The sequence below is a fragment of the Streptomyces sp. NEAU-sy36 genome (assembly GCF_013423905.1).
GTDB lineage: Bacteria > Actinomycetota > Actinomycetes > Streptomycetales > Streptomycetaceae > Streptomyces > Streptomyces misionensis.
Map to the genome: position 1 here is coordinate 3,821,742 of NZ_CP058977.1, position 461,373 is coordinate 4,283,114.

Here is a 461,373-nt window from a genome sequence, read left to right on the forward strand (position 1 = left end):
GCAGCCGGCCGCCCGACGCGCAGGCTCCCGCCAACCGGTCCAGGAACGCGCTCCGCTCATCGTGCTCGGCACCGAGAGTGAACAACTCCTCGAACTGGTCGACGACGACCAGGGTTTCGCCGTCTCCGGCGGCCGGTTCGAGCAGGTCGGCGCGTTCGGCAGGGCGATGGCCCGGAGTGAGGATACGGATCGCCGCGGGGCGCGGAGCGGACGGTCCCGCATCCCGGAGGGCGGGGACGAGGCCGGCGCGCAACAGCGAGGACTTGCCGCTGCCCGACGCGCCCACCACGGCGACCAGCCGGTGCTCGCGGACCTTCGCCGCGAGCTGCGCGGTCAGCACCCCCCTGCCGAAGAACACGGCGGCGTCCTCGGGCTCGAACCGACGCAACCCCCGGTAGGGCGCGTCGGTGTCGTCCTGGCTCGGACGGGGTTCCTCCACCACCTCACGGGCCGCCTGCCGCCAGCGCCGCTCCCACTCGGCCGGGTCCCCGCCGCACGCCTGCGCGTATGCCAGCACGGTGGCCAGGGTGGGCAGCCGCTCGCCGGCGGCCGCCTGCGACAGGGTGCTGGCACCGGCTCCGGTACGGGCGGCCATCCGCCGGTACGTCGGGCTCCCCGCGTCCGTACGGAGCTTGCGCAGGTCGAACGCCAGGCGCTGTAAGGGGCCCTCGGCGGGGTCCAGCGGCCTTTCGGGTCGTCCCGCCATGTGCCCCGCCTCCCCGTTGCCGTCCCGCGAACCACTCGGCTGCCCCGGTGCGGCGGCCCCCGGTATGGGACGGCAACCGCGGGCCCCCGGTTCCGGGGCATTGATCCGGCTGGTCAAACGGGCCTGCCATTCAATGCCGCCGGGGGTGGACTCGGTGCCGAGGCCGAACCCCGGCGGCACCGCGGGGGAGCCGGCCGGACATCCACCACCCGTACCGGAAGGAAACCGTCACCATGAACACCACCAAGCGCGCCGCGCTCGCCCTCGGCTCCGCGCTGTGCGCTATCGCGGCCGTCAGCGGACCGGCCGCCCAGGCCCTCGACAACCCGGCACCCGCGCACGCCTCGACCGCTCCGAAGACCGCCGAGACCGTCAAGTCCGTCAAGTCCGTCAAGACCGTCAAGACCGTCAAGACCGTCAACAAGTACAAGTCCTTCAGCTGCGGCGGCGGACGTGTGAAGGTGTGGTACCGCGACTACGACAACAACCGCACCATGCTCCGTGAGACGTACCTCAAGGACGAGATCGGCCTGAAGTTCATGACCGCGTCCGCCATCTGGCGGGCCGACGGCGGCCGGACCACCATCCAGAAGCTCTGGATGGAGGAGCGCGGCTTCCCCACGGCCCACGACTCGCAGACCAAGGACGTCGCCGTCGCCAAGCGCCGGCACCCCTACGTGAAGGTCACCATCCACACCCCCTTCGACACCTGCCACGGCTACATCCACCTGTACTGACCCCGGCGCGCCACCACCGCGGCCGCAACGGCCGGGCCCGGGCGGCGACCCGTCCGGGCCCGGCCCGGGCCCGGAACGGGCAGGGCACTCGGCGGCGTGGTGGTCGAGTGCCCTGCTCGTTCCCCATGCCGATGCCCGCCCCGGAACGGCGCCTTGCCGCCGACCCGCCGACGGCTCGGTGGGTGTCGGTGTGGTGAAGGGTGGCTGCCGCGGTGTCCTCATCCTTGTAGCCGGGGTCGGTTCCGGTCAGACTCGTCCTGGAACTTCTTTCTGGTCATGGGGACGGGATGAGGCGTTCGGCGGGGAGCGACCCGGAAAGCGCCGGGTCGGGGCAGGGGAAGACGCGGGGCGGCGGGGAACTGGCGCGCCGGGACGGCGACGGGCCCGCGCCCTCGCTCGCGCAGGTCGTCGGCGCCTCCGGCGGTCTGCCGGAGGACGCGGTGCTGTGGATCGCGGCGGGCCTGGCCGGGGCGCTCTCCGTGCTGCACCGGGCCGGGCGGGGGCACGGGAACGTGCGGGCCCAGAACGTGCTGCTGACGCGGAGCGGGGCCCGGTTGACGGGGGACGCGCAGGGGAACGGCGGGGGGTCGTACGCGCCCGCGGCCGACATGATCGCCCTCGGGATGCTGCTGGTCGCGGCGTACACCGGCGTGAGCGGCAACGGGCGGCCCGATGTCGGCAAGCTGCCGGTGCGGCTGCGCCAAGTGGTCACCGTGTGCCTGGCCGAGGACCCGCGGGAGCGGGCGACACCGGAACAAGTCCTCGCGCTCATCGGTACGCTGACACCCGAGCCACCCGTCTGGACGGTCGAAGTGGACGGGCTGACCACCCCGGTGAAAAGCCCCGGCGGCACCGGCTCGCCCACGGACGACGTGATCCCGGACGCCGTGATCGCAGACGTGCCGCCTTCGGACGCACCGCCTGCGGGCACGCCGGCCGAGGCGCCCCCGCACCCGAGGCCGCGCGGCCTCTTCGGCGCCCGGCTCGCCCTCGTGATCGTCGCCGCGGCCCTCGTCGGCGTGGTCGTCACGGCGCTGCTGATCCTGGTACCCGGCCGCGACGGCGGCGCCCCTACCGCGGACACCCCCGTGACCAGCGGACCGACTCGGCTCCAGCCGAGCGTGAGCGCGGCACCGCCGCAGCAGTCGACTCCCAGCGAGGAGCCGAGCGAAGACCCGGAGCCGTCCACCCAGCCGGCCACGCCCACCAGCCAGGCCCCGCCGCCCAGCCCCGAGCGGACCAGGCGGACCGGCGCGATCAACGACTGCGAGGGCAAACCGCTGACCGAGCCCGTCTCGCTCCTGCTGCTCTGCGGGGACGGCACGGCCATGCTGCACGACCTGGTGTGGACCGGCTGGGGCGACGCCACGGCCACCGCACACGGGATGGTCACCGAGGTGGTCTGCCAGCCCAGTTGCGCCGCCGGGCGGGAAGTCGCCTCGGCCGCCACGGTCGTCGTCTCCGGGCTGTCCGGCGGCCGCTACACCCTCATGGAGGTCAGGGCCCCGCGGTCGCCCACCAACCCCGACGCCCACTACACGCTCGACCGGCTCGGCCCCACCTACAGGGGCTGACCCGGCTCACACCCCCCACGCCGTGAACGCGGCCCAGTGGACGGGGGAGGCGAAGGGACACTCGTCCGGAGCGTGCCCCGGCCGGGCGTACTGCCCGGTCGACGCCCTGAGATGCGGATGCGTCTCGGTGTAGCGGTCGAGGCCGTCCCAGGTCAGCCGCCGCAGCCAGGTCCGCGCCCGGCGCAGCGCGGACACCGGCTCCTCGCCGTCCGCGCCGGGGGCGAGCAGCTCGTACAGACGGGTCATCAAGAGCGCGGTCGCCAGGTCGTTCACCTGCCACAGGCTGGTGATCGCGCACGCGGCCCCCGCCTGGAGGAAGCCGCCCGGCAGCCCGGTGAACTCGTCGGGCGCGTCGACGACCTCGTACCGCCCGGTCTGACAGGCGCCCGCCACCACCAGCCGGCAGGAGGGAAGCCGGCACCTCACGAGGGCCTCCATGTCCAAGACGCCGTCCGCGAGTACCAAGGACCCGCCTCGGCCGACGAGTTCCGCGGTCCCGTGACAGCTCAGGTGGAGGTACGACGCCTCGGCGAGGTGCTCCAGCAGCCACCCGACCGTGGCCTCGGCGCCCACGGCGGCCACGGTCTGCCCGGTCGGCTCGAACAGCGTCCGGATCTCGGCGAGTTCGCTGCGGGCACCGGGCAGCGAGCCGTCGGGGTCGGACACGGCGACCAGGCACGGCACGGACGGTGCCGGCCGCGCCGCGGCGGCCCGCGCGGCCGCGTACGCACCGGCCGACGGGGCGAGGGTCAACGTGCCGATGTCGTCCAGGAGTTCATTGTCCGGCCCCACCGGTACGGAGTGCAGCGGCACATGCCCCAGCAGCCCGGTCGGTACGACGACCGCTTCGTGTCCCGGGTCCTCGGCGAGCAGCCCGGCGAGGGGCCGCAGCAGCGGGGCGAGTGCCCGCAACCGATCCACGGCCAGGGGGAGTTCACGGCGCCGCCTGAGCGCACCGGCCTGCTGGACCAGGAAGAGCCCCTCCGCGGGGGCGTCCGGGTCCAGGGTCAGCAGCTTGGCGATCGTGGCACTGGTCACCTCGGGGACGAGGACGGCACGCACGCCTTCCTCGTGGTCGCGCGGGACGAGGAGGACGCAGCTGCCCCACGGCGAGTTCACCAGGTAGGCGAGCGGCATCCCGCCGGCGGCCCGGACGACGTCCGCCACCTCCGTCGTGCGCAGGAACCCCTCGAACCCGGGGATCGCCCGGATCTCATCGACCGCCGCCCGCACACCCCGCTCGGCCGCGGCCTGCGCCTGCACCGAGGCGACGGATCCACTGTGCGAGCCGGTGCCCGTTACCTCCGGACCGTCGCCGGCGTGACCGGGGCCGACGCTGGTCCCTGCCACTGCGGCGGCCACCACTCGGTAGCGCTCGCGCGCCTCCTCGTACCGGCGGGCCGCCCGCGGATCGACGCGTTGCAGCGCCTCCAGGTCCACCGTGTCCCGCCCGGCCGCCACCGACAACTCGCGGGCGAGCCCGCGTTCGATCGCCTCGACCGCGCGGTTCGGACGCCCAGCGCGGGCCAGCAGGAAAGCGGCCTGGCGGGCGGTTCCGCGCGTCATGAGCAGCACGCCGCGACGGGCGGCGGCGGTGACCTGTGCGTCGTAGAGCGCGTGCACGGCGACCAGCATGTCCGCCGCCACATCGGCCGCGCCGGCCCAGTCCCCGGCGTCGGCCAGCGCGCTGATCGCCTCCCGGGCGATGGACAGATGCAGGGAGGGGGAGACGCGCGGCGGTACGGCGCACAGCACGGTGCGCCGCAGCCGGGCGCGCTCGGCGCTGCCCGGAGCGTCGAGCAGGTCGGCGGTGCGGGCCAGGAGCCAGGCAGCGCGACTGGTGTCGAGGAGCCCCGGGTGCGCGGCGGCGAAGGCGACGACGGCGGAGGCGGCCGCATGGGCGCCGTGCGGGTCGGCCGTGTCCCGTTCGGGGGAGAGGAGCAGATCGGCCAGGTTGCACTGGAGCTGCGACCACAGGACGGGATCGTCGTCGGGGCGCAGCCGGCCGAGGGCGCTTCGATAGCACCGCTCGGCCTCGCGCAGGTCGCCGGGACCACCGCGCCGGAAGAGGAGCACCCCGAGGTTGATCAGGTTGAAGGACCAGTCGACGCGGTTGCGCCTCGGAGAGTGTTCGCCCAGCGCGGCCCGCAGGTGCTCGATGCCGAGGGTGAGATCGTCTCTGCCGCCGCCCGGGCGTTGCCCGAGCAGCAGCCCGTGGTTGGTCCGCACCCGGGCCCAGAGTTCGCGGTGGGTACGGCGGTCCACCGCGGCTTCGGCACGGGCGAGCAGCTCGTGGGCGTACTCCCAGCGCTCCACGCGGTCGCCGTCGGCGCGGAATTGCTGGAGCGAGGCGAGGTTGGTGGCGATCTCGGCCCAGGGGAGGGAGCCCTCCGGCAGCCGGTCCAGGGCGAGTTGGAGCACCCGCATCGCCTCGGCCGGGTCGGCCGGATGCGCGGTGTGCAGGGTGCCGACGAGCAACGCGCCCAGATGGGCGGCGAGTTCGGTCTCCATGTCCGTCTCGCCGAGCTGCCCGGCGAGTTCGAGCGCCTCCCGGACCAGGGGAACGGCCTTTGCGCCTTGCTCGCCCCGGGCCCGGTCGTACAGGGTGTGCAGCCGCTCCCGCAGCCCCTGCCCGAACGCGGCCAGCGACGCCGCGTACCGCTCGACGGCTTCCTCCACGGGAACGCGGCCACCGCACAGGTCCTCCAGCAATCGCTGCCGCAGCCGCAGCGGAGCCTCCAGCGGGGTGCCGGCGACCCGGCGCAGCTCCGCCGCCCCCGCGTCGCGGACCTGGGTGCCGTCGGTGAGCCGGGGCTGCGTCCGGACCAGCTCGGCGAGCCGATCCGGCATGGTCACCGTGACGGCGTACAGCAGCTTCCCGGCCCCGTTGTCCGCCAGTTCCTCGGCGACGTTCCGCAGGAAGATCCGGTAGTTCTCCACGGTGGGCGGCCCGTACGGCGTCAACTCCCCGCATGCCGCCTCGGGATCCGCCAGGTCACGCTCCACGTCACGGCTCAGCGCGAACGGCAGCAGCCTGCGCGGGAGCCCGACCACGTTCCCGCCGAACGCTCCCCGGGCGAAGGCCCCGGCGAGCCGTGCCTCCTCCACCAGGGCGGCCGCGCTCGCCGTGGCGTCCCGCTGGAGCTCCGCGACGGAGGTGGCGAACAGCGCCGGCACGACCGCTCCGGCGCGCAGCACCAGCACCGGCGCCTCGATGTGCGCCCGGGTGCCGCAGCCGGGGCAGTCCACCCAGCACAGCCCGTACCCGAACCCGTCCGGACCATCGGGACTTTCGAGGACGTCACCCCGCTCCCGGCTGTCCACGACGCGCCACACCGGTTCCTCGCACGGCCGTCCGCACTGCTCGCACCGCCACGCGTACGGCGCCCTCGCGGAGATGGCCACCGCAGCGCTACTTGCCGTTGGTGAGGTGAGACAGCAACGCCGTGAGCACCCGCGCGAGTGCCGCGTCCTTCAACGCCCGCTTGTGCACGGTCACCTTCCACCGCCCCCTCCGGTCCCGGTCGACCACCACCTCGGTCTGCAACAGCGTGACGGCCAGCGCCCCCACGGCGACGGACACGGGGTCGAACCGCTCCATCGGCGACCGCACGTACTCCACGGCCTCCGCGACGGCGCCGTCCCCCTGCAGCGCGGCATACTCCAACGCAGCCCGCGCCACATCCCCTTCGCCCCCGCCCTCAACCGGCTCGATCCCCGCCGCCCTCAGCGCCTGCCCCAACTCCGCCTGCGCCGGGCCGATCTCCCGGGCCGAGGACAGCAGCCCCCGATCCTCCACCAGCACCGACAGCGCCCGGACGGCCTCCGCGTCGGAGAGCGCACCAATCTCCCGCACCAACTCGTCTCGCTGCGACATGCACCAAGTCTGCCCCGCCGCGGCGCGCGGCGGGGCAGTGTACGAACGACTCGTCACTCCGAGTACCGGGAACGACCGGACCCCGTACGGTGCCGACCCGGGACCCCCTCTTCCCCGGCTCGCACCGGCCGTGCGGTGTCCGTGCCTGCACGGCGCCTGAGAAGAGCGGCCCGTGCCTCGGTCCGCGCCCCATGAGCCCCTGCGAGAGCCACATCCGCGTCCGCGCCGAGCGCCCGCTGCCTCCCCTTTTTCGTTCCCGGCCTCACGGGGGAAGCCCCTTCCTGTTCCGGTACCCGGCCGGGGCTGACCGACCGCTCGCTGGCCCGGCGGCCTGATCAACGCCGGATGTCGTCGCTGCCCTCGTCGCCGACCGCGTCGTCGGCCAGCATCACGGTCGCCGTGATCCGCTTGCCGACCGGCTCCCGGTGCATCTCGAAACTGCGGCAGACCGCCACGACGATCTCCAGTCCATGCTGGCCCACCCGGCCCGGGTCGGCCGTCCGGGCGACGGGCAGACACGGCTCGCTGTCCCACACCGACACCTGTACGGCCCCTTCCCGGATCTCCAGGGACAGCAGGCACGGGCCCGGCGCGTACTTGCGGGCGTTGGTCACCAGCTCGCTCACGACCAGCTGCACCATGCCCTCCGCACTGGCGGACACAGTCATTCCGTGCCCGGTCCGCAGGTCTGCCAGAAACGACCGAGCCAGAGCACGAGCCGCCGCGATGCCCTCGTCGCCCTCGAACTCGGCAGACACCGATATCGCATGGTCCACCAGCGGCTGGTGTCCCTCATTCTGCCCATGCAGATCCATGGGGTTCGCCTCACTTCCGAAGCGCTGTCCTTGCCCCGCCCGCATACCCCGCAACCGCACCCTCAGTACCCGTCGAGGTGAAGTGCACCCAGGTGTGCTGCCGGCCATCGCCGGGCGGACGTTGGTCAACGTGTTTCACTCGATACGCTGGTAATGCCCGGTTTGCCGCCTGTGCGTCAAGCTCGGATAGTGGCAGGGAGGCCGAATCGCAGGTGCTCGCGGACGCCGTCGTGGGCCCTTGCCGGCCGGCGACGCGTGGCACCGGCCGGCCCGCGCCTCCGTCGGGGGCGTCCCCGAATCCATCGCCGAGAGGACCTGATCATGCCGGTGTGCGCCACCCGCGACGGAGTCGAGATCTTCTACAAGGACTGGGGCAGCGGACGCCCGGTCGTGTTCATCCACGGCTGGCCGCTCAACGGCGACGCCTGGCAGGACCAGCTCAAAGCGGTCGCCGACGCCGGCTTCCGGGGCATCGCCCACGACCGCCGCGGCCACGGACGCTCCACCCCCGTCTGGGACGGCTACGACTTCGACACCTTCGCCGACGACCTCGACGACCTGATCAACGACCTCGATCTCACTGACGTCACCCTTGTCGCCCACTCCATGGGCGGCGGCGAACTCGCCCGCTACATCGGCCGTCACGGCACCAGGCGCCTGCACTCGGCAGTGCTGCTCTCCGCGGTCCCGCCCATCATGGCGAAGTCCAAGGACAACCCCGAAGGCGTACCGGACGAGGTGTTCGACTCGATCAAGAACGGCATCCTCAACGAGCGCTCACAGTTCTGGAAGGACACCGCGGAGGGCTTCTTCTCCGCCAACCGCCCCGGCAGCAAGGTCACGCAGGGCAACAAGGACGCCTTCTGGTACATGGCCATGGCGCAGACCATCGAGGGCGGCGTGCGCTGCGTGGACGCCTTCGCCTACACCGACTTCACCGACGACCTGAAGAAGTTCGACATCCCCACCCTCGTCGTCCACGGCGACGACGACCAGGTCGTCCCCATCGACGCCACCGGCCGCAAGTCCGCCGAGATCATCACCGACGCCGAACTCAAGGTGTACGAGGGCGGCTCCCACGGCATCGCCATGGTCCCCGGCGACAAGGACCGCTTCAACAAGGACCTGATCGAGTTCCTCCGTCGCTGACCGGCACGATCCGGGCAGTGACGGAGGGCCCCTGATCGGGACAGGCCGCGACGGCGTGGACGAAAAAGAGGGACACGAGCGCATGTCGGACCTCACCGTGGAAGCACCGGGGGCCGGTTGGCCGGCAAGGTGGGCGGGAGCGCTGCTGTGCCTGGTGGTGGCCGGTATCCATGTCGTCGACCAAGGCGGTTTCACCGTCACCAGGGACCCCTACTACATCGGCATCGCCTACCACGTCCTCGAGATCGCCGGCGTGGTCGCCGCGGTGCTGCTCCTGGCCGGACGTGTCCGAGCGGGATGGCTGCTGGCAGCGGGGGTCGCCGCCGGACCCCTCCTGGGCTACGTCCTCTCCCGGGGACCGGGTTTGCCCCACTACAGGGACGACGTCGGCAACTGGACCGAGCCGCTCGGACTGGTCAGTCTCGCCGTGGAAGGAGCATTGTTCCTCCTGGCCGTTCCGCTTCTCGTCCGCGGCCCGCGCCGCAGGCCCCGCTGACGCGCTCCTGGTCACGAGTCGGTGATGGCCGCTTCCGCGGCCTTCCGGTCACCGTTGGCCGGCGTTGACACCGGCCGGTTGTCCGGGCGGGGGACGGGGGCACGTCAGCCCGGTCCAAGCGGCCGGCCCGGTTCCCGTGCCCGCTCGCTGAGGCTTCACCCGATCGGGGCACCGGGCGATACCAGGGCTCTTCCCGCGCGGCCGTCGAGCCGCTCGCGCAAGCACGCGAGCACGACGCCCGTCGGTGCGAGCACCAGGGGCAGCAGCACGAGCGCCACCGCGATCGGGGTGATGACGACGAGGACGCCGGTGACCCACACGTTGTTCCCGGTGGTGGCCAGCATGAGCAGCCCCGCCCAGTGCGCCACGAACGTCCCGAGCCATCTCAGCACCGTGAAGGTGACGGCGACCGCGGCCGTGCTCAGCAGATGGATCGCAGCGGTGTGGAGACGCGCCGTGCGGGTCAGCGTCCAGGAACGGCGCATCGCGGCCGTCGCCGAGGAGCTGTCCGTCACCCGTATCGCGGTGGCCAGTGCGAAACGGGAGAGGAGGACGAGTCCGAGCGCCCAGATCACGACGGGCAGCATCCGGCCCACCAGGATGAACCGCAAGGTCGCGGGATCGTGGTACGTGGGCCACACGACCCCGGGCACCATCCCCATGTCGATGACGGCCAGCACGAGTAGGCCCGCCAGCCCCGGAAAGAGGGCGCACAGCAGGGTGAGCGACTGGACGCGGAAGGCGGCGCCCAAGTGCGGACGGGAGCGGCGCCACAGGGCGCGGAGGGTGAGCGTGCCGGGGGCCCCGCGCGAGTCCGTGCCCGCCGCCGTCCGTTCCCGCGCGTGGACGACGATCACTGCCTGGGCGGTGAGCAGCCAGGCGATCAAGACCATCGCGACGAGGAGCAGGAGCGGGTACACACAGAACGCGACCTTGACGAGGCCGTCCCATTGGTCGCTGTACGCGACGTAGGAATCCTCGTAGTCGATGGAGCGCTCTGCGGCTCTTCCGGCTTCCAGGAAGAGTCCCCACGAGGCGGCGAAGGCGCCTGCCACGATTCCCCCGCCGACGAGCAGAGCCGCCGCGCAGGCAAGGAAGGCGGAGCCGAACACGGGACGCCGGTGGTGGCCGGTGATCCTCAGGCTCTCGGCCACGACGGAAGGACCGGCCCGGCGATCGTCCGAACCGGTCACAGGACTGCTGCCCGTCATGCCGCCCCTCCCCGCTCCACGGTCCCGAGTCTCTTCCTGGTGGCCTCGACGTCCGTGTCCGTCCGCCCGGTTCCGTCTCCCGATCGGGCTGGAGCCTCCGTCGGCGGTGAGCCTTTCCCGAACGGGCCGGATCGGCGACGAGTCGGTGTGAGAGGGCGGGGGCGAGACGAGGGCTTTTCGTCGACGAAGACGCCCCACCGGTCGGCGAGTCCTCGCCGCCGGGCCCCGCGAGCCACCGTCGCCGGAGCCCCGTACGACGGGCCCCGGCGACGCGTCGGCGGGTGCGGACGACGGGTGCGGACGACGGGGGAGCGGAGCCCCGGACATCACCCTGGTCAGGGGCCGTCGGTGGACGCCGACGACAGGGATGCGGCGCGCCCGGCGGCCGGCTGCGGATGCACACAGTGCCAGCGGTGGCCCTCCGCGCCGTCGGTCGCCGCCGGGAAGGCGGTGGCACAGGCGGCGTCCGCCTTCCAGCAGCGGGTGCGGAACGGGCATCCGGTCGGAGGGTTGGTGGCCGATGGCACCGGCCCGTGCAGGACGATCCGCTCCGGGCGTTCGAGCAGGCTCGGCGTCGCCGAGAGCAGCGCCTCGGTGTACGGGTGCCGGGACGCGCCGCAGACGTCGGCGGCCCGTCCCTCCTCGACGACACGCCCGAGGTAGAGCACCGCGACGCGGTCCGCCAGGTAGCGCACCGTCTGCACGTCGTGCGAGATGAACACCATGCCCAGACCGAGCCGGGCGCGCAGGTCCACCAGGAGGTTGAGGATCTGGGCGCGCACGGACACGTCCAGGGCGCTGGTGGGCTCGTCGGCGACGATCAGCTCCGGCTCCAGGGCCAGCGCTCGGGCGATGGCCACCCGCTGGCGCTGGCCGCCGGAGAGCCGGCCGGGCAGCGCGTCCAGCGTGTGTCCGGGCAGACCGACCAGATCGAGGAGTTCCTCCACGCGCCGCTCACGTTCGGCGCGGGAGCCGCGCTGATGGACGTCCAGCGGGTCGCGCAGGATGCGCCGTACCGGCAGCCGTGGGTTCAGCGCGGTGGAAGGGTCCTGGAAGACCACTCCGACGGCCGGACCGAACCGGGACCGCCGGTCGGCGCCGCTCATCCGCCACAGGTCCTCGCCCTGGAAGAACACCCTTCCTCGTGTGGGGCGTTGCAGACCGGTGACCACGCGGGCCAGCGTGGACTTGCCGCAGCCCGACTCGCCGACCAGGCCGAGGATCTCGCCGCGCCGGACCTCCAGGGAGGCGTCGGTCAGGGCCTGGACCGTGTCCCGGCGCAGCAGGCCGCCGCTGCGGGCCCTGTGCCGTACATGGATGCCGTCGAGCCGGATGAGGGGGTCCATGGTGCTGTCCTTCGGAGCGGTCATCGGGTGCCCTCCAGCGGCATGGCCGGCCGGGCCACGGGCGCCGGGTGGTGGCAGGCGAGCAGGTGGTCCCGCGCGCCGGGCCGGTCGCTGGGCGGCGGCGGGGTGGTGGCGCACAGCTCGGTGGCGGCGGTGCAGCGGGAGGCGAACCGGCAGCCGGCACCGAAGGCCCTGGGCGCGGGGACGACACCGCGGATCTGGTGCAGCCGTTCGGTACCCGCCTCCAGGGAGACGACCGAGCCGAGCAGCCCGCGGGTGTAGTGGTGTGCGGGGTCGGTCAGCAGGGACCGGGTGGTGCCGACCTCGGTGACCTGGCCGGCGTACATCACCGCGACCCGGTGCGCGAGGTCGCCGACCAGGGCCAGGTCGTGGGAGACGAGCACCATCGCGAAGCCGAGTTCGTCGCGCAGCTCGGCCAGCAGTTCGACCACCTGCGCCTGCACGGTGACGTCCAGCGCGGTCGTCGGCTCGTCGGCGATGAGCAGCCGTGGGCTGCGGGAGAGTGCCATGGCGATCAGTACGCGCTGGCGTTGGCCGCCGGAGAGTTCGTGCGGATAGCTGCGCAGGGTGCGCTCGGGGGACAGGCCGACCAGCTCCAGCAGTTCCGCGGGGGTGCGGGTGCCGCCGCGGGAGGTGAGCCACTTGAGCTGGGTGCCGATCAGCACGGACGGGTTCAGCGACGACATGGCGTCCTGGTAGACCATGGCGATCTCCGGACCCATGAGCGCGCGGCGTTCCCTCGGTGACAGCTTCAGCAGGTCGCGGCCGCGGTAGAGGATCTCACCCTCCGCCTCGGCGTTGCGTGCGAGCAAGCCCATGACGGCGAGGCTGGTGATCGACTTGCCGCAGCCGGACTCGCCGACCAGGCCGAGGGTCTCGCCCTCGCGGACGGTGAAGGAGATGCCGTCGACGACGCGGGTGTCGCCGTAGCGGTCGGGGAAGCGGATCGACAGATCGCGTACCACGAGCAGTTCGGCCGCGTCGTCGGGCAGCGGTGCCACGGCGGGCTCCATGACCGAGAGCCGGCCGGCCAGTTCGGCGAGCGCGGCGTCCGCCTCGGCCTGGTCGACGGCGGGCCGGGCCGCCGGGCTGTCGTCCGAACCGGACCCGCCGGTACGGGAGTTGTCCGGGGACGCGGCGGCGTCCGTCATGCCCTCGGAGAGGATGTTGAGGGCCAGCACGGTGATCAGCAGGCACAGTCCCGGGAACAGGGTGGCCCACCAGCCGCCGGACAGCAGCAGCTGGCGGCCGTAGGCGAGGACGCTGCCCCAGCTCGGGTCCGGGTCCTGCACCCCGGCGCCGATGAAGGACAGGCTGGCCTCGAAGATGATGGAGTCGGCGACCATGACGGTCGCGAACACCAGGACCGGAGCGGCGCAGTTGACGGCGACGTGCTTCACCACGATGTACCCGCGCCGGGCGCCGATGACCTGTTCCGCGCAGACGTAGTCCTCGCCGTACTGCGCCAGCACGTTGGCCCGTACGACGCGGGCGAGCGACGGCGCGTACACGAAGGCGATGGTGAAGATGATGACCGGGACGCTGGACCCGAACACGGCGACCAGCACGGCCGCCAGGGCGATCGGCGGGAACGACATCATGACGTCGAGCGTGCGCATCACGGCCTCGTCGGCGAACTTGCGCGAGGTGGCGGCCAGCGCGCCGAGGAACGAGCCGATCAGCACGGCGAGGAGGGTGGCGCCGAACCCGATGGTGAGGGAGTAGCGCGCGCCGTGCACGACCCGGGCGAAGATGTCGCGGCCGGCCCGGTCGGTGCCGAACCAGTGGCCGGCGCCCGGCGCCTGGGCGGGCGTGCCGGTGGTGAGCGGGTCCTGGGTGAGCAGCGGGGCGAGGATCGCGCCCAGTACGACGAGGAGGAGGACCGCGAGGGCGATCCGGGACGGCATGGGCAGCCGGCGCAGACGGGCGCCGGGGGCCAGCCGCTCGGCGAGGGAACGTGGGGCGAACATCACACCGTCCTGATGCGCGGATTGACGAGCAGGTAGAGCAGGTCGACGACGACGTTGACCAGGAGGAAGGCGACCGCGATGGTGAGCACGGTGCCCTGCACCAGACCGACGTCGCCCCCCGTGACGCCCTCGAGGATCAGCTTGCCCATGCCGGGCAGGTCGAAGATCGCCTCGATGACGACGGCGCCGCTGAGCATGTAGCCGACCTTGACACCGAGCACCGTCAACGGGGTGACCAGCGCGTTGCGCAGCACGGACCGGACGATCAGGAACGGGGGCAGGCCGCTGCCCCGGGCGGTGCGCACGTAGTCGCGGTCGAGTTCGGTGACCATCGAGGTGCGGACGAGGCGGGCCAGCGACGAGGCGACGGGCAGGGCGAGGGACAGCGCGGGCAGCGCGAGGCTCTTGAGCCAACCGGAGAAGGAGTCGGCCGGGTTGACGTAACCGCCGGTGGGGAAGAGCGGCACGTTCAGCGCGAACTGCTGGATGAGCAGCACCCCGAGCCAGAAGGAGGGCAGGGCGATGCCGGCCATCGACAGCACCCGGAAGAGCTGGTCCGGCCAGCGGTCCCGGTAGACGGCACTGGTGACGCCGAAGACCAGCGCGAGCACGATGGCCAGCGCGAGGCCGAGCAGGGTCAGTTGCAGCGTGAGCGGGAAGGCGGTGGCGATCCGGTCCGTGACGGGCTGGCTCGGCGACATGGTCACGCCGAGGTCCAGGTGCAGCAGGTTGCCCAGGAAGGCGAAGTAGCGCACCGGCAAGGGGTCGTCGAGCCCGTGCGCGTGGGCGAACGCCGCTCGCGCCTCGGGGCTCGCCGAGTCGCCGAGGGCGTTGTACGCGGGGTCGGTCGGCGAGAACTGGAGGACCACGAAGACCAGCAGCGTGATGCCGAGGACCATCACCGGCATCATCGCGACGCGGCGCAGCGCGAGCCGGAGAAATGCAACCATCGTGAGGTTCCTAGAGATCGGGACGGGGGCCGTCGCCCCGGGGGAGCGGAGCGACGGTTCGACGGCCTGGGTGTGCGGGGGTCAGGCGCGCCCGACGTCGATGAAGGACAGTCCGGTGGTGGGCAGCGGCCTGAACCCCGTCAACGCGCCCTGCTGCCAGGCGGTGGGCAGCTTGCGGTGCAGCAGCGGGTACAGGGCCGCCTCGTCGGCGACGAGATCGGTGACCTTGCCCCACAGCTCCTTGCGCCTGCCCTCGTCGGCCTGTGCCGAGGCCTGGTCGAGCAGCGACTTGACCCGCTTGTACGCCGCGGTGCCGGCCCACCCGTAGCGCTTCTCCGGCCAGAAGCCGTAGTAGAACCAGCGCAGCAGCAGGTCGGCGTCGTTGCCGAAGACGGAGGGGTCGCCCGGCGCGGCCAGGGCGGCGAAGTCACCCTTGTCGATCTTGGCGTACTGGGCGGCGGACTGCTGGATGTCGAGCTGGGCGTCGACACCGACCGCGGCCCAGCTCTCCTTGATCAGCGGCGCGATGTCCTTGACCCAGCCGTTGTCCGTGAGCATCAGGGTGAAGGAGAGCTTGCCCACGCCCGCTTCGGCCAGCAGCTTCTTCGCCCTGGCGGGGTCGTGGCCGTAGACGGTGGCGGCCCTGTGGTAGTCCGGGTGCGTGGACGGCACGTATCCGGTGGCGGCCGCGGCGTTGCCCAGCAGCGCGGTGGAGATGATCTTGTCGATGTCGAGGGCGTAGTGCAGGGCCTGGCGCACCCGCTTGTCCGCGAAGCGCTCGTCCTTGCAGTTGAACATGAGGAAGAGCAGTCCGAAGGACTGGACGGACTCGACCTCGTTCTTCCCGGTGAGGCCCTTGACGTCGATGTAGGGAACGTCCTCGATGGCCTGCACGCGGCCCGACTGCAGCGCGCTGACCCGGGCGGACGGGTCGGAGATCAGGTGCCAGACCATCTGCCTGGCCCTGGCGGGGTGGGGCCCGTTGTACTTGTCGTGGGCCGCCATGACGATCTTGTCCTCGCGGACCGCGGAGACGAAGCGGTACGGGCCCGAACCGACGGGCTTGGCGTCGAAGCCCTTCGCGTCGGCGGTGACGACCTTCTTCGGAACCACGCGCACCACGGATATGCGGGAGGGGAAGAGCGCGAACGGATACTTCAGCTTGAACTCGACCGACGACCGGTCGAGCGCGGTGACCTTGTCGATGAACGGGACGAACTGTGCCATCAGCGAGGCGTTCTTCTCGTCGAGGACGCGCTCGAAGCTGAAAACGACGTCCTCCGCGGTGACCGGGGAACCGTCGTGGAAGGTCGCGCCCTTGCGCAGGGTGGCCCGGTAGGTGGTCGCGTTGATCCTCGTGGGCATCTGGGTGGCCAGCGCGGGCCGGGCCACGAGCGTGGCCGGGTCGAGGTCCACCAGACCCTCGAAGATGTGCATGTTGGCCGCGTACGGGGTGGCCCCCGAGGTGATCATCGGGTCGAATCCCGTGGAGAGGGGATAGGAGACACCGGCCTCGATCGTGTCGCCGCCGCCCGACGCCCCGGTGGCGCCACCGCTCGACGCGGGACCTCCACAGGCCGTGAGGCCCGCGGTCACCGCGGTCGCCACACCGATGGCGCTGGTGTATCTCAGGAATGTGCGGCGGTCGACGCCGGCTGCGCTGTGCGCGGGCAAGGGTCCTCCAGGCGGGAGACGGGGGAGTGGCGGAACAGGGAGGAGTCGAGCGAGTTCAACGCCCCGCAAGGCATAAGACGTCTGATGTCTGATGCTTGGTAAGGTGGGAACGTAGTCCGGCGAACGAAAGGGGTCAAGAGGTGGCGGGGTGGGGGATGGCCCAGTCCAAAGCGGCACGACAGCCGTTGCGGCAGGAGGTCGTGGACGGAATCAAGGCCTACATCCTGCGCAACGAACTGCGCCCGGGGGATCCGCTGCCCACCGAGCCCGAGCTGTGCGAGGCCTTGGGGGCGAGCCGCTCAAGCGTGCGCGAGGCGATCAGGATCCTGGCCGCTCTCGACATCGTCGACGTGCGGCACGGGCGCGGTACCTACGTGGGCAGGCTGAGTCTGTCGGCACTGGTGGAGAGCCTGACCTTCCGTGGTCTGCTCAGTCCCGACGACGACTTCCAGGTGATGTCCGACCTGATCGAGGTCCGTGAGCTGTTCGAGCGGGGCATGGCCGACCGGCTGGTCACCTCGCTGGACGCGCGACAGATCGACCGTCTCGCCGAACTCGTCGACGAGATGCGCAAGGCCGGTGGCGGCGACGGCAAGGGCTTCGTGGAGGCGGACCGGGCCTTCCACACCCTCCTTCTGGAGCCGCTCGGCAACGACCTCATCGGCCAGCTGTCCACGGCGTTCTGGGACGTCTACGTCATCGTGGCCCCGCACCTCGACGTGTTCACGCACGAACACGAGGCCGCCACCATCGCCAGCCACCAGCGCATCGTGGACGCCGTACGGGACCGCGACCCCGCGGAGTTCGCCGCGGCGCTGACCGAGCACTACGCGCCGGTGCGACGCCGCATCGCGGAGGCCCGCCGCCACCGCTGACCTCCCGCTTCCCCGCCCTGCGGCGAAGGCCCCCCGACCGGAGGCCTTCGCCGCTTCCGCGTGCCCTGCCGGCCTCCCGCACAACTTCCCCGGCGGACACGGCACTTGACGGCCGCGCCCAGGCGTCCTTATCGTCCCAGGACGACAGACGTCTGACGTCTTCTCTTTTGTCCGGAGGGACGCCGATCATCTCCCTCCGCCCGTACCTCCGTGCTGTGCCACGCGCACGCCTCACCCATCGGGGCCTCCTCATGCCGCTGACGGATCTCACGCTCGCCCAGTGCCTGGCGCTGCGACCCGACCTCGCCGAACCCGCCGACCTCGACGCCTTCTGGGACCAGACCCTGCGTCGGGCCCGGGCTCTCGCGGACCCGCCGGCCTTCACACCGGTCGACACCGGCCTGACCCAGGTGCTGACCTACGATGTGACCGTCGCCGGCTTCGGGGGCGAACCCGTCAGCGGCTGGCTCCACCTGCCCGCCACGGCGAGCGGCCCGCTCGGCTGCGTGGTGGAGTTCCTCGGCTACGGACGCGGCCGCGGCCTGCCGCACGAGCAGGTGCTCTGGGCCACCGCCGGATACGCGCACTTCATCATGGACACCCGCGGCCAGGGCTGGTCCGCGGCAGGCGGTGCCACCCCCGACACCGCCGCGCTGTCCGGCACCGTGCCCGGTTTCCTGACCCGCGGGGTCGAGAACCCCCACGACCACTACTACCGGCGGGTGTTCACCGACGCCGTCCTCTTCGTCGAGGCGGCCCGCGCGCACCCGGCCGTCGACCCGGACCGGGTCGTCGTGACCGGACACAGCCAGGGCGGCGGCATCGCACTGGCGGTCGCGGCGCTGACTCCGGGCCTGGCCGGGGTGATGCCCGACGCGCCGTTCCTGTGTGACATCCGGCGCGGGGCGACCATCGCCGGCGCACCCCCCTACACGGAGATCGCGCAGTACCTGAGCCTGCACCGCGACCGCACCGACACGGTGTTCGACACCTTGTCCTACATCGACGCCGCGGTCCTGGCCGCACGCGCCACCGCACCGGCGTTCTTCTCCATCGCCCTGATGGACGACGTCTGCCCGCCCTCGACGTGCTTCGCCGCCTACCACCGCTACGGCGGACCCAAGGACCTGCGCGTCTACGAGTTCAACGGCCACGAGGGCGGCGGCAGCCACCACCGGCGCGAACAGCTCGCCTGGGCGAGGGAGCTGCTCGCCGGCCCCCGCGCCTGCGCCCTGCACGCCCCCCAACTCGCCTGATCCCCCGCCCGAGAAGAGGTTCGTCCATGCAGTGCAGAATCCCCCTCGCCGCGCTCGCCACGACCTTCGCCGTTCTGGCCGCCGCCGTCCCGGCCGCCCAGGCGGCCGACGCGGGCGCCCCCACGGCCACCGCCGGCACCCTCGTCTCACAGGACATCGCCACCGCCGGAACCGGCTCCCCCTACTACCGCATCCCCGCGCTGACCAGAACCGGCAAGGGCACCCTGCTCGCCGCCTACGACGCCCGCCCGACCCTCGGCGACCTGCCGAGCAACATCGGCGTGGTCCTCAGACGCAGCACCGACGGCGGGATCACCTGGCAGGTCCAGCAGGTCGTGCGCAAGGACGCCGCGCCCAACGGCTACGGCGACCCGAGCCTCCTCGTCGACCGGGAGACCGGACGGATATTCCTCTTCTACGCGGCCGCCGTGAACCAGGGGTTCCTCGGCTCGGGGACCGGGAACGACGAGAGCGACCCCGACATCCTCCAGGCGGACTACAGCTACTCCGACGACGACGGCATCACCTGGAAGAGCGAGCGGATCACCGCCGAGATCAAGAACCCCGCCTGGGGCGGCATCTTCGCCGCCTCAGGTGAAGGAATCCAACTGCGCCACGGAGCCCACAAGGGCCGGCTGATCCAGCAGTACGCCATCCGCTCCAACGGAGCCAACTACGCCGTCAGCGCCTACAGCGACGACCACGGCGCCACCTGGAGGACGGGCACCCCGGTCGGACCCGGCGGCGACGAGAACAAGGCCGTCGAACTCTCCGACGGCCGCGTCATGCTCAACACCCGCTCCGCGCCCTACCGCAAGGTGGCCTACTCCAGCGACGGCGGTGTCACCTACACCCCCTTCCAGCAGGACACCGAACTGCCCGACCCCGGCAACAACGGCTCCATAGCCCGCTTCGCACCGGACGTGGACGCCACCCACCCGCGCGCCTCGTGGCTGATGTTCAGCAACACGGCGTCCACCAGCGGCCGCAGCAACCTCACCGTCCGGCTGTCCTGCGACAACGGTCTGAACTGGCCGGTGCGCAAGACCGTCGAGGCCGGCTCGGCCGCCTACTCGACGCTCACCCCGCTCGGCGACGGCACCGGCTCCGACCCCCAGGTGGGACTGCTGTGGGAACGCGCCAACTACCAGCACATCACCTACTCCTCCTTCGACCTCAAGTGGCTCGGCGGGGTCTGCGCGCCGGTCACCGTCACACCGCCCGCCTCGCTGCCCGCGGGCAGGACCACCGAGGTCACGGTCCGCGTCGTCAGCCAGAACGACGTCCGCCTCCCCTCCGGCACCGTCTCCCTCACGCTGCCGAACGGCTGGAGCGCCCCGGCGGTGACCGTGCCCGCGCTCGACCCGGGCCAGGGCGCCGACGTGGAGATCCCCGTCACCGTGCCCGCGAACACCACCGCGGGCACCGTCGCGACGACCGCGGTCTACGAGGTCCGCGGCACCCAGCACTCCTACGGCGACACGACGCTCACCGTCACGCCGTAGCCCCGACCCGGGCCGCCGCGCGACCGGCGGCCCGCCCCCGAACCACCGCCAGCACAGCCCAGGAGACACCCATGTCCTCGTCCCAACCCCTGCGCGGCGTCGTGCCGCCCGTCTGCACCCCGCTGGATGCGTCGGGCGAGGTGGACACCGCCTCGCTCACCCGGCTCGTGGAACATCTCATCGGCGGGGGAGTGCACGGACTGTTCGCCCTGGGCTCCAGCAGCGAGGTCGCCTTCCTCACCGACCGGCAGCGGGCCGTGGCCCTGACGACGGTCGTCGAGGCCGCCGCCGGACGGGTCCCCGTGCTCGCCGGCGTCATCGACATGACCACCCCCCGCGTGCTGGAACACGCCGAGGCCGCCCGCAAGGCGGGCGCCGGTGCCCTCGTGGCGACCGCCCCCTTCTACGCGCGGACGCACCCCCGGGAGATCGCCCGCCACTTCCGCCTCGTCCGCGAGCGCGCCGGCCTGCCGCTGTACGCCTACGACCTCCCGGTCTCCGTACACAGCAAGCTCTCCGCCGCCCTGGTGCGCGACCTCGCGGAGGACGGCACCCTGGCCGGCCTCAAGGACAGCAGCGGCGACGAGGGCTCGCTGCGCCGGCTCCTGGTCGAACTCGGCGGCCGCCACGGCCGCGCCGACGGCCCGGCCCCAGCGTTCAGCGTCCTCACCGGCTCCGAACTGACCGTGGACGCCGCCCTGCTGGCCGGCGCCGACGGAGTCGTGCCGGGCCTCGGCAACGTCGACCCCGCCGGATACGTACGCCTCTACGACGCTGTGCGCGGCGGTGACCTGGACGGCGCCGTGAAGGAACAGGAGCGCCTCGTCGAGCTGTTCGGCATGGTCGACGCGGGAGCGGACGACGAGATGGGCCGCAACTCCTCCGCCATGGGCGCCTTCAAACACGCGCTGCGGCTGCTCGGGGTCTTCGAGAACGGCACCACCGCCGATCCGCAGATCCAGCTCGGCGACGCCTCGGTCGCACAGGTCGAGCACCGGCTGCGTGCCGCCGGGCTGCTCCCGGTCCGATGACGGACCGCACCCCCGGTACGCCGGTGATCGGTCTCGACCTGGGCGGCACGAAGATCGCCGCCGCCCTGGTCGGGTCCGACGGCACCGTCGCGGCCCGGCACAGCGTGCCCACCCCGGCGACACGGGGCGCCGCGGCGGTGCTGGACGCGCTGGCCACGGCCGCCCGCGCGGTGTGGGCACCGGACGCCACCGCGATCGGTGTCGCCGCCGCCGGCGTCATCGACCCTGCCACCGGCACCGTCGTCAGTGCCACGGACACGATCCGCGGCTGGACCGGCACCGCCCTGGCCGCAGGCCTCGCCGCCCGCACGGGACTGCCCGTGGCCTGCGACAACGACGTACGCGCCGCGGCGAGGACGGAACTCGCGGACCTGGACGGCGACGGCACGCTGATCTACGCGGCCATCGGAACCGGCATCGGCGGCGCCGTCGCCACCGCGGGAACCATGCTGCACGGCACCGCCGGCGTGGCCGGGCATCTGGGTCATCTGCCCAGCCCCGAGGCAGCCGGACTGCCCTGCACCTGCGGCTCCTCGGGACACCTGGAGGCCATCGCGGCGGGCCCCGCCATCACCGCGCTCCACGCGCGGCTCGGCGGAGACCCCGCCGACCGCCTGCAAACCGTCGCCGAACGCGCGGCGCACGGCGACGAGCACGCCGTCTCGGCCATCACCCTGGGCGCCCGCGCGGCGGGGCGTGCCCTGGGCGGCCTGGCCAACGCGCTGGACCCGCACCGCGTCGTCGTCGCCGGCGGCGTGCCGGGCATCGGCGCCCTGTACTGGGACGCCCTCCGCGCGGCCTTCGCCGCCGAACTCCTGGCGCCACTGCGGTCGCTGCGTCCCGTGCCGCCGCGCGGCGGATCCGACGCCGCGGTCCTCGGCGCGGCCGCGCTCACCCGAACCCTGCCCCTGCACCACCCCCACACCACCGGAGCCCGGCGATGACCCCGCACCCGACCGTGCCACTGACCGAAGCCCTCGACGGCCGTCTGATCGTCTCGTGCCAGGCACCCCCGGGCGACCCGATGCGCCACACCGACACTCTGGTCCGCCTCGCCCGATCGGCCGAGGCGGGCGGCGCCGCGGCCGTCCGGGTCAACGATCCCGAGGTCGTCGCGGCCGCCGTCGCCGCCGTCGGCCTGCCGGTGATCGGCCTGTGGAAGGACGGCGACACGGGCGTGTACATCACGCCGAGCGTGCGCCACGCCCTGGCCCTGGTGGAGGCGGGCGCCACGGTGGTCGCGGCCGACGCCACGGCGCGTGCGCGGCCGGACGGCAGCACCTTCGCGGAACTCGTCACCGCCGTCCACGCGGCCGGCGCACTGGTGATGGCCGACGTCTCGACGTGCGACGAGGGCCGCAGGGCGGCGGCACAGGGCGCCGACCTCGTGGCGACGACCCTGTCCGGTTACGTGCCGGGTTCGCCGCGGCAGACCGGGCCCGACCTCGGGCTCATCGCCGACCTCGCCGCCGCGGTCGGCGTTCCGGTCGTCGCCGAGGGCCGCATCGCGACGCCGGCTCAGGCCGCCGAAGCACTGGCGGCGGGCGCGTCGAGCGTGGTCGTGGGCACCGCCATCACCGCCCCGACCGCGCTGACCAGACTCTTCGCCGAGCGTCTCGGACGCTGAACCCGAGCGGCGCGGCGGCGGTACATGGCGGCACCCGAAGAGGCTCGACCCCCATCGAGAGGGTGAAGCCGACCGGTGGCCTGTCGGGTCAGACGCGGACGCCGAACATGAACGGGCCGCCGATGGTGTCCATCGACTCATAGCGCACGACCGTGCCCGTGCGAGGAGCGTGCAGGATCTGGCCGTTGCCCGCGTACAGGCCCACGTGGTGCAGGTCGTTGAAGAAGAACACCAGGTCACCGACCTGGAGTTGGCTCCGTGTCAGACGGGTCCCGATGCCCGACTGGGCCTCGGAGGTGCGCGGTATGGAGACGTCGGCCTGGGCGTAGGCCCAGGAGGTCAGGCCCGAGCAGTCGTACGAGGAGGGGCCGGTGGCGCCACGGACGTAGGGCTTGCCGATCTGGCTCCGGGCGGCGGAGAAAGCGGCGGCGGCCCGGCCGGACGCGGGGGTCTGGTGGCCGATGCCAACCCGTTCGGCGGAGGAGCGGTCGGCGCGCTGCTGCTCGGCGGCGAGGGCCGACCTCTCCTTCGCGGTCAGGGTGTTGAGCAGCTTCTGTGCCTCGGCGAGCTTGCCCTGGACCTCCCTCTTCCTGTCGCCCAGTTCGGTGCGGGTGGTGGCGAGGGCCTTGAGCTTCTCGGTGGCCTCGGCGCGCTCCTGGGCGAGTTGCCGCTGTCTGCCCTGGATCTTCTTCAGGGCGTCGGCCTGCCGGCTGCCCAACTGGTCCAGCGTGGACGCCTTGTCGAGGAAACTGTCCGGGTCCGACGAGAGGAGGAGCTGTACCGAGGGGTCGATGCCTCCCGAGCGGTACTGGGTGGTGGCCAGTGACCCCAGGGCGTCGCGCAACGTGTTCAGTTCCTGCTGGCCGCGGGCGACGCTGTCCTGGACGGCGGAGATCTCCTTCTGCAGCTTCCGCTGTTTCTCGTTGGCCCCGTTGTACTTCTCCGTGGCCTGCTCCGCCTGCTCGTAGAGCTTGTCGACCTTCGCTTCGACCTCGTCCTTGCCGAGCCTCTGACGGGGCGTGGCGTCGGCGGCGTTCGCGCTCAGGGCGACGGCAGCGGCGGCTGCCGTGGTCAACACGGTCACGCGTGTGCGGTTCGGCTGCTTGGGGCGTCGATGCGACGTCATGGGTCGGACTCCTGTTGGTGCGCACCGGTGGATGCGTCGGGGGCCTGGGCGGGGTGGGGGAAGAACGGGGGTCCCCTGCCACCGGAGAGTGGACCACGGGCACGTGGGCGTGGACCATGCAGAACTACCGGCAGAAGTAACCCACTTCGCCGGCGACGCGGCCGTCGGGCGAACGGCAGAGCCCTGATGTCCTGGCTCGGACACCAGCCGCAAAGTAGGTCGTGGGTAGCGGGACAAGTCCCGTTTCCCGGTCTGGGGCGCCGTTCATTGGGGGGTGGCGTTCCGGCAGGACGCTCGCGGCCGCGGTCGAGGACGGTGCACCAACTCGCCTACAGCTGCGCCGGGCATCCGCAGGCCGGCCCTGCAGCTGACGAGGTCCTGCTGTGGGACGCGGGCACGCACAGGCGCCTTTTCCCGTCCGGGCAGAAGCACACCCATCCGGCGCTCCGGGCGGCTCGGTCCAAGGGAGGTCCACGTCATCCGCCACTGGGTGGCTGCCGGTTGGCGTAGTAGTAGAGGGCGAGGTCGTCCGGGTGGTGGACGCGTTCCTCGGTGCCGCCGATCTCCTTGAGGATGACGTGGGTCTTGTCGAGCGGGTGCCGGGTGATGAGCCAGGGGTTGTTGTCGCTCTCCTGCCAGACCCGGGCCCACACCTGATCTCCGACGCGGACTTCGCCGCCGTCTGCCGTGCGGAATTTCGACGCCATGGACCGTACATACCCGCGTTCCATGACTCGCGCTCACTGCGACGAGCATGCCTCAACGGCCTTGACTCCCACCCGCGATCGCCCCAGAGGTCCAGGAACCGCCCCGCGGTGAAACACCCCACGTCAGTGGGGAGGACGTACCCGGTGGCGGGAGCAGCCTGCGCCTCGCCCCAGCCCCGACACCACCACGCCGGCCGCCCCCACCGCGAACTTCGCTTGCAGAAACTGCTGTTGGCCTCGTTGACACGCCGTGAGCCCAGGCGTTTCACTCGACACCTGTGATGGCAACGTTGTCAGGCTGCCGGTCGAGGCGCCCGGCGCCGAGGCCCTCACCGACGCCCTGCCCTTCGGCACATCAGCACCTGTGCGAAGCACGAAACGCTGCGGAGGCAACCGATGGTCCGACCCCGACGTTCAGCTGAGCCACGTAATCGAAAGAGATTCCGCCAACGCCTGGCCGTGATCTCCGTCCTGGGTCTCGCGGCATCGCCGCTCCCGGCGATCGGGGGCGCGTACGCCGCGAGTGCCGCGCCGCCGGCCCTGGTGAAAGATCCCGCGTCCCTCGTCAACCCGCTGATCGGCACGTCCGGAGAGGTGGACACGTTCCCAGGCCCCGACATGCCGGCCGGCATGGTGCAGTGGGGTCCGGACACGACGCCCGACCGCCCCTCGGGCGGCGGCTACGAGTACGACGACAAGAAGCTCTCGGGCTTCAGCCTCACCCATGTCTCAGGGCCCGGCTGCGGCGTCGCGGGTGACCTGCCCGTCCTTCCGGTGACCGGCACGCTCTCCGGCAACCTCGGCAGCACGTCCGTGGGCTTCAGCCACGCCGACGAGCGGACCGGTATCGGCTCGTACGAGGTCACCGACGCGAACGGCGTCACGACCCGGCTGACCGACACCACCCGCGCGGGCCTCGGCTCCTTTACCTTTCCGGCGGGGGGCGGTCGGGCGAACCTGCTGTTCAAGCTCAGCGGTGGCGCCACCCAGGTGGACGGGACCCGCGTCCAGGTGGTGAACAAGAAGGAGATCAGGGGCTCCGTCGACAGCGGCCACTTCTGCGGCGCGAAGAACCGGTACACCCTGCACTTCGACATCAAGTTCGACCACCCGTTCACCGGCAGCGGTACCTGGGTCGGCGGCACCATCAACCCCGACGCCACCTCGCTGAAGGCGGGCGCGGTCAGGCAGAACGCGCAGCCGCACCCGTCGAAGAGGCTGAAGGAACGGCACTTCACCGTGCCCGCGGCCCCCTCCCCGACCGTGCACGGCAGCGCAGGCACGTCCTCCGGTACGCCGTCCCCGGCCCCGAGCACCGGCGCCACGCCCTCGCCGTCGGCCACGGGCAAGGCCGCCCAGCCGCCCACCACGGGTGCGAACGGGATGTACCTGACCTTCGACACCTCCTCGAACCCCACGGTGAAGGCGAAGGTCGGCATCTCGTACACCAGCGACGCGGGCGCGGCGGACAACCTCGCCACCGAGATCGGGAACTGGAACCTCGACGCGGTGGAGCGGGCGAACCACGACGCCTGGAACGCGGTGCTGAACAAGATCCGGATCGGCGGCGGCACCAAGGACCAGCAGGTGCAGTTCTACACGGCGCTCTACCACGCGCTGCTGCACCCCAACGTCTTCTCCGACGACGACGGCCGGTACATGGGCATGGACAACCAGGTCCACAAGCTGGCGAAGGGGCAGAACGCCCAGTACGCCAACTACTCGGGCTGGGACACCTACCGCTCCCAGACCCAGCTGATGGCGATGACCGAGCCCAAGGTCACCAGCGACGTCGTCACCTCGATGCTCAACGGTTACGACCAGACGGGCCTGCTCCCCAAGTGGGCCTCCAACAACGGCGAGAGCTACGTCATGGTCGGTGACCCGGCGGCCGGCATCATCGCCGACGCGTACGCCTTCGGCGCCCGGAGCTTCGACACGGACAAGGCGCTCGCCGCCCTCCAGCACGAGGGCACCGTCCCGAACAATGACCGCCCCGGGGAGTCGGTACGGGACGCCAAGGGCTACCTCCCGCTGGACGAGAACGACTACGGGTGCTGCAACTTCTACGGCCCGGTCTCCACCCAGCTGGAGTACGACTCCGCCGACTACGCCCTCGCCGCCTTCGCCAAGTCCCTGGGGAAGAAGGCCGTTTACCAGAAGTTCGCCACCCGCGCCCAGGACTGGATGAACGTCTTCAACCCGCAGACCGGGTACATGCAGGCGAAGGACAAGGACGGCCGGTTCGCGGGCGGGTTCACCCCGGGCACCTCCAACGGCTTCGTCGAGGGAACGTCGGCCCAGTACACGCCGATGGTCCCGTTCAACCTGAAGCAGCTCATCCAGGCGCGTGGCGGTGACCAGGCGTACTCGTCCTACCTGGACAGCCTGCTCGACAACATCACCGACCCCGGCAACACCGACGCCAACCTGAGCAACGAGCCCAGTGTGGAGATCCCCTGGGAGTACGACTACACGCGTCAGCCGTGGAAGACCCAGCAGGCCGTCCGCGCCGCCCAGCGGAACCTGTACTTCAACGCCCCGGTCGGCTCGTTCGGCAACGACGACCTCGGCGCGATGAGTTCCTGGTACGTCTGGTCGGAGCTGGGCATGTACCCGGAGACCCCGGGCACGGACACCCTCGTACTCGGCAGCCCGGCCTTCCCGGTGGCGCAGGTGAGGCCCGCCGGCGGCAGCACGGTGCGGATCAACGCGCCGCAGGCGGCGCCCGACGCGCCGTACGTGCAGTCCCTCGACGTCAAGGGCAAGGAGTGGAACGCCTCCTGGCTGACGTACGGGCAGTTCAAGGGTGCGGGCACCCTGGACTTCACCCTCGGCACCCAGCCGGACAAGTCCTGGGCCTCCGCACCGTCGGCGGTGCCGCCGTCGGACACCACGGGCGGGGACCGCGTCCTGGCCGCGGCCGGTCCGGCCGGCGACGGCCTGGTGCTCCAGCCGGGCGCCTCCGGTGACGGCACGCTCGGCCTCACCAACCTCGGCGGCAAGGACGTCACCGTCGACTGGAAGGCGACGGCACCATCGGGTGTCACGCTCGACCCGGCGTCCGGCTCGCTGAAGGTACCCGCCTCGGGCAGCGCCGAGGCGAAGGTCCACGTCACGGCGGGCACGGGCGAGGGGACGTTCCCCGTCACCTTCGCGCTGACCGACCACGGCACCGGTACGGCGCTGAACGGCGCGGCCCTCCGGGTCGCCGTGGCCAAGGCCGGGGAACTGTGGCCGTACGACACCAACGAGGGCATCTACCCCGACGGCGCGACCTTCTCGGGCGGCTTCGACAACGGGGGCTGGGCGTTCTCGCAGAACGCGCTGTCGACGGCCGGTGTCACGAGCGGCTCCACCCTCACGGTCGACGGCGTCTCCTACACCTGGCCGGCGGTGGCGTCCGGGCAGCTGGACAACGTGGAGATGGCCGGCCAGACCATTCCGATGCCGGCCGGTACGTCGGGAGCGTCACTGGGTCTGCTGGGTACGGCGACCGACGCGCCGACCGACGGCCGCGGGGTCTCGGGCACGCTGACCGTCACCTACACCGACGGCACCACCGCCAAGGCGGTGGTCGGCTTCTCGGACTGGACGCTCAACGCCGGTTCCACCAAGCCGATGGCGGGCGACACCACGGCCGTCACGACCGGTTACCGGAACACCGGCAAGGGCGGCCGGGACAGCGTGAAGACCTATGTCTTCGCCACGAAGATCCCGCTCGACGCGGCCAAGCAGGTGGCCTCGATCACCCTGCCGGTGACGGGCTCGTCGGGCAGCGACCACCTGTTTGCCTACGGCTTCGGCCGGTGAGGTCCGAAGGGCACTGACGACGGTGGGCCGGCCCCGGCGGCAGGAGCCGCGGGGGCCGGCCCATCCGGCCCGTGCCGCCGCGGCGTGCGTGCGCGAAACCCCGCCCGCCGCCATGCCGTGCTCATCTCCACAGGTCCTGGCTCGCGCACACGTGCGCGCCCATGTTCCGCTCCATCATCCGCAGTGCGGCGTGAGCGAGGTCCTCGTGGATGTGCGCCACGGCATCCCTGGGGACGATCACGTCGAAGTGACGGATGTGGGCGTCGAGAGCCGAGTAGAGCACGCACTGCTCGGTCACCTGCCCGGTGAGTACCAGCCGGTCGATGTCCTGCTGTCGCAGGAGGTACTCCAGCGGGGTCTCGAAGAAGACGGAGTGGCGGGCCTTCACGACGAAGAGGGAGTCTCTGTCGGGCTTCAAGGGCTTCACCAGATCGCTGTGCGGCCCACTCAGGGCCTGATCGAGCAACTCTCCGTGATGTGACCGCCACTGCCCGAAGTTGTCGTTCACATAGATCACCGGCGCCGAGCGGTCCCGGGCGTGCTCCAGAAGGTCCGCCACGACCGGTACGACGGACCGGGCCGAAGGAAGCAGCAGGTCGGCGTCCTTGTGGTCATACGTGTTGATCATGTCGATGACCAGCAGTGCGGTGTTTTCCATCCCCACCGTGTTCCCACATTTTCGCGGTTGCGCATCAGCCGGCGGTGCCCTCGGCGGACGCGCGCCGGGTGACGCTGCTCGGCCTCCTCAAAGGAGCCGGGCGAAGCGACGGCCGGGCCGTTGGGAGTCCTGCGGTACGGGCAGCGGTGGGAGGGGAGAGCATGGTCGTCCGCCGTCCGGCACACGCTGAAGGACCGGGCCGGGGACCCTCCGGGCCGGGCCCTCTCGGGCCCCGGCTGTTGCCGGACCGGCGGGCCGGTCAGCCTGCGGCGGTCGGCAACGGTACCTCGCCCTCCTGGAACCCCAGCTCGTCCAGGGCATGTCGCAGTTGTCTGACATGCCGGGGGGTGAGTCGGCCCGTGTCGTCGAGGTGGACGGCGCAGGCCGTGGTGGTGTCGACGAGTCGCTCCAGGAGATCCGCGACCGCGTCCGTGCCCGAGGTGTGCCGGGCGAGGGCGGGAAGTTCGGCGGCGGCGAGCGCGACGGCGGTACGGGCCTCGGCGAGGGTGCGGTAGGCCTCCCGGCGCAGCGCCCACCGTTCGGCGCGGTCGTCGTACTCGCCGAGGACGTGCACCAGATAGGCGTGCGCGGCACTCCCGGCCGCTGCGAGCCGTGCCCGTACCCTGCCGCCGCGCTTCCCCGGCATCGGCAGATGTCCGACGACGAGCACGAGCGCGCAGGCCAGCAGGGTCTCGCCGATCCGGCTGACGCAGGCCTGCGGCTCGCCGCCGACCATGACCAGGGCGAGGACGAGGACGGTGACGACGGTGGTCTGCGCGGCGAAGTGCCGGGCGGCGACGGGAACGAGCGCCCCGCACAGCGCGACCAGTGCGATCAACCCGACGGGCCGGGGCAGCAGCGCGGCCGCCCCCGCGAACACCAATGCGCCCAGCACGGTCCCGGCGGCCCGGCACAGCACTCGGGAAGCCAGCGGTCCGAGGTCGGGCTTGACGAGGAAGGCGACGGTGGCGGGCAGCCAGTACCAGTGCCGGCCGTCCCAGCGGGTGTGGTGCAGCGCCTGGGCGATGGCGATGCCGGCCCCGAAGCAGACGCAGACCCGCAACCCGTACTCGCGGCCGCCGGCGCCGATCACGGCGCCCCATGCCTTCCGCGCACTCCGCCGGCGCCCCACCAGCCCCCGGTCGGCGCCGTCACCCCGGTCGAAGGCCTCGGCCGCGCGCAGCAGGGCCTCGTCGAGGGCGCGCAGGGCGGCATCCGACCGGTTCGGGGCCGGCAGCGGGCCGGGGCCGGTGTTGCCGCGGACGGCGGCGGCGAGCCGCCGGGGCCCTTCCGCGGCCCGCGCCGAGACCGGCTTCCCCGACCAGAACAGGGCGGTGGCGGCCTCGGCGAGGGGCAGCGCGGCCGCGAACTGCGCGTGCAGCCGGCGCTCGGTGGCGGAGCCGGCGTACCGGCGCAGCCGGGGTCCGGCGAGTGCGTCCTGGGCATGGTCGAGGGCGGCGGTGAGCAACGCCCGCCGCTCGGCGGCCCGTTCACCGCCCACGGCGTCGAGGAGCGCGGCGACGGCGTCGTACACCCCGGCGACCGCCGACCGCTCCCCGTCGAACCGGAAGTCCCCCGCGAACGAACCGGGTGTGGGCAGGGCGAGCCGCAGCACGAGCAGCCAGCCGGCCCCGGCGAGGAAGGCGAGCGCCCGCTGCCAGCCGCTCTCGGCCGCCGGCATCCCGGCACCGATGGCGGCGCCGACGAGCAACTGCGTGCCCGCGGCCGATGCGACGGCCCCGACCGCGCTGATGCCCCCGGCGACCAGCCCGAGCAGGGTGAGCACCAGGGTCAGCGGTACGGCGTCCAGTCCCCGCCCCGCATACGTCCCCGCGAGCAGCCCGAGCGCCCCCGCGAGCGCGGGCACCCCGAGCCGCTTGACGGAGGCCCGGCGGCTGCCGGGCCGGTCGTTGGTGCCGGCGAGCATCGCGGCGATGGCGGCGAGGACACCGCGGGCGGTGTGCCCCGTACCGACGCCGGCGAGCAGCAGCGGCCCGGCGGCGAGCGCTCCTCGGGTCACCGCGCTCCAGGGCACGGGACCGCGCTGGGCGCGCAGGGCATGGGCGAGCCAGAGGGGTGCGGCGGGCCGGGACACGGGGCTCCTGTCGTACGCGGGCGGGTTGCGCGTTGCCTTCGGACGACGGTGGCCGGGTGCGCTACGCGTCCACGGTAGAAGGCGTTCTCGGTGGAAACGCGGCGATCACGTTTCAGGAACGTGAAAGGTGTCCGTCGCAGGCGGCTTCCCTGGGATCAGCAAGCGACCAGAGCACGAGGCAACCGGGCGGCGTGCGAATGACCGCCGGGGTCGGATCACGTTCGGGCTCAGCCGCAGGAGGCGCGGTGTGCCAGATGCGGGAACAACGTGTTCCACTGGCTCTCGGGAACGCTCAGTGGATTGGCACGGCACAGCGTTCCGTAGATGTGGTCGCTGTCGAGGTCCAGCAGGAACGTCCACGGATCGCCGTCGAGTTCGGCCACGACCGCCATCTGGGAGTTCCGCCCCGGAAGAACCCGCATGTCGGTCACGCCGGCCAGGCTGGTCTGAGCGGGGCTGCGCCATCGTCCGTCCGGTTCGGTGTCCCAGACGCGGTATTCCTGGAGCGGCCCCGGGCCGTCGCGGGTCATGCCGGTCACGACGTGTCGTTCGTCCGGGGTCACCTTGATGGAAACGACGGTGTGGTCGAGCCGGAGGGTCTCCTGGCGTTCGGGGTGCGCAACGTCGCCGATGTCCCAGAAGCGCACCGATCCGTCTGTGAGAAGGGTGGCCAGCCGACCGCCGGTCACGGGGTAGTACCCCTGCGTGGTACCGCGCAACGCGCTCCCCTTCACGGGCCGGGCGGGGTTGCTCAGGTCCCACAGTTGCAGGGTCTTCGCGTGGCTTTTCACGACCAGTGTGTGCGACTTGGGCAGGTAGGCGAATCCCGCTCCGTCGGCGCCGCCCGGCACCGTGGTGCCCTTGCGCGGGTTCGCGGGATCGGCGAGGTTCCACAGACGGAGATCACGCAAGGACCCCTTGGCCTCCGTCGTGACGAGGACCCGGTCGTCGAGGAACCACGGCTGGAAGTGCCCCACATCGGTCCAGGCGTTGATCAGGGAACGCCGGACCGGCTTGTGCAGGTCGCTCAGGTCCCACAGTTCGAGACGGTGGGTGCCCACCGCGCCGATGGCGAACAGCTTCCCGTCAGGGCTCACGGCCGTCACCACGTCGTCCGCGGTGAGCGGGATGTCCGTACCGTGGCCGGAGCGAGCGCCGGCACGGTCGATGCTCCAGAAGCGGAACGCGTGCTTCTTGGTCCTGCTGTCGAACGAGTGGGCCATCAGCACCGCGGGCTTCTTCCTGTCAGGCAGGAAGTACTGCGCCCGCCAGGGTCCGGGAACCGTGAGGACCGGACGGGGCCGCGTGGCCGCGTCGACGTCCCACACCCGGTTCGTGAACGTGTACTCCTCCCCGTCCTTGTCCTCCCTGCCGAGAAGGTAGCGGCCGTCGGGGCTGACCGCCTCGGTACGGAAGTCCATGGCGATGTCGGCGTCGGAGAGCTCACCGGGGAGCGCCGGCGCCGGGGGGCGCTCCGGCCACATCCGCACCGAGCCCCCGACGTCCCCAGCCGCGATGTACGCGCCGTCGGGACTGTAGGCGACAGCCTGGACGGCCTCGCCCGCGGGTCGCTCGATGCGTTCCCCCAAGCTGTCGTCGTAGAGCGAGGACTCCGCCCCCACCTTGCGTACCAGCATCCTCGGGTTGTCGTCGTCGTTGTCGGCCCCGACGAGGACGTTGCCGTCCTTCCGGAAGGCGAGCGAGGGAATGCCGTGGTCCGGGCCGACCACGTCCCAATCGCCTGAGGGGGCAGACGGCTCCTTCGGTTCGAGCCGACGCAACCGTCTGCCGTCCTCGATCCGCCACCAGACGATCCTGCCGCCCGCTCCCGTGGCCACGGCCAGGTCCCTGCGCGGATGCGCCGCGATGGCCATGACGGTGTCGGCCGCGGCGGTGTCGCGCAGCGCCGGGAGGGCGGGATCGCGCACGTCCCACAGTTTGACCGCGGCGTGGCCCGAGTCGTTGCCGTTGCCGGTGAGCAGGTGCCCCCCGTCGCGGGTGAACGTCACCGAGAGGAGATCCGTTCCGGCCGGCATCTCCTTTTGCAGCCGGGGGCGGTCGGCTCTGGTCATGTCCCACAGCCGCAACCGGTCGTCTTCCGAGACGCTTGCCAGGGTCTTGCCGTCGGGGCTGAAGGCGAGGGAGTAGGCCGTTCCTCCGGCCGTGCGGCGCTCCGCGACTTTCCGGGGATCGCGGGGGTCGGTGGTGTCCCACACCAGGAGCCGGTCCTGTGTCTGTACGGCGAGCAGGCGGCTGCCCGGCTGGAAGGCGAGAACGGCGGTGGTGCCCGGCGTGCGGCCGGCACCCTTGAGGGGCACGGTGGGGCGTGTGATGTCCCACAGCTGGACCCGCCCGCCGCGCTGGCTGGTGGCCAGGACGTCACCGTCGGACCGGTAGGCGACGTCGAGTACGGGCTGCTCGACGCCGTTCTTGAGGTCGATGGGCACGATGGCGATGTACGAGGAGTAGAGGGCGGACCTGGTGACGGGGGTCCGTGCGGTGCGGTAGGCGGCCAGGCTCAGCCGCAGGGCCGTCTGCGGGTCCTGCTTCCTCATCTCGTCGGCCTGCCTCGCCACCTGCTCCGCGATCAGCCTGGTCTCCCGCGCTTCGGCGTTGCCCTGGGCATGGCGCGCGAGCACGGCCAGGGCCGTTGCCAGCAGGGCCAGGGTGGCGACGACGGCGATGCCTGTGCGGATCACCTTCTTGCGGCGGCGCTCGGCGTGCTCGCCGGCCGCGATGAAGTCCCGCTCCACCGAGCGCAGCCCGAGCGTGTGCCCGTCGTCCTCCAGCACGGATCTCGCGCCGGCGAGGTGGCTTCCCGCGTACAGACCGCTTGCCGGCCTGCCGGCTTCGGCCCAGGCATCGGCGGCCTGAGCGAGCCTGCGGCGCACCAGCAGGGCGTCGAGGTCGGCGTTGATCCAGTTCCGCAGCCGTGGCCAGCCGTGGAGGAGGGAGTCGTGGCAGAGCTGGGCCGCTCCGTCACCCACGATGACGAGGCGGGCGTCGGCCAGCCGTCCGAGTAGGTCGTCGGCGCCGCGCAGTTCCTCCAGGGGCACGCGGCGCCGTACCGCTCGGCCCTCGGTGTCGACCAGGTGCACCATCCGGAGCAGGAGTTCGCGCAGGCGCCCGCGGCCGTCGTCGTCGAGGGCGTTGTGAATGTCCTCCGCGGTCTTCGCCACGGAGCTGCGGATGCCGCCGGACGCCTGGTAGCCGGAGAAGGTGAGTTCGGCACCGCGCCGGCGGTGCCAGGTCTCCTGCAGGGCGTGGGCGAGGAAGGGCAGGGCGATGGCGTCACCGGTGCCCACGCGTTCCTGTGCCAGTTCCCGCAGCAGCAGTTCCGGCAGGCCGTCTTCCCAGCGCAGTCCCGCGCTCCGGGCGGGTTGCTCGATGGCGGCGCGCAGCTCGTCGTCGTTCATCACCGGTACGGCGAACTGGCCGCTGCCGACCATTCGGGCGAGCCCGGGGTCGCGCAGGCACTGGCCGAGGTAGTCGGCGCGCAGTCCCAGGACCACCCGCGGGCCGGTGCCGTCCCCCGGGCCGGTGAGGGCGCGGGTGAACAACCGGCGTTCCTCGGTGTCCCGGCAGTGGGTGAAGATCTCCTCCAACTGGTCGATCACCAGCACGCGCGGCGCCGAGCGGTGGTCGGCCGGTGCGGTGAACCGTCCGGCGCCCAGGTCGACTTCCACCTCGCCGGAAGGCCGGCCGACGGCTCGCGCCCAGGCCGCCGTGAGGGTACGGAAGGGCAGCGCTCCCGGGCCGGGCACGAGGAGCACCGGCTTGAGGTCCGTGCTGTCGAGCGCGGCGCCGAGGCCGGCTCGCAGCAGCGACGACTTGCCCACACCCGAGGGGCCGACGAGCACGACGGGTTCGCCGGGGCTCGTCGTGGTGACCCGGTCAAGCAGGCGCCGGGTCAGTTCCTCCCGGCCGTGGAAGAGGTGATGCTGCTCCGGCAGGAACGGCCGCATGCCGGGGTAGGGGCAGGGACCGTCGTGCGGTGGCAGGGGCAGTCCCTGTTCCGGAGGGACGGGCAGGGTGTAGCGCGGGTTGGCGGCCAGGACCAGGTCGCCGAGTCGTCCGACGCTGCCGGCGTGCGGCCGGGCGGGCGAGTCCTCGAACCGGCGGTCGAGGTATCGGTGGACGTCGGACAGGGTGAACCAGCGCGGCCCGCCGCTCTCGCCCTCCCGTAACAGCCGTAGCAGTTCGCCCCCGAAGAGGGTGTACTTCTCCCCTTCGGGGGCGAACGAGGCCGCGTAGTGGGTGGCCGAGGCGAGCAGGAAGCTGCCGTGCGGCCGTACGAACAGGTAGGGGTCCTCGCGTCGTCCGCCGCCGACGGCCTCGGCGAGTCCCGAGAAACAGCAGTCGAGGATCACGACCGGGCGCACCGGGGCGTCGGCGAGGCGGTTCTCGATCTCGGCGTAAGGGACGGCGTGCACGGTGTTGTCGTGGGAGGGCGTCGAGGTCGTGGCCAGGTACAGCTTGCCCCCCGGGCCCAGGAGCCCGTGGCCGACGAAGCAGAAGACGAGGACTCCGCCCTGCGCCTCCGTGATGGCCTGCTCCAGCGGGCCGAGGATGTCGGCGGCAGACGGCGGGTCGGTGACCAGACGCACCTGGTCGGCGGCCATCCCGCAGGCCGAGGTGAGGGTGTCCGCCAGCGCCTGGGCTGTCCGCGGCGCGCTCGGCAGGTCGGCGAGCAGTGCCTCATCGACGTGCCGACCGGTACCGACCACCAGGGCCCGGCAGTCGCCGCCCGACAGGCCGCGTGCGTCTTTTCGGTTCGCCGTCGCCACCGGTCAGGCTCTTTCCCCGCCGTCTCCCGCCGGCTGCACCGGCCTGTGCGTGTTCACCTCCCCAGGAGCGGCCGCGACTCCCGGCGCACCGCGCTCGGCGCCGCCGTCCGCGGTCCGTCCGGACCCGTCGATCGCCGCCGCGACGCGCTGGGCCAGGTCACCGGTGGCCTCCGCGGTCAGTCCGCGCACCTTGGTGGAGGAGACGGTGATCTGCGTCTGGTCGGGCAGGGTGATCGTGACGGTCTGGTCGCCGTGCCGGTTCTGCAGCCAGGCCACGACGGCCGCCGCCAGAGCGGCGGTGAGGCCGCCGGGTGCCAGCAGCAGGGTCAGCAGTTCTCCGGACGCGCCCATGGTCCCGGGCGTCGGCGCGGCCGCCGACTGCCGTACGAGGCGCCCGCGCAGCTCCGGTTGGCGCTGCAACCACCTGTGCAGCTCGCTCGTGGCCGCGACCCGCCCGCCGTCCGGACCAGCCGAGAACAGAGTGACCTTCACTGGGCCTCCGAGACGACAACGACTGCTGAGCCAGCCGACCTTACCAACGGCGACTGCACGCGATAACGTGCAATTCGGCCAAGGGCCGGCCCCGGACACGCCCGGACCGGCCGACTCCCACCACCGCGGTCACCCCGCGCAAACCCAGGCACTGCCGCGCCTACTGCGCCGGCGCCACACCAACGCCCGCCTCCCCGACCTGCTTTCGGTCCGACGCGAGGCCGGCGACGGAAGGGCGGCTCAGGAGGTGGACGGCTCGATCTCCCCCGCGAAGACGATGACCTGGTCGATGAGGCTCCGTCGCAGATGGACGACGTCCGTGCCCGCCAGCCGGGGGCCTCCATCCGGCGTGGTGAACACCCACTGGTACCGGGCCCACTCGTCGGGCATGTCCACCGCTGAGCAGCGCACCATCGTGCCGGTCCCCGCCGGGTGGCGCCGGATGTCCAGCACGAACCGCTCGACCGCCGCGATTCCTTCGACGCGGCCCAGCGGTCCCCAGAAGACCACGTCCGAGGTGAGGGCCTGGGAGAGCAGGGCAGTCACATAGCTGTCGTCCGAGGCGTTGAACGCGGAGATGAACGTGTCGATCGCGGAGCGTGCGGTCTCTTCCTGCATGCCCCAGTAATACCAGCCGTTTCGCGTGCGCTCGTCCCACGAGCCGCACGGAGTCGGTCCCAGCAGCTCCCACCGGGCATCGGACAGACCACCGGGGTACGACCGCTGCTCGCGAGGCATGTGGGCCGGAACGTCCGGTCGGGCCGGCGGCGCCAGGGCCGGTTCGGTGCGCACGGCCGGGCGCGAATCCGGGCGTCACCGGCGGAGCGTCACGCGGCCTTCGTCATCCGCACCGGCTCAGTCCCCACCGCGCTGTGCCGCTGCGCCCAGTTCTCCAGGGACGTACGGCAGGCGTGGTCGAGATGGTGGAGGCCGGACAGGTCCAGGCGGACCGGGCGGTCCTGAGGCAGCGACTCCAGGCTGTCCAGCAGCTTCGGCAGCCGCAGGAAGGTCGCGTTGCCCGAAAGCCGTGCGTCCACCGGGCCCGCGCCGTTGTCGACGACCTTCAGCTCGACGCACGATGCCTCCCAGGCCGCCTTGACCACCGACAGGGCGAGGCCGATCAGCACACCCTCGAACATGCCGACCGCGACGATGGAGACCGCCGTCACGGAGAGGACGAGCGCCTCGCCCCGGTGCTCGCGCCACAGCGCGGCCAGCGGCCGGACCGGGACGAGCTTGGCACCCGAATGGATCAGGACGCCCGCGAGCGCCGGGATCGGAAGGTAGGCGAGTACACCGGGCAGCAGCGCCGCGAACAGCAGCAGCCACACCCCGTGCAGCACACGCGATGCCTTCGTGCGGGCACCGGCCTGGACGTTGGCCGCGCTGCGCACGATCACCGCGGTCATCGGCAGTGCGCCCAACAGCCCGCACACGGTGTTGCCGACCCCCTGAGCGAGCAGTTCCTGGTCGTACCGCGTGCGTGGCCCCGAATGCAGCCGGTCCACGGCGGCCGCGCTGAACAGCGACTCGGCCGAGGCGATCAGCGTGAACGCGACGACCGTGCCGAGCACCCCGGCGTCCGCCGACTCGCCGAACGCGTCGAGCGGCGGCGGCTGGACCGAGCCCAGCAGGCCCCGCACCTGCACAGTGGCGACCGGCAGGCCGAGCACGAAAGCGGCCACCGTGGCGAGGCCGACCGCGGCCACCGGCCCGGGCACCGTCCGCACCCTGGCCGGAACGTGCTTCCACAGCAACAGCACCGCGATCGTGCCCGCGCACAACGCGAGCGAGACCAGCGCCCTGGTGTCGCTGAGGGCGTCGCGGAACGCCCCGGGCAGCCCGGCGATCTTGCCGAGACCGGAGTCGGGGGCCTTGGCGGCCAGCGCCGGGTACAGCTGACCGGCGATCAGCACCAGTCCGATCCCGGCCAGCATGCCCTCGACGACGGAGACGGAGATCGCGCGGAAGTAGCGGCCCAGCCTGAGCAGGCCCATACCCACTTGGGCCAGGCCGGCGGCGAGCACGATCAAGCCGAGCACGGGCAGTCCGAACTCCTTGACCGCCTCGTAGACGAGGACGGACATGCCGGCCGCCGGGCCCGAGACCTGAAGGCTGCTGCCACGCATCAGCCCGGTGACGAGACCGCCCACGATGCCGGTGACCAGACCGAGTTCGGCCGGGACCCCGGAGGCGACGGCCACGCCCACGCACAGCGGCAGTGCGACCAGGAAGACGACGACAGAGGCGGCGAAGTCCTGCCGCACATGCGGAAAACGGGCTGTGATGTTCTGACGGGTCATCGGCGTGCTCACAGTGACTCGAAGGTGTCTGTCGTCGGGCGGTGCGTGCGAACGGCGCCGGTGTCCACCTGGTAGTACCAGCCGCGCAGCGTGAGCCGGTCCCGCGCCAGGGCGCGCTCCACACACGGGTAGGAGCGCAGTCGCAGCAGCTGGATCAGCACAGGGCACTGCCTCCGTGTCCTCGGCCGCGCCGGACGGGCGGTGTGCCGCGTGCGCAGCTCGAACAGCCGGCCGGGCCGGGCGCCGGTGATCAGGGCCGGGACGACCCGGGCGCCGGAGCAGGTGATGAACAGGACTTCGGGGGACTGGCCCGCGGCGGGCCGGGCGAACTCCTCGGGGCGCCGTCCGAAGTCGCGGGCGTTGTCGATGAGGGTCTGCATGGGTGTGGGTTCCTCCTGGCGCGCCTCGACGGGCGCGTCGGACGTGAACGGCGTAGGTGTGGGGGAGCGCGGGCCCCTCAGCAACGGCAGACCTGGAGCACTGCCGGAGCGTGGGCTCTGGCGGTGACGGGGGCGCTCGGGAGCACGGCGCCAGGGACCGCCGGTGCGTTGCCGTCGGCGACCCGGACGGCTGTGAGGGGGCGCTGTCGCGGGCCGCCGGCGAACGAGCGGCGCTGCCGCTCGCGTAGGAGCGGGACGCCCACGGGATCGCCCGCGCACCCCGGGACGCGCGGCGAGTCCTCTCTGTCCCGCACCGGCGGGGCGGGGGAGGTGGTCCCGGGCTCGGCCCTGGCCTCCGCATGGCGCAGTGTGTGCGCGGGTGCGAAGCCTGCCGTTGGTGCGAAGAGCTGGAGCGCGAGCAGGGTCGCGGTGAGGAGGGCGAGCACGGCACGCACCGTCGTACCTGGGAACATGCGCCCCCCTTCAGTCACTTCGCACCCACTGAACGTACCAAGTATTGGTCAATTGATGGTCAAGAAACACGTTAACCCTGTGGAGTGCTTTGCAGGGTCAACCGCGCGTCACCCGCCCAAGAGAGCGTGAAAAGGACCGGTCGCGTGACGCGAACCGGCCCTTGACCACGAGCCCGTAGCCTGGCTAAGACCTCCTTCTCCAAGGCGCCCCGACAGATGGCCGGCGTGCGGCGTCCCGGCCGACGCGCGGCGTCCAGGCGAACACCCCGCGGGGACGGTGCCCGATGCGACCGGGGGTCAGCGCCGGTTGAGCTTCCACAGGTGGTCGGCGGTGCCGTTGTCGCTCCATTGGAGGACTTGGGCGCCGCTGGCGGTGCTCATGTTCTGGACGCCCAGAAGCAGGTTGCTGTTGTAGTTGACGATCTTGTAGTAGCCGGTGCCGTCGGGCATCACCCGCCACAGATGGTCCGGGGTGCCGTTGTCACCCCAGATCAGCGCGGTGCCGCCGGCCGAGGTGCTCGCGTTGGTGATCCCCAGCAGCAGGCCACTGGCCTGGTTGCGGATCTTGTACAGGCCCGAACCCGTCGACACCAGCGTCCAGGTCTGGGTGGCCGAACCGCCCGAAGTGGCCTGGTCGACCGGAGTGCCCTGGCTGGTGGCCCCGTTCTGGGTGTCGAGCGCCAGGCCGCTGTTCTTGTTGGTGATCTGGTAACTGCCGTCCAGGGTGGAGCCGCTGCCGCTCCCGGGCGTGATCACGATGTGGTAGCCGTAGGCGCTGTTCGCGGATACCGGAACCGTGACGGAGCCGTTGCTCACGGCGTAGTCGGACTCGGCGAGAGTGGTCGGCCCGGGCACGGCCACCGTGCGTCCCGGGGAAGGTGTGTACTCGACCTTGACGTGGACGGTCGCCCCGAAGGCCGGCAGCGAGCCCAGTCCGTCGACGGTCACGGCCGAGTCGCCGGAACTGCCGCCGAAGACGACGTCGATCTCGTTGCCGGCACTGTTGCGGGAGGCGGCTCCGTCGATGCCGGTCTGGGAGGGCGGGGTGGTGACGAGCATGCTGCCGCTCATGTCGGCGTACCACTTGTACAGCCAGTAGGCGCCGTTGGGGTTGCCGCCCTGGCCGGTGAGCAGATCCCCGAGCGCCCCGGACTGGTTCCAGAAGGCGAGTTCGGCGTCGTGGACGCCCAGGCGCTCGAACTTGGCGATGTAGCCGACCAGGGCACCGGGAACGCCCACTTCGGAGGGGGCGGCGTACTCCTCGATCGCGATCGGCCGCGGACTGATGCCGTACTTCTTCTCCAGAGCGGTCACCGTCGCCACATCACCGGCGATCTTCGACGAACTGGACAGCTCGTGCCAGGCGATGATGTCCGGCACCGTGTTGGTGGCGACCGCGTTCCTCAAGAAGTTGTCCATGTCGCCGATGTTGTCGGAGAAGCTCGGGCCCTGGATCGGCGTCGTGGCGTCCTTGGACCTGATCTCACGGTAGGTCCTGGTCCAGAAGTCCTCGAACGTGCCGTTGGCCGACAGCCAGGTGTTGTCGGACTCGTTCCAGGGCGCGTACGCGGCCAGGTTGGTGATGCCCGATGCCTTGGTCTTCGCGATCTGGTCGTCGACCACGCCCAGCCAGTCGCTCCAGCTGAACTGGTACGGCCAGCCCGCGTAGTAGTCCGACAACCGGTTGACCACCTTCGCTCCGGCTCTGGCCGCCTTCGGTGCCACCGTCAGGATGTCGCCGGTCGGCTGCTGACGACCGCCCTGCGGTTTTTGCACGAAGGTGTTCGGCTTGATCGCCTGCACCAGGTTGTCAGCCGGGGTGGTGGCGTTCGCCAGGCCGTACAAGCTGCCCGTCGCCACGTGGGTGACCGGGCGCAGGACCTGGTTGGCGTTGACGACCAGGGTGGTGGAGGAGGCGGCGGCTTGGGCGGACGTGCCCGACAGTGCGGCGGTGGTGGCGGCCAGCGCGGTGGCGAGGGCGGCGGCGAACGTGCGGCCGAGGTTTCCTCTGCGGCGGTGACGAGGGCTCAGGTCTGGCATCAGCGGCTCTCCTGGGGTGGAAGGAACGTGCCGGTGGCGTGGTGCGTGGGGGACGCGACGGCTCGGGGGCCGGCTGGTCACCTTGGGTGTGGGCCGTCGGTCTGGTGACGGCTCCGGAGGACCGAGGGCCGGGGGCGGAGCGCGGTCCCACCCGGCCGGTGGGCCGCGGGCGGCGGGCGTCGTGGGATCAGTCCTTGACGGCGCCGGCGGTGACCCCGGCGGCCACATAGCGCTGGGCGAGGACGAGGAGGATCGCCGCGGGCAGGGAGGCGACGACGGCCGTCGCCATGATCGCGTTCCACTCCTGGTTGTTGTTGCCGATGTAGTGGTAGATGCCGAGGGTGATCGGACGCCAGTCGCCGCCGCCGTCGAGCGTGTTGGCGAAGACGAAGTCGGACCAGGCCCACAGGAAGCCGAAGAGCGAGACCGTGACGATCGCGTTGCGGCTCACCGGCAGAACGACGGACAGGAAGGTGCGCAGGGTTCCGGCACCGTCGATGCGGGCCGCGGCGATGAGTTCGCCGGGAATCCCGGACATGAAGGCTGTGAAGATCATGACGCCGAAGGGCACGGCGATGGTCGAGTCGGCGATGATCAGACCCCACCAGGAGTTCAGCAGTCCGAGGTCGAGGAAGATGCCGTAGAAGCCCATCGCCATGACGATGCCGGGGATCATCTGGGCGATCAGCAGCACGAGGCCGAGGAGTCCCCCACCGTAGGGCCTGAGCCTCGCCAGTGCGAAGCCGGCCGGGGCGGCGATGAGCAGGGTGAGGGCGACCGTGCCCAGGCCGATGAGCAGACTGGTGCCGAGATAGGGCAACTGGTCGTTGAGCACGGCTCGGTAGCCCTCGAACGTGGGGTGCAGGGGCAGCAGGTCGGGCGGGCTCTTGCGCATGTCCTGCTGCGGGGTGAGGGACACGTTGAGCATCCAGTACACCGGGAACAGCATCAGGGCGGTCAGAGCGAGACCTATGAGGGTGTAACGGGCCGGCCTGGTACGTGAGTTCACGATTCCTGCCTCTTCTGGACACGGACGTACAGCAGCCCGAAGACGAGGGCGATGAGGACGAGCAGGTTTCCGACGGCGGCCCCGAGACCGAACTTCGGCAGGAGGGTGCCGAACCCGAGCTGGTAGGACCAGGTCGCCAGGGTGGAGGAGGCGTCACCCGGACCGCCCTTGGTCATGATCCAGATCAGGTCGAACACCTTGAGGGTGTAGACGAGGCCGAGCAGCAGGGTGATGGCTGACACCGGCCGCAGCAACGGAAAGGTGATGCACCGGAACTGCTGCCAGGTGCCGGCCCCGTCCAGGGCCGCCGCCTCGTACAGCTCGCCGGGGATGTTCTGCAGGCCGCTGTAGAGGATGACCAGGTTGAACGGGATGCCGATCCAGATGTTGGCGATGATCACCGAGGTGAGCGCCCAGCCGGGGGAGTCGAGCCAGTCGACCGGGGGGACGCCCACCAGATGGAGGGCGTAGTCGACGACGCCGGACTCGCCGTTGAGCATCCACGACCAGGTCGACGCCGACACGATCAGCGGGAGCAGCCACGGGACCAGGAAGAGGGCCCGGAGCGTGCCCGCCAGCCGGAAGTGCCGGTTGAAGAAGACCGCGAGGGCGAGCCCGGCCACGTACTGGAACACGATCGACACGAAGGTGAAGATCACGGTGTGGCGCATCGCCGGGCCGAACGTGGGATCGTCGAGGACGCGCCTGAAGTTGTCCAGTCCCGAGAAGGGCGCGTCGCCCGTCACGAACGAGCGGACCGTGTAGTCACGCAGGCTCAGGTCGAGATTGCGGTAGAGGGGATAGACGTAGAACGCGGCGAGGTAGAGGGCCAGCGGGGCGAGGAAGGCCAGCGCGGTGAGCCGGCTCCTGCGGCGCTGCCGGCGCCGGAACGCCGAGGCGTCCGTTCGGTCATCGGCGCCGGTCACCGCGAACCTGACCGGTGACCGCGGTGAGCGGTGGTCGACGCGGGCGGTGGTCATGCGAACTCCTGGATACGGGTGGCGTGCCCGGAGCCGTGGTGGCGTCGGGGCGGTTGCGGGTGCCGTGCGGCTCGGAGAAAGGGCCCCGGGGCCGTGCCACGGGACGCCGAGCGTCAGTGGCCCTTGCCGGCGGCCGTCTGCGCCGCGTCGAGAGCGGCCTTGGGGCTCTTGCCGCCGGAAAGGGTGGCCTGGACGGCGGTCCACATCGGCTGCGAGATGGACGGGTACTTGGTGCCCAGACCGCCACTGGTGCGACCGCGTGCCGCGGCCACCGCCCTGACCCACGGCTCCAGCCTGGCGTCCGACTTGACCTGCTCGGCCTGGACCGTCGCGGTGGGGGCGACATACATCAGGGTGTTGTCCGTGGTCAGCAGGTTGGCGGAGTTGGTCAGGCAGGTGACGATCTTCGTGCTGACGCCGTAGCGCGAGGTGTCCTTCTGCACGGGGACCGTGACGAACTCACCGCCGGTCGGCACGGGCGCCGCGCCGCCGTTCCGGCCGGGGATGCTGAGGACGCCGTAGCCGAAACCGGCCTTGTCCGCGTTGCCGAGCTGCCAGGTGCCGTTCTCGCCGAAGGCGTAGTCCCCGGTGGCGAACTGCTGCCAGCTGGTGGTCTGTGTGTTCTGGAGGACGTCCTTGGGTGCGTACCCGGACCCGACCCACTGCTTCCACAGGGACAGCGCGGCCACGCCCGCGTCCGAGTTCAGCTCGGTGAGGTCGCCGCCGGCGCCCCAGAACCAGGGCAGGAACTGGAAGCTGCCCTCTTCCGTGTTGATCGCGGAGAAGGTGATGCCCTTCTTCCCGGCCGCCTTGACCTTCTTCAGGGCTGCCGTCAGCGAGGCCCAGTCCTTGACGGAGGCGGGGTCGACGTGCGCGGCGGACAGGACCTTCTTGTTGTAGTAGAGGGCCAGCGTGTTCGCACCGATCGGCACTCCGTAGGACGCGCCGTCGATCTCTCCCGCGCCGAGGATGTTCTTCTGGATCGGCTTCGTGTCCAGGCCGAGGTCGCTGGTCTTGTTGAGGATTCCCGCCTCCACCAGCGTGGATACGACCGGATTGTCGACGAGCATGACGTCGGGGGCGTTGCCCTGCTGGGCGGCGAGCAGCGCCTTGTTGCCCAGGTCCGTGGTGTCCATGCCGGTGCGCTTGATCTCGACCCCGGCGTCGCCGCCGCACTTGGTGACGAGCCTGCCCCAGGCGGAGGAGGCGTCGAACTGCGGGTACGGGTCCCAGAAGGTGTACGTCCCGCCGGCCTTCCCGGACGCGGCGGAGTGGGCGCCACCACCGCAGGCGGCCAGGGAGGTGAGTGCGCCGAGGGCGGCGACGGCGGTGATCAGGCTACGGCGGCTGTTTCTCACGGTGACCTCGTTGTCTCGGCGTTTCTCACTGGGAGCGGGGGCGGGGTGGAGCCGGGGACGGTCGTCGGGTTCAGGAGGTGGGGAGCCAGACGCGCATGCTGCCGTCCTGACGGTTCGCCCACGCGTAGTAGGGGATCGCGGTCAGTTCGAGGTGCTCGGCTGCCCGCGGCCCGTCGGCGGTCCGCGCGCTGTGGTACGGCCACCAGTCGGCTTCGGGGACGGGCCGACGGCGCCCCGCGGCCACCACCGTGGTGACTCCGCCGAGCAGGTCCGGACGGTGCCGCACCATGAGTGCGCGTGTGGTGTCGAGGACGATGTCGTCCAGACCGCCGTCGGGTTGGTCGACCTGCTCCAGGCAGTACACGAGCGGCCCGCGTTCGATCGCCACGCAGCCGCGTACGGCGTCCACCCGCGGATCGGCGGCCGTGAGCCGCGGTTCCAGGCCGAGTTCGAGAACGACCACGTCGCCGGGTGCCCAGGCGCGCTCCAGCCGCAGCCAGCCGTCGTCGACCGGCGCGTCGTCCTGGTCGTACACCGTCTCCCCGCACCGGACACGGAACTCGCCGCACCACTGCGGGACGCGCAGTGAGAGGACGCGGGGCCGGTCCGCGGGCGCCTCCTCCACGGTCAGCCGGATCACGCCCTGCCAGGGGTAGTCGGTCTCGCAGCCGACGGTGAGACCGTGTGCGGTGTAACGGCCGGTGACGTACTGGTGGATCTGGAGGCCGCCCGCGTCTTCGCCGGCGAAATAGTGCTCCAGGGAGGCCAGCAGGCGCATCACGTTCGGCGGACAGCAGGCACAGCGGAACCAGCGGGTGCGGCGGGCCGACTGGTCCCCGCCGGTGTCGGTGTGCCCGTCGCGGACCTGGAGCGGGTTGACGTACAGCCACCGCTCGCCGTCCAGTGAGACGCCGGCGAGGAACGCGTTGTAGAGGGTGCGCTCGACCAGGTCGGAGTAGCGGGCTTCACCGGTGAGCAGGGCCATGCGCCAGCTCCACTGGACGGAGGCGACGGCGGCGCAGGTCTCGCAGTAGGCGCGCTCGTTGGGCAGCTCGAACGGGTCGCCGAAGTCCTCCTCGTCGTGATGGGCGCCCAGTCCGCCGGTCACGTACGTCTTGGTGGCGGTCATCGCCGACCACAGCCGTTCGGCGGCGGCGCGCAGTTCCGCGTCCCCGGTCTCGATCGCCAGGTCGGTGGCGGCGGCCAGCAGGTACAACTGACGTACGGCGTGCCCTTCCACGTCGGTCGCCTCGCGCAGCGGGACGCGGTCCTGGCAGTACGCCTCGCCGCCGAGCAGGCCGTGGCCGAAGCGGTCGACGAAGTAGCCGGCCAGGTCCAGGTAGCGGCGCTCACCGGTCTCCCGGTACAGCTCCACCAAGGCGGTCTCCACCTCGGGGTGACCGTCGACGCCGTCGAGGGGCTTTCCGCTGTCCGCGGGGCCGAAGACGCTGTCGATGTGGTCGGCGAACCGCACGGCGACATCGAGCAGCCGACGGCGTCCGGTGGCCCGGTGGTGGGCCACCGCGGCCTGGATCAGATGGCCGGCGCAGTACAGCTCGTGGCCCCAGCGCAGGTCCCTGTACCGCTCGCCGCCTTTGAGCAGCTGGAACCACGTGTTCAGGTAACCGTCGGGCTGCTGCGCGTCCGCGACGAGGGAGACGATCCGCTCCACGTCCGCTGCGAGTGAGCCGTCGCCCCCGGGCGTCCCCTGGGCGAGCTGCCAGGCCGCGGCCTCCAGCCACTTGTAGACGTCCGAGTCCACGAACGGGTACGCGCCCTGGAACTCGCCCTTGGCGGAGCCCGCCGCCACCCGCAGATTGTTCAAGTTCCCCGCCGACTCCAGCAGATCGGGGCCCAGCGGTATGGAGGTGTGCGCGTTCACCTCCCTCCGGGTGCGCCAGAAGCCGGCGCCCACCTCGACGGCGGCGGGGACCAGCGCGGCCCTGGCACCCGGACCGAGGCGAACCGGGCCCATGGGGGAGTGCCCCGCTGAGAGGGGGGCCGGGCACGTGGGGGAGGGCACGGCGGAACGTGTACGGGGCATGGCTCTCCGAGACGGTAGACGGGAAAACGGGGTGAAGTCCGGCGCACGCGGGATGTCGTGCGCTCTGGGAACGGCCCGGAGGTGCTCCGCTCCTCGTACCCGTTTGGGAAAACGATTTTCTGCCGGAAACGTAGGGAGCCCGAGAGGGTGAGTCAAGAGGGAGTGCGGCACGTTTCTCAGGAGGCTGCGGGAAACTGGCCAGGGCGCTGGATGGGTGCCAGGATGGGCATGACTGACGTCGTCTAGGAAAAGGATTGCGCGTGACCGCTGTGTCAGGGCCTCCCCAAGGCGGGCGGGCGAAGCTCGCCGATGTCGCCAAGCTGGCCGGCGTCAGTGTGGGGACGGCCTCGAAAGCGCTGAACGGCAACGGCAGGATGCGGCCCGAGACGCGGCAGCGGGTCCTGGCCGCGGTCGAAGCGCTCGACTTCCGGCCCAACCAGCATGCGCAGAGCCTGCACACGGGGCGCAGCTGGACTGTCGGGCTGATGACGACCGACGGCATCGGCCGCTTCAGCACTCCGGTACTGCTGGGCGCCGAGGACGCGCTCGGCGCGGGGAAGATCTCCGTGCTGCTGTGCGACACCCGGGGCGACGCCATCCGGGAGCAGCATCATCTGCGCAACCTGATGGACCGCCGGGTGGACGGCATCATCGTGACCGGCCGGCGCACCGACCCGCGTCCTCCTCTGACGGGCATCGAGCCGATCCCCACGGTCTACGCCCTCTCGCCGTCCACCGACCCGAACGACATGTCCGTCGTGTCCGACGACCGCAGCGGAGCCCAGCTGGCGGTCGAGCACCTGCTGGCGACGGGCCGCACCCGCATCGCGCACGTGACCGGCCCGGCGCATCACGCTGCCGCTCGTGACCGTGCCCAGCACACCGTCGAGCTGCTCGAACACTCCTCGCTGGCGCTCTCCACCGGCCGGGTCCACTTCGGCGAATGGAGCGAGGCGTGGGGGCGCCGCGCTGCCGAGGCGGTCCTGCGCGCCGCACCGGACACGGACGCCTTCTTCTGCGGCAACGACCAGATCGCCAGGGGCGTCGCCGACAGGCTGCGCGAGAACGGCACGGACGTCCCCGGCAGGGTGGCGGTCGTGGGCTATGACAACTGGGACGTCATGGCCCTGGCCTGCCGCCCGCCCCTGACCACGATCGACACGAATCTCGCGGAGGTCGGCCGGCAGGCCGCCCTGCGGCTGCTCGACGCCATCGGCGGCAATCCGGAGCCAGGCGTGTGCACCGTTCCCTGCCGCCTCGTCGTCCGCGAGTCGAGCTGAGTCGCCGCGTGTGCCGTCCGGCTGTGCGCGGAGCGCCCGCCAGTGGCCTTGCACCTGGAGATGCGCTCAGCACGTCGACGTGTGCCCATCGTCCGGTTGCCGCCGCGACCTGACAGGGACTCGGCTGCCGCGATGAAGGCGTGGACGGGGGGGGCGGTCGTCTCCTCGGCGGGTGGCCATGTTGATCCGGCGCGGCGCAGCCGGTGACAGGAATCCGGCGACGGTCAGTTCGTGCGGTCGGACCAGCCGGCCGGGAGGTCGCCGGGGGCGACGGCAATGACGGAATCGTCGTCGGCGCCGACGTACTCGAAGAGGGTGATCTTCGCGAACTCGGGGACGACGTAGATCGGGTACGTGGGGCCCTGGTCGCGATAGCGGCGCATGTCGTCCAGGCGATCGTTCTGGAAGCACACGGTGCGCTCACCGTGCTCCTCGACCCAGTGCGGGAAGAAGATCACACCGTGCAGGCGCCGCTTGCGGGGCATGACGTTGACCGCGACGGAAGTGCCGGTGGGCTCGTTCCAGGAGACCTTGAAATGGTCATCGTCCAACTGGACGAGATCGACCTGCTGGTCCTTGACCCAGCGGCCACCGACCATTCCGGAGTGGATCCGGTAGTCGATCGTGCGGTCGTTCTTCACGTACATCTCGTACTGCCAGCCGTTGGCGTAGGTGTATATGAAGCGGTGTCCGACGATCTTGGACATGTCCTGTGGGGGCTCGGGCTGCTCGACGGTGGTCTGGAAGGCCCCGTTGCCGGTGGTGCCGTCGTTCGTCATGGGTGACCTCCTTGGGTGGTGCTCGTCGGCTCGACGTGTCCGACCACTTCAGTTTGCCACAAAACTATTTTGCGACAAAACCACCTGTGCGAGAGAATCGGCTTCATGGACACTGCCACCGAGTTCGGCCGCCTGATCGGCCCGCTGCGCCGGGCCATACTGCGCACGCGACGCACCGCTGACCTCCCCGACCTGCCCGAAGCCCAGATCGAGCTACTGCGGGCACTCGCCGAAGCGGGACCGCTGTCACCGCGCCAGGCCGCCGACCGGTTGCGTCTGGCCCCCTCCACGATCAGCAACCTCGTCCGCACCATGACCGCCGCCGGTCTGGTCGAGCGTGAACCCTCCGTGACCGATCTGCGCACCGTCCGCCTCACCGCCTCACCCGCCGCGCTGGAGATGCTCGACACCTACGACCGCACCAGTACGGCCGCCCTGCACGGCGCACTGGCCAATCTGGCCCCGAACAGCCGTGAAGCCATCGAACGCGCCCTGCCCGCCCTTGCCGAGCTGCTCGTCGCCCTTGAGGACGACTGAGACCTCCCCGGCCACCGTCGTGCGGCGCCGTCACGCCAATCCGCTTCCTTCCCGGCGTGCCGAGCCGGGAAGGCGGGTGTTCGGCGGGCCCGGTGACGTGCCGGGCGGCGACGGTGGCCGGCGGGGAGGGAGCCGTCGAAGAGCCGGTCATGAGCGTCGACCCGGCCGGGGGCGGGGCGAAGGCGCGATGGCACCGGTCCCGTGGTTTGACACCTCCCGAGGCAGTCACTACTTTCCCTAATCAATTAGGGAAAGGGTTACCTGATGAAGTACCAGCTGCGCAGATCCAGCGGCACCCCCGCCTATCAGCAGATCGTCGAGCAGACCGAACAGGCCCTGCGGCTGGGCATCCTGAAGCCCGGGGACAAGCTGCCCACCGCCCGCGAGGTGGTGGAGAGCGCCGTGGTGAACGGCAACACCGTGCTGAGGGCGTATCAGGAGCTCCAGCGTCGGGGGCTGGTGGAGTCCAGGACCGGGCTGGGCACGTTCGTGGTGGGCACGCTCGGCAGCGCCGACCGGGTCGACGGCTCCGGTCTGCGGCAGGAGCTGGAGCAGTGGATGACCCGCGCCAGGGAGCACGGCCTGGAGCGGGAGGACGTCATGGCCCTGGTCATCTCCGTCGGGGACACCTGCTTCGCGGACCGGGCGCCCGAGGGGCGGGCGCGGTGACGACGTTCGCTGCGACCGCCGTTCAGGCGGAGGGGGTCGGGCTGCGCGCCGGGCGCGGCGCGCGGCGCGCGGAGCTTCTCGCCGACTGCACCTTCCGCGTCCCGCGCGGCGCTGTGTGCGGCATCGTCGGCCCGAACGGCGCGGGCAAGAGCCTGCTGTTGTCGGCCGCGGCCGGGCTCATCCGTCCGGACGAGGGCCGGCTCACCGTGCTCGGACAGCCCGCCGGCGAGGACGCGTTGCTCGGCGAGGTCGCCTTCGTCGACCAGCACCGCCCCCTGTACCCACGGATGCGGGTCGCCGACCTGCTGGCCATGGGCCGCGACCTCAACCCCCGCTGGGACCCCCAACGAGCCGCGGAGCTACTGGAGTTGGGGCGGATCGCGCTCGGCAGCAGGGCCGGGTCCCTCTCCGGCGGCCAGCGCTCCCTGCTGGCGCTCGCCCTCGCGCGCGGCAAGCGGCCCCGGCTGCTGCTGCTCGACGAGCCGCTGAGCGATCTGGACCCGCTCGTGCGCCGAGCCGCCCTGGGCCTGTTGCTCGGCGACGTCGCGGAGGGCGGCGGCACGGTCCTGCTCTCTTCCCATGTGCTGGGTGACCTCGAAGAGGCCATCGACCACCTGCTCCTGATCGACGGCGGCCGGATCCGGCTGGCCGGCGAGCTGTCGGAGCTGCTCGCCGCGCACCGGCTCCTCGACCGGCTCGGCCTGCTGGAATGCCAGGCGGGGCCGGCGCCGTGGCGGGTGCACCCGGTGGACCCGGTGGACGCCGAGCCGCGGCACCTCACGCTCGTACGGGTGGACCAGCGGACGCACACCGCGGCGGCCGACGCCGAACTCCCCAGTCTGGAGGAGCTGGTGGTCTCCTACCTGCGCTCCCCCTCCGTGGCGGGCTGGCTGGCCCCCGGCATGCGGCCCGGGCTCTGCGGCGACGGCGACGACAGCGGGACGGTGGCGGCATGACCGTGTCGTCCTTCCCGCAGGTCGTCCCGGTCCGGCTGCACCGGCCGGCCCTGCGCCCGAAGCCCGTGCGGTTCCGGGCCCTGGTCCGGCTGAGCCTGCGGCGCCATCGCGGCGCCCTCGCCGCCCTGACCGTGTCGTCGGCGCTGCTGGCGGTGTGGGTGCTGCACACAGCGCGGGACGTGGTGCGGGTCCGAGCCGAGCGCGCCGCGAACTCGTGCGCCGAAGCCCCCTATCTCCAGCGGTGCGAGCTCACGGTCCAGCACGTCTCCGACACGCTCCAGGCCGTCCAGCACGCGCAGTCCGCCCTCGTGGTCGTACCCGCGCTCGCCGCGGCACTGCTCGGTGCGCCGCTGCTCGCCCAGGAATACGAGCGCCGCACGCACCGGCTCCTGTGGACGCAGTCGGTGCCCCGGCAGCGCTGGCTCACCGGCGAACTCCTCGTGCTGGGCGGTGCGTCCGCCGCGGCGGGCCTCGTCGCAGCCGCCCTCGGCACCCGTCTGCGAACGGTCACCTCGCCGGCGCTCACCCACGACTCCTCGGCGTTCGCGGCACTGCCGTACAGCTCCTTCGGACCCGTTCTCGCGACGGCGACCGTACTGGCCTTCGCGATCGGGGTGCTGGCCGGGGAGCTGACCCGGCGCACGGTCCCGGCCATGGTCTGCGCCCTGCTCGGCCACGCGGGCGTGCTGTCCCTGCTGACCTGGCTGCGCCGCTTCCTCCAGCCGACCCTCACCCGGTTCCCGCCGCACGGCTACGACCTTTCCCCCGACGACTGGCTGCTGCGGGACGGCGTGGTCACCCCCGACGGCCGTCGGCTGTCGTACGCCCAGTGCGGGTCCACGGGCTGCCCCGACGGCTCACGGGTCTTCGACGTCTACCACAGCGCGAGCCAGCTGTGGCCCATGCAGTGGACCCAGGCGGCGCTGACGGTGCCGTTGACCGCCCTGGCCCTCCTGCTCGTGTACCGGTCCGTCCGGCGTCGCCGGCCGTGATCCGGCAGTCCCTCTTCCCCATGCAGCAGACCATCCGACGAAGGACACCTTCACCATGTCCGTCTCCGCTGTACCGGCCCCGCCGACGGCCGCACCCAGAACGAGCAGGGCGGGCGGCGGCCGGCTCGCCGCCGTGGACGCGCTGCGGCTGCTCGCGGCGGCCGGGGTGGCCGCCTACCATTACCTCGGCACCCCCACCCCGCACTTCTGGGGCACCTACGACCTGACGCGCACCGCCCCCGTACTGCACCTGCTGAGCCGCTACGGATGGCTCGGGGTGGAGGCGTTCTTCCTGATCAGCGGGTTCGCCATCTGCATGAGCTGCTGGGGGCGCACCCCGGCGCAGTTCGCCGTGTCCCGGGTCGCCCGGCTCTTCCCGCTCTACTGGACGGTCGTCCTCGCCATCGTCGTCGTCGCCTGGATCGCCCGGCTCGCCGGACAGCGGCCCGGAGCACCCGTCGACCTGCGCACCACCCTGGGCAACCTGACCATGCTGCCCGGGCCGCTCGGGCTGCGCACCACCGACGGGGTCGCCTGGACGCTGTGGGTCGAGGCCCGGTTCTACCTGCTGGTGGCCGTGCTGCTGCTGATCGGTCTCACCTACCGCCGCACGATCGCGTTCTGCCTGCTCTGGCTGACCCTCGCCGCCATCGGCCGCGAGCTGCACTCCAGCGTGATGGACGAGTTCCTGCTCACCCAGTACGCCGGGCTGTTCGTCGCGGGCATGGCGCTCTACCTGATGCACCGCTTCGGACCGAACCTGCTGCTGTGGCTGCTCACCGGATTCGCCTGGTGCTACACGCTGACCCTGCTGGGCGACCGGGTCGCCGAGCACACGGAACCGGCGGCCCGGGGCGGGACGCCCGGCTGGGGGATCTGCGCCGCCATCCTCACGGGGTTCCTGCTGCTGCTCGCCCTGTCCGGGCCCGGCCCGCTCGGCCGGCTGCGCTGGCGCGCGCTGGTCTACGCGGGCGCCCTGACCTACCCCTTCTACCTGGTCCACCAGAGCCTGGGCATACCGGTCGTGCGCGGTCTGCTCAAAGCGGTGCCCGCCCTGGGCCTGATCCCGGCCATCGCCCTCGGACTGTGCTTCTCGCTCGCCCTGTCGGCCGCGCTCAACCACCTGGTGGACCGCAGACTCGGCGCGTGGCTGCGCCGTCGGCTCGCGTCCGACATCGGCATGACGGAGGACGACCCGGCGGCACGCCAGGCCACCCCACCGGACCCGTCGGTACCTCAGCCGCCCGGTCGCACCGGGACGGTCTGCCGGCCGTAGGCGATGTCGGTGCCCGGCCGGGACACGCGCCCCGCCTGCCCACGCTTCGGCCCGATCTCCACCGGCCCGCAGCCCGGTCCGAGCGGCAGGCGGAACGCGGCCGCTTGCTCGATGGCTCGCGGAGGGGGCGCGCATCGTAGTCCTTGAGGTCCTCACCCGTCGCCGAGTCCACGTCAGTCGGTGGTGAGGTGGGTGGTGTAGAAGTCGGTGAGCTTGTCGATGGCGGGGTCGACGTACTCCTTCCTGTCGTAGAGGTCGACGTGGCCGGCACCCTTGATCCAGTGGATCTCCTTGGGGCCGGTGGCGCGCTGGTGGGCCTCCACGGCCATCCAGGCGGTGACGGCGCGTTCGCCGATGATCTGGAGGATCGGGCGGGGGCCGATCAACGGGATGGCGAAGAACGCGTCGTGGCAGGCCATCCTGTCGATGCTCTCCCAGGCGAGGGCCTTCGCGGAGCGTTCGTGCCGGCCGCGCGGGGTGCAGTAGTACTCGAAGCCTTCGGCGCCGTGCCGGCCGCCGAGCGCGCGGGCCTGCTCGGCAGTCTCCGGGAACACGGTCAGCGTGCCGGGGTCCTCGCCGCGTGCGGCGGAGCTCCGGGCCGCGGCGGCAGCGTCCAGCAGGGCCTGGAAGACCGCCGGGTCCTGGGTGCCGTCGGCGCCGAGACGGAACTGGCGGGCGGGTTCGGCGGTGGACACGGTGGCCACGGCCTTGACACGGCGGTCGCCGCCGGTGGCGGCCAGCGAGTACCCGCCGGAGGCGCAGATGCCCAGCAGGCCGATGCGGTCGGCGTCGACGTCGGTGCGGGTGGTGAGGTAGGAGACGGCGGCTTTGAAGTCCTCCACCCGCTGCGCGGGGTCCTCCAGGCCACGGGGCAGGCCGCCGGACTCGCCCTGGTAGGCGGCGTCGAAGGCGAGGGTGACGAAGCCGTGCTCGGCCATCCGCCGCGCGTACGTACCGGCGGTCTGTTCCTTCACCCCGGTGCCGGGGTGACCGACCACGAGCGCCGGCCGCGGACCCGACGCCGGCGCGTCGGGGGTGTAGAGGTGGCCGACGAGCGGGATGCCGGCGCTGTCGAAGCTGACGGTGGTCCTGGGCATGAGGCACTCTCCCCGAGAGGTGACGAAGTCTCGTGACGCACCGGCGCGGCGGCGCCGGGGCCCGCACCCTGCCGGGCACCCATCCACGTTGCGCCGGCCTCCGTACGAGCGGGAGAGCCAGGTTTGTGCCCGGGAAAGAACTTGCCCCCCTCGCACAGGTGCGGCGGCCGTCGCGGTGCGATGACACTGGGGAGCATGACCGCAGACTCCGACTCCCGGGCGCTGGGCGCCTTCCTCAAGGCCCGAAGGGCCCAGTTGACACCGCGGGAGTGCGGCCTTCCCGAGACGGACTCCGCCCGCAAGGTCGCCGGACTGCGCCGCGAGGAGGTAGCCCGGATCGCCGCCATCAGCGTCGACTACTACACACGGCTGGAACAGGGCCGCGTCCGGGCATCGGTACCGGTGCTGACCACCCTGGCCCGCGCCCTGCGCCTCGACGAGGACCAGCAGCGATACCTCTACGAACTCGCCGGCCGCGGCGACGCCCGCCCGCACCGCCGCCGGCCGGCCCAACGCCTGCGCCCGGCCATGCGCCGTCTGCTCGACCAGCTCACCGAGACCCCTGCGCTCGTCCTTGGCGAACGCCTGGACATCCTGGCCTGGAACCCCGCGGCCGCAGCCCTCTACACCGACTTCGCCGCCCTCCCCGCGAACCGGCGCAACTACATGCGGCTGCTGTTCACTCACCCGTTGGTCAGGCAACTGCATCAGGAATGGGCCCACGACGCCCGGGAAGCCGTCGCCGCGCTGCGCATGGAGGCAGCGGCCGACCCCGACGATCCGGACCTTGCCCAGTTGGTCGGCGAACTGTCCCTCCAGGACCCCGACTTCCGCGCCTGGTGGGCCGAACACCGCGTCAGCAGCGCCGGTTACGGCACCAAGCACTACCGCCACCACCTGGTGGGCGCCCTCACCCTCGACTGCGACACCTGGACCAGCCCCGACGGCTCCGGTCAGCGCCTGATGATCCTGACCGCCGAACCCGGCAGCCCCTCCCACGACGCCCTCGGCATCCTCCTCTCGATGAGTCCGGTGGCGTCGTAACTTCCGGGCTTGAGGCGGAAGCACAGGCAAGGTCGAGCCTCGGATCAACAGAACACAACAGTTTCAGACGTGTTGTCGGCAGCTGGGGAAAGTGAAGCAACAAATATTGACGCGTTCGACCAGTGCGCGTAACTTCCCGCGAAGGTGCCGAGCGGCGCGAACGCGGCCCCCGCATCGGCAGGTCGAGCTCCATTCCCCTCCCCACAGTCACGGGAGCACACCATGCGCAGAGCACACACCACCGCCGCGCGAGGAATCCCGCGCCTCGTTACGAGATCAGCGGTTCGCCCGCTCCGGCACGTGCTGTCCGCCGTGGCCGCCCTCGGCCTCGTCCTCGGCGCGCTGATCGCCTTCCCCGCCGTCTCCCAGGCGGCCGGCTCGCTGCCGTGCGACATCTACGGCGCGGCCGGCACCCCTTGCGTCGCCGCGCACAGCACCACACGCGCCCTGCTGTCCTCCTACAACGGCCCCCTCTACCAGGTCACACGTGCCTCCGACGGAGCCCGCGCCGACATCGGACTGCTGGCCCCCGGCGGCTACGCCGACGCCGCCCAGCAGGACGTGTTCTGTCAGAACACCACGTGCCGCATCACCAAGGTCTACGACCAGACCTCCCGGCACAACGACCTCACCCCCGGCCCGGCCGGCACCTCCGGCATGGGCGCCGACCGCGGCGCCGACGCCGGCGAGATCGCGGTGACCGCCGGCGGCCACAAGGTCTACGGCATCTGGATCTCTCCGGGCGTCGGCTACCGCTACACCGGCGTGGCCTCCGGCGTCGCCGTCGACGGCCGGCCCGAGGGCGCCTACATGGTGGCCTCCGGCACCCACGTCGGCTCCGACTGCTGCTTCGACTACGGCAACGCCGAGAGCACCCCGGCCGACACAGGCAACGGCCACATGGACGCCGTCTCCATCGCCACCACGTGCTACTTCGCACCGTGCACCGGCTCCGGTCCGTGGGTCGAGGCCGATCTGGAGAACGGCATGTTCCAGGGTGACAACGGCTCCAACACCGCCAACCGGGGCAACAACAGCCCGTTCGTCACTGCCTTGCTGAAGAACGACGGACAGACGAAGTACGCCCTCAAGGGCGGCAACTCCCAGACCGGCGCACTGACAACCTGGTGGGACGGCGGACTGCCCACCCGCGGCGGCTACAAGCCCATGCACCAGGAGGGCGGCATCATCCTGGGCACGGGCGGTGACAACAGCAACTGGAACCGGGGCACCTTCTTCGAGGGAGTCATGGTCTCCGGCTATCCGAGCGACGCCGCCGAGAACGCCGTCCAGGCCGACATCGTCTCCGTCGGCTACGCGGGCGAAACCGACGTGCCCAACGGCCCGCAGGGCACCGTCACCGGGCCGGGCGGCAAGTGCGTGGACGCCGCCGCCGACGACACCGGCGGCAACGGCACCGCCGTACAGCTGTGGGACTGCCAGACCTGGGCCGAGGACCAGCACTGGCAGCACAACGCCGACGGCTCCCTGAGCACCATCGGCCGCTGCCTGGACATCGAGGGCAACGGCACCGCCAACGGCGCCAAGGTCGAGCTGTGGGACTGCAACGGCGTCGGCGGTCAGAAGTGGGTGCAGCAGGCCGACGGCTCGCTGCGCAACCCCCAGTCGGGCCGCTGCCTGGACGCGCCGAGCGGCGCGACCGCCAACGGCACCCGGCTGCAGATCTGGGACTGCAACGGCTCGACGGCACAGAAGTTCTCCGTCAACGGCGGCGCCCCGGTCGCCGCCCCCGGCGGCAAGTGCCTCGACGTGGCCGCCGACGACAGCGGCTCCAACGGCAGCGCCGTACAACTGTGGGACTGCCAGTCCTACGCCGTCGACCAGCACTGGTACCACAACGCGAACGGCTCGCTGCGCTCGCTCGGCCGCTGCCTGGACATCAACGGCAACGGCACCGCCAACGGCACCGAGGTCGAGCTGTGGGACTGCAACGGCGTCGGCGGCCAGAACTGGCAGCAACGCTCGGACGGTTCCCTGTTCAACCCTCAGTCGGGCCGGTGCCTGGACTCGCCCGACGGTGCGACCGCCAACGGCACCCGGCTGCGCATCTGGGACTGCAACGGCTCGGCGGCACAGCGGTTCACACTGACCTGACCTGACGTCAGAAAGTGCGGGTGCGGGCCGGATTGCGGCCCGTACCCTCACTTCCTCGACTCAGTCGACGTACACCTCCGCGCGGTCGACGCTGACGAACGACGCCCCGGACTGCGCGTCGTGCTCGCCCGTCACCCGCACCCGCAGCGTGTGCCGGCCGTAGGGCAGGCGAGGACTGAGGAACTGGAGCGTCTCGCCGGTGCGGATCGCGCCGTAGTAGTCGAGACGCTGCTCGGCGCCGCCGTCGATGCTGAGCGCCGCGTAGCCGTTGCCGGTGTCGCGGACGGACAGCAGGGCGATCCGGGTGCCGGTGAAGGTGAACGTGGCTGTGTTCCCGGCCCGGTCGCTCCAGTGGTCGTCGCCCCAGAAGCACTGCGCGGCGCAGCCGGTGCCCGAGTTCCAGGAGCCGGTGTAGGCGACGCTGCCTGCGCCGTTGGAACGGCCGTCGTCGTTGATCCAGTAGGCGCCCGGTCCCGGGTCGCCGGACGGCAGGTCCTGGGTGGCGCCGGTCGCGAGCGGGACGCCGAGGTCCGGGCTGCCGTCGGCGTTCCAGCCGATGCGCTGAGCGCGGGTGGTGCGGTCGGTGTAGGTGTAGGCCGAGGTGGTCTTGGCGTGGTAGACGATCCAGTCCTGGGTGCCGTCGGGGGACGTGAAGAAGGCGTGGTGGCCGGGCCCGAAGACACCGTGGTCGTCGGCGCGGGAGAAGACCGCCCCCTGATGCTGCGTCCAGTTGCCGGGGACCAGCGGGTCGGCGTTCGACGGCAGCGACATCATCCACACCTGGTAGTCCGGTTTGCCGGTGTCGCAGGTCGAATACGTCATCCAGGTACGGCCGTTGCGGTACAGGAACTCCGGCCCCTCCCGCACCTCGGAGCACCCGCCGGCCGCGTCGATCGCGACGGCGTCGCCCGAGACGGTGTACGGGTTCGACAGGGGCGCGATGTTGAGACCGTTGTGCTGGTACGGGTTGATGCCGCTGTAGGCCAGGTAGAGGCGGCCGTTGTGCTGGAGGATGCCCGGGTCGATGGCGAAGTCGGCGGCGTGGTTGGGCGGCGCCAGCTTCGCCTTGAAGTGGTACGGCCCGGCCGGGTCGTCGCGGTCGGACTCGGCGACGTAGATCCGGTGGTGGTCGTCGGTGCCGTCGTCGGCGGTGTAGTACAGGTACCAGCGGTCGCCGAACCGGTAGAACTCGGGTGCCCACACGTCCCGGTTGCGCGAGGCGTCGGTGTCGGCCCACACGGTGATGGGATCGGCGGTCAGCAGGGTGCTCAGCGACGGCGAGCGCCACATGCGGATGCTGCCGCCCTGGGTGGTGGTGAGGTAGTAGTTCCCGTTCCAGTACGTCATGAACGGGTCCGGCCCGGTGTTGAGCGGGTTGCGGAACGTGCCAACGGCGGCGGCCCGTTGGGCCGCGGGCCGGACCGCCGGCCCGTCCACCCGGGCCGCCGTGGCGGGGGAGGGGCGTACGGCGCTCAGCGCGACGACGACCAGCCCGAGCGCGACCAGCACGCCGAGCAGACGCCGCGGGCGCGACCGAGGGGGACGCGACCGGGGGAGAACGGTGCGGGACTGCGTGCGCATGAGGGACTCCTTTGGGGGAGCGCTTTCGCACAGAGGTGGGGGAAGCCCGGCGCGGTCACGCCGGGACATCGCTTTGCATCGTTGTAAGGCCGACGGTGCGCCACCGTAGGGTGGCGTTGACAGGGCGTCAAGACGGTCGTGCGCAGGTGACGAGCAGCCCCTTGTCGCCCTCGGGTGCAGACGTCGTCAGCGGCTGATCCGGTCCCACACGGCATCGGTGATCACTGGTCGGACGGCCACGTCCATTCGACTGGCTTGCCGGCCGAGGAAATACGCGCTGGGCATTGGTCACGCACGTGGTCAGCGGCCTGTCGGTGTCAGGTCCTGCAAGCCCACCACCCGCAGCAGCTGCAAGCGCTCGTACGACTCCGTGCCGGGGCGGGCCGTGTGGATGACGAGTTGCTGGTTGTGGCCCGAGTTGACGAGGACCTCGCAGTCGAGTTCGAGGATGCCGATCGCAGGGTGCCGGAAGCGCTTCGTGGAGGCGCGGCGTACGGCGACCTCGTGTTCGTTCCAAAGGTGCGCGAACTCCACGCTCGCGCCGCGTAGTTCGGCGACGAGGGCGGCGGGCTCGGGGTCCGTGGGGCGGGCCGAGGCCACTGCTCGCAGGCCGGCCACCAGCTCGCGGGCGCGCTCCGGGCGGTCCTCGGGCGGGAACAGTTCGCCGGCCGCCGGGTCCAGGAAGAAGCGGCGGATCATGTTGCGTCCTCGGGGCGGGCGGGCGAGGGCATCTCCGCTCAGCGCACGTGACAGCGCGTTCTGGGCCAGGACCTCGCCGCAGTCGGTGGCCACCATCGCCGGGGTGTCATGCAGCCGGTCCAGCACAAGGAGCAGGCCGGGGCGTACATGCGTGCTGGTCGCCTCCCGGCGCGGCGGCTCCTCCCCGGTGAGGTGGAAGAGGTGGTCGCGCTCGTCCTCCGTCAGGCGCAGGGCGCGGGCCAGCGCGGCGAGCATCTGGCGGGACGGGCGGGGGCCCCGGGACTGTTCCAGCCGCGTGTAGTAGTCCACGGACATGCCGGCCAGCTGGGCCACCTCCTCGCGGCGCAGCCCCGGCGTACGGCGGCGGGCCGTGGTCGTGAGGCCCACGTCGGAGGGGGCCAGGCGGGCGCGTGCGTGGCGCAGGAAGTCGGCGAGTTCGGCTCGGTTCACCCCTTAAGGGTGCGCGAGGCGGGCCTGCTCAGCCAGGGACCCGCGATCCCCTGATGAGGAGGTCTCTCCCGCTCGTCCCCGCGTGGTCCGAGGCTGATCGTCGACGACAGGCGACACAGGACGTGAGGAGCACATCGTGCTGACTTTGGTGACCGGTACGACGGGACAGGTCGGACGCCGCTTCGTGCCGAGGCTGCTGGCCCAGCGGCAGCCGGACGAGCAGGTGCGAGTCCTGGTGCGGGACGCGGCCCGCGGCGAGCGCTTCGCGGAGCTGGGCGCCCAGATCGCCGTGGGGGACATGCGCGACGAGGAGACACTCGGCGAGGCGCTCGCCGGCGTGGACGCCGTCGTGAACGTCGCCGCCTCCTTCCGCGGGGTGCCGGCCGAGGAGGCGTGGGCCGTCAACCGGGATGCCGCGGTGGCCCTGGGACGCGCCGCGCAGGCCATGGGCGTGGAGCGGTTCGTGCAGGTCAGCACGAACAACGTGTACGGCCTCGGGCGGGGCCGCCCGCTGACCGAGGAGGACGAGAGCCGGCCGGGCGGCTCGATGTGGGGCGTCTACCCCGAGTCCAAGGCCGAGGCCGAGCGCGAACTGCTCGCGCTCAAGGGCCTGGACGTACGCATCGGACGGCTCTCCTTCGTCTACGGCGAGGGCGACCCGCACCTCGCCGACTCCTTGCACTGGGCGGCCCGTTGGGCGCCGCACCAGCGCCTCCAGATGGTCCACCACGCGGATGCCGCCCAGGGCCTGATGCGTCTGCTGTACGCTCCGGGCATCGCCGGCCGGATCTACAACATCGCCGATGACGCCCCCGTCACGACGATCGAGCTGTATCAAGTCAACGGCGTCGAGGTACCCGCCGGGCTCCACGAGCTCACGGATCCCGACCCGTGGCTCGGGATCGTGTCCAACCAGCGGATCCGCCGGGAGCTGGGCTTCCGGCCGATCTACCCGAGCGTCTGGACGGCCCGGGACGCCGGAGCCCTGTGACGGTCGCTGCGCCCGGCAGCCCACCCCTCCCGTTCCGGCCACCGGCATCGCCCTCCCGCGCCCACGGCCACCCGGGGGTGCGGCAGCCGGTGGCACCAGGTACCCGTGGTCGGCGCGACAAGGGCGGACACCCGAACTCCGGCAGCGCGTGCACCACGCTGATCACGTCGGAGTCTGCTGGTGACACGTAGGCCGATCTCGATGGCCTCGCGCGGTCAGACGGCCTTGACCGTGGTGCCCGCGCCTTCGAGTGCTGTGACTTCTTCGGCGGGTGCGGTGGTGTCGGTGACGAGGGTGTGCAGAAGGGTGGCGGGGCCGACGTAGGCGTAGGCGGTCCGGCCGAGTTTGGCGCCGTCGGTGGCGACGATGGTGCGGCGGGCCGAGGCGATGCCCGCTTTCTTCACCGCGGCGTCGTCGAGGTCGTAGGCGGTCAGGCCGTCGGCCGCACTCAGTCCGCAGCAGCCGATGACGGCCGTGTCGAAGCGCAGGGCGGCCAGGGAGGCGAGGGTGAGGGGGCCGGTGAGGGATCCCTCGGCGGCGCGGGGCTGTCCGCCGGGCACGACCAGCGTGGCCGGGCCGGGTGTCTCGCCGAGCAGATGGATGGCCTGGAGGGACAGCGGCATCACGGTGACGGGCCGCTCGCGCAGGAGGCGGGCGACCTCCAGGCAGGTGGTGCCGCTGTCGAGCAGGACGCTCTCGCCGTTGGCGATGAGTGCGGAGACCCCGGCCGCGATCCGGCGTTTGGCGTCGACCGATTCGTGGGCGCGCAGTGCGAAGGGGGGCTCCTCTCCGCGGAGCAGCAGGGTGCGTGCCCCGCCGCGGACGCGTTCGAGGACGCCCTGGGCGGCGAGCGTGTCGAGGTCGCGGCGGATGGTCATCTCCGAGGCGCCGGTCAGCTCGGCGAGCTCTTGGACCGTGGCGCCGCCAGAGTCCCTGACCGCCTTCGCGATCAGTCCGTGCCGGTCTGCGTTGCTCATACCGCGATTGAACACCACCAGAAAACAAACAACCAAACTGTTCAGTAGCCCGCCTATCGAACAAGCCTGATGTTCGTTACGGTGGGGGCGTGGAAGGATCGCTTCGAGCCGCCCGTGTGGCCACCTACGTCTACTTCGTCCTGTGCGGCACCCTGATGGGCATCTGGGTGGTGCACATCCCCGCGGTCGAGGACCGTGTGGGCATCAGCCATGCCACCCTCGGCGGCCTGCTGGTGCTGCTCGGGCTCGGAGCCTTCGTCGGAATGCAGGTGGCCGGCCCCCTGACCGACCGCCTGGGCTCCCGCGTCGTGGTCCCCGCCGGCGGCATCCTGTGCGGCGCCGCCCTGGTCCTGCCCGCTCTCGCCCGGGATCCGTGGACGCTGGCCGGCGCGCTGCTGGTCTTCGGGTTCTGCAACGGCTGCCTGGACGTGAGCATGAACGCCCACGCCGTGCACGTGGAGAAGGCGTACGGCCGTCCCGTCATGTCGGGCTTCCACGCCACGTTCTCTGTCGGCGGCGTCCTCGCCTCGCTCGTCGGAGCGGGCGCGGCGAGCGCGGGCCTGAACCCGGCCGCGGGCATGGCCACCATGGGAGCGGTGGGAATCCTGATCGCCCTGGCCTCGGCACGCGCCCTGCTGCCCGCCGCCGAGAGTCCCGACGCCGGCTCCGGCTCCGCCACGGAGCCCGACGCGGCACCGGCCGCCAGGCACCGCGGCACCAAGGGGCGGGTCTGGCTGCTGGCCGCCCTGGCGCTGATGGTCATGCTGTGCGAAGGCGCCGCCAACGACTGGAGCGCCCTGCACCTCAAGGACGTCCTCGGTGCCCCCGCCGGCACGGCCGCCTTCGCGTACGGCACCTTCGCCGCGGCCATGACCCTCGGCCGGCTGCTCGCGGACCGCTTCGTCGCCCGGTTCGGCTCCATGACGATCCTGCGCTGCGGCGCGGCCACGGCCGCCGCCGGCATCACACTCGTGGCCCTCGGCCCGTGGATGTGGGCCGCGTTCGCCGGCTGGGCACTGTTCGGGCTGGGCCTGTCGGGCTGTGTACCGCAGCTGTTCAGCGCGGCCGGGCACGCCGACCCCGCGGCCGCAGGCGCCAACGTCTCCCGCGTTGCCGGACTCGGCTACGTCGGCATGCTCGCCGGCCCCGCCGTCATCGGCTGGCTGACCCGTCTCGTCGCCCTGAACCACGCCTTCGTCCTGCTGACCCTGCTGTGCGTGACCACCGCCGTGGGCGCCCGCGTCCTGCGCACCGGAGCCGACCACACCCGCGAGAGCGAGAGGGCAGCCGGCATCCACTGACCGCTTGTGCGGCACGGACCTGACCCCGTGCCGCACAAGCCCCCACCCCCGGCCCCCGAGGACCGGGAGGCCGAAACCCACCGCCGTTCCCGAAGGAGCCCCTGATGCCCGAGCCCCACTCCCAGCCCGCCCGCGGCCGCGTCGGCGTACTGCTGCCCCGCGACCTCCCCGCCCATGACGTGGTGCCGTACGCGCGGCGCGTCGAAGAACTGGGCTTCGAACAGATCTGGGTGGTGGAAGACCTCGGCTGGCGCGGCGGCATCGCCCAGGCCGCCACCGTCATGGCCGCCACCACGCACATCACCGTCGGCATCGGCATCCTGCCCGCCGGCGCCCGCAATGTGTGCTTCACCGCGATGGAACTGGCCACCCTCACCCAGCTCCACCCCGGGCGCCTGATCGCCGGCATCGGCCACGGCATGCCCGACTGGATGCGCCAGGCCGGAAACCGGCCCGCCAGCCCCCTGACACTGATCAAGGAATACACGACCGCCCTGCGCCTGCTCCTGCGAGGCGAACCCGGGCCGGCAGGCGGCCGCTACGTACGCTGCGAAGGCGTCGTCCTCACCGAGACCCCCCATCCGGAGGCCGTCCCGCCGGTCGTCCTGGGCGTGCGCGGCCCCCGATCACAGCGAGTCGCGGGCGAAGCCGCCGACGGACTCCTCCTGGCCGAACCCGCCGCTCCCGCCTACATCACCGCCTCCCTGCAGCATATGGACGGCGGCGCCGCCTCCGCGGCGGGCGACCGGGAGATCGTCACCTACGACGCAGCGGCCGTCGACGACGACGAGGAAACCGCCCTCACCCGCGTCCGCCCCGGGCTGGAGGTCGTCGGCGAGCCGGACTGGGCCGCGCACATCGAACCCCTGCCCTTCGCTGCCGAACTGCGCGCACACCGGGCCGCCTGCCCCGACGGCCGCACGTTCGCCCGGACCATGCCCGCCGACTGGGTCCGCGAGCTGAGCATCGCCGGCACCCCCGGCCAGGCCCGCGCGGCGATCGCCGCCCGTCACGCGGCCGGCGCGACCAGCGTCGTCCTCGCCCCCGTCGGCCCCGACCCCCTGGCATCCCTCGGTTCCCTCGCCCGCGCCCTGCCCCGCCGCCCCTGACACCCACCACCGGACCTGGAGGAACCCTCGCCGAGTCCCGCCGCCCCATCGTGCCGTTCGACCTCCTCGGCGTCGTCGCATGCCACCGACGCCCGACAGCCCCTCGTCGCCGGCAACCGGGGCCTGGCCATCGCGGGGTTCCCGCTGCCGGCCGTGAACGACCCGCTCGACGAGGACGACGGTGCCCGGAGGCGGAGGCGGAGGCGGGCTGCTCCTGGTGGATCAGGCCGTGGCTTCGTCGAGGAGTTCCAGTACGTGCCGGTAGGGGCGGCCGGTGGCACGGGTCATGCCCATCTCGCAGGTGCGGTTGCAGGAGGCGTACGCGTCATGGGCGCCCGCGGTGATCTCGGCGGCCTGGGCGGCGGTGGCGCTGGCGGTGACCTCCGGGTGCAGCAGGCCGCGGTCGCCGGCGAATGCGCAGCAGCCCCAGCTGTCGGGCACGGTCACCTCGTCGCCCACCGCGGCGGCCACGGTGCGCAGGGCGCCGTCGATGCCCAGGCGCACGGTGGAGCAGGTGGGGTGCAGGGCGAGACGGGGCAGGCGGCGGGGCTCGGGAAGCGCGGGAAGCAGGTGCTCGGCCGTGAAGACGACGCTGTCGACGAAGCGCAGGGCGGCGAAGCGGGCGCGTTCGGACTCCGGGAGGGCGCCGGGCAGTCGCTCCAGGCCGTGGGTGCAGGAGGACGCGTCGCAGACCACGGGCAGCCGGCCCCGGTCGCTCGCCTCCCACAGCGCCTCCAGCGTGCGGGCGGCCATGGTGCGATGGCCGGCGGTGTAGCCCTTGGACTGCCATGGGGTGCCGCAGCACAGGCCGGACAGCCCCTCGGGCACGACGACGGGCACACCCGCCCGGTCGCACAGCCGCAGGAAGGCCGCCGCCGCGCCGTCGGAGGTGCCTTCCGCGGCGAAGACGCTGCCGATGCAGGCGGCGAAGAACACCGCCCGTGCCGCCACGGGCCGCCGGGGCGCCGGACGGGCCGGGCCGCCGCGCGGAAGGTCGTCGGCCCATTCGGGCACCAGCTCCCCGGCCCCGAGCCGCCGTACGGCGCCGGTCGCGGCGCGTACGGCCGGGGCGGGCGCGGCATGTGCCGCGTCGAGCGCGAGGCGCACGCCCCGGACCGCGGCCGCCCAGTGCCGGGCCGTGACGCTTCCGGCGCGCTGTGCGGCGGCACCGTGGCGTTCGGCGCGCAGGCGCTTCATCACCTCGCCGGTGTCGATGGTGACCGGGCAGGCGGTGACGCAGAGACTGTCGGCCGCGCAGCTGTCCACGGCCGCGTAGGCGTAGTCGGCTTCCAGGGCGCGGCGGCGTTTGTCGTCACCGGCGGCGGTGGCGAGCGCGATCTCGCGCCGCAGGGCGATGCGCTGGCGGGGCGTCGTGGTGGCGTCCGCCGTGGGGCAGACGGGTTCGCAGTAGCCGCACTCGACGCACGCGTCGACGGCCGGATCGACCTCGGGAACGCTCTTGAGGTTGCGCAGGTGCGCGGCCGGGTCGTCCTCCAGGAGCACACCCGGGCTGAGCACGCCGTGCGGGTCGCACAGCCGCTTCAACTCGCGCATGACGTCATACAGTTCGTCGCCGTACTGGCGGCGGACGAAGGGGGCCATCGCCCGGCCGGTGCCGTGCTCGGCCTTCAGTGTGCCGCCGGCGTCCAGGACGAGGTCGACCATCGCGTCGGTGAACCGGGCGTATCGCTCGATCTCCGGGGCGGAGCCGAAGTCCTGGGTGAGCATGAAGTGCAGGTTGCCGTCGCGGGCGTGGCCGAAGATCACCGCGTCCTGGTAGCCGTGCCGGTCGAAGAGGCCGATCAGACCCTCGCACGTGCGGGTGAGCCGTTCCATCGGCACCGCGATGTCCTCCAGCAGCGCGGTGGTGCCCGGACGGCGGGCGCCGGCGACCGCGGTGTACAGGCCCTTGCGCAGGTGCCAGAGGCGGGCCCTGACGCGCGGGTCGCGCACCAGCGTGGTTCCGGTGACGGTGGGCAGACCGTCCAGCACCGGCTGCGCGGCGGCCACCCGTTCCCGGAGCGACTCGGGATCGTCCTCGGCGAACTCGACCAACAGGGCGGCGTGCCGCTCGACGCGCAGGCCGCGCACTTCGTCGACGGGATCGGCAGAGCGCTGCGCCACCCGCAAAGACGCGGCGTCGAGGAGCTCGGCGGTGCGGGCTCCGGCGGCCAGCAGCGCGGGCAGCGCGTCGGTGGCCTCGGCGAGTCCGGGCAGCACCAGCAGACCGGTGGCGGTGTGCGGCAGGAGGGGTACGGTGCGGAAGACGGCCTCGCCGACGAAGCCGAGGGTGCCCTCGCTGCCGATCATGAGGTGGGCGAGGATGTCCGCGGGATCGGTGTGGTCCAGGAACGAGTTGAGGCCGTAGCCCATGGTGTTCTTCATCGAGAACAGCCGCTCGACGGTGGCGCGGGAGCGTGCCGAGGCGCGGACGCGGTCGCGCAGCCTGAGCAGCCCCGCGTGCAGTTCGGGTTCACGGGCGCGCAGTTCCTGGTCCGCGTCGGGCGCCGCGGTGTCGACGACGGTGCCCGAGGGCAGCACGAACTGCAAGGACTCCATGGTCCGGTAGGCGTTGTCGCGGGTGCCGCACGTCATGCCGCTGGAGTTGTTGGCCACCAGGCCGCCGATGGTGCAGGCGGACTCGCTCGCCGGGTCGGGGCCGAGCCTGCGCCCGTGACGGGCGAGCCGCGCGTTGGCCTGACGCACCGTCAGCCCGGGTTGCAGGCGGATGCGCAGGCCGTCGTCGAGGACCTCGGCGGCGCGCCAGTGACTGCGGACGTCCACGAGGATGCCGTCGCCGCCCGACTGCCCCGCCAGGCTGGTGCCGCCCGAGCGGAGCGTGAGTGGCACACCGGCCGCACGGGCCCCGGCCATCAGCGCGCCCACCTCGGCGGCGGAAGCGGCCCGTACGACGGCCCGCGGGGTGAAGAGGTAGGGCGACGCGTCGTGCGCGGCGGCGACCCTGCGGGGCACGTCGGTGGTCACCCGGGCCGGGTCGCCCACGCACGTGGCCAGCATCTCGGCGAGGCCGGCGGCCCGTTCCGGGGCGTCCGGTGCCGGGGTGGGGGTGGCGGCGGTGCGACTCATGGATCCTCGCTGGTGGGCGGTCAGTGGGCGGTCAGTGGGCGGGGCGGTCGACGCGCAGCAGGCGCGGCGGCCGTACGGCGGGTTCGGGCAGGCGCAACGGTGCCGAGCCGGGGGTGATGCTGCCGAGCAGCGTGGCGTGGCGGGCGCCGGTGCCCGAGGGCAGGGTGCCGGGCAGCCCGTGCACCGTGAGGAAGCCGAGGACGGCGAAGGCCAGGGCCTCCTTGGCGTCGGAGGGCAGGCCCAGGTCGTCACTGGGACGCAGCCGCACGCCGGGCAGTTCCTGAGTGATCATGCGCATGAGCACCGGGTTCCGGGTGCCGCCACCGGAGACGACGAGTTCGGTGACCTCGTGGGCGCGGCAGGCGTCGGCCACGGTGACGGCGGTGAGCCGGGTCAGGGTGGCCACCACGTCATCGGCGTCCGGGGTGGGCGCGGCCTCCAGCGTCCGGAGCAGGTAGGGCAGGTGGAAGTGCTCCTTCCCGGTGCTCTTGGGAGCCGGCCTGCGGTAGTAGGGGTCGTCCAGGAGAGCGCGCAGCAGCTGCGGGTTGGCACGGCCGGCGGCGGCTCTGCGTCCGTCCTCGTCGTAGGCGGCGGCGCCGCCGGTGAAGTGCCGTACGGCCGCGTCCAGCAGGGCGTTGGCGGGGCCGGTGTCGAAGGCCAGCGGTTCGGCACCGGGTGCGAGCACGGTCATGTTGGCGATGCCGCCGAGGTTCAGCGCGGCAGGCGTGCCGGGCAGGGCGTGCAGCAGCAGCGCGTCGGTCATGCCGACCAGCGGGGCGCCCTGCCCGCCCGCCGCCACGTCCCGGCTGCGCAGATCGGAGACCACCGGGAGCCCGGTGGCCTCGGCGATCCACGCGGGCTGGCCCAGTTGGAGGGTGCCGCGGACGGTACCGTCCTCGACCCAGTGGTGCATGGTCTGCCCGTGCGAGACCACGAGGTCGGCGGTGCCGTCGCACAGCTCCCGCAGGGCGCGCGCGGCCGCGCCCGCGAAGGCCTGGCCGACGCCGGTGTCCAGGGCGCAGATGGCCTGCGTGGTCGTCGCGGCGGGCGGCAAGGTGGCGGCGATGAGGTCGCGCAGGTCGTCGCGGTAGGGGACGGAGAGATGCCCGAGGGGCCGGAGGAACAGGGTCTCGCCGTCCAGGGTGAGGTCCGCGGCGGCGACCTCGATGGCGTCGAACGAGGTGCCCGACATCAGACCGATCACACGCACGGCGCCTCCTGGCTCTCGGTCCGCCGCGAAGGCGGGGTCGGCTGCGGTTGCGGCATGGTTCGTCTCCCGAGGGGCCGTTGGCGCGGGACCGGTGCGGTACCGGGGGACGGCCCCGCACCGGTCGAGGTGTGTGACGTCACTTCCGGTCGGCCGCCGCCACGACGGGGTCGGCGCCCGGCCCGCTGTCGCCCACCGCGGCTTCGGTGATCTCGGGAGCGCGGTGGAACAAGCTCATCAGGCCGCCGACGGCCAGGGTGATCACCACGCCGATCGGTACGAGCCACTGGGCGGCGATCGCCGTCGGCACGGTGGCTCCGGCCACGGTGACGTCGATCTTGACGCCGCGCACGACGTACGTCATCACGCCGACCGTCACCAGGAAGGCCACGACGGAGTCGGTCTCGTTGGCGCGCCGGACGAGGCGCCCGAGCAGGAACGCGCCGAGCAGGGCGCCGTAGGTGTAGCCCGCGATCGTCAGCCCCGTCAGGTACACATTGCCCGTACTGGTACTGAAGGCGCAGGCGAAGACGGCCATCAGCACGGCCCACACCAGCGTCATCACCCGGGCGAGTTTCAGCAGCGACTTCTCGGAGGGGGTGCTGCGGAAGAAACTGTGGATGATGTCGGCGACCGTCGAGTTCGACATGGAGTTCAGCGCCGAGGACAAGGAGCCCATCGCGGCGCCGAGGATGCCCGCCACGAGCAGACCGGAGATCACCACGGGCAGTCCGTGCAGGATGAAGCTCGGGTAGAGATTGTCGGTGCTGCTGAGGCCCAGTGCCTTGAAGTCCTTGCCCTGGTTGTACGACCACAGCAGAGCGCCGACGAGGGAGAAGGCGGCGAACTGCAGGGTGACGAAGACGCCGGAGGCGATCATGGCCTTCTGGCCGTCACGCAGCGAGCGGGTGGCCAGGACGCGCTGGACGATCAACTGGTCGGAGCCGTGGCTGGCCATGGCGAAGATGGCGCCGCCGACGATCGCGGTGGGCAGGGCGAACGGGCTGGTCAGAATGTGCGCCAGGGTGAAGTCGGTGTCGAACAGCCTGAAGTGGCCGCTGTGCAGCGCCTGCGAGAACCCGTCCGCTCCGACATGGCCGGACAGTACGGCGATGGCGAGGACCGCGCCGCCCAGGTACAGGCCCATCTGGATGGCGTCGGTCCAGATGACCGCCTTGATTCCGCCGAGGTAGGTGTAGACGACGGTGATCACCGTGAGCACGATGATGATCAGCCGGTAGCTCGCGTGCACACCGAACTCGTCGAGCAGCAGCTTGATCGGGATGGCGGAGGCGAACAGCCGGACGCCCTCCGCGAGGAGCCGGGTGAAGACGAACGTCACCGAGGCGAGCCCCTGCAACCTCAGCCCGAATCGGTTGCCCAGGTACTGGTAGGCGCTGACGAAGCCGCCGCGCTTGTACAGGGGGATCAGGACGGTGGCCACGACGACGCGGCCGATGACGTAGCCGAGGGCCAGTTCGACGTTTCCGAAGCCCTGCCCGCTGTACGCGCCGCCAGGCACGCTGATGACGGTGAGCACGCTGGTCTCGGTGGCCACCACGGAGAACGAGACCGTCCACCACGGCATGCTGCCCTCGCCGACGAAGTAGTCCTTCGAGGTGCTCTGCCGGCCGGCCAGGCGCAGTCCGATCACGGCGATCGCCACCAGATAGACGACGATCACCACGAGGTCTAGTTGGCGCATGCGCACTCCTGAGATACGGCCGACGTTGTCACCGGCGGGTTGGGGGCAGTGAGCGTCGCTCGCCGTACACGGGCGACGTGGGGTTCGTGCGGCGCCGACGCGTCCAGTGCCAGCAGGCGTGCGCCGTCCAGCGGATCCCCGAGCGGGGGCCGCGGGTCGAGAGGGTGTGGGGAGCCGGCCAACGCCGACCGCAGCGGACCGAGGAGCGGTTCGCCGAGGCCGGTGAGCCCACCGGTGACCGTGACGGGATGGGCGCCGCCCGTGCCGATGCGACGGGCGGCGGCGAGCACGGTCTCGCCGAGCGCCGCGGCCGCGGACCGGAGGATCGCCTTCGCCGTCGTGTCGCCCGCGGCGGCCGCCTGGGCCACGTCCGGGGCGAAGGACGCCGCGGTACGGGCAGGGTTGCCCCCGCGGCCGACCGCCGAGGGCAGCCGGTCGGGTTCGCCGAAGCGTTTGACGGCGGCGGCCAGCAACGCGGTGCCCGGTCCGCGCCCGTCATGGGCCCGCAGTGCGGCCCGCAGCCCGGCCGCGCCGATCCAGGCACCGCTGCCCTCGTCCCCGAGCCAGGGACCCCACCCGTCGACGCGGGCGTACGAGCCGTCGTCCCCGATGCCGATCGCCACGGATCCGGTGCCGATCGCGAGGACGACGCCGGTGCGGCCGCCGAGGGCGCCCGCGTGAGCGGTGACCGCGTCGCTGGTCACCGCCACCTCGTTCGCGGCCAGATCCTCCAGGAGCAGGCCGGCCAGGGCACGGGCCGCCTCCGGTGCGGCGGCCGCCCCCGCGGCGCCCACGCAGACCGCCGACGGTCGCTGCGACGGCTCCCGGTCCAGGAGGGGGAGGACCGCGGCGCGCACGGCGGCATGGGCGGTCGCCACTCCGTCACCGGCGGCGAGCCCGGGGGCCCCGGGCACCTCGTGGACCCTTGGGGCGTGCCCGCCGTCGTCGGTCCACAACACGGCACGGCAGCCGGTCTTCCCCAGGTCCACCGCTACTGCAGTTGTCATACGGCATGCCTTCGCGTCTGCGGGGATGTATCGCGACGGGTGGTCACGGATCGGCCGGAATACGACCGGACCGGATCGCGGTCCAGCGAGTATCAGGAGGCTTGCCTGGAGAAGTCAATAAGTAACCTCGCGAAAGGTGAAAGCGTAAATTTTTGACCCTCGTGTCGAGCCCTGGTTACCGTGTGACCGAGCCCCTCAGAAGGGAGCGGCCTCATGGCCCGCCGTGAACCACTTCGCGCACCGGCCCTCCCGCCGGACGACGCTTCCCCCGCCGAGATCCTGACGCGCATTCGGATGGCACTGCCGTCCCTGGCCCCGGCGGAGCGGCGGGTGGCCGAGGCTGTCCTCGCCGGTCCGGGACAGGCGTCGGAACTGTCCATCAGCGCGCTCGGCGAACGGGCCGACACCTCGGTGGCCACGGTGATGCGCTTCTGCCGGGGCATCGGGATCGCCAGCTACCCGCAGTTGCGCCTCTCGCTGGCCGCGGCGGCGGCCAGCGAGCACGCCCTCGGCGGCGAACGCCCGGTGCCGGGCACCGACATCAGCGCCACGGACACGCTGAGCGAGATCGTCAGCAAGATCGTCTACAACGAGGTGCGTGCCCTGGAGGACTCCGGGGCCGGGCTGGACGTGGAGGCACTGGGCCACGCGGTCGAGGCCGTGGCCGGCGCCCGGCGGGTCGACATCTTCGGCGCCGGTGCCAGCGCCTTCGTCGGGCAGGACCTGCACCAGAAGCTTCACCGCATCGGTCACATGGCGTTCGTCTGGACCGACCGGCACGCCGCCCTCACCGCCGCCGCCCTCCTCGGACCCGGCGACGTCGCCCTGGCCATATCCCACTCCGGAGAGACCGAGGACACCATCGAGCCCCTCCAGGCCGCCGCCGCGCGCGGCGCCACCACCATCGCCCTGACCAACGCGGCCCGCTCCACCCTGGCCAAGAGCGCGGACCTCGTGCTGACGACCTGCGCCCGGGAGACTCCCTTCCGCTCCGGCGCGACCGTCAGCCGCATCGCTCAACTCGCGGTCATCGACTGCCTGTTCGTCGGTGTCGCCCAGCGCTCTTTCGACGCCACGACCGCAGCCCTCCAGAAGACCCACGGAGCCGTCCAGCGCCGCACGCGCCGGCAGCCGCGGCGCCGTCCTGCGGCCGACGACTGACCACCTGCCCTCTACCGTCTGTCAGCGCCACCACGAAAGGACGTCAACGGCGTGGACCTCGGCACACTCGGCACACTCGGCACCGAGACGCGCAACGAGCGGACCGCCGAACTGGACCGCATGCCGGTCTCCGAGCTGCTCTCGGTCATGAACGCCGAAGACCGGACCGTCGCCCTCGCCGTGCGCGACGCCCTCCCGGAGATCGGCAGTGCCGTCGTCATGGCGGTCGAGGGAGCCGAGGACCAACCCGCGAGAGCGATCGCCGACCTCGACGAGACGGGCGTGAACGACCGGGACACGGTCGTCGGACTCGCCGCCGGCGGCCGCACCCCTTACGTCGTCGGAGGTCTGAAGCACGCCGCAGCCAAGGGGGCGGTCACCGTGTCGGTCGCCTGCAACCGCGACGCGGTGGTCAGCCGCTACGCCGACATCCCGATCGAGGTCCCCACCGGCCCCGAGATCCTCACCGGATCGACCCGGCTCAAGGCCGGCACTGCCGAGAAGATGGTCTGCAACATGCTCTCGACCGCGTCGATGGTGCGCCTCGGCAAGGTCTACGGCAACCTCATGGTCGACGTGCGGGCCGGCAACGACAAGCTCGTCGACCGGGCCCGCCGGATGGTCGTCCAGGCCACGGGCGCCGACTCGGGCACCGCCGCAGAGGCCTTGCGGGCGGCCGGTGGCCACGCCAAGACGGCTGTCGCCATGCTCCTGGCCCACTGCACCGCCGAGGAGGCCGTGCGGCGCCTCGACCAGGCCCGCGGCGACACACGCGCGGCCGTCGGCTGCCGCTGAACAACACCGTGGCGTTCGCCGTGCCGACTGCCACCGGGGACGATCAGCGGTCGTCGGCCTCGTGAAGCTCGGCCACGTAACCACCGGGGAACTGCACCATCGCGCTGGTACGGCCCCGGGAGGCGTACGGCCCCCAGAGCACCTTCGCGCCCGCGACCTCGGCCTTGTGCAAGGTCGAGGCGAGGTCCGTCACCGCGTAGCCGGTGGTCTCCCGCCCGAAGGGGTACGGCAGATGCCCATCGGTCACGCTGACCACCGTGTTGCCGAAGGGGGAGCTGATGGCGACGCGGCGGTACGTCTCGGCGGGCACACCGATCTGGCCACCATCGGCGGACCGGTCGTCGGAGACGATCCGGCCACCGGTGAACCGCAGGTACGAGGTGAGGAACGCCCCCGCCGAGTCGCGTGTCAGATAGACGCGGTTGTCCGGCACGGTCTCCAACGGCGCGTAGGACGGAGCCTTCGTGTGCCAGTACAGCTGGGCGTTGACACCGCCTGGGAACTGGACGACCGCGTCCCGGCCGATGGGGTCGTCGAAGGGCGCCACGACGAGGTCCGCCCCGCTCGCCCGGGCCCGCCGCACGCCCTTGTCGAAGTCGCTCATGAGCCAGCCGGTGCGTTCGGCGCCGAACGGATAGGGGACCGGCGTGCGGAAGTCGAAGACGGACAGGGTGCCGACGGGGGAGAGGACCAGTTCCGACACGGTCGTGCTGGGCGTGGGCGTGACGTCTGTGACGACCTTGGTGGTGTTGGTCCCGCCGAAGACCGCCTCCCAGCAGGTGACGAACGCGTCCATCGCGCCGGGGGTGACGTAGACGTGCGTGGTGTCGTACTGCGGCCCCACCGCCGTGTTCGCCCCGGGGAGACGAGCGGCGCCGTTCGGGCTCGCGGCCGACGACGGAGCCGCGAATCCCCCGACGGTCACTACCAGCAGTAACGCCGGCAGCAACCGCACCATCGCCTTGCGCTTGTTCATTTACCGTTCCCTTCCATCTGATCACCGGGCGTGATCCGAAGAGAACGTAGACAACGAACCCGGCGCCGAGTGTTCTTGCAGGGCCGCGGGTCTTGACCGTCCGGGCACAGCCCACCAGGCAGGCGGGCCGCGTGCTGAGGGGCCACGGCGACAAGGCCGCGCCCGTCGCGGCCGGCAGGCGGCGGTCGCGTGGGCCGGCCTACCGTCAGCGTCAGGCCGTACCGGAGTCAGACCGGGCGGTGGCCGGCGTCGGCGACCCGGAACACCGGCCAGCCGATTTCGGTGCGCCACCGGTCGGCGGCCGGGGTGTCGCGCGGGCCCACGAGGTAGGTCTCGCGCACCGGCCCGGCGACCGCGAGGGCGTGGTCGGCGACCCACCTGCCCAGTTCGCCGTAGGTGACGTCGATGGTGTCGTGGGTCCCGGGGTGCACGGTGACCGCCAGTTCCGCGGGCGGCAGCTCGGTGTCGTGGACGCGCCCCAGGTCCGGCACGGGGGCGGCGACCGGGATGTACACGAGCACGTCCCCGCGGCCCTCGCTGAACAGCGCGTTGTCGTAGAGGCCGCCCGGAGGACCCGCGGGCGCGTCGACGACGGCGTCCAGCTCGGCCATCGCGCCCGCGTACCAGGGCAGCACCTCCTCGTGCGTGACCGTGCCCCGCACCGCGGCCACGCGTCGCGCCGGCGCGTGCCGCAGCTCGACGGCGACAGCGGCCGGCTCGGGGCGCAGCAGCCGTTGCAGCGATGCGACGGCCGCCTGGGTGCGTGACAGCTGCTCCTTGAGCCGCTGGAGGTGTTCGCCCACCAGGTGCGCCCGCACGGTCGGGTCCGTGCTCAGCAGGATCCGCCTGACGTCGGCGAGCGGTACGTCGAGTTCCCGCAGCCGGGAGATGACCTGTGCGGTGGGGATCTGGCCGGGGTCGTAGTACCGGTAGCCGCTCGACGGGTCCACGTGCGCGGGCTCCAGCAGCCCGGCCTCGTGGTAGCGGCGCAGCGTACGGATGCTCAGGTGGGTCAGCCGGGAGAACTCGCCGATCGTCAGCACGTGTCCCACTGTGCACCCTCTCGCTGGGGGAGAGTACAGCGTTTGACCCGTGTGCCGCGGGAGGTCGCACGCTGCCCCCATGACCAGGACCACCTCCCTTCCCACCGATCTCGCGGGGCGCCTCGCCGTCGTCACCGGCGCCGGGCGGGGCACCGGCGCCGCGATCGCGGCACGCCTGCGCGCGGCCGGCGCCACTGTTCTCGCGACGGCCCGTACGGCGCCCGCGGACGCGGCCCCGGACCCCCTGTTCGTCACGGCCGACCTGACCACGCCGGAAGGCGTCGACACCGTCGCCTCGGCGGTGCGTGACCGGCTCGGCACTCCGCACGTCGTCGTGCACACGCTCGGCGGCTCCCGCTCGCCGGCCGGCGGGTTCGCCGCCCTCACCGGCGCGCACTGGCAGGACGAGCTGGCCCTCAACCTGCTGGCCGCGGTCCGCCTCGACCGGGCGCTGCTCCCGGCGATGCGCGACGCCGGCCGGGGCGCCGTCGTCCACGTCTCCTCCATCCAGCGGCGTCTGCCCCTGCCCGACGCCACACTCGGCTACGCCGCCGCGAAGGCCGCGTTGACCACGTACAGCAAGGGCCTCGCCCGCGAACTGGCGCCGCACGGCGTACGAGTCAACGTGGTCTCCCCGGGCGCGATCGCCACGGAGGGCACCACGGCCCTGGTGGACCGCATCGCCGACGCACAGGGCATCGACCGGGCCGCTGCCTGGGAGCAGGTGCTGGCCTCGCTCGGCGGTATCCCCCTCGGCCGCCCCGCACGCCCCGAGGAGGTGGCCGAGCTGGTCGCCTTCCTCGTCTCCGACCGCGCCGCCGCGATCACGGGCGCCGAGCACACCATCGACGGCGGCACGGTCCCCACCGTCTGAGCCACCACCGTCCGACCCACCTCGTACCTGAGGGAGAACCCGCATGACCCCGAACGGCTTCCCGGACCTGCCCGTCCGCGTCCGGACGTACCTCGACGCCCACGCCCGCCACGACGTGCCCACGGCGGCCGACTGCTTCGCACCCGCCGCCGTGGTCGTCGACGACGGCCGCACCCACCGCGGCCGTGACACGGTCCGGGCCTGGCTGGACCGGACCGCGACCGAGTACACCTACACGACCACCCCGCTCACCGCCGTCCCGTACGACGACCGGCACTGGACGGTGACCCAGCGCCTCGAAGGCGACTTCCCCGGCGGCACCGTCGACCTCGCCCACGCCTTCACGCTCGGCGACGACGGACGCATCACCGAACTCACCATCACCCCGTGTGCGTGAACGTCCCGCGCGGTAGTGGGGCGTGACCGACCGTCGGCAGGCGCAGGACCGATCGCGGCCCGGCGCAGCGCCCACGTGCACTGTGCGGGCCGCGGTCGTACGCCGGCATGAGGGCGGCCGTCACCGCGTCGGTTCTCGGAGGGTGTGGGCAACGGTGGAGGTCGGGGTGTGGAGGATGGCGTCGAACGCCTCAAGGACGGGGGTGTGGAGGTAGGCGCTCTGGATCCGGATGCGGTCGGGGCCCGGGACGAGACCGGCGTTTCCATGGGCCGCCTGCCGGCGTGCCTGGTGGAAGCCGGCGATGCTGAGCCCGAGCCCGGCGTCGGCGAACGCGGCTTCGACGCTTCCCGGCTCGGCAGGCTCCAGCGCGGTGGCGTCGATGGTGAAGCCGAAGGGCGTGTTCTCGTCGCGGGGCATGTCCGCGGTATGTCCGGTGGTGCTCGCCATGCCGAGGGCGAAGTAACCATCGCCGAGCGCGCGGTGCAGGTGCTGTCCCATGGGGAGCCCCGTGAGGTGTCCGTCGAAGGACACCGGTGTCTTCTGGATGTGGGCGTTGTGAGCGGCCAGCACGATGCGGGTCCCGGGTTCGAAGCGTTCCAGGTGCCACAGGACCGACTCGGCCATGTAGGCATCGCGGGCCGAGGTGTCGGCGGTCAGCCCCTTGCCGGCGAACAGGTCGGCCATGGCGCGGAAGGTGTGGTCGCCGTGGCAGGCGCCTTCGAGTCGGCGCACGGCGATGTCGTAGCTGTGCCGGTCGCCGCGGGAGACATACAGCGGGGCGAGGGAGCGGAACCGGATGAGCAGGCGCGTCAGGGCCGCGCTGAGGGCGTCCTGTTCCGCGGTGGCCAGACGTGCCCACGCGGGCGCGGCGACGGCCGCGGAGCCACCGGCGAACGATTCGGCGATCCGCATCGCCTCCTGGAGGATCGGCAGGGTTTCGGGATCGATCCGGCGCAGGTAGTCGGCGACCGGGGCCAGGGCGGGCAGCAAGGACCCACCGGCCGCCGGGATGTCGATCCCCGCGAAGCGCACCGGTGTCGAGGCGGTTCGGTTGTGCCGGCGTATCCAGCGCAGCGGCGCCTCGACTCCCACGGGGATCGTTCCGGCGAGGTGCGCCGACAGGTCGTTGTCCGTCCCCTCACCCTGGGCCCATGCGTCAAGGGGGAGCCCTTCGCTGAAGCCGTACTCGAAGGCGAGGACGGTGAATCCGCAGCGCTCGGCCAGGAACCTCAGGATGCGCTCGCGCATGGCCGCGAACTCGTTGATGAAGTGGGAACTTTCACCGATCGCGACGACACGTGCGTCGCCGATCATGGCGCGCAGCGGCTCAAGATCATCGAGTGGTGCCTCGGGGTCGAGGTGGTCGAGGGGGACGGCGTGGGTGCGGAGCCAGTCGGCGAACGGGTTGTGGTGGGGCGAGGCAGGCATGCTGACAGCTCGATTCTCGGGGTGCTGGAACGGTGGATCGCGGACAGGGGAGCGGGTCACCGCGCGGGTCGTCGTGGGCCGGGCTCGTTCAACTACCGTCGGTCCTGGGGGTCGGTGGCTCCAGAGGTTCTGTTCCCACGTGCCCGGGCCGCCGCGTTCTCCAGGTCGCCGACGCTGCCGGACATGATCGTGCGGAGGTGTTCGGTGATGTCCTCGAGCGGCCAGTCCCACCAGGCCACGGCCAGGAGGCGGGCGATGTCGGCGTCGCTGTAGCGGCGGCGGATGAGGCGGGCGGGGTTGCCGCCGACGACGCCGTAGTCGGGGACGTCCTCGACGACGACGGAGCCGGAGGCGATGACCGCTCCGTGGCCGATGCGGACGCCCGGCATCACCATGGACCGGTAACCGAACCAGACGTCGTGGCCCACCACGGTGTCACCCCGTCCGGGCAAGCCGGTGATCAGGTCGAAGTGCTGGGCCCAGGAACCGCCCATGATCGGGAAAGGGAACGTGGAGGGGCCGTCCATCCGGTGGTTGGCGCCGTTCATGATGAACCGCACGCCCTCGCCCAGCGCGCAGAACTTCCCGATGACCAGCTTTTCCGGCCCGTAGTGGTAGAGCACGTTGCGGGTCTCGAAGGCGGTCGGGTCATCGGGGTCGTCGTAGTAGGAGAACTCTCCGACCTCGATCAGCGGCGAGGTGATCAGCGGCTTCAGCAGCACCACCCGCGGCTGCTCGGGCATCGGATGGATCACGTTCGGGTCGGCGGGGACAGGGGGCATCACGAATTGTTTCCTTCCGGAGGCGTGTTCGCGGGGCAGCCAGGACCTCAGGCCCTGGCAGCGGGCGTCACCGTCGCCCGCACGGCCAGGTGAGCGCCCTGCCAGCGCCGACGCAGTCGGCGGTCGTGGCTGACGATGACGAGGGCGCCGTCGTACCCGGTCAGGGCGGTCTCCAGTTCTTCGACGAGCGCGGGTGACAGATGGTTGGTGGGTTCGTCGAGCAGCAGGACGTCCGACGGTTCGCTGAGCAGCCGCGCCAGGGCCAGACGCTGCCGCTGCCCGGTGGACAACCAGCCGACCGGCACCGTGAGGTGGTCGCGGTCGAACAGGCCGAGGGAGAGCAGCTGTTCGGCGTGTTCGGCGGCCTCACCCGCCCGTCCGCGGGCGTAGGCGGCAAGGACGGTCTCGTCCGGCTCCCCGGGGCGCGGTTCCTGGGGGAGGTAGCCGACCCTGCCGAGGCGGGTGACACCCCCGCCGTCGGGTGCGACCTCTCCGGCGAGGACGCGGAGCAAGGTGGTCTTGCCCGCTCCGTTCGGCCCCGTGACCAGCAGGCGCTCGCCCGCCGCGAGGGTCAGGCTCGTGCGGTCGAGCCGGTCCGTGACGGTGATGTCGGTGGCGACGAGTACGGCGCCCTGCGGGCTGCTGCTCCGCAGTACGGGGGTGAAGCGCAGCGGCTCCGGCGGGGCCGGGACCGGGGTGCTCAGGAGGCGGCGCAGCCGTTCTTCGGCGTTGCGCACCCGGCTGGCGAGCGACTGCTGAACCCGGGCGCCCGCCCGGTCGTACGCCATCTTGTTGCCGTCCTTCATCGCACGGCCGGGGGCCACGTGGCGGGCGGTGGTCGCGGCGGCCTCGCGAAGCCGGTCGACGTCGGCCCGCCACTGCTCGTGCGCCTGGGCCCAGCGCCGCCGGGCGGCCTGCTTCTCGGCGAGGTAGCCGGTGTAGCCGTTGCCGTACCGGACGACGCTGCGCCGGTCGGCGTCCACCTCAAGGAGGCTGGTGGCGACGCGTTCGAGGAAGTCCCGGTCGTGGGAGACCGCCACCGTGGTGCCCCGGCGGGTGCGCAGGTGTTCCTCCAGCCAGCTCAGGGCGCTGTCGTCGAGATGGTTGGTCGGCTCGTCAAGGAGCAGCACCTCCGGCGCGGCCGCCAGGACGGCCGCGAGCCGCAACCTGACCCGCTCTCCACCGGAGAGGCCGCCCACGGCGCGGTCTCGGCCCACCAGGCCCAGGCCGAGACCGTGCAGGGCACGTTCCACGCGGGCGTCGGCGTCATAGCCGCCGCGCAGTTCGAAGACGGTCATCAGGTCGCCGTACTCGGCCATGCCCGACTCGTCGCCGTCGGCCATCGCGGCCTCGAGACGGCGCATGCGCCGCTCGACGGTGCGCAGATCACTCAGGGCACGGTCGACGACCTGCTGGACGGTCGCTCGCGGCTCCATCCGCTCGTCCTGGGCGAGATAGCCGACGCCACCGGGGGCCTGGACGACGACCTCGCCCTGATCGGGCCGTTCACGCCCGGCGAGCAGGCGCAGCAAGGTGGTCTTGCCCGATCCGTTCTCACCGATGATCCCGGTGCGCTCGCCCGCTGCGAGCGAGCAGGTCACCGAGTCAAGGACGAGCCTGCCGTTGAAGGACTTGCTGACAGCGAGCGCGGAGATCTGTGTGGGCATACGGGGACTCCAAAGCATTCGGGAACGAGACGACCGTCAGGGGCCGTGCGGCCGGGTGAACGCTTTGGATGAACATCGATCACTCCATTAGTGCGACAGCTGCTGCATTAAGATGGTGCCACAAACCGTCCCCGCGATCAATCGGACTCCTATGGCGACTCCCACGCCCTCAGAACAAGAACAAGAACCGGCGGGCTCCCGGCCTGCGCCGACCCGGCGCCGACCCGGGGGCCGCACCGCCCGTATTCGCAGGCAGGTACTCGACGCGGTCCTCGCGGAGCTCGGCGACCACGGTTACGACGCGCTCACCACGGACGCCGTCGCCGCTCGCGCCGGAGTGCACCGCACCACGGTGTACCGGCGCTGGGGGGACGTCGGCGGCCTGCTCGCCGACGTACTCGACGCGGCGAGCGACGACGACTGGCAGCCACCGGACACCGGCTCCCTGGAAGGCGACCTGACAGCGCTCAACCAGGAGATCCAGACAGCCCTGACCGCAGAGCCCCCGGTCGTGACGGCGCTCATCGCCGCCTCGTTCCGCTCCGAGAAGGCCGCCGACGCCCAACAGCGGCTCTGGGAGGACCGGTACGCCCGATGCGAGGTCGTCGTCAGCCGGGCCGTCCGGCGCGGCGAACTCCCGTCGGGTACCGACGCCCGGCGTCTGCTCCTCGCCGCCACCGCGCCGCTGTACCACCAGCTGGTTCTCCTCCGCACGGCACCCGACCCGCACCTGCCCGGCGACGCGGCCAGAACCGCCGCCCTCGCCGCAGCCGCCGGCGCCTTCGCCGAGACCCGGCCGGCACGCGATGCCTGAGCGGGATTCCGGACGGCCCTCACCTGTCCCGACCCCGCCGACAGCTCCGGCAAGGGGGACGAGGCAGCGGGCGTCGGCGACAGAGACCGCTCGTGGCAGACGTCCGACGGTACGTCAGAATGCGCGCATGCCAGATGAATTGAATACTCCGCGCGCCATTGCCGACAGACACCTGGACCAAGTGGCCGCGCACGACCCGATGACCTCGGCGTGGCTGGGCTTGGGCCGTGGTGACGACCGGCAGCCGGATCTCTCGCCGGACGGCTTCGCGGCCCACGCCGAGATCGCCCGCCGCACTCTCGCAGCACTCGACGCCACTCCCGCATCGGACGATCCGGCTGAACGAGCCTGCGCCCGGCTGCTGCGCGAACGCCTCACCGCCGAGCTGGCGATGGACGATGCCGGCGAGAACTTCCGCCAGCTGCGCACCGTGGGCGCGCACGTCGACCAAGTGCGGACGATCTTCTCCTTCATGCCCACCACCACCGACGAGGACTGGGCGGCCGTGGCCGGACGGCTGCGCAACCTCCCCGGTGCGCTGGACGGTTACCGGGCCACCCTCACAGAGGGTGTCTCTCGTGGCCTGCTCGCCGCTCCCCGGCAGGTCACCGGGGTGATCGGCCAGCTCTCCGACTGGACCGGGGAGGCGGCTGGGCGGGACGCGGGCAGGGACGCGGGCTGGTTCGCCGACTTCGTCTCGGACGGCCCCGACCGGTTGCGCCCCGACCTGGACGCCGCAGCCAGGAAGGCCACCGCCGCCGTCGCCGAGTTCCGCGACTGGCTGCGCGACACCTACCTCGCCGCGGCGGCGGACACCCCGGACGCCGTCGGCCGCGAGCGCTACCTGCGCGCCGCACGCCACAACACGGGTGCCGAGCTGGATCTGGCCGAGGCCTACGCCTGGGCATGGAGCGAGTTCCACCGGACGCTCGCCGAGATGCGCGTCGAAGCCGACCGGGTCCTGCCCGGCGCCACCCTCCTGGAAGCCATGCGCCACCTGGACGAGCACGGTCACACGGTCAAGGGGGAGGAGGCCATCCGGGATTGGCTGCAGCAGCTCATGGACGAGGCGATCGACGCTCTCGACGGCAGCCACTTCGACCTCTCCGGCCCGATCCGCGCGATCGAGTCCCGGATAGCGCCCGCGGGCAGCGCCTCCGGTCCCTACTACCAGGGCCCGAGCCTCGACTTCAGCCGCCCCGGACGCACCTACCTGCCCACCCTCGGCCAGGACACCTTTCCGACCTGGCAACTCGTCAGCATCTGGTATCACGAGGGCGTTCCCGGCCACCATCTCCAGCTCGCCCAGTGGGTCGCGGTCGCCGACCGGCTCAGCCGCTACCAGGTCACCGAGGGTATGGTCAGCGCCAACATCGAGGGCTGGGCCCTGTACGCCGAGCGCTTCATGGACGATCTGGGCTTCTTCTCCGAGCCCGCGCGCCGCCTCGGCTTCCTGGACGGGCAGATGCTGCGTACGATCCGCGTGATCGTCGACATCGGCATGCACCTCGAACTCGCCATCCCCGCCGACTCGGGCTTCCACCCAGGCGAGCGCTGGACGCCGGCACTCGCAACGGAATTCATGGCCACCTACAACGGCAGTCCGGCGGCCCGCCGCAACAGCGAGATCGACCGCTACCTCGGCTGGCCCGGTCAGGCCATCGGCTACAAACTCGGCGAACGCGCCTGGCTCCAGGGCCGCGCGGCGGCGCAACGCCGACGCGGCGCCGCCTTCGACCTCAAGACCTGGCACATGAAGGCGCTCTCCCAGGGCTCGCTCGGTCTCGACGACCTGGCCGACAACCTCGCGGCACTCTAGTAGCTGGCCAGCTTCGTGTGGATGTCCTGCCGGACGAGTACGGCGTGACCGTCGACCGGCGCCGCTGGGTCACCGGCGGCACCGACCGTCCCATCCACGCGTTCGACCGGCTCCCGCAGCCGGTGCCGGACGGCGTGCACGTGCGGCACGCCGACGACGGCCAGACCCTGAGCGCCGACAGGCCGTTACGGGCGGGCGTCCCTCAGCTGCGCCTGCGTGAGCCGGACCGGCTGCCCGCCCGGGGTGTACAGGCGCTTGATGAAGACCTGGAACCCGAGTTCCCTGATCCTGATCTCCGCCTCGTTGGTGTTGTGCGGTTCGGCGCCAAGGGCCGCGCGCACCAACGGGATCACCGGGATGAAACGGCCACCGATGTCGGCGACGACCCAGACGTCATTGGGGGCGTAGGCGGTGTAGTCGGGTTCCGTGCGGGCCGCGTCCATGACGGCCGCGCGAGTCAGGGTGGCGGATTCGCCCGCCTTCGTCCTGACGGTCGTCGTGCCGACTGCTGCGTTCATGGGTCGGGCCTTTCGAGTTGACAGTTGCTGTAGGTGCGGCCCGCGCTGCGATCCGTGTCCGAACCGGCGCCGGTCGGGCGCGCTCGCGGAGCGGCGGGTCCGGCACGCGGGGGAACATGATGACCGGGCCGCTGATGCTGCGGCCCGGCGACGACAGCCCCCTCGTACGGCCGGCGAGCGGATACCTCATCGAAGTCGATCACACTCACAGTAACGGCCTCGCCACCGCCGGGTGGGCGTTTGTCCAGCTCTGCACCGCGAAGTTGGCCGAAGCCTCGAGAAGGGCACCGGTGACCAGGGTCCGCGGGTCCGTCAGTCCCCCGGGAACCGCAGTGGTCGGACCTGTTCGGGCACAGGGCCGGTGGACTCGCGAGAGACGTAGGTGGCGCGCAGGGTGTGCCTGCGGGGGCGGGCCGTCGAGCCGTTGATACGGCGTACCAGGATGTCGGCCGCCAGCCCGCCCAACTCCTGCACCGGCTGGCTGACCACGCTCAGCCTCGGCCGGACGAGGGTGGCCCACTCGGCGTCGTCGAAACCGATGACCGAGACGTCGCCGGGGATGCGGGCGCCGAGGTCGAGCAGGGCGTCCAGGGTGCCGAGGGTGGCCACGTTGTCCGTGGTGAACAGCGCGGTGGGCCGGTCGGGCGAACTCATCAGCTCCAGTACGGCTGAGCGGGCCCAGGTCCGGTCGTATCCGGTGTGCCGAATCAGCTCCGCGCCGCGCGGGATGCCCGCGGCGCGCAGGGCCTGCCGGTAGCCGGTGAGCCGCTCGGTCGTGGTCCAGATGTCCGCGCCGGGCGCGAGCTGCGTGGCGTTCTCGTCGGGGGAGGCCGAGGTGACCACGGCGATGCGGGTGTGCCCCGCCTCGGTGAACCGGGACACCGCGGCCTCGGCGGCGCCGCGGTTGTCCACGACGACCGTGTCCAGCGTGGCGCCGCTGAGCGCACGGTCCAGCAGGACCACGGGGATGCCCGCGGCGACGGCCTTGTCGAGGTGTTCGTGGTCGGCCGCGGCAGGGGCCACGACCAGACCGTCCACCCGCCGCTCGATGAACATCTGCACCGCGGACTTCTCGGTGTCGCCCTTCTCGTCACTGTTGGCGAGGACGACTTGGAGGCCGGCCTTGGCCGCGACGTCGGTGACGCCGCGCACCGCGCGGGCGAAGTAGGCGTTCTCCACGTCCGCGACGACCACGCCCAGGGTGTGGGTGCGTCCGCTGATCATGCTTCGGGCCACCGCGTTGGTGCTGTAACCCAGTTCCGCGGCGGCGGCCAGCACCCGTTCCCGGGTGGCCGCGCTGGACGAGCCGTACCCGCCCAGGACCCGGGCGGCGGTGGCCTGTCCCACGCCGGCGTGCCTGGCGACGTCGGGAATGGTGACGCGACGCGGCGGCCGTGGGGTGTTGGGCATGGGCGGTCTCTCGTGAGTGACGGCTCGGCGGGGGCCGGGGAACCGGCCGATGAAAATTCGAGGCCATTCAACCATTGACGGGTGATGCCCGTCCGTGGGTAAGGTCTGGTCTGGCTCGTTGGTAACGTTATCAAACCGCGCCGACGCCCCCCGCCCGCCGTTTCCCCGGCCGGCCGCCGCGGCACGCCCCCGCCCGCGGCCGCCCCGATCCCACGCCCCGAACACCGGAGGTACCACGGATGGCAACCGACACCCTCTCGCCGCCGACGTCCGCTGGCCCTGCCATCAGCCTCGTCGATGTGGTCAAGGACTTCGGCGGCGCCGGCGCCCGGGACGCGGCGGTCGTCCGCGGCGTCAGCCTCGCCATCGGCGAGGGCGAGTTCTTCTCGCTCCTCGGCCCCTCCGGCTGCGGCAAGACCACCACCTTGCGGATGATCGCCGGCTTCGAGGAGCCGACCTCCGGGCAGATCCTGCTGCACGGCCGCGACATGGTCGGGGTGCCCGCCAACAGGCGTGACATCAACATGGTGTTCCAGTCGTACGCCCTCTTCCCGCACCTGAGCGTCGCCGACAACGTGGCGTTCGGACTGCGCCGCAAGCGCGTGCCCAAGGAGGAGCTCCGCGACCGGGTCGAGAAGATCCTGCGCACCGTCGAACTCGCCGACAAGGCCGACCGCCGCCCCCGCCAGCTCTCCGGCGGCCAGCAGCAGCGCGTCGCCCTGGCCCGCGCCCTGGTCAACCGCCCTCGCGCGCTGCTCCTGGACGAACCCCTCGGCGCCCTGGACCTCAAGCTCCGCCAGACCATGCAGCTGGAACTCAAGCGCATCCAGCGCGAGGTCGGCATCACCTTCATCTACGTCACCCACGACCAGGCCGAGGCGCTGACCATGTCCGACCGGATCGCGGTGATGAACCAGGGCCTGGTCGAACAGGTGGGCCCGCCGCAGGAGGTGTACGAGCGGCCCGCCACCGCGTTCGTCGCCGGGTTCATCGGCACCTCCAACCTGATCGGCGGCCGGCTGACGTCCGTGGCGGCCGGAACCGGGGTGCTCGACCTCGGTGACGGCCAGCGCGTCACGGTCCCGCTGCGCGGCTCCCTCGCCGCCGGCGAGGCCGTCGAACTCACCGTGCGGCCGGAGAAGATCACACTGACCACCGGGCCGGCCGACGTCGCCAGCCGGGTCCGCGGCACCGTCCGGGAGGTGGTCTACCTCGGCACCTCCACCAGCTACACGGTGGACACCAGCACCGGCGCGGAGATGACGGTCTTCCAGCCCAACGACGGCACCGCCTGCGCGTCTCCGTCGCGCGGCGACACCGTCTGGCTGTCCTGGGCCACCGACCACTCCTACCTGCTCACCACCGCCCCCGCCCCCGCGGCGACGGCCGTCGCGGACCCGGTTTCCCTCACCTCGCGCTGACGACAGGCGGACCAACCACCATGCCCGAGCACTTCACACCCTTCGCACCCCGGCCGCGCGCGCTGCCCTCGCACGGCTGGACGCGGCGCCGCCTGCTGCGCGCCGCGGCCGGCGCCGCCGCGCTGGCCCCGCTCGCCGCCTGCAGCGTGCCCGGCGCCCGCGTGCACGTCCCCACCGGCAAGGCGGAGATCGCCGCCGCCGTCACCGACTTCTGGTCCGGCAAGAAGCGGTCCGGGAAGCTGGACTTCGTCAACTACACGCAGTACATCGACGTCGACCCGGCCGACCAGAGCAAGCACCCCACCCTCGACGCCTTCACCCGCGAGAGCGGCATCGAGGTCACGTACAACGAGCTGATCGACGACAGCGCCTCCTGGTTCGGCAAGATCCAGCCGGAGTTCGCCTCCGGCCAGGGCATCGGCTACGACCTGATGGTCGTCGGCGGCGACAGCTACCTCGGCAAGTACATCGAACTCGGCTACCTGGCCCCGCTCGACCACAGCCGCCTGCCCAACTTCGCACGGTACGGCGGAGCCGCGTTCAAGAACACGTCCTTCGACCACGGCAACGTCTACACCGTCCCCTGGCAGTCCGGCATGACCGGCATCGGCTACGACCCGGCCCGGGTGGGCCGGAAGATCACCAGTTGGCAGGACCTGCTCGACCCCAAGCTGCGCGGCAGGGTCGGCATGTGGAACGACGCTGTGCAGATGGGCAACATCGCGCTGCTGGCGGTCGGGGTGGACCCGGAGACGTCCACCCATGCCGACTGGCGCAAGGCGGCGGCCTGGCTGCGCAGGCAGCGCGACGCCGGCATGGTCCGCTCCTACTCCACCTCGACCTACCAGTCCTCCCTCCAGCGCGGCGACCTCGCGGCCTCGCTCGTGTACTCGGGTGACGTCTTCCAGGCCAACCAGAGCGGCTCGCGACTGGAGTTCGTCATCCCGGACGAGGGCGGTCTGCTCTGGACCGACAACCTCTGCATCCCCTCGACGGCCGCCCACCCCGTCGACGCGCTCACCTACATGAACTACGTCTACCGGCCCGAGGTCGCCGCGAGGATCAGCGAGACCGTGCAGTTCGTCTGCCCGGTGCCCGCCGCGCAACGGGTCGTCGCACGCGACGCGGACGCCGCCACCGGCAAGCGGCGCACCGTACTGGACGCCCTCAGCACCAGCCCCCTGGTCTTCCCGACCAAGGCCGACCAGTCGAAGCTGCGCCGTCTGCGGGTGCTCGACGAAGAGGAGGAGAAGCAGTGGAACGCGTTGTTCGAACCGATCTACCAGGCCTGACCCGGCGGCGCCGTCGCACCGGGGAGGCACTGGGCCCCTATCTGATGATCCTTCCGGGCTGGCTGTGGCTGGCGGCCTTCTTCGTCACCCCCGTGATCGTGATGGTGTCGCTGTCGCTGCAGACCGGCAACTTCATCGACGGCTTCCGCCAGACGTTCCACTTCAGCACCTACGCCGACATGGTCCGCACCTATCACGTGCAGCTGGTCCGGTCCCTGCTCTACGGCGTCGCGGCGACCGTCGCCTGCGCCGCCGTCGGCTACCCGGTGGCCTACTGGATCGCCTTCCGGGCCGGCCGGCACAAGTCGGTGTTCCTCTTCCTGCTGCTGCTGCCGTTCTTCGTGTCCTTCGTCATCCGCACCCAGTCCTGGAACGTGGTGCTCGCCGACCACGGCGTCCTGCTCGGACCGCTGAAGGACATCGGCCTGCTCCCGGCCGACTTCCATCTGCTGGCGACGCCCTACGCGGTGATCGGCGGCCTGACCTACAACTTCCTGCCGTTCATGGTGCTGCCCGTGTACGTGGCCCTGGAACGGGTCGATCCCAAGGTGATCGAGGCATCCACCGACCTGTACGCCTCCCGGGCGCAGACCTTCCTGCGCGTGGTGCTGCCGCTGTCGCTGCCCGGAGTCTTCGCCGGCGTGCTGCTGACGTTCGTACCGGCCTGCGCCGACTACGTCAACGCCGGCATCCTCGGCGGCCCCTCGACCACGATGATCGGCAACATCATCCAGACCGAGTACTTCACCAACCTCGACTACCCCGGTGCCTCCGCCCTGTCCTTCGTCCTCATGGGCGCACTGCTGTTGGCCGTGTTCACCTACGCCCGGACCCTGGGCACCGACGAGGTCCTGGAGGCGGCAGCGCGATGACCACCACAACCGCCGGCCCCGTCGCCGACGCGCCCGCCGCACCGCGCACCCGGCGCACCGGGCGCCCACGGCGCCGCCCCACCCTGACCCTGTACACCGTGCTGGTGCTGGCCTGGCTGCTGCTGCCGATCGCGGTCATGGTCCTGTTCGGGTTCAACGACACCGGCAGCAAGGTGAACTTCACCTGGCAGGGCTTCACCCTGAACTGGTACCGGCACCTGTTCGCCATCCCCAACCTGACCTCCGCCCTGGTCAACAGCCTCACCATCGCCTTGGTCGTCGCCGTCGTCGCCACCCTCCTGGGCACCCCGATCGGGCTGGCGCTCGGCCGGCACCGCTTCCGCGGCCGGGGCTCGGTGGACCTGCTGATGTTCGCCGCCATCGCGGCCCCCGAGATCGCCCTCGGCGCTGCGCTGCTGTCGCTGTTCATCGTGCTGGGCGTGCCTCGCGGCTACTGGACGATCGTCATCGCGCACGTGGCCTTCTGCATCCCCTACGTCGCCATCACCGTACGGGCGCGCATGGCGGGGCACGACCCGACGCTCGAGGAGGCCGCCCGCGACCTGGGAGCCGGCCCGTGGACAGCGTTCCGGCTGGTCACCCTGCCGATGCTGCTGCCCGGCGTGGCATCCGGCGCCCTGCTCTGTTTCGCCCTGTCCGTCGACGACTACGTCATCACCAGCTTCAACGCCGGCCGTACGGTCACGTTCCCGCTGTGGGTGTACAGCGCCAGCCGTACCGGCGTGCCCCCGCAGGTCAACGTCATGGGAACGCTGATCTTCGTCGGCGGTCTGATCATCGCCGGGGCGAACGTGCTGTTCTCCCGGCGTCGCGCGGCCTGACCCGCTCCGGTCCCCGCGCCCCCCGAAACACCGGCTCACCGGCACACGCCGGCCGGTGCGGAACAACCCCTGAGGAAGTCATCACCGTGCTCAAGTTCAACGAAGCCGAGTTCGTCTCCCAGACGAAGAGCCTGCTGGCGCTGCGTCCCCGGATAGAGAAGGTCGTCGACCGTCTGGCCGACGAGGGCTACGACAACGTCCTCCTCGTGGGCGCCGGCGGCACGTACGCGCAGATGTGGCCCTACGAGCACCTCGCCCGGCGCACTTCGGTGATGCCGGTCCGGCCCGCCGTCGCCGCCGAACTCGTCGTCTCCGGCGACGCCCGCCTCGGCGAGCGCACCATCGCCGTCTTCACCTCCGTCTCCGGCACCACCGACGACACCCTCCGCGCCATCGACTACTGCAAGTCCCGGGGCGCCCACACGATCGGCTTCACCGGTTACCCCGACTCCCTCGTCGCCCAGAACGTCGACACCGCGCTGATCTCCGAGCCCAAGGCCTGGCCGTTCGACGTCCAGCTGCTGCTGTTCATGGGCCGGCTGCTCTCCCGCCGGGGCGAGTTCGAGGGCTACGAGCGCCTCGCCGACGAGCTCGGCGTCCTGCCCCGCGTCCTGGTGGACGTCGCCCGGCAGGCCGAGCCGGTGGCGTCCGAGTTCGCCGAGAGCCACAAGGACACCGACTACCACTTCCTCATCGGCGGCGGGAACCTGTGGGGATTCACCTACCTGTACTCCATGTGCATCCTCGAGGAGATGCAGTGGCTGCGCACGACTCGTGTGCACAGCGCGGAGTTCTTCCACGGCTCGCTGGAGCTGCTGGAGGAGAACACCAGCGTCATCGTCTTCCAGGGTGAGGACGAGACCCGGGCGCTGACCGACCGGGCCGAGGCCTTCGCCAAGCGCGTCTCCAAGGACGTCACCGTCTTCGACACCCGCGACTATCCCCTGGAGGGCATCAGCCCCGAGTTCCGCGGACTGCTCGCCCCGCTGGTGCTCGACACCGTGATGGACCGGGTCAGCAAGCACCTCGAACGCGTCCGCGACCACTCACTCGACCTGCGCCGTTACTACCGCGTCATGGGCTACTGAACCCTCCGACCGGTTCCCCCTCGTCCATCCGCCCCGCGCGCCGGTGCCCCGGCACCGGCGCGCCCACGGCGGGCGCCGTGCCCCCGCGTGCCGCGCCCGCGCCTCGGGAGACCCTGATGAAAGTCCTCGGTTTCGGCGACAACACCATCGACCGCTTCGTGGACCGCGGCACCGACTACCCCGGCGGCAACTGCGTCAACGTCGCCGTCTACGCCCACCGGCTCGGCCTGGACGCCGCCTATGCGGGGGTGTTCGGTGACGACGACCTCGGCACCAGACTGCGCGCGGCCGTGGCGGCGCAGGGCGTCACCGTGGACCACAGCGTCGTGCGCCACGGTGCGACCTCGGTCTCAACCCTGCACGTGCGGGACGGCGACCGGGTCTTCCTCGGCTACGAGCCCGGCGGTGCAGCCGTCCACGCCCCTCTCCCCGTCACCCCCGCACTGCTCGCGTACGCAGCCTCGTTCAGCCTGGTGCACTCCAGCGTCTACTCCGGCACCGAGGCCGAACTCCCGCTGCTCGCGACGGCCGGCCCACTGCTCAGCTTCGACTTCTCCGACGAGGAGGAGTTTCGTACACCCGCTTATCTCGACCGCGTCTGCCCGCACCTGGACCTCGCGCTGCTGTCGTGCTCACACCTGGACGAGGCCGCCACCCGTGCCCTGCTCGCCGAGGCCGTGGCCCGGGGGGCCGGGGTGGCGCTGGCCACCCGTGGGCTGCACGGGGCGATCGCGTACGACGGCCGGACCACGGCCGTCGCGCCGGCCCGCGCTGCGGACCCCGACTGCGTCTCCGACACGATGGGCTGCGGAGACGCCTTCCTCGCCGGGTTCGCCGTGTCACTGCTGCGCGACGGATGGTCCCGGCGGGTGCGACCGGCCCCGGCGGCCCTGCGGGACGCCCTGCGGCGGGGTGCGGAGGCGGCGTACGACCAGTGCTTCGTGGAGGCCGCCTTCGGCTGCGGCTGGCCGACGCCGGCCACGAGGGCCGGGCATGGAGCCGGGCCCGCCCCGCAGACCCTGCCCGGCCCCGCAGCCGTCACCCCCACCCGCCCGGTCTGAGCGCCTGCCCGCCACGGTCTTCCTGTTCTCGCCGGAGAAGTCCTGTACCTCCCGTCCGCCGCAGATCCGCGTCACGCACCGCAGAGAGGTCACAACGGCGCCGCAGGGGAGGACCGCCGCGAAGCCGATGGCCGTCGAGCCGGCCGGGCACCTGCGCCGGGCGCTCGACAACGGCCTCAGCCTCGATGAACTCGCCGAGGCGGCAGCCGGGATCAAGCGCGGACAGACCGTGCTACGGGCCGTGGGGCCGGGTCGTTGCCCTCACCTCAGACCATTCACTCGTTCAAGTGAATAGGTAGAACGTATGACCGTGGGGCCTTCTCTGCTGGGTAACGTGCGTGCCCGACCGGCCCGGCAGGGCCGGTTCGGAGCGCGGGGCAGAGGGGTGCGGGGATGACGGACGGTCCTTCGAACCAGGGCGGCGGGCTGTCGCGGCGCAGGCTGCTCGCGTCGTCGGCCGCCGCGGGCGGCGCGGTCTGGTTGCTGCGCGGGCTGGTCCGGCCGGGCAGCGCCTACGCGGCCTCGGCACCGCCGCCGGGCTTCCCGGCCGGGATCGACGTCTATCAGCGCGCCTACGAGAACTGGGCCGGTGAGATCCGTACCGACCAGCTGTGGACGTGCGCGCCGCGCAGCCCTCAGGAGGTGCTCGACGTCGTCAACTGGGCCTACGGCGCCGACTGGACCGTACGCGCGCAAGGGCAGCGGCATGGCTGGGCCCCCCTCACGGTGGCCGACGGCACATCCGCCGCGGCCCGGGTCGTCCTGCTGGACACCACCGCGCACCTCACCGCGATGTCGCTGGAGCAGCGGGCCGCCGACGGGTCGGCCCGCGTCCGGGCCCAGGCCGGCGCCTCGCTGGAGACGCTGCTCGCGTTCGCCGGCGAGGGCGGATACGGGGTCGCCTCCGCGCCGGCACCCGGCGATCTGTCGGTCGGTGGCGCGCTTGCCATCGGCGCGCACGGCACGGCCGTCCCCGCCGTCGGCGAGAACCCGTCGTCCGGCCACGGCTACGGCTCGCTGAGCAACCTGGTCACCGAGCTGACCGCGGTCGTCTGGGACGACGCCGCCGGCCGCTACGTCCTGCGGACCGTCGACCGAGCCGAGCCCGACTGCGATGCGCTCCTCACTCACCTCGGCCGCTCGCTCGTCACCGAGGCCGTCGTGCGGGTGGGCACGGACCACCATCTGCGCTGCCAGTCCTTTCTGGACATCCCCGCCACCGAGCTGTTCGCCGCCCCTGGTGCTCCGGCCGGCACGCGGACCCTGGCCGGCTTCGTGGACCGCACCGGCCGGGTCGAGGCGATCTGGTTCGCCTTCACCGACTGCCCCTGGCTGAAGGTCTGGAGTGTCGCCCCGAAGCGGCCGCTTGCCGCCCGCGCGGTCGACGAACCGTACAACTACCCGTTCTCCGACTCCCTCCCCGAGCCGGTGGCCCGGCTGGCCGGGGACCTGGTCTCCGGGGCGTGGGCGAGCGCGCCGCTCTTCGGGCAGGTCCAGTACCTGCTGGCCAAGGTCGCGTTGACCGGCGACATCACCGACGTCCTGCTCTCGGGAAACCTCGTGCGGGACGTGCTGACCGGCGACGTGCTCACCCACCTGCTGGCAGGCGGTCTGCGCTCTGACCTGTGGGGGGCCTCCCGCAACCTGCTGCAGTACGTGCGGCCCACCACGCTGCGCGAGACCGCCAACGGCTACGCCGTCCTCACCCGCCGCGCCGACCTGCAGTGGGTGGTCAGCCAGTTCACCGGCTTCTATCGCACGCTGCTCACCCAGTACGCGGCGCGCGGCGAGTACCCGGTCAACGGCCAGGTGGAAATCCGGGTGACGGGCCTGGAGGACCCGTTCGTGTGCGGTGTCCCCGGCGCGCGGCCCCCGCTCCTGTCCGCCCTGCGACCGCGCCCCGACCGGCCGGACGTCGACACCGCCGTGTGGATCGACGTCCTCTCCCTGCCGACGACACCCGCCCTGCACCGCTTCTACCGCGACATCGAGCAGTTCCTCCTGGCCCTGGACGGGGACCGGGCGACGGTACGCGTGGAGTGGTCCAAGGGCTGGGCCTACAGCGACACCGCCGCGTGGTCCGACCCGGACGTCCTCACCCGGGCCATCCCCGCCAGCCAGCGCGCCGGGGGTGGCCCGGGCTGGGACCAGGCGGTCGCGATTCTCGACCGACTCGACCCCCACCGCGTGTTGTCCAGCCCGTTCCTCGACGCGCTGCTTCGCTGAGCGGGGGGCAGAGCCGGACTTCCGGCGAACCCCCGACGCGAGGACGTAGGGGTGATCGAATCGGCTCCGGCCCGTGCCCGGTCCGGTGACGGGGACGCGTTCCGGCAACTCGCGGCGTGACATCCAGGCGCACAGACGCCGGATCCTCGGATCCCCGCAGGACCGCTGCCGCGTGCCGGCTCTCGCGGCCCTTGCGGGTCATGCGGCACGGGCTGCGCTGCCCGCCGTGAGGGCCACCGTCTCGGCGTACGTGCCCCGTCCCGTCGCCGTCTGCGCCGCCATCCCACAGCCCGGTCGCCGCCACCGCCGCGTGGGCCGAGGCTCACCGCGCCTTCCATCGCACGTTGCTGGAGGGGTGTGGCAACCGCGCGCTGCTGGAGACCTTCGACCGGTTGTGGACCGCGAGTGAGTTGGCCCGCCGTTGGTCGGCGCACCGCAACCCCGACCGGGACGGTGCCAGGGAACACCGCATGCTGGAGGAGGCGGTGCTGGCCCGCGACGCCGACACCGCAGCCGCGGTCCTGGTCCAGCACCTCACTTTGACCGCGGCCGCTCTGACCGACGATTCAGGCCAGGCCACCTAGGACCTGTCTGACTGGCACAACGGGCGCCCGCCCGCACCGTACTTGTGGCTGGACCGCTGGCATCCGGCTCACGGGCCGGCCAGGCCGGGCGCTCACGCGGCCGAGAGGTCCGGCTCCGACACTGGGAGCGGGGGACTGCTCACGTCGCTCATGATGTCCTCATTCTCGGTAGCGGGACGACCGCCACCGTTCGAACGAACTCGCCGGCCGATACCGGGCCGGAGTGGCTCTGCGAACCCAAACGAGATCGTTCTGTGGTCGCGCGCTACGCCAGCACCGTGCGCTACGTGAGCGCACGGTAGTGCCTGCGCACCTCAGTCGCAACAGCGTTATGAGCCGTGGTCTCCCTGTCGGCGGGGTCTGTCGCCTCTGCGGCCCCTGCCCGCACGGCCGCACCCCTGGGACAAGCGCATCAAGTGCCAGGCCAAGGACCTTCAAGCGCTTGTCGTGAATGCGGCGAGCGGAGTCGGTGCCGCGCCAGCGCGTACCTCGGCGTAGACGTCGAGGAGGTCGCCGCGGACGGCGGCGAGCGTGGTGAACGTGCGGAGCTCGATGGCGGGGGCCGTGGTCATGCGCCAGCCCTCCAAGCGGCGGTGTGCTCAGCACAGGTCCGCCCAAGGGGCTGCCGTGTGCGGATGGCGCGCAGGGCAGCCCCGAACTCCTGAAGCCTGCGCGATACGCGCGCGTGTTGGGTACCGGGTGGCGCTGGAGATGCTGCGCGACCGCGAATTCACCCGCGGCCCGGACGACTCCATCGCCCACCGGGCCCAACTCCGGTAACTTCCCCCGCACCACCGCCCAACCGCCGGAAGGCTCCGACGCCGGACCGGGTGACCTGCACCGCCGACTTCCCGGTGCCGCAACAGTGCTGGCTCGCCCCCGCCCAAGGCGCGCCACCGCAGGAGTCCACCAACGGCTCTGCCGCGACGGTGACGGACACCTTGCGGCGGCAGCACGCGCGCCACCGGAAGGCACTCACCGGCCTGAGCCGGGCAGCACGCGCACCGCCTCGCCCGGTACCAGGGCGGGGGTCAGGTGTCGGGGTCGGCCAGGCGGCTGAGCAGGGTTACGGCGTCGTCGTGCGCCACCTGCCCGAAGAAGCGCGCGTCAACGTTCTCGACGGCGGCGATCGCGCGCGGGGCCAGTTCGGCGCCGGCGTCGGTGACGTGCAGGCGCTTGGCGCGGGTGTCGGCGGGATCGACCTCGCGTTTGACCAGCCCCTTGCCCTCCAGGGCACGCAGGACCTGTGAGGTCATCTTGACGTCGGTGCCGGCTTGGCGGGCCAGTTCCTGCTGGTTGGGATGCTCCCCGTGGGTGTTCAGCCACCAGGTGCAGGCCAGAAGGACGAACTGGACGTGGGTGAGGCCCAGGGGGCCGAGCTCCGCGGCGATGTCGCGCTGCCAGCGCAGCGTGGCGTGCCAGAGCAGGAAGCCAGGGCTGTCGCCGGGGTTGCGGGCCATCAGCCCTGCGCCAGCTTGACCAGGGCCGCCATGGTCTGCGGCCAGTCCGCGGTGACGGCCGCACCGATCCGCGGGCCGAGCTCGTCGGCGCCGGGCCCGGTGATCTCCATCCGGTACGTCACCCGAGTGCGCAGGCTTTCGCCCCGCCCGAGCTGGTGGACGGTGCTCAGGAGCAGTCCGTCGAACCGGGCCTCGTCCACGAACCGTTCGCCGAGGGTGGCCTCGGCGACGATCAGATGCACCGGGTCGCCATCGGCCGGGGTCATCACGATCTCGGCGCCCGTCTCAAAGGGGCCGCTGATTCGGATGTCCGCGATGTCGGCGTTCCAGGCTCCCCAGTTCTCCACATCGGCCCACAGGCTCCAGATCGCCTCTGGCGCGGCGTCGGTCTCGATGGCGTGCTCATACGTCCACATGTCCATGGCCTCCCGAAAGAAATTCTCTTCGCAGAGATTATCTGTGCGGAGTCTATTTGTCCACGGCGCCTCGTCGGCCGTGGTGCGCCGATGCCGGCGATCGGACGTTTCACGCCACCATGTGCTGTTCAGCGCAGGGCCAGGCACGGCAGCCAGGCGCGTGAGGTGCCGTGGACGGCGGTGAGCAGGGCGCTCAGCGGGCCCGCCGCGCCGGTGAGCAGTCCCATGTGCTCCTGGCCGAGGGCCTCCACCGCGGGCAGGCGGTCGTGAACGTGGGTGATCAGGCGTGCCTTGAGGACGGCCGCGGCGGGCAGCGCGGCATGGCGGTCGAAGGCGTCGGCCACCGCCAGCACGCCGGCGGCCCCATGGCACAGGCCCAGCAGGTCGCCCGGCCGGTCGCCGAAGAGGTGGAAGTCCTCGTCGTACCGCTCGGCGAGGGTGGTGAAGGCCGCCGCGGCCCATGCGGCCGCCTCCGGGTCGCCGGTCGCGTCGGCCGCGTCCCACAGCGCCCAGGACACGCCCGGGGTGCCGTAGCACCAGGCCTGGCGGGCGCGCGGTCCGGCGGGCGGCGGGCCGTCGAGTCCGGCGCCGTCCCAGGTGCGGACGGCTCGACCGTCGACGAAGGACTGCCGGGCCAGCCACCCGGTCGCGTGTCGCAGCGCGCGCAGCAGGCCGGGGTCCGGGCCCAGTCGGCGGACCGCCGCGGTGAGCGCGGCGACGACTCCGGCGACGCCGTGCCCCAGGCCGGTGTTGATCCGTCCGTCCAGCCAGTCCAGTTGGGGGTGGTCCGCGTAGCCCGCCGTGCGCAGCCGCGGCAGGTCGTCGGCGTCGCACAGCGCCGCCAGATACCCGGCGAACGGCCGGATCTCGTGCGGCGCCGGGTGGGTTCCGGCGCACAGGGCGAGCAGGATGCCGGACGGCCCGAGGATCAGGTCGTAGTCCGGGAGGGTGGCTTGTTCGCGGCGCGGGTGCGGCTGCGGGGCGCTGCGCACCAGGTGGTCGCGGAGCCGGTCGGCGGCCGCGCGCAGCCGTGGCTGCACCCGGGCGCCCAGGCGCAGGCCCACCAGGGTCCCGGCGAGGCCCCCGTCGTACAGACCGCGGTGTCCGGGACCCCGGCCGGCGGTGCGGGCCCAGACGGCGACGGCACGGGCGGCCGACTCGTCGGCCCCGGGCGCTCCGGTTCCGCGCACCAGGGCCGCCAGGACGGGGACGCCCGGATCGGACGGCTGCTCGGCCGTGCTCTCGCCGGACCGCGCGGTCCAGGCGTCAAGGAGCCCGACCGCGACAGCGGCGACGGCGGTGCCGGTGTGCTCGCGGCTGTCGACGCTCCGGGCGCTCTCGGCGCTCTGCGCCATGGCACCTCTCCTTCGGGACGGCGGTGCGACGGGCCGGCGTCCGGTCCTGTTGAACGGGCAGGACGCCGGTGCGGCGGCATCCCGTGCCGCCGGAATCAGGCGGCCTGAGCTGCCTCAGGCCGCCTGAGGGGGCGTCAGCAGATCACCACGGTGGCGCAGACGATGACCGTACACACGCCGCTGCACTCCATGGTGTGTGCCTGCGCCGTCGGCAGGTCGCTCTCGGTGATGCGCTCGTCCAGGTCGCCGATCAGGGCGTCGAGGTCGGTGAACTCGGTGGATACGGGCATGGTTCTCCTCCTTCAGGAGCGGTGTTGGTTGGGGACCGCCCCGGTGCCCCGCCCGCTGGGGGCGGGTGCGCCGGGGACGCCGGGTGTGCCGCGCAGTGCGGCGGCGGCGAGTGCCGCGAGTTCTTCGGCTCCCCGGCCGGCGGGAAGCCGCAGCAGCAGCTGGGCGGCGACGGCGGCGCCGCCGTGCAGCGGGTCGCGCAGCAGCAGGCCGTCGGGGCCGGGGAGCATCTCCTCGACCAGGAGGTCCGCCCCGGGCTGGTGCGCGCACAGCCGCTCCAGCAGGGGGACGGCAGTCAGTGCCGCGAAGTCGACGGGCACCGGTCTCGCCCCGGCGGCGGTCCTGACGAACGCGAAGCGGGGGAGCCCGGCGTCGCGGCGCAGGCCGGTGAGCGCGCGCACCTTGGCCAGGTCGCTGTCCCCGGGCCGCCACAGCAGCTCCCTGGACACCCGCCAGCCGGCCGGGCTGACGACCAGGGTGCCGTCGACGGTCACCCGCGGCACCCGGTGTGCCCCGGGGAGGGCTTCGGTCAGTCCGTCCAGGCGGACGACCCGGGAGGCCGCGGGGTGGCCGGCCGCCAGCAGCAGGCGCAGCAGGACGTCGTACGGGGGCAGCGGGGTTCGGGTGGCGTGGTGAACGGGAAGCAACCGCTGCCCGTCGGCCTCGGCGACGACCTGCCGGCCGTCCCGGCGCAGCGTGATGCGGTCCAGCGGCAGATGGCGGGCTGCCGGACCGGCCGGCCCGTGGTACGGCGCCGGGTCCGGGTCGCCGGTCCACCAGCCGGTGAGGACGGGGCGGCGTACGGCGTTGGCGGCGCGTTCGGCCAGCGGGGGCACCAGCAGTTCCACGAACCGGGCCCCCGACAGCCGCTCGACGGCTGCGAGGAAGGCACGGTAGCCGTCGGCGTTCGGGTAGGCGCCGTGCAGGGTGTCCAGTGCGGCCGCGAACCGGGCGTCCAGCACGCCCGCGGGCGAGGCGGTCTCCAACACCGCCAGCGGCCCGGGGCTTCGCAACGGGCGTAACAGGCAGTCCAGGGGCCAGGGCGGCAGCGCCGTCCGGGCCGGGGGCGCGCCGAGCGCGTCCAGCAGGCCGTCGTCCAGGTCCACCTGCTCGTCACCGGCGTGCCCGGCCAGGTGGTCCAGCAGCCCGGCGTACCCGGAGCCGGACGTCGTGGCGGGATGCCAGCCGGTGTGGTGGCGCCGGGTCTGCGGCGGGCCCGGCGGACCGTAACCGTCGGACAGGTGCCGCAGGAGGATCTCGCCCAGCGGGCAGGGCCGTTCACCGAGCCCCTCCAGTTCCGGCGGCAGTGAACGCCGGCCGTCCGGCGCCGCCGTCCGGTCGGCGTCCCGCAGCCACGCCACCCGTGCCGCGATCCCGAGGGCCCGCTGCACGTGCTCGGCGGCGGCCGCGGGGACGGAGGTGGTGACGCTTCGGTAGGAGTCCGTGAACCAGAGGCGGGGACCGGCGGCCGGGACGTCCGGCACTGGGTGCGGAAGCACGCCCCGGACGCGCACCTCCTCGGCGCCGGTCCAGCCGCTGAGACGGCGGCGCGGGGCGGCGCAGACCTGGAGGACGCCGAGGTCGAGCAGGTGGGCGAGGAACCCGCGCAGGACGTCCCGCCCGGGAGCCGCCCGCACGGCCGCCGTGCCGAGCAGGGCCGCCTCGACCTCCTCCAACGGCCGTGGCCCGTCGGCCAGGAGGGCGAGCACGCTCTCCAGGGGGCGGGTGCGCCGCAGGACGACCTCGCGCATCCGGTCGCCCCCTCCCGGGTCGATCACCCAGCAGCGCAGCACACCGGTGCCGCTCCCGGGGCGGGCGGTCTGGAGGAAGTACAGCGGGGCGGGGGCGATCGATGTCGTGGGGTCGGCGGCCCGCAGGCCGCTGTCGGCGAGCCGGGCACGCAGCAGGTGCACGTTCTCCACGGCCTCGGCCGCCACCGCGCCGAGGACCGTACCGGCCGCAAGGAGCCGGGGCACGCGCTCCTCGCCCCCGTCCTCGCACGGCGGCCCGACCGGCAGCAGGGCCGCCTGCCCGGCCCATCCGCGCGGGGTCGTCTTCGCCGCCGCCCGGCCCAGCGCACGCCACAGGTACGCCCCGCGTTTACGCAGCGGCTTCTCGCTCCAGGAGCCGCCGGCGGCCAGCCGACGGGCCACGTCGGCGGCGAGCCCGGGTTCCGCCTCCTCCACGAACGCGGCCATGACCGGGTCCTCGCTCAGCAGGGACCAGCCGAGCGCCGCCACCCGCTCCCGCTCCTCGCTCACCGCACGGTCCAGTTCCGGCAGGGCGGCGGCCGCCGACTCGGCCTCGTGGCACAGCAGTCGGGCCTGCGCGGCAAGGGATTCCGCGCCGGGCAGGCGGTCCAGCAGCCGGCAGTCCGCCGGGCCGGGGGCCGCCCCGCGGTGCAGCCGGCGGCGCAGGGCCAGCACGGCCCGGCGGTCAGCGGGCGCCAGGTCGGGGTGCGGTACGACGGTGGCGCCCAGCCGTGCGGCCAGCGCCCGGGCGTGTCCGGCCCGCCGCTCCTCCTGCCCGGCCTGCTCGGCGACCCGGGCGCACAGCCGCGGGTTGCCTGCCGCCGCCCATGCGTCCAGCGGCATGCCGGCCACGCGCAGCAGTGCCGTGCCGCCCAGTCGCGCCACCTCGTTCACCTCAGCCTCCCGCCGTCGGCGAGGGCCTGGGTCAGCAGGCGCTGCCGGGCCAGGGACAGCCGGCCCCGGTTCCAGTGGAAGACGGTGTGGTGGGCGGCGGCGCGCCGGGTCCCGATCAGGGCGTCCCCCGACTCGAAGTACCCGCTGCGCCACCGTTCGGCGGCCCGGCGTACGGCGCCCGCGTGCGCCTCCACCACCGCGCGCCGCCGCGGCGGCACGGGCGCCAGCAGGCCCTCGCGTCCGGCGCCCCAGGCCTCGGCGATGCCGGCGGCGGCGCGGCGGACCTCGTCCGGGGCCGGGCCGGGCAGGCCGCGCCCGGCGTCGTCGCGCACCACCTGCCAGACTCCGCGGTGCTCCCACCCGACGATCCCCAGGCCCCGGAGCACGCCGTCCAGCAGTACGAGGGAGACCCGCCAGTCGGCGACCGGCCGGGCCGCCTCCTCGTCCGCGTTGCCGAGATGGTGGTCGAGCCAGGCCAGCGAGTCCGCCGTGAACAGGTCGTGCACGTACCGCATGGACGCCGGACCGCCGAACAGATAGGTCTCCGGCTCGTACACCCCGCACAGCGGTGGCCGCGACCCGCCGTCCAACTCGCGGAACCGGCCGAGCAGTTCCTCGCGCAGGAGGCGGGCGTCGGCAGGTGTCGGGGCCTCGAAGCGGACCCGCAGCCCCGGCGGCTTGTGCATGAAGAAGAAGGAACGCACGGCCCCGGCGGCGATCAGCTCGCGGGCCGTGCCGGCGATGACCCGGTACGCCCGCGGGCAGGCCCTCGGGCCCGGTGCGACGTTCACCTGGATCCAGCCCGACTCCGGCAGGTCGTCGCGGAGCGCGGACAGACCGGCTGTCAGGAAGGTGTGCCGGGCCGCCTCGTAGCCCGGATCACCGGGGTCGACCGGCACCGTTCCGAAGGAGGTGTCGCGCGCGTCACGGAGGCAGTCGGCCAGCAGCTGTCGGACGTCGAGCACGGTGCCGCCTCCTCGGATCAGCCCCCTACTCCTGCGATTTCCGCACCTTCCGACATCTCAAAAACGAAGGACCAGTCTTCATATGATCGACGGACGTACGCCGGGGTACAGCCCGCGCCTGCCGCATCGGTCCCGCACCTCCGCCCGCCCCCGCACCCGCTCGCTCGGGGGCTTCACCTCGTTGTCGGTCCGACTGGGCAACCGAGGCGACAAGTCGGAAGAGGATCACTGACGGACAGGTCCGGCCGGGTCGGTGTGACCCGGCTGGACCTCGCCGGTCAGCGGTTCAGCGGGCGTTCGGTGTCCGCGCCACCGGATCGGCTACCAGCCGACGGCGACCAGGAGCCATTGCGGATCGGCGTGGGAAATGAAGGAGGACTGGCCGGCGACGTCGTCGTAGGGGAAGCCGTAGGCGAGATGGTTGATGGCGTTGTCGTGCCAGAACTTGGCGTAGTAGTTCGCCGGTGCCGTCGTGTAGTACTGGGCCGGGTCGGACTGCTGGGAGGCCGGCAGGGTGGCGACGTGGCGGTTGAGGGCGGCACACATGTCGGGGTTGCCCGCCAGCGAGGCGGCGCAGCCGAAGATGTCGGAGGTGGCCGCGTTCACGCCCACCGACTGGGCGTAGGCGGTGAAGTAGTTCGCGTTGGCGCCGCCCGCGCGGAAGCTGGGATCGCTGCCGGGCGCGATGATCCGGTACGGCGCCTGCGTCTGGGCGAGCACCTTGAACTGGTCCGGAACGGCGTTGGTGAAGCGCTGGAAGGTGGTGGCGCGGTCCTCGGCGAAGGTCTGGCGGTTCTCGCCGACCTCCGTGTCGTATCCGTCCTTGGTGTGCAGGCGCATGGCGAGCTTGAGGCCGAAGGCGTCGACCCGTGTGGTGTTGCCGTTGAAGACGTTGTCGCCGACGGTGAACTCGATGAAGTCGTAGTACGGACTGTTGGGCGAACCGAGGTAGAAGTACATGCGGCCCGCGGAGTTGGCCGGCATGTCGAGGTAGGGCTGCTCGGCGATGGAGTGGGTCTGCCCGTTGAAGCTCCAGTACACCTGGCTGTCGGGATACTTGCCGTTGGTGCGGTTCAGGATCTTCACCTCGACGGCGTTGTGCGCGGCGGGGATGTCGGAGGTGGAGCCCCAGAAGTCGTCCGGCGGGGTGGTGCCGCCCGGGCCGTAGACCTGGAACTCCCACAGGGAGTAGCCGTACGGGGTGCCCCGCGTGGTGCCGTAGAGGCGGACGTAACGGCCACTGCCGGATATGGCGATGCCCTGCGTTCCGCCAGTGGCGGTGGTGGTGGAGTAGACGGTGGTCCAGGTGCTGGCGTCGGTGGAGATCTGGATCTGGAAGGCGCTCGCGTAGGCGGCCTCCCAGTTCAGAGTGACACGGCTGAGTTGCTGGACGGACCCGAGGTCCACCCGCAGCCATTGCGGGTCGGCGAAGGCCGAGGACCAGCGGGTGCCTGTATTGCCGTCGACCGCCGCGCTCGCGGGGAAGGAGCCGTTCTCGGTCGAGGAGGCGGTGGCGGGTCTGCCCTGGGACAGCAACTGGTCGGCGGCGTGCGCGGGTGTCGGTGCCAGGACCGCGAAACAGGCGGCGATCAGGGCGACGACCAGGCCGAGGGCCGCGCGTGAGCGTGCGGCGCCGACCGGCGGTCTGCGGAAGGGTGCGCTGGCGGAACTCTGCATGCGGGGTCTCCTCAAGCCGGATCGGCATGCGTGGGGATGGAGCAACAGCAAGGTGAGAGCGCTCTCTGGGGTTGTAGTCCTACCCGCGTCCGCGGTCAACAACTGAAGCCGAGATCAGTCGGGTTCGCGGCTCTGCAGACATGCGGCGCTGATCCCGGTGCCGGTGCCCCATGGGGCGCATTCGGCTTCCGACCGTCCACGGAGCCCCGCGCCTTCCTCTGCTTAAATCCCTTGACGCATCCGGTACGGACCTGACCGCGCCGTCATGCCGACTCCCGCACCACGAACGCGGGGTCGAGGACGACCGACGTGGCGTCACGCCCATGCCGTGCCCGCACACGCGCGGCGGTTCGCCGGGCGCTCGGCCGGTCCCCGGGGCGGGCTGACGACCAAGGTCTGACGAGACGCTCTGCCCCCCCGGGTGGTCGGCCACCGCATCGACCGCCCCCAGTACGCACCACCTGCGGCTCGGCCGCACCGCGACGCTGGCGCGGGACATCGGCGCGAGGGGGCGCGCAGGCCTGCCCGCCTGCCCTAATGCCCTTCGTCCCGCCTGCACCATCGCCTCAGCGCTCTTTGGATCAGGAAGAGTGCCCCTGCTGCGAGCATGGCCATGCCCAGGAAAACCAGGTATCCGCCGATGGCGGCCAGGAGGACGGCGACCAGGGCCAGGAGGGCGCCGATGAAGAGCACAAGCGTGCCAACCACTATCAAGATCGTCGCGGTGACAAGGAGAAGTACGAGGATGGCCACGGCTGCCTCCAGCCCCTCGTTTGCTCTTTCGCTTACTGGCCGAGGCGTGGGCGGCGTTGTGCTGCCGCAGCGGTGACTGTGTGCACGGCGGCCTTCTGTCCCAGCCGGTGGATCGGTGACCGCATCCCTGGTCCCGCCTTCTCCCAACTCCTGCGCGAATGCCGATCATCGGGGCTGGGAGGTGGGCGTAGGCAGGGCCGACGATGACCATCGGTCGTGAGTGCCTTGGTTGCCCGCCTCCAGTCTCTTCCTCCCCGCTCGACTGAGCCAGTGCCTACGGCCTCCCCCTCGAATGCGGAACGCGGCGGGTGACCTACGCCGATCTCGACGCGCTGGCCGACCGAGTGGCCCGGCATCTGCACGGCGTCGGCCTACGGCGACGAGGCCGGCTGACGTCCGCAACGCGATCATCGGGCCATGCACGCGGCGACGGCGTCTACGGGGACCAGCACACCGGGAGCGCCTCGGCGGTGATCAGAGGTGCGCAGCAGAAAACCGACCAACTCAGCGGGCGAGCACCGAAGCCCGCCCCGGGCTCAGATCCGCGACGCGAGGCGTGGGAGTTCTTCGGTGGGCGGCGTGCCCTGTGATGCGGAGAGGGCAGGATTCGAACCTGCGTGGACCCTTGCGGGTCCGACCTTGAGGCGTGCTCGTTGGTCCCCGATCAGCCACTCCGGGCACCTCTCCTCGCTCCCGACCCGGTGATGTCCGGGGCCGTTCACGTGAAAGAGAGTGACACGGGCTCCTGACATGGCACTGACATGTGAGAGGCCGGGCGAGGTCGCCGGTTCGGCGTGTCGCAGATCGGTGTGGTTACGTCGCCGTGGGGGGGGGGGGCTGGCGCCGTACGAGGGTGTGTTTCCGCAGGAAGCAGGGGGCCGGCAGCAGCGCGGACTACCGGGTGGCGATGCCCTTGAAGCCGGATCCGAGTCCGTGCCGATGAGCGCGGCGCCGCCTTGCCGCGTGATGCTGGACCCGTGCGTACCGGGGGGTCGGGCCGGCGGCGTTGGCTGAGGAGCAGGGCCAGGGCCTGTGCCTCAGGAGCGTCCAGCGTCACGGTGACCAGCACGGCTTCGAACTGCTGCTCGCGATGCCGGGCCGGGGTGTGCCGGCCGGCTCCGAGGGTGGGCTCGTCGCGGTGCGTCGATGCGCGCTGGGGCTGATGCCGCGGGTTCGTTTGAACGCCGCGCTGAACGCGAACGCGTCGGAGTAGCCCACAGCGCGGGCGATCTCCGCGACGGTCGCCGTCTCGCGCTCGGTCAGCAGGTCCGCCGCGAGCGTCATGCGCCAGTGGGTGAGGTAGGTCAGAGGCGGTTCGCCGACCAGTTCGGTGAACCGCTTCGCCAGCGTGGCCCGCGACACCCCGGTCCGGCTGGCAAGCGAGGCAACCGTCCACGGCGCTGCCGGTTCCCCGTGCAGCAGGCGCAGCGCGCCGCCCACCACCGGGTCTCGCCCTGCGGAGTACCAGCCCGGCGGAGTACCGCCGGGCCGGTCGAAGTACTCGCGCAGCGCGCACACCAGCATCCAGTCCAGCAGCCGGTCGAGGACGACCTGCTGGCCCGGCGTGTCGGCGGCGACCTCGGCGGCGAGATGGTCCCACACGGGGTCGGGCCCGCCACCGGACCCCACGCGCAGTACGACGGGCAGCGCGTCCAGCAGCCTGCGACTGATCTCGCCGCGCACCGGATAGGCACCGACGACCAGGGTCGTCGTGTCGTCCCCGCCGGTACCGGCGTCGTGCCAGCCGAGCCGGTAACGGGTCCCACCCTGCTCGGGCGTCGAGCAGAACGCACCGCACTCGACGGGTTCGGCCCGAGTGCCCACCTCGTCGACGAAGAGAAACGGCGCGGGTCCTCGCACGATCATTGTCTCGCCGACGCCCAGACGCTCGGGCGGGCGGCGCTCCGGAACGATCCAGCCGCCCCCGGAGAGGACGGTGCACAAGGTCAGCGGCGCGCCGTCCACGAAGTGCAGCGACCAGGGTGGCGTCAGGGTCGAGCTGCCGAACAACGAGCCCTGGGCCCGCACTCCGCGCAGTAGGTCGCCGAACGCATCCACCCGCAAAGACTAAACGATGCAGACGATCACCCAGGTGATCTGGCTTATCACCTATGGAACCGTCCAGGTCCGTGCCGTTGACTCGCTGTCATGAGCAACGACATCACTCTTGTCCTCGGCGCGACGGGCAACACCGGCCGGCGGGTGGCCGCCCGGTTGCGGCTGCGCGACACGCGCATACGCGCCGCCTCCCGTTCCAGTCCGGTCCCGTTCGACACCTGCTCTCCGGTCACGGCGCCGACGCTTGGGGCGACTCCGCGTTCGGGCTGGACATGCGCTCGGCCGAGGACGCCGTACGCGGCTCGGCGCTGGAATGGACCATCCCGCGTGCCTCGAACTTCGCCCAGAACTTCGACGGGCACCCCTTCCGCGTCCCACTGGCCGCCGGCGAGCTGGCGGTTCCGGCGGGTGCGTCCCCGAGCCGTTCATCGACGCCGGGTCTATGAGCTGACCGGGTCGCGCGGGGAGCTGACCGGGCCGCGCGGGCCGACCTGGGCGGAGGCAGTCGAGCTGATCTCTTGGGCGTCCGGGCTGCCCATCGTCTACCGGCACATCACCCCGGCCGAGTACACCGCGACGTTGGTCCAGGAGGGCTGGGGCCAGGACGAGGCCCGGCACATCACCGAGATGTTCGTGCTGCTGGAACGCGGGATCGCCGCCTGGACGACGGACGACGTCGCCACCGTGCTGGACCGCGCGCCGCGGACTTTCGAGGACTTCGTCCTGCGGGCGACGGCAGCGGAAGCCTGGCGGTGCTGAGTCCCACGCGCCCGGCCTGGCGTACTGGGCTCCGGAGACGGAGCACCGCACGCCATCCTGCACGACCACACCACTTGTAGACGTCCGTCTTCACGTAACTGGAGCCATCAATGCATACCCTCCTGGTCGCCGCCAACCCCGACCCCCGGTCCCTGACGCATTACGTGCTGGGAAGACTTGAAGCAGCGCTCCAACCCGGTTCGGTGGAGATTGCCGACCTGGCCGAGGAGCGGTTCGACCCCCGGTTCACTCCGGCGGATCGCCGGGCGTACCACGACGGCGGCAACTACCCGGCTGACGTCATGGCTGAGCACCGCCGTCTTGAGCGCGCTACCGACCTCGTGTTGGTCTTCCCCGTGTACTGGTGGTCGATGCCCGCCCTGTTGAAGGGGTGGATCGACCGTGTCTTCGTCAACGGCTGGGCCTTCGAACACTCCCCGGATTCGGGCCTGCGGCCGAAACTGCAGGGGCTCACCACACACCTTCTCCCCATCGCCGGCGACGCCGCCGGTGCCTACGAGCGCCACGGATACGAGAACGCACTGCGCACGTAGATCGAGCACGGCATCATCGACTACTGCGGCAGCCGGCGCGGCTCCACCGCGTTCATCTACGAATCCGAACAGCTCGCCCCCGAGACAACGATGCGAGATGTTGACCGTGCGGTGCGGACCATCAGCGATGCCATCCATACGCGCCTGACGGAATGAGGCAAGGCCCCGGCCGCCGACCCGGCCAGTCCGGTCGGCCGGCACCGCCAGGAGCACGAGCAGCAGCGCCGGCAGCTCGACCCCGGCCAAGGCCGCCGGCCGTGACGCGACGTGCGGCCCGCATGGCGGGACGCACGGCGAAGTCACCGCGCCAGGCGCCGGGGCGCGACCGGCCGCCCACGCCTGAAGTCACCCGGAAGCGGGGAGGGCGCCAGGGATCGCCCGCTTCCACCCCGAGGCGGAGACGCCCCCGATGCGGGCGCGCTGCCCTTCCCCGTCGGGATGTGCTCCCGGTAACCGCCGTGACGGCATTCTCCGAGGCGCCGGCCGGCGTCGGCGTATGCCCTCGCATCGTCGCGTGCGGCCCGCCATTGTTGGGTGGCGGGCCGCACGCGGTCGGTCCTTGCTGCTTGTGGTGTCGGTCAGGCGCCGGGCTGCACGGGGCCGATCTGGGTGCCGAAGTCGACGGACAGCTTGCCGTCGGCCTCCTGGTCACCGGGGATGATTCCGCCGCCGGGGGTCCTGAGGGTGAAGACGACCCGGTTGGCCGTCGCGCCCTTGGAGGCGTTGGGCACCTGGATGTCGAAGTGGACGGGGTGGCCGGGGCCGAAGGTCACCTTGGTGTTCTGCGAGCCGTAGGGCTTCGCGGTGATGCCCTTGAGGGAGCCGTTGTTGTAGAACTTCACGTCGCGGGGGGAGCCGGCCAGCTGGCAGGCGCTGGTCTTCGGGGCGGCGGTCAGCGTGACGCGGTAGTGGCGGTGTCCGGCGCTGGCGTTGTCCGGCGTGATCTTCGTCTTGAGGTTGGCGGGGCGGCACGAGGACGGCGCGCCGGAGCCGGCCGCGTGCGCGGTGGTGGATGCCTGTGCGACACCCGTACCGGCGATTCCCGCCAGTGCAACGCCGGCAACTGCCATCACGAACTTGGTGGACTTGGTCATGGTCGACTCTCCGTGTCTAGCTGTCGTACGTGGGGCCGCCGCCCCGAACTCCTGACGCCTCGAAGCCTTCCGATTCCCTTCGTTATGGGCGTCACGGCGATGTAACGCCTTCGCCACAGGGACCGGAGTGCCGCCTCGGTCCGTACTCACCGGTGCGGGTGACCGAGGTCGGTCACGGCTCGGCGGCGGCTTCGTGCAGCGGGCGGACCTGGTGGTGCGGGCGCCGGAGGCCGGGGTGCCGGTGATGCTGCTGGAGATCGACCGTCGCACCGAGGACGCGCACGACCTGGTCACCAAGCTGTGCTGGAGGAGGCCGGCCGCCGTCACTGGGCGGTTCGACGCCTACCACATGGGATCACGGCCCGGGACTACGGCCAGGCGGTACCCGTCGTCGTCACCACCCTGGAGCAGCTCCAAGAGCACAGCGCCGGCGCGGCGGTGTGGCGGCGGCTTGGACGGGAGGGCCGGCCCGAGCGTGTCCGGTCGTCCCCGGCTCTGCCCGTTCATGCCCGAACCGCATCCGGATCTGTTTACTTTCCCGGAAGGCAGGCGTAGCCTCCCCGGTAAACCACAGATTCGGGCATCGGTCGGAGGCAGACGGACATGTACGCAGCGGAGCGGCAGCAGGAGATCCTCCGGCTCGCCCGTGACGGCGGCCGAGTGGACGTCGTGTCGCTCGCCGAGGAGTTCCAGGTGACGGCGGAGACGATCCGCCGCGACCTCAAGGCCCTCGATCGGGCCGGACTGCTGCGCCGGGTGCACGGCGGGGCCATCCCGGCCGGCCGCCTCGACTTCGAACCGGACCTCACCGAACGCGAGTCCACGGCGGCCGACGAGAAGGACCGCATCGCCAAGGCGGCCCTGGCCGAGCTGCCCGTCGACGGCACCGTGATCCTCGATGCCGGCACCACCGTGGCCCGCCTGGCCGCCGCGCTCCCGCTGGACAGCGAGCTGACCGTCGTCACCCACTCCCTGCCCATCGCCGCCCGCCTCGCCGACCACCCCGGCCTCCAGCTCCACCTGGTCGGCGGCCGCGTTCGGCACCGTACCCGGGCCGCCGTGGACGCCTGGGCGCTGCGCGCGTACGGCGAGATCCGCGCCGACGTGCTGTTCGTCGCCGCCAACGGCTTCTCCACCGCGCACGGGCTGACCACCCCCGACCTCGCCGAGGCCGCCGTGAAGCGGGCCGCCGTCGCCGCCGCCCGCCGGGTGGTGCTGCTCGCCGACTCCTCCAAGCACGACCAGGAGCACTTCGCCCGCTTCGGCGACCTGGACGACGTGGACCTGCTGATCACGGACAGCGCCCTGAGCCCCGAAGACGCCGCCGCCATCGAGCGCGCCGGCACGGAGGTGCTCCGCGCATGATCGTCACCGTCACCCCCAACCCGTCCCTGGACCGCACCTACGAGGTCCCCTCCCTCGACCGCGGCGAGGTCGTCCGCGCCACTGGCGAACGCATGGATCCCGGTGGCAAGGGCGTTAACGTCTCGCGCGCCGTGGCCGCCGCCGGCCGCCGCACCGTCGCCGTTCTGCCCCTGGGCGGCGCGCCGGGCGCCCTCGTCGCCGAACTCCTCGCCGCGCAGGGCATCGAGGTCGCACCGGTCCCGGTCGCCGGGACCACCCGCTCCAACATCGCCCTCGCCGAGGCGGACGGCGTCCTGACGAAGATCAACGCGCCCGGCCCCGAACTCGGCCCCGAGGAGAGGGAACTGCTCCTGCGGACCATTCGGCGCCAGGCACGCGGCGCCGACTGGATCGCCTGCTGCGGCAGTCTCCCGCGCGGCCTCGCCCCCTCCTGGTACGCCGACCTCGTCGCCCGGGCGCACGCCGCCGGGGTGCGCATCGCGCTGGACACCTCCGGGCCCGCCCTCCTGGCGGCGCTGCGCGAGGGCCCGGACGTGGTCAAGCCCAACGCCGAGGAACTCGCCGAGGCCGTCGGGCGCCCCCTGGCGACGGTGGGCGACGCGCTGAAGGCGGCCGAGGACCTGCGCTCGCTCGGCGCGGGCGCGGTGCTGGCGAGCCTCGGCGCCGACGGGCAACTCCTCGTGACTGGCGCGGGCGCCTGGTACGGCGGCGCGCCGGTGGCCGCCGTCCGCAGCAACGTCGGCGCGGGCGACGCCTCGCTGGCCGGTTTCCTCGTGGCGGGCGGCGCGGGCCCCGAGGCCCTGGCCTCGGCCGTCGCCCACGGCGCGGCCGCCGTCCAGTTGCCCGGCAGCGTGATGCCCACCCCGGCCGACCTGTCCCCGGCGGCGGTCACGGTGACGGCCGACGTCCCCCTCGACCGCCCCCTGACGGACCCGGCCCCATGACCCGCCCCACGGCCCCCACCGCTCTCCGGGAAACTCAGACCCGGACCCGGAGCCCGACCGTGGGCTCTGGGCCCACGGCCCACACGGCCCACACGGCCAGCGCGGTCCGTATGGTCTCCGCCGCGCCCCTCGGCACCCGCGCCGGGGCCCCGGCCCCCGCCGCCCCCCATGGCATCCCCGTCCCCACCCCCGCCGCGGCTTCCCCCGCCGCTCGGGCGACACGCGTGCGAAGGAGCCCGCGATGAGCGAGATGATCACCGCGGACCTGGTCGACCTCGACCTGTCCGCCGACACCAAGGAAGCGGCGGCGCGCGCCCTCGCCGAGCGGATGGCGGCCCTGGGCCGGGTGACCGACCTGGCGGGCTTCCTCGCCGACGTGGCCGCCCGCGAGGCGCAGATGCCGACCGGCCTGGACGGCGGCATCGGCATCCCGCACTGCCGCAGCGCGCACGTCACCGAGCCGACGCTCGCCTTCGGGCGCAGCGCCGCCGGGATCGACTTCGGCGCCGCGGACGGCCCCGCCGACCTGGTCTTCCTGATCGCCGCACCGGCGGGCGCGGACGACGCCCACCTGACGATCCTGTCCGCCCTGGCCCGCCAGCTGATGAACGCCGAGTTCACGGCCGCGCTGCGCTCGGTCGCCGACACGGCGACGGCGGCGGCACTGATCCGTGGGGACGTGACTCCGCAGGAGGCCGCCGCGGCGCAGACGGAGGCGGCCCCGCCCTCGGACGAGGCGGCTTCGCGCTCCGCGCAGACCTCCCCGGCCGACGACGCGGCCCCGGCGGGGGCGGGCACGCCGGACGCGGCCCCCGCCCCCTCCGAAGCATCCGCCCCGAAGGACACGACGGCCCCCGCCACCGCCGGCCCCACCCCCGAGCACCCCTTCAGGATCGTCGCCGTCACCTCCTGTCCCACCGGCATCGCGCACACCTACATGGCTGCCGAGTCGCTGGAGAACGCCGGCCGGGAGGCGGGCGTCGAACTCGTCGTCGAGACCCAGGGCTCGGCCGGCTTCACCCGCCTCGACCCGGCGCTGATCGCCGCGGCGGACGGCGTGATCCTCGCCCACGACGTCCCCGTACGGGACAAGGACCGCTTCGCCGGGAAACCGACCGTGGACGTCGGCGTGAAGGCCGGCATCAACCGCCCCGGCGAACTGATCACCGAGGTCCGGCAGAAGGCCGCCCGGGGTGAGACAACCGCCCCGGCCGCCGCCGGCACCCCGGTCGAACGCACCGGCGAACCCGGCGAGGGCTACGGCACCAAACTGCGCAAGTGGCTTATGTCGGGCGTCAGTTACATGGTCCCGTTCGTCGCGGCCGGCGGTCTGCTGATCGCGATCGGCTTCGCGCTCGGCGGCTACAAGGTCAACAAGGCCCCCTCGGTCATGGACCACTTCGTCTGGACCCAGACCGACAGCTGGGCCGCGCTGATGTTCCAGATCGGCGGGGTGGCCTTCGCCTTCCTCGTCCCGGTTCTGGCCGGCTACATCGCCTACGGCATCGCCGACCGCCCCGGCCTGGTACCCGGCTTCGTCGGCGGTTCGATCGCGCTGACCATCAACGCCGGGTTCCTCGGCGGCCTGGCGGCCGGACTGATCTCCGGCGCGGTGGTGACGGCGATCCAGCGGGTGCGGATACCGCAGGCGCTGCGCGGCATCATGCCGGTGGTGGTGATCCCGCTGATCTCCTCGGCCGTCGTCGGGTTCCTGATGTTCGTCGTCATCGGCAAGCCCATCGCCACCGCGCAGAAGGGCATGACGGACTGGCTGTCCGGGCTCAGCGGCGCCAACGCCGTGCTGCTCGGCGCGCTGCTCGGCCTGATGATGTGCTTCGACCTCGGCGGCCCGGTCAACAAGGTCGCCTACACCTTCGCCACCGCCGGGATCGCGGTCTCCGACCCGAGCGACTCGGCGATGAAGATCATGGCCGCGGTGATGGCGGCGGGCATGGTCCCGCCGCTGGCGATGGCCCTGGCCACCACCGTGCGCGGCCGGCTGTTCACCGAGACCGAGCGGGAGAACGGCAAGGCCGCCTGGGTCCTGGGCGCCTCCTTCATCTCCGAGGGCGCGATCCCGTTCGCCGCGGCCGACCCGCTGCGGGTCATCCCGTCGGCGATGGTGGGCGGCGCGCTCACCGGAGCCCTGTCGATGGCCTTCGGCGCCACCCTGCGCGCCCCGCACGGCGGCGTCTTCGTGGTCCCGCTGATCGGCAACCCGTTCCTCTACCTGATCGCCGTCGCGGCCGGCGTGTGCACCTCGACGGCCCTGGTGGTCGCCCTCAAGACCCTGCGCGGCTCCGCCCCGGGCGCTCCGGGCGGCGAACGGGAGAAGGGCGAACACGAGCAGGCGGCGCGGTCCGGGTCGGCCGACCGCGAGCAACCGGTGGCCGCCTGACGCCCCGACGCCGCCCTCCCGCTTCGGGATACGGCGAGCAGTTCACGTCACCTACGAGCTACGTCATGGTCCGGAGCCGATGCCCCGGACCGTGGTGTTCACTTGGTGACACGCCTGAGCACGTCTCGATGCTGATGTGGTGCGGCGTGGACCTGCCCGCCGTGCTGATCATCGCCTGCGCCTTCGTTCTCGCCGGCTACTGCTACGGCCTCCGGTTCGAGATCCGCCGGCGGCCCGTGCCGGGCCTGCCGGCCCTCCTGCCGCAGCGCACCTCCGGCTGGCACCGCGCGTACGTCGAGCTGTTTGCCGCGGGACGGGCCGCCTTCGCCACCTGATGCGCCCGCTCAGCGATGGCCGACCGTCCCTCTTCCAGCCGCCGTCCTCCGGAGGCTCGCGGTAGCCGGCGTCCACTCAGGCCTTGGTCACGCGCGGGTGGGCGGCGATGCGGGTCAGCAGGACGGCCGGCTTCCCCCGGGAGAAGTCCCTGCGGAGCTTCGACTTCGATGCCGACCCCAACATCGACCCAGCCACCATCCACACCCTCGCCAGCTGTGAGTGGATCAAGAAGAGCCAGCCGCTCTGCCTCACCTTCAACGGCACCATCATCGAGACCGGCACCGACTCCTACCGGCTCGCCTCCACCCGGGCCCGAGCCGAGGAATTAGCCAAGGCTGGCTGACCGCGACAGACTTAGGGCCGACTACCCGCCCCATCCAGGCGACGGGCCGTCGGCCCGAGACGCTCCAGTAGGCTGCGCTGGCCATGGATACGAACGCCGAACCCGAGCAGACCCGGCAGACTACGAACCCTGCCGGTCCGCCGATCCGGCAGCTGTTCCGGGAGGTCATCGCCGACCGCATGCAGGGCCCCAGGCTTCCCCAGGCCGCGATGCTGTTCGACGTCGAGGTCGACCCTTGCTGGGACGACCGGAGCTTTCTCGGCGACTTCTACAGCGAGATCCTCCACCAGGACACCTGCCAGCCGGCCACCGCTGACGGCCTCGCCCTGGTCACGGCCCTCGCAGTCGACGACCGCATTCCCGCCCGGCACCGGTTCCAGGCCGTCGGCCTGCTGTTCAGGGCTGCCACTGTCGCCGAGCGCCATCTCGCCGAGACCTGGCCGGCCACCCCACAGCATGCCGATCCCGACAGCGAGGCCCGGGCCCGCAGCGCGGTCCAGGCTCACGTCCCAACTCTGCTGGCCCGCTGGTCGGCCGAATGCCCAGCTGTTCGCCTCGCCCTCGCCGGGCTCGCCGTGGTCTTCCCGACGGACCGCACCCTGCCCGCCCTGACACCGCGCCTGCAAACCTTCACGCACCAGCACAGCCCTGGCAGCGACATAGGCGACTACGTGCGGTTCGTCCTCGTCCTGGCCACCCGGAACGACGACCACATCCTGACGGCGACGGAGAAGCTCACTGACGCCTACTGGACGGGAACAGCGCGCAGAGTGCCAGCCCGGCCGCGAGCCCTCCACCTCCTCGGCCAGATGCTGACAAAGGTCGGAATCGGACTCACCCGAGCACCCGCCGGGCAGTGACGCACCGCGCGTCGCTCGCGCTGCTTTTTCTCGGGTTCTGGCTCAGCTTTCGTGCAGTGGCCACGGTGAGTGACAGCTGAGCGTCCCTGGGCGGCTTGAGAAGTCGCCCGAAGACCCTGGTCGACGCGCTGCCCGAGCGGAGGTGCCGGCGTCGCGGGTGGTTGGCGTCGATGAGTACGTCACCCGCAAGGGCCGTCACTACGGCACCGTCTTGGTCGATGTCGAGACCCACCACCCGACCGACCTGCCCCCCGACCGGGAAGCATCAAATCTAGCCGCGTGGCTCGCCCAGCGGCCCGGCGTCGAGGTCATCTGCCGGGACCGAGCGCCGTTGTTCACCGAGGGCGCCGCCGCCATCTCCACCCACTGCCTGGACATCAGCGAGCCGACGACCGTACGCGGCCTGGAGTCCGGCTACCGCTTCTACACCGCCCGCTGGTCTCTGTCCGACCTTCCCATCCGCCGCCTACCCGCCCCGCGCCCGACCCGGACCGGCAGCCCCCGGCCGATCCCGGCGAGCCGGCTGCGCCCTGGCTCCAGGGCCAGGACGCGGGGGAGTGGGAGATCCCGCGCGGCCCGCTCCCGTACGAGCGCGCTGACCTCGTCGGCGCTGTGTTCCGGGAGAAGCCGCGCGCCGCCACCGCTGCCGCTGTGCGGGGCCGGGCGTACGACGTCACCCGGCACCAGCAGGCAGCGATGCCCGAGCAGTTGCTCGCGCCCGAGCCGGCCGACCCCGAGCATGACGAACGGGAGCAGGAGGCCGGGCCCGAAGAGGCGATCGACATGACGGCACCGCGGGCCTTGCGGAAGCCCCGTACAGACGTGGCAGCCCTCGATCTCTCTACCGACCGGCTGCGCCGCCTCCAGGACGGGTTCGGCAAGGTGGGCGACGACTTCCGCTTCCGCGCGGATCGCTGCGTCGGCTGGGACGACGCCACTGGCGCGGTGCGCCCGGTCGGCCAGCAGGTGCACCGCCCGCAGGAGCCCGGACCGCACCGCGGCAGGGGGGCTGGCCACTGAGCGGACCCCATGGCGCGTACCCAGGATGACAAGGAGCCCTGCCGCGGCCGTGGCTGGTTCCGCCGGCGGCCCTGACGGCACCCTCCGCACCCTGTGCGACCACGGGCCCGGGCTCCGTCGGCTCGGCGCGGTGGTCCGTCGGCGGCTTCTGGCAGCGGGGCGATCGTTCGCTCCGCTGCCAGGAGTCTCAGTCCTTGCCCATGGCCTTGCGCACGGCGTCCCTCGTGCGGTCCATGACGGCGGCTACCGGGCCCAGGGCCAGGTTCGCTGGCCGGGATTCCACTCCGGGGTGGGGCCGGGTCGGGGCCAGGGCCTCTGCAGCCTTGACGCCACTGGCCATGGACGCGAGGCGAACGGCTCGGGTGCTGCGCCTGATGTGGGAGAACTCGTAGCGTTCCTCGGCCCGTGCGTGTTCCTGCACGTCCTTGCGCAGGGCCAGGAGCCGGGGCTTGAACTCGGGGTCATCGGTGTCCATGTCGTCAAGGGCGGCAAGCGTCTCTTTCGCCTTCCGCTCCTCGGCGAGGCGGTCGGCCACGACCTCTTCGCCGCCCGGCACGTACTGGCGGGTGAAGGGGTGCACGACCTCCTCCTCGGCTGTCTCGTGGACCGCCAGGAGCCGGACGAGACGCCGGAACGCCTCACGCTGTTGGTCACCGGTTGTCCGCTCTACCTCGTCGAAGAGGTTGCGGATGTCACCGTGCTGGCGCATCAGCAAGGACACGACGTCGTCGTCGGCCGCGCGGTCGTCTCCGGCCTGCGGTGTGTGGATCTCGGACATCGCGACGGCCTCACTTCTCGCGCTGGGCGGGGTCGGGGTGCTCACCCTCGGTCTGGATGCGGTACTCGCGGCCGAACATCGCGTCGTGGTCGGCCATCACGCGGTCGCTCGGCGGGGCTTCGCCGCCGTGGATCTGCTCTTGCATCTTCTCGAACCGCTCGTGGGCCTCGCGCACGTACCCGGCGCCGAGGGTGGTGAGGTCCATCTGGGTGTCCAGCAGTTCGCGCAGGTACTGCTTGTTCGGCTCGAAGGTGAGCACGTTCGGCAGCTCCGGCGCCAGTACCTCCTGGGGCTCCCGGCCGTCGTACCGGCGCATCAGGTCGCAGGCGGTGTGCAGGTGCTCCAGCTCCATGTTGAGGTGCAGCTCCCAGATCGACTTCACCCTGGGGTCGCTCTCCTGCTCCATGAAGGAGTAGTACAGGTAGCACTCGTTGTACTCGTGGTTGACCAGTTGCTCCCACCACGTCTCGCCCGGGTCGACCAGTGACTCGTAGTGGGTGACGTGCTCCTCCTCGACCAGCCCGATCTCCTGGTAGAGCTGACGGGCGATCGGCTCCATGTAGGTGGGGCCGGTGTTCATGTAGAAGTTCATCGTCTGCTGCTCCGCCGACATGATCGTCAGCGCGTGCAGCTTCGACAGGGGGTTTGTCGTGTTCTTGTCGTACGGGTCGCGGACGTTGTCGACCGGATCGCGGTGGTGGTACCTCGTGGGTCGGCCCGGCATCACCTCGGTGAGGTTGTCGACGATCGACTCCGCCTTGCGGTGTTCGATCATCTCGTACAGGTTGGCGTACCGGTACAGGTGGTCGAAGTCCTCCAGCACGCCGAACTGGTACGCCTGCTTCAGGTACGGATCCGGCTCCATACGCGCCACCCACGCCGTCAGGTCCACTGCGACCTGCTCGTAGGCGATCGTGGTCTCCAGCACCGAGGAGACGCCCGGCAGTAGCCAGTTCACCACCTTCTGCTGCTGCGCCTCGATGTACCTGGTGCGGGCGAGCTGCCGCTTGACCTCCGGGTCCACGGTGTTGCGCGCGAGCTGGTGGCTGAACAGGATCGCCTCCACCTCGATGCCGTTCATCGTGATGATCCGGCACCGGGTGTACGGGTCGCAGTGATCGGGGTCGATCGGATCCACGTTGAGCTCGCGCCAGTTACGGAGCTGGCGGTCCAGTGGGATGCCGCGCTGTTCCAACGGATTGAAGGTCACGTGCGATCTCCTCGCAGACAGGGACTGATGAAGTACCCCCCGTGTCGGCACGATGCGAAACTCCAGTCACCAGTCATGCTCTGCACGATGCGAGCCGCTCGCCCCTGCCCACGCCGCACCGCCTGCTGGGTGCACCCGAACAGCGCTGGCCCGATCGTGTAGGACGAGGCGGACAGCGGACGGGCGTCCGCCGTGCGCCCGTGGCTCTGGGCCCGGTGAGCAGCGCGACTCCAGATGGATGAACCGCGAAGCAGGAGTGCGGCGAGCGGTTCGACGCGCGGCGGGCGCCCGGGCACAAGGACCTTGCCGACGACGTCTACGGCCCGGCGGAGCTCGCGAAGTGGTAGCGCATCGACCAGCTGCTCGCCGCCGCGCCCGCGAGCCCCCTCTATGCGCCGGACACCGACGCCGTCGTCCAGGCCGAGTTCGCCGCCGACGCTGTCCGGGAAGCCGGAGCTTCGTGAGGCCGTCCGGGTAGCGTCCCGCGCCGACGAGCTCCAGGCGCTGCGCGAGCCGGGCAGGCAGGGGCCGACCGAGCCCCGCACTGGAGACGAAGCCGTCCGGGATGAACTCACCCGGCGAGCCGGCGGGTACGTCCCAGACCGACGTCGACGGCTGGCTCGCGCACGCCTTGGCCGCGCATCTCGGGCACTACCGCGACCCGACCGCCAGCGACGAAGCACAAGCCGCCCGCGGCGAGGTCCTGGCGACCCTCACCGAACGCTCCGGCGTCTTCGCGTAGACGGAGCGGTGGGCGACCTGGCGGTGGGAGCCGACCTGGCCCACGCTGTGCCTGCCCCCTGCCTACACTCAGCCGCCGACCTCACCGCAACCGCCCGGGACAGCTGACACCTCGCCGACCCGAGACCGCAATCACCCTGTGACGTCCGGCGTGCCGCTGCTTCTGCCGTCGAAGGGCGGGTACTCCCGGCGGCATGGGATCTTTCGGTTCACCTGTGTTGTTGGTGTTGTTCGTGGCCAGTGCGGCTGTCATCTGGATCGCGGGTATCAAGCTGTCGGACACCACTGATGTACTCGCCGAACGGCTTCACCTGGGCAGCGCGCTGGGTGGTCTGATCCTGCTGGCGGTCGCGACGAACCTGCCCGAGATCGCGATCACCGCGAGCGCGGCCATGGCGGGTCAGCTTGATGTCGCGGTCGGCAACATTCTGGGCGGTATCGCCGTCCAGACCGTCGTCCTTGCGGCCCTGGACGCGGCAGGCGTCCGCCCGCGCGCCCCGCTCACCCGCCTGGCAGCCAGTCTGCAGCTGGTCCTGGAAGGGGCCATGGTCGTGGTCGTCCTCGCCGTGGTCGTGATGGGCACCCAGCTCTCCCCTGGCCTGCACGCGGCCCGCCTGGCCCCCGCCTCGGTGGCGGTCGCGATCCTGTGGGTGATCGGCCTGGTCCTGCTCAACCGCGCCGGCCGCGGTCTGCCGTGGCGGGAGGGCGGCGACGCCCCGGACAGCCAGCCCGAACCGCGCGGCCACTCCAAGGGCAAGAAGGAGAAAGCCGCCAGCGACAAGGGTGTGAGCACCGCCCGCGCCGGCCTCGTGTTCGGTGTGTCCGCGTTGGCCACCCTCGTAGCCGGTGTCGTGATCGAGCGCAGCGGCGAGACGTTCTTCGCCCGGCAGGGCTTGGGCGGTGTCCTGTTCGGCGCGACCGTGCTCGCCGCGGCCACCTCGCTGCCCGAGCTCAGCACCGGGCTGACCTCCACGAAGCTGGGCGACTACCAACTCGCCGTCAGCGACATTTTCGGCGGCAACGCCTTCCTGCCCGTCCTGTTTCTGCTCGCCACCATCATCTCCGGCAAGCCCGTCCTGCCGGCCGCCCACGACACCGACATCTACCTCACCGCCCTCGGGATCATCCTGACCGTGGTGTACATGGCGGGGCTGATCTTCCGCCCGCGACGGCAGTACGCGCGCATGGGCGTCGACAGCATCGCCGTCGTGGTCATCTACCTCGTCGGCATCGCCGGGCTGGCCACCATCGCCACCTGAACCGCGCGGCGGGACGACACCGCTGACCGGCACCACCCGCCCCCGCACGGCCATCCCGGCTCCTGCCCCGAGGAGGCCCGCCAGCCTTATGACGCCGAGCCACCCCTCGCTGGGGGCGGTGATCAGAGAGGCAGTAAATCCGTGCAGCGGGGTGGGGGAGCGGCATGGACAGGCAAAGCCACATCGATGCGCCATGCAAGGACGTTCGGCTTTCTGCGCCTGAGGCTGTGGTCGCGCCTCTTCCCGGCGACCGGGCGGGAGGGCTACGTGCCGGTCGCGTACGTGTGCACGGGCAAGACCTCTGCGCAGCGCGAGAACCGGATGCGGTGCCTGGAGCAGGGCGCTCGCCGCTACTTCGCCGGCACCCCGTACCCGCGGGCTGGGTTCACGTCGGTCGACTAGAGCGTGTCTCTTTGATGGGTTGATCGGTTGATCGGATATGTCCGTCCGATTAGTGATCACCGATGCGATGTGGGACCGGATCGAGCCGCTGATGCCTGCCGATCCGGTCCGCGGGCGGCGATGGGCCGACCACCGCCGCACTCTTGAGGCCATCGCGTGGAAGTACCGCACCAACTCGCCCTGGCGAGACCTGCCCGACGAACTCGGCTCGTTCCAGACCGCTCACAAGCGGCTGATCAGGTGGGCCGTCGATGGCACCTGGGAGAGGATCCTCGCAGCGGTCCTGGCGGCGGCGGACGCCGACGACGACCTCGACTGGACGGTGTCTGTGGACTCCACGGTCGTCCGGGCCCACCAACACGCTGCCGGAGCACGCAAAAAGGGGCGTCCCACTCCGGCGAGCCCGCCCATCACGCGCTCGGACGCTCCCGCGGCGGACTGAGCACCAAGGTCCACCTGGCCGCAGACGGCCGCGCACGACCCCTCGCCTTCACCGTCACCGCAGGCCAGGCAGGCGATGCACCTGCATTCGAGACGGTGATGTCCCGCATCCGCGTGCCCCGCACTGGTCCGGGCAGGCCCCGGACCCGGCCCCTGGCCGTTCTGGCCGACCGCGCGTACTCCTCACGTGCCATCCGCAGCCACCTGCGGCGCCGGGGCATCCGCGCGGTCATCCCGCAGCCGTCCGACCAAGTCGGCCACCGCCTGCGGCGAGGCCGGCTCGGCGGCCGCCCGCCCAGCTTCGACAGCGAGGCGTACAAGCAGCGGAACTCTGTCGAGCGGTGCATCAACCGCCTCAAGCAGTGGCGTGGCCTGGCTACACGAACCGACAAGCTCGCGATCGCCTACCAGGCAGCCCTCCACCTCGCGGGCATCCTCATCTGGATCCGACGCTGACCAAAGAGACAGAACCTAGCACCAGGCGGTGCCCGTGGCCGTCACCGAGCTGGAGCGGACCACCGCGACCCGGCCGGGGCCGCGGGAGCGGTGTGGCGCAGGCTCGGGCGCGAGTCCCTGGACGACTTGGACGGTGAGCGGCCGTACCGGGTTCAGCTCCAAGAGGCTCCTCGGCGGCGGGCGGAACGCGAGGCCGCGGAGTGTGAGGCGCAGCGGCCGGTGTGTGCCCGCTAGGGGGCGAAGTTCATCACGAACGCTGGCAGTCGGTCGTGCAGACCTCATGGCGGAGCGCTGGGGACAACCTGTGTGGGCCGTGCCAACAGGAGGACATCGACCGGGCGGAGACCGAGCGCGTCGCGCGGCGTGAGGCGGAGGGAAGCTGCTGTGCGGGAGACGGCCGAAGCGGAGGCGAAGAAGGGCCGCGGCCTGTTCGGCGGCCGCCGGTAGGCGCAGGACACGACGCTAACGAACTTGGTGCTCTTCGTTCCCGCCCGCTCGGTCCCGCGAACCGCGTCTCCAACCGGGAGATCAGCGAGACCGGGCGGGAAGGGACCGTCACCATGACCTTCATCGAGCCCGGCCTGTCCGCACGCAACGGCTTCGCCGAAGGGCCGCTCGCCGACGCCGCGCTGTCCCGTGCGGCCCGCGCCGGGCAACTCTTGGACGATCTGTAGGAGCGGGCGGCCACGATGACCGACGGCCGGCTGCCCGACGGCGTGTACCGGGGGCGCTGCGCCGCTTCACCCAGGAGCAGCCGCCCACGTGTCAGGTCGACAGCGCCCTGCGGGAGAGGCCGGACTGCCGGTTGCCGCAGGCCTTCCGCTGTCGGCGGTGGCTGAGAGGTTGGTCGGATGAACGCCGATGACGAACAGCTGCTGTGCGGCCGGGTGTACGGCTGCGACTACGACGACCCGGGCCCCGGCCCGCTGCCGCAGGAGCGGCCGCCCGCCAGATCAGTGGCGCGCCGGGTGTGAGCGGACGGTGTAGCTCCCGGTGGCTGGGGTTGTGACCGTGTAGTTCGACACGTTGGCGCAGGTGTAGATGTCTTCGCCCGGCTCTTTCGTGGCCTTGTGCCGGTACGCCCTGAACTTCAGTCGTTGTGTGTCGGCTTTCACGCCGGTGTAGGAGACGGTCACCGCGGGGATGTCCGCGCAGGTGCGGATGGCGTCGAACTTTTCGATAAATGCGTTGGCCGAGTCCTTGAAGCCGGAGAAGGTCTTCGGCAGGCGCCAGGCTCCGATTGTCCGTACCTTCCCTGTCGTGAGGTCTTTGATCGTACCGGTGTAGACCCGCCCGGACGTGGTGTTCGTCTTCGTGGCGGTGATGGTGTACTTCCGGCCCGTCACGTATTTCAGGTCGTCGATGCCGCAGGTGACACCGTCTTCGTCGTCGGCGCCCTTGTGGCAGTTGGAGCGAAGCGGGGTGGCGCCGACGCCGAAGAAGGAGAATCTGACGCCTGCCTTGCCGTTGGGGTGCGGCTGGATGCCCGAGTAGAAGCCTTCGCCGTCCTTCTTCGCGTACATGTAGTGCGCGTAGAAGATGTAGTCGGTGGCCAGGCGGGTGCCGACCTTGACGGTGTACGTGTAGGTGCTGAAGTTCCCCGGGACGGCGAAGTCGAAGTTGATGAAGTGCTGGGGAGGGTCAGCGGGAATCGACCCGGGGTCATCGGCTCGCGCGGTGCCCTGGGAGAGGGCCAGCACGGAGGCGGCCGCGGTGGTCGCGGCCAGCCAGGCGCGCCGTGGCAGGAGACGCAGCATGGCAGTCCTTTCGTGTCTCGATACCGCGCGGCAGGGCGCGGGCCTTTTCTGATGAGCTGTCCAAGCCGGGCTGGCGAGGCGCCCTCACTCTCAAGGAGCCGGGCAACTCGCCGTTGCCGTCAGCAGCCGACGATGGTCAGCCAGGGAGCGGGGAAGGGACTACGCGTCCGGGGCATCTCACTGACCTGCTCCTCCCGCTCGTCGGTGAGGGCGTCACGTTCGACAGTGGGCTTGGCTGCCTCCTCGGGGGACGGGCCGGTGACAAAGTCCCGGCGAAGCCTGCCCAGGAGTGCGCCACCGGTCCGAACGGGCTCTCCGTCACCCATTGGAGGTGCCCGCCCACAGGCTGGCGAAAGCCGCCCAAATGGCTATATAAGGCGCACAACCGCGCAAATCAGCGATCAGTTCACGCCGCGCACGGTCCCGTCCGAATCGGAGGCAACATGCCTGCCGTGGGGGATTCGGCAGGTCGTGCCCGTCAGCGGCCGACGGTCAGGTCCGGCCCTGTGCCGCGCGGCACGTCATGCTTCGACGTGCCCCTCCGACGGCACGCTTACGCGGAGCCCTGTGAAGCGGACAGCCAGGCGCGGTAGCGGCGCAGGGCCCGCCGCTGCCTGCGTCGTTCGGAGATGAGGGCGATCGCCGGGTGCGTGCGGGGCCTGGGGTGCCTTCCGCGGGCGAGGCGGCGCATTTGGTGGCGAACCTGTGCCATGCCGGCGGCCGAGGCGAGGGCCTTGTGGGCCCAAGTCACCGGCCGCAGCTGGTCGTCGGCCTCGCGGCCGCGGCGCCACCGGTCCGGCAGGTCCGGGGTGACGGCGAGGGCGGTACCCATACCGATGATCGCCACACCGCTGTCGAGGACCCTGTCGGCGGTCTCGCGGCGGGTGATGCCGCCGGTGAGCATCAGTGGCAGCGGGCTGGACTTGACCAGGTCTTTCGCCAGGTCGAGGAAGTACGCCTCGCGGGCCTGGGTGCGCGCGTCGGCGGGGCGGCCCGACATCGCGGGGCTTTCGTAGCTGCCGCCGGACAGTTCGACCAGGTCGACGCCGAGCGGTGCGAGCATCTCGATGACCTGGCGTGCGTCGTCGGCGTCGAAGCCGCCGCGCTGGAAGTCGGCGGAGTTGAGCTTCACCGCGACGGCGAAGGACGGGGAGACGGCGGCGCGCACCGCGCGGACGACGCCCAGCAGCATCCGGGCCCGGTTCTCCAGCGACCCACCCCACTGGTCGGTGCGCTTGTTGACCAGGGGGGACAGGAACTGCGACAGCAGGTAGCCGTGTGCGGCGTGGATCTCGACGCCGTCGAAGCCGGCCTGTTCGGCGCGCTGGGCGGTGACGGCGTACCGGGTCACGGTGGCATGGATCTGCTCGGGGGTCATGGCGACGGGCTTGCCGAAGCGGCTGCTGTGCTTGCCCAGGTCGACGGCGACTGCGGACGGGCCCCACACGACGCCGGGCATGTCCGACCCGATCTGGCGGCCGGGGTGGTTGATCTGCATCCAGATCGCCCCGCCGCCGGACTTGCCGGCCTTGGCCCACTCGATGAACGGCTCCAGCGGCGCGGCCTCGTCGAGTACCACGCCGGCGGGGTCGGTCAGCGCCTCGGCGTGGATCATGACGTTGCCGGTGATGAGCAGTCCGGTGCCGCCTTTCGCCCAGCGTCGGTACAGCCCGATCAGCTCTTTGCCTGGGAGCTGGCCGTCGCCGGCCATGTTCTCTTCCATGGCGGCCTTGGCGATCCGGTTTTTCAGTACCTGGCCGGAGCGCAGGGGTAGGGGCGAGTACAGCTCGCTGGTCATCTGAGTTCCCCTCTCGATCTCAATCGCTTACGATGTATGCAGTGTTCACATTAGGGCAGCAATGTAAGCAAGGTAAACATCGGGGAGTGTGACCTATGTCGCGAGTGAGCGGCACCTATCACCACGGCGATCTGCGCGCCGCGTGCCTGCGTGCCGCGCGGGAACTGCTGGAGGAGGACGGCAGCGCAGGGCTGTCCCTGCGGGCGGTGGCACGGCGGGCCGGCGTGTCGGCGACGGCTCCCTACCGCCACTACGCGGACCGCGACGCGCTCGTCTCTGCGGTCGCCGCGCAGGGCTACCGCGAACTCGCCGAACATCTGGCCGCGGCGCATCCCTCGCCCACGACTTCCGACGAGCTCGCGGCGGTCGCCGTCGCCTACGTCCGCTTCGCCCTGGAGCGCCCGGCGCTCTTCCGGGTGATGTTCGCGGAGCCCTGCGACCCGACCAGCGAGGAACGGGTCGCCGCCACCACCGCCATCTCGGAATACGTCCGAGGTATCGTCCGCAGCGCCTTCCCCGGCGCCGACGCGGAGGCGCTGTCGACCACGGTGTGGGCCCTCGTCCACGGCCTGGCGTTCCTGCACCTCGACGGCAAGCTCGACGCCTCCACCTCCGACGTGGTCGCCGACCAGGTCCGCGCCGCCGTCCATGTACTGTTCACCGCACCTGCGGCGACGTCGCGGGCGAGTAATCCCACCCCTGGTCAGTGAGCGTTTTCAGTGTTGGCGCTTCAGGGTGAGGACTGCGGCGGAGATTGACGACAGGCGGCTGGGGCTGCAACGAGCCCGGCGGAAACCGCAAGGACTTCAGCCTCGTGACGCTTTGTTCGACTGGCGCCCGCGCTGCTGACAAGGCTCGATTGACCGTCCGTTGGGTCGCGTCGAGGTCCTGGTGCGGGAGCCGTCTGACCGGCGTGGTCACCCAGGGGGCGGCGCCGTCCGAGTCGAGGATCAGGCCGGTGTGACGAGCCGCTGCGGGCACCTTCAGGCGCTGGGCGGCCTGGTCTCCGTCGTACTCGGTTCGTCGCATGAGATCGCCTCTTGCTCGTTCGCCGGAAACGCCGGACAGGACATGACGGCGCAGACCCTCCTTGGTCGACAGCAGCCCGAGCGCGGCGTGCTCCTGGTGGTGGACGTGCCGGCGCTCCGCGAGAGCCCGGTCGGTGAACAGGGCGAGTCACCGCGCCGTCTCTGCGGTCAGGCCAACCGATCCGGGCGGGGATGCGCTCTTGCTGTCAGCCCCCGGGGGAGAGGGTGTCGATCGTGAAACCACTCATGGACAAACTAGGACTAAAGCGTAGGACCATGAACGAATCGGGCGCCGTTTGTCGGTGGCCGTCAGGCCGCGGACAAAGGGTGGCTTCACACGGTGGCTCCGGCCCGCGCACGGTCACGGCACTCAGCAACTGACGCGTGGTCCGGACGCGTAGGCCAGCAGATCGGACCAGTGGTGGGTTCGGCTGGCCTGGCAGATGCGTTCGGCTGTCCGCTCCGGGTCCAGGCTCCATACTCGTCGATCGCCGATGGTGCCGGTGGTCGCGAGGGAGCGCCCGTCCGGGCTCAAGGCTGTGGAATTGATGCTGCCGGTGTCGCCGTCAAGGACAGCGAGTGTCCGGGCCGTATCCACCTGCCACAGCCTTATCGTGCGGTCGTAGCTGCCAGTGATCAACGTACGCCCGTCCGGCGTGAAGGAGACTCCCGAGACGATGTCGGTGTGCCCGCGGAGCACAGCGATGCTGCGATGACTGGCCGCGCTCCACAGCCGTACGGTCCGATCTCTGCCGGTCGACGCAAGTACTCTGCCGTTCGGGCTGAATGCCACCGCGCTGACGGTGTCGGAGTGCCCCCGGAGCACGGCGATGCCGCGGTGGCCGGCCACGCTCCACAGCCGCACGGTGCGGTCGTCGCCGGCTGTGACAAGAGTCCTGCTGTCGGGGCTGAAGGTCAGGGTGAACACCCCGTTGGTGTGCCCGCGAAGTACGGCGATCGCCCTGCGCGCGGCGACGTCCCACAAGCGCACCGTGCCATCGTAGGACCCGGTGGCGAGCGTGCGGCCGTCGGGGCTGAACGCCACCGCGAGGATCATGTGCGTGTGTCCGGTGAGGGTGGCGGTCTGCCGGTGTGTCGCCGTATCCCACAGACGAAGGGTGTGGTCGTAGCCTCCGGTGGCGAGCGTGCGGCCGTCGGGGCTGAAGGCCATCCCCCACACAGCGAGGCTTGCTTTCCAGGCAGCGGTCTGATGGTGTCTGGAAAGATCCCAGAGCTGCACCGTCCCGTCGGAGAAGGCGGTGGCGAGGGTGTGGCCGTCCGGGCTGAAGGCGACCCGGTAGGCCGCCGAGGAGTCGCCGAGGGTGGCGGTCTGCTTGCGGGTCGCGGCGTTCCACAACCGTGCTGTCGGAGCATCGGGATCACTGTGGCCCGTCGCGAGAGTTCGGCCGTCCGGGCTGAACGCCACCACGGCGGAGCTCTCCGGCAAGGCGCCGATCGTTCGGCGTTTGCGGGTGTCCCAGAGGTTGACGCCGACCAGGCCGGCGGTGGCCACGCTCCGGCCGTCCGGCGAGAAGGCGACAGCAGTCAGCGAGTCTCCACTGTGCTCCAAGACGGCGAGCGGTCGTGCCGTCGTGACGCTCCACAGTCTGGCCGTTCCGTCGTCACTGCCGGCCGCCACGGTGCGTCCGCTCGGTGAGAAGGACACCGCGCGGACAGCGTCCTTGCATCCGGTGAGGGTGGCGGTGACACGCCGGGACGCCATGGACCACAGGTGCACTGTGTGATCTGTGCCTGCGGTGGCCAGGGTGGCGCCGTCCGGTGAGAAGGCCATGGCGAGGACGGCTCCGGTGTGCGGGTTGAGAACGGATGCCGTCCGCCGCGTAGCCGTGTCCCACAGCCTGACGGTCCCGTCGGAACTCCCGGTGGCCAGGATGTGCCCGCCTGGACCAAACGCCACGGCATTCACGGTGTTGGTGTGCCCGGTCAACGTGGCGGTCTCTCGCTGTGTGCTCGTGTCCCAGAGTTTGACGCTGTGGTCGGCGCTTGCGCTGGCGAGCATCCGGCCGTCCGGGCTGAACGCCACCGCGGTGACGGCGTCGGTGTGCCCGGCCAGCGTTGACATCAGCTGGTGGCTGCTGGTGTCCCAGAGTTTCACGCTGTGGTCGGCGCTTGCGGTGGCGAGTATGCGGCCGTCCGGGCTGAACGCCAGCGCCTGGATGGGCGCGGTGTGGCCGGTCAGCTGGTTGGCCGTGTATCTGGCGTAGGCGCTGAGCAGACTGCCGCGGGCCTCGACCGTGGGCGCCGTGTGAAAGCCCTTGAGGGCCAGCATCATGGCTGCTTCCGGTAATCGGGGCAGCACTGCCTCCGACCGGGCTGCCAGTTCCCGGGACTGGGCGACGTCCCGCTGCTGATCGCTGGTTCGGCTCTGCTGCCAGGCGAGCAGGCCTGCGGTGGTGGCGAGGGCCAGAAGGACGGACAGGGTCACGGTGAGGATCCGCAGGCGCCGGGTGGTGCGCGCCGACGCCCGGCGCTCCTGGTCGCGTGCGGTGAGGCTGGCGGTGAGGAAGGCGCACTCCATGGCCGTCAGATCCTGTGCCCGCAGCTGCTCATGGGCGGCGGTCAGGCGGGTGCCGCGATACAGGGCGCCGGGGTCGCGGCCCAGTTCCTCCCAGGCCTGAGCCGCTTCCGTCAGCCGCCGGTGCAGAAGCAGACACTCGCGGTCCTCCTCGATCCATCCGCGCAGTCGCGGCCAGGCCGTGAGCAGTGTCTCGTGCGCAAGATCGACGACATCGTCGTCCACGACAATCAGCCGGGCCTGGATGAGGCGTTCCAGGACCACGGCCGTGTCGGTCGAATCGCCGATGTCGAAGTCCGCTCGCCGAGTAGGCCGACGCGTGTCAGGACTTCCCTGCCCCGGGGTGGTGAGGCGCAACAGGACGCGTCGCGCAAGGGCAGCCTGGGCCGGGCTGAAGCGCGTGTAGACGTCTTCGGCGGTACGGGCCACGGCGGCCTGCAGACCGCCGATGGCGTCGTAGGCATCCAGCGTCAGGACGCGTCCCTTGCGGCGATGCCACGTCTCCAGCAGGGCATGAGACATCAACGGAAGCGCACCCGATTCGTCTTCGACGTCGTCCAGGATGCGGGCGGTCAGGGCGCGTTCCACGATCAGCCCCGCGCTCTGGGCCGGTCTGACAACGGCTTCCCGTAACTCCTCCCGGCTCAACGGGCCTGCCAGCACAGTCCCCTCCTGCAACGCGTCCGCCAGTGCGGCGTGTTCGGCGCAACGGCCGAGGAAATCGGCCCGCACGGCGACAACGACACGCATCCGGCTCGCCGGATCGCACGCGGTCAGAAGATGGTCGATGAACTGCTCACGTTCGGCCGAGACGGAACACAGGGTGTAGAGCTCCTCGAACTGGTCCACGATCAACCACGTATCGCCGCTCCCATCGGCCGGAACCAGACGCTGGGCGTGGGTTCGCATCGGATGTTCGCCGGGAGTGAGAACACGTACGGCGGCCGGCCGCGGACCGACAAGGTCAGCCGAGCGCAGACGGGGGATGAGACCGGCCCGCAGCAGCGATGACTTGCCACTGCCGGACGCGCCGAACACCCCGACGAACCGGCGGGAGGACGTGAGATCGACCAGCCGGTCGGTGAGCCGATCACGACCGAAGAACAATCCGGCATCCCTGGGCTCGAACCGGGCGAGCCCACGGTAAGGACCCGGCTGATCTCCGTCCTTCGGCCGGGAATTCAGCTCCTGCGCCACCGCGCGCCAACGCCGCTCCCACGTGGCCGCATCCGCGCCACACGCTCGAACGTAAGCGACAACCACCTCCAGGCTCGGCAACTGTTCCCCCGTCGCCGCCCGTGACAGCGTCGCCACCGAGTAGCCCGCGCGCTGCGCCATATCCCGGTAAGTCAGCCCGCCCGCCTCCTGACGCAGCTTGCGCAACTCGAAAGCGAACAACTGCACTGGGCCCGCCGCCGGGTCCAGTGCCCTTTCCCGACGTCCCATCCCCATCCCCCCACAGGCAGCGCGACGATGAGGTCAACCTTGGCATCACCGCGCGTCGACCACACCCATGACCAGCGTGTTCCAGCCGAACACCGGCCCCGGTTTATCGACCCGGGCGTTTGTTTCACGTGACGACAGGGGCCTGCGCAACAACGAGCCGGCCCGGAAACCTGGTGCCTGGTCGACGCGCCGGGCAACGTCTCGGGCGGCGACCCTCCATCTCTCTGCCCGGGCGCCAACGCCAACAGCGCTCGCGCCCGGCTGATCCGCATCGGAGGCTTGCATGCCGTCCCTGCTCACACGCGCCGCATTGCTCACCAGCACAGCCCTTCTCGGCGCCGGCGGCCTGATCGCCGGCGCCCCGTCCGCCAACGCCGCACCGGCCCAGCCCAACCACTTCACCTGCGCCTACACCGACGCCGAGCCGACGCTCTCCTACGGCTCTACGGGTACCGCCGTCAAGCAGGCCCAGTGCCAGCTCAACAGCGTCCTGGACCGCCTGGTCACCGTCGACGGCAGCTTCGGCCCGGGCACGAAGAGCGCCACCATCGCCTTCCAGCAGTGCGCCGGGCTCGCCGCCGACGGCATCATCGGTCCCAACACCTGGGCCGCGCTGGACTACTGGTGGTGGAACGACATCGACTGCCACAAGTGACCTAAGACAGGGGGCTTGAGGCCGACCGCCGAAGCAGCCGGCCTCAAGCTCACTGCATTCAAGACGGTGCCACCTGAAGTACGACGGGGGCATTCATCAACCCATCATGCGCGGCGGCGTCTTCCCCGACGCCGACCGCGTCCGGCCCATGTCGCCTTGCGACCGTACCGTCATTGCTGTGTCCGGACGCGCAGAGCTCGGACGGACCAGTGGAGCACCGGAGCCAGACTCTTCGGGGCCGGCCAGCCGTTGACCACTGCGAGCAGCTGGAGGCCGTACGTCTGGCCCTTGAGCATCTTGATCCGGTTGACATGGCCTTCGACCGCGCCATAGCTCCAGGGCAGGGTCAGTCCGGCGGTGACGGCGTCGATGTCGCGGTCGATGCCGGCGGCGGGGGTGCGGAAGCTGCGCAGGTCGTCCTGTCGGACGGCGTCGAGCCAGACCGGGAGCAGCTGGCCCCGACGGTCGGTGAGCATGGTCGCGGGACCGGACGTGCCGGGTCAGGGCGTCGAGCTCGGGGCACTGAGTACGGACGGTCTTGAGCTGGAGTTGTTCGGGCTCGGTGAGTGTTTCCGGGCGGCTGAAGATCCATCCGGAGACCGCTCGGGGCGACGGCGGCCGGGCGGTCACCGGCCGCGGTGAGGTGCGCTTCTTGCGCAGGTAGGCGCGGACGCGCTGACAGCTACCTTTATAGGCGAGCGGCACGATCTCCTCCCACAGCTTCCACGCGTTGGTGGAGCCCTCGTTCCAGCGTTCGTCCAGGTAGGGCTTGTAGTCGTCGAGGACCGAGGCCCGGTTCTGCCACTGGCCGGTAAACAGGTCCTCCGGCTTCGCGGCGTCGGCGAACCGTTTGACGGTGTGCCAGGCCATGCCGAAGCCGCCTCTGGACCGAAGGCAGGTTGTGTCCTGCCTCCAGGAGTGCGTGGACGGCGGCGTGCCGGGCCCGGGTGCGGTCGGCGAACCGATGCCCTGTCGGCCAGGGCGAGCCGGACGGTTCTTCTTCCGGGGCGGGCTCAGGCTCTGATTCCGAGGCCGCCGGGGCAAGGGCTCGCAGGCAGCGGCGGTGCCGGGCGACGGCCCGTGCGGCGGCCTCGCTCAGGTTGCGCCAGAGGTGCCACCGGTCCGCGACCTGGACGGCCTGCGGGGCGCCGGCGGAGGCGCCCTCGGCGAAGAACGGCGCACGGGCGCGGCAGACGACCTCGATGCCCGGCCGTTCGGCGAGCCAGGCCACCAGGCTAGACGCCTTCCGGTCCGGCAGCAGATCGACGGGTCGACGGGTCTCGACGCCGACGAGGACGGTGCCGTAGTGGCGGCCCTTGCGGGTGGCGTACTCGTCGACGCCGACCACCCTCGGCGCGGGGAACTCGGGTTCGGGAAGATCATCCACCAGCCGAAGCACCGTGCTTCGGCTGACGGACACCCCGAGAACGCGGCCGATGCGGGCCCCGCTCGGCCCGCGAGAGGCAGGCCGACCGCGGCCAGGGTGAGCAACCGCTCGGTCCGCTGACCGTGCCGACGTATGAGGCCGGGTATCTGCCTCCAGATCCGCCGCATCGAGCCGCGCGAGGCCACCGCGGCGGGCTCGGACGCGGAGTGCCGCGAGGAGGGCTTCCGGTGAACTCCGCCGCCGCGTGACCCTCGTCCACCGGGGTCCTCTCGGAAGACCAGGTCAGTCCGTGCCCCCGATGGCCTGGAGGCGGCGCAGGGCCAGGATCAGATTGCCGCTGCCGAAGGTCGCGAGCGCGGCGACGCCCCACAGGGTCGCCGCGACACCGGCCCGGTCCAGCACGGCGCCCGCGGCCAGGAAGCCCAGCGGCCCGGTCAGGGTGCTGATCGTGACCACGGCCTGCAACACCTTGGGCCCGAAGCCGTCCGGCAGCCGGGCGGAGAGCAGGCCCATCAGCGGCGCGTTCGCCAGGGGCGCGGCGGCCGATGACAGGCCGACGGCGGCGACGAGCACGCTGGCCGGCACGGGCACCAGGAGCGTCCACAGGGGCAGAGCGACGCAGGCCAGGGCCGTACAGGCGAGTCGTACGGGGGCGACCCGTGCTGCCAGCACATACGCGGCCACCGAGCCCACCAGGCCACCGGCGCCATCGGCGGCGATCAGCAGGCCGCCGACCCTGGCGTTCCCCTCGAACCGGGCGAACGCCAGCACCGGCATGGTGATCATCAAGGTTCGCAGCACCAGCCCGAATACCAGGGTGGACAGCATCGCCCGGCTCAGGAACCAGTCGCCGCACAGATGCCGCACCCCCGCCCACAGGCCGCGGGGCCCGGCCGCGGACCCTCCGGCCCCGCCACCCCCTGCCGGGACGCGGCGCAGCAGCAGCAACCCGGAGAAGGCGAACGTGGCCGCGTCCAGCCACACCACCGATGTGGTCCCCATCAGCGGGATCAGCGCCCCCGCGAGCGCCGGTCCGGCGAACGCCGAGCCGTTCTGCACACCTGCCAGCGCGCTGTTGGCGCGGGCCAGAGAGCGGGCGTGCGGGCTCAGCAGTTCCATCGCCAGCACCCGCTGTGCCGCGTGGTACGGAACGGCCAGCGCCCCGAGCGCCGCGACGATCGCCACGAGGGCGGCCAGATTGAGCGCGCCCAGGGTCTGCAGCAGCGGGATCAGCGCCACCACCGGAGCGCGGGCGAGATCGGAGACGACCATGGTCCGGCGGGCGCCCAGGCGTTGGATGACCTCTCCGCCCGCGAAGCCGAGCAGCGCCATGGGCAGCGCCTGGGCCGCGAAGACCAGGCCCGCCCGGGTGGCCGAGCCGGTGGTCTCCAGCACCAGCCAGGGCAGCGCGAGCATGGTCATCTGGGTGCCCAACGCCGTTACCGCGCCCGCGACATAGACCGCCGTCAGCGCACGGCTCGGCCTGCCACCCGCTGTGCCGTTCGGCGCTCCGCCGGGTGGGACGGGGGCTGTGCCGGGCCGGGTCGCCGCGATCGTCATCGGGTCGCCCCTTTCTCCTTGGTGGGTCGGGACCATGTGGTCGCCCCCGCACCCTGTCGCCCGCCCACCGTCCGGTGCCAGGGAAGGAACGGCGGTGGCTCACTGTCGGTGCCGCTGCGCTTTCTTCCCTGCCACGCAGCCAGCCCGTTCGGCAGTGTGAAGACCGTCGGAGCCCACCGCAGCCAAGGCCACCGGCGGCGGAAGCGGACACCAACGAAGGGAGGACGGCGATGAGCGGCGGTATCGGAACGGCAGTGCACGTCCCGTCCTTCGCCGCCCGCGACGGACGGCGAGCGGTCGAGACCCGGTATGTGGACGGTCTCCCGCAGATCGTGGCCTGGGATCTGACGACGGGTCAGCGCCGCCAGGTGACCACCGCACCGCTGGGTGTGGAGACCGCCGCCATCGAGCCGGACGGCCACGGCCTGTGGTGGTTCGACGCCGCTCCCGGCGGTCAAGGCCGCTGGCTGCGCGGGCCGTTCGAGGGCGGCCACCCGCGCCCGGCGCTCGACGGCGTACCCGCCGGGCGGATGCACGGCCTGGCCTTCGACCCTCGCAGTGGCCTCGCCGCCGTCGGCGTCGGGGTCGCGGACCGCTCGCGGTACTACCTCGGCCGACCGGGCGAGCGCGCCCGCCTGGTGGCCGAGGAGCCCGGCTATGCGCCAGTGGTGGGCCTGGCCCCCGGCGGCCGACTGCTGGCCACCGCGGGGTGCCCGGCCGGGCCGGCCGCGGTCCGGCTGCGGTCACCGGCCTCCGGCGCCCTCGTGGACGCCATCCCCGGCGCAGCGGGGGACGGCGACGGCGGCGCGGTGTGGGCGCTGGGCTTCCGCCCGGACCTCACCACCGCACGGCCGGAACTGCTGCTCGTCCTCGAACGCGCGGGCCGCTACACCCTGGCCTTCTGGCGGCAGGGCGAGGGGATCCGCACGCACGGTCCCGGCTCCGCCCTCGACTTCGATACGGAGATCACCGCCTGCTGGTACGGGCCCGGCCGCACGGCGCTGGTCCAGCAGGACCGGGCGGGACGCAGCCGCCTGCTCCGCGCCGACCTCGACCGCGGTACGACGACGGTGCTTCCCACGCCCGAGGGCACGATCATCGACTTCTCCTGCGCACCCGACCGCACGGTCCACTGCCTGTGGAGCCGCGACGGCGAACCGCCCCGGCCACTGATCTGCCCCCCGGAAAGCCCGGAAAGCCCGGAAAGTGCGGAGCACCCGGAACCCCCGGAACGTCCCGCCCGCTCCGGTCACTCCGGCCGCTCCACGACGGCGTCACGCGGCACGGGCCCCGGCGGAACGACCGGATCCAGGCGCCGCGAGCTGTGGACACGTCGGCCGTACGGGCAGATCCACAGCTTTGTGGCCACCCCGCCCGGCCGCGGGGCGGGCCACCGCCCCTGGCCGACGGTCTTCCTCGTCCACGGCGGGCCCCACACCCACGACCGAGACGCCTATGACGCCCGGACCGAGGACCTGGTCCGGGTCGGATTCGCCGTGGTGCGCACCAACTACCGCGGCTCGACGGGCTATGGCCCCCGCTGGCGGGACGACTTCGGCCACCGGGTCGGCCTCGCCCAGCTCGAAGACCTCGCCGCGGTGCGCGGCCACCTCATCGACGCGGGAATCTCGGAGCCGGGCCGTACCGGCCTGTGCGGCTACTCCTGGGGCGGCTATCTGACGCTGCTGGCGATGGGCGTCCAGCCCCGGCTGTGGGACGTGGGACTGGCCGTCGCCCCGGTGGCCGACTACACGGCGGCGTACCGGGCGACGACGCCGGCGCTGCGGGAGGTCGACGACCGCCTCTTCGGCGGCACCCCCGAGCAGGTGCCACACCGCTATCGCGCGGCCTGCCCGATGACCTATGTGGGCCGCGTACGCGGCCCGCTCTTCCTCGCCGCCTCGGCGGACGACGAGAAGTGCCCTCCGGAACAGATCGAGCGCTATCTCGCCGCGCTGCGGCGCCGCGACGTCCCGCATCGCGTCCGGTGGCTCGGCGGCGGACACGACGTGGGCCGTGATCCAGCCGGATACGCCGCCGCCTGGGCCGCCATGGTGCGCTACGCCGACGACACGCTGCGCGCCTCCCCCAGAACCGCCGACCGCCGCAACAGCGGGCGGACCGGCTCGCACCACCCCGTCCACCACACCGAAGAAAGGTCAACCCCATGAAGCGTCACGGACTGCGCGTCGACCCCATCAGCGCCACCGAGCGGGAGCGCGGCCTCATCATTCCGCCGAACACCCATGCCGCCCTGGACCAGGCGGTCCCGGTCCAGCCGAACGGCCCGGCGCGGACCTGCACCACCCGCATGAAGAAGAACACGGAGAAGAACACGGAGAAGAAGTCGCCTCTGCAGTGAGCCCAAGCAGCGCCGTAGCGGGGTGCCACGCCCGGCACCCCGCCGCGGCGCCGGCCGTGCCGGTGAGGACAGGAAAACATCATGACCACAGCTACGGCAGCGACGACAGCACCCCGGACGACCAGTCCCCGGCCGGACAAGCACCAGCCGGACAGGCCCGAGACGACGGAACCGCGCCAGAACCCGCCGACGTTCCTCAGCGACCCGTACCCGACCCTGGCCAGGATGCGGCAATCTGCCCCGGTCTCCGTGCTGCACGGCGACGGCGGCCTGCGGCTGTGGATCATCCCGCGCTACGTCGATGTCCGGGCCGCGCTCTTCGACCGCCGCTTCGCGCAGGATATGCGGCGCGCCCAGGCCCTGGCCGACAACCGGGTCGAGGGCGTCAACCTGGGCACCGAGATCACCCATATGCTCAGCAGCGATCCGCCCGACCACACCCGCCTCCGCCGCGTGGTCCAGGCGGCGTTCAGCCGCAAGCGGGTCGAGGCGATGCGGCCGATGGTCGAGCGCATCACCCTCGAACTCCTCGACGGGCTGGACGCGGCAGCCGCGCGCCACACGACCCGCACCACCACCGCCACGGTGGACCTGGTACGTGACTTCGCCTTCCCGCTGCCGATCCTCGTAGTCTGCGAACTGCTCGGCTTCCCGCCCGAGGACCGCGACCTCTACCGGAAGTGGTCGACCGCCATCGTCACCCAGGAGGGCGACCACGCGGCGTTCCGGCGAGCCGTCCAGGAGATGGGCTCGTACGTCCTGGACATCGCCGACCGGCGCATCCGCCGCAACGACCGTCCCGCCGATCTGCTCACCGAGCTGCTGGCGGCCCGCGAGCGCGGGGAGCTGACGGACGACGAGATCGTGGGCATGGTCGCCCTGCTGCTGATCGGCGGGCATGAGACCACCGTGAACCTGCTGAGCACCTCCTGCCTCGCGCTGCTGCGCGATCCCGGCCAGGCCGCCTGGCTGCGCGCCGATCTCACCCGGATGCCCAGGGCCGTCGAGGAGTTCCTGCGCTACGACTCCCCCATCTGTATGGCCACCACCCGCTTCACCACCGAGCCGGTGAACGTCGGCGGGGTGGAGATCCCGCAGGACGAGTTCGTGCTGCTGTCCCTCGGCGCGGCCAACCGCGACCCGGCGCGCTTCCAGGACCCCGACCGCCTCATCCTCGACCGCCGGGACGCCGGCCATCTCGCCTTCGGCGGTGGCATCCACCGCTGCCTCGGTGCCCTGCTCGGCAAGCTGGAGACCGAGATCGCGCTCAGCGCGCTCCTCGCCCGCTTCCCCGGAACGACCCTGGCCTGCCAGGAGCGCGACCTGCGCTGGCGCAACACGATGATGCTGCGCGGCTTGGAGGCGCTGCCCCTCACCCTGCGCCGCTGACCCCCGCCCCTGACCCTGCCGCCCTCCCCGCCTCCCGCACCGCCGCGGCCTGGGCCGGGTTGGTCAAGGTGATCGTCACGGCCGATGAGGAGGTCGCCGCTGCTTTGTTCACGACTTCCGGCTCTGGCACAGGTTCTGTGGTGCGGCCACGTTGCGTGAGCGGATCACTCCGGGGTTGACCGATCCCGATGACGGGGACGAGCCCCGGGTTAGGCTCCCGCCTCGGCTGCAGACCTCGTGCCAAGGAAATGCTTCGCTGCCTCAACCGCTTCTCCGCTGAGTTCCTCGATGGAGACTCCCCAGCTCTCCTCCCAGCCGTCTAGGTTGTGCGCGCAGTGCACAAGGGGTTGCAGCTCTTCGGGGTAGCCGAGGTCATAGGCGATGTCTGCCCAGATGAGGTGAGTGCCGACGGTGGGATCCAGGGATCCGTCGGCGATCTGACCGGCGATCCAATAGGCCATCGCCCACTTTTGCGGCCCTGGGGTCTGCGGGCCGGTGGAAGAGCAGTCCCAGCTCCTCCAGTACTTGGTCGAAGAGCTCCGGCGCTTCGGGCTCTTCGCTCCGGAGGAGTCCGGCCAGCATGGCCAGGGACGGGATCTCGACCCCAGCAATCAGCGCGTCTAGACCTGACTGAATGAGCCGGTCCGACCCGACATGCCTGCCGAATGCCCGCTCACGCGCGATGTGTCTGAACTGATCGAGGGCGTCGTCGCTGGTCATCAAGGTCTTCTCCGTCGGCATTTGGGATGGGAAGGCTTGCACATCCGCTGGTGCAGCTGCCATCGAGTTCCTCCCGTCGTCGATGACCAGGACATGAGGACGCGCTTCCGCAGGAGGGCGCAGCCTGCCCGGCCGAACATCTGGCGCTTGAGCATCTTGATCCGGTTGACATGCCCTTTGACGACGCCTGAGCTCCAGGGCAGAGTCAGGCCGGCGATGAGCGCGTCGCGGTCTCGGTCGATGCCAGCGGCAAGGGTGTGGAGGCTGGGCAGGTCGTTCTGCCGGACGGCGTCGAGCCAGTCGGGCAGGCGCTCGCCCTGGCGCTCGGTGAGCATGGCCGCGAAGGAGCGGACGTGCCCGGTGAGGGCGTCGAGTTCGGAGCAATAGGTCCGGACGGCCTTGAGCTGAAGTTGCTCGGTCTCGGCGAGGGTGCCCGGACGGCGGAGGATCCATCCAGCGACGGTCCGGAGGAGGGCGCCCGGGCGGTCACCGGCCGCGGTGAGGTGCGCTTGTCGTGCAGGTAGGCGCGAACGCGCTGGTAGCTGCCCTGTGCATCGCACCGACGATGCCGGGCATACCCTCCACTCGGTGGGCCAACCGAGTGGAGCCCGCCGGCCAGAGTGGTTACGGGCCGGCCAAACAGTTCACTGCTTTGCCGCCGGTTTCATCCCCTGTCGCAGCATCCCTGTCCACAGGCGGAAGCGGCCGGCCCGGTCGAGGACTTCGTGGGCCGCGAGCAGACCGCCGGTAAGGGCGCCGAGGAAACCGCCGGCCAGGCAGTCCTGGCCGGCGAGGTAAAGGCCCTCGATCTCGGTGCGCGGGCGCAACCAGTCCGCGCTGCCTGGGTGGTGGCCGTCGCCGAAGGCCGTCACATCCTTGGCCAGCCCGTACAGACTGCCATCGGGCCAGCCGGTGAAATGCTGAGCGGTCAGCGGAGTGCCGAGTTCGTGATAGGTCACCCGGCCCCTGGTGCGCGGCAGCTGCTGGTACAGCCCTTCGAGCAGGTCGGCCGTGATCTCGGCTTTGAGTGCCAGATAAGCGGGGTCTCGGTGCCGCCACCGTGACGCGCGGAACGGTTCGAACAGTTCAGGCCGCACGTAAGCGAGGATCTCACCGGTCGACCGTCCGGGATACCGGGTGGACCAGGTCGGATCCTTGGCACAGGAGAAGGAGAGGAACAGCCCGCTGGTGCGTTGCTCTGCTCCGTCGAAGAAGGCGTCGCAGTCACCGTCGGTCACCATCAGGTTGTGACGCGGCAGCCCGAGTTCCGCCGAGTCGCCGTCGAGGCCGAGGAAAAGCAGCACGAACGGGAACCCGCGCCGCATTCCGGCCAACCGCCCGCCGTCGGCCGAATGACCGGGCAGCAGAGTGCCGAACGTGTTCTGGGCGCCCGCCGCGCTGACGACCACCGGGGCCCGCACGCGCGTGCCGTTCGCCAGGACGACGCCCGACGCCCGCGGTCCGTCCACGTCAATCCGGGCCACCGGCGCCCGCACGAACACCTCACCGCCCGCCGCCCTGATCGGCTGGAGCATCGCCCGCGCGATGGCGGCGCTGCCTCCCACCGGATACCAGGCGCCGGTACGGAAGTGCTCGAACAGCACCGCCACCATGAAGAACGGCAGGCGTGCGGTGGAGTCGGCCAGCAGCAGCGCGCTCTGGGTGAGCACCGCCTGCCGCAGCCGCTCGTCGCCGATCAGCCCGCTCACCACCTCCCTGGCCGGCCGCAACGCCTGCGCTGGCACGGCCGCCGACCGAAGCACCCGGGCCAGACGCCGGACCACCGGGCCGGACAGCCGCCCCAGCGCGAGCACCGGCAGCACCGCACGGCAGCGCTCGATCAACGTGAACAGCGCCTCGATCCCGTCCCGTTCGGCAGGGAAGCGCGCGATCAGCCCGGCCCGGTAGGCCGCCAGGCCGACCGGCGCGCGATACACCTCGCCGGCCAGACGGAACTCGTCATACGGGTCACCCAACGGCGCCCAGGCGAGTGTGCCGTCGGTCAGGTAGTCCGAGAGGACCCGCACGGGCTCACGTGCCGCCAACTGGCCGACGTAATGGATTCCGACATCCCACTCCCAGCCCTGCCGCCGGTAAGCATGGGTGTAGCCGCCGGCCGTGTAGTGCTGCTCGAACACCGCGACGCGACGACCCTGCCGCGCCAGGCACACCGCCGTGGTCAGGCCGCCGGCCCCGGAGCCGATCACCACCGCGTCGTACTCGGCCGCCACCTCGGCCCTGGCCAGCGGCCGGCCGACCAGAACGCTCCCCACCATGCCCACCACCGTCGCAGCCGCTCTTCCGTGCCCGGAGTAACGAGCCGAGAACAGCCTCGTCACGGCGGTGCAGACACGCCGGACGTGCGAGGGCCGAGACCTGGGAGGCCGACGAGCCGGGCACCTACACCGAGGTGGTGCGCAACAGGGCGGCCAGCAAGTGCCTGGAGCCGGTGTCCGCGGGCCCGCAGCGCGGCACCACCATTGTGGTCCGCACCTGCAACGGGTCGGACCTGCAGAAGTGGATCACTGCGGGAGAGAAGGTGAACGGCCAGTTCACCGGCTGGTGGATGTGGCGGCCGAAAGTGAACCGGAACCTGGCCATCGCCCTCAACCGGTACAACGACGGCAGCTGGGACACCCTCCACCTCGACACCGCCTACCCCAGCTCGGACCGCTTGTGGCACGTCGGACCCAACGACAGCCCCTGGCGCGACTGACGGCCCTCCCCGACGTTTGCTGATGTGCCAGGCGCCCTCGAGGCGGCCGGGGTGCCGGGGGAGGAGCGACCGCGGCCGGCCGGCCGTAGTCCCCGTCCCCCGGCACCGGGACTGGACGCGGGGCCGACTGCCCTTCTGCGCCCTGTCCGCCCTCGCGGCCCTGCCCTGACCATCGTCCCCGCCGAGCACGCCCACGCCGCCAACGGAAGCATCTTTCCGTGCGCGCTGCAGGGCCAGGGAACCACGGTCAACGCGGGCCAGAACCCACTACGGCCAGGCCCGGGTGGGCTACCGGAAGGCCTCGCCTGCGTGTGCTGGCACTGCGAGTTGTTCAACGACGCCAAGGGGCTCGGCTTCGTCCGGCAGGACGACGGCGTCCGGACGTGTTCGTCCGCTTCCGCGCCGGGGGACGGCGTCAAGTCGCGTCGGCCGAGGGCCAGGCGATGGAGCCGAAGTAGCCCAGGGCGCCAAGGGATCGCCGGCCGGGGCGCGGTCGAGGACAGCGGCCCTACTTTCCGGCGACCACCGGGGCGCCCGACAGTTCCACGCCTGCCTGCCGGAGTTCTTCGCAGGCCTGCCTGATGGTGTCGTGGTTCACGCCGGCGGTCAGGTCCAGCAGCACCTGGGTGGCGAACCCGGCCGAGGCTGCGTCCAGGGCGGTGGCCTTCACACAGTGGTCGGTGGCGATACCGACCACATCGACCGCGGTGACCCCCTGCGCCCGCAGCCACGCCGCCAGTCCTGTCCCGTCCTCGGCGGCGCCTTCGAACCCGCTGTAGGCGGCCGCGTAGGCGCCCTTGTAGAAGACGGCGTCGACCGCCCCGGCTTCCACCGCGGGGATGAAGTTCGGATGGAAGCCGGAGCCTTGCGTGCCGGCCACACAGTGCACCGGCCACGACGTCCTGAAGTCGGGGGTGTCGGAGAAATGGTCACCCGGGTCGATGTGATGGTCCCGCGTCGCCACCACATGCGTATACCCGGCCTCGGTTGCACGTCCGACCAGGTCACAGGCCTTCACAGCGATCTCGGCCCCGCCGGCCACGGCGACTCTGCCGCCCTCGCAGAAATCGTTCTGCACGTCCACCACGATCAGCGCACGTCCCATGCCACTGCACTCCAATCCGCTCTCCAGTACAAGGTCATCTGCGACAAGCTCTGCTGAAACGGGGACTTCCTTCCACCGCCCGGCCCGTGGCAACCGGAACGATCGGCTGAACAGCGCAGGCGCGCGCCGCATCAGGCAGCAGCCAAGAAGGCCACGCGCAGCACCGGCATGAACCTGTCGAGCAGTGGGTCACCCGCCACGCAGACGGCGGGTGCGCGGCAGTGATCACCGGTCCGAACCGCCGCTGCCCCGGTGTGCCCCCACCGCGTTCGAGCCGGCCGGTGGCGTCTCGCCGGGCGAGCACCCCATGTGGGACCGGGCCCTCGCCTTCCTCGACCGAGACCTGGCGGTGCCCCTTCCTGAGCAGGAGCCCCTGCAACTGCTGGCCATTCCGCCCCACGACGTGGACGAGCCAGAGAACGTCTACGTCGCTCTGGCCAACGGCCAGTGGCACGGTAATCACCTGTACCCGGACTCGGCGGACGACCCAGTCTCCGCGCTCGCGATCGTCGCCGACGCCGCGCAGGATACCGTCACCGAGTGTCTGTGGCAGGCGTGGCCTCTGTGTGCCGAGCATGGCCTGGGGATGCATGTGCGGGATGCGGACGGGCAACTGTCCTGGTGGTGCGCGGGAGAGCGGTCGCGTCGCGGACCGGCCCATATCCGTGCGGCCGTGGGCGCGCTTGACACCATCGTTCGCCCACGTCGCCCCCATCACTAGAGGCGGCGGGCGAGTCAACGTCTCGCTGTGCCAAGGGCGTTGGACGCGACGTGACGGCGTCGTCGCATCGTGTCCTCACCGGCCTTCGACACCGTCGACTCGGCATGCTGACCGGAAGTGACCTCGTATCAGGGCGGGTCCATGCCGGGTTCTCATTCCTCAAGGCGGCGCAGCGCTTCCATGGCCTCGCGCTCCAGCCGGGAGAGTTCGCCGAGGACAGAGCCGGCCTGGACGAGGTACCGCGCATCGCCCGACTGACCAGCCGTCGTGATCAGTGCTGCTGCTTCCGTCCACAGACCTGCCGCCTCGCTGTACAGCGTGTGTCCGGTGCGCAGGTGGCTGCTGTCGAGCAGCTCGGCGCATTCGGCGAGGAAGTCGCGGTAGAGATTTCGGAACAGGGCGCCGCCGGTGCCGGCCTTCTCCATCAGCAGGGCGGCCTGTGGCAGGTCCCGCTCCGCGTTGTCGGTGCGCTGCAGCCATGTGCGCACCAGCCTGCCGGCCTTCTCGACACCACGGTGACCGAGATTGGCGATGGGCGGGTTGAGGAAGGCGTTCGCGCAGGCGGTGATCGCGGGGACGAGCTGCCCCTGCGGGGCGGGCAGGTTCCTTGGAACGTTGAGACGGAAGGAGCGGTGCTTGGCGGTCATCGGGCCGCGTGCGGCCCGCGCCCGGGCAAGGCTGGTCAGACTGGTGGCGACCGCTCCGCCTTGCTGGTCGGTGTCCACCAGGTAGGCATTGCGGTCGTCGTAGCCGTACATGGCGACGACGTGGCCGCCGAAGTGGACCTTCGAACCGAAGTAGTCCAGGTAGCAGCTGTCGAGCTGGAGTCCGACGGGATGGCCGGCGTCAACAGCGGCCGCCACGGTGTCCCATGCCTTGCGTGGGGAGGTGGTCTCCTGGACCAGGAGCTCCAACCCGAGCCTCGCTGCCAGGTTTCTGGTGAGATCGAAAGGCTTGACCCGTCCCCCGAGGAAGGGAAAGCCCATGTTCTTGCCGTCCCAGTAGACGAAGGACAGACCGGAGCCGAGACCGAACAGCATGGGCTCGGACAGATCAAGGCCCTGGTGCCTCAGCAACACCCCCAAGGCCGTCGTCTCGCAGTGCTGCGCACCGCGGGCTTCGATGTCGATCACCGTGGTCATGCCGTGCTCTCCTGGACCGGGATGACCACTCGGGTCATCAGTTCTTCTCGCGGTGCCTCTCCCGGGCCGACGAGATACGCCTCGCGCACGGGTGCTCGCGGGCGTAATCCGCGCTCGTGGATGGCGGCGAAGAGCGCGTTGTAGGCCAAAGGCAGCTGTGCGTACGGCCCGATGTGCGTCGTCTCGGCAACGAGCCCGCCAGGCAGGACCTCGAATTCCACGCCGGGCGTGCCTTCCCCCGCCGCGGTCTGTGCTCCGACGGCGATCTCCATCCGCTCTTGCAGGTCCAGCGGGTACAGCCCCCACAGCGGTGGCTCCCACCCGATTCCAGCCTTGCCGAGCGCGGGCAACAGCCGCCCCACGCACTCCTCGACGCCGGTCGCGATCTCCGCGGAGGCGACTGCGCGCACCACCGCCAGCCGTCGCTCCGGCTCTTCGCCCAGCACCACCTCATAGCCGGGCAGGCCGCCCTCTGCCAGGCGTTCAAGCATCTCCAGCCGGGCTCGATCCCTGCTGATCCGCTCGGCCAGCCGGTCCCGCTCGCCGCGCAGAATCCCTGCCCGGAGCTCAGGTCCCGCAGCCAGCACTCGGGTGATCACGGCCAGGGAGAGATCAATGTCGCGCAGCAGGGCGATGGTCAGGGCATCACGTGCCTGTTCCGCCGCGTAGTAGCGGTATCCGGATCCGGCGTCCACACGGACGGGAGCCAGCAGACCCATGTCGTCGTAATGCCGTAGCTGCTTCACGCTGAGGCGGCACAGCCGGGCGAAGCGCCCGATGGTGAGAAGTTCGTCTTGCACGCCCCCATGGTGGACTCTCCCACGGTGGGAGAGTCCAGCGCGGCTCCGGAGTGCGTCGCGACCGCAGCGGGGAGTAGGAGAACCTCGGCACCTGTGCGTCACCGAGGCGCAGCAGGCTGCCCTGCGCGTAGAACCCGGCGGTGTACTCCGTCTCGAAGGCCGTCGGGAGCATCACCTGCGACACCACCTGGGCGAACCAGCCGAATCTGTCTGCGGCCGGTACGTCTGCCGCCGTCATCCCCTGCCACGCCATCGGCCCCCGCCCCTTCTGATGCACTCAGCCGGGCCCCTGTGCCGCCCGGTTGCGGGCAGCGTCGCAGAGGGTGCATGAACGCGCCAAAGCAGACACGACGGCCGGTTCGCCTCGCCCGCAGCGCTCTGCCGGACGATGCACGCGTCGTTCGGAAAGACTGCACGCACAGCACACAGGCCCGGTACGCGCCCGCCTAGGCTTCCTTGTGCAGTACGGCCGTCCGGCCCACGTGAGAAAAAAAGGGGGGGAGCCCTGATGGTTCGTCGCATCGTCACCATGGCCGTCGCGGTGGTGCTTCCGTTGAACGCCGCGGGCGAGGCATTCGCAGGGAACGTCACCAACTGCCCCTAACGTAGATGAGGAGAGATTCGATGCGACGTGTTGCAGCGCTGGCCGTTGCGACACTTGCCGCGCTGGTGTTGAGCAGCGTCACGGCTGCCGAGGCATTCGCGGGAACCATCGGCAGCTGTCCGTAACACCTCCACCACCATGCGAGCCCTGTGGCGGTAGCCCGCCGAGTGCTCGGCGGACGGCCGCTCGTCATGGGGCCGTCCGCAGTCGGGCTGCCTCCCAGAAGGGCGCCGATGGACTGGCCTCCGATGCGCATCCCGCCTGGTGAGTAACCGCGCCCCCGTCGTGGCGGAAAACCCCGGTGGGGGCGCGGTCATGTCTCGCGTCCTCGGGAACCTCGTCGGGGTACTCGTGCGTGCGACGGAGCGGTAGCGGGTGCAGGGGTGCTCGGCATTGACCCTGGTCTTCAGTATGAGTTCGGCGGCGAGGACCCAGGCATGGTCCCGGCTCGGCCGGGGTGCCGCCACCGCCCACTCGGCCGCCAGGCGCAGCTTCCACCTGCCGGTGGTCGGCGCCCCACAGCGGAACTGGCACGAAGCCTGCGCCTGCCACACTGGCCTTTACGCCCATAACCGGCAGGCACCGCACACACGATGGGGGTTCTCCTTGCCGCGCTCCGCCTGGCCCCTACTTCAGGGCCGCACCCGCCCCTTGAAGATGAAGGAGTGGGGCGACCTGACCGTCATGGACCCCGACACCGGCGCACAATCGCACGGCCGCGGGCTCCTTGCAGCGGGGGAGGACTGGCTGCACATCGACGCCGGCAGCGCCCTGGAGAACCCCCTCGTCACCCTCTACGCCGGAGCGGACCCGGGGACGGAAGAGGGCTGGGACGAGGTCGAAGAGACCACCGTGATCTCCACGACCGGCTTCCTGGCCCTGTGCGACAGCGGGTGCGAACCGGTCCGCAAGCAGAACCTCGCCACCGCGGGGCCCGGCCCCTACCTGGTCCGCGTCCACGCCAGCGACCGATCGACGGACGGCAAAGAGCCCCGCTTCCTCGTCCAGATCATCCCCGGCGACCGCACCGGCGCCGAACCCGCGTCGGCGGCCCCCACGATCGAGGAGGCCGCCGGCCCTCTCCTGGTCCGCACGTCCTACGACCAGCCGGAATCGTGGGCACGCCTGCTCCAGACCCTCGAAGGCGGCTCGGAGCACTACGAGTCGATCACCGTCATCGACAACCCGATCTATACGGGCTTCGCGGCAGACCAGTTCCAGGCGCGGATCAGCCGCGACGAGGAGGACTGGCCCGCCAGCACCCTCCTCCTCATCGCCGACGAGCGGACCCTGACCTCCGGCGAGGAGTTGCCGCTGCTGGCCGTGAACAACCTGCCTGGCGAGGACGACGACCCGTTCAGGATCACCCTCGCCGCAGTCGGCTCCTTCATCGTCAACATGGAATTGGGCAACACGAGCTTCGGTGACTGGAGTCGCGGCGGCGACGCCGACGGCGTCTACCGGGGACAGCACCGCTGACAGCGCCTGGACGGTGGCCAGGGCCCCACAGCGGCATCGGCACGCCGCTCACCGGGCGTTCCCGGGTGGGCGGCGTGCCGCGTGATGCGGAGAGGCAGGATTCGAACCTGCGTGGACCCTCACGGACCCGACCTCGAGACGTGCTCGCTGGTCCCCGATCAACCACTCCGGGCACCTCTCCTCGCTCCCGACTCCGGTGTTCTGCGGGGTCGTTCACGTGGAAGAGAGTGGCACGGGCCGCTGACGGGGGACTGACATGACAGGAACAGGGCGGATCTGCTCACGTTGCTGAACGTCCTGGTCGGCGCGAACTGCAGAGCCGCCCGGGTGGACCGGCGAGGGCCACCGGCCGCTTCATCCGGCAAGGTCCCGCCACGCCGCGGTGGTGTGCTGCATGACCCGGCCGCCCGGTCCGCACCCCGGCCGAGTGCTCCAGCAGCGCGGGCCACCTCGGCAGCGGTGTCGCCGCACAGGCCGCGCAAGTGCACCAACTGCTCCCACGCCCCCTCGCCTAGGGCCTCTCGTCTGGATCATGCCGGGCTCGCGGGGCCTGGCACGCACATCTGCGGCGTTGTCGTCGGTCGCCAACTCCCCCACGCTCGGCTTCGCTCGCGCGGGGGCACCCCCATCGCGTTGACTCCCTCCTCCGCCTTGCATCTGCACGCACCAGACCCCGCTCCCTGATCCGGCCTGATCCAAACGAAAGACCCTAGCTGCCCGGGACTCATGCCCCGCGGAACCACGCCAGCGGGCGATAGGATGCGCTGTCGATCTGCACATGACAGATCAGCGACTCACCGTCCGGGGGACTTCAACGTGAGACCACGCCTGCTCATCTCCACATCGGTCGCGGCCGGCTTTCTCGCCACGCTGGCCCTGCCGGGCCAGGCCCTGGCCGGGGTCCCAGGGCCCAGCCCTGCGCCTGTGGCCGCCGCCGACACGCCGCCGACCGACACCACGGGATCACCGGCCGGAGGCGAGGCCCCCAGCGCGCCGGAGGGACAGGGGCCGGTGACACTCACCAAGCAGGTGGCGGATCTGCCCTGGGCGGTCGCCAACCCCTTCGACTACACCAACGATCGCGCCAACTTCCGTGTCTACGCACGCTCGTCCGGCACCGGTGCGGCCGTCACGTCGCTCACCGCACGCTTCTACCCGCTGCACGCGCCCGCGGACGCGCCGCCCGTGCTCACGGTGACGGACTTCGAGTACCTGGCCGCGGGTATGTGGCGGGCGACGGACCCGGTCGTGCTGCCCGCCTTCGGCGCCTACCGCGTCGCGCTGGACGTCCACGACGACCACGGCTACGACGTCACGCTGCCAGCCGCCGGAACGGTGGAGTACCAGCAGATCGTCCACGTCAGCCAGTACACGCAGAGTGTCCCGCCCGACTTCGACTTCGACCACCGCACCGTCACCGTCCACGGAGCCCTCACCCTCACCGACCCCGGCACCGGCCAGGTCAGCCCCTTTCCGGGTGCCACCGTGACCATCGGCGGGAACATCGACTTCCCTTGGCCGAAGGTGACGACGGGAGCCGACGGCACCTTCACGACCTCGTTCGACGCCAAGGGCGCAATCAAGACCTCCGTGGCGTACGAGCCCGGCCGCGAGGACAGCTGGACCCACACCCACGCGTACTCCTACTTTCCCCAGTCCGACCTTCCCGCCTCCGAACCCACCCGGATCCAGGTCACCTCGCCGCCGGAGATCAACCTCCCGGCCGGCGGCACGACCACCGTGACCGGCGTCGTGGAGCGCAAGGTCGGCGACACCTGGCTGCCCGCTCCCGGCACCTTTGTCGACCTGTCAGGCCCACAGGCCGGATCCGACTGGTTCTCCACCGGCTTGAGTGACGCTGAGGGAGCGTTCAGCATTCCGATCTCCCAGGCCGGGGCCTACCAAGTCCGCACGGAGGCCACGGACTTCCTCCAGCAGAGCCCGGCCGAAGGCACCCGCGTCCACATCCCCCAGCCAGGAGCCCATTTCACCAGCCTCAGCATCTCCCAGGACGCCACGGGGCAGGGCCACATCGCCGGCCATCTCACCCTCGGACCGGCCGACCCACCGGCCGGTACCACGCTCCAGGTGCAGTACTCCGCCGACGGCAGAACCTGGCGCAACACGGCCACCACCACGGTCGGACGCCACGGCCTGGGCAAGGACGAATTCCGCTGCGACGTCCGCCATGGCAGCGACGCCAACGGCTACTGGCGCGTCTCCTTCCCCGGCAGCCGCGACTGGCTGCCCGTGACCGGCAAGGCCGTGCACCTTTGGCGCACCCCCACCCGGATCACCGGCGGCAGGCCGAGCACCACCCACGCGAGCCGTAACCAGAAGCTGGCCTTCTCCGGGACCCTCCAGCAGTCCTCCGCAGGAACATGGCACGCCTACGGCCACGCCACCGTGCGCCTGTGGTTCCAGCCGACCGGCAGCACGTCCTGGTACCTCATGTCCACCGCCACCACCGATGCCCGCGGCCAGTACAACCTCACTGCACGGGACACCAGCACCGGCACCTGGTACGTCGCCTACCGGTCTCCCGACACCCACCACCTGGACTCGGCGAGCGTCCACACCCGGGTCGCCGTCAAGTAGCCCGTACCCCACCGCACTTGGCACTGCCCGGCCGGAGCCCCCAGCCGCACACTGAAGGGCCGCACCAGCTGGGGTGCGGCCCCGCGATCGGCCTTGTCCCATTATCTGGCAGAGCCCTCTTTCTCGTGCCATGGGAACTCCCCGGCGCCGGGTTCTAGTGGGCCGACTCGAGCTTGGTTTTGGCGCTCGGTGACGGCTCGGAGCCGGCGGAGGAGATGAGCCTGCTCGCCGAGACCACCACGCTCTATCTCGCCACCATAGGGCAGGGCGACTTCTCCGACGCATGGCCCGAAGACCAACCGCCCCTCAAGGCGCCAGCCGCTGCCGGCAGCGGTGTCTGGGTCCGTATGCGCCTCTACTGTCACGCCGACGACCCCGAGCCGGGCATCGGCGACCACGGGGAAAGGCACCTGATCCAGCTCTGGCCCGCTCCCCGGACACCTCCCGTGCACCCGGACATCAGCGAAGCGGACCGGCAGGCACGAGCCGAGTACGCCGCCGACATGGCCAAGCCCCCCAAGGACTACACCGCCCAATACCCCTACAGCTACGGCGACGAGACCGGCTGACGGCCGCAACGCGATCACCGGACCACGCACGTGAAATCAGAGCGAGGGGGCTCATTGTGCAGCCCGAGAGCACCAGCACCAACAGCTCGCCATGGCTTCACGGGGCAGTTCGATACCGCAGCAGTCCCTTCCGGCAAGACCAGCGCTGGACTGTCTCATGAGATCGTGTGGAAGTTCCGGACCGGGACGGCCTGGCGGGATGTGCCCGAGCGCTATGGTCCGTGGGCCACGCTGCGTACGCGATTTCGCAGGTGGGCGGCGGACGGGACGTTCGACCGGATGCTGCGGGCCGCGCAGGCGAGGGCGGACGCGGCGGGAGACGTCGAGTGGCTGGTGTCCGTCGATTCCACGATCGTCCGGGCCCATCAGCATGCGGCGGGGGCCCGAAAGGGGGCTTCGCGACCCGGCCCTCGGCCGGTCCAGAGGCGGTCTGACCAGCAAGATCCACCTGGCCTGTGACGGTAGGGGCCGTCCGCTCGGCTTCGTCGTCACGGGCGGCAGCACCAACGACTGCACCCAGTTCACTGCCGTGATGGAAGCGATCCGGGTGCCCCGGCTCGGGCCGGGACGACCCCGGATGTTGCGGACCTGGTCGGCCCGTTCGGGGATCGTGTGCGGGATGCCGTGGCGGCGGAGCCACGTGCGGATGGCTCTTGAGCTGTAGCCCTTGTCACCCAGGACGTAATCGGGCCGGACCTCGTGGTCGAAGGCCGGCGGGCGGCCTCCGTGGCTGCCTCGCCGGGCCCGGGCTTCAACCGCCTGAAGCAGTGGCAAGGCATCGCCACCCGCTACGACAAGACCGCCCAGGCCTACCAAGCAGCCGTCACCGTCGCATCACTCCTGACGTGGGCGTGACATTTGACGACAGACCCTGGCGGTCTAGGAGGGGAACCACACTGCGGTCCCGGCCGGCACGGTGCGGGTCTGGCCGCTGCGCAGGTAGTAGTCGGCGCCGATGGGTGCACTGCACTGGCTGTTGGTCAGGTAGGCCTGCTGGTTCGTCTTGTTGTAGAACGTGACGTCGCCACCGGCGGGATCGCTGGGGAAGCAGGTGCGGTAGCCCGGGTTGGTGTAGGGCACCATCTGACCGTTCTGCGTCATGTACAGGGTTCCTACGGCCGCGTTTGCCGACGTGGTCAGGCCTACGGTCAGCAGGCCGGCGGCGGCCAACGTGCCGAGCGAGGCAAGCATCTTGCGCATAAGGTTTTCTCCTAATTCCTGGCGTTCTGAGGACGCCCGCCTGAACCGTAGATGGGGTTTCGCCGCTTTGTGTGGAAACTACCGATTATGGGAGGCGGCGCATTGGCGCACCATCGGGTGCGCAGCAGGCGCTCAGTCGGAGTGGGAAGACTCCAGTCGTCGGAGCCCGCCCCTGGCTCCGGACCGGGGCGCACCGTATCTCCGCTGGGCTGTGCTCGCCAGCGAGGTCGGATTCGGCCCGCGCTGCCGCGGCTCAGTCATCGCTACGGTTTCTGGCCGAGGTCGCCTGCCGCGCTGTGGAACGGCTGCCGCTGACACCCGTGTGCGTTGACCTCCTGGCCACCTCACGACCGGCCTCATCCCCCTGCCACCGAGCCCCGGCCGCATGACGTGATGCCTGCCGCCCGGCGGGAGGACCCGCTGGTGGGCCTCCCGCCAGAACGACAGCCCCGCGTTTTGGTGGCTTCGGCCGCGACCGCCGCGAGCTGCTGCTGGACGGGAGGACGTCGCCGGGGGATCGGTGGCGGCCTCAGTGGTGACGGTGGGTCAGCCGAGGCGGAAGAGGCCGGCGGTGGCGGTGGCAGGTTCCAGAGCGGGGCTGCCGGTGTAGGTGGCGGTGTAGCCGAGGTTGAGCAGGACGGCGGTGACGGGGCACGGGCCGGTGCAGGTGGCGGTGCCGGTGGTGTCGGTGGTGGCGGTGCACACGGTGGTGGTGGCGACGGTGAACTTCACGCTCGCGCCGGGGACGGGCTTGCCGGTGGTGGTGTCGGTGAGGGTGGCCGACAGTTTGAGGTTGATGTTGAGCTGCCCGGGGGTGATCGAGAGCAGCAGCGGCTGTGCGGTGAGCTTCGTGGTGTCGCGGGTGTAGGCGTAGCGGTCGGCGGAGCCGGTGGCGCTGGTGCCGGACGGGGTGGTGACGGTGATGTCAACGGTGCCGGCCGCGGTGGCGTCGGGGGCGGTGGCGGTGATCGAGGTGTCGCTGTCGACGGTGAACGAGGTGGCGGGGGTGGTGCCGAAGGCGACGGCGGTGGTGCCGGTGAAGTCGGTGCCGGTGATGGTCACGGTGGTGCCGCCGGCGGCGGGGCCCCGGGTGGGGGAGAGACCGGTGACGGTCGGCGCGGGCTTCTGGTAGGTGTAGGTTCCGGCGGGCACGGTCCGGTTGCCGGCGGTCAGGGTGACGTCGACGGCACCGGCCGTGTGCGCGGGTGTGGTCGCGGTGACGGTGGAGTCGTCGACGACGGTGACGTTGGTGGCCGGGGTGCCGTCGAAGCCGACCGCGGTGGTCCCGGTCAGGTGGCTGCCGGTGAGGGTGACGGTGGTGCCGCCGGCGGTCGTGCCGTGGTCGGGCGTGAGGCCGGTGACGGTGGCCGTGGCGGGCGCGAAGACCATGTCGGCCGGGTAGCTTCCGGTGGCGGTGCTGCGGACGATCGTATTGGTCGCGGTGTCGATCACGACCATCTTGCCCATGCCGGTGGAGACGTACAGGCGGGTGCCGTCCGGGTCGGCCAGGACCGCGCCCGGGCTGCCCGGGACGGCGATGGTGCCGGTCACGGTCAAAGTCGTGAGGTCGACCAGGGCCACGAGGTTGGAGCTGCCGGAGGTGACGTAGGCGTGGCTGCCGTCCGGGCTGAGCGCGATCGAACCGGCACTCTGGCCGATCTTGATGACGTCGGTCAGCGAGTTGGTGGTGGTGTCGACCACGGAGAGCGTGCCGGTGTTGAGGTTCGTCGCGTAGACCCGCGTTCCGTCGGGACTGGTCCGCAGGCCGCCGATGGCCCGGTTGTCGGCGGTGGGGATGGTGGCGGTGACCGTGTCGGTGGCGGTGTCGATCACCGTGACGCTGCCGGCCACGCCCGCGTACAGGCGCTTGCCGTCGGCGCTCGGCGTGAGCTTCGTCGCCCCGTAGGGCAGTGGGATGGTCCCGGTGACCGTCAGGGTGGAGGTGTCGAACACGTCGATCTCGTTCTGGCTGCCCACTCGGTCGCCGATGTAGGCGTGGGTGCCGTCGGGCGAGAACGCGATGGCGGTCGGGACGCTGTTGGCGCTCAGAGTCGCGGCGACCGTCAGGCTGGCGGTGTCGACCACCGACACCGACCTGCTGAACTCGTTGGCGACCCACACCTGCGATCCGTCCGGCGAGATAGCCAGGGAGCGGGGCATGTTCCCGACCGCGACGGTGCCGGCCGCACGGTCGGCCACCAGGTCGTAGGCCACCAGCGTGTTGTCGACGTTGTCGCTGAAGTAGACCAGCCGTGCAGGAGTGTCCGCGTGCGCCGCCCCGGCGGGCAGCGCCGCGCCGGCGGTGCCGAGCAGCATGGCGGTCAGCACTGCGGCCGCACCGCGGCGCAGACGTGGCAGGCGCCTGTCCGGTGCGGGGCGTTCCTCGATGGTCAGTGACATGGGTTCCGCCTCTCGGAGGGAACTGGCCGGTTGCTGTCACTCCGGCCTCAAGTTGTCGTGCTCAAGCTGTTCGACGTCGCACCAGGTGGCCTTTCCTGTTCGGTCAAGGCCGGGACCGGATCGGTGGAGGCCGGCTCCGGCCGTGCGCGGTCGGCGCCGCCGTCCGGCAGGAGGGGCTCCTGCCGGACGGCGGCGGGTCCGGGGGCGGGGGTCAGACGAGGGTGAGGTCGTACGGCCCGGCCATGACGGCGTAGCCGTCGTCGGCCAGCAGCCACAGCTGGTAGCGGCCGGCGGGGAGGGCCTCGGAGTTTGGGATGCCGACGCTGCCGCTGGCGTTCGGGGTGTACTGCCAGCCTGCGGAGCCGGAGTTGACGGCGGCGCCCGCGCTGAAGACGCCGACCCAGTTCTTCGGGTTCACCTGGTTGGAGGGGATGTTGTAGCCGACGGTGATGCGGGTGCCGCGGGGGCTGGTGGCGCCGGGCGGGGTGAGCGTGGCGCTGGAGGTCGGGACGCTCGGGCTGGTCGGGGACTTGGGCACGGTGATGGTGAGCGGGCCCGGTGTGTAGGCGAGTTGGTGGTAGGTGGCGAGGCGTTCGGTGATGGTCGCGGTGTGCGGGACGAGGGTGGGGAAGTCGGCGGCGAGGGCGGCTGCGGTGGCGGCGGTCAGGTCGGTGAGGCGGCTGGTGGAGCCGGTGAGGTAGGGGGCGAGTTTCTGGAAGAGCTGGTGGTCGCTGGTGAGGCCGAGCGCGCCGAGTGCCTTGGCGTAGCCGGTGGCGCCGCCGGAGGAGGTGTCCAGGACGCGGCTGACGTAGGTGACGCGGTGCAGGACGCGCCAGCACGGGGGCTTGCGGTCGCTCTGCTGGGCACGGGCGAGTTCGCGGGCGTACGGGCTGGTGCCGGTCTCCAGCCATTGGGGGTCGACGACCTTGCCGTAGAAGTCCTCGAAGTTGTCGCTGGAGGTGTCGAGGTAGAAGGTCATGAACCGGTAGGCGTCGACGCGGCCGGGCACGAGGACGGGTTTGTTCTTGGCGTCGAAGACGGGGTTGCCGGCGTCCTGCTGCTGCAGGTTGCTGCCGGGTTTGGCGGAGACTTCGAGGCTGAAGGTGCGCTGGGAGTCTTTGCTCTTGCGGCGGGTGAGGCTGTAGCCGCCGCCGAGGGTGATCTCGAAGCCGGTTTTGAAGCCGACGCCGCCGAACTCGAAGCCGTAGTCGTTGGTGTAGGTGGAGCTGCCGGAGAGGCTGTACTCGCCCGCCGTGGTCTGCACGACCTGGTCGGTGGTGCTGGTGACTTCGGAGAACAGGCCGCCTGCGGCGGTCCACACGTAGGTGTTGGCGATGTTGCGCTTGGCGGCGGAGCGCTGGGCGGAGCGGGCCGCGGCGGCGTCGCCGGCCGTGCCTGCGGCGGCCAGGCCGGTGGTGCCGGTGCCGCCCATCATGCCTTTGAGGACCTTGTCGGCGGCGGCGGCGATCGGGTCGGGGCCTTTCGGGTCGGAGCTGACGGTCTCGTAGAAGCCCTGGAGTTGCTGCTCCTCGCGCTGGATGCGGCGCTTGAGGGCGTAGGCCTCGCGCGGCCGGTAGTAGCTGAAAGAGCCGCCGCCGCCCGCTTTGGGGAAGTCCGGGTCGGGGAACGGGTTCAGGGCGCCGGTCGTGGGGTCGGCGGCGTAGCCGACCAGGCCGTCCAGGGTGCCCTGCTTGGTGTACTGGGGGTTGATCGGGAACGGGATGATGTTCCAGTCGGTGGGGATGTCGGGGTTGGGGACCATCCGGTAGGCGACCAGGGCGCCGTTGTGCTTGAGGCGCAGCGCGTACTGGTCGGCGGTGTCGGACTGGACGAACGCGAAGCCGGTGTTGGCGGGCACCCAGCGCCGGCCGACGGTTGGATTGATCTGCTTCTTGGCGTCGTCGGGCTCCCAGTACCCGGACAGGCTCACCTCACTGGTGCGGGTGACGGTGGCGCCCTGGGTCATCTGGGTCTCGCTGCTCCAGCCCTTGCTCTCCTTGATGTCCCCGCTGATGCCGAGGTTCATGGACCGCGCGGCGGCACGTTTGGCGGTGCCGGCGCCGAGCGGGGCGGCGACGATGTAAGTGTCGTCGCCCCAGGAGGCGTTGATGAAGTATTTCGCTGAGGCGTCGAAGCTGTTCTTGCTCTCCCCGGAGAGGGTGTTGGTGACGGTGTTGGCCTGGACGAACTTGACCGAGGAGGTGTCCTTGAAGTCGTCGCCGGCGCCCTTGACCAGGTTCTCGGAGGGGACGGGCGGCGCGCCTTCGAGGTAGCCGACCAGTTGCGGGGCGAACTGGGCCTGTCCGACCCAGGTGGTGGTGAGGTCGCCGACCTTGTAGCCGGTGGTGAGGTTCCAGGCCCCGTCCCGGATCGCGGAGTAGGCGCGCTTCATCACGCCGAAGCGCAGCCCCTCGCTGTCGGTCTGCAGGTCGGCGTACTCCTCGGCGGGCGGGGTCGCGGTGACGTGGCACTGGAAGACGGTGCGGGTGCCGGTCAGCGCGGAGCGGACCTCGGCGCTGTCGTCGCCGATCGGGGCGTGCGAGATCGCTATGCCGGGGGCCGGGGAGGAGGGGGTGAGGTGGCAGGCGGACGGTCCGGCGTCCATGACGGTCGCACCAGGCGCCGCGGAGTCCGGGTCGATCGGATAGTAGGCGAGCAGGTCCTCGGGGCGGCCGCGCAGGCGGGTGAACATGTTGTCCAGGATCTGTTCCTGGGTGCGGCAGGTCCGCCAGATCCGCAGCTCGTCCAGACCGCCGTCCAGCGCGTCGTCCCAGTTCCCGCCGGAGCGCTGCATCGCGCCGACGGCGACCTGCGGAGCGCCGAAGTCCTTGATCGAACTGCTGGTATCGGGCTCGCCGGTGGAAGGCACGCCGTTGTGGTACAGGGTGATGCGGTTGCCCTGGGGATCGGGGGTGCGGACCCGGGCGGCGCCGCGGAGCTGCGCCGGGAAAGTGCCGCAGGCGTCCGCGGTGACGGCGCCGGTCCGCTCGGGAAAACGCCACCAGGCGACGAGCCCCTTGGCATCCGAGGCGATCGACGCGCCGATCTGTGCCTCCGTGCGGACGATGTTCCAGATTCGCACCTGCGCCAGGGTGCCGCGCAGGCCGAACGAGGTGGCCCCGATGCGGTAACGGCCGATCTCGCAGTTGGCGTCGTTGCCGACCGGCTTGGCCGCCTTGAAGGCGGGTGACTCGGTGACCGCACCGTTCATGTAGAAGCGGAGCTTGACGAAGCCGTCCTTGTCCTCGCCCGAGCGGGTCACGGCGACCTTGCTGAACACCCCGGTCGGCACGACGAGCCCGGACTTGAACGTCGACAGGGACCCGGCACGGCCGTCACCGGACTCGAAGCTGAACGCCAGCTGGCCGTCGGCGGTGAGGTGGAACGCGTAGGGCACCGCGTCATCGACGCCGGCGGACAGTGCGCCCTTGCTGACCAGGCCCTGCGGCATGCCGTACCTGTCGACCGCGACGAACGCCTCGATGGTCAGTTCGTCGGTCAGGTCCAGGCCCTCGGGGCCGCCGGCGTCCAGGTGACCGGTGCCGTCCAGAGCGACGGCCCAGTCCTGACGGAACGTCGCGGCGACGTGGCTCCAGTCGGCCATCGGGTAGGCGGCCTTGCTTGTCATGATCTGGCCGCCCACGGCAGCGGTCACCCGGAAACTGTAGGGCGCAGACGGCCCGATGGCGTACTGCTGGCCGGTGGTGCCGTCGTTGCCGTTGCCGGTCCGGTCGGCGAGGAGGTTGTCGGTGAAGGTCCAATAGCCGAGCAGGTCCCTTTCGGTACCGGTCATACGACGCCTGGCCGACGTCAGGATCTCACCCGCCGTACGCGCCCGGCCCCAAACCCGGTACTCATCCGTCCACCCCCGCAGACCGCCGAGGTTCAAGTCGCCGGTGGCGCCCTCGTAGGCGGTCGGGGCGATGTCCTGGGCGACCTGCACGCCGTCGCGGTAGAGGGTGCGGCGCCGGGTGGCGGCCTCGTACACCGCGCTCCAGCAGTGCCAGCCCAAGTCGTCCTGCCCGCCGGACAAGCGCTCCGGCTGTCTGCCTCCGGCAAACCGTATAAAGGACGCGCTCCCGCCCGGGCTGACCTGGAACATCAGGGCGTTGGCCCCGGAGCTGTCGAAGAGGAACGCCGCGCCGCCGCCACCACTGTCGGCAGGGTCACAGCGCGCCCAGAACTCAAGGGTGAAGTCGCGCCCGGTCAAAGACAGCCGGTTGCCGCAGTTGATCAAGCCGCCGCCGGGGAAGCGCAACGCACTGGTGTCGCGCGCCGCGGTGAGCGCCAGTGCGTAGGGGACCGCGCCGGCGTTGGCGTGCCAGATCCGGCTCTGGATATTGACGGTGGCGGGGTTGGTCCAGGCCTCCACCGTGAAGTCGCCGTCCGGGGAGACCTTCGGCCACTGGGCCTGCGGGAGCGTCAGACGCTGCCCGTTCTGCCCGAAGGTCAGCGCCCGTCCGGGGGCGTCGCCGCGCCAGCGCGGCAACAAAGGCTGAGCGTCATCAGCGGCGGTGCCGTCGGTGACCTGCTGGTCGGCGGCCAGGCCGGCAGCGGAGGCGCCGACGATCCGGGAGCCGGCGGCGAGCGAAATGCCGGGCGTGGTGCAGGTGGCTTTGGCGTAGTCGTACAGGGCGGTACGCAGGTCCTGGCCCTTTGTGTCGGCGAGACCGCCAACGGTCAGGATGATCTTGCTGCTGCCGGTGGCGACAATGTTCGCCACGGTACGCAGCCGGCCGCCGACCGCGACGGCGGCGCCGGCGGGCAGGCCCTGGGTGAGCGGTTCGGCGAGTTCCAGCACGGTGTCCTGGGCGGCGCTGATCCGGCCGAGCAGCAGGCCCTCGGCCCGCCGCCCGTTCAGCACCCGGGCGAAGTCGGCCGCCGCGCGCGGCACATCGGGGAAACGCTCGACCGTCGTCCCCGCGGTGACAGTCACCGTGCAGGTGGCGGCCGTAGTGCCGGCGGTGACGGTGGCCGCGAAGTCGGCGAGGCGAGCGGCCGGGTCGCGGGCGACCAGTGACACAGCGCCGGTGCCGACCGCGAGGCGACGGGTGGCCCGGGACACGGTGGTCGGGTAGTAGACCGAGAAGAACTGCCCGTCGGTGCCCGCGTAGTAGAGCACCACGTCGCCGTTGGCGCTGTCCAGCAGCGACGGTGCGCGGTCGGTCCAGGCGAGGGTCAGCAGCGCCCCGTAGGCGCTCAACCCGGCCCGGTCGACGGCGACCCTCGGCACCGGCAGCACCGCCTCCACCCCGCCCCGCAGTCCGCCGGAAAGAGCAGCCAACTCGGCCTCGGCGACGGCGACCTGGGCCAGATCCTGACCAAGCCTGGCCTGAGCGCCGGCCAGCTCCGGCAGCCCGCTGGTCAGCCGGGCACGCTCCGCCCGGCGAAAGCCCATGTTCCGGATGTTCTCGATGTAGGTGATGGTCGGCTGCAGGCGGGCGGCCAGCGTCCGGTCGGCACCCAACTGAGTGCGGGCGGCGGTGACCTTTGCCTCGGCGGCGGCCAGCAGGTCGAGGTCCTTGGTCGGCTCCGGCACACCGACCGGATCCAGCGTCAGCTCGCGCGGGACAGCGGCCAGCCGCCCGCCCCGGTCGAGCGCGAAGTCGAGCGTGCACAGGTACGTGCGGCCCGCGACGCCGCCCTGCGGCGGCGGCCCGGAGGTGGCGCACGCCAGCAGCACCCGGGCCTGACGCTTCTCGGCTGCGACCGTGCCGTAGCCGGAGGGCTGCCGCTCCTGCTGGAAGTAGAGGGTGGCGGTCAGCGCGCCCACCACCTCCCGGCCCTTGATGGTGAACATGTCGCGGGACAGGCCCGGCCCATCGCCGACCGGGGCGTCCGAACTCACCCAGCGGGTGCCGTTGAGGGCGGCGTCGCGGCGCCGGTCGGCCAGGTTCGCGGCGACGGTGCCCGCGCCCTCGTCCAGGCGCAGGTAGCTGACGAGGTCGGGTTCGGTGCCCAGCAGGCGGCGGCCGCGGTCGGTGAAGTCGGCGGCGGTGCGGGCCCGGTTCCAGATCCGCACCTCGTCGATGTCACCGTCGAGACTGGTGGACGGATCCCAGGTGCCGAGCCGACCCAGGAGTTGCGCGGAGGCGGGGACCGGGGCGGTGGACACGGCGGTACGAGCGGTCTCGACGCCGTCGACGAACAGCGCCGCCTCCTTGCTGTCCACGACCAACGCCAGATGCGCGAACACGCCCGGAGTCAGGGCAAGTCGGCTGGTCAGCTGCCAGCCCTGCGAGCCGCCCGCTGCGTAGGGCTGGTACTGGCCGTTGATACCGAGGCGAAAGCCGGTCGGCGCGCTGTCGTCCTGCGAGGCCAGCACGGTGCCGCCCGGCGCGGTAGGCCGTACCCACGCCTCGAAGGTGGCCTCGCCGGAGGGCGCGGGCATCCCGTCGACGCCGATCCGCACCTCGGAAGGGGTGCCCGCGTAGAACCGCTGCGCGGTGCCGGCTCGGTCGGTGGTCGCGGGGACCGGCACCAACGGGCGCCCGGTGTTGGGGTCGGTGCCCGGCTCGCGCTCCAGCACCGACCTGCGGAACTTCGGATCGGGGCTGGTCCACAGCTGTGTGCCGACGACATCGAACAGGCCATCGTCCGCGCGCTCGCAGTTGAAAGACTCGATCCGCTTCTCGGCTGCGTTGTTGGCGAACACCTGCCAGCGTGAGACGCCCTCGACCTCGGTCGGCAGCAGCAGCACCGTGAAGCCGCCATCGCTCAGCCGTGGCACGAACGACAGCTTGATGGTCGGCTCGTAGAACTGCTTGCCGTCCATATCGCGGGTGCCGAGCGTGTCACTGCCGCCCGCCGCCGGCGTGTACTTGCTGCGCGAGCGCTGGTAGCGGGCCTCTACCACCGGCTTCAGCTTTGAGCCGACCAGCGCGTACCGGTCGCACAGCATCGCCGAGTCCGCGGCCGTCACCCGCGCCCCGCCGACGGTCACGTAGTCGCTGCGGGCGACGTCACCCGACAGCGTGTTCCCCGTCGTCCGGTACACCGCGTCACCGTGCCCGGCGGCGATCGACTGCCGGAACACCAGGATGTACCGACCGTCGGAAACCACCTGGATCGGCTGCAGCGCGGTCAGCCGCGCCGTCGTCGACAGGAACGGATCCGTCTCCGCACCGAATAACTCCTGCGGCCGCACCTCCGCCGTCCCGCCCGCCTTCACCACCGGCATCGCGTACGCCACCGGCACGTCCGCGTACGGGTCGACGAACTCGGAGGGAAACGGCAGCAGCGCCGGCTCCGCGTTCCAATAAGCCGCGTCCAGATCGCCCTTCTTCACCGACGCCTGCTCCAGGTCGAGCACGCTGTAGTAGATCCGGCGCCTGTCGTCCATGGCGAACGCCACGGTCGTCCCGTTGTGCCGCACCATCGTCGTCGACACGTACGTCCGGTCCCGGTACGTACGCACCAGTGCTCTGTCGCGCAACTTCCCCACCCCTGCCTGCTGCGGCCCGGCACAACGCCGCGACCGGTCTCCGTCGGATAGACGTGCACGCCCCCGAACAGGGCGCTCAGGCCCGCGCGGTCCGATTCCTCAGGACTCCGCGGCAGCGCTATACAGCAGGCCCGGCCAGCGCCCCCCACTGAGGCCGACTCTGGGCGCTGCCCCGGTCGCGGGCAGCACGGTCACGACAACCGACCGCTGCGCGCATCCTATGCAGCAACCGCCCGTCCGGAGGCCGTTTCGCGCCGCAGCCAAGGCCCCGCACCAGGCCGATCTCACCTCTCGGCTGTGAGCAGCACGGACTCTCCGGCCTGAACCGCCAAGACGTAGTCGAAGCCGAGTTCGACCAGGTGCGGGGGCAGCGAGCGAACGATGGGTGACATAGGCAGCTCCTGTCGTACGGGCGCCGTGCCGATCACGGCGACGTCCCAGCAGGGTCGGCCCGCCAGCCTCTGGACAGAGGACAGAGAACTTTCCAACCTGGGCTGGAACGGGCTAATCGGGGCTGCAAGGGTCAAAGCCGGCCCCTTGTCCAAGGGCGGTCGGCCCGATCACGCGCCCGACCATGACCCCTTGTCCAGGTCTGCTACCGCCCTGACCACCGCCGCGTTTCTCCTAACCGCGCCCGCTACCGGCGCCCCCGGTCAGACCGCGGACAAGGGGGGGGCGGCTGCACGCTGCTCCATCGAGTCCCCGCCCACCAGGGCGGCCCGAAGTACGGAAGCACTGTGTCGACCACGCACCAATCTCCGGCAGGCGCCCGGCGCGCCCGCCCCGACCACGGGCCCGACCAGCACCGGGCAAGCCGCCCAGGCCTCCTGCGGTGCGCACTCGGGACGCCGCTGTGGAACCCGCTTTGGCGCCCGCCACCGAGCAGGACGGAGAAAGCCCAGGCCGCCACGCAGATACGGCCGCGCGCCGCGTCGTCACAACCCTTCTCTCTCCTCCTGAACTTCTCTGTGATGTCCGTGGAGAAGGAGAACATCGGGTCCGAAGGCCGGATTCCCTTGGCGGCCGGGCGCGGTCGGCGCGACGACCCCGGCGGCGCCGTTGCCGGCCGCTCGCCTATGTAGAACCGGCGAGCCGGCGCAGCGCGAGCAGTGCCGAATAGGTCGCATGATGGTCGGGGCTCGGTCGGTGTGGACGGTGGTGGGTCTCACACAACTTCCTCGCGCGGGCAGTCGTGGCCGCGGGCGTGTCTGTGTGACGGTGGGAAGACAACGAGACCGACCGGCATCTCCTGGTGTCGGTCTTTGGGGAGTTCGGGCGTTGCCCCCGCACCGGGCACTCGATTCCCCGCCATCGCCGTACACCCCTTTCCTCGGGGTGGTCGCCTTTGGGCTCACCATCCCCTGAAAGGGGGGCACAGCCCGCATGAACATCACCACCACGATCGACGGCACCGTCGCACGTATCTCCCTCTGCGGAGAGATCGACTTCGCCACTCTGCCCCCGCTGCGCGCCGCCGTCGACGCGCTGCCGCCGAAGGTGACCGACCTGCAGTGGGACCTGGCCCACACGCCCTTCATGGACGTCGCCGGCCTACACCTGCTCTTCACCCCCACCAGCGGCGGCCCGCAGCGCCGCGCGACCGTCACCGGACTGCGCGCACAGCCACTGTCGCTGCTGCTCGCCGCGGCCGACGTGAATCCCGCCGTCTTCGACTTCTGCCGTCTCCTGCCCGACGTAGCCCCGTCCGGCCTCCGTCCCGCAGCCCCGTAAGCGCTCCCTGGGACAGGCAGCGGATCCAACCGGCCTCTTCCCGGCCTTCTTCGACCTGCGGATCTGCGCGGCACACGGGCCCGGCCGGCGCCTCGGCGTCCTTCAGAAGCAGGTCGACGGCGCGCCCGCCGACGACGTCCCGGGGGTGCTCCTCGGCGGTCAGGACCCGCCATACGCACAGTTCGGTGATCCCGACGTCCAGCCTGCGATACGTCCGCTGGGCGGGAAAACGGGACGGGACACAAGTGCCAGCCACGCGCAGTCGTGCAGCCAGGCCACGAGCGCCCCACGCCCGAACCATCTGGAGTTCAGGCTCTGGGCCGTTGCCCTGTCCGATAGCCTCTGCGCGCCGAGATCATCGGGCCCGGCGCCAGGTCGGGCCGCTGCGAAAAGGGCCGGTGTGGCGTCTCGGCTCACGCCGCCTCACGGAGTGGAGACATCGATGGCCCGATGGGTTGTCATGCGAGCTGAAGGCGAGGCGGAAGCCTTCCGGTACACCGTCCACCGCGAACTTGAAGGGGCCGAGGCCGAAGTCCTGGCCAGGATGCTGCACATCGTGGACACCTTCGCGGAGGCTCTCACTGAATCAGGGCGCCGACGACAGAGACGACAGGTCTTCCGCCTCTCCGAACGCAGTTACTTCGTACGCGTCCAGAACCGGACGTCCGTCGAGGAAGCCCACTTCACCCTTGCTGAACTCATAGCCGACACCCACGCCGACGACCTTCCTGACACCGTGGGCGGTTAAGCCGGCTTTCTTCGCCAGCTGAGGGTGCCGCCTTTGCGAACGAGGCGTCTGGCGTCCGCCGTATCCGTGGCCCAGAACAACGTCGTCAGCGCCCAGTCGTGCGCTGCATCCCATTGTGTGTACCGCAGCACCTTCGGCGTTTCTGCACGCCCTCGGAGACCAAGTGGTGGATCGCCCGCCGCAGCGGTTCGGGCATCGGGGTGTCGTCCCGCGGCCGCACGGCAGAGGCACCGCAGCTGTGGTCACCGCAGTCGCGGCGTTCGCTTTTGTACGCACCGCCCTGCCCATTGTCGAACCATCGTTCCCGGTCGAGCGCGAAGCCCGTGACGCCGATCCCGGGCGCAGGGCGGTCCTCCCGCAACTGCGCGCAACCGGTTCGTTTCGGAAGGGATCATGGCGATACATTTCTCGGCACGGACCCGAACTCGGGTGGAGGGAACTGTCCTGCGGTGTGGGTGGACACCGACACGGCCGAGGGACCGCAGCTGGTTCTGCAGGGCAAGTTCGCCGACGCGGTGACCCGGGCCGCGTGCAGTCAGGACAGCCCGCCCGCCCACGATGAAAGCGTTATCCGGATCCCGGTGCGGATGGTGGCGCAGATCAGGGAGGCGTGTGATGCGGCAGAAACCGCCAGTGCCCTGCTCGACTCCGCCCGGACCCACGCTTTCCACCTGGAGTTGCGTGACGTCTACGCCGTGGGGGAGGAGCGGGAGGCCTACGACGCGTTCCTGCGGGATGGGAGCGTGCCCGCGGACGACTCGGCGTTCTGAAGCGGCTGGCTGCCGCTGGTGGACCGGACCGTCGCCCGCGAGGTGAAGGTCCGCCGCGCCCGGATCGTGTCCGAGCCCGTCACCGACTACATCCGCTTCGAGCACGCCATCACCGAGGCCACCATCCGCACCGGCGAACAGGTCCGCTGGCTTGGCCGCCACGTAGTTCACTGGAAAATCACCCCGGAGATCGTAGGCCCTACACGCACACCAGTGCGACGGCGCCCTTGGCCCCGGACGGCGAAGGAGCCCGGGCCGCCCGTGTGCCCGGGCTCCTTCGCCGGTCTCACCGCCGCTGCTCACCAGACCTCAGGTGCGCTGTCACCCACGCGATCGGCCTGCCCTTGCTGTTGCGGCCCCAGTGCGGTTCCTCCATCGAGGTCTCGTGCCCGTCGGGCAGGACGCAGATCGCCCCCAGCGGCCGTGCTGCCCCCGCAGAGCCCGGCGAGTCCGTCCGTGTCGCCCTCCGCCACGGCCTGGTCGCAGCGGTCCTGGAACGGCTGGAGACGGGCGGACAGCTCCATGCCGAGCTCCGTCTCCGTCGCCTCCACCCGGGCCCGTGGCTCCTGCACGCCAAGGTCGGCCAGGACAGCCGAGATGACGTCGTCCGCCTCCGTGAAGGCCCTGGCGCGGGCGTGCCGCCGCACGGCGTCCTGCACGCGCTGCTCCGGGGCCTCCTGGTTGCACGCGCTCATTACGCCGCCCCTTCCGTGGCCGCCCACTCTAGCCCGAGATCGGCGAGCGCTTGGAGCTTGTCCGCGGTCAGCTTGACGCGCCTGCTCCCTGCTGTTACTCAGAAACACCCCGAGCTACCCGCTGGCGGGGCCAGCACACAAGAGCGTGGGCGGTGCCGCACGCTGCCTCTTATGCCCGACCTGCCGCCTGACCCCCGGCCCCGGGCGATACCGGGGCACCTGGAGCGGCAGATCGCCGAGACCGAGACTCTTCCCTCCTGCTCCCCGCGCCCGCGGCCCGTTGCCGTGGCGTGGACGCAAGCCTGGCCTGCTGGCTTCATGTCACAACGGGTCCGCTTCGATCTCATCGGCCGACAGGCCGTGATCCTGCGGTCGCTGACGACCGTGGCAGGAGACGCCTCCCTCACCACCCGGCGGCGGCTCCTCTCTCCTTCACCCCGGTGACACTCGCTGCTAGCCTTGCGCGGCCCCACACCATGATCATCGTAGAGAAGGGCTTCGCGTGAAGAACCATAGGCGGGCGGCCGGGCGTACACCCCTGCGCATACGGGCCACGGTTGCCGCAGTCGCCACGGCGGCCTTCGCGGCCCTCGCCCTCGCCGCTCCCGGCGACGGGACGGCCCCGGCGCAGGCCGGCGCGGCGCGGACGGGAGCCTCCGACGCGAAGGTATCGACCGCCTACACGACGCCGGCGGGCCTCTCGCCGATCGTGCAGAGCGGACCGCGCAACATCATCACGCGCGTCCAGGACACATACGTCAGCAGCACGGACGCGCGCGACCACTCCACCGGCGCGGTGCTGCACATCGGCACTCCCGACAACGGCGCGACCAAGTACCGCAGTTACCTCAAGTTCGACGTCTCCAAGCTGCACGGCGCCAGCATCAAGAGCGCCAAGCTGCGGCTCTACGACTCCTACACCGGCTCCTGCGACGGCTGGTGGATGTACGCAGACCCGGTTTCCGCGTCCTGGGACCAGTCGACCATCACCTGGGCCAACAAGCCCGGTGTCACCGCCGGTTACCAGGCCTCGGCCAATTTCGGCATCGGTCACCCCGACTGCCCGGACGTCCCCAACCGCACCGACCCCGACCAGTCGAACGGCCTGCGGCGCATCGACGTGACGTCGATGGTCAACGCCTGGGCCCAGGGCACGCTGCCCAACTACGGCATGCAGCTCTCCGCGGGCGAACTGGACAGCAAGGCCTACAAGGACTTCTGCTCCATGAACCCCGACTCCGCCGACTACGCGTGCAACATCGGCTACTACACGCCTACTCTCGAGGTGGAGTTCAACGCGGGCGCGACAGCGCTCATGGCCGGGGACAACTACGCGGTGGACTACGGGGGTTACCCCGCTACCAGCCCCGCGCTGGAGTTCTACGACAGCACCAAGCCGTCGGTGTGGTCGGCTTCCGGGCCGTACCAGCGCTGGGTCCCGGACGCCTACCACTCGATCCTGGACTCCTCCCTGGTCAGCGGCACGTCCACCGTGCCCGGCGGCACCTTCGGCGGCGGCACGGAGTTCAAGCTGCGGCCCACGGGGGTGTATAGGTCCAGCGGGGCTCTCAGCAGCCAGCTGATGGTGGTCGGCGACGGCAACAGCGGGTTCATCGGTGTTATCCCGTTCCCCGCGCTGTCCGGCTACCGCTGGGCGATCAACGTCGGCCACAACGTCAACATGCACGGCGTGGAATTGCTACCCAACGGCAGTGTGGCGGTCGCCGAGGTCGGCACCGGCTCGGTCCGGCTGTACACGGCGGCGCAGGGCGCGCCCGGCAACGGCCCGAGCGCCTGGCAGACCCCGTACGACTCCCAGCCGCTCGCGGGCGCCCACCAGGTGCTGTGGGACGACACGATGAGCTCCCTGTGGGCGATCGGCGACTCGGAACTGGTGCGCTACAGCCTCACCGCCGACGGCAAGCTCCACCGCGAGAACAGCTACGCTCTGCCGAAGAACGGCACCAGCCTGGCCTACGGCCACGACATCTCGCCGGTGTACGGAAACCCGGACCGGCTGTGGGTGTCGGCGAACGCCGGCGAAGTGCAGTTCTCCAAGAGCGGCCAGAGCGCCTGCTACACCAGCAGCCGCTGGCCGACCACGGGGGAACTGGGTCCCGACGCCTCGCACTGGTGCACCGACTATCCCTATGAGTCGCAGGTCAACCGGTACTCCATGGTGAAGTCCGCCGGCAACGACCCGGTGACCGGCCAGGTCGCCACCATCTGCCTGCAGCGTGACCCGAACAAGACCGACAACTGCCACGCCTCGGTCGGCAGCGAGAACTGGCGCGACTGGACCACGCCGGTGATCGACTTCGTGGATGCGAACGGCCGCAAGAGCTACTCGTGGAGCGAGGGCTTCGCGGCGTACTACCGCGTGCGCTGGCTGGTTCCCAGCTACACATGACGCGCCACGGCTGACCGCACGGACTGCGCCACCAACAACGCCACGTCGTCGTGGTTGCCCGGGTGTTGCAGGCCGTACGGCAGCAGGTTGCCGCCTCCTCCGCGTCCAGGCGCTCCAGAAGGACACCCCGCCTTCACGGCGACCATCGCCTTGGCCTGACGCTTGTTCCGGCCGCAGCCGACGATCTGCCTGCTGGGCGCTGGGGGATGAGGAGACCCGGCGGGTGATCGAGGCCGCGCACGAGCGCGCGATCGAGCGGGTGCCGGCATGGAGCGAGGCCGAGGTGGCGGTGATCCGGTACGGCAAGGACGGCATCTACCGGGTGCGGCCGCCCGGCGGTCTGGTCGCGGCGCGCTTCCGCCACTACGAGGCGCGCTCGGGCGGCCCTTGCTCCGGCACGCCTTCCGTGAAGCACGCACGCTGCGTGACGGCCGCCCCCTCACCTTCAACGGCAACATCATCGAAACCGGCACTGGCTGCTACCGTCTCGCCAGCACACGCGCACGAGCCGAAGCAGGCGCTCGACTGCCCCGTCGGAACCACGCACGCTGCCACCAGCGTCTGTCGCCGACATGCGCAGACATTCACTGGACAGGACATGAGAACCCCTTCAGGCACCAGCACCGGCGTCGCTGGATGTCTCCTTGCCGGCTTTGGCGCGGCGACTGCGGCCCTTACGTGGGCGCCGCGGGCAGCGATCAGTATCGACGGTGGGTTCGAGGGGCATGCCCGTGATCTGAGCGTGCTCGTTGTGGATCTTCCGCTCGTTCTGCTCGGCGGTGCTCTGGTTCCGCTGCTGGCTTGGTCATTGACCATTCGCTGGACGGGCCGACCCTGTGTTGCGGTACTGGCCGCCGTGACAGCGCTCGCCCTTGGAGTGTGGGGGCTTGTGGAGTGGTGGACTCCCCGCCAACCACCTCACCCCGGTCATGGACACGGCATCTGACCATCCCCGTCCACGGCGCCTGCACATGCCACAGCTCGACGCACGAAGAAGCCTTCCGCCACACGATGCTGTAAAAACTCGGGGCTGGCTCGCTTTCCGTGAAGCGGTAGCTTTGCGTCACGCGAGGAGGACCCGCTTGCGGAGTAGATGGAAGCCAGCGAGGCCGAACATCTGCCTCTTGAGCATCCTGATGCGGTTGACGCTGGGGTTTCAGTGGACGTGGCGCGGGTGATGGAAGCGTTGGCCGAGCAGGGGGTCACGGTGTTGTTCAAGGCCGATGCCAAGCGCATGCGCGACGGTGTGAAGCCATGGACGTTCGGCCGCGATGGGCTGTCAGCCCCTTCTGCCAGCATGCTGCCGTGACAGACACACATGATCAGCGTCCCACCGAAGCCACCCTTGACTTCCTGCGCTCCGCGTTTCCGCCGGAGTGGCGCGAGCCAGCGCTCGGACATGAAGCCGTCGTGGAGTGGGAGCATGAGGAGGGGGTGGTCCTGCCGGAGCCCTACAGGACCTTCATTGCGGAGATCAGTAATGGGTCCAGCCTGGGGCCCGCTGGCGACGGCGGTCTCCAGCCGCTCGGCTGGCTGCCTGACACATGGCCTGACCTCGGCTCGCGACAGCCAGGAGAACCGTTCCCTCTGGAGTCGGCCTGGCTTTGGGAGGACGATGAGAGTGCCGACGCCGCGGACCCACGGATCGACGCCGCGTTCAACAAAGGGTCCGTCGTTCTCGGGTCCGAAGACGGGCAGTCGTTCTGGCTCCTGCTGACCGCCGGCCCCCGCCGCGGCGAGGTGTGGATGATCGCCGACGTCGGCGCCATCCCGGCACCTGGCGACCAGGCATGGGGCTTCGAGGAGTGGGTGCGGCACTGGCACACCGGCAATGAATGGTGGGACTGAGCAGTCCGTCCTTCGCACCCGGGGCACGGACCGTTCGAATCGTTAGTGCCTCCCGAAGTGGTGAACATTCGCTGTCCGTTCTCATAGACAAAGCCACCGCGGGCCGGTCTCTTGACATCGCGGCGCCTTTTTGGCCTTTTCGGCCCTCGGTCATAGTCGGCGCCATGGACTATGACGTAGTGGTGGCCGGAGGCGGCCCGGTCGGACTGATGCTGGCCTGCGAGCTGCGGCTCGGAGGCGTGCGGGTGGCCGTCCTGGAACGCCTCACCGAAGTGAACCCGACGATCAAGGGCGGGGCGATCACCACGCCCAGCGCCGAAGCGCTCTACCGCCGGGGCCTGCTGCCCGCGCTGGCCGAGGTGCAGCGGCAGGCGATGGACCGCTTCCAGGCATTCATACGCGAGCGGAATGGCGGGGACGGAGGCGGGGCTGCGGGCCAAGGGCTCGGGATCGTCGGGCACTTCGCCGGAATCATGCTGCGCGCCGACCTGGTCGACCGTACGGAGCCGGGCCTTGGCGACGCCGGACCCGCCGCCGAGATCGCGTTCGTGACGCAGCAGGACATCGAACGGCTGCTCGGCGGGCGGGCAGACGAACTCGGCGTCGACGTGTGGCGAGGAGTGGAGCTGACCGGCTTCGACGCGGACGACGAGGCCGTCACCGTGCGGACCAGCCATGGGGCCATACGCGCCGGCTGGCTCGTGGGCTGCGACGGCGGCCGCAGCGCGGTCCGCAAGCTCGCGGGGTTCGAGTTCCCCGGAACGGAACCAGAGATCACCTGCCACCAGGCGGTAGTGGAGATGACCGGCGCCGAGGACCTGAAGGTCGGCTGGGCTGCCACGGACACCGGGGTGTACGCCCACGGGCCGATGCCGGGCCGCGTCGTCACCGTGGAGTTCGACGGCCCGCCGACCGACCGGGACGCGCCGGTCACCACCGAGGACCTCCAGGCGCGGCTACGCCGCGTATCCGGCGTGGACGTCACGATCACCGGGGTGCGGACCGCGACCCGCTTCACCGACCACGCCCGCCAGGTCACCGACTACCGCAAGGGCCGGGTGCTGCTGGCGGGCGACGCGGCGCACGTGCACTCCGCGTTCGGGAGCCAGGGGCTGAGCCTGGGCATCGGGGACGCGATGAACCTCGGCTGGAAGCTCGCCGCGGTGATCGGCGGCCGGGCGCCGGAAGGGCTGCTGGACACGTACACCTCTGAGCGGCACCCGGTCGGCGCGTGGGTCCTGGACTGGACCCGGTCCCAGGTCGCGGCCATGCGCCCGGACCCGCAGTCCCGGGCCCTGCGCGAGATCGTCAGCGACCTGGCGGGCACGGTCGTGGGCACCACGTACCTCACCGCGCGGCTCAACGGTGCCGCGGTGCGGTACCAGCTGCCGGGCGAGCACCCGCTGACCGGCCGCAGCACCCCAGACCTCGAACTCACCGACGGCGGCCGCCTCGCGGACCATCTGCACGGGGGCCGGGCGCTCCTGCTCGACCTCACCGACAACGCGGAACTTCGGGCCCTCGCTGCGGGGTATGCCGGGCGCGTCGACACCCTGACGGCTGGTTGTCCGTCCCGCCCGGAACTGGCGGCGGTCCTCGTCCGTCCGGACGGCTTCACGGCCTGGGCGGCCGACGTGGGGGCGCAGGCGCCGACGTCGACGGCCGGGCTGGCGGAGGCACTGGAGGAGTGGTTCGGAGTGCCAGAGGGTGCAGTGATGCCGGGCTGATCCGCCGCTCTGCTGACTGACTCGAACCACGATCCGATTCCACCCACGACCGACGCACCCACTCGGTGTGGCGGCCGCCCGCGCCCGGGCCGGGCCCGGCAGCAGCCCGGAACTCTTACCGGCCGCCTACCGCACCCGCCCCCGGCGTTACGGCTCCCAGCACCCCGCCGGGACAGCCCCGGCGGTGACGGTCACCGCACCTGGGTCACACCTCCTCGGCCGCGTCCGGGTCGCGCACGGGCGCAGGCCGCCCGGCAGTTCGGGCAGGTTGAACGAGTACCGGCCGAGCATTTTGACGTGGCGCTTTAACGGCCAATGCTCATGAGGAATCAGGCAGGAATGGCCGCTCTGGACGTGTCGCCCACCGATGCGTCCCACGATCTGACCTGGGGATAAAGGGGTCCGGGACGGTGAGGAGCAGCAGTATGGGCGTGAGCAACAGCTACCCGTCCAGGACGGAGATCCAACAGCTGCTGGGCATCAAGTCCTTCGGGCTGCGGCGGCTGGTGAGGAAATACGTCAACTTTCCGCAGCCGACCGAATCGCCGCATGATCCGCTCGCGGCCTTCGGCAGTCGGAAGAGCCCGAGGAGGTCTGCTGCGGCGCCTGGTGCAGCGCCAGGCGTGCACGGACCGGCGCTGCGACGACGGGTTCCGGCTGGACACCGGCGCTGACTGCGAGATGTGCGGCAACGTGATCCACATCCGTCGCGCCCGCCGCGCGAAGACCGCTGCTGATCGACCGGGAGTTGCCCGGCCTGCGTGGGGGCGAGCGGCGCCGGGTCCTGCAAGCCGGTTGCCTTGCATGCGAGTTAGGGGGAGGGGGAGTGCGGCAGGAAGTCCTCCGGGCGTTTTAGTTGGCGCTGGATCCCACCCCCATCCAGGCGGAGGCGTTGACCCGGTATGCGGGTGCGGCGCGGTGGGCGTTCAACCATGCGTTCGGGATGAAGGTGGCCGCGCACCAGCAGTGGCGGCGCGAGGTCCAGGCGCTTGTGGACCAAGGTGTTCCGGAGGCGGAAGCCCGTAAAAGGTTGCGGGTTCCGGTGCCGTCGAAGCCGCAGACCCAAAGCACCTCAACCAGATCAAGGGCGACTCCCGCCTCGAAGGGCTCCCAGCTGGTGCGTACGGGCCGGAGCGGCCGTGCCCGTGGTGGCACGAGGTGAACACCTACGCGTTCCAGTCCGCGTTCATCGACGCGGACCGGGCCTGGAAGAACTGGCTTGACTCCCTGCGCGGGGCATGGGCCGGCCGCCGGGTGGGCTACCCGCGGTGCAAGGAGAAGGGCCGCGCGCGAAGCGTTCCGGCTCCACCACGACGTCAAGCGACCGTTGAATCCGGCTGGACAGTTACCGGCGCCTGCTCCTGCCGCGGATCGGTTCCGTGCGGCTGCACGAGTCCGCCAAGCGCCTTGGCCGCCTGATCGGCCGCGACGAGGCCGTGGTGCAGTCGGTGATCGTCTCCCGGGCCGGGGACCGCTGGTACGCCTCCTTTGTGTGCAAGGTCACCACCGAGCTGCCCGAGCAGCCCGCCCGCCGCCAGCGCCAGCACGGCCGCGTCGGCGTTGACCTCGGCGTCAAGCACCTGGCCGCCCTCTCCCAGCCCCTCCAACCGGGCACTCCGGCCACGGCGTTCGTCCCCAATCCCCGGCACGCCCGCAAGACCGAACACCGCCTCACCAAAGCCCAGCGGGCGCTCGCCCGAGCCCAGAAGGGCTCAACACGGCGAGACAAGGCGGCGCCGCGCGGCCCGGCTGCACCACGAGGTCGCCGAGGGGCGCAGCACCGACCTGCACGCCCTGACCAAGCAACTCACCACCCGCTCCGCCGAAGTCGCCATCGAGGACATCAACGTCGCCGGCATGACCCGCACCGCCCGCGACACCCTCGACAAGCCCGGCCGACACGTCCGGCGGAAAGCCGGACTGAACCAGGCCATTCTCGATACCGCGCCAGGCGAGCTGCGACGCCAGCTCACCGACAAGACCCGCTGGCACGGCTCCACCCTCGTGGTCCTCGACCGGTGGTTGCCGTCCAGCAAGACCTGCTCCGTCGGCGGGGTCGCAAATCCCACACCTCACGCTCGCGGACGGGACGGTCCACTGCACCAACTGCACCCTCACGATCGACCGGCACCGAGCCGACAGCTCAAGCCGGTCATAACCATTCGCCGATCACAGCGATCAGAGCGGTGGCTTCGAAGCGGATGGCGAGTTTGTCGAACCGGGTGGCGACCGGAGGTGCCATGCTGACCGCGACCAGGGCGAATCGGGCGAGGGAGAGGCAACGACGGGGGCTCAGTACTACGGTGCCGACAGAGAGAACGGCGACCGCATCGACGACCCCTCTGAGGACGCGCTGTTCATGATGATCAGCGAACTCAACGACTCCGACGACACCTTCGTGGTCGTCCAGCCCGACGAGGACGAGCCAGTGTGGTTCGCCTCAGTGGCCGTCCTGGACAAAGGCGGCCACGAGATCGTCCGCCGTGACGCCTCTCGCCACGAGCACGAGGTCACCACGGCGACGAGCATCAACGACATCGCCCGCGACCTCACCATCTGGATGGCCGCCCGCCACTTCCCGGCACGGCCAACCAGACAGGTCACCGACTTCTCAAACACGACCTATCTCTTCAGGCCGAGGTGTTCCAGGGATTGAAGCGTCTCGATGAGGCCCGCGCGGTCGTCCGGGCCGCGGCGCATTGTGGTTAGGACGGTCGCGGTGGTGCCGGAGTCCTCGACGCTCTGCCACAGTGCGGGGGCGAGTACCGGGTGTGCGCTCACCTCGACCAGCACGTCGTGGTCTTTCAGCAGCTCGGCGGTCGAGTCGGCCAGCAGGACCGGCTGCCGTAGGTTCCGGGCGAAGTAGCCCGCTGTGGCCTGCCTCCAGTCGAGCTCCCGCCCCGTGACCGAGGAGATCATCGGGATGCGGCCGGGCTGGGGGGTGAGTTCGCCGATGGCCTGTTCGAGGTCCGTCAGGATTCGGTCGATCGCCGGACTGTGGGCCGGCAGGTCGACCCGGACCATCGCGCAGAGCACGTCCGCTGCCTGGAGCTCGGCGACGATGGCCTCCAGCTCGGAGCGGTCGCCGGCCAGGACGGTGGTCCGCGGACCGTTCCGGCCGGCCACGCACACGCTCCCCTCGCACCCCCGCAAGTGCTCCGAGAGGTCGGCGGCCGAGAGCTCCACCACGGCCATACCGCTGTCCGGGCCGGCCACGCGGCGCTGCTGGTCGCTGTAGTGGTGGACGAGCCGGGCGGCGTCCGGCAGGTCGAGGATGCCGGCGATGACGCTGGCGGCGACCTCGCCGATGCTGTGGCCCGTGACGGCACCCGGGCGGACGCCCGCCTCCTCCAGCCAGCGGGCGATGCCCACCTGGACGGCAAAGACGATGGGCTGCATGACGCCGACGTCGTGCGTCCTGGCTTCGGGTTCGTCGAGGAAGAGCTCGTGGACGAGGGACCAGCCGGTGTGCCGGGCCAGCTCGCCGTCGCACTCCTCGAGCGCCGCCCGGAAGGCGGGTTCCGTGCGGAACAGCGTCCTCCCCATGCCGACCCACTGCTGCCCGTACGGGGAGCAGACGAAGGCGATCCGGGGGCCGTCCGCGGCGGCGGGCTCCGGTAGGGAGGACGCGCCGCTGCCCGACAGCTCGTGGACGGGCGCACCGTCGAGTGCGCTGAGCCGCGAGCCGGGAGCGGCGGCCACCGCGTCGAGCAGCTCGGTGAACTCCCGGGTCAGCCGCTCGGCCTCCGCGGCCGCGAACAAGTCGAGGGCGTAGGTGAGGCTGCCGTCGATGCCGTTGGGCGCCCGCTGGCCGTCGAAGCCCTCGAACAGCTCGAAGCGAAGATCGAAGCGTGTGATCCCCTCCGTGACCGGCTCGGTCTCCACCTGCAGGCCGGGAAGCCGGAGTTCGGCGCTCTCGTTGTTCTGGAACGCGAGCATCACCTGGATGAGCGGGTGCCAGGCGGGGGAGCGCGGCGGATTGAGGGCCTGGACCAGGTGGTCGAACGGCACCTCCTGGTGGGCGAAGGCCGCCAGGTCCGTACTCCGCACCCGGAAGAGCAACTCCCGGAACGTCGGATCGCCGTCGGTCCTGGTCCTCAGCACCAGTGTGTTGACGAAGAATCCGATCAGATCGTCGAGGCCCTCGTCGGCGCGGCCGGCGGTGGGGATGCCGATGGCGATGTCGGTGCCGGCCCCGCGTTTCGTGAGCAGGGCCGCGAGGGCGGCCTGCACGACCATGAACACGCTGGTGCCGGTCTCCCGCGCCAGCTGGTTCAGCGCCCGGTGGGTCGACGCCCCGACGCGGAAGGGGACTCGGCCGCCCCGGTGCGAGGGGATCTCCGGGCGCGGCATCGTGACATCGATCCGCAAGCGGTCGGGCATCCCTGCCAGCTCCCCCTTCCAGAAGGCGAGCTGCCTGCTGACCAGGCTGTTGGGGTCCTCCGGGTCGCCGAGCAGCTCCTCCTGCCAGAGCGTGTAGTCGGGGTACTGGACCGCGAGCTTCGGCCAGTCGGGCTCCTGCCCGAGACGGCGCGCGGCGTACGCGAGCGCCAGGTCGCGGTTGAGGGGCAGCAGCGACCAGCCGTCGCAGGCGATGTGATGGACGACCAGGAGCAGGACGTGCTCGTCCGCGGACAGCCGGAACAGGTGGGCCCGCAAGGCCGTCTCGGCGGTGAGGTCGAACGCGTAGCCCGCCGCGGCGCTCAGTGCCCCGGGCAGCTCGGCTTCGGTGACGGTGTCGACCGGCAGCTCGACCGGAGCCTCGTCCGGCTCCAGGACGATCTGCTGGGGCCGGCCGTCCCAGTCGGGGTACGCGGTCCGCAGGCTCTCGTGCCTGGCGGCGAGGTCGTCGAGCGCGAGGCGCAGGGCGGACAGGTCGAGGTCGCCGCGCAGCCGGTGGGCCATCGGCATGTTGTAGTGTCCGGCGGCGCCGTGTAGGCGGTTCAGGAACCACAGGCGCCGCTGGGTCTGGGAGAGGGGGATCTCCGCGGGGCGTTCCACCGGGCGCAGCGGCGGGCGCCGGTCGCCGGATCCCTGCTCCAGGTGCTCAGCGAGTTGGGCGACGGTCGGGGCCTCGAAGACCGTCCGTACGGGGACCTCCACGTCCAGGGCGGCGCGGATGCGGCCGGCGAGCCGGGTGGCCAGCAGGGAGTGGCCGCCCAGCTCGAAGAAGGAGTCGTCGATGGTGACCCGGTCGCGGCCGAGTACCTGGGCGAACACCGCGCAGAGGATCTCCTCCTGTTGGCTCCGCGGGGCACGGCCCTTGTTCTCACCCATGGTCAGCTCCCGCCGGCGGCGGCGCGGACCCGGACGGGCCATGCCGCGGAGTCGAGGCCGTACTGGCAGAGGAAGGCGTAGACGAGTCGTTCCAGGCCGAAGCCGACACAGCCGCTGCGGGTCGGACCGTCCGTGCCGTGGCCGATGCCGAAGGCCTTGCCGAAGAGGTCGTCGTGAAAGTTGAAGGAGCCGACGGCGATCGTCTTCTCGGGGGCGACGTGGAGCCGCAGCTCGTACTTGAGCTGCAGCAGCCGCTGGGACCAGATGCGCTCGGAGGTGTCGGTGCCGCAGAAGAACGGGTCGTTGCCCACCTCGCAGAAGCCGCTCAGGCCGAGCTCCTCAAGGAAGGCGAAGACCTTTCGCATAAAGCGTTCGCGGGCGTTCAGCACGTCTTCACGGGACCCCATGAAGACCATCTCCCGGATGGTGAAATCCCAGAGCCGTTCCAGGCTGGTGGCGTACGCCGCCTCGAAGCGGAACGATTTGCCGCGAGAGGTGACCACGTGGAGCCGGTTCGGGGCCAGCGTCCGGCCGCTGTACTGGCTGAAGGTATGGTAACACATCGTGGGTGGCAGGCAGTAGTCCACGTTGCCGCAGGAGTCCAGTACCGCGGAATCGATGCCGGTGGCGGCGTGCCGCTCCTGGAAGGCGCGGTAGACGTCCAGATCGTTGCGCAGCCGGGTGACGAACATCAGGTGCTGCGGGAAGGCCTTGAAGTAGCCCGCCGTCTCCAGCGACTTCGTCCTGATCAACGTCGGGTAGCGGTACTCGCTGACCTCGTGGTCCTCGGCCAGCAGGTCGCACACGGCACGGTCGAAGTAGCTGAAGAGGGAGAGAAGCGGCTCGCCGATGGCCACCTGCCCCTCACCGACCACCGTCACCGCACCCGTCTTGGAAAGGAGTTCGAATATGTCCTGGTGCGGTGAGCGCTGGTGTGGCGACGTCCAGACGGCCTTGGCCGGCGTCACCCGCTGCTTCCGGACGTCGTTGTCCACCATGCAATTGACCTTTTCGGTCAAGGCGCCCTGTGGAAGCGGCTGTTCGGAGCGGAGCGTCACGGAGCGCACTTCGCCGCCGTCGGCGTGTACCTCGAAGCCGGTGATCTCGGGCGACACGAAGAAGAGCCGTCGCTCGATCTCGGCGGCCAGCGCCTCGGGAATCGGGCTGTGCAGGTCGATGCGGGTGAGGACCTGGTCGGGGTGGGTCATGGTGGTCGGTTTCCTCGCCGGTGGGAGAGCGGTCGAACGGTCCGGCGCGCGGCGGCGTAGGGCCGCCGCGCGCCCGCGGGGGGACTGGACTCAGGCCGCCGTCGCCGTCCGCGACGTGACGAGGCGGACGAGCCCGTCGACCGTGCGGAAGTTGTCGAAGTCCATGTCCGCCGGGCCGAGGGTCAGGGCGAACTCCTTCTCCACGAAGAGTGCGAGCTGCATCGCGAAGAGGGAGTTGACGTAGCCGAGGGCGAAGAAGTCGTCGCTGTCGGCGAGGGGCTGGCCGGCCAACTGCGGGGCGAGGAATTCACGGACCCGGGCGCGCACGTCGTCGTTCGTCATGTGTATTTTCTCCTTGGCTGTGTCGGGTTAGTAGGTGTAAAAGCCCTGGCCGGTCTTGCGGCCCAGGAGTCGTGCGTCGACCATCCGCTGGAGCAGCGGAGCGGGGCGGTACTTGCTGTCCTTGTAGCTCTCATACATGACGGTGATCGAGTTCAGGATCGTGTCGAGGCCGATCAGGTCACCGGTCTCCAGGGGGCCCATCTTGTGGCCGAAGCAGCCGCGGAACATCTTGTCGACGTCCTCGGCCGAGGCGATGCCCTCCTGGACGCAGAAGATCGCCTCGTTGATGGTCACCATGAGGACCCGGTTGGTGATGAAGCCGGGGGCGTCCTGGACGACGATGCCCTCTTTGCCCATCTGCGACAGGAGGCCGAGGGCGGTGCCCAGCGTCGCCTCGCTGGTGAAGTGCCCGCTGACCACCTCGACGGTGTCCATCATCGGGACGGGGTTCATGAAGTGCAGCCCGAGGATCTCGGCCGGCCGGCCGGTGACCGAGCCCACTCGGGTGATCGGCACGGCCGAGGTGTTCACACCGAATATCACCCCGGGCCGGCAGATGGCGTCGATCTGCTCGTAGACCGACCGCTTGACGGCCCAGTCCTCGGTGACGTTCTCGACCACGAAGTCGACATCGGCCAGCGCGGAGAGCTCGGTGGCGGTGGTGATCCGGGCGAGTACCGTCTTCGCGTCCTCCTTCAGGGGCTTGCCGAGCAGCATCGGCTGCACCAACAGGTCGCGGTCGATCTGCTTCATCCCGCTGTCGAGTTGGGCCTGCGAGATGTCCACGAGGACCACCTCGAATCCGGACTCCGCGAAGGACTGGGCGACGCCGCGGCCGATCGTGCCGGCGCCGATCACACCTATGGTTCGGATGCTCACTGGGGTACCACCTTCGTGCGATAGAGAGGGAAGCGGGTGTGCTCGATCAGCCCTGGGTGTCCTTGGCGTCCAGGTGCGCGGCGAGGTCCGCGATCGTGACGTAGCGGAACAGGTCGACCATGGAGACCCGGATGTCCATGATCTTCTGGATGCTCTGGGCGATCCGGAGCGCGGTCAGCGAGTCCACACCGAGCGCGAACGAGGTGTCGTGCACGTTGAGTTCGGTGAGGCCGAGCTCGCGGGCCCAGATCCGGGCGAGCGCGCGCTCGGTGTCGCTGAAGTCGCCGCTCTCCCTGCCGAAGAGCTTCGGCTCGCCGTCGGACGGGGTGGCGGGCGCCGTCTCGGCCGATTCACCGCCATCGCCGCGGGCGGCGGCGATGGCCTGCCGGACCGGGGCGGCCAGGACCACCGGAGCGCGGTGGAGCAGCTCCGTGAGACCGCCGGGCCCGCCCAGCCTGGGGTAGTTGATCTCGCCGACGATCACCCGGCTGCAGGCCGAGGAGATGATCTCCTCGAAGCTGCCGAGACCGTCCTCGACCGACACCGACCGGAAGAAGCCCTGGTCCTGTTGGACTCCGTGGTCGAAGGCCATGCCGGTTTCCAGCCAGTCGCTCCAGTCGACCGTCACCGTCCACCGGCCGCGCGCGGAGCGCTGTTCGGCGAAGTGGTCCAGGTAGCTGTTGGCGGCAGTGTAGTCGCCCTGCCCGGCCGCTCCGAAGATCGCCACCGTGGAGCCGAAGTTGACCATGAGCTCCGGCGGATCATCCTGGGTGACCAGGTCCAGCACGGTGGCGCCGAGCACCTTGGGGTCAAGCGTACGGCGGAAGGTTTCCGCTTCCTTGCGGAAGAGGAAGCCGTCGCCGGCGACGCCGGCCGCGTGGACGATACAGCCGATCGCGCCGAGTTCGGCACGGATCCTCGCGACGACTGTCTGCATCGCCGTGAGGTCGGTGACGTCGCCGGAGTAGCTGCGGACCTCGGCGCCGTTCCGCTCCAGCTCGCGCAGTGCTTCGATCTGCCCGCACAGCCGGGCGTCGGCGACCTCGTCCCACCGCTCGCGCGGAGGCAGTTCGGTGCGGTTGACCAGGGCGAGCCGCGCACCCGGCACCGAACGGCTCAGGTGGCGTGCGACCGCCAGCCCGAGCCCGCCCAGGCCGCCGGTGATGAGGTACACCCCGTCCGGGCGCACCGGCGCGGACCTGGGTTGCTCCCGCAGGTGCACCGGCGCGAGCTCGGCGACGTACCGCAGTCCGCCGCGCAGCGCGACCGCGGTGGGGGTCCGGGCCCCGAGCAACTCGGCGCAGACGGCCTCCGCGCCGGTTTCGGCGGCGATGTCGAGGCAGAACACGTCGGTGCTCTCGAACTCCTGTCCGATCACCTTGGCCAGGCCGAAGAGCGTCGCGTGCACTGCGGCCGTCTCCGGCTCGGTGCCGGTCACCCGTGCCACCGAGGGGGCGACCACGCTGAGCCTGGCCGGGGTGGCACCGCGCTCGGAGAGGGTGCGGGCCAGGTGGAACAGACTGTGGACGCCGTGGTCGAGCCTTGCCTCCAGGGTCCGCAGATCCTGCTGGACGCCGCCGTCGGCGGGAGCCGCGACGTGTACGACTTCGTCCGGGAGGTCCGCACCGAGCGCGTCCAGCAGGCGCCCGAAGCCCTCCCCGGTGGGCGGAACCTCGTACCGCCCCGGACCGGTCTGCCGCCACTCGCCTGCGAGTTCCGCCTCGGTGACGCCGATTCCACGCGCACGAAGCCCGGCGCCCAACTCCGTTCCAATACCGCCGTGTTCACCGATCACCAGGACCCGGGCGGGTGGGGCCTGCTGCTCCCCGGGCGCCGGCGCCGGGATCCATCGGAGGGTGTGGTGCCGGGCGTGCGGGCGCAGTCGGGCCACCGTGGTCGGGGCGTCGGTGACGCGCTTCACCGTGAAGCCGCGGATCTCGGCGGCAGTGGCCCCCGACTCGTCGCAGACCACCACGTCGACCTTGCGGAACTCGGCGTTGTTCAGATAGCCCGGGTGCGGCTTCATGAAGCTCAGGCCGCGGGCGGGCAGTGGGCCGTACAGGAGCAGCGAGTCGTAGCCGACCGGGAGGAAGAAGTCCCGCTCACCGAGGGCGAGCCGGCGGTCCTCGGCGCTCTCCAGGACGGCGAAGCCGCTGAACCCGGTGGCCTGGTCGAGCAGGGCCGGGTGCAGGGGGTGGTCCTGGCACTCGGTGCGGTACTGCTCGGGCAGGTCGAGTACGCCGAGGGCGGCCCGGACGCCGACGTGCACGGTCGGCAGGCTGCTGCGCCAGCGGTCGCCGAAGTTCATGACCTTGTGTTCGGTCTGCCGCCGGGCGATGTCCACGCTCTCCAGCGAGCACAGTTCACGCAGGGCAGCCAGGTCCTGCTGCGGAGCGGGTGAGGAGTGCGGCCTGACGCCGACCGTGCCCTGGACGTGCGTCGTCCAGTGGTCGCTCGCCGGGTCGTGGCTGGCCACGGTGAACTCGGCCCGCAGGTCGTCGATCTCGCGGACGGTCGTGTGGGTCGTACGGGGGGTGTCTTCCTGCACCAGCAGCGGAACGAGGAACGTGACGTCGTGGAGCTCGGTGACCGGGCGGCCAAAGTGCTCGGACGCGGCGGCCCGGGCCATCTCCAGATATGTGGTTCCGGGGACGATCGCCTCTCCGAGCAGCTTGTGCTCGGAGAGCACCCAGTGCCGTTCCAGCGCGAACTCGGTGAGGAAGACCGACTGGCCGGCAGACCGCAGCAGCACCTGGTCCAGCAGCGGGTGTGGGCCGCGCGCGTGCCGGACCACGGCTTTCGGGCTCTGAGGCTCCAGCCAGTAGTGCTTGTGTTGGAAGGGGTAGGTGGGGAGGGGGATGCGGTGGCGTTGTTGGTGGTTGTGGTAGGTGGGCCAGTGGGGTGTGGTGCCGGTGAGCCAGAGGTTGGCGAGGGTGCGTTGGATGGTTTCGGTGGGGGTGCGGGGGTCGCGTTTGTGGGGGAGTGAGGCGAGGGTGGTGGTGTGGGTGTTGGTGTGGGTGAGGATGCGGCGGGCGAGGCTGGTGAGGGTTTGGCCGGGGCCGATTTCGAGGAGGGTGGTGTGGGGTTGGGTGGTGGCGGTTTGGATGCTGGTGGCGTATTCGACGGTGGCGCGGATGTGGTTGCCCCAGTAGGTGGGGTCGGTGGCTTGTTGGTCGGTGATCCAGGTGCCGGTGGTGTTGGAGATGAAGGGGGTGTGGGGGGTTTGGGGGTTGGTGGTGGCGACCGCGGTGGTGAATTCCGCGATCATCGGTTCCATGAGGGGGGAGTGGAAGGCGTGGCTGGTGGTGATGGGTTGGGTGGGCCAGCCGTTTTCTTCGGCGAGGGTGGTGAAGGTGTGGATGGCGTCGTGGGGGCCGGAGATGACGCAGTCTCGGGGGCCGTTGTGGGCGGCGAGGGAGAGGGTGTCGGGGAGGGCGGCTTCGATGGTGGTGCGGTCGGCCATGACGTTGAGCATGGCGCCGGGGGTTTGGGCTTGCATGAGGCGGCCGCGGAGGGTGACGAGGTGGAGGGCGTCGGGGAGGGTGAAGACGCCGGCGAGGCAGGCGGCGGTCCATTCGCCGAGGCTGTGGCCGAGCATGCCGGTGGGGGTGATGCCCCAGGTTTTCCAGAGTTGGGTGAGGGCGTATTCGATGGTGAAGAGGGCGGGTTGGGCCCATTGGGTCTGGTCGAGTCGGGGGTCGTCGGTGAAGACGATGGTGCGGATGTCTTCGCCGAGGTGGGGGGTGAGGAGTTCGGCGCATTCGTCGACGGCGCTGCGGAATGCGGGTTCGTGTTGGTAGAGGTCGTGGGCCATGCGGGTGTGTTGTGAGCCTTGGCCGCTGAAGAGGTAGATCAGTGGTGTGGTGTCGCGGGTGGTGTGGCTGGTGGTGACGTGGGCGGGGTCGCGGGTTTCCAGGGCTGTGGCGATGGCGTCGGGTGTGGTGCCGGTGACGGTGCGGCGGTGGGGGAAGGCGCGGCGTCCGGTGGCGAGGGTGTAGGCGGTGTCGGCGAGGTTGGGTTGGGTGCGGCGTAGGTGGGCGGCGAGTCGGTCGGTGGCTTCTTCGAGTGCTTGGGGGGTGCGGGCGGAGAGGATGAGGGTTTCGGTGGGGCGGGTGCTGGGTGGTGAGGGTGGGGTGTGGGGGGCTTCTTCGAGGATGATGTGGGCGTTGCTGCCGCCGAAGCCGAAGGCGCTGATGCCGGCGCGGCGGGTGTGGTCGGGGGTGCGGGGCCAGGGGGTGGCCTGGTCCTGGATGTGGAAGGGGCTGTTGGTGAAGTCGATGTCGGGGTTGGGGCGCTGGTAGTTGAGTGAGGGGGGCAGGAGTTGGTGTTCGAGGGCGAGGGTGGTCTTGATCAGGCCTGCGATGCCGGCGGCGGCGTCGAGGTGGCCGATGTTGCCCTTGACCGATCCCAGAGCGCAGGAGCCGGCACCGCCGAACGCACGCGACAACGCCTGCACCTCGATGGAATCTCCGATCACGGTGCCGCTGCCGTGTGCCTCGACGTAGTCGATGTCCTCGGGACCGACCTCCGCGGCGGCCAGCGCCTCGGTGATCACATCGGCCTGACCGCCGACTGTCGGTGCCGTGAAGCTCGCCTTGACCCCGCCGTCGTTGTTGACGGCCGAACCCCTGATCACGGCGTGGATGGTGTCGCCGTCGGCCAGCGCGTCCTCCAGCCGTTTCAGCACCACCACGCCGACGCCGTTGCCGAAGACCGTGCCCCGGGCATCCGCGTCGAACGGGCGGACATGCCCGTCCGGTGAAAGGAAGGCCCCCTCCTGGTAGGGGTAGCCGGTGTTCTCCTGCACCTTGTAGGAGACCGCCCCGGACAGGGCCATGTCGCACTCGTAGTTGAGCAGGCTCTGACAGGCGGAGTGGAGCGCCACCAGCGAGCTTGAGCAGGCGGTCTGGACCGGGAAGCTCGGCCCCCTCAGGTCGAGCTTGTACGACACCCGGCTCGTCAGGAAGGCGAGCTCGAAGCCCAGGCCGACGTTCTCGCCCTTGATCGCCTCGCCCTGCTCCAGATTGCTGAGGATGTTCCCCAGATAGGCGGTGGTGCTGGCACCGCCGAACACGCCGATGCTGCCCTCGTACCGGGCGGCGTCGTGGCCGGAGTGCTCCAGCGCCTGCCAGGCGGTCTCCAGGAAGAGCCGGTGCTGCGGGTCCATGATCTTCGCCTCGCGGGCGGTGTAACCGAAGAACTCCGCATCGAACAGGCCCATACCCTCGAACTTGGGTACGGCCTTGACGTAGTGGGGGCTGCCGTAGACCTCGGCCGGCACCCCGGCCGCCGCCAGTTCCTCGTCGGAGAGCGGAAGGATCGACTCCACACCGTCGCGCAGGTTCGACCAGAACTCGGCCAGGTCGCCCGCGCCGGGGAAGCGCCCCGCCATCCCGACGATCGCGACACCGTCCCGTTCCGGGAGGTCCGTGAACTCAGTGGTCATCATTCGCCCCTTGCCGTACGACGCCGTTGCTGCTGGCGCCTGCGCTGCTGCATCTTGTCTCTGCGTTCCTCAAGCGTCTTGAGGCTGTTCCGCGGTGTCTGCTCCACGGGTTTCTCCGCTACGGCGGCCAGGTGCGACACCGTCAGCCCCTCGTACAGGTCGCCGAGGGCGAGCTTCGCGCCGAGCCGGGTGTTGACGGTGCTCACCACCTGGATCGCGATCAGGGAGTTTCCGCCCAGATCGAAGAAGCTGTCCTGGATACCGACCTTCTCGATGCCCAGCAGCGCCTGCCATGCCTCGCAGATCGCGCGCTCGGCGTCGGTGCGCGGCGCCACGAACTCGGTCAGGATGTCCGGGCGCTCGTACACGGCGCCGCGAGGCTCCGTGACGGTGTCCTGCTCCAGCGAGAAGGCGTTCTCGAAGAGCGCCGTCAGCTCGGCCGGCGACACGACGACCTGCGGTTCCGACACCCCCGCCAGGATGGTGTCGAGTGCCCGCAGCCCCTCGGAGGGGGACATGGCACGCTGGTCCACCCGATCGGCGAAGGGCGTCGCGGCGTCGGCCGCCATGCCTACCTCGCGCCAGGGGCCCCAGTCGATCGCGATCACCCGCCGGGTGCGGCTGCGGTCCTGGGCGAAGGCGTCGAGGAAGCAGTTGGCGGCGCAGTAGTCGACCTGGCCTGCACTGCCCACGTTCGCGCCGTTCGATCCGAACAGGACCAGGAAGTCCAGATCCTGCCCTGCCAGCGCCTCCTCCAGCACCAGGGTCCCGCGCACCTTCGGGAGCAGGACCTCGGCTGCCGCCCGGAGGTCCTTGAGCTGGATCAGGCCGCCACTGGGGACACCCGCCATGTGGAAGGCGCCGTTGATGCCGCCCCAGCGCCCGACGGTCTGCCGGACGGCCTCATCCATCGCCGCCCGGTCGCTCACGTCGGCCCGGCACACGAGGAGTTCCGCTCCCGCGTCGCGGAGGCGCACCAGCTCGCGTACGACGTCGGACAGCCGGCTCCTTCCGGGATTGCGGGCGAGCCACTCGTCCCACTCCGCGGCGTCGGGCAGCCCGGTGCGCGAGGTGAGTGCGATCCGTGCCCCGGCCGCCGCGAGGTGCCCCGCGAGGGTCAGCCCCAGGCCGCCGGTGCCGCCGGTGACCAGGTAGACGCCGCCCTTGCGCACCACCGGCGGCCGGTCGCCGCGCGGCAGCGGCTGCTGTACGAAGTGCTGGGACCAGCGGTGGCCGCCGCGGTGCGCCACCGTCTCCGGTCCCCGCCCCGGCTCGACGGCCAGCTCGGCCATCAGGCGGACCAGCTCCCGCTCGTTGGGAGCGGCGCCGTAGTCGAGGTCGACGCTGCGGCAGGCGGTGTCCGGCAGCTCGCGGGGCAGCACACGGCACGGCCCCAGCAGGGTGGCCTTCAACGGCGAGAGCACCTCGGCGCCGGTGATGTCGTGCAGGCCGTTGCTGAGCACCCAGATCCGGCGCGGCTCGCTTTCAGCATGCCGGGCGAGGGCCTGGGCCAGGAGGATCAGGCTCTCGAAACCGTGCCGCAGGCTGCCCTCCTCACCCGGTGCGGTGACGTTCCAGCTGTGGACGATGCGGGTGGGCGCGCCGGCGGGGCCGCTCCGCAGGGTGTCGATCAGCCGCTCGTAGTCGGAGCCGCTTCCCGCGTCGACGGCGTAGCGGCCGTCCCCTCGGTCGGCCCAGGCGCCGGCCGCCTCCACCACGGTGACGGCGGCACCGGCGGCCCGCAGCCGTCCGGCCACTGCCTCTCCCACTCCCACGGCGTCGGCGAAGACGAGCCAGTGCCGCGCGGCGTCCGGCTGCTCCCCGGCGGGCAGGGTCTCCCGTTGCCAGGACGGCGCGTAGAACCACTGCGTGATGTCGTCGCGGCGCATCGTGGCACGGTCGGCGGCCTGAGGCGTGGCGGCCTGCCGGTCCAGCCAGTAGTGCTTGTGTTGGAAGGGGTAGGTGGGGAGGGGGATGCGGTGGCGTTGTTGGTGGTTGTGGTAGGTGGGCCAGTGGGGTGTGGTGCCGGTGAGCCAGAGGTTGGCGAGGGTGCGTTGGATGGTTTCGGTGGGGGTGCGGGGGTCGCGTTTGTGGGGGAGTGAGGCGAGGGTGGTGGTGTGGGTGTTGGTGTGGGTGAGGATGCGGCGGGCGAGGCTGGTGAGGGTTTGGCCGGGGCCGATTTCGAGGAGGGTGGTGTGGGGTTGGGTGGTGGCGGTTTGGATGCTGGTGGCGTATTCGACGGTGGCGCGGATGTGGTTGCCCCAGTAGGTGGGGTCGGTGGCTTGTTGGTCGGTGATCCAGGTGCCGGTGGTGTTGGAGATGAAGGGGGTGTGGGGGGTTTGGGGGTTGGTGGTGGCGACCGCGGTGGTGAATTCCGCGATCATCGGTTCCATGAGGGGGGAGTGGAAGGCGTGGCTGGTGGTGATGGGTTGGGTGGGCCAGCCGTTTTCTTCGGCGAGGGTGGTGAAGGTGTGGATGGCGTCGTGGGGGCCGGAGATGACGCAGTCTCGGGGGCCGTTGTGGGCGGCGAGGGAGAGGGTGTCGGGGAGGGCGGCTTCGATGGTGGTGCGGTCGGCCATGACGTTGAGCATGGCGCCGGGGGTTTGGGCTTGCATGAGGCGGCCGCGGAGGGTGACGAGGTGGAGGGCGTCGGGGAGGGTGAAGACGCCGGCGAGGCAGGCGGCGGTCCATTCGCCGAGGCTGTGGCCGAGCATGCCGGTGGGGGTGATGCCCCAGGTTTTCCAGAGTTGGGTGAGGGCGTATTCGATGGTGAAGAGGGCGGGTTGGGCCCATTGGGTCTGGTCGAGTCGGGGGTCGTCGGTGAAGACGATGGTGCGGATGTCTTCGCCGAGGTGGGGGGTGAGGAGTTCGGCGCATTCGTCGACGGCGCTGCGGAATGCGGGTTCGTGTTGGTAGAGGTCGTGGGCCATGCGGGTGTGTTGTGAGCCTTGGCCGCTGAAGAGGTAGATCAGTGGTGTGGTGTCGCGGGTGGTGTGGCTGGTGGTGACGTGGGCGGGGTCGCGGGTTTCCAGGGCTGTGGCGATGGCGTCGGGTGTGGTGCCGGTGACGGTGCGGCGGTGGGGGAAGGCGCGGCGTCCGGTGGCGAGGGTGTAGGCGGTGTCGGCGAGGTTGGGTTGGGTGCGGCGTAGGTGGGCGGCGAGTCGGTCGGTGGCTTCTTCGAGTGCTTGGGGGGTGCGGGCGGAGAGGATGAGGGTTTCGGTGGGGCGGGTGCTGGGTGGTGAGGGTGGGGTGTGGGGGGCTTCTTCGAGGATGATGTGGGCGTTGCTGCCGCCGAAGCCGAAGGCGCTGATGCCGGCGCGGCGGGTGTGGTCGGGGGTGCGGGGCCAGGGGGTGGCCTGGTCCTGGATGTGGAAGGGGCTGTTGGTGAAGTCGATGTCGGGGTTGGGGCGCTGGTAGTTGAGTGAGGGGGGCAGGAGTTGGTGTTCGAGGGCGAGGGTGGTCTTGATCAGGCCTGCGATGCCGGCGGCGGCGTCGAGGTGGCCGATGTTGCCCTTGACCGATCCCAGAGCGCAGGAGCCGGCACCGCCGAACGCACGCGACAACGCCTGCACCTCGATCGGGTCCCCCAGCGACGTACCCGTTCCGTGTGCCTCGACGTAGTCGATGTCCTCGGGGGTCAGGCCCGCGCTGCCGAGAGCGGCCGAGATGACGGCGGCCTGGCCGGTGACGCTGGGGGCGGTGAAGCCGACCTTGACCCCGCCGTCGTTGTTGACGGCCGAACCCCTGATCACGGCGTGGATGGTGTCGCCGTCGGCCAGCGCGTCCTCCAACCGTTTCAGCACCACCACGCCGACGCCCGTGCCGAAGACCGTGCCCCGGGCATCCGCGTCGAACGGGCGGACATGCCCGTCCGGAGAGACGAAGGATCCGTCCTGGTGCAGGTATCCCGTGCCCGGGTTCGGGTCTACGTGGACACCGCCCGCCAGAGCGAGGTCGCACTCCCCGGCGAGCAGACTGCGGCAGGCGGTGTGGGCGGCGAGCAGCGCCGTCGAGCAGGCGGCGCGCAGCGATACCGCAGGGCCCTTCAGGTCCAGCTTGTACGACACCCGGGAGGCCAGGAAGCCGAGCTCGTTCGCCACCAGGATCTGGGTCTGGCCCAGGGTCTCCACGATCTGCTGGTGCGAATAGACGTGCTGGACGTAGCGGTTGGCCCCCGCACCGCCGAACACGCCGATGCTGCCGTCGTACTGCTCGGCGTCGTGGCCGGAGTGCTCCAGCGCATGCCAGGCTGTCTCCAGGAAGAGCCGGTGCTGCGGGTCCATCACCTCGGCCTCGCGGGCGGTGTAACCGAAGAATTCCGCATCGAACAGGTCGCTGCCGGTGAAGGCCGGCGCGGCCTTGACGTAGTTCGGCTGCTCGTAGACCTCGGCCGGCACCCCGGCCGCCGCCAGTTCCTCGGCGGAGAGCGGAAGGATCGACTCCACACCGTCGCGCAGGTTCGACCAGAACTCGGCCAGGTCGCCCGCGCCGGGGAAACGCCCCGCCATCCCGACGATCGCGACACCGCCGCGCGCCGCCATCAGCTGGCCGCCCGGAGGTTGTCGACGAGGGCGCCGAGGGTGCGCACCGTGGGGCCCTCGTACACGATGGTCAGCGGGACAGCCACGCTCAGCTCCTGACGCAGTCGGTGGACGACCTGGAGGCCGAGCAGGGAACTGCCGCCCAGCTCGAAGAAGTTGTCCTGGGCGCCGACGCTCTCCACGCCGAGCAGCTCCTGCCAGATCTCCGCCACCCTGTGTTCGGTCTCTCCGCTCGGTGCGACGAACGGGTTCCGCAGGTTGGGCCGCTCGTGCCGGGCGACGGGCGCCGCCGCCTCGGCGGACGGGTCGGACCACAGCTCCTGGCGCAGCGCCAGGTCACCCGTGGAGGTGATGATCTGCGGTTGTGGCGCCGCGTCGAGCAGGGCGTCGAAGACCCGCCGGCCCTCGGCCGGGGTGAGCGCCAGGTCGCGTACGGCGGCCCCGAGCTCGGAATCCGCCCGGTCCTCGGAGGAGAAGTACCAGGCCTCCCAGTTGACGCTGGTCCAGGGCAGGTCCGCGCTGTGGTGCCTCTGGGCGAAGGCGTCGAGCACGGCGTTCGCGGCGGCGTAGGCGGCGAAGCCGAGTCCGCCGAGCAGCGAGGCGATCGAGGAGCAGATGAGGGCGAAGTCCAACCGCTGGTCGGCGAGTACCTCGTGCAGCACCTGCGTGCCGTACAGCTTCGGCCCGAAGTGCCAGGAGGCCTCCTCCTCGCCCAGGACCGAGATCTCCCGGTGGGCTGCCTTGCCGGTCGTGCCGGCGCAGTGGAGCACGCCGTCGATCGGTCCGAACTCCTCCAGGACGCGCGCCTTCAGGGCGAACATGGCAGCGCGGTCGGAGACGTCCGTGGCGGCCACCAGCACCTCGGACCCGAGGGCCTCGATCTCCTGGACGGCGCGGACCGCCGACCGGACGGCTTCCGGGTGATGCGGATCGGCCCATTCCTCCCGGGGCGGCAGGCCCGTCCGCCCGAGCAGCACCAGACGCACCTTCGCCCGGTCCGCGAGGGCCCGGGCCATGAGCAGGCCGATCTTCCCGAGGCCGCCGGTGAGCAGGTACACTCCGCCGTCGCGGACCGGTGAGGCGCCTCGTACAGGCGGCTCGCCGGCCGCGTACGCGGGCGCCCAGCGGTGCCGGCCGCGCAGCGCGACAGTGCGCTCGCCCGGCGGGGCGGAGAGCTCTGTCAGCAACTGTTCCACCAGGCCGGGCACGGACTGCGGGCCCTCCGGGCGGAGGTCGAACTGGACGCAGTCGAGCGTGGGATACTCCTGCGGCAGCACCCGGCACAGGCCCTGGACGGCGGCCTTCGCCGGGCAGAGCGGCTCGTCGCCGAGGACTGAGTGGACTTCGGAGGACAGCACGTCCCATCGCTGCGGCTGCGTCATGAGTTCGGCCTCGACGGCCTGGGCCCAGTGGACCAGGCTGTCGAAGGAGCGGTGCAGCAGGGCCCGCACGTCCTCGGGCGCCGCGGCCCGGTCCGCGTCGTCGCCGACGCTCCAGCAGTGCACGACCCGGCCGGGCAGCGGTCCCTCGGCGCGCAGCGCCTCGGCGAGCCGGCCGAAGTGCTCCGCGCGGGCGGGGTCGAGGACGTACTCGCGCTCGCCCTCCCGGTGCCAGTCGGCCCCGCGGGAGACCACGCGCACGGTGGCGCCGAGGGCACCGAGACGGTCGGCGAGGCGGCGGCCGACCCCGGCCTCGTCGGCGAAGACGAGCCAGCGCTCGGCGACCAGGCCGGCCTCGGCGTACCGGGGTGCGCCCGCCAGCCGCTGCCAGGACGGTGTGTAGAACCACTGGGGCAGGTCGCCGCGCCGCTGCTGGGCCGATCCGCTGCCGGGCTGGACGGTCCCGGGCGCGAGCCAGTAGGTGCGCCGTTCGAAGGGGTACGTGGGGAGCGGGACCCGCCTGGCTCCCGCCGGGGCGGGGAAGGGGCGCTCCCGCCCGGCCAGCCAGAGGCGGCCGGCGGCGCGCAGGAGTGCGGTGCGGGCGCTCTGCCCGAGCATGGCGCCGGGCAGGGAGGGGACGACGACCCGGTCGGTGCCGGCGGCGGCGGGATGCTGGAGGGCACCGGGGGTCAGCGTCGGCGCGGGGCCGATCTCGACGATCGCGATGTCCGGGACGGACCACAGGGCGGCCAGGCCGTCCGCGAACCGCACGCTCTGTCGGACGTGCCGGGCCCAGTACTCGGGGCTGGTGGCCTCGTCGTCGGTGATCCAGGTGCCGGTCAGGTTGGAGACGAACGGCACGGCCGGAGCGTTCAGCCGTACGGAGCGGACCAGTTCGGCGTACCGCTCGACGACCGGCTCCATCATGGGGGAGTGGAAGGCGAAGCGGGTGGTCAGCCGACGGGTGGCGACACCCGCGGCCAGCAGCTCGTCGGCCACCCGCTCGATGCCCTCGACGGTTCCGGAGAGCACGCAGGTCTGGGGGCCGTTGACCGCGGCGAGGCAGACGTCTTCGTCCGTGTACCTCGCGACGGCTTCCTCGGAGAGCGGTACGGCGAGCATCGCGCCCTCGCCCTGCTCCTCGATCAGCCGCGCGCGCTCCACGACGAGGCGCAGGGCGTCGGGCAGCAAGAAGACCCCGGCCACGCAGGCGGCGACGTATTCGCCCAGGCTGTGGCCGATCATCGCCTCGGGCTCGACGCCCCAGGCGGCCCAGAGCCTGACGAGGGCGTACTCGAGGGCGAACACCGCGGGGTACCCGAAGAGGGGCTGGTCCAGCGGGTGCTCGCTGCGCTCCGGCTGGAGCAGCAGCCTGCGGAAGTCGAACGGCTGCTCGGGCGCGGTCGCGGACTCGCCGGCGGCGAGCAGGAACTCGCGGATGTCCGTGCCCAGCATCGGCAGCAGCAGCTCGGCGCACTCGTCCAGGGCGGACCTGAACACGTGCTCCTGGGCATGAAGTTCGCGGGCCATGCCGGGGAACTGGGTGCCGAACCCGGTGAACATGAATGCCACGGGACGGTGCGCGGCCTCGGGCGCGGTCCCGGTCAGCAGCCGTCCGTCGTCGCGGGCGTCGAGCGCCGCCACCGCCTCCTCGACGCTGCCGGCGACCAGCATGCGCCGGTTCGGGAAGGCACGGCGGCCTCGCTGGAGGGTGCAGGCGACATTGGCGAGTTCGAGGCCGGGGTGGGCGCGGAGGTGGTCGTGAAGCTGGTCGGTGGCAGCCTCCAGGGCCTCCGGGCTCTTGGCGGAGAGCACCAGCAGTTGCTCGGTGCCGCCGGCCGGCCGGGGTTCGCGCGGCACCTGCGGGGCCTGTTCGAGAATGACGTGGGCGTTGGTGCCGCCGAGCCCGAAGGAACTGACCCCGGCGCGGCGCGGGCCGTCGCCTTCGGGCCAGGGCAGCAGCTCGGTGTTGACGTAGAACGGACTGCCGTCCAGGGCGATGCGCGGGTTGGGCTTCTCGAAGTGCAGGGTGGGCGGAAGCTGCCCGTGCTCGACCGCCAGCACTGCCTTGATCAGGCCGGCGACGCCTGCGGCCGAGTCGAGGTGGCCGATGTTGGTCTTGACGGATCCGAGTGCGCAGCTGTGCTCCGGGACCCCGGAGTAGGCCGAGGCCAGCGCGGAGAACTCGATCGGGTCCCCGAGGATGGTGGCCGTCCCGTGCAGCTCGACGTAGCCGATGCTCTCGGCCGGGACGTCCGCGTTGGCCAGCGCCGTGGATATGACGGCGGCCTGGGTGGCCGCGCTGGGCGCGCTGAATCCGGCCCGCCGGGAACCGTCGTTGTTGAGTGCCGAGCCCTTGATGACCGCATGGATGTGGTCGTTGTCGCTGATCGCATCCTTGAGGCGCTTGAGCACCACCATGCCGACGCCGTCGCCGCCCACCGTGCCCTGGGCGCGGGCGTCGAAGGTACGGCAGTGGCCGTCCGGCGAGAAGATGCCGTCCGGGCGGTAGACGTAGCCCTTGTTCCTGGACCCGTCGACGGCGACGCCGCCGGCCAGCGCGGTGTCGCACTGATAGGCCAGCAGCGCCTGGCATGCCTCGACCACGGCGGCCAGCGAGGTGGAGCAGGCGGACTGGATGTTGAGGGCGGGGCCCTCCAGCCCGAGCTTGTAGGAGACGCGGCTGGCGAGGAAGTCCGGCCGGTTGCCGATCACCGTCTGCTTGTCGCCGAGGATCTGCGCGGCACCGGGTTGGGTGGCGATGTTGTGGATCAGGTAGGTGTTGTTGCCGGCGCCCGCGTAGACGCCGACGAGGCCGTCGTGGCCTTCGGCGTCGTACCCGGAGCTTTCCAGCGCCGCCCAGGCGCATTCGAGCAGCACCCGGTGCTGCGGGTCCATGAGCTCGGCCTCGCGCGGGGAGTAGCCGAAGAAGGCGGCGTCGAACTTCTCGCTGTCCGCCAGTACGTAGCTCGCGCCGACGAAGTTCGGGTCGGCCAGGGTGGCGGCGTCGACGCCGCGCGCCGCGAGTTCCTCCTCGCCGAAGCGGGTGAGGGAGCAGACGCCCGCCTTGAGGTTGCTCCAGTACTCCTCGACCGTTCGGGCGCCGGGGAAGCGGCCGGCCATGCCGACGATGGCGATGTCGAGGCTGTCCTCGTACTCGGAGAAGCCGTCGGCGGGCTCGGGGCCGGGCCGCACGCCGATGGCGGACTCGACTTCGGGGGAGTGCTCACTCATGGTGACCTCGCTTCGCTTGCAACTGCTGCTGGCGGCGCCTGAGCAGGGCGTTCTGCTGAGCTCCTCTGCCGCGGGCGGTGCCAGGGGCGGCGCCCTGCTTCTGCTGCGAGAGCAGGCCGGCCTGGGCTCGGACGGTGGTGTGCTGGAACAGGTCGAGCAATTCGATCTCCCGGCCGGTCGCCGTACGGAGCCGGTGGTGCAGCTCGACCATGAGCAGGGAGTGCCCGCCCAGGTCGAAAAAGTTTTGGTCGGTGCCGACCGCCTCCTCGGTGCGGAAGAGCTCCTGCCACACCCGGGCCACCAGCCGCTCCAGCTCGTTGCGTGGCGGCAGCGGTGCGGCGGTGGGTTCCGCGGGCCGGGGCAGCCTGCTGCGGTCGACCTTGCCGTGCCCGCTGAGCGGCAGGCGGTCAAGCGTCACCAGCGCCTGCGGCACCATGTGGGGGGAGAGTCTCTCCCGCAGGTGGCGCTCCAGCTCGGCGGTGGCGGGCCCGGCGCCATGCGGCTCGATGTAGGCGACCACCCGCCGGTCGCCGGGCACGTCCTCGCGTACCACGACGATGGCGTGGCGCACGGCGGGATGACTCTTCAGCGCGGCCTCGATCTCTCCCAGGGCGACCCGGAAGCCGCGGACCTTGATCTGGTCGTCGCGCCGGCCGAGGAAGGCGATCGTCCCGTCGGCCAGGCGGCGGACGATGTCGCCGGTGCGGTAGAGGCGAGCGCCGGGCCCGCCGCCGAGGGTGTCGGGGACGAAGGCAGCGGCGGTGAGGTCGTCGCGGCGGTGGTAGCCGCGGGCGAGGGTGGCACCGCCGATCAGTAGTTCCCCGGCCACGCCGACGGGCGCGGGGCGGCCTGCGGGGTCCACGACGTGGGCCTGGGTCCCCGGGAGTGGCACACCGATCGGCGCGGTCTCCCACTCCGCTTCCGGGTGGTCGGCCACGGCGAGGGTCAGCACGCCGACGGTGGTCTCGGTCGGGCCGTAATGGTTGAAGACTCGGCAGTGGGGGACGAGGCGCTGCAGGGCGCGCAGCCAGTGCCAGTCCGACGCCTCGCCGCCGACGACCAGCAGGCGGCGCGGCAGGAGCTCGGCGAAGCGCGGGGAGGACTGGAGGGCGCGCAGGTGCGAGGGGGCGATCTTCAGGCAGTCGACCCCCCAGGTCTGCACCCAGTCGGCCAGCTTTCCGGCGTCCAGTGCGGCGTCCCGCGAGATCAGCTGCACCTCGCCGCCCGTGCACAGCGGCGGGGCGAAGGCGGTGACGCTGGAGTCCACGGTCAGCGGCTGCACCATCGCGAAGCTGAGCGGCCTGTCGATGCCGAGCCGCCGGACGATAGCGCGGGTGTAGGCGACGAGCTGGCGGTGCTCGATCACGACGCCCTTGGGCTTGCCGGTGGAGCCGGAGGTGTAGAGCAGGTACGCGGCGTCCCCGCAGGCTGATTGCTCGGGGGGCGCGTCCTGCGCCGGGCGGCCTGCCAGCACCTTCCACTCGGCGTCGAGCTCGATCACCCGGTGCCCGGTGTCGAGCGGCGCCGTCGCCACCACGGAGTGCACGGCTGCGTCGCCCAGGATGCCGTCCCGCCGCTGGACGGGGTCGTTCGGGTCCACCGGTACGTACGCGCCGCCGGCTTTGAGGATGCCCAGCACGGCGACCATCAGCCGTACGTCGCGATCGACGCAGAGGCCCACGGTCACCTCGGGGCCGACACCGGCCTCGCGCAGCAGGTGGGCCAGCTGGTTGGCACGCGAATTGAGCTCGCGGTAGCTGAGAGAGGCGCCCTCGGACCGGACCGCGACCGCCTCGGGGGTGCGACGTGCCTGCTCCTCGAAGAGCCGGTGGAAGCTCGGGCCGTCCGGCTCGCCCGCCACGCCGTTCAGCTCGGCGATGGTGCGCTCCTCTTCGGGGGTGAGCAGGGGCAGTTCGGCCACCGGTCGGTCCGGGTCGGCCGTCGCGCCTTCGAGGAGCCGGAGCAGGTGGTCCACCGCGCGGCGGGCGGTGGAGGCATCGAGGACGTCGGCCGCGAACACCAGCTGCCCGGTCAGTTCGCCGTTGCGCCAGCAGAGCCGCAGGTCCAGGTCGCAGTACGTGGCCTCGGGAGCGGCACGCGGCGCGGACAGGCAGGAGAAGCCCGGCCACGGGTGCGCCGGTACGGCGTCGCCGGTCTGTCGGGCCTCCGCGAGTCGGGCGCCCGCCGAGCACACCAGATCGCGGAAGCTCCCGCCGACCTCGACGCGGACGGGGGTGGCCGGGCCGGAGCCGTCGGCGACCCCGACCGCGAACTCGGACTGCCCGCCGTACCGGTGCAGCAGCGCCAGGTACAGGGCGAAGGCCGCCGCGGGGAGGTCCGCTGCGCATGCCTCGGCCAGCCGGTGCAGCGCGGCCGTTGCGGCGGCGGGGGCGGTGAAGGGGACCGAACCGGGCCGGTGGTCGCGCCGGGCGGGGCGAGGCCGGTCCAGGGGAAGCTCCGGAGCGGCGGGCAGCTCGACGAGGCGCCCGCCGGCTTCGGGATCGGGCACGGGCGTTGCGGGGTGCGCGAGTGTCATGAGGGATGCCTTGAGGAGTTCGGGCGAGGACGTACGTCATCCGTCCTGCTGGAGCGGGCCACGGCTACGCGGAGTGCTTGGTGCAGAGGTAGATCTGGTTCCGGCGGTGGTCGGCGGGTACGTCGATGACCTCGACGGACTCCGAGAGGGAGTGCAGCAGCGCCTCGAACGGGCCGGCGGCGTAGCGGTTGAGCCAGATGTAGCCGTTGGCGGTCTCCCGCCGCAGCAGTACCTCGGACTCCTGCGGCACCTGGAACATGCAGATCACCACAGTGCGGCGGGCGACCCGGAACAGCTCGCGGACGGCGGTTTCGTAGTACGGGAGGTGCTCTAGCACGTGACGGCAGTTCACCACGTCGAACGAGCCGTCGCGGAAGGCGAGGTCCGTGATGCTCATCTGCTGCCACCGCGCCTCGGGGTACAGTCTGCGGCAATCGGTGATGGCGGCCTCGCCGATGTCGATGCCGGTGTAGTCCACCTCCAGGCCCGCCGCCAGCAGGTGACGGTAGGTGACCCCGGAGATGACACCGCAGTCGAGCATCCCGAACGGCACTCCCTGGTGCAGCGCCGCGATCCGCTCGGTCGCGACCATGTGCGAGGGGTGCGCGGCCCTGTACTCCTCACCCATGTGGGTCACGTCAGAGGTCTGCGCCCAGAGCGATCCCGTGTTCACTGTGTCGATCCCCCGTAGTGATGAAGCAGAGCCGGTCACGACAGGCACGGCCGTCGTCCGGCTGAAGGCTGGTGTGTCGGAGAGTGGGACGCGTGCCGGAGACCGCATGTCCGAAGTGGTCTGACGGCCGGTCGGTCGATCAGCCGGCGCGGAGAGCGGTTCGGTTCGAATGACCGGTCCAGGGCTCCTCTACCGGGACTTTGGGCCTCCCACGACCTCCGACCAGGGAAAACCGCAGGGTGATGTGCAGGGTGACATCTGGCTTGTGCGCCGGGGCGGACCGCTGTCGAACCGGCCGCCCCGGACGCCCTGCACCGATGCCGGCTCAGAACACCGATCCCTCCGCGGATTCGACGTCGAAGACGGCGGCCGGCCCGAACATCCTGGTGTGCTTCGCCGCGGCGAGGGCGAGCGTGCCGCTCGCGTCCCGGGCGCTCGCGACCTCGGCCAGTTGGTTGACCGTGGCGGGTTTCGCCAGTGACTGGTCGCGCAGCTCGGGGGAGCGGGACATCAGCACCATGGCGGCAGTGGTGTAGCCCGCCTCGACCCAGGAGGCCCAGATCGCGTCACGGTCCTCCTCCTGGCCCGTGAACAGGTCCTCGCGGCGTTCGTGCCGGCGGGTGGGAACCGGGGGCCGGCCCTCGGCCTCCGTGCGCAGGGCGACCCGGCGACCCGCGAGGTAAGCGACGGCGGCGCCCTTGCGGATGGCGAAGTTGAGGGCCTGCGCCGCCGTGTCCACCACCGGCTCGCCCTTGTCGTTCAGCGAGGTGTTGCACACCATCGGCACGCCTGTGGCCTGCCGGAACGCCTCGATCGCCCGGTGGAGGAGGGGGTTGGTCCCGGCGGACAGGGTCTGGCGGCGGGCCGAATTGTCGAGGTGGAGGATGGCCGGGACCAGTTCCCGCTTGGACTCGACCACGTACGCCGTCTCGAGCATGTAGGGCGAGGGCCAGGGGTCCTCGAACCACTCGCCGCAGTACTCCTCCAAGACGATCGGGGCGACGGGGCGCCACCACTGCCTGCTCTTCCAGTCGTTGAGCAGTTCCTTCGACCGGGGCGAGCGGGGATCCGCGAGGATGCTCCGGTGGCCCAGCGCGCGCGGGCCGATCTCGGCCGCTCCGTCCGCCCACACCACCGGCCCGGCGGAGAGGTCCTCCACGAACCGGGCCTCGGAGAAGTCCTGGACGTCCATGATGAAGTCCGTGAAGTGCCGCAGCGCGCTCTCGATGTCGGTCAGTTCGGCGCCGTGGTAGGCGGACTCGAGCCGGAAGCCGCCGTCCGGGAGCAGGCCCTCCCCGAGCAGGCCGAGGAGGCCGATCCCGAGCGACTGACCGGAGTCGTTCGCGCTCGGCGGAGTGAGCAGGCCCTTGAACCCGTAGCGGCGCAGGAGGAAGGAGTTGGTCGGACAGTTGAGGGCGAAGCCCCCGCTCATGGAGAGATATGCCTGGGTCGGGTCCACCCCGGACGACTCGAGGAGCCGGTCGACGTTGCGCACCATGACGAGTTCGCAGGCCGTCTGGACGATCTTCATGACCGCGGACTGCAGATGCTCCTGCTCGCTGAAGCGGCTGTCCAGCTCCATGGCGGGCAACTGCGACTCGGCTGCGCGGATCACGGCTTGGACGAAGGGGAGCGTGTCGACCAGCGGTACTCGCCGGCCACCGAACAGCTCCAGCTCCCGCACCGCCGCCTCGGTGTCGAAGTCGATCTCCGTGGGGCAGGCCGAAGCCAGGGCCATCAGGGTGCCTGGTTCCTTGTCGAACTCCGAGGAAGCGGCGTCGTAGATGGGGGCCGGCGACTCGACCGGGGCGAACTCGACATCGCCTCTCGTGGACACACAGCCGGTGTACCAGTACTTCTTGCCCGTCTGGTCGAGGCCGAAGTCGGGCCGGCCGTCCAGGGCCAGTCCGATGATCGTCTCGTTGCGAAAGGCCTCGGAGTCGAGCAGCAGTCCGCTGTAGAGGTGGGCGAGGCTGTGGATCGGGAAGTCCTCGGCCCCCGACGGCACCTTGATGTCGGCGTGGTGCGGCAGACCGGGGGTGCCCCAGGACAGGCTCACGTTGTCCAGGGAGAGACCCTCGACCGCAAGCAGCTCGTTCAGGACCTTGGTGTACCGGTCGACGGTGAACAGTGGCCAGAAGTGGTGCTTCTGCCCGCTGAAGCGCTCGAGCTCCCAGACCCTGACCAGTTCGACCCGCGAGTCGTGACTGCGCCAGAGCGCGATGTTCTGGTCATGGCGCGGCGCTATCACCGACAGGCCGCCGGGCGGGGAGATGTAGCTCGACAGGAAGTACTTCGCGGCTGGGTACGCGGTCACGATGTCTCTTTCGGCGGTGGGACAGTGGCTGCACTGGTTCCTTGGGCAGGCGGTCTGGTGCGGTCCGCTCGGGCGGTCGCCGGGCTGTCGGGGTCGGTGCGACCAGGGCCCGGGTGTCCGCTGGTGACGTCGGATGCGGCAGACCGTCCCGGCAGGGTGCGCTCGGGCCTCGGGCCGGAACGCCGGCGGGCGCGCATCCACGGGACTCCGGCCGTCTGCGGGGGCCTCGGGGTGGGAACGGCGGGGACGGACTCGGCCCCTCAGCGGTAGCAGCCAGCCCCGAGGCGAGCGACGAGATCGCTCGGGTACGTCCGTACCGGAACTACTTCGAAGCGGGAATCCGCTCCTCGACGAGCTGGACCAGTTCGCCGATGTTGGCCACGGTGAACATGTCGACGACGTCGAGATCGACGTCGAACGTGCTCTGGATCGAGACCATCAAGCGGAGCAGCGTCACGGAGGTGGCTTCGAGGTCCTCGAAAGCGCTTTCGAGTGTGACTTCACGCGGAGCGAATACTTCGGAAATTACCGACATCAAGTCGCCGGGCTGATCGTTCGACATTTCTTATTCCCATGTCTCTTATTTGTCAAGCCCTATCAGGTAATTGACCCTAGGGTGCTGGTGAAGCAGAGTCAAGACCCTTTTCCGAGGCGGCGGACGCGGGTGTCCGAGTTGCTCTCTTTCGCAACGGGATGGATGGAGTAAGGGCTGCGCGGCCCGAGGTAAGTTGTTTGTCGGGTCGCAAAGTTGATCCAGGTCCGGGGCTCGACAAGTCGTGCCTACCCTGGGATAGGGTGCTGGAAGTTTCATCGCACAGTCACAGTTCCGGGGGTAGTGGTGTCAGAAATCAGGATTAGGCCTCTCACGCCAATAACGGGCGCGGAAGTGGAAGGCGTCGATCTCACCTCGGACCTGCCTCCGGCTGTCGTCGCCCGCCTTCGCGAGGCCCTGCTGTCCCACAAGGTCCTTGTTTTCCGGAACCAGCCCATGGATGATGAGCGGCACGTCGAACTCACCAATGCCTTCGGCGGAGCCACCGCGGCGCACCCCATCGTGAACGGCCTTCCCGAGAACCCGGCCGTGCTGCGGACCGCCCTGTCCGAGGAGCGGAAGGCGCTCATCGAGGCCGAGGCCGGCCTCAGTCATCCCCTGAAGGAGCGGACGCTGCGGCGCCTGCGGACCGAATGGCACGTCGACAGCACATTCGTGGTCAATCCCAACGCCATCACCATTCTGCGGGGTGTTGAAATCCCGCTGACTGGGGGCGATACTCTCTTCGCCAATCTGGAAGCGCTCTACGAGGGACTGTCGCCATCCCTCCGGGGATACCTCGACACCTTGCAGGCCATTCACTCCCGGCACGCCCCGTCGGCGCCGCCCCGGTTCGACGGCAAGCCGGCCGGGCCCTTCGCTGCCGTCCATCCGCTGGTTCGGGTGCACCCCGAGACGGGTGCGCGCAGCCTGCTCGTCAGTGCCGTCTTCCTTCAGGCCATCCGCGGCCTCAAGCCCCGGGAGAGCGCAGCCCTGCTCGACTTCCTCCTCGACGAGCTCGCCGGGCGGGACGAGATCCATGCCCGGGTCCGCTGGGAGCAGGACATGCTGGTCATGTGGGACAACCGTGCCGTGGCCCACGCCGGGCCGGTGGACGGGCTGCTGTTCGAGGAGGAGCGGATCGTGCACCGCACGACCGTTGTCGGCGACGTGCCCTGCGGGCCCAACGGCTTCAAGTCGCGCGCTCTCATGGGGGGCCGGTTCGAGGCGCTGGCCTGAGCGGCCGCGCCGTTGCGCCACGTCCGCCGCACGGGCCCGGATTCCGCGAAGGCCGTTCGGACGTTGTCGATGTACCGCCAGACAGTCCATGTCCAGTCAACCCGGTCGTATGCAGATGTGCTGGCGTTGTGGCTCCGACGTAGATATCGGGTCAGTCGGTTCATTCTCCGGGACCTTCCGTGGGAGAAAGGCAAAATGCCGGTCGTCAACCACCGTGAAAAATCCGAGGCGCCGCCCAAATATCGCCTGTCCTGTGTCGATTGCGGCTGGGAATGCGATCCCGAATTCAGGCTTCGATGTCCCCGGTGTTCGGGTGCCCTCGATCCCAGGATCAACCTGGAGCACGCCACCGAGCGTGACAGCGGCCGGCCCGAGCTGGCCTACCTGGATTTCCTCCCCGTCGAATCCGAGCACTTCCTCGACGCCGACATCAGTGTGCGGACCCCCTGCCGGCCGGCCCCGCACCTCGGAGCGGCCATCGGTCTGCCCCGCCTCTGGGTGAAGGACGAGTCCCGGCAGCCGACCGGGACCACCAAGGACCGGCTGGCCTCCGTGGTCCTGGCGGTGTTCCGACAGTTCGGGATCGACGAGTTCGTCGCCTCCAGCACCGGAAACAGCTCCACCGCCCTGGCGCGCGCCGTGCAGCGCGACCCCTCGATGCGGGCACACTTCTTCTGCGGCCGCGACTTCACCGGCGACCACGACATCGAGACCGGCGACCGGGTGTCCCTCACCGTGGTGGACGGCAACTACGCGCAGGCCACCCAGGCGGCCCAGGAGTTCGCAGCCCGCAACGGCCTGGTCTGGGAGGGCGGGTTCTTCAACTGGGCCCGGCGCGAGGGCCTGAAGCTCACCTACCTGGAAGCGTTCGACGCCATGGACGACAAGCCCGACGTCGTCGTCCAGGCCATCAGCAGCGGCATGGGGATGATGGCCGTGCGCAAGGGCGTGGCCGAGTACCTTGCCTGCGGCCGGCTCACCTCCGCGCCGCGCCTCCTGATGGTCCAGCAGGACACCTGCGCGCCCATGGCCGAGGCCTGGAGCGAGGGACGGGCCGAGCTGACCGAGGACGACGTCATCGAGCGCCCCACCGGTCTGGCCCGAGCGATCCTGCTCGGCGACGGCCGAGCCACGTACTCCTACATGCGGGACATCGCCGCCCAGAGCGGCGGCGCCATCGTCTCGGTGAGCCAGGACGAGCTGGTCCAGGCCCGTGCGATGCTCCGCGAGCTGGAGGGGCTGGACGTCTGCCACTCCTCGGCCGCGACCATCGCCGCGCTGCGCAACGAGGCCGCGGCCCGTCGGATCGCCCCGGACGAGGTCGTACTCGTGAACCTGACCGGCCGCGAGCGATACACCGCCTCCGACGCCGGACCGGCTCTCGCTGCCGCCGCCACCGCCGGCTGAGCCCCCTGCTCCCCGGGCCGGATGCCGTCACTCGCGCCGGAGCGCCGCACCCGCCCGCCCCACTTTCGCTAGGATTCCATTGATACTCAGTCACCTCTCCCCGCAGCAGGCCGGGCGCCACGCCGAGTTCCGGGCCTTCGCCGACCGCTCCCTGGTGCCGCAGGCGGACCGCTTCGACCGCGAGCAGTCGATCTCCCGGGAGGTCGTCGCCGACCTCGCCGGGCAGGGCTACCTCGGTGCGCTGATCCCCAAGGACTTCGGCGGCCTCGGCATGGACTGGATCGAATACGGGCTGCTCACCGAGGAATTGGGCCGCGGCTGTCAGTCGATCCGCAACTTCGTGGCCGTGGACGACATGGTCGCCCACTCGATCCACAAGTGGGGAACGCAGGAGCAGAAGCAGCAGTGGCTCCCCCGGATCACCTCGGGCCGCGCACTGGCCGCCTTCGCCCTGACCGAGCCGGAGGTCGGCAGCGACGCCGCCGCGGTCGAGACCACGGCCACGGCTGACGGCACGGACATCGTCCTCCGCGGCACCAAGAAGTGGATCAGCTTCGCGCAGATCGCGGACCTCTTCCTCGTCTTCGCCCAGTTCGAGGGGCAGCACACGGCCTTCCTGGTGGAGCGGGACACCCCCGGCCTGACGGTGGAGGCGCTCGACGGCCTGCTCGGCCTGCGCGGCTCGATGCTCGGCCGGATCACCTTCGACGACTGCCGGATCCCCGCCGCCAACCTGGTCGGGCGTCCCGGTCTCGGCCTCACCTTCGTCGCCTCCAGCGCGCTCGACCTCGGCCGCTACAGCACTGCCTGGGGCTCGGTCGGTCTGGCCCAGGCCTGTCTGGAGGCGTCCACGGAGTACGCGGGCCGCCGCGCCCAGTACGGCACCGAGATCCGCAACCACCAGCTGGTCCAGCAGCTGCTGGCCGACATGCTCACCGACACCGTCACGGCCCGCCTGCTCTGCCACCACGCCGGGGTGAGCAAGGAGCGGGGCGAGATGGAGGCCGTCAACCACACCCTGCTGGCGAAGTACCGGGCCTCGACGGTCGCCGTCAAGGCCGCCGCCGACGCGGTGCAGATCCACGGTGCCCAGGGCATCGGCACGGAGGCGTCCGTCCAGCGCCACTACCGGGATGCCAAGGTGATGGAGATCATCGAGGGTACTTCGCAGATCCAGCAGACCATGCTGGGCCAGTTCGCCGTCCGGGCGGCCCGGCCGTGAGCGAGGTCCGGACGGGGCCGGTGACCTACGGCCAGTTGTCGGTACTGCGTTCATTGGAGACGCACGGCCCCGGCCACCGGTCGGTCGCCAATCTGGTCAGCGTCTGGGAAGTGCCGTTCGGCGTCGGCGCGGCCCAGGTGATGGACGCATGGCTGCAGCTGGTGGCGGCGCACGAGTCACTGCGCACCAGCTACGACCTGAGCGGCCCGGTGCCGGTCCAGAAGGTCCACCCCCACCGCCCGTCCCGCGTACCGGCGGTGGAGCTCGCGGAGGACAGTTTCGCGGCGGCCCTGCGGCTGGGCACCGAGGCGGCCGGCGAACCGATCGACATCGAGACCGCACTGCCGTGGCGCGCGTACGTCACCACCTACCAGGGGGACGCGCTCCACCTGGTCACGGTGATCCACCACGTGGCGGCGGACAACGGTGCCCTGCGGGTGCTGGAGGAGCAGTTCGGCCTCCTCCTGGAGGGCGGGACGCTCGGCCCGGTGGTCCAACCGCTGGTGATGGCGCAGGAGCAGCAGGAGGAGCCGAACACGCGGAGCGTCCTGCACTGGACCGAGACATGGGGGGGAATCGTTCCGGCGGACCGGGACCCGGGGGACTCCGCCAAGCGGCGCCGGGCGTCGCTCTACAGCCTGGACGGGCTGGCCGCCGCGCAGGAGCTCTCCGACCGGCTGAAGATCTCCGTCCAGTCGGTGGTGCTCGGCGTCGGCGCGCTCGCGCTGTCCCGTCTCAAGGGCACTCAGCGGATGACCTTCGCGCTGATGGCGGCCAACCGGCTCGCGTCCCGCTGGGTGCCGCTGGTCGGCTCGCTCAACCAGTTCGCCCCGGTGACCATCGTGGTCGACGAGGAAACTCACCCGACGGAGTACCTGCGGGCCTGCTACATCCAGTCCATGACGGCGTACATGCACGGCTGCTACGACGTCGACGCGCTCAAGAAGAGCCTCCATGAGGCCGGCGTGCCCGAGGAGGACCCCACCGCCTTCGCCAAGCACTACAACTTCCTCGGCGACGTGGACGCCGAGCCGGCCGCCGGGTCCGCTCTGCGCACCGGGATCGAGTGGCGTGGGTCCAGCCAGAGGTCGGGACCGAACTTCCACCTGGCCGTGGCCACGGGGAAGGGAATCCTCATCGGGGTGGGCGCGAGCCACGACTACCTCGAAGGAAAACTCCCAGCCGTTCTTGCGGCCTCGATCGAGGCCGGGCTCATCAATATATCCAAGGGCGCCGAGAACTCGCTGGCCGATGTTTCGCTGGATAATCCGTGGCGGGTTTTCTGATCGAAGCGGAGTGCGGGGGGAAGGTATCTCCCCCCGCACGTCGGCTTCAACTGGCTTGGCCAAGCCGGTTCTAGAAGCCTGCACAGATACCGCGAAGCTGCTTCTGCATGATGAACACCTCCTTTGTTCGTGGTGACTATAACCGCGAGCGCCGGGGGTTGAAAGAAATTTCTGGATCAGGCCCAGGAAATACGGTTAGGGTTTCACTCATGACGGATTCGTACGCCGACCCGGGAACTCCGGATCACCGAAGTGCCGCCCGCTATCTGTGGTGGCTGACGACGAGTCAGCGCCGGCGGGTGGCGGGTGGCGCGGTGATCGGCACCCTCTGGATGGTCTGTCTCCTGCTGCCGCCGTACCTCATGCAGCGCGCGGTCGACGACGGACTCCAGCCGGGGAACACCGGCACCCTGGTCGCCTGGGTGGCCGCACTGGTCGGCGTCGGGCTGCTCAACGCCTGGCTCGGCATCATGCGCCACCGCATCATGACGCGGGTCCGCATGGACGCCACCTTCCGAACCATCAAGGTCGTGGTCGCGCACTCCACCCGGCTGGGTGCCGAACTGCCGCGCCGCGTGTCGACCGGCGAGGTGGCCAGCATCGGCGGCGGCGACGTCGCGCAGATGAGCCAGACGCTGACGATCACCGGCCCGGGTGTCGGCGCGGTCGTCGCATACCTGGTGGCCGCCGCACTCCTGCTGTCGGTCTCCGTCCCGCTCGCCCTCGTGGTCCTCCTCGGGGTGCCCCTGCTCGTGGTGGTGGTCGGGCCGCTGCTGGAACGCCTCCAGGGCGCGGAGTCCACGTACCGTGAACAGCAGGGGACGCTGACGGCCCGGCTCGGGGACATCGTCGGCGGCATGCGCGTGCTCAACGGCATCGGCGGCAAGGACATGATGGCCGGCCGCTTCCTGCGCGGCTCGCAGGACCTGCAGGCCGAGGGCTACCGGGTCGGCGCCGTCACCAGCTGGATCCAGGCGCTCTCCGTCGGCCTGCCCGCCCTCTTCCTCGCGCTGGTGACCTGGCTCGCCGCACGGATGGCCGCCGAGGGCACCATCACCATCGGCACGCTGGTCGCCGTCTACGGCTACGTCGCCGTCCTGGTGGTGCCCGTCTCCAACTTCATCGAAGGCGGATACGACCTCACCAGGGGCCTGGTCGCTGCGCGGCGGGTGATCCGGGTGCTCGCTCTGAAGCCCGCCGTCGAGGATGCCGCGACGCTCCGGCCCGCCCCTGGGGAGCCGTCGGCCCTGCGTGACGCCGACTCCGGTGTGGAACTGGCCCCGGGGCGGATGACCGCGATCGTGAGCGCCCGCCCGGCCGATTCCGCGGCCGTGGTCGACCGGCTCGGCCGGTACAGCGCATCCGCGGCGACCTGGGGCGGCATCCCGCTCGCCGACGTCGCCCTGGCGGAGGTCCGCAGCCGCATCGTGGTGGCCGACAACGACGCCGACTTCTTCTCCGGGCCGCTGCGCAGCGTGGTCGGCGGCCGCTCCGAGCACACCGACCCGTCCATCGCCCAGGCCTTCAAGGACGCCGCGGCGGAGGACATCGTCCAGGCGATGCCCGACGGCCTCGACACCCCGATCCAGGCCCAGGGCAGCAACCTCTCCGGCGGCCAGCGCCAGCGGCTGCGGCTGGTTCGCGCCCTGCTGGCGGACCCCGAGGTGCTCCTGCTGGTCGAGCCCACCTCCGCCGTGGACGCCCACACCGAGGCCGCCATGGCCGCCGGGCTGCGCCGGGCGCGGACCGGTCGCACCACCGCCCTCACCTCGACGTCGCCCGTCCTGCTGGAACAGGCCGACACCGTCGCCTACCTCGTCGACGGCCGTCTGGCGGCGGCCGGCCCGCACCGGGAGCTGCTCGCATCGGAGCCCGGGTACCGCGCGCTGGTGTCCCGAGACGAAACCGACACCGAGTCCATGTCCGCCGAGGAGGCCGTCCGATGACCGCGAAGACCGAGACCGCTCCCGCGGGGCTCCCGATCGCCGGTCCCGCCGAGGTCCGCAAGGCCGCCGTGGGCCTGATCGGCCAGGACCGCCGTGCGGTCGCCGCGATGCTGGTCCTCAACGGGCTGGCCGCCGCCGCGGGCCTGGGCGGCCCCTGGCTGCTCGGCAAGATCATCGACGACGTCCGGGACGGGGCCGGCGTCGGACACGTCGACCGGCTCGCCCTCGGCATCCTCTGCTTCGCCCTCGTACAGCTGCTCCTCGGCCGATTCGCCCGCTACGCTGCCCACCGCTTCGGGGAGCGCACCCTGGCGCGGATCCGCGAGCGGTTCGTCGAACGTTCCCTCGCGCTGCCCGCGTCGGTCGTCGAACGCGCCGGCACCGGTGACCTGCTGACGCGGGGCACCTCCGACGTCGCCACTGTCGGCACCACCCTGCGCGACGCGGGGCCGGAGGTCTCCGTGGCGATCGTCCAGATCATCCTGATCCTGGCCGCCATGCTCGCGGTCGACCCGCTCCTCGGCGTCTGCGGGCTGCTGTGCCTCTCGGGGATCTGGTTCGCCACCCGCTGGTACCTGCGCCGCGCCCACGCGGGCTACCTCAAGGAGGGAGCCGCCAACTCCGCGCTCATCGAAATCCTCACCTCCACCGCCGCAGGGGCCCGCACCGTGGAGGCCCTGGGCCTCCAGGAGCGCCGGATCACCGCCACGGCCGAGGCCGTCGAGCACTGCCGGGCCACCCGCACCTACACCCTGAGCCTGCGCACCGTGCTCTTCCCGGTGGTCGAGTTCTCGTACATCGCCCCGGTCGCCGCCATCCTGCTGCTCGGCGCCGCCCTGCGCGACACCGGCACCGTCACCACCGGTGCGGTGGTCGCCTGCGCCCTCTACTTCTGGAAGCTCTCCGAGCCCATGGACAAGATCCTGCTCTGGCTCGACCAGATCCAGCGCAGCAACGCCTCGTTCGCCCGGGTCGAGGGCATCGGCCAGGTGGACGCCCCGCCCGTGACGGGCGGCCGGCCCGAGGACGACCAGCTCGACGTGGTCGACGTCCGCTACGCCTACCAGGGGGAGCGGGACGTGCTGCACGGCGTCGACCTCACCGTCCGCCCGGGCGAGCGGCTGGCGGTGGTCGGGCCGTCCGGGGCGGGCAAGTCCACCCTGGGCCGGCTGCTGGCCGGGGCGGAGCGGCCCCGCACCGGACGGGTGACGGTGGGCCAGGTCCCGGTCGCCGAGCTCGACCCGGCCCAACTACGCCGACATGTCGTCCTGGTCACCCAGGAGCACCATGTCTTCCTCGGCACCGTCCGCGACAACCTCCTGATCGCCGACCCGTCCGCGACCGACGAGGACCTGCGCGCGGTGCTGGCCGCCGTCGACATCGACTGGGTGGACGAGCTCCCGGACGGGCTGGACACCGAGCTCGGCTCCGGCGGACTTCGCCTGGACGCCCAACAGGCCCAGCAGCTCGCCCTGGCCCGGGTGGTCCTCGCCGATCCGCACACGCTGATCCTGGACGAGGCGACCTCCCTGCTCGATCCGGCCAGGGCCCGGCACACCGAACGCTCGCTGGCGGCCGTGCTCAAGGGACGCACCGTGATCGCCATCGCCCACCGCCTGCACACCGCCCACGACGCGGACCGGGTCGCGGTCATGGACGGCGGCCGGGTGGCCGAACTGGGCAGCCACGAAGAGCTGCTGGCGGTCGGCGGCGGCTACGCCGCGCTGTGGAAGTCCTGGCACGGGGCCTGAGCAGCCCCCGCCCCTCTCGACCCCTCGACCAGTAGGAGCGAAACCCCATGCACTCGGCACCACCGCAGACGGCACAGAGCTGGGTCCGGCCGATCCCCGGCCGAACCGAGCCCGGCGCCCTCCGGCTCTTCTGCTTCCCGTACGCCGGGGGCGGCGCCTCGGTGTTCCGGGAATGGGGCGCCGATCTCCCGGAGAACGTCCAGGCGTTCGCTGTACAGCTGCCGGGCAGGGAGGACCGGTTCTTCGACCCGGCGATCGCCGACCTCGACGAGCTGCTGGACGGCCTCGTCCCGGCCCTGCTCCCGTACCTGGACCGGCCTTTCGCCTTCTTCGGCCACAGCATGGGCGCGATCGTCGGCTGGGAGCTCTCCCGCAGGCTCCAGCGCGAGCAGGGGCTGGAGCCGGTCCGCGTCATCGTGTCCGGTTGCCGGGCCCTGCCGGCCCACGAGTCCCGGAAGCTGAGCGATCTCGACCTCTCCGACGAAGAGCTGATCAACGAGCTTCGCCGGCTCAACGGCACACCGGAGGAGCTGCTGCAGAACCCGGACTTCGCCGCCTTCATCCTGCCGACCTTCCGGGCCGACCTCTCGCTGTTCGCCGGCTACGTCTACCGGCCCGGCGAGCTGCTGTCCTGCCCGGTCTCGGCGTTCGGCGGCGACGCGGACCCGCGGGTCGCCGAGGAGCACCTCAAGGGCTGGGCCGAGCTGACCACCGGTCCGACGGAAGTGGAGATGTTCCCCGGCGGCCACCTCTTCCTCAACGACGAGCGCGAGGCCGTGCTCCGGAGCGTCTCCCGGGCCCTCCCGGCCGTCGGCCACTGACCAGTACCTCTTCGAACTCCAGGGGGCGTGTGTGGAGACAGTATGGAACGTCGTCCGGGCGCAGGTGGAGCGGACGCCCGAGGCCGTGGCCGCACGGACCGCACGGACCTACACCTACCGCGACGTCGCCGCGCTGGCCGAGGAGCTCGGCCGACGGATCGCGGCGAAGGTCCGGCCGGGCTCCCTGGTGGCACTCGACGCGTCCAATCGGTTCAACGGGGCCGTCGCCATCCTCGCCACGGCCGCCGCGGGCTGCGCCGTGCTGCCGCTCGACCAGCAGAGCCCGCCGGCCAGACGCGCCCGGGTCCTCGGCGACGCCCGCCCCGCCCTGCTCCTGCGCGAGCTGGCCGAGGGCGAGTTCGCCCTGGACAGACACGGCCTCCCGGCACCGTCGCGGGAACCGGACCTGGGCGCCATCGCCTACATCCTGTACACCTCCGGGTCGACCGGGCAGCCCAAGGGCGTCATGGTCGGGCACGAGGCCCTGATCGACCGCCTCGCCGGCCTGGCCGAGCGGCCGGGACTGGCGGCCGGCGAGATCGTCCTGGCGATGACCGCGCTGTCCTTCGACATCTCGCTGGCAGAGCTGCTCCTCCCGCTGACCGTCGGGGCATCCTTCACGGTCGTCCCGGAGGAGGCCCGGGCCGATCCGCTCGCCTTCGCGGAGTTCGCGGAGGCGGCCCGGCCGGACCTCGTCCAGGCCACCCCCAGCTTCTGGCGGATGCTGACGGCCTCCGGCTGGACGGGCGAACCCCGCAGCCGGCTGTGGACCGGAGGGGAGCCGCTCACTGCCAGCCTCGCCCGGGAGTTGCTGCCGCGGTGCGCCGAGCTGTGGAACGTGTACGGCCCGACCGAGGCCGTCATCTGGGCCACGGCCGCGCGACTGGTCTCGGCCGACCGGATCTCGATCGGCGAACCGCTGCCCGGGATGCGCACGCTCACGGACGGGAACGGCGAACTCCTGCTCTACGGAACGGGGCTGGCGCACGGCTACCTCGACCGGGAGGAACTGACGGCAGGGCGCTTCCCGCTGGGTGACACCCCCGACGGCCGGTGCCGCCTCTACCGCACCGGGGACAGGGTCAGACCCGGGCCGGACGGAGCACTGGAGTTCCTCGGCCGACTGGACAACCAGATCAAGCTGCGCGGACACCGGATCGAGCTGGGCGAGGTGGAAGCCGTCCTGGAGGAGCACCCGGACGTCTCGCAGGCCGTCGTGCTGGTCCAGGACGCGGACCGGCCCGACGCCGCGGCGCTGGTGGCCTTCGTGGTACAGCGGGCCGAGGCGGACCTCCAGGCCTGGCTGAAGGCCCGGCTGCCGGCGAGCCACCACCCCGCCAGGATCACCGCCCTGCCCGCCCTTCCCCGCACCAGTTCCGGAAAGGCGGACCGTGTCGGGCTCGCGGCGAGCCTGGCCGGCGGCGACCGGCCGGCGACGCCGGCCACACCTGCCGCGCCGGCGCCTCCGGGGCACGTACGGGAGGCCGTCGCCGAGGCATGGCGGCGGACCCTCGCCACGGACACCGTCGGCGAGCACACCAACTTCTTCGACGCCGGCGGGAACTCGGCCCTCCTGGCGGTGCTCCAGAAACGGCTCACCGAAGGCCTCGGCCTCCGGGTGCCGATCAGGGAGATCTTCCGGAATCCGACCGTCAGCGGGCTGGCCGACCACATCATCCGTACGAAGGCGCCGAAGTGAACCTCTACTGCATCCCCTACGCCGGCTGCTCGGCACGCGTCTACGACTCCTGGCAGCAGCACCTGCCGGACCACGTCACCGTCGTGCCCCTGGAACTCCCCGGACGCGGCTCCCGCTGCGTCGAGGAGCCCATCGACGAGCTCCCGGCGCTGCTCGAGGACCTGTACCGGCAGCTCGACACCGGTATGCCGTACGCCCTGTTCGGCCACAGTTACGGCGCCCTGATCGCCTTCGAGCTGGCCAGACTGCTCCGCTCCGAAGGAGCCCGCCGGCCGTCGGCACTGCTGGTCTCGGCCAGCCGCGCCCCCCGGCTCCCTGCCGCCGACGCGGACAACCACCGGCTCTCGGACGCCGAACTCGTCGAGCGGCTCGCCGCACTGGGCGGGACCCCGAAGGAGCTGCTGGAGAACGAGGAACTGATGGAGATCTACCTCCCCGTCATCCGCGCCGACTACCAGATCCTCGGGGCGTACGGCACGGGCACCCCGGGCACGGTCGACTGCCCCATCACGGCGTTCTACGGGGACGCCGACGACGAGGCGGACCTGCCCTCCGTCGAGGCGTGGGCGGACTACACGAACGGCCCCTTCCGCGTCGAGCGGATCCCTGGCGACCACTTCTTCCTGCACTCCGCCGAGCGGGAGCTCGTGGCCGCCGTCGAGGCGGCCTGCACGCAGGGGGCGCTGTCGTGACACCGACCGCCGCACCCGTGACCTTCGGCCAGCTCTCGGTCATCCGCGACCTGGAACTCTCCGCTCCCGACGAGCAGAGCGACGGGAACCTGACCGCGGTGTACGCGCTGCCCGCCGGCACCACCGCCGCCGAGGCCGAGGCCGCCTGGTCGGCGCTGGTCGAGCGGCACGAGTCGCTGCGCACGGTCTACGACCGGTCCCCGGCCGAACCCCTCCAGATCGTTCACCCCTTCCGACCGGTCCGCCTCGACCGGGTGGAGCTCCCGGACGGGAGGGCGGAGGCTGCCGAAGCCCTCGCCGCGGACATGGCCGAGCGCGAGATCCAGGTGGAGTCCGAGCACTCCTGGCGTGCGGTGATCGCGACGCACGCCGGCGAGCCCCGCCACCTGGTCTGCGTCCTGCACCACCTGGCCGTCGACGCCGCCGCCTGCGCCCTGCTGGAGAAGGAGTTCCGGACCCTGGTGGCCGGCGGTTCACTCGGCCCGGGGCCGGTGCCCCAGCCGGTGCAGCTCGCCCTGGCCCAACGGGCACAGGAGCGGCAGCGCCGCCGCACCGTCGAGTACTGGCTCAAGGCCTGGGAGAGCTTCGTCGAGGAGGACCGGCAGGCCGGGGACACCAGCCTCCGTGTCCGGGCGGCCCTGTACTCGGAAGTGGCCATGGTGGCCGCCGTCCGGATCTCCGAGCGGCTGGGCATCTCCGTGCAGTCCGTCGTCCTGGGCGCCTCGGCACTCGCCCTGTTCCGGCTGAAGGGCCGGGAGCGGGCCACCTTCGCCCTGGTGGCCGGGAACCGGACCGACCCGCGCTGGGACACCCTCGTCAGCAGCATGAACCAGCTCGCGCCGATGACCGTCACGGCCGATCGCGGAACCCGCCCTGAGACCGTGCTGCGCGCGGTCTACCAGAGCGGCCTGGAACGCCTCCTGCACGGGAGCTACAGCCTTGACGAGCTGCGGGAGCAGCTGACCGCGGCGGGACACCCGAACCCCGACCCTCTGCTGTTCGGCTGCTACTTCAACTTCCTCGGCGACATCGCCGAGCCCCCGGAGCCGGGGTCGCCGCTTCTCGACGGCATCGAATGGGCCGCGAGCGCCTGGCAGGGGAGCCCGGGCTTCAACCTCCGTGCCGCGACCGGGCCCGGACTCCACCTGTCGCTCACCGCCAGCCGGAACTACCTGCCTCCCGACCTCGCAGGCCTGTACCTGGTGACCGTCGAGGCCGTCCTGGCCGGCCTCGCGGATGGCGCGCCGAACACCCTGGACGGGATCGACTACGCCCCGCTGCGCCGGATCGACCAGTACCCGGAGACTGCCGAGTGAATGTGATACAGGGCGCACGCTGCCCGTACCGCAACGGCGACCAGCCGACCGCCGACCCCTGCGCGGACTACCTCGCGCTGCGGGAGGAGGACCCGGTCCGCTGGGACGAGGACCTGGAGGTGTGGATCGTCTCCGGGTTCCGCGAGGTGTCCGCCCTGCTGCGGCACCCCGCCCTGTCGGCCGCCTGGCCGCAGCGGGGCACCACCACCCTGCACCGGGAGGGCGAGGGCGGGGAGCGGGCCGCAGAGGTCGTGCGCAGGTGGTTCATGTTCAACGACGACCCGCAACACGCGGGCGCCCGCCGGATCGTCGCGCCGCTCTTCGCGGCAGACCGGCTCGCCGCGATGCGCCCCGTCGTGGAGGAGCTGGTCGACGAGTTGCTGGCGGGGCGCACGGACGGGGTGGAAGTCATGGCGGACCTCGCCGTCCCGCTCTCCAGCCGTGTCATCTGCCGGATCCTGGGCCTGCCCGACGACGTGGCACCCCGGCTGGACCACTGGGCGCCCGACATCGCGGCGCTGCTGATCGCGGACTACCTGCCGGAGGTAAGAACCAGGGGGCACCGGGCGCTGCGGGAGATCGGGGACGTGGTGGAGGAGGCACTGCGCTCGGAGGTCCGCGAGGGCACCGGGCTGTGGTTGCTGGACAAGGCCCGCGGGGAGGGCGCCATCGAGTCCTCCGACATCTGGGCCACCGCCAGTCTGCTCATCTACGCCGGGTTCGAGACCACTTCGACCTTCATCGGGAAGGCCGTACGGGCCGCGCTGCACGCCGGTGCCTGGGCCGGCGTCCGCGGTCGCGAACCGGCCGCGGTGGTCGACGAACTGCTGCGCTTCGACACCTCCGTCCAGCAGGTGGCCCGCGTCGCCACCGCGCCGGTGGAGTCGGCCGGCCGCCTGATCGCCGAGGGGGACCTCGTCCTGCTGATGCTCGGCGTGGCCAACCGGGACCCGTCCGTTTTCGCCGGCCCGGACCTCCTGGACTACGACCGGGAGATCAGGAGGCACCTCACCTTCGGCTTCGGTGCGCACTACTGCCTCGGGGCGGCGCTGGCGCGGATGGAATCCGAGATCGTGCTGGAGCGCCTCGCCGGCCGGTGGCCGGATCTGGCCCTCGACGGGCCGCCGGTGACGAGGCAGCACTTCGGCATCACCGTCCTGGAACGTCTGGCCGTGCGCGGCACGGGCCGCTGACGGCCGACCGCACAATCCTGAAACGAGAGTTGGGATGACACGAGTGACGAGCGGGTCTCCGAAGCCTGCGGACTGCGGGCTGATCCACGAGGCGGTGGCCCGGCACGCCTTGCGACACCCCGAGCGGATCGCCCTGCGACAGGGTAACGCCGAGGTGGCCTACCGAGAGCTGCACCGGGCGAGCGACGAGCTCGCCGCCGACCTCTACGCGGCGGGCGTCGGTCCGGGCGCCCTCGTCCCGGTGCTGATACCGCGTTCCCCCCGGCTCGTGGCGGCCCTCCTCGCCATCCTCAAGTGCGGTGCCGGGTACGCCGTGCTGGACCCGTCCTGGCCCGAGGAGCGGCTCCGCTCGATCATCGGCCGCCTGGCCCCGCCGGTGCTGGTGGCGCAGTCTCCCGTGGATTTGGGCGTCCCGTGCTGGACCGGTGCGGACGCCCCGATCGGGGAGCTGGCCCGGCGCGGCCGTCCGGCTCCCGAGTCGCCGTGCGCCTCCGACTCGGCCGCCGCAGTCTTCTTCACCTCCGGCAGCACGGGCACGCCGAAGGGGGTGGTCGCTCCGCACCGGGCGGTGCTCCGGTTGTTCGGTCCCGGCACCGTCGCCGACCTTGGCCCCGGCCGCACCACGATGGCCGCCGTCTCCCCGTACTGGGACGTCATGGCCCTGGAGGTGTGGGGCCCGCTGGTGAGCGGGGGGACGGTCGCGCTGGTCGAGGACGAGTACCTGATGCCCGCCGGCCTTGCCGAACTCGTACGCGACCGCGGCGTCGACACCGCCTGGCTCACCACGTCCCTGTTCAACATGTTCGTGGACGAGGACCTCTCCTGCTTCGAGGGGATCGGGCAGCTGCTCATCGGCGGGGAGCGGGTCTCGCAGCACCACGTCCGCAAGTTCCTCACCCGCCACCCCGGGATCCGGCTGACCAACGGCTACGGCCCGGCCGAGGCATGCGTCTTCACCACGACCCACCCGATCACCCTGGAGGACACCGAGCACCCGGACGGCGTCCCGATCGGCCGGCCCGTGCCGCTGACCGGCGTTCACCTGCTGGACGGCGACACGCTCTGCGGCCCGGGGGAGACCGGCGAAATCTGCATCTCCGGCGCCGGCCTGGCCAACGAGTACCTGGGACAGCCGGAGGAGACCCGCGCCCGCTTCACCACGGTCGAACTGGACGGCGTGCCGACCCGCGTCTACCGGACGGGCGACCTGGGCTACGAGGGGCCTGACGGGCTCCTGTACTACCGGGGGCGTACCGACCGGCAGGTGAAGATCCGCGGCTACCGGATCGAGCCCCTGGAGATCGAGAACGCCTGTCTCGCCCTGCCCTCGGTGGAGCGGGCGGTGGCGGTGCCGGTGCCCGACGAGGACGACGCCCTCTCCCGGATGGCGCTGTTCTACGTGCGCGGGGCCGGCACGGAACCGCTCCCCGAGGAAACCGTCCGGGCCCGGCTCGCCGAATCGCTGCCCGCGCACTGCATGCCCGCCGAACTCCGCGAGCTGGCGGCCATCCCGCTCACCCCCAATGGGAAGGCCGACAGCCACGCCCTGCTCGAAACCCTCACGCGGGCGCCCGCTTCGGCGGGCGCCGCCCCGGCCGGCGGCGGCCACCAGGACATCGCCCGCGAGGAGTACGCCCGGATCGTCGGCCCGGAGGCCGACCCGGCCGCCTCGTTCGCGGCCCTGGGCGGAACCTCCCTGGACGCGCTGCGGCTCTGCGCGCGGACGTCGGACCGGATCGGCCGCCGGATCTCGGCCGGCGATTTCCTGCGGACCCCGACCCTGGCCGGCCTGCTGACCCTGGTCGAGTCGGCCACCGCGGTGCCGGCGGGCAGCACGGCCGAGGAGACCGGTCCCATCCCGCTCAGCGGTGTCCAGGCGAACTTCTGCCTCCAGCACGAACTGCTGCCGGACGATCCGTCGGCCGTCTGCCAGGTGGCCTGGCGGGTCTCAGGACCGCTGCGGCTCCCGGTCCTGGAAGCCGCACTGAACGACCTCCACCGGCGTCACGAGGGCCTCCGGGCGGTCTACCGCGTCGACGACGAACCGGTGGCCGTCCTGCCCGGGCCGATCGACGCCATCCGGGTGGAGACGGTGGCCGAGGACCGCTTCGACCAGGCGCTCGGCCGGCCGCTGCGGATCGAGAAGGGCGAGGTCTGGCGCTGCGTGGCAACCGAGACCGGGCTGCTGGGGCTCGCCGTGCACCACGTGTCGTTCGACGGCTGGTCCCAGGGGATCCTGGTGGCCGAGCTGACGCAGGCCTACGCGGCCCGACTCCGCGGAACGGCACCGCGGTTCGCCGCGGAGCCCCCCGGCCTGCGGCGGCTCGCAGAGGAGGAGGCGGCCCTGCACGGCCCGGGCGGGCATCCGGAGCAGCTGCGCTACTGGGCCTCGGCACTGGCCGGCCTGCCCGAACTCGACTTCCCGGAGCCGGCCGGAGCCCCGGCGGCGGGGGAGGCGGCGCGGCCCGTCGTCTTCACTGTCCGGCCGGAGAGGGTCGGCGCACTCTCCGCGCTGGCCCAGCGGTCCGGTGCCACGCTCTTCGCCCCGCTGGTGGCCTGCTACGGTGCCGCACTGACCCGGGTGCTGGGGCAGCGGGACTTCGGGATCGGCGTGGCGTTGGCCCGGCGGTTCGGCAACGAGGCGGCCCGGGCGGTCTCCTGCCTCGTGGACGCCCTCTGTCTGCGCCTGCCGGACCTGGACCGGTGCCGGACCCCCGAGGACGCCCTCGCCGCCGCCCTGCCGGTGGTGACGGCGGGCCTGGCCCGCCAGGACCTGCGGTTCGCCGACGTGGTCCGGGAAGTGCGCCCGGCGAGGACCGGACGGAACCCGCTCTACCAGACGCTGTTCGCCTACCAGGGCAACGAGGAGCCGCGGCTCGAACTGCCGGAGTGCACCGTCCGGCCGTACACACCGTCGGCCGTGCCCGCCATGAACGAACTCGTCTGCGAGGTCTGGCCGCTGCCCGACGGAGGACTACGCGTGGACCTCACCCACCAGGGCCACCGAGTCGGCAGGGACACGGTGGAGCGCGTCGCCCGGGCGTACCAGGAACTTCTTGTCGGGGATAGGAGTGGTCTTTGATGCAGGGCATCGTGAAGGAACGGACGGTGGTCCGGATGCTCGGCGACATCGCCGAGGCGCACCCGGACGCGGTCGCGGTCGAATGCGGCGGCCGGAAGCTGACCTACCGCGAACTGTGGGACGGGGCCGCCTCGGTGGCCGGGCGCATCCGGCAGGCCGAGGGCCACCGCGAGGGCAGCCTCGTGGGCGTGCTCTTCGACCGCGGCATCGACGGAGTCGTGGCCCAACTCGGCGCCTGGCTCGCGGGTTCCGCTTACCTGCCGCTCGACCCGGTACTCCCGGGTGGCCGGTTCGAGTCGATCCTGCAGGACGCCCGGCCGGTCGCCGTGCTCGCACAGCAAGGGCTCGCCGCGCGGGTGCCCGTCGGCATTCCGGTGCTCGACGGCACCGGCCCCGGCGCGGACCCGGTGCCGGTGACCCCGGCCGAGCCGGCCTATGTCATCTACACCTCCGGTTCGACCGGTACACCCAAGGGCGTCGAGGTCGGCCACACGGGCCTGGCGAACCTGGTGTCCTGGCACCGGGAGACCTACGGCACCCGCCCCGGGGTGCGGGTAGGAGCCTTCGCCGGTCTGGGGTTCGACGCCACGGTCTGGGAGGTCTGGGCAGCGCTCTCGAGCGGCGCGACGCTGGTGCTGCCGACCGAGGGGCTGCTCGTCGACATCGCGGCGATCGCCGCATTCATCGAGCAGAACGCCATCACGCACTGCTTCCTGAGCACCCCGCTCGCCGAGCAGCTGTTCGCCCTCCCCGCACCGCCCGCAGGCCTGGCCGTGCTGCTGACCGGCGGCGACCGCCTCCGGGTGGGCCCGCCGGCCGGCTTCCCCGCCGCGGTCTACAACCACTACGGCCCGACCGAGGCCACCGTGGTGACCACCGCCAGCGGGGACCTGCGCCGCGGCTGTGCCAGCGGCGCGCCGGTGATCGGACGCCCCATCACCGGCGCGAAGGCCCGGCTGGTCGATGCCGACAGGGCCGAGATCACCGAGCCCGATGTGCCCGGGGAACTGCTGATCGGCGGCGACGTCCTGGCTCTCGGCTACCGGGGCGACCCGGAGCTCACCGGCCGCAAGTTCGCCGCCGACCAGGACGGGAGCCGCTGGTACGCCTCCGGCGACATCTGCCGCTGGACGGCCGACGGCGAGCTGGAGTTCGTCGAGCGGCGGGACGCCCAGGTCAGCATCCGCGGGCACCGCGTGGAGCTGTCCGAGATCGAGCGGGAGATGCTGGCCGTTCCGGGTGTCGAGCAGGCGGCCGTCGTCCATGTGCCGGACGAGGACGGCGGATCGCTGCGCGCCTTCCACTGCGGCGAGGCCGAGCCGGGCGGCATCCGTGCCACGCTGACCGGCCGGCTGCCCGCGTACATGCTCCCCGCCGTCCTGCGCCGGCTCGACGCGATGCCGCTGACGCCCAACGGCAAGATCGACGTGAAGGCCCTGCTCGACATCCCGGCCGAGGACGCGGCAGCCGAACCCGCCCCGCTCGGCGCCACCGAGGCGCGAATCGCCGAGATCTGGTACGAGCTGACCGGGAACCGGCCCCGCCCCGAGGACAGCTTCTTCGAGATCGGCGGGCACTCGCTGATCGCCGCCCGGGCAGTGTCCCGCACGCGTGCGCTGTTCGGCGTCAAGATCGGGCTTCAGGCCATCTTCAACAACCCCGCCCTCGCGGACTTCTCCGCCAAGGTCGACGAAGCCGTCAGGAGCGCCGAGTGATGCAGGGCTCACCCCCCCTCGTGGTCATGGAATTCGGGAACGAGGTCCCTCGCAGGACGTTCGACGGCATCCTGCCCGACGGCTGGCAGGAGCGGACCCTCAGGATCGACCCCCTGCACCACCCCGGACTCGCCGACGGAGTGGTCGGGACCGCCGAACAGGCCGCTTACTGGGCCGAGCGGATCACCGCCGCAGGACCGCCCCCGGCCGCCGTGCTGGCCTACTGCTCGGCCGTCAGCCTGGCGTCGGCGCTCGTGGAGGCGCTGCCCGGGCCGGACGTCCCGCTCATCGTGCTCGACCCGGCACCGGCCGACCCCGAGGCCCCGCAGGAACTGCTGGAAGAGCTCGTCCAGGCCATGGACGAGTCCGCCGAGGCGCCCGCGATCACCGGCCTGCCGGCCGGTGAGGCGCTCGCACTGGGCAGCTCCTGCCTGCTCTCGGTGATCGTCGCGTGCTCGCCCGGGCTCGACGAGGACATCCTCGTCGAACTGACCGGGGGGCAACGGGCCTGGCTGAGCTTCACCCTGACCGCGGCGGAACCCGCGCAGACGCAGCCGGCCCCCGCGCACGTCCTGCTGAGCGAGGGGCTCGACTGGCCGGGCCCCGGGCAGGTGCACCGGGTCGGCGTGACGGCGGAGGAGCTGTTCCGCGCCCCTGCCGTGAAGGAACTGCTCACCGGCCTACTGGCCACCGGGAAGAAGGAAGAGGCATGCCTGCCGTCATAGAGCGAGACGCCGTCGACGCACTGGTGGCCGCCCAGTGGTCCCGCATCCTCGGCGAACGGCCGGCCGAGCCCGACGCGGACTTCTTCGCCTCCGGCGGCACGTCCCTGAAGGCGGCCCAGCTGGCCGGCGCCGTGCGGGGCGCCTCCGGCGTCAAGATCTCCCTCCAGCGGATCTACGAGCTGCGGACCTTCCGCGGCATCAGCTCCGCCCTCCGCGAGGACACCGATACCGCCCACCGGCGGCTCGTCACCCTCAACACGGCCGGCGCCGGCACACCGCTGCTGCTGGTGCCATCCGCCAGCGGCGGCGTCGTCGGGCTGCACCGCCTCGGCGGCAGCCTGGCGGACCGGCCCGTGCACGGCCTCCAGGCGCGCGGCCTGAACGTCCAGGACGGCCCGCCGAGCAGCGATCTCGCCGAGCAGGTGGCGGAGTTCGCCGAGGTGCTGGAGGCGTCGGAGCTGCCACGCCGTCTGCACCTGGCCGGCTACTGCGTCGGCGGCATCGTGGCGTACGAGCTGGCCCGGACCCTGCACGCCCGGGGCTGGGAGATCGGCTCGCTGCTGCTCCTCAACACCTCCCTCTACTGCCCGCCGCTCACCGTCGAACAGGCCATGCAGGAGAAGCTCCGGCAGCTCGTCGCCGAGGCCGGGTTGCCGGCCGAGGTGGCGGAGCGGGGGGCCGGGGAGGTGCTCCGGGAACTCGGCTCGGGCGAGGACCCGGCCGACTTCGACGCCCGGGTGCGTGTCTTCGGCTCGGTCGGCGCCGCGGTCTCCGGATTCGTCCCGCAGCCGGTAACCTTCCCGGTCCGGCTGTTCTCCACCGAGGACCGGGACGACCCCGCCGACATCGCCGCGACCCCGGGACCGGTGGTCGACTGGCAGGATCTCGGGCTGCCGGACTTCCGCCAGTACGCGGTTCCCGTCGACCACTTCGAGATGATCGGGCACGATCCCACCCTCAAGGCAGTGGAAGCCGTGATGGCCGAACTCGACGGGGCCGCCTCGTGATCACCCTCCTGCCGCCCGGTGTGGAGGTCGAGGAGGCGTACGGCGACGTGCCCGGCGCCTCCCTGCAGCCGGGGGAGGCCGACGCGGTCGCCCGGTCGCCGGTCGCCAGGCGCCGGGAGTTCGCCACCGTCCGGCACTGCGCCCGAACCGCCCTCAAGCGGCTCGGCATCCCGCCGGCCCCGATCCCCCGTGGCGCGGCGGGGGCACCGCAGTGGCCGTCCGGCGTGGTCGGCAGCATGACCCACTGCTCGGGCTACCGGGCGGCCGTGGTCGCCCGGGCGGGGGCATTCCGTTCCCTCGGCATAGATGCGGAGGTCGACCAGCCGCTGCCCGACGGAGGCCTGCGCCTGATCTCCTCCCCGGCCGAGCGGCGCCACCTCGCGGAACTCGTCGCCAGGAATGCCGAGGTGCACTGGGACACGCTGCTCTTCGCCGTCAAAGAGAGCGTCTACAAGGCCTGGTACCCGCTGGGCGGCGTCATGCTCGACTTCGTCGACGCCCACGTCGAACTCGACCCGGACAGAGAGACCTTCACCGCCCGACTGTCGCCGCCGGAGACGGCAAAGGAGGACGGCCCGGTCTTCTTCGAAGGGCGGTGGCGGATGGCGAACGGGATGGTCCAGGCCGCGAGCGCCGTTCCGAACGGGGCCGCATAGGGCAGACTCGTGAATTCCGGTAAATGAGAAGCTTGACAGAATGAAGGACGCCGAATGAATATGTTTGTCGCGGCGTGTGAATTGATTCGGCCATCTGTCGGGTGGCGCCCGCGTCGCCGGAATTCTCTGAAGGAATGGCAAATTTTCTTTGGGGGTTCGTCGGCCCAGGCCTCTTGCAAACCGTTGACGTGAAGATTGGCTGGCCAAGTGGCACATACCCGCGATTTCGAGGACGATCAGGCCTGGTTCGAGCTGTGGAACGGCCAGAGGGCGCTGTGGCTCCAGCACCAGCTGGACAACGACAGGGCCGACTCCAACCTTCCGTACTGGCACCACCTGCACGAGGCCGTGGACATCGCCGACGTACGCCGTGCGGCAACCCTCCTGGTGGACCGCCACCAAGCGCTGAGACTGTCCTTCCGGGACACCCCCGACGGGCCGCGCCAGCGCGTCCTGCCCGAATTCCAGCCGGACGTACCGCTCGTCGACCTGACCGGTGCGGCCAACCCGTCGGCCGAACTGAACCGGTGCGTCCGGACCGAGAACGCGACCCCCTTCGAAGAACTCGCCACCCCGCCGGTGCGGATCAAGGTGTTCAAGCTGGCCTCCGACCACCACTGCCTCTACGTGAACATGCACCACATCGTCACGGACGGCACCAGCATGGGCATCTTCATGCGCGAGCTGCTGCTCTGTCTCGAGGCCTTCGCCGCGGGCGGAGAGCCGGAACTGCCCCCGCTCCCGACCACCTACGGCGCCTTCGTACGGGGCCGCCGGGAATGGCTGGCGAGCGACCAGAGCAAGGCCGCGGAGGCGTACTGGCTCGACCAGCTGGCGGCCCCGCTGCCGCGGCTGCGCATCGGGGACTACGACGCGCCCGCCGGGGAGGTCGTGAACGAGACGCTGGAGTTCGATGTCGAGGCGGACACGGCATCGGGGCTGGCCGCCCTGGCCCGGAAGCTGCGTGCCACCCCGCACATCCTGCTGCTCAGCGCCTACGCCGTGGCGCTGCGCGGCATCAGCGCCAACGACGACATCGTGATCTGCGTCCCGTTCTCCGGGCGGGACACCAAGGAGCTGGACGGCATGTTCGGCTGCTTCATCAACCCGCTCTCCGTCCGGGTGCGTATGTCGGGCGGGGATCGCTTCGAGGAGGTCGTGCGCCGGACCAGGGCCGTGAGCATCGGTGCCTACGCGAACAGCCGCTACCCGTTCATGTCGCTGCTCGAGAAGCTCGACGCCGCGTCCCGGCCCGGCCGGAACCCCGTCTTCTCGACCTCCTTCCAGTTCACGGACTTCCTGCCGCCGGCCCGGCAGACCTCGCAGCTCGACCTCTGCCTGTTCGGCAAGCCGGACGGCGACCGGCTCGCCCTGCGGTTGAACTACAACACCCGGCGGCTGGCGAAGGCAGAGGCCGAAGAGGTGCGGTCGGCCTTCCTCGCCGTCCTTGGAACGGTCGTCGACGACGCGGCGGTTTCGCTGGACGCCCTGGCGGAGCCGCTGACACAGGCCCGGCGGGCGGCGCGGACCGCACCCGCCGGCCGCCGCCGGCTGGGGGCCCTGCGCGCCTTTCGACCCGGAACGCCGAGCGCCTGAGCCGGTATCCCGCCATCCACTGAAAGGAAACACCCATGGACGGACAGCGCGACGAGGGCTATGTCGTGGTGGTCAACTCCGAGGAGCAGTACTCCGTCTGGCCCCAGGGCCGGGAGCTGCCCGCCGGCTGGCGGGAGACCGGCGAGCGGGGGTCCAGGGAGTCCTGCCTCGCGCACATCGACGAGGTGTGGACCGACATGCGTCCGCTGACCCTGCGTCGGGAGATGGCGGACGGGACCGGCCGATGAGGGTGACGGTCAGGCCGCTCGCCGAACGGCCGCACGCGGCCACACGGCTGTTCTGCTTCCCGTACGCCGGCGGCGGTGCCTCGGTGTTCCGCGACTGGGCCGCCGCCCTGCCCGCCGACATCGAGCCGTGGGCCGTCCAGCTGCCCGGCAGGGAGGATCGGCTGGGGGCGCCGCTGCTCGAACGGATGGGCGATGTGCTCAATGCCCTGGTGCCCGAAGTCATCCCGCATCTGAACCGGCCGTTCGCGTTCTTCGGGCACAGCATGGGCGGCCTGGTCGCCTGGAGCCTCACCCGCGCCCTTCAGCGGATGGAGGCCGGTTCGCCCACCCGGCTGTTCGTCTCGGGGTGCCTGCCACCCCAGGTCCGGGAGGAGACCGCGTACCACGCCGGCTCGGAGGAGGAGCTGGTGGAGAAACTGCGCTCCTGGGCCGCGACACCGGAGGAGGTGCTGGCGGACCCGGAACTGATGCGCTTGCTGCTCCCGGTGATCCGGGCCGACCTGGCGGTGGTCGAGACCTTCCGGTTCACCGACGGACCGCTCCTGACCTGCCCGATCACGGCGTTCGCAGGGACCGAGGAAGACCCCGCGGGCACTGCCGTGATGCCCCTCTGGGGCGAGCTCACGGCCGGCGGCTTCGACTTGCGGATGCTCCCCGGCGGCCACTTCTTCCTGCACTCCGCCCGTCCGGCCGTGGTCGCCGAGATCTCCGGGCGGCTTGCCGCCGTTCCCCGGCACGGCAGCCACTGACCCGAAGCCCTTCGCAACAACCATGCTCACGATCGAAGGATTAGGTGTAACGACATGTCGCAGCGGTCCGTGATGGACGTGGTCTCGGATGTGTGGACGGCTGTCCTGCGCACCGAGATATCCGGTCCTGACGCAAATTTCTTCGCCCTGGGTGGAAATTCACTTCAGGGTGCCAAAGCAATCAGCCAATTGCGCCAGGAACTGGGTATCCGGATTCCGCTCAGTGCGCTCTTCGAGGCGCAGACCCTCGCTGAGCTGACCGAGGCCATCGAGTCGATGCGGGAGGAGGAGCCCGGCGCGGCACAGACCATCCAGCCGTTCGAAGGGCGTTCGAGCGAGGTCTTCCACGCACCCACCTCGTTCACCCAGCAGCGGCTGTGGGTCGACGAGCACATCCAGGGGCCGAGCTCCCGCTACAACATCCCGGTGGCGAACGAGCTCGTGGGCCCGCTCGACACCGCGGCCCTGAAGCAGGCCGTCCAGACGCTGGTCGACAGGCACGAGGTCTTCCGCACCACCATCAAGGCGGTTGACGGCATCCCCGAGCAGGTCATCCGCGCCGACATCGAACTGCCGCTGACCGTCGTCGACCTCCTGGACGAGCCGGAGGAGAAGCAGGAGCAGGTCCTGGCCGGTCTCCTCCTCGAATCCGCCCAGCGGCCGTTCGACCTGGAGCAAGGGCCCCTGCTCCGGGTCGAGCTCTACCGGCTGGACGAGGACTGGCACGTCCTGCTCGTCAACCTGCACCACATCATCACCGACGTGTACTCCTTCGAACTCGCCATCGCCGAGCTGCTCGAACTGTACGCGGAAGCCGCCCACGGCAGGGTCCCGGCCGACGCGAAGCCGCCGGTGCAATACGCCGACTACGCCGCATGGCAGCGGCGCACTGTCACCGGCGCCACGCTCGAACGCCAGCTGGACTACTGGAAGGACCGGCTGCGCGGACCGCTGCCCGTGCTGGACCTCCCGACCGACCTGCCGCCCCGCGAGACCGCCACGAACCGCGGGGCGTCCGTGGACATCGAGCTGCCCCGCGCGGTGTCGCGCCGCCTGCGCGAGCTGTCCAGGGAGCACAACGCCACCCCGTTCATGACCGTGTTCACGTTGCTCAACGTGCTGCTGAGCCGGTACAGCGGCCAGACGGACATCGTGGTCGGCATTCCCAGCGCCAACCGCGATCTGCCGGAGCTCGAGTCCATGCTGGGGTGCTTCCTCAACACCCTCGCGGTCCGCAGCGACCTCTCCGGCGACCCGACATTCGCAGAGGCGCTCGGCCGGGTCCGCTCCCGGATGCTGGAGGACTTCGCCCACCAGGATGTCCCCTATGAGCGGGTGGTCAACGCGGTGTCGACCGACCGTTCCTCCCGGCAGGGCCCGTTCCGCGTCATGCTGGCCTACCAGCACGAGGTCCCGGCCCCGGATCTGGCCGGGATCACCGTCAACGACGTCGAACTCGGCCTGAACCTCAAGGCGGTCAAGTTCGACCTCGTGTTCCGGGTCGTCGAGACCGAATTCACCTACCGCCTCGCGGTCGACTACAACACCGACCTGTTCGTCGAGGAAAGGGCCTGGCGCATCCTCGACCACCTGGCCGTTCTCGCGGCCGACGCGGTCGCCGCCGCCGGCAAGCGCCTCTCCGAGCTCACCATCCTCCCCGAGGAGGAGCGCCGCCGGCTCGAGAAGTGGTCCACCGCCGAGTGCGGTCCCTATCCCACGGACCTCTTCCTGCACCGCCTGTTCGAGGAGCAGGCGCTCAGGACCCCCGACGCGGACGCGGTCGAGAGCGGCGACGAGTGCGTCACCTACCGCGAACTCGATGGCAGGGCCACCCGGCTGGCCGAAGAGCTGACGGCACGCGGCATCGGCACCGACGACCTGGTCGGCCTGTGCGCGGAACCGTCGGTCGACCTCATCGTCGGCATCCTCGGCATCCTGAAGTCCGGTGCCGCCTACGTGCCGATCGATCCGCTCTCCCCCGTCGACCGCATGTCGTACGTCGTCGCGGACAGCGGGATGAAGATCCTGGTCACCACACCGCAGCTGCGCGGCCAGCTCCCGACGCCCGTGCTGGACAGCGTGGACGTCGTGGGCACCGCGCAGGACGGCTCGCAGGGCGGCGCTCCCGGAGCCGCGCTGCACCCCTCGCAGCTGGTGTATCTGATGTACACGTCCGGGACCACCGGCCGGCCCAAGGGCGTCGGCCTCCCGCACACCGCGATCACCCCGTGGATCCAGTGGGCCCAGGACACCCGCCCGATCGGGCCCGGCACCCGGGTGGTGCACAACCTCTCGTATCACTTCGACTGGTCCGTCGAGCAGATGTTCCACGCGCTGACCGCGGGCGCCTGCCTGGTCATGCTCCCGCGCGAGGTCAAGGCCGACGGCCGGGCCACCGCCCGGTTCATCAACGACAAGTCGATCCACATGCTGTACCTGACGCCGACCCAGATGCGCGGCATCACCGATGCCGGCGTCGCCATGCCGACGCTGCGGCACGTGTCCATGGGCGGTGAGAACCTGGACGCCGACCTGGTGGCGCGGACCCGCGCGGTCGTCTCCGACGCGTGCGAGATCTGGAACGAGTACGGGCCGACGGAGACCGCCGGCGCCGCCCTCGTCGGCCGGATGGGCGTCCAGCCGCTGGAGCGCAGCTCCATGCCGCTGGGCGAGCTGATCGCCAACGCCTCCTGCGCGGTGGTCGACCGCTGGGGGAACCTCCAGCCCATCGGCGTGCCCGGCGAGCTCTGGATCGGCGGTGACGGCGTCGCCCGCGGCTACCGCAACCAGCCCGCCCTGACGGCCGACCGGTTCGCTCCCGACCCGACCCGCCCCGGCCGCCGCCTGTACCGCACGGGCGACCTGGTGCGCCGCTTGCCCAACGGGGAGATGGAGTTCCTGGGCCGCGTCGACAGCCAGGTCAAGATCCGCGGCGTGCGGGTCGAACTGGAGGAGATCGAATCGGTGCTGCGTGGCCACCCGGAGGTGGCGAACGCCGTGGTCACCCTGGAGCCCGACCAGCGGCTGGTCGCCCATGTGGTCAGGACCCCGGACAGCGGACTCGACGAGGCCGCGCTCCGTGCCTACCTCGCCCCGAAGCTGCCCATCGTCATGCAACCGGCCGTGTTCACGTGGCTCAAGGCCATGCCGCTCTCCCCGACCGGCAAGGTGGACCGCGGGCAGCTGCCCCGGCCCGAGCCGGTTCCGGTGCTGCCGGCGGCCGTCACGCCGCCGGGCACCGAGACGGAGCGCACCGTCGCGGCCGCCTGGGCGGAAGTGCTCGGGCTCGCCGAGGTCGACGTGCGGACCAACTTCTTCGAGGCCGGCGGGGACTCCTTCTCCTTGCTGACGGTCGCGGGCCGGCTGCGGGCCGAGCTCGGACTGGACATCCCGGTGCGCGCCCTCGTCGACGCTCCGACCGTCCAGACGCTGGCCGCGTACATCGAGGAGCTGCGCGCCGCGCCCGTCTGCCCGGCCGCAGCGACCCGCCCGTAGCCGACTGCGAGAGAGGACGATCCGCGTGAACGGACACACCGACAGCAGGACCGCCCGGCCGCCGCTGGCCCGGCTTGTCACCGACATCCGCGCCGCGGTGCGCGCGGGGGGCGCCGACGACCCCGAGCACACCGCCCGTGGTGTCGCCCGGGCCGTCGCCCGCCACCTCGGGGGCGAAGGACTGCTGACGCCGGAACAGCTGGAGCCGGACCGGCGGTCCTACCGGCAGCATGTCCTGCACGTGGAGCCCGACGGCTCGTTTTCGATCGTCGCGCTGGTGTGGCTGCCGGGGCAGCGGACCGCCATTCACGACCACCTCGCCTGGTGTGTGACCGGCGTCCACCTCGGGGCCGAGGAGGAAATCAACTACCGCCCGGCGGCGGACGGGGAGCAGGCCCACCTGGTGCCCGTCGAGGCCACCGTGCACAAGGCCGGCGCCGTGGACTTCCTCGTTCCGCCGGGGGACATCCACGAGGTCCGCAACGCAGCCGACCACACCAGCGTGTCCATTCACGTGTACGGAATCGACCTGCGCAGGAGCGGGTCGAGCATCAGGCGCACCTACGACCTCCCGGTGCGGGCGGCGGAGCTCACCGGCTGACGAGTGCGGGGCCGCAAAAGCGGCCCGGGTCGGCCTCCGCAAGAGCCGGGCACTGCGCTGCGCCCCGGCGGCTGCCCGCCCCGGCACCGCAACCCGGCCGAACCACTCTCCCGGCCTCGTCGGTGCCGGCCCCGGTCCGACGCCCAGTTCGACAATGATGGGAAGTGACGTCATGAGCGACACCGCGGCTCACGACATGGCGGCAGGGACCCTGCCCGAACTGTTCGCGGCCCAGGCGGCCCGTACGCCACACGCCGTCGCGCTCGTGTGCGCCGACGCATCGCTCACGTACGCCGAACTGGACGCCAAGGCCGGGCGGGTGGCGCGGCTGCTCGCGGCCAAGGGGGTGGGACCCGACACGATCGTGGCGGTCGCGGTGCCGCGATCCGTGGAGCTGCTGGTCGCCCTCTACGCGGTACACAGGGCCGGCGCCGCATACCTTCCGGTCGACCCGCTGCTGCCCGCAGAGCGGATACGGGAGATGATCGAGGACGCACAGCCCGTGCTGACGCTGGACGGCGAGGACGTCCGGCGGATGTCGGAACAGGACCGGTCGGTGGCCGACGGGACGGAGTGGCCCCCGCCCCGCCCGTCGAACACCGCCTATGTCATCTACACCTCGGGATCCACCGGTCGGCCCAAGGGGGTGGCCGTACCCCACGAGGCCATCGTCAACCGCCTGCGCTGGATGCAGGCCGAGTACCCGCTCGGCCCCGACGACCGGGTCCTGCAGAAGACGCCCGCCGGATTCGACGTGTCGGTGTGGGAGTTCTTCTGGCCACTGTGCGTCGGGGCGCGCCTCGTCCTGGCCGGCCCCGACGACCACCGCGACCCGGCCCGGATCGCCGAGCTGATCCGAACGGAGCGGATCACCACCGTGCACTTCGTCCCGTCCATGCTGCGCCTCTTCCTCGAGGAACCGACGGCGGCCCGCTGCGACTCGCTGCGCCGGGTGTTCGCGAGCGGCGAGGCGCTCTCGGCCGACCTGCGCTCACGTTTCTTCCGCGTCCTGGACGCCGAACTGCACAACCTCTACGGGCCCACCGAAGCAGCGGTGGACGTGTCCTACTGGCGGTGCGGCCCCGGTGACCCGCCCGGGCCGGTTCCGATCGGCACGCCGGTGTGGAACACCCGGCTGTATGTTCTGGACGAGCACCTCGGCCACGTCCCGCCCGGGGCCGTCGGCGAGCTCCACATCGCGGGCGTCCAGCTGGCCCGGGGATACGTCAACCGGCCGGGGCTGACGGCGGACCGCTTCATCCCGGACCCCCACGGCCCCGCAGGCAGCCGGATGTACCGGACGGGGGACCTCGCCCGGCTGGACGCCGACGGGGTCCTGCACTACCTGGGCCGCAACGACCACCAGGTCAAGGTGGGAGGCGTGCGCATCGAGCTCGGCGAGATCGAATCGACGCTGGTTCGGCACACGGCGGTCGCCGAGGCCGTCCTCGCGGCGCGGCCCGACGGGGCCGGTGAGACGCGGCTGACCGCCTACCTCGTACCCGACTCCGCCGAGGCCGCCGTGCTGCGCAACCTGTGCCGCCTCGAAAAGGCCGGGCTCCTGGACCGGAACGACCTGCGGACCCTGCCGAACGGCATGGCCGTCGTCACGCCCAACCAGGCGGAGGCGGACTTCCTGTACCGCGAGATCTTCGAACAGGGCGAGTACCTGCGACACGGGGTCGTGCTACCCGAAACGGGGGCCTGCGTCTTCGACGTCGGCGCACACATCGGCTTCTTCTCGCTCGCGGTGGCCCGCTCCCGCCCGGGCAGCGTGATCCATTCGTTCGAGCCGATCCCCCAGCTGTTCCGCATGCTCGAACTCAACACCCGGCTCCACGGAGTCGACGCCAGGCTGTACCCCTGCGGGCTCGCCGAAGAGGCGGGCACGGCCTCGTTCACCTACTACCCGCAGCTTTCGATCATGTCGGGACGATTCGGCGACCCCGCCGAGGAGCGCGGTGTCCTGGAGGCATTCGTCCGCAACGAGCAACCGTGCCGGGAGTCCCTGCCGCAGGACGGCGCGGACGACCTCGACAGCCTGCTCACCGAGCGGCTCCGGCACACCGACGTGACCTGCGAGCTGCGCACACTGTCGGACGTCATCGACGAGTCCGGTGTGGAGCGGATCGACCTGCTCAAGATCGATGCGGAGAAGAGTGAACGCGAGGTGCTGCTCGGGCTCCGTGAGGAGCACTGGTGCCTGGTCCGCCAGCTGGTGATCGAAGTGCACAATGTCCCGGGCCGGATCGACTGGATCCGCGGCCATCTGGAGGCGCGGGGGTACCGGGTCGCCGTCGACGGGCTGGCGATGCTCTCGGAGACCGGTCTAGTCACCGTCTACGCGGTCCGTGGCGGGCTGCCCGCACCTGGCGGCGCGGAGGGCGCCGCGCCGGCGCACCGCCGGGCGGGATGGTCGTCGCCGGACCTGTACGTGGAGGACGTGCGGCGGGAGGCGCAGCTCCGGCTCCCGCCCCAGATGGTGCCGGACCACTTCGTGATCGTGGACGAACTGCCCTTGACGGCCAACGGCAAGCTCGACCGGGCGGCACTGCCGGAGCCCATGCGTCGGCCGACCGGGGGGCCCACCGCTCCACGGGACACGACCGAGGCACTGCTCTGCTCCCTGTTCGCCGACGTGCTCGCCGCCTCCGGCATGGGGATCCACGACGACTTCTTCCGCCTGGGGGGCAATTCCTTCGACGCCATCCGCCTCGTGGCCCGGATCCGTGAGGCGCTCGGCGTTGCCGTGACCGTTCCGAGCCTGTTCAAAGCCCCGACGGTGGCTTCCTTCGCCGAACTGCTGGCCCAGGGAGGGGGCGGTGGTCCGTCCTCGCCCGGCGCGTGAGCCGGCCACACGCCGACGCCTGATTCCGCGGTGCCGCACCGCCATGGGCGACCGATGCGCTCGTGTGCCTGCCGCCGCCGTGCGCGATCTTCACTTTCGAGGAAGGGTGATCGATTCTCATGTTCGACAAAACCGGCGAACCCTCTGCCATGCGGGCCCGCGACGCCGCGGGCTCTCCCCGGGCCGCAGCCCGGCCGACCACCGCCGCGGCCGCGCGAGCGAGCCGGTGACCGCCTCCGTCACCGCCCCGGGCGAAGTGCGCACAACGGGCACCGGCGACCCGGGCACAGGCGGCTTTCGACTTGACACCTCCAGCCTCCACGCCTCGGTCACAGACCCCGCACTCACCTCCATGACGCTCCTCAACGACATCGCCGGGCGCTATCCCGAGGCCGTGTCCTTCGCGGCCGGCCGCCCCTACGAGGGCTTCTTCGACACCGGCTCGCTCCCCCGCCAACTGCGCGCCTTCGAGGAACACCTGGAGGGGGCGGGCCTCGGTCCGGACGGCATCCGCCGAGTCTTCTTCCAGTACGGCCGTACCAAGGGGGTCATCCACGACCTGATCGCCCGGCACCTGGCGCTCGACGAGGCGCTGACCGTCGACCCCGAGGCCATCGTGGTCACCACAGGGGCGCAGGAGGCGATGGTCCTGGTCCTCCGCGCCCTTCGCCGCGACGCACAGGACGTCGTCCTCACCGCCGCACCGGCCTACGTCGGGTTCCTTGGCGCGACGCGGCTGGTCGACATGCCTGTCCGCTCGGTGCGCGAGGGCCCCGGCGGCATCGACCTGGACGACCTGGCCGAGCAGATCCGTTCCGCCCGGCGGGAGGGACTGCGGCCCCGAGCCTGCTATGTCGTACCAGACTTCGCCAACCCCAGCGGTGCCAGCATGTCCCTTGCGGACCGGCAGCGGCTGGTGGACCTCGCCGAACGGGAGGACATCCTCCTCCTGGAGGACAATCCCTACTCTTTCTTCCACGCAGGGGTCCCCAGGCTGCCCACGCTCAAGGCCCTCGACCGGGCCCGCAGGGTCGTCTACTTCGGCTCCTTCGCCAAGACCGCCTATGCCGGCGCCCGCATCGGCTACGTGGTCGCCGACCAACCCGTGGCTGGCGACCCGGGAGCCATCCTCTTCGCGGACCAGCTGGCCCGCCTGAAGAGCATGCTGACGCTGAACACGTCCACCGTCGCCCAGGCGGCGATCGGGGGCTTTCTCGTCGAGAACGGCTGCAGCATGGAACGCGCCTCCCGGCGTGTGGCGGCCGTCTACCAGCGGAACCTGGGGGCCGTGCTCGACGGCCTCGAAGAGCGGTTCGGCAGCGGCTCGGGCTTCCGCCCGGCCGGAGCGGTGTCCTGGAACAGTCCCAGCGGTGGCATGTTCGTGGTGGTCACCCTCCCCTTCGTCGCGGACGACGCGGCACTGGAGTGCTCCGCAGCGGAGTTCGGCGTGCTGTGGACACCGATGCACCACTTCTACGGCGGCGCAGCCGGCTTCCGGCAGATCCGCCTGTCCTACAGCGTCCTCACGCCCGAACAGATCGCCGAGGGTCTCGACCGCCTCGCATCGTTCACCGCCGCCGGTGCCCGGCTCGACCGCTGAACCGCAGGTCCTTACCGCCCGAGTGCCGATTCGGGCCTACGGTTTTCGTCTTCACCGGGGCGGTGTTGTTCTGGCCGTTTCACCCTGGGGCTGGTAGGCGGCGCTGTAGCCGGTCACTGCCTCGGTGTAGGCGCGGCCGCTCGCTCCTCCAACGTAGTGGGTGGAGGAGGCGGGGTAGACGACGAGGCCGCCGTCCATGCCGAACTGGGCGTAGGCACCAGGTTTACAGAGGAGCCGCTGGACCAAAGGGTCTTGCCACTGTCGAGCGCGGCGAGGACGAGGTTCCCGTCGGCCTGCATGGTCAGGCTGACGCTGCTGGAGGCCAGGGAGGTACCGGGCGGGATGACGCTGCCGCCCTTGACGGTGACTGTGGCGTCGTCGTCCTTCACCACCGACTTCACCTTCTGCTTGAGGGCGTTGGCGAAGGTGGTGGTCGCCGATCCGCCGGCCGGCGGGGTGGTGTCGATCCCGCCGGCTTCCGGGTACGCCGTGCCTGCGCTCCACTGCTTGACGACCTGGCTCGGCGATCGACGACAGCTTGGTGTTGGTGTGCGGTGAGACCTCCCGCAACACGGTGAATCCGTCCTCCGGACTGATCCTTGCCATCAGCCCGAGGACCCCGATGGGCTGAGCTACCACCGCATGGGAGGCGACCGCCCGTCGCAGCTGCTCATTCTCCGCACGCAGCTGCTCGATACGCTGTACGAGGTCGTCGACGCGGAGACCTGCGCCGGGTCTCGGCCACAGGGCGAAACCGAGACTGTCCGTCGAACGGCACGTCAAGGACCAGATCAAGAAGCCCCGCCTCGACCTCGCCGCCCGCCTGGAGCGCGAGGTGAAGAAGCGGTGGCAGCCACAGATCCGCGCCAAGGCCAGGAAGCAGGCGGCATTGTCATCGACACCCGGGCCCGGATCGGCTACACCGCGCCCATCGGCTCCGCCGACGAAGACCGCCTCCGCCATCTCACGGTGGCGCTGCCGCCGCAGTACGCCGCCCGCCTCTTCGAGGCCCAGGAGGCCGGCACCACCGAGCAGCGCCTGCGGGAGATCGCCGCCGAAGGGCTCAAGGAGATCTACTTCGAGGACAACGGCCGTCAGTGCTGCTTGAGAAGCTGACACCATGCCACGCATTCCACACCAGATCATCCGCGAAGTCACCATGGCGAAGTGGGCTGAAGAGATCGGCCCCGAGGCGGCTCGTGCGAAAGCGATATCCGACCTCCAGGCCGGAGCCGTGCCGCCATGGCGGCAAACAGAGATCATGCTTGCCTCCTTGGGTCCACTGGGACTCCTGAGCAGCAGTTCGACAAGTATGAAACTCAGGCGCGCAATCTCGGGTACGCCCTGGTCGACGGATGGGTCTCTCCCCCCGTCGGCACCAGGAGTGAGGCATACCGGTTGGAATCCATGATCCTCACGAACCTGCACCATGTCTTGAATGGACACATCGACGGCGGCCGGATCTTCGAGTGGTTCCACGGACACGACTTCGAGCGGATCAGGGAACTTGTGGAAGACCCGATCGCGCTCTTCCACCGGTGATGCACGCGATGCCGTGTTCAATGACGCCGCCAGGTGACGGTCACCCCTTGGCCGTGGCCGTGGCCGTGGCCGTGGCCGTGGCCGTGGCCGTGGCCGTGGCCGTGGCCGTGGCTGTGCCCGTGCCCGTGCCCGGGCCGGGAGAAGGCTGGCCTTCTCGTGCGGCGAGGGCCGCGTCGACGAAGGCCCGCACGAGCGCGGCCATCTCGGGCACTGTCACGTCTTTTGTCCACCCGCACTTGCGAGTTGCTTCTTCTCGGTGGGGCGGCGGACGAGCAGGTGATGGGCGAAGCCATCGGCGGCCCCTGACCGGGCAAGGTCACCTCGAACCAGGCTCAGTCGTAGTACCGCTGTCCTTGGGAGCCTTCACCCGTCGTCGCCAGGGTCAGCCGGTGCGTTCGGAGACCGAAAACAGCCGATCATCGTATTCATCCTCTTGGCAGTCCGGTTTGTGACCGGTATACCAGTGGGCGCATCTGCCGGCATGTCGAAGGGAGAACGCGATGGCTGAGGAAATCTCGCTCGAAGAACTGCAGGAGATCACTGAAGTGGCGACGCGTGCCGAGGAGGCTGCTCAGGAGCTGCGGGCCGCGGTCGTCGAGTAATCCTCCGTGCAACGTGCTGGGACCGCCTGTAAGGGCGGTCCCAGCACGTCAGGATGGTGCGTACTGCTGAAACCCGGCGTGGGAGAGAGAATGACTAAGCTCCGCAGAACGGTCCCATTCCTATCCCGTTCTGTCACTGAAAAAGCGGACCCGGTCCTTCTGGTGGACTCCGTCGAGGTCCCACTCACAGCGGCCGGCAATGCGCGGCTGCTGACCACCCTCCTGCGCCCGATCAGTCTCGGTCCCGCCGACCGCTGCTTATCAGCGGCCGAAGCCGAACGGATAGTGGAGGCCCAGTACCAAGCCTGTCTGGAGTTCATCTACGGGCACCCCGTCTGGCGGCGCATCCGTGCCGCGCGCTGCAGAGAGGGCGCCGGGCCGGTCCTCGCGTACCTGTTGGAATCGCGCCACTACCTGGCCGCCGCGCCGTTCCGCATGGCCAGCGGCATAACCGACGCACTGCGGCCTACACAGTTGGTGCGCCTGCAGGCCCACCACGTGGTCGAGGAGGCCGACCACGACACTTACTTCGAAGACGGGCTGGCCGCGCTGGGCTTCCCGCGCGACCTGGTGCGCGACGCAAGGCCCTCACCGGTCACCGTGGAGTGGATCCACCTGATGCGCACGGTCGCCGCCTACGGGCCGCTGGCCGCCGCGATCTGCTCCGGCCTGCTGGAGTACACCGCGGGCGACCGCGAATCGGTCGCCGGCTGGCACACCATGCTGGCCGACCAGGGCGTGCTGCCCCGCGAGGCGGTCGACGCGATCTTCGAGCACGTGCAGACCGACCTTGGGCTCGGCCACGGCTCCAACTGGCGGCACGCCCTCCGGGCGGCCCGTGCCGTGCTGGCGGAGGAACTCGCCGACTGGCTCAACGGGGTGACCCTCGTCGCCGAAATGATCGTGCGCTGGCTGGAAACCTTCACGAACGGGCTGTCGTCCACGGTGGTCGAGGCAGCCCCCCGCCTGACGCTTGACGGTCCGGCCCGCACGCTCGGTGGCGAGGCCGACGGGCTGCCGGTGTGGCCTGCTGAGGTCTACGACTCCTTCGCGCACGGCCCGCACAGCGAACGCCCGGGCGTGCGCCGCACCCTCGCCCTCGCCTACGCCTTCGCCGGCCGGGCCGCCGACCGTGGCAACGCCGCGGCAACGGCGGGGGGATCGGGGCTTACCCCGGCCGCCGCCGCACGCGACTTGACCGGCCGCATGGCGCGTGACTGGGACGGCGGCACCGACGCGACCGCCCTGGAGAAGCTGGTCGAGAGCTGGATGGCGGCCATCGACGGGCACCGGCTGTGGCGCCGGCTGACCGAGGAGCCCACACATCCGCTGGTGCACGGCTGGATGGTGGAGAACTACCACTACGTCGCAGGCATCTGGCAGCACACCGGCGCCGCAGTGGCCGCCTGCCCCGACCCGCTGATCCGGGCGGAACTGGTCAAGCACCTCATCGAGGAGTTCAACCACGGCAAAATGTTCCTGCGCGGCATCGAGAAGGCCCGCGGCGAGCGCTATCCGGGGCTGCCCACCGACCGGATGCGTCCCCTGCCCACCACAGTCGCGTTCGTCGGCACCCTGCGTGAACTGGCCCAACGCGATTGGAAGGGCTACATCATCGCCCTGGCGTACCTGCAGCTGTCGCTCACCGCCGCCGACGGCAGGGTGGACGCCCGCCACGACGGTTTCTACCGCGCGGTGTTCGACAGGCTCCCCGAGGCCGAGGCGATGGTGGCGGTGATGCGGCGCCACGACGACGAAGACACCCGGCTCGGCCACGGCGCCGACACCCGCGCGCTGCTCGAGCTACTCACCACCCGGCACCGGGTCGACCGGGAGTCCGTCGCCGCCGCCGCGCTCATCCCCCAGTTCACCTGGAGCTTCCTCGACGGGATCCTGCAGCACTATCAGCACGGAGAGGCCGCGGTGGTGCAGCGCGCCGGCTGGCATGTCGATGACTGAGGAGGCTTCGGCGACCACCGGGGCTCGGCTGCCGGAGGCCGTGGACGGCGCCCCGTTCGGCGTGGGCTGGGCACTGCCGCTGCACCAGCGACCCCAGCGGGAGGTCTTCACCGCGCTGAAGGAGTTGCTGGCCGCAGGCGTTCCGGCGGAGGACGCCGCTGCGTTGCGGGACCCGCGGGTACCGGCGCAGATGTGGCCGCAGGTGCTTGCCCGGGAGGTGGCGTCCACCGCACGGTGGGCGGCCCGGCGGACGCTGGCCCTCGCAGGCCGGGAGCCAGCCGGGCGGCCCATGTGGCACGGCCGCGGGCGGGTGCTCACGCTGTTGCCCGCCCACGGTCACGCCGTGCACCTGATCCGGCGGGCGCTGCCGTTCGCGGTGTGCGGCATGCCGGTGCTGGTCGCCGGCCACGACCACCAGCGGGCTGCAGTCGCCAACGCGGTGGCCCGGATCACCCGACTGCTGTCCCTGCGGCCTGGCACCCTGGAGACGGCGCCGGACCCCGCCCGCACCGCGGTCGCAGCGCTGACCGCGGACGACGTGGTGGTGGTCACCGGTCACGCGGCCACCGCCCGGACCGTGCGCTCGGCCACCGCCGCGTCCGTGCTCGGCGCCACCGGCGGGTGCGTCGTGCTCATCGGCCCAGACGGCGGGCAGCTCGATGCGGCGACCGCCGCGCTGCGGGTCCACGAACACCCCGGTAGCTGCACCCGCCTCGGCGGCGTCTGGACTGCCGATCCGACGGACGGCCCGTTGTGGCGGGACACGACCGGAGCCGCCGCCGCACTCGAAGCGGTGGTTACGGCCGCTCACCCCTCGGCCGTCTACCGGCTGACCGGGTCGCTGGACGATCCGCCGCGTGACGTCGCGGGCTACACCGCCCTGCCCTGCGACGAGGCAGGCGTGGTCGGCACGCTTGTGGGCTTCGGGCGAGATCCGCAGCAGGGGTGGCCCGGCGACTTCCTGGTCTGACCGTGACGACCGCCCCGGGCGTCGTCGCGGCGCACCCGTACGTGCGTAAACCCGGGCTCTTCGCGGCCACGACCCGACAGCCCATCAATATCTGGAGTAACAGAGCATGGCGTTGACAACCGGAACGGTCCGGAGCAGCACCTTCCGGCTGCTGTGGGCGGGACAGACAGTCTCCGTCATCGGAGACGGCGCGGCGGCGCTCGCCGTCCCCCTGCTGGTGATTCACGCCACCGGGAGCGCGGTGCTCGGGGCGCTGGCCGCGACCCCGCGCACCGTGGCGTACCTGCTGGTCGGCTTCCTCGCCGGCCCGGTGGTGGACCGGTTGCAGGACTCGCGGCGGATAATGGTCGTGTGCGACCTGCTGAGGTTCGCGGTGTTCGCGGCGCTGCCGCTCGCGGTTCACGCGCCACTCGGGCCGGGGCTCGTCCTGGTGCTGGCCTTCGCCGCGTCCTCGGCGGGCGTCTTCTTCGAGACCGCGCTGGCCGTCGCCGTGCAGTCCAGCCTGCGCTCGGAGGACCTTGTGACCGGCAACGCCCGGCTGGAGATGAGCAACCAGGTCGGCCTGCTGCTCGGGCCCGCCGTGATCGGCGCCGGGGTGGCCGCCTTCGGCGTGCCGTCGGCTATGTGGTTCAACGCCGCGACATTTCTGATATCCGCCGCCACCCTGGTGCCGATGCGCTTCGGCTCCGGGCGGGAGTCGGTGCCGACGTCCGGGGCGCGGCCGACGGTGCGGCGAGACATGGCCGAGGGGCTGCGCTACATCCGCACCCACGCGCTGATCCTTCGGCTGGTCTCCCTCCAGGTGGTCATCAACCTGGTGATCGCGGCCGAGACCCTCGTCGTCTTCTACGCCACCCACGACCTGCACGCCTCCGCCGCGTGGATCGGCGCGGTGCTCGCGGCGGCCGGTCTGGGCGGTGTGGCGGCGACGTCCGTGGCGAACCTCATGGCGCGGCGCTTCGACTCCGGGCGGCTGATCGGCCTGTCGGTGGTGGGGCTCGGCGGCACACTGCTGGCCATCGGGATGGCCCGCGACCCGCTGGTCCTGGCCGCCGCCAACTTCTTCCACGGCGGCCTGTCGGTCTTCGCCTCGGTGCACATCCGGGCGGTGCGCCAGCGCGTGGTGCCGCCGGCCTTGCTGGGCCGGGTGACCGCGAACGCCCGCACCTTCGCGTTCGCCGCCAACCCTCTGGGCGCGCTGCTGTTCGGATCGATTGCCGCGTCCGCCAACGGGCAAGCGCAGTGGAGCTTCTTCACCGCGGCGGTACTCAGCGTGGCGAGTGCAGCGGTGGCCTACCGCGGCCTGGTGGCCCCGGCCGCCGAGCCGACCGGGACGGCTGACCCGCTTCGCCCCGGGACCGCCCGGGACGGGGGGCGTTTCCGATAGGCTCGCCGTCCTGTTACGGCGGTATGGCACCGGGGAGGAACATGCTGGTCCAGCCATGGGACGCGGGAACGGCCGAGGAGGGGCTGGAACTGGCCCGGGCCCACGGGTTCGGCCAGTTGGTCGCCGCAGGGCGCGGGCGTGACGTGCCAGTAGTCGTGCCCACGCAGTTTGTCGTGGAGCACGGGGCGGACGGCACCGAGATACTGCTCCACCTCGCCCGAGCCAACCCGGTCTGGGCGGCGATCGAGGAGAACTCGCTCGTCGTGCTGTCGGTCGCGGGCGACTGGGCGTACGTCCCGGCCGCCTGGAAGGCGGTCGACGACGAGGACCCGGCCTGGGGGATCCCTACCACGTACTACGCGGCGGCCCAGCTCACCGGCACCGCCAGGGTGGTCGTCGACCCCGAGGGCAAGGCGGAGATCCTGCGCCGCCAGATCGCCCGGGAAGAGACGGACGGCGGGGCGTCCATGGTCGACCCGGCCGAGCACGGGCGTCGGCTCGCAGGCATCCTGGGGCTGCGCATCCGGGTGGAGCAGGTGGTGGCCAAGTTCAAGTACGGCGGCAACGCCGACGCCGCGCACCGCGCCCGCGTCGCGGAACTGCTCGCCCGCCGTGCCGGTCCCGGGGACGCCGTCGCCCGCCGACGGCTGCTGGAACGCGCACCGGACTGAAGACCGCGGCGGCGGCGCGGGAGCGGCGGCGCCGCACGGCCATCCTGGTGGTGCGGTTGCCGCGCGTCGCAGAACGTCTCCCTGAAGGGACGACTGCTGAACTTGAAAGCGTGATGTCGGCTGCTTGGATCCGGTGGTCACCGCTTGCGGTTGGGGCTCCACTCGTAGGCTCCGGGAGCCGTCTCGATGACTTCGCGGGGCCAGGTCAGCCGGACCTGTTCCAAGCGCTGGCGGTGCTCGGCGATCCAGTCCCCCTGGGGTCGGGTTCCCAGCACCGTCGTAAGGCGGTCTGGGTCGCTGACCTGGATCGACAGCCAGCCGTCTTCGTGCATGTGGATGTCGAGGCTCAGACCGCGGTCTCCGCCGATGCTGACCGTCTGGCCTGGCCCCAGGTTGGACAGCTCCTGCTCCCAGGAGTCCAGGTCATGCTGAAAGAGGAAAAGGTCGAGCCGGGCATCGACAAAGCCGGCGCAGACGAGCACGTTCGCGTGCAGAGTGTCGTGGCCGGTCAGCACGCCCGGCTGGAACCGTCCCGTGACGCGCACGATGCAGCGGTTCCCATCCGGACCGACGAGGTGGATCAGGTCCAGCGGAACAGGTTCCGTCATGACATTGCTCGCCTTCATATGCTGGGGTGGGCTGCATCGTCTCCTATCGCCGGACGAGCGACACGGTCAGGCCCACGCCCGGAAATCATTTGCCAGGTCAAGCCGGTGCTGGCAAGACAGCCGTCGATCACGCCCCCGGTGCTCAAGCTCCTTGAGCCGATGCTTGACGGCGCGTGTGACTTGGCTGAGGCTGGCGGCGGCGAGGTTGCCGATGCCGCGCCCGCAGCGGCTTTATCAGGTAGTTGGGGGTTGTCCCAGACCAGCACGATCGGCCCGCCCAACTGAATGCGGGCCCGGACGATCAGATCAGGGAAGTCGCGCCAGCCGAAGCCCTTCGACTGCCCCTTGCGACCCGTGGACTCCCGGACCGCATAGAACAGCCGGGCCCGCTCATCAGCCTTGTCGCAGGTCATGCCCCGCCGCCGACACTCGCCCGACACCGTGGCCGCGTCAGCGGAGCTTGTTGCGGCCCCCGCCCGGAGCCGACGCGGCACGACGCCCAGCAGCAGCCCGGCGCGCCAACCGTGGCCGGAGCGGGTCACCCTCCATACCGGCCGCACGCCGGGCCAGCTCGCCCAACCTCTCCTCCGTCAGCCCCGACCACTCCACCGCTTCACGGACGGCTGCCTCGCATTCAGGGCGCGAGCAGTGCGCCGGCGACACGGCAGGCCCGGACACCGGCATCTCGGGCGGCAAGTAGATGGCTCCGCATCCGATGCACACATAGATCGGTCGCATGACGGATCTCCTCTCCTAGCTGGTGCCGCTGCCATGACATTGAGAGCACGCGCCGGTCCAGGAGCGAATGACGGGCTTTTGGTTGCCGTCCTGGCCGATGTCGACGCTGTGCTCAGTATGTTCGGTTATCCCCGTTCCGTTGCAGGCACGGCATGGCTGCTCTTCGGACATGTAGTCAGGATGCCGGATCCGGGGCGTCGACGCTGCCGGTTCGGTGTGCGTCTGCTACTGAACTTGAATGGGTGATGTCGGTCTGGACGACTGGACTTGGTTCCTGCTGAGACCTGGGTCAGATGTGGGCTCTGATCTGCTTCACCGGGTGTCCGAGGGTGTCACCGACAGTGGCCAGTTCCTCGTCGTCGCACCAGTCACGTGCGGAGTTCCAGATGGCGATGTCGAAGCGGGCGAAGCCGCACGGCCCCTCTGCATGCTGTTTCCTCGATCACCGTCTGTCAGGCACAGCCCGGAGCGTAGGGAGGCACGCCATGGCCACGCAGGACATTGGGGGATAGCCTGCGGCTCCGCAGTTCCGATGGGGGACTGCGTTCGAGTGCCGGTCCGGGTAGTGGCATGTCCGTGATTCGGACGCGCATGCCCGGCCGGAGGAGCAGGAGAGAGAAGATGGCACAGGGGGTTCGTCTGGTGCGGCGCTCCGCAGGCAGCGAGACCGCGGTGGACGTGCTGCTGAGGTGGACGTGGATTCGGCGACGCTCGTCCGCTCAGGACATTGAGGACTTCCGGAACGGGCAGCCGTTGCAGATCGTCGGATTCACCAAGAGCATCGGCGGGGCGGTGATGACGTCGATCGGCCAGGGCAAGAAGATACCTCGGACCAGGAGCGGATTCCTGCGGTGCGCCCTGGGGGAGGTGCCAGTCTGGACCGACCGGACAGGCGGGAAGGAGAGCACTCTTCTGAGACCCCCGTTTGCATTGGCGCCCGTCGAGGGCAAGGTGCCCATGGCACCGAAGTTCGAGCGTTACGAGTTGAGCACGGCGGACGGGACGTACGACTTGGTGGTGCCGAAGACGGACGCGGAACTGGTGCGATACGTCTTCGGGCAGGCAGGGGACTGAGAGTCCCGTCCGATTGGTTGCTCCTGTTCCGATGCTGGGTCGGCACCGTACCAGGGGCAGCCGGATCGATTGGGGCTGACTCCGCGGCGTCGGTGTCAGCTCCCCCGCTCCCGTGCCTACTCGCGTCGGCCACCATGGCCGAAAACCGTTCAACTGCCTGCTTGCTCCGCGCTGAAACTACGCATCGCTTGCCGCACACGTGAGTTGTCGGGGCTTGGTCGGTACCCTCAGGAAGTGGCGATCCGCCAAAGGCGTGGCGTGCACCGCTTCGATGGGCACCTCGGCTCGGTTCGCAGGTCGATCGCGTGAGTAATGAACTCCCCTTGCAGCTCTCATCAAGGGTGGCCGCATGGTCGTGCTTGCCCTATGCGGCAAACCCTCAAGTCTATTTCTTCGCTCACGCCTTGCTACTGAACTTGAATGGGTGATGTCGGGCTGGACGGCTGCATTTGGTTCCTGCTGAGACCTGAGTCAGATGTGGGCTCTGATCTGCTTCACCGGGTGCCCGAGTGTGTTGCCGATAGTGGCCAGTTCCTCGTCGCTGAACCAGTCACGTTCGGGGTTCCAGATGGCTATCTCGAAGCGGGCGAAGCCGCATGGCCAGTCGTAGTCCAACACGTCCAGCGACGTGGCAGTGCCGCAGCAGGGCACCTCCACGGCCAAGGTGTCGAAGCCGTCCTCACAGTGGCTTTCCAGCAGGTCGGCGTACCACTCGGAATCGATCGAAGCACTGCAGTGCGGGCAGCCGATCCGTTCCAGGTTGTCGCCGCAGTCGACGGGTGTGAGGGCGTCGTGCCAGGTAACGTCGATCTCTGCTTCCGCGCCATTGGGCAGGCCGGGAGCCAGGTCTGCGGCGAGCGCGGCAGTCCGCTCGGCCGCCGCCCGGTCGGGCTGCCACTGGGGATCGGTCGGAATGATCGACAGGACGTCGTCGCTCACGGGCTCACTCAATTCGTCGGGCACAAGTGTTCGGCGGGGTGCCGTGATCGTAGGGCCACGTGGTGGGCCGGCCGTTGCCTGGGTTCGTTACTCGTGGAGGGCAAGGCCAGTGCCGGCGAGGCAGCCGTCGACTATGTCCGGTCGATACTGGATCTGCTTGAGCCTGCGCTTGACGGCCTTGGTGATCTGGGCCAGGTCGGCCGCGGCGAGGTTGCCGACCTCTCGCTTGACCAGCGACCAGATGCCTTCTTGCGGGTTGAGGTCAGGTGCGTATGCGGGCAGTTGGAAGATGGTGAGCCAGTGCACGTTCGACGCGGACCACTCCCTCATCTCGGCGGTCAGGTGCAGGCGCACGTTGTCCCAGACGAGCACGACCGGGCCGCCAAGCTGGATGCGGATTCGGACAACCAGGTCCCGCAGATCGCGCCGGCCGAAGCCCTTCGGCTCGTCTTTGCGGCCGTGGTACTCGCGGACGGCGTAGATCAGCCGCGACCGTTCCCCCGCCTGTAGCAGACCATGCCTGCCATCGAGAACCCGTCCGGATCTGCGCCCGCGGACCCGCACCACCGGGGTGCGGCCGGCCCCGCCCCAGGTCCTGGCACGCGGCGGCATCACGACTACCCGGCCTCGTCCTGAAAGACGATCCAGGCCCCGAGCGCCGCAGCGGTGCTCTTACCCGCGGCCAGACCTCCTTCTTCCACAGTTCGACGGCTTCGTCATCGCGCTCGATCGCCCGCCGAGCGGGCTGCTGCCATGACCAGCGTGCCGCTTCAGCAACTGCCAGGTGCCCTCCACGGTGTACGAGACATGGAAGAGGCGACCGATCAGGGTCTTCACCCGAGCCAGCCTCCACCGCTGATCTGCCCAGCCGTGGACCAGCGGTCCCCGCTCCAACTCACGTTCCAGCCTGTTGACCTGAGCCGCGCTGAGCTTGGGCCGTCCCGGCGAGCCTGCGGATAGCAACGGCTCGTTGGTTGATGGGTGCGGGGCCGTCTGTGGGGCCGCTGTCTTGGTGGTGGCCGCAGTAGGGGGGGGAGGGGGTCTGGTGGCCGAGTTGCCGGTCGCGGGGGCTGGGGGTTCACATCAGTGCGCCGGCCGTGCTGACGGCGCAGTTCTTGGTGGTTTCCCAGATGTCGGTGACCAGTTTCTCCAGAAGCCGGCCGGGGTCCTGCTTCAGGACGTTGACCACGTCGTTCCAGGAGTGGATGTTGAAGGTCAGTTCCGTGCTGGTGGAGAGGAGCGTGGTGTCGAGGGCGTGGAGCGAGAAGGTGCCGTTGAGCCGGACCGTCGCTGCCGTGGTGACGTCGACCTCGATCTTGCCTTCTACGTGCACCCCGACCAGCAGGCCGGCGCCCAGCGGGATCCCCGCGATCTGGGCGTCGCGGGGCAGGGTGATGTCGAAGCCGAGGTCGACCCGGGCACTGGCCTTCAGCCCCTGTTCGTTGAGGTGGCAGCGGACCGCCACCCGTGCGGTGACGATGTCCACGGTGAGATCGAAGGCGAAGCCGCCCTGTGCCAGCAGTGCCTCGGCGGCGAGGACCTGGTGGCCGAGGAGGGTGAGGTTGCCGGAGAGGTAGAAGATCTTTTCAGGCAACCGAGGTTGCCTGAGGTCTCCGGTGTCGAGCAGGACGTGCGGGCCTTGGGTGCCGTCGCTGCTGGCGAACGTGAAGACGTCGCCCAGTTCGATGGGCTGCCGTACGTGGCTGCAGACGTAGAGCCTCGTGGGCTCGATGCGTACCTGGAACTCCCAGGCGTTGGAGCCGAGAGAGATGTCGCCCCTGGCGTAGAAGCCCGGCTCCCAGTGCTGCCCGGTCGCCTGGTTGGTCCAGCCGTCCGGATCGCAGACGGCGCACAGGAGGAGTTCTCGGATGACCACCGTGTCCAGCAGGTCCAGGGCGGACGGTGGATCGGGTGCGACGATCTTGACCAGGTCGAGGATCGTCACCCCGCGCTTCCGGGACGTCCCGGCCAGCGAGAAGTAGAAGGAGCTGATCGACGGCGGGTTGCCGATCCTGCCGTGCACCGACAGTTCGAGGGACGCCGGTCCGATGTCGACGGAGCCGCCGCCGCCCAGGGTGAACCCGTTGAGGGCGCTGTAGGCCATCTCCAGGTAGAAGTACGCGATGTTGAAGCCGTCGATACCGAAGGCGTTCCGCCATGTGGGCCGCTGTTCCGCCGGCGGTACCGCGGGCACGGCCGGGAGCGTTCCGCCGGTGTGGGGGAGGGCGGCTTCGGCATGCGCGGGGCCCGGTTCGGCCGTCTGAGGCAGCAGGATGTGTCCGGGACGGTCGAGGACGACCGCGGACAGATACCCGGGCGTGAGCTGCCCGGCCCCGCCCGGGCCGCCGGTCTCGTCGGGCGTGAGGACCAGGCCGAGGCTCAGGAGCCAGCCGGTGTCGGTCTTCTCCACCGCTCCTTCGACGACGAACCGCAGGGTGGTCCCGGATGGTGACCCGAGGCCGGAGACGTCGAGGAAGAACGTGGTGGAGAGCCCGATCTTCAGCTTTTTGGGCACGATGGTCAGACTGAGGGCGCCGAACCCCTCACCGGTGTTCTCTTTGCCGATGGCCGCGGTGAACTCCGAGTCGGCGATCGGGCGGGCGAGCCGTGCGCTGAGCCGGATGCCCCCGGTGTCGGGGAAGATCTCCCCGAGAAAGGCGAGTGAACCGCCCCAGCCGACCTCGGTGAAGAAGGTCAGGCCGCGGTCCAGCTTCTTCGGCAGGGTGTCGGGCAGCTGCGCGCAGGCCTCCAGGGTGACGCCGTCTGCGGTGCAGATGGCCAGGCCCGATTTGCGGAAGGTGAGGTCGCCGAGGATGCCGAGGCGGTCTCCCCAGCCCTCGACGTCCTTGGGCGACCACGACCAGTCCTGCTGCCAGAGGGCGGCGGCGAAGAAGGTGCCTTCGGCTGATCGGCCGGCCTTACCCGTGAGCGTCACGGGGTGCTGGGTGCCGGTTCCGAAGGCGACGGTGGTGGACAGGCCGAGTTCGTAGTGCACGTCCACAGCTGGCTGCCCGGCCACGGCCTTGCTCGCGCTCAGCGTGGCTTTCGAGCCCTTGAGGGATACGGCCGGAGTCCCGTCGGGCAGTTCGAGCGGGCAGGACAGGCGGTCGAGCAACTCGGTGAGTTCGATGTCGGGAAGCTTGCCCTCCAAGGCGAACGGCCCCGGGTGGGTCCAGGCCGCCATGAAGTCGATGGTCTTGTCGCTGCCCTTGCGGCCGAGTTTCGCGGTGGCCGATACCTTGCCCGTGACCTCGTGAGTGGAGTCCGGGCGGGCCGTCGGTTCCTTCGCGGCCCCCTCCTTGCCCTTCCCTCCCTCCTTGCCCTTCCCTTCCTTCTTCTCGTTCTCCTCCTTCTTTTTCTTCTTCTTCCGATCGACCTTGAGCTCGGCCCTGGTGAGCGTCACTTCGGCCGCGCCCAGCGGGAGGGACCACGCGGTGGCGACTTTGGCCGTGAGGGAGTACTCGCCCTCCTTGGGGGTGGCGGATGCGCTGAACTCGCTCAGCGTCAGGTCGGGGAGGCCGGCCGGCGCATTGAGCTGGAAGCTTTTGAGGACGTCGGTGAGCTTGGCGGTGGTGTCCTTGTCGTGGGTGAGCCGGAAGGTGCCGGGCGGGATGAGGGCGCTGGCGGTCATCCGGAGCGCCGGGGTGACGGTGAAGGTGCCGTACCCGGTCACGGTGGCACCGCGCTCGCGTGTCAGCGGGCGGGTGACGGTGAGCTTGGCGCCCACTTCGGTCACCTTGACGGACTCCGCCACCGGCCAGGCGACCGTGGGGCTGGCGGCGGCCTTGACGGTGACCTCGGTGACCGCCTCCTCCAATCCTTCGTCGAGCTTGTTCGGATCGATGACGAGGCCGAGCTCGGTGAGCAGCACAGTGTCGCCCAGCTCGAAGCCCTGGCCGGTGAGTTGCCGCATCGCGCTCCCGCTGCCGTCCCAGGACGTCAGGACGGCTGTCGGCAGGTGCTCACCGGGCAGCACCTCCGCGGTGAGGGCCACCTTGTCGTTCCCGGTGGGCAGCGGCGCGCTGACGGCCGCCGTCACGTCCTGGCCAAGCGTGAGGTCGGCGCGCAGGCACACCGGGTAGGTCACTGTGCTGGTGCCGTCGTCGGCGGTGGTGGTGCGTGAGCCGGCCCACAGGAAGAAGGATGCCCCCAGTACCTCGGCACCCCGCGCCGGCGAGGTCAGTGTGATCTCGGTCCGGCGCTTCTTGTCGGGACCGGGTGTGCGGGTGAGGGGACCCGAGAGTGCGAGAGCGCCCTGAGCGAGGGTGAGCAGCTTGCCGAGCCATTGCGGGGTGTCCGGCTTCGTCACTCCGGCGCCGTGGAAGGTCAGCCCCGGAAGCAGGGGCGGTCTCCCGTCGGCCGCCGGCCGGACGGTGGAACTGAGGAGGAGCTCCGGTTCCCTGGTGAAGGCGAGCCGGGCCAGGTCGCTGTCCTTGGTCTCCGGGAAGGAAGTGGGGAATTTCCACGTGGTGGGGAGCGTGAAGGGGAGGTAGAGCGAGGGCCGCTGGTCGGCGGGGTCGAGGCCGATCTCGATACCGGTGACAGGCCGGCCGGTCACTGCGAGCAGGTCGGTGTTTCCGTTCAGGACGACGGTCCCGTCGGGGCGGGTGCTGCGTGTCACCCCGGTGATGGTGAGGGTGCCGCCGAGCCATTCGGTCACCAGGGGTGCGGCGGCGGCGCCGAAGTCGTCGCTGGTGAGCTCGACGCTGTCGGCTGTGGTGCGCTGGGTGACGAGGGCGTCCAGTTCCTGTGCGTGCATGGGGGGTCCCGGAGGGTATGCCGCGGAGCGCGGCGGGCGGAAGGCGGCGGTGGGGGCGGCCGGGGGTGGGCGCGTGCCCGCCCGGGCTATTGCGTGAGGTTGGCGGCGATGATGCCGCGCGTGGCGGCGGTCAGTCCGGCGGCGATCTCGTCCTTCCGGGCGGTGGCCCGCGCGCGGATCTCCTGGACGATCTTCGCTTTGACAGCAACGGAGTTGAACAGCGTGCGGATCACCTCCCGGAAGACGTCGCCGGTGGCCACGTCCACGGTCAGTTCCCCGGGGGAGAGCTCCAGGTCGAGCGAGGGGACGGAGATCTGCAGGGCGTCGGCGTCGGGACCGTCGAAGACCAGTCCCATCAGCAGCGAGGGCCGCATGACGGTTGCCGTGATGTCTCCTCGGATGACGTCGTCCTCGTCCTCGTTCTCGTCGTCCGGAGGGAAGACCGCCTCGAACCGGCCGGTGAGGACCAGCGGGGGCTCGGGCACCCGGTGCGGCGAGCCGTCCGTGCCGCGTGTGCCCGGGATGTCGGGCCGGCCGGCGATACGGCCGAACCTCAGCCCCACGTCGATACCGTCGGCCGTCAGTCGCGCGTCCTGCGGCGGGATCAGCACGTTGGGGATGCCCTCGACGGTGATGTCGTGCAGGCGGACGCTGCTCAGCTCGATGTCGTCGATGGACTGCTCGCCGAGATCGAGGCTTGCGATCCGGAGGGGGGCGAGTCCGGGGTCCTGTACGCAGTGGACGACAGCCGGCGGGTAGAAGTCGGACGATGGTGAGTTCACCGCGTACCGCACGCGGTCGAACAGGTACTGCTCCACCGGTCCCGGCCCTGCTCCGGTCTCCCCGGTGGGCAGGGCGCCGTCCGGTACGGCACCCAGCATCCCGTCGAGGACCGCGGCGAGCTGCTGGGTGACGGCGGTGGAGAACTCCTCGCGTTGTCCGGGCTCCGACAGGGCGGCCTCCATGGCGGCCCGGAACGCGGCACCGGCGTCCGGATGCCTGATCGCGTCCAGGGCGGCCTGTTTCCAGCCCCCGAGCAGCTCCCGGTCGGTCCACTCGTCCTCGATGGTGAGGTCCTCCTCGGCCAGCGAGAACGTGGGCCTGCTGCCGGCCGCGACACGGATGGAGTCCACCCGGGCCGCCAGCGTCCGGCGGGAGCCGCTTCCCGAGACGTGGAGGCCGACTCCGACGTCGAACGCGAGGTCCTGGACGGTGAGCGCGACATGCCCTTTGCCCTCCACCACCTGCGTGGGCCAGCTGACACCTTCAAGGCCCCGCACCATCGTCGTTGTCGGGGGCAGCGGGCCGGTGGAATCGTCCCCGGAGTCGTCCGCGGCGACGACTTCCTGCCTCAGCCGGTAGCGGCCGGTGATCCTGATCCGGCTTTTGCCCGCCCACTTCCCGGTGTCGTAGGCGCCCAGGGTGATGCGGACCGTACCCCGATAGCCGCCGGCGGTCTTGGTGAGCCCGGTGAGTTCTCCCACGGAGGCGTTGGGGAGGTGGTGGATGTCGAGGGAGGAGAAGGACAGCGAAGGCCACGGGTGGGCCTCGCTCCGGCCGGAGATGAAGGCGTTCAGGTTCTCGGGGAGGTCCCGCAGTTCCGGAGGTACCTCGCGCCCCTGCTCTTCCAGTTCGTTCCTGCGCTCCACAGCCGCATCGAAGGCGTCTGCGACGACCATCCACCAGGAGTCGGCGATGGTGTCGCCCACCGCCGCGCCGTGTTCGCTCCCGAGCGTGTCGAGCTGCCACACCGGCGCCCGCAGCGGGTTCAGGCTGCCTCCGTCCGGGGCCTTCACCTGTCCGAGTACGGTCGGCAGCCAGAAGCGGCTGCCGGGGTTGTTCAGCCGCTTCCTCATGGTGGTGTAGACGAAGGTGACCAGGGTGGTTCCCATGATGTCTCCCTGGGACGGGCTCGGGATGCCGGACACTGCCGGAGACAGCCGGCCGGGACGAGTGGTGAGGGGTGGGCGAGGCCGCGGTGCCTGGCTCAGGGTGAGCGGTCCACCACGTGCAGGGTCAGGTCGTGCAAGGCCCGGCGATACCGGTTGTCGGGGAAGGGGCGCAGGAACTCAAGGGCGTCGAGCGCCTGGGCGCGGGCGTCCGCGTAGGCGCGGGCGAAGCCGCCGGTGGCACGGACCTGCGCGAGGGCCCGGGCCAGTACGCGCGGGTCAGCCAGTTCACCGCGCATGATCCGGCTGACCCGGTGGGCGGGCCCCAGTTCCGCCATGGCGTAGATCAGCGGCAGGGAGGCCCGGCCGCACAGCAGGTCCACCCCGCACGGTTTGCCGGACGCGTTCTCGGCCCTGGCAAGGTCGAACAGGTCGTCCATGACCTGGAAGGCGCGTCCGAGTCCGCGTCCGTAGAAGCCCGCGCGGCGGGCGTCGCTGCTGTGCCCGCCGGCCAGCACGACCCCGGACTCGGCGGCCAGCCCGAACAGGACGGCCGTCTTGCGGTCGGCGGTCTGCCAGTAGCGTTCCACCAGGGCGGCAGGCTCCAGGGCGAGGTCGGTGCGCAGCTCGTCCAGCTCGCCGCGGCAGGTGTCAAACGCGCTGTCCAGCACGAGCTTGATCAGCGCCATGTCGCTGTCCCGGTCGATGGCGTCCACGAAACCGCGGATCGCCTGGACGAACTGGAGGTCGCCGACGATCACCGCCGTGCCCGGTCCGCGCGCGGCGTTCACCGACGGCATCCCTCTGCGCAGCATCGAGCCGTCCACCACGTCGTCGTGGATGAGGGTGGCGACGTGCAGCATCTCCAGGGAGACGGCGCCCTGGAGCACCTTGTCCGGCAGCGGCGTCGGCCCGTGCACCATATGTGCGGCAAGCAGCAGGATCGCCGGGCGGAGCCGCTTGCCCCGCCGGTAGATGGTGTACTCGGCCTCGCTGAGGTACTCCCGCTGCGGTTCCAGCGCCTCTTCGAGTACCGCCTCGTAGCGGACCAGGTCCTGCGCCAGCAACTCCGTCCACACGGTCCGGGCCACGTCCTCGGGGGCCGTACGACTGTCCAGGATGAGCACCGGTCAGGCCTCTCCGGCGGGCGGCACGTATCCGGGCATGCCGGTGAGGACGCAGGAGCGCAGGGCCTCCGCCATGGAGTCGCGCAGCAGTCCGAGGACGAAGGTCATGCCCGCGAGGCGTTCCTTCGCCACCTCCCCCGCGTTGCCCTCCCACTGCTCGTCCCGCACATCGAGGTCGAACTCCGGCAGGGCGACCTCGACATCCTCCGGCTCCGTGGGCAGGCTGCCCGGCCCGTCGGGCAGCCTCAAGGTGACCCGGACGCCCCCGACCCGGGCCGAGAGCCGTCCCAGGTGCAGCGTGTTGTCGGCGCGCTCCGCCTCGGCCGCCTCCTGGTGGTAGCAGGCCCGGTGGAAGCTCTCGACGATCGCCTGCTCCTCCGGGGTCAGCGTCACCCGGTCGGCGGACTCCGGCTCGGCAGCCGTGTGCGGTGCCCCGTCCGCCGTGCATTCCTCCGGAGGTGCGGGCGGCTCGTAGACCGCCAGGACCTCCTCGCTCTGCGGGGGTAGCGTCCCGGAGTGCTCGCTGAGCTTCTGGTAGATCTGCTGCTGTGTCAGGGGAGTCTCGCTCACCTGACCGCCGCGGGTGCCGTTGCCGGTCGCGGCCACCTCGGCGGCGAAAGAGCTGGTGGCCAGAGCCGCGGCCGTGTAGCGCTGGGACTCCTGGAGCTTCTGCTTCCTTTTGAGGCTCCCGGCCTTGAGCGTGAGGGCCGTGATCAGAGCGGTTTGCTGCTTCCAGGCATGGGCGTTGTACGAGGTGCCGGTGGCGGGGTCCGTCCACTCGTTGACCGGCTGCTGTGCGCCGGGTGGTGCCTCGGGGTCGGTGACGGAGTAGGTGTGCTCGCTCATGCGGCGGGTGACGCCGCCACGCCGCCAGATCTGCCTCAGGTTGCTGCTGACGCTGTCGGAGCCGGCGAAGACCTCGCAGTACGTGACGTTGTGTTTCCCGTACTCGACCAGCAGTTTCCTGCCGTTCTCCGTCGTCAGGAGTTTGTCGCGATGCGCGCGGGCCCGCCCGTGCCACCTTTCCTGGACCTGTTCGCCGGGGGGCGTGTGGGGGACGGGGGCGACAGCGGACGTCGGTTGCTGCTGCTCGGGGGTCAGCGGCTGGAAGGGGTTGCCGCCGACGTCGATGCCGCTGATCTCGTCCGGCCGTGCGTCGAGCGCGTACCGGCCGGTCAGGGACAGGGCCGGGATGCGGTAGGTGACCTTGGTGATCCCGCCCAGGACTTCGGTGCCTTCCGGTTCCGGTGCTCCAAGGGGGCGCAGGGCGAGGTCTCCGAAGCGGATACTCAGGGCGCCGGTGTCGTAAGGGACGGTGTCGATGTCGGACGTGTCCACGCCGCGGGCCAGGGGGTAGCCGGGTGTGTCGGGGAGGCGGACGGGTTCGGCGGCGCAGGGCTCGCCGTCGGTCTGCGGATCGTTCATTACGGGAGGGGCTCCTGGGAAGTGGGCGGGGCGGGAAAGTTCAGCAGACGCAGGCGGTGCCGCTGATCATGAGCATCCCGTTGTGCGAGCCCAGTACGGGCTGGTCGAGCCGCACCTTCACCTCGGTGTCACCGGCGGGGAAGGAGGTTTCCAGGGGCCGGTCGAGCGGCACGTCGAAAGTGCGGCCTTCGAAGAAGCCCCTGACGGCCGACGCGGCGGGTTCCGCCAGATCCGCGATCTGTTTCTCCACGAGTTTCGCGTTGTCGTTCGACGGGCTCAGGCGGATGGCGGAGAGGGTCAGCTTCGTCACCTGGACCGTCAACTTCCTGTCGGACATGCCGGCAGCCCGGACGGTGACCAGCGGGGGGTCGGGCTCGGTGCTCGCTGCGAAGCTCATGAATGCCATGGGCGGTCCTCTTCGTTCGGGGGGCTTGTTCAGGCCAGCCTGGGTGTGGCCGTGAAGCTGAGCATGCCGCCGCGGCTGCTCAGGGACGGGCCGTCCAGGACGAGAGTGAGACTGTGGCCCTTCACGTGCAGCGGCGGCGGCGCGGGGAGGGGCAGCAGGTCGAAGGACTGGCCCTGGAGGAGCCGGTGGCCGACCGGGGGCAGCAGGACCGCGAGGGTCTGGGCCACGGGCCAGGCGACCCCGGAGAGGATCAGTTCACCGACATTGCCGACCGGGCGGAGGGCGGCGACGAAGGGCGGTACGCCTTCCAGCGTCGCCCGGATCGCGGTGCCGGACAGGCTCAGCCGTACGCGTACCCGCAGCGGTGCGGGAGCCACGGAGGCGTCGTAGGAGATGCCGATGTCGGCCATGGGACTCCACGAGAGGGGCGGGTGCGGAAGGTCGGGTGTGCGTCACCAGGGGAAGAGATCGCGGATGCGCTGGGCGGCGCGGGTCAGGGCCTCCCCGATGTCCGGGAAGAGGTCCACACCGGCCTCGGCATGGACCGACAGGCAGATGTCGACGTCCAGGTCCAGCGGATGGCCGGTGACCCTGGCCGCGGCGGCGTCCACCCGCACCCGGCCTTGGTACGTGGCCCGTCCGATCCCGAAGCCGGAGCTTCCGCCGGTGGACTCGGAGCGGCCGGCCAGGTCGGCGGTGGCGGTGCGCGCCGCGCGCTGGAGGGCCGAGGGCGACAGCAGTACCTCGAACGCGGGAGCCCGCGGGAACAGCACGGCCGGGTCGGGAGCCCGGGCCGGGGGCCGGTCGGCGGTGTTCGCGGCGCCCACCACCATGCCCGAGCCGGTGGCGAGGGCGAAGTCGCCGAAGGAGAGCCCCGCCAGGTCGATCCGGGGCAGCGCGGCCCCGGCCAGCAGAGCCGGCGCGGCCTGGAGCGCTTTGGGTACCACGATGCGCCGGTAGACCGCCCGGTCGTTGGGATCGGGGACGTTCCGCAGGTCCACCTCGACGCCCAGCGGGGTGAAGACGAGCATCCCGGACCGGGCGGCGAGCGTGCAGACCATCTTCACCGACCGGGTGGCCCGCTTGATGCCGGGGCCGCTGACGGTCAGTTCGGGCACCAGCACAGTGAACGCTCCTGCCACCCTGCGGGGCGGGACGCCGCGCGGACCGATCGCCGCCCGCCACTCCTCGCCGGTGGGCTCGTGCAGGGAGAACACCGGCGGTTTCCCGAGGGACCAGTCGAGCGGGACGGCCCGGTCGCCCGCGGGCACCTCAAGCGTGCCGGTCAGCAGACTGCCGCGCAGGCCAGGGCGGGAAGCCAGGCTGGCGAGAAGGCCGTTGAGGGCGTCCTGGCCGAGGGCCACCACAAGATCGCATCCGGTCACGTCGTCATGCCCCGTCACATGTTCTGGGTGGCCTCGACGAGCGCGCAGCCTTCGTCGGTGTCACTGGCGAAGAGTGTCACGGCGCCTTTCCAGGAAAGGTCCACACCGGCGGAGAGCCGGGTCGGGTCCTGGGCCTCGACACTCAGGCCCTTGAGCCCCCGGAAATATGCTTCGAGCGTGACATCGGCCACCCACAGCAGCGATTCCTTGGCATCGACGACGGCCTCCTGCCTCTTCGCCTCCTGCTGCGCCGCCGCGCCGACGAGCGTTGTCATGAGCGCGGGGCTGACCAGGCAGAAGACCTCCTTGCCCGGCGGCCAGCCGATGGCGGGGACGGAGGAAACCCCCGGCTGCGACGAGGCACCGACGACCAGATACCTGTCGGTGACGTCCACGAGAACGGGCGTGAGGCCCACCTGCTGGCCGAAGAGGTCCTGGGCGGGGAGCCTGAGCCCCTTCAGCAGGCCACTGCCCAGTTTGAGCAGCCTGGGCACGAGGATCTGCCGGAGGACTGCCCGGTCGTTGCCGTCGGCCGGGGGAGTCTCCATCCACACCCCCAGCAGCTCCACCTGTACGGCACCGTCGGCGACCAGTAGCCGGGCGGGCACCGCCACGCTGCTGCTCAGCTCACTGGGCGTGCCACCATTCGAGGCAAGGCTGAACCACAGCTGCGGCATCACGAGTTGGACCACACCGGAGGGGGGCAGCGCGCCGACGCCCTTCTGCTTCCAGGTCTTCTTCCAGCGCGCGGCGTCGGGAGCGCCCAGGGAAATCCTCGGCGCCTCCCGGAGGTCCCAGCTGACGGAGTACCGGACATCGGAAACGATTTCCGTGTGGTCGCCCTTCAGCAGCCCCCGGTGACCGGTGTGCAGCTGCTTCAGCCCAGCGTCCAGGGACCCGGAGGAGACTCCGACGGCGAGATCGAATGCGGGGGCGGCCATATCTGGATCTTGGCAGACGAATGTGCTGTCATCTGCCCCCTCCCACTCTTTTCACCCGGACGTGGAGGCACGGCCCGCCCAGGCACCGCATCCCACTGACTGCCCTTCGGATTGAAGGGGTTGATGGGGGTGGGGTGCCGTCGGCGTGAGCGCGGCCGCAGATGCGGTCGCCCGTCCGGCCGGGCCGTCCGCGGGGACGGTCCCGAGGCCGGCGGCGCCGGCTGGGTGACCTCTGGCATCTCCTCCGGGTAGACGGGGTCCGTGTCGGCGGCCGCCCCCGCGGATGCGTACTGCACCCGGGTGGGTCGCTTGGACTCGGACGCGAGCCGCGCCGCGAGGCGCTGCACGAAGTGCTCGGTGCTGTGACGCGTGACCTGCGCGCGGATCGCCTCCGCCTGGCGGGCCAGCAGTTCCATCGCGTCCTCCGTTCCCGCCCCTTCCAGAGACTGGTCCGGCCCCTCCGGGCCGTCCCCGGCCTCGTCGGCGCGGTGGTCGGCCTTCTCGTGGACAGCCCTGGTCTGTTGGTTCAGGAGGTATTCCGGCATCAGCAGGCCCCCTTTGCAGGTGCGGCTACAGGCTGCAACCGATCCCAATTCGGCCTGTCCCGTCGCACTCCATCGATCCGAGTGACGGGGCGTTGGGTTCACCCCGCCGGTCCCGCCAGGGCCTTGACGGCGGGCCGGAGCAACGCGGCGATGTGATCCGCCGGGGCCTCACGAAGCGCTGCCAGGCCGAGGAGCTGGTGGCCGATGGTCACGCCCAACAACGCAGTGACAACCAGTGCGGCACGCAGTTCGGAATCCTCGGCGGCGGGCAGGGCGGCACCGACGCTGTCGATCTGCCGGCCGAGAGCGGCACGGACGTGATCGGCTGCCGCCTGGTCGGTGAGCATCGACCGCATCATCGCCAGTGTGCCCTCGGGAAGACCACCGAGCTTGAGGCCGAGCGAGGCCAGCAACTGATCGACGAGCTCGTCGCCATCAGTGGCCGTCAGCGGCGCGGCCCGCGCCTGCTGAGCGAGCCCTACGCCGACTTCGGGGCCGACGACGTGCTGCGCGCCCTGGGCCGCGCGCGCCTGCGGTCCGCCCCCGGCACCCGCGTGCGCTACTCCAACTTCGCGGTGGGCGTGCTCGGCCACGCCCTCACCGCCGCCGGCCTCCCCTACTCCGAGCTGCTCACAGACCGCGTGCTCGCGCCCCTCGCACTGCGCGACACCGACTGCGCCCCCGCCGCGCCCCGGGGCGGCACGCAGGTCACCGGCTACGGACGCAGGCGCTCCCAGCCTCCGCTGCGCACCCCCGGCCTGCCCGCGGCGGGCGCCCTCCGCTCCAGCGCCCACGACCTGCTCACTGTGACCGAGCGCCTTCTCGACCCCGCCTCCGCCGAGACCCCCGCCGCCCTGCGTGCCGCCCTGCACGAGGTTCTGCCCCCCCGGCTCCGCCTGCCGCGCGGCAGCGGTCTGTCACTGATCTGGAATATCCGGCCCCGCGGCGACGGCTCCCGCCTCCACCACCACTCGGGCGGGACCTTCGGCTGTACCGCCTTCGCCGGCTTCAACCCCCACCACGGCACCGCGCTGGTGGCCCGGCGAACACCACACCCGGCTACCGAAGCAGCACCCCCTTCCTCCAGGCCGCCTACACGGCGCTGCTCGCCCTGCACCAACCAGCCGTGCCTCGACGCCCCGCATAAAACGACTGGACCGGGTCTCCTTTGGAGCAGCTCCAGGAGTACAGCGTCCGGCGCGGTGGTGTGGCGGTGCCTGGGACGCGAGCAAACGCTGACGGCCGCCCTCGACAACCCCGGCGGTGACGCCATCTATCGCGCCCGGGGCCCGCGCCGGAGCGGAGGGACAAGCGCAGCACCGCGCCGGCGGGCGGGAGGCGCAGCGCCCCGTCTGCACGCGGTGCGGGCGCACGTTCACCGGCGACCGCTGAGAGGAGATCACCGCGCACCGGACCGCCGTACGAGCCGGGGACAAGTGCCCCGAGCCGGAGACGGACCTCGAGGCACTGGCCCGGGTCGCGGACGCCCGCGACCGGGCCGCCGACATCATCGACACCGCGCGCGAGACGGCCGCCGGTCTCCAGTCGGAGGCTGGCGAGCAGGTAGCCCGCGCCGTCGCCGGCACCCATGAGCAGGTCGCCGCGCTGCTGACCGAAGCGCAGACCCGGGCCGCGGCCATGACCGCCGACGCCGGCCAAGAGGCCACCGCTCAGCGCACCGCGGCTCAGGTCGACCTGGAGACGGCGCCCGGTGAGGCCGACCGGCCCCTGACGGAAGCCCGCGAGCGTGCCGAGACCATCGTGGCGGAGGCCCGCGCGCAGGTCACCGACCTGACCGAGCTGGCTGCCACCGGCCGCACGGCCACGGCCGCGGCGGTTGCCGAGCTGCGGCGCCTGGCCGAAGCCGACCTCGCCGAGATTGGTGCCTTGGTCGAGCAGCGCCGCCTCGAGGTCGGCGCGATCCTCGTCCGCGCCCAGGAGCAGGCCGACGAACTGGTGGCCGCGGCGCAGCGGGAGGTCGAGCAGGCCCGCGAGCGGTTCGCTCAGCTCGCCACGGCGGCGGTTACCCAGTACGACGGCCGGCGCGCGGAGGCGGAGGCGCTGTACGCGGACGCCGTTGCGGCCGCCGACGAGCGGCGTCGCGAGGCCGAGCAGCATGTTGCTGCCGCGCACGCTGAGGCGGAGTGGGCCCGTACCGAGCTGTGCGAGCAGCGCGCAAACTGAGCGAGCAGTTCGACGCTAAGAACTCCTATCGCAATGACTTCAGGCGTCTCCAGCAGATGAGTGCGCATGCCAGGGTGAGGAAGCCTTCGTGGATGTCGTCGCGGATCTCCCAGCGGATCCGCAGGCGGCGGAACCAGTGCAGGTGGGCGAAGGCGCGTTCCACGACCCAGCGTTGGGTGCCCAGGCCGGAGCCGTGTTCGGTGCCGCGGCGGGCGATCAATGGCTGCACGCCGAGGTCGCGGACCAGGCGCCGGTACTTGTCGTGGTCGTAGCCGCGGTCGCCCAGCACCCCCTTGGGGCGGCGCCGGGGCCGGCCGCGCTTGCCGCGCACGGGCGGCACGGCCTGGAGGAGCGGGATCAGCTGGGTGACGTCATTGCGGTTGCCGCCGGTCAGCGTGGCGGCCAGCGGGATACCGGTGGCGTCGGTGATCAGGTGGTGTTTGCTGCCCGTCCTGCCCCGGTCGACGGGACTTCGTCCTGTCTTGGCTCCCCCTTTAGCGCCCGGATGTGGGAGCCGTCGACGGCCGCCCGGGAGAAGTCCAGGGCGTTCGCGCCGCGCAGCCTGGCGAGGAGGACTTCGTGCAGCCGGGGCCACACGCCGGCCTCGGTCCACTCGGCCAGGCGTCGCCAGCAGGTCATGCCCGAGCCGAAGCCCAGTTCCTGCGGGAGGTGTTCCCAGGCGATCCCGGTGTGCAGCACGAACAGGATGCCCTGGAACACCAGCCGGTCCGGATGCCGCTTGCGACCCGGATGCCGGACCCGACGCTCGACCCTGGGCAGCAGCGGCTCGACCACCGCCCACAACTCGTCGTCGACTTCCCACGGCTTCGGCCGAGCCACCCCACACCCCGGATCACCAGTTCCGGACTGATCCAACCATCTCAAAGATCATTTCGTTAGGAGTTCTAAGGCCGCCACCTGGCGCAAGGCCCTCGCCGACGAACTCGCCGGGCTCAAGGGATGCGTGCGACAAGCAGCGTGAGCGGCTGCGGGAGGAGGCCAAGACGGTTGCCGCGCAGCTGCGGGATGCCGCCCAGAAGGAGGCCGACCGTATCACTGCGGAGGCGGAGCGCAAGGCCAAGGGCATCACCGACCGCGCGCAGGCCGACGAGGCGCGCGCCCGCCGGCTGCTCGATGAGGCCCGCGAGGCGAAGAAGGCGAACTCCCGCTGGCGCGGCTGGCACCAGAAGCTCAGCCGCAAGGCGTGGAAGACGGCGCCGTGGATCGTGCTCGCCGCCGGCGTCGGGCTCGCCGCCGCCGGCGAGTCCTGTCGGCTGGCTTGCGGCCCAGCAGATATGAGCAACCGACGCTCCTGCGAGAAGACACCTCCCGGGTGGGGCCATGGCTCCGCGCTGCGCCTCAATCGGCCGGATGAGAACCAGCGGCATCTCCCGCCTTGCCCCGCCAGTGGGCGAGGTTGCTTTGGGTGGTGAGGGTGTGGGGGTGGTCGGGGCCCAGTACCCGCTGCAGGTCTGGGAGCAGTTCGGCGAGGGCCGTGGCGGCGCCGGCCGCATCACCCGCTTTCCCTCGCCACTGGGCGACGTTGTGGCGGGTGGTGAGGGTGCTGGGGTGGTCGGGGCCCAAGATCAGTTCTTCGTCGGCGAGCAGTTCGGCGTGGGCCGTGGCGGCGCCGGCCGGATCTCCCGCCTTGCCCCGCCAGTGGGCGAGGTTGCTCCGGGTGGCGAGGGTGTTGGGGTGGTCGGGGCCGAGAATGCGCAGGGAGTCTGTGAGCAGTTCGGCGAATTCCGCGGCGACACCCGCGGCATTCGCACCCGCTTGCCCCCGCCAGTGGGCATGGCTGTGGCGGGTGGCGAGGATGTTGAGGTCGTCGGGGCCCAGGACCCGTTCGCGGTCGGCGAGCAATTCGGCATAGGCCGTGGCGGCACCGGCCGGGTCCCCCGCTTGCCCCCGCCAGTGGGCATGGCTGTGGCGGATGGCGAGGGTGTTGGGGTGGTCGGGGCCTAGGATCCGCAGGGAGCTGGCGAGCAGCTCGGTGAGGTCCCCGGCGACCCCAGCCGCATTCGCACCCGCTTCCCCTCGCCAGCGGGCATGGCTGTGGCAGGCGGCGAGGGTGTCGGGGTGGTCGGGACCCAGTCGGGTGCGGGCGGCAGTGGTCAGATGCTGGAAGTGGCGGAGTGCGGCTACCGCCTGGCCGGTCTTGCCGAGGCTTTCCCCGGCGCGAAAAACAACCGGGTGCACGCGATCGTGCTGGTACAGGGCGTCTTCGGAGTGCCGTGTGAGGGCGTTGGTGTTGGCGCGTAGGGCTTGGGAGAGGGCGGTGTCGCGTTCGATGTCGGGCCAGGCGCTGCTGAGGGCGTCGGCGGCGGTGCGGGCGAGTTGGTCGCGTTGCTGCTGGATGAGGGCGTCGCGGACTGCGCGCTGGATGATCTGGTGGACGCGGACGGCCTGGTGATGGCTTGTCGTGTTGTGGTTGATGAGGCTGAAGCGGTGCAGTGTGCGCAGCGCCCGCACGGCGTCCCGGGAAGTGACCGTCGTGGCCGGTTCCGCGGTACCGGTGCGGTGTTCGGTGAGGTAGGTCAGGGCGGGACTGCTGGTGAGGACGGTGTCGGGGATGCCGTTGGGGTCGAGGTAGGCGGTGAGTTGCAGCATGGGGCGGGCCAGGCCGTGTGGGGGCGTCTGGTCGGCGCGTTTGAGGGAGAGGTCCCAGACGGCGGCCGCGGTGGCGGTCTGGTCGTCGAGGAGCCCGGAGGCGTCGGGGAGCAGCTCGTTCAGGGCCAGTGCGTGGTCGGCGAGCAGGGTGCGGTAGGCGGCGCAGTGGAGGTCTTCGTTGATGAGGTAGGCGGCGGCCTGGGACAGGGCCAGGGGGAGGTGGCCGAGGTCGGCGGCGAGGGCGGCGAGCTCGTGGCCGGGTTCGGTGCGACCGCGGGAGGCCAGTGTGGCGGTCAGGTAGGCGAGGGCTTCGTCTTCGCTGAACAGACCCACGGGCACCAGGCGCTGGTTGCTGCCGGCGAGAGCGGCTTCCCGGCGGCGGGTGGTGACCAGGGTGCGGCCGTACGGGCTGGCAGGCGGCCACAGGTTGCGCAGGTCTGCGGGGTCGGCGAGGTCGTCCAGCACGACGAGCCAACGACGCGGGTCACCATCGGGTTTGGGCTGCAGCCAGGCCACGAACGCCGCTGCGGCCCGCTCTGGGTCGGCGGGGTCGGCGCCGAGGAGATCGGCGGCGGCCTGGGCGTAGGCGGAGACGACCGCGGTGCGGGTGGCCGCGGTGACCCACACCAGCAGGTCAACCTCGCCTTTGTCCCATGCCTGGCGGGCGTGGTGGGCGGCGAGCTGTGTCTTGCCGACCCCGCCCATCCCGGCCAGGACCTGGCCCAGCACGACCGTGCCGCCCTCGGCCACGGCCTGCTCCAGCTGCGCGGCGGCCGCACGGTCCTGGAAGCAGTCAGCCTGCCGTGGCAGCACCCCGACCTGGTGCCGGCCGCGAACCAGTGGCCGCGGCGCGGCGTAGTGGGTGATCTGCCCGCCGGGGGCTATGTAGCCGACCGCGACGCCACCGTCGCGGGCATACGCGACCAGACCACTTTCCGGTGCCGGCTCCCCGAGCGGGGGCCGGGTGTCGGGTGGGCTTGTGGTGGCCGGTCCGTTCAGCCCTGAGACGGATCCGGCTTCCGAGGGTGGCCGATACGCGCCCCTCCATGAATCACACCGGCCGCGATCGACCCGTTGCCGGCGCGGATCTCGGCGTTGCCGGTTACCGCCAGACCACCTGGCCCGGCGACCGCGCCACCCGGGGTGTGCTGGGCGAGCAGGAGGCGCAGCTGCTCGGCGGCGTCCTCACGCTCATCCGCAGCGAGGCCTTCCAGGACCGCTTCGATACGCGTCTGCCAGGAGGCCTCCTGCCGGATCCGGACCCGCTCAGCCTCAGCAGAATCAGCGGCCGCTAGGACGAGTGCGGTCTGGTCCAGGCGCTCGAGCTCCGCCTGCTCACGCTGTGCATCGCCCCGGCCGAACCAGCCGGCCACCGCGCCCCGCACTCCGGCCCAGGCGTCCGTGCCTGCCGCTGTCACCACCGCGGTGCCGCCGGAAGCGGCCAGCGCGGTCAGGACCTGATCGAGCACCCCACACCCTCCCCCGTCTCCTGTGAACCACGAGGACGGTAGCGCGAACGAGCGGCGTACCGCACACGGCGCCAGCAAGAACGGCCACGCGAAGCCGTCACCACGGGGACGGATGTCGGCCTGGCGGTTACTGGTCGGTGGGCTGGTCTTCGTCGGTGTGGTCCTGGTGGTGGCTGGTGGTCTGTTTGGTGCAGAGTTTCTTGACGGCCGTTCCTCCGAGGGCGAGGACGAGGCCTGCGGTGATGTTGCTCAGGCAGTCGCTCAGGAAGTTGCACAGGGCCGCCAGGGTCATGGCCTTCTCCAGCCTTCTCTGGGTGAGTGGTTGAGTCCTGAGCGTGAACAGTGATCTGATTGACCGTTGGCTCACTGGGCGAAAGGCCAGGTGAGTGGTGCGCGCGCTGGACAACAGCCTGGTCAGAGCCGGACAACCTCGGGGGGGAGAGAGCCGTGGGGCGGGAACGCAAGTTCAAGGGAACGGACGCGGAGATCGCCCTGGCCCGCTTTTTGTGCGAGATCACCGACGGCGTCGGCCTCGACACCGTGGACAAGGTCGCCAAGCGCTTCCCTCAGGGCGGAAGCCGCTCGAAGTGGGCGGAGTACCTCAACGGGGCGAAGGTGATCCCCAAACCGCTGCTGCGTGACGTACTCGAAGAGGTCCGCCGCACCCGGCCGGACGGATGGAACGGGCGCCTCCTCGTCGAGGCCACCAAGTTGTGGAAAGCCGCCACCGAAGGCACCGCACCTCCGCAGGACAGTGCCGGCAGCGAGCTGGTCAGCCTCTACCGCCGGCTCACCGAGACTACGCAGGCCCTGAACAAAGCCCAGGCGGTCGCGGCCAACAGCGACCGCGTCATCCCCCTGCTGCTCCAGTTCGCCGGGCGGCAGGAGATGAAGGTCGCCGAACTCACCCACCAGGTCGAGCACCTGCGGGAGCGGGAACGTGCGCAGGCTGCGCACCGGCTGGAGCAGGCGCAGTTCCGGCTCGCACGCATCCAGGCCGAACTCGAACAGGCACGAAGCCACCGCTTCTCCGCCGAGCAGGCCCAGGCGGCCCTGATGCGCGAGCAGCAGGAAGCACTCAAGGAAATCGAACGGCTCCAGCACGCCGCTGCCGACCCGGGACCGGCGGAACCGGCGTCCCTGCCGGAACGCGCGCCCGAACCACGGATGTCGGACGAGGAGTTCGACCGCGGGATGGACGAGCAGCTCGACCTCATCGGCACCGACCGCGAACAACGCAGGACGATGCTCTCCGAGGTACTGGAACAGGCCGGCATGGAGCCCGACCCACCGTCAGACGGCCCCCGCACCATTCCCGGAACCGTCCTGACCGACCACACCCCCCAGCACGGCCCTGCCGCCCGGCAGGCATCCCCGGCCCCGTCCGAGACTGTCCAGGGATTGTCCAGGACAACCTCAGACAACCCCGCTACCAGCGACGACACCCCCGCCCAGACTCCAGTCGGGTTACCCAGGCAGAAGGCCGCGCAGCAGAAGCAGGCCTCTAAGCCACTGGACAATGTCCCGACCAGCGCGGACAAGGAGGACATCAACGTCGGGGCAAGCGACGAGCATGTCACGGTCGCTTCAAGGCCTCGCGCGGTGACACGGAACAAGACGACCGGCGGGCTGTACAGGTTAGTGCCCCGCTGGGTTCACGCAGCCGTCACCAGTATTTTTTCGCTGCCCGAGATCGAGTCCGACCACAGGTTCGATCTGAGTGGAAAGCACCACCCGGAGCAACAAATGCGGCCGTCCGGCGACGGCGTCGACAGCCCGCTTAGTTGGACGCGGCTCGCATTGCCTGGTCCCAGCACCGTCTACAACTCGGATCTGAAGCAGTCCGACCCGCAGAAGTGCAGCCATCCGATCAACGGCTTCCTCAATTCGCCGAACGCTTTCCTCCGTTGGCACCTCCTGACCCCTGGCCTGCTTGGCTTCAGCAACAGCTCCTGTCCGTTCAGCGTCAAGAGTGACGTTGTGTCGTCCTGCGCGGCGGGCCACAACGAGGTGCGGACAGTGGGATTGCGCTCAACAGCCGTGCCAGAGGCTTAGCCGGATGAACGGCGTTGAGCAGCTGCTCAACAGCGGGGTCACGGCCGACCTCGCCGTCCGTCCGGCTGCAGCTGCCACCCCTACTAGGAGAGCATCCCCTCGGTGCTGGCTGCGCGCCCCACGCTGCGGCAACTGACCCGCGCCCGGAGAGTCCTTCGGGCCGCGTGCCCGACGCCTGGGCCCACCGGGAGCGCGGCGGGAAGGCCCCGCCCCCAACGCGGCAAGCCGCTGCACTGGATGATCAACAAGAAGCAGGAGGACGCGAACCGGAAGGCCGTGTGCCCGAGCAGCGCACCTGTGGACATGAAGCGCGCCGGCCGCACCTTCTGCGACGAGTACCCCTTCGCCTCCTCCCATGAGGGCGGCACCCACCTTCCCGCCAAGCAACGGGAGATCACCTGGGTGAAGGTCCAGGAGAACAAGTCCCAGGGCGGACGCATCACCGCCTGGCGCGGCCAGATGCACGTCATGGACGGCGACCCCTTCTACGTGATCGCCTAACCGCGCCTAGACTCACGCCGGCCCAGGTGCCCCGCCCCCGACATGGCTCGGGGGCGGGGCACCCTCTCCGTTGAAGGAGGATCCCCATGCTGATCCGCGAAGCGACCTTCACCGTCGACCTCGGCGAACACGGCTACCTCATCGGCTTCGACGACGACTACGACTTCCCGACCGAGATGCCGTTCGGATGGCGCTGCGGCCCGGCCACGGACGCCACCGCCGTCGTCCTGCCCACCACAGACACCGGCCCCCTGCGCATGACCGTCCAGATCCACGACAGCCCACCCGCATCCGAACCCGGTGACGCCTGGGAGCCGGCCGAGGAGATGAGCCTGCTCGCCGACACCCCCACGCTCTACCTCGCCACCATCGGGCAGGGCGACTTCTGGGACGCCTGGCCCGAAGACCAACCCCCCTCGAGGCACCAGCGACCGCCGACAACGGCGGCTGGATCCGCATGCGCCTCCACTGCCACGCCGACGTCCCCGAACCGGGCACCGGCGACCACGCGGAAAGGCACCTGATCCAGCTCTGGCCCGCCCCCCAGACACCTCCAGTGCACCCCGACATCAGCGAAGCGGACCGGCAGGCACGAGCCGAGTACGCCGCGGACATGACCAAGCCCGTGGAGGACTACACCGCCGAATACCCCACCGCCTACGGCGACGAGACCGGCTGACGTCCGCAACCCGATCACGGGCCAGGCACGCGAAATCAGAGCGAAGGGGCCTGACGGTGCAGCAGCCCCCGTGCCCGCACACTTGGCGCCGGCCCTCAGACCCCGCACAGCCTCCGCGCCGCCCAGGCCCAACTGCTCGACGCCTTCCCCGGAGTCCGTCGCAACGTGGAGAAACTACGGACCCGTGGCGTACTCGGCGCCCACGCGGCGGCGCCCCCGGCTTCGCGGCGGACCCTCGGCACCGGCGCACGTGCCGCCGAGGCCCGCCCCCGCCGACTGACGCGGGGGGCGGGCAAACGTGCGGTACGAGCACGTCGCCCCTGCTCGCCAGGCGGGCGCTCATTACCGTGGCCGTGCCGTGTGGTGCCGCTGGGCCGGTGGGCGATTGCGGGCCTGGCGCTCGCGGTGCCGCATCCACGCCAGCAGCACGTCTCGCCTGTGTTCGGATTCCTCGGGCACGAGAGTCTGGGCCAGCGCGAGAAGACCAGCCACTGCGACACCGACGATCACGGTGACGGCCACGACCCACCAGGGGGCAGCCGCCATCGTCAGCGCAGAAACAGATGCCCCAGCACCGATCGCTCTTTTTGCGCGACGTCCCCAGCCCGCTCGGACACGGGGCTGCGGCTGGGCAGATGCTGTTGCAGGCATGACACTTCCTTGTTGTGGGCGCGACGGAGCCGCGCGTGGATGGGATGGCTGAACCTTGGCCCGCAGGGCTGTTAGCCCCGCAAGTCCCCGATCGCCCGGGGCGCCTCCCGGACACGGGCTGGGAGTGCACAGTTCTCCGTCGTGGCGAGATGTCGCGAATCTTCGGTAGTGCACCAGCAGGCCGCGACGCCCGAAGTGATGCCCTCATCCCGTTCCCGGACAGGGCGCCGACGCTGATGCCGCGATCGAGCCGGTACGCGACATGACGGCGCTGCGGCCGTAGGCGTGGCCGGACAGGTCTTGTACGAGACGGTGAGGACTACGATGCTCGCTTGCTGCCCCGCTAGGGGAGAGGAGCCGGTATGGCGCTTTTGTCGGAATCTGCAAAAGTCCACGGAAATGTGTCCGTCGAGCGATAAAGACGCAGGTCAGGAAGTCTGCTCCCCGCGCCCGCGGGGATGGCCCCGCCTCGGCCGCCGGGTCCGGGGTGTTGCATCACTGCTCCCCGCGCCCGCGGGGATGGCCCCTCGGCCCGCTCCCCGAGCTCCCCGACATGGGCCTGCTCCCCGCGCCCGCGGGGATGGCCCCGCCGACGCGATCAGGTTGAGGTGGGGCAGCTCCTGCTCCCCGCGCCCGCGGGGATGGCCCCAGCAGCGGTGTACGGCTCGGTGTCACGTCGGTCCTGCTCCCCGCGCCCGCGGGGATGGCCCCACCTCAGACGGCGGGTTCTCCGGCCTGTGCTCCTGCTCCCCGCGCCCGCGGGGATGGCCCCAGCGGCGACGGGTCGACCATGAACCCGGCGACCTGCTCCCCGCCCGCGGGGATGGCCCCGCCGTAGAGGCTGGGCATACATGCCTGAGAATCTGCTCCCCGCGCCCGCGGGGATGGCCCCGTGGGCTTGCTCCATAAGAGCAGCCCAGCCGCCTGCTCCCCGCGCCCGCGGGGATGGCCCCTACGACCTCAAGGCGGACACCATCGGCCTCGACTGCTCCCCGCGCCCGCGGGGATGGTCCTGCGCCGAGGAGCTGGCCCCGCTGCGCGAAGCCCTGCTCCCCGCGCTCGCGGGCATGGTCCCCGCTGCCAGTCCAACAAGGACCCGGACGTCATCTGCTTCCCGCGTTCGCGGGGATGGTCCTGCGACCGGCGTGGACCGCGTCCAAACGCTCGCCTGCGCCTCGCGTTTGTGGGGATGGTCCCGTGCCCGAGTGGCCGCCCCCTGCCACCCGGTACAGCACCCGGACGGCACGTCACATCACAACAGGACAAACGTTTGCTGTAACAACACGCGGCCGCCCTGTCCGGAACCGTGCACCACGCCGCCGCGTCTATCACGGGCATGGCTGAGAGAACCGCGGAACGGGCCACGGGTATGAACCCGAAGACTGAGGGCGGTGCCGGATGCCTACTCGCCGGCCTCGGTGCGACAGCCGCGCCGCTTGTCTGGGCACCGCGCGCCGCGGTCAGCATCGACGGAGGATTCGAGGGCCATGCCCGCGATCTGAGCGTACTCTTCATCGATCTGCCGCTCATCGTGCTCGGCGGCGCACTGGTTCCGCTCTTCGCCTGGGCGTTGGCCGCCAGATGGGTGCACCGCCCCTGGGCCGCGGCACTCGTAGCCGTGGCCACGCTCGCGCTCGCGGTGTGGGGGCTCACCGAGTGGTGGACCCCCCGCCGGCAGTCAGACCCCGGTTACGGATCTGGGATCTGACGACCGGGCCCGCGAAGAGGGGCCCCAGCTGGCGAACCGGCCGACCACGCCATCGGCCAGTCCCGCGGCGGACTGACCACAAGGATCCACCTCGCGGCCGATGCCCGCTGCCGACCTCTCGCGTTCGTTCTCACCCGTGGGTTTGGTCCCAGCGCCGTTCGTCGTCGTGCAGGGCGAGGTCGCTGCTCCCCGCGCCCGCGGGGATGGTTCGCCGAGAAGCTGAGCAAGCTCCTGGACTGGCATCTGCTCCCCGCGCTCGCGGGGATGGTCCCGGTGGCTACCGGGACCCCTCGCGTTCCTCGGTGCGTACTGCGCTCAGCGCGACGTTCAGGAAGTCCTCCCCGTCCGGCCAGTGGCGCTCGCCCGGCGCGCACGCCGCTGCGCGCCGCCCAGGAGCGAGCCGGGGTCCCGGCCGGGCGATGGATGGGCCGGGGACTTGCCGTGCTCGGGCTCGCGCTGGGTGAGGAGGTCACCGGGGCGCAGCTGCGGAACCTGTTCGGCGAGCGGGGCCGGCACCCGTACGCGGACCGGATCGAGGCTGAGCGGCTTGCCGCGGGCGAGTCGGCGAAGAAGGCGTTCAGGGCCGGCGCCTTCGGACGCCGGGTGATGGTCACGGGCGTGGACTTCGTGTTCTGGTCGCAGCCGACGATTTACCTTCTGTGGGCGTTGGGGGATGAGGAGACCCGGCGGGTGATCGAGGCCGCGCACGAGTGCGCGGTCGAGGGGGTGCTGGAGTGGATCGAGGGCGAGGTCGCGGTGATCCGGTACGGCCAGGACGGCATCTACCGGGTGCGGCCGCCCGGCGGTCTGGTCGCCGCCCGCTTCCGCCACTATGAGGCGCGCTCCGGGCGCCCCTTGCTTCATGACCATCTGCTGCTGTCGGTGAAGGGGCAGCGCCTGGACGGGAAATGGGGCTCGATCCACACCACGGCCCTGCACGAGAACACCGTGGCCGCCTCCGCGCTCTACAACGAGATCGGTCGCCAGCCCCCGCGCCTCGCAGACCTCCGCGGCCACGACGCGCACCGTCACCCCGGGGCGCCGGCCGGTGATGGAGATAGCCGGGGTGCCCCACGAGCTGATCCGCTGGATCTTCCGGCGCAGCGACCAGATTGCCGCCTGCCTGGCCGAGCTGGAGCGCGAGTACGTCACCGCCGTCGACGACGACGGCACCCCGCGGTTCCTGCCCGCTGTGAGGTCGCACTGTTGTTGCGGTGACGGCATGCCGCTGATCTGCGGTGCCGCAGATGGATTGCGACAGGTTCTGGACCCTGCTCGGGCCGTTTGACCTGCGGTCCTGCAGGTTGGGTGAGACTGCCGCAGTTGCGGTGAGAACGCCTATTGCGGGGTGCTGGGGGAGCGCGCCGGAAGGTGATCATGGACGCAGCTCGGAGAATGCCTCCTCCCGGACGTCCTTGATGGCCCTGCTGATGAGCTTGTGGAGCACTGGCCAAAGCTCCAGCAGGATGCCTCTGTTGAGGAAACGGCATAGGCCGTCACGCATGCCTTCGGCGAGCACTGTTCTGTACAGGCTCATGCGCTGCCGTGGCAGGGCCAGATCGAGGGTCGCAGTCCGGACCACGCGATGTGCAGCGGCAGCTCCACCAACCCGTGCTCGGGTCCGGTCAGCTCGTTGAGGCTGGAGGGCAGACGTCGCTTGTACCTCGCGCGCAGCAACGCTGCGACAGAGCTGGGATCGTCGTGCACGGCGTCCATCTTCCTCGGTGCGCCAGCTCTGGGTGCACCAGCCGCTGCGCCTGCCCGGCGCGGGGGAGGGCTACTCCAGGGCGGCGATGAGAGGTGCCCACAGAGGGTGGGAGTTGGCCGGGACGACGAGGTGCGCCTGGTGGCGGGCGCGGGTCATAACGACATAGAGCAGGCGTGAGCCGTTGGGGAACGGTTCGCCTTCTGGACCGTAGTACTCGTCGTCGGCCAGCAGCAGGATGGTGGTGTCGGCTTCGCGGCCCTTGGTCTGGTGGAGGTTCATCACCTGCACCGGACGCGGGCGCGGCCGGGAATCGCCCACCAGGGTCTCGTCGCGGGCGCGGTGGAGTTCTTCGGCCACCGCCGTGATGCTCTGGTCTTGTTTAAGCAGGCGCAGTGCGCGGCGAGTGGTGGGGGCGGCCTGGAGCCAGGCCTCCTGGCCGCGGAAGGTTCCGATGCGTGCGTAGGCGCCGGTGATGAGCTCGGCGAGGTGGTCGATGTCGGCGCTAGGACCGTGTCCGGCTGACCGCAGGTCTTCAGCGAGCTGCCCCAGAGCCCGTTCCAGCTCTGGATTGGTTCCCTGCAGCACCTGCGATGCGAGCGGGGAGAGCTGCTTGTTGCGCAGGCTGGCGGTGATGAACACGGCCAGCGTCCGCCGTACTTGGTCGTCCTCCTGCCCGAGCGCGAACTGGATGAGGGCGAGTTGGGCGGAGAGCGCTTCCGCGTGGGCCTCGGGGAAGCCGACCTGCTCGTGAACCAGGCCGGCCGCGTTGAGGGCATCGGACAGAGAGGTGGTGGCGATGTTGGTGTGGGTGAAGATGCTGACGGTGTGCTTCTTCTGGCGGGCGGCCCGGGCGAGTTCGATAACCTGCGCGTAGCCGGTGTCGTCCGTGATCCGTGTGACGGCCAGCCGTCCCTGCTGCGCGGCTTCGCGGAGGGCCGGGTCGGTGAAGCGGCGCTGACGGGCGGCTTCCGCGGCCGCGGGCAGCACACCGGAGGGGTCACGGTAGCTGGCGGCCTGCAGGCCGATGCGGCGGGCGCCGGGCAGCGCCATGGCATCCGCGATCCGTGCGGCGGGATTCACGCCGGGCTTGAATGAGCCTTCGTAGATGCTCTGGTTGACGTCGCCCAGCAGGATGCGACGTGCTGCGGGGGCGATCTGCTGCAGGAATGCCCACTCGGTGGCGTCGGTGTCCTGGAACTCGTCACAGATGACGAGGGTGTACCGCCCGGCATAGTGGTCGCGGACCTTGTCCAGGGCCAGCAGCCGGAAGGCGGCGGGCATCAGCTGGCTGTACGTCAGCCCGGGAGGGGCCCCGGGCACGGTCTGGTTGGCCTGGCTGAGCACGCTCTGCGGAGGCGGAAAGCCGTGGTGCGCACCGAAGCCGGTGATGACCCTCCAGGCGAAGCCGTGGAAGGTCGACACCTCCAGCCGCGGCCGCAGCTCTCCGATGACATTCGCGGCACGGTCGATGATCTGGGCGGCAGCGGTACGCGAGAAGGAGAGAAACAACACCCGTGTCGCAGCGGGCAGTTGGGCGCGCTGTCCGCGCCGGGCCGCCTCCTGCCGCAGCCGCAGCAGTTCCTCGTCCGCCGCTTCCAGGTGGGCGCGGGCGGCGGCGACCGCGGTCGTGGTCTTGCCGGTGCCGGCGCCGCCGCTGACCACCAGCACCGGCGCAGCGCTCTCGATCACCGCGCGCTGGTCCCCGCGTGCCCGATAGACCATCAGGCACCCACCGGCCGGGACAGGGCGGGCACATCGAGCAGTTGCGGCCCGCTGTAGGAGGGGTCGGCAACCAGTTCCAGCAGGGCCAGCGTCACGGAGATCACCGGCGGGTGTGGTGCGTTGGGCTCGGCGTAGAGGGCTTCCAGAAACTGCTCGTGCAAGCCTTGCTTGTGGATCACCTTGCACAGGTTGGTCACCGCAGCCTCGGTGAGCTGGCCGCCCATGGGATCGGGAATGCCGTACTCGGTGAGCGTGGCGCTGGCGTCGGCGAGCGCCTGCAACGGGAGGCCGTCGCCCATGGCACGCTCGATGGCGCCGGGCGGCAGTCGGACTACCGCGTGACACGCGGCCTGGATCTTGGCGAGCTCGTCGCTGGTCTGGCCGCTGTCTTTGTCGCGATCGATCACCGCCAAGACACGGAAGCCCAGCTGGCGTGCCAGGTTCGCGATGCGGGGAATCTGGCCAATGCCGCCCTCGCCGCCGGTGCCGGAGGCGACCAGGCGCACGCCGTGGGCGGACAGGGGGAGGAAGGAGGGCGGCTTGCGGCGGTCGACCATGCTCAGCACGGCCACGTCGTGCGGACCCTCGGTGATGGCGACCGTGGGCGCGGTCAGCGCGGCCAGCAGCTGGGTGTGCCACTGCCGCATCGCGATCAGTGCTTTGCGGTCCATGATCCTGGTCAGCTGGTGGTGGGAGCGGACGCCGCCGTGCCGCACCAGCCGGATGACCTCGGTGGGCTCGAAGGCCCGGGCGGCCTCCGGCCGCCGGGTGGACAACCACACCTGCCCGGAGCGGGCGCGCAGAAGGGCCGCCAGATGCTCGGTGGCCGGAGCATCCAGCTGGTCACCGAAGTCGTCGGCCAGCACCACCGCGCCGGGCACGGTGGCCAGCAGCATCGCCTCGGCCATCGACAACACCGCGCTGACCGTGCTGCCGTGCTGGGCCAGCCCGAGCATGCCGCCTGCGTCCAGATGCAGTGCCGCGCGCAGGGTCCGCAGCAGTGCGGCCACCGACCCGTCCTCGGTGCGGAAGCCGACCTGCTCCGCGGTGAGCGGGGCATCGCCGATCCGTTCTCCTGTCCCGCCGACCGCGAGGACCGCGTTGACGGCCTCGGCCACGGCCGGGTCGGCCGACAAGGCCGACACAGCCTCCGCGACAGCCTGGGCCAGCGCATCAAACGCCGCGGCACCGGCCTTGGCGTCCCGATCGTCGAGGATGCGCCGCAAGCCGGCACCAGCACGCAACTGCAGGGGTTGGCCGGCATCGAGGGTGACCACCGGCAGCATCCGCCGGGTGGCGGCCGGGACCCGGGAGTACTGGCCGAGCGCAGGGTTGCTGCGCGCCGGGAAGTACACCACCGACTCCAGCGTCTCGGTTTCCTCGTCATAGCTCAGGCGATAGGCCAGCCGCGCGCACAGCGGAGCATCCGCAGACGCATCAGGATCCTCACTCGCGCACCCGGAGTCCTCCAGCGGCTCCAGGACCCCATCGAGCAACTGCTGCACATCGGGATCGAAATCGGTCAACGTCACCTCGACCTGGGCGGCCTCCACCCGCTGCAGCACCGCAGAGGGAGCTTGCGGTGCCGCGCCGTTGTCGCCAGACGCGTCCTCTTCTGCCGCATCGTCTGGGCCGACAACATCGGCGGCTGGGGCTTCCACGACTGCTTCCGCCTGTCCCTCGACCACGTCAGCGCCCGCTTCAGCCGGCGCAGAGTCAGCGCCGTCGGTGATGACCGGCCGCTGATGCAGATCGGACAGGGCGGCGCCACGCGCGGCATCCGGATCCAGGACCCGGGCAAGGGCTGTGATCAGGTCGGTGCGTCCGGCGCGGGGGACCCCCGCTACCAACGCATGGCTGCCGGGACGCACATCAAGGTGTCCCCAGCCTCTGAAGCCGTCAATCAGCACCCGTGTTACACGCACACAAGCATCTTTAACACGGCATGTACCTTCAGTCTGCCCATTACACGGAATCACCCGGTCACGAACGTGCTCCCCTGGCACGAGACTCGGCTCTCCCGGGCCGCTGCGCGGCACCCGGTAGCACAAGCCCGGGCCGTTGTCAGCGGCGGCTGTCAGGATCTGCCGTTATGGGTAAACGACGAAGTGCTACCGAGGTGGCTGCAGTTCGGGCTCGGCTGAAGGCCGAGTTCGTGTCCAACCTGTCCAGTCCAGGTATGGCACTGGAAGACATGCCGCTGTCCTCCACGGACCGGTGCCAGTGGCGCTGCTCGGCGGACGGATGCGGTCACCAGTGGCCCGCCCGGTTGCAGTTTCGCACCCGTACCGTCAAACCCTCGGGATGCTCTGAGTGTTGGAAGCGCCGCAACCGGGCACCAGGGCCGGGAGAATCGCTGGCCGAGGTGAATCCCGCGCTGGCTCGGCAGTTCCGCCGCAACCTCAGCCGTCCCGATCGCCGTCCGGACACCCTGCGCCCGCAGTCCCATGACCTGTGCGAGTGGGAATGCGCGCAGGAACACTTCTGGCCCGCGACAGTCGCCAACCGCACCAACGGACGCGGCTGCCCGGACTGCACTGGCCACGGCCGCTCCCCGTTCGAGTGCAACGTCGCCATGCTCGTCCAGGCCGCCTCCGGGCTCACCGTGGAACTCGACCACCGCCTCCGCCTGCCCGGGCGCCGGCAGGATCGCTTCGACCTGTACCTGCCCGACCCGGCCCCGGGCCTGCTCATCGACCTGGACCCGGAATGGACCCACAACAGGCCAGGAAGTCTGGAACGTGACACCGCGAAGACGAAGGCAGCACTCGCCGCCGGACTCGACGTGGAACGCATCCGAAGCCGTGGGCTGCCGCCCGTCCCGGTAAACGGCCTGGCCCACCATGAGGCCGGGCCGGGGGTGAACCCCGAAATCTGGGCGGAGGCGGTGGGTGCCGTACTGCGACGCCGTGGCCTTCCCTGGCGACAGCTCACACCGGCCGAGGTCACCGCGGCGCTCACCAAGGGAGCGCAGCTGTGGCAGAAGGCCGTGGCTAGCCCCGAAGTGTCCGCGGTGGACGTGGCGCCGCACCTGGAGGAGGAGTTCGTAGCGAACCTCACCAACCCCGGCAAGACCCCCGATCGGATGCCACCCGGCTGCAACGACGTGTGTCTGTGGCGGTGCCGGAAGCCGGACTGCGGCTACGAATGGAAGGCCGTACTGTACAGCCGGACACTTGCCGACCGTGGCTGCAGCCAGTGCGGTCACGCACAGGTGGGCGCGGTAAACAGCAGGCCCGGTCCCGGGGAATCACTCGCCGAGGTCAACCCGACGATGGCCGAAGAACTCATCGAGGTCGTCGGCCACCCCGGCTGGACCGCGTTCCACCTGCTCCCCACGTCGAACAAGACATGCCAGTGGCGGTGCCCCGAACCCCACTGCCGCTTCGAGTACCCCGCCCCTCCAAACCGCCGAACGGGCCAGTCGAGCGGATGCCCCCGATGCGCTCGCCAACGCACCGTTGCCGCCAGGGTGCGCCCCAAGCCCGGCAAATCCCTGCAGGACGTGCACCCTGCCCTCGCCGACGAGCTCGTCGAAGTCATCGACGAACCGGACCTGACCGCGAAGAAGCTGAGGCCGAGCTCCACCAAACTATGCCGGTGGGCCTGCTCGAAGTCCGGCTGTCCGGGACGCTGGGACGCCACGCCCGATCAGCGCTCCCGCCGCGGCGGCACCGGCAAGCGCTGCCCGGTGTGCCATCCGCCGCGCAAAAGCCCCACCCACCCATGACCCCGGCCCGCGCCTCAGCCCCTGCTCATCGCGATGCCGGTCGTGCCGCGTCACCGCGTCAACGCCGCCGCCACCCCGGCCGACGCGGACGGGCCGGGTGTCCACCGAGATCGTGTACGGATGGCGGGGGCCGAACGGCACGCCGTACGGAGGATCGAGGCGATCATCAGGAACCTCGGCGGCTTGTGCATGATGTGTCCGCTGCCAGGCTGCGTATCAACTCCCTTTGCTTGCAATGCAGGTGCTGCCATGAGGCCTGCTGCTCGTGCAGCCACTGCCGGGTCTGGTCTTCGTCTGGTCTGCCGGGCCACCACACCACGCCGTCGGGCAGGCCGTGGAGGTGATGGCGGGCGGCCCAGTAGTACCGCTGCCAGTTGAGTGGCCAGGGCGGGTTCCACCAGGTGTCCAGGGCAGTGAGCTGCCGGCCGAGACGCGTGGGCTGGGTGGCGGCGCGTTGACGGTGGCGCTGCAGGTTGAGCCACTTGCCCAGGGCGAACCCGTCGTGGGTGGTGGGCTGGGAGACGGCCAGGTGGCCGTGGCGGGCCGCGTAGTCGTGAGCGGCCTCCAGGCCGTGGATCACGCTGCGGCGTCGTGCGGGCCAGGCGTGGAAGCGGTCGATCTCGGCGGGTGTGAGGCCGAGCTGGGCGAGCAGTTGCTGTTGTTCCGCGGCCAGCTGGGAGTAGTCGGTGATCTGGCGGCGCAGCCACCGGTCGAGCCAGCGCGGTAGCCCCGCCAGATTGTCACCACCGCTGACGGGGCCGTGGGCCAGAGTGTGAGCACGGGCCCGGTGCCAGGCCCGCTGCCAGCTGATCGGCCAGGGCGGATTCCACCACACGTCCAGCTCCGCCAGCACCCGCACGTACTCGGGCGGCAAGCCGGCAGACGCGGCGCGCAGATTCGCCAGCCATCGGCCCAGGTCGAACCCGCCCTGTGGGGCGCCGGCGTGCGGGACGGCCAGATGCCCATGCCGGGCCATATACCTGCGCGCGTGATCAAGGCCCTCCCAGAACCGCTCCTGGGAAACGGCCTTCAACCCGGCGCCCTGCCCCATGCGCCGAGGCACGCACAACTCGGCCCGCCACCCCGCCGACCCGGCGTGCCGCCGGACGGTGATTGGGGGAGTGGTAGCCAACAGGCGCAGTCCCATCCCCACTTCGGCAGGCTGGTGGGCCGCCTGTACCCGCCACATCCCGCTGTGTGCCGAATCGGACGGCGACGGTGAGCGCAGCTCGCGGGCCAGGCCCCTCATCCATGCCTGCAGGGCGCTCGGTCTCTCCGGCCGCTCCACCTCTTTCAGCCAGCCGCGCTTCAGCCGGTCTCCGAGCGCGGTCACGAAACGGTCATGGTGCCGGGACCGGCGGACAAGCGGCCGTTCATCCGTCACCAGCAGCCGCAGGGCCGGATCCACCAATGCGGCGGCCACCGCCACCACCTCGGGGAAGACAACCGCGTCCCGCACGACTAGCCGCCACCACGCTGCCAGCCACTGCGACGCCGCCTCGTTTCTGCGGCTGGTGTCGATAGTTACCCGCTCAAGGCGCTGACCCCACACCTGCTCCCGCTGCCAGAATGCTTCCTGCTGCCACCACCCGCACACCACCGCCCGGGCCACCGCGAACACAGCACCCGGCTTTGCACCCGTGCTCGCCGCCCACCGGGCCACCCGCGGCCACCGCGCCTGGGCGGCAGCCAGCTCTCGGCACCCGCTCACGTCCAGATACTCCAGGGCGTGGCCATCGCCGACGTCCAGCAGCCACCGGCCGTGCCGGGAACACACCCGATTCCACCGTTGCCCGTACCGCCATACCCGCTCCATCCGGCCGCTGCGCCGGGCGGCGCACAGCCCGCAGCCGAACGACACCGGCCCCCATGCCTGAGCTCCCACCCGCCACCGTGCCCATCCCCGATCCGCAACGGCCCGCTCACCGAAGGACGCCGGACCGGCCCTCCATGACGGCAATGCCCGCGCCAGATGCGCAACCGGGACCCCGGCCCACGCCGCGACCTGTGCCTGGGCTGTGACGTTCAGGAGCACCTCGCCATCCGGACGGCGACGGCTCTGGGTGACCGGATTTACCCACTGCCACCACCCCCACGCCAGCAGCTCGCCCACCTCAAGGCCATAGCAGACGGCGACACGATGCAGGAACGACCACGTCGTCTCGCCCTGTACCGGCACCGCGCCGCCCGGAGCACACCAGGCGCCGAGCCCGTCGTCCTGGAGGCCCATCTAGCTCTGTTCTCGGCGACGGTGGTCAGGGCATTTGCGTAACCGGCCCAGGCCTGCGGGACATCCGATCGGCCGCGTGTCGAGGGACGGCGCATGCAGCCGTGACCTGGTGGCGTGTGGTGGCGTTGACCGGGTCACCGAAGGGACTCGGGTGAGAAACCGGAACTGACTCGGCGTCATCTTCTGCCGCGGGTGCGTCCGGGAGAGCGTACGGACGGCAGGTCCTCGCGTGCGTTGTCCGCTTCGAGGGCGTCGGCGGGCATCTGACGGTAGGAGTGGAGGAGTTCGGCGATGACGGCGGGACGGGCCTCGGCCGCCGTCACGAGTGCGGCCAGCACCTGCGAACGCGACGTCTGCTCCCCGGCCGCGGCCGCGGCCCGGACCAGGACGTCCAGCCTCGTGTCCACGTCCTCCGGCCAGTCGACCAGCGTCTTGCGTCGTGGACGCTGCCACAGCAATTCCACACGTCCCCCTCGCCGCCCCCCATCTATATCGAATATATATTGAACCCATGGTGACGGTGCTGCAAGAGCGTTCAGAGCAGAAGGCCTTAGACCGCGACCCGGCGAGGAAGATCCGTGTGGCAGGCCGCACGCTGACCTTGACGCCGGTGTTCGACACCTACTGGCGCTTCGCGGCGGCGCGCCAGAAGGTCTACGAGGCACGGCTTGCCGGGGGAGCGGGACCGTTCACGGACGATCCGATCCTGCAGCGACACCGCTTCACCAACTGCTTCAGGGCCGCCGACCGGGTCAGCCAGGACCTGATCGGTGGCGTGATCTACCGGGGCGAGCAGGTGTGGGAGGAAGTCTTCTTCCGGACCCTGCTGTTCAAGATCTTCAACAAGACGTCGACATGGCGGCTGCTGAACGGCGCACTGGGAGAGGTGCGGTGGGACACCTACGACTACCGGGCCTTTGACCGGGTGCTCTCACAGGCCTTCACCGCGGGGCAGCGGTTGTACTCGGCCGCCTACATCGTGCCCCCGCCGCAGCTCGGAGAGGAGCGCAAGCACCAGAACCACCTGCGGCTGCTGGAGATGATGATGAAGGCGGACGCGCCGCAGCGCGTGCTGTCAGCGCCGACGCTGCAGGACGCCTACCAGGTCCTGCTGGGCTTCCCGGCGATCGGGCCGTTTTTGGCCTACCAGTTCGTGATCGACCTCAACTATGCAGCCGCGATGCCGTTTTCGGAGATGGACTTCGTCGTTGCCGGGCCCGGGGCGCGCGACGGGATCCGCAAGTGCTTCGGGGCGGGGGCGGACGGCATCGAGGCGGACGTCATCCGTTACATGGCCGATACCCAGGACGAGCACTTCGCCCGGCTGGGCCTTGCCTTTGCGGGACTGCGCGGACGTCCGCTGCAGCTGATCGACTGTCAGAACCTGTTCTGCGAGGTCGACAAGTACGCCCGGGTCGCCCACCCGGACATCGCTGGGATCAGCGGCCGCAGCCGCATCAAGCAGACCTACCGGCAGCAGGCCGACGCGATGCCGGCCTGGTTCCCGCCCAAGTGGCAGCTCAACGGCCCGCCCGGACAGTGAGCTTGCCGCATGCGACGTCGGCCGCCTTGCGGCGGCTGCCGTCATGCCGCCAGGCGGCTGGTGCCGGTCAGCAGGGGGCGCAGCTGTGTGATGGGGCCGTCCAGCCGGGCGTGGCCGGCCACCACGGTCAGCGTCCCGCAGGCCAGTTCGGCCTGCTGGGCGATGTAGGCCAGCAGGCGGCCCAGGCCGAGGTAGTTGCCGTAGGCGCGCTCGAACATGAAGTGACTGCGGTACAGGGCCGCGGCGTGCACCCGCCGGTCGCGGTCCAGCTGGAGGGAGATGTGGCTCAGGCAGGGGAAGCCGATGTAGCTGTTGTCCTTCCCGGCTGTGTGGACTAGCAGGTCCGCGCCATCCTCCTCTGTGTCTGTGTCTGTGTCTGTGGCTGCGGCCACGTCGATCTCGTACGCGGCGGCTATCTTGGTGCCCGCGGCCTGGGCCCGCAGGCGGCTGATGACGGTGCCGAGCTGGTCGACGCCGCTCTTGGACACCGCAGGGTAGGACACCAGGCGGCCGAAGTACGTGCCGCGGTGATTGCCCGGGTACCGCTTGATCACCGGATACATCCGCCGGTAGCGCTCGGCGAGGTCATCCGGGCTGGCGCACCGTGCCGCTAGGGCCCCGGGGAATAGGGTGCTGGCCACGGTCTCCAGCGGCCACAGCCCGCGACCGGTGCGCAGCCGGTCCAGTTCGGCGCGGAACACCGGGTCGTCGCTCGTCGGGTCGGCGATGCGCACCACCGTGTGCAGACCGGTCCGGTCCGGGTTGTCCTTGCGGTCCAGCTTGTTGCAGGCTGCGACCCAGGCCTGGGTGACGTCGCGTTCGGTCACGGTGAAGGTGTGCATCAGTCCTCCTGACACATACGGGTGCGATCCGGGGAGTCGGGTTCAGGCGGGCCAGGTCTCGTCGACCCCGGCACGCGGGGCTTCGCGCACCACCGTCAGCCGCAGCGCGGCGCCGTGCGTCGGCACCGCGACCTCGATCAGGCCCTGCTCGCCCGGCGGGAGTTCGTCGGTCACCACGGCGCTCGTCAGCGGCGTCGCGCCGTCACTGGTCCACGGCTCAAGCCCCTTGGGCAGGACGTCGAAGACCGCGTCGTCCAGGTGCAGCACCAGCACATCGCCCCCGTCGGCGTACACCGTCTGCCCGGCGGAGGCTGCCGTGATCACGTGCACCTGGGCGTGCGCGGGCAGCGAGGCCCCGCCCGCCAGCGCACTGCGCAGGCCGGCAGGAGGGATTTTGGACCACTGGCCGGCCCGGTCGGCGTCCAACAGCCGGAGGTTGACCAGGTGGCGTACCGTCCCGGCGTACGACGTACCCAGTTCACGCGCCACCCGGTAGACGTGCTCCGGACGCGACGGCCGGCCCCCGCAGATCCGCTCCAGGGCCGCCCGCACCGCTGGCAGGGGCATCAGGAACCACGCCGCGAACGCCTCCGCCGTCTTCTCCTCCTCGGGCCAGCTGCCGTTGCCCCAGCGCAGCGCGGGATCAAGCTCCTCATCGGCCGCGGTGCGATGGCCCAGCCGGTGATGCCCCAGCTCATGCGCGGCCGTGTGCCGCTGGGTGATGGCGTTCAGCGAGGCGTTCAGCATCACCGCCGGCCCCTGGTCGGCGGGGGAGAAGTACACGCCGAACAGCCGGGGCATCGGCTGCGCCATCCCGATCACGTCCGCGGCTCCCAGCGCCCGGTGCACGTGGACGTACTGCGTGCGGTCGATACCGAGGTCGCGGTGCGCCTGGACGGCGGCGATCGACGCGATCCGGTGTGCTAAGACCCAGTTCACGCCCTCGGACTCCCGCCGTCGACGTCCTGCTCCTCGCGTTCTGCCGCGCGCCGCAGCGTGAGGTACTCGGCGAACTCCAGCACGGTCTTTGCATCCCCGTCAGTGAGCTGGGCCAGCGCCCGCGGCAGACCGGCCAGTGCGTACTCGCCGGCGTCGGCGTCCTTCTCCTCGGCCAGGAAATAGGCGACAGGCTGCCGGTACAGGCGCGCCAGCTTCTTCAGCTCCAGGCTGTCCACCCGCCGCTCGCCGCGCTCGATGTCGCTGATGGCCGAGCGGGGGATGCCGGTGGAGTCCGAGACGAACTGCTGGGACATGTTCAGATAGTCGCGGGTCTTCTTCAGCCGTTCACCGAGCCGCACCAGCTCGGGATCGCGGTCACGGCTGTCCGGGGGAGGGGTCATGACTGCTGCCTTTCATCGATGGCGTCCAGGACCGCCGCGGCGAAGGCCCCCACCGACCGGGTGGCCTGGGCCGCTTCCCGGTCTGCGGGAATGGCGACGTGGTAACGCTCTTCAATACGTGTGAGGATCTCGACCACCAGCAGCGAGTCCACGGGCAACTCCCGCCCGCCCTGCTCCAGTTCGGAGCGGAGCTCGTCGGGCGAGACGCCCTCGTACTCGGCGAGGAAGTCGATGACGACCGAGGTGATGTCGTCCATGCTCGGTGTGTCGGTGTTCGACAACTCTCCCCAATCGTCTGCATTTCCAACGACGCTGTCGTAGCATACGACATGTTGTCAGGAAAGCCAACGGGATTGTCCCAAGATCAGACAGGTGTGAGTGTGGACTTCAAGCGCTACCAGGAAGCGGCCGTCAAGACTCTCCAACCTCCCGCGGACGGCACCGATCCCGTCCTCGTCCCCCTCCTCGGCCTCGCCGGCGAGGTCGGATCCCTGACCACCGCCTACAAGAAGTTCCTGCGCGACGGGCCGGCCTTCGAGCAGGGCAAGCACCAGTTACGCGAAGAACTCGGCGACGTCCTGTGGTACATCGCCGCTCTCACCCACCGCTTCGGACTCGACCTCGACGACGTGGCCGCCGCCAACCTGGAGAAGACCAAGGACCGCTGGCGCCCCACCCCCCACGAGGAGCACGCCCCCTTCGACGCCGGCTTTCCCGCCCACGAGCGATTGCCCCGGCAGACCACACTGACCTTCACGCCCACCAAGAAGGACGACGGCCGCACCGTTGTCATCCTCACCCGGGAAGACGGAACCCCCGCCGGTGACCCGCTCACCAGCGCCTCCCACGTCGAAGATGGCTACCGCTTCCACGACATCTTCCACCTCGCCCACGCCACCGTGCTGGGATGGTCCCCCGTCACCCGCTTCCTGCTGGGCCGCAAACGCAAAAGCGACCCCCGCGCCGACGAAGCCGAAGACGGCGGCCGAGCCATCGCCATCGAAGAAGGCATCTCCGCCCTTGTCTTCTCCTACGCCGCCCGCCACCGCTACCTCGCCGACATCAAGCACATCGACCAGGAACTCCTCGCCACCATCGGCCACATGACTGCCCACCTCGAGGTCAGCATCTGCCGCGCCGCAGACTGGGAGCACGCCATCCTCACCGGCTACACCGCGTGGCGCCAGCTGCGCGACCACAACGGCGGCACCGTCCACCTCGACCTCGACCAGCGCACCCTCACCGTCACCCAGCCCTGACAGCACCACCGTTGGGGAACACCCCCATCCCCGGGGTGTTCCCCAATGCCCGCAACGACTGCGTCCGTCGCAATGCGCTCAGACGGAGCCGCCGACGATGCCTCCGTGCCTACGAGGGCGCACCGGTCTGCCGACAGCCTGCTCGCCCGCCTCAACCGGGCCCCGGAACCTGTGCCGCGGGGCGGCTCAGGCCACCGACAAGAAAACGGCGAGCCGATGTCAGTGCCGAATGGCACCATCACTCCAGAGGGTGACGCAACTGGGCTGGCACAGCACCGCGGACACGCACACCCCAAGCGCCGGGGAGGCAGGATGACCAACACCGCGGAATCGGTCAGCCTGAAGACAACCAGGCCCTCGGTCTACCTGGATCAGTGGGTGTGGGTCCGCCTGGCGAGCGCGGCGATCGGCGAACCGCGCGAACCGTCCGACCCGCACGTGCTCGCCGCCGTGCGCCAGGCCAGCCAGGCCGGCGTCGTCTTCCCCCTGTCCGCCACCCACTACCACGAGACCGCCCGGATCACTCACCCCCGCCAGAGGACAGACCTGGCCCGCACGATGGCCTCGATCTCGCACTGCCGCAGCCTGTGCTCCGGCAGGATCCTGCTGCGCCACCAGTTCCTTGAGGCCATGCACCTGAGCTTCGGCCGGCCGGCATTCAAACCCACGCCTCCCCAGCCCCTGGGCATCGGCGTGGGCTGGGCGTTCGCCGGCAAGCGCCTGATGCCGCAACTGCGCGGGCCGTCCGGTCCCGTCGATCCGGCTTCAATGCCAGGGATGTCTGACGTCCTGCACAAGGCCGCCCAGTTCACCGAGTACCAACTCCTGGCGGGACCGCAGGATGCCGACCTCCCGGACCTGCGCCGACGGGGATACCGGCCCGAGGAAGTCCACAAGGTCAACCAGAACAGGCTCGGCTGGGAAACGTTCTTCGCCGATCTGCTGGCCGGCGATCCCGTAAGCCGCGCCGAACTGCGTGTACGCGTCCAGGCCCGCGAAATCATCCACGAACACTACGAACTCCTGCGCGACCTGTTCGCCGAGTACCGGCTGGACCTATTGCGAGCCACCGGAGCTGATCCGGCTCGCCCCAAGGCGTCCCGGAGCCGCATGGTCGCATTCGCCGACCGCATCCCGTCGGTGCGGATCGCCGTCGACGTGAAGGTGGAGCTGTTCCGCAATGCGGCCAGGACCTGGAACCTCAACACGGTTCACGACATCGACGCGGTGAGCCTTGCTGTTCCCTACTGCCATGTCGTCGTTCCCGACCGGGAGATCGCTGATCTGATGGATCGGTCGAAAGCCGGGCCGCGCAACGGGACGCACGTGCTGCGCGGTCTGCGTGACCTTCCCGACGTCCTGGCCGATCTGACGACCCGGGCACGGACGTCATCAGGCGGCCTGGGCAGTGACGGCTGGGTGCGGGACGACGAGGAGTTCTGCATGGACCTGGCGGACCTGGCCGCGCTTGCGGCCGCCCAGGCCAGTGGGCAGGACGGCAGCTGAGCCGAGCCTGCCGCCTGCCGTGCCCCGCCGGTCTGCCTACCGGCTGCAGTAGACCGTGAAGTCGCCTGCACTGGTGTCCCGGACGAACTTCTCCGCGCCCACGAGCGACAGGAGTTGCTCGTCGGTGGCAGCGCCGGCCTGGAGACCGGGCTGGGCGATGACCGTGTGGAAGCGGGGCCGCAGCAGGCGGGCCTGGTCGCGGATGGCGAACAGGTCCTTGGGCTCGCCGACTTCGTAGGGCGAGACGCCGCCTGTGCGTTGGGCGTACTGGAGGGCCCGTCTGTGCAGGTGATTCAGCAGCGGGAGGGCGTCCTTGCATCGCCACTTGGCGCCGCGCATGGCCTGGCCGCACACCTCGTACAGATCCTCCAACCGCCGGCCGGGAGTGGGTTCGGATGAGAATTTGCAGTGCACGAGCGTCACATCCAGGCAGCGGCCGTCGCCCCTGAGGCCGACGAGGTCGGCACTCGATGATGAAAGACCGCCGACGCACCGCGCGTACTACCTCCGCCCGGCCCGCATGGCCGAGTGCCCTGGTGCCAACGAACAGCCCGCGCCGCATGTGACGGTGCCGTCGCATCTCATCCGCACGGATGAGATGCGGACCCGTGTCCTCGGGCGTGGCCTTCCGGCCGGACCCTCGTCGCGGTCACACCCCGGCGGAACAGGCCGCCGCCATGACACCGCTGCCGACCCGCGGCCCCGAAGCGGCCGCGGTGACAAGGCATCCCACCGGTGATGATGAAGGGGGGTTCCCTGGAGCGTCAACCCGTCATCGCGGCGAAAGGTTGACGCGGCGTCATCCCTACGTAGACGCCCCGGACCGCCGGGGCAAGCGGATCCTGCCCAGGGAGTACGTCATAGGCCTGCCCATCGGATCGCGTGAATGCTCGACCATCACACGAAATAGCGAGAAGGCGATCACATCCACAGCTCTTCGTCTCATGGGTCGTTGCCCTGGTTGAGAGAGCCAGCCACACGGGCCGGTGATCTCCGTGACGAAGCAGGGGCATCCATGGGACGTACGAAGAAGAACAAGCCGCGCCACAAGCTGCGTGGACTGCACGACGCCAGCCAGCGCCGCAGCGCCAGGACGCGCGCGGTGCAGATCGCCTGGACACCGCTGAAGCAGGCGTGCGGCTGCGTGGTCGACTGGGGATGGAGCAGCCAGACCGCCGACCCGATGGCGTTCATGGAGTGGTGCACCAACCGCCTGACCGTGTCCTGCCCCTGGCACGCTGATCCCTTGGCCGGGGCATCCGGCGCCGATCTGCCCGACGAGCTGGTCCTCCAACCGCACGGCACCGGTGTGCTGCTGCACGCGCGCAAGGCTGCAGCCGACCGCCACGAGGTCGGTGCCGAACTCACCTCCCGCCTCGCCCACGTGTTGGAGACGGCAGGCCGGGGAGCCGAGGCGCTCCTGGACGACGCGCCGGCCGGGTTCCGCAGCTGGCTGATCGCCAACACCCCGGATCCCGCCCAGGCCTGGCTCGACCACGAGCTGACCGAGATCATCCTCAACCAGGGCCGCTCCGCCCTGCCGCGGGAAGTGCTTGAGTACCTGCCCGAACAGCTCCTTTCTCCTTCCTCCTCGCGTCCCCAGCCGGAGGGCGCGGCCTGCAACATCTGCTCCTTCTCCGCCGCCGAGGGCGGCATCCTGTGCGCCTGCGGCCACGACTGGTCGTGCCACCCCGGCCCGGCAGGACAGGGCGAGCCGTGCTCGCACTGCCCCTGTACCGACATGCAACACGTCTGAATTCCCGCCCCCGTCCCGCGAAGGACCACCCCAGTGAACGCCCCTGCCCTGCCTGCCTCCTGTCCGCCCGCCCCCGACCCCGTCGCATCCCGCTCGGTGTCCGTGTGGGAGCTGCTCCACGAGGCCCTGCACGCGCCCGCCCACCGGTGCAAGGACGGCACGACGACCTACACCTCCAGCCTGCTGGGCGTGCCCGTGGCCCGCGACAGCCTCCTCGGTCTGGCCGGCCTTCTGACCTCCTCCGGCAGCGACCTGAAAGACAGGTCCCTGCGCCTTGAAGGCCACGACGAAGAGGGCTCCGTCCTGGCCGAGACCGCGCGGCGCGCTCGGCGTTTCCGGCTGGGCCACGGCTACTGGTCCCGGGTGTATCAGCTGTGTCGGCTGTCCGGATGCGGCGACGAGCCCTATTGGTATCGAACCCTGTGTGATGCGCATATGACAGCCGCGGGCGCAGTGGCCGTCAGGGAAGAGACCCGCATGGTCGCCGAGGGCCTGCGCATGGACCGTGACTACACGGACTACAGCGGCAGCGAGTCCATGCGGCAGCTGATGGAGGCCGCGCTCGCCGTCGGTATCCCGGCAGCAGAGCACGCACGCTACTTCGCCGAGTGTCTCCACCTGCCGGACCCCGACACTGCGGAGGACTGGGACTACGACGAGCACGAGCACGAGATCCGCGAAGACGAAGTGCGTCTCCTACGTAGCGTCGGAGCCCAGCCTCAGCAGAAGCTGGCCCCAACAAGCCGCAGTGCCGCCCGGCAGATCGGCCCCATCGATCCCCTGCAACTTCCCGGCTCCCCGGACCACTTGATCCTGGACTTCTCCTGCACCACCGGCGGCCTGCCGTCCTGCGAGCCTGAGGACACCATCCACTACTGGCACGTGGGCGTGCACCACCGCCTGCCGCAAGGGGCTTCCCAGGCAGAACAGGACCTGGGGCAGGTCGGCCGGCTGCTCCTGGTGAAAACCGGCTGGAGGCAGGACTCCCAACTGTTGCGCAGCGACGACGACGCATTCCGCGCCGACCTCACCGCGGAGGCCGCCTTCGACGCTGTTGACGACCCACACAGTCCGATTCACCGGCTGGGCGTCGGAGAGGACGGTGACCTACTTCTCCTGCTCAACGTGGAGCTGGACCCGGCGTGGCGGGGCTTCGGGCTCGGCGCCTTCCTCACCACCCAGGCCCTGAAGGTCCTCGGCCGGGATTGCCGGGTGGTCGCCACCTGCGTTGACGAGATGGACTCGCCGGTCGGCCGCCTCGTACAGACCGCCGGCTTTCACCCCGTCGGTCCCCACCTGGCAGTGCTCGACCGGTCCCGCGGCCGACAGGATGAGCAGACGGCGAGGCTGCACAGGAGCCATCGCGAACTCCTGGTCTCCCTCTCCAGCCCGAATCGCAGCGCCTTGCCGCCCTCTTGACCGCGCCGCACCGGCTGGGCGCCGCATCCACGGCTCCCGGCCGGCGCTTCCGGTGCAGAAGCGGCCAGCCGACCAGGCAGCTGCTCCTTCACCGGCGAGCCTGCGGCACGCGTCGGCGCCATCCGCTGCTCTGTCACCATGGCCGCAGCGGATCGTCGTCGAAGCAGCCCACCAGCTGGTTGTCCAACAGTTCCTCGGTGATGGCCTCGATGCCGGTCTCGATGGCTTCCTGCGCGCTCTGGCAGACGAGATAGGACAGCGGCTTCATGTAACCACCGGTTCGACGGTGCAGACGGGCTGCGAGTTTGAGCAGGTCGCCTGGACGGTGGTGGTGCAGGCGCAAGTCCTGGTCGAGGGCCTTGACGACCTGGTGGAACAGATCGTAGTCGTCGGCGCTGTAGGGGATCGGGCTGACCGCCAGGGTGGGGATGCCGCCCGCACCGCCGTCGGGTGGTTCAGGCCGCTTGCCGCGCCGGGCCTCGTTGACGATCTCGCGGGAGCCGGGCCCGCAATAGACGAAGGACACGTTGCACTCGGCAGCGATGTACCCGAAGTAGTCGAAGGCCGTCTTCAGTTCGGAGTTGTCCAGCCGGTCGACGCCATCGACCAGGACCAGGCGGGTGCCGCGGGTCTTCATGACGTGGCAGACGGGGCCGGTCATGTCGGTGCTGCGCTGGCTGGTCTCGGGGTCTTTGGTGTGCCTGTGGCCCAGGAACTCGGCGAACGGGATCGACATGTCCAGTTTGCTGCCCGGGGCCAGCGGGGTGTTGATGTGGATGACCGGGATCCGCTTGGGATCGGCAGGCAGCCGGTCACGGATGATGCCCTCGTAGGCCCGGCCGATCTGCCGCAGCACCGTGGTCATCCCGGTCTCGCCCGGCCCGTCGACGGCCAGGTGCAGCGGGCCCTCGCTGCGGGGGCCGCCCACCAGCCACAGCCGCCGTGCGACGGCGACAGCCTTCTTCAGCGCCGGAGTCTGCACGGTGCGCATCGTGGCGTGGTAGCGAAGGCGCGGATCGTCGGGCCCGACGGGATCTTCTGATTGCGGGCAGGCTGCCAGGTCGGGCGGATCGATGACGCGGTCGAGCAGGGCCTGCCAGCCCAGCCGGGTCGTCGGCGGCAGGAACAGGCCGGTGACGTCAGGGGTTTCGGAGAAAGACACGGCAAGCGTCCTTGGGGCAGCCAGCGGTGGCCGGCGCGGGGCCTCCGCGCCAGCACCGCTCACAGACGGGGGAGGAGAGCTAGGGCTGTTCGGTGGATGCGGGGCCAGAGCCGTGGCCGCAGCCATCGCCTGGCTGGGGCGTGCCCGACGGGCTGCCTGGCAGCGCGAGGCGTACCGCCGGCGCGCACAGCTCGCGCGGGTCGATGTCCATGACGGGCAGGCTGGCGACGCTGTGGTAGGCGGGAGCGGGGATGCCGCGGTAGGGGTCCTGTACCGGCGCCGGCCCGACGTGCATGCCGCGCTCGACGGGGGCCGGCTGCGGCGTGGCGGTACGGGAGGGGCCGCGGCCGGCGCGCTCCAGCAGGGAGCGCACTAGCCGGGCGATGGCCGTCTCGTCGCGGCTGTGGCCGCCCTTGTCGAGGTGAGCGGCGGTGGCCTGGTCCCAGATGTGTTCGCTCCAGGCGTCGCCGATCAGCCTCTGGTAGACGAAGTCGGCTTCCGCCCACTTGTTGTTGCGGTAGTCCTCGAGCCAGACCTTCTCCGGCTGGTGCGGGTGGTACCGCACCGGCCACCGCTGGCCCTTGCCCGGCAGACCGGAGAGCGTGTTGCGGTAGCCGCCCAGGGCGCGGCTGTCGTAGGTGCGGTTGTTCAGGCGGATGCCCTTGTCGGTGACCCTCACCCAGGCGGTGGGCAGCAGCCGCAGCCGGTCCTCGGCGCTCAGCCGGAGGGGGACGTAGCCGCTGCTGGCGACGTGGGCGGCGAACACCTGGTTGGGGGTGCGCGGCGGCATGGACGGCAGGAACGGGTTGCGCAGTTCCTCGTGCGGGCGCTGCTGCCAGCCCAGGGCGATCCACTGCTGCAGGAAGTCGTTGAGCTGGTCGATGCGCCACAGCCGCTCACTGGCGACGTGCTTGCCGCGGTGGGTGAGGTCCTTGCCGGTGTAGCCGGGCAGGAACTGGCTGAAGAGGCTTTTGATCGAGCCGAAGGTCCGCTCGATGATCGCTTTGTGGGTGGGGGAGTTGGCGCAGGCCGGGCGCACGGAGATGCCGAGCTGGGCGCAGGCGTCCATGAAGGCCCGTCCGGCGAACACCTTGCCGTTGTCCATGATGATCATCTCCGGGATGATCACCGGCCGGGCGGCCGCGCCGTCCATGCGTTCGTCGGCCTCCACCAGTTGTGCGTAGGGCAGGTCCGAGCCCTTCGCGGCAGCTTTGAGTGACCAGTGCGGGCGCATTGGCTGCGGGGTGCACATCTCGGCCAGCAGCAACAGGGCGTCCACGGCCTTGGTGGCCCGTCCGCCGTGGCGGCGGGAGTTGGGACTGGTCTTGGTGCCGTTGGATTTGGGTCGGATGACCGCGGCCAGGATCGTCCTGCTGACCACGTCGATGGCTGCGGTCAGCTCCACCGAGACGACGTGTCCGGTCTCATCCAGCGCCAGCACGTCCAGCGAGGTGGTGTCGATCTGCACCTGCTCGCCCGGCGTCGTGGCCATGGCCAGCGTGAACGGCGGCTCGGGGCGGTGGCTGCCGTCGCCGCGACGGGCGGCGGCCTGCTTTCCGCAGACGATCCCAAGCCGGTCCAGCAGCCGGTAGAACGTCGCCCGAGACGGCATCAGTTGTTCCGCCCGCTTCTTGAACTTCCGCACGCACGCCCCCCTGAGCAGCTCAAACAGCCGGGACCTGGTCCCGATGGACTTCTTCTCCTGCCGCTTGTGCACCTTCCACAGCAGCGTGACGACCTGCTCGTCGACGCGGCCGTGCCGGCTTCCACCGCGCACCCGCCGTTTGTCCACGAGCCCCCACACGCCCTGCTCCAGCCAGGCCAGCCGCTTGCGTTCGACCGTGGCCGCTGACACCTGGTGATGCGCCGCGCGTAGTTCGGCGGCCTTGGTCGCATACCGGTCGCGCAGGGTGGTGCGCTCGGGGTCGTAGCAGGGACGCGGAGCAGTGCCCGGTGCGGCGAATCCGGGCAGTCCCGTGTGCACTTCCAGCACATGGTCGAGCCAGAAGTCGGCCTCCTGGCGGGCCTTGTCCGGCAGCCCCTCCAGCAGGTCCGCGCCGCCCAGGGGCTGGCGCGCGGGTGCCGACGGCGGGGCGGGGGCCTCGTCGTGCGCCGGCGCGTCCGGTCCGTCCAGCACGCGGAAGCCGGGGGAGCGGTGCAGAGCGTCCAGCAGCACGACGGCGTCCTCGCCGTCGGCGTGCCGGCTGAGCAGGTGCACGCTGCTGCCCTGTAGCGCCGCCACCAGATACGTCTCGCCGTGCCAGTGCACGGCGCTGCCCACTGCCACGACCTCCGGCCGGTCCGGCGCGTGCACCGCCATCAGCGCACCCCTTGCGGCGACCACACCAGGGAGCGGGCGGGCACGAACGGGGCGCTCCAGTCGATGAGCAGCTCGCGCGTCCAGACCAGGTGCAACGCCTGGGCGACCGTGGCCAGTTCGGGCAGAGCGCTGGCCCTGATCCCGTCGGCGAACGGACGCGGCCGGGCGAACACCTCGTGCAGCACGCGCGCGGTGTCCGCATCCGCCAGCCGCGCATGCCGGTAGCGGGCCAGACGCCGCCGATTCGCGGCCGCGGCCGCGTCATCCGCGCCCGAATGCATCCGCACCTCCCAGTCGGCCTGCTCGCCGGCCGCCTCCAGGAGCCTCAAGGTCTCCTCCCACCCGCCCGCGGGGCACACCAGGAGCCTCGCCCGCCCGTCGGCCAGCCGGGCGAAGAAATCCGGCACGTAGCCCTCCGTGCTGCCCGCCCAGGCCAGCCGCACCGGCCAGCCCGCGAACGACACCACCTGCGGATCGAACTCCAAGGACAGTGCCGCCTCCAGGGCACCGAGGCTGGCGCAGCCCGCGTGCCGGGCCTGTCCGGCCGGCCGCCACCAGGTGGCGATCGCCCGCCGGCCCCGGTACCGGTTCGGTCTCCACACCTCGGCCCGCTCCTCCAGCCGCTCCTGACGGACCTGGCTCACGGGTTTCTCCAGCAGCCGCCCAGCGGGGGACAGGAACTGCGCCCACACCACCTCAGCCACGGCAACACCTTCCACGACGGCGAAAGCACGGATATCGCCCGTGTGATCGATCCGGGCGATGCCGATCACCGTGGCCGCTTGGCGCGCGCGGGAAAAGCAATCCGGGTCGAACGCCCTCGAACGAGTGAGCGCGCGCCGTCCCTGTGCGCCGGTCGATCACACGGTCGAACGGTCCGTTGTGCCAGGTGAGACCGCGCCTCGCAGGCCAGGAAAGGGGGCGCAAGACAACGCCCGCCGCGCGCCTCGCTCGAACGGGCAGATTTTCGGCCTGCTCCCGCACCGTCTTCGCAGGCCGACAGTCAACGAAACGTTCTTGCGCGCAACGCGTGTCCTTTGCGGATTCCTGCATGCTGCGCTGCCAAGCGCATTCGCCGACAGCGCGCATCCGAGATCAAGCACCAGTGGGGGAGCCGACCCAACCGTGGACGGACTGTTCGACTTCGATGCCATCCCAGAGGCGGGACCGACGCCCGGCGGCCTGCCCGTGCCGGCACAACGGCGCAGACTGCGCCGCGAATCCGGCCTGTCCCTGCACCAGATCGCCGACGCCTGCGGCGTGAGCGAGGACACCGTCCGTGCCTGGGAACAGGGCAGCACCACCCCGAGCGGCGACAACGCGGCCGTCTACAGCCACCTGCTGACCGCTCTGGACTCCCGGCTGGAGGGCACCCCCGCGCCACAGCCTTCACCCGCCCAGACGCCGGACTGGGCAGCCCTGGGCGCCCTCCGGCATGAGATCCCCACCCGGGCGGTAACCCACGCGCCGTGCCGCCGCTGCCAGCAGCCCACGCACCACCGCGTCGGCGGCCACCCCCAGCACCTGGGCACCCGCTGCCCCGCACCCGACGCCGGTCAGGCTCAATTCGCCCCGCCCGCACCCCAGTCGGCCCCCGCACGGCCCACCCCTGCCGCCCCCGCACTGTCGTCACAGTCAACGCCCGGCCTGCCCGGCCCCACGGTGCGCCTGGCCTATCCGCCGATCAAGGCCAGGGGCATCTCCGACGGCCCCCTCGCCGTCCTCGAGGCCGGCCCGTCAGGGCTGATCGCCCACCTCGCCGACGGCCGCACCCGGACCTGCCCCGCCGACGACCTGCACGGGCTGCTGGCCTGGGCCGTGAACACCCCGCTCGGTGCGGCCCCCATCCGCCGCGAAGCCCTGCCGCCCGGCCCGCTGCTGGTGCTCACACCCACCGCCCGCGCCCGCCTGGCGCTGCCCGCCGACCTGCCCAACCTGCCCGCACGGCATCCGCGCAGCGACCACCCGCTGCTGCAGCAGGCCCGCGCGATCGGCTGGCAGACCGACGCCGACGGCCTGGGCCCCTGGATGCGCCTGCACCCCAGCACCGGCGATCCCGCCTGCGACAGCATCCACCTCGCCGTCACCGACTGGGGCGCACTGCACCACGACGCCTGGAACCTGCCCGAACGGCTCACCCCCGGCGAACTCGCCGCCATCCTGGGCCAGTACACCGCGCTCGTGCGCACCCCGCTGGGCCCTCCGGGCGCCTGCGGCCACCAGCTCATGCGCGACCTGCGCCCGCCCGCACACCGCCACACCGCCACCGGCGCCCTGCTGAGCGTAGGAGTGCGCGGAGCCCTGACCATGGCCGTCGACCCGGCCCCCTGCGAGGCTCCGCCCGGCCACCAACTGGCCAGCCACCGCGCCGAGCAGGACACCCTCGCCGACATCGACATCGACTGGTGGCGCCATCCCGCCCCCGACGAAGCCGACCGCGCATACGTGGTGTGCCTGGCGGTGAACCTGCTCCACCTCGCCGGCAGCAACGAGATCCGGGTCGCCGACGGACCGGCCCACCACGTCCACCACCGGCCCTTCGACCCCAAGCGGCCCGGCAGCTGGCTCGTCGACCTCTCCGGTACCCCCTCGCACCCGAAGCTGCCCCCGGCCTTCGCCGGCACAGGCCTGGCCTGGCACACCACACCCGCCGTCGCCTACGCCGCGCTGCGCGTGGGCGCAGCACAGCTACAACCCGTCCAGGGCTGGCTGCGCCCCGACCCGGCCGGCCCCTACCTGGCCCCCTGGTACGACCACCTGCGCCTGGCCCGCCTGGCCGTCCTGGAACGCCTCAGCATCAACGCCACCATGGAGATCCCCGACCTCTTGCCCGCTCTGGCCGACCTGCCCCAGGCCGATCCCCTGCAGCGGGCCCTGCTGCACGCCCTGCACGCCACCGCCCAGGACGCATTCGCGGCCCTGGACCAGCCACCTGCCCAGCCCGACCAGGCCGCGCTGGCCGCCTGGCCCACCCCGAAGGAGCCCACCTGGCGTCCCGACCTGCGCGCCGCGGTCGTCGCCAACGCCCGCGCCAACCTCCACCGCAAGCTCGCCCGCACGTCCCGCAGCGGCTATTTCCCTCTCGCGGTCGCCAGCGACCACATCGTGTACGCCACCCGCACCCCGCACCTGACCGAGATCACCGACACCCCCTGCAGCGACTTCCGGATCGGTATCTCGCCCGGCCACGTCCGTCCCGTCGCGGTGTGCCCCCTGCACTGGTACACGGCCCGCTGCGCCGAGGGAACAAACCCCGCCCAGCTGCTGAAGGACACCTGCCCGTCATGGTGACCGCCCCGCCCGCCCGCGGCGTTCTTTGCCCGCCGCGGGCCGTCTCCTCCTCACTCCAGGGCAGTCACGGGCCGGCCCAGCCGCCAGTCAAGACACGAGGCGTCCTCCCACGCCCCTCGTTCCGGCAGACCCTGATGCGGGTCCATCACCGGCAGGTGCCCGGCCCGGTAGCCGGGCGGCGGCGCCGGCTGGGCCAGCCGGTCCACCACCGGTGCGGTGATGCGATGCTGCAGCGTCCACTGGCGCAGCATCCGGTACCCGCCGCACTCCATCGGGCCGGGCATGCCCAGCCGCTCACCCACGAAGGCGATCCACCGCCGCGAGACCCAGCCCGGTGCACCGTTGTCGAACTCCCTGCCCCAGCGCCGCTGCCGCTCGTACACGGCCATGGCCTCGGCCACGACGACGGCCTCCGGGTAGACGACCAGCGGCACCGCCCACCGCTGCCGCCCCGTGCCCAGCACCGCCTCCCGTCCGGCCCAGAGCGTTTCCGAGCCCATCTGGCGGCCCTGCCACCAGGCCGCGGCCACCTGCAGCGCATCGGCCAGCAGCGCCCGCGCGTACGGACCCACCCGCTGCTGCAGACGAAGGCGCCGCCGATGCGCCCGCACCACCTCCTCCAGCCCGACCAGAGACACCTGCGCAGGGCCGCCGCCGTCGGCGCTGCGCAGCCACCGGCCGTGCCGCACGCACACCTGCCACGGCTCGCCACCGGCCAGCACCACCGGCGTCACGAGGTCGTCGTGCCGGACCAGGCACCCCGCGCACGGCTCAAGCGGCGTCCACTGCCCGGGCCAGGGCTCCACCCGCACCGACTGCTGGCGGACGCGCCCCGTCGCCCTGTCGGCCAGCGTGGGCAGTGCGCGGCACAGCTCCTGCGGCGTGCGCCAGGCCATCACCGCCAGCCGTGCGGCGGCCTGTTCACCGAGGAACACCTCCTGCGCCCACGGATCCAGCTCCCGGGGCGGCCGACGCGCACCCGCCTCCCGCAGCACCTCCTCCACGGACAGCCCGTTGAGGTGGGCCAGCCGCCGGACAAAGGATGCTGCCGCCTCACCCGGCACCGGCTCCAGCCCCACCGGTTTCGGCACCGCAGCCCCATCCATGCCCGCCTCCCGCATCCCCGGCCCGGGCCCTCGCCCCGCCCCTCACCGCGGACAACGACCCGCCCCGACCCCGGTAACCCCCGGCAGGAGACCACCCCCATCGTGCCGCTGCTGAACACCTCCGTCGCCCACGCGCTCGATCTCGCCGACGCCCGGCACTGGACACGACAACCCCCCAAGCGCCCCGCCGCACGCCTGCGCCACCTGCTGTACCACCACAGCCCCGGCGTCCTGGCGCCGCGCCTGTTCGCCTATCCCCACGCCCTCACCCGATGGGCCGAGGGCGACATCAACGACCTCACACCCGCCCAGGCCACCCTCATCGAGCGCGAGATCTACCGTACCTGGCAACCGGAGGTCCGCCACCGCGCGCATCAGCAGATCCTCGACCGCGGCGGCTGCGTCACCGCCCAGCTCCACGCCCGTTTCGCCTACACCACTCTCAGCGGCGAATTCCACGACCCCCGCCTGCTGCGCCTGACCGAAGACCTGCCCGCCCTCCACGCCCGCCAGCTCTTCGACGCCCGCCACCGTGACGCCGAAGAAGACGAACTGCGCCGCATCCTCGCCGACGGCATCGGCGAGGCCTACTTCTTCCGCGCCCTGCCCGCCGACCAGCAGCAGGCCGCCGTGACCATCAGCGACCTGCACCTCATCCAGTTCCACTACTGAGTAAGGAGCCCGCCCATGACCGTCATCTACGCCTTCCAAGACAGCAGCGGACACTGGCACGGCGACCCCGACGCCCCCCTGCTCGACCCCGCCGACGAGCCCGGCCGCGGAATCCTCACCTACCAGCCCGTTCCCGGAACCCCCGAAGCGGCCAGCCCCTTCGCCGGACAGCGGCTCACCGTCCTGTACGGCATCACCGACCTGGAGGCCGGCCCCGTCACCTACCAACTCGACACCGGCGGCCGCTTCCTGGCCACCTGGCACATCCACACCCTCCTCGCCTCCCCAATGGGGACCGCCCCCGCACCGTCTGACACGCCGCCCGACCCCGCACCGGCGCCCCGCCTGGAGTCCGCCTTCACCGAAGGGGGCCGCCGTTACGCCCTGACCGGCACCCGCTGCGACAACGGACAGCTCACCCTGGAACTCACCATCAGCAGCGAGCAGGGAGACATCCAAGGAGACCTCTGCGGCACCGTCACCGCGGACCACCTCGCGCCCCTGGCCCGTCTCCTGGACGCCGCCTCCCGCACCCTCACCCACCCCGCCGCCGTCCCGCCGCCCCGCCAGGGCGGCGGATGGGCACCCGCGGAGAGCGCCCGGCTCGCCGCCCGGTTCCGCCAGCAACGCGACTTCACCGTCCTCGCCGCGGAGTTCGGCTGTTCCCGCGGCGCCATCTACGAAGAACTCACGCGTCAGGGTCGGATCCGGACGCCCGGATCCGACCGCACCACCCCCGCCAGCCGGCCCCTCTCCGAAGCCATGCAGCAACGCCGCCAGGTCCACCGCAACACCCACACCCGCTGGAGCGACGAAGAAGAACGGCGGCTTGCCCAGCGCTGCGCCGACGGAGTCCTGACCCCCGAACTCAGCAACGAGTTCGGCCGCACCGAAGGGGCCATCGAATCCCGGCTGTTGAAGATCGGAGCAGTCGGCCCCGCCGCCGACCAGGCCCGCCTCAACGCCCTGTGACACCCCCATTGTTGCAAGCCTGATCAAATATCTGATCAGGCTTGCAACAATGGGAGACGTGCCGCTAACGTCCTACTGCGACCACACACACCAGGGAGACGGACATGGCCGTGCTGCTGACCACGGGCCAGGCCGCCACCGAACTGGACTGCGCCATCACCACCCTGCGCCGCCTCATCCGCGCCGACGTCCTACCCGGCCTCACCCACCGCGGCGTCCGCGTCATGATCCCCCACGACGTCGTCCAGGCACTCCACCAGCGCCCGCACGCCCCGCTGCACCGCCTCGACGCCCGGGAGATCGCCGTCCTACGCATCGACGCGGCACGCCGCGTCGACGAAAACGACCGCACATGGATCGGCTACGCACCCCACCTCGGCGCAGACCATCTCCTCAAGAGCCTGCGAGGCTGGTGGCGCTGCGACCCCGCCAGCATCGCCGCCGCAGGCCTGCTGCCCGTCACCCTGTCCGGCTACGTCGTCGCCGTCCTGACCGGCCTGGACACCTGGCAGCGCAACGACCAGGGACGCTACGCATTCCCCAACGCCCGCCTGGCCGGCTACGTCACCGACCTGGCCACCCCCCGCCTCGTCATCACTGCCCGCACCGACAGCGACCGACAACTCGCCGAACTCCTGCTGGGCACATGGCTCCCCTCCCACTCCGGCGGCGCCATCGCCTACGTGACCACCACCAGCGCGGACTGACACTCCAGCCGAACAAGGAACCCCCGATGGACGCACAGAGCTACAACACCGCGCTCAGCCACCTGCGCACCCTGCGGGACGAGATCAAGAAGATGCGGGCGGCCCTGACGAGGCTGGAAGCCGACCGAGACAAACAGATCACGCAGCTGACCGCCTACGGCAAGGCCAAGGCAGAACGGATCGCGCCGGCCGCCGGCCTGAGTGTCGCCGATGTCGTCGCCCTGGCCCCCTCCCTGGCACCCGACACCCTCAATCACGACAGCCGCACTCCCGCTCAGTCTGCTGCCGCTTCCGACAGCCAGCCTGCAAGCCACGAGACCGAACCTGTCGCCCAACCCTCAGCGGCGCCGACCACACCACCCGCCGACCTGCCACAGCCCACCCCCTCAGCTCCCGCCGACGCCACGCCAGCGAACGAAGCAACGCCGGACTCACCGCGCACCCTGCCCTCCATCCCCGACGGGCAGACGGGCGATGCCTGGTTCACCCACACCCAGGGCCTGGCCTCCACCCGGCCCAACTTCACCCAGCAGGCCCGCTCCACCGTCTTCCTCGACACCACCACCGGCGTCCTCATCCACCGCCAGCAGACCCACCACCTCGACCTCGGCAACGCCACCGCGGCAGACATTCTCACCGCGGTCTTCCACACCATCCCCGAGGGCGCCGAGCGGATCTACATCACCGCGGGCGACCCCTGGCACCGCGACGCCGACCGCTACCCCTACCTCCGCGACGCCGTCGCCGCCTGGCTCAACGCCCCCATTGCGGGCTGGCGTACCGACACCGGCCGCGGCCGCGACCGGATGGCCGGGCACTTCGTCCACGCCCGCAACCCCGTCGGCCGCTACCAGCGCGAGAACGGCGAGCAGCATGTGGAGATCCGTTCGGTGGGGGAGTGGTTCGACACCGACGGCGACGACCCCACCGTCATCCGCGACGCCTTCGTCCTGCTGTGGCAGGCACTGCGCCGCCACTGGAGCGACGCAGTCATCATGGGCTCCCCCTCCCAGACCGGCCGCGACCTGTGGACCCGCACCATCCCCACCCGCGGCCAGTACGCCGACGGCTTCCCCGTCCTCTCCGAGGAACTGCGCGGACTGCTACACGCCACCGCAGGCCAGGGCCGCAACGAGCTCATCATCCCGCCGCGTGTCCCCGAGCAGCTGCCCCAGCTCGTCGAGTACGACCGCACCTTCGCCTACGCCAAGCACACCTGGAAATCCCCGGTCGGCACCCCCCGGCGCATCACCGCAGCCACCTTCGCCGCCTGGCCGGAGAAGGAACAGATCCGCGCCCTGTACGGATGCGGGCACTGGCAGGTCCGCGTGACCGTCCCCGACACCTGGAACCACATCGGCCTGCTCCCGGCCCCCGCCCCGGGCGACCGCGCCTGGCACTACCCGGCCACCCCCGGCACCACCTTCACCACCTGGGCCGGCGGCCCCGAAATCCACACCGCTCTGACCAACCCCATCCAGCCGTGGAAGATCGAAATCCTCGACGGCATCCTCTGGGACGACGGCAAACCCCTCGACGACTGGGCCAAAAAACTCAAAGAGACCTGGACCAACCTCTCCGCCCAGGCCCGATTCCACGGCGACCCCCAGCAAGCCAGGGCCGCCCACCTCGCCTCCCGCGCCGTACGCTCCATCCTGCTCTACGGCATCGGCGCCTTCGCCCAGCGCCCCCGCATGGTCACCGGCACCACCCCGCGCAGCATGGAACGCGACGTGCCAGCGGACGCCGAAATCATCGGCTTCGACGACGAACACATCACCTGGCAGAAACCCACCGGGTTCAGCCGCGACCCCAACGCCCACCCCGAATGGGCCGCCGCCATCTGGTCCGGCGCACGCGCCGCCCTGCTCACCCAGCGCCACCGCGACGACAACATCTACGCCGGCGCCCTGCACACCCCGCCCGGCACCGTCGTCGCCTTCCGCACCGACGCCCTCTACCTCACCCAGCCCCAGAACTGGCCCTACCACCACCAGCCCGGCGACTACCTCCTGCGCGGCCACCTCACCGGCCCCGTGCCCGCACCCACCACCGAGGAAGAACTCCTCGCGCTGCGGGACACCGGACGCGCTGAACTCGCCCACAGCGCCCAGGAGGCCTGATGCCACCCCGCTCACGCCGAGGCCGCCGCCCACAGCAGCGGCAGCTGAACGAGGCCGCACAACTGGCCGACCGGCTGCGGACGGCCGGCTTCACCAAGAGGGACATCGCACGGATCATCGACCGCGACCCGTCCCTGGTCTCGCAGTTCTACACCAGGGGCAAAGGCGCAGCCTTCGTCCCGGCTCTGCGCCAAGTCCTCGCAGCGGTCGAAACCGGCGGCATCACCGACCTGCCCGAACTGGCGGCCATCGCCGGCCGTCACATCACCCGCCGCACCACAGCCTCCGGTACTCGCGCCCGGGTACGCACCAAGGCCGTCCTGATCACTCCCACCGGCACCGGAACGGGCCGCGTCGGCGCGCAGGCCATCGCCTCCGGCTCCGCCCGCCTGCGTCCCCTGATCGCCGAAGCGGCCCGCCTGGGCCTGCGCCTGGCATTCACCGTGCGCCTCGCCAAGACCGCATACCGGCATCCCTCCGGCAGCCGCACCGACTCGCCCGGCATCCGCCGAGGCGTCGTCCAACGCGCCGACCACACTGAAGAACGCTCCTACGGCTCTGCCCAGACTGGCGGCTTCCCCGCCGCCGACTTCGCCCGCCGCGTCGATGCCGCCGACGGAGACGTCACTGCCGCCGTCCACCAGTGGCTCGTAGAGACCGAGCGCATCAGAGCGGACGCTCAGATCCTCCACCTCGAGATCCGCACCTGGCGCCCCCGTTGACCCGTCGAAGAGCACACCGGATACAGGCCGCCCGCGGAACTGACTGCCGCCGCCTCAGCCTCCCGCCCGCAGCACCTCGCCTCCGGGCGAGAGCACAAGCCGCCGAGAACACCGCGGCGTAAGACGGCGGTGAGCCAGCGATCCACTTCGCTGCCGCCCGGGTCCGGTACCCGTCCTCTGGTGCGATTACCGCGGAGTGACAATCGTTCGATTCGGGCACCCTTTCGAGGGACTGCAAGAACCCTGCCCCACCTCTAGCCTGTTCTCATACGAGTCGCACCTCCTCTTGCATATGCAAAAGGCAACAGAGTCGACTTGGGAATTGCTCCGCTCGAACAGGTGAGGTTCGAGCCCGTCTCGTTGACAGGAGAGGGTTCTGCCATGGACGTACACAATGGCATTCGTGCGAGCGCGATCAAGGAAGCGAGGTGGGTCAAGAGCTCGGCAAGCCAGGGCGTGGGCAACTGCGTTGAAGTGGCCGACGTGACCGGCGTCGGCGTGGCGGTGCGCAACTCCCGCTTCCCTCACGGACCCGCCCTGGTCTTCACCCCGCAAGAGATCAAGGCATTCCTGACCGGAGCCAAGGCGGGGGAGTTCGACCACCTCGCCAGCTGACGGCCAAAGCTTCGGAACTGAAGGCGGTTTGGCGGACGTACGGTCTCCACGCTGGGATACTGATGCGCCAGTGGACCAGTCTCGAGGAGTGCCGCATGTCCGCCGATCGTTATGGGCTGGCGCCGCAGTCCGAGCCGGCGCAGGAACCCGATGCGTGTCGCAGCGCCGCGTCGCGCAACCTGGGCAACTTCCTAAGAGAGCTGCGGACGCGCAAGGGGCTGACGATGGCGCAGGCCAAACATGCCATCCGCGGGTCCGTCTCCAAGATCAGCAGACTGGAACGAGGAGAGAGCCCCCCCAAGGAACAGGACGTGTGGGACCTCGCCCGCCTTTACGGGGCATCCGGTAACGATCTGGATGACATCCACGACCTGTTGCGGCAGGTACGGCAGGAGTCACGCGGCAACCAGTTCTCGGACGTCACTCCACACTTCCTGCGGCGCCTGATCGAACTGGAAAAATCCGCGGTCACCATCCGGGCGTACGAGAACTGCGTGGTTCCCGGCCTGCTGCAGACCCGGGAGTACGCCAAATCTGTCATCAAGGCCGCAATACCAGAGGCCGACGAGCTGACCGTTGGCCGGTACCTGCAGGTCCGCAAAGATCGGTGGGAGCTCTACAGCAACGCCCAGGACACCGAGATCACCGCCGTTCTCGACGAAGGGGTCCTGCGCAGGATGGTCGGAGGCCCAGAGGTCATGCTGGGCCAGCTCCGGCACCTCAGCGTGGCTGCCGGCGAGGACATGCCCAATGTCAACATCCGCGTCATACCGTTCGACCGAGGGCTCAGCACCGCTCCCAGCTTCCCGATCACGCACCTGACCTTCAAAAACGGCGGCCCGCCAGAGATGGTGTACCTCGAGTTGCTGGATTCCGCGAACTACATCACGGAGACAGCCAAACTTGCCCAGTACCGGCTGGTCCTGGACCACACATTTAACGCGGCATTGAAGCGCAAGGAAAGCGCTGCCTTCCTCGAAAAAATGATCAAGGAAGTGGAGGCCCGTCTCCTGGCGCCGCGCCAGCAGGCCGGGGCCGGGGGCACCTGAAGTCCTACACGACTGGCTGCCCCCGGCCGGCGTCAGCGGATGGGCACGCGGCCGACCCCGCCCCACTCGACCCAGTCGTCAGACTTCGGGCGGGGCATAAGCTCAGTATCCGGCCGCCAGTCCGTGACATCACACAAGCCTGGCTCGATGATCTCCAGGCCCAGTGCGTCGAAGTAGGCCCGGACCTCCCCAGCTGTCCGGACGCGCCCCCAGTTGCCCCCCGTGGCCTGGTCCATCAAGTCGGTCACACGGTTACGGATATCAGCGCGGTCGCTGACGAGTTGGCAGATGACGAAGAAGCTGCCCGGCTTCAGCCGCGCCCTGACAGCGGCAAGCATCGGCAGGACATCCTCGTCCTTGAGGCAGTGAACCACGGACACGAACAGTGCGGCGGTGCACTCATCCTGCCGGATGAGCTGCCTGACCTCCGGAGTGCCGAAAATGGCCTCCGTCTCCCGCATGTCTGCCTGTAACACCGCGACGCGATCATTCTGGTCGAGGCGGCTACGCCCATGGGCCAGCACGATCGGATCGGTGTCCAGGTAGACGATCCGACTGGAGCGGTCCACCCTTTGCGCCACTTGGTGAACATTGTCCTGCGTGGGCAGGCCTGAACCATGGTCGAGGAACTGACGGATCCCATACTCCTGGGCCAGGACCTGGACGACTCTGCGCAGGAACGCCCGGTTATTGCGGGCGAGGACTTTCGAGCTCGGGGCGATCCCCAGGAGCTCCTCGCACGCCTTTCGATCGGCCGCGTAGTTGTCCACCCCGTCCAGCAGCCAGTCGTACATGCGCGCCACGCTGGGGGTCCGGGTGTCGATGGCGTCGGAAATGAGTTTCTCCTCACGGGTCATCGGCCCCCCGCGCGCGATCCGATGAAGAGCTAAGGGGGTGGAACCCCCCATGCTAGAGGGCTACTTGGCGTGCGTGCAGCCCCACACACGCCTCACACAGGCCAATGAAGCAGCGGGCGCAAAACACCGATGAACCCGGCGCGAAATTATGCGCCGGCGTGGGCACTGCAGCGCCCACGCCGGCGAGAGCGCCGGGCGGCTGCCACGTGCGCACCCTGTGTGGAGTGAGAGCGAAACCGGTGAGAAAACCGTCGCCTGCGAGAACGTGGTGCACGGTGGCCGGCTTCCGCGGTTCTGCCTGATCGGCGCGGCTCATAGCGGCGGGCACACCCGTGAGACCGCGCCTCGGAGCCGTCCGTCCCGACCCTCGTGCCAACGCTTCGCGAAAAGCGACCCTCTGGCACTCTTCGACCCCCGGTTGTGTGAGGCTCCGGTCCAGGTCTGGAGACGTTGATCGTCAGCGCCGGATGCCAGAATCCGTGGCATGCCAGACGCCGACTACTTCTCTGCCGTCGATGATGAGTCCGCCGTTGCCGTGATCCAGGCCGGCGGACCGGTCCGTGCAGGGCTGGACGTGATCTTCCTCAAGGACACCGATCCGGTCGATGCCATCGCCCAGGTCGAGTCTGTGATGTCCGGCTGCAGTTATGAAGAGGCAAGCCAGCGCCCGAGGGCGGGACAGCTGCTGTCCCCTGAGGACGCCGACAGCCCGTTCGTGCTGACCGTGTCGGACACGTTGTGCGATGTCCTGGTCTCCGCGTCAGGGGACGACCTTGTGGCCGCGGCCGCGACTTGGTCTGCGGCCGGTGGTGTCATCGGACTCGATGCGGCGACGGCAGCGGTGGTCTTGGAGGCCCTGGCCGGCCTGGCCAGGCGGGCTCGCGCTGCGGGCCTGCGTCTTTATTGCTGGTGGACACTGTGACGGCTCACTTACGTCCGGATCGGTCTTCGGCCAGCAGCTCACTTCGGGCCCGGGTCCGGACTGCTCGGAGATCAGTTTCAGGAACTGCCGACATCCCGCACTCACGGAGTCAGCGCCTGCCCCGGCCGTCTCGTCCTTCTTCCACATGAAGCCCCACGTGAGACATGGCCCGCACCAAACGATGACCGTCGGCAAGCCTGCGGCGGGCGCCGCAGAGCAAAGCAGCGATGTCCCCCCTGCTCAGACCCATCACCGCGGCGGTCTCAGACAGGGAGATACCGATGCAGGTATGAAGGACCACAGCATCAGCCATCACCGGGCGCAGAACGCAGTGGGCGCAGGCAGGCCGGCAAGAAGGGCACAGTGCGCTGCTGGCGACTCGCTGACGCAGTAGTCCCCATGCCAGAGCGGCAGCGGACGGGCTGCTCAGCGCTGTCGTCCACACGAGCGCGATATCGTCGAAGGCGGCGCTCACGATGTCCCCAGCCGTGGTCCTCCAGGGGATACGAGCCTGCGCATACAGCAGATAGAGCTCGTGGTAGCTCTCATAGAAGGCCCGGTAGTCCACACGCCGTGCTACCTCGGTGCGACATGCTGGGGAAGGTGGTATCACGTCCAGCTTCCTTCGTTCACTGGGACATTCGATGCCTCGCCCCTCCGCGTCCAGGCCCGCAGGTCTAGCCGAGAAGGAAGCCTCCGCGGGGGAAGTGATGAGGGCTGGCGGAAAAGGTGCATCGAACGCCGTCCCACAGATTCCTCAGAAGGTTTGGATCGGTTCGCAGCGCGGTCGCCAAGGCGATGACGGTGTCCCAAGCGGGCACGTACCGACCGCGCAGGATAGCGTCGAGCCTGTCCGCTGACATCCCTGTGAGGCCGGCCACCTCGTCAAGCGGGGGCTGGCCCGCGGCCAGACGCATTCCTCGCAGCGCCGCCGCCAGACGGCCCGCCGCCTCCTCGACAGACGCCGGCGGTGGGCTGCTGGCCTGCAACGACGCCTGCCACAAAAAGTGAAGATCCTCGGAACGGCCACCCAGTTGTTCCACAAGGCTCCGCATCCGGTCCCACGGCAGGATGTCCTTGCCCGCCAACGCGCGGTCCGCCTCCTCGATGGAAAGCCCGGCACGTACGGCTGCAGCAGTGACTTGCGCAGACGAAGCGGTTCCAGGCAACTGCCTGAGGGCACCGACGAGCATGCCGGTTCCTGAGCCCGTCCAAGCAAAGGCCGGAAGCTCCGTCGTCTGGCTGAGCACCGACGGGACAACATCCTGCGCAAGGCGTCGCACACGCTGCGGATTCCACCGGGCCCGGGCCGACCTCTCACTTACGCCCGCTGCAGCCGCCAGCTCGGCCCAGCCCAGGCCACTCTCCAGACGTTCCCCCACTGTGCTACCGACGAGGCATTCCGACAGCCGCTTCAAGCGGCTGGTCGTATCCAGCAACTCAGCCAGGGGGCCAGACAGTTCTGCGCCGAGCCGGCTGGTGAGCCGGTACATCTCCTCGATCAACGCAGCAGCAGTTACCTGCCCCCTGTCACCCGCCGCCCTCTTCGCTCGGTCCCGCTGACGCTGTGCCTGGCGACGACACCGCTCGCCGCAGTACAGCCGGGGCCGACCGGGCCCCGTACGCTGAACAAAATCGTGCCCGCAACCTGCACACCGGGCAGACAATGGCGCTCCCACGCCGCACCCTTCTACTTCGCCTCTCCCAGACCACAACCGAGCAGGCTGTAACCGGACTTCACTGGTGGCCGGCGGGGCCGGGGGTGCCGCAAGGCACCCCCCGGCCCCGCCGGGTGATCAGGTGAGGCTGATCGGGTCGATCCGCACGATGACTTCCACCCAGGGGAAACCGGGCGTCACCGTGACCTGGCCGGGTGGCGTGACCGAGCTGCCGCAGGCCGCCAGGGAGACCAGCAGAATCACGATCAGGACCAGAGCCGGCCGCAGCGGAACGGTTTGCAGTGCGGCACTCTGCGGGATACTGATGCAGGTAGCCGCGCGAGTTTTCAGGCACTCGCGGCTTACCGGATTGAACACGGGTATCTCCTTGTTCGATTACTGACGGCCCCGGCTGCGGATTGCCCCCGCGCCGGGGCCGTTCTACGCCCGCCATGACCGACAGGTGAGGAGAATGTAACCGAATCCAGAGGCCCTTCTGGGGCGATCCCGTCCACGCTTGCACCGCTGCCGTTGATGCAACGCACCAATGAGAAATGGAGATGACGCAGAGTAAGTGAAAATTCAGGCGTATTGGTTGACAGGATGCATATGCCAGCGGGCTTTTCCTCCCTTTGCGGTTGTCATCTCGATCGGTTTCGGTCATCTCCGGAGGAAGGGGCGCAGGATGAGTCTTTCTTTGAAGGGGCGTGTAACTCACCTCGCGGGCCCGGGCGATCCGCTCATGACTCCCCGGAGTCACCCGGCTGGGTGACGCCTCTCGGATGGGGGCATCGCCAGCGCCCTGCAGATGCAACAGACAAATGGGGCAAAAGAGATTACCTGTGGAGTGGAGGTAGAGGAACGGAAGGTACTAGCCGCACTCGGCCGTCGCCAGAACACGCCGCCCCCATCAGACTGCCCCTCAAGAGCCGCCGGTGACTCGAACAACCAGCAGACGGCAACCAGATCCGCATCCTCTCTCCGAAGCGCGCACCTCGTCCCTGACTCCGGAACACACCAAGCCTCAGCAGCAGGAGACGGGCGCGCCCCCGGCTCAACTCAGAGCCGTCTCCCTCAGGCAGTGCTGTGCTGCCAGCGCCAATTGAGCCCGCACGAAGCACTTGCCGCATGCTCGGAGGGCAGGTTCCAGGTCACCTCGTCGGTATCCGGGTGGTGACGCCAAGAGGCCAGCACGCGGCTGGCGACCAACCGGTCGAGAAGCTCGGCAGTCTGATGCGGCGAGTGGCCGCACAGACGAGCCAGCACATCCATCTCGACAGTGTGCACGGCGCGGGGCGAGAGATGCGCAGCCAGTACAAGCGCAACCAGCCGTACCGCGGGGGGCGTGGCACCGGAAAAGGCCAGCACCCCGGGCCGCAGCGCCCAGTGGGCGGCCCGGCGGCGAGCACTGCGGCCGGGCACCTGGTCCCCGATCGCAGCATCGAGCAACTGCACCGTCACCGGTACGGACCTGAGGTCCGGTGGAAGCAGCCAGCGTCCGTGAGCCAATTCCTCCCAGACCTCGGCGCGCCCGCGCAACCGCATGCCGCGCAGAAAGCCCGCGGGCAGCCGGACGAGACCGCGGGTGTCGGCGCGCAGCCCGCACTGCAAAGCCAGCAGCCGGCCGGCGGGGGAGGTGCACCTCGGAAGCGCGGTCGCCAGATAGGTGAGCATCTCCCGCACTCGCATTCCTTCGTCCAGCGCAGGCCGATGTGCGTGGTGTACAGCAGCAGGCGGTGAAGAGGGAGGGGGCGGGGCGCCGGGCAGAGTCCCGGGGACGACGGAGGTATTGCCGGTCGCGGCCGCGCAGGCCGCGCAGGTGTCGGCCAGCCGCCAGACACGGCCGCCGTCGTCGCGGGTGAGAGCCAGCAGAACAGGACCGGCGCAACCGCGGTGACGCCGATGCCACAGACAGCCAAGCGACCGGCATTGGCAGGTCCGCAGATGCGCGGGCAGCGCCTCCGTGCGGGCGTGGCAGGCCAGATGAGCAAGGGCGGCGGACCTTGCAGACGCCGCCCCAGGGGAAACCGTGCGGTTGGTGCAGCGCACGCAGACCAGTGCAGGGCCGCCCGGCCGCGGGCGCAATTCCACCGTCCAGACGCGCCGTACCGCGGCGCCGGCGAGCCTCATGGGCCGATTCTCCTCCTGTCTTGTGCATGGAGCCGGGATGCCGGACAACAGGCACCCGGAACGGGCACGCGTTCACGCAGACCAGTGCACCGTCACTGTCCGCGATCCTCCGAGGTAAATAGTGCAGAAGTCTGCACTGACAGGGCAGAGGTCTGCACCGTCGGATGGTGGAGTGACGATCATCCCGCCCGACCCCAACCTCACCGCCCTGCGAGTCGAACTCGCTCGGCTACGGGGCCAGCGCGGATGGACCTTCGACGAACTCGCCGAACGAAGCGGCCTGGCCAGGCGCACCCTCATCGACCTCGAACACGGCCGCACCACCGGCAGCGTCACCACCTGGCACGCCCTGGCCCACGCCTTCGACGTCCCCATCGAACGCTTCCTCACCTCACTGTGCGAAGGCCACCCAGCCCCCGGCGCCCCACAGCCTTGACCCCCCACCACGGCAAGCTCCTCCAGGCGCCCACAAAAATCACCCGCACAGGCGAGACACCCTCGAACGACAGAACCCCACCTCGGCCACACGTTCCCACCCGCTGGGCCGATCGAGTGGCACCCAAGAAAGCCGCCACCACCGACCGGCGCGCCACCTGGCATGGTCACCGCCATGCGCCCCCACAACCCACCTACCGGTCGTCACTGGGACGGCAGCCCACGCCACCTCCCTCCCCGCCGCTCCCTGCAGATCGCCACACACAGCCCGAGCCGACTCCTGCGCGCGGGCCAGACCGGCCGCTGCCGCCACTGCGGCAACCGCATCGACTGGTACCCGCGATCAGACGGCCGGCCCATCGCCCTGCACCCCGCGGAAGTGACCACCACCAGCATCTCTGCCGCCCACCGCTGGCACCTCAGCAGCGGCATCGCCTACCCCCACGATGACGGCAGCCGATGGTGCCGCATCCCGCACGCCGCCCTCTGCCCCCAACAGCCCACAAGCCCGCACACCGGACGGACCCGACTTGCAACACTGCGCCGCGAACTCAGCCTGCGCTCCAGACGCCTGATCGACACGGGCGTCTTCACCCCGGCAACCCACCCACCCACCACCGCAGGGCCGGGAGGAGACAACGAGCAGCCCACCCGCCCTGTCGTCCGGATCCTTCTCGTCAACTACCTCGGCGAAAGCCCCATCGGCACCCTCCGCTGCGTCGCCCAGACCATCCAAAGAGACCGCTGCACACACTCCCTGCCCGCCCAGACCCCAGGACGCTGGGTCCTGCTGCCCACCCAGCCAGCCTCCGGCCAACTCACCCTGCCCGACACCAGCATGGCGGTCTATGACCTCAGCCACCTTCCCTACGCAGAACAACTACGCTGGCGCACCCAACGCTGCACCACCCACGCCGCCTCTGCCACAGCCGCTGATGTGGCCCTGGCCAGCTGGGAACCTTTTGACCCCCTCCTGCACGCCGACTACATCCGCACCGAACTGCCCACTCCCGAGCGGCACCACCCCCGCGCACGGTGACCGATTTGCACCAACCCCCACGCGTCGCCCCCACCCCCGCACCGAACCGGCCAGCACCCGGAACATCACGCGACCGTGCCACCCAGCCATCCATCACAGCGCCGCAACCCTGCCTGATGACACGTGCCGAAGCCGACACCCGCCGGACTGCTCGCCTGCTCCGCCCAACTCGGTGCCCCAGCCGTCCATCTACACGATCACCCCACCTGGAAGCCACACGCAACAAGGCCGCCTCCGACCTCCCGACCTGAATCCCGACCTGCCACCCCGGCTGGCCTTACGACCTACGCCACGATGCGCTGGAGCACGGCCGAACCATGCCGAGAGCGCATCACCCACTGAATCCACCGGTTGTTCACGCACCCCAGCTCCGCACACGCTCGCCTCCACCGACAAGCCTCCATCCCCGAAAGAAACCCCGAGATGAAGCCCACCGACGAGCAAACAGCCGCCCTGGACGCCTTCCGCGCCGGTGACCACCTGGCCCTGCAAGCCGGAGCCGGCACCGGCAAGACCACCCTGCTGGCCATGCTCGCCCGATCGACTCCGCGCCGTGGCAACTACCTCGCCTATAACCGGGCCATCGCCCAAGAGGCCACCGCACGCTTCCCGCGCACAGTCCAGTGCAAGACTGCCCACGCGCTCGCCTACGCCGCCGTCGGCCACCGCTACACCAGCCGCCTGAACGCCCCCCGCCGCCCCGCCTGGCAGACCGGACAGGCCCTCGGCCTCACCAAAGCCACCCGCATCGGCGAACGCGCCATCTCCCAACGAGCCCTATCCAACGCCCTCCTGCGCACCATCACCCGCTTCTGCCACACCGCCGACGAGACGATCACCCACCACCACGTGCCGAAACTGCGCGGCCTGGAAGACACAGGCATGCACCGCGAACTCGCCACCCACATCCTGCCCGCAGCCCAAAAGGCCTGGACCGACCTGCAAAACCCCGACGACGGTCACGTCCGCTTCGAACACGACCACTACCTGAAGATCTGGGCCCTTGGCCAACCAAGAATCGAAGCCGAGTACCTACTCCTGGACGAAGCCCAGGACACCAACCCCGTCGTCGAAAAAGTCTTCCTCGCCCAGCGAGACCACACCCAACTCGTCATGGTCGGCGACTCCGCACAAGCCATCTACCAATGGCGCGGCGCCAAAGACGTCATGACCAGCTTCGACGGCACCCAGCTGACCCTGTCGCAGTCCTTCCGCTTCGGACCGCACCTGGCCGAAGAAGCCAACCGCTGGCTCCACCTGGCCGACGCCCCCATCCGGCTCACCGGCAGCCCCACCGTACCCACCGAAATCGGCCCGGTCCCCAACCCCGACGCCGTACTGTGCCGCACCAACCTCGGAGCCATGGCCCAGGTCATGACACTCATGACCGCCGGACTCCGCGTCGCCCTAGCAGGAGGAGGAGACAGCCTACGCGCCCTGGCCCAAGCAGCCCGTGACCTGAAAGAAGGCCGCCGCACCCACCACCCAGAGCTGACCCTTTTCCCTTCCTGGGGCGATCTGCAGGACTACGCCGCCCACGACCCCGCCGGACATGACCTGCAACCACTGGTCAACCTCGTCGACACACACGGCACTGCCCCCATCCTCGCAGCCGTCGCCCAACTCGTGCCCGAGCCCCACGCCCAGGTCACCATCTCCACCGCCCACAAGGCCAAAGGACGCGAATGGCCGAGCGTTCTTATCGCCGACGACTTCCGCCCTCCCAAAGACCACCAACCACCGAACCAGAACAATGCACCGCTAACCGGCTCAGTCGACGACGCCGAGGCTCGCCTCGCCTACGTAGCGGTCACCCGCACACGCCGGCGCCTCGACCCAGGAGGCCTGTCCTGGATCACTGAGCGCTGCGACAACACTCACCAAACGATGACCTGAAACAGCTCCGCCGCCACGGCCGTACCTGCACGGGCGGTCGCGCTGCGGATTCGCCCACCGGCTCCTTCTACGCCACCAGGAACGGTTGAACGATGGGCGGTGCCCGACGAACGCGGACTACGAACTTGCCCCGGCCGTCGGGACAGGGCGTCATGGGTACCAAGTGCAACGCCGACTGGACTGGACGGTAGTCATCCGGGCCAGATGCCACTGACCGCCTTGACGGAGCCATGGCCCGGCCCCGCGTCCGCAGGTGCCGCCCGAACCGCACAGACGCACCGCAGATGGCGAAGCTCTGTCGGGCGCTTCGCCATGCGGTCTTGCCCGGTGGCGCGAGGGCCACAAGGAACTGATCAGCTCGGCCCAGCCACGCAGGGAACCGGCCGACATCTCGTTGCCAGCCTCGTAACCGGTCGCCGACGCCAGTTCGCCGTCTCTGGTAATCGTCGGGGTCGGTCCCTCCCCGTCCATGTTGGATCAGGCAGGGCGTTCAACGCTCACCGCTGCATCGGCCGACGTTCCTCCTCGGACATGCACTCTCAGATCCGGTACGAGTCCCAGGCGCGGACCGCATCGTCCAACTACGCCGTTACTGGCATGCTCTGACCGTAGTGAGACGGAGGACTCCGGCGTCAGTCCACGCACGAACCGCTGGTCCGGGACCGGCGCAGCCCGCAGTGGTCCGGCCAGAGCTGAGGAATTCGTAGCCCAGCCATCTCGCCGTCGCTGCCGCCGGGTCGCGGCGGCAGCAGCACACAGCCACGGGCCGGCCGTGACCAGGGATGCCAGGGAGTGAGCCTGCGTACACCTGTGCGCCCGGCCACGAGAGGTAAGCAGACTCCCAGGTGGGGGAGCTTATGGCCATCTGCTGTTCGTCCATGAAGGGGCGTCATGCGTTTCGTCCGCCGTGCGGTGCCACCAGTACTGCTGTCCAGCCTGCTGGTGACGAGCTGCTCATCTGGTTCGCAACCAGGGTCGGCTACTTCAGGGAAGGACGGTACGCCGGCGGCGGGTCCGTCTGGGACGGCTCCACCGGCAGGGGAAACGAAGATCCCTGTGGGGGCGGGGCCGCAGAAGACGTACACGGTGCAGAAGCAGCCAGCCCCTGACAGCTGCCGCTATCGGTACGAGAAGGGCGAGCCTCTCGAGGACACCTCGTGCACGCCGGGCGCTACTTCGCCGACGGTGACGCAGGCGAACCTGGCGTCGACGATCTGCCGCAGCGGCGGCTACACCAGGGGGATCAGACCCCCGGAGAGCGTGACCGGACCGGAGAAGCGCGCGAACGCCGCCTCCTACAAGTACACCGGCCGCCTCGGCGACGCCGAGTACGATCACCTGATCTCCCTTGAACTCGGTGGTGACCCGAACGACGCCCGTAACCTGTGGGTTGAGCCACCCGACCCCGGCCATAAGGCCGGATCGGGCGTGAACAACCTGAAGGACCCGGTGGAGTCGAAGCTGCACTCCGCGGTCTGCTCCGGGAAGACCACCCTCAAGGCAGCGCAGCAGGCCATCGTCACGGACTGGACCACCGCCCTGAGCCGACTCGGACTGGGGTGAGGCGTGCACCTGGCGACCGCCGATCCGGAGATGGACGCCCTGATCGGTGATCGTCTACGCGGCCCGGCTCCGCCTGATCAACGCCCGCCTCGTCGCTGCGGTGCGCACCGACGCCGTGCGCAGCGCCCGGATCTTGGCCGTCGGCGCCGCTTCGGCCCTCAACCCGCAGCACAGACGCCGACTACCGTGCCGGATGCTCCATCGGCCCGGTTGCCAAAGACCTTCGCCTGCGGACGAGCCCTGCAGAACGGGCACCGTGTTCTTCGACGGAAGCGGCCCCGCTGACGGGGGACAGCGGGGCCTGATGACAGTGTGGCAGCAACCTGTCAGAGGCGGGCGGGAACCCGGCATCGCGCATCGTCCCAAGAACCGGGCGGATCCGCTGCAGCAGCTCCCGTACGCGGCGCCCGACCTCCGACACACCGTATGTTGCCCATCCTCCCCGCCCGCCGCGCGGTCCTGCTGACCCTGCGACGGCCCGCGCCCCCCGGCCGGGCCCGATGACCGGGCCCGCCCGGTCGGCGCTCTGGCGAGAGAACCCCGCAGTGACCCAACATCGCTCCAGTCGTGTTGCAGTGTTCTCGGCCGGGTCCTGGGGTACCGCCGTCGCCAGCATCCTCGGCGACGCGAGCACCAGTGTGGTGCTGCACGCCCGCCGGGACGAGGTCGCCGACGTGATCAATACGCAGCATCGCAATGTCGATTACTTCCCGGGCGTCGACTGCCGGCCACGGTCACCGCGACGACCGACCCGGCCGCTGCCCTGGAAGGCGCGGGCTTCCTGGTGCTGTCCATCCCTGCGCAGACTCTGTGGGCCAACCTCGCCATGTGAGCGCCGCACATCACAGGACACGGTGATCGTGTTGCTGACGAAGGGGTATCGAGCAGAGAAGCCATCTGCGGGTCAGTCAGATCGTCACTGAGGTGACGGCGCGTGGGCGCGGACCAGGTCGCGGTGCTGCTCGGCCATTGGTTGCGGCACGAGGTTTTCCCCGATTTGCGCATGCGGAGCGTGCCCGGCCCTGGATCCGGTGTGAGCTCACCGCCCGGCGTCCCCCTCGGTTCGCTGGGCCCGGACGAGGTCCTCGGCGACCAGGGCTGCGAGGTCGAAGTAGGCCTCGCGGGTCTTCGGCCGCAGCAAGTCCAAGTCCACCTCGTCGCCGCTTTCGAGGTGGGGGTCGAACGGTACGACGATCACGCCGCGGCACCGCGTCTCGAAGTGCGCCACGATGTCCTCGGTCTTGATCATCTTTCCGGTCTCGCGGACTTCGGAGACGACGGTGATGCCGCGCTGCACCAGGTCTCCGTAGCCGTGTGCCGACAGCCAGTCCAGAGTGGTGCTGGCGCTGCTCGCGCCGTCTACCGATGGCGTTGATACGACGATCAGTTGGTGTGCGAGGTCGAGCACGCCCTGCATCGCGCTGTGGAGCAGACCGATGTCCGCGTCGGTGAGGATGATCGGGTACGGGCGGCTGAGCATATCGAGGGCGCGGCGGTAGTCCTGGTCGTTGAAAGCCAGAGACCCGTTCGGGTCCACGTCGTTGGCGAGAGTCTCCAGGCCGGAGGAGGTTTGGGAGGTGAACCGGCGGATGTCGGTGTAGCCGTCTGGGCGCGGAATCGCTTGCACCAAGTCGCGCAGGGTCGCACCGGTCTCGCGGCGGGCACGGCGACTGAGGGGGCTGGCTGCCGAGCCGGTGTGGATGGCCAGGATCCTGTCCTGGCGCTCGGAAGCGAACGTGGCGCCGAGAGCGGTGGTGGTCATCGTCTTGCCGACACCGCTCTTGAGGCTGATCACAGTGATCCGGTAGCAGGACAGCACCGGCGTGCGGATCAACTCCAGCTTTCGCTGCCGCTCAGCTTCCTGCGCGCTTCCGCCGAACCTGAAGCGGGACAAGAGTCTGAATACTGGCCTGCGTACCGGTGAAACGCTTGAGGAGTTACTCGCGGCTCCGGTCTCCAGTTCCGTGCGGCTTGCCCGCGGCTCCGTGCTGGCCCGACTGCCTGCACCCGGCTGCACCGTTCTCGGCCGCGCTGCAGGCGACAGTGACGACGCGGAGGGCGTCAGGAACCGGGCGAACACATCGGCGACCTCCTGGGCCGACGGCGTTGTTTCCACGGTGTCGGCCTCTAAACAGCGCTGGATGACGGCCCGGAGCGGCTCGTACTGGGGCCTCCGCCGGTTCGACGGCGGACTTCCCTGGCGTGATGGCTGCAGTTCACCGCCCAATCCCGCCAGTATCCAGCCGAGTTCTCTGATGTTGCCGAGGGCACGTTCGGTGTAATCCATCCAGGGAGCCGCCCTCTGAGTCGGCATCCACGACTCGATGACCGCCGAGGTCCAGGCGGTGAGGGTGACGCGACCCGAGGCGACCAGCACCGTGCCGGTGTGGAAGTCTCCAAGTGCTATGCCGAGCGAGTGGCACAGCATCACTGCGTCCGAGAGCTGCCATCCCAGGTTGATCGCTTCACGCGAGGTCAACGACGAGGATTCTGTGAGTATGTCGGTTAGCTTCCGGGCCGGCGATCCGTCGGAGGAGCGGATGACCGACTCGGCCATCCAAGGCTGCACGTCCTGGGTGTCATGTCCTAGAAGCACGGGAGCGTAACGCCCGGACATCCGGCTTAATGCTTCCACGGCCACGTCAAGCAGTCGGATGTCCTCCCCACCGGCTCCCGGATAGAGTGCTCGTACGATGACTTCGGCGCCATTTCGGTCACGGCCCAGGTAGGCCAGCGCTCGCGCGCCCGTCCGGTTGACCGCGTGCAGCGTATAGGGGCCAAGGGTGGACGACTGGTCCACGAGTCGCTCCCAGCCGGGCGCCGGGGCGGCCGTGCGGCCCCCCCCTCCCCGGGGGTCCTTCCTGTCTCGGGCAACCTGGGGCCACGGCTTCGTCGCCCCCTGGCTCAAGTGATCCAAGTCCGTCCCACACACTCCGCAGATCCTGTCGCCCGGATCGACCAGCTCTCCGCAGCTTGGACAAGTGGTCGCGGCGGCCGGCTTCTGCTCCGTCGCCGGGGACCTGAACGTGGCCTCCAACGGTGCCTGGGGGTTCGCAGCGGGAGGCACCGCCCCACGCCACGGCACCCCGAGCCGGCTCGCGAGCCGCTGTTCGACCGCGGTGAAGGGCCGTGCGCCTGGAGGGAGACGATCGGGGCCGTCCCGCTGGGCGAGCCAAGCGGGGAAGTCGGGTGAGCGGCCCGCGAGTCGCTCCAGTCTGCGTCCGACGGCTCGGCTCGTGCGCAGCAGCTCAGCCGCCGGAACCGCGCCGAGCAGCACGTCCTGCGCCGTCTCAGTGAACGCAAAGGCACGATGCTGGGGCAGCACGGCCTCCTGGCCCTCCTCGTGCGCTGGCCGCAGAAGCCCGCCGAGGAACACCTCAGCGAGATGCCCCGTGTCCGCCTGCCACGGCACCGCCTCCTGAACCAGCCACATCACCGGAACTGATACCGGCGCGACGGCCGCCAGATGCACCGCCAGCCGGTATGCCTCGGGAGACGCGGCGTCGCGGAAACGCTGTACCGCACGCAGACCGCCGGCGGATGCTTCGGCCGAGGAACCCCGCCGGGGGCGGGGCCGGGCCAGCAGCGGCAGGACCGCCGAGCCGTGCGGCGCGGCGACCAGCCGCGCCCATACAGCCAGCGATGCCGTATCCGGTTCGAGCACTGGCACCGGTACGCCGTCGAAGGGCGCCAGCTGTGCCGGCAGCACCGGATCTGTCACTGTCCAGGCCGTGTTGGCCGAGCCGCGACTCCAAGTCCTCACCCTCCGGCGCTGGGCGCGGATCCCCGAGCTGTTCCACAGCCGCGGTGGCAGGGCGTGCACCACGGCCGTCGGCCCGCAGCCCGACCAGTGCTCCAGGACGGCGGCCATGCGTCCATCGCGCCAAGCGGATCCCATCCCGTCGCTCACCACCAGCACGAGCGTCTGCCCGGTGGGATCTGACAGGGTGGCCGACGGGAGAAGATGCGCGCCAGGGTCGTACGGCCTGGAGCGCAACACCGGACTGTCCGCGCCCCGGGTGTGCAGGCCGAGGACCCGTATCATCCGGAAGGCTCCCGTGCGCTCAAGCAGGGCGCGCAGCTCGACGGCGAGCCGCCGCCACAGCAGCATCGACATCCCGTCATCCACGACGAACGCGAGGTCAAGCCAGCGCTCCCGCGCCGGCCGGGTGACGACGTCCACCAGGCCCGAGTCAGCGAAAGCCGCAGCCGTAGCCCCCTCATCGAACTCCCGCTTGACCATGCTAGGCCTGTACTGCCTCAGCGGACGCAGCGCCCGGCCGATCGGCAGCTCGGCGCGCACGGCCTTGGCTTCGGGGGCGCGCAGCGGCGTAACCCCGTCCGCGCCGGGGTCACGCCGCGACCCGGGCGGCCCGGACGCGGCGTATAGGCCGCTCGTCCCACCGATATCCCGGTCCCCCAGGGATTGGGCGGGCGGTGTGGACGGTTGTTCCCCTGGCTGCTCCGCCGTGTCCGTCAGTGAATCGTCTCCTGCGGCCGGTCCCGGCCCGTCGACGACGGGCCGGGACCGCGCCGCACGCAGCAACGGCGCGTCTGCAGCCCCCGCAGGCAACCGACCCGCTAGCCACAACGTGTCCAAGAGCTCCTCTGGGGACAGGACGACGCCGCTGTCTGCGAGGACCGACAGAGCTTCACCCAGGTGCCCAAGTCGAGGGCGCTCGCCAGGAGGGCCGGGCTTGCCACGGTCGTCTGCCATCCCCGTCACAACCTCACACCGCCCCACCCAGCCGGTGCAATACCGCGTTCAGCAGCCCCTCGGCCGACAGATCCACACCGCCCGCCCGCAGGTAAACCGCGTTCAGCAACTGGTCCGTCGCCAGCTCCTTGGTCGCGCGCAGCCGCAGGAAGGCATCCAGCAGATCGTCGGCCTCGGAGACCGTCCCCTCCCCGAGGTGGGCGGCGACGATCGCCCGCAGCCGTTCCTCGTCCGGCGCCGGCAGTTCCAAGCGGACGCAGCGGCGCAGAAAGGCCGGCGGAAAGTCCCGCTCGCCGTTGCTTGTGATAACGACGACGGGGAACTCCTCGCAGCGCAGCCGTCCTCGTACGAGGAGCGCCTGCTCGCCGGGTTGCGCCGTGAGCACCTCGACCTGCGCCTGTGCCTCGGGCAGACGCGCAAGCTCCGGGATCTCGAACTCACCCTCCTCGAAGACCGTCAGTAGATCGTTAGGCAGGTCGATATCGCTTTTGTCCAGCTCATCGACGAGCAGCACCCGGGGCCGCCGGCGCGGCACCAGCGAGGTGCCGAGCGGCCCGAGCCGCACAAAGGTGCCAATGGAAGGTTCCTCCTCGCCCCGGTCGCGGCACAGTGAGGTCTCACGCAGCCTACCGATGGCGTCATAGCGATAGAGCGCGTCCTGGACAGTGGAGCGGCTGTTGACCGGCCAGTGCAGGACGCCGCCCAGTGAGAGCTCGTGTGCGATCGCCCGCGCCAACGAGGATTTCCCCGTGCCCGGGTGGCCTGTGACGAGCAATGGACGACGCAGGTGCAGAGCAGCACTGACCACGTCGCTGTGCTCAGGCGAGATGAGGTATGGAAGGTGCCGCGGGCCCCCTGCAGAGCCGGGCGCGCCGAAGCGGCGCCATGGCGGCGCTGGCGGAAGGGGCGTCTCCCGCTGCCGCCCGTCCCCGTGGAACAACCGCCAGTCCGCCTGCGTGCTCATCGAAGAACCTCCGTCTCGGCCGGGCTGTGCACGTGTGTGCGGATCACAAGGACTCCGTTGGATCGGCCAGTTCCAGTTGCGGCCGCGGATCCGGGCGGTCGGCGTCGGCCCAGGTGAGCACGGGGCGCCCGGTGAAATCCTCTGGCCTTTGCAGCGTCTTGGCGCGATACATCCGCACGGCTTCCGGGAGGCTGCGCACCGGGACGCCCGCGACGTGACGGACGACGGGGGAGCGGCAGGTGTCGCTGCGGTCCCAAAGGATCACGGGCACGCCCACCACGAGGCACGTCTGGACGATCGCGCTCCGTGCCGCCGAGGGAACGTCGACCATGACCTGCGCGATGTGCCGCTGCTCCATGAGTACGCCGTACACCTCATTCTGGTCGGTGCCCGGATGCGTCACCTCCAGCACGCCGCCCTCGTCCAAGCGCTTCCAACGCTGCCGCCACTCGGCCTCGGAGCGCCTGCCGCCGAGTTCTCGCAGTTCGGGGCAGTCGACCACCAGGGGATACTCGGCGCCTAAGACGCGCGTCAGCACCCTTCCGAGACCCGAGTCCCGCCATTCATCGGCCGGGAGTTCCAACCCGTCGCGGTCGACGATGAGTGCGACGACGGGCAGGGGGCCGTCCGGTTCCCGCGGGTGAAACGGGGCGAGAGCATCGAAAATCTCGCGGGTCGCCTCCTGCGCGGTGCGCGGCCGGTCATCCTCCTCGGATATCCGGCGCGGCCCGTCTGCGTCGTCGCACCACAGCCGCAGCCGATAACAGGCCGCGCCGTTGACGGTGCCGGACGAGGAGAGCTCCACCAGCAACCGGGGGGCCGCGGCCCGCTCCTGCCGAGCAGCCCATTCCTCCGCGTCCCTGCGGCGGTCCTCCAAAGCGGACTGGTGGATGGCCAGCCGCGCGACGACTTGTGTGCCCCAGTGGCGCAGCGCGCCCCGTTGCTCCGGAGGGCAACCAGCGGCCAAGAACTCAACGACGCGCACCAGACCGGGGACCGGGGCCGCCTCTCCCGGGTGGGCAAAGGAAGACACGTGGGGGCCGGGGAGGCCCTCGAGGTATCCAACGAGATCCCCGATGCCGTGCCCCCGGGAGGCACGGGAGACCAGCGGCTCAGGCACGACAGCCAGCGGTAGCGCCGCCCGCAGGGCTGCGGGTAGACGGGCAAGGGAGGCCGCGTCCAGCGCCTCCAGGCGCCGCACCAGCAGGTCGAACTCCCCGGGGCTGAGTAGCCGCGGAAACCGGGTGCCGCGGCCAGCAAGCAGGAGTTCGTCCGCCAGATGCGGGGCGGTATGGCGCAACGCTCCGACCAGCGCCGGCAGAGCACGTTCGTGCGTGAGTACCAGGCGGGCGAACTCCTCGGCGGACGGTTCACCGTCTCCGCTGTGCTCCAGTCCGCACTCCCGGGCCACGGCTCTCCCACAGCGGGCCCAGTCCTCGGGATGGGACAGCCCCCGGTCCAGGAGGGCGACGAGTTCGGCGTAGAAGGGATCCCCGCGCATGTCGTCGTCGGGCTGCGTGGTGAGATCTGCCAGACCCGCACCGGTCAGTTCGTCGCGGATCCGCTGCCAGGGAATGCCCCAGGCACGCCTCAGCGAACCGTCGGTGTTGAGCTTCGCCGTCACGAGCCCGACGACAGCCCGGTCGCGGCCCGACCACAGAGGGCCGCCGCTGTAGCCGCGGTCGACGGCGAGTTTGTCGCGCAGAGCGTCCACGTAGCCGAAGCGACCGTTGCATTCGGTCACTTCGACATCGGCGAAGGAACTGCGTTCCGCGCCGCCGTGCCAGGCGCGCACGAGCTGCTTTTCCGCCATGGGACGCCAGCGCGGCGGCTGGATGCCGGGGGGCAATGCGGAGTCGAGGCGGAGCACGGCGAGGTCGCCGTTCCACTCATAGGCCCCGAGCCCGCCATCCCCCAGGCGTGGAGCTATCCACGCCGTCAGCTCGGCCTGACACATGTGGGTGCTGGCCGGCCCGTACACCCGGATCCGCAACGAGATATGTCCGGGGTACTTCACAGCCAACATGTCGCTGCCGACAGCGCAGTTGACCACGTGAGCGCAGGTCAGTACATGCTGACCGGGCAACAGCACGCCTGCGCCGACGGGCTCGCCGTCCAACTGGCTCAGAATCGAAATGGCGGGAGGACGCGAGTCGGCGCCCATGGTGCGGAACCATCCCACGGTCAGTCCGTACTGTTCGGCATTCGCCAGGTTGCCGAAACGCTGAGGTTCGCCTGGGCACCTGCCCCGACGATCCCCAGTTTGAGATCCTGCCCGACTTGCACGCCGAACTGCACCGTGATCTCTTGCGGCCGGTTGCGCGCAGTGCCCACCGCGTCGTGTACCTCCTGGAGCAGCGGGCCGAGGGGGCGAAGCACGTCACGCAGCGTGTCGGTGGCAAGGGCGGCGGCCCGGCCGCTCCGCCCGACCGGGGTGACCCCATCAACGCCTCCGGGCAGACCTCCGCCCGTACGGTTGTGAGCAGCCCCCATGGGCGCCAGTTCCAGGCGCACGCAGGTATCGTCGGCCAGTTGTATCTCGGCGAATTGCGTCACATGACCATGATGCCGATCAACTCGCATGTCTGACGGGTGGTTTGCCGAAAACATTTCCGCTCTGCCAACATCGATGGCGTCCAATTCGGTTGCCCTGCCAGGACTTGTCCGGGCGATCAAGTTCGCAGCCAGATGACCAGGGCTGCTGCTGTGACGGTGCCGAGGAAGACGTACCCGCGTTTGTCGTAGCGGGCGGCGACTGCCCGGGACTGCTTCAGACGGTTGATCGCCCGCTCGACCGTGTTGCGCCTCTTGTAGCGGTCTTCGTCGAAGCCGGGTGGCCGTCCGCCACGCGAGCCCTTCTGTAGACGGGCGGCCTGGCTGTTCGGTCTTCTCGGGGAACGTGTGGCGGATACCCCGCCGTCGCAGGTACTTTGCGGCAGGGCCCGCTGCTGTAAGCCTTGTCGGCCGCCAGGCTGTCGGGCTTCTTGCGCGGCTGCCCGGACCGGTCCTGGGGATGCGGATCTTGTCCAGCACGAGCTTGAACTGGGTGCAGTCCGCCTCTGCCCGCCGGAGACCACCAGTGACAACGAGCGGCAGCGACCGTCCGCGCTCAGGTGGAGCTTGCTGGTGAACCCACCCCGCGAGCGGCCCAGGCCCTCACCTCCAGCACCACCTCCACCAGGCGGGCCACCAGGCTCTGCCACGGCGTTTCGCCCTGGTGTTTCACACCTTCGGCCCCCTTTGGCGCCAGCGGCAGCTCGGTCCGAGCGCCGGCCGCGTGCTGATGAGCACGCACGATGGTGGAATCCACCGCGATGCCCCAGCCGATCTCACCCGCCGCGTCGGCCGCGGCCTGGACCTGCTGGAGCAGCCGCTCCCACGTCCCGTCGGCCGACCACAGCCGGTGACGTTCATAGACCGTCTTCCACGGCCCGAATTCGGGCAGGTCACGCCACTGAACACCGGTCCGAACCCGGTGCAGAATCCCGTCGATCACCTGCCGGTGGTCCCGCCACCTGCCACAGCGCCTGTTGCTGACCGGCAGGAACGGCCGCAGGCATTCCCACTCAGCAACCGTCAAATCTCCCGCCCCATGCCCCATCAACGGCACAACTGCGCAGTAGTCACATGATCGGCCGGACAAGTCCTAAGAGATCCGACCTTGAGGCGTGCTTGCTGGTCCCCGATCAGCCGCTCCGGGCACCTCTCCATGTTCCCGGTCCCACAGTGTCCGGGACCGTTCACCTGCATGGGAGTGCCATGAGCCCCTGCCAGGGCCTGACGTGTCTCTACGGAATCGCCAGAACCCATATTGGTCCGGGAGGCCACATCGGTGACCGGAACCCCTGTGGTCATCAGGTCCGGGGGACGGTTTGACGATGCGCTCGTTGGCCGCGCGAACCGGGTTGCTTCGGCCTCGGTGGAACGTCTGGCTTCCCGGACGTGCGCGCAGTGGCGCCCAGCGGAGTGCGACCCGATGAGCCGGCGACGCTTTTCGGACAGCGACAGGGCGTTGACGTGCAGCGATGCACGGCTTACGGCTTGGACGGTGTCACCGCCGCGAACTAAGGTTCTCAACCGCGACGCGTGAAGGCACTTGCGTGATCACGTGCAAGGCAACGGGAGGAACAGGGATGGGCTACACGATCCCGGGTTGGCTGGACGACGTCCTGGACTTCATCGGGATCAAGTTCCCGAACGTCGATGAGGACGACTACCGTGACATGGCCGACGCTATGCGGGAGTTCGCGGACAAGTTCGAGGGCCATGGCGCCGATGCCCACAAGGCCTTCTCACGGATCCTCTCCTCTTCCCAAGGATGGGCCGTCGACGCGATGGAGAAGCACTGGGGCCTGGTCAAGTCCCGTCATCTGGAGAAACTTCCTGAACTTGCGCGGTTGTTCGCTGATGCCTGCGACGTCCTGGCGGACGTCATCTACGGCATGAAAGTCAAGGCCGAAGCCGAACTCGCCGTCATGGCGGGGTCGGTGGGTGTTTCAGCAGGCCTCGCCGTGGTCACGGGTGGGCTGTCTGCACTGATCGGAGCGGCCGAGGTCACCGCGATGCGGCAGGCTGTTAAGCGCATCATTGACGAGGCCGTGGACCGGATCGTCGATGAGGTCATCGCCAAGATCACCGAGCCCGTCAACGCAAAGCTGGAGGCGATGGTCGAGGACATGGTCCTCGACCTGGCCGAAGGCGCCTTCTCCATGCCTCCCGCGGGAGGTGGCGGTGGCGGCGGGCACGGTGGCGGCAAGCACGGAGGAATGCAGCTTGCCTCGGCCGGCGGCTCCACTGATTCTGTTGCCGGCAAGGCCCTCAAGATCGACCACGTCGAGTTCGAGGACGGCGCGGGCAAAGTCTCGGGGCACGGCAGCGACCTGCACACCGCCGCATCCTCACCCCTGACGCGGGTGAGAGGAGCGTTTGGCCGAAGCAAAGGCCGCGACCCGTTCACGAAGGTTTTCGACAGTGTCCTGCACGCCGCGATCAAGGGCTCTGAGAAAGCTCTGAAGAGGATCTCCACACACATCACGGTGACCATCCCGGAGCGGGTGCGGGCGGTTTCCCGCCTGCACAAAGGTATCGACCTCGGCGTCCGTGACCGGGTCAACGCCATCGACCTTGCTCATGGCGGCGGACACACGCGCCTAGACGGTCTGCGAAAAGGCCTGCCCGCATCACTGAAGAGCGCCCTCGCCAACGCGCGTGGCAATGCAGTCGCCCTGACCCGCCGCAGGTGCAAGACAGACCCCGTCGATGTCGCCAGCGGCGAGATGGTGCTGTCCCAGACCGATCTCGGCCTGCCGGGAGTACTGCCGTTAATCTTGCGCCGCACTCACATCTCCGGCTACCGCTACGGCCACTGCTTCGGGCCCAGCTGGGCATCGACGCTCGACGAGCGCCTGGAACTGACAGGCAATGGTGCGGTCTGGGCACGCGAAGACGGTTCGGTCCTCGTATACCCGCGCGTGCCGACTGTCTCGGATGATCCGGTGGAACCCGTCGAGGGCGAACGCGTTCCCCTCACATATGCCGGACAGGACACGCTTGGCGAGGTCACTTACGCCACCACCGACCCGTACTCCGGCCATATACGGCGATTCGTCGGCAACTTCTACAGATCCAGCGGCCTGTACTGGCTCAGCGAGATCGAAGACCGCAACGGCAACACCATACAAATCATCCGCGATGACGACGGCATGCCCAGCGCCGTCATCCACCACGGGGGCTACGACGTGCGCGTCGCCCGCGACCGGGTGTCAGGCCGCGTTGCAGCACTGGAACTTCGCACTACGAACGGCCCGGTCAGAGTCGCCTCATTCGGCTACGGCGAGGGCGGCGACCTCAGCGAGGTCACGTCCTTCTCCGACACCATTCCCCTGCGCTTCACCTACGACGACGAGCACCGGGTGACATCGTGGACCGACCGCAACAACCACACCTACACATACATCTACGACGCAAACGGCCGAGTCGTAGAAACGATCGGCCCTGACGGAGCGCTCTCCTCACGCTTCGCCTACGACACCACCGAACACGTCACCTGGTTCACTGACTCCACAGGAGCGGTCACTGTCATCCAGCTCAACGCGCTGGGACAAACCGTCTCCGAGACCGACCCCCTCGGCCACGCCGTCCACTTCCAGTGGGACCACCGGGACAACCTGCTGCAACGCACCGACCAACTCGGCCACACCGCCCGCTTTACCTGGGACGAGAGCGGCAACCTGACAGCGATCCAGTTCCCGGACGGCACCCAGTCGACAACCCGCTACAACCACCTCAATCTGCCGGAAGAGATCACAGAAACCGACGGCACAACCTGGCATCAGCACTACGACGAGCGGGGCAACCGCACCCGGATCACAGCGCCGGACGGCACCGAAACGCACTTCTCCTATGACGCACGCGGCGCACTGCTCACCCTGACCGACCCGGTGGGCATGACCGAACACCTCACCAACAACGCAGCAGGCCTCGTCCTCTCCCGCACCGACGCCCTCGGCCACACGGCCTCCGTTGAGCGCGACGCCTTCGGAAGACCCGTCCGCGCCACCGCCCCCGGAGGTGCGACCACACTCCTGGAGTGGCTGCCCCAGGGCTGGCTCATCCGCCGTGTGGCGCCGGACGGTACCGAGGAACGCTGGACCTGGGATGCCGAGGGCAACTGCACATCACACACCGGCCCCACCGGGGCCATCACCCGCTTCGAGTACACCCACTTCGACCTGCTAGCCGCCCGAACCGGGGCAGACGGCGCCCGGTACTCATTCACGTACGACACCGAACTACGCCTCACCGAAGTCCAGAACCCACAAGGACTGAAGTGGAGTTACACCTACGACGCGGCCGGCAACCTGACCTGCGAATCCGACTTCGACCAACGCACGGTTACATACGAATACGACCCCATCGGCCAACCCATCGCACGTACCACGCCGCTCGGCGCCCGCATCACAAGCGAGTACGACGCCATGGGCCGCGTCATCACGAAGGATGTAGCGGGCCGGCAAACCCGCTACAGGTACGACACAGTCGGCCGCATCAGCTCTCTGATATCCCCCACCTCCACGCTGACCCTGCAACGGGACATCGTCGGCAGGGTCATCGCTGAAACCGTCGACGAGCGCACCACCCACTTCACCTACGACGCTGCGGGACGCCGCACCTCACGCACCACACCCACCGGCGCTGTAACACGGTTTGCCTATGACGCGGTGGGCAACCGCACCGAATTGCTCAGCGAAGACCACGCCCTTGTCTTCACGCACGACGCGTGGGGCAAGGAAGTCACCCGCAGCTTCGGACCCACCGAAGCACCAGTCACCCTCACCTCCGAGTGGAACGAAGTAGGCCGACTCACCTCACAGTCACTGACCGCCGGAAACCGGACCCTGCGCGCCCGCACATACGACTACCGGGCCGACGGCTGCCTCGAAAAGATCTTCGACGCACTCAACGGAACGAGGCGCACCTTCAACCTCGACCCAGTCGGCCGTCCGCTGCGCGTCACAGCCGAGAACTGGTCGGAATCGTACGCATACGACAGCGCCGGCAACGAGATCAGTGCCCAGTGGCCCGATCAGGCCATGCGCACCGAAGGCCGGGGACAACGAACCTACGAAGGCACGCGCGTCCTGACCGCTGGACGAGTCCGCTACGAGTACGACAGCGCAGGGCGCACCACCCTGCGTCAAAAGATGCGACTGTCGAAGACGCCGGACACCTGGCGATACACCTGGGACGAGGAAAACCGCCTTGTCGCCTGCACCACTCCCGACGGCACTCGATGGACATACACCTACGACCCACTGGGGCGGCGCACAGCCAAACACCGGATGTCCGCCGACGGGCACACCATCGCCCAATCCATCTACTTCACCTGGGACGGAACCCGACTGGCCGAGCAGACAGACACAGCACACCACATCACCACCACCTGGGACTACGACGACTACCGCCCGCTGACCCAACTCGAACGCCGCACCGGCCCCGGGCACCAGCCGCAGGACGAAGTCGATGCACGCTTCTTCGCCATCGTCACCGACCTCGTCGGCGCGCCCAGCGAACTCATCGACGAACACGGCGCGATCGCCTGGCGCAGCCAATCCACACTCTGGGGCGCCACAAGCTGGAACCGGAATGCGGCAGCATTCACACCGCTGCGCTTCCCCGGCCAGTACGACGACGCAGAGACCGGCTTCTACTACAACTACCAGCGCCACTACGACCCGGACACCGCCCGCTACGCCAGCCCCGACCCGCTCGGCCTCGGGCCGGCGCCCAACCCAGTCGCATACGTCACCAACCCGCACATCCGGATGGACCCCGAAGGCCTGATCGCCAAGGGCTGCACGGAGAAAGGCGGCTGGTACAGCGGCCTGAAACCGGCAAACCTCCTGGACAAAAACAAGAAACGCATCAACCCCGCCGACCAGGAGATCAATCACATACCCGCCAAGGCGTCCTACGCCCACCTTGACATGCCCGGATTCCGGACAAGCAAGAACGGCGGCGGCGCAGGCATGGGCCCTGCGATCCGTATGGACGCCGAAGACCACCGGGACCTGACAAGCACGGGCTCCAGCAAGGAAAGCGAACAGTGGCGCGCAAAACAACGGAAGTTGATCGACGCCGGGCGCTGGGACATGGCCATGAAAATGGACATCGACGAGATACGTGAGCTATACGGCAATAAGTATGATACTCACATCAAGGACATGGTAGACAGCCTGAAAAGCAACAGGAAGTTCCAGGCCATGCTGGACAAGAAGGGCTGGACGATAAACTACGAGCTCTTGAAGTGACGACGGCAGGGAGTGAAGTTAGCAATGGATCTGGTACTCGACCCACCGCACGGAGTCGCGCCGATCCAGCTGGGCATGACACTCGATGAGGCGCTCGCCGCAGTCCCCGACTGGGGCGAGCCTCGGGTACTGCGGCGCCCGAGCCGGAACTCCGCGAAGGCGTCATGGACCCTTGACCACGTCAGTGTGCAGGCATTGGCTGAGGACGGCCCCCATGTCACCGCGATTGAGCTGTGGTGGCCCGGCGAGGGCCGCACATCCAGCACACGCGTCCTGCTCGAAGGTGATGAAGTGTTCACCACGCCCGCTGTGACACTTTTCCGGAACGCCATTGAGCGCGGTTGGACAGTCGATACGTCGCAGCCTGAATACCCTGTGATCCCAGGGGTTTCCCTAGGTTTCACTCGGCAGACCTCACAGGAAGTCGAACGCGACTCCGACGGCTTGCCGAAGTACGTCACCTCGGTCCTGGTAGCTGGCAAGGACTACTACAACTACCGCTACCAGGACAGCAGCGAGTAGCCGCAGAGACCGCCTGCCGTGGCTGCCAAGCCAGCAGCAAACTGACGCAGCTCTGCGTTCCCCCGGCTTGGGGCACGCCTTCATGGCTAAAGCTTGCCTGTAACCGCCTGCGCGGGAACAGGACGAGGTGCGGCCAAGTGAAGCGGTGTTCTGAAGCCAGTTGTCCGCCACGTTGTCGGAGTCGTTGAGAGTGGGATCGCGGGTGGCCAACCGTACCGATCCGATTCGGTGCTCTCGGCGCAGCCGGACGACCGGCTGTTCGACGGCGGGCTTCTGGCGAGGGCTGTGATGAGGGCGGCCGGAGCAATCGTGCATCCCCGGCGTGCCCAGCTGTCCGGAAGTGTTTCCCGATGCGACAGCATGATCAACAGTCATGCTCGGGATGTTCCGAAGGCCAATTCAGTCGTCGAGGTGCCCGTTTTGATTCCCGTTCCGGTGTGCACGCCCCGCCTCTGGCGTGCGAGCGAGTAACCCGAGTGGTAGGGCGGCGATGTGGGTGAGAGACCGCCTGGACGGGCTACGGCCCGACGAGGACTTCGCCGACTGGTATCCGCGTGACGGGCGTCCGAATCTGTCGCCCGCCCAGTTGGCCACCATCTGTGTGCTGCAGTTCCTGCTCGGCCTGTCGGACCGGCAGGGCGGGGAAGGCCGTTCACCTGTTTACACACTCCGTTAACCGGTCGAAGACCGCAGTCACCGGCGCCGTCAGCGCCCACCGTTCGTCGGGCAGGTCGGACTTTCAGACAAGGACTCCTCATCCCACGAGCAGCGGGGATGCCACGCACCTGCGCAACCAGGTGACGACACGGCACCTGTCAGCTCATATGTCCCACTGTCGGAAATGGCTGGAACCATGACCATCCGCTCGTGACCCCGGTGACGTCTCGGTCCGTACACAGCCCAACAGGGCTCGTAGGAGGGGGAATAGATGAACACTCGCAGATACGTGGCTGCGCTCGCGACCGCTGCGGCGCTGGCCGGCGGCATCGCCGCGGCGGCGCCCGCCCAGGCCGCTACAAGCACGTACTACATCAACACCAAGAGCCTGAGCGGGAACACCCAGATCACCGGTACCTACCGCTACCGCGTAACCGGCTGGACCAGCAGCGGGGAAGCCATCTACGGGGGGTCGTTCTCCAACACCGGCGCGCGGGACAGGATCAGCGGGAACGGCCTCCAGGCGGTGTTCGCCCTGTCGTACTACAGCTGGTCGGGCGGCGCCTGGCACTACCACTCGCGGTACGCCGTGAAGGTCAACAGCTTCGGCTCCTGGACGTTCAACAACAAGAAGAACATCAAGCCCTGGGCCTGCGACCGGAAGGTCGGCACGACCAAGCTGATCAACTGCCGCGCCCCATGGAAGTGAGTCTGCGCCCCTGAGCTGCCAGACCCACAAGCGCCGCCATACGGCAGCAGGCGAAAAGGGACCGAATTAAGGTGCTCCCGCTCTCCAGCAGCAACCGGAGAGCGGGAGCCTCCTTCCGTGTTGGCGGACCAATTCTCCGGTGACGCGTTTGCGGGCGGGGCAGGTGACGGGGCTGTTGTCGACCAGGAACTCACAGGGCTCCGCGTTGCGTTCCCGCCCGGTGATAGGGCCGACGTATCCAGGTGCGTATCCGACGATGTGAGTGTGGTGGTCGCGGGGGAGGCGTACTCGCCCGGCCGCTCGTCGCCATAGTCGTGTCCTCACTTCTTGGCGGCGCGGTCGCCAGCGATCTCGCGGAGGATCTCGCAGTTGCACTGGCCGCGGCAGTGGTCGCAGTCCTTGATGAGGTCGTGGTCGCGTTGATCACAGGAGGTTCCGCACGGGTTCCCGCCCGTACGTTCCTCTGCGAGGGTTACTTGGTCGGGCCAGTAGAGGCCGCTGCCTTCCTGGAGGTAGTAGCCGGGGTCGGCGGCGAACCTTCGAACCGCTGCGACCACCAGGGTCTGTCCTGCTTCGGGTCCGTCCAGTACTGCGAGACGGTCGCCTGCTCGGTACACGATGCTCTCACTCCTCGGTGACGCGGCCGGTGGGCAGGTGGGCGAGGCCGGCCTCTGTCAGCCGCAGGGGCTTCTTCAGGCTCGCTTCCGGCCCCCAGGCAGCCCAGCCGTTTCGCACGAGGACAGAGGCGGTGGCGGCGGAGATGCGACCTCCGTCTGCGTGAACGCTGCTGTCGGCGAAAGCCCGGGTGCTCCGGTAAGCGTCGCCCTTGGCGAGCAGGGCAAGGGCGGCCGCCTGCGCCTTTGTCGGCTTTGAGGTTGCCATGGTCGGTTTCCTCACTTCTGCTTGGAGTAGCGGTCGATGGCTGTGGAGAAGGTCTGTAGAAGGTCGGCAGGCACCCGGTAACCCTTGACCTTCCCCAAGCCCGGCCCCTGCGGCTGGATCGGCTGCAGCCCGGCGTGCCACCAGCCTTCGTGGACCCCGCGGTCCAGGATGCGCTTGGGATCACCACTGTATCTGCGGAGGCTGTTGCCGTCGGTCCGGAGGCCTTCATCGCTCACGAACCCTCGCCCCGCCCTCGACGGCACCTCGGACGATGTCCTCGTCAGTGCCGGTCTCGACGATGGTGCCGTTGAAGGTGGGTCGGTCGATGATGGCCGCGCAGAGAGGGGGATCGGTGATTCCCTGGGCGGGTGTCGCAGGTTGGAGGCCGCGACGCACGGCACAGGGCCCGCCGCCCTCCTGTTGCCGGTTCCCGCTTGCCACCGCGCGGCATGTCACCCGTCACCGGTTCCACGCGGACGGCGCCGCACCCGGCGGGCTCAGGCCTGCGGGGGTTGTTGCCAGCGCCCCGGTGGCAACGCTGGGGCCAGACTGACTTCCCCAACGACCTGGCGCAGGTCGACGTAGCAGCGCAGCCGCACGCCGGGGCGCCCCGGCGTGCGGGTGGTGCGATCCGCGACCGCGGTCGCCCACCGCGCTGCCACGGCCTCCTGGAACGCGAGGGCCGTCTCGTCGTCGCCAGCCGCGACGTCCACGACGATCAGCCCCGGCTCAGATACGTGCACTTCACTGAATGACTCCACGCACGGCCAGACGACGCTTCCACCGGGCTGGTTTTGAGTTACGGGCGCCAATCACCCGTGGGAGAAGCGGAGACGTGGGCGTTGACGGCCGGGGTCAGCTTCCTGGGTGCGGCGCGGCTCCGATCGGGGGAAGCCGCTGACTTTCCCGGGCGAGCCGCCGGCCGGTGCCGCTACGAAGATCACAGCCCTGCCGTGATCTTCGAGAGGACCCTTCCTGTGCGCTTCGCCCGGACCGCCGCGGCCGCCGCCGCTTTCACTGTGCTCCTCGTCCCCGCCGCCGCCCACTCGGCCGCGGCCGCACCGCACTCCCGTACACCCGGGCAGACAATGACCGTGCCGGTCCGCGACGCCCTCGCTGAGCTGCCAGTGCGTCAGGAGGACCGCACCGGCTATGAGCGCAGCAAGTTCAAGCACTGGGTCGACGCCGACCGCGACGGCTGCAACACCCGCGCCGAGGTTCTCAAGGCCGAGGCCGTCGTGGCCCCGGTGCAGGGGGAGAGGTGCACGCTGACGCAGGGGGAGTGGTACTCGCCCTACGACGACCGCTACATCACCGGTCCCCGGGGCCTGGACATCGACCACCTGGTCCCGCTGGCCGAGGCCTGGGACTCGGGCGCCTACGCCTGGACCGCATCCGTGCGCGAGGCCTACGCCAACGACCTCGGGGACGACCGGGCGTTGATCGCAGTGTCGGCCGCCTCCAACCGGTCGAAGGCGGACCAGGATCCCACCACGTGGCTGCCCCCGGCTGCCGGCTACCGGTGCACGTACGTGACCGACTGGGTGGCGGACAAGACCCGCTGGGGCCTGACCATCGACGCCGCGGAACACGACGCCCTGGCCGACCAGCTCAGCCAGTGCCCCAACACCCCGGTCACCGTGACCCTGGCCCGCTAGCCGGTGGGCGCGGGGCAGCACACGGGACCCAGCCGCGCGCATGGTGCTTCCGTAGCACCGGAGCCGTACCGCCCCGCCCCGGCCGCTGCGCCGGTCTCCTCCCGGTCCGATGTGGTCCCTGGCCGGCCCCGGCTGCTACGCCGCCGCGCCCCGGGGGTGGGCCCCCGATGGTGTCGGCGGCGCTTCAATGATCTCTCTGCTTCGTCAAGGCCGCCGTTTAGGCCGTATTTTCCGGATCGTTTTTCCTGGCCCGGTTGGGCGAGTCGGCCCGGCCGCAGTCCGTCGGTGCGGGGGCTGCCCGAGGGGAAGGCATCGGAGTCCCGCCCTCCGCCCAGGGCGCGATCGGGTCGGAACGCGCTGATCCGTCGAAGGCCGGATACCTGCCTGCCCGTCACGAGTCTCTGCGCGGGGTGTGGTCTCGGGCTCTCCACCCGCGGCGTGCTCCTGCCGGCCTGAACGAACCCGCTCTGGCGGCAGCCCGTGACAGCGTGCGCCGGGACGGGGGCGAGGGTGTCTGCCGAGTCTGGTGCCGGCAGTTTTCGGACTGGGGCCCGAACCAGTCCATTACCGCCATATCCGGAGGCACAGCCTCAGCATGTCTCAAAACGCATAGGCCGCCAATAAGTCGTAGATACAGGAAAGTTGGGGGCCTTTAGTGTGTCTGCCGCACGAACGGCGCCCTGACCCGGTGCCGTCCTTCCACCAACGAGGGGACATGCTCATGCGGACCAGCGCGCCACGAACAGCGGCCATCTCAACAGCTCTCGCCACGCTCCTTGTGACCGGCATCAGCGCCACGACCGCGCAGGCCGCACCCGCGAAGTACAGCATCACCGCCACCCAGACCTCCGCGGTCAAGACCTCCTACCTCTCCACCGCCGCGGCCGCGAGCTGCCGCCTGAACACCATCACCATCACCCGCACCAGCATGTGCATGGACATCGGCGCCCGGGTCGACATGCTGCAGAACGGCAAGCCGGTCGGCTCGGCCACCTTCGACATCAAGCACTCCATGACCCTGCAGACCAGCAAGCTCAAGTGGGGCGAAAGCTTCACCATCGGCAAAGCGACGCTCGTCAACGCCAGCGGGGTGAGCGTCACCGTCTCCGTCGGCGGCGGCAAGGGCGTCAAGACCGCCGTCAAGTTCCCCCAGGGCTCCACCCTCGGCCCCGCCCGCACCGGAACCGTCGGCTACGCCGCAAGCGTCGCCAAGAAGAAGCAGCTCACGAGCCCGGCCTCGTACCGGTTCACCTTCACCAAACCCGGCTACACCCCCGGCGGCTTCACCTACAACTCCGCCAAGTACCGCTGCGACGACACCTTCTGGGGCCCCACGAAGCGCACCAAGAACCCCGGCTGCGTCTTCCCCTCCTTCGCCCCCACCTTCACCCTTTCCCGTAGCGACGCACAGGTGAAGCAGTCCGCGAACCACATCTACGACGCCCAGCGCAAAATCACCGGACACCCGGGCGCCTCCACCCCCCTGCACCGCATCACCGACGCGAAAACCATCAACGCCCACCGCAAGGCCATGTGCGCCAAGGTCCACAACCCCAACCCCAAGAAGTACGACTGCGACGAGTACCCCTTCGCCGCCAGCAAGGAAGGCGGCAACCCCAGCCGCGGCAGCACCCGCATCATCTCCGCGGCCGACAACCGCAGCGCCGGCGCCCGCCTCGGCGGCTTCTACAAGAGCCAGCGCGTCCTGAACGGCGACGCCTACTACGTCCACATCAGGTAGCCCCGGCACCCACCCGGAGCCTGCCACACTGAACTCTGACGCCACCTGACCGGCAGGCACCGCACACACGATGGGGGTTCTCCATGCCGCGCTCCGCCTGGCCACTCCTTCAGGGCCGCACCCGCCCCTTGAAGATGAAGGAGTGGGGCGACCTGACCGTCATGGACCCCGACACGGGCGCGCACCCGCACGGCCGCGGACTCCTGGCAGCGGGCAAGGACTGGCTGCACATCGACGCCGGCAGCGCCCTGGAGAACCCCCTCGTCACCCTCTACGCCGGAGCGGACCCAGGGGCGGAGAAGGGCTGGGACGAGGTCGAAGAGACCACCGTGGAATCCACGACCGGCTTCCTCGCGCTGTGCGACAGCGGATACGAACCGGTCCGCAAGCAGAACCTCGCCACCGCAGGGCCCGGCCCCTACCTGGTCCGCGTCCACGCCAGCGACCGCTCCACGGACGGCAAAAAGCCCCGCTTTCTCATCCAGATCATCCCCGGCGACCGCACCGGCACCAAACCCGAACCGGCGCCCCCCACGATCGAGGAAGCCACAGGCACTCTCCTGGTCCGCACGTCCTTCGACCAGCCAGAACCGTGGGCACGCCTGCTCAAGGCCCTCGAACGCGGCTCGGAGCACTACGAGTCGATCACCGTCATCGACAACCCGATCTACACGGGCTTCACGGCAGACCAACTCCAAGCGAGGATCAGCCGCGATGAGGAAGACTGGCCCGACAGCACCCTCCTCCTCATCGCCGACGAACAGGCCCTAGCGTCTGCGGAGTTCCCGCTGCTGGCCGTGAACGTCCTGCCTGACGAGGACGACGACCCGTTCAGGATCACCCTCGCCGCAGCCGACTCCTTCATCGTCAACATCGAACTGGGCAACACGAGCTTCGGCGACTGGAGCCACGGCGCCGACAACGACGGCGTCTACCGGAAACAGCACTACTGACAGCACGGTCACGCGCTCCACGGTATGGGCACGCCGCCCACCGGGCGCTTCCCGGTGAGCGGCGTGCCGCGTGATGCGGAGAGGGCAGGATTCGAACCTGCGTGGACCCCCGAAAGGATCCGACCTCGAGGCGTGCTCGCTGGTCCCCGATCAACCACTCCGGGCACCTCTCCTCGCTCCCGACTCCGGGGATTCCCCAGGGCCGTTCACGTGAAAAAGAATGGCACGCGCCCCTGACACAGAACTGACATCTCGAGATGGGAGCGAGGACGTCCGCGGGCCTGCGCGCCAGGGCTGGGCAGCTTCATGGGCGAGGTCCACTCACGGGCGGCCAGGGGCCGGGCAGCACGCTGAGGACGAACATCGAGGTGACCAGGTCGAACCCCATGCGGTTGGGGCGGGGGCAGCCGAAGTCGTCGTGCTGGTCGAAGCCCTCGGCATCCAGACCCGCCGAGCGATAGTGGGCGACGCCGACGCCGCGGCCGCATCCGGTTCGAGCCTGTGGGCGCCATGCCCGTCCTGCAGAACAACGACGAAGCGCTCGACGCCCACCGCTGCTGAGCAGGCGATCCTTGTCAGCGCACCCGGTTAGGGTGCCCGCCATGAACTTGGGACGCCTTCTTGACCAGGGCGAGGCTGCCGGATATGGACGCCTCCCGCACGTCCCCGGTGCCTCCCCGGTGCGCATCCAGCACCACCTGGGGCAGGCCTGCCAGAGACGGCCCGGCGTCGGACGAACGGGCTGACAGGTGCCAGACCCCGCCGCCGATCACAGCTAGCATCCCGGCCACGGCTATGGCGCGGGCGCTTGGCGGGCGTCTGCGGGCGCGGTGTTTGGCCGACATTCTTTTTCCCCCTTGGAATATGACGGAGCGTCCACGATAGACATCGAGCGTTCACAATGAACACTGAGTGTCTACGGGGTTGCCCTGGTCGCCACCCGAACCGGGCTCGGCCGTGGCGATCGAGCGCGCCCGGTTATGGCCCGTTTCGGCCCATGGAGTTGCGCCAGGCTGTGCGGAAACCGGAGCGGCAGCAGTGCTGGTCAGCTTGGAAATTTCGGGATGCTCCACCCCGTGGTCTGACTAGCGGTGGTTGCCACCTCTGAGTGCTCCCGCGTTGTGTTGGCACGGGAGCACTGTTGTTGCCTTTTGGGTTGGGTGGAGGCCTGTAGCCGTCGGTCGTGAGGTTGATGTGGTCACTTGCGGGCGACAGCGCCTGGTGGGCGATGCCTGGCCTCGTCGGTTACGCCGCGGCTTCAAGCGGTCCTCAATACGTCCGTCCAGAGCGCTCACGCACTCATGGGGTCTCGGAGGGACGGCGAGTTTCTTGGAAGAGGTCTCGTGGCGCGGCGCCGAGCCTGCTGGGGGTGAAGGAGGCGAGCGAGCACCGCCGAGTTGTTCGCAGGGCCTGGCGCTCGCGCTCGGCGCGGGGCTGCTGTTGCAGGATGCGGAAGGGGTGAGAGCTGCCTCAGCGGCTATTTCTGTGGTGCACGTCACTCATTGGTCTGATGCTTTTGGTTCGATAGGGAGCAATGTCCACTTGTGACGATCTAGAAGTTGTCATGAACGTAGCTTTACTCTCCTGTGTGCGATCCGTGGAAGATCGTTCACGTTACGTCAGAGTCTGGCAAGACTCTGTGGGGAGGGTGTGTCATGCCTGTGGGGGTGCGGCTGCGTGCCGCCGGGGTGATCTTGTCCACTGCAGTGGCGCTGAGTGGACTCGCGGTCACCAACGCGGCGGGTGCCACCCGCACCGGGGCGTCGGCTGCCGCGACATCGGCAGCACCATCCGCGGAGCAGCCCGAGCTGACCGAAGCTGCAGCTTTTGCCCAGGCCAGGCATACAGGTAAGCCCGTGGAAGTGGCCTCGCTGCGGGGAGAGAGCCGCGAGGTCTATGCCACGCCCGAGGGGAACCTGGAAGCGCGGGAGCACCTGCGGCCTGTGCGGGCCAGGGCGGGGGGCCAGTGGAAGCCGATCGACACTGACTTGGCCAAGACGGACAGCGGCATGGTCGCGCCGAAGGTCACCGCCGTCGGCCTGGAGTTCTCGGGCGGCGGAAACGCGCCGATGGTGCGGATGAACAAGGCCGGGCGGACGTTGGCCTTGTCCTGGCCCGGCACGCTTCCTGCTCCTCGGATCGACGGTGACAACGCGACGTATCCCGATGTTCTGCCTGGTGTCGACCTGCGGCTCGGGGCGCAGGAAGACGGATTCACACAATTGCTGGTGGTGAAGTCGGCTGAGGCCGCGGCCAGCAAGGAACTGGCGGCGCTGCGTCTGAAGCTGGACGGCGACGGCGTGGACGTTCGTGAGACAGACGGGGGTGGGCTGGAGGCTGTCGACAAGGGCGCCGGCAGCGCGGTGTTCGAGGCGCCGCAGCCACTGATGTGGGATTCGAGTGGGGGCCCTGCGGCGAAGCAGTCGGCTGGCGCGCGTTCGTTGGGCGCCACGGCGACTGGAAGTGCTGCCGGCGACGAGCCGGGGGCGGCTGAGTCGGGGAAACTGGCGCCGGTCGGTGTGGAGGTGCCAGCCGGGCAAGACGAGCTGGTGCTGAAGCCGGACGCTGAGGTACTCAAGGGCCAGGACACGGTGTACCCGGTGTACATCGACCCGCAGTGGTACTCCCCGAAGGCGTCGGCGTGGACGATGGTGTCGAAGTACTGGGCGTCGTCGCCGCAATGGAAGTTCAACGGCGACTCCGACGCGGGTATGGGCTACTGCGGCTGGTCGTATTGCAAGCCGTATGACACCAAGCGTCTTTTCTACCGGATACCGGTGTCGAAGTTCGCGGGCACGTCTGTACTGTCGGCGGAGTTCGTGGTGCGCAACACATGGTCGGCGTCCTGTGGTGCGCGCAGTGTGGAGCTGTGGCGGACGAAGGACATCTCGTCGTCGACGACGTGGAACTCGCAGAGCGCTGCCGGGTACTGGATCAAGCAGCTGTCTTCGCAGTCGTTCGCGTACGGCTACGAAGGGTGTGCGGCCAAAGACGCCGAATTCGATGTGAAGTCTGCGGTTCAGGAGGCCGCGGACAAGAACTGGGCGACCATGACGTTCGGTCTCCAGGCAGCCAACGAGAGTGACGCCTACGGCTGGAAGCGGTTCTCCGACGACGCGTATCTGCGGGTGAAGTACAACCGGCCGCCGTCCCAGATCAAGCTGTCGCAGCTGACGATGGAGTACGGCGGTGCGTGCAAAAAGTCAGCGGACGCGCCGCGCATACGCACACTGGGCAAGATCTATGCGAACAACGTCAGCGATCCGGACGCTGACAACATTGCAGTGCAGTTCCAGGCGAAGTGGGACTCCGGGGACGGCAAGGGACTGATCGCGCGGTGGACGCCGGCGCTCACATCGTCCAAGAAGTCCGGGTCCAGCTTCTCGATCGTCTTGCCGTCCTCGATCCCGCAGAACAAGCAGATCCAGTGGTACGCGCGCGCCTATGACGGGGCCCAGTACTCGCCGTGGTCGTACGCGGGCGGCTCCACGAGCTGCTACTTCGTCTATGACACCTCAGTGCCCAAGGCGCCGACGATCTCCTCCGGCGACTACCCGGCCTCCGACCCGGAGAACCCGGACGACCCCTGGTTCGACGGGGTAGGCAAGTACGGGTCATTCGAACTCAAAGCCGCGGACACCGATGTGACCAAGTACTGGTTCGGCATCAACGGCGACCCCACGTCGGCGAACACGATCACCACCTCCGCGGGTGCCGCGAAGATCGCGAAGATGCTGCCGGCCAAGGAGGGCCTGAACTTCGTCACCGCCAAGGCGTTCGACCAGGCAGGCAACGGCAGTGAGATCCGCACCTACCAGTTCCGCGTGAAGACCGGGCAGCCCGAGCGGGCGATGTGGCAGATGGACGAGCCGGCCGGGGCAACCCAGGCTGCGGGATCGGCACCGGAACGCACCGCGGAGTTGAGAGGCGGCGTGACGCCGGGCGTGGACGGGGTGAAGGGCACGGCCATGTCCTTCAACGGAACCGACGGCTACGCCGTGACCGACATCCCCACCGTGGACACCTCAACCGGATTCTCGGTCTCCGCGTGGGCGAAGCTGTCGACGATGCCGGACCAGGCGGCCATCATCGCTGCCCAACCCGGCAACTACTCCCCGGGTTTCGAGCTGTACTACTCCAAGGCGTACGACAGATGGGCGTTCAACCAGTACAAGGCCGATGTCTCGGGAGCGGGCATCGCGCGCGCCATGCAGCCTTCCGCAGGCGGAGCCAAAGCAGGGCAATGGACGCACCTCGTGGGCACCTACAGTTCCAGCAGCTACGAACTGAAGCTGTACGTCGACGGCGAACTGGTCGGCACCACGATCCACGACACCCCCTGGGACGCACGCCGGGGACTCCAGATCGGCGCCGGCTCCTACGACGGCAAACCGGACTCGTTCTTCCCCGGCGTGATCGACGAGCTGCAGATCTTCGACAAGCCGATAACGGCCGCCGAGGTGACGCACCTGTACAACAAGGAACCGGTCCCCTCCGGGCGTCCGGCACGCGCGGTGTTCTCGATGGACGAGCCGGCCGATGCGACGAAGCTGACCGGCAGGGCTGAAATACCGGCGGCCCGGTTCGTCGGAGGTGTCACCCCGGGGCAGCCGGGCGTCGCGGGCAAGGCGATGACGCTGAACGGCATCGACGGCTACGCCACCACAGGCCGGCCGCTACTGAACAACCAGCGCGGCTTGACCGTGTCCGCGTGGGCCAAGCTCCCGAAGACCAAGCCGGATCACGCAGCGATCGTCGCCACGCAGACAAGTACCTACCGGCCGGGCCTGGAACTGTACTACTCCAAGGCGTACGACCGGTGGGTGTTCAACCAGTACTCGGCCGACTCACCGGACGCCACACCGATTCGGGCCATGCAGGCCGACGGACAGACCGCCAACGGCGACACCTGGACGCACCTGGTCGGTGTACAGGACACGGTCGCCAAGAAACTCACCCTGTACGTCAACGGGGTGAAAGCCGGCGAGACCGATCTGAAGGCCAACTGGTACGCCGGCGGCGCGGTGCAGATCGGTGCCGGTTCCTACGACGGCAAGCTGGACTCGTTCTTCCCCGGACAAATCGACGACGTACGCATGTTCGATCGTCCGGCATCGGCGGCCGAGGTCCAGCAGATGTTCAAGCAGCGCCCGCTGGTCAAGGGACGCTGGACGTTCGAGACCGCCACAGGCTCCCCGCCCGTGACCCCGGATGCGTCAGCAACGGGTAACGCGATGACGCTGTACGGCGGCGCACAGATCGATTCCGGATGGGTCGACGGCGGCCTCACACTCGACGGCGTCGACGGCTACGGTGTCACCTCCACGGCGCCCGTGGACACCAGTGCCAGCTTCACCGTCAGCGCATGGGTTCAGGCCGCCGCCGTGCCGCAGAAGGGCGTAGCCCTGCTCAGCGTGCCCGGAACGACGCAAAACGCGTTCACGGTGCGCTATGAGCCGAGTGCCACACCCGACACGGATCCCGGGCGGTGGCGGGTTGCCATGGCCTCAGCGGACAGCAGCGATGCCACAGTCAAACAAGTCGACCACGGAAAGTTCTACAGCCCGACCGACTGGACGCACGTGGCCCTGGTCTACGACGGTTTCGCCAAACACCTGTCGCTGTACGTGAACGGTGAGCTGGAAGAGACCGTCTGCGCGGACGGGGACGACGCGACCTGCACGGAGAACTTCTCGTGGGCGGATGACGTGCTGGCGTTCAAGTCGTCCCAGCCGATGCAGCTCGGCCGGGCCAGGACAGGGGCGAGCACCTGGGGCGAGTACTGGCCCGGCACGGTCTCCGATGTGTGGGCGTTCCAGGGCGCATTGACCAGCACCCAGATCGAAAGGCTGGCCATGGGCTGGCCTGGCATGCCCACCGACGTACCCGGTGACGACTGACCCACCCCGTCACCCGCCTAAGACAAACCCTCGACTCGGCATTCAACTTCGCATCGGCCTGCGCTTCCAACGCAGGCCGGGCTTGCGGTGAAGGACGAAAGACAGGATGAACGGCAGATCCAGCAAGCGGTTCACAAGGCTGCGACGACGTGTCGCACTGGCTTCGGCCGCGCTCATGGTCGGCACGCTCCTGCAGACAGCGACGCAGCCGGCCCTCGCGGCAGACCCCGGAACGGGCCGTCCCGCCGTCCCCAGTTCCGACAAACCGGTCCCCATGACCGGGGTCAAGGTCAAGCCCCGTACCTTGATGAAGCAACCACGCACGCCGCAGACGCCGCCGAAGGCGGCCTGGCCCAAACCGGCAGCGGCAGTAGTCGAACTGCACTCCACCGCGACGAAAAACGCTGTACCCCCGGCTGTCAGGGCCAAGGGTCTTCCGCTGACCCTGGACACGCAGGGCAAAGCCCACAGGAAGCCGGTGGCCGGAGCGATCGAGGCACGCGTCCTTGACCGCGAGGCCGCCAAGAAGGCCTCCGTGGACGGGCCCCTCATCTCACTGCGGCTGAAGGACAAAGACACGGCCGGGCAGGCGGGTCGGCCCGGCCATGTGCGAGCCAGCCTCGACTACTCCAGCTTCACCGACGCCTACGGCGGCGGCTACGCCTCCCGCCTCACCCTGATCGAACTGCCTGTGTGCGCGCTCACCACCCCCAACGAGGCGCGCTGCCGCACCAGCAAGTCGGTGCCGACGGTCAACAACACCGAGAAGCAGACCCTCACCGCGCAGAACCTGTCTCTCAGCGCCGGCGCGCCCACGGTTCTCGCCGCTGTGGCGGGGACACAGAGCGCGAACGGGGACTACAAGGCCACATCGCTGTCCCCCTCCGCGACCTGGAACACCGATTTGAACACCGGTGACTTCTCCTGGTCCTACAACATGCCCGTACCGGACGTTCCCGGCGGTCTCACCCCCAACGTCGGACTGTCGTACTCGTCGGGTTCCGTCGACGGCCGCACCGGCAACACCAACAACCAGGCGACCTGGGCGGGCGACGGCTTCGACATGTGGCCTGGTTTCATCGAACGCAGATACAAGCCCTGCGCCGACGACGGTGCGAAGGACGCGGACGGCAACAAGCCCGGAGACGTGTGCTGGGCCTACGACAACGCCTTCCTCACCTTCAACGGCAAGGGCGGCGAACTGGTCCCGAACGGCACCAATTCCTGGAAGCTCAAAGAGGACGACGGCACCAAGATCGACCGCCTGACCTCCAGCGACCGCGGCAACGGCGACAACGACGGCGAATACTGGCGGCTGACCGACCCGAACGGCACCCGCTACTACTTCGGCTACAACCGGCTGCCCGGCTGGGCGGACGGCAAAACAACCACCCAATCCGCCTGGACCGTCCCCGTCTTCGGAAACGACACGGGAGAACCCTGCCACGCCTCGACGTTCGCGGACTCGTGGTGCCAGCAGGCCTGGCGATGGAACCTCGACTACGCCGTCGACGTGCACGGCAACGCCATCGCCTACTACTACAACCAGGAGACCAACTCCTACGGCCGCAACCTGAAGGCCAAGGACAACACCCGCTACGTACGCGGCGGCACCCTCGACCACATCGAGTACGGCCTGAAGTCCTCCTCCATGTACGGCGCCACGGCACTGGCCAAGGTCAGCTTCACCAGCACCGAGCGCTGCCTGTCCGCCACCGGCTGCTCGGACATCGACAAGGACCCCGCCCTCTGGTACGACACGCCCTGGGACCTGAACTGCGAGGCGGACAAGGACTGCGACAACGGCCGTTTCTCACCCGCATTCTTCACCCGCAAGAGGCTCACCCAGGTGACCACCCAGGTCTGGGACGGCAGCACCTACAAGGATGTCGACTCCTGGGCACTGACTCACCGCTGGGGCATGGCAGACACGGACTACCAGCTGCTGCTCGACTCCATCCAGCACACCGGACACACCGCCACCCCTTCGATCACCCTGCCGAAGACGACGTTCGCCTACACGCAGCTCGTCAACCGCCTGGACAAGACCGGTGACGGCTACCCGCCCTTCGTCAAGGACCGCCTTTCCACAGTCGCCGACGAGTCCGGCGGCCAGATAGACGTCAACTACTCGCAGCCCGCCTGCGACTCCAACGCGCTGCCCACCCCCCAGACCAACACCACACGCTGCTTCCCCCAGTACATAGGCGGCAGCACCACGGACGACCCCGAACGGCAGTGGTTCAACAAGTACGTGGTCACCTCCGTGACCGCGACCGACCGCACCGGTGGCGCACCGGACCAGGTCACCTCCTACGCCTATCTGGGCGGGGCAGCCTGGCACTACGACGATGACGACGGTCTGACCAAGGAGAAGTTCAAGACCTGGTCGCAGTGGCGCGGCTACGGCCACGTGCGTGTGCAGACCGGCGGCCAGGGCGGCGCCCCGGCCATGAAGTCGCAGGCGGACACCTACTTCCTGCGGGGCATGGACGGGGACCGCAAGGACACCTCCGGCGGCACCAAGTCCGTGACCGTCACCCTGGACGGCGACGAGGGCGATCCGATCACCGACCACGAGTCGGCGGCCGGCTTCGCATACAAGACCGTCAGCTACTCCGGCCCCGACGGCAAGATCCTCGCCAAGACGGTCAACCGGCCCTGGCACCACGAAACAGCCAAGAAGACACGCGACTGGGGCACCGTCACCGCCAACTTCACCGGAACCTCCGACACCAAGAGCTGGACATCGCTGGACGACGGCGCCGGCTCCAAGTGGCGCACCACCTCCACCACCAACACCTACGACACCGTCGCCGGACGAATAAAGCAAGCCGACGACCTCGGCGACGACAGCACATCCGACGACGACACCTGCACGCGCACCTTCTACGCGACCAACACCACCGACAACATCCTCACCCTCCCATCCCGCGTCGAGACGGTGTCAAAGGCCTGCGCCGCAAGTACCAGCCGCCCCGCGGACGTGATGTCCGACGTACGAACCGCCTACGACGGCGGAGCCTACGACGCGGCTCCGACCAAGGGCGACGCCACGGCGAGCGCGACCCTCAAGGAGTACAACGGCACCACCGCGCTCTACCTGGAGTCCGGCGCCACCTACGACTCCTACGGCCGTGAGCTGACCAGCACCGACCTGACCGCCGACGTGACGGTCACCGCGGCTGGAACGATCACGCGAACCGAGCGCAAGGACGGCCGCACCACCACGACCGAACGCACCCCCGCTACCGGTTTCGCCACCACGGTGAAGGTAACCACGCCCCCCGCGAAAGCAGGGGACGCGACCACCGCACAGACGACGACCACCACCCAGGACATCCTGCGCGGCCTGCCCCAGGCACAGACCGACACCAACAACAACACCACCAACTTCGCCTACGACGCACTGGGACGCTCGACCAAGGTATGGCTGGCCGACACCCTCACAGGCCAGACCCCCAACTACCAGTTCACCTACACGGTCAACGACAACCAGCCGGTCGCCGTGGGCACCAAGACGCTCGGCAACAGAAGCGTCCAGCGCACCTCCTACACGCTCTACGACGGCTTCCTGCGACCCCGCCAGACCCAGGACCCAGGCCCGGACGGCGGGCGCCTGCTGACCGACACCTTCTACGACGAACGCGGCCTCGTCTCACAGCAGTTCGCGACCTACTACGCAAACGGGGCACCCAGCACCGGCCTGCTCAAGCCCGCCGACGCCCTGAGCGTGGAAACGCAGAGCCGCTACAAGTACGACGGCCTGGGACGCCAAACCGAAGCGAAACAGATCGCAGGCAACGGCGACGGCGGCCCCACCCTGGCCACCACCACAACAATCTATGGCGGCGACCGCACCACAGTCATCCCACCCACCGGCGGCACCACCACCACCACGCTCGTCGACGCCCGCGGCCAGACCACCGAACTGCGCCAGCACCACACCCCAAGCGCGGACAGCACATACGACACCACCAAGTACACCTACACGCCGCGCGGAGAACTGAAACGGATCACTGACCCGGCAGGCAACACCTGGGCCTACGAATACGACCTGCTCGGCCGGCAGAAGGTGACCACCGACCCGGACAAGGGCACCACCACCAGCACATACGACGACCACGGTCAGCTGACCACGACCAAGGACGCCCGCCCCCAAACCCCGGCCCTCTGGCACGGCTACGACAACCTCGGCCGCCAGACCGAACTACGAGAAGGCTCAGCCACCGGCACCCTGCGCGCCTCCTGGACATACGACACCATCAGCGGCGCCAAGGGCCAGCTGGCACAGTCCACCCGCTACAACGACGGCAACGCGTACACCACCAAGGTCGTCGCTTACGACCACCTCTACCGCCCACTGCGCACCTCTATTTCCATCCCGCCTTCCGAAGACGCCCTCAAGGGCGACTACCTGACGGGAACCACTTACAACACGTCAGGCACAGTGCAGGGCATCGGCTACCCGAAGGCAGGGTCCCTGCCAGCGGCGACCGTGACCTACACCTACGAGGACGACACCCTGCGCCCGATCACGATGGGCAGCAGCCAGGGCCTGAACTCCGTCACCAGCTACTACCTCACCGGCAAACCATCCCAGTACGAGCTGAGCAAGAGCGGCAGCAAAAAGACCTGGGTCACCAACACCTACGAGTGGGGCACACAGCGCCTGGAGTCCTCACGGGTCGACCGCCAGGACGTCGCCGGCGTCGACCAGAACAGCACCTACCACTACGACGATGCTGGCAACGTCCTGTCTGTCACCGACGCCTCCCGCGACGGGACCGACACCCAGTGCTTCACCTACGACTACCTCGCCCGTCTCCGCGAAGCCTGGACTCAAAACACTACAAACTGCGCCGCCACTCCCAGTGGCAGTGTGCTGGGCGGCCCGGCTCCCTACTGGACGTCTTACACCTACGACCTCGTCGGCAACCGCTCCACGGAAACAGTCCACAACACCGCAGGTGACACCACCAAGGACATCGAGCGCACCTACCACTTCCCTGACCCGGGCAGCAACCAGCCACACACTCTCTCCTCGATCACGACCACCGGGCCCACCGGCACTGCAGAGGACAGCTACGACTACGACGAGACCGGCAACACCACCGGCCGCACCCTGAACGGCACAAAGCAAACACTCGCCTGGGACGTCGAAGGCCACCTCGCCAAGGTCACCGAACCCGGCGAAGGCAATACCAGCAAGACCACCGAATACCTCTACGACGCCGACGGCAACCGCCTCATCGGCCGCACCCCCACCGAAACCACCCTCTACCTCGGCAACACCGAAATCACCCTGACCAAGGGATCCACCACCCCCAAGGCCACCCGCTACTACGACCTCGGCGGAGGCCACACCGCCGTCCAGACCGACGACGGCAACGTCTCCTTCACCCTCGCCGACCACCACGGCACCGCCCAACTCGCCATCGACGCCACCACCCAGAAACTCACCCAGCGCCGCACCCTGCCATTCGGCGGCACCCGTGGCACCGCGCCGACCACATGGCCCGGCACCAAGGGCTTCGTCGGCGGCACAGACGACACCAAAACCACTGGCCTTACCCACCTTGGCGCCCGCGAATACGATCCAACCACAGGCCGGTTCCTCAGCGTGGACCCGTTGCTGAGTCTCAATGACCCGCAAGGCCTCAACGGGTACGCCTACGCCAACAACAATCCGGTCACTCTCAGCGACCCATCCGGACTGAAACCCGTCAGTCTGTGTGGCCCGAACGGCCTTTGTGAGGACGGTACCCGTGAGCACTTCACACAAAATAAGGGCGGAGGGTGGACATATCACTCTAGTGGATACAAGAAAGGCGCCGCACGCGATGACGGATCGAATGTAATTACATACACCTACGTTAATGGCGACAGAAAGGTCAAATTTCACACAACCATCGAGGAAGACGGTAGCGAGTTCCTAGGTGTCCTCCCAGAGGGTGAAAATCGAAGGCTAAGGCAGGCTAAAGACCTATTTAAGACCTTCGTATTCGACTATGAATTGGCCGGTCAGTGCGCGCACGATCTTACGTGGAACTGTGCGTGGCTAGCTGCGGATGTACCGTTCCTCAAAGCTGCCGAACTCGCCAAAGTTGAGAAGCTCGGCAGATTGGGCGAAGACGGGCTTAAGGTTGCTGAGTCCTGTGCCAGGCACAGCTTCCTGCCTGGAACCCAAGTCCTCATGGCTGACGGAACCACCAAGGCTATCGAGGACGTTAAAACAGGTGACTTCATTCAAGCCACCGATCCTGACACCGGAAAGACGGTGACGAAGAGGGCTGTCGCCACCATCACCACAGAAAATGACAAGGACTTCACGACTCTCGTCATCTCCAGTAAAAGCGGCGAGTCCAGGATCACAGCTACGAACACCCACCCATTCTGGGTTCCTGAGCTCAGGAAATGGGTGAAGGCGGGCGACCTCAAATCAGGTCAGTACCTGCGTACCAGCGCTGGCACTCATGTCCAGATCGCGGCGGTCTCCCACTACAGCAAGCGCCAGCGGACGTACGACCTCACTATCGAAGACGTCCACACGTACTATGTGCTGGCGGGCTCTACTCCTGTCCTGGTTCACAATTCTGGCGGAACGTGTCCGACGAATCTCCAATCAGGAAATAGTGCAGCCGCCGCGCGTGGGACGCGGGTTCATAACGGACCCGAATGGGGAGAGCATTTGGACTCTCTTGGGTATTCGCGTGGCCATCAAATCTCGCCAGGAAATATTCCGGACGGATTTACTGCGGACGGATTCCCCGTGGAACTTAAGCCGAACACCAAGAGCGGTATCAAGGCCGGAACTCGGCAGCTGCGACGCTACATGAATGAGATGGGTGTCGATTACGGTGAGCTCTGGACGTATCGTGACACGCCGGATGGGATAGTGTTCGACCTCGTGAGGGTGCCCAACGGGTCCCGCAGATGGACGAAGTGGTGATGTTGGATGGCTAAGCCGCTGACCGTGCCGGCCGTGTTGCGCGCGGCCATGGAGCTCGGTGCCGTCCCTTCCCAGGCTGAAGTGTCACGAAGGGGTGAGGTGCGCTGGGAGTCTCAAGGGCTGGCGTACCTCGGGTGGATCTCCAAAGACGCTGCGGGCATGCTGATCTGGCATATGAACGTGGGTGACGCCAAGTTCGGCTCGGCTCTGGAGAAGTACGGGCGCATGTCCGTCCCGATTCGCAGTTCAAGTAACGAGATGCCCTGGCCGCAGGCTATGGACAGCTCGCTGGAGGAGTTTCTTCGGGAGGGGTTGGGTCGAGCGGCTCGGTTCGTAGCTGACCGCACCGACCTTTGTGAGCTGCTTTCTTCATCCGAAGACGTACAGCGAGGCAACCTTTATGTCTGGCTTCCCGTAGCCAACTATCCAGCTCGCCTCGTGCAGGCTCTGGTGCTGGCGCGTGATATTGGTAACACTGACTTGGAGTCACGAATCCGGGGGCAGCTGGAACAAGGACCGATTCGCTTGTCGAACGGAAGGTCTATAGACGTTCTGACATCGGCCAAGGGATGGGCAAGTCGATATGCGAGTGCGCTGGGATTTGACATCGTGATCTAAAAACCATAAAGAGATGCAACCTAATGGCCTCCCTCCATGAGTTGCGTCTCGCAGGAAATGGGAGCCCCGCCGAAGGGATCTTTCGGCGGGGATCCTGTGGTGTTTGACGGCAACGCTGACGGCAACGTCAGCGGACGACGGCTGCGGCGGGTGGGTTGTCGGGGTCGTTGTCGGTCGGGTTGAGGGCGTTGCCGAGGGTGTCGATGGCTTGGAGTTGGAGGCGGAGTCGGACGTGGGCGTAGACGCCGGCGGTGACGCTGATGTGTGCGTGGCCGCCTGCCGCGGCAGCACCCCTCCCTGGTGCCGGCCGCGCACCAGCGGCCGCGGAGCGGCGTAGTGAGTGATCTGCCCCCGGGAGCTACGTAGCCGACCGCGACGCCACCGTCGTGGGCATACGCGGCCAGACCCCCTCCCGGTGCCAGCTCCTCGAACGAAGCCCCGATCTCAGGTGGGCTTGTGGTGGCCGGCCCGTTCAGCCTTGGGACGGATCCGGCACCCGAGGGTTGTCGATACGCGCCCCTCCATGGATCACCCCAGCGGCGATCGACCCGTTCTCGGCGTAGATGTCGGCGTTGCCGCCCACGGCCAGCCCGCCCGATCCGGCAACCGCGCCGCGGCGGAGCGTGCAGGGTATGTCGTCTCAGTTGCCTTGCAGCCTGATGGCCTTCTAGCAGGTCTCTGACCTGCGGTCCTGCAAGGAGTGAGAATGCGATCAGATGAGATCTAACCGGCTAAACAGTGCTCTGACCTGCAAGGTAGCAAGGATTGAGACGGGCCTGCAGTCCCATTGAGAGGGCTATAACACCGTGTCCTATCGTCCGGCCGAACGCTGTGGAAGCAGACCGCGGGCAGGGAGGCGAGCGTCGCGGAGGTGTCGTCGTCCTGGTCTGCTGTCATGTGGCGGACGTTGATACCTGCCTGGCAGCGGGCGGGGCTGATGGTGGCGTGCAGGCTGGTGAACAGGTCTGGGCGGATGAGCAGGTCCGCTCCCGCGACCACGGGCAGGAGTGGTTCAAAGCTTCCGTCGTGGACGAGGTGGCCTCGCCACTGGCGGCAGATGAGTGCTTCCCCTGCTGCGTCGCTGAGACTGAACCCGCAGATGCCGCCAGTGGGTTGGAGTCCAAGTGCCGCCACGACGCTGGCGGCGGGTGCAAGGACGTACGGGGGCAGGCCAGGGCCGCTGCGGCGCGGGGGCGCGTCGACCATGGGCGTGGCGCTGGCGTCGGTGAGGGCCACGAAGGCCTGGTCCGTGGTGCTGAGGTGCTTGGCTGCCGCTCCTGCCTGGGTGAGGGCGGGTGTCAGGCGCTGCAGCGGGCGGGTCCACAGTTGCCAGGGGGCCTGGGAGAGGGGCAGCGTGCCGGGGGGTGGATCGTCGTCGGCAGCTTCGAGACCGACGATGATCAGTACTTGGCGGGCGGGCTGGTCGGGGTAGCGGCGTGCGGGGGTGCGTTGCCGCTCGATCAGTCCGATCTGTATCCAGCCCGCGTGTGGCCCGTCGTCCACTAGGGCAAGGGCCCGGGCGGCTTCCGGCAGGGACCGCAGGTCCGCGACCGAAGCGAGACCGGGCGGCGGCCAGGGCTGTTGCTCCTGGTGGCTGTCGCTGAACCAGGGGCAGGATCGAGTGACCAGCGCAGCGCTCTGGGGCGTGTCAGGGGCCGGGGGATGCGGGCGAGTTCGCCGCGCAGGGCCGGGCGGGAGTCATCGCGCAGGCGTGCGGCCGTGCCGCGTTCGAAGGCCTGGGCGTTGACGAGGTGTCCGGCTTGGGCGAGCGCGGTACGCAGGCCTGCCGCGGCCTTTTGCAGGGCGTCTTCGGCGGTGGCCCGATCAGCGAGGTAGGCGTCGGGGAACCGGTTGCTGCTGGGGTGGGTCAGCAGGTTCAGTTGGGTGTGCATGAGCGGCTCGAGATGGCCGGGGATGGCTGCGGCCACGAGGTCGATGACGGCCTCACGCAGTCCGGGAGCAGGGCCGGCGGCGTCGATGCGGGCGCCCAGGTAGTGGTCGACGAGGTGGGCCGCATAGCGCCGGGGGTCTTTCATGCGCCCTCCTGTGTGCGGAGTTGGGCGGCGATGGTGTGGGCGAGTGTCGGATGGGCTGCGGTTGCCGGTGGGGAGGGCGGCTGGTGTCCGGCGAGGGTGAGGACGGCGGAGGCTTCCACCCGCACGGACAGCATGTCGCTGGTGCACAGGGCGACGAGCTGCTCATGCAGGGCGGCATCCAGGGGCCCTTCCGGCAGGTGACTGTGCAGGACGGTCAGGAGCCGCCCTCGGTGACGAGCGCCTGCTGGCGCCTATAGGCATGGACCCAGGCGGTTGGAGCGATGAGACGTATTGAAACTCGCCCTGCACGCTTTGAAAGAGGTAACGCATCATGGCGGCAAGCTCGGGCTGCTGCGCGACCTGTACCTGCGCGAAGGTGTCTGATTTCGGCGGTGGGCGATCTTGTCCTGCGGCGGGGGCACGGACGGCCGGATCGTCGATCCGGTGGCGTTCGTCGAGATCGATGATGTCGTGGGTCACCGGGTGCTTTGGCGTCCGTGAACTGAGCACGTGCGCCGGTACCCGGCTGGGGGCAGGACAGGTTCGACGGTACCGAGGGCAGTTCGTTTTCGTCTGGATGGTCAGAGCCCGTGAGCGTGGCCAAGGAGCGATGCTGATGGGGGCTACCGAGTGGTTCTTTCGGTGAGTTCATGTGTGCTGTGGCGGGGGCGCTGTGTGTTGTGCCCCCGCCTGTCAGGGGCTGGTGGTTATGAGGGGATCTGGTCGTAGAGGGCTGTTATTTGGTCGGTGTTGAGGGTGTAGTTCCAGGCTTGGATGTTGCTGAGTGTGCCAGGGAAGTAGTCGGTTTCGGTGCCGTTGTATTTGGCGCTGCCGATGGTGAAGGGTCCGGTTGATGTCCACGGGGTGATGCCGGTGATGGTTGCGGCGAGGGTGCCGTTGACGTAGAGGCGGCCGGTGTCGGTGGTGGCGTCGAAGGTGCCGACTAGGTGGGTCCAGGTGCCTGCGGTAGCCCCTGAGGCGTAGGCGATCTTGTTGGTGGGATCGGCGGTATCGGTCTGGGCGAAGCGCAGGGACCAGCCAGGTGTGCCGGTGTGGGTGGTGTCGTACTCGAGGGAGAAGGGGCTGTTCTGGTTGCCGTCCTGGGAAGCGATGGTTGCGTTGTGGGTGGGCAGCGAGGAGAGGTTTGCCCAGGCGGAGATGGAGTAGCTGCCGGTGGTGTCGAGTATCTGGCCGCCGGCGGTGGCGTTGCCGGTGCTGCCGTCGAGGGTGAGGGCTTGGCCGCGGGTGGAGTCGCTGGTCCAGGTGGTGGTGCCGTTCAGGGTGAGGGGGCTGGTGCCCACGCTGGAGTCGTTGACGGTGGACGGGGTGTCGGTGCGGGCGGTGTCGGCGGCCTGGGTGGAGTCGGGGCCGTCGTCGAGGGCCCAGGTGTCGTGCGGGGAGAGGATCGAGTCCGCTTCGGCGGCGTAGCCGGCGTTGGTCAGGTTGACGTGGTCGGTGGTTTCGGCTTTCGCGTTGAGCTTTTCTTCGCCTGTGGTTGGGTCGGTGACTGCTACGGCGCTGTCGAAGTCGGCGTAGTAGACGATGGGGAGGCCGGGGTCCCAGGGGTTGGCCTGGCTGTCGAGCCAGGCGTTGACGTCTTGGCGGTTGGTGTCGACGTCGGTGGTGCAGGGGTCGTTGGGTGTGGCGCCGTCTCCCGTGTAGCCCGCGCAGGGGGTGAGGGAGGTGAGGGTGGAGGTGATGCCCCAGCCCTGGAGCTGCTGGATGAGGGTCGTGTATCCGTTGGCTTCGAGGTCGTCGCTGCTGGCGCCGGAGAGAAGGTCTTCGAGGCCCTCGGTGACGGTGACGTTGCTGACGCCTGGTTGGTCGAGGATGTCGCGGTCGATGCGGGAGAGGACTGACGGGCCGCCGATGGCGTTGCCTTGGTAGGTCTGAGGGTTGTCGGTCATGAGGCTGTTGGATTCGATGCCTTCGGCGATGGTGCCGTAGGGGTGGGGTGTGGTGGGCTCGGCTGCGGCGAGGGCGTCGGAGACGCGGTTGCCGTTGGTGACGGGGTGGGTGTCGGGCTGGAAGGCGTCGATGAGGCCGTCACCGAGGACGGCCTGGGTGGGGGTGCCGGTGGAGGTGATGTCGAGGTTGGTGACGAGGTCGGTGTACCAGCCCTGCCATTGCTGGGCGAAGGGTGTGCCGGTGGTGTCGGTCGTCTTGTCGCCGGCTCCGGTGGCTGTGAGGTACTCGTAGGCGTTGTTGGCGAAGGAGTGCTGGACGAGGTAGGGGACGTCGTTGCTGAGCTGGTAGGAGACCAGCAGGTAGTGGCCCGCGGTGACGGAGAAGGGGAGGGGGTCGCTGTAGACGGATCCGCCTGCGGGGACGGTCACGCTCTGGCTGCCGCCGAATTTCAGCGTGGTCGGGGTGCCGGCGGGCAAGGGGGAAGGTGTGCCTGATCCGGAGTCGGTGGCGACGGTGGCGTGGCCGATGGACAGTTTGCTGGTGCCGAGCGCGTTGTCGAGCTTGACGCGCAGGGTGCTGCCGGACAGGGAGGGCTTCAGGGCGATGCGGAAGGTCTGGTTGGAGAAGTCGCCGCCCTGGAAGTTGTACTGACCCTCGGTGGGGTTGGCCCAGGCGCCGGTCCAGGACTGGCCAGAGGGGGCTGCGGCAGCGGTGCCGTTGGTCTGCGGGGTGGTGTGGGTGGTGTCGCGGGTGGCCATGGAGAAGATGTGCAGGCTCTGGATGTGGCTGCCGGCCTGCTCGCTGACATCGGGCAGGGTCACCGACGCCACGGTCTTCGACGGGTCGAGGGGGACCGAGAAGGCGTAGATGTTGTGGGCAGCGGTCTTGGTGGTGGTGGCCGTGTTCACGTGGGGAAGGGTGACGGCGGCGATACTGGTGTCGGCGTTGCTCCAGGCCGGCACGGTCAGGTAGTACGTCGCGGCGGAGCCGTCGGTGTACTTGACGGTGCCCTGGGCCGGGCAGGGGCCTTGTGGGTCGGTGCCGTCGAAGCAGTAGGTGCCGCTGACCCTCATACCTGCGGGCGTGTAAGGCGCGGTCTGGTCACCGTTGATGGCACCCGGGGTGGCGATGCTGGTGTAGCCAGAGGTGGCCAGGAACTCCAGCGCGTTGCCGGAGGCGCTGAAGGGGATGGTCTGATTCGCGGCGAGGACGTTGTCGGGCTGGCCTGAGCCGAAGGTGGGCAGCTGGAAGGTGGCGCCGTTGACGGTGACCTTTCCGCCGCTGGTCCAGCCTGCGTTGGTCATGTCGGTGGCCGAGAAGCTGTTGCCGTCGCCGTCGAGGTCGCCTTGGGCGGGGTTGGAGTCGGAGCTGATGCCGACGTTGTCGTAACAGTCGGCCAGGCTGGTGCAATCGGCGTGCGGGTAGTCGCCCTTGCTGCCGGTGGCCAGGAACGAGTAGCCCGTCGTGCCGGAGTCGTCGCCGGCGGCGTCAGCCGCGTAGACCCACAGGGTGTGGGGGCCGGGGGAGGGCGGAGTGACCGTCACTGTGGCGGACGTGCCGGAGGTGATCTTCTTGACCTCGGAGGCCGGGGGGTTGCTGGTGGCCGGCGGCACGTCGAGGGAGTACACGAACTCGGTGGGAGTGCTGCCCCCGCTGGCGGTCAGGGTGAAGTTACCTGCTGTACCGGCGGCGGATACGGCGGTGCCGCCGTTGTCGGTGTCCGGGTAGTTGCCGTCCGCGGAGGCGACGGTGGGTGCGTCCGGCGCGGTCGGTTCGGCGGTGAAGTGACAGGTGGGGGACTGGGTGAACGTGGTGGATGTCTGGCCGTCGGTGACTTCGGCCTGCCAGTCGACGGTGGTGCCGTCGGTCAGTGAGCTGACGAAGGACGCCGGGAGGCTGAAGGAGGCGGTGGAGCCGCTGGAGAGGTTGTCGCCGCTTTTGCCGGTGGCCTTGGTGCTGGACCCGTCGATCCAGTACTGGAAGGTGGCCTGCAGTTTGTCGCCGTCCTTGTCGGACACCTTGGCCCGCAGAACGGGCGGGGCGCTCGCCAGGGTCTTGCCCATGTACGGGTAGGGGGCGGTGGTGTCGCATGCGGCGATGTTGGATCCGGAGGCGGCGGACATGCCGGAGGCGCTGGGGACGGCGGGGGTGGTGTCGTACTCGATCTGGAGCGCGGGGTTGTGGGAGAAGCGGGAGAAGCCGCCGCTGAGGTGGCTGGACTCGGCGCTGTCCTCGGCCAGTGTCGCGGTGAACGAGGTGGAGTGTCCGGAGGCGGCGCTCTTGATCGGGCTGAGTACGCTCAGGCCCTTGGACACGTTGCCCTGCGACGGGCACAGGCTGGGGTTCCAGGCGCGCCCGAAGGCGGCGGAGGTGGAGTAGCTGTTGTACTTGGGGCGGTTGTTCCAGTCTGTGCCCGAGCCGATTCCGCCGGAGGCGTGCAGGTTGACGGTGTAGTCGCCCGAGCAGGAGGCGGAGTAGACCTCGGTGGCCTCGACGGTGGCGCTGTTGATCGTGGCCCCGAAGATGGTCGACGACAGCTTCCACTGGTAGATGGCGTGCTCGTCACCCGTGCCGCAGGTGCCCTCCGGCCAGGCGTTGTAGCCGACGCCGAGGCGTCCGCCGTCCGCGTCGGTGCCGGAGTCGTTGTAGAACGTGCCGCTCGGGCAGCCCTGCTTGACCTCGTCGAACGCGGGCGCCGCCGGATCGTAGGGGTGCCAGTTGAACGTGGGGTCGATGTAGACGGGGTAGACGGTCGAACGCGACGACAGCAGGCGGGTATCCGGCTTGAGCAGCAGGGCGGACGACGTGGTGCTCGTGTGCACGGGTGCGACGCGCGCCGCCAGGCCCGGGTGAGAGGTGTCGGACGGGTCTGCCGCGACCTTTGCGGAGACCGCCTTGCGGGGAGCGGGCAACTTGGTGTTGGAGTCCCACATCTGTGGAGTGGCGGCCGTCATGAGCTCCCGGCCCTGCCGGTCACGCACGGCCAGGCCCGAACTGCCGGCGGCTGTGAGCCGGCCACCGTTCACCGATGCCTTGAGCGTGAGATTGCGTACGGCAGGATTCTTCGCGGCCGCACCGGACTTGACGACCAGGGTGTCGGTGAATCCACCGCTTGTGGTGGCGGCGACCACGAGGTCAACGGACGGGAAGACCGAGCGATAGGTGGCCGTCGTACCGTCGATGACGGGCGCCGGGAGCGGGGCGGGCCACTTCACGGTCATGGCGACGCCGTGATAACGGCTGGCGGCCAGGGTAGTGGTGCCGCCACCGGAGAACGACACGCTGCCGTACGCGGTCGCCGCTGGACTCCACGACCCCGAAGGCGTCTTGCGCAGACCGGTGTTCACTGCGACCCAGCGGCCGCTTTGCCGAGTGCGGACGGGCTCGGGAGTGGTGGTGAGAGCAAAGCCTCCGTCCGGCTGGGCCGTGACCTGCTGCACGGGTGTGGTCAGCGCCATCACCAAGACCGGCTTGCCTGAGGACTGCGCCTGTTTGGCCGCGGCCTGCATGGCCTGCTGCTCATCGCCTGTCGGGCCGTAACCGTCGGACAGGACAGGAGTGTCGGGGGAAGCCGGCGGCTGACTGGTGACTGGCGCGGGCTGACCGGAGGAGTAGTTCGCCGTGGTCCCGGAAAGAGCTGGCGGCACGGCGGCGATCGCGGGTGCCGTCGAGGCGGCGAGGGCCAGGGCGAGCACGCCGCCCACAACGGCGGCCCTCGGGATAGGCGCTGGACGAGGTCTTCCATGTCTGCGGTGGCCTGCGTGCCAGAAAGTCACGGCATCTCCTGTGGTTCACGGGCCGGTGATCACCGGGCCGCGTCGACGCTAGAAGCACGCGGGCACGCAAGCCAGAGGGGCCATGGACGAGAGGAGATAGTTCCGCATCATGTGACCAAAATGTGCATGCCATGTGCAGGCAAATAGTTGGTCAGTCCTTCTTTGTGATCAGCAAGTGCGCACTTGTGACTGGTACTTACTGTTCCGGTTGCATGATCGCGACGAAGAGTGAGAGGCAGTCACGTGAGACGGGACGGGCGTGTGCGCAAATCCGGAAGACCCAGCGTGCTCATAGCCGGGACCTTCAGGCACGCACTGCCGCGTGCCTGGGTCGCCCTCTTCACTGCCCTTGCCCTGTGCGCCGGCTTGCTGCAAGCCGTCGCGACACCTGCTGCCGCGGCAGCACATAAGCCGCCAACACCGCAACGCAGCAAGCCTGTGCCGGTCCACCCGGTGCGTTCCCACTACCCGCACCCCAAGAAGATGCCGGCGTTCCATCCGGGAACCGTCTCGTGGCCATCCGGCTCCGCCACGGTCACGCTGCCGACGGCCGGTGACAAACCGCAGGACAAGGCATCACCCTCACACGGCGACAAGGCGAGTGAGCGGTCATCCGTGCGCGCCGGCTCGCTGCCCGTCTGGCTTGGGCCTGCCACCCACCACACCCGAACCGAGAAATCCACGTCCGGACAGCAGGCCCGAGTTCCGGCCCCCTCAAGCGTCGATGTCCGCCTCGGATCCCGGGCCGCGGCAAAGGCCGTCGGCATCAACGGCGTTCTCCTCGAACTGAGCCACCCCAAGGACACCACGCAGAAGGCCCAAACCGCGCTGACGCTGGACTACAGCGCCTTCACCGACGCCTTCGGCGGTGACTGGGCCTCCCGCCTTCACTTCGTGTCGCTTCTCGCCTGCGCACTGACCACACCCACGAAGCCGACCTGCCGCAAGCAGACGCCGCTCCACTCCAGCGACAACGCCAGAACACACAAGCTCACCGCCGATGTCACCCTCACGGCGGCGAACGGCGCGGCCGCCACAGCACAACAGGCGACCACGCTGATCGCCGCCGTCTCCTCCACCAGCGGCGGCGGCGGCGACTTCTCCGCCACCTCCCTCAACCCCTCCAGCCAGTGGCAGGCAGGCGGCAGCGCGGACGCCTTCACCTGGTCCTACCCGATCTCCGTACCGAACGTTCCCGGCGGCCTCAAGCCGACCGTCGCCCTGAACTACGACTCCCAGTCCCAGGACGGCCTGACCTCCTCCACCAACAACCAGGCCTCGGTGATCGGCGATGGCTTCGACTACAGCCCCGGTTTCATCGAGCGCTCCTACCAGTCCTGCGACCAGAACCCCGCCGGCACGACGAAGACCAACGACAACTGCTGGTCAGACAAGAACACGCTCACCATGTCCCTGGCAGGCGCGTCCTCCGTCCTGGTCAAGGACGATGCAACCGGCGCCTGGCACCCGCAAAACGATGCAAACGAACGCGTCCAGTTGAAGACCGGCGGGCCCAACGACGACAACGACGGCGAGTACTGGGTCGTCACCACCGACGACGGCACGCAGTACTACTTCGGGCTCAACCAACTGCCCGGCTACGCCTCCGGAGACACGACCACCAACTCGGTGTGGACCGAGCCCGTCTACGCCACCGCCTCGGGACAGCCCTGCTACAACGCCACCTTCGCCAACTCCTGGTGCCAGCAGGCATACCGGTGGAACCTCGACTACGTCGTCGACACCCACAAGGACACCATGTCTTATTGGTACACCAAGGACACGGCCTACTACGCGCGCGACAACGGAACCACGGCCAACACCCCCTACACCCGCGACGGCTACCTGACCAAGATCACCTACGGCCAGCAGGACGGCACGGTCTACACCACCTCACCCGCCGCCCAGGTTCTGTTCACAGTGAAGGGGCGCTGCAACACCTCCACCACGGGCTGCGACACCTCCACCCTGACAACCTCGACGGCAAGCAACTGGCCGGACGTTCCCTACGACCTCTACTGCGCACAGAACGCCTCCTGCTCCGTCACCGCACCAACCTTCTGGTCGGAGGAGGAACTCACCGGCATCCAAACCCAGGTACTGGTCGGGACCACGGAAACGAACGTCGACTCCTACGCCCTGGCCCACACCTTCCCCGCGACCGGAGACGCCACCACCCCCGCACTGTGGCTGTCATCGATCACCCGCACCGGCCAGGACACCGGCGGCGGCGGGCCCACCACACCGGTGAGCATGCCACCCGTCACCCTCACCGGCACGCCGCTGTCCAACCGCGTCGACGTAACCGACGGCTATCCGCCCATCACCCGGCAGCGGCTGAACACCGTCATCACCGAAACCGGCGAGAAGATCGACGTCGCCTACTCCTCGGCGGCCTGCGGCACCAGCACGCCCAGCGACGACAGCACCAACACAAAACTGTGCTATCCGGCCTACTGGATCCCCACCGGGCAGACCGACCCGATCAAGGACTACTTCAACAAGTACATCGTCACCGGCGTCACCCAGGAAGACCCCGCCCTCAAGAACGCCGACGGTGTCACGCTCGGCGTTAACGACACCATCGCCACGCACTACACCCCTGTCGGGACACCTGCCTGGCACTATGACGACAACCCGCTCACACCGGACAAGCAGCGCACCTGGAATCAGTTCCGCGGCTTCGAAGGCATGAAGGTGACCGTCGGCACCGCACCCGACCCGGTCACCGAAACCGACTACACCTACTTCCGCGGCCTGGACGGCGACACACTCCCCAGCGGGGCCACCCGCTCGGCCACCGTCACCGACAGCCGCGGCGATCCCGCTGTCAAGGACCTGAACCAATACGCGGGCACACTGTACGAAGCCGTCCAGTACAACGGGGCCGACACCGGCAAGGTCGTCACCGACACCATCACAGACCCGTGGACCTCCACCGCACAGGCCACCCAGAAACTTGGCGACAGCCTCCCCGATAACCAGGCTTTCCTCACCGGCCAAAGCAGAGAACGGGTCTACACCCCGCTGGCCGACGGCTCCACCCGCGAGACCGAGACCGACTACAAGCACGACGACCAGGGCCGCATCACCAAGACCGACGACCTCGGCGACGTCTCCACCGCCGACGACGATCAGTGCGCCACCGTCACCTACGACGACAACACCAGCGCCTGGATCCTCGACAAGCCGGACGAGAACGTCACCGTCTCGACCGACTGTGACACCACTCCCATCGTCCCCGACGACGTGGTCTCCGACACCCGCACCTTCTACGACGGCTCCACCACCTTCGGCGCGCCACCGTCGACAGGGGATGTCACGATGACGCAGAACGCGTCCTCGTACACCGGCAGCACCCCCACCTTCACCACCATGTCGACGGTCACGAAGGTCGACGAGTACGGCCGGGCGCTGAGCATGACCGATGCGGACAACCGCACGACCACCACCGCGTACACCCCCGCCACAGGCGCCGCACCCACCCAGGTCAAGACGACCGACCCGATGAGCCTGGCCACCACAACCAGCTACGACCCGGCCCGCGGCCTGGCACTGCAGACCACCGACCCGGCCGGCTACATCACCAAACACCAGTACGACACCCTCGGTCGCACCACTGCCGACTTCAAACCGGGCATCACACTCGCCTACGACAAGTACAGCTACACCGTCTCGAACAGCGCACCCTCCGTGGTGACGACACAGACACTCAACGACGACCAGTCCTACCGCAGCAGCGAAACGATCTACGACGCGATGCTGCGGGAGTTCGAGACCCAGTCGGCCACCATGGACGGCGGGGTGGACATCACCGACACCGTCTACAACACCGACGGCCTCAAAGCGAAGACCAGCGACCCCTACTACGCGAAACTTGCGCTCTCTCCGACTCCGGTCTTCGCCCAGTCCGGAGACGTACCGTCCGAGACCGGCTACCTCTACGACGGAGCCGGCCGCCAGACGGCAGCCATCTCCTACGCGCGCGGCAACGAGACCTGGCGCACCACCACCAGCTACGGCGGCAACGTCACCACAACCGTCCCGCCCAAGGGCGCCACCGCCCAGTCCACCTTCACAGACGCCCGCGGCAACACCACCGACCTGCGCCAGTACCACACGGGCGTCACCCCGGACCCCACGGACAAGAACACCGCCGACTACACGGACACGACCTACAGCTACGACCCGAGCGGCAACCAGACCGGCGAGAAGGACGCCGCGGGCAACTCCTGGTCCTGGAAATACGACCTGCTCGGCAACCAGATCAAGGCCATAGACCCGGACACCGGAACCACCACCTCCACCTACGACAACGCCGGCCAGCTGCTCACCCGGACCGACGCCCGCGGCAAGCAGATCACCTACCAGTACGACGCCGACGGCCGGAAGAAGGCCACCTACGACACCACAGGCGGCGTCACACCCGCTGCAGGCAACCAGACCGCTGCATGGACGTACGACACCCTGAAAAAGGGCATGCCGACATCGTCCACGTCGTACCAGAAGGGCACCACCAGCCCCTCGGTCACCGACACCATCCTCAGCTACAACCTCTTGGGCCTGCCCGGCAGCCAACGCGAAACCCTTGCCAACCTGCCCGCCGACGAAGCGGCCCTGGAACCCTCCGGCGGATACGTCTCCACCACGGGCTACACCCCCGTCGCAGGCCTGCAATCCTCCCAGACCTACCCCGCCATCGGCTCACTCGCCGCCGAGAACGTGACCTACGGCCACGACAAGTACGGCGACCCGACCAGCGCCTCGGGCAACACCGGCGCCGGTACCGACTGGTCCTACGTGGCAGCGGTCGGCTACGACAACTTCGGCAAACCGCTGCAGTACACCATGGGCGGCGGAGACAACGCCGTCTACCTCACCCTGCACTACGACGAACAGACCCAGCGGCTCACCGACGCCAAAACCACCGACGCCGCCTCCCCCACGGTGATCGACGACACCAGCTACTCCTACGGCAGCAGCGACCCCACCACCGGCCGTGTCTCGGCCGGCGCTGGACTGGTCACCTCCGCCACGGACAAGCAGGACGACGGCACGACCACCGACACCCAGTGCTACACCTACGACTACGCCACCCGCCTCGCCCAAGCCTGGACCGCCACCGACCAGTGCTCCCAGGTCCCGAGCCCGGGAGACAGCTCCACCGTCGGCGGCCCCCAGCCCTACTGGCAGTCCTGGACCTACGACGCGGCCGGCGACCGCAAGACCCAGACCGATCACGACACCGGCGGCAACACTGCCGACGACACCACCACCACCTACAACTACCCCGACCAGGGCTCGGACTCCGACCAGCCGCACACCCTGACCAGCACCACCGCGACCGGACCCGGCGCCACAGCCCAGACGGAAAGCCTGACCTACGACAACTCCGGCAACGAGTCAACCGTCACCAGCCAGGCCGGCACCCAGTCCATGACCTGGGACGACAAGGGCAACCTCGCGTCCGTCTCCGACACCGCCACCGGCGGCACCACCAACTACCTCTACGACACCGACGGCAACCTCGTCCTGCGCACCGACCCCGGACAAGCCACCCTCTTCGTCGACGGCGACCAGATCGTCGAGAACACCTCCACCCAGGCCATCACCGGCACCCGCTACATCACCCTGGGCGGCACCACCGTCGCCGAACACTCCAGCAACGGCGACATCCAATACCTCATCCCCGACCGGCAAGGCACCGACACCCTCGCCATCGACTACCAGACCTACGCCGTCACCCGCCGCGCCTACCTGCCCTTCGGCCAGGACCGCGGCACCCCGCCCAAGACCTGGCCCGGCGGAGACAACGGCTATATCGGCGGCACCCCCGACACCTCAACCGGCCTGGAGAACCTCGGCGCCCGCGAATACGACGCCACCACAGGCCGTTTCATCTCCGCCGACCCGGTCCTGGAGACCGCCGACCCCGCCCAGCTCGGCGGCTACGACTACTCCGGCAACGACCCCGTCACCAACTCCGACCCCACCGGCCAGATGCTCGTCGACCCGCAGTTCGGGTCCTTCGGGAACGCGCATGTTCTCCAGGACTGGATGCACGACGAGGGATTCACCGACAGTCACGGAAAATCCACAAGGAAGTACAAGAACTACCTGAGTGACTACAACCGGGACTGGGACGCCTACTACTACCAAGTGACGCATCCGAAGCCGAAGCCCAAGGCGCCCGCCAAGAAGAAGTCGTCCGGCAGCAGTTGGAAGACCTATCTCAAGGAGGCCGGCAAGGTCCTCTACGACTACTCGGGCGCGAAGGACGTCGTCGGATGCGCGACGAACCCCAGCCTCAGCGGATGCGTCAAAGCAGGAGTTCTCGCTGCTGCATTCGTCTTCACTGGAGGGGAGGACGAACTCGAAGTTGCGGCACTGGAAGCAGCAGAAGACGATGGGGCGTCTATTGCCGCGAGAGCAGGCGAAACGTGTGAGAAAGGGGCTCTCCACAGTTTCATCGGCTCCACGCCAGTCCTGAAAACAGACGGCCACAGCGAGCCCATCAAAAACATCAAGGCCGGAGACAAGGTCGAAGCCACTGACCCCCAAACCGGGACCACCGCAGCCCGCACCGTCGAACGCGTCATCAAGACCACAACAGACCGCGAATTCACCAGCCTGACCATCCGGGCGGCGACCAAGGCCGGCAAGAACCAGACCAAGACCACCAGCGCGACACTCACCACCACCTGGCACCACCCCTTCTGGAACGCCACCACAGGCAAGTGGGTTGACGCCTCCCGCCTCACCCCGGGCACACGCCTCCGCGAATCCGACGGCACCTACGCCACGATCATCAAGGTCCGCAACTACCACAGCACCGCCACCACGTATGACCTCACCATCGCTGGCCTCCACACGTACTATGTACTCGCTGGCAACACCCCAGTGCTCGTGCATAACTCTCTGAGTTGTGATGAAGTCAGCCCCAATGGCTGGCCAAAGCCCACCATGGATAACTGCAAGGAGTGTGCGCAGAAGATCCAGGACAGGATCGGCGGGCAGATCCACCGTGTTAAGGATAGTGAGGGGGCTCCTGGCCTCGGCCCCTCAACGAATGACCCGAATGGCTCATGGACTGAGCATTATGTCGTAATCAAAGATGGGACGGCTTACGACGCATTCACTGGGCCAGATGGACTGCCTATGGATCAATATCGGGCCCAGTGGCAGTATGGCGATTACCTCTCCTTCAGTCCATATAATCCCTGAAGGGTGATCGAGTGAATCTGAAACAACTCTGTGATCATCTGCAGAATCGGCGCAGGATGTACCTCCCTAATGACAGGTACTCAACGGCTGTTTCCTTCATTGAGGGGTTCAATGTCGCATTGGACGGCAAGCCTTTGAAGGGGTTCCAGCGCTGGCTTGCCGAACGAATTCGCGGGGGTGAGTCGAATCTTCATTGGGCGTACCTCGTGGCATCTGTGCGGATGCCGGAAGTGCTCGAAGGCGGGCTTTCTCTCGATCAGGTTCCATCCGATCTAGAAGAGCAACTGATTGATGATTTGCTGCGACTGATCGGCGAATTCTTGGCGCTGCCTTCGTAGAAGCTGCCGCAGGGAGATCACGAAAGGTAAGGCCCCGTCGGAGGAGTTCCGTGGGCCCTCGGGGTGTCTGACGGCAGTAGTCGACGGCAACGTCAGCGGACGGGTGCTGCACAAAGGGGTGGTTCGTCGCCGCCGTCGGGTCGGGTGGCGGGGGCCCTATCTCTTTCGTCAAGCCGGGTGAGGATGGTCGGCGTGACAGATCAGGATCGGTTGGGCGGGCCGCGGTGCACTATGCGGCTGGGGGCGGAGATGTGGACGGCCTGAGGGTGCTGTTGGCTGAGGTCGCCGACCCGGGGGCTGTCGATGCCGGGGGTTGGACTCCGCGGCATTTTGCTGCTCAGGCGCAGGTGCCCGCTGCCGTCGAAATCCTGCTGGCTGCGGTGCGGTGCGGTCGATGTCGTGGACCGTCATGGCAATACGCCGTTGTGGGGGGCGGTGTTCTGTTCGCGGGGCGAAGGCGGGACGATTCGGCTGCTTCTGGAAGCCGGTGCTGACCCTGACCGGCACAACGTTCATGGCGTGAGGTCGAGGGCGCTGGCGGGGCGGATCGCCAACTAGGAGGTGGCTGTTCACCTTCCGGCTGGGGACGACACTTCCTCCTGGACGCCGTCTGGCGTGGCTGGCTGGGGTTCGTAGAAGGTGCCGTCGCGGAGCATGGCGAAGAGGACGTCGGCCCGGCGTCGAGCGAGGCAGACGAGCCAGGCCGGCAGGCTGGATGCCTCCTTGTCCGGCAGCAGGTCGACGGGGCGGCGGGTCCCGATGTCGACGAGGACGGTGCCGTAGTGGCGACCCTTGCGCGTGGCGTGCTCGTCGACACCGATCACCCGCGGCGCGGCCGCCTCGGCTTCGGGAAGGGCGTCGACCAGTCGGAGCACCGTGCTGCGACTGACGGACACCCCGAGAACGCGGGCGAAGCGGGCTTCGGCAGTCAGCCAGTCCGGCGAGGAAACCCCAGCAAGGCCGAGAGGTTTGACAGGATCGAGGCACGCGGGCGCACGTTGGGTACCTGTGTAAGAGGTGCTAGGTTACGCCGACAGGGGAGCGGGGGCCCGGTTCGTGCTAATTCGCTGACGCCTGCGCACCGTATTCGCGCGGTCGTCACAGCCGGCAAGCCGGCCGCCGTCGATACAGGTCCGACCGCAAGTGGGGAACGTGGCGCAAGCAGGGTCGCATTCGGCGGCAGGCCAGATGACCGGATACCTCTACCAGTGCGAACTGGCCCTGCTGGAACTCGCCGAGCGCAGCTGGGACGACATCACCGTCGAAGTCCGCATGGAAGTCCTCGATGACATCGAGTTCCTGTACCAGCAGAGCCCTGATCCGTTCGTACTGCTGCAGTCCAAGCACCGTGAGCGTGCCGGGCGTCTGAGCGAGACGGGCAAGGACTTCTGGCGCTCGGTCGCCTCCTGGATCGACGCCTTGACCGCGCTGGGCTGTCTGACCGGCGGGACCATGCCGCTGCTGCGCCTGGTCACCACCCAGGTCGCAGCCCAAGGCACATTCCTCCACCAGCTCCGCCCCGGCACCGGGCGATCCGTGGACGACGCCCTGGCCGGCATGGAAAAGGTCGCGCAGGCGGCCGAGCCCGGCAACACTGCGGTCGACCGGAAGAAATTCACCGACCTCACCCCCGCACAGCGCTACCGGCTCGTCTCCGCCATAGAGATCAACGACGCGTCGCCGGTGATGTCAGACCTCGACTCTAAGCTGGCCCGCGCACTGGGGATCAGGCCTGGCCAGCACGCCCGCGCCATCCTCGACGACATCAAGGGGTGGTGGTACGGCATGGCCGTGGAGTTGCTGGACCGGAACCGGAGCCGGGCCTCGGTGACCGCCCAGGAACTGCAGTGCCGACTGGAGGAGACCCTCGACCGGTTCACAGGGAAGAACCTGCCCATCACCGAGACGCTGCGGCGCCTTACCGAAGCCGAGATCGCCGCCTATAGCAACGACCTGGTGGTTGCCCAGATGCGGTGGATCGGCCTGAAGGACCGCACCATCGCCAGCAACCTGCGCGACTACCACTACGCCCGTGCCCAGCGCTCCGCATGGCTGCGCGACTTCACGATCACCGAACAAGCCCTCGGCGACTACGAGAGGCTTCTGTGGGACGAGTGGGACCACGTCTTCACCCGCCACACGGACGAGGTCGAGGACGACACCCCCGCCGCCGAACGCAAGGCCGTCGGCAAACGCGTCCTGGACGACTCCATGGACAAGGCTGCCGTTATCCCCGCCCGCCCCGGCAGCACCACCGAGAGCTGGATCGGACGCGGCACCCTCCACAGCCTCGCCAGCCGAACCCACGCCGAGGAGGGTGAATCGGTCGGCTGGCACCCCGACTATCCCGACCTGTGCAAGAACCACAACGAGCAGCCAGGCCAGTGACCATGACCAACCACCGCGTTCCCGAAGCCCGGGCTCTGCTCAACGCCGCCTTCGGCGCCTACCTCCTGGCGACCAGCGTCCACGCCGCGACCAAGAAGGCCAACCGCCCCTTGCCCTGGCCCAGCGCCTTCCTGGTGCTGCCCCTGGTGCTGCCAACCGACACCCGCAAGGACCTGCCCACCCAGGCCGTCTACTCGATGTCCGCCTGGCTTACCGAACACCCCCAGCACCAGGCTGCATTCGCCCCGCGGGCCGCCGCCCTGACCGACTACACCCGCGCCAGCCTGCGCACCGCTGTACGCCACCACGCCATCGAGGTCACCGCGGCAGGGCTGCACTGTCCCCGCACGCCAAAGGCCGCCTCGCAAGCCCCGAACGAGGAAGTCGCGGACTGCGCCCGCCGTGCCGGCCTCGTCGGCCGCTGGCTCGCCGTCGTCGAGCCCGCCCTCGCTTTCAACCTCCTCGGCGTCCGCCCCTGACCACCTCTGCCCAAGGAGCCTACGAACCACCATGCAGCTACTCGCCCTGGCCCTCTACCACCGAGACGGCCGGCCCGCCCCCAGGGTCGTGCGGTTTCGTCCCGGGGCGCTCAACATCCTCACCGGCGAGTCCGAAACCGGAAAGTCCGAGATCCTCGACATCGTCGACTACTGCCTGGGCCGCAGCACCCCCAACCTGCCGGACGAACCCATCGACCGGACCGTCGGCTGGTACGCCCTCCTGGTCGCCTTCCGCGACAGCCGCATGCTCCTGGCCCGGCCCCGCCCTGCAGGTGCCTCGACCACCCAGGCCATGATCCGTACCGGCGGCGACACCCTCGACCTGCCCCGAGCCGACGAACTGACCCCGAACTCGAACGTCGCCGCACTGCGCAGCCAGCTCAGCGCCCGCCTGGGCATCGAGGACTTCCGCTTCCAGCCACCGACCGGCGCCGCCCGCCAGGCATTCGACGTCTCCATCGCCCAGGCGGCCCTGCTGTGCTTCCAGAACCAGAACGAGATCGCCGACAAAAAGGCCCTCTTCCACCGACAGACCGAGAACGGCATCGCCCAGACCCTCAAGGACACCCTGCCCTACTTCCTCGGAGCCGCCGGCCCTGAACAGGCCCTGCGCCGCCACCACCTCAACGAGGCCCAGCGCGCCCAGCGCGCCGCCCAGCGCAAGCTCGACGACGCCCAGCGCCACCGCGACGCCGTGGACGCCAGTGGTGTCGCCCTGCTCCGTCTCGCGCAGAGCGAAGGACTCCTTCAGGAAGTCCCCCCGGCCCCCGGCCCCGAGGAGATTCGCACTCTCCTGGAGCAGGCGCTCACCGTCACGGTCTCCACCGTGGGCCCGGTGGATCTCACAGACCGTCGTCAGAGCCTGAGTGACGAGCGACGGCAACTGCGCGAGCAACTGCAGCAGCTCGACGAGGCACTCGCCCTCGTGGACCGCTGGCAAAAGCAGGGAGAGGCCTTCACCGGCGAACTCCACCTGCAGCTCGGCCGCCTGCAGACCATCAACCTCCTGGGACCCGAACGCGACTACGACACTGCGCTCTGCCCGATGTGCACCCGCCCGTTGGAGGAACCGGACGCCTCTGCCGCCGAGATCACCACACTCACCGCGCAGCTTGCGGAAGAACTCGACCAAGCCCAGGGCATCCAGCCGATCCGCGACGAGCACCGTAGATCCCTCCAAGCCGAACGGGCAGCCGTCGTCGAACGCCTCAAGGTCAACGGGGCACAACTGCGGGAACTGACCGTCAGCGACGAACGCATGCGCAACCTCCAGGACCAGCATGTGCGCATCGCCCGCATCCAGGGCCGCATCGACCAAGCTCTCACCGCCGGCACCGGATCACCCGTCGGCGACATCGGCGAACTGCACAACAACCTGGTCCTGGCCCAGGAGAATGTCGCTACCCTTCAAGCCCTGATCGACGAGGACGACGTTGCAGCCGAGACGGAACGACGGCTCGCCGACATCGCCGTCAACATGACCGACTGGGCCCGGCGCCTGGACCTGGGCCAGGCTGCCTCCGCGGACGAAGTCGCTATCAGCCTCAGCCAGCTCAACGTTGTCGTACGACGCCCCCAAGGACGCCTCCCACTCAATCGCATCGGCAGCGCCAAGAACTGGATCGGCTACCACATGGTCGCCCATCTCGCTCTGCACACCTACTTCCGGCTCCACCGCCGGCCCGTCCCCGGCTTCCTCATGCTCGACCAGCCGACCCAGGCCTTCTTCCCTGCCAAGATCAAGGACGCCACCACCGTCCAGGACGCCGACTGGAACACCGTCACCGCCTACTTCGAACTCCTCAAAGACGTAACCGACCTCAACGAAGGCGCTCTGCAGATCATCGTGTGCGACCACGCCAACCTCACCGAAGAGCCCTGGTTCCAGGACGCCATCGTCGAGAACTGGCGGCCGCTCGACGGCCAGCGCAAGGCACTGATCCCGAACGACTGGCTTGACTGACACCCGCTCATGAGTGAGTGTTTTTGAACGCTGGTCGTGAGGCGCGTACGGCTGGATGATCTGGGTTGTGGCGGCTGGCGGGACGGTCCGGCGGTACTGCCGGGAATGCGGTAACCCGCTGCCAGCGTCGATGGCGGCGGCAGCGGAGTTCTGCTCGGGCCGGTGCAGGTCACGGCGGTGGCGAAGGCGGCGACGGACCCGGCAGGCGGTGATCGCGATGCAACAGGGCGAGCAAGCGGAGTGCCCAGTGTGCGGCCGGTCGTGGACGTTGGGAGTAGAGCGGGCGAGGTCGGCGGTGTACTGCTCGGACCGCTGCCGAGTGCGGGCCTGCCGCTTGCGGCAGGCGTCGCGGAACGGTGTTACCGAAACGCCGTAGGCGAACGCATCGTCTTCACCACCAACACTGCTTGTTTTGCAGGCGCGTTGGCGGCGGTCAGAGGTGCTTCGAGCGCCCCTGCTTCGCGCTCTGCCTCCGCGTGTCGCGCCCGCGCCACCGTGGACGGTGACCGGAGTCGGTGCGTCGTTGACTGGTCACGTCAGTGGCCGGGCCGGGTCCGGGGCAAGGGCGGTGGTCATCATGGCCGACCGGATCGGGAATGTCACCCGGCAGCGTTACGAACAGATCGTCATGCAGGCCAAGGAACTGATCGCGCAGGTCACGAAGGCGCAATTCGCCCTCGGAGACATGGCGTTGGAGATTGAGCCGATGAGGTCGGTGGGCGGGTCGATGCCGAATGGCACGGACGACCTGTTCACCGTGACGGAGTCGTTGCAGATGTTCGCGGACGACCTCGGGGTGGAACGCCGGACCGTGGAGGACTGGAGGTGGACGGCCAACCGCTGGCCGGCGGGCAAGCGCCAGGAAGGGGTGTCGTTCACCGTTCACCGCATCCTCGCGTCGGTCGTGGACCCGGCCGAGCGGTGGGCGGCGATCGAGGACGCCCCGTTCAACCCGCGCACCGGGGCCCGTCAGTGGACGCCGGACGGCGCGAAGCGGGTCGTCGGCCAGCGGGTCGAGCGTCCTGTGACAGTCGACGAGAAGGTCCAGGCCGTCGCCGACCTGACCCGGGACGACGAGGTCGCCGCCCAGGACGCCGCCGACCTGTTCAAGCGGCCGGAGGTCACCGAGCACGTCACACCGGCCGACCGGATGCGTGTCGTCACCGAGCTGACCAGGGACGACACCGTCGCCCAGAAGGTGACCGCGGACATGCTGCGCAGGCCGGCGGTGGCCCGCACGGTGATGCGGGACGACACCGCGCGGATGCTGGTCAACCGTGCCCAGTTCGACAACTCCGAGGAGACCAGGGAACGGATCCGGGAGACCACCCCGGCCGTTCGCAAGATCGAGCACACCATCGAGTACCTCGACCTGGTGGGCACCTGCCACGGCTTCGTGGCCACGCTGGGCCGGCTGGTGCCCCGGATGCGGGGCCAGGAGTTCACCGACGACGAACGCGAGACCGTGAGGCGGCAGATCGGACGGGTCCGCGCCGCGGCCGACTGGCTCGAAGGAGCCATCGACAACGGTGAGTTCACACTCGACGAGCAGCTCGCGCAGCTCCTCCGAGGTGAGTAGGCCATGGCACGCAGCCCTCGTCGCCCGGCCCAGCCGCTGTCGGAGCACTACGGTGACCTGGTCCGTGTCGCGCTGATGGAAGCACGACCGGCCGGCCTGCACACCGTCCAGCTCGTTGCCGCGACCCGCTTGAAGAAGTCCCAGGTCCAGCGCGGCATGCGGCACCTTCGCGACGTCGGAGCCGCGGAGAACCTCACTCCTGTCATCTGGCGGCGCAAGGACGGCTACATGTTCTCCGACGACCCCGCGGACTGGATCGAGTACGAGAAGAAGCAGCTCGCTCAGGTCCTCGGCCGCCTGACTCGGATGATCACGGGCACGCTCGCCCCGCACCTGGCCCGCTGCCCCGACGACGAATGGGCTCAGCTGGTGGCCGCCCAGCTCACCGGGGTGTCCGCGACCCTCGCCCAGCTCTCGAAGTAAGCCCTGCTCGTCCCTGATCTGCACCACCGACGAGTCCCGCCATGCCGAATGCTGTCCGCCGTCGCCGCTACCCATCAGACACCACGATCGCCGAGTGGGCTCTTCTCGAACCGCTCCTGCCCGTCCCGGCCTGCCAGACCAAGACCGGCGGGCACCCTGAGAAGTGGCCCCGCCGGCAGATCGTCGATGCCATCCGCTACATCACCGACAACGGTGCGAAGTGGAGGGCCCTGCCGTCCGACTTCCCGCCATGGGAGACGGTTTACGGGTTCTTCGCCCGCTGGAACCGCCGCGGCGTCGTCACCTTCATCCGCGACCAGCTCCGTCGTCGTCTCCGCACTGGCCTGGGGCGATGCCCCTATCCGGTCACGCTGATCATCGATTCGCAGTCGGTCAAGGGTGCCACCACGGTGAGCAAGGCGACGCGGGGATTCGATCCCGCGAAATTGATCAATGGTCGGAAGAGACACCTCGCGGTGGACACCAAGGGCTTCCCCGTGATGATCATGGTGACGCCAGCCGACATGCAGGACCGGGACGCCGCCCGCGAACTGCTCTGGCGACTGCGTCTCACCCACCCGCAGGTCACCCAGGTCTGGGCCGACTCCGCTTACGCCGGCCAGCTCGTCACCTGGGCCGAGGACTTCCTCCACATCACCCTCAAGACCGTCTCCCGCCCCAAGGGCGCCAAGGGGTTCGTCGTCCTTCCGCGCCGCTGGCGTGTCGAACGCACACTGGGATGGATCATGAACGCCCGCCGCAACGCGAGGGACTACGAGCGGCTTCCCCAGCACAGCGAAGCCCACCTGAACTGGTCACTCATCACTCTCATGACCAGGCGGCTGACCCGGAAGCAGCCTGCTCGTAGCTGGACGAGGAAGCCGCAGCGCACCAATTGAGCCGCCAACGCCGGCGCATGCCCCCGGGTCTGGCCGGAAGGGCCATGGATGCGACACCCCGGATGGGCGGTACGCCTGAGCCGTCGTTGGCGGATAGGTCCAGCATCTGACCGACCTGTTTGACGAGCACCCGGCACGTGCCATATTTTTCTTGCATGCGACACAGAGAGTGGACATGAGCCGGGGCAATCTTTCGGGCGATGAGGTAGTGCAGACGTTGTCCGCACTGGCCAATCCGCACCGCCTGCGGGTCGTGGCGGCTCTGGCCGAAGAGCGGAACTACGTCAGCCAACTCGCGCGTGAACTGGGCATGAGCCGCCCACTGCTGCAGATGCACCTGCAACGGCTGGAGGCGGCCGGACTTGTCACCAGCACCCTGGAGCTGTCCGATGACGGCAAGGCGATGAAGTACTACCAAGTGACGCCGTTCGAGGTCCGTCTATCGCCGGCGGTCATCGCGGCAGCCGCCCTCACTCTTTCCGACAAGGACAAGGAAAAGAAGAAGTGAACTCACTGGCAGTCGACAGCAGCAGCGCATGGGGCGGTTGGGGAGACATCGCGGTTCTCCTAGGAGGTCTGGCGCTACTCGCCGTCGTCGTCCTCGGGGCCAGCAGGATCCTTCAGGCCCGGGCAGCGGCCGGTCGTGAAGAGCGTTACCAGAAGATCGCCGAAGAGGCCGCGGCGGCTCAGAACGCGGCCGCGAGCCAACTGGCCGACCTCAATGCACGACTCAGCCGGGTCGAGAAGATCCTGAGCCAGGTCGAATAGAGGAAGGACGGGTGCCCCAAGGGTGCCCCTCCAAGCGTTCCGCAGGCAGATCCGCCGACGCGCCGACAGGTTTGCGGCGCGGACTCGTACTCACAATCTGACCAAACCGCCGAGCGGCAAGCCACCAGATCGCTCACAGACCGTCTCCATCGCTGCCGATGGAGACGGTCTGTCACATCAGCCATCGGGGCGTCTCACCCCACGACGTCAGAGAGGGTGCTGCCCAAGTTCAAAAACACTCACTGAGGGAGCCCGGCTCTGCAAGCGCGAGCCGGGCTCCACGAAGACCTGGACGCTGGTGCCACGGCCGCGGAGGACACTGACCCCGCGACCTCACTGCCTGCGAAGCGATGGCTGAACCAGCAGATCCCCACATATTCCCAGACGCCGCTGCGCCACAGCGTCTTCGATTCCTCGGCCTAGATGCTGAAGTGGCATAGAACAGTAGCGGACCAGGTTCGCGCAGCCGGTGCAGCGAGACGGCCTCGCTCCCGTCCCTGAAGGCGGTGTCGGGGTGTTGAGGAAGACTCTCCGATGCTGGTCCAGACGAAGGAAGGTCCCGTAGCGGGGTGACTCAGCGGTCATTCCCGGAGCGTGATCCGGCGGCCGCGAATGGCAGGTGCTAGAGAGAAAATCTGCCAACGCAGCTCACGATGCGCGGAAGGCATGGACAACTCCGCGCCGGTCGGTGACGTACAGAGCATCGCCCGTCGTGACCGGGTTTCCCTGGTTCTCAGGATCCCAGGTGACGTCATCCGACCACAGGCGTCTGCCCGTCCTGACATCACAGGCCCACACGCCTGTCCGGTGGCCGATGTACACGGCGACCCCGATGACGAAGGGCTGCCCCTGGGCAAGGCCCGGCAGCCGCCTGACCCACCGAGTGGTGCCGTCCTCGGCATCGAACGCGGCGAGCGAACGCCCCGTATTCACCACCACGGTGCCGTCCGCCACCACAGGAGACGCCATGAGGGCAGTTGTCGCGGTCTCGCTCCGGCGCCAGGTCCCATCGGAGCAGGACACCCGGTACAGGCCTCTGCGTCCCCCGGAGACGTACAGGAACCCGCCCGACACGACAACTGCGGAAACCGGCGCCAGCAGGGAGCATCTCCACGCCTGACGTCCGGTGGCCACATCGAGCGCTACCAGGACGCTGGTGTCGTCATCGGGCCGTTCCACGACGTACAGGACGTTTTCGGCCAGTGTCCAAGCAAGCGACAAGGCACAGTCGGCCCGATGGCGCCACTTCTGCACACCCTCCGCCACGCTCAGTGCCACCACCTCGCGGGCACCCGGCGAAGACACTGCCGGGCAGCCGGCGGGTGACGCTGCGCGCAGGGCGAAGACCGCGTCGTCGTTGACTAGGAGCGGAGCCGCGACCTGCTGATCGTCTGCCGAGGACGACCAGCGAACGCTGCCCCTGCGGGTGTCGAGAGCAAAGACCCTGCCCCTCTCGTCAGGGGCGTAGAGCGTCTTTGAGGCGTAGACGGCGAGGTCGTCACGTACTCGCAGGGGCTGCTCCCAGCGCATACGCCCAGAACGCAGCGCCACGGCGCGCAGGCGGCCGGCCCCCGCGGACACGTAGAGAGCCTCGTCACCCATCGGACTGGGCCGGTTGAAGGCCGATCTGTCGGACCACGCCTCGGCGCCCGACACGGCGTCGAGGACGCGGATCATATGGCTGTGGCGCACCACTGCGTACCCATCAGCGACCTGCGGCTGCCGGGCACCGGGTGCGGCCGTGGCCTTCGTCCACTGCCGTACCGGCGCGCGGAACGCACGCGTCCGGCTGCGGTCCGCCTGTCCACGCGGGGAAGACGCGCCCTTCGCCTGACCGCCTGCTGCGCCAGCAGAGAACGTGTCACGCGCATCGGTGAATTCCTCGATGTGCGTGACGAACGCGTCGAGCGAAGCGGCGCACAACTCGTTCTCCCGCGGGATCTGCACCCACCGCGGGGCCGCGGTCACAGTGCTGAGCCGCTGCGTGAGGTTGATCCAGAACATGCGACGCTCGTCGACGTCGTACACCACCCCGATCACGGGGACCTTGCTTGCCTGCCAGTCCGTGAAGTGGTCCCCGACGTCGATCGCGTATCCGCGCGCCCGTTTGTATTTCTTGCCCGCCTTGACCTGGACAGCGAAGGAGTACCCCGTCCGCTTCCGCTGACGGGTCAGCATCACGAAGCAGTCCTCGCCGTGATCCGTGCCGCTGGCTATCTCCTGCACCAGGTGGTCGTGTTCGTCCAGGAACGATCTCAGCGCGTTGACGCCGGCCCGTTCCGTGCGCCGGTTCGGGGAGACGGTTGCCATGTGCGTTCCTCGATCATTGCTCGTATCGAGCCGGCCTCCGTGCAAGGCCATTTCTCATTGCCGGCGTGCCGCTCGATCCGCACCTGGGGCAAGAGGATTCGCCGTCACGCCAGTTGTAGCGCACCTGGAACCACGATTCGTGCGGGTTCGTGTGGTCACCGACGATGATCTGGACCGCGCCGTCGAGCCCGTCGAACGCGATCCCTATCAACTCGAACAGACGCAGCATTGCTGTCCGATCCTCGTCCTCCGCGGGCTGGTGCGGCGTGAACAGCTTCAGCACAGGCCTGGCTGCGCACGACGAGGACCCGTGCACACCACCTCTGCCATGCGGCCCCTTCGACAACCGTAGTCGCAGAAAGAGGAGTTGGAGCCCCGGGACGACCACCGCACCGACGCCGTACCCGCACTGGTCGTTTGAACGAGCCGAGACTGCCGTAGACGTCTACCGCTCGCCGCGTGAGCCTGACCTTGTCCGGCCCCCTGGCGACTCCGCCCGCTACGGGCACAGGACCTCGGGCACCGCCGCACCCCGAGCTCGCAGCGGGTCACACAAATAAAGACCGAAATGCAACTCGATCAGCAGAGGCCCGTAGCCGCGGGGCTGAGGCCACTGGAAGATCACGAACGGCTGAGCGTCGGTCCCAGACGAGGCATGGCCGGCTCCGGGATTGTCAGAAAAACGGCCTCCGCCGCCACCCCTTACTGCTCGGATTCGGATTCGGACTCGCTCCCGTAATCCATTCCGCCTCGCGCCGAGTCCCACTGCACTCCGGGGAAATTGTCCTGTATGAAGGTTTCAACGTCGGCATCCTCCATTTTGAGTCTTGTAGCCACCGTGGCTATGCCCTTGGCGGCACCTGACCAGAGGCCGCTGGCGCGGGGCTGGAACTTCAGCTGCGCAAGCTTCTTTTCCTTGGCAAGGCTCAGGCATATGTAGCAGCCAGTGCAGGGCCTCTTCTTTCCTGCAATGGTGGCTTCCCCTGTGAAGTTGGAATCTATGAGGGCCGTCACCAACTTCTGTTCCGCGTGGGGGGTGGCGGTATCCGACCCCTTGACGAAGACAAGTTGATTTGTGCCCGACGAGCCCAGAAAGCCACTGATCCCCGTTTCGTCGGTGATGGCGATGGGGCTGAACTGAGGACTGCGCATTATTTTCATGAGGATTTCGTTGACGGCGCCCGATCGATCCCGCTTTCCTGTCCGCAGGTCGTCCAGGTACTTGACTGTCCTGGCGTAACGCTCGTCCGTCTTGCCTTGGAAATTGGTGGCAAGGTGTATCCCAACAATTTTTTGCCCATGTTCTTTGATTTCATTCTCCAGGACTTCATGGAGTCTGGTCAGTGTGGCATTTTTGTTGGCCGCGATGAAAATCGAGCCCTTCGCATACATGGACTGCACCTCATGCTCCTCCGATGCCACTATCTTGGTGGCGAGGGTGAACAGTTGCGTGGAGATATGTCGGAGTGCACGTTCGTCGGGATCCATTTTGCGGGGAACGCTCTCCTTCCTGTCGGGAACCCAGGAGCCGGAGTAGTTGTTCTTGCGTTGGGAATCCTTTTCTTCCGCGGTCTTCGTCATGTATTCTTTGACTTTGGCTTGGGTTACGCGCTGTACCGAGGTGTGTCGGCTTCCAGATTGGGGCGAGGGCGGTGACGCAGCAGCCTCACTTGCCGGCACAATGCCGATGGGACGTTGGTGGGGCTTGGACAGCGCGCTCCTGGCGCTCTTCTCTGCTTCGCGCTCGAAGTGGTCGGCCGGGTCGGACATGCGCAATCCGTCCCCGTGATCGGTTCCGGCGACCGGGCCGGAGCGCTGCTGAATCACATGCGTCAATTCATGAGCCAGGGTGTGGTGGTCTCCACCGCCGTCTCCGAGCACGATGTGGTTGCCGGAGGTGTAGGCACGGGCGCCGATTTCGGCGGCAGAGGCTCGGGCGGCAGGGTCGTTGTGAATGCGGACGTCGGTGAAGTCGGTGCCGAGGCGAGCTTCCGTGTCGACGCGGGTGTCATCGTCGAGCGGTCTGCCTGACGTCCGGAGGACGTCGTGGACGGCGGTGGCACGCTGGATCCCGGTCTCGCTACTGGGTACGTGGCCAGCGCGGCGGAGCATCTGTACGACGGCGGCGTTGCCCGCGGTGGCCTGGAGGGTGAGGAGGCCAGGGGAGCGGTCGGCCGGTGTGGTGGCGGGTCTGGTGACGGATGCCTTCTTGTCATGGGCGGCGTCGTTCTCGTTGGCACGCATGGGGCCTCCCGGTAGTGGAGTGGATTCCCTGGGTAGCAGCCGGGGGCCAGGTGCGGCTAGTCCGATCAGGCAACGTCCGCCCTGTCGTGACGTGATGCGCCGCCTGCGATGTCGAGTTGGGCCCAGACGGTTTTGCCGCTGGGTGGGTAGGGGGTGGTGCCCCAGCGGTCGGCGAGGGTGGTGACGAGGAGGAGGCCGCGGCCGGACTCGGCCAGGGTGGGCAGGGGCTCGGGGCTGGGATTGGGGAGACGGTCGCCGCAGGCGTCGGTGATGGCGATGCGGAGGAGGGCGGCAGGGGTGGCGGAGGTGCCGGCCGGGTCGTAGGTGAGGGCCAGACGGAAGTCGCGGCCGTCGACGTGGCCGTGCAGGGCTGCGTTCGAGGCGAGTTCGGCGACGATCTGCTCGGCGCGTTCGGTGACAGAGGCGGGGACCTGCCAGGCGCGGAGGGCGTTCATGGCCATGAGGCGGGCCAGCCGTGCGCCCCGGCGGGTGGGGGAGAGCAGCTGGGTGAAGGTATGGGTGTGAGCGGTGGGGGAGCGGTGGGGTGGTGCGCTGTTCATGGGGGCAGCGTGGCCCGTGCTCGGGGGTGGGAGCGAGAGGCAGCCGGTCCGGCACCGGTCGCGGGCCGGGAGCCTTCTCGGGCCAGGGCGGCAGGAGCGGCTCGATCAGCGCCCACAGGTCATCGTCCACGATCCACGGCCGGGTACTCACACCATCCCGAACGGCCGAATCGTCACACCAGTCACGGCCTACCAGGACCGTTCAACAAGATCGTGTTACGAGCTCTTACTGAAGCAAGGGCGTCTGCCCTGCTGCAGGAGGAGGAACACAGCGTTGTGGCCAGCACAGTTGTCAACGCGGCCGTGACCGCGGCCGCATGCGTGGTCGGCGGCATCGCCCGGGTGCTCGTAGCCCAGATCACCACGAGGGCCCTGCTGAGAAGGGCCCGCATTCAAGAAGACGGCCGCACAGCCCGCATCCACGCACTGGGGGAGCGGTACCTTGCAGGAACGGGATGAGGCAGGCCGCCACCTGGCAGTGCGCCAAGGAGCGCGGAGGAGGGGCGACAACCGTGGACCGTATGCAGGATGACACCGCACCCGCGCCCGACGCGCGCCTCCAGACAGCGACGTCGGCAGACGTCGGCGCTTCCTACCAGGAAGACAGGCTCTACCTCATCCGCTTCCTCCTGCGCCATGGAGCGGAATACGCGGAAGCTGAAGACGCCGTTCACAGCGCCTTCGTGGAACTGATCCGCTCGAGGCAAGCGGTGCGCAGCCCACGGGCGTGGCTGCGCACCGGTTGCCCTGAGGACATTCCTGCGTCAAGCGGTATCTGAGCGGCCCGAACAGGATCTCGCGGAGCGACTGGCGGAGACGAGCGCGGACTGGCGTACCTCTCTGCAGGCGGCAGAGCTGAACGAGCAGCAGCGTCACGTCCTGCACGCGCTGATCCAACTGCCCTTCAAACAACGCAGCGTGATGGCCTGGCATCTGGACGGATTCTCCACCGCCGAGATCGCCGAAGCGATGAGCCTCGAACAAGCCGCGGTCCTACAGAACCTCTCGCGGGCCCGCCGCACGCTCAAGTAGCAGCTCGGCCTCACCAACCGAAGGGGGCCGCAGTGAGCGACGTCGAGCGTACTCCCGACGACGAACTGGACCCGCTCCTGGGACAGATGGACGCGGCCCTCCTGCAGGCTGTCCGTACACGGATCACCCCACAGGACGGTGACGCCGGCCACGGGCAGGACGCGGGCCCGGTACCCGAAACGCACCCCACCCGTGCAGACGCTGGCCAGACCGCCGACGAGGCACTCGACGCCGCATTGGGAGCGACCGACGATGCTTTGCTAGCAGCTGTCGAGAATCGCGCCCGCCGCCCCGTCAATCCAACCAGCGCGCCTGCCGACGTACGAGTATCCGATGAAAGCACTGAACGAAACGACGGGCAAGAATACCCGCACAAGATCACCGGCACGGTCAAATGGTTCAACGCCGAAAGGGGTTACGGCTTCATCGCCGTTGATTCCGTTGACGGCCGACCGTCTGTCGACGTCTTCGTTCACTTCAGCGCCATCCAAATGGACGGGCATCAAACCCTTGAACAAGGGCAGCGCGACAGAAATGATCCCAAGCAGAAGACGTGAGGCATGTAAACGAATAAAAAGAATCCAGCCCGCCCAGGATTACCGAAAATCCCAGACGGCAAGGCGGCACCGGGCGAAGAGGCAGTTAAGGCGGCCGAATTCCGAAGGAAGGGACACTACGCCCGCGTATGCACAGAGGAGTGGTATCAGACGCCGGCGCGCCGCCTCGGCTTCCGTCCAGCCGCAACGAAGCATCCCCTCCGAAGGGGTAGAAACGCACCGGTCCGCCGTCTTGCCGCAGACGGAAGACGCCTGCTACCTGTCAGCTTCCGTAAGCGGCATCGATAGCTCCGGCATTGATCAGGGCCACACGCAACGCCTCACGCTCGGGGGTGTTCTCGGCGGGTGCCGCAGCGTAGAGGTCGGCAGCGCGGCGAACGGTCCTGGACCGATAGCCGTTGACCGGCCCGTGGTCGAGGGCCGCGGCAGCGATGGACTGGGCACCAGGAGAAGCAGGAGTACGGGCGGCGCGTTTGACCAGGTAGTCGGCGTCTTCCAGGTCGGGCTGCTGCGCGAGAGTGGCGACAGTGAGCTCCAGCCACAGGTCCTGGTCAAAACCAGCGGCGAACACGAAATGCCCCGCTCCGCGCAAGGCGGCGGCCGGGAGATTGGCATCCAGAGCAGCACGCCACAGGCCGACGGCCCGCTCGGTCACCTCGCTGCTTTCCGACCGCGCGGTGTAGGTGGCGAGCTGGGACAGCAACGTGGATACGGCCACCTCGCCGCCGGGACAGCTAGCGAGTCTGGCGAGGAACTCCCCGGCAGGGCCGAGAGGCTCGGCATCGTCCAACAGCGCAAGCAAGACCCGGTAGAAGGAGCCTTCGGCGTCCGGCTCACACAGGACACGCCACAGACTGGTGCGGTCCAGCCGGGCCAGCAACGCCGTGTCTGGCTTGCCATGAGCCAGCCAGACACGCGCAGGGCGCCATGCCGGCTCCAACGGCAGGAGCGTATCGACGTGGCCGGCCGCCCAGGCCGGGTCGCAGCGGTGGACGCAGCAACCCTGCGCTCGGCCAGTACTCCCGGGTCCCGGCCGCCACCCGGCGGATGCTGCCGGTGGTCACCCTCGATGCCGGCCAACCCCTGCAGTTGCGTGCTGGTGCCGGCTTGCGGCGCATCCTCGACGATCGGGACGCCAAGGCCGGTGCCGCGGCGTTGATGCGCTGGCCCAGGCTGTCGCGGAGGCTGTGTCGGCCTTGTCGGCCGACCCGGCCGTGGCCGAGGCCGTCAACGCGGTCCTCGCGGTCGGCGGGACAGGAGAACGGATCGGCGATGCCCCGCTCACCGGAGCAGGTCGGCTTCCGCACCGAGGACGGGTCGGTGGCCGCACTGCTGCGGACCCTGCGCGCGGCACTGCATCTGGACGCAGGCGGCATGCTCGGGCTGGCCCAGCACGGCAGCACGGTCAGCGGGTGTTGTCGATGGCCGAGGCGATGCTGCTGGCCACCGTGCCCGGCGCGGTGGTGCTGGCCGACGACTTCGGTGACCAGCTGGATGCTCCGGCCACCGAGCATCTGGCGGCCCTTCTGCGCGCCCGCTCCGGGCAGGTGTGGTTGTCCACCCGGCGGCCGGAGGCCGCCCGGGCCTTCGAGCCCACCGAGGTCATCCGGCTGGTGCGGCACGGCGGCGTCCGCTCCCACCACCAGCTGACCAGGATCATGGACCGCAAAGCACTGATCGCGATGCGGCAGTGGCACACCCAGCTGCTGGCCGCGCTGACCGCGCCCACGGTCGCCATCACCGAGGGTCCGCACGACGTGGCCGTGCTGAGCATGGTCGACCGCCGCAAGCCGCCCTCCTTCCTCCCCCTGTCCGCCCACGGCGTGCGCCTGGTCGCCTCCGGCACCGGCGGCGAGGGCGGCATTGGCCAGATTCCCCGCATCGCGAACCTGGCACGCCAGCTGGGCTTCCGTGTCTTGGCGGTGATCGATCGCGACAAAGACAAGCGGCCAGACCAGCGACGAGCTCGCCAAGATCCAGGCCGCGTGTCACGCGGTAGTCCGACTGCCGCCCGGCGCCATCGAGCGTGCCATGGGCGACGGCCTCCCGTTGCAGGCGCTCGCCGACGCCAGCGCCACGCTCACCGAGTACGGCATTCCCGATCCCATGGGCGGCCAGCTCACCGAGGGCTGCGGGTGACCAACCTGTGCAAGGTGATCCACAAGCAAGGCTTGCACGAGCAGTTTCTGGAAGCCCTCTACGCGAGCCCAACGCACCACACCCGCCGGTGATCTCCGTGACGCTGGCCCTGCTGGAACTGGTTGCCGACCCCTCCTACAGCGGCCGCAACTGCTCGATGTGCCCGCCCTGTCCCGGCCGGTGGGTGCCTGATGGTCTATCGGGCACGCGGGGACCAGCGCGCGGTGATCGAGAGCGCTGCGCCGGTGCTGGTGGTCAGCGGCGGCGCCGGCACCGGCAAGACCACGCCGCGGTCGCCGCCGCCCGCGCCCACCTGGAAGCGGCGGACGAGGAACTGCTGCGGCTGCGGCAGGAGGCGGCCCGGCGCGGACAGCGCGCCCAACTGCCCGCTGCGACACGGGTGTTGTTTCTCTCCTTCTCGCGTACCGCTGCCGCCCAGATCATCGACCGTGCCGCGAATGTCATCGGAGAGCTGCGGCCGCGGCTGGAGGTTGTCGACCTTCCACGGCTTCGCCTGGAGGGTCATCACCGGCTTCGGTGCGCACCACGGCTTTCCGCCTCCGCAGAGCGTGCTCAGCCAGGCCAACCAGACCGTGCCCGGGGCCCCTCCCGGGCTGACGTACAGCCAGCTGATGCCCGCCGCCTTCCGGCTGCTGGCCCTGGACAAGGTCCGCGACCACTATGCCGGGCGGTACAACCCTCGTCATCTGTGACGAGTTCCAGGACACCGACGCCACCGAGTGGGCATTCCTGCAGCAGATCGCCCCCGCAGCACGTCGCATCCTGCTGGGCGACGTCAACCAGAGCATCTACGAAGGCTCATTCAAGCCCGGCGTGAATCCCGCCGCACGGATCGCGGATGCCATGGCGCTGCCCGGCGCCCGCCGCATCGGCCTGCAGGCCGCCAGCTACCGTGACCCCTCCGGTGTGCTGCCCGCGGCCGCGGAAGCCGCCCGTCAGCGCCGCTTCACCGACCCGGCCCTCCGCGAAGCCGCGCAGCAGGGACGGCTGGCCGTCACACGGATCACGGACGACACCGGCTACGCGCAGGTTATCGAACTCGCCCGGGCCGCCCGCCAGAAGAAGCACACCGTCAGCATCTTCACCCACACCAACATCGCCACCACCTCTCTGTCCGATGCCCTCAACGCGGCCGGCCTGGTTCACGAGCAGGTCGGCTTCCCCGAGGCCCACGCGGAAGCGCTCTCCGCCCAACTCGCCCTCATCCAGTTCGCGCTCGGGCAGGAGGACGACCAAGTACGGCGGACGCTGGCCGTGTTCATCACCGCCAGCCTGCGCAACAAGCAGCTCTCCCCGCTCGCATCGCAGGTGCTGCAGGGAACCAATCCAGAGCTGGAACGGGCTCTGGGGCAGCTCGCTGAAGACCTGCGGTCAGCCGGACACGGTCCTAGCGCCGACATCGACCACCTCGCCGAGCTCATCACCGGCGCCTACGCACGCATCGGAACCTTCCGCGGCCAGGAGGCCTGGCTCCAGGCCGCCCCCACCACTCGCCGCGCACTGCGCCTGCTTAAACAAGACCAGAGCATCACGGCGGTGGCCGAAGAACTCCACCGCGCCCGCGACGAGACCCTGGTGGGCGATTCCCGGCCGCGCCCGCGTCCGGTGCAGGTGATGAACCTCCACCAGACCAAGGGCCGCGAAGCCGACACCACCATCCTGCTGCTGGCCGACGACGAGTACTACGGTCCAGAAGGCGAACCGTTCCCCAACGGCTCACGCCTGCTCTATGTCGTTATGACCCGCGCCCGCCACCAGGCGCACCTCGTCGTCCCGGCCAACTCCCACCCTCTGTGGGCACCTCTCATCGCCGCCCTGGAGTAGCCCTCCCCCGCGCCGGGCAGGCGCAGCGGCTGGTGCACCCAGAGCTGGCGCACCGAGGAAGATGGACGCCGTGCACGACGATCCCAGCTCTGTCGCAGCGTTGCTGCGCGCGAGGTACAAGCGACGTCTGCCCTCCAGCCTCAACGAGCTGACCGGACCCGAGCACGGGTTGGTGGAGCTGCCGCTGCACATCGCGTGGTCCGGACTGCGACCCTCGATCTGGCCCTGCCACGGCAGCGCATGAGCCTGTACAGAACAGTGCTCGCCGAAGGCATGCGTGACGGCCTATGCCGTTTCCTCAACAGAGGCATCCTGCTGGAGCTTTGGCCAGTGCTCCACAAGCTCATCAGCAGGGCCATCAAGGACGTCCGGGAGGAGGCATTCTCCGAGCTGCGTCCATGATCACCTTCCGGCGCGCTCCCCCAGCACCCCGCAATAGGCGTTCTCACCGCAACTGCGGCAGTCTCACCCAACCTGCAGGACCGCAGGTCAAACGGCCCGAGCAGGGTCCAGAACCTGTCGCAATCCATCTGCGGCACCGCAGATCAGCGGCATGCCGTCACCGCAACAACAGTGCGACCTCACAGCGGGCAGGAACCGCGGGGTGCCGTCGTCGTCGACGGCGGTGACGTACTCGCGCTCCAGCTCGGCCAGGCAGGCGGCAATCTGGTCGCTGCGCCGGAAGATCCAGCGGATCAGCTCGTGGGGCACCCCGGCTATCTCCATCACCGGCCGGCGCCCCGGGGTGACGGTGCGCGTCGTGGCCGCGGAGGTCTGCGAGGCGCGGGGGCTGGCGACCGATCTCGTTGTAGAGCGCGGAGGCGGCCACGGTGTTCTCGTGCAGGGCCGTGGTGTGGATCGAGCCCCATTTCCCGTCCAGGCGCTGCCCCTTCACCGACAGCAGCAGATGGTCATGAAGCAAGGGGCGCCCGGAGCGCGCCTCATAGTGGCGGAAGCGGGCGGCGACCAGACCGCCGGGCGGCCGCACCCGGTAGATGCCGTCCTGGCCGTACCGGATCACCGCGACCTCGCCCTCGATCCACTCCAGCACCCCCTCGACCGCGCACTCGTGCGCGGCCTCGATCACCCGCCGGGTCTCCTCATCCCCCAACGCCCACAGAAGGTAAATCGTCGGCTGCGACCAGAACACGAAGTCCACGCCCGTGACCATCACCCGGCGTCCGAAGGCGCCGGCCCTGAACGCCTTCTTCGCCGACTCGCCCGCGGCAAGCCGCTCAGCCTCGATCCGGTCCGCGTACGGGTGCCGGCCCCGCTCGCCGAACAGGTTCCGCAGCTGCGCCCGGTGACCTCCTCACCCAGCGCGAGCCCGAGCACGGCAAGTCCCCGGCCCATCCATCGCCCGGCCGGGACCCCGGCTCGCTCCTGGGCGGCGCGCAGCGGCGTGCGCGCCGGGCGAGCGCCACTGGCCGGACGGGGAGGACTTCCTGAACGTCGCGCTGAGCGCAGTACGCACCGAGGAACGCGAGGGGTCCCGGTAGCCACCGGGACCATCCCCGCGAGCGCGGGGAGCAGATGCCAGTCCAGGAGCTTGCTCAGCTTCTCGGCGAACCATCCCCGCGGGCGCGGGGAGCAGCGACCTCGCCCTGCACGACGACGAACGGCGCTGGGACCAAACCCACGGGTGAGAACGAACGCGAGAGGTCGGCAGCGGGCATCGGCCGCGAGGTGGATCCTTGTGGTCAGTCCGCCGCGGGACTGGCCGATGGCGTGGTCGGCCGGTTCGCCAGCTGGGGCCCCTCTTCGCGGGCCCGGTCGTCAGATCCCAGATCCGTAACCGGGGTCTGACTGCCGGCGGGGGGTCCACCACTCGGTGAGCCCCCACACCGCGAGCGCGAGCGTGGCCACGGCTACGAGTGCCGCGGCCCAGGGGCGGTGCACCCATCTGGCGGCCAACGCCCAGGCGAAGAGCGGAACCAGTGCGCCGCCGAGCACGATGAGCGGCAGATCGATGAAGAGTACGCTCAGATCGCGGGCATGGCCCTCGAATCCTCCGTCGATGCTGACCGCGGCGCGCGGTGCCCAGACAAGCGGCGCGGCTGTCGCACCGAGGCCGGCGAGTAGGCATCCGGCACCGCCCTCAGTCTTCGGGTTCATACCCGTGGCCCGTTCCGCGGTTCTCTCAGCCATGCCCGTGATAGACGCGGCGGCGTGGTGCACGGTTCCGGACAGGGCGGCCGCGTGTTGTTACAGCAAACGTTTGTCCTGTTGTGATGTGACGTGCCGTCCGGGTGCTGTACCGGGTGGCAGGGGGCGGCCACTCGGGCACGGGACCATCCCCACAAACGCGAGGCGCAGGCGAGCGTTTGGACGCGGTCCACGCCGGTCGCAGGACCATCCCCGCGAACGCGGGAAGCAGATGACGTCCGGGTCCTTGTTGGACTGGCAGCGGGGACCATGCCCGCGAGCGCGGGGAGCAGGGCTTCGCGCAGCGGGGCCAGCTCCTCGGCGCAGGACCATCCCCGCGGGCGCGGGGAGCAGTCGAGGCCGATGGTGTCCGCCTTGAGGTCGTAGGGGCCATCCCCGCGGGCGCGGGGAGCAGGCGGCTGGGCTGCTCTTATGGAGCAAGCCCACGGGGCCATCCCCGCGGGCGCGGGGAGCAGATTCTCAGGCATGTATGCCCAGCCTCTACGGCGGGGCCATCCCCGCGGGCGGGGAGCAGGTCGCCGGGTTCATGGTCGACCCGTCGCCGCTGGGGCCATCCCCGCGGGCGCGGGGAGCAGGAGCACAGGCCGGAGAACCCGCCGTCTGAGGTGGGGCCATCCCCGCGGGCGCGGGGAGCAGGACCGACGTGACACCGAGCCGTACACCGCTGCTGGGGCCATCCCCGCGGGCGCGGGGAGCAGGAGCTGCCCCACCTCAACCTGATCGCGTCGGCGGGGCCATCCCCGCGGGCGCGGGGAGCAGGCCCATGTCGGGGAGCTCGGGGAGCGGGCCGAGGGGCCATCCCCGCGGGCGCGGGGAGCAGTGATGCAACACCCCGGACCCGGCGGCCGAGGCGGGGCCATCCCCGCGGGCGCGGGGAGCAGACTTCCTGACCTGCGTCTTTATCGCTCGACGGACACATTTCCGTGGACTTTTGCAGATTCCGACAAAAGCGCCATACCGGCTCCTCTCCCCTAGCGGGGCAGCAAGCGAGCATCGTAGTCCTCACCGTCTCGTACAAGACCTGTCCGGCCACGCCTACGGCCGCAGCGCCGTCATGTCGCGTACCGGCTCGATCGCGGCATCAGCGTCGGCGCCCTGTCCGGGAACGGGATGAGGGCATCACTTCGGGCGTCGCGGCCTGCTGGTGCACTACCGAAGATTCGCGACATCTCGCCACGACGGAGAACTGTGCACTCCCAGCCCGTGTCCGGGAGGCGCCCCGGGCGATCGGGGACTTGCGGGGCTAACAGCCCTGCGGGCCAAGGTTCAGCCATCCCATCCACGCGCGGCTCCGTCGCGCCCACAACAAGGAAGTGTCATGCCTGCAACAGCATCTGCCCAGCCGCAGCCCCGTGTCCGAGCGGGCTGGGGACGTCGCGCAAAAAGAGCGATCGGTGCTGGGGCATCTGTTTCTGCGCTGACGATGGCGGCTGCCCCCTGGTGGGTCGTGGCCGTCACCGTGATCGTCGGTGTCGCAGTGGCTGGTCTTCTCGCGCTGGCCCAGACTCTCGTGCCCGAGGAATCCGAACACAGGCGAGACGTGCTGCTGGCGTGGATGCGGCACCGCGAGCGCCAGGCCCGCAATCGCCCACCGGCCCAGCGGCACCACACGGCACGGCCACGGTAATGAGCGCCCGCCTGGCGAGCAGGGGCGACGTGCTCGTACCGCACGTTTGCCCGCCCCCCGCGTCAGTCGGCGGGGGCGGGCCTCGGCGGCACGTGCGCCGGTGCCGAGGGTCCGCCGCGAAGCCGGGGGCGCCGCCGCGTGGGCGCCGAGTACGCCACGGGTCCGTAGTTTCTCCACGTTGCGACGGACTCCGGGGAAGGCGTCGAGCAGTTGGGCCTGGGCGGCGCGGAGGCTGTGCGGGGTCTGAGGGCCGGCGCCAAGTGTGCGGGCACGGGGGCTGCTGCACCGTCAGGCCCCTTCGCTCTGATTTCGCGTGCCTGGCCCGTGATCGGGTTGCGGACGTCAGCCGGTCTCGTCGCCGTAGGCGGTGGGGTATTCGGCGGTGTAGTCCTCCACGGGCTTGGTCATGTCCGCGGCGTACTCGGCTCGTGCCTGCCGGTCCGCTTCGCTGATGTCGGGGTGCACTGGAGGTGTCTGGGGGGCGGGCCAGAGCTGGATCAGGTGCCTTTCCGCGTGGTCGCCGGTGCCCGGTTCGGGGACGTCGGCGTGGCAGTGGAGGCGCATGCGGATCCAGCCGCCGTTGTCGGCGGTCGCTGGTGCCTCGAGGGGGGTTGGTCTTCGGGCCAGGCGTCCCAGAAGTCGCCCTGCCCGATGGTGGCGAGGTAGAGCGTGGGGGTGTCGGCGAGCAGGCTCATCTCCTCGGCCGGCTCCCAGGCGTCACCGGGTTCGGATGCGGGTGGGCTGTCGTGGATCTGGACGGTCATGCGCAGGGGGCCGGTGTCTGTGGTGGGCAGGACGACGGCGGTGGCGTCCGTGGCCGGGCCGCAGCGCCATCCGAACGGCATCTCGGTCGGGAAGTCGTAGTCGTCGTCGAAGCCGATGAGGTAGCCGTGTTCGCCGAGGTCGACGGTGAAGGTCGCTTCGCGGATCAGCATGGGGATCCTCCTTCAACGGAGAGGGTGCCCCGCCCCCGAGCCATGTCGGGGGCGGGGCACCTGGGCCGGCGTGAGTCTAGGCGCGGTTAGGCGATCACGTAGAAGGGGTCGCCGTCCATGACGTGCATCTGGCCGCGCCAGGCGGTGATGCGTCCGCCCTGGGACTTGTTCTCCTGGACCTTCACCCAGGTGATCTCCCGTTGCTTGGCGGGAAGGTGGGTGCCGCCCTCATGGGAGGAGGCGAAGGGGTACTCGTCGCAGAAGGTGCGGCCGGCGCGCTTCATGTCCACAGGTGCGCTGCTCGGGCACACGGCCTTCCGGTTCGCGTCCTCCTGCTTCTTGTTGATCATCCAGTGCAGCGGCTTGCCGCGTTGGGGGCGGGGCCTTCCCGCCGCGCTCCCGGTGGGCCCAGGCGTCGGGCACGCGGCCCGAAGGACTCTCCGGGCGCGGGTCAGTTGCCGCAGCGTGGGGCGCGCAGCCAGCACCGAGGGGATGCTCTCCTAGTAGGGGTGGCAGCTGCAGCCGGACGGACGGCGAGGTCGGCCGTGACCCCGCTGTTGAGCAGCTGCTCAACGCCGTTCATCCGGCTAAGCCTCTGGCACGGCTGTTGAGCGCAATCCCACTGTCCGCACCTCGTTGTGGCCCGCCGCGCAGGACGACACAACGTCACTCTTGACGCTGAACGGACAGGAGCTGTTGCTGAAGCCAAGCAGGCCAGGGGTCAGGAGGTGCCAACGGAGGAAAGCGTTCGGCGAATTGAGGAAGCCGTTGATCGGATGGCTGCACTTCTGCGGGTCGGACTGCTTCAGATCCGAGTTGTAGACGGTGCTGGGACCAGGCAATGCGAGCCGCGTCCAACTAAGCGGGCTGTCGACGCCGTCGCCGGACGGCCGCATTTGTTGCTCCGGGTGGTGCTTTCCACTCAGATCGAACCTGTGGTCGGACTCGATCTCGGGCAGCGAAAAAATACTGGTGACGGCTGCGTGAACCCAGCGGGGCACTAACCTGTACAGCCCGCCGGTCGTCTTGTTCCGTGTCACCGCGCGAGGCCTTGAAGCGACCGTGACATGCTCGTCGCTTGCCCCGACGTTGATGTCCTCCTTGTCCGCGCTGGTCGGGACATTGTCCAGTGGCTTAGAGGCCTGCTTCTGCTGCGCGGCCTTCTGCCTGGGTAACCCGACTGGAGTCTGGGCGGGGGTGTCGTCGCTGGTAGCGGGGTTGTCTGAGGTTGTCCTGGACAATCCCTGGACAGTCTCGGACGGGGCCGGGGATGCCTGCCGGGCGGCAGGGCCGTGCTGGGGGGTGTGGTCGGTCAGGACGGTTCCGGGAATGGTGCGGGGGCCGTCTGACGGTGGGTCGGGCTCCATGCCGGCCTGTTCCAGTACCTCGGAGAGCATCGTCCTGCGTTGTTCGCGGTCGGTGCCGATGAGGTCGAGCTGCTCGTCCATCCCGCGGTCGAACTCCTCGTCCGACATCCGTGGTTCGGGCGCGCGTTCCGGCAGGGACGCCGGTTCCGCCGGTCCCGGGTCGGCAGCGGCGTGCTGGAGCCGTTCGATTTCCTTGAGTGCTTCCTGCTGCTCGCGCATCAGGGCCGCCTGGGCCTGCTCGGCGGAGAAGCGGTGGCTTCGTGCCTGTTCGAGTTCGGCCTGGATGCGTGCGAGCCGGAACTGCGCCTGCTCCAGCCGGTGCGCAGCCTGCGCACGTTCCCGCTCCCGCAGGTGCTCGACCTGGTGGGTGAGTTCGGCGACCTTCATCTCCTGCCGCCCGGCGAACTGGAGCAGCAGGGGGATGACGCGGTCGCTGTTGGCCGCGACCGCCTGGGCTTTGTTCAGGGCCTGCGTAGTCTCGGTGAGCCGGCGGTAGAGGCTGACCAGCTCGCTGCCGGCACTGTCCTGCGGAGGTGCGGTGCCTTCGGTGGCGGCTTTCCACAACTTGGTGGCCTCGACGAGGAGGCGCCCGTTCCATCCGTCCGGCCGGGTGCGGCGGACCTCTTCGAGTACGTCACGCAGCAGCGGTTTGGGGATCACCTTCGCCCCGTTGAGGTACTCCGCCCACTTCGAGCGGCTTCCGCCCTGAGGGAAGCGCTTGGCGACCTTGTCCACGGTGTCGAGGCCGACGCCGTCGGTGATCTCGCACAAAAAGCGGGCCAGGGCGATCTCCGCGTCCGTTCCCTTGAACTTGCGTTCCCGCCCCACGGCTCTCTCCCCCCCGAGGTTGTCCGGCTCTGACCAGGCTGTTGTCCAGCGCGCGCACCACTCACCTGGCCTTTCGCCCAGTGAGCCAACGGTCAATCAGATCACTGTTCACGCTCAGGACTCAACCACTCACCCAGAGAAGGCTGGAGAAGGCCATGACCCTGGCGGCCCTGTGCAACTTCCTGAGCGACTGCCTGAGCAACATCACCGCAGGCCTCGTCCTCGCCCTCGGAGGAACGGCCGTCAAGAAACTCTGCACCAAACAGACCACCAGCCACCACCAGGACCACACCGACGAAGACCAGCCCACCGACCAGTAACCGCCAGGCCGACATCCGTCCCCGTGGTGACGGCTTCGCGTGGCCGTTCTTGCTGGCGCCGTGTGCGGTACGCCGCTCGTTCGCGCTACCGTCCTCGTGGTTCACAGGAGACGGGGGAGGGTGTGGGGTGCTCGATCAGGTCCTGACCGCGCTGGCCGCTTCCGGCGGCACCGCGGTGGTGACAGCGGCAGGCACGGACGCCTGGGCCGGAGTGCGGGGCGCGGTGGCCGGCTGGTTCGGCCGGGGCGATGCACAGCGTGAGCAGGCGGAGCTCGAGCGCCTGGACCAGACCGCACTCGTCCTAGCGGCCGCTGATTCTGCTGAGGCTGAGCGGGTCCGGATCCGGCAGGAGGCCTCCTGGCAGACGCGTATCGAAGCGGTCCTGGAAGGCCTCGCTGCGGATGAGCGTGAGGACGCCGCCGAGCAGCTGCGCCTCCTGCTCGCCCAGCACACCCCGGGTGGCGCGGTCGCCGGGCCAGGTGGTCTGGCGGTAACCGGCAACGCCGAGATCCGCGCCGGCAACGGGTCGATCGCGGCCGGTGTGATTCATGGAGGGGCGCGTATCGGCCACCCTCGGAAGCCGGATCCGTCTCAGGGCTGAACGGACCGGCCACCACAAGCCCACCCGACACCCGGCCCCCGCTCGGGGAGCCGGCACCGGAAAGTGGTCTGGTCGCGTATGCCCGCGACGGTGGCGTCGCGGTCGGCTACATAGCCCCCGGCGGGCAGATCACCCACTACGCCGCGCCGCGGCCACTGGTTCGCGGCCGGCACCAGGTCGGGGTGCTGCCACGGCAGGCTGACTGCTTCCAGGACCGTGCGGCCGCCGCGCAGCTGGAGCAGGCCGTGGCCGAGGGCGGCACGGTCGTGCTGGGCCAGGTCCTGGCCGGGATGGGCGGGGTCGGCAAGACACAGCTCGCCGCCCACCACGCCCGCCAGGCATGGGACAAAGGCGAGGTTGACCTGCTGGTGTGGGTCACCGCGGCCACCCGCACCGCGGTCGTCTCCGCCTACGCCCAGGCCGCCGCCGATCTCCTCGGCGCCGACCCCGCCGACCCAGAGCGGGCCGCAGCGGCGTTCGTGGCCTGGCTGCAGCCCAAACCCGATGGTGACCCGCGTCGTTGGCTCGTCGTGCTGGACGACCTCGCCGACCCCGCAGACCTGCGCAACCTGTGGCCGCCTGCCAGCCCGTACGGCCGCACCCTGGTCACCACCCGCCGCCGGGAAGCCGCTCTCGCCGGCAGCAACCAGCGCCTGGTGCCCGTGGGTCTGTTCAGCGAAGACGAAGCCCTCGCCTACCTGACCGCCACACTGGCCTCCCGCGGTCGCACCGAACCCGGCCACGAGCTCGCCGCCCTCGCCGCCGACCTCGGCCACCTCCCCCTGGCCCTGTCCCAGGCCGCCGCCTACCTCATCAACGAAGACCTCCACTGCGCCGCCTACCGCACCCTGCTCGCCGACCACGCACTGGCCCTGAACGAGCTGCTCCCCGACGCCTCCGGGCTCCTCGACGACCAGACCGCCACCGCGGCCGCCGTCTGGGACCTCTCCCTCAAACGCGCCGACCAGACGCCCCCACACGGCCTGGCCCGCCCCATGCTGCAACTCACCGCCTACCTCGACCCCAACGGCATCCCCGACACCGTCCTCACCAGCAGTCCCGCCCTGACCTACCTCACCGAACACCGCACCGGTACCGCGGAACCGGCCACGACGGTCACTTCCCGGGACGCCGTGCGGGCGCTGCGCACACTGCACCGCTTCAGCCTCATCAACCACAACACGACAAGCCATCACCAGGCCGTCCGCGTCCACCAGATCATCCAGCGCGCAGTCCGCGACGCCCTCATCCAGCAGCAACGCGACCAACTCGCCCGCACCGCCGCCGACGCCCTCAGCAGCGCCTGGCCCGACATCGAACGCGACACCGCCCTCTCCCAAGCCCTACGCGCCAACACCAACGCCCTCACACGGCACTCCGAAGACGCCCTGTACCAGCACGATCGCGTGCACCCGGTTGTTTTTCGCGCCGGGGAAAGCCTCGGCAAGACCGGCCAGGCGGTAGCCGCACTCCGCCACTTCCAGCATCTGACCACTGCCGCCCGCACCCGACTGGGTCCCGACCACCCCGACACCCTCGCCGCCTGCCACAGCCATGCCCGCTGGCGAGGGGAAGCGGGTGCGAATGCGGCTGGGGTCGCCGGGGACCTCACCGAGCTGCTCGCCAGCTCCCTGCGGATCCTAGGCCCCGACCACCCCAACACCCTCGCCATCCGCCACAGCCATGCCCACTGGCGGGGGCAAGCGGGGGACCCGGCCGGTGCCGCCACGGCCTATGCCGAATTGCTCGCCGACCGCGAACGGGTCCTGGGCCCCGACGACCTCAACATCCTCGCCACCCGCCACAGCCATGCCCACTGGCGGGGGCAAGCGGGTGCGAATGCCGCGGGTGTCGCCGCGGAATTCGCCGAACTGCTCACAGACTCCCTGCGCATTCTCGGCCCCGACCACCCCAACACCCTCGCCACCCGGAGCAACCTCGCCCACTGGCGGGGCAAGGCGGGAGATCCGGCCGGCGCCGCCACGGCCCACGCCGAACTGCTCGCCGACGAAGAACTGATCTTGGGCCCCGACCACCCCAGCACCCTCACCACCCGCCACAACGTCGCCCAGTGGCGAGGGAAAGCGGGTGATGCGGCCGGCGCCGCCACGGCCCTCGCCGAACTGCTCCCAGACCTGCAGCGGGTACTGGGCCCCGACCACCCCCACACCCTCACCACCCAAAGCAACCTCGCCCACTGGCGGGGCAAGGCGGGAGATGCCGCTGGTTCTCATCCGGCCGATTGAGGCGCAGCGCGGAGCCATGGCCCCACCCGGGAGGTGTCTTCTCGCAGGAGCGTCGGTTGCTCATATCTGCTGGGCCGCAAGCCAGCCGACAGGACTCGCCGGCGGCGGCGAGCCCGACGCCGGCGGCGAGCACGATCCACGGCGCCGTCTTCCACGCCTTGCGGCTGAGCTTCTGGTGCCAGCCGCGCCAGCGGGAGTTCGCCTTCTTCGCCTCGCGGGCCTCATCGAGCAGCCGGCGGGCGCGCGCCTCGTCGGCCTGCGCGCGGTCGGTGATGCCCTTGGCCTTGCGCTCCGCCTCCGCAGTGATACGGTCGGCCTCCTTCTGGGCGGCATCCCGCAGCTGCGCGGCAACCGTCTTGGCCTCCTCCCGCAGCCGCTCACGCTGCTTGTCGCACGCATCCCTTGAGCCCGGCGAGTTCGTCGGCGAGGGCCTTGCGCCAGGTGGCGGCCTTAGAACTCCTAACGAAATGATCTTTGAGATGGTTGGATCAGTCCGGAACTGGTGATCCGGGGTGTGGGGTGGCTCGGCCGAAGCCGTGGGAAGTCGACGACGAGTTGTGGGCGGTGGTCGAGCCGCTGCTGCCCAGGGTCGAGCGTCGGGTCCGGCATCCGGGTCGCAAGCGGCATCCGGACCGGCTGGTGTTCCAGGGCATCCTGTTCGTGCTGCACACCGGGATCGCCTGGGAACACCTCCCGCAGGAACTGGGCTTCGGCTCGGGCATGACCTGCTGGCGACGCCTGGCCGAGTGGACCGAGGCCGGCGTGTGGCCCCGGCTGCACGAAGTCCTCCTCGCCAGGCTGCGCGGCGCGAACGCCCTGGACTTCTCCCGGGCGGCCGTCGACGGCTCCCACATCCGGGCGCTAAAGGGGGAGCCAAGACAGGACGAAGTCCCGTCGACCGGGGCAGGACGGGCAGCAAACACCACCTGATCACCGACGCCACCGGTATCCCGCTGGCCGCCACGCTGACCGGCGGCAACCGCAATGACGTCACCCAGCTGATCCCGCTCCTCCAGGCCGTGCCGCCCGTGCGCGGCAAGCGCGGCCGGCCCCGGCGCCGCCCCAAGGGGGTGCTGGGCGACCGCGGCTACGACCACGACAAGTACCGGCGCCTGGTCCGCGACCTCGGCGTGCAGCCATTGATCGCCCGCCGCGGCACCGAACACGGCTCCGGCCTGGGCACCCAACGCTGGGTCGTGGAACGCGCCTTCGCCCACCTGCACTGGTTCCGCCGCCTGCGGATCCGCTGGGAGATCCGCGACGACATCCACGAAGGCTTCCTCACCCTGGCATGCGCACTCATCTGCTGGAGACGCCTGAAGTCATTGCGATAGGAGTTCTTAGCGTCGAACTGCTCGCTCAGTTTGCGCGCTGCTCGCACAGCTCGGTACGGGCCCACTCCGCCTCAGCGTGCGCGGCAGCAACATGCTGCTCGGCCTCGCGACGCCGCTCGTCGGCGGCCGCAACGGCGTCCGCGTACAGCGCCTCCGCCTCCGCGCGCCGGCCGTCGTACTGGGTAACCGCCGCCGTGGCGAGCTGAGCGAACCGCTCGCGGGCCTGTGTGGCGGCCGCCCTGGACGCCCGCTCGCTACCCGCACCTGTCAGCCAGCCACGGCCGATCATCCGCACGACGCAAGGGCGGTCTGCGGCATCCGTACGCCCGCCGACGCAATACAGAGGGTTCCGGGCAGCCTGCGCAACTGTGGCAGCCCTGCTTGCAACTGCAGGTCCCCCGACCACGGTCGCTGACGTCACTACTCCCCCTTCTTCTGGACCTAACTGGGAGAGCGACTCGAATGCGCGTCGTGGCCCGGTCTGAAGAGCCAGAGCCGCTGACGCGTCATCCGGAGCCGCGAAGAACTCGACGACGATGCTCACCCCGGCATCATGCCGGACCGCCCACGACCGTGATCGGCCGGACAGTTCCTAGGCCCTGCACGGGCAGACACTCGTCGTCATCGGCGGCAGCGCAGGCATCGGGCTGGCGACCGCACGGCTCGCCCTTGACCAGGGCGCGCGCGTGGTCCTCACCGGACGGGACCCGGAACGGCTGCGTGCCGCGGCCGAGGAGGCCGACGCCCTCAGCACCGCGGCCTTCGACGCGCATGATCCGGTGCAGCTCGAACGCTTCTTCCACCGGCTGCCCGGGCCGATCGACCACGTGATGTTCACCGCGGGAGGCCCGTCCTACGGCCGCCTTCTGGACATGGACGCCGAACAGACAGGCACGCCGGGTGATCAGCGACCACATGGTGCTCGGACTCCGCGCGCCACTACGCCGCCGCCGTACGACCAGGCCAGGCGGCACCCTTCTCCTCCTGGGCGGCACGGGGGCCCGACGCATCCGGCCCGCTCTCGGTGTCGCCCCCGTGGTCACCGCCGCGATGCCCGCGTTCACGGCCGGTCTCGCGCTCGAGACGCGCCGGTCCGGGTGAACCTGATCGCCGCCGGATTCGTGGACACGCCGTTGTCCGCCCGGCCGCTCGGTGACGCACTCGACGCCCGACGTGAGGAACTGGGCGCCACGCTGCCGATCGGCCGCGTCGTCGTACTCGAGGACGCGGAGGCACTCGCCGTACACATCATGACCAACACCTGCGCTCACGGGCGCGACGTACGACATCGACGGAGGCCGGCAACTCGTCGGCTGAGCCGCACGTCGGGGGCGGTCACCTGTACGAGCAATGTCAGAGCCGTCTTGGGCATGAGCCGGTCCGCCGCCGTCAAGGGCCCTGGAAGCTTCCCGACGGCAGACCGGCGATCATTTCGAGCAGGCGGAGCACCGCTGGGTCGGCGTCGGGGCGGTGCACGGCGTGCACCGTGGTGAGCAGGTGGCCGGTTTCCTCGCGCAGGGGGACGATGCTCACGCCGGGCCCGGTGAGATGCCGCAGGTCCTCGGGGAGCAGGCTTACGCACAGACCCGCGGCGACATAGCTGAACAGGCCGCTGAGGTCATCGGCGACCACCGTGCCGCGAGGCGTGAAACCCGCCTGTCGGCAGGCGAGTTGCAGTTGATCGGCGAGGACGGGCAGCGCGGCCGGGTCCGGCAGGACGAAGTCCTCCTCGCGTAGTTGCGACAGCGCGATGGCACCGGAGCCGGCCAGCCGGTGGTCGCGTGGCACCGCGGCACCGATTCGTTCGGTGGCGATCACCTGGCTGACGAGATCACCGGCGAGCCGCGCCGGGTCCCGCAGGAATCCGAGGTCGAGCGCCCCGACGCGTACCCGGTCCGGCACCTCCTGCGAGGAGCCGTGGAGCAGGTGGATCCGCAGCCCGGGCAGCCGTTCGGCCGCCGCCCGGAGCATCGAGGGGAGGTAGAGGTGGCTGAGGAGACTGACGTAGCCGACGCGGACGTCGCCTTCCAGGCCGCTCGCCACCCGACGGGCCCGCTCGACCGCCGAGTCCTGCAGGTCGAGCAGCCGCTGCGCGTCGGTGGCGAACGCCTCACCGGCGGCGGTCAGCCGCACACCGCCGGGGCCGCGGTCCAGCAGCCGTACCCCCACCGTCCGCTCCAGGCGCTGGATGGACTGGCTGAGCGGCGGCTGACTCATGCCGAGCCGCTCCGCGGCCCGACCGAAATGCTTCTCCTGCGCCACCACCAGGAACTGTCCCAGCAGTCGGCGCGAGAGGTTGGTCATGTCCGCCATGTTCCCGTGCCCTCATTCCCACCCGCATATTGCTTTGCCTATCAAACAGTACTAGCTCATATATTGGACAGACTTGTCCCGTCGGGTGTCCACTGGGTCTCGACCCAACCCGCCGGGGCGCGGCGGCCGCCCGGCCCCTCAGGCCCAGCCGCTTCGCCACCGCTCCCCCGTCCCGTTGCCCGGGACAGACCAGGGAGCCGCCGCCGCGCCGCGTCCCGAGCTGGTTCCTCTCCCTCTGTGATGGTGATCTTCGTGGCAGTCGTGACGATCGTCGGTGCCGGCGTCATCGGCATCTCCTGGGCGCGCCTGTTCAGCGCGGCCGACTGGGAAGTCCGAATCAGTGACCCGCGGCCCGACCTGCCGGAACTGGTGGCCCGCGAGCTGGCCGACCGCCCGGTGACGGCCACCGACGACCTGGCCGCGGCGGCGAGAGACGCCGACTTCGTCCAGGAGTGTGGACCTGAGCGCATCGAGATCAAGGAGCAGATGTTCGCCACGCTCGCCGGGAACACGCGTGAGGACGTGGTGCTCGCCTCGTCGTCGTCCTCCCTGCTGCCCTCGGCGATCGCCCGGGGCAACCCGGCCGCGGCCCGGATCGTGATCGGCCATCCCTTCAACCCGCCGGAGCTGATGCCGCTGGTAGAGGTGGTGCCGGGGCCGCGGACGTCCGCTCGCGCCGTCGACCGGGCGAGCGAGGTCTACCAGGGCCTCGGCAAGCTGCCGATCCGGCTGAAGAAGGAGATCCCCGGCTTCGTCGGGAACCGCCTCCAGAAGGTCTTCAACGACCAGGCCGCCTACCTGGTGCAGCAGGGCGTGATCGACATCCGGGACCTGGACGACCTGGTCCGGGCATCGCTCGGCCTGCGCTGGGCCACCGTCGGACCGTTCCAGAGCGGTGTCCTCGGCGGCGGGCCCGGCGGCATGCGCCGCCTGGCGGCGCACATCGGCTCCCAGATGACGTTCGAGACCGGCGCCCCCGACCCAGCCCGGACGGGCGAGGTCCTGGACGCGGTCGAGCAGGCCTACGGCACCGGTGAATCGGCCTACGAGCACCTCGCCGCGCTGCGTGACGGGCGCACTCGAGCCGTCCTGGAACCGCTGGGCTGGCCGACTCCCGGCACGGGCGACGCGCCGCGGTGACGTCCGTCCCCACCGGGCGGGGACAGCGGTCCAGGCAGAAAGAGCCGGAGCCGCACGCGAAAAGTACACGAAGAAGGAAGGGCGCCGTGGCGAATGAATTGCTCGCACTGCAGGTATGGCCGGGAAAGGTACTGCGCGTCAGTACCGCTGACGGCGAGGTGAACACCCTCGTCGAGGACGCCGGCGCGGCACCTGACGGCATCGTGGTCGACTCGGGTGTCGCCTACTGGACCACCATGGGGGAACCGACAGCCGACCCCGACGTCCCCGGCGAGGCCGGACAGGACTACTCACGGCGCAACGGAGGCGTCCATGCCCTCGGCCTCGACGGCGGTCCGCCCCGCGATCTGCTCCCGGAAGGAGCGATCACCACGGGCAAGCAACTGACCTCCGACGGCGCGGGGACGCTCTACTGGGGCGACCGTGAGGGCCACCGGATCAGCCGGGTCCGCACCGACGGAAGCGGTCTGGCCGACCTGGTGGTCAACCCCGTCGGCGAAGGCATCCTCGGTGAGTGCGTCGGCGTGGCCGTGGACCCTGACCGTGGACACCTGTACTGGACCCAGAAGGGCCCGGCGAAGGGTGGCCGGGGCCGGATCTTCCGCGCGGGCCTGGAGATCCCGGCCGGCGAGAGCGCGGCGACCCGCTCCGACATCGAAGTGCTGTGGAGCGGCCTCCCCGAGCCGATCGATCTGCACCTGGACGGCGACTGGCTGTACTGGACGGATCGTGGCGCGGACCCTGACGGCAACACGCTCAACCGGGCGCCCCTGCCCGCCGAGGGCGCGCGCGGGCAAGCCCCCGAGATCCTCGCCACCGGCTTCGCCGAAGCCATCGGCCTCGCTGTCGACAGGGAGTCGGGCCTGGCGTTCGTCTCCGACCTCGGCGGCCACATCCGCGCCGTGCCCCTGCCCGACGGCCCCGCCGCCTCCCGAGCGCCCTGGCACGTCGTCAGCCTCGGTCACCCGCTGACCGGACTGTGCCTGCTGGGCTAGGCAAGCAGGGCCGCCCGCGGGCACTTGACCCGTCCGGAGGTACGTCCGAGTCGCCATACGGGTGCCTGTGGCACAAGTGAATTTTCGACAGGCGATCGCGGTTGCCGTCGATCCCACGAAATGAAAGCAGTAGGAACGACCATGTCCTTCACACTTCCCACGGATATCGAGAATCGCCCGGTGACGGTGATCGGCGCAGGCACACTCGGGCGCCGGATCGCCCTGATGTTCGCCGACCGCGGTGGGCTGGCGCGGATCTATGACAAGTCGGCGCAGGCCGGCGATGCCGCCCGCGCTTACGTGCAGGAGTGCCTCCCGAAGGTCGCCGCGGGGATCGAGGGCGGGCGACCGGGCCGGGTGGAGGTCACCGACGACATGGCCGCAGCCCTCGCGGATGCCTGGCTCGTGGTCGAGGCGGTGCCCGAGCGACTCGACCTGAAGATGGAGATCTTCGGCGAACTCGACCGCACCGCCCCTGCCGACGCCATCCTGGCCAGCAATTCCTCGTCCTACGCCTCGGGCGAATTCATCGACCGGGTCGAGCACCCGGAGCGGGTGCTGAACATCCACTTCTACATGCCGCCCGTGCAGAACGCCGTCGATCTCATGTCGGACGGGTGGACCGACCCCGGGATCATGGAGTTGCTCAAGAAGGAGCTGCCCCGCTACGGGGTGTTCCCGTTCGAAGCTCACAAGAAGTCGACGGGCTTCATCTTCAATCGCATCTGGGCGGCCATCAAGCGCGAAGCCCTGTCCGTCGTCGCCGAAGGGGTGTCCACGCCTCAGGACGTGGACGAGATGTGGAAGATCAACACCGGTGCTCCGGCCGGCCCCTTCCGGATGATGGACCGGGTCGGACTGGACGTCGTGCTGGACATCGAGGAGCACTATGCCGCCGAGAATCCCCACCTCCCTGCCGGCCCCCGCAAACTGCTGAAGAAGTACGTGGCGGCGGGGCACTTGGGCGTCAAGACCGGGCAGGGCTTCTACACCTACGACGGACAGGGCTGACCGGTCCGGCGACGGCGCGACGGTGCCGGGTGCCGGTCCAGGTGTCGTCGGGACAACCGGATCCGGACGGAATGCCAGTCCTGCATCAGACGTGGGGTGCACTCCGGTGATCGGTCGACCGGGACAACGACCGACTGCTGACGGCCCGCCTCCTCGAACGTCGGGGACGGTCAGCTCAGCAGGGCGGCCGTGAACGTCTCGCGCTGGTCGGCCAGCCAGGTCTGTATGCGGTCCCAGCGGACATCGTCACGCGCGCTGGCGAGCGGGCCGGGATCGAGATCCGCTTCACGGTCACAGCCCCGCCACCGACGCAGCAGGAGCCACCGGGCCCGTGTCCTCGGAAAGCTCCTGGTGCTGCTGGACGTCTACGGCCCCGCGAAGGGACCCATGGCGGTCTCTCTGAGGGAACTTCTGGGAGTGATCGGCGCGAGCCAGTGGCGCTTGAAAGGGGTCGAGGTGCCGGCGCTCGGCAGCCGCATCCACCCCCACTACGGCGTGTGCGCGCCCATCAGAGGCGAGTACGTGAACCTGGTCGCCCATGCGCCGCTGCCCCCGGCAACCCGTCGCACTCCCGCCACCAGTACAGCGTTTGATCTCGGCACGGGAACCGGCGTCCTTGCTGCGGTCCTGGCCCACCGCGGAATCAACCGCGTCTTGGCCACCGACAGGCCCACGAGCCCTGGCCTGCGCCGGGGACAACGTCCGCCGTCTCGCACTGACCGACCGTATCGAGGTATCAGGCCCCGGCCTGTTCCCCGAAGGCCGCGCCGACCTCATCGTCTGCAACCCACCCTGGCTCCCCGCCCGTCCGACCAGCCCCCATCGAGCAAGGCGTCTACGACCCGGACAGCACCATGCTCCACAGCTTCCTCGCTGGCCTGTCGGACCACCCCCGGCCAGGCGGCGAGTGCTGGCTCATCCTGTCCGACCTGGCAGAACACCTCGAACTCCGGACACGTCAACAACTACTCGACACCTTCCAGGCAGTACACCTCCGCGTTGCCGACGAGATCGACATCAAGCCCCCGCACCCACGCTCAAAAGACGTAACCGACCCACTCCACGCAGCACGCAGCGCCGAGACCACGTCCCTCTGGCGTCTGATCACAACAGCATGACCAGCACCCGCATCATCTAACGGCATTTCCCTTCCCAGTTCACCAGGTGAGCAGATCCCGTGGGTGACTCCGCCGCACCCACGGGTTGCCCCGCTTGCGCGCCAAGCCGGAGGATCAAAAACACCTGTTCAGGCCGTGTTGCGCCGTGCAGTCGACCGGGGAACGTCGGTCGACGTCCCGAACTCCCTGCGCCGTGCGCTCTTCCCGGGCCCGGCGCAGGGCGGCGGCCTCGGCGGCCGCGGCCTGGCGGCGGTGCTGCGCCCGGGTCGCCTCGTTCGCGGCCGGCGCATCGTCCACGACGACGTCCGGCTCGGGGAACGCGCGGCGGCTCAGCTCCCGCATCGCGGCGGTCTGCCGCTCCACCGCCTCCGCGATAGCCGGGTCCGCCGGGGACGGCCGGGCGGCCTGGTGGTGCGCCTCAATCGCGCGGCGGTATCCCTCGGGTGGCGTCCGGCGCTCCACCGGCGCGGCGGGCGTGGTCGGCTGCGGGGCCGGGACGGCGGCCGCCGCGGCGGGGCTCGCCTTCATGGGCGCGGGCGCCAGGACCTTGACGGCGCGGACGTTCGCGTTGGGCACCGTGTCGTTGACCGCCGCGACCAGCTTGGGCACGCTCTCCAGCGCAGCTTCGTGCCGGCGGCCGAAGCGTCGGGGACGTCGTCCAGGCGGCCGGTGTCCGCGTCGAACTTCACAGCCTGGACCCGTCCGGCGAGCTTGGGCGGCCGCGGCGAGGATGTCGTCGAACTGGGCGAGGACGCTGCCGCCGACCGCCAGGGCGACCAGGCCGCGCTCGGTCATCATCATGCCGATCCCGTCGCGTGCCCGACGGCCAGGTCTGGGTCGGCACCTTCCACGGGAGCCACGACAGCCTGCCTGCCACGGTCACCGCTACCCGCGACGACACCCGCCCCGAGCCATACGGATGGACGTGCACGTGCGGCGCGTCCCGGTCCTTCCTCACCGAGCACGACGTGTGGCCCACCACCCTGGCGGCACACCCACCCCACCCGCCTCGACCGGCTGCGGTCATGGGCCGCCCGCCTTTTCACCGATCGCACAGCCCGCTGACCTGACGCTCTGCCTGGCTCTCGCCCGCCCTGCACAGGCTGGCGAGGACTGGACAGACCGCCCGGCCGCACGCGCCACCCCGCCTACGAGAGAAGGCGATCCCGCCTTGGCGCAAGCCCCGACCGTCATAGGAGTGCTCACCGTCCCCCCAGCTCCGACCTGCCACCCGCGTCGACAGCAGCGTCAGTGCGGCACCTGGCTGCGTAGGTGAGACCGGAGAGCGCTTGTAGGCCGTTTGGGAGAGCGGTCTGGGTCGCTACCTCTGTGGAATGTTGCTGAGAACTGGCAGCAGGCAGTTGCGTTGGAGCCTGGGTGACGTCAAGCAACTGTTGACCGTAGGCTCTCGGCGAAGGGCAGGTGCGGTGGACATCACGGTGCAGTGGATCAAGACGTCCTGGACGAAGCAGTCTCGGGGCGGGGAGGCCGCTGCCCGCAGAAATGCGGCGCCGGTCGGCTTCTCGTTGCCTCAGGTGCCGTCTGGGTTTGCCCATTTCGTACAGATGTCCGAGCGTGACGGCTTCGAGCCACGTCCGAGCCAGAGAGACTTCCGCGAGGTCGGTGTCAGCCTGCGGGACGAAGGTGATCGGCTCCGAGTGCTCGCTCGTGTGGAGCCGCTCTTCGGGTTGCCTCCTCGGCCGCGCAGGCCGCCGGCAGTTCGACTGCTTCCCGGGCAGTGGGTCCGCTGGCAGTTGAACTACCGGTTCACCAGCGCCCTGGGGATCCGCGGTTGGTCGTACTGGCTGGACACGTTCAACATCGCTTATGGCCCCGTCGACCGGGATGTCTTCCTGTCAGAGCCGACCGTGATCGTCGATGAGTGCGGGCCGGTGCGATAGAGCAGGCTCACTGCCCTCAGACGGCTGCTCGTTCCGCTTGAGCGAGGGTGGTGGCGAGGCGGTAGGAGTCGGTGCCGGTCTCGATGATGTTGCCGCCGAAGGTGAGGCGGTCGACGATGGCCGCGCAAAGCCTGGGGTCGGTGAAGGTCTTCATCCAGCCGGAGAACGATTCGTTCGAGGCGATGGCCACGCTGTTCTTCTCCTCGCGTCCGGTCAGGACCTGGAAGAGGAGTTCGGCGCCGCGCCGGTCGAGTTCCATGTAGCCCAGTTCGTCGATGCAGAGCAGGTCGACGCGGCCGTAGCGGGCGTTGGTCTTGGTCAGCTGCTTTTCGTCGGCGGCCTCGACGAGCTCGTTGACCAGCTTCGTCGCCAGGACGTACTTGACCCGGTGGCCGGCCATCGCGGCCTCGGTGCCCAGCGCGATCAGCAGGTGCGACTTGTCGGTGCCGGAGTCGCCGATGAGGCAGAGCGGCAGGCCCTTCTTGCTCCATTCGCACTTGGCGAGGGTGTGGACCATCGCCGGGTCGATGCTGGGGTTGGCGTCGAAGTCGAACTTGCGGAGCGATTTGTCGCGGGGGAAGCCGGCGGCCTTGATGCGGCGTTCGGACCGGCGGCGGGCCCGGTCGTCGCATTCGGCCAGGAGGAGTTCGGAGAGGAAGCCGAGGTAGGACATCTGCTCTCGGCTCGCGGTTTCGGCGAGCTCGGGGAACTGGGACCGGATGGTTGGCAGCCTCAGCATCCGGCATGCCTGGTCGATCGCGGCCGTGGCGGCCTGCTCGGTGAGTCCTCGCTGGCGGGGGATGGACACGCGGTTCTCCTGCAGGGGGTGGGGCGGTGGCGGTGGAGCCGCAGGAGCTGGTCGTAGTGAGCGACCGACGGCAGAGGCCGTTTGTCAGGTGGCAGGTGGGCCCGGATGGCAGCCGGCAGTGGGGCGATACTGGTTCGGCTTCCTGCTGATGGTTCTGGGAACTCGGCAGGGGCGGTGTCGGCGTCTGCTGCCCTGCGGGCTTCAAGGGCGACGGCGTCCGCCGTCAACGCCCCGGTCTTGAGGGCGGCGGCAAGTCCGGTGACCAGGTGCTCGTGCGGCAGATGGCGGCCGAGGAGAAGGACCTCGATGAGCGCGCGGGTGCCGTCCCGATCGCCGTGGGCCTTGACGGCGGCGTCCCACCAGGCGTCGTGGACGGGGGTGAACCGGCCTGCGAAGCGGGCCTGTTCGAGCGCGGTCGCTCCCGGGAGGGCGCCGGGCTTGCGCACGAGAGCTTCGAGGTAGTGGTCCAGTTCGAGGCGGGTGCCGCCTTTGGCGATCAGCCGCTCATGCCGGGCAACCTCGTCTCGGCCGTCGTAGACGACCAGCTCGGAGGCGTGCCAGCATTGCTCGGACGTTCCGGCCGATCAGTCGGACCGGCACCGAGTAGCGGTTGGTGCGGACGCTGATCTGGCCGTAGCGGTCGACCCGCAGGGTGAAGAGCCGGCCCGTCTCGAAGGGCTCCTGCGGCAGCGGCGCCAGCAGCGGTTGCTCGGCCGCGAAGTACTCGCCGATCGTGCGAGGACGGGACCGGATCCGGCGGGCGTCGTCCTCCTGGTCCCACCGGTCGATCATCGCGTTGAGCTCGGCGAGCGTCGCGACCTCGGGCACCGGGACGAGGTGATGGCGGCGGAACCAGCCGATCTGGCCCTCGACGCCGCCCTTCTCGTGGGCGCCGCGGATGCCTGGCTGGCAGTAGAGCGCTTCCAGGCCGTAGTGGGAGCGGAACGCGGTCCAGCGCTCGGCCTCGACGCGATGCCGGGAGAAGCCCAGCACCTGGGCGACCGCGGCCCTAAGGTTGTCGTAGCGGACCTTCCCGGTCGGCACCCCGCCCAACGTGTTGAGAGCGTGGACGTGGCCCTCGAAGAAAGCCTCCTGACCTGCCGAGGCGAAGATCCGGTGGAGGCCTTGCCGGAGTAGGACAGCCGGAACGCGAACAGGTAGCAAGTCACCAGCTCGCCGGCCAGCCGCACCGTCACGTCGCCGAAGTCGACCTCCGCCTCAGCTCCGGGTTTGTGCGTCTGCGGGACGAAGGCTTCCACCACACCTCGTCCGGCCTGGAGCCGGATCTCCTCACGCCGGTCAGCGACGTAGCCACGGACCATCTGGTACGAGATCTCGTCCGCACCGTGCTCGTCCAGCAGCCGCTCGAAGATTCGCTTCACCGTGTGCCGCTGCTTGCGCGGCGCGTCCAGGTCGGCCCGCAGCATCTCGTCGATCAACGGCTTGTACGGATCCAGCCGCGTCGGCCGCGGCGGAAGCTTCTTCCGCGGCTCCGGCCAGGCCGACGTCAACGCCTTCTGCACGGTCAGGAGCCCGACGCCGTACTTCCGCTGAAGAGCACGGCTCGACAGACCAGCCTTCGCATCCCGGCGGATCGCCGCGTACAGATCGACCTTGGACTTCGGCAGCACCCCGGTCCCCTCGTCGTGCAGAGCACAACCATGGTCCCGAAGCAAGCACCTTGCCGTGGGCGATGTCGTCCTGGCCGCCGAACTCGCCGAGGTGAGCGCTGCTCATGTGGGCGGCGTCCGACAGGACACGATCGGCGACAGCCGGCTGCCAGGTGGCCAGGCCGTCGAAGTCGCTGACCACGAGCGACATCGAGCGCGTTCGGCAGCGCGGTGACTGGAGACAGCATCGACGCCCCGAGCGCGGCCGCGGGCGTAGGAGGGTGTGCTGCGGCTATCCGTGGATGCGTGCTCGGCCGTCATGTTCGGATGGGTGCAGGCGGGGGAGGCTGGGTGCGGTGGCGGGCGCACCGTCTGGCGGTCGGCCGGGATCGCGCGCGGCGGCCGCGGGAGCTGTCGAAGGCGGATGGCGGAGGTCGACGCGTTGTCGTGGCAGGCGTTCGAGAGGTACGTCGCGGAGCTGCGCCGGCGGTCGTCGTCAGCGGCAAGAGCGGCGACCTGGGTGCGGACGTCGTCGGCTACCTGGCTGATGGCCGCAAACTGGTCGCCCAGCGCAAGAAGTACGCGCCGCACCGAAGCGCGCGTCCTCGCCGGACATGCAGAAGTTCGTCGGTACCGCCCGTCTCGAGCACGGCGCGGACGTCGCGTTGTCCGTTACCACGTGCCGCTCGTTCACGAGGGACGCGTTGGGCTGGCGCTGCGTCAGGGCATCGTGGCCATGCGCCGCGATCTGCTGGGGTCCTGGGTCAAGGGCGCCCACTTGGAGACGCTGATTCCGCTGAGCGGCAGCGGCGGCACCGGACGGCGCCCCTCTGTCTGACGGGACGGCTCGCCGGGCCAGAACGATGCTCGCTCTCTACCTCAAGCTGCGCAAATACCTTCGGTGGGGCCAGGGGGGATTCACCGCAGAGGACTTGGCCCTTGGCGGCAGCAACCGGCTGATCGATGTGCTGTTCGCCTGGGGGAGCCCGGACAAGATCACTGCCAGGCTTGCCGAGCACCGCCAGGCCGGCGCCGACCACGTCGCCCTCAGGTGGTCACTGACGCCCCGGGGACTTCGCCCACCAGGCGCAACGGGACCTCGCCCGAGAGCTGATCGCCGCACAGGCGCAGTACATGGCCTCCGGCCGCGACTAAACCGGCTCTTGGACTTGGCAGACCTCCTTGGTGCCCCTCGGTGACGCCTCGACCATGGGCGGTGCGCCTGCCCTCACAGGCCGCGAAGATGCTCAGCGAGATCCCCGAGTCAGCCAAGGCGCCGTAGTCTTTGGCTCGTTGCTCTTCGGAGGTGGTCCAAAGATCTCTCACTCAGGTCGTCCGGTGAAGAAGTCCGCAAGGGAAGACGCGAGCGCTTCTGGAGCTTCTTCGGCTACGTGGTGTCCGGAGTCGATGCCGTGGCCGCGTACGTCCGGCGCCCACTGGCGCCAGATCTTCACCGGGTCCCCGTACAGGTTCTCGAGGTCGTCCCGGAGCGACCAGAGGACCAGGGCACTGGATCTGTGTCCCGGCCGCGCGGTCGCACTCCTCGTGCCGCCGGTCGATGGTGAGACCGGCCCGGTAGTTGGTAGCAGTGGCAGTTCCAGTGGTTCTTGTCCGAGTGCTCGCCGGGGCCGGTGACGTGCACGTAGCTGCCGCCGACCGTGATGAACCGGATCAGCAGATTCTTGGGGGGGCGGGCTCGGTGAAGGCGGCGAGGGTGGCGGTGATTATGGGTGGTGCTCCTCTCGGATCAGGCGGCCAGTTGGTGCTTGGCCGGGGTAGCGGTATAGGTGGTGGGGGCGGCGGGCGTGCCCTCGAAGCACTCCAGGCCTGTTAACCGAACTAATTCAGCTGTCTTCGCAGGTCAGGTCGGATATCTGCTAGCTTCCCGGTGTGCTTGATGAGCAGCGGTCCGGGAGGGACCTGAGGAACTTCGTCCTGCCCGAGTTAGGCCAGCTACTGAAGACGGGAGATCCCTGGGAGCCGTGCAGAGTGCTGGATGGACGTAGGAGGCCGCTCAAGCCCGCTGTGCTCTGCCTCAAGGAGCTGATGGTGAGGGGCCCTCGCCGTTGACGCCACGTTCGCACGGCATGGAGGCTGTGCTGCTTCCGGTGGCTATGGGCGCTCGGGATCGTTCTTCGTTCCTCAGTCCCTGTCTGTACAGCGATGATCGATTGTCTTGTCCGCGGGGACGTGGCCTGCTGACACACGGCACATCGTTGAGACAGGTGAGGGTCCACTGTGAACGTTGGCAAGATGTATGGAACGCAGCCAGGGGCGATCGCGGCGCTACTGGATGCCGTCGGCGAAGTAGCGATGGTGCTGTCCTTCCAGGAGGACCGCACGTTCGCCGCACTCAGTGTGGGGCGCCTCGGGGCTGTGGGATCGACTCGGCTGGACTGGGCAGGGGCCGAAGTGATCGAGCGATGCGAGTTGTTCGATGCGGACGAACTGCGCAGGCTGGTGGCTTTGTGCGCGGGGGCGGACGAACTCGCTGTCGTGTTCTGGAGCAATTTCGCAGTGCCGTCCGTGGCTTTGCCTGCCGCGCTTGTAGCAGCCCAGGCGGAAGATGTGTTGGGGTGCTCTCCTGAATGCTGGATCTACCTCGTTGACAGTGGAGTGCTGATCGAGTTCCAGGACGGGGAGGGATTCACTGCAGGAAGGGTGCCTGGCTTTGTTGATGAGTTTCGAGAGCGCCTGTAGCTCAGCGTGGAGAGCGCCCTCTTCCACGAGAGAGTGATGTCGCTGAGTTTCGAGAGCGCCTGGGGCGAGATCATCGAATCCCTCCGCCGACGACCCGCGCGTGCGGTCCATGCCCGCCCCGTTCCGCCCGCCGGGCAGCCCTCTCCGTGGCGGGGATGTGTCCGACGTTGCGCGCGCCGTCGGTTCGGCCGGGTCACCACGCCCTGGGCCCCTTCAAAGTTCGTTTAGGCCAGGCCGGTGGCGGTGACCGGTTTCGTGGACCCGGTGTTCTACGCCGGCGGTCGGCTGAGCGCCGACGGCAGCCCCGGGCTGGCACGGGTGTTCAGCCGCCCCGGAGGCCGGATGTACTACAAGACCAGCACCAAGTGCGCCACCGCCGACGCGGCGTACACGCTGACCGCCCGGTGCTTCGACCCCAGCGGCGACGAGGTGAAGCCGGACAGCTGGGGACCGCAGTCGCTGACCAGTTCACAGGAGGCCGAGCAGTACTCGGGCTACCAGGTCGGCGGCGGCCCCTCGATGTTGATGTCCAGGATTACTTTGGAGTGGGGCGCAGGTTTCGTAGAGCGTCCGCCACAACGTCTTCTCCCGCGGCTCCACCTCTCGATCAACGTGTTGCGATGCTCCGGGGGCCACACCCTTCGGGAGGGGCCGGCTGACCGGCAGCGCCACCGGCCCCGGCGCTACCGCCGGGGCTCGGCCGTCTGCCTCAGTGGTACCTGACCTCCAGCGGACGGTGCACCGACTGGGCCGGTGCGGTGACGGTCAGGGTCCGCGAGCCCGCGTCGAAGGACCAGTGGGCTGCGGAGACCCGCCGCCCGTTGACGAAGACCTGCTTCGGCGCGTGCGCGTTCATGAAGGAGACCGTCCAAGCGCGGCGGGAGACCTGGCTTTCGAACGATCGCGACGCCGGGGCGATCAAGACCGTGTGGTTCGCGCCGTGCTCGGCGTAGCGGATCGCCGTCGTGGCGCTCTGCCTGCTGTCGGCCGTGGTGCCGTTGTCCTCGTACAGGCTCGTGGCCCCCGGCGCGCCCTGCGCGACGGTGACCGTCGCCTTGGTGAGGGGGTTCTGGACATCATTGGCGACGTGGCCGGTGCGCGTCGTCATGATGCCGCCCGACTTGATGAAGACGGGCATCGAGTCCAGACCCGTGGTGATCTTCTGCGTGGTGCCGCCCGCGAACGTCTTGCCGGTGAAGTAGTCGGTCCACGAGGAGCCGGCCGGGAACCAGACGGACGTCGTGGCCGATGCGCCGGGCGTGGTCACCGGGGCGACCAGCACGTCGGGGCCGTAGAAGTACTCGCTGCCCGCCGTCGCGTACGCGTCCTGGCTCTCCGGGTACTGCACGTAGGTCGGCCGCACCACGGGGGTCCCTGTGCGGTTGGCCTGCTCGGCGAGGCTGTACGTGTACGGGACGAGGTCCTCCCGCAGGTTCAGGAACTTCTCGGCGGACGCGTCAGAGGCCGGGCCGTACTGCCAGGGCAGCCGGTCGGCGTGGTTGCCGTGCAGGCGGTCCACCGGCTGGAAGGTGCCCAGCTGCACCCAGCGGGCGTACAGGTCGTCGGGCAGCTTCGTGGTCCCGGGTTCCGCGCCCTTGGCCTGCGTGCCGTCGTTGTTGAACCCGCCGATGTCGTGCGACACGTTGGACAGGCCGGTGGACGCCGACTCGCCCGGCGTGTAGCCGACCTCGAACTTGAGGGTGGCCCAACTGGACGTGGAGTCACCCGTGAAGTGTGCGGTGGTGCGCTTGTCGGCCCACGGCCCTGTCGGCAGGCCGTGCGGGTTGTAGTTGCCCTGCGGCAGCGCCCCGAAGGCCCGGGAGAGCGCGAAGGAGCGCCGGCCGTTCTTCGCCGAGTCGTCGGCGTACTGCTGGTTGATCCAGGCGTCGGGCGTCACCCCGCCGAGGGACGAGACGGACGCGTCGCAGCACCAGTCGAGCCACCAGACGTCCGCGCCGGCCTTGTCCATGGGCTCGTGCAGATCGAAGTACGCTTTCAGCTGGTCGGGGTCGCCCCAGTCGAAGGTGTAGGTGTTGTTGCCGCTGTCCTTCAGCTTGCCCTTGGCCGTGGCCTGCGCCTGGGCGAACCTGGGGTCGTCACCGGAGATGCTCGGGTGGATGTTGAGCGAGTTGTGCAGTCCCTGCGCGGCCGACCAGTCGAAGAACGCCTTGGGGTCGGGGAACTTCTTCGGGTCCATCTCCCAGCCGTCCCAGGTGCCGGGCGACTTGAAGTCCGTGTCGGTCACCAGGACGTCGAGCGGGACGCCGTCCTTGCGGAACTTGGGCAGGATGGTGTTCTCGTAGTCCGCGGCGCTGCGGTCGTAGTACTCGGAGTACCAGACGCCGTACGCCCAGCGCGGCAGCAGCGCGGAGGGACCGGTCAGGGTGGCGAGGTCGGCCAGGCCCTGCTGGTAGTCGTGCCCGTAGCCGAACACGTACCCGTCCTGGTAGTCCTTCCCCGCGTGGTCGCCCCGCTGCGTGACCTTCCGGGTGGCGTTGTCGAAGATCGCCGAGGTGGTGTCGTCGAGCAGCGTCCAGCCGTCCTGGTAGAGCAGGCCCGGCGTCGTGGGCGCCTCGCCGTTGACGCCGTCGAGGCTGCGGCGGTACCCGCCGAGCGGCGCATGCGGGGAGAGCGGCGGCGAGGTGCGCGAGGTCACCGCTGCGGTGTCGAGGTTGACGCGGCAGCCGTCATCCTCCGGGCAGCCGACGGTCACGTCGTTGGCCCCCGCGGCCAGGTGCACCGGCACGGTGGCGGTGCGCCAGGCGTCCCAGTCGCTCGTGGCGGGCAGCGAGGCCTTCACGGGGACGCCCGCGCCGGCCTTGACGGAGATGTCACGGGCGGCGCCGCTCGCGTCGCCGTTGGAGTACCGAAGCTGGAGGGCGTAGTCGCCGGCCTTGGGCACGTCGACGACGTGCAGCGTGTCCCGCGCGTCCGAGGACTCGAGACCGGCCACGAACCCGCGGCCCGAGTAGCCGTTGTGGTCGGACTTGAGCGCGGCGGAACCGCCGAGGCCCGCGGTCTCGGCCTGGCAGACGGTGCCGAAGGAGCAGTCCTCGACCGGTGGCGTCACGGGGTCCGGGTAGGGCGCTCCCGGCGTCAGGACGGCAAGGTTGTCAAGGTTGACGTTGCCGGAGTCGGCCGCGGTGCGTGCGAAGGTGACGGTGTGGGTGCCGGCCGCCAGGTCGAGCGTGACCGACGTCGTGGACCAGGTGTCCCAGCTCGCGGTCTTCGGGAGCGTCAGCGTCTTCGCGGGGCCGCCGTCCGCCGACACGCTCAGGGTGCGGTCCTCGTCGCCGCCGTCGCCGCCGACGGCGTTCGCGTAGCGGGTGGCGACCTGGTAGGTGCCGGCCTTGGGGACGGTCACGGAGAACGACAGGGAGTTGCCCGTCGACTGGAAGCCCGCCGCGAAGCCGGAGCCGCTGTAACCGGAGTGGTCCATGGCGACACCGACGCCGTTGAGGGTCTGGTCCTCTGCCTCGCACCGCGTCCCGACGGCGCAGACCGGCGCGTTGGGCCAGGGAGCGGCGGTGACCGACTGCTTGCCGGCCTTCTCCGTCACCTTCAGGTTGTCCGCGGTGAACTTCCCTGAGCCGACCTTGTACGTCAGCGTCATGGCGCTCGTGCGGATCGTCAGCTCGCCGTGGCGCGTCGACGAAGTGAACGGGGTCCTGCCGAACGTGTCGCGGCCGATGGCGTTGAAGGTCGCCGCGTCGACGAACTTCGCGTCCCCCGCGTACTCGGTGCGTATGAGCGTCGGGGAGAGGACCTCGAACCGGGCGTCGCCCGAGACGACCTCAGAACGTGCGCCCTCAGAACGTGCGGCGTTGTGACCGCGAGCCGCTTGCGCGCCTTGCGCTGCCTGTGCGGGGGACCCGGCGGCCCCCAGGGCCACCAGAACGCCGGTCGCGGCAGCGGCCGCCGTGAGTCTGCGACGTTGTCGCCATCTGTGAGTCATGGAACCCGGTACTCCTTCGGTATCCCCCTGGAGGGGGGCCTTCGCCTGGTGCTGACAACGATGTCAAGATTCGGGGAAGCGGCAGCCGGGGCGCGCACACCGGGGTACGGGGGAGGGCGGGAGCGCGTCTCGAAGTGCGAGTACGAGTACGGAGGTTGCCGACGGGACACGTTGTCCGAGCCATCCGCGACCGCCTCTCGACCGGCACCGGTACCTCAGATCATGTTCCTTTCAATATCAACCCACCGCGTCACACTTCGTCAATGCGTCGGCGCGGCCGGGTAGGTGGGTCGACGGGGCGACCCCTCGGCAGGGGCCGGCGGCGGCCTCGCCCGTCCTGGCGTACCTGTTCCTCCACGACGCGTTCGATGCTGATGGCCCGGGAGTTGCCGGGCGTCCGGTTCGGACGATACGTGGACGACGCGGTTGTGCACTGCGTCAGCGAGCGCCAGGCCAGGATGCTGGGTGGGCGATCGACAACAGGACGGAGGCAGTCGGGCTGCGGCTGCACCCGGCCAAGACCCGGATCGTCTACTGCAAGGACGCGAACCGCAAACGCTCCTACGGGCACGCATCGTTCACGTTCCGCGCCCGCTCGGCGCGCAGCGAGCGCAAGCTGGGCTGTTTCCACCAGACTCTGCTCGCGCTGGTGCACCTGTGCAAGAACGAGACGCTGCCCCAGCTCGCAGCACAGCCGACTTCGGGATCTCCACCGCAACCGTCGGCGGTATGTGGACGAGGGTCTGGAGGTCCCGGCCTCCTGGACGCCCGGCCTCCAGGAGGCTCTTGTCGGCCTGGGCGAAGGAGACTTCGTCATCGTCGACGGCACGCTCCTCCCCATCGACGCGTCGCCGAGGACGAGCCGCACTACGCTCAGAAGCACCGGAAACCCGGCATGAACGTCCAGGTCGTCGCACGACCGTCCTCGACGGTGTGCTCGGTGATCAAGGCGGTGCACGGGGCAGGTCTGTTGCGGGCCGATGCGGTGGCGCGGTCGGTGCCCTGGTCCTCGACGGCGGCGGTGTTCCATGGCATGGAGCAGCGCGGGTGAGGGTCGATCCGGTTCTTGTGGCCTTGAAGGAGAGGAGTAGAGCGCCCGGACACGCTCTCATCGAGCAGCGCCGGCGCTCGACAGTCAGGTGGCCGTGCGGAAAGTGCGGGTCGTCACCGACGACATGCCGTTCCTCTTCGAGCCCGCGTCCCAGGGCCCGCGTCCACCGGGGGCCTTACAGACCCGCGGGCACCCGGTGGTGAGAGCGGGCATCGACCTGCGCTTTCCCCGGACCCCTGTGCAACCTGTCGAAGTTCACCGACCGTGTTTGTACGCATACGGCTCATGACGGGCGCGGGGGCAGGGCGGATAGCCTGAGCAATGTTCCAGCGGTCCCCGGCATGGCGAGGGGAAACCCGCTTGAGGCTCAGTGCTTGCCGGCCTGCCTCGCCCGGGTCTCCCCCGCGTTCGCCTCGGATCTCCAGTCACCCGTGAGGAGAGTGGACTCCTTGACGTCTTCCGACCGTACCCCGGCCACCCCGCCTGCCGAAGCACGTTTACCCGGCACCATCGCAGCCGTCACCGGCCTGCTGTCTGTCATCGCCATCGTCCTGCTCGCCTTCACCGGCCACGGTGACGCCTCCCTGATCGCGGGAGTCGCCGGCGGCGCGGTCACCGGCGGGAGGCAGTTGACGGTGATCATCCGTCGCTGAGCCGGGCCGGGCGGAGGCATCCGGTGCGTCTCCGCCCGGCCTTACGGCTACGCGGGCACCAGGCCGGCGACTCCTGCGCCTCCATCAGAGGGCGCTCAAGCGCTCCTCCTCGGCTGCGCCGCGTCGTCGTGCCGAGGCCGGGGAGAACGTCCGCCGGACCATCCCGCTGCGCGGCCTCGACGCGCCGTCGGCGGATGAGCCCGAGGAGCGCCAGCTGTGCTCGACTACTACCGCCCCGCCTACGCGATCGGCCATGCGCCGAAGGCACCGCACTTCGCTCGCTGCGCCAGGCGCCGTGCCCGTCGACCGGCAGCAGCGCCGTCCTCGAGGAACCGTGGCCGCCGCCCTGGCGTAGCCGGGCGCCGGGGTCGGGGAGCGCCGGCGGCGCCGGTCCGGGTCGTCGACGCCGATCTCGTACCAGGGCTCGCCCCGCTGGAGCCGGGGCAGGGTATCTACCCACACCGCGACGGCGATGTCCTTCACGTCGGCGAGCGCCTTCAGGCGGATGTCGAGCAGGTGTTCCTCCTTGCCTGCCAGGACGACATGCAGCCGCGGGAGGTGAGGCCGAGCCGGACGCGCCGGAGTTGGAGGGTGTCGGAGTTGAGCCAGTACTCGACGAACTTGCCGTCCTTCATGCGCAGGGTGTCGGTGCCGGTGAAGGTGACGGTCGTGCCGGGCTGGGCCTTGGCGCCAGGGAAGCCGCCGACGTAGGCGCCGCTGGCCGTCCAGCGCACGGAGACGCGGTCTGCGGCGGTCAGGGGTTCGGTCTGGAGGGAGAAGTGCAGGTCGGGGAAGGCTGCGCGGGTCTGGGCGATCCAGGCCACCAGGCCGTCCGCGCTGCGGATGCTGCTGCCGTCGCCTCCGTCGAGGAGGGCGGCATGGACGGTGAAGTCCGGGGAGATGATTCCGGGTGCCTGGGTGTAATCGCCGTTCCAGAGGCGCAGCCAGGCGTCGAGCATGGCCTCAGGGCTCTTGGCCGGCGCCTGGTGGCCCGGTGAGGTGACCGAGTGAGCGGCCGGGGCGGCGGACGAGCCGGGTGCTGCGGCCGTTGACCAGGCGGTCACCGCCTTCGCCCTCCGAGTTGCTCTGCGCGCACGCGGACGCGGCCGCGCCGACATCCACGCCACCGTCACCGCCCGCGGCTACCCCACCTTCGGTCTCCCCACCGGGCGCCTCCCCGACGGGCTCGCCGCCCGCCCTCTCACAGGCCCCGTCCCGCTGTTCCTCTGGTACGCCGTCTGGAACACCGCTGCCGCCACCCCCGCCACCCACCGGATGCTCGAACTCATCCACGTCTACGCGCGACACCGCCGCTGGCACCGTCTGCCCAGCGGCAGTTGGTGGCTGCCCGAAGCAGATCGCCCCGCACTGCGCTCGGCGGACTGAACATCATCTCCCGCGCGAGCAGGGGGTGGCGGGCAGACGGACTGCCAAGTCGCGGCTGGGCGCGCGTCAGGGAGAGTTCCAAAGGCCCCTCAGCTCCGTCCAGTCGGGCGGGCTGGTGGGCTGGTCGCCCGGCTTCGGGGGGTTCTGCAGGCCTCGCAGGACGAGGTCCAGGTAGCGCAGGTGCAGTTCGATCGCGCGCTCGGTGCTCGTGGGCAGGCGGGCGTTGAGGTGGGTGAGCAGCAGCGGGATGTCCGCCGAGGTGAAGTCCCGGCGCAGTGCGCCGCTGCGGTGGGCGGCGTCCACCAGGTCGTCGAGTGCCCGCTGGAGGCGGTTGTCCGCGGCGTCGACCTCGTCGGTGGCGGGCAGGCGGCCGCCGAGGAGCGCGAGGAGGGAACCGGTGTCCGTGGTGGACAGCGCTGCCCGCAGGAAGGCCGCGAAAGCGGCCCAGGGGTCGGGATGGTCGGCCAGGGCGGTGCGCGCGAGGAGGGTCAGCTCGTTCATGCCCTCCACCCGAAGTGCCTGGGCGAGGTCCTCCTTGGCGGGGTAACGCCGGTAGAGACTACCCATGCCCACGCCGGCGCGGCGGGCGATCTCCGAGACGGGGGCGTCCCAGCCGAGTTCGGCGAAGACTTCGCGCGCCGCGCGCAGGACCCGCTCGTCGTTGCGGTCGGCTTCCCTCTGACGTCCGCGGGGCGGTCCTGTTCGGTCGGCGCGCATGCTCGTGCTCCTTCGGTACGGCAGCCAACGCCGCCCCTCCACGCAGGGCGGCGTTGACCTGTGTCATTACTGGCCGACGCGGCTCGAAGCCAGTGGTACCACGTTGGGCTCGGGGACGGAGTCCTGGTGGTAGGGGCGGATGCACAGGGCGCCGGCGAGCAGGATACCGAGGGCGCCGAGCGCGGCGGCGACCCAGAAACCTACCGTGAAGGCATCCTGGTCGGGGACCGGGGTGCCCTGGACGGTGAAGGTCTGCAGGAAGACCACGGAGAGCTGACCGCCCAGCGCACTGCCCACCGTCCGGACGACGGTGTTCAGACCGTTGCCGGCGGCGATCTCCCGGCGCGGCACGATGGCCGCGACCAGGTCGGCGAGCGCGGCGTACCCGTAGCCCGCGCCGAGGCCGACCAGGCAGAACCACACGGCGAGCTGCGCAGGGGAGACCGGGGAGAGCGCCGTGAGTACGGCTCCGGTCGTCATCAGGGTCATGCAGGCGATCAGCGGCGCCTTGCTGCCGAACCGCCCACGCAGCCAGTGCGCGCTGCGCCCGCCCAGGATGACGCAAACCGAGCCCGGGAGCATCAGCAGTGCGGACTGGATGACGGACAGGCCGCCGCCGTAGGAGGCCGCCGGGCGTAGTGCGGGCGGCAGTCCTGCGGGCATTTGCAGCAGTTGCGGGACCAGGACGTAGAAGAAGAACGGCACCACGCCGATCAGCAGCGCCGCGAGATTAGTGACGAGCATGGGCGGATGCGTGATGTGCCGCAGATCCAGGATCGGGTCGGTGCGGCGCACGGACGACAAACCGAGCGCGACGAAGAACATCGCGGCGGCCCCGAAGAGCAGCAGCACCCCGGCGGAGGTCCAGCCCCACTTGTTTCCTTCCGTGATCGCCAGCAACAGGGCGACGACGGCTGCGGCCAGCAGGAAGGCACCAGGCAGGTCGATGCGCTTGGCATAGCGCTCGGGGCTCTCCGGCACCCAGGCAACGACCAGGGCGATGGCGAGGGCGATCAGCAGGGCTTCGGCACCGAACATCCAGCGCCATGACGTGTGCTGGATGATCAGCGCGCCCAGGACCATCCCGAGGCCGGCTCCGCCACCGATCATGGCCGTGGTGATGCCGAAGCTGGAGGCGATCCGCTCCTTCGGCATGGCCTCGCGGACGATGGCCAGGGACAACGGAAGCGCGGCCATGGAGACACCCTGCACGGCACGCAGGGCGATGAGGCAGCCGATGTTCGGAGCAGCCGCGGCCCCCGCTGTACCCGCCAGGAACACGGCCAGAACGATCACCAGGAGCCGTCGGTGACCGTAGCGGTCACCGAGCAGGCTCAGCACCGGGGTGAGGACGGCGGCGCCGAGCAGGAAGGCCGTGACCAGCCAGCCCGCCGTACCGGTGTCGGTCCGCAGCCGGTGCGCAAGCACCGGAAGGGCGGGGATCACCATGGTCTGCATCATCGAAAAGGCGGCCACCGCGGTCAGCAGCGCGGCGAGCACCGCGTTCGACCGTGGGGCCACCTTGAGGCGGTGGCTGGTTCTCTTGTCGTCCACTGACGACTCCTCCATCTCAGGCTGACGGGCGACTCACGGCCGCGAGGAAGCGGGGCGCGCCCGGGCATACGGGGGTGGCCGCCTGCCTGGGTGCCGAAACGGTGGCCGGGCAGGTGGCCTGGGGCGGACGTGTCCGCCAACACCACTCTATCGGAGCGGAGCACTCCGCTCCGACAGCCCTGGGGTGCTTCCTCGCGTCCTACTGCCCGGCCTGAGGGACTGGGTACGGGAACCGGTGCCACGGGTGCGCGGCATTGGGTGCGCTCAGTGGCCGACCTCCCGGTCGCGGTGCGATTCGGGCTCCTGCGGGCGATGCGCCACGTCCTGAAGGTGGCGCAGCCGCTCGGCTGTGAGATCGAGGGCCTCCAATTTCCGCAGGGCCCGCAGCGCCGTCATGTCCATCGCCTCGCGGCTGCGGGGCTCCTCCTCCTGGTCGTCGTGATCGGGGTCGGTCAGCTCAGGCGCGAGCAGCTGCTCGGGCATCGCCGCCTGCTGGTGCCGGACGACGTCGTACGCCCGGCCCCGCGCAGCGGCAGCGGTGGCGAAGCGCAGCTTCTCCCTCACCACCGCGCCGGCGAGGACGGCGCGCTCTTACGGGATCGGGATGCGGCTGATCTCCCACTCCCCCGCGTCCTGGCCCGGGGACCGGTGCGCAGCCTGTTCGCCAGGATCGGCCAGGGGGCTGCCGGCCCGGGTCGGGCGCGGGGGCGGGGGCGGGTGGGCAGCGGCGGATGGGGAGGTCCGACAAGGACCAGCGGGCGGTGTAGAAGCGGTAGCCGGACTCCAGGCCGCGTACAGTCTTCGGCTCATGTCCAGGCAGTGCGTCGAGACAGCGGCGGCCACGATTCCGTCGTCCAGGCCGGGATCGCGGCGGCCGCGCAGAACGGACGAGGTGGCGGCGGGCTTCGGCGAGCAGGTGCCGACGGTGGAAGCGCCCACCGTCGTTCATCCCGAACACCGTCGCGGCGACGTCGACGGCCGCCACCTTGAGGTCGCCATCGGCAGCTGCCCGGCAGGTCATGCCCATCCTCGTCAGCATGCTCTGCAGCAGCGAGTCCTCATACGATCCAGGCCGGGCCGGTGCCGGAGGCCACCGCGGCGCTCTCGCGTAGGGCGCTCGCCTTCCGGGGACACGCCAGCACGGAGCGCAGGGCGCTGAGCTCGCGGTATCCAGAGAGCCGCTGGAGAGCGGTCGGCCCTTCGGCTCCTTGGTGGGCCAGACAGCTCTCCGGCGAAGCCCAGGCTGAGCCGCTGAACAGCACTGAACCGCTCCTGGGCAGCGTGGTGATCCGCCACGACCAGCGGTCAAGGCCAGTCAGCAGCACCTGGCCGACGCCGGTCGCTGGCTCGCCACATAGCCGCGCCGCCGCGCCTGGTGGGACCCCGGATAGGGCGTCAGTCGCGCCCGGTCGGCCGGATCGCGAGGTAGACGATGAACGCCAGGATCACGGTGGTGAATGTAATCAAAAACTTCCGGAAGCCATCGGAGCTAGTCGGCAGCCAGCCCTGCACCAGGCCGATCAGCAGTACGACGTCGAGCACCACCACGAGCGCGTAGCCAGGACGCTTCATCCGTTCCTCTCCCTCCCCGCAATCCGTTCGCACCGTAGCCGATCCGCGCGCCCGAGGAGGCCCGAACATCACGGATGGTCATGGTGTGTGCTGAGCCGCGCAGCGAGCGCGGCCGGCTTCTTCGGCATCGGTCCTCGTTCATGTTGCTGCGGTGGACAGAGCCCCAGCGCAGGGCCTGCGGTGCGGCCGGATACTCGACGACCCGAGCCCGCCGGAGCCGCACCGCCACCGCGCAGCGTCCAATTGGAGCTCGCTGCCGAAGACGGGGAAGAGGAAGTAGTCGACGAGGAGAGGCGGGCGTGCTGATCCAGGCGAGCGCCGGGTTCGGAATGCTGTACCGGCTGGGCCTCACCAAGGCGGCGCTGCTGAGCGCCCTCATCGGCCGGGCGGGTGCGCCGGTGCGTTGGATCGGCGGGGGCAGGCGGGTGCCTGGCCGTGCCTCTTCACCTGCCCTGACGAATCACCACCCCCACCGCTGCCTCAGCCGTTCGACGTTCTGGGCAGTGGCGAGGCAGGCGTCGACATAGTCCCGCGCCGCGTTCGGGGTCACGGCGGCCGGCTCGCGCAGGGCGTCGACGCTCAGCCGTTGCAGGCGCTCGATGGCCATCACCGTGTGCGGAGACGCCCCGAGCGAGGTGAGTCGGGCGCCGAATTCCGCCGGACGGGAGGGCGCGGGGAAGCCGGCTGCGGTGACCATCTCGGTACACAGGGCGTGCAGCGCGTTCCAGGCTGCGGCCACCGCGCCGGCAGGTGCGGCGTCCACTGCGTGGCGGGCCTCACGCAGTTGGGCGCGTCGGAGGTTTGTCAGGTACCCGTTGTCAGACGGGGCGTAGTCCGGAGGAAGGGGGGCGGGTACCGGCCCTGGATACCCATATCCGGTCCCTGGTCCGGGCCGAGACGCAGAGGGCGGTCCTCCCGGTTGTGGAGGGCTGCCGGGCTCGCCGGCGCTTCCCTGTGCAGCGGGAGGAGGCGCCTGTGTGTCAGTTCCGAACGGTGGAGGCTGCGGCGGGGTGGAGACGGGCTGCGGCACGGAAACCTGCGGGGAACAGGCATGGTGCTGCCGTCTGTCGCGGTCTCGGACTGTCGGAGCACGTCCCGCGCTGCGGCTGCGAATTCAATGGCTCCGACCGGCGTCTCCAGCCGGGTCATCCGCCCGAGAACCTCTGGCAGAAAAGCCCGAAGGATCCAGAGCACGGTGAGTGTGACGGCGGGCCAGGCCAGCACCTGCACATACTTGAGGACGAGTTCGGCAATGCGCACGGTGCCATGGTGGCGCCTGAGCCAGGGGGCCGGCCTGACGATCGGGCGCGTCGTGGCCGGTTCCCTCATGGCCACGTCTCGAATACATCGCTCGCGGAACACGGTGGCCGGACCGAACTTGAGGCGGCGGGCGGTGGAGCGCCTGCGCACCTCAGCGCGGTCTGAGGCCGTCCATGAGCAGGTCGAGCAGGCGCTGGGCCTGGGCAGGTTCTCCGGACTTGGCGGCGACGGCGAGCATGCCGAGGATGCCGGCGGAGACGTCGTCGGCGCGAGCGTCGGCGCGGATGTCGCCGGCGGTGGCGCCGGCGCCGAGGATCATGGTGATGGCCGACATGAGCTCCTGCCGGGTGTGGGCGAGGGAGATTTCGCCGGCGTCGATCATGGTGAGCAGGGTGTCGGTCATGCCGTGCTTGGTCGCCTGCCATTGCGCGAACAGGTCCATCCACCGACGCAGTGCCTGAGCGGGCGGGTAGTCGGCGAGCAACTCGCTTGCGCCGGACGTCAACCGGACGACCTGGTCCTGGTAGACGGCGTCGACGAGCGCTTCCCGGGTCGGGAAGTGGCGGAAGACGGTGGCGACGCCGACGCCCGCCTGGCGAGCGATCTCGCGCATCGACGGTTCGGTGTCACCGGCGCCGAAGGCGCGGATGGCCGCCGCGAGCACGGTCGCGCGGTTGCGCGCGGCGTCGGCACGCTGCGGCTGGTGGGGTGCCGAGGACGGTTCGGTGGCCATAGCTAAGTGGATCGCGTTCCATTTGAGTCGGTCATCGGGGTAGTCTAGGCCCGAACCAAACGGAACGCGTTCCGTTTACTCCTGGGAGGGGAACCTCATGGCCCAATCCGCTTTCGCGCCGGGCACCATGCGCACGGTGCGCTTTCACCAGTACGGCGAGCCCGCCGACGTCCTGCGCCTGGAGACCGCTCCCGTGCCCGAGCCGGGACCCGGCCGCATCCGTGTCGCCGTGCACGCGTGCGCACTGGCTCCGGCCGACTGGGCGCTGTGCCGCGGGCTCTTCCCCGGCAGCCTGCCGCGCGGTATCGGCTGCGACGTCTCGGGCACCGTCGAGGCCATCGGCGCGGGCGTCACGGACACGGCCGTCGGCGACCGCGTGTTCGGTACCGCCGACTTCGCCGGCCAGCCGAGCGCCGGCGCGGCGGACCGCGCCGTGCTGGACCACTGGTTCGCGGTGCCCGAGGGCCTCGACCTCACCCGGGCCGCCGCGCTCCCGATGGCGCTGAGCACCGCGTCCTGGCACCTCGCACGACTCGGCCTGACCGCGAAGCACACGATCCTGGTCAACGGCGCCGGAACCACCATCGGCTACGCGGCCGTGCAGATCGCCCTCGTCCGCGGAGCACGGGTGATCGCGACCGCCGGACAGACCTACACCCAGCAGCTGCGCGACCTCGGGGCCACGGTGGTCGGCTACGGCGAAGGCCTGGCCGAACGGGTCAAGGCCCTCGGCCTCGGCCAGGCCGACCTCGTCTTCGACGCCGCACCGCCGAGCGGCGCCCTGCCCGAACTCGTCAAGATCGCCGGCGGCGACCCCCAGCGTGTGCTGACCTGCTCCGACCTGGCCGCAGCCCCCGAGCTCGGGGTACGCGACACCTTTCACGAGGACCCCGCGACACAGACCGACGACGAACGCTTCGGCGCCTTCCCCGAGTTCGCCCAGCTGGCCGCCGAAGGCAGGTTCACCGTACCGATCGCCGGAACCTTCCCTCTCGCGGACTGGCGCAAGGCCCTTGAAATCAGCCTGACCGGGCACGCCCACGGGAAGCTCCTGCTCCTGCCCGCCATCGGCGTCACCAATTAGCCGCAGTGGCTTCGTTCGCCTTTGGTGACAGCACTTTTCGACCAGTTCGAGCGGCGGTCAGCGATCTCCGGGCCGATAAGTCTTCATGAGTTTTGAGTGCTGCTCCCAACGCACGGCGCCAACGCGGCGGTACGGCGGCGGCTGGGACGCGCCGGCCGCCTGCGCGTCCCTCGGCAGCGCGGACGCCCTCGTACCAGGCCGGACGTCGTCCTCGCGGCCAAGGCCTGCTCATCCCGTGCGACCCGCAACCACCTGCGCAAGCGCGGCATCCGGGCGGTGATCCCGGTTCCTGCAGGTCAGCGTGGCCGCCAGCTGCGTCGAGGCCCCCGCTACGAGAAAACGGCAACCATCCTCGGCCCTGCGCACCACGACCGCGCCGCATCCAGCAACACACGCCTGTGGTGGGAGAGTCGCGCCGCGGCCGACGAGGTCACTCCACTCGGCGGACTAGGTTCTGTCTCTTTGGTCAGCGTCGGGTCCAGATGAGGATGCCCGCGAGGTGGAGGGCTGCCTGGTAGGCGATCGCGAGCTTGTCGGTTCGTGTAGCCAGGCCACGCCACTGCTTGAGGCGGTTGATGCACCGCTCGACAGAGTTCCGCTGCTTGTACGCCTCGCTGTCGAAGCTGGGCGGGCGGCCGCCGAGCCGGCCTCGCCGCAGGCGGTGGCCGACTTGGTCGGACGGCTGCGGGATGACCGCGCGGATGCCCCGGCGCCGCAGGTGGCTGCGGATGGCACGTGAGGAGTACGCGCGGTCGGCCAGAACGGCCAGGGGCCGGGTCCGGGGCCTGCCCGGACCAAGGCGGGGCACGCGGATGCGGGACATCACCGTCTCGAATGCAGGTGCATCGCCTGCCTGGCCTGCGGTGACGGTGAAGGCGAGGGGTCGTGCGCGGCCGTCTGCGGCCAGGTGGACCTTGGTGCTCAGTCCGCCGCGGGAGCGTCCGAGCGCGTGATGGGCGGGCTCGCCGGAGTGGGACGCCCCTTTTTGCGTGCTCCGGCAGCGTGTTGGTGGGCCCGGACGACCGTGGAGTCCACAGACACCGTCCAGTCGAGGTCGTCGTCGGCGTCCGCCGCCGCCAGGACCGCTGCGAGGATCCTCTCCCAGGTGCCATCGACGGCCCACCTGATCAGCCGCTTGTGAGCGGTCTGGTACGAGCCGAGTTCGTCGGGCAGGTCTCGCCAGGGCGAGTTGGTGCGGTACTTCCACGCGATGGCCTCAAGAGTGCGGCGGTGGTCGGCCCATCGCCGCCCGCGGACCGGATCGGCAGGCATCAGCGGCTCGATCCGGTCCCACATCGCATCGGTGATCACTAATCGGACGGACACATCCGATCAACTGATCAACCCATCAAAGAGACACGCTCTAAGTCCGCCACCTGGTCCATCAGCCACCCAGTGAACAGCCTCCTGGCCGACGTCTCGCCGCGAGCACGGCCGCGGCCTCTGCCTGATCCGAGGATTTGCCGCCCATGTCCCGCTTAGGCTCCAAGCCCGGTCGGCGCGGCACGGTGGTCAGCTTCGACATGGTCCTCAACTGGCGCGACGCACCGCTACCGTCGGTGTAGGCCAGGCCTGTCCGGTAATCAGAGCAGCGGCTCGACTAGAGCGTCCAGTTCGGCCCGGCTGATCTGGCCCATCCGGGCAGCTGCGATCCGGCCCTGCCGGTCGACGACGAAGGTGTAGGGGTAGCCCTGCGGGCTGACCAGGCCCCTGGGGATGCGCAGGAGCTGGGCGGTCTTCGGGTCGTGGAGACTGCGGTAGGTGACGTGGTGCTCGCGGGCGAAGGCCGCTCCGGCTGCCCTCGACGCATCGGTGTCGACGCCCATGACTCGTACGCCGCGCGTGCGGAGGGTGGTGTGCACGGCGGAGAGGTCACGAGCTTCGGCGCGGCAGGGGCCGCACCAGGATGCCCACGCGTTCACGACGAGCACGTTGCCTCGGTAGTCGTGTACGGCGATCGGGCGACCGTCGATCGCGGTCCCCGCCAGGTCGGGCATTTTCTGGCGGTGGGCCGGGGCGAACGTCTGCTGTAAGCGGGGTGCTTGGCCATCGTCCAGTTTGGGTCCCGCGCAGCCTGATGCCATCAGCAGGGCCAGGACGAGGCCGGCAGCTTTTGCGATGTTCATGATGACCAGGATGTCACCCCTGCTGCGGACTGCCATGGGGAGCATTGGGCGGAAGGTTCGAGAACGTGCTCACGGCTTCGGGGTCGCCCGCTCACTGCCGTCGAGGGTGTAGCGCTTCTTCAGGACGGCGTCGAGTTTGCCCGAGCGCACGGCGGACATGCCCCAGGCGGTCGGCAGTTGGAGCGTGAAGAGCGCGAAGAACGAATACATCGCCGCGGCGTCCAGGAGCTCCCCCGGGTTGACCGCTCCGTAGGGCGCTGCGTTGGCGATGCCGAGGACCAGCATGTAGAGGGTGCCGTCGATGAGGACCGTTCTCCAGCGTGGCAGCGGAGAGAGCAGACGGCGACCCAAGGTGAGCACTGCGGTGCAGGTGACCAGGAAGACGGCCTGGTCCCTGCACCACGTGAGCGGCTCGGGCCCGGTGGGGCCGAGCTTGTCGTCGAACGCGAGCGAATAGCCGGCCAGCACCACAGCCCCGGTGAGCCATGAGATCAGCGTGACCCAGGCCGCGTAGGTGAGTGCGCTGCGCCAGGGGGTGAACATCATGGCGCTCCTTTCGGGCCCCTGGTCGGAGCCGGTGCGCTGACATCATCCCATCCTTGTCGTGCGGGCAGCCGCCCGCCCACGGGTCGGGAGTGCTTGCTAGTAGCCGCCGTTGTTGGAGATGGTGCTGGGTTCACAGACTCGGGAGTAGAGGCACTCGAGGCCGCTGACCGCCTTGGTGCTCATCTTGTGCTGGTAGACGGTCTTGGTGGAGTGCTTGCTGCCGCTGGTGTAACCGAAGAGGTACATCTCGTGGTCCGGGGCGGGGCGGGCGCTGCCGGAGACGTAGAAGTCACCGTTGCGGGCGAGGCGGGCGTCGTAGTACACGCCGATGCCGGCCCGTCGTATGCCGGACTTGGGGCAGAAGGGATCGGTGGCCTCGATCTGACCGTGCACGGAGCGCGTCTTGCCGTCGAACCGGGTCTTGGTCTGGAAGTCGATCTTCTTGGTCGACGCCTTCCGCTTTTCGACCAGCTTTCCGTTTTTGTAGACCTTCGTCCAGCCGGTCTCGGGGAAGAGGTCGTAGGAAGATTTCGTCCAGTAGACGACACCGCGGACACCGGCACGGAACGACGTGCCGGAGACAGCGTTGGAGTAACCCCGGCCGTCCCCCTTGTATTTGTAGGAGCTGCCACCGTACTTGCAGCCTGAGGCCTTGCTGATGTAGGTGGGCACGGTCACCCACGGCTGGCGGATGAAGGACCGCCAGGTCACCACAGTTTTGGTGTACTTCTTGGCCTTGGCTTCGATCTTCCGGGCAGTCTGGACGAGTGCGGCGGGCGTGTCGCCGGTGGGGACCGTGACGTTCAGGCCCCAGGTATGTCCGAGCCCCTTTGCGTCACCGCTGATCTGATAAGAGGGTTCGGAGCCGGGAACGACCGCATCGTCGCGAAGACTGTGCCCAGAGGTCCTGGCGATCACCTTGCCGTCACGGATGACGGTGTAGGACGTCGCACCGAGGTCCGGCCACGACAGGTCGACGAACCTGGCGGAAGCGGCCCAGGCAGCACGCTCCGTCCGACTCGCTGAGTGGGCGAGGGTGACGTCGGCGATGACGCGTTGCGAGCCAGCGGCGAGGATCTCGCTGTCGGTGGCCTTCCCGGTGTAGGTCTTCACCGTGTGCACGCCACCGGAGGCAAGGGCGGTCTTACCGGTCGCGAAGCTGCCGGTGCCGGCATCGAGGACGAACACGGCCTTTCCCGGCTCGGGTGCGGCCGAGGCGGTGGTCCCGCCGGCGGCCACCGTCGCGGCAAGGAGGGCTACGGGCAGCACGGTTGCCGCGCTCCAGCGCCCCATGGTGCGGTTGAGGTTCACGGATCGTCTCCTTGGACAGAAGTCGTCGCCTCAGCCCAGCCGCGTCACCGCCTGGGTGAGGAGTTGTCAGCGCGCACGAGGGGGCGGCTTCCGAGACGTCGGGCCGGACCGACCTCCCGGAAGCCGCCCCTGTGTGTCAGGACAGGCCCCACTCCTGGCGCCCACGAGCCGGGTTGGAGCTGCCGGCCTTCTCCAGGTAGGGGTGGGAGCCGGCCTTCGTCGAGTTCGACGCGATGACCTTGCCGTTGCGGGCTTCACTCCAGATGCGGGAGCCGCTCAGCATCCAGCGCTGCGCCTTCCAGGTGGAGTGGCAGGTGTACTGGACGATGTGGCTCTTCTTGTCGACGTTCAGGCACTTGCCCGACTTGTCGTTCTTGATGGTGAACAGCGAGTCGTTCTTGTAGATCCGGTGGAGGGTCCAGCGCTGCGACTTGTCACCGGAGCACTTGCCGACGGTGAGCTGCGCGTTCTGCTTCGTGCTGCCCCCCATGGAGAGGCAGGTGTGTGCCGCCCAGACGCGCTCCAGGCGAACATGCGCGTAGGGGTCCTTGGCTTGCGGCGCGGCGTCGGCCGACGGCGCGGCCAGACCCGTCATCGTTCCGGCCGCGACTGCGGCGAGCAGCAGTGATCCGGCTGCCTTACGCATTGGTCCTCCCCGTTTGAGTGACATGGCGAGCACCGAACGTAAACGCGAACTGCCCATGTCTGCTACGTCCGTTAGGGAGGTGTCTGAAAGGGCATTGCCCTAAAGGGAGGCTGGTCGTACCCGGTGTGGAGCCGTCTGATTTGGTCCCCTACGGTGGCCCTCGTATCGCTGCTCTCACAGGGGGTCGACTTCCAACCATGAAGCTCTCACGCCGCCTCGCTCTTGGTGCCGTCGCAGGCATCGTGGTCCTGGCTGTGGGAGGCGGGGTGACGGCTCACCTGCTGGACGATCCAGCACGGGGCCTGACGGCTGCCGCGCATGCGGGAGACGCGCACTGCCGGAAACTCACCGGGAGGGCGCCAGGACGGCTGGCGGGCAAGGAACGCCGGTCTGTCGGACTCGACGGCGTAGTGGTGTGGGGTGACCAGGATGTGATCCTGCGCTGCGGTGTCGCGAGCCCGACGGCGACGACGGACCCGTGTTTCGAGGCGAACGGGGTCGACTGGATGCTCGACGAGCGGCAGTCGACCCCGGATCGCAAGGTCATCGTGACGTTCGGTCGAACGCCGGCCACGCAAGTCGCCATCCGAGTACAGGGAGTGCGGACGGATGAGGCGATCCTGGAGCTCTCCCCCCTGGTGGAGCAAATCCGGCAGACCGGCCGGTGCTTGGATGCCCAGTGACGTGTGCCGGGCCCGCTCGCAAGACGTGCGGGCCCGGCCGCTTACGCGATCGTCGACTTCTGCCTTCGGCCCGAGGTCGGAGCAAGGTGCCGGGAGCATGACGGCTCGTCGCACAGCGCGTTGTGGGCCAAAGCGGAGACGATCGCGACCTGTGTCCGCGTCTGCTGCCCCAGCTTCGCCACGATGTTCGAGATGTGTGCCTTCACCGTGCGTTCGGCGATGCCCAGCTCCCTCGACAGTTCACGATTGCCGACACCTGTGCCCAGCAGCAGGAGAACCTCCCTTTCTCGATCCGTCAGGGCCTCCAGTCGCTGGATACCGGGTTCCGGGCTGTGGCCGGTTCGCTGGTAAGGGCAGGTGGTGCCTGTCGTGCCGCCCCAGTTGGTCATTCTGGTCCCCTCCGGACACCGCAATTCCCAGCAGACCCCCGTGGCCCGGGTTGTAGCGGCGGCCAGCGGCCAACTTACCCGTGAGTTCCTATGAACTTCACGCCCTTTCCAGCTGAGTAACTTACCTGCGCGACCGCTGTATTGGCTGAAAATCGTGGGCTCTTGCAAGAACGTTCGAGCAGCGGCAAAGTCACGCTGTCATCCAACCGCCTCACCGCCGACCTGCCCCTGCCGCCTCTGCGGGTTCAGGGCCGTGCCCTACGAGCGCGATCAGCCCAGTATCAAGCATCTCAGCCTGCTCGGCGCGCTCCACACCCGTGCCCCTGGACCGTGCTGCGGGCCCGGTCCTCGCTGGCGGGATCGGCATGCTGTGGGGCGGCCGGCCAGGTCTCGGCGAGATGGCGCTCGGCGACCGTGGCAGCCCTGAACAGCAGGTCGACGGCCTGGAACCGGTGCCGGGCGGGAACGCGGTCGTCGACTGCGAGGGCCGTGACCAGGGCACGGCCGTCGGCGGTGGCCGGCTGGCAGGCATCCTGGTGGAGGATCTCGCTGTAGAAGTGTGGAGGAAGCTCCGGTCGTCCCAGCAAGGGTCGACCTCGGCGTCGAACAGCATCGCGGCCTGCGGCGGCCGGGGGCCCTGCATGCGGTCGGCGATGACGTCCCGGAACAACTGCCGGATCGGCGGACCGGCAGGGTTCGTGGTGTGCCAGGTCTGCTCGGGTTCGGCGTCCGTATCCATGGCCAGCGCAGCCTACTGGAGCATGTCGGGCCGACAGCCCGTCGCCTGGATGGAACGGGTAGTCGGCCCTGAGACTGTCGCGGTAAGCCGGCCTTGGCCACGCGCAGAACGCAGCAGGGCACGGCAGGGTCCAGCGGTGCGCCGGGATGACCCCGGCATCCTGATGTGCGGGGCCAAGACAGTGCGCGGGTGATGATGAAGGCTGCGTGGACGAGGTCGGTCGTTTGATGGAAGCGGCCCCGCTGACGGGGGCAGTGGGGCCTGACGACAGTGTGACAGCAAACTGTCGGAATGCGGACAGTATTCCTACTTTCCGCATCGTCCCGAGAACCGGACTCATCCGCTGCAGCAGCTCCCGCATACGATGCACGACCTCTGCCATGACCTCCAGGGACGGAGCTGCCAGCTGCGTGCTGGCGAGCTTCGCCAGCACGCTGTTCGCTATCTGCTGCGGCCGCGCCGCGTAGCCGGCGTGGGAGGCATAGGCCCGCCAGCGCGGGACATCACGCCGGCCGCCAGTGCGGTCTCGCTTCCCTTGAAATCCGGGAAAGCGAGAATTTCGGCGACGGAAACGACGGATGCCTGGGTCATACGCTTCATGCGAGCGAACTACATAACCGTTTCGGATCGTGCTGGCTCAGATGGTTCTGTCTGTGCCGGACGTGTAGGTCCATGGCGCTCGTGTGGCCTCAAGCGTCCTGGCCACTTCAGGACATCGAATGCCGCTCATGCGGATGACGTTATTCCGTTTCAGCGAGGCCCCGGAACAGCTACCCGCCCTTCCCAATTTCCCTTCTGATAACCACAATACTCGGGTGATCCTCATTAATCGGGACTACCGGTGGCTATGGTCCGGCCAACTCGTCTCCCAGACGGGGGACTTCGTCTTCAGTACCACGCTCGCACTCTGGATCGGCACCGTGGTGCTGGCTGGCCGGCCCTACGCACCGGTTGCGGTCTCCGGCCTGGTCGTCGCCGTCGCGATCGGCACCCTGTTGGTAGGTCCACCCGCCGGGGTGTTCGTTGACCGCTGGGACCGGCAGCGCACGATGATGGGTGCCGATCTGGTGCGGGCGGCCCTGACTGGCGCGCTTACGGTGGTGGCCTTCCTTCCTGCTGGGACGCTGCCCGATGGAGTCGTGCTCGGCGCGGTGTACGTGACGGTGTTTCTGGCTACGGGCGCCGCACAGTTCTTCAATCCGGCCCGGTTCGCCCTCATAGGGGAGGTGGTCGAACCCGCCGAGCGCGCACGGGCAGCCGGGATCGGGCAGGCCACCCAGGCAATCGCCACGATTGCCGGGCCGCCGCTTGCTGCTCCGCTGCTGTTCGCGGTAGGAGTGCGCTGGGCTCTGCTGCTGAACGCGCTGACGTTCCTCGTCTCCTTCGTCGCAGTCCGAAGAGTCGGCCATGCCCAGGGTGCCGACGGGGCTCCCGGTGTCGATACCGTCTCCTCGACGAGGCCGCAGCTCACAGATGAGCCCCCGACGCCTGGCGGCACGGTCGACGTACCTGCGGCGGAGCGCCGGGGTGGAGACTGGCGCGCGGAGTTCGCTGCCGGGCTGCGGCTCGTCGCGCGCAGCCGGGTGGTCACCGCGCTGCTGGTCAGCGTCGGCCTGGCCACTGTCGGCGCGGACGCCTTGAACTCGCTCAACGTGTTCTTCGTAACGCAGAATCTCGGCGCCGCGTCCCGCTGGTAGGCACGCTGGAGATGGCCCTGGGGTTCGGGCTGGTCGGCGGTGCGCTGGTGGCGGCTGCGGTGACCGAGCGGCTGGGCGCGCACCGGGTGTTCTCAGGCGGGCTCGCCCTCACCGGTCTGGGGCTTGTGGTCTACTCGCGGCTGACCGGTCTGGGCCCCGCTCTCGTCACCCTAGTCCTCGTTGGGCTGCCGCTGGCCGCGCTCAACACTGCACTGACCCCCGTGTTGCTCTCCGCGGTGCCGCAGTCCCATCTGGGCCGGGTCATAGCGGTGATCAATCCTGTTCAGCAGCTCGCTGCCCTGATCGGCGTGACTACCGCAGGTTGGCTCGCCAGCACCGCACTGCACGGCTTGGACGCAGAGGCGGCAGGTGTGCACTTCGGGCCCATCGACTCCATCTTCACGGTGGCCGGACTGCTGATGGCAGCTGGCGGCGGGTACGCGGCGCTGGCGTTACGGCGTGCGGGTGCGGGCGGAGCGTCAGGGCAGTACAAGGCAGTGACACAAGGGGAGGCCGGTACGGCCGGGCGGTAGGTTTGTCGGCTCGCTCGCCGTTCGTGTCCGAGAGGACGTGCATCTTGGAACTCGGCTTGTCGGCCCTGGATGTCAGGCTCAGTGCCGTAACGCTGTGCGACTACTTCTCCGCTGCTGACGCCCAAGCCGCGTTGGCCGTGGCTTAGCGGCCCGGAGGGCCGGCCGTGGCGAGGCTCGACGTAATCTTCCTCGAGAACATCGACCCGGTCGTCGCTGTTGCCCAGCTCGAAGCGCATCTCGCGAACTGCAGTTAGGGAAGCCAGTCGGCGCCCGACGCGGATGGTGTCGGCGCGCACCGGACGGCGCTGTGGCTGTGGGGCGTCGGCGGGGTGGCGGGGAGCTTCCTGGTTGGGCCGCTGCCGGACCGCACACCAGCGCTGCCGGGGCCGAGCCCGGCACTGTGCACGGGTCAACTGAACCACAACAACAAGCTGACCTCGAGAGCATTCGGAGGGTTGGCAAGACTGCTGGAAGTTCCCACGTATCACCAGTAGGTCCGCATCACAGTCTCGGCACACGCGGCGCGAACTCCTGGAGCTCCGGCGTCCCCGCCTTCGCCGCGCTCCAGTGACCTCGCAGGCGCCTTCCCGCGCGCCCTCCACCGCACCGGTGGCACTGCGCGCGGCCACTGGCATCACCTTGTCCCAATCTGCCAGGCGCATTTCGGCGCCAGCCGGTGATCTGGCGTCAGGGACAGGGCGTTACGGTCGGAGACGCGCACCGGCTCACCGATCCCCAGCCGGAGGCTGTGGGCGGGACCGACCAGGTAGTGACGGCGTGGACCGCTTCACCCGATCGAAGCGTCAACCGCTGCGCCTCCTTGATCCTCAGCCGCACGCCGGATGTCATCAGCGCGGGCAGCGTGAACGCCCGGCCGCGCGATGGAAGAAGCCCCCGCTGCTCCCTCGCCGAGGACCGGCCAGAAGCATCACCCGCGCACGACACCCTCAGCACCACCTCAACAAAGCGCTCACCGATGGGGGCCGGTCCGGCGCGGAAAAGTAACCATGCCTCCTCAGGCCGCCCTGGCCCTCACCGAAGACCGCCGCCGCTGCACGGGCGAATCCCACCAGGCCCTTTGCGCACTCCTCGAGGACGACGGCCAGCCGCTCCCCGTACCCGCGGCACGCCGCCCGGAACAGGCGCTGCTGGAGACCGCGGTCTTCATCGCCTGTTGCAAGATCGGCGGTGTCTGCGAGCACCCTCTGGGCATCGTCCAGGCCCGGCCAGATGAGGACCAGCTTGTCCTGCGGCTCGCCCACGAGCCATACGTGATCCACTGCTGGGCTGAGTTCCTCCTCCCCCGGTTGAACGACTATGACGAGTTCTCGGATCCCCAGGACTGGATCATCGGCGTGCCCGGCCTCCGCTATCGCAGAGAGAGGGGCGGCATCTGCCTGTACCGCCCCGGCATGCCGGCCAGCATCCTGCTTACCGGCTTCAACCCCCTCTGGTGGGATCGCGTCGTCAACCGTCTCGCCCCCGACTACGACCTGTTGCAACCGAAGCCGGACTGGGCATCGGAGAAACGCGCTGCCTACGCCGCAGCCACCGTCGCGCCCTACGATCCGCCCTCGATCTACTCGCCCTTGCTCCGCCACATCCGGGCGCCCGCCGGGCCAGGACCGATCAACAGCACCGATGCCTGGCACGCTCTAGGCGGCGAAGGTGGCGCCGTACGGCTGGAGACCACCGACGGCCCGCCGTGCCCCGACCTCATCCGGCTCCTGGGCGATGGCCCCACCGGGCTCGGCTGGGAAGTCGAGCACAAACGATGCACCTGCCTGTGCGATCACACCCACGCAGATATCGGATGCAACATCGACTTCCGCGAGCCCACCACCGGACGATCCGTGTACTACTCGAACGCCAAATGGGGCCGCACGCTCGATGACCAGCGCCGCGAGAGGATCGCGGAACTGAATCGTGATGCCTTCGCCTGAACCCATTGGACAGCGCAATGCTGTCCGGAGCGGCAATCTCTGATCCGGGCCGCCGCGGTGGTTCACCCAGGTCTCCACGCTGTCCCTCCGGCCTTCCTGCGGGAGGCCGGAGGACGTCAAAGTTTCCCCCACAGGCCAAGCGACGAAGACGGGGCGGCCCCGTCAGATCAGCCCCTATCAACCGGTCGCCACGATCGGTTTCGGCCTGAACAACAGGTTCTCTTAGGCCAGTTGATCCGATCTCCCCGCGCGGCTTGACTCACCCCGGTCAGCATACGCAACGAACCGGCATGACTACCCAGTGCGACGAAATGGGGGGTAATGGCCCGCCAGCCGAATCCGGATTTCACCAACACCCTGACGATGCTCCACACCGCCGTCGTGCACACCGACAAGAACATCCGGGACGCGCTCGACAAGAGCGTCGAGAAGCTGGAGACGGCCGGCCGGGCCGCGCACGAGAAGACGACCAAGGATGTCGTCGACGAGCTCGGCAGGATGCGCTCGAATTTCCGCGACGTCTACAACAAGCTGAACTCCAACGGAGACGCGCTCAACAGCGCGGTCCACGACGTCGTTGCCCAGCTGCGCGCCGAGCTGCGGGAGGTCCGCGCCGTGCTCGCGGACCTCACCACGCCCACACCACCTCCACTCACCACCCCGCCTTCGCCCGTATCGGCCGAGCTGGAGGCATCCGGCGCCGAGGAGCCCGCCGACGATCAAGCGGCAGACCGCCGCGATACGGGACGTCGTCCCGGACGCGCCCGGCGGCGGAACGGCGGTCGCCAGCAGACTCTCGATCGTAACCGACCGTGAAACCGAGGTCGGATCGTGCGCGTAGCGGAGTCAGCGGATCAGGCCGGCGGTGACGTCTCTCGAAACTGCCGCAGCGCCTGTAGATGAAGGACAGCCCGCTGGTATGGGAGGTGGCTGGCGCCCGGAGCGACGGGTGCCAGCCGAGGTCGCTCACGGGGTAAAGGAGTCGGCCTCCTGCCCTGGGTCCGTGTCCTCCTGCTCCGTGGACGCTTGCGGTGTACCAGGGGTCTCTGGTTCGTCGTCGCCTTCGTTGCGGCTCTCGGCCGTCGGGGCGCCGGGAGCGGTGCGGTCGTCGAGGGTGATGCTGACCGGCTGTCCGCTGGGGGTGAGGTCGGTCAGGCTCTCCTCGATCCGCTCGTACAGCGTTGCGGCGAGTTCTTGGTCGCCGTCGCCGTCGCTGGCCGTGTGCTTGATGGAGTGCAGGCTGATCAGCAGGGCGATCAGGGAGCGGCCGGACAGAGCGACGCGGATCCGTTCTTCTCCCTCACCGGCGACCTGCGGTGGTACGCGGAAGTGCGGGTGACGTCCCGTGTGGGCGGTGATGAACTCCCAGATGTCGCGGTGACACAGCAGGCTTGCCGAGGAGACGCGGGCCGCGGTCTTCAGCAGGTCCCTGTGTTCTGGGCTCACTTCGGCGCCTGCGGGTTCGGCCGCAGTGTCCGGCTGCGGCCGTAGCTCCTCCACGGCGGCGTGCAGGTCCACGATCTCCTGGCGCAGTGAGGCGAGTGCGGACAGGGCTTCAGCCAGCGCGGTAGCGACCTCCTGTTTGCTTTCCCCCACCGCTTCACGTGCTCGGTCCGAGACATCCTGATGGCCGCCGGCCGGGCCGTCATCGGTGCTGATCGGCTTGGTGAGCTCGGTGAGCACCGGGGCGAGTTCCTCGGCGAGGACCTCGCGGACGGCCTGGCGGACGACGTCGACCGGCAGCTCTGGGCTGGGCGAGGAGTCCGGCTTCTGTTCGGCGGAGCGCTGCGCGGGGATCGCGGACTGGAGGACACCGTCGTCCGTGTGGCCGTCCGGCGCGATGAGGGTGGTGACGGGTGCGGCAGCGGGGTCGAGGTGGGCACGACGTTTCCTCTGGATCCGGCCACTGCGAGTGAAGTGGGGGCGCGGGGCGGCCAACAGCCGGTACGGTCGACCGATTTCGTAGGAGGACAGGCACGCGGGAGATGTCCCGTGGTCGCAGAGGAAGGGGGCAGGCGCCGAGCTCTACACACCGCGCTGGCCTTCGAGCCGACCACCATGTGCCCTAACCCGAGCACCGCCCGAGCCGTCTGCTTTCGTGGCGAGATGCATGTGGTCACTCGATGGCTCGAGGCACACCTGTTTTCGAAGGGCTGTTGCGGAAATGGGTCCCGAAAGGGCGGCGTTTGTCAGAGGAGACGTGTAAAGTTCGGCCACCCACGGGGACGGGCCCTGATGTTGCACTTGCAAGATGATGATCCCCTGGCAAACCGGCCGAAATCCAACCGCGCTTCAGTGCGAACATTCACCCAACCGGTGTGTGATTTGCATCACTCCATTGGGGGCGATATCGGGAACTACCAGCACGGTTTCCCGCATCGGCTGCCTAGGTGTGGCCGGATCAACGTGCCACTCCCTGTCGTGAGGGCAGTAAGGCAAGGCATAGTAGGGGGACCGTCGTCCTCAAGTGTGACCGGCATCACAAAAGTCGGGATTCGCTTGCGTACGCGGCGGTAAACCGCATTCGGGCATAAGAGAAGGCCCCACCTGGCGCCCGCGAAGCAACCGGTGGAGCCTTCCCTCGCACACCGTGTGCAGTGCGGTCGGCCTTGTCAGGCCGGTCGGGCCCCGACCCTCAGGTCGGGGCTTTCCGCTACCAGGGCCAGGTCAGCACGATCTCGTAGACCACGCGGACCAGGAGCCCCAGCCACCGGGCGGCCCTTTCGGGCCGGTTCCGCTTGCTGCAGCACTGGCAATGCCCCTCCGACTCGTTCAGCTCAGTCATCGGGCCTATCACCTCATTCCTCTGGAGGCTGCGGATTTCGCAGCTCCTGGGAGGCCACAGCTGGCGTGGGCTCCCGGCCGGGGAGTCCACGCGTGCACGTAGGCCCCTGAGGTGAGAGGTGTGCCGGAACTTTACCGGAGCGCGACGGATACCGTTTCTGGGCAACTGCCCCTCTACCAGAGGGAGGACGACACTGGGTGCCATGCTGAGCGGTCGCTCAGAAGTTTGAATCCGAAGCTCAAGCCACGCTCAAACGCCTCACCTGCTGGTGCCGGGTGACGACACATCTGGTACGGCGTGCCAGCTTCTCGTACCAGCGTGCTGAAGCTCACACCTGAAGTACGTGGCAGGAGTGACGCGCAAGCGGTCACCCGACGTTGGAGGCTGCTGCAACGGGCGATGCAACACCCGGCGGCTCAGCTCCCGCATCGCGGTGGTCTGCCGCTCCACCGCTTCCGCGATCGAGGGGTCAACCCTCGACGGCCGGACGGCCTGGCGGTGCGCCTTGATGGCACGGCGGTAGCCCTCCGGCGCAGTCCGGCGCTCCACCGGCACGGCGAGCACGGCCGACTTCGGGACCGGGTCGGCGGCCGCCGTGGCGGGGCCGGCCTTCACGGGTACGGGCGCCAGGACGTGCAGCGTGCGAACGTTCGCGCCGCGCACCTTATGGTTGGCGGCTGCGACGAGCTTCGGCGCGCTCCAGCGCAGCTTCGTGCCGTAGGCGGGGGCGTCGGGGGCGACGTCCAGGCGGCCGATGTCCGCGTCGAACGCCACGGCCTGGACGTGACCGGCGAGTTCCGGCGCGGCCGCGGCAAGAATGGCGTCGAACTGGGCGAGGACGCTGCCGCGGGCGGCCGGGGCGACCATGCCGCGCTCGGTCAACATCATGCTGATCGCGCTGCCAAACCCGAGCGGCTCGCGGCCATCACGGTGTACGACCGCGCCGGTGCGCCGCTTCGGTTTCCCCTTCCGGGGCGCCCCCATTCTTCTTCGCCGCTTCCCGGGCCGCGACCAGGGCCTGGCGCGCGAGGTCGACGCCACTCAGCTCGGTGCTCACGCGATCACTACCCCGGCCGCCTCGCCGTCCAGCGGGGCGGCCGGCAAGCTCGGGCAACTGGTCCGTCCACGCCGGGCAATGGCAGCCTCGCTCCGGGCCGCCGCCCGCTCGCGCGGCTGCCCCAGCCGCGCCGCCAGCAAGTACTGCGCGTGCGCTCCCGGGCCGCAACGGCGGCTTTCGTCGCGGCCTCGACGGCGCCCGCACCGGAGAGTCCTTTGTGTTTCCTTTGCCTTTGGCGCGGCTCGCATCCGTGTCAGGGTGAGCCCGTCGAAATCCTCGGGTAGGCGGCGCCGGGTCCCGGCGGTACGGATTGAGTAGCCCTGCTCGGTTGGTGCGGGGTGGACGAGGACGGCGGCTCCGTCACCCACGGTTTCGGTGACGGCTTGCCAGAGTTGGTCACGGACCGGGCGGAGACGCTGCCGGCGGTCTTGGTAGCGGAGGACGAGCTATCCCCGCGGGCGCGGGGACGATGGTCCAGGCGAGGCGGACCGTGCCCGTCTCCAGTTCCCGGCCGATCAGCGAGGCGCCCGCCCAGGCAGCGACCAGGAAGGGCAGCGTGGTGACGGTCCAGGTGGCATAGAGCAGGTCCTTGTAGCGCAGGATCGCGTCCTGGTTGTACCGACAGGTCGCCCTCAGACCGCAGGCGTCGAACTGGCGCCAGCCCTCGGCCGCGGATGTGACCAGCGGGCCGCGCAGCAGCAGCAGTGTCACGGCGGTCGCGACGACCAGCGCGGTCCACGCACGCGGGGGAGCACGACGCGTCGAGCCTCGAGCTCAGCGCTGGTTGTCACCGGCCGCACCAACCCTTTAGCCGTCGGATCTTCGCCTCCTAAACTGGAGCCACAGACGAACGGGGGACGATATGGACGCAACTGGCGTGATCCGCCTGATGGTGACCGGAGGGGCCGATGTGGATCAGGAGGAGCTTGCTTACTTAACTGGCCAGTTGAGGAGGCGACTCCTCGAACTTGAAGTCGACGACGTACGGGGCGTCCAGCCCGACGGGGACGTGCCCGAGGGCGCCAAGCCCGGCGCCCTCGTCGCGGTCGGTGCGCTCGTCGTCAGTCTCGCGCCGACCGTACTCCGGCCCGTACTGCATCTGGTGGAGACCTGGATGCAGAGCCGCCCCGTCCACACGGTCAAGGTCGATGTCGGCGGTCGCCTGCTAGAACTGGGCCACGCGTCCCCGGAACAGCAACAGCTCTTGGTGGAGGCATTTCTGGCTCAGATACGCACCGAACCCGACGAATCCCCGGCGCAAGGCGGAGGAGAACCGCCAGCCGCGCAGGAGTAGCCAGGAGCAGGCTCGCCATGACCGACTCTCCCCTGGGCCCGGGCCGCAGGGACGCCCTCCTCATCGCGACGGGCACGTACGACGATCGCGCGCTCAGCGCGCTCCGCTCCCCGGCACAGGACTGCGTCGCCCTCGCCGAGGTGCTTGCCGACCCCGGCATCGGAGCGTTCCACACCGAACAGTTGAGAGACACCTCTGCGCATCAGGCGATGCGTGTAATCGAGCGCTTCTTCCAGAACCGCAGCCGCAACGACCTGCTGCTCGTCCACATCTCTTGCCACGGCATCAAGGACGACGATGGCCTCCTGTACTTCGCCGCCCGCGATACGGACCGTGACCTGCCCGCTTCCACGGCGGTTCCGGCCGCGTTCCTCCGCGACTGCATGGATCGCTGCAGGGCCCGCACGATAGTTGTCCTTCTAGACTGCTGTTACAGCGGAGCCTTTCTCCCCGGTACAAAGGGTGACGACCGGATCCACTTCCGTGAAGAACTCGGCGGCCATGGCAGGGCCGTACTGACCGCTACGAACCGGACCGAGTATGCCTGGGAGGGGAAGCGTCTCAGATTGAGGGCGCCGCAGCCGTCGCGTTTTACGGGTGCGCTGATCGAGGGCCTGCGCACAGGCGCGGCAGACCTGAACGGCGATGGCCGCATCACTGTCACCGAGCTGCACGAGTACGTGTACGAGTCCCTGCAACGTGCCGGCGTGAAGCAGCACCCTCGATTGTGGGCGGACCTGGAATACCAGGTGACCATCGCCCGGGTGGTGGGGGCGCCTTTCCGGCATGGCCCTGGTACGACCTCTTTGGGCCCGTCGGCCGAAACGACAGCCGATGCACGCGGTCTAGCCCAAAAGGGCTTCGCTGAGAGTACGGACGCGCTCTTCGGAGCTGTGAACGCCCCCGGGACCTACACACCTGTGCGGCGTGGCCGGGACGAGTTGATCCTGCTGGACCTCACGCTGGCCGAGACAGCATTAGGCACGCTGAAGGACTTCAGCGTCGCCACGGCGGTGGTGTGCTCGGCCTGCTCCGGCTCAGGCTGGGGTGCGGCACCCACGCTCTGCGAAGCGTGCAATGGCCGCGGCACGAAGGAGAAGACTCAGCGCAGCTTCCTCGGCCGGAGCGCCGAGGAGCTGCCCTGTCCCGCGTGCCAGGGGCGGGGCATGACCGGATCCCGCTGCCGCGAGTGCGACGGCCACGGCCGGGTGCCTGTCCGTCGCAGGCTCACCGTGAAAATTCCCGCCGGCGCCTTCGACGGGATGCGAATCCAGTTCGCCGGAGAGGGGCAGGTCGGCCCTGGAGGCGGCGAGCCGGGCGACGTGTACATCGAAGTCGTGGAACTCCCCCACTCAACCTTCCAGCGCAGAGGCGACGACCTGCACTGCACCGTGACTATCCCCCGGACAATGTCGATCACGGGCGGGACGACACAGTTAGACACCCTTGATGGCACGAAGACCGTCCGTATCCCCCAGGGAATTCGCCACGGACAGACCCTACGGCTCGCCAAGCTCGGCGCCACCCATCTCCATACCGGCGGCCGGGGGGACATCCTGGTCCGCATCGAGATATGCGATTGACACACTTCTCTCGGACCGACCGACCGCGACGGGCGGGGTGATCTACAGGAAAGGGACGGTATATCGGGTCGCCGCGCATCGGTCGCGGCGGCCTCAGTGTGACTGAGCGCTTCATGGCGAGTTGAGCAGGTCCCGATATGGCCCGGTTGTTGATGCTGTGTTGTGCTTTCCCTCCCGTACTGTTCGCGCACTGATGTGCTCTCGCCGTGGGTGACCTACAGGTCGTCGATGTTCCGGCAGGTCCGGCGTGGTCCCACGCCCGCCGTCCAGAGGACCTCGCGCTGCCCGAGCGGGCCACCAAGCACCTGGATCTCAAGCCGGAATGGCCGCGTTCGTGGACGGTGACGTGGAAGATCGGGAACACGTGGTGCCCACCGAGCGGCTGCCGCAGCCGTCGCCGGTACGCGAGGCCCTGGGGCCGCGCCGCCCTTCGGGGTGGGTGCCGCAGAAGGCCGGCCGCGGGCCCGGCGGCGCCGTGCTCCACGCCGTCGACTGCACCGAGGCCCCGCAGAACGCGCCGCTGCTGCCCCGACCGCGACCGGCTCCTCCTGGTCGGCTGCCAGCGCCAAGGCCTGCACCTGGCCGCCGCCCACCGCCTGGACCCGGTCGCCGGGCAGGGGATATGGGCCGCGGTCAGGCGGCGTAGCCGTACAGGGCCAGCGGGGACCGGGTCAGGGATCGCCAGGTCGAACAGGTCCTTGTCGGGCAGGGCCGCGCTGCTCGTCGTCCAGCCGGGGCGGCCCGATCCGGGGGTCTCCCAGGACCGCGTCTGTAGGTGCAGCGGACCAGCTCGGTGCCGATGGTCGGCAGGACCGGCGCCCCGGGTGTGGTCATCGGCGTACAGCCTCTTGGGACACCGGTATCTGAGCGTGGGTGTCGAGGACCGTCACGTCGAGGAGGGGCGCCGCGGTCTGGCCGCCGGGCATCCACCGCTGCGGCTTCCGAAGGCGTCACCTCCGTGAGTGAGGTTGGATGAGGGCCTTTCAGGGCCTGTTCGGAGTTCTGATCAGCACCTGCAGCGCCTTTACCAGACGTGCCGCGTCATTCTCGCCGAGCGGGGCGAGGAATTCGCGTTCCGCCGCCTCTCGGGCGTCCTCCGCATCGGCCCGCGCCCGTCTGCCTCGCTCCGTCAACTCAACGACGTTGCGACGCCGGTCCTCCTCACTGCGGCGCCGCTCCACCAGCCCCTTGCCCTCCAGCGCGTCGACGAGCGCGACCATCGTCGTTCGGTCCACGCCCAGTCGCCGCGCGGCCTCCAGCTGCGACAGCGGGCGGCCCGCCGCCAGCACCGCGAGCACCGCCAACTCCCGTGCGTCCAGACCGAACGGGGCCAGCGCGGGCCCGGCATGCTTGGCCAGCCGCAGCTGCGCGTGCTTGAGGAGGTAGCCCAGCCGCGTGCCGAGCAGCTCCTCGACCGCGGCCCCGTCGTCGTCATTCTCCGCCATCCCCAAATCTTAACCGGCACCTGATAGTCAGCATTACTGACGATCCACTACGGTGACGGTCATGCTCGTTGATGCACCCCACCGCGCGCTCCGCTTCGGCCTCAAGACGACGCCCATGCACCTGGCCTACAAAGACATCCTCCGCGTCTGGGAGGAGGCTGACGATCTGCCCGAACTCGACGACGCTTGGCTGTGGGACCACCTGATGCCGCTGGCCGGACCGCCCGGAGGGGCCGTCCTGGAGGGCTGGACACTGCTGGCCGCACTGGCCGCTCGTACCACCCGACTCCGTCTCGGCCTGCTCGTCACCAGCAACATGCTGCGTGCCCCCGCACACCTCGGAAAGATCGCCACCACCGTGGACGTGATCTCCCAAGGGCGCCTGATCATGGGCCTGGGCGTCGGCGGCACCCGACAGCCCGACGGCCCCAACCCGGCCGTCGCCGAGTACGCCGCCTACGGCCTCCCGCTCCCGAGTCCCGGCGAGGGACTGGCCCGCCTCACCGAGACGATCACCATCCTGAGCCGCATGTGGACCGAGGAGGTCTTCGATCACGACGGACTCTTCACCACCCTGCGCGGCACCCGCAACGGCCCCGGCCCGACCCGGCCCGGCGGCCCGCCACTGCTGCTCGGCGGCTGGGGCGACCGCACCCTGCGCATCATCGCCGAACACGCCGACATCTGGAACGTCCCCGGCCCGCCCCACAACAGCACCGACTGGATCACCGAGCGCGCCCGAATCCTGGACGCGCACTGCGCAGCGATCGGACGCGACCCCGCAGAGATCACCCGCTCCGTGCAGATCATCGTCGACTACGCCGCCCCTGCCACCACCCGAGCCCACGTCCGCGCACTCGCCGCCGCCGGCATCCGGCACGTCGTACTCGCGCTGCCCCGCCCCTATCCGGACAAGGCCGCACGCTGGCTTGTCGACGAGATTGTCACCCCGGTCCGTGAGAAGGGTGCCTGACCGGCCTTGGCAAGCGACACCGACAACCTCGCTCCCCGCCGACGCGGGGGTGTTCCGCCGCCCCGGACGCGTGCTCGGGGCGGCCTCGAAAGCTCCCCGCCGACCCGGGGGTCGGTGGCGCCGCTCTTCTTCGTCGCCTCCCGGGCCGCGATCAGGGCCTGGTGCGTGAGGTCGACGCCGCTCAGCTCGGTCACGCGATCACCGCCCCGGCCGTGTCGCCGTCCAGCTGGCGCGCGGCGAGTTCGCGCAGCTGCTCCAGCCGTGTCGCGAGCAGGTACTGCGCGCGCTCCCGGGCCGCATCGGCGGCCTTCGTCGCGGCCTCGACGGCGTCCGCACCGGAGAGTCCAAGGACGGCGGAACACCCCACGTCGGTGGGGAGGACACGGTGAGGCAGGCGGTGGCCCCGAACCGGGTTCGGCACACCGCGTCGACGGGGAGGACTGGCGGTCGGACATCAGTAAGAACCAGATGGTCGGAACACCCCCGCGTCGGCGGGGAGGACACTTCCTGACCTGGACCTTAGGAAGGGCTTTGTGTTCCCTCTGCCTTTGGTGCGGTTCATATCCGTCCCCGCGGGCGCGGGGACGACAGCAGGGTCCTCGGTCGGGGGAAGGCGGTGTCGTGAGCTGCCCCTGCGGACGCGGGGACGACCCGTCGCACTTCCAGCAGTCGCCCATGCCCTAGGAACTAGGCGGTTTCGTTTGGGTCACCGGGCGGACCAGAGGAAGATGCCCGCGATGTGGAGTCCGGCCAGGTAGATGGTGGCGGTCTTCTCGTAGCGGGTGGCGATGCCTCGCCACTGCTTCAGGCGGTTGATGCACCGCTCGACGGTGTTGCGCTGCTTGTAGGTCTCGCGATCGAAGGCCGGTGGCCTGCCGCCCCGGCTGCCCCGACGTAGCCGGTGTCCGCTCTGGTCAGCGGGGACGGGGATCACTGCCCGGATGCCGCGCCTGCGCAGGTGCTCGCGGATCGCACGCGAGGAGTACGCCTTGTCGGCCAGGACCAGGTCCGGCCTGGTGCGCGGCCGTCCGCGCCGACGGGGAACGCGCAGGCGGGCCATGACCTCGGTGAAGGCAGGTGCGTCACCGGCCTGGCCCGCGGTGAGAACGAACGCGAGAGGCCGGCAGCGGGCATCGGCAGCGAGGTGGATCTTCGTGGTCAGCCCGCCCCGGGACCGGCCGATGGCGTGGTCGTCCGGTTCGCCGGCCGGGGCCCCTTTTTGCGGGCCCCAGCCGCGTGCTGGTGAGCCCGCACGATCGTCGAGTCCACCGAGACGGCCCAGTTGAGGTCCTCATCTGCGTCGGCCTGGGCCACCAGGGCGGTGAAGACCCGCTCCCAGGTTGCCGTACTTCTCCGGCAGGTGGACCCACTGCGTACCGGTCTGGAACTTGTAGGCAATCGCGTCGATCACCTCACGATGGTCGCGCCAGCGGCCACCCCGCTTCGGCGTCCGGTCCGGGAATAACGGCTCGATCCGCGCCCACTGCGCGTCAGTCAACGGCACACCCGGACCAACGACCGACTGATCCGAACGAAACCGCCTAGCCCTCCTGCCTTGCGAGCGTGTCCAGGACATCCGCGACCGGGGTGGGATCCAGAGGGCCGACGTGTGACGCCTCGGGGAAATCGTGCACGCGGAAGCTGTTGCCGGGTGTGGACGCGTCGGCTTCCGCGATCATTCTGTCCTGGAGCGCGGTGGCGATCGTACGGTCCCTGCCGAAACGCAGGTATGTGCGGTGAAGGCGTCCCCAGTTGCCGGCCCGGCCGACCGCTCGGCCCGCATAGGCGGCGACGGGCTCGTCGGTCTGCATGCCGGCCAGTATCCGGCGGAAGGCGGCGTCGGGGTAGTCCGCGCAGATCATCTCCTTCAGCAGGGCCAAGTCAGCGCTGACACCCGTACGGAAGTTCAGCCGCAATACCCCGAGCCGGTCCGGGTCGCCCACCGTCAGCTCCACCGGGCTGACGGCGTTCGCGTTCTCGGGTGCCGCCGTGCAGGCGTCCGCCGTGGGCAGGACGCGGCTGGGGCAGAAGGCCGCCATGTAGCAGATGTGGTGGAGCAGGTGCGGGACGGCGTCGGCGACGCGGCTGACCGACACGCCGCCCAGGCTGTGTCCGACCAGTATCACCGGGCCGTTGCGTGCGGCCTGCCGCACGATGCCCGTGACGCGTGCCTCGTAGTCGTCCAGCCCGAGGCCCTTCAGCGGGGAGGGCTCGACCGCCATCGCTGCGAGGTCCTGCCGCTGGTACGACTCCGCCACGAAAGCCTCCGCGCCGTGCCGCGGCTGGTCCACCATGACGACGCGGTGGCCGCGCAGCACCAGTTCCCGCGCAATCGGCATCCAGAACGCGCCGGCGCTGTGGGTACCGTGCACCAGCACGTAGGTTCCGAACCCGCGACGCGGGGCCGCCGCGGCCGGCGAGGTTCCGAGTGCGGTGGCCAGTGCCGTACCTCCCACCGCGAGCCCCAGCCCACGCAGCGCCGTCCGCCGGGTGGCACCTTTTCCTGCTTCGTTCGTGTCATTCATCATATACACAACGCTATGAACGCCCAGTTCGGCCCACCAGCGGTCCAGCACCCCCACGGAGGTGGACCCAGAACCACCCTGCCGGGCACCCGGCCCGACGACGAAGGCATCACACAGCAACGGGTCAGGCTGCGCGGCAGGCTCGCCTGCGTCTGTGGCATGGCCGGCTCCATCGGCTCAGGCGTCCCGGTGACGGGGTCATGGTGGCGCGCCCCGCTCGCACTGCCGAACAGTGAACAGTGACCACCAGCCTGGTCTGGTCCGGCCGAGGCCTGGGATGTCAGTGCTGCGGTCCATACTCGTGCCGCGGCGCCACCCGGGCACCGCAACACGAGGGGAGCGACATGGCTGAGGTGCTGGTATTCCACCATGGACACGGGCTGACTGCCGGAGTCCGCGGTTTCGCCGAGCAGTTGCGACGGGCCGGACACACCGTCCACGCTCCGGATCTGTACGAAGGGAAGGTATTCGACAGCCTTGAGGAAGGCGCCGCCTATGCCGAGAGCGTCGGGTTCGACACGCTCATCGCGCGCGGAGCCTCCGCCGCCGAGGGGCTGCCTGCGGAGATGGTCTATGTCGGCTTCTCGCTCGGTGTCCTGCCGGCGCAGAAGCTGGCCCAGACCCGCCCCGGAGCAAAGGGGGCCTCGTTGCTCGAAGCGTGTGTCCCTGTCTCGGAGTTCGGCGCCGCCTGGCCCCAAGACGTCCCGGTTCAGATTCACGGCATGGACGCAGATCCGTTCTTCGCCGGGGAGGGTGATGCGGACGCCGCCCGCGCGCTCGCCGAGAAGGCGACGGACGCCGAGCTGTTCCTCTACCCCGGCGACAGGCACCTGTTCACCGACAGCAGCCTGCCGTCCTACGACGAACAGGCCGCGACGCAGGTCACCCATCGAGTGCTCGGCTTCCTCGACCGCATCGGGTAGGACGTCGACGACCTGATCCAGTCGGCGGCAAGACGGCCGTGCGCAGGGGTCGATGACGACGTCACGGACGACGGAGTTCGTCGCTCGTGGCTGCGCCGGCCGCCCGGGGCGGAGGACCGTCAGCCATGCGCACGGTGGCGGCGGGCCGCCCATCGGGACGGACCAATCACTCGGCCGGGGCCGACCCCTCGGCTCGGGGTGGGGGCAAGGCGGTAGGAGTCGGTGCCCGTCCGTCATGGAGCCGGGGTAAATTTTCCCTCCGGACCAGCGACGCGGAAATGCGGGTACCTCGACGCCTGAAAGTCGGGTCCGCGTGCGGGAGGGTGCGTCCGGACCTCGCGCGGTGGCTGGGCGGTCGGCTCGTCGAGACCTGTGACAGGCGGTCATCCAACATTCGGTAGTCGGCATCGGGGTGCAGCCCGGCACCGGCAGCGCCAGGGGCATGGTGCCTCGCGACGCGATCGGCCACGTCGAGGACCTGCGCACCGGGTGGAAGGGCTCGTACCGCAGGAGCCGGCAGGTCGAGGGTCCCGGTCTCCGGGAGCACGGGGTGCGGGCTGCTGGAGAACCGCAAACGCACGGCGTCGAGCCCCCTCCGACTTGGATCCCCAGAGGCGTCGCAACGCCCCTGCCGAGCCCCGGAATCCGCCCACCGGGACCACCTCGGCTACCCCCTGGATCCGCCCACCGGCACCACCTGTCCGTGCGCACGGAGCGGCGGCAGCGCCCGCGCTACCCTGCGGAGGAAGGGCCGTCCGAGCCAGGTGCTCTCTCCGCGGGGCGCAGCAGTGTCAGGTCGTCCCCGAAGCCGACGATCAGGCCCTCCTCCCCCAGCGCGGCGAGGCTTCCTACCCGGTGGGGGAAGCGCAGCGGCTCGCCCAACTCGGTCATCTGCCGGACGTCCCACGTCCGTACGGTGCCGTCATGGCCACCGCTCACCGCCACCGGGCGTCCGCCCAGCCGGGTCACGGCCAGGGCTGTGATCAGGCCTCGGTGTCCGCGCAGGGGCACGTCGCGGGCGCGGCCCGTGGTCACGTCCCAGACCCACAACTGCGGGTCGAACGCTGCCGTGGTCACGGCGAGTTCGTCGTCGCCGCAGCGCACCGGCACGATCCGGGACACCGCGCGCCGGTGCCCGCGCATCGGCCCGCCCAGCGGCTGCCAGTGGTTCAGTTCCCAGCGCCGTACGGTGTGGTCGGAGCGTCCGATGAGGACGACGGCCGGTCCGTTGTCCGAGGACGTGGTGGCGGCGAGGGCCGTGATCCGGCGCGGAGCCGCATCCTCGCGCGGTGGTTTCAGCGCGGGCCGCAGCTGCCGGCCTGTTGCCGGGTCCCACACCCGTACGGTCCCCTCCGCGCTCCCGACCAGCACCGCCGGCCGCCCGTCGACCACGGCCGTGGCCAGGCACTGCGGTTGCTCGGCGCCGCAGTCGATCGGCGGGTACGCTGCGGTGGCCGTCGCGAGGTTGGTGATCCGTATCAGTCGGTCCTCGTGCCCGGCGGTCACCAGCAGGGTCCGCCCGGTCTGCGTCAAAGTGGCCATGGCGGCCACCCCTCCCCGATGCCTGGTCAGCGCCACGACCGCGGCCCGCGGGTCGGCCGGGTTCCAGGCCCCGGTCTCGCCGCTGTCCGGGTCGTCGCCCACGACCAGCCATCGCCCGGCGACCCGCGCCGTCACCCGCACCCGCCGCGCCGTGGCGGGTCCGTCCATCGCGCCGCCGCCGTGCCGCCGCCGCTCGGGCCGCCAGACGCGCGCCACTCCGTCGAAGGCCAGCCCGACCACCGCGGGCTGCCCGTCCGCCACTCCGAACTCCACGTCCACTACGGGCTGTTCAAGCCCGACGAACGGTTCGGGGGCGCCGCTCTCCCCGGCGTCGTCCAGCGCCCGCCACCGCACGGTGCGGGCGAGGCCGCCGAACGCGATGTACGTCCGCCCGCGGTACCGCCGCACGCAGAGGGCGTCGATCCGTCCGGCCTTGCCCGGCGGGCCCTCGCGCACCGGTCCGGTGAGGCCGTCGTCGGCGATCTCACGTCCCGTCGCCGGGTCCCACACCCGTACGTCCCCGGTCCACCTCCCCACCGACACGACGACCGTGCGGGCGTCCCGTTCCGCCACGGCCAGGGACCCCGGTCCGTCCGGGGCGTGGCCCGCGTACGGATCGCCGATCTCACGTCCGGTGGCCGGGTCCCAGACCCGCACCAGCCCGTCCCGGTCGTCGCACACCACCGCCGGCCGCCCGTCCACGACGACTCCGGCGCCCACCATGGCCAGGCCCTTGCCCGGCCCGAACGGGACCCCGACCGGCGTTCCGTCCACCACGTCCCGCAGCCGCAGCGTGCCCTCGCTCTCCAGTCGGCCCGGCTGCCCGGCGCCGTCCGCCTCCTCCCGGCCGGTCAGTACCAGCAGCCGCTTCCCGTCCGGCACGGCCGCCACCAGACGGGTCCCGCCCTCGGCGGCGAAGCCCGCCCGCCGTTCCCCGGTCACCGCGTCACGGACGCGCAGGTCGCCTCTGCCGTCCAGGTCCAGCACGACGGGCCGTCCATCCCACACGCCCAGTCGGCCGTCCATGACGCAGCGCAGCACACGGACCAGCCGCTCGTCCGCGCCCCGTCCGGTCGCCCAGGCCGGCTCCCACGGCGCGTCCGACGCACCGCCCGCGCCGACGTCCTCCAGCCGCCAGCCGAACCGCAGCGCCTCCAGCGCGAGCACCTGCCCGAGCGCCGCCTCCCGGCCGCCGGTTCCCCGCGGCTGCGTCACCGACCGCCGTACGATCTCCGCCCGGCGCGCCGCCTCCCGCTCGTCCTCCGCCACCTGTGCCTCCCCCTTGTCGCCCAACCCTCCGCCCGCCCGCACCCGAGCCTTCCGCGGCCCATGCCCGGGCCCGCGGACGGTCGCCACCGCCAGGGCCGGCGGTCTGCCGTGCCCGTAGTGAACTACGCCTCCTCGCCCGGCTCCCACTCCCAGCCCGCCGATGGGCACCGGCGCGCCTTCAGCGTCGCTGGCTCCGTTCCTTGTTCAGCAGCTGCACTGTCCGGAGGTCGGCCCGCTCCGTCACGGTCTTCCCGGGTGCTTCTCCGTGACGCTGGTCCGGCGGTCAGGAGGCCACCGTCAGCACGATCTTGCCTTGGATGTGTCCCTGCGCGGCTCGCGCGTGCGCGCGTGCCGCCTCGGACAGCGGGTAGGTGCTGTCCACCCCGGTCTGAAGCTCGCCCTCGCCGAACAGGCGCCCGATCTCGGCGAGTTGTGGGCCGTTGGAGCGCACCTGGATGTTCGAGACGGTGATGCCCAGACGCGCCGTCTCTTCCGGGTCGAACTGGGCGAAGAACACCGGAAGCATGGTGCCGCCGCGCTTGAGCACGGTGAGGAAGCGGGAGCTGGCGGGGCCGCCGACGGTGTCGACGACCAGGTCGACGCCGCTGACCACGTCCGCGGCCCGCGTCGTGGTGTAGTCGACGAACTCGTCGGCGCCGAGCTTGCGCAGGAACTGCTCGTGCCGGCCCGAGGCCACCGCGACGAGGTGCGCCTTCCTCCATTTCGCCAGTTGCACCGCGAAGTGGCCCACACCACCGGCGGCCCCATTGACCAGCACGGTCATCCCCGGCTTGATCGGCACCGGCTGGTGCACCCGGCCGGTGAAGGGAGACGGCACGTCGTGGCCGAGATCAATCAGGTACTGCCACGCGGTCAGCACGGCCATCGGCGCCCCAGCCGCCTGCACGTGGTCGATACCGGCCGGCTTGTGCGCCAGGTCGGAAGCCGGCGCGGCCACGTACTGGGCGTATGTCCGGCCGTCGAATCCGGGGAACCGCAGCATGCCGAAGACCTCGTCGCCGACGGCGAACCCCGGTACGTCCGGAGCGACCGCCTCGACCACGCCCGACATGTCCGACCCGGGGACGAGGGGGAACTCCAGCGCCGGCCTCATCTCGGCCGGCATGACCTTCATCCCCTCACGCAGGTACCAGTCCGGCGGGTTGATGCCCGCCGCATGCACCCGGACGAGCACTTCGCCCGGGCCGATCTCGGGGACCGGCACCTCGTCGTACCGCAGAACCTCCGGACCGCCCGCTTCGTGGATCTGGATCGCCTTCATCGCGCCTTCGCTCTCTCGGGGAAACGTTGCCCCTTCAGTCAAGGCCCAGGACGTCATGCCCGTCCAAGACCGGTTCGGCAACCGGATCATTCCGAAACGGCATGACGCGTATCCTGCACGGGTGAACGACCTCGGACAGGATCTGGAACTGCGGCTCGTGCGCTACTTCACCGTGGTGGCGGCACACGGGCACTTCGGCCGGGCCGCCGCCGACCTGCACGTGGCCCAGCCGGCGCTGAGCCGTCAGATCCAACGGCTCGAGAAGTATCTCGGCACACGGCTGCTGGACCGCACCCCTCAGGGCACCCGGCTCACTCCGGCCGGCCAGACGTTCCTCCCGCGGGCCGAAGCCCTGCTGCGGGCCGCCCGCCAGGCCGAGCTGGCCGTACGTGAACAAGCCCAGAGCGCTCGAATCGCCATCGGCTACGTCGAAGACCTGGTGATCACTTCCGCCGTGCAGGAACTGCGCCGCCGGCACCCCGACGCCGAGATCACCACCCGGCATCTGAGCTGCCGCGACGTCGGGGCGCTGGCCGACAAGCGCGTCGACGCCCTGATCGCGCGGGCCCCGCTGCCGCTCGCCGACGACGACGTGTCCACCACCCCGCTGTACGACGAGCCCCGGGTGCTCGTGGTCCCGCGCGGCCATCCCCTGGCCGACCGCGCGTCGGTGACCGCGGAGGAACTGGCCGGCGAAGAGGTGATGCCTTGTGCGTTCGAGACCGCGGACTGGACTTCCTACCGGGTCCTGGGGGCCGACGTGCCAACGGTCGAGAGCTACGAGGACAAGCTCGAACTCGTCGCGAGCGGCGGGGCGATCGCCGTGCTACCGGTCGGTGACCGGCGCAGCTCGCTGCGTCCCGACCTCCTCACCATCCCGGTCGAGGGCGCGCCTCCCAGCCGGGTCGTCATGGTCAGCCGCAAGGGGGACCCGAACCCGATGATCAGGAATCTCCGCCTGGCCGCCAAGGCCGTGCTGACCGCCCCGGCATCCTGACCAGGACCGGGGCGGGCGCATCGCCAGGCGGAGATGTTCGATGGATGACCCTCGGGCTCGGTTCTTGAGCAGGAGGGCGCCATGGCGGTGGGCTTGGTCGTCGGTGGGGCGGCGGGCCAGGGTGAGGTTGAGGCCGGCGGAGCGGCGGTGAGGGTAGTCGACGGGCCCACGGCGTTCCGCACTGCATGCCCCCGCGCTCCGCGTCGGAGCAGGGGCGCCGGCTTGGGCTCCTCTTGAGAGTGTCCGCGCCATGACCGGCGCGGAGGGCATGCGGGGACAGCGCGGCGGGCGCCCGAGAGCGGCCGTCGGGGATGCGTGGGCGGGCTGGTGTGTCATGCGTCAGGCGTGCAGCACGACCTTTCCGGCGACGGTGCCGGACTCGGCGAGCCGCATCGCCTCGGCGGCCTGGCCGAGGGGCAGTTCGGCCGCGATCCGGGCGGTGATCTCGCCCCGCTGAAGGGCTTCGAACACCTGGGTGAGGTCGGTGCGCAGCCGGGCGCGGAACCGGTTCTTGGACAGGGCACGGCCGGCCCAGACGTTGAAGAAGTAGGCGCGGCGGCGGTTGGGCAGCGTGTTCCACAGCCAGACGCGGCCGAGGAGCTTGAGCACCGGCCACTGCTTTGAGCCCTCGTCGTCGCGGGTGGAGGCGCTGCCGTAGGAGACGAGCGTGCCGCCGGGCGCGAGCAGGCGCCAGGAGTCGACGATGCCGGGGCCGCCGACGTGGTCGAAGACGGCGTCCACGCCGTGCGGTGCGAGCTCGCGGAGGCGGGCGGGGACGTTGTCGGTCCGGTAGTCGACCGGCGTCACCCCCTGTGCGCGCAGGGCGGCGTGGTGGCGTGCGGACGCGGTGCCGATCACCTTCGCGCCGGCCGCGTGGGCCAGCTGGACCAGGACCGAGCCGACCCCTCCGTTGGCGCCGTGCACCAGGACGGTCTGCCCGGCACGGACGCGGGCCTTGCGGTGCAGCATCTGCCAGGCCGTGATGCCGTTGATCACCACGGTCTCCGCCTCCGCCGCGCCGATCCCGTCCGGGACTCGCACCAGGTCGGCGGCGTCGACGACCACGTGACTGGCCCAGCCACCGACCTTCAGCAGGGCGGCCACCCGGGTGCCTGCCAGACCCGCATCGACACCCTCGCCGGTCTCCGCCACGGTGCCGACCACGTCGTAGCCGGGGACGAACGGGAAGGGCGGCTGGTCGTAGTAGCGGCCGCGGCGCATCTGCTGTTCCGCGAAGGAGACACCGGTCGCCTCCATCCGGATCACGACCTGGCCCGGCCCGGGAGCCGGAACAGCGCCCTGGCGCACCTGGAGCCCTTCCGGCTCGACCTTGCCCGGCAGCACGACCTCGACCATCACAGCGGCGTTCATGACGACCTCCCTCGACTCGACCAGTCGGTTAGTGACTGGCGCTTTCGTTAGAGGTTATAACGCGAGCGAAGAGTGACAGTCAAGCGTGTTCGTAATAGGGTCTAACTACAGCTTGGGGGAAAGCCGCTCCGCCGACACCTGGTAACCGCCAGAGACGACAGGGAAGGGACGAGCACATGGAGACCGCGGGCAAGGAAACCCCACGCGAGCGCTACCGGGCCCAGCTGAGGGCCGAGATCAAGGAGCGCGCCTGGGAGCAGATCGCCGCGGCCGGAGCGCCGGGACTGTCCCTCAACGCCATCGCCAAGCAGCTGGGCATGAGCGGCCCCGCGCTCTACCGGTACTTCTCGAGCCGGGACGACCTCATCACCGAACTGATCCGCGACGCCTACCGCAGCCTCGCCGACACCATCCGCGCCGCGGCCGCCTCAGACGCCGACCTCGCCGGACTCGGGCGCGCGCTGCGCACCTGGGCACTGGAGGACCCCCAGCGCTACTTCCTCATCTACGGCACACCGGTCCCCGGCTACCACGCGCCCGACGACGTCACCCAGATCGCGTCGGAGATCATGGACGCCCTCCTGGACGCCGCCCGGCCGGCCGCAAGCCCCGCCGCGCCCGCCGCGCAGGACACCGCGTTCGAGTCCCACCTCGCCGGACACCGGCAGTGGGCAGGTGACCACCCCGCTCCCCCGTCGGCCCTGCGCCTCGCCCTGCACTTCTGGACCCGCCTGCACGGCGCCCTCTCCCTGGAACTGGCAGGCCACTTCACCGGCATGGGATTCGACCCGGCCGAGCTGTACGAGCACGAACTGCGCGACCTGACGCGACAGCAGGCTGGAACCTGAGAAGCCACTTGCACTCCCCGCCTCCGCATTCCGGATCGAGACGTGTTGCGTTGGAACGCACTCCAACTCCTACGTTCGGAGGCATGCGATACATCAAGCTCGGAACGACCGGACTGGAAGTCTCCGCCATCGCCCTCGGCTGTATGAGCTTCGGCGAGCCGGACCGGGGTGGCGAACCCTGGTCGCTGGGCGCGGACGCCGGCCGGGACATCATCAAGAAGGCCCTTGAGAGTGGCGTCAACTTCCTCGACACGGCCAATGGGTACAGCGCCGGAAGCAGCGAGGAGATCGTCGGCCGGGCGGTGAGGGACTTCGTCCGGCGCGAGGAGGTCGTCCTCTCCACCAAGGTCTGGATGCGGATGCGCCCCGGCCCGAACGGCGCCGGGCTGTCCCGCAAGGCGATCTTCACCGAGCTCGACGCCTCTCTGAAACGACTGGGGACCGACTACATCGACCTGTACCAGATCCACCGCTGGGACTACGACACCCCGATCGAGGAAACCCTCGAGGCGCTGCACGACGCGGTCAAGTCCGGGAAGGTCCGCTACATCGGAGCCTCTTCCATGTACGCCTGGCAGTTCGCCAAGGCCCTGTACCTGGCCGACCTGAACGGCTGGACCCGGTTCGTGTCGATGCAGGACCACTACAACCTCATCCACCGGGAAGCAGAGCGGGAGATGCTCCCGCTCTGCGCCGACCAGGGCATCGGCGTGATCCCGTGGAGCCCGCTGGCGCGGGGCAGGCTGACACGGGCCGGGAACACCGCCACGGCGCGTGCCGAGACCGACGAGGGCGGCAGGATCCTCTACCGCGACGAGGACCAGGCAGTGGCCGAACGCGTCCACGAGGTCGCGGGCGAGCGGGGTCTGTCCCCGGCCCAGGTCGCCCTGGCCTGGGTCATGCGCAACCCGGTGGTGACCTCGCCCATCGTCGGGGTCACCAAGCCGGCCCAGCTGGCCGACGCGGTCGCCGCGGTGGACGTCGAACTCGACGAAGACGAGGCCGCCTACCTGGAGGAGCCCTACCAGCCGCACGAGGCCGCCTACTTGGAGGAGTCCTTCTACAAGCACCCTGTGGCGGGCTCCCGGTAGTACGGGCCACCGCCGGGCGCGCGTGAGAACTGGCACCGACTCCCATCCCCCTCGCCTCGACGCGGGCGCGGGCCGAAGCACTCGCCGATGCCGGCCGACTGCGGCACGCTTCCGGCTACCGCCATCCCCGTTGAATCGTGTCGGCGCGCCGGTCAGATCCAGGCCCGTCGTTCCGGGCCGCGGGGGTCGTACACCAGGGTCCACTCGGCGTCGATGCGCATCGTGGCCCGGCGTGCGGTGTCGTACGCCTCCCAGCCGGGGTTGCCGGTCCGCGCGAACCGGACCCATGCCTCGTGTGTCCGGGCGGCCAGGTCCGCGGGTGGCTGGTCGGGGCCGAGGAGGGCATCCGCGCCCCGCAGTCGGGGCAGCTCCGCGAGATCGAAGACGAAGGGGAGCTCCACCGCGTGGGTGGCGCCGAGGTCTCCGTCGAGGGCGTGGGAGCGCCAGGCGAACTCATAACCGAACGTCGCGGACCGGGGGTGGGCGGCATGTGCGCCGGCCATGGCCCAACTGCCCGCGCCGAACAGCGCGTCACCCATGATGGCCGACCGCAGTTCGCCGTAAGAGGCCCCTGGGCGTGTCGTGCGGTACGTCTCCACGAGCTGCGCGGGCTTCGGGTGCGAGCGCGCCGCCGTGGCGTCGACATCCGCGGCGGTCGAGGTGGCGTACTTGCCCACCGGGACCAGGTAGAGGTTTCCCTCCTCGGTGTTGGTCCCGACGAGCAGGTCCACGTCGGCGCTCAGGCCGGCGGCGATGGATTCGGCGGGCTGCGTGTCGAGGACCAGGCTGAACGGGCTGAGGCCGATCAGCGGGTCGTGGTGCGTGGCGGTCTGCAAGTCGATTCCCGCGAGCTTGGAGACGACCTCGACCAGGTGCTCGTCGGAGACGTCCGCGAAGGCGTCGACGCGGGGCTCGATGCCCAAGGCCCCGGCCGCGGCCTTGGTGACGCGGGCGGCCTGCTCGGTCGTGAACGCGCCCAGGCCGCTGCCGCTCTGCACGATCGCCCGGCGCACGAGGCCCGCTGCGTCGGAAGTGGCGAGGACGCCGCCGACGATGGTCGCTCCCGCCGACTGGCCGAAGAGGGTGACGTTGTCCGGGTCGCCCCCGAAGACGGCGATGTTCTCCCGCACCCAGCGCAGCGCGGCGACGACGTCGAGCAGTCCGCGGTTGGCGGGTGACCCGGGGATGTCGAGGAACCCGGCGATGCCGAGCCGGTAGTTGAGAGTGACCAGGACGATGCCGTCGCGGGCGAAGGCGGAGCCGTCGTACAGTGCGGACCGCGTCGACCCGGCGACGAATCCGCCGCCGTGGACGAACACCATGACGGGCAGGCCGTCGGCACCGGCCGCGGGCTGGAAGACGTTGACGGTGAGGTAGTCCTCCCCTCGACTCCAACCGGTGCCGAAGTAGGGGGACATGTCCACGCTGCCGAGCTTGCGCTCGGACTGCGGGGCGTTGGGGCCGGGCGTGGTGGCGTCCCGTACGCCGTCCCAGGGTTCGTGCGGCCGCGGCGGGGCGAACCGGCCGGCGCCGAGGGGAGGAGCGGCGTAGGGGATGTTCAGGAAGGCGGCGGTGCCGTCGCCGTGGCGGAGACCGCGGACGGCTCCCTGTGCGGTGGTGACGACGGGCTCGGGTTCGAAGTGCACAGCGGTGCCTTTCTGCGGGCGTCAGCCCTGCTCGGTGTACGGGGCGAAGGGCGCCCAGCCCTTGATGTCGAACGTGTCGTCCCTGCGCGTGATCTCGGCGGCGCCGTGGCCGCCCAGGTGGGCGGGGATCACGAGCACGTTGTTGTCGGCCGCCCAGCCCAGCACCTTGCGGCGGGTGGCGCGGGCGCCCGCGGGGTCCTCGCAGAAGCAGCTGTTGGCGTCCGGTTCGAGGATCTGCACCGGGTTGTGCAGCAGGTCGCCGACGAACACCGCGCGGTCCGTCCCGGAGGTGAGCGTCAGCACGGAGGAACCCGGGGTGTGGCCGGGAGCCGCGTCCAGGCGCAGGTCGGAGTCGATCCGGTGGCTGTTCTCCCACAGCAGCGTCCGGCCGGCGGCGTGCACCGGGGCCACGCTGTCCTCGAAGACGTTCTGGTTGCCGCGGCCGAACAGCGGCTTGTGGTTGTTCTCCGGGTTCCAGAAGTCGAAGTCGTCCTTCGGCATGAGGTAGGTGGCGTTGGGGAACGTGGGCACCCAACGCCGCCCGTCCAGGTAGGTGTTCCAGCCGACGTGGTCGATGTGGAGATGCGTGTTGATCACGATGTCCACGTCCTCGGGTTGGACGCCTGCCCGGGCGAGGTTGTCCAGGAAGTTCGTCTTGAGGTGGCTCCAGACCGGCGCGTACGGGCGCTCCTTGTGGTTGCCCACACCGGTGTCGACGAGGATGGTCTTGCCCTGACTTCGCAGCAGCCAGGTCTGGATCGCCGAATTGACGACGTTGGTCTCCGAGTCCAGGAAGTGCGGGGCCAGCCAGTGGGCGCCGTCCTTCCAGACTTCCTGCGAGCTTTCCGGGAAGAAAGTGTGGGGCTGCATGTCGACGGGCCCGTAGTACTCCCGGACGCGGGTGACGGATACGTTGCCGAGCGTGATCTGTTCCATGGGTGTTCCTCAAGGATTCGGGGTGTTCCTGGAACCTACGAGGGGCGCCGGTACGGCGGTATCCGACACCTGACTGCACCTTCGTGCACCCTCCGTCCCCGGCCGGGCCGCTTGTAGCCTGGCTTCGTGGAAGCGCGCGAGGGAGAGCGGATCGTTGGCCGGGACGAGGAACTGGCAGGCCTTTTCCGCGCGCTGGACCCGGTCGCGGACGACTCCGTCCTGCTGCTCCTCGGCGATATGGGCATGGGCAAGAGCACGCTGCTCGACCGCGCGGTACGGCGGGCCGAAGCGGACGGCGCCCGGGTCCTGCGCGCCGAGGGCAGCGAGTCGGAGTCGAACCTGGCGTTCTCCGCCCTGCACCAGTTGCTGCGGCCCGTGTCGGCCGACATCGACGGGCTGCCCGAGCGGCAGCGCGCTGCGCTGCTCGGCGCCTTCGGCGCGGGCCCGGCCACGTCGGACTGCGACCTCATGCTGATCGGTGTCGCGGTCCTGAGCGTGCTCTCGACCCGGGGAACGCGCGCGCCCGTGCTCGTCGCGCTCGACGACGCCCAGTGGTTCGACCGCGCCTCCATGGACGTCCTCTCCTTCGCCGCCCGGCGCCTCGCGGGCGAACCGGTCACGATGTTGGTCACGGCCCGCGTCGGCGATCACCTCCCGGGCTTCGACCGGCACGTGTCCACGCTCACGCTGGGACCGCTCGACGACGCCGCGGCCGGCCGGCTGCTCGACCTGCAGCCGCACAGACCCACCGGCTGGACCAGGACGCGGATCCTCGACCAGGCCGAGGGCAACCCCCTCGCACTGGTCGAACTGGCGAGGGCCGCCGCCGCACCCGGGCCGGGCGGTACGCCGCCGCCCGCGGGCCCGCTCCCGCTCACGGCCCACCTGGAGCGGATCTTCGCGGCCCGCCTGGCAGACCTGCCCACCCCCACCAGGCGGGCCCTGCTGCTCCTGGCCGCCATGGACAGCGTCGACTCCGCGCTCGCCCTCTCCGCCGCGGTGCCGGACGCCGCGGACGCGGCATGGCCGCCTGCCGAGCGGGCCGGTCTGATCCGGAGCACCGGGCGCTTTCCGCGGTTCAGTCATCCCCTCGTCCGCTCCGCCGTGTACCACGGCGCGTCCCCCGACGCCCGGCGCGAGGCCCACCTGGTGCTCGCCCGGTCGCTGCGGGATGAGCCCGACCGGCGTGCCTGGCATGCCGCCGCCGCGGCCACGCGCCCGGACGCGGGCGTGTCCGGGGAGCTGAAGCGGACGGCCGACCGGGCCCGGCGCCGCGGCGGCCACGCGGCGGCGGCCAAGGCCCTGCAGCGTGCCGCCGACCTCTCGCCGCACCCCGGGGACGGTGCCCGGCTGCTCGTCGAGGCCGCCGCGGAGGCAGCGCTCACCGGTGACCTCGCCTGGGTCGAGGAACTGGCGACTGCGGCACGGGCCCGCACCGACGACGCCTCCCTCCTCGCCGAAGCCGCGGCGCAGGTCGGACGACTGGCCGTACTGACCGTGCGCCACAGCGTAGTCTTCCCCCAACTGCTGGACGCCGCCGAGGAGTTGGCACCCGTCGAGCCGTCCACCGCGCTGGACGTCCTGGCCGGCGCGGCCGTGGTTCGCTATTACTCCGGACAGGACACCCAGAAGGACCACATCGAGGCCGCGCTGCGCGGGCTGCGCGAGGACGCCTCACGCGCATGGCTGCGCACCTGGGTGCGGGCGGTGTCCGACCCCTTCGACGACCGCGCCGAACTCCTCGCCCGACTCCCGAGGGTCGCCGCCGAGGCGCGCAGCCACCCCGGCCGGCTCACCGCCTACGGTGTCATGGCCTGGCTGCTCGACGAGACCCCGCGGGCCGTCCTCGCCTTCGACGAGGCTTTCGACCGCTGGGGGTCGCGCGGGGCGCTGCCGGACGGCCTGGGCGGCGCGGCCGCCTGGAGCTATGTGGAACTGGGCAGATGGGAGCGGGCCCGGGAGGCCTGCGCCCGCGGCAGCGCGGTCGGCGTGGCGGCCGGCCTGGATCACGCCGTGGCGTGCGCGGCCGCGGTCGACGCCGCTGTGCTGGCCTATCAGGGCGATCCGACGGCCGCCCGCGCCCGGGCCGAGGAAGCGCTCGCCCTGATCGACCCGCTGGAGAGCCGTTCGGTGTACGTCTTCGCCCGCCGCGCGCTCGGCGCCGCTGCCCTCGCGGAGGGCGCCCACGAGACGGCGTTCGAGCAACTCCGAACGGTCTTCACGGCAGATGGCGCGCCGGTGCACTACCACGCCTCCTACCCGGCCCTTGCGGATCTGGCCGCCGCAGCGGTGCGGGCCGACCGGCACGCGGAGGCCGCCGCGATCGTCGAACGTGCCGCACGCACCCTCGCCGGCGACGTCTCGCCCCGCCTGCGCGCACTGATCAACCGGGCGCGTGGCCTGCTGGCCGGTCCCCGAGACGCCGAGCCGTACTTTCGGGCGGCTCTGGCCGACCCCGTGCTGAGACAGTGGCCCTTCGAGCGCGCCCAGACCCTGCTGGACTTCGCCGAGTGGCTACGGCGACGGCGCCGCATCACGGAGGCGCGCGTGCCGCTCACCGAAGCCCTGGAGGTCTTCCGGCGCCTGGGCGCGCGCCCGTGGACCCAACGCGCCCGCACCGAGTCACGCGCCGCCGGCCTCGACGTCACCACCGCCGCCCCCGACGCGCTCGCCGAACTCTCCCCGCAACAGCAGCAGATCATCAAGCTCGCCGCCGACGGGCTGACCAACCGGGAGATCGGCGAGAAGCTCTTCCTCTCCCCGCGCACGGTCGGCTCGCACCTCTACCGCAGCTACCCCAAGCTCGGCATCACCGCCCGCTCCCAACTGCGCGACCTCGTCGAGGGCCCCCGGTGAGGGGCCCCGGGCTACGCGGTTCTCCGGAACACAGGCCCTTCTAGGGCGTTTCGTCTGGATCAACCAGTTACTGGGAGAGATCACACGGTCTGGTGGTTTCGCCTCGCGAACGACCGGCCACCGAAGGCCGCCGTGATGTGCTCGCCGTACCCACTCCATCGCGATGAAGGAACCCTCATGTCCCTGCCACCCATCGGCGCGGAGATCCCGTGCAGCTCGCTCGCCATCAACACCCCTCTCCAGATCCGGACCTCATTGGTCAGCGTGGACTTCAGGGGCGGTTTCAGGCAACGCGTCGATGTGGACCCCGACGACCCGATGAACAGCGTGCGGATGAGGATGGTCGGCTTCAGGTACAGCGCGGAGCTGCCCGGCGACGGCGGCGACGGCGACGGCGACGGGGCAGGGGGCACGATCACGATCGAGCAGAACGATGTGGACGTCGATGCGCCGAGCCGGTTGCGGCTGATCCAGAAATTCCCGCCGCGCTACGAGCACGTGGTCGTCGCACCCTTCACCATGACCATCGAACAGTCCGAGGGCGAACCACTGGTCCTGACGACGAAGGACCCGGCCAAACTCATCGGTAAGCTCACCCAATACCCGCCGAGGGGCGACTTGTACCAGTTGCAAGACCCGGTCGACCTGGTCCTCCCGGATGACCCCGACACCACGATCGCGACGATCCAGAAGTTCCCAGCCAAGGTCGGTGGCCTCTGAGCGACACCGTCAGCCGCCTGCCCCTCGCACTTCCTGGGGTGGCCGGGGCAGGCCGCGCTCACAGTCAGGCAGTTTCGCTTGGATCATCGGGCGGACCAGAGGAAGATGCCTGCGGTGTGGAGTCCGGGGGCTTGTCCGTCCGCCTGCGGTCAGGCATTGGCGACCCCGCGCGTGTTGACGGTGAGGGCGGCCGCGGTCGCATCCCCTCCCGCGGCTCCCACCCGGACGGGGCATGCGCTTGCGGCACCGTCTGCCCCGAAGCCTCCGAAGCTCCCTTCTGGCGTGCTCAGGAAGCCGGGTCCTGCGGTTCGTGGGAGCCCGGACGGCCGTGGGGCCGGAGGCCGTCCATCAGGAGGTCGAGCAAGCGGGCGGCCTTGGTCCCGTGTCCAGGCGGGGGGAACACGGTGAAGATGCCGATGAGCGCGGCGGCGACGTCGTCCGCGGTCACATCGGAGCGCAGTTCCCCTGTCGCGCGCCCAGCGTCGAGGATCGTTTCGATGGCCGTCAGCAGCTCGGTCCGGGTCTGCGCATGGGTGATCTCACCCGATTCGATCATCGCGAGCAACGTGTCGAGCATGCCGTTCTTGGTGGCGATCCAGTCCCCGAACAAGTCCATCCAGTGCCGCATCGCCGTGGACGGAGGCAGTTGGCCGAGCAGTTCGCGGGCGCCCGTCGTCAGACGGACGACCTGGTCCTGGTAGACCGCGTCGACGAGCGACTCCCGGGTCGGAAAGTGCCGGTAGAGGGTGCCGATACCGACCCCTGCCTCGCGGGCGATCACGCGCATCGACGGCTCGGCGTCGGACGACATGAAGACGCGAGTCGCCACCGCGAGGAGCTGGTCACGGTTGCGGACGGCGTCCGCCCGCGGCGGGCGGGCCCCCGCCCCACCAGAAACGGAACGCGCTCCGTTTGTGCTACGGTCGTTCATGTAAACGGAGCATAGTCCGTTTCTCCGTGCGGCAGAGGAGACGAGCGCGCGTGCAGACACAGCGCAGGCAACCGAGCGCGGGCGGCAGCAGGGCGGTCCGGCTCGATTCATTCGGCGGCCCGGAGGTCCTGGACGTCCGCGAGGTCCCCGCGCCGCAGGCCGGCCCGGGGCAGCTCCGTGTACGGGTCACCGCGGCCGGCCTGAACCCGATGGACTGGATCATGACCGCCGATGCGGACACCGCCGCCGGGTTCGGACTGACCCTGCCCGTCGGGTTCGGGACCGACTACGCGGGGGTGGTCGACCAGGTCGGTGACGGGGTAAGCGGCTTCGCGCCCGGCGACCGGGTGTTCGGAGGAGCCTTGTCCCGCGCGGTCGCCGACTTCGTGGTGGTCGACCCCGCCGGGGGAATTGCGGCCAACGAGGCCCACCACACACCCGACGGCGTCGACGACCGCACCGCCGCCACGCTCACCATCGCCGGCCGCACGGCATCCGCCGCCCTCGCCTCGATCGACCCCGGCCCGGACGACACCGTGCTGATCGGCGGCGCCGGGGGTGGCGTCGGGGTGTTCGCCGTTCAGCTGGCGCGGATCGCGGGAGCGCGCGTGATCGGGACGGGAGCGGCGTCATCGGCCGACCACCTGCGTGGCCTCGGAGCCGAACCGGTCACCTACGGAGACGGCCTGGCCGATCGCGTGCGAGCCCTCGCGCCCGACGGTGTCACCGCCGCCCTCGACCTGTACGGGACCGAGACAGTGCACGTCGCAAGGGAACTCGGCGTCCCGGACAGCCGCATCTGCACCATCGCCGCGCAGGTCGAGGGCGTGGCAGCGGGAAACGGCGCGAACGCGGCCCCCGGAGCCCTGGAAGAGATCGCCCGCCTGGTCGCCGCGGGCCGGCTGCGGGTGCCTCTCGCGGGTAGCTTCCCGATCGAGCAGATCCGCCGCGCGGCCGAGCTCCAAGCCGGTCGGCACGTGCGGGGCAAGATCGTCATCGACCTCTAGGCCGAAGTCCACTCGGCCGTCCGGCCTGGCGGTCGGGGCGGATCAGGGTCACCAGGGGAGGGTGCCGGAACGGTCGACGAACTGTCCGGTGGGACCGTCCGGGCCGATCGTCGCGAGGGCCACGATGGAATCGGCGCCCTCGGCCACACTGTGCCCGATGCCTCCGGTGAAGTCGGTGGCGGTCTGGCCGGGGTCGGCGGCGTTGACCTTCATGTCCTTGAGTTCCCTGGCGTACTGCGACTCGATCCGAGCCGGGTCCTGGGTCATGCCGAACGAGCCCATTCCCGTGGACACGTTGACGATGACAGGGTGCGACGACTTGCGCAGCAGCGGCAGGAAGGCGTGCGTGACGCGCACGACGCCGACGACGTTCACGTCGAGGACGGCGCTCATGTCGGCCGCGGTGTACTCCTCGACGGGCCCGACCCGGCCGAGTACGCCGGCGTTGTTGACCAGGACGTCGATGGCCCCTTCGTGCGCGGCGACGTCGGCCGCGGCGGCCTCGACCGAGGCGTCGTCGGTCACGTCGATCCGGACGAACCGGGCGCCCAGTGACGCGGCCGCGGCCCGGCCGCGCTCGGGATCACGGGCGCCGACGACGGTGTGCCCCGCCTCGACGAGACGACGGGCGGTCTCCGCTCCGAACAGCACCGTGGTGCGCTGTTCACGGACTCGATGCTGCGTCCCAGCGAGCCTGACCGGGAGCCACGGCGCTTCCTGGTACAGCGCGTACCACCCACGGAAGCGGACCCCTCACTGGAGGGACATCTTCTGGACGTCCACGGCGGCGAGCAGCGGGTTTGCCGCGGGCGTCGGTGCCCCGGCTGCGGTGTGTACACCACGAGTCGGAGATCGCCCTGCGTGGTCAGCACATCGGAGATCAGGGCGATGTCTCCGACCTCGGGGTGTTCGGCGTACTTGCGCGCACTCTCGTGACCGCCCACCGACCGGCTGCTCCACATGTCCCGTGCCCCCACCCCACCTGCGCGGGATCCAGCCGATCCCGCCACGCCCGCAGCGTGTCACCGAGTTGGTTCATGCAGGCCATCATCCGTCACCCCATCGCACAGCCGGGTGGTACGCGGTGTGGCAGAGGTCGAAGGGTGCCTGCCCGGGCCGTCCTTGACCGTGGCCCTGGTCGCCGAGACGGCGGCGTGCACGGGGAGGGCAGCGGTCTGCTGCATTGGCAGCACCGAGGTCACCGGGTAGGAGGAACCAGCCCCTGGCCACCAGGCCGACACCACCGCCCCGGTGTGACGATCACAAGGAGACGACCCCACGGCTCCGGTCGATGACCCTGCCCGTCAGGAGGACCCAAGGATGAACCCGACTGTGAAACACGTGCTCGGTGCCGCCGCGGCGATCGCCATAGGCGCGCTGGCCCCGCTCGCGACCGCTGCTTCCCCCGCCGCCGCCTCCGCAGGCGCGCACTGCGCCCGTGCCGAGCAGGACGTGTGGGACAGCGGGCCCAGCCGCACCGTGACCGCCCGGGGCTGCAGCATCCCGTCCCAGGAGCATCGGTGGTACACCGTGGAGATCGACACCCTCGTCGAGCGCCACTACAAGGGTGAGAGCGTGGAGGCTGGAGTCGACCGGTCCACGACCGTGCACAGCACGACCATCAGGTGCCTCGGCCACACCTCCGGCGCCGGCGCCGGCACGGTCGACTGGTTCGGCTGCCCGCCCGTCTGACGCGCCCGCTTCAACCGCCGCCCGACGGAACGGTGATCGACGCGCCGGCCGAGTCCTTCACGAGGGCCGCCGTCCGGCGGCGGTGGGCGGTTCGCCGACGACGGCTCGCCGAACCGCC

Annotated in this window: 358 protein-coding genes, 29 pseudogenes and 2 CRISPR repeat arrays (1 of these 389 cut by a window edge); of the genes and pseudogenes, 197 read left to right on the forward strand and 190 right to left on the reverse strand. The window is 70.2% G+C overall.

Going from position 1 to position 461,373, the window contains the following annotated elements; translation table 11 throughout:
* Window positions 1-706 carry the 5' portion of a hypothetical protein gene (locus HZZ00_RS17640; RefSeq protein ID WP_180333086.1) on the reverse strand. The gene continues 3,056 nt to the left of window position 1, outside the view, so only the first 706 of its 3,762 coding nucleotides appear in the window; it begins with the start codon at window positions 704-706; the stop codon falls past the left edge of the window.
* Window positions 707-939: 233 nt separating this feature from the next.
* On the opposite strand from HZZ00_RS17640, the gene HZZ00_RS17645 reads away from it, so the two are divergent.
* Together HZZ00_RS17645 and HZZ00_RS17650 are read left to right on the forward strand one after the other, a co-directional pair.
* Complete coding sequence (locus HZZ00_RS17645) at window positions 940-1,443, forward strand: hypothetical protein (RefSeq protein WP_180333087.1); 504 nt, start codon at window positions 940-942, stop codon at window positions 1,441-1,443.
* Window positions 1,444-1,730: 287 nt separating this feature from the next.
* Window positions 1,731-3,017 (forward strand): hypothetical protein, encoded by a 1,287-nt coding sequence (locus HZZ00_RS17650; RefSeq protein WP_180333088.1) that lies wholly within the window; start codon window positions 1,731-1,733, stop codon window positions 3,015-3,017.
* Window positions 3,018-3,023: 6 nt separating this feature from the next.
* Here the strand turns inward: HZZ00_RS17650 and HZZ00_RS17655 are convergent, their stop codons facing one another.
* The 3 genes from HZZ00_RS17655 to HZZ00_RS17665 form a co-directional block, all read right to left on the reverse strand.
* The gene (locus tag HZZ00_RS17655) at window positions 3,024-6,422 is read right to left on the reverse strand and encodes a CHAT domain-containing protein (protein WP_180333089.1); all 3,399 of its coding nucleotides are present in this window, start codon (window positions 6,420-6,422) and stop codon (window positions 3,024-3,026) included.
* Between the two features lie 7 nt (window positions 6,423-6,429).
* Window positions 6,430-6,894 carry a hypothetical protein gene (locus HZZ00_RS17660; protein WP_180333090.1) on the reverse strand — a complete coding sequence of 155 codons (465 nt, stop codon included), beginning with the start codon at window positions 6,892-6,894 and terminating at the stop codon, window positions 6,430-6,432.
* 335 nt (window positions 6,895-7,229) lie between these two features.
* Window positions 7,230-7,709, reverse strand: coding sequence for an ATP-binding protein (locus HZZ00_RS17665; protein ID WP_180333091.1), 480 nt, complete (start codon window positions 7,707-7,709; stop codon window positions 7,230-7,232).
* Between the two features lie 321 nt (window positions 7,710-8,030).
* Here HZZ00_RS17665 and HZZ00_RS17670 point away from each other — a divergent pair, with 321 nt between their 5' ends.
* Together HZZ00_RS17670 and HZZ00_RS17675 are read left to right on the forward strand one after the other, a co-directional pair.
* Window positions 8,031-8,858: an alpha/beta fold hydrolase gene (locus tag HZZ00_RS17670; RefSeq protein ID WP_180333092.1), complete on the forward strand. Its 828-nt coding sequence runs from the start codon at window positions 8,031-8,033 to the stop codon at window positions 8,856-8,858.
* 82 nt (window positions 8,859-8,940) lie between these two features.
* Complete coding sequence (locus tag HZZ00_RS17675) at window positions 8,941-9,354, forward strand: hypothetical protein (RefSeq protein WP_180333093.1); 414 nt, start codon at window positions 8,941-8,943, stop codon at window positions 9,352-9,354.
* Between the two features lie 155 nt (window positions 9,355-9,509).
* Here HZZ00_RS17675 and HZZ00_RS17680 read toward each other — a convergent pair whose 3' ends face one another.
* The 5 genes from HZZ00_RS17680 to HZZ00_RS17700 all read right to left on the reverse strand — a co-directional run bounded on the left by HZZ00_RS17680 (window position 9,510) and on the right by HZZ00_RS17700 (window position 16,526).
* Complete coding sequence (locus HZZ00_RS17680; protein ID WP_257585864.1) at window positions 9,510-10,508, reverse strand: hypothetical protein; 999 nt, start codon at window positions 10,506-10,508, stop codon at window positions 9,510-9,512.
* A gap of 392 nt (window positions 10,509-10,900) precedes the next feature.
* Complete coding sequence (locus HZZ00_RS17685; protein ID WP_180333095.1) at window positions 10,901-11,935, reverse strand: ABC transporter ATP-binding protein; 1,035 nt, start codon at window positions 11,933-11,935, stop codon at window positions 10,901-10,903.
* Complete coding sequence (locus tag HZZ00_RS17690) at window positions 11,932-13,902, reverse strand: dipeptide/oligopeptide/nickel ABC transporter permease/ATP-binding protein (protein WP_180333096.1); 1,971 nt, start codon at window positions 13,900-13,902, stop codon at window positions 11,932-11,934. The genes HZZ00_RS17685 and HZZ00_RS17690 overlap by 4 nt, the downstream gene beginning before the upstream one ends.
* Window positions 13,902-14,852 (reverse strand): ABC transporter permease, encoded by a 951-nt coding sequence (locus tag HZZ00_RS17695; RefSeq protein WP_180333097.1) that lies wholly within the window; start codon window positions 14,850-14,852, stop codon window positions 13,902-13,904. The genes HZZ00_RS17690 and HZZ00_RS17695 overlap by 1 nt, the downstream gene beginning before the upstream one ends.
* Before the next feature lie 81 nt (window positions 14,853-14,933).
* Complete coding sequence (locus tag HZZ00_RS17700; protein ID WP_180333098.1) at window positions 14,934-16,526, reverse strand: ABC transporter substrate-binding protein; 1,593 nt, start codon at window positions 16,524-16,526, stop codon at window positions 14,934-14,936.
* 155 nt (window positions 16,527-16,681) lie between these two features.
* Here HZZ00_RS17700 and HZZ00_RS17705 point away from each other — a divergent pair, with 155 nt between their 5' ends.
* The 6 genes from HZZ00_RS17705 (at window position 16,682) to HZZ00_RS17730 (ending at window position 22,820) form a co-directional block, all read left to right on the forward strand.
* Complete coding sequence (locus HZZ00_RS17705; RefSeq protein WP_180333099.1) at window positions 16,682-17,401, forward strand: FadR/GntR family transcriptional regulator; 720 nt, start codon at window positions 16,682-16,684, stop codon at window positions 17,399-17,401.
* A 251-nt stretch (window positions 17,402-17,652) separates the two neighbouring features.
* On the forward strand, window positions 17,653-18,657 hold the full coding sequence (locus HZZ00_RS17710) for an acetylxylan esterase (protein WP_180333100.1): 1,005 nt from the start codon (window positions 17,653-17,655) through the stop codon (window positions 18,655-18,657).
* A gap of 26 nt (window positions 18,658-18,683) precedes the next feature.
* A complete protein-coding gene (locus HZZ00_RS17715; RefSeq protein WP_180333101.1) occupies window positions 18,684-20,162 on the forward strand; it encodes an exo-alpha-sialidase in 1,479 nt (492 codons plus the stop codon).
* 71 nt (window positions 20,163-20,233) lie between these two features.
* Window positions 20,234-21,193: a dihydrodipicolinate synthase family protein gene (locus tag HZZ00_RS17720; protein WP_180333102.1), complete on the forward strand. Its 960-nt coding sequence runs from the start codon at window positions 20,234-20,236 to the stop codon at window positions 21,191-21,193.
* A complete protein-coding gene (locus tag HZZ00_RS17725) occupies window positions 21,190-22,137 on the forward strand; it encodes an ROK family protein (protein WP_180333103.1) in 948 nt (315 codons plus the stop codon). Before HZZ00_RS17720 ends, HZZ00_RS17725 begins: the two co-directional genes overlap by 4 nt.
* A complete protein-coding gene (locus tag HZZ00_RS17730) occupies window positions 22,134-22,820 on the forward strand; it encodes an N-acetylmannosamine-6-phosphate 2-epimerase (RefSeq protein WP_180333104.1) in 687 nt (228 codons plus the stop codon). The genes HZZ00_RS17725 and HZZ00_RS17730 overlap by 4 nt, the downstream gene beginning before the upstream one ends.
* An 88-nt stretch (window positions 22,821-22,908) precedes the next feature.
* Here the strand turns inward: HZZ00_RS17730 and HZZ00_RS17735 are convergent, their stop codons facing one another.
* Both HZZ00_RS17735 and HZZ00_RS17740 read right to left on the reverse strand, forming a co-directional pair.
* A complete protein-coding gene (locus HZZ00_RS17735; RefSeq protein WP_180333105.1) occupies window positions 22,909-23,946 on the reverse strand; it encodes a C40 family peptidase in 1,038 nt (345 codons plus the stop codon).
* 476 nt (window positions 23,947-24,422) lie between these two features.
* A complete protein-coding gene (locus tag HZZ00_RS17740; protein ID WP_180333106.1) occupies window positions 24,423-24,653 on the reverse strand; it encodes a hypothetical protein in 231 nt (76 codons plus the stop codon).
* Between the two features lie 459 nt (window positions 24,654-25,112).
* Here HZZ00_RS17740 and HZZ00_RS17745 point away from each other — a divergent pair, with 459 nt between their 5' ends.
* Window positions 25,113-28,466, forward strand: coding sequence for a lectin (locus HZZ00_RS17745; protein WP_257585865.1), 3,354 nt, complete (start codon window positions 25,113-25,115; stop codon window positions 28,464-28,466).
* Between the two features lie 121 nt (window positions 28,467-28,587).
* Here HZZ00_RS17745 and HZZ00_RS17750 read toward each other — a convergent pair whose 3' ends face one another.
* The 12 genes from HZZ00_RS17750 to HZZ00_RS17805 all read right to left on the reverse strand — a co-directional run bounded on the left by HZZ00_RS17750 (window position 28,588) and on the right by HZZ00_RS17805 (window position 47,085).
* Window positions 28,588-29,124, reverse strand: coding sequence for an isochorismatase family cysteine hydrolase (locus HZZ00_RS17750; protein WP_180333108.1), 537 nt, complete (start codon window positions 29,122-29,124; stop codon window positions 28,588-28,590).
* 259 nt (window positions 29,125-29,383) lie between these two features.
* A complete protein-coding gene (locus tag HZZ00_RS17755) occupies window positions 29,384-31,219 on the reverse strand; it encodes an FUSC family protein (protein WP_180333109.1) in 1,836 nt (611 codons plus the stop codon).
* Window positions 31,220-31,446: 227 nt separating this feature from the next.
* On the reverse strand, window positions 31,447-36,006 hold the full coding sequence (locus HZZ00_RS17760; protein WP_180333110.1) for a caspase family protein: 4,560 nt from the start codon (window positions 36,004-36,006) through the stop codon (window positions 31,447-31,449).
* A gap of 3 nt (window positions 36,007-36,009) precedes the next feature.
* Window positions 36,010-36,498, reverse strand: coding sequence for a hypothetical protein (locus tag HZZ00_RS17765; protein WP_180333111.1), 489 nt, complete (start codon window positions 36,496-36,498; stop codon window positions 36,010-36,012).
* Between the two features lie 240 nt (window positions 36,499-36,738).
* Window positions 36,739-37,116: a nuclear transport factor 2 family protein gene (locus HZZ00_RS17770; protein ID WP_070029921.1), complete on the reverse strand. Its 378-nt coding sequence runs from the start codon at window positions 37,114-37,116 to the stop codon at window positions 36,739-36,741.
* Between the two features lie 209 nt (window positions 37,117-37,325).
* Window positions 37,326-38,801, reverse strand: coding sequence for a SulP family inorganic anion transporter (locus HZZ00_RS17775; protein ID WP_180333112.1), 1,476 nt, complete (start codon window positions 38,799-38,801; stop codon window positions 37,326-37,328).
* 8 nt (window positions 38,802-38,809) lie between these two features.
* Window positions 38,810-39,181 (reverse strand): hypothetical protein, encoded by a 372-nt coding sequence (locus tag HZZ00_RS17780; protein WP_180333113.1) that lies wholly within the window; start codon window positions 39,179-39,181, stop codon window positions 38,810-38,812.
* Between the two features lie 770 nt (window positions 39,182-39,951).
* Complete coding sequence (locus tag HZZ00_RS17785; RefSeq protein ID WP_180333114.1) at window positions 39,952-41,694, reverse strand: RICIN domain-containing protein; 1,743 nt, start codon at window positions 41,692-41,694, stop codon at window positions 39,952-39,954.
* Window positions 41,695-41,881: 187 nt separating this feature from the next.
* Entirely contained in the window at window positions 41,882-42,643 is a 762-nt protein-coding gene (locus HZZ00_RS17790; protein WP_180333572.1) for a carbohydrate ABC transporter permease, read from the reverse strand.
* 56 nt (window positions 42,644-42,699) lie between these two features.
* Entirely contained in the window at window positions 42,700-43,683 is a 984-nt protein-coding gene (locus tag HZZ00_RS17795; RefSeq protein ID WP_180333115.1) for a carbohydrate ABC transporter permease, read from the reverse strand.
* Between the two features lie 113 nt (window positions 43,684-43,796).
* Complete coding sequence (locus HZZ00_RS17800) at window positions 43,797-45,041, reverse strand: extracellular solute-binding protein (RefSeq protein WP_180333116.1); 1,245 nt, start codon at window positions 45,039-45,041, stop codon at window positions 43,797-43,799.
* A gap of 70 nt (window positions 45,042-45,111) precedes the next feature.
* Complete coding sequence (locus HZZ00_RS17805) at window positions 45,112-47,085, reverse strand: glycoside hydrolase family 127 protein (RefSeq protein ID WP_180333117.1); 1,974 nt, start codon at window positions 47,083-47,085, stop codon at window positions 45,112-45,114.
* A 260-nt stretch (window positions 47,086-47,345) separates the two neighbouring features.
* Between HZZ00_RS17805 and HZZ00_RS17810 the strand changes: the two genes are divergently transcribed.
* Window positions 47,346-48,365, forward strand: coding sequence for a LacI family DNA-binding transcriptional regulator (locus HZZ00_RS17810; RefSeq protein ID WP_180333118.1), 1,020 nt, complete (start codon window positions 47,346-47,348; stop codon window positions 48,363-48,365).
* A gap of 224 nt (window positions 48,366-48,589) precedes the next feature.
* On the opposite strand, the gene HZZ00_RS17815 is transcribed toward HZZ00_RS17810, so the two are convergent.
* Window positions 48,590-49,144, reverse strand: coding sequence for a phenolic acid decarboxylase (locus tag HZZ00_RS17815; protein ID WP_306856175.1), 555 nt, complete (start codon window positions 49,142-49,144; stop codon window positions 48,590-48,592).
* Between the two features lie 105 nt (window positions 49,145-49,249).
* Here HZZ00_RS17815 and HZZ00_RS17820 point away from each other — a divergent pair, with 105 nt between their 5' ends.
* The 5 genes from HZZ00_RS17820 to HZZ00_RS17840 all read left to right on the forward strand — a co-directional run bounded on the left by HZZ00_RS17820 (window position 49,250) and on the right by HZZ00_RS17840 (window position 53,574).
* Window positions 49,250-49,681, forward strand: coding sequence for a MarR family winged helix-turn-helix transcriptional regulator (locus HZZ00_RS17820; protein ID WP_180333119.1), 432 nt, complete (start codon window positions 49,250-49,252; stop codon window positions 49,679-49,681).
* A gap of 264 nt (window positions 49,682-49,945) precedes the next feature.
* Window positions 49,946-50,350 (forward strand): GntR family transcriptional regulator, encoded by a 405-nt coding sequence (locus HZZ00_RS17825; protein WP_219014041.1) that lies wholly within the window; start codon window positions 49,946-49,948, stop codon window positions 50,348-50,350.
* Window positions 50,347-51,306 carry an ATP-binding cassette domain-containing protein gene (locus HZZ00_RS17830; protein WP_180333120.1) on the forward strand — a complete coding sequence of 320 codons (960 nt, stop codon included), beginning with the start codon at window positions 50,347-50,349 and terminating at the stop codon, window positions 51,304-51,306. The genes HZZ00_RS17825 and HZZ00_RS17830 overlap by 4 nt, the downstream gene beginning before the upstream one ends.
* The gene (locus HZZ00_RS17835; RefSeq protein WP_180333121.1) at window positions 51,303-52,298 is read left to right on the forward strand and encodes an ABC transporter permease subunit; all 996 of its coding nucleotides are present in this window, start codon (window positions 51,303-51,305) and stop codon (window positions 52,296-52,298) included. The genes HZZ00_RS17830 and HZZ00_RS17835 overlap by 4 nt, the downstream gene beginning before the upstream one ends.
* A 55-nt stretch (window positions 52,299-52,353) precedes the next feature.
* Window positions 52,354-53,574, forward strand: coding sequence for an acyltransferase (locus HZZ00_RS17840; protein ID WP_180333122.1), 1,221 nt, complete (start codon window positions 52,354-52,356; stop codon window positions 53,572-53,574).
* A 173-nt stretch (window positions 53,575-53,747) separates the two neighbouring features.
* Here the strand turns inward: HZZ00_RS17840 and HZZ00_RS17845 are convergent, their stop codons facing one another.
* Window positions 53,748-54,671 carry an alpha/beta hydrolase gene (locus HZZ00_RS17845; protein WP_180333123.1) on the reverse strand — a complete coding sequence of 308 codons (924 nt, stop codon included), beginning with the start codon at window positions 54,669-54,671 and terminating at the stop codon, window positions 53,748-53,750.
* Between the two features lie 195 nt (window positions 54,672-54,866).
* On the opposite strand from HZZ00_RS17845, the gene HZZ00_RS17850 reads away from it, so the two are divergent.
* Both HZZ00_RS17850 and HZZ00_RS17855 read left to right on the forward strand, forming a co-directional pair.
* A complete protein-coding gene (locus HZZ00_RS17850) occupies window positions 54,867-55,715 on the forward strand; it encodes a helix-turn-helix domain-containing protein (RefSeq protein WP_180333124.1) in 849 nt (282 codons plus the stop codon).
* Window positions 55,716-55,937: 222 nt separating this feature from the next.
* Window positions 55,938-57,830, forward strand: a complete 1,893-nt coding sequence (locus HZZ00_RS17855; RefSeq protein ID WP_180333125.1) for an arabinofuranosidase catalytic domain-containing protein — start codon at window positions 55,938-55,940, stop codon at window positions 57,828-57,830.
* Between the two features lie 60 nt (window positions 57,831-57,890).
* Here HZZ00_RS17855 and HZZ00_RS17860 read toward each other — a convergent pair whose 3' ends face one another.
* Together HZZ00_RS17860 and HZZ00_RS17865 are read right to left on the reverse strand one after the other, a co-directional pair.
* Window positions 57,891-59,411, reverse strand: coding sequence for a glycoside hydrolase family 43 protein (locus tag HZZ00_RS17860; protein WP_180333126.1), 1,521 nt, complete (start codon window positions 59,409-59,411; stop codon window positions 57,891-57,893).
* Between the two features lie 300 nt (window positions 59,412-59,711).
* A complete protein-coding gene (locus HZZ00_RS17865) occupies window positions 59,712-60,560 on the reverse strand; it encodes a helix-turn-helix transcriptional regulator (protein WP_180333127.1) in 849 nt (282 codons plus the stop codon).
* A gap of 136 nt (window positions 60,561-60,696) precedes the next feature.
* Between HZZ00_RS17865 and HZZ00_RS17870 the strand changes: the two genes are divergently transcribed.
* Window positions 60,697-61,551 (forward strand): NAD(P)-dependent oxidoreductase, encoded by an 855-nt coding sequence (locus HZZ00_RS17870; protein ID WP_180333128.1) that lies wholly within the window; start codon window positions 60,697-60,699, stop codon window positions 61,549-61,551.
* Window positions 61,552-61,766: 215 nt separating this feature from the next.
* On the opposite strand, the gene HZZ00_RS17875 is transcribed toward HZZ00_RS17870, so the two are convergent.
* Window positions 61,767-62,528 carry a DeoR/GlpR family DNA-binding transcription regulator gene (locus HZZ00_RS17875; protein WP_180333129.1) on the reverse strand — a complete coding sequence of 254 codons (762 nt, stop codon included), beginning with the start codon at window positions 62,526-62,528 and terminating at the stop codon, window positions 61,767-61,769.
* Window positions 62,529-62,644: 116 nt separating this feature from the next.
* On the opposite strand from HZZ00_RS17875, the gene HZZ00_RS17880 reads away from it, so the two are divergent.
* Together HZZ00_RS17880 and HZZ00_RS17885 are read left to right on the forward strand one after the other, a co-directional pair.
* Window positions 62,645-63,829, forward strand: coding sequence for an MFS transporter (locus HZZ00_RS17880; RefSeq protein WP_180333574.1), 1,185 nt, complete (start codon window positions 62,645-62,647; stop codon window positions 63,827-63,829).
* A gap of 104 nt (window positions 63,830-63,933) precedes the next feature.
* On the forward strand, window positions 63,934-64,938 hold the full coding sequence (locus HZZ00_RS17885; RefSeq protein WP_180333130.1) for an LLM class flavin-dependent oxidoreductase: 1,005 nt from the start codon (window positions 63,934-63,936) through the stop codon (window positions 64,936-64,938).
* Between the two features lie 222 nt (window positions 64,939-65,160).
* Here HZZ00_RS17885 and HZZ00_RS17890 read toward each other — a convergent pair whose 3' ends face one another.
* The 4 genes from HZZ00_RS17890 to HZZ00_RS17905 form a co-directional block, all read right to left on the reverse strand.
* Window positions 65,161-68,025 (reverse strand): FAD-binding and (Fe-S)-binding domain-containing protein, encoded by a 2,865-nt coding sequence (locus HZZ00_RS17890; RefSeq protein ID WP_180333131.1) that lies wholly within the window; start codon window positions 68,023-68,025, stop codon window positions 65,161-65,163.
* Window positions 68,026-68,056: 31 nt separating this feature from the next.
* Window positions 68,057-69,235 (reverse strand): anhydro-N-acetylmuramic acid kinase, encoded by a 1,179-nt coding sequence (locus HZZ00_RS17895; RefSeq protein WP_180333132.1) that lies wholly within the window; start codon window positions 69,233-69,235, stop codon window positions 68,057-68,059.
* Window positions 69,236-69,371: 136 nt separating this feature from the next.
* Window positions 69,372-70,937, reverse strand: a complete 1,566-nt coding sequence (locus HZZ00_RS17900; protein WP_180333133.1) for a sodium:solute symporter — start codon at window positions 70,935-70,937, stop codon at window positions 69,372-69,374.
* Window positions 70,925-71,944, reverse strand: coding sequence for an N-acetylglucosamine kinase (locus HZZ00_RS17905; RefSeq protein ID WP_180333134.1), 1,020 nt, complete (start codon window positions 71,942-71,944; stop codon window positions 70,925-70,927). Before HZZ00_RS17905 ends, HZZ00_RS17900 begins: the two co-directional genes overlap by 13 nt.
* 213 nt (window positions 71,945-72,157) lie before the next feature.
* Between HZZ00_RS17905 and HZZ00_RS17910 the strand changes: the two genes are divergently transcribed.
* Window positions 72,158-73,105, forward strand: coding sequence for a MurR/RpiR family transcriptional regulator (locus tag HZZ00_RS17910; protein WP_180333135.1), 948 nt, complete (start codon window positions 72,158-72,160; stop codon window positions 73,103-73,105).
* 120 nt (window positions 73,106-73,225) lie between these two features.
* Window positions 73,226-73,900 carry an N-acetylmuramic acid 6-phosphate etherase gene (locus tag HZZ00_RS17915; protein WP_180333575.1) on the forward strand — a complete coding sequence of 225 codons (675 nt, stop codon included), beginning with the start codon at window positions 73,226-73,228 and terminating at the stop codon, window positions 73,898-73,900.
* Window positions 73,901-73,943: 43 nt separating this feature from the next.
* Here HZZ00_RS17915 and HZZ00_RS17920 read toward each other — a convergent pair whose 3' ends face one another.
* Together HZZ00_RS17920 and HZZ00_RS17925 are read right to left on the reverse strand one after the other, a co-directional pair.
* Entirely contained in the window at window positions 73,944-74,876 is a 933-nt protein-coding gene (locus HZZ00_RS17920; protein ID WP_219014042.1) for a glyoxalase, read from the reverse strand.
* 227 nt (window positions 74,877-75,103) lie between these two features.
* On the reverse strand, window positions 75,104-75,919 hold the full coding sequence (locus HZZ00_RS17925) for a MerR family transcriptional regulator (RefSeq protein ID WP_180333136.1): 816 nt from the start codon (window positions 75,917-75,919) through the stop codon (window positions 75,104-75,106).
* 79 nt (window positions 75,920-75,998) lie between these two features.
* Here HZZ00_RS17925 and HZZ00_RS17930 point away from each other — a divergent pair, with 79 nt between their 5' ends.
* Both HZZ00_RS17930 and HZZ00_RS17935 read left to right on the forward strand, forming a co-directional pair.
* Window positions 75,999-76,793 carry an SDR family oxidoreductase gene (locus HZZ00_RS17930; protein WP_180333137.1) on the forward strand — a complete coding sequence of 265 codons (795 nt, stop codon included), beginning with the start codon at window positions 75,999-76,001 and terminating at the stop codon, window positions 76,791-76,793.
* A 43-nt stretch (window positions 76,794-76,836) separates the two neighbouring features.
* The gene (locus HZZ00_RS17935; RefSeq protein ID WP_180333138.1) at window positions 76,837-77,190 is read left to right on the forward strand and encodes a nuclear transport factor 2 family protein; all 354 of its coding nucleotides are present in this window, start codon (window positions 76,837-76,839) and stop codon (window positions 77,188-77,190) included.
* A gap of 120 nt (window positions 77,191-77,310) precedes the next feature.
* Here HZZ00_RS17935 and HZZ00_RS17940 read toward each other — a convergent pair whose 3' ends face one another.
* The 3 genes from HZZ00_RS17940 to abc-f form a co-directional block, all read right to left on the reverse strand.
* Window positions 77,311-78,618 carry an erythromycin esterase family protein gene (locus HZZ00_RS17940; protein WP_180333139.1) on the reverse strand — a complete coding sequence of 436 codons (1,308 nt, stop codon included), beginning with the start codon at window positions 78,616-78,618 and terminating at the stop codon, window positions 77,311-77,313.
* A gap of 92 nt (window positions 78,619-78,710) precedes the next feature.
* Complete coding sequence (locus HZZ00_RS17945) at window positions 78,711-79,400, reverse strand: CatB-related O-acetyltransferase (protein WP_180333140.1); 690 nt, start codon at window positions 79,398-79,400, stop codon at window positions 78,711-78,713.
* Between the two features lie 47 nt (window positions 79,401-79,447).
* Entirely contained in the window at window positions 79,448-81,067 is a 1,620-nt protein-coding gene (gene abc-f / locus HZZ00_RS17950; RefSeq protein WP_180333141.1) for a ribosomal protection-like ABC-F family protein, read from the reverse strand.
* 151 nt (window positions 81,068-81,218) lie between these two features.
* On the opposite strand from abc-f, the gene HZZ00_RS17955 reads away from it, so the two are divergent.
* Together HZZ00_RS17955 and HZZ00_RS17960 are read left to right on the forward strand one after the other, a co-directional pair.
* A complete protein-coding gene (locus HZZ00_RS17955) occupies window positions 81,219-81,881 on the forward strand; it encodes a TetR/AcrR family transcriptional regulator (protein WP_180333142.1) in 663 nt (220 codons plus the stop codon).
* A 127-nt stretch (window positions 81,882-82,008) separates the two neighbouring features.
* Window positions 82,009-83,700, forward strand: coding sequence for a DUF885 domain-containing protein (locus HZZ00_RS17960; protein WP_180333143.1), 1,692 nt, complete (start codon window positions 82,009-82,011; stop codon window positions 83,698-83,700).
* Here the strand turns inward: HZZ00_RS17960 and HZZ00_RS17965 are convergent.
* The 3 genes from HZZ00_RS17965 to HZZ00_RS17975 form a co-directional block, all read right to left on the reverse strand.
* Window positions 83,697-83,849, reverse strand: coding sequence for a hypothetical protein (locus HZZ00_RS17965; RefSeq protein WP_180333144.1), 153 nt, complete (start codon window positions 83,847-83,849; stop codon window positions 83,697-83,699). The genes HZZ00_RS17960 and HZZ00_RS17965 overlap by 4 nt on opposite strands.
* Window positions 83,850-83,885: 36 nt before the next feature.
* The gene (locus HZZ00_RS17970) at window positions 83,886-84,218 is read right to left on the reverse strand and encodes a hypothetical protein (RefSeq protein WP_180333145.1); all 333 of its coding nucleotides are present in this window, start codon (window positions 84,216-84,218) and stop codon (window positions 83,886-83,888) included.
* A gap of 312 nt (window positions 84,219-84,530) precedes the next feature.
* Window positions 84,531-85,628, reverse strand: a complete 1,098-nt coding sequence (locus tag HZZ00_RS17975; RefSeq protein WP_180333146.1) for a LacI family DNA-binding transcriptional regulator — start codon at window positions 85,626-85,628, stop codon at window positions 84,531-84,533.
* A 239-nt stretch (window positions 85,629-85,867) separates the two neighbouring features.
* Between HZZ00_RS17975 and HZZ00_RS17980 the strand changes: the two genes are divergently transcribed.
* The 8 genes and pseudogenes from HZZ00_RS17980 to HZZ00_RS18015 all read left to right on the forward strand — a co-directional run.
* A complete protein-coding gene (locus tag HZZ00_RS17980; protein ID WP_180333147.1) occupies window positions 85,868-87,049 on the forward strand; it encodes an ABC transporter ATP-binding protein in 1,182 nt (393 codons plus the stop codon).
* A 20-nt stretch (window positions 87,050-87,069) separates the two neighbouring features.
* On the forward strand, window positions 87,070-88,341 hold the full coding sequence (locus HZZ00_RS17985) for a spermidine/putrescine ABC transporter substrate-binding protein (protein ID WP_180333148.1): 1,272 nt from the start codon (window positions 87,070-87,072) through the stop codon (window positions 88,339-88,341).
* The gene (locus HZZ00_RS17990) at window positions 88,305-89,213 is read left to right on the forward strand and encodes an ABC transporter permease (protein WP_257585867.1); all 909 of its coding nucleotides are present in this window, start codon (window positions 88,305-88,307) and stop codon (window positions 89,211-89,213) included. The genes HZZ00_RS17985 and HZZ00_RS17990 overlap by 37 nt, the downstream gene beginning before the upstream one ends.
* Window positions 89,210-90,055, forward strand: a complete 846-nt coding sequence (locus HZZ00_RS17995) for an ABC transporter permease (protein ID WP_257585868.1) — start codon at window positions 89,210-89,212, stop codon at window positions 90,053-90,055. Before HZZ00_RS17990 ends, HZZ00_RS17995 begins: the two co-directional genes overlap by 4 nt.
* Window positions 90,056-90,141: 86 nt before the next feature.
* The gene (locus tag HZZ00_RS18000; RefSeq protein ID WP_180333149.1) at window positions 90,142-91,143 is read left to right on the forward strand and encodes an SIS domain-containing protein; all 1,002 of its coding nucleotides are present in this window, start codon (window positions 90,142-90,144) and stop codon (window positions 91,141-91,143) included.
* 116 nt (window positions 91,144-91,259) lie between these two features.
* Window positions 91,260-92,204 (forward strand): PfkB family carbohydrate kinase, encoded by a 945-nt coding sequence (locus HZZ00_RS18005; RefSeq protein ID WP_180333150.1) that lies wholly within the window; start codon window positions 91,260-91,262, stop codon window positions 92,202-92,204.
* Between the two features lie 393 nt (window positions 92,205-92,597).
* Window positions 92,598-94,430: a cholesterol oxidase substrate-binding domain-containing protein gene (locus HZZ00_RS18010; RefSeq protein WP_180333151.1), complete on the forward strand. Its 1,833-nt coding sequence runs from the start codon at window positions 92,598-92,600 to the stop codon at window positions 94,428-94,430.
* Window positions 94,431-94,732: 302 nt separating this feature from the next.
* Window positions 94,733-95,014 (forward strand): annotated as a pseudogene (locus HZZ00_RS18015) (FCD domain-containing protein); the annotation flags it as partial.
* A gap of 446 nt (window positions 95,015-95,460) precedes the next feature.
* On the opposite strand, the pseudogene HZZ00_RS18020 reads toward HZZ00_RS18015, so the two are convergent.
* The 11 genes and pseudogenes from HZZ00_RS18020 to HZZ00_RS18070 all read right to left on the reverse strand — a co-directional run.
* Window positions 95,461-95,586: pseudogene (locus HZZ00_RS18020) on the reverse strand (GNAT family N-acetyltransferase); the annotation flags it as partial.
* A gap of 459 nt (window positions 95,587-96,045) precedes the next feature.
* The gene (locus HZZ00_RS18025) at window positions 96,046-96,474 is read right to left on the reverse strand and encodes a MarR family winged helix-turn-helix transcriptional regulator (RefSeq protein WP_180333152.1); all 429 of its coding nucleotides are present in this window, start codon (window positions 96,472-96,474) and stop codon (window positions 96,046-96,048) included.
* Complete coding sequence (locus tag HZZ00_RS18030) at window positions 96,474-96,896, reverse strand: polyketide cyclase (protein WP_257585869.1); 423 nt, start codon at window positions 96,894-96,896, stop codon at window positions 96,474-96,476. The genes HZZ00_RS18025 and HZZ00_RS18030 overlap by 1 nt, the downstream gene beginning before the upstream one ends.
* A gap of 122 nt (window positions 96,897-97,018) precedes the next feature.
* Entirely contained in the window at window positions 97,019-98,245 is a 1,227-nt protein-coding gene (locus HZZ00_RS18035; RefSeq protein ID WP_180333154.1) for a lanthionine synthetase LanC family protein, read from the reverse strand.
* A 134-nt stretch (window positions 98,246-98,379) separates the two neighbouring features.
* Window positions 98,380-98,535: a hypothetical protein gene (locus HZZ00_RS18040; protein ID WP_180333155.1), complete on the reverse strand. Its 156-nt coding sequence runs from the start codon at window positions 98,533-98,535 to the stop codon at window positions 98,380-98,382.
* A gap of 12 nt (window positions 98,536-98,547) precedes the next feature.
* Window positions 98,548-101,178, reverse strand: coding sequence for a lantibiotic dehydratase (locus HZZ00_RS18045; protein ID WP_180333156.1), 2,631 nt, complete (start codon window positions 101,176-101,178; stop codon window positions 98,548-98,550).
* The gene (locus HZZ00_RS18050; RefSeq protein WP_180333157.1) at window positions 101,175-102,143 is read right to left on the reverse strand and encodes a thiopeptide-type bacteriocin biosynthesis protein; all 969 of its coding nucleotides are present in this window, start codon (window positions 102,141-102,143) and stop codon (window positions 101,175-101,177) included. Before HZZ00_RS18050 ends, HZZ00_RS18045 begins: the two co-directional genes overlap by 4 nt.
* Before the next feature lie 321 nt (window positions 102,144-102,464).
* On the reverse strand, window positions 102,465-103,820 hold the full coding sequence (locus tag HZZ00_RS18055) for a beta-1,3-glucanase family protein (protein WP_180333158.1): 1,356 nt from the start codon (window positions 103,818-103,820) through the stop codon (window positions 102,465-102,467).
* A 534-nt stretch (window positions 103,821-104,354) separates the two neighbouring features.
* The gene (locus HZZ00_RS18060) at window positions 104,355-104,573 is read right to left on the reverse strand and encodes a hypothetical protein (RefSeq protein WP_180333159.1); all 219 of its coding nucleotides are present in this window, start codon (window positions 104,571-104,573) and stop codon (window positions 104,355-104,357) included.
* A 592-nt stretch (window positions 104,574-105,165) separates the two neighbouring features.
* Window positions 105,166-105,260 (reverse strand): annotated as a pseudogene (locus HZZ00_RS18065).
* Between the two features lie 366 nt (window positions 105,261-105,626).
* Window positions 105,627-106,631: an AraC family transcriptional regulator gene (locus HZZ00_RS18070; RefSeq protein ID WP_180333160.1), complete on the reverse strand. Its 1,005-nt coding sequence runs from the start codon at window positions 106,629-106,631 to the stop codon at window positions 105,627-105,629.
* A gap of 408 nt (window positions 106,632-107,039) precedes the next feature.
* Here HZZ00_RS18070 and HZZ00_RS39070 point away from each other — a divergent pair, with 408 nt between their 5' ends.
* Window positions 107,040-107,390 carry a hypothetical protein gene (locus HZZ00_RS39070; RefSeq protein ID WP_306856177.1) on the forward strand — a complete coding sequence of 117 codons (351 nt, stop codon included), beginning with the start codon at window positions 107,040-107,042 and terminating at the stop codon, window positions 107,388-107,390.
* Between the two features lie 110 nt (window positions 107,391-107,500).
* Complete coding sequence (locus tag HZZ00_RS18080) at window positions 107,501-107,944, forward strand: NAD(P)H-dependent oxidoreductase (RefSeq protein ID WP_257585870.1); 444 nt, start codon at window positions 107,501-107,503, stop codon at window positions 107,942-107,944.
* Between the two features lie 578 nt (window positions 107,945-108,522).
* On the opposite strand, the gene HZZ00_RS18085 is transcribed toward HZZ00_RS18080, so the two are convergent.
* The gene (locus HZZ00_RS18085; RefSeq protein ID WP_180333161.1) at window positions 108,523-109,038 is read right to left on the reverse strand and encodes a DUF4232 domain-containing protein; all 516 of its coding nucleotides are present in this window, start codon (window positions 109,036-109,038) and stop codon (window positions 108,523-108,525) included.
* A gap of 603 nt (window positions 109,039-109,641) precedes the next feature.
* Here HZZ00_RS18085 and HZZ00_RS18090 point away from each other — a divergent pair.
* The 8 genes and pseudogenes from HZZ00_RS18090 to HZZ00_RS18125 all read left to right on the forward strand — a co-directional run bounded on the left by HZZ00_RS18090 (window position 109,642) and on the right by HZZ00_RS18125 (window position 116,304).
* Window positions 109,642-110,403: a DeoR/GlpR family DNA-binding transcription regulator gene (locus HZZ00_RS18090; RefSeq protein ID WP_180333162.1), complete on the forward strand. Its 762-nt coding sequence runs from the start codon at window positions 109,642-109,644 to the stop codon at window positions 110,401-110,403.
* The gene (gene pfkB / locus HZZ00_RS18095; RefSeq protein ID WP_180333163.1) at window positions 110,400-111,347 is read left to right on the forward strand and encodes a 1-phosphofructokinase; all 948 of its coding nucleotides are present in this window, start codon (window positions 110,400-110,402) and stop codon (window positions 111,345-111,347) included. Before HZZ00_RS18090 ends, pfkB begins: the two co-directional genes overlap by 4 nt.
* A 241-nt stretch (window positions 111,348-111,588) precedes the next feature.
* Window positions 111,589-113,745 carry a fructose-specific PTS transporter subunit EIIC gene (locus tag HZZ00_RS18100; protein ID WP_180333164.1) on the forward strand — a complete coding sequence of 719 codons (2,157 nt, stop codon included), beginning with the start codon at window positions 111,589-111,591 and terminating at the stop codon, window positions 113,743-113,745.
* 128 nt (window positions 113,746-113,873) lie between these two features.
* Window positions 113,874-114,080, forward strand: coding sequence for a hypothetical protein (locus tag HZZ00_RS38410; RefSeq protein WP_257585871.1), 207 nt, complete (start codon window positions 113,874-113,876; stop codon window positions 114,078-114,080).
* A gap of 119 nt (window positions 114,081-114,199) precedes the next feature.
* Window positions 114,200-114,331, forward strand: a pseudogene (locus HZZ00_RS39190) (ATP-binding protein); the annotation flags it as partial.
* A gap of 176 nt (window positions 114,332-114,507) precedes the next feature.
* The gene (locus tag HZZ00_RS18115; protein WP_180333165.1) at window positions 114,508-115,284 is read left to right on the forward strand and encodes a hypothetical protein; all 777 of its coding nucleotides are present in this window, start codon (window positions 114,508-114,510) and stop codon (window positions 115,282-115,284) included.
* A 157-nt stretch (window positions 115,285-115,441) separates the two neighbouring features.
* Window positions 115,442-115,576 (forward strand): annotated as a pseudogene (locus HZZ00_RS38420) (transposase); the annotation flags it as partial.
* Window positions 115,577-115,896: 320 nt separating this feature from the next.
* Entirely contained in the window at window positions 115,897-116,304 is a 408-nt protein-coding gene (locus HZZ00_RS18125) for a hypothetical protein (protein WP_257586051.1), read from the forward strand.
* Window positions 116,305-116,491: 187 nt separating this feature from the next.
* Here HZZ00_RS18125 and HZZ00_RS18130 read toward each other — a convergent pair whose 3' ends face one another.
* Window positions 116,492-117,082, reverse strand: a complete 591-nt coding sequence (locus tag HZZ00_RS18130) for a hemerythrin domain-containing protein (protein ID WP_180333168.1) — start codon at window positions 117,080-117,082, stop codon at window positions 116,492-116,494.
* 10 nt (window positions 117,083-117,092) lie between these two features.
* Entirely contained in the window at window positions 117,093-118,292 is a 1,200-nt protein-coding gene (locus tag HZZ00_RS18135; protein ID WP_180333169.1) for a hypothetical protein, read from the reverse strand.
* Between the two features lie 565 nt (window positions 118,293-118,857).
* On the opposite strand from HZZ00_RS18135, the gene HZZ00_RS18140 reads away from it, so the two are divergent.
* The 4 genes from HZZ00_RS18140 (at window position 118,858) to HZZ00_RS18155 (ending at window position 121,591) form a co-directional block, all read left to right on the forward strand.
* Window positions 118,858-119,034 carry a hypothetical protein gene (locus tag HZZ00_RS18140; RefSeq protein WP_180327584.1) on the forward strand — a complete coding sequence of 59 codons (177 nt, stop codon included), beginning with the start codon at window positions 118,858-118,860 and terminating at the stop codon, window positions 119,032-119,034.
* 232 nt (window positions 119,035-119,266) lie between these two features.
* Window positions 119,267-120,292, forward strand: coding sequence for a sodium:calcium antiporter (locus HZZ00_RS18145; protein ID WP_219014045.1), 1,026 nt, complete (start codon window positions 119,267-119,269; stop codon window positions 120,290-120,292).
* A 186-nt stretch (window positions 120,293-120,478) separates the two neighbouring features.
* The gene (locus HZZ00_RS18150) at window positions 120,479-120,694 is read left to right on the forward strand and encodes a hypothetical protein (protein WP_180333171.1); all 216 of its coding nucleotides are present in this window, start codon (window positions 120,479-120,481) and stop codon (window positions 120,692-120,694) included.
* A 37-nt stretch (window positions 120,695-120,731) separates the two neighbouring features.
* A protein-coding gene (locus HZZ00_RS18155) for an IS5 family transposase (RefSeq protein WP_374028535.1) occupies window positions 120,732-121,591 on the forward strand; the annotation gives its coding sequence in 2 pieces (ribosomal slippage) (window positions 120,732-121,074 and window positions 121,074-121,591; 861 coding nt in all).
* A 15-nt stretch (window positions 121,592-121,606) separates the two neighbouring features.
* Here the strand turns inward: HZZ00_RS18155 and HZZ00_RS18160 are convergent.
* Entirely contained in the window at window positions 121,607-121,753 is a 147-nt protein-coding gene (locus HZZ00_RS18160; RefSeq protein ID WP_180333173.1) for a hypothetical protein, read from the reverse strand.
* Between the two features lie 689 nt (window positions 121,754-122,442).
* On the opposite strand from HZZ00_RS18160, the gene HZZ00_RS38425 reads away from it, so the two are divergent.
* Window positions 122,443-122,565 carry a hypothetical protein gene (locus HZZ00_RS38425; RefSeq protein ID WP_257585872.1) on the forward strand — a complete coding sequence of 41 codons (123 nt, stop codon included), beginning with the start codon at window positions 122,443-122,445 and terminating at the stop codon, window positions 122,563-122,565.
* Here HZZ00_RS38425 and HZZ00_RS18165 read toward each other — a convergent pair.
* Complete coding sequence (locus HZZ00_RS18165; RefSeq protein WP_180333174.1) at window positions 122,545-123,348, reverse strand: DUF3472 domain-containing protein; 804 nt, start codon at window positions 123,346-123,348, stop codon at window positions 122,545-122,547. The two genes, HZZ00_RS38425 and HZZ00_RS18165, sit on opposite strands and share 21 nt — an antisense overlap.
* A 553-nt stretch (window positions 123,349-123,901) precedes the next feature.
* Window positions 123,902-125,146 (reverse strand): NADH:flavin oxidoreductase/NADH oxidase family protein, encoded by a 1,245-nt coding sequence (locus HZZ00_RS18170; protein ID WP_180333175.1) that lies wholly within the window; start codon window positions 125,144-125,146, stop codon window positions 123,902-123,904.
* Window positions 125,147-125,241: 95 nt separating this feature from the next.
* Here HZZ00_RS18170 and HZZ00_RS18175 point away from each other — a divergent pair, with 95 nt between their 5' ends.
* Entirely contained in the window at window positions 125,242-125,856 is a 615-nt protein-coding gene (locus HZZ00_RS18175; RefSeq protein ID WP_180333176.1) for a TetR/AcrR family transcriptional regulator, read from the forward strand.
* A 6-nt stretch (window positions 125,857-125,862) separates the two neighbouring features.
* Here HZZ00_RS18175 and HZZ00_RS38430 read toward each other — a convergent pair.
* Both HZZ00_RS38430 and HZZ00_RS18180 read right to left on the reverse strand, forming a co-directional pair.
* Window positions 125,863-126,082 (reverse strand): annotated as a pseudogene (locus HZZ00_RS38430) (transposase family protein); the annotation flags it as partial.
* A 462-nt stretch (window positions 126,083-126,544) separates the two neighbouring features.
* The gene (locus HZZ00_RS18180) at window positions 126,545-130,114 is read right to left on the reverse strand and encodes a helix-turn-helix domain-containing protein (RefSeq protein ID WP_180333177.1); all 3,570 of its coding nucleotides are present in this window, start codon (window positions 130,112-130,114) and stop codon (window positions 126,545-126,547) included.
* A 325-nt stretch (window positions 130,115-130,439) separates the two neighbouring features.
* Here HZZ00_RS18180 and HZZ00_RS18185 point away from each other — a divergent pair, with 325 nt between their 5' ends.
* Window positions 130,440-130,811, forward strand: a complete 372-nt coding sequence (locus HZZ00_RS18185) for a peptidoglycan-binding protein (protein ID WP_180333178.1) — start codon at window positions 130,440-130,442, stop codon at window positions 130,809-130,811.
* Window positions 130,812-130,981: 170 nt separating this feature from the next.
* On the opposite strand, the pseudogene HZZ00_RS39195 reads toward HZZ00_RS18185, so the two are convergent.
* From HZZ00_RS39195 to HZZ00_RS18200, 3 genes and pseudogenes are all read right to left on the reverse strand, one after another.
* Window positions 130,982-131,083: pseudogene (locus HZZ00_RS39195) on the reverse strand (MerR family transcriptional regulator); the annotation flags it as partial.
* A 416-nt stretch (window positions 131,084-131,499) separates the two neighbouring features.
* Window positions 131,500-132,231 (reverse strand): transposase, encoded by a 732-nt coding sequence (locus HZZ00_RS18195; protein WP_306856179.1) that lies wholly within the window; start codon window positions 132,229-132,231, stop codon window positions 131,500-131,502.
* A gap of 249 nt (window positions 132,232-132,480) precedes the next feature.
* Complete coding sequence (locus HZZ00_RS18200; RefSeq protein WP_257585873.1) at window positions 132,481-133,632, reverse strand: MFS transporter; 1,152 nt, start codon at window positions 133,630-133,632, stop codon at window positions 132,481-132,483.
* Window positions 133,633-133,988: 356 nt separating this feature from the next.
* Between HZZ00_RS18200 and HZZ00_RS18205 the strand changes: the two genes are divergently transcribed.
* From HZZ00_RS18205 to HZZ00_RS18215, 3 genes are all read left to right on the forward strand, one after another.
* Window positions 133,989-135,929, forward strand: coding sequence for a prolyl oligopeptidase family serine peptidase (locus HZZ00_RS18205; RefSeq protein WP_180333182.1), 1,941 nt, complete (start codon window positions 133,989-133,991; stop codon window positions 135,927-135,929).
* The gene (locus HZZ00_RS18210; protein WP_180333183.1) at window positions 135,926-136,120 is read left to right on the forward strand and encodes a hypothetical protein; all 195 of its coding nucleotides are present in this window, start codon (window positions 135,926-135,928) and stop codon (window positions 136,118-136,120) included. The genes HZZ00_RS18205 and HZZ00_RS18210 overlap by 4 nt, the downstream gene beginning before the upstream one ends.
* Window positions 136,121-136,345: 225 nt before the next feature.
* Complete coding sequence (locus HZZ00_RS18215; protein WP_180333184.1) at window positions 136,346-137,509, forward strand: cytochrome P450; 1,164 nt, start codon at window positions 136,346-136,348, stop codon at window positions 137,507-137,509.
* Window positions 137,510-137,718: 209 nt separating this feature from the next.
* Here the strand turns inward: HZZ00_RS18215 and HZZ00_RS38440 are convergent, their stop codons facing one another.
* From HZZ00_RS38440 to HZZ00_RS18230, 3 genes and pseudogenes are all read right to left on the reverse strand, one after another.
* Complete coding sequence (locus HZZ00_RS38440; RefSeq protein WP_257585874.1) at window positions 137,719-137,970, reverse strand: hypothetical protein; 252 nt, start codon at window positions 137,968-137,970, stop codon at window positions 137,719-137,721.
* Window positions 137,971-138,324: 354 nt separating this feature from the next.
* Window positions 138,325-138,789 (reverse strand): annotated as a pseudogene (locus HZZ00_RS18225) (transposase); the annotation flags it as partial.
* A gap of 84 nt (window positions 138,790-138,873) precedes the next feature.
* A complete protein-coding gene (locus HZZ00_RS18230; protein ID WP_180333186.1) occupies window positions 138,874-140,505 on the reverse strand; it encodes an NAD(P)/FAD-dependent oxidoreductase in 1,632 nt (543 codons plus the stop codon).
* Window positions 140,506-140,642: 137 nt separating this feature from the next.
* Between HZZ00_RS18230 and HZZ00_RS18235 the strand changes: the two genes are divergently transcribed.
* The gene (locus HZZ00_RS18235) at window positions 140,643-140,945 is read left to right on the forward strand and encodes an RICIN domain-containing protein (protein WP_180333187.1); all 303 of its coding nucleotides are present in this window, start codon (window positions 140,643-140,645) and stop codon (window positions 140,943-140,945) included.
* Between the two features lie 508 nt (window positions 140,946-141,453).
* Here HZZ00_RS18235 and HZZ00_RS18240 read toward each other — a convergent pair.
* A complete protein-coding gene (locus HZZ00_RS18240) occupies window positions 141,454-142,050 on the reverse strand; it encodes an isochorismatase family protein (protein WP_180333579.1) in 597 nt (198 codons plus the stop codon).
* A 211-nt stretch (window positions 142,051-142,261) separates the two neighbouring features.
* Here HZZ00_RS18240 and HZZ00_RS18245 point away from each other — a divergent pair, with 211 nt between their 5' ends.
* Window positions 142,262-142,771: a hypothetical protein gene (locus HZZ00_RS18245; protein WP_257585875.1), complete on the forward strand. Its 510-nt coding sequence runs from the start codon at window positions 142,262-142,264 to the stop codon at window positions 142,769-142,771.
* 152 nt (window positions 142,772-142,923) lie between these two features.
* Here the strand turns inward: HZZ00_RS18245 and HZZ00_RS18250 are convergent, their stop codons facing one another.
* The gene (locus HZZ00_RS18250) at window positions 142,924-143,913 is read right to left on the reverse strand and encodes a BtrH N-terminal domain-containing protein (RefSeq protein ID WP_180333188.1); all 990 of its coding nucleotides are present in this window, start codon (window positions 143,911-143,913) and stop codon (window positions 142,924-142,926) included.
* The gene (locus HZZ00_RS18255) at window positions 143,910-144,713 is read right to left on the reverse strand and encodes a MerR family transcriptional regulator (protein ID WP_180333189.1); all 804 of its coding nucleotides are present in this window, start codon (window positions 144,711-144,713) and stop codon (window positions 143,910-143,912) included. Before HZZ00_RS18255 ends, HZZ00_RS18250 begins: the two co-directional genes overlap by 4 nt.
* A 1,261-nt stretch (window positions 144,714-145,974) precedes the next feature.
* Here HZZ00_RS18255 and HZZ00_RS18260 point away from each other — a divergent pair.
* Window positions 145,975-146,796 carry a hypothetical protein gene (locus HZZ00_RS18260; RefSeq protein ID WP_374028551.1) on the forward strand — a complete coding sequence of 274 codons (822 nt, stop codon included), beginning with the start codon at window positions 145,975-145,977 and terminating at the stop codon, window positions 146,794-146,796.
* Window positions 146,797-146,883: 87 nt separating this feature from the next.
* Here HZZ00_RS18260 and HZZ00_RS18265 read toward each other — a convergent pair.
* Window positions 146,884-146,977, reverse strand: a pseudogene (locus HZZ00_RS18265).
* An 830-nt stretch (window positions 146,978-147,807) separates the two neighbouring features.
* On the opposite strand from HZZ00_RS18265, the gene HZZ00_RS18270 reads away from it, so the two are divergent.
* The 4 genes from HZZ00_RS18270 to HZZ00_RS39205 all read left to right on the forward strand — a co-directional run bounded on the left by HZZ00_RS18270 (window position 147,808) and on the right by HZZ00_RS39205 (window position 150,627).
* A complete protein-coding gene (locus HZZ00_RS18270; RefSeq protein WP_180333191.1) occupies window positions 147,808-149,394 on the forward strand; it encodes a hypothetical protein in 1,587 nt (528 codons plus the stop codon).
* 179 nt (window positions 149,395-149,573) lie between these two features.
* Entirely contained in the window at window positions 149,574-149,963 is a 390-nt protein-coding gene (locus tag HZZ00_RS18275; RefSeq protein ID WP_180333192.1) for a hypothetical protein, read from the forward strand.
* A 201-nt stretch (window positions 149,964-150,164) separates the two neighbouring features.
* The gene (locus tag HZZ00_RS39200) at window positions 150,165-150,422 is read left to right on the forward strand and encodes a hypothetical protein (RefSeq protein WP_374028552.1); all 258 of its coding nucleotides are present in this window, start codon (window positions 150,165-150,167) and stop codon (window positions 150,420-150,422) included.
* On the forward strand, window positions 150,334-150,627 hold the full coding sequence (locus HZZ00_RS39205) for a transposase (protein ID WP_180333194.1): 294 nt from the start codon (window positions 150,334-150,336) through the stop codon (window positions 150,625-150,627). The genes HZZ00_RS39200 and HZZ00_RS39205 overlap by 89 nt, the downstream gene beginning before the upstream one ends.
* A 215-nt stretch (window positions 150,628-150,842) precedes the next feature.
* On the opposite strand, the gene HZZ00_RS18290 is transcribed toward HZZ00_RS39205, so the two are convergent.
* The 3 genes from HZZ00_RS18290 to HZZ00_RS39085 form a co-directional block, all read right to left on the reverse strand.
* Window positions 150,843-151,163: a hypothetical protein gene (locus HZZ00_RS18290; protein WP_180333195.1), complete on the reverse strand. Its 321-nt coding sequence runs from the start codon at window positions 151,161-151,163 to the stop codon at window positions 150,843-150,845.
* Window positions 151,164-151,709: 546 nt separating this feature from the next.
* Window positions 151,710-153,563, reverse strand: a complete 1,854-nt coding sequence (locus HZZ00_RS18295; protein ID WP_180333196.1) for an IPT/TIG domain-containing protein — start codon at window positions 153,561-153,563, stop codon at window positions 151,710-151,712.
* A gap of 211 nt (window positions 153,564-153,774) precedes the next feature.
* Window positions 153,775-160,998: a LamG domain-containing protein gene (locus tag HZZ00_RS39085; protein WP_180333197.1), complete on the reverse strand. Its 7,224-nt coding sequence runs from the start codon at window positions 160,996-160,998 to the stop codon at window positions 153,775-153,777.
* 1,392 nt (window positions 160,999-162,390) lie between these two features.
* On the opposite strand from HZZ00_RS39085, the gene HZZ00_RS18305 reads away from it, so the two are divergent.
* The 3 genes and pseudogenes from HZZ00_RS18305 to HZZ00_RS39210 form a co-directional block, all read left to right on the forward strand.
* The gene (locus HZZ00_RS18305) at window positions 162,391-162,738 is read left to right on the forward strand and encodes an STAS domain-containing protein (protein ID WP_180333198.1); all 348 of its coding nucleotides are present in this window, start codon (window positions 162,391-162,393) and stop codon (window positions 162,736-162,738) included.
* A gap of 442 nt (window positions 162,739-163,180) precedes the next feature.
* Window positions 163,181-163,486: a hypothetical protein gene (locus tag HZZ00_RS18310; protein ID WP_180333199.1), complete on the forward strand. Its 306-nt coding sequence runs from the start codon at window positions 163,181-163,183 to the stop codon at window positions 163,484-163,486.
* Window positions 163,487-164,073: 587 nt separating this feature from the next.
* A pseudogene (locus tag HZZ00_RS39210) lies at window positions 164,074-164,364 on the forward strand (DUF6879 family protein); the annotation flags it as partial.
* A 191-nt stretch (window positions 164,365-164,555) separates the two neighbouring features.
* Here the strand turns inward: HZZ00_RS39210 and HZZ00_RS18320 are convergent.
* A complete protein-coding gene (locus HZZ00_RS18320) occupies window positions 164,556-164,951 on the reverse strand; it encodes a hypothetical protein (protein WP_257585876.1) in 396 nt (131 codons plus the stop codon).
* A 502-nt stretch (window positions 164,952-165,453) separates the two neighbouring features.
* Here HZZ00_RS18320 and HZZ00_RS18325 point away from each other — a divergent pair.
* The 9 genes and pseudogenes from HZZ00_RS18325 (at window position 165,454) to HZZ00_RS38475 (ending at window position 172,098) form a co-directional block, all read left to right on the forward strand.
* A complete protein-coding gene (locus HZZ00_RS18325; RefSeq protein WP_180333200.1) occupies window positions 165,454-167,361 on the forward strand; it encodes a DNRLRE domain-containing protein in 1,908 nt (635 codons plus the stop codon).
* Window positions 167,276-167,689 (forward strand): annotated as a pseudogene (locus HZZ00_RS38460) (hypothetical protein); the annotation flags it as partial. The gene HZZ00_RS18325 and the pseudogene HZZ00_RS38460, both read left to right, overlap by 86 nt.
* 110 nt (window positions 167,690-167,799) lie before the next feature.
* Window positions 167,800-167,883 (forward strand): annotated as a pseudogene (locus HZZ00_RS38465) (AAA family ATPase); the annotation flags it as partial.
* Between the two features lie 76 nt (window positions 167,884-167,959).
* Window positions 167,960-168,307 (forward strand): hypothetical protein, encoded by a 348-nt coding sequence (locus HZZ00_RS38470; RefSeq protein ID WP_257585962.1) that lies wholly within the window; start codon window positions 167,960-167,962, stop codon window positions 168,305-168,307.
* Window positions 168,308-168,454: 147 nt separating this feature from the next.
* Complete coding sequence (locus HZZ00_RS18335) at window positions 168,455-168,670, forward strand: hypothetical protein (protein WP_180327586.1); 216 nt, start codon at window positions 168,455-168,457, stop codon at window positions 168,668-168,670.
* The gene (locus tag HZZ00_RS18340) at window positions 168,667-169,209 is read left to right on the forward strand and encodes an SMI1/KNR4 family protein (RefSeq protein WP_180333202.1); all 543 of its coding nucleotides are present in this window, start codon (window positions 168,667-168,669) and stop codon (window positions 169,207-169,209) included. The genes HZZ00_RS18335 and HZZ00_RS18340 overlap by 4 nt, the downstream gene beginning before the upstream one ends.
* A 164-nt stretch (window positions 169,210-169,373) precedes the next feature.
* Window positions 169,374-170,936, forward strand: coding sequence for an FAD-dependent monooxygenase (locus tag HZZ00_RS18345; protein ID WP_257585877.1), 1,563 nt, complete (start codon window positions 169,374-169,376; stop codon window positions 170,934-170,936).
* A gap of 431 nt (window positions 170,937-171,367) precedes the next feature.
* A complete protein-coding gene (locus HZZ00_RS38105) occupies window positions 171,368-171,610 on the forward strand; it encodes a hypothetical protein (RefSeq protein WP_219014150.1) in 243 nt (80 codons plus the stop codon).
* Window positions 171,611-171,828: 218 nt separating this feature from the next.
* Entirely contained in the window at window positions 171,829-172,098 is a 270-nt protein-coding gene (locus HZZ00_RS38475; protein ID WP_257585964.1) for a hypothetical protein, read from the forward strand.
* A 154-nt stretch (window positions 172,099-172,252) separates the two neighbouring features.
* Here the strand turns inward: HZZ00_RS38475 and HZZ00_RS38480 are convergent, their stop codons facing one another.
* Entirely contained in the window at window positions 172,253-172,516 is a 264-nt protein-coding gene (locus tag HZZ00_RS38480; protein WP_257586052.1) for a hypothetical protein, read from the reverse strand.
* On the opposite strand from HZZ00_RS38480, the gene HZZ00_RS38485 reads away from it, so the two are divergent.
* Both HZZ00_RS38485 and HZZ00_RS18355 read left to right on the forward strand, forming a co-directional pair.
* Window positions 172,427-173,299 (forward strand): transposase, encoded by an 873-nt coding sequence (locus HZZ00_RS38485; protein WP_257585965.1) that lies wholly within the window; start codon window positions 172,427-172,429, stop codon window positions 173,297-173,299. The two genes, HZZ00_RS38480 and HZZ00_RS38485, sit on opposite strands and share 90 nt — an antisense overlap.
* Window positions 173,296-173,592: a hypothetical protein gene (locus tag HZZ00_RS18355; RefSeq protein ID WP_257585878.1), complete on the forward strand. Its 297-nt coding sequence runs from the start codon at window positions 173,296-173,298 to the stop codon at window positions 173,590-173,592. Before HZZ00_RS38485 ends, HZZ00_RS18355 begins: the two co-directional genes overlap by 4 nt.
* Here the strand turns inward: HZZ00_RS18355 and HZZ00_RS18360 are convergent.
* From HZZ00_RS18360 to HZZ00_RS18410, 11 genes are all read right to left on the reverse strand, one after another.
* Window positions 173,559-176,213 (reverse strand): condensation domain-containing protein, encoded by a 2,655-nt coding sequence (locus tag HZZ00_RS18360; RefSeq protein ID WP_180333203.1) that lies wholly within the window; start codon window positions 176,211-176,213, stop codon window positions 173,559-173,561. The genes HZZ00_RS18355 and HZZ00_RS18360 overlap by 34 nt on opposite strands.
* A 2-nt stretch (window positions 176,214-176,215) precedes the next feature.
* A complete protein-coding gene (locus HZZ00_RS18365) occupies window positions 176,216-177,421 on the reverse strand; it encodes a hypothetical protein (RefSeq protein WP_180333204.1) in 1,206 nt (401 codons plus the stop codon).
* A gap of 90 nt (window positions 177,422-177,511) precedes the next feature.
* Window positions 177,512-177,763: an acyl carrier protein gene (locus HZZ00_RS18370; RefSeq protein ID WP_180333205.1), complete on the reverse strand. Its 252-nt coding sequence runs from the start codon at window positions 177,761-177,763 to the stop codon at window positions 177,512-177,514.
* Between the two features lie 27 nt (window positions 177,764-177,790).
* Entirely contained in the window at window positions 177,791-178,642 is an 852-nt protein-coding gene (locus HZZ00_RS18375) for a 3-hydroxyacyl-CoA dehydrogenase family protein (RefSeq protein ID WP_180333206.1), read from the reverse strand.
* Window positions 178,643-178,688: 46 nt separating this feature from the next.
* The gene (locus HZZ00_RS18380; RefSeq protein WP_180333207.1) at window positions 178,689-184,088 is read right to left on the reverse strand and encodes a type I polyketide synthase; all 5,400 of its coding nucleotides are present in this window, start codon (window positions 184,086-184,088) and stop codon (window positions 178,689-178,691) included.
* Entirely contained in the window at window positions 184,088-188,596 is a 4,509-nt protein-coding gene (locus tag HZZ00_RS18385; RefSeq protein WP_180333208.1) for a type I polyketide synthase, read from the reverse strand. The genes HZZ00_RS18380 and HZZ00_RS18385 overlap by 1 nt, the downstream gene beginning before the upstream one ends.
* Before the next feature lie 32 nt (window positions 188,597-188,628).
* On the reverse strand, window positions 188,629-193,242 hold the full coding sequence (locus HZZ00_RS18390; protein ID WP_180333209.1) for a type I polyketide synthase: 4,614 nt from the start codon (window positions 193,240-193,242) through the stop codon (window positions 188,629-188,631).
* Entirely contained in the window at window positions 193,235-195,778 is a 2,544-nt protein-coding gene (locus HZZ00_RS18395; protein ID WP_180333210.1) for an amino acid adenylation domain-containing protein, read from the reverse strand. The genes HZZ00_RS18390 and HZZ00_RS18395 overlap by 8 nt, the downstream gene beginning before the upstream one ends.
* 64 nt (window positions 195,779-195,842) lie before the next feature.
* Window positions 195,843-196,406, reverse strand: a complete 564-nt coding sequence (locus tag HZZ00_RS18400) for a class I SAM-dependent methyltransferase (RefSeq protein ID WP_257585966.1) — start codon at window positions 196,404-196,406, stop codon at window positions 195,843-195,845.
* 370 nt (window positions 196,407-196,776) lie between these two features.
* Window positions 196,777-198,768, reverse strand: coding sequence for a carbamoyltransferase C-terminal domain-containing protein (locus HZZ00_RS18405; protein WP_180333212.1), 1,992 nt, complete (start codon window positions 198,766-198,768; stop codon window positions 196,777-196,779).
* A gap of 322 nt (window positions 198,769-199,090) precedes the next feature.
* Window positions 199,091-199,330, reverse strand: a complete 240-nt coding sequence (locus HZZ00_RS18410; protein ID WP_180333213.1) for an acyl carrier protein — start codon at window positions 199,328-199,330, stop codon at window positions 199,091-199,093.
* A 324-nt stretch (window positions 199,331-199,654) separates the two neighbouring features.
* Here HZZ00_RS18410 and HZZ00_RS18415 point away from each other — a divergent pair, with 324 nt between their 5' ends.
* The 23 genes and pseudogenes from HZZ00_RS18415 to HZZ00_RS18520 all read left to right on the forward strand — a co-directional run bounded on the left by HZZ00_RS18415 (window position 199,655) and on the right by HZZ00_RS18520 (window position 232,194).
* A complete protein-coding gene (locus HZZ00_RS18415) occupies window positions 199,655-200,539 on the forward strand; it encodes a TauD/TfdA family dioxygenase (protein WP_180333214.1) in 885 nt (294 codons plus the stop codon).
* Window positions 200,540-200,734: 195 nt separating this feature from the next.
* Window positions 200,735-201,946, forward strand: a complete 1,212-nt coding sequence (locus tag HZZ00_RS18420) for a pyridoxal-phosphate dependent enzyme (RefSeq protein WP_180333215.1) — start codon at window positions 200,735-200,737, stop codon at window positions 201,944-201,946.
* A 79-nt stretch (window positions 201,947-202,025) separates the two neighbouring features.
* On the forward strand, window positions 202,026-203,168 hold the full coding sequence (locus HZZ00_RS18425; RefSeq protein ID WP_257585880.1) for an acyl-CoA dehydrogenase family protein: 1,143 nt from the start codon (window positions 202,026-202,028) through the stop codon (window positions 203,166-203,168).
* Window positions 203,165-204,454: a condensation domain-containing protein gene (locus HZZ00_RS18430; RefSeq protein WP_180333216.1), complete on the forward strand. Its 1,290-nt coding sequence runs from the start codon at window positions 203,165-203,167 to the stop codon at window positions 204,452-204,454. Before HZZ00_RS18425 ends, HZZ00_RS18430 begins: the two co-directional genes overlap by 4 nt.
* 209 nt (window positions 204,455-204,663) lie before the next feature.
* On the forward strand, window positions 204,664-206,400 hold the full coding sequence (locus HZZ00_RS18435) for an ABC transporter ATP-binding protein (RefSeq protein WP_219014047.1): 1,737 nt from the start codon (window positions 204,664-204,666) through the stop codon (window positions 206,398-206,400).
* Entirely contained in the window at window positions 206,397-208,151 is a 1,755-nt protein-coding gene (locus HZZ00_RS18440) for an ABC transporter ATP-binding protein (RefSeq protein ID WP_180333217.1), read from the forward strand. The genes HZZ00_RS18435 and HZZ00_RS18440 overlap by 4 nt, the downstream gene beginning before the upstream one ends.
* Before the next feature lie 47 nt (window positions 208,152-208,198).
* A complete protein-coding gene (locus HZZ00_RS18445) occupies window positions 208,199-208,972 on the forward strand; it encodes a thioesterase II family protein (RefSeq protein ID WP_180333218.1) in 774 nt (257 codons plus the stop codon).
* Between the two features lie 31 nt (window positions 208,973-209,003).
* Window positions 209,004-210,671: a non-ribosomal peptide synthetase gene (locus HZZ00_RS18450; RefSeq protein ID WP_180333219.1), complete on the forward strand. Its 1,668-nt coding sequence runs from the start codon at window positions 209,004-209,006 to the stop codon at window positions 210,669-210,671.
* Window positions 210,668-211,363, forward strand: coding sequence for a thioesterase II family protein (locus HZZ00_RS18455; protein WP_180333220.1), 696 nt, complete (start codon window positions 210,668-210,670; stop codon window positions 211,361-211,363). The genes HZZ00_RS18450 and HZZ00_RS18455 overlap by 4 nt, the downstream gene beginning before the upstream one ends.
* Complete coding sequence (locus HZZ00_RS38490; protein WP_257585881.1) at window positions 211,360-212,679, forward strand: condensation domain-containing protein; 1,320 nt, start codon at window positions 211,360-211,362, stop codon at window positions 212,677-212,679. The genes HZZ00_RS18455 and HZZ00_RS38490 overlap by 4 nt, the downstream gene beginning before the upstream one ends.
* Entirely contained in the window at window positions 212,676-213,872 is a 1,197-nt protein-coding gene (locus tag HZZ00_RS18460) for a cytochrome P450 (protein WP_257585882.1), read from the forward strand. Before HZZ00_RS38490 ends, HZZ00_RS18460 begins: the two co-directional genes overlap by 4 nt.
* Before the next feature lie 34 nt (window positions 213,873-213,906).
* The gene (locus HZZ00_RS18465; RefSeq protein WP_180333222.1) at window positions 213,907-216,954 is read left to right on the forward strand and encodes a non-ribosomal peptide synthetase; all 3,048 of its coding nucleotides are present in this window, start codon (window positions 213,907-213,909) and stop codon (window positions 216,952-216,954) included.
* Window positions 216,954-218,669 carry a non-ribosomal peptide synthetase gene (locus HZZ00_RS18470; RefSeq protein WP_180333223.1) on the forward strand — a complete coding sequence of 572 codons (1,716 nt, stop codon included), beginning with the start codon at window positions 216,954-216,956 and terminating at the stop codon, window positions 218,667-218,669. Before HZZ00_RS18465 ends, HZZ00_RS18470 begins: the two co-directional genes overlap by 1 nt.
* Window positions 218,669-219,394: a hypothetical protein gene (locus tag HZZ00_RS18475; RefSeq protein ID WP_180333224.1), complete on the forward strand. Its 726-nt coding sequence runs from the start codon at window positions 218,669-218,671 to the stop codon at window positions 219,392-219,394. The genes HZZ00_RS18470 and HZZ00_RS18475 overlap by 1 nt, the downstream gene beginning before the upstream one ends.
* Window positions 219,379-220,401 (forward strand): thioesterase domain-containing protein, encoded by a 1,023-nt coding sequence (locus HZZ00_RS18480; protein WP_180333225.1) that lies wholly within the window; start codon window positions 219,379-219,381, stop codon window positions 220,399-220,401. The genes HZZ00_RS18475 and HZZ00_RS18480 overlap by 16 nt, the downstream gene beginning before the upstream one ends.
* A complete protein-coding gene (locus HZZ00_RS18485; RefSeq protein ID WP_180333226.1) occupies window positions 220,398-221,057 on the forward strand; it encodes a 4'-phosphopantetheinyl transferase in 660 nt (219 codons plus the stop codon). Before HZZ00_RS18480 ends, HZZ00_RS18485 begins: the two co-directional genes overlap by 4 nt.
* 207 nt (window positions 221,058-221,264) lie before the next feature.
* Window positions 221,265-222,653 carry a condensation domain-containing protein gene (locus tag HZZ00_RS18490; protein ID WP_180333227.1) on the forward strand — a complete coding sequence of 463 codons (1,389 nt, stop codon included), beginning with the start codon at window positions 221,265-221,267 and terminating at the stop codon, window positions 222,651-222,653.
* Between the two features lie 35 nt (window positions 222,654-222,688).
* Complete coding sequence (locus tag HZZ00_RS18495; protein WP_180333228.1) at window positions 222,689-222,901, forward strand: MbtH family NRPS accessory protein; 213 nt, start codon at window positions 222,689-222,691, stop codon at window positions 222,899-222,901.
* Window positions 222,898-223,650, forward strand: coding sequence for a thioesterase II family protein (locus HZZ00_RS18500; protein ID WP_180333229.1), 753 nt, complete (start codon window positions 222,898-222,900; stop codon window positions 223,648-223,650). The genes HZZ00_RS18495 and HZZ00_RS18500 overlap by 4 nt, the downstream gene beginning before the upstream one ends.
* A 72-nt stretch (window positions 223,651-223,722) precedes the next feature.
* Entirely contained in the window at window positions 223,723-227,145 is a 3,423-nt protein-coding gene (locus HZZ00_RS18505; RefSeq protein WP_257585967.1) for an amino acid adenylation domain-containing protein, read from the forward strand.
* A 25-nt stretch (window positions 227,146-227,170) separates the two neighbouring features.
* Window positions 227,171-227,746: a cysteine dioxygenase family protein gene (locus HZZ00_RS18510; protein WP_180333231.1), complete on the forward strand. Its 576-nt coding sequence runs from the start codon at window positions 227,171-227,173 to the stop codon at window positions 227,744-227,746.
* A gap of 187 nt (window positions 227,747-227,933) precedes the next feature.
* Window positions 227,934-230,594, forward strand: a pseudogene (locus tag HZZ00_RS18515) (amino acid adenylation domain-containing protein); the annotation flags it as partial.
* Window positions 230,595-230,946: 352 nt separating this feature from the next.
* The gene (locus tag HZZ00_RS18520; RefSeq protein WP_180333233.1) at window positions 230,947-232,194 is read left to right on the forward strand and encodes a PLP-dependent aminotransferase family protein; all 1,248 of its coding nucleotides are present in this window, start codon (window positions 230,947-230,949) and stop codon (window positions 232,192-232,194) included.
* Between the two features lie 51 nt (window positions 232,195-232,245).
* Here the strand turns inward: HZZ00_RS18520 and HZZ00_RS38495 are convergent, their stop codons facing one another.
* Complete coding sequence (locus HZZ00_RS38495; RefSeq protein WP_257586053.1) at window positions 232,246-232,440, reverse strand: hypothetical protein; 195 nt, start codon at window positions 232,438-232,440, stop codon at window positions 232,246-232,248.
* A gap of 51 nt (window positions 232,441-232,491) precedes the next feature.
* Here HZZ00_RS38495 and HZZ00_RS38500 point away from each other — a divergent pair, with 51 nt between their 5' ends.
* Window positions 232,492-232,752 carry a hypothetical protein gene (locus HZZ00_RS38500; RefSeq protein ID WP_257586054.1) on the forward strand — a complete coding sequence of 87 codons (261 nt, stop codon included), beginning with the start codon at window positions 232,492-232,494 and terminating at the stop codon, window positions 232,750-232,752.
* Window positions 232,753-232,773: 21 nt separating this feature from the next.
* On the opposite strand, the pseudogene HZZ00_RS38505 reads toward HZZ00_RS38500, so the two are convergent.
* Window positions 232,774-232,833 (reverse strand): annotated as a pseudogene (locus tag HZZ00_RS38505) (hypothetical protein); the annotation flags it as partial.
* A gap of 55 nt (window positions 232,834-232,888) precedes the next feature.
* On the opposite strand from HZZ00_RS38505, the pseudogene HZZ00_RS18530 reads away from it, so the two are divergent.
* Together HZZ00_RS18530 and HZZ00_RS38510 are read left to right on the forward strand one after the other, a co-directional pair.
* Window positions 232,889-233,310: pseudogene (locus HZZ00_RS18530) on the forward strand (hypothetical protein).
* A gap of 291 nt (window positions 233,311-233,601) precedes the next feature.
* Complete coding sequence (locus HZZ00_RS38510) at window positions 233,602-233,736, forward strand: hypothetical protein (protein ID WP_257585883.1); 135 nt, start codon at window positions 233,602-233,604, stop codon at window positions 233,734-233,736.
* Between the two features lie 40 nt (window positions 233,737-233,776).
* On the opposite strand, the gene HZZ00_RS18535 is transcribed toward HZZ00_RS38510, so the two are convergent.
* On the reverse strand, window positions 233,777-233,953 hold the full coding sequence (locus tag HZZ00_RS18535) for a hypothetical protein (RefSeq protein WP_180333234.1): 177 nt from the start codon (window positions 233,951-233,953) through the stop codon (window positions 233,777-233,779).
* 547 nt (window positions 233,954-234,500) lie between these two features.
* On the opposite strand from HZZ00_RS18535, the gene HZZ00_RS18540 reads away from it, so the two are divergent.
* The 4 genes from HZZ00_RS18540 to HZZ00_RS18555 all read left to right on the forward strand — a co-directional run bounded on the left by HZZ00_RS18540 (window position 234,501) and on the right by HZZ00_RS18555 (window position 239,325).
* Window positions 234,501-236,297 (forward strand): hypothetical protein, encoded by a 1,797-nt coding sequence (locus HZZ00_RS18540; protein WP_180333235.1) that lies wholly within the window; start codon window positions 234,501-234,503, stop codon window positions 236,295-236,297.
* Window positions 236,290-237,267 carry a hypothetical protein gene (locus HZZ00_RS18545; RefSeq protein ID WP_180333236.1) on the forward strand — a complete coding sequence of 326 codons (978 nt, stop codon included), beginning with the start codon at window positions 236,290-236,292 and terminating at the stop codon, window positions 237,265-237,267. Before HZZ00_RS18540 ends, HZZ00_RS18545 begins: the two co-directional genes overlap by 8 nt.
* Before the next feature lie 106 nt (window positions 237,268-237,373).
* The gene (locus HZZ00_RS18550; RefSeq protein ID WP_180333237.1) at window positions 237,374-238,654 is read left to right on the forward strand and encodes an MFS transporter; all 1,281 of its coding nucleotides are present in this window, start codon (window positions 237,374-237,376) and stop codon (window positions 238,652-238,654) included.
* Window positions 238,655-238,695: 41 nt separating this feature from the next.
* Window positions 238,696-239,325, forward strand: coding sequence for an FMN-binding negative transcriptional regulator (locus HZZ00_RS18555; protein ID WP_180333238.1), 630 nt, complete (start codon window positions 238,696-238,698; stop codon window positions 239,323-239,325).
* 137 nt (window positions 239,326-239,462) lie between these two features.
* On the opposite strand, the gene HZZ00_RS18560 is transcribed toward HZZ00_RS18555, so the two are convergent.
* The gene (locus HZZ00_RS18560) at window positions 239,463-239,933 is read right to left on the reverse strand and encodes a DUF5959 family protein (RefSeq protein ID WP_180333239.1); all 471 of its coding nucleotides are present in this window, start codon (window positions 239,931-239,933) and stop codon (window positions 239,463-239,465) included.
* A 14-nt stretch (window positions 239,934-239,947) separates the two neighbouring features.
* A complete protein-coding gene (locus tag HZZ00_RS18565) occupies window positions 239,948-240,346 on the reverse strand; it encodes a hypothetical protein (RefSeq protein ID WP_180327587.1) in 399 nt (132 codons plus the stop codon).
* 946 nt (window positions 240,347-241,292) lie between these two features.
* On the opposite strand from HZZ00_RS18565, the gene HZZ00_RS18570 reads away from it, so the two are divergent.
* A complete protein-coding gene (locus HZZ00_RS18570; protein ID WP_180333240.1) occupies window positions 241,293-241,745 on the forward strand; it encodes a hypothetical protein in 453 nt (150 codons plus the stop codon).
* 471 nt (window positions 241,746-242,216) lie between these two features.
* On the opposite strand, the gene HZZ00_RS18575 is transcribed toward HZZ00_RS18570, so the two are convergent.
* The 13 genes and pseudogenes from HZZ00_RS18575 to HZZ00_RS38515 form a co-directional block, all read right to left on the reverse strand.
* Window positions 242,217-242,684, reverse strand: coding sequence for a hypothetical protein (locus tag HZZ00_RS18575; RefSeq protein WP_180333241.1), 468 nt, complete (start codon window positions 242,682-242,684; stop codon window positions 242,217-242,219).
* Between the two features lie 87 nt (window positions 242,685-242,771).
* Window positions 242,772-243,296: a transposase gene (locus tag HZZ00_RS18580; protein ID WP_257585884.1), complete on the reverse strand. Its 525-nt coding sequence runs from the start codon at window positions 243,294-243,296 to the stop codon at window positions 242,772-242,774.
* Window positions 243,297-243,432: 136 nt separating this feature from the next.
* Window positions 243,433-243,521: pseudogene (locus tag HZZ00_RS39215) on the reverse strand (winged helix-turn-helix domain-containing protein); the annotation flags it as partial.
* 241 nt (window positions 243,522-243,762) lie between these two features.
* Window positions 243,763-247,443 carry a hypothetical protein gene (locus HZZ00_RS18590; RefSeq protein WP_180333243.1) on the reverse strand — a complete coding sequence of 1,227 codons (3,681 nt, stop codon included), beginning with the start codon at window positions 247,441-247,443 and terminating at the stop codon, window positions 243,763-243,765.
* 86 nt (window positions 247,444-247,529) lie between these two features.
* Entirely contained in the window at window positions 247,530-249,335 is a 1,806-nt protein-coding gene (locus tag HZZ00_RS18595) for a hypothetical protein (protein WP_180333244.1), read from the reverse strand.
* 95 nt (window positions 249,336-249,430) lie between these two features.
* Window positions 249,431-250,459, reverse strand: a complete 1,029-nt coding sequence (locus tag HZZ00_RS18600) for a polyprenyl synthetase family protein (RefSeq protein WP_180333245.1) — start codon at window positions 250,457-250,459, stop codon at window positions 249,431-249,433.
* 3 nt (window positions 250,460-250,462) lie between these two features.
* Window positions 250,463-251,884, reverse strand: a complete 1,422-nt coding sequence (locus tag HZZ00_RS18605; RefSeq protein WP_180333246.1) for a hypothetical protein — start codon at window positions 251,882-251,884, stop codon at window positions 250,463-250,465.
* Window positions 251,885-251,924: 40 nt separating this feature from the next.
* Window positions 251,925-252,290, reverse strand: coding sequence for a hypothetical protein (locus tag HZZ00_RS18610; RefSeq protein WP_180333247.1), 366 nt, complete (start codon window positions 252,288-252,290; stop codon window positions 251,925-251,927).
* 29 nt (window positions 252,291-252,319) lie between these two features.
* Window positions 252,320-252,700: a hypothetical protein gene (locus HZZ00_RS18615; RefSeq protein ID WP_180333248.1), complete on the reverse strand. Its 381-nt coding sequence runs from the start codon at window positions 252,698-252,700 to the stop codon at window positions 252,320-252,322.
* A gap of 42 nt (window positions 252,701-252,742) precedes the next feature.
* Window positions 252,743-253,693 carry a hypothetical protein gene (locus HZZ00_RS18620; RefSeq protein ID WP_180333249.1) on the reverse strand — a complete coding sequence of 317 codons (951 nt, stop codon included), beginning with the start codon at window positions 253,691-253,693 and terminating at the stop codon, window positions 252,743-252,745.
* A complete protein-coding gene (locus HZZ00_RS18625) occupies window positions 253,690-254,616 on the reverse strand; it encodes a hypothetical protein (RefSeq protein WP_180333250.1) in 927 nt (308 codons plus the stop codon). Before HZZ00_RS18625 ends, HZZ00_RS18620 begins: the two co-directional genes overlap by 4 nt.
* Entirely contained in the window at window positions 254,553-255,161 is a 609-nt protein-coding gene (locus tag HZZ00_RS18630; protein ID WP_257585885.1) for a hypothetical protein, read from the reverse strand. Before HZZ00_RS18630 ends, HZZ00_RS18625 begins: the two co-directional genes overlap by 64 nt.
* Before the next feature lie 98 nt (window positions 255,162-255,259).
* Window positions 255,260-255,754 carry a hypothetical protein gene (locus HZZ00_RS38515; RefSeq protein ID WP_257585886.1) on the reverse strand — a complete coding sequence of 165 codons (495 nt, stop codon included), beginning with the start codon at window positions 255,752-255,754 and terminating at the stop codon, window positions 255,260-255,262.
* Here HZZ00_RS38515 and HZZ00_RS38520 point away from each other — a divergent pair.
* On the forward strand, window positions 255,665-256,753 hold the full coding sequence (locus tag HZZ00_RS38520; RefSeq protein WP_257585887.1) for a serine hydrolase: 1,089 nt from the start codon (window positions 255,665-255,667) through the stop codon (window positions 256,751-256,753). The two genes, HZZ00_RS38515 and HZZ00_RS38520, sit on opposite strands and share 90 nt — an antisense overlap.
* A gap of 46 nt (window positions 256,754-256,799) precedes the next feature.
* Entirely contained in the window at window positions 256,800-257,345 is a 546-nt protein-coding gene (locus HZZ00_RS18645) for a hypothetical protein (RefSeq protein WP_257585888.1), read from the forward strand.
* Window positions 257,346-257,370: 25 nt separating this feature from the next.
* Here the strand turns inward: HZZ00_RS18645 and HZZ00_RS18650 are convergent.
* The 4 genes from HZZ00_RS18650 to HZZ00_RS18665 form a co-directional block, all read right to left on the reverse strand.
* Window positions 257,371-258,185, reverse strand: a protein-coding gene (locus HZZ00_RS18650; RefSeq protein ID WP_374028536.1) for an IS5 family transposase whose coding sequence is annotated in 2 segments (ribosomal slippage) — window positions 257,371-257,856 and window positions 257,859-258,185 — 813 coding nt in all. Because the reading frame shifts where the segments join, the coding sequence is not laid out codon by codon here.
* A gap of 519 nt (window positions 258,186-258,704) precedes the next feature.
* Window positions 258,705-260,768 (reverse strand): tetratricopeptide repeat protein, encoded by a 2,064-nt coding sequence (locus HZZ00_RS39090; RefSeq protein WP_265537349.1) that lies wholly within the window; start codon window positions 260,766-260,768, stop codon window positions 258,705-258,707.
* 182 nt (window positions 260,769-260,950) lie between these two features.
* On the reverse strand, window positions 260,951-261,424 hold the full coding sequence (locus HZZ00_RS18660; RefSeq protein WP_180333253.1) for a hypothetical protein: 474 nt from the start codon (window positions 261,422-261,424) through the stop codon (window positions 260,951-260,953).
* Between the two features lie 127 nt (window positions 261,425-261,551).
* Entirely contained in the window at window positions 261,552-261,716 is a 165-nt protein-coding gene (locus tag HZZ00_RS18665; protein WP_180333254.1) for a hypothetical protein, read from the reverse strand.
* 155 nt (window positions 261,717-261,871) lie between these two features.
* Between HZZ00_RS18665 and HZZ00_RS18670 the strand changes: the two genes are divergently transcribed.
* From HZZ00_RS18670 to mobF (HZZ00_RS18695), 7 genes and pseudogenes are all read left to right on the forward strand, one after another.
* The gene (locus HZZ00_RS18670; protein ID WP_180333255.1) at window positions 261,872-263,479 is read left to right on the forward strand and encodes a hypothetical protein; all 1,608 of its coding nucleotides are present in this window, start codon (window positions 261,872-261,874) and stop codon (window positions 263,477-263,479) included.
* 237 nt (window positions 263,480-263,716) lie between these two features.
* Window positions 263,717-263,980, forward strand: coding sequence for a NucA/NucB deoxyribonuclease domain-containing protein (locus HZZ00_RS18675; protein ID WP_180333256.1), 264 nt, complete (start codon window positions 263,717-263,719; stop codon window positions 263,978-263,980).
* An 86-nt stretch (window positions 263,981-264,066) separates the two neighbouring features.
* Window positions 264,067-264,504, forward strand: a complete 438-nt coding sequence (locus HZZ00_RS18680) for a hypothetical protein (RefSeq protein WP_257585889.1) — start codon at window positions 264,067-264,069, stop codon at window positions 264,502-264,504.
* 32 nt (window positions 264,505-264,536) lie between these two features.
* Complete coding sequence (locus tag HZZ00_RS38530) at window positions 264,537-264,659, forward strand: hypothetical protein (RefSeq protein WP_257585890.1); 123 nt, start codon at window positions 264,537-264,539, stop codon at window positions 264,657-264,659.
* Window positions 264,660-265,747: 1,088 nt separating this feature from the next.
* Window positions 265,748-266,507: a CRISPR direct-repeat array (repeat unit 29 nt; unit sequence CTGCTCCCCGCGCCCGCGGGGATGGCCCC).
* A gap of 109 nt (window positions 266,508-266,616) precedes the next feature.
* A complete protein-coding gene (locus tag HZZ00_RS18685) occupies window positions 266,617-267,018 on the forward strand; it encodes a hypothetical protein (RefSeq protein WP_180333257.1) in 402 nt (133 codons plus the stop codon).
* A gap of 33 nt (window positions 267,019-267,051) precedes the next feature.
* Window positions 267,052-267,159, forward strand: a pseudogene (locus tag HZZ00_RS18690) (IS5/IS1182 family transposase); the annotation flags it as partial.
* Between the two features lie 300 nt (window positions 267,160-267,459).
* Window positions 267,460-268,236 (forward strand): MobF family relaxase, encoded by a 777-nt coding sequence (gene mobF, locus HZZ00_RS18695; protein WP_257585891.1) that lies wholly within the window; start codon window positions 267,460-267,462, stop codon window positions 268,234-268,236.
* A 559-nt stretch (window positions 268,237-268,795) separates the two neighbouring features.
* Here the strand turns inward: mobF (HZZ00_RS18695) and HZZ00_RS18700 are convergent.
* A complete protein-coding gene (locus tag HZZ00_RS18700) occupies window positions 268,796-270,415 on the reverse strand; it encodes a UvrD-helicase domain-containing protein (RefSeq protein WP_219014050.1) in 1,620 nt (539 codons plus the stop codon).
* Window positions 270,416-270,447: 32 nt separating this feature from the next.
* The gene (locus tag HZZ00_RS18705) at window positions 270,448-272,358 is read right to left on the reverse strand and encodes a hypothetical protein (RefSeq protein WP_219014052.1); all 1,911 of its coding nucleotides are present in this window, start codon (window positions 272,356-272,358) and stop codon (window positions 270,448-270,450) included.
* A 269-nt stretch (window positions 272,359-272,627) separates the two neighbouring features.
* Here HZZ00_RS18705 and HZZ00_RS18710 point away from each other — a divergent pair, with 269 nt between their 5' ends.
* Entirely contained in the window at window positions 272,628-274,178 is a 1,551-nt protein-coding gene (locus HZZ00_RS18710) for a zinc-ribbon domain-containing protein (protein ID WP_180333260.1), read from the forward strand.
* Between the two features lie 166 nt (window positions 274,179-274,344).
* Here the strand turns inward: HZZ00_RS18710 and HZZ00_RS18715 are convergent, their stop codons facing one another.
* Both HZZ00_RS18715 and HZZ00_RS18720 read right to left on the reverse strand, forming a co-directional pair.
* The gene (locus HZZ00_RS18715; RefSeq protein WP_180333261.1) at window positions 274,345-276,408 is read right to left on the reverse strand and encodes a helicase associated domain-containing protein; all 2,064 of its coding nucleotides are present in this window, start codon (window positions 276,406-276,408) and stop codon (window positions 274,345-274,347) included.
* Between the two features lie 176 nt (window positions 276,409-276,584).
* Window positions 276,585-276,872 (reverse strand): hypothetical protein, encoded by a 288-nt coding sequence (locus tag HZZ00_RS18720; protein ID WP_180333262.1) that lies wholly within the window; start codon window positions 276,870-276,872, stop codon window positions 276,585-276,587.
* A 47-nt stretch (window positions 276,873-276,919) separates the two neighbouring features.
* On the opposite strand from HZZ00_RS18720, the gene HZZ00_RS18725 reads away from it, so the two are divergent.
* On the forward strand, window positions 276,920-277,951 hold the full coding sequence (locus tag HZZ00_RS18725; RefSeq protein WP_219014054.1) for a nucleotide kinase domain-containing protein: 1,032 nt from the start codon (window positions 276,920-276,922) through the stop codon (window positions 277,949-277,951).
* Window positions 277,952-277,992: 41 nt separating this feature from the next.
* Here HZZ00_RS18725 and HZZ00_RS18730 read toward each other — a convergent pair whose 3' ends face one another.
* From HZZ00_RS18730 to HZZ00_RS18745, 4 genes are read right to left on the reverse strand one after another with little or no spacing between them, the layout of a single operon-like run.
* Window positions 277,993-278,793, reverse strand: coding sequence for a hypothetical protein (locus HZZ00_RS18730; protein ID WP_257585892.1), 801 nt, complete (start codon window positions 278,791-278,793; stop codon window positions 277,993-277,995).
* A gap of 42 nt (window positions 278,794-278,835) precedes the next feature.
* The gene (locus HZZ00_RS18735) at window positions 278,836-279,732 is read right to left on the reverse strand and encodes an ImmA/IrrE family metallo-endopeptidase (protein WP_180333264.1); all 897 of its coding nucleotides are present in this window, start codon (window positions 279,730-279,732) and stop codon (window positions 278,836-278,838) included.
* Window positions 279,729-280,133: a helix-turn-helix domain-containing protein gene (locus HZZ00_RS18740; protein ID WP_180333265.1), complete on the reverse strand. Its 405-nt coding sequence runs from the start codon at window positions 280,131-280,133 to the stop codon at window positions 279,729-279,731. Before HZZ00_RS18740 ends, HZZ00_RS18735 begins: the two co-directional genes overlap by 4 nt.
* The gene (locus HZZ00_RS18745) at window positions 280,130-280,390 is read right to left on the reverse strand and encodes an acyl carrier protein (RefSeq protein ID WP_180333266.1); all 261 of its coding nucleotides are present in this window, start codon (window positions 280,388-280,390) and stop codon (window positions 280,130-280,132) included. The genes HZZ00_RS18740 and HZZ00_RS18745 overlap by 4 nt, the downstream gene beginning before the upstream one ends.
* 123 nt (window positions 280,391-280,513) lie before the next feature.
* Between HZZ00_RS18745 and HZZ00_RS18750 the strand changes: the two genes are divergently transcribed.
* Together HZZ00_RS18750 and HZZ00_RS18755 are read left to right on the forward strand one after the other, a co-directional pair.
* Entirely contained in the window at window positions 280,514-281,392 is an 879-nt protein-coding gene (locus HZZ00_RS18750; RefSeq protein ID WP_257585894.1) for a nucleoside triphosphate pyrophosphohydrolase family protein, read from the forward strand.
* Between the two features lie 312 nt (window positions 281,393-281,704).
* Window positions 281,705-282,898, forward strand: coding sequence for a hypothetical protein (locus HZZ00_RS18755; RefSeq protein ID WP_180333268.1), 1,194 nt, complete (start codon window positions 281,705-281,707; stop codon window positions 282,896-282,898).
* A 36-nt stretch (window positions 282,899-282,934) separates the two neighbouring features.
* On the opposite strand, the gene HZZ00_RS18760 is transcribed toward HZZ00_RS18755, so the two are convergent.
* A complete protein-coding gene (locus tag HZZ00_RS18760) occupies window positions 282,935-283,270 on the reverse strand; it encodes a hypothetical protein (RefSeq protein ID WP_180333269.1) in 336 nt (111 codons plus the stop codon).
* Between the two features lie 643 nt (window positions 283,271-283,913).
* On the opposite strand from HZZ00_RS18760, the gene HZZ00_RS18765 reads away from it, so the two are divergent.
* Complete coding sequence (locus tag HZZ00_RS18765) at window positions 283,914-284,654, forward strand: hypothetical protein (protein ID WP_180333270.1); 741 nt, start codon at window positions 283,914-283,916, stop codon at window positions 284,652-284,654.
* Window positions 284,655-284,756: 102 nt separating this feature from the next.
* Window positions 284,757-286,073, forward strand: coding sequence for a hypothetical protein (locus HZZ00_RS18770; RefSeq protein WP_180333271.1), 1,317 nt, complete (start codon window positions 284,757-284,759; stop codon window positions 286,071-286,073).
* Window positions 286,074-286,206: 133 nt separating this feature from the next.
* Here the strand turns inward: HZZ00_RS18770 and HZZ00_RS18775 are convergent, their stop codons facing one another.
* The 3 genes from HZZ00_RS18775 to HZZ00_RS18785 all read right to left on the reverse strand — a co-directional run bounded on the left by HZZ00_RS18775 (window position 286,207) and on the right by HZZ00_RS18785 (window position 290,259).
* Window positions 286,207-287,235 (reverse strand): AAA family ATPase, encoded by a 1,029-nt coding sequence (locus tag HZZ00_RS18775; protein ID WP_180333272.1) that lies wholly within the window; start codon window positions 287,233-287,235, stop codon window positions 286,207-286,209.
* Window positions 287,236-287,314: 79 nt separating this feature from the next.
* Window positions 287,315-289,555 carry a Mu transposase C-terminal domain-containing protein gene (locus tag HZZ00_RS18780; protein WP_180333273.1) on the reverse strand — a complete coding sequence of 747 codons (2,241 nt, stop codon included), beginning with the start codon at window positions 289,553-289,555 and terminating at the stop codon, window positions 287,315-287,317.
* Entirely contained in the window at window positions 289,555-290,259 is a 705-nt protein-coding gene (locus HZZ00_RS18785) for a hypothetical protein (protein ID WP_180333274.1), read from the reverse strand. The genes HZZ00_RS18780 and HZZ00_RS18785 overlap by 1 nt, the downstream gene beginning before the upstream one ends.
* Window positions 290,260-290,680: 421 nt before the next feature.
* On the opposite strand from HZZ00_RS18785, the gene HZZ00_RS18790 reads away from it, so the two are divergent.
* A complete protein-coding gene (locus tag HZZ00_RS18790; protein WP_180333275.1) occupies window positions 290,681-292,846 on the forward strand; it encodes a helix-turn-helix transcriptional regulator in 2,166 nt (721 codons plus the stop codon).
* Window positions 292,847-292,896: 50 nt separating this feature from the next.
* Here the strand turns inward: HZZ00_RS18790 and HZZ00_RS18795 are convergent, their stop codons facing one another.
* Complete coding sequence (locus HZZ00_RS18795) at window positions 292,897-293,937, reverse strand: TniQ family protein (RefSeq protein WP_219014056.1); 1,041 nt, start codon at window positions 293,935-293,937, stop codon at window positions 292,897-292,899.
* Between the two features lie 117 nt (window positions 293,938-294,054).
* Between HZZ00_RS18795 and HZZ00_RS18800 the strand changes: the two genes are divergently transcribed.
* From HZZ00_RS18800 to HZZ00_RS18830, 7 genes are all read left to right on the forward strand, one after another.
* On the forward strand, window positions 294,055-294,624 hold the full coding sequence (locus HZZ00_RS18800; RefSeq protein WP_180333277.1) for a hypothetical protein: 570 nt from the start codon (window positions 294,055-294,057) through the stop codon (window positions 294,622-294,624).
* 15 nt (window positions 294,625-294,639) lie between these two features.
* Window positions 294,640-295,596 carry a hypothetical protein gene (locus HZZ00_RS18805; protein WP_180333278.1) on the forward strand — a complete coding sequence of 319 codons (957 nt, stop codon included), beginning with the start codon at window positions 294,640-294,642 and terminating at the stop codon, window positions 295,594-295,596.
* Between the two features lie 104 nt (window positions 295,597-295,700).
* Window positions 295,701-296,303, forward strand: coding sequence for a helix-turn-helix domain-containing protein (locus tag HZZ00_RS18810; RefSeq protein WP_257585895.1), 603 nt, complete (start codon window positions 295,701-295,703; stop codon window positions 296,301-296,303).
* A gap of 26 nt (window positions 296,304-296,329) precedes the next feature.
* A complete protein-coding gene (locus HZZ00_RS18815) occupies window positions 296,330-298,426 on the forward strand; it encodes a hypothetical protein (protein ID WP_180333279.1) in 2,097 nt (698 codons plus the stop codon).
* Window positions 298,426-299,148: a helix-turn-helix domain containing protein gene (locus HZZ00_RS18820; protein ID WP_180333280.1), complete on the forward strand. Its 723-nt coding sequence runs from the start codon at window positions 298,426-298,428 to the stop codon at window positions 299,146-299,148. Before HZZ00_RS18815 ends, HZZ00_RS18820 begins: the two co-directional genes overlap by 1 nt.
* A gap of 381 nt (window positions 299,149-299,529) precedes the next feature.
* Window positions 299,530-299,763: a DUF397 domain-containing protein gene (locus tag HZZ00_RS18825; protein WP_180333281.1), complete on the forward strand. Its 234-nt coding sequence runs from the start codon at window positions 299,530-299,532 to the stop codon at window positions 299,761-299,763.
* A gap of 95 nt (window positions 299,764-299,858) precedes the next feature.
* Window positions 299,859-300,812 carry a helix-turn-helix transcriptional regulator gene (locus HZZ00_RS18830; protein WP_180333282.1) on the forward strand — a complete coding sequence of 318 codons (954 nt, stop codon included), beginning with the start codon at window positions 299,859-299,861 and terminating at the stop codon, window positions 300,810-300,812.
* Window positions 300,813-300,844: 32 nt separating this feature from the next.
* Here the strand turns inward: HZZ00_RS18830 and HZZ00_RS18835 are convergent, their stop codons facing one another.
* Window positions 300,845-301,669, reverse strand: coding sequence for an SAM-dependent methyltransferase (locus tag HZZ00_RS18835; RefSeq protein ID WP_180333283.1), 825 nt, complete (start codon window positions 301,667-301,669; stop codon window positions 300,845-300,847).
* 484 nt (window positions 301,670-302,153) lie between these two features.
* On the opposite strand from HZZ00_RS18835, the gene HZZ00_RS18840 reads away from it, so the two are divergent.
* Window positions 302,154-302,591 carry a hypothetical protein gene (locus HZZ00_RS18840; protein WP_180333284.1) on the forward strand — a complete coding sequence of 146 codons (438 nt, stop codon included), beginning with the start codon at window positions 302,154-302,156 and terminating at the stop codon, window positions 302,589-302,591.
* Between the two features lie 677 nt (window positions 302,592-303,268).
* On the opposite strand, the gene HZZ00_RS18845 is transcribed toward HZZ00_RS18840, so the two are convergent.
* The 3 genes from HZZ00_RS18845 to HZZ00_RS38540 all read right to left on the reverse strand — a co-directional run bounded on the left by HZZ00_RS18845 (window position 303,269) and on the right by HZZ00_RS38540 (window position 305,923).
* Window positions 303,269-304,096, reverse strand: a complete 828-nt coding sequence (locus HZZ00_RS18845; RefSeq protein ID WP_180333285.1) for a helix-turn-helix transcriptional regulator — start codon at window positions 304,094-304,096, stop codon at window positions 303,269-303,271.
* A 291-nt stretch (window positions 304,097-304,387) separates the two neighbouring features.
* The gene (locus HZZ00_RS18850) at window positions 304,388-304,627 is read right to left on the reverse strand and encodes a hypothetical protein (RefSeq protein ID WP_180333286.1); all 240 of its coding nucleotides are present in this window, start codon (window positions 304,625-304,627) and stop codon (window positions 304,388-304,390) included.
* A gap of 696 nt (window positions 304,628-305,323) precedes the next feature.
* Window positions 305,324-305,923 (reverse strand): hypothetical protein, encoded by a 600-nt coding sequence (locus HZZ00_RS38540; RefSeq protein ID WP_257585896.1) that lies wholly within the window; start codon window positions 305,921-305,923, stop codon window positions 305,324-305,326.
* A 628-nt stretch (window positions 305,924-306,551) separates the two neighbouring features.
* Between HZZ00_RS38540 and HZZ00_RS18860 the strand changes: the two genes are divergently transcribed.
* The 5 genes from HZZ00_RS18860 (at window position 306,552) to HZZ00_RS38545 (ending at window position 312,235) form a co-directional block, all read left to right on the forward strand.
* Window positions 306,552-306,815: a helix-turn-helix transcriptional regulator gene (locus HZZ00_RS18860; protein ID WP_180333288.1), complete on the forward strand. Its 264-nt coding sequence runs from the start codon at window positions 306,552-306,554 to the stop codon at window positions 306,813-306,815.
* Window positions 306,816-306,989: 174 nt separating this feature from the next.
* Window positions 306,990-307,853 carry a DUF6083 domain-containing protein gene (locus HZZ00_RS18865; protein ID WP_180333289.1) on the forward strand — a complete coding sequence of 288 codons (864 nt, stop codon included), beginning with the start codon at window positions 306,990-306,992 and terminating at the stop codon, window positions 307,851-307,853.
* A gap of 423 nt (window positions 307,854-308,276) precedes the next feature.
* Window positions 308,277-309,749, forward strand: coding sequence for a UvrD-helicase domain-containing protein (locus HZZ00_RS18870; RefSeq protein ID WP_180333290.1), 1,473 nt, complete (start codon window positions 308,277-308,279; stop codon window positions 309,747-309,749).
* 1,086 nt (window positions 309,750-310,835) lie between these two features.
* Window positions 310,836-311,312, forward strand: coding sequence for a hypothetical protein (locus tag HZZ00_RS18875; RefSeq protein WP_306856182.1), 477 nt, complete (start codon window positions 310,836-310,838; stop codon window positions 311,310-311,312).
* Window positions 311,313-311,812: 500 nt separating this feature from the next.
* Window positions 311,813-312,235 carry a hypothetical protein gene (locus HZZ00_RS38545; RefSeq protein WP_257585897.1) on the forward strand — a complete coding sequence of 141 codons (423 nt, stop codon included), beginning with the start codon at window positions 311,813-311,815 and terminating at the stop codon, window positions 312,233-312,235.
* 116 nt (window positions 312,236-312,351) lie between these two features.
* Here the strand turns inward: HZZ00_RS38545 and HZZ00_RS18885 are convergent, their stop codons facing one another.
* The 5 genes and pseudogenes from HZZ00_RS18885 to HZZ00_RS18905 form a co-directional block, all read right to left on the reverse strand.
* Window positions 312,352-316,029, reverse strand: a complete 3,678-nt coding sequence (locus HZZ00_RS18885; protein WP_265537345.1) for an SAV_2336 N-terminal domain-related protein — start codon at window positions 316,027-316,029, stop codon at window positions 312,352-312,354.
* 13 nt (window positions 316,030-316,042) lie between these two features.
* Window positions 316,043-316,993, reverse strand: coding sequence for a MoxR family ATPase (locus HZZ00_RS18890; RefSeq protein ID WP_180333293.1), 951 nt, complete (start codon window positions 316,991-316,993; stop codon window positions 316,043-316,045).
* 43 nt (window positions 316,994-317,036) lie between these two features.
* Window positions 317,037-319,157 (reverse strand): serine protease, encoded by a 2,121-nt coding sequence (locus HZZ00_RS18895; RefSeq protein ID WP_257585898.1) that lies wholly within the window; start codon window positions 319,155-319,157, stop codon window positions 317,037-317,039.
* A gap of 20 nt (window positions 319,158-319,177) precedes the next feature.
* Window positions 319,178-319,549, reverse strand: a complete 372-nt coding sequence (locus tag HZZ00_RS18900; RefSeq protein ID WP_180333295.1) for a CU044_2847 family protein — start codon at window positions 319,547-319,549, stop codon at window positions 319,178-319,180.
* Between the two features lie 116 nt (window positions 319,550-319,665).
* Window positions 319,666-320,594, reverse strand: a pseudogene (locus HZZ00_RS18905) (IS5 family transposase).
* 532 nt (window positions 320,595-321,126) lie between these two features.
* Between HZZ00_RS18905 and HZZ00_RS18910 the strand changes: the two are divergent.
* From HZZ00_RS18910 to HZZ00_RS18920, 3 genes are all read left to right on the forward strand, one after another.
* Window positions 321,127-325,803: a DUF6531 domain-containing protein gene (locus HZZ00_RS18910; RefSeq protein ID WP_180333296.1), complete on the forward strand. Its 4,677-nt coding sequence runs from the start codon at window positions 321,127-321,129 to the stop codon at window positions 325,801-325,803.
* A 24-nt stretch (window positions 325,804-325,827) separates the two neighbouring features.
* A complete protein-coding gene (locus HZZ00_RS18915; protein WP_180333297.1) occupies window positions 325,828-326,325 on the forward strand; it encodes a hypothetical protein in 498 nt (165 codons plus the stop codon).
* A gap of 928 nt (window positions 326,326-327,253) precedes the next feature.
* Window positions 327,254-327,691 carry a hypothetical protein gene (locus HZZ00_RS18920; RefSeq protein ID WP_180333298.1) on the forward strand — a complete coding sequence of 146 codons (438 nt, stop codon included), beginning with the start codon at window positions 327,254-327,256 and terminating at the stop codon, window positions 327,689-327,691.
* 320 nt (window positions 327,692-328,011) lie between these two features.
* Here the strand turns inward: HZZ00_RS18920 and HZZ00_RS18925 are convergent, their stop codons facing one another.
* From HZZ00_RS18925 to HZZ00_RS38555, 4 genes are all read right to left on the reverse strand, one after another.
* Window positions 328,012-328,308 (reverse strand): hypothetical protein, encoded by a 297-nt coding sequence (locus HZZ00_RS18925; protein ID WP_180333299.1) that lies wholly within the window; start codon window positions 328,306-328,308, stop codon window positions 328,012-328,014.
* Window positions 328,309-328,315: 7 nt separating this feature from the next.
* Window positions 328,316-328,573: a hypothetical protein gene (locus tag HZZ00_RS18930; RefSeq protein ID WP_180333300.1), complete on the reverse strand. Its 258-nt coding sequence runs from the start codon at window positions 328,571-328,573 to the stop codon at window positions 328,316-328,318.
* 11 nt (window positions 328,574-328,584) lie between these two features.
* Window positions 328,585-328,809, reverse strand: coding sequence for a hypothetical protein (locus HZZ00_RS18935; protein ID WP_180333301.1), 225 nt, complete (start codon window positions 328,807-328,809; stop codon window positions 328,585-328,587).
* A 261-nt stretch (window positions 328,810-329,070) separates the two neighbouring features.
* Window positions 329,071-329,334: a DUF6207 family protein gene (locus HZZ00_RS38555; RefSeq protein WP_265537344.1), complete on the reverse strand. Its 264-nt coding sequence runs from the start codon at window positions 329,332-329,334 to the stop codon at window positions 329,071-329,073.
* 216 nt (window positions 329,335-329,550) lie between these two features.
* Here HZZ00_RS38555 and HZZ00_RS18940 point away from each other — a divergent pair, with 216 nt between their 5' ends.
* The 3 genes from HZZ00_RS18940 (at window position 329,551) to HZZ00_RS18950 (ending at window position 332,925) form a co-directional block, all read left to right on the forward strand.
* Window positions 329,551-330,231, forward strand: a complete 681-nt coding sequence (locus tag HZZ00_RS18940; protein ID WP_374028537.1) for an HNH endonuclease family protein — start codon at window positions 329,551-329,553, stop codon at window positions 330,229-330,231.
* A gap of 778 nt (window positions 330,232-331,009) precedes the next feature.
* Window positions 331,010-331,972 (forward strand): NucA/NucB deoxyribonuclease domain-containing protein, encoded by a 963-nt coding sequence (locus HZZ00_RS18945; protein ID WP_180333303.1) that lies wholly within the window; start codon window positions 331,010-331,012, stop codon window positions 331,970-331,972.
* Window positions 331,973-332,055: 83 nt separating this feature from the next.
* On the forward strand, window positions 332,056-332,925 hold the full coding sequence (locus HZZ00_RS18950; RefSeq protein ID WP_180333304.1) for a hypothetical protein: 870 nt from the start codon (window positions 332,056-332,058) through the stop codon (window positions 332,923-332,925).
* Window positions 332,926-333,001: 76 nt separating this feature from the next.
* Here the strand turns inward: HZZ00_RS18950 and HZZ00_RS18955 are convergent.
* Window positions 333,002-333,098: pseudogene (locus HZZ00_RS18955) on the reverse strand.
* Between the two features lie 1,482 nt (window positions 333,099-334,580).
* Here HZZ00_RS18955 and HZZ00_RS18960 point away from each other — a divergent pair.
* Entirely contained in the window at window positions 334,581-338,825 is a 4,245-nt protein-coding gene (locus HZZ00_RS18960) for a LamG-like jellyroll fold domain-containing protein (protein WP_180333305.1), read from the forward strand.
* Window positions 338,826-338,867: 42 nt separating this feature from the next.
* Here HZZ00_RS18960 and HZZ00_RS38560 read toward each other — a convergent pair whose 3' ends face one another.
* Window positions 338,868-339,002, reverse strand: a complete 135-nt coding sequence (locus HZZ00_RS38560; protein ID WP_257585899.1) for a hypothetical protein — start codon at window positions 339,000-339,002, stop codon at window positions 338,868-338,870.
* Here HZZ00_RS38560 and HZZ00_RS18965 point away from each other — a divergent pair.
* Complete coding sequence (locus HZZ00_RS18965; protein ID WP_374028553.1) at window positions 339,001-345,777, forward strand: polymorphic toxin-type HINT domain-containing protein; 6,777 nt, start codon at window positions 339,001-339,003, stop codon at window positions 345,775-345,777. The genes HZZ00_RS38560 and HZZ00_RS18965 overlap by 2 nt on opposite strands.
* A 6-nt stretch (window positions 345,778-345,783) precedes the next feature.
* Entirely contained in the window at window positions 345,784-346,395 is a 612-nt protein-coding gene (locus HZZ00_RS18970; protein ID WP_180333307.1) for a hypothetical protein, read from the forward strand.
* Window positions 346,396-347,897: 1,502 nt separating this feature from the next.
* Here HZZ00_RS18970 and HZZ00_RS18975 read toward each other — a convergent pair.
* Together HZZ00_RS18975 and HZZ00_RS39095 are read right to left on the reverse strand one after the other, a co-directional pair.
* Window positions 347,898-348,431 (reverse strand): hypothetical protein, encoded by a 534-nt coding sequence (locus HZZ00_RS18975; protein WP_180333308.1) that lies wholly within the window; start codon window positions 348,429-348,431, stop codon window positions 347,898-347,900.
* 707 nt (window positions 348,432-349,138) lie between these two features.
* Complete coding sequence (locus tag HZZ00_RS39095) at window positions 349,139-353,560, reverse strand: LamG-like jellyroll fold domain-containing protein (protein WP_265537343.1); 4,422 nt, start codon at window positions 353,558-353,560, stop codon at window positions 349,139-349,141.
* Window positions 353,561-354,400: 840 nt separating this feature from the next.
* Here HZZ00_RS39095 and HZZ00_RS18990 point away from each other — a divergent pair.
* The 4 genes from HZZ00_RS18990 (at window position 354,401) to HZZ00_RS39225 (ending at window position 362,235) form a co-directional block, all read left to right on the forward strand.
* The gene (locus HZZ00_RS18990) at window positions 354,401-361,339 is read left to right on the forward strand and encodes a polymorphic toxin-type HINT domain-containing protein (RefSeq protein WP_180333309.1); all 6,939 of its coding nucleotides are present in this window, start codon (window positions 354,401-354,403) and stop codon (window positions 361,337-361,339) included.
* Window positions 361,340-361,350: 11 nt separating this feature from the next.
* Window positions 361,351-361,677: a hypothetical protein gene (locus tag HZZ00_RS18995; protein ID WP_180333310.1), complete on the forward strand. Its 327-nt coding sequence runs from the start codon at window positions 361,351-361,353 to the stop codon at window positions 361,675-361,677.
* A 266-nt stretch (window positions 361,678-361,943) separates the two neighbouring features.
* The gene (locus HZZ00_RS39220) at window positions 361,944-362,171 is read left to right on the forward strand and encodes a hypothetical protein (protein WP_374028554.1); all 228 of its coding nucleotides are present in this window, start codon (window positions 361,944-361,946) and stop codon (window positions 362,169-362,171) included.
* Window positions 362,113-362,235, forward strand: coding sequence for a hypothetical protein (locus HZZ00_RS39225; RefSeq protein WP_374028538.1), 123 nt, complete (start codon window positions 362,113-362,115; stop codon window positions 362,233-362,235). Before HZZ00_RS39220 ends, HZZ00_RS39225 begins: the two co-directional genes overlap by 59 nt.
* A 170-nt stretch (window positions 362,236-362,405) precedes the next feature.
* Here the strand turns inward: HZZ00_RS39225 and HZZ00_RS39100 are convergent.
* Window positions 362,406-362,573: pseudogene (locus tag HZZ00_RS39100) on the reverse strand (ISL3 family transposase); the annotation flags it as partial.
* Between the two features lie 292 nt (window positions 362,574-362,865).
* Between HZZ00_RS39100 and HZZ00_RS19010 the strand changes: the two are divergent.
* The 8 genes from HZZ00_RS19010 (at window position 362,866) to HZZ00_RS19045 (ending at window position 370,197) form a co-directional block, all read left to right on the forward strand.
* Complete coding sequence (locus HZZ00_RS19010; RefSeq protein ID WP_180333312.1) at window positions 362,866-364,065, forward strand: ABC-three component system protein; 1,200 nt, start codon at window positions 362,866-362,868, stop codon at window positions 364,063-364,065.
* A 2-nt stretch (window positions 364,066-364,067) separates the two neighbouring features.
* On the forward strand, window positions 364,068-364,544 hold the full coding sequence (locus HZZ00_RS19015) for a three component ABC system middle component (protein ID WP_180333313.1): 477 nt from the start codon (window positions 364,068-364,070) through the stop codon (window positions 364,542-364,544).
* A 31-nt stretch (window positions 364,545-364,575) separates the two neighbouring features.
* Window positions 364,576-366,528: a DUF3732 domain-containing protein gene (locus HZZ00_RS19020; RefSeq protein WP_180333314.1), complete on the forward strand. Its 1,953-nt coding sequence runs from the start codon at window positions 364,576-364,578 to the stop codon at window positions 366,526-366,528.
* 577 nt (window positions 366,529-367,105) lie between these two features.
* Window positions 367,106-368,107, forward strand: a complete 1,002-nt coding sequence (locus HZZ00_RS19025; RefSeq protein WP_180333315.1) for a DUF6192 family protein — start codon at window positions 367,106-367,108, stop codon at window positions 368,105-368,107.
* Window positions 368,108-368,110: 3 nt separating this feature from the next.
* Window positions 368,111-368,530 carry a hypothetical protein gene (locus tag HZZ00_RS19030; protein ID WP_257585901.1) on the forward strand — a complete coding sequence of 140 codons (420 nt, stop codon included), beginning with the start codon at window positions 368,111-368,113 and terminating at the stop codon, window positions 368,528-368,530.
* A 41-nt stretch (window positions 368,531-368,571) separates the two neighbouring features.
* Window positions 368,572-369,429, forward strand: coding sequence for an IS5 family transposase (locus HZZ00_RS19035; RefSeq protein WP_180333316.1), 858 nt, complete (start codon window positions 368,572-368,574; stop codon window positions 369,427-369,429).
* 175 nt (window positions 369,430-369,604) lie between these two features.
* The gene (locus HZZ00_RS19040) at window positions 369,605-369,937 is read left to right on the forward strand and encodes a winged helix-turn-helix domain-containing protein (RefSeq protein ID WP_180333317.1); all 333 of its coding nucleotides are present in this window, start codon (window positions 369,605-369,607) and stop codon (window positions 369,935-369,937) included.
* Window positions 369,934-370,197: a hypothetical protein gene (locus HZZ00_RS19045; protein WP_180333318.1), complete on the forward strand. Its 264-nt coding sequence runs from the start codon at window positions 369,934-369,936 to the stop codon at window positions 370,195-370,197. The genes HZZ00_RS19040 and HZZ00_RS19045 overlap by 4 nt, the downstream gene beginning before the upstream one ends.
* A gap of 648 nt (window positions 370,198-370,845) precedes the next feature.
* Here HZZ00_RS19045 and HZZ00_RS19050 read toward each other — a convergent pair.
* From HZZ00_RS19050 to HZZ00_RS39230, 5 genes and pseudogenes are all read right to left on the reverse strand, one after another.
* A complete protein-coding gene (locus tag HZZ00_RS19050; RefSeq protein ID WP_180333319.1) occupies window positions 370,846-372,507 on the reverse strand; it encodes a PQQ-binding-like beta-propeller repeat protein in 1,662 nt (553 codons plus the stop codon).
* A 13-nt stretch (window positions 372,508-372,520) separates the two neighbouring features.
* Complete coding sequence (locus HZZ00_RS19055) at window positions 372,521-372,790, reverse strand: DUF3732 domain-containing protein (RefSeq protein WP_180333320.1); 270 nt, start codon at window positions 372,788-372,790, stop codon at window positions 372,521-372,523.
* A 419-nt stretch (window positions 372,791-373,209) separates the two neighbouring features.
* Window positions 373,210-374,751 carry a DUF4157 domain-containing protein gene (locus HZZ00_RS19060; protein ID WP_180333321.1) on the reverse strand — a complete coding sequence of 514 codons (1,542 nt, stop codon included), beginning with the start codon at window positions 374,749-374,751 and terminating at the stop codon, window positions 373,210-373,212.
* Window positions 374,752-374,816: 65 nt separating this feature from the next.
* On the reverse strand, window positions 374,817-375,311 hold the full coding sequence (locus HZZ00_RS19065) for an ATP-binding protein (protein WP_180333322.1): 495 nt from the start codon (window positions 375,309-375,311) through the stop codon (window positions 374,817-374,819).
* 31 nt (window positions 375,312-375,342) lie between these two features.
* Window positions 375,343-375,444: pseudogene (locus HZZ00_RS39230) on the reverse strand (IS5/IS1182 family transposase); the annotation flags it as partial.
* Between the two features lie 379 nt (window positions 375,445-375,823).
* On the opposite strand from HZZ00_RS39230, the gene HZZ00_RS19070 reads away from it, so the two are divergent.
* The 3 genes and pseudogenes from HZZ00_RS19070 to HZZ00_RS19080 all read left to right on the forward strand — a co-directional run.
* On the forward strand, window positions 375,824-376,090 hold the full coding sequence (locus tag HZZ00_RS19070) for a sigma factor (protein WP_180333323.1): 267 nt from the start codon (window positions 375,824-375,826) through the stop codon (window positions 376,088-376,090).
* A gap of 142 nt (window positions 376,091-376,232) precedes the next feature.
* On the forward strand, window positions 376,233-376,343 hold the full coding sequence (locus HZZ00_RS19075) for a sigma factor-like helix-turn-helix DNA-binding protein (protein WP_180333592.1): 111 nt from the start codon (window positions 376,233-376,235) through the stop codon (window positions 376,341-376,343).
* A 377-nt stretch (window positions 376,344-376,720) separates the two neighbouring features.
* Window positions 376,721-376,870: pseudogene (locus HZZ00_RS19080) on the forward strand (cold shock domain-containing protein); the annotation flags it as partial.
* 292 nt (window positions 376,871-377,162) lie between these two features.
* On the opposite strand, the gene HZZ00_RS19085 reads toward HZZ00_RS19080, so the two are convergent.
* Window positions 377,163-377,840 (reverse strand): hypothetical protein, encoded by a 678-nt coding sequence (locus HZZ00_RS19085; RefSeq protein WP_180333324.1) that lies wholly within the window; start codon window positions 377,838-377,840, stop codon window positions 377,163-377,165.
* A gap of 481 nt (window positions 377,841-378,321) precedes the next feature.
* On the opposite strand from HZZ00_RS19085, the gene HZZ00_RS19090 reads away from it, so the two are divergent.
* Entirely contained in the window at window positions 378,322-379,131 is an 810-nt protein-coding gene (locus HZZ00_RS19090; protein WP_180333325.1) for a hypothetical protein, read from the forward strand.
* A 104-nt stretch (window positions 379,132-379,235) separates the two neighbouring features.
* Here HZZ00_RS19090 and HZZ00_RS38110 read toward each other — a convergent pair whose 3' ends face one another.
* Complete coding sequence (locus HZZ00_RS38110) at window positions 379,236-379,565, reverse strand: hypothetical protein (RefSeq protein WP_219014058.1); 330 nt, start codon at window positions 379,563-379,565, stop codon at window positions 379,236-379,238.
* A gap of 43 nt (window positions 379,566-379,608) precedes the next feature.
* Between HZZ00_RS38110 and HZZ00_RS38115 the strand changes: the two genes are divergently transcribed.
* Both HZZ00_RS38115 and HZZ00_RS19095 read left to right on the forward strand, forming a co-directional pair.
* On the forward strand, window positions 379,609-379,752 hold the full coding sequence (locus tag HZZ00_RS38115; RefSeq protein ID WP_219014060.1) for a hypothetical protein: 144 nt from the start codon (window positions 379,609-379,611) through the stop codon (window positions 379,750-379,752).
* On the forward strand, window positions 379,721-380,884 hold the full coding sequence (locus tag HZZ00_RS19095; RefSeq protein ID WP_219014062.1) for a UvrD-helicase domain-containing protein: 1,164 nt from the start codon (window positions 379,721-379,723) through the stop codon (window positions 380,882-380,884). The genes HZZ00_RS38115 and HZZ00_RS19095 overlap by 32 nt, the downstream gene beginning before the upstream one ends.
* Before the next feature lie 559 nt (window positions 380,885-381,443).
* On the opposite strand, the gene mobF (HZZ00_RS19100) is transcribed toward HZZ00_RS19095, so the two are convergent.
* The 7 genes and pseudogenes from mobF (HZZ00_RS19100) to HZZ00_RS19125 form a co-directional block, all read right to left on the reverse strand.
* A complete protein-coding gene (mobF, locus tag HZZ00_RS19100; RefSeq protein WP_180333594.1) occupies window positions 381,444-382,178 on the reverse strand; it encodes a MobF family relaxase in 735 nt (244 codons plus the stop codon).
* A gap of 341 nt (window positions 382,179-382,519) precedes the next feature.
* A pseudogene (locus HZZ00_RS19105) lies at window positions 382,520-382,627 on the reverse strand (IS5/IS1182 family transposase); the annotation flags it as partial.
* Window positions 382,628-382,660: 33 nt separating this feature from the next.
* Window positions 382,661-383,062 carry a hypothetical protein gene (locus tag HZZ00_RS19110; protein ID WP_180333257.1) on the reverse strand — a complete coding sequence of 134 codons (402 nt, stop codon included), beginning with the start codon at window positions 383,060-383,062 and terminating at the stop codon, window positions 382,661-382,663.
* A 109-nt stretch (window positions 383,063-383,171) separates the two neighbouring features.
* Window positions 383,172-383,931: direct repeats of the CRISPR family, unit length 29 nt; unit sequence GGGGCCATCCCCGCGGGCGCGGGGAGCAG.
* 1,088 nt (window positions 383,932-385,019) lie between these two features.
* Window positions 385,020-385,142: a hypothetical protein gene (locus HZZ00_RS38580; protein ID WP_257585890.1), complete on the reverse strand. Its 123-nt coding sequence runs from the start codon at window positions 385,140-385,142 to the stop codon at window positions 385,020-385,022.
* Between the two features lie 32 nt (window positions 385,143-385,174).
* A complete protein-coding gene (locus tag HZZ00_RS19115) occupies window positions 385,175-385,612 on the reverse strand; it encodes a hypothetical protein (RefSeq protein WP_257585889.1) in 438 nt (145 codons plus the stop codon).
* Between the two features lie 86 nt (window positions 385,613-385,698).
* On the reverse strand, window positions 385,699-385,962 hold the full coding sequence (locus HZZ00_RS19120) for a NucA/NucB deoxyribonuclease domain-containing protein (RefSeq protein WP_180333256.1): 264 nt from the start codon (window positions 385,960-385,962) through the stop codon (window positions 385,699-385,701).
* 237 nt (window positions 385,963-386,199) lie between these two features.
* Window positions 386,200-387,807 carry a hypothetical protein gene (locus HZZ00_RS19125; protein WP_180333255.1) on the reverse strand — a complete coding sequence of 536 codons (1,608 nt, stop codon included), beginning with the start codon at window positions 387,805-387,807 and terminating at the stop codon, window positions 386,200-386,202.
* Window positions 387,808-387,962: 155 nt separating this feature from the next.
* Here HZZ00_RS19125 and HZZ00_RS19130 point away from each other — a divergent pair, with 155 nt between their 5' ends.
* The 4 genes from HZZ00_RS19130 to HZZ00_RS19145 all read left to right on the forward strand — a co-directional run bounded on the left by HZZ00_RS19130 (window position 387,963) and on the right by HZZ00_RS19145 (window position 392,308).
* Complete coding sequence (locus tag HZZ00_RS19130) at window positions 387,963-388,127, forward strand: hypothetical protein (protein WP_180333254.1); 165 nt, start codon at window positions 387,963-387,965, stop codon at window positions 388,125-388,127.
* A gap of 127 nt (window positions 388,128-388,254) precedes the next feature.
* Window positions 388,255-388,728, forward strand: a complete 474-nt coding sequence (locus HZZ00_RS19135) for a hypothetical protein (RefSeq protein WP_180333253.1) — start codon at window positions 388,255-388,257, stop codon at window positions 388,726-388,728.
* Between the two features lie 182 nt (window positions 388,729-388,910).
* Complete coding sequence (locus tag HZZ00_RS39105) at window positions 388,911-390,974, forward strand: tetratricopeptide repeat protein (protein WP_265537349.1); 2,064 nt, start codon at window positions 388,911-388,913, stop codon at window positions 390,972-390,974.
* A gap of 519 nt (window positions 390,975-391,493) precedes the next feature.
* Window positions 391,494-392,308 (forward strand): IS5 family transposase gene (locus tag HZZ00_RS19145; protein WP_374028536.1). Its coding sequence is split into 2 segments (ribosomal slippage): window positions 391,494-391,820 and window positions 391,823-392,308, totalling 813 coding nucleotides; the frame shifts between segments, so codons are not numbered across the junction.
* A 25-nt stretch (window positions 392,309-392,333) separates the two neighbouring features.
* Here HZZ00_RS19145 and HZZ00_RS19150 read toward each other — a convergent pair.
* Window positions 392,334-392,603: a hypothetical protein gene (locus HZZ00_RS19150; protein ID WP_257585902.1), complete on the reverse strand. Its 270-nt coding sequence runs from the start codon at window positions 392,601-392,603 to the stop codon at window positions 392,334-392,336.
* 352 nt (window positions 392,604-392,955) lie between these two features.
* Between HZZ00_RS19150 and HZZ00_RS19155 the strand changes: the two genes are divergently transcribed.
* A complete protein-coding gene (locus tag HZZ00_RS19155) occupies window positions 392,956-393,801 on the forward strand; it encodes a short-chain dehydrogenase (RefSeq protein WP_257585971.1) in 846 nt (281 codons plus the stop codon).
* Here the strand turns inward: HZZ00_RS19155 and HZZ00_RS19160 are convergent.
* Window positions 393,698-394,612, reverse strand: coding sequence for a LysR family transcriptional regulator (locus HZZ00_RS19160; RefSeq protein WP_257584860.1), 915 nt, complete (start codon window positions 394,610-394,612; stop codon window positions 393,698-393,700). The two genes, HZZ00_RS19155 and HZZ00_RS19160, sit on opposite strands and share 104 nt — an antisense overlap.
* Before the next feature lie 261 nt (window positions 394,613-394,873).
* Here HZZ00_RS19160 and HZZ00_RS19165 point away from each other — a divergent pair, with 261 nt between their 5' ends.
* The 4 genes and pseudogenes from HZZ00_RS19165 to HZZ00_RS38590 all read left to right on the forward strand — a co-directional run.
* Window positions 394,874-395,761, forward strand: coding sequence for a 3-hydroxyacyl-CoA dehydrogenase NAD-binding domain-containing protein (locus HZZ00_RS19165; RefSeq protein WP_180327589.1), 888 nt, complete (start codon window positions 394,874-394,876; stop codon window positions 395,759-395,761).
* An 86-nt stretch (window positions 395,762-395,847) separates the two neighbouring features.
* A complete protein-coding gene (locus tag HZZ00_RS19170; protein WP_180327590.1) occupies window positions 395,848-396,756 on the forward strand; it encodes a hypothetical protein in 909 nt (302 codons plus the stop codon).
* A gap of 141 nt (window positions 396,757-396,897) precedes the next feature.
* On the forward strand, window positions 396,898-397,767 hold the full coding sequence (locus HZZ00_RS19175) for a 3-hydroxyacyl-CoA dehydrogenase family protein (protein ID WP_180327591.1): 870 nt from the start codon (window positions 396,898-396,900) through the stop codon (window positions 397,765-397,767).
* Window positions 397,768-398,067: 300 nt separating this feature from the next.
* Window positions 398,068-398,885, forward strand: a pseudogene (locus tag HZZ00_RS38590) (methyltransferase); the annotation flags it as partial.
* Between the two features lie 114 nt (window positions 398,886-398,999).
* Here the strand turns inward: HZZ00_RS38590 and HZZ00_RS19180 are convergent.
* Complete coding sequence (locus HZZ00_RS19180; protein WP_180327592.1) at window positions 399,000-399,494, reverse strand: hypothetical protein; 495 nt, start codon at window positions 399,492-399,494, stop codon at window positions 399,000-399,002.
* Between the two features lie 818 nt (window positions 399,495-400,312).
* Here HZZ00_RS19180 and HZZ00_RS19185 point away from each other — a divergent pair.
* Window positions 400,313-400,786, forward strand: a complete 474-nt coding sequence (locus HZZ00_RS19185; protein ID WP_180327593.1) for a hypothetical protein — start codon at window positions 400,313-400,315, stop codon at window positions 400,784-400,786.
* A gap of 16 nt (window positions 400,787-400,802) precedes the next feature.
* Here the strand turns inward: HZZ00_RS19185 and istB are convergent, their stop codons facing one another.
* Both istB and istA read right to left on the reverse strand, forming a co-directional pair.
* Window positions 400,803-401,594: an IS21-like element helper ATPase IstB gene (istB, locus tag HZZ00_RS19190; RefSeq protein WP_180327594.1), complete on the reverse strand. Its 792-nt coding sequence runs from the start codon at window positions 401,592-401,594 to the stop codon at window positions 400,803-400,805.
* Window positions 401,595-401,635: 41 nt separating this feature from the next.
* A pseudogene (istA, locus tag HZZ00_RS19195) lies at window positions 401,636-403,222 on the reverse strand (IS21 family transposase); the annotation flags it as partial.
* Between the two features lie 661 nt (window positions 403,223-403,883).
* Here istA and HZZ00_RS38595 point away from each other — a divergent pair.
* From HZZ00_RS38595 to HZZ00_RS19210, 3 genes are all read left to right on the forward strand, one after another.
* Window positions 403,884-404,042 carry a hypothetical protein gene (locus HZZ00_RS38595; RefSeq protein ID WP_257584863.1) on the forward strand — a complete coding sequence of 53 codons (159 nt, stop codon included), beginning with the start codon at window positions 403,884-403,886 and terminating at the stop codon, window positions 404,040-404,042.
* A 1,400-nt stretch (window positions 404,043-405,442) separates the two neighbouring features.
* Window positions 405,443-405,904, forward strand: a complete 462-nt coding sequence (locus HZZ00_RS19205; protein ID WP_180327595.1) for a hypothetical protein — start codon at window positions 405,443-405,445, stop codon at window positions 405,902-405,904.
* A gap of 237 nt (window positions 405,905-406,141) precedes the next feature.
* Window positions 406,142-406,627 carry a hypothetical protein gene (locus HZZ00_RS19210; RefSeq protein ID WP_180327596.1) on the forward strand — a complete coding sequence of 162 codons (486 nt, stop codon included), beginning with the start codon at window positions 406,142-406,144 and terminating at the stop codon, window positions 406,625-406,627.
* On the opposite strand, the gene HZZ00_RS19215 is transcribed toward HZZ00_RS19210, so the two are convergent.
* Entirely contained in the window at window positions 406,614-409,859 is a 3,246-nt protein-coding gene (locus tag HZZ00_RS19215; RefSeq protein WP_180327597.1) for a TIM-barrel domain-containing protein, read from the reverse strand. The two genes, HZZ00_RS19210 and HZZ00_RS19215, sit on opposite strands and share 14 nt — an antisense overlap.
* Window positions 409,860-410,445: 586 nt before the next feature.
* Here HZZ00_RS19215 and HZZ00_RS38605 point away from each other — a divergent pair.
* Window positions 410,446-410,820: pseudogene (locus HZZ00_RS38605) on the forward strand (transposase family protein); the annotation flags it as partial.
* 539 nt (window positions 410,821-411,359) lie between these two features.
* Window positions 411,360-411,563: a hypothetical protein gene (locus tag HZZ00_RS19225; RefSeq protein WP_180327599.1), complete on the forward strand. Its 204-nt coding sequence runs from the start codon at window positions 411,360-411,362 to the stop codon at window positions 411,561-411,563.
* A gap of 497 nt (window positions 411,564-412,060) precedes the next feature.
* On the opposite strand, the gene HZZ00_RS19230 is transcribed toward HZZ00_RS19225, so the two are convergent.
* The 7 genes from HZZ00_RS19230 to HZZ00_RS19260 all read right to left on the reverse strand — a co-directional run bounded on the left by HZZ00_RS19230 (window position 412,061) and on the right by HZZ00_RS19260 (window position 418,785).
* The gene (locus HZZ00_RS19230) at window positions 412,061-412,627 is read right to left on the reverse strand and encodes an ester cyclase (protein ID WP_219013902.1); all 567 of its coding nucleotides are present in this window, start codon (window positions 412,625-412,627) and stop codon (window positions 412,061-412,063) included.
* 388 nt (window positions 412,628-413,015) lie between these two features.
* Window positions 413,016-413,666 carry a TetR/AcrR family transcriptional regulator gene (locus HZZ00_RS19235; RefSeq protein ID WP_180327600.1) on the reverse strand — a complete coding sequence of 217 codons (651 nt, stop codon included), beginning with the start codon at window positions 413,664-413,666 and terminating at the stop codon, window positions 413,016-413,018.
* A 66-nt stretch (window positions 413,667-413,732) separates the two neighbouring features.
* Window positions 413,733-415,220: an MFS transporter gene (locus HZZ00_RS19240; protein ID WP_180327601.1), complete on the reverse strand. Its 1,488-nt coding sequence runs from the start codon at window positions 415,218-415,220 to the stop codon at window positions 413,733-413,735.
* Between the two features lie 264 nt (window positions 415,221-415,484).
* Window positions 415,485-415,784, reverse strand: a complete 300-nt coding sequence (locus tag HZZ00_RS19245) for a hypothetical protein (RefSeq protein ID WP_180327575.1) — start codon at window positions 415,782-415,784, stop codon at window positions 415,485-415,487.
* Window positions 415,785-416,615: 831 nt separating this feature from the next.
* Window positions 416,616-416,792, reverse strand: coding sequence for a hypothetical protein (locus tag HZZ00_RS19250; protein ID WP_180327602.1), 177 nt, complete (start codon window positions 416,790-416,792; stop codon window positions 416,616-416,618).
* A 460-nt stretch (window positions 416,793-417,252) separates the two neighbouring features.
* Window positions 417,253-417,555, reverse strand: a complete 303-nt coding sequence (locus HZZ00_RS19255) for a hypothetical protein (RefSeq protein ID WP_180327603.1) — start codon at window positions 417,553-417,555, stop codon at window positions 417,253-417,255.
* Between the two features lie 648 nt (window positions 417,556-418,203).
* Window positions 418,204-418,785: a TetR/AcrR family transcriptional regulator gene (locus HZZ00_RS19260; RefSeq protein WP_180327604.1), complete on the reverse strand. Its 582-nt coding sequence runs from the start codon at window positions 418,783-418,785 to the stop codon at window positions 418,204-418,206.
* A gap of 127 nt (window positions 418,786-418,912) precedes the next feature.
* Here HZZ00_RS19260 and HZZ00_RS19265 point away from each other — a divergent pair, with 127 nt between their 5' ends.
* Both HZZ00_RS19265 and HZZ00_RS19270 read left to right on the forward strand, forming a co-directional pair.
* A complete protein-coding gene (locus HZZ00_RS19265; protein ID WP_180333596.1) occupies window positions 418,913-419,869 on the forward strand; it encodes an NADP-dependent oxidoreductase in 957 nt (318 codons plus the stop codon).
* Between the two features lie 159 nt (window positions 419,870-420,028).
* Window positions 420,029-420,193: pseudogene (locus HZZ00_RS19270) on the forward strand (IS5/IS1182 family transposase); the annotation flags it as partial.
* A gap of 142 nt (window positions 420,194-420,335) precedes the next feature.
* On the opposite strand, the gene HZZ00_RS19275 reads toward HZZ00_RS19270, so the two are convergent.
* From HZZ00_RS19275 to HZZ00_RS19295, 5 genes are all read right to left on the reverse strand, one after another.
* Window positions 420,336-421,165 (reverse strand): IS5 family transposase gene (locus tag HZZ00_RS19275; protein WP_374028555.1). Its coding sequence is split into 2 segments (ribosomal slippage): window positions 420,336-420,835 and window positions 420,835-421,165, totalling 831 coding nucleotides; the frame shifts between segments, so codons are not numbered across the junction.
* 287 nt (window positions 421,166-421,452) lie between these two features.
* A complete protein-coding gene (locus tag HZZ00_RS19280; protein ID WP_180327605.1) occupies window positions 421,453-422,031 on the reverse strand; it encodes a TlpA disulfide reductase family protein in 579 nt (192 codons plus the stop codon).
* A 33-nt stretch (window positions 422,032-422,064) separates the two neighbouring features.
* On the reverse strand, window positions 422,065-422,541 hold the full coding sequence (locus HZZ00_RS19285) for a hypothetical protein (RefSeq protein WP_180327606.1): 477 nt from the start codon (window positions 422,539-422,541) through the stop codon (window positions 422,065-422,067).
* A 96-nt stretch (window positions 422,542-422,637) separates the two neighbouring features.
* Entirely contained in the window at window positions 422,638-423,852 is a 1,215-nt protein-coding gene (locus HZZ00_RS19290) for a hypothetical protein (RefSeq protein WP_257584865.1), read from the reverse strand.
* Window positions 423,853-423,988: 136 nt separating this feature from the next.
* A complete protein-coding gene (locus HZZ00_RS19295; protein WP_180327607.1) occupies window positions 423,989-424,498 on the reverse strand; it encodes an RICIN domain-containing protein in 510 nt (169 codons plus the stop codon).
* Between the two features lie 197 nt (window positions 424,499-424,695).
* On the opposite strand from HZZ00_RS19295, the gene HZZ00_RS19300 reads away from it, so the two are divergent.
* Window positions 424,696-425,181 (forward strand): DUF3515 family protein, encoded by a 486-nt coding sequence (locus HZZ00_RS19300; protein WP_180327608.1) that lies wholly within the window; start codon window positions 424,696-424,698, stop codon window positions 425,179-425,181.
* Between the two features lie 41 nt (window positions 425,182-425,222).
* Here the strand turns inward: HZZ00_RS19300 and HZZ00_RS39110 are convergent, their stop codons facing one another.
* Both HZZ00_RS39110 and HZZ00_RS19310 read right to left on the reverse strand, forming a co-directional pair.
* The gene (locus HZZ00_RS39110; protein WP_180327609.1) at window positions 425,223-425,570 is read right to left on the reverse strand and encodes a LuxR C-terminal-related transcriptional regulator; all 348 of its coding nucleotides are present in this window, start codon (window positions 425,568-425,570) and stop codon (window positions 425,223-425,225) included.
* A gap of 290 nt (window positions 425,571-425,860) precedes the next feature.
* Entirely contained in the window at window positions 425,861-426,157 is a 297-nt protein-coding gene (locus tag HZZ00_RS19310) for a hypothetical protein (protein WP_180327610.1), read from the reverse strand.
* An 880-nt stretch (window positions 426,158-427,037) separates the two neighbouring features.
* On the opposite strand from HZZ00_RS19310, the gene HZZ00_RS19315 reads away from it, so the two are divergent.
* The 4 genes from HZZ00_RS19315 to HZZ00_RS19330 all read left to right on the forward strand — a co-directional run bounded on the left by HZZ00_RS19315 (window position 427,038) and on the right by HZZ00_RS19330 (window position 431,298).
* A complete protein-coding gene (locus tag HZZ00_RS19315; protein ID WP_180327611.1) occupies window positions 427,038-428,006 on the forward strand; it encodes an MFS transporter in 969 nt (322 codons plus the stop codon).
* 11 nt (window positions 428,007-428,017) lie between these two features.
* Window positions 428,018-428,539, forward strand: a complete 522-nt coding sequence (locus tag HZZ00_RS19320; protein ID WP_180327612.1) for a hypothetical protein — start codon at window positions 428,018-428,020, stop codon at window positions 428,537-428,539.
* Between the two features lie 1,007 nt (window positions 428,540-429,546).
* The gene (locus HZZ00_RS19325) at window positions 429,547-430,482 is read left to right on the forward strand and encodes a hypothetical protein (protein WP_180327613.1); all 936 of its coding nucleotides are present in this window, start codon (window positions 429,547-429,549) and stop codon (window positions 430,480-430,482) included.
* A 321-nt stretch (window positions 430,483-430,803) separates the two neighbouring features.
* Window positions 430,804-431,298 (forward strand): hypothetical protein, encoded by a 495-nt coding sequence (locus HZZ00_RS19330; RefSeq protein WP_180327614.1) that lies wholly within the window; start codon window positions 430,804-430,806, stop codon window positions 431,296-431,298.
* A gap of 150 nt (window positions 431,299-431,448) precedes the next feature.
* Here HZZ00_RS19330 and HZZ00_RS19335 read toward each other — a convergent pair whose 3' ends face one another.
* The 6 genes from HZZ00_RS19335 to HZZ00_RS19350 form a co-directional block, all read right to left on the reverse strand.
* A complete protein-coding gene (locus HZZ00_RS19335; protein ID WP_257584867.1) occupies window positions 431,449-432,420 on the reverse strand; it encodes a hypothetical protein in 972 nt (323 codons plus the stop codon).
* Window positions 432,421-433,135: 715 nt separating this feature from the next.
* Window positions 433,136-433,267 carry a hypothetical protein gene (locus HZZ00_RS38620; protein WP_257584868.1) on the reverse strand — a complete coding sequence of 44 codons (132 nt, stop codon included), beginning with the start codon at window positions 433,265-433,267 and terminating at the stop codon, window positions 433,136-433,138.
* A 258-nt stretch (window positions 433,268-433,525) separates the two neighbouring features.
* Entirely contained in the window at window positions 433,526-434,155 is a 630-nt protein-coding gene (locus HZZ00_RS19340) for a DciA family protein (protein ID WP_180327615.1), read from the reverse strand.
* Between the two features lie 37 nt (window positions 434,156-434,192).
* Entirely contained in the window at window positions 434,193-434,324 is a 132-nt protein-coding gene (locus HZZ00_RS38625; RefSeq protein WP_257584869.1) for a hypothetical protein, read from the reverse strand.
* Window positions 434,321-434,692 (reverse strand): type I-E CRISPR-associated endoribonuclease Cas2, encoded by a 372-nt coding sequence (locus HZZ00_RS39235; RefSeq protein WP_374028467.1) that lies wholly within the window; start codon window positions 434,690-434,692, stop codon window positions 434,321-434,323. Before HZZ00_RS39235 ends, HZZ00_RS38625 begins: the two co-directional genes overlap by 4 nt.
* 28 nt (window positions 434,693-434,720) lie before the next feature.
* Window positions 434,721-435,035 carry a hypothetical protein gene (locus HZZ00_RS19350; RefSeq protein ID WP_180327616.1) on the reverse strand — a complete coding sequence of 105 codons (315 nt, stop codon included), beginning with the start codon at window positions 435,033-435,035 and terminating at the stop codon, window positions 434,721-434,723.
* 166 nt (window positions 435,036-435,201) lie between these two features.
* On the opposite strand from HZZ00_RS19350, the gene HZZ00_RS19355 reads away from it, so the two are divergent.
* Window positions 435,202-435,618 (forward strand): hypothetical protein, encoded by a 417-nt coding sequence (locus tag HZZ00_RS19355; RefSeq protein ID WP_257584870.1) that lies wholly within the window; start codon window positions 435,202-435,204, stop codon window positions 435,616-435,618.
* Window positions 435,619-435,635: 17 nt separating this feature from the next.
* On the forward strand, window positions 435,636-437,201 hold the full coding sequence (locus tag HZZ00_RS19360; RefSeq protein WP_180327617.1) for a DnaJ C-terminal domain-containing protein: 1,566 nt from the start codon (window positions 435,636-435,638) through the stop codon (window positions 437,199-437,201).
* Window positions 437,202-438,184: 983 nt separating this feature from the next.
* Here the strand turns inward: HZZ00_RS19360 and HZZ00_RS19365 are convergent.
* Window positions 438,185-438,646 carry a MarR family winged helix-turn-helix transcriptional regulator gene (locus tag HZZ00_RS19365; RefSeq protein WP_180327618.1) on the reverse strand — a complete coding sequence of 154 codons (462 nt, stop codon included), beginning with the start codon at window positions 438,644-438,646 and terminating at the stop codon, window positions 438,185-438,187.
* Between the two features lie 61 nt (window positions 438,647-438,707).
* On the opposite strand from HZZ00_RS19365, the gene HZZ00_RS19370 reads away from it, so the two are divergent.
* Window positions 438,708-439,619, forward strand: coding sequence for an LLM class flavin-dependent oxidoreductase (locus tag HZZ00_RS19370; RefSeq protein ID WP_219013904.1), 912 nt, complete (start codon window positions 438,708-438,710; stop codon window positions 439,617-439,619).
* 190 nt (window positions 439,620-439,809) lie between these two features.
* Here HZZ00_RS19370 and HZZ00_RS19375 read toward each other — a convergent pair whose 3' ends face one another.
* The 3 genes and pseudogenes from HZZ00_RS19375 to HZZ00_RS19385 all read right to left on the reverse strand — a co-directional run bounded on the left by HZZ00_RS19375 (window position 439,810) and on the right by HZZ00_RS19385 (window position 441,997).
* Entirely contained in the window at window positions 439,810-439,986 is a 177-nt protein-coding gene (locus tag HZZ00_RS19375) for a hypothetical protein (protein ID WP_180327576.1), read from the reverse strand.
* Between the two features lie 339 nt (window positions 439,987-440,325).
* A pseudogene (locus HZZ00_RS19380) lies at window positions 440,326-441,195 on the reverse strand (IS5 family transposase).
* Window positions 441,161-441,997 (reverse strand): alpha/beta hydrolase, encoded by an 837-nt coding sequence (locus HZZ00_RS19385; RefSeq protein WP_374028556.1) that lies wholly within the window; start codon window positions 441,995-441,997, stop codon window positions 441,161-441,163. Before HZZ00_RS19385 ends, HZZ00_RS19380 begins: the two are co-directional and overlap by 35 nt.
* 491 nt (window positions 441,998-442,488) lie before the next feature.
* Here HZZ00_RS19385 and HZZ00_RS19390 point away from each other — a divergent pair, with 491 nt between their 5' ends.
* A complete protein-coding gene (locus HZZ00_RS19390; RefSeq protein ID WP_180327619.1) occupies window positions 442,489-443,067 on the forward strand; it encodes a dienelactone hydrolase family protein in 579 nt (192 codons plus the stop codon).
* Between the two features lie 732 nt (window positions 443,068-443,799).
* Here HZZ00_RS19390 and HZZ00_RS19395 read toward each other — a convergent pair.
* Together HZZ00_RS19395 and HZZ00_RS19400 are read right to left on the reverse strand one after the other, a co-directional pair.
* Complete coding sequence (locus tag HZZ00_RS19395) at window positions 443,800-445,878, reverse strand: WD40 repeat domain-containing protein (protein ID WP_180327620.1); 2,079 nt, start codon at window positions 445,876-445,878, stop codon at window positions 443,800-443,802.
* 283 nt (window positions 445,879-446,161) lie between these two features.
* The gene (locus HZZ00_RS19400; protein WP_180333601.1) at window positions 446,162-447,160 is read right to left on the reverse strand and encodes an NADP-dependent oxidoreductase; all 999 of its coding nucleotides are present in this window, start codon (window positions 447,158-447,160) and stop codon (window positions 446,162-446,164) included.
* Between the two features lie 121 nt (window positions 447,161-447,281).
* Between HZZ00_RS19400 and HZZ00_RS19405 the strand changes: the two genes are divergently transcribed.
* Window positions 447,282-448,157 (forward strand): LysR family transcriptional regulator, encoded by an 876-nt coding sequence (locus tag HZZ00_RS19405; protein WP_257584872.1) that lies wholly within the window; start codon window positions 447,282-447,284, stop codon window positions 448,155-448,157.
* 339 nt (window positions 448,158-448,496) lie between these two features.
* Here HZZ00_RS19405 and HZZ00_RS19410 read toward each other — a convergent pair whose 3' ends face one another.
* Window positions 448,497-449,528 carry a medium chain dehydrogenase/reductase family protein gene (locus HZZ00_RS19410; protein WP_180327622.1) on the reverse strand — a complete coding sequence of 344 codons (1,032 nt, stop codon included), beginning with the start codon at window positions 449,526-449,528 and terminating at the stop codon, window positions 448,497-448,499.
* A 176-nt stretch (window positions 449,529-449,704) separates the two neighbouring features.
* Between HZZ00_RS19410 and HZZ00_RS19415 the strand changes: the two genes are divergently transcribed.
* Window positions 449,705-450,376 carry a TetR/AcrR family transcriptional regulator gene (locus HZZ00_RS19415; protein ID WP_180327623.1) on the forward strand — a complete coding sequence of 224 codons (672 nt, stop codon included), beginning with the start codon at window positions 449,705-449,707 and terminating at the stop codon, window positions 450,374-450,376.
* Window positions 450,377-450,459: 83 nt separating this feature from the next.
* Complete coding sequence (locus tag HZZ00_RS19420) at window positions 450,460-451,467, forward strand: aldo/keto reductase (protein WP_180327624.1); 1,008 nt, start codon at window positions 450,460-450,462, stop codon at window positions 451,465-451,467.
* A gap of 152 nt (window positions 451,468-451,619) precedes the next feature.
* On the opposite strand, the gene HZZ00_RS19425 is transcribed toward HZZ00_RS19420, so the two are convergent.
* Together HZZ00_RS19425 and HZZ00_RS19430 are read right to left on the reverse strand one after the other, a co-directional pair.
* Entirely contained in the window at window positions 451,620-453,113 is a 1,494-nt protein-coding gene (locus HZZ00_RS19425) for a carboxylesterase/lipase family protein (RefSeq protein ID WP_180327625.1), read from the reverse strand.
* Window positions 453,114-453,134: 21 nt separating this feature from the next.
* Entirely contained in the window at window positions 453,135-454,049 is a 915-nt protein-coding gene (locus HZZ00_RS19430) for an MBL fold metallo-hydrolase (protein ID WP_180327626.1), read from the reverse strand.
* A gap of 126 nt (window positions 454,050-454,175) precedes the next feature.
* Between HZZ00_RS19430 and HZZ00_RS19435 the strand changes: the two genes are divergently transcribed.
* Together HZZ00_RS19435 and HZZ00_RS38630 are read left to right on the forward strand one after the other, a co-directional pair.
* Window positions 454,176-456,905, forward strand: a complete 2,730-nt coding sequence (locus HZZ00_RS19435) for a LuxR family transcriptional regulator (RefSeq protein ID WP_180327627.1) — start codon at window positions 454,176-454,178, stop codon at window positions 456,903-456,905.
* A 177-nt stretch (window positions 456,906-457,082) separates the two neighbouring features.
* Complete coding sequence (locus tag HZZ00_RS38630; RefSeq protein WP_257584874.1) at window positions 457,083-457,625, forward strand: hypothetical protein; 543 nt, start codon at window positions 457,083-457,085, stop codon at window positions 457,623-457,625.
* 286 nt (window positions 457,626-457,911) lie between these two features.
* Here HZZ00_RS38630 and HZZ00_RS19445 read toward each other — a convergent pair whose 3' ends face one another.
* Window positions 457,912-458,556, reverse strand: a complete 645-nt coding sequence (locus HZZ00_RS19445; protein WP_180327628.1) for a TetR/AcrR family transcriptional regulator — start codon at window positions 458,554-458,556, stop codon at window positions 457,912-457,914.
* A 50-nt stretch (window positions 458,557-458,606) separates the two neighbouring features.
* On the opposite strand from HZZ00_RS19445, the gene HZZ00_RS19450 reads away from it, so the two are divergent.
* Window positions 458,607-459,563: an NADP-dependent oxidoreductase gene (locus tag HZZ00_RS19450; protein ID WP_180327629.1), complete on the forward strand. Its 957-nt coding sequence runs from the start codon at window positions 458,607-458,609 to the stop codon at window positions 459,561-459,563.
* Between the two features lie 48 nt (window positions 459,564-459,611).
* Here the strand turns inward: HZZ00_RS19450 and HZZ00_RS19455 are convergent, their stop codons facing one another.
* Both HZZ00_RS19455 and HZZ00_RS38635 read right to left on the reverse strand, forming a co-directional pair.
* Window positions 459,612-460,214: an SDR family NAD(P)-dependent oxidoreductase gene (locus tag HZZ00_RS19455; RefSeq protein ID WP_180327630.1), complete on the reverse strand. Its 603-nt coding sequence runs from the start codon at window positions 460,212-460,214 to the stop codon at window positions 459,612-459,614.
* A 221-nt stretch (window positions 460,215-460,435) separates the two neighbouring features.
* Window positions 460,436-460,525 (reverse strand): annotated as a pseudogene (locus HZZ00_RS38635) (transcriptional regulator); the annotation flags it as partial.
* Window positions 460,526-460,883: 358 nt separating this feature from the next.
* Between HZZ00_RS38635 and HZZ00_RS19465 the strand changes: the two are divergent.
* Complete coding sequence (locus HZZ00_RS19465) at window positions 460,884-461,255, forward strand: hypothetical protein (RefSeq protein ID WP_180327631.1); 372 nt, start codon at window positions 460,884-460,886, stop codon at window positions 461,253-461,255.
* Window positions 461,256-461,373 lie beyond the last annotated feature (118 nt).

What these genes read in the sequence shown, in the direction of transcription:
- HZZ00_RS18030 (WP_257585869.1), bottom strand. Translation starts at nt 96,896, where the DNA reads ATGGACATGTGGACGTATGAGCACGCCATCGAGACCGACGCCGCGCCA.
- HZZ00_RS18175 (WP_180333176.1), top strand. Translation starts at nt 125,242, where the DNA reads ATGTCGCGAGTGAGCGGCACCTATCACCACGGCGATCTGCGCGCCGCG.
- HZZ00_RS19065 (WP_180333322.1), bottom strand. Translation starts at nt 375,311, where the DNA reads ATGAACAGCGCACCACCCCACCGCTCCCCCACCGCTCACACCCATACC.
- HZZ00_RS18590 (WP_180333243.1), bottom strand. Translation starts at nt 247,443, where the DNA reads ATGCACGCACAGGAACTGGACGCCCTCGTCACCCAGCGCACCACAGCC.
- HZZ00_RS17645 (WP_180333087.1), top strand. Translation starts at nt 940, where the DNA reads ATGAACACCACCAAGCGCGCCGCGCTCGCCCTCGGCTCCGCGCTGTGC.
- HZZ00_RS18560 (WP_180333239.1), bottom strand. Translation starts at nt 239,933, where the DNA reads ATGACGGAACCTGTTCCGCTGGACCTGATCCACCTCGTCGGTCCGGAT.
- HZZ00_RS38110 (WP_219014058.1), bottom strand. Translation starts at nt 379,565, where the DNA reads ATGACCCTCCAGGCGAAGCCGTGGAAGGTCGACAACCTCCAGCCGCGG.
- HZZ00_RS17670 (WP_180333092.1), top strand. Translation starts at nt 8,031, where the DNA reads ATGCCGGTGTGCGCCACCCGCGACGGAGTCGAGATCTTCTACAAGGAC.
- HZZ00_RS18010 (WP_180333151.1), top strand. Translation starts at nt 92,598, where the DNA reads ATGACGGACGGTCCTTCGAACCAGGGCGGCGGGCTGTCGCGGCGCAGG.
- HZZ00_RS17790 (WP_180333572.1), bottom strand. Translation starts at nt 42,643, where the DNA reads ATGCTGTTCCCGGTGTACTGGATGCTCAACGTGTCCCTCACCCCGCAG.
- HZZ00_RS18975 (WP_180333308.1), bottom strand. Translation starts at nt 348,431, where the DNA reads ATGAAAGACCCCCGGCGCTATGCGGCCCACCTCGTCGACCACTACCTG.
- HZZ00_RS17970 (WP_180333145.1), bottom strand. Translation starts at nt 84,218, where the DNA reads ATGAACGCAGCAGTCGGCACGACGACCGTCAGGACGAAGGCGGGCGAA.
- HZZ00_RS17715 (WP_180333101.1), top strand. Translation starts at nt 18,684, where the DNA reads ATGCAGTGCAGAATCCCCCTCGCCGCGCTCGCCACGACCTTCGCCGTT.
- HZZ00_RS18740 (WP_180333265.1), bottom strand. Translation starts at nt 280,133, where the DNA reads ATGACCCCTCCCCCGGACAGCCGTGACCGCGATCCCGAGCTGGTGCGG.
- HZZ00_RS18465 (WP_180333222.1), top strand. Translation starts at nt 213,907, where the DNA reads ATGACACGAGTGACGAGCGGGTCTCCGAAGCCTGCGGACTGCGGGCTG.
- HZZ00_RS17770 (WP_070029921.1), bottom strand. Translation starts at nt 37,116, where the DNA reads ATGCAGGAAGAGACCGCACGCTCCGCGATCGACACGTTCATCTCCGCG.
- HZZ00_RS18215 (WP_180333184.1), top strand. Translation starts at nt 136,346, where the DNA reads ATGCGGCAATCTGCCCCGGTCTCCGTGCTGCACGGCGACGGCGGCCTG.
- HZZ00_RS38620 (WP_257584868.1), bottom strand. Translation starts at nt 433,267, where the DNA reads ATGACTGAGCTGAACGAGTCGGAGGGGCATTGCCAGTGCTGCAGCAAG.
- HZZ00_RS17720 (WP_180333102.1), top strand. Translation starts at nt 20,234, where the DNA reads ATGTCCTCGTCCCAACCCCTGCGCGGCGTCGTGCCGCCCGTCTGCACC.
- HZZ00_RS17815 (WP_306856175.1), bottom strand. Translation starts at nt 49,144, where the DNA reads ATGACGAACGACGGCACCACCGGCAACGGGGCCTTCCAGACCACCGTC.
- HZZ00_RS18040 (WP_180333155.1), bottom strand. Translation starts at nt 98,535, where the DNA reads ATGCCCGTATCCACCGAGTTCACCGACCTCGACGCCCTGATCGGCGAC.
- HZZ00_RS19175 (WP_180327591.1), top strand. Translation starts at nt 396,898, where the DNA reads ATGTCCTTCACACTTCCCACGGATATCGAGAATCGCCCGGTGACGGTG.
- HZZ00_RS18970 (WP_180333307.1), top strand. Translation starts at nt 345,784, where the DNA reads ATGGCTAAGCCGCTGACCGTGCCGGCCGTGTTGCGCGCGGCCATGGAG.
- HZZ00_RS19030 (WP_257585901.1), top strand. Translation starts at nt 368,111, where the DNA reads ATGGCACGCAGCCCTCGTCGCCCGGCCCAGCCGCTGTCGGAGCACTAC.
- HZZ00_RS38560 (WP_257585899.1), bottom strand. Translation starts at nt 339,002, where the DNA reads ATGAGCGCGGCCGAAGCCAGTGCGACACGTCGTCGCAGCCTTGTGAAC.
- HZZ00_RS19390 (WP_180327619.1), top strand. Translation starts at nt 442,489, where the DNA reads ATGGCTGAGGTGCTGGTATTCCACCATGGACACGGGCTGACTGCCGGA.
- HZZ00_RS18410 (WP_180333213.1), bottom strand. Translation starts at nt 199,330, where the DNA reads ATGTCGAACGATCAGCCCGGCGACTTGATGTCGGTAATTTCCGAAGTA.
- HZZ00_RS18260 (WP_374028551.1), top strand. Translation starts at nt 145,975, where the DNA reads ATGAAGGAGTGGGGCGACCTGACCGTCATGGACCCCGACACCGGCGCA.
- HZZ00_RS18470 (WP_180333223.1), top strand. Translation starts at nt 216,954, where the DNA reads ATGCAGGGCATCGTGAAGGAACGGACGGTGGTCCGGATGCTCGGCGAC.
- HZZ00_RS18505 (WP_257585967.1), top strand. Translation starts at nt 223,723, where the DNA reads ATGGACGTGGTCTCGGATGTGTGGACGGCTGTCCTGCGCACCGAGATA.
- HZZ00_RS18630 (WP_257585885.1), bottom strand. Translation starts at nt 255,161, where the DNA reads ATGCCGGAATACCTCCTGAACCAACAGACCAGGGCTGTCCACGAGAAG.
- HZZ00_RS38540 (WP_257585896.1), bottom strand. Translation starts at nt 305,923, where the DNA reads ATGCTCACCTATCTGGCGACCGCGCTTCCGAGGTGCACCTCCCCCGCC.
- HZZ00_RS18085 (WP_180333161.1), bottom strand. Translation starts at nt 109,038, where the DNA reads ATGACCAAGTCCACCAAGTTCGTGATGGCAGTTGCCGGCGTTGCACTG.
- HZZ00_RS19040 (WP_180333317.1), top strand. Translation starts at nt 369,605, where the DNA reads ATGAGCCGGGGCAATCTTTCGGGCGATGAGGTAGTGCAGACGTTGTCC.
- HZZ00_RS18320 (WP_257585876.1), bottom strand. Translation starts at nt 164,951, where the DNA reads ATGAGCGCGTGCAACCAGGAGGCCCCGGAGCAGCGCGTGCAGGACGCC.
- HZZ00_RS19280 (WP_180327605.1), bottom strand. Translation starts at nt 422,031, where the DNA reads ATGGCAGTCCGCAGCAGGGGTGACATCCTGGTCATCATGAACATCGCA.
- HZZ00_RS19130 (WP_180333254.1), top strand. Translation starts at nt 387,963, where the DNA reads ATGACCCTGGCGGCCCTGTGCAACTTCCTGAGCGACTGCCTGAGCAAC.
- HZZ00_RS38500 (WP_257586054.1), top strand. Translation starts at nt 232,492, where the DNA reads ATGGTCAGGCTGACGCTGCTGGAGGCCAGGGAGGTACCGGGCGGGATG.
- HZZ00_RS19250 (WP_180327602.1), bottom strand. Translation starts at nt 416,792, where the DNA reads ATGAAGCGTCCTGGCTACGCGCTCGTGGTGGTGCTCGACGTCGTACTG.
- HZZ00_RS18570 (WP_180333240.1), top strand. Translation starts at nt 241,293, where the DNA reads ATGGCACAGGGGGTTCGTCTGGTGCGGCGCTCCGCAGGCAGCGAGACC.
- HZZ00_RS17915 (WP_180333575.1), top strand. Translation starts at nt 73,226, where the DNA reads ATGCCGGTCTCCGAGCTGCTCTCGGTCATGAACGCCGAAGACCGGACC.
- HZZ00_RS18805 (WP_180333278.1), top strand. Translation starts at nt 294,640, where the DNA reads ATGACCGTCATCTACGCCTTCCAAGACAGCAGCGGACACTGGCACGGC.
- HZZ00_RS18360 (WP_180333203.1), bottom strand. Translation starts at nt 176,213, where the DNA reads ATGGGTGAGAACAAGGGCCGTGCCCCGCGGAGCCAACAGGAGGAGATC.
- HZZ00_RS18080 (WP_257585870.1), top strand. Translation starts at nt 107,501, where the DNA reads ATGCATACCCTCCTGGTCGCCGCCAACCCCGACCCCCGGTCCCTGACG.
- HZZ00_RS19465 (WP_180327631.1), top strand. Translation starts at nt 460,884, where the DNA reads ATGAACCCGACTGTGAAACACGTGCTCGGTGCCGCCGCGGCGATCGCC.
- HZZ00_RS17785 (WP_180333114.1), bottom strand. Translation starts at nt 41,694, where the DNA reads ATGCCAGACCTGAGCCCTCGTCACCGCCGCAGAGGAAACCTCGGCCGC.
- HZZ00_RS17735 (WP_180333105.1), bottom strand. Translation starts at nt 23,946, where the DNA reads ATGACGTCGCATCGACGCCCCAAGCAGCCGAACCGCACACGCGTGACC.
- HZZ00_RS38470 (WP_257585962.1), top strand. Translation starts at nt 167,960, where the DNA reads ATGAGAACCCCTTCAGGCACCAGCACCGGCGTCGCTGGATGTCTCCTT.
- HZZ00_RS18830 (WP_180333282.1), top strand. Translation starts at nt 299,859, where the DNA reads ATGTCCGCCGATCGTTATGGGCTGGCGCCGCAGTCCGAGCCGGCGCAG.
- HZZ00_RS38510 (WP_257585883.1), top strand. Translation starts at nt 233,602, where the DNA reads ATGATCCTCACGAACCTGCACCATGTCTTGAATGGACACATCGACGGC.
- HZZ00_RS18390 (WP_180333209.1), bottom strand. Translation starts at nt 193,242, where the DNA reads ATGAGTGAGCACTCCCCCGAAGTCGAGTCCGCCATCGGCGTGCGGCCC.
- HZZ00_RS17840 (WP_180333122.1), top strand. Translation starts at nt 52,354, where the DNA reads ATGTCCGTCTCCGCTGTACCGGCCCCGCCGACGGCCGCACCCAGAACG.
- HZZ00_RS18890 (WP_180333293.1), bottom strand. Translation starts at nt 316,993, where the DNA reads ATGAGCACGCAGGCGGACTGGCGGTTGTTCCACGGGGACGGGCGGCAG.
- HZZ00_RS18520 (WP_180333233.1), top strand. Translation starts at nt 230,947, where the DNA reads ATGACGCTCCTCAACGACATCGCCGGGCGCTATCCCGAGGCCGTGTCC.
- HZZ00_RS18495 (WP_180333228.1), top strand. Translation starts at nt 222,689, where the DNA reads ATGGACGGACAGCGCGACGAGGGCTATGTCGTGGTGGTCAACTCCGAG.
- HZZ00_RS18625 (WP_180333250.1), bottom strand. Translation starts at nt 254,616, where the DNA reads ATGGCCGCCCCCGCATTCGATCTCGCCGTCGGAGTCTCCTCCGGGTCC.
- HZZ00_RS19215 (WP_180327597.1), bottom strand. Translation starts at nt 409,859, where the DNA reads ATGACTCACAGATGGCGACAACGTCGCAGACTCACGGCGGCCGCTGCC.
- HZZ00_RS17945 (WP_180333140.1), bottom strand. Translation starts at nt 79,400, where the DNA reads ATGCCCCCTGTCCCCGCCGACCCGAACGTGATCCATCCGATGCCCGAG.
- HZZ00_RS18745 (WP_180333266.1), bottom strand. Translation starts at nt 280,390, where the DNA reads ATGGACGACATCACCTCGGTCGTCATCGACTTCCTCGCCGAGTACGAG.
- HZZ00_RS17855 (WP_180333125.1), top strand. Translation starts at nt 55,938, where the DNA reads ATGCGCAGAGCACACACCACCGCCGCGCGAGGAATCCCGCGCCTCGTT.
- HZZ00_RS18835 (WP_180333283.1), bottom strand. Translation starts at nt 301,669, where the DNA reads ATGACCCGTGAGGAGAAACTCATTTCCGACGCCATCGACACCCGGACC.
- HZZ00_RS18475 (WP_180333224.1), top strand. Translation starts at nt 218,669, where the DNA reads ATGCAGGGCTCACCCCCCCTCGTGGTCATGGAATTCGGGAACGAGGTC.
- HZZ00_RS18930 (WP_180333300.1), bottom strand. Translation starts at nt 328,573, where the DNA reads ATGGCAACCTCAAAGCCGACAAAGGCGCAGGCGGCCGCCCTTGCCCTG.
- HZZ00_RS19330 (WP_180327614.1), top strand. Translation starts at nt 430,804, where the DNA reads ATGGCCCGCCAGCCGAATCCGGATTTCACCAACACCCTGACGATGCTC.
- HZZ00_RS19325 (WP_180327613.1), top strand. Translation starts at nt 429,547, where the DNA reads ATGCCTCCTCAGGCCGCCCTGGCCCTCACCGAAGACCGCCGCCGCTGC.
- HZZ00_RS17695 (WP_180333097.1), bottom strand. Translation starts at nt 14,852, where the DNA reads ATGGTTGCATTTCTCCGGCTCGCGCTGCGCCGCGTCGCGATGATGCCG.
- HZZ00_RS18025 (WP_180333152.1), bottom strand. Translation starts at nt 96,474, where the DNA reads ATGGCCCGCAACCCCGGCGACAGCCCTGGCTTCCTGCTCTGGCACGCC.
- HZZ00_RS19340 (WP_180327615.1), bottom strand. Translation starts at nt 434,155, where the DNA reads ATGATGTTGACCGAGCGCGGCATGGTCGCCCCGGCCGCCCGCGGCAGC.
- HZZ00_RS18305 (WP_180333198.1), top strand. Translation starts at nt 162,391, where the DNA reads ATGAACATCACCACCACGATCGACGGCACCGTCGCACGTATCTCCCTC.
- HZZ00_RS18295 (WP_180333196.1), bottom strand. Translation starts at nt 153,563, where the DNA reads ATGTCACTGACCATCGAGGAACGCCCCGCACCGGACAGGCGCCTGCCA.
- HZZ00_RS18205 (WP_180333182.1), top strand. Translation starts at nt 133,989, where the DNA reads ATGAGCGGCGGTATCGGAACGGCAGTGCACGTCCCGTCCTTCGCCGCC.
- HZZ00_RS19420 (WP_180327624.1), top strand. Translation starts at nt 450,460, where the DNA reads ATGCGATACATCAAGCTCGGAACGACCGGACTGGAAGTCTCCGCCATC.
- HZZ00_RS18290 (WP_180333195.1), bottom strand. Translation starts at nt 151,163, where the DNA reads ATGCGCAAGATGCTTGCCTCGCTCGGCACGTTGGCCGCCGCCGGCCTG.
- HZZ00_RS17995 (WP_257585868.1), top strand. Translation starts at nt 89,210, where the DNA reads ATGACCACCACAACCGCCGGCCCCGTCGCCGACGCGCCCGCCGCACCG.
- HZZ00_RS18615 (WP_180333248.1), bottom strand. Translation starts at nt 252,700, where the DNA reads ATGGCCGACATCGGCATCTCCTACGACGCCTCCGTGGCTCCCGCACCG.
- HZZ00_RS17740 (WP_180333106.1), bottom strand. Translation starts at nt 24,653, where the DNA reads ATGGCGTCGAAATTCCGCACGGCAGACGGCGGCGAAGTCCGCGTCGGA.
- HZZ00_RS19015 (WP_180333313.1), top strand. Translation starts at nt 364,068, where the DNA reads ATGACCAACCACCGCGTTCCCGAAGCCCGGGCTCTGCTCAACGCCGCC.
- HZZ00_RS18115 (WP_180333165.1), top strand. Translation starts at nt 114,508, where the DNA reads ATGGATACGAACGCCGAACCCGAGCAGACCCGGCAGACTACGAACCCT.
- HZZ00_RS19370 (WP_219013904.1), top strand. Translation starts at nt 438,708, where the DNA reads ATGCTCGTTGATGCACCCCACCGCGCGCTCCGCTTCGGCCTCAAGACG.
- HZZ00_RS18755 (WP_180333268.1), top strand. Translation starts at nt 281,705, where the DNA reads ATGACCAACACCGCGGAATCGGTCAGCCTGAAGACAACCAGGCCCTCG.
- HZZ00_RS18865 (WP_180333289.1), top strand. Translation starts at nt 306,990, where the DNA reads ATGCGCCCCCACAACCCACCTACCGGTCGTCACTGGGACGGCAGCCCA.
- HZZ00_RS39205 (WP_180333194.1), top strand. Translation starts at nt 150,334, where the DNA reads ATGCGGCGGGGGCCCGAAAGGGGGCTTCGCGACCCGGCCCTCGGCCGG.
- HZZ00_RS18675 (WP_180333256.1), top strand. Translation starts at nt 263,717, where the DNA reads ATGATCAACAAGAAGCAGGAGGACGCGAACCGGAAGGCCGTGTGCCCG.
- HZZ00_RS18165 (WP_180333174.1), bottom strand. Translation starts at nt 123,348, where the DNA reads ATGCTGCGTCTCCTGCCACGGCGCGCCTGGCTGGCCGCGACCACCGCG.
- HZZ00_RS17920 (WP_219014042.1), bottom strand. Translation starts at nt 74,876, where the DNA reads ATGAACAAGCGCAAGGCGATGGTGCGGTTGCTGCCGGCGTTACTGCTG.
- HZZ00_RS18820 (WP_180333280.1), top strand. Translation starts at nt 298,426, where the DNA reads ATGCCACCCCGCTCACGCCGAGGCCGCCGCCCACAGCAGCGGCAGCTG.
- HZZ00_RS17940 (WP_180333139.1), bottom strand. Translation starts at nt 78,618, where the DNA reads ATGCCTGCCTCGCCCCACCACAACCCGTTCGCCGACTGGCTCCGCACC.
- HZZ00_RS18960 (WP_180333305.1), top strand. Translation starts at nt 334,581, where the DNA reads ATGCCTGTGGGGGTGCGGCTGCGTGCCGCCGGGGTGATCTTGTCCACT.
- HZZ00_RS19035 (WP_180333316.1), top strand. Translation starts at nt 368,572, where the DNA reads ATGCCGAATGCTGTCCGCCGTCGCCGCTACCCATCAGACACCACGATC.
- HZZ00_RS18665 (WP_180333254.1), bottom strand. Translation starts at nt 261,716, where the DNA reads ATGACCCTGGCGGCCCTGTGCAACTTCCTGAGCGACTGCCTGAGCAAC.
- HZZ00_RS18170 (WP_180333175.1), bottom strand. Translation starts at nt 125,146, where the DNA reads ATGACCAGCGAGCTGTACTCGCCCCTACCCCTGCGCTCCGGCCAGGTA.
- HZZ00_RS17795 (WP_180333115.1), bottom strand. Translation starts at nt 43,683, where the DNA reads ATGACCACCGCCCGCGTCGACCACCGCTCACCGCGGTCACCGGTCAGG.
- HZZ00_RS19060 (WP_180333321.1), bottom strand. Translation starts at nt 374,751, where the DNA reads ATGCGTGCCAACGAGAACGACGCCGCCCATGACAAGAAGGCATCCGTC.
- HZZ00_RS17690 (WP_180333096.1), bottom strand. Translation starts at nt 13,902, where the DNA reads ATGTTCGCCCCACGTTCCCTCGCCGAGCGGCTGGCCCCCGGCGCCCGT.
- HZZ00_RS18910 (WP_180333296.1), top strand. Translation starts at nt 321,127, where the DNA reads ATGGGCTACACGATCCCGGGTTGGCTGGACGACGTCCTGGACTTCATC.
- HZZ00_RS18005 (WP_180333150.1), top strand. Translation starts at nt 91,260, where the DNA reads ATGAAAGTCCTCGGTTTCGGCGACAACACCATCGACCGCTTCGTGGAC.
- HZZ00_RS18565 (WP_180327587.1), bottom strand. Translation starts at nt 240,346, where the DNA reads ATGACCTGCGACAAGGCTGATGAGCGGGCCCGGCTGTTCTATGCGGTC.
- HZZ00_RS18355 (WP_257585878.1), top strand. Translation starts at nt 173,296, where the DNA reads ATGATGATCAGCGAACTCAACGACTCCGACGACACCTTCGTGGTCGTC.
- HZZ00_RS18150 (WP_180333171.1), top strand. Translation starts at nt 120,479, where the DNA reads ATGCGCCATGCAAGGACGTTCGGCTTTCTGCGCCTGAGGCTGTGGTCG.
- HZZ00_RS17975 (WP_180333146.1), bottom strand. Translation starts at nt 85,628, where the DNA reads ATGCCCAACACCCCACGGCCGCCGCGTCGCGTCACCATTCCCGACGTC.
- pfkB (WP_180333163.1), top strand. Translation starts at nt 110,400, where the DNA reads ATGATCGTCACCGTCACCCCCAACCCGTCCCTGGACCGCACCTACGAG.
- HZZ00_RS18365 (WP_180333204.1), bottom strand. Translation starts at nt 177,421, where the DNA reads ATGACCCACCCCGACCAGGTCCTCACCCGCATCGACCTGCACAGCCCG.
- HZZ00_RS18965 (WP_374028553.1), top strand. Translation starts at nt 339,001, where the DNA reads ATGGTCGGCACGCTCCTGCAGACAGCGACGCAGCCGGCCCTCGCGGCA.
- HZZ00_RS19120 (WP_180333256.1), bottom strand. Translation starts at nt 385,962, where the DNA reads ATGATCAACAAGAAGCAGGAGGACGCGAACCGGAAGGCCGTGTGCCCG.
- HZZ00_RS19160 (WP_257584860.1), bottom strand. Translation starts at nt 394,612, where the DNA reads ATGACCAACCTCTCGCGCCGACTGCTGGGACAGTTCCTGGTGGTGGCG.
- HZZ00_RS18035 (WP_180333154.1), bottom strand. Translation starts at nt 98,245, where the DNA reads ATGGCGCAGAGCGCCGAGAGCGCCCGGAGCGTCGACAGCCGCGAGCAC.
- HZZ00_RS19365 (WP_180327618.1), bottom strand. Translation starts at nt 438,646, where the DNA reads ATGGCGGAGAATGACGACGACGGGGCCGCGGTCGAGGAGCTGCTCGGC.
- HZZ00_RS18765 (WP_180333270.1), top strand. Translation starts at nt 283,914, where the DNA reads ATGGGACGTACGAAGAAGAACAAGCCGCGCCACAAGCTGCGTGGACTG.
- HZZ00_RS19095 (WP_219014062.1), top strand. Translation starts at nt 379,721, where the DNA reads ATGCCGGGCGGTACAACCCTCGTCATCTGTGACGAGTTCCAGGACACC.
- HZZ00_RS17685 (WP_180333095.1), bottom strand. Translation starts at nt 11,935, where the DNA reads ATGACCGCTCCGAAGGACAGCACCATGGACCCCCTCATCCGGCTCGAC.
- HZZ00_RS17985 (WP_180333148.1), top strand. Translation starts at nt 87,070, where the DNA reads ATGCCCGAGCACTTCACACCCTTCGCACCCCGGCCGCGCGCGCTGCCC.
- HZZ00_RS18815 (WP_180333279.1), top strand. Translation starts at nt 296,330, where the DNA reads ATGGACGCACAGAGCTACAACACCGCGCTCAGCCACCTGCGCACCCTG.
- HZZ00_RS18130 (WP_180333168.1), bottom strand. Translation starts at nt 117,082, where the DNA reads ATGTCCGAGATCCACACACCGCAGGCCGGAGACGACCGCGCGGCCGAC.
- HZZ00_RS17875 (WP_180333129.1), bottom strand. Translation starts at nt 62,528, where the DNA reads ATGAGCAACGCAGACCGGCACGGACTGATCGCGAAGGCGGTCAGGGAC.
- HZZ00_RS39095 (WP_265537343.1), bottom strand. Translation starts at nt 353,560, where the DNA reads ATGACCGTGAAGTGGCCCGCCCCGCTCCCGGCGCCCGTCATCGACGGT.
- HZZ00_RS18250 (WP_180333188.1), bottom strand. Translation starts at nt 143,913, where the DNA reads ATGACCACGGTGATCGACATCGAAGCCCGCGGTGCGCAGCACTGCGAG.
- HZZ00_RS17930 (WP_180333137.1), top strand. Translation starts at nt 75,999, where the DNA reads ATGACCAGGACCACCTCCCTTCCCACCGATCTCGCGGGGCGCCTCGCC.
- HZZ00_RS19410 (WP_180327622.1), bottom strand. Translation starts at nt 449,528, where the DNA reads ATGAACGCCGCTGTGATGGTCGAGGTCGTGCTGCCGGGCAAGGTCGAG.
- HZZ00_RS38410 (WP_257585871.1), top strand. Translation starts at nt 113,874, where the DNA reads ATGCTGATGTGGTGCGGCGTGGACCTGCCCGCCGTGCTGATCATCGCC.
- HZZ00_RS38425 (WP_257585872.1), top strand. Translation starts at nt 122,443, where the DNA reads ATGAACGCCGATGACGAACAGCTGCTGTGCGGCCGGGTGTACGGCTGC.
- HZZ00_RS18550 (WP_180333237.1), top strand. Translation starts at nt 237,374, where the DNA reads ATGGCGTTGACAACCGGAACGGTCCGGAGCAGCACCTTCCGGCTGCTG.
- HZZ00_RS18780 (WP_180333273.1), bottom strand. Translation starts at nt 289,555, where the DNA reads ATGGCGGTGCACGCGCCGGACCGGCCGGAGGTCGTGGCAGTGGGCAGC.
- HZZ00_RS18715 (WP_180333261.1), bottom strand. Translation starts at nt 276,408, where the DNA reads ATGGGCCTCCAGGACGACGGGCTCGGCGCCTGGTGTGCTCCGGGCGGC.
- HZZ00_RS18710 (WP_180333260.1), top strand. Translation starts at nt 272,628, where the DNA reads ATGGCACTGGAAGACATGCCGCTGTCCTCCACGGACCGGTGCCAGTGG.
- HZZ00_RS18895 (WP_257585898.1), bottom strand. Translation starts at nt 319,157, where the DNA reads ATGGGCGCCGACTCGCGTCCTCCCGCCATTTCGATTCTGAGCCAGTTG.
- HZZ00_RS18825 (WP_180333281.1), top strand. Translation starts at nt 299,530, where the DNA reads ATGGACGTACACAATGGCATTCGTGCGAGCGCGATCAAGGAAGCGAGG.
- HZZ00_RS17885 (WP_180333130.1), top strand. Translation starts at nt 63,934, where the DNA reads ATGCCCGAGCCCCACTCCCAGCCCGCCCGCGGCCGCGTCGGCGTACTG.
- HZZ00_RS18885 (WP_265537345.1), bottom strand. Translation starts at nt 316,029, where the DNA reads ATGGCAGACGACCGTGGCAAGCCCGGCCCTCCTGGCGAGCGCCCTCGA.
- HZZ00_RS18480 (WP_180333225.1), top strand. Translation starts at nt 219,379, where the DNA reads ATGCCTGCCGTCATAGAGCGAGACGCCGTCGACGCACTGGTGGCCGCC.
- HZZ00_RS17805 (WP_180333117.1), bottom strand. Translation starts at nt 47,085, where the DNA reads ATGCCCCGTACACGTTCCGCCGTGCCCTCCCCCACGTGCCCGGCCCCC.
- HZZ00_RS18555 (WP_180333238.1), top strand. Translation starts at nt 238,696, where the DNA reads ATGCTGGTCCAGCCATGGGACGCGGGAACGGCCGAGGAGGGGCTGGAA.
- HZZ00_RS18240 (WP_180333579.1), bottom strand. Translation starts at nt 142,050, where the DNA reads ATGGGACGTGCGCTGATCGTGGTGGACGTGCAGAACGATTTCTGCGAG.
- HZZ00_RS19295 (WP_180327607.1), bottom strand. Translation starts at nt 424,498, where the DNA reads ATGCGTAAGGCAGCCGGATCACTGCTGCTCGCCGCAGTCGCGGCCGGA.
- HZZ00_RS19025 (WP_180333315.1), top strand. Translation starts at nt 367,106, where the DNA reads ATGGCCGACCGGATCGGGAATGTCACCCGGCAGCGTTACGAACAGATC.
- HZZ00_RS38630 (WP_257584874.1), top strand. Translation starts at nt 457,083, where the DNA reads ATGTCCCTGCCACCCATCGGCGCGGAGATCCCGTGCAGCTCGCTCGCC.
- HZZ00_RS17660 (WP_180333090.1), bottom strand. Translation starts at nt 6,894, where the DNA reads ATGTCGCAGCGAGACGAGTTGGTGCGGGAGATTGGTGCGCTCTCCGAC.
- HZZ00_RS19075 (WP_180333592.1), top strand. Translation starts at nt 376,233, where the DNA reads ATGGCCTGGCATCTGGACGGATTCTCCACCGCCGAGATCGCCGAAGCG.
- HZZ00_RS17710 (WP_180333100.1), top strand. Translation starts at nt 17,653, where the DNA reads ATGCCGCTGACGGATCTCACGCTCGCCCAGTGCCTGGCGCTGCGACCC.
- HZZ00_RS17650 (WP_180333088.1), top strand. Translation starts at nt 1,731, where the DNA reads ATGAGGCGTTCGGCGGGGAGCGACCCGGAAAGCGCCGGGTCGGGGCAG.
- HZZ00_RS18380 (WP_180333207.1), bottom strand. Translation starts at nt 184,088, where the DNA reads ATGACCACTGAGTTCACGGACCTCCCGGAACGGGACGGTGTCGCGATC.
- HZZ00_RS19415 (WP_180327623.1), top strand. Translation starts at nt 449,705, where the DNA reads ATGGAGACCGCGGGCAAGGAAACCCCACGCGAGCGCTACCGGGCCCAG.
- HZZ00_RS18185 (WP_180333178.1), top strand. Translation starts at nt 130,440, where the DNA reads ATGCCGTCCCTGCTCACACGCGCCGCATTGCTCACCAGCACAGCCCTT.
- HZZ00_RS18580 (WP_257585884.1), bottom strand. Translation starts at nt 243,296, where the DNA reads ATGCCGCCGCGTGCCAGGACCTGGGGCGGGGCCGGCCGCACCCCGGTG.
- HZZ00_RS17935 (WP_180333138.1), top strand. Translation starts at nt 76,837, where the DNA reads ATGACCCCGAACGGCTTCCCGGACCTGCCCGTCCGCGTCCGGACGTAC.
- HZZ00_RS18400 (WP_257585966.1), bottom strand. Translation starts at nt 196,406, where the DNA reads ATGGGTGAGGAGTACAGGGCCGCGCACCCCTCGCACATGGTCGCGACC.
- HZZ00_RS17960 (WP_180333143.1), top strand. Translation starts at nt 82,009, where the DNA reads ATGCCAGATGAATTGAATACTCCGCGCGCCATTGCCGACAGACACCTG.
- HZZ00_RS17675 (WP_180333093.1), top strand. Translation starts at nt 8,941, where the DNA reads ATGTCGGACCTCACCGTGGAAGCACCGGGGGCCGGTTGGCCGGCAAGG.
- HZZ00_RS18345 (WP_257585877.1), top strand. Translation starts at nt 169,374, where the DNA reads ATGGACTATGACGTAGTGGTGGCCGGAGGCGGCCCGGTCGGACTGATG.
- HZZ00_RS19050 (WP_180333319.1), bottom strand. Translation starts at nt 372,507, where the DNA reads ATGGCAACCGTCTCCCCGAACCGGCGCACGGAACGGGCCGGCGTCAAC.
- HZZ00_RS19315 (WP_180327611.1), top strand. Translation starts at nt 427,038, where the DNA reads ATGCGGATGACGTTATTCCGTTTCAGCGAGGCCCCGGAACAGCTACCC.
- HZZ00_RS18840 (WP_180333284.1), top strand. Translation starts at nt 302,154, where the DNA reads ATGCCAGACGCCGACTACTTCTCTGCCGTCGATGATGAGTCCGCCGTT.
- HZZ00_RS18370 (WP_180333205.1), bottom strand. Translation starts at nt 177,763, where the DNA reads ATGACGAACGACGACGTGCGCGCCCGGGTCCGTGAATTCCTCGCCCCG.
- HZZ00_RS18395 (WP_180333210.1), bottom strand. Translation starts at nt 195,778, where the DNA reads ATGACACTCGCGCACCCCGCAACGCCCGTGCCCGATCCCGAAGCCGGC.
- HZZ00_RS17780 (WP_180333113.1), bottom strand. Translation starts at nt 39,181, where the DNA reads ATGCAGACCCTCATCGACAACGCCCGCGACTTCGGACGGCGCCCCGAG.
- HZZ00_RS18610 (WP_180333247.1), bottom strand. Translation starts at nt 252,290, where the DNA reads ATGGCATTCATGAGCTTCGCAGCGAGCACCGAGCCCGACCCCCCGCTG.
- HZZ00_RS17750 (WP_180333108.1), bottom strand. Translation starts at nt 29,124, where the DNA reads ATGGAAAACACCGCACTGCTGGTCATCGACATGATCAACACGTATGAC.
- HZZ00_RS19265 (WP_180333596.1), top strand. Translation starts at nt 418,913, where the DNA reads ATGCGCACGGTGCGCTTTCACCAGTACGGCGAGCCCGCCGACGTCCTG.
- HZZ00_RS17980 (WP_180333147.1), top strand. Translation starts at nt 85,868, where the DNA reads ATGGCAACCGACACCCTCTCGCCGCCGACGTCCGCTGGCCCTGCCATC.
- HZZ00_RS17860 (WP_180333126.1), bottom strand. Translation starts at nt 59,411, where the DNA reads ATGCGCACGCAGTCCCGCACCGTTCTCCCCCGGTCGCGTCCCCCTCGG.
- HZZ00_RS18725 (WP_219014054.1), top strand. Translation starts at nt 276,920, where the DNA reads ATGGTGACGGTGCTGCAAGAGCGTTCAGAGCAGAAGGCCTTAGACCGC.
- HZZ00_RS18950 (WP_180333304.1), top strand. Translation starts at nt 332,056, where the DNA reads ATGCCGCGCTCCGCCTGGCCACTCCTTCAGGGCCGCACCCGCCCCTTG.
- HZZ00_RS17900 (WP_180333133.1), bottom strand. Translation starts at nt 70,937, where the DNA reads ATGCGCCAACTAGACCTCGTGGTGATCGTCGTCTATCTGGTGGCGATC.
- HZZ00_RS17955 (WP_180333142.1), top strand. Translation starts at nt 81,219, where the DNA reads ATGGCGACTCCCACGCCCTCAGAACAAGAACAAGAACCGGCGGGCTCC.
- HZZ00_RS19400 (WP_180333601.1), bottom strand. Translation starts at nt 447,160, where the DNA reads ATGAAGGCGATCCAGATCCACGAAGCGGGCGGTCCGGAGGTTCTGCGG.
- HZZ00_RS18335 (WP_180327586.1), top strand. Translation starts at nt 168,455, where the DNA reads ATGGAAGCCAGCGAGGCCGAACATCTGCCTCTTGAGCATCCTGATGCG.
- HZZ00_RS17850 (WP_180333124.1), top strand. Translation starts at nt 54,867, where the DNA reads ATGACCGCAGACTCCGACTCCCGGGCGCTGGGCGCCTTCCTCAAGGCC.
- HZZ00_RS18310 (WP_180333199.1), top strand. Translation starts at nt 163,181, where the DNA reads ATGGCCCGATGGGTTGTCATGCGAGCTGAAGGCGAGGCGGAAGCCTTC.
- HZZ00_RS17890 (WP_180333131.1), bottom strand. Translation starts at nt 68,025, where the DNA reads ATGAGTCGCACCGCCGCCACCCCCACCCCGGCACCGGACGCCCCGGAA.
- HZZ00_RS38545 (WP_257585897.1), top strand. Translation starts at nt 311,813, where the DNA reads ATGACCGGGCCCGCCCGGTCGGCGCTCTGGCGAGAGAACCCCGCAGTG.
- HZZ00_RS18605 (WP_180333246.1), bottom strand. Translation starts at nt 251,884, where the DNA reads ATGAACGATCCGCAGACCGACGGCGAGCCCTGCGCCGCCGAACCCGTC.
- HZZ00_RS19010 (WP_180333312.1), top strand. Translation starts at nt 362,866, where the DNA reads ATGACCGGATACCTCTACCAGTGCGAACTGGCCCTGCTGGAACTCGCC.
- HZZ00_RS18090 (WP_180333162.1), top strand. Translation starts at nt 109,642, where the DNA reads ATGTACGCAGCGGAGCGGCAGCAGGAGATCCTCCGGCTCGCCCGTGAC.
- HZZ00_RS39110 (WP_180327609.1), bottom strand. Translation starts at nt 425,570, where the DNA reads ATGACCAACTGGGGCGGCACGACAGGCACCACCTGCCCTTACCAGCGA.
- HZZ00_RS18545 (WP_180333236.1), top strand. Translation starts at nt 236,290, where the DNA reads ATGACTGAGGAGGCTTCGGCGACCACCGGGGCTCGGCTGCCGGAGGCC.
- HZZ00_RS18055 (WP_180333158.1), bottom strand. Translation starts at nt 103,820, where the DNA reads ATGCAGAGTTCCGCCAGCGCACCCTTCCGCAGACCGCCGGTCGGCGCC.
- HZZ00_RS17665 (WP_180333091.1), bottom strand. Translation starts at nt 7,709, where the DNA reads ATGGATCTGCATGGGCAGAATGAGGGACACCAGCCGCTGGTGGACCAT.
- HZZ00_RS18420 (WP_180333215.1), top strand. Translation starts at nt 200,735, where the DNA reads ATGCCGGTCGTCAACCACCGTGAAAAATCCGAGGCGCCGCCCAAATAT.
- HZZ00_RS17775 (WP_180333112.1), bottom strand. Translation starts at nt 38,801, where the DNA reads ATGACCCGTCAGAACATCACAGCCCGTTTTCCGCATGTGCGGCAGGAC.
- HZZ00_RS38440 (WP_257585874.1), bottom strand. Translation starts at nt 137,970, where the DNA reads ATGGCCTATTGGATCGCCGGTCAGATCGCCGACGGATCCCTGGATCCC.
- HZZ00_RS18500 (WP_180333229.1), top strand. Translation starts at nt 222,898, where the DNA reads ATGAGGGTGACGGTCAGGCCGCTCGCCGAACGGCCGCACGCGGCCACA.
- HZZ00_RS17825 (WP_219014041.1), top strand. Translation starts at nt 49,946, where the DNA reads ATGAAGTACCAGCTGCGCAGATCCAGCGGCACCCCCGCCTATCAGCAG.
- HZZ00_RS19430 (WP_180327626.1), bottom strand. Translation starts at nt 454,049, where the DNA reads ATGGAACAGATCACGCTCGGCAACGTATCCGTCACCCGCGTCCGGGAG.
- HZZ00_RS19445 (WP_180327628.1), bottom strand. Translation starts at nt 458,556, where the DNA reads ATGAACGACCGTAGCACAAACGGAGCGCGTTCCGTTTCTGGTGGGGCG.
- HZZ00_RS18435 (WP_219014047.1), top strand. Translation starts at nt 204,664, where the DNA reads ATGACGGATTCGTACGCCGACCCGGGAACTCCGGATCACCGAAGTGCC.
- HZZ00_RS19320 (WP_180327612.1), top strand. Translation starts at nt 428,018, where the DNA reads ATGGCCCTGGGGTTCGGGCTGGTCGGCGGTGCGCTGGTGGCGGCTGCG.
- HZZ00_RS18920 (WP_180333298.1), top strand. Translation starts at nt 327,254, where the DNA reads ATGAACACTCGCAGATACGTGGCTGCGCTCGCGACCGCTGCGGCGCTG.
- HZZ00_RS19020 (WP_180333314.1), top strand. Translation starts at nt 364,576, where the DNA reads ATGCAGCTACTCGCCCTGGCCCTCTACCACCGAGACGGCCGGCCCGCC.
- HZZ00_RS18210 (WP_180333183.1), top strand. Translation starts at nt 135,926, where the DNA reads ATGAAGCGTCACGGACTGCGCGTCGACCCCATCAGCGCCACCGAGCGG.
- HZZ00_RS18870 (WP_180333290.1), top strand. Translation starts at nt 308,277, where the DNA reads ATGAAGCCCACCGACGAGCAAACAGCCGCCCTGGACGCCTTCCGCGCC.
- HZZ00_RS18595 (WP_180333244.1), bottom strand. Translation starts at nt 249,335, where the DNA reads ATGGGAACCACCCTGGTCACCTTCGTCTACACCACCATGAGGAAGCGG.
- HZZ00_RS17845 (WP_180333123.1), bottom strand. Translation starts at nt 54,671, where the DNA reads ATGCCCAGGACCACCGTCAGCTTCGACAGCGCCGGCATCCCGCTCGTC.
- HZZ00_RS17820 (WP_180333119.1), top strand. Translation starts at nt 49,250, where the DNA reads ATGGACACTGCCACCGAGTTCGGCCGCCTGATCGGCCCGCTGCGCCGG.
- HZZ00_RS18645 (WP_257585888.1), top strand. Translation starts at nt 256,800, where the DNA reads ATGACCGCCGACGCCGGCCAAGAGGCCACCGCTCAGCGCACCGCGGCT.
- HZZ00_RS18100 (WP_180333164.1), top strand. Translation starts at nt 111,589, where the DNA reads ATGAGCGAGATGATCACCGCGGACCTGGTCGACCTCGACCTGTCCGCC.
- HZZ00_RS18140 (WP_180327584.1), top strand. Translation starts at nt 118,858, where the DNA reads ATGAACTCACCCGGCGAGCCGGCGGGTACGTCCCAGACCGACGTCGAC.
- HZZ00_RS17730 (WP_180333104.1), top strand. Translation starts at nt 22,134, where the DNA reads ATGACCCCGCACCCGACCGTGCCACTGACCGAAGCCCTCGACGGCCGT.
- HZZ00_RS18730 (WP_257585892.1), bottom strand. Translation starts at nt 278,793, where the DNA reads ATGCACACCTTCACCGTGACCGAACGCGACGTCACCCAGGCCTGGGTC.
- HZZ00_RS19090 (WP_180333325.1), top strand. Translation starts at nt 378,322, where the DNA reads ATGGCCGAGGCGATGCTGCTGGCCACCGTGCCCGGCGCGGTGGTGCTG.
- HZZ00_RS18915 (WP_180333297.1), top strand. Translation starts at nt 325,828, where the DNA reads ATGGATCTGGTACTCGACCCACCGCACGGAGTCGCGCCGATCCAGCTG.
- HZZ00_RS18680 (WP_257585889.1), top strand. Translation starts at nt 264,067, where the DNA reads ATGCTGATCCGCGAAGCGACCTTCACCGTCGACCTCGGCGAACACGGC.
- HZZ00_RS19300 (WP_180327608.1), top strand. Translation starts at nt 424,696, where the DNA reads ATGAAGCTCTCACGCCGCCTCGCTCTTGGTGCCGTCGCAGGCATCGTG.
- HZZ00_RS18440 (WP_180333217.1), top strand. Translation starts at nt 206,397, where the DNA reads ATGACCGCGAAGACCGAGACCGCTCCCGCGGGGCTCCCGATCGCCGGT.
- HZZ00_RS19235 (WP_180327600.1), bottom strand. Translation starts at nt 413,666, where the DNA reads ATGCGCGCCGACCGAACAGGACCGCCCCGCGGACGTCAGAGGGAAGCC.
- HZZ00_RS18385 (WP_180333208.1), bottom strand. Translation starts at nt 188,596, where the DNA reads ATGGCGGGGCGTTTCCCCGGCGCGGGCGACCTGGCCGAGTTCTGGTCG.
- HZZ00_RS18810 (WP_257585895.1), top strand. Translation starts at nt 295,701, where the DNA reads ATGGCCGTGCTGCTGACCACGGGCCAGGCCGCCACCGAACTGGACTGC.
- HZZ00_RS17910 (WP_180333135.1), top strand. Translation starts at nt 72,158, where the DNA reads ATGGCCCGCCGTGAACCACTTCGCGCACCGGCCCTCCCGCCGGACGAC.
- HZZ00_RS18445 (WP_180333218.1), top strand. Translation starts at nt 208,199, where the DNA reads ATGCACTCGGCACCACCGCAGACGGCACAGAGCTGGGTCCGGCCGATC.
- HZZ00_RS19360 (WP_180327617.1), top strand. Translation starts at nt 435,636, where the DNA reads ATGACCGACTCTCCCCTGGGCCCGGGCCGCAGGGACGCCCTCCTCATC.
- HZZ00_RS17725 (WP_180333103.1), top strand. Translation starts at nt 21,190, where the DNA reads ATGACGGACCGCACCCCCGGTACGCCGGTGATCGGTCTCGACCTGGGC.
- abc-f (WP_180333141.1), bottom strand. Translation starts at nt 81,067, where the DNA reads ATGCCCACACAGATCTCCGCGCTCGCTGTCAGCAAGTCCTTCAACGGC.
- HZZ00_RS18230 (WP_180333186.1), bottom strand. Translation starts at nt 140,505, where the DNA reads ATGGTGGGGAGCGTTCTGGTCGGCCGGCCGCTGGCCAGGGCCGAGGTG.
- HZZ00_RS19260 (WP_180327604.1), bottom strand. Translation starts at nt 418,785, where the DNA reads ATGGCCACCGAACCGTCCTCGGCACCCCACCAGCCGCAGCGTGCCGAC.
- HZZ00_RS17905 (WP_180333134.1), bottom strand. Translation starts at nt 71,944, where the DNA reads ATGACAACTGCAGTAGCGGTGGACCTGGGGAAGACCGGCTGCCGTGCC.
- HZZ00_RS19115 (WP_257585889.1), bottom strand. Translation starts at nt 385,612, where the DNA reads ATGCTGATCCGCGAAGCGACCTTCACCGTCGACCTCGGCGAACACGGC.
- HZZ00_RS17835 (WP_180333121.1), top strand. Translation starts at nt 51,303, where the DNA reads ATGACCGTGTCGTCCTTCCCGCAGGTCGTCCCGGTCCGGCTGCACCGG.
- HZZ00_RS19285 (WP_180327606.1), bottom strand. Translation starts at nt 422,541, where the DNA reads ATGATGTTCACCCCCTGGCGCAGCGCACTCACCTACGCGGCCTGGGTC.
- HZZ00_RS17705 (WP_180333099.1), top strand. Translation starts at nt 16,682, where the DNA reads ATGGCCCAGTCCAAAGCGGCACGACAGCCGTTGCGGCAGGAGGTCGTG.